The following is a 457,556-nucleotide window of genomic DNA, read 5'->3' on the forward strand; positions in this document are numbered from 1 at the left end:
ATCTACGGCTACCCGTTCGTCACGCCGAAGACCGAACGGATGCTCGACGTCGCCCGCGCGTACCTCGCGGAGCACGGCCGGCCCGTGATGGGCGACGTGCTGGAGGCCGAGCAGAAGTCCGGCGCCCGCGTGGTCGTGGAGGGTGAGCACTGGACGGCGTTCGTGCCGCCCGCCGCGCGCTGGCCCGTGCACATCCAGGTCGTGCCGCACCGACAGGTGCCCGACATCCCGGCGCTCACCGACGCCGAGCGCGACGACTTCGCCGGCGTGTACCTCGACGTGCTGCGCCGCTGCGACTCGCTGTACGACCGCCCGTTGCCCTACATCGCCGCGTGGCACCAGGCGCCCGTGCGCCGCGACCGCGACCTGGCGTGGCTGCACCTCGAGTTGTTCTCCGTGCTGCGCGCGAAGGACAAGCTGAAGTACCTCGCGGGCTCCGAGTCGGGCATGGCGGTATGGATCAACGACGCGACGCCCGAGCAGATCGCGCAACGGCTTCGCGCGGCGGGCTGAGGGGTCGCGGCGGCATACTCATCTGCGAAACACAGGTTCGGCTCAGGAACCTCTCAGGCCCGGCCGCTTAGGTGATGACATGACCGAGAACGACCCCCACGCGCACGACTCCGCGGAGGGTCGCCAGAACCCGGGTGCCCAACCGGGCACCGAGGGTCAGGCGGCCTGGAGTCAGTCCCCGACGCCCGGTGCCACGCCCGCGTCCGGTGAGCAGGCGACGCAGCAGACGCCGGGTTACCCGCAGCAGGGCGACGCCTACTCCGCGCCGAACCCGTGGTCGGCTCAGGGCGCGCAGACCGGTCCGGTCCGCTACCACCCGTACCCGTCCGCCGGCGGCACGACGCAGCAGCAGCCGTACGCCGCGCCGGGCACGGCGGTGTACAGCGCGCCGTCGAACGCGCCGAAGAAGTCGGGCTCGGGCAAGCTGCTCGCCAGTGTCGCCGCGATCGCGCTCGTGATCGGCGGCGTGGCCGGCGGCACCGTCGGGTACCTGACCGGGGGCTCGTCCGGTCCGTCGGTCAATGCGCTCGACCAGCCGAAGCCCGCGCAGCAGACGGGCAACGCGCCGGCCGGCTCCGTCGAATCGGTGGCGCAGAAGCTGTCGCCGAGCGTCGTCGAGCTGCAGGTCGCCGGCCGCACGGCCGCGGGTGAGGGCTCGGGTTTCGTGCTCAGCACCGACGGCTACATCCTCACGAACAACCACGTCGTCGAGGTCGCCGCGAACGGCGGCCAGATCCGGGCCGTGTTCCAGGACGGCAAGAAGGCCGCCGCGAAGATCGTCGGGCGCGACCCGACGACCGACATCGCCGTGGTGAAGGTCAGCGGCGTCAGCGGGCTGAGCCCGGTGGAGCTCGGCCGGTCGGACGACCTGCGGGTCGGCCAGCCGGTGGTCGCCATCGGCTCGCCGTTCGAGCTGAGCGGCACGGTCACCTCCGGCATCGTCAGCTCGCTGCACCGGCCGGTGCAGGCGAGCGGTGACGAGACCGACCAGGCCACGGTGATGGACGCCATCCAGACCGACGCCGCGATCAACCCGGGCAACTCGGGTGGTCCGCTGGCGAACATGAACGGCCAGGTCATCGGCATCAACTCGGCCATCTACAGCCCCAACGGCGGGCAGGGCGGGCCCAGTGGCCAGTCGCAGGGCGGCAACGTCGGCATCGGCTTCGCCATCCCGATCGACCAGGCCCGCCGCACGGCCGACGACATCATCAAAACCGGCCACGCGACGCAGACGTTCATCGGCGCCAAGGTGGCCGACGCCCCGCAGGGCGGCGCCCAGCTCGGCGACATCACGCCGGGCAGCCCGGCCGAGAAGGCCGGCCTCAAGTCGGGTGACGTCGTCACGAAGATCGACGACCGCACCATCGACAGCGCCGACACGCTGATCGCGGCCATCCGCACCCGCGCTCCCGACGAGAAGGTCACGTTCACCCTCTCCGGCGGCCGCACGGTGCAGGTGACCCTGGGCGGCCAGCCGGTTCCGGCCAACTGATCGCTCGGCCGCCCGACGCGGCCGAGACCAACCACGGCTCGACCCCTGGGGCAGGGGCCGAACCCTTGAAGACCACGCGCGACCGGGCATTCGACGCCGGTCGCGCGTGGTTGTGTTCCGCCCGCTTTTCCGGGCCACCGCCGCTGTGACCAGGTGCTTTGGCGGGTAAGGAAAAAATGTGGGTAATCGACGTTTGGGGCGGGTTGAGCGTGGGCACCTCACCGCGCACGGAGGCCTCTCCGTACCGAGTCGGAGGCGGTACGGGGAGGCTTCCGCCTTGCCCGCACACGGTTTTCGACGTGCGGTGCCGCTGATTCCCGTGTGCCCGAACCGGTGCGAGGTTGATGCCCGAGCCATTCGCCTGCGCCGCAGCCGGTGCGCGGCGTCGAGGGGCCACTGCGTTGTGTGCGCAGAGAGGTGAGGGCCCTGCGCACCGAGCCGGAGCCGGTGACGAGGGGCCCTCAGACGGGCAGGGCGGTGGCGCGCGCCCTGCCCTGGTCTCAGGAGGCGCTCTTCTGCGGCGCTCGGGAGGCCGGACGGTGTGTGGCGAAGGTCCGGACCACTCCGGCGAGCACCACCACGGCCCACACCGCGGCGAGGGTGAGCAGCAGGCCGAGCCACGTGTTGCCGTCGTGCAGGCCCGGTTTCGGGGCGACGCCGTAGGTTCGCCACAGCAGCGGGAACGCGAGGAACCCCAGCACCGCCGTCACGACAGCGCCCACCTGCACCGGCGCCCGCCACGGCGCCGGCAGGACCCGCGACAGCAGCAATCCGAGCACGCCGGCGACGGGCGCGAACACGGCGTCGTTCACGATGGGGCCGCCGCCGAACCACAGGACGGTTTTCAGGCTGTCGGGCCACGCGGGGGCGGCGTAGTCGACGAACAGTGAAACGCCGAAGCCCAGTGCCGCCAGGCCCGCCAGCGCGAGCACGATCCGGATGATTTTCACAGCACCTCCAGCTTCTCGACCCACTTCGTCTGCAGCACGCCCGGACGGCTCGGCGCGATCACCCGGCACGGGTAACCGTGGTCGACGTCGAGCACTTCGCCGTTGAGTTCCAGCGCCAGCAAGGTCAGGTCGTCGGCCGTGTGCTCGCCCGGCAGCGTGCTGGCGCCGTAGAGGCCGGTCTTGTCGAGCGACGACACCCGCACGTCGACGCCTGGCCGGCTCCCGGCCGCGCGCAGCAGCGTCGGGAACGAGATCCCGCGCCACGAAGCCATCTGGCTCCAGCCCTCGACGCAGGCGATCGGCAGGTCCGCGCTCGTCTGCGGCAGGGCACGCAGCTGCGCCAGCGTGAACTGCTTCGTCCCACCTGGCGTCACGATCGACAGGAGCCAGTTCGGGTCGACGGCGGTCCGCGTGACGCGCGCCGCGACGGCCGTGCGGTTCACCGGCAGCTTCTGCGAACCTTTGTCCGTCTTCCACGACAGGCCCGAGACGTCCTTCAGCCACGGCACGGTCGCGCCCGCGGTCGACAGCACGGCCACGCCCGTCACGAGCCACGTCGTCCTCAGGAACCCGCGCCGCGACAGGCCTTCCGCCGGCGGCTGCGGTGCCCGCTCGGTCTCGCGCGTCAACGCCCGCCGTACGATCGGCAGCTTGACCGCGACATGCACCACCACCGACCCGATCGCGACCCACGCCACCGCGTAGTGCACCTGCGGGAAGTAGAAGTTCCACGGGTAGTTCTGCGCGACGTTCAGCAGCCCCGAACTCAGCTCGAAGAACGCCGAACCCGAGAGCACCAGGATCGACAGCCGCTCCAGCGCGTGCGGCAGCGACTTCACCAGCGGCCGCTCGAACAGCTTCGGGAACACGCTCCACAGCTTCGCCAGCAGCAGCGGGATCGCCGCGATGCCGGAGATCACGTGCGCGCCCTGCGTCAGCCGGTACAGCCAGATCGGGCGGCTCGGCCAGAAGAACCAGCCAGTCGGGTGCTGGATCAGGTGGCTGAGCAGGCCCGTGACGAAGCAGATCACGAACGCCAGCCCCAGCAACGCGCCGATCCGTGCCGTGACGCGTTCGCCGTGGGCGCCGCCCTTGAACTGCTCCTCGCGCGGGATCGGCAGCTTCTCGATCTGCTCGTCGGCCCGGGCTTTCGCGCGCTCGGCGCGGACCTTGGCCCCCGCGACGCCCGCCCGCGCCCCGAATCGTTCCTGCGCGGCCGACACGCGTGCGTCGAACCGCCGCCACGCGCCCGCGAGCGGCCGCCCGCGCGGCGCTTCTTCAGGCCGATCCTCGGTGTCGACCGAACTCTCCAGGTCTGCCGCGGCCGAGTCCTCCGGGGACAGCCGATCTTTTCGGGCTTCCATGTCCTCGCTCATCGGCGCTCCAATCGCGCGAACCACCGGGGCCCGCGGCTCGTCGTCCAGTCGACGCGGAACCCGGACCGCACCGCGACCTCCGCCACCGCGTCGGTCCCGACCCACGCCCACCCGAACCACGGCGTGGCGTCCCCGGGCAGCACCCGCACCGCTTCGCGCCGCAGCCCGTTCCCCGGCGGCTCCAGCTCCACCAGCACGTCGCCGTCCGGCGCGAGCAGCTGCCCGATCCGGTCCAGCAATGCCACCGGGTCGCCGCCGATGCCGATGTTGCCGTCCGCGAGCAGCGCATGGTGCCAGCGTCCTTCGCCGGGCAGCGGCTGGAAGACGTCCCGCCGCAACGCCGCCGCGCCACGCTGTTGCGTCAGCCGCACGGCGGTCGGCGAGCTGTCGACGCCCAGCGCCACCACCCCGCGCCGCGCCAGCGCCGCCGTGAGCCGGCCGGGGCCGCAGCCGATGTCGAGCGTCGGCCCGTCGCACGCGTCGAGCAGCACGGTGTCGCCCTGGCCGCACCCGTCCGTCCACCGGTCGACGGGCAGGTCGACCCGGTCGCCGTTCGCCAGCTCGAGCCAGCAGCGCTGCCCGAGCAGCCCGCGGTCGAACTCCCGGCCGCGACTGCGTTTCCTCACGCCACGTCCCGCCCTTCGACCGCGCGCACCGCCGCCGCGAACCGCCCGCGCGGCGCCGCCGCGGCCACCCGCCGCGCATCCGTCATGGTGTCCACATCGGACAGTTTCGGCAGTGGCCCGGTCGTGAGCCCCGCCGACTCGAGTGCCTGGCGCGTGCGGGTTCCCGTGTCCTCCTGGGACATCGGGACTCCGGCCAGCACCTGCGCGTGATGCGGGTCGGCGAGCCCGAGGCCCCACCAGCCGCCGTCCTCGGCCGGCCCCAGCACGGCGCCGTGCACCCCGCGAAGCACCGGTTCGATCGACGCGTCCAGCAGCTCCGGCGTGACCTGCGGGGTGTCCATGCCGATCTGCAGCACCGGCAGCCCCGCGAGCACCGCGGCGACGTCGGCGTGCGCGTTGGCCAGCCGTGCCCCGAAGTCCCAGCCGCGCTGGGCGATCACGGTCGTCCGCCGCAACGCGCGGCCGAGCTCGCTTCCGCGGGCGGCCGCGCCCAGCTCCCCGGTCATCGCGACCACCGGCACCGCTTCCCGCGTCGCGCACACCGCGTCGAGCGTGTCCAGCAACGCGGCCGCGGCGATGTCCGCCGCCTGCGCGGGCGTCGCGGGCGGGCACAACCGCGTCTTGGCGAAGCCGGGCACGGGCGCCTTCGCCACCACCAGCAGGCAGAACCGCGCGGTCATCGGGCCAGCACCCGCCCGAAGTCGCGGACCGCGCGCAGCGTGCCCCGCACCGACCCCGACACCTTCGACTTCGTGCCCTTCGCGCGTTCGCCGTACCGCACGTCGAATTCCCGCACCAGCCAGCCCGCGCGCTGCGCCCGGATCAGCAGTTCGAGCGGATAACCGAACGCGCGGTCGGTGATCCCCAAGCGCAGCAACGCTTCCCGCCGCGCAGCCCGCAACGGCGCGATGTCGCGCACCGGCAATCCCCGGCTGCGCAGCAGTACCGCCAGCACAGCGTTGCCCGCTCGCGCGTGCCACGGCCACACGCTGCGCCGCACCGGCACCCGCCGCCCGACGGCGAGGTCGGCGCCCCCTTCCACCGAGGCCACGAGCCGGGGCAGGTCACCCAGGTCAAGGGACCCGTCGGCGTCGGCGAAGCACACGACGTCCGCGGTCGCCGCCTCGAGCCCGGTGTGCACTGCGGCGCCGTACCCGCGGCGGGGTTCGTGCACCACCTTCGCGCCGAGGGCGGCCGCCACTTCCGGGGAACCGTCGGACGAACCGTTGTCCACCACGATGGCGCGGTATCCCGGCGGCAAGGCGGCCAGCACGCCCGGCAGGGCCCCGGCCTCGTCGAGGCACGGGAGCACGACGTCTACCTGAAGATCGCTCACCCCGCGTACGGTAGGTCCGTAAAGGACGGTCGAGAACCCTTGCGCCGCTTACCGAAATCTGACGTCCGGCCCAGTTCTTACCGACTTCTGACGGCTGCCCGTTCCCGCCCGCGAAACGCCCCGTGCGGAGTTATCGTGCGGACGATGAGCGAGTCGACGACGGCTGCCCGGCTCGCCGAGCCGCCCGCGCCTGCCCCCGCCCCGCCCCGCCCGCGAGGCGACCTGGTCGCGGTCGGCGCTGCCCTCGCGCTCGTCGCCACGGCGACCGCCCTCGGCCTCTACTACAACCGGCCGGGCTCCGGCGTGGTGATCTACGCGTTCGCCCCGCCGATCTTCGCCCACTGGCTGCCCCACGTGGGCCCCGGCTCAGTGTTCGCCGTGCTGGTCGCGGCCGCCGTGGTCCTGTGGGGCCCCGCCGTCGCGGCCCGGCTGCCCTGGCGACGGGCCCTCGCCGCCGGGTACGCGACGTCACTCGCCTGGATCTTCTCCCTCGCGCTGGTCGACGGCTGGTCACGCGGCTTCACCGGCCGGCTCACCACACCCCAGGAGTACCTCCACGAGGTTCCCGGGATCACCGACATCCCGCGGTTCCTGCGCGAGTTCTCCTCCCGGATCCTCGACTTCCAGCCGAACTCCTGGACCACCCACGTCTCCGGCCACCCGCCGGGCGCGACGCTCGTCTTCGTCTGGCTCGACCACCTCGGCCTCCGCGGCGGCGCGTGGGCGTCGACCGCCGTGGTCCTGGTCGCCGCACTGGTCACGGTCGCGGTGCCGGCCACGGTCGCGCTGCTCGGTCGCCGCGACGCCGCCCGCGCCGTCCTCCCGTTCGCCGTCCTCAGCCCCGGCGCCGTCTGGCTGGGCGTCTCCGCCGACGGCCTCTTCGCCGGCGTCACGGCCACCGGCGTCGCCCTGCTCGCGCTGGCGGCCGTCGGCTTCCGCGCAGGCCGCCGCTACGCCGTCCCGACCGCCCTGGCCGCGGGCGTGTTGCTCGGCTACGGGGCCTTTCTCTCGTACGGCCTCGTCCTGCTCGGTCTCGTCGCCCTCGCCGCTGCGGCACTCGGCCGGCAGTGGCGCGTCGCCGCCCTCGCCGTGGTCGGCGCCCTCGCCGTCGTGGCGGCGTTCGCACTGGCCGGCTTCTGGTGGCTCGACGGGTACCACCTCGTCGTCGAGCGCTACTACCAGGGCGTGGCCGCGGTTCGGCCATACTCGTACTGGGTGTGGGCCGACCTCGCCGCGGTCGCCGTCGCGGCCGGCCCGGCCGTGGTCGCCGCCGCCCGCCGTGGCGTGGCCGGGGCGATCCGGGACTGGCGCGGCCTGCTGCGCGACCCGGTGCTGCTCCTCGGCGTCGCCGCCGTGGTGACGGTCGCGTTCGCCGACGTGTCCGGCCTGTCGAAGGCGGAGGTCGAACGGATCTGGCTACCGTTCGGCGCGTGGCTGCTGCCGATGACGGCGCTGCTGCCCGCGCCGGGCCGTCGCTGGTGGCTCGCCGCGCAGGCGGCGACGGCGCTGGTGGTCAACCACCTTCTGCTGACGAGCTGGTGAGGAGACGCATGGAGGACCAGGCCGGGCGCGTGCTCGTGGTCGACGACGACGAGACGGTGCGCGACGTCGTCCGCCGCTACCTGGAGGTGGCCGGCTTCACCGTCGACGTCGCCGGTGACGGCGCCGCCGGGCTCGCGCTGTTCGCCGAGCGCGTCCCCGACCTCGTGGTGCTCGACGTGATGATGCCCGGCCTCAACGGGCTCGAGGTCTGCCGCCGGCTGCGGCAGGTGAGCCAGGTGCCGATCGTGATGCTCACGGCGCTCGGCGAGGAGGAGAACCGCATCGCCGGCCTGCAGCTGGGCGCCGACGACTACGTCACGAAACCTTTCAGCCCCAAGGAGCTCGCCCTGCGCGTGGCGTCGGTGCTGCGCCGCGCCCGCATGCCGCGCCCCCAACCCCCTGCCGCTGAGCTCGTCGACGGCGACCTGCGCCTGCAGATGAGCGCCCGTCAGGCCACCCTCGGCGGCGCCGAACTCCCGCTCACCACGCGCGAGTTCGACCTGCTCGCGTTTTTCCTCGCCCACCCCGGGGTGGCGTTCTCCCGCGCCGACCTGCTCGAGCGGGTGTGGGGCTGGGACTTCGGCGACCAGTCCACGGTGACCGTCCACGTGCGACGGTTGCGCGAAAAGATCGAACGCGACCCCGCCAAGCCGACGCGGGTCGCGACCGTGTGGGGGGTCGGCTACCGCTACGACCGGGAGCAGTGATGATCGACGCCGGCGACTCCGCGTGGGTGATGTTCACCCACATCCTGCACATCCTGCCGTTCGCGCTGCTGTTCGCGCTTCCGGTGGCGGGGCTGGGCGGGCTCGCGCTCTACCTGCTGCGCCGGCGTTCGCTGGCGACCACGATGACGGTGCTCGTGCTCATCCCTGTCGTGGCACTGCTCGTCGGCGTGCTCGGCATCAGCGGTTTCATGTTCACGCCGGCCCTGATGACGGAGCTGCTCGTCTGCCTGCTCGTGGCCGTCGTGACGGTGCCGGCGGCGATCGTGCTGGGCCGCATGATCGCGCGCCGCAGCGTTTGGGAGCGCGAGGCGCGCGACCGCGAACGCGCCGCGGAGGCCTCCCGGCGCGAGCTCGTCGCCTGGATCAGCCACGACCTGCGCAGCCCGCTCGCCGGCATCCAGGCCATGGCCGAGGCACTCGCCGACGGCGTCGTTTCCGAACGCAGCGAAGTCGCCGACTACGCCCAGCGCATCAGCGGTGAGACCACCCGGCTTTCCGGCATGGTCGGGGACCTGTTCGAGCTCTCCCGCATCACCGCGGGGGCGCTGGAGCTGACCATGTCCGCCGTTCCGCTGCGCGACGTGGTGAGCGACGCCGTCGCCGCGCAGTCGCCCGTGGCCGAGCGCAAACGCGTGCGCGTGCTGGAGAACGCGGAGGCGTGGCCTGTCGTGTCGGGCAGCGACCCGGAACTCGCGCGGATCGTGCGCAACCTCGTGTCCAACGCCATCCGCCACACCCCGCCCGACGGCACCGTCGCCGTCCAGCTCGGCATCGACGGCGATCAGGCCCTCCTCGCCGTCGACGACTCCTGCGGCGGCATCCCCGACGACGAGATCGGCCGTGTCTTCGACGTCGCCTTCCGCGGCACCCAGGCCCGCACGCCCGATCGCAGCGGCACTACCTCCGGCGGCGGCCTGGGGCTCGCCATCGCCAAGGGACTCGTCGAGGCGCACCGCGGCCACATCGGCGTCCAGAACCACGGCCCCGGCTGCCGCTTCGAAGTCCGCCTTCCCCTGTCGACGGTCAGCGTCTGACGGACTGCGTTCGCGCCGATCGGAACCGTGGTTCCCGGCCGGTTGCGGCAGCCGTCGGGCAGGTCGTGGTCGCTGCCACGCCCGCTCTGCTGGTGCGTCGACCGGTGTTCAACCGGATCGCTTTCGCCCGTGACTCACCGGCCAGGCGCGTCGATCCGCCGCATCGGCCGATGGCGGTCGGTCCGAGGGCGGCCAGGCAGTGCGATCGATCCCGGCGCTCACAGCCACCTCGCGAAGATCCCGGCATCATGGAGGTCGTGAGCGTTTCCGCTTGGCTGCGTGGCTTCAGCCCCCGCCGGCGCCTGCTGCTCGCCGCGTCCGCGCTGGTGGTGGTCGCCGCCGCGGTGGCCGCGGTCGTGGTCGCGATCACCGGCGGCAGCGGCGCACCCCGCTCGGGCACGCCCGCGCAGGACGACCCCGGGCCGGTGCTGCTCATCCCCGGCTACGGCGGCAGCCGGGACTCGCTCGAACGGCTTGCCTCCGTCATCCGCGCCCGCACCGGCCACGAAGCCGACGTCCTCACCCTCGCCGGCGACGGGACCGGAGACCTCCAGCAGCAGGTCGGCGTGCTGGCCGCCGCCGTCGAACAGGCCTACCGCCACGGCGCACCGTCCGTGGACGTGATCGGTTACTCGGCCGGCGGCGTGGTCGCCCGCTTGTGGGTGGCGCAGGAGGGCGGCGAGCACCAAGCTCGGCGCGTGATCACGCTCGGCGCCCCGCTGCACGGCACCACCCTCGCGGCGACGGGCGCGCAGCTGGCGCCCGGCGCCTGCCCGGTGGCCTGCCAGCAGCTCGTGCCCGGCAGCGCGCTCGTGCGCCGGCTCGGCCCGGTCCCGGACGGGCTGCCGTGGCTGTCGCTGTGGACGCGGCTCGACCAGACCGTGGTGCCGCCCGAATCAGCCCGGCTCGAGGGCGCGGTGAACGTGCCCCTCCAGCAGCTCTGCCCGCAGGACCGCGCCGCGCACGGGGACTTGCCCACCGACCCCGCCGTGACCGGCGTCGTGCTCCAGGCGCTCGGCACCGAGCCGTTGCGCGCGCCGACGGGGTGTCCAGCGGTCAGTCCGTGACGTCCTTCGTCGCGAAGTTCGCCCACGCCGCCCCGAAGAACACCACGATGTACCCGGCCTGGAGCAGCAGGCCGTGGTCGATGTTGCGCCACAGCACGGGATCGCGGAAGAAATCGAGCCACGACAACCAGTAGTGCGTCGGCAGGAACGGCTTCACGGGCGCCGCAGCGTCGAGCGTCTCCAGCACCGAGCTGGTGATCAGCACGGCCAGCCCGCCCAGTGCGGCGCCGATCGCCGAATCGGTGACGGTCGACAGGAACAGCGTGATCGCCGCGAAACCCACCATCGACAGCACCACGTACAGCACCGCGCCCAGCAGCCGCAGCACCAGCGACGACGAGGACAGCTGGACCCCGGACAGCGAGACAGCCGCCGCCGGCGGGGCACCCGAGGCCCCCGGCTGGGCCCCGGTGCCGAACAGCAGCACCCCGATGACCAGCGACGTCAGCACCACGACCACGATCGCGAGCGTGACGTACACCGCCACCGACACGAGCTTCGCCGTCAGCAACCGCGTGCGGCCCACCGGCCGGATGAGCAGGTACCGCAACGTGCCCGTCGACGCGTCGCCTGCCACAGCGTCGCCCGCGGTCACCGCCACCGCGATCGGCAGGAACAGCGGCAGCACCAGCGCGAGCGCCGCCGCGGGGTAGAGCGTGCCGTCACCGACGACCGCGCTGAGGAACGCCCCGCCCTGCCCCGGCGGCGGCGCGAAGTCCGCCGTCGCCAGGAACACCGCGACGATCGCGGGCAGCAGGCACAGCAGCAACATGCTCACCCACGTCCGGGGGCGCAGCACCAGCTTGCGCAGCTCGACGCGGATCACCGGACCTCCCCGAAGCTGTCCGAGCCGGGCCCGGTGACGTCCAGCACCACGTCCTCCAGCGTCCGCCGCTGCACCGCGAGCTCCCGCACCCGCACGCGTCCGGCCACGAGCTGCTCGTTCAGCGCCGTGACGTCGTCGTGCCGGACCACCAGCCGGTCGCCTTCCCGTTGCTCCACCCGCCCATCGAGCAGGGCGACGGCCGTGGCCGGGTCCGGCGTGGTGAGCAGCACCCGGCCGGTCACGGCCCGCAGGGTCGCCAGGTCGTCCTGCAGCACGAGCTTCCCGCGGTCCACGATGCCCACCCGCGTGCACAGCTGTTCCACTTCGGCGAGCAGGTGGCTGGAGAGGAACACCGTGGTCCCGTCGCGGTTGAGGTCCACGAGCAGCTCCCGGATCTCCTTGATGCCCTGCGGGTCGAGCCCGTTGGTCGGCTCGTCGAGCACGAGCAGCCGCGGCTTGTTGAGCAGCGCTGCCGCGAGTCCCAGCCGCTGGCGCATGCCCAGCGAGTACGCCCGCACCGGCCGCTGGTCCACCTTCGCCAGCCCGACGCGCTCCAGCGCGTCCTCGATCCGGGGTCGCCGCGTCCGCCGCGCGCCGCGGCCGGCGGCGTCGAAGAGCGACAGGTTGCGCCGCCCGGACAAGTGCGGGTACGCCGCCGGTCCCTCGACGAGCGCCCCCAGCTCGGGCAACGCCTCGCCGACGCGCTTCGGCACCGCTTTCCCGAGCACCTCGATCTCGCCACGGGTGGGGTAGACGAGACCGAGCAGCATGCGCACCGTGGTGGTCTTGCCCGAGCCGTTCGGGCCGAGGAAGCCGTAGCGGTCGCCCTCGCGCACGTCCAGGTCCACGGCGTCCACGGCCAGCACCCGGCCGAACCGCTTCGTGAGGCCCCTCGTGGTGATCATCGAACACTCCGCACGGGCCGGGCCAGCTCCGCGCCGGCGGCGGTCAGCACCGACGGCGTCACGGACCCGGCGAGCAAGTACGCCCGGCGCCCGGACTGCGGGCGCACGACCGCGAGCGACAACGGCGTGATGGACAGCTGCACGACCTCACCCGACTCCGGCCGGGTCGTGGCCGCCCCGGCCTTCGACGCCGCTTCCGCCAGCTCGCCGCCGACGTCACGCGGCAGCGCGACCACCGCGAACGAAGCCAGCCCCGTGCCGTACAGCGCGGCGCCGCGGATGCCGCCGAGCCGGGCGTCCCGCACCGGCCGGCCGTCCAGCGTGTCCGGCAGTCGCGCTCGCCCGGACGCCCCCAGCGCCTGCGCCAGGTCCGGCGCGCTCGTGACGCTGAACCCCACGGCCGGCGCGGGTTTCGGTGGCGTGAGCACCGGGGCCGTCTGCTCGACCTCCTGGAACTCGCTGGTCACGATCGGTGCCTGCTGACCGCGAGCGGTGATCTCCACCTGCAGCGGCAGGCCTGTGCTGGGATCCGCCCACACGTCGACCCGCCCGATCGTGGTCGCGGGGTCGGCCGGCGTGATGCGCACACCCGACGCGGCGACGCCGGCGATCCGGCGGCCGGGCAGGGCACTCGCGGCGTCGCCCGGCGCCAGCCGCAGGATCCGCCGCGCCAGCTCCGGCGGCAGCAGGTCACCGGCCCGCGGCAGCCGCACCGCGGGGTCACCGACCAGCTTCGTCAACATGGCCGAGCCGTAGTCCCAGGTGTATTCGGCGTCCGGGAATTTGTAGACGTCCCGCTCGCCAGCCGTGGTCAGCGTCGCCACGCGGTAGCGGTCCGGCGCCGCGTACCAGGCCCGCATAGCGGTGGTGCCGGCGAACAACGCGGTCAGGTCACCGAGGTTCGGCAGCTGGGGCAGCGCGAGCGAGCCGGCGCTGCGCACCACGCCCTGGTACGGCGCCTTGTCCGAGGCCAGCACGAGCGCCCGCAGGCGGCTCGCGTCGACGGTGCCTCCACGCGGCCCCAGCGCTCCCACCACCGACGCGATCGCCACCAGCACCGCGGCCACGGCCACGACGACCGCCCACCGGCCCAGCTTCGCGCGGCTCACGACCGACAAGGAGCACCACCTCCCCGTCCCTTTCTACGCTCGCTCAGCGCGGGCGGGGGAGGGCCGGAGGCCTACCGGAGTCTTACGGGCGCTCGCTTTCCCGCTCACGACCCGACGGCCACCGCGTCCACCGGTTCGGCCACCCGATCGGCCGTGACGCGGAAGAACTGCAGACCGGGGAAGTGCGCGGGCGCGACGATCGTGTCGGTGCCCGCGACCTCGCGCAGCCACCGCTGGCGCGTCAGCAGCGCCAGCGACGGGTCGGTGTCGCTGACGAAGCGGATGTTCGAGTCGCCCAGCTGCGCCGGCGTGTGGAGCACGTCGCCGAGCAGGACGACGCGGCGCCCGTCCGCGGTGACGTCGAGCACGTAGTGGCCCGGCGTGTGCCCAGGCGCGTGCCGCGCGGTGACACCGCGAGCGATCTCGACGTCGCCGTGCAGCGCACGCAGGTGGCCGTGGCCGCGGACGGTCTCCAGCCCCATCCGCGTCCAGTCGTGGCGTCCGACCGGCTCGACGAGCGCGGCCCAGTCCTGCGCGCCGTAGAGCACCGTCGCGTTCGGGAAGTACCGCTTGCCCTGCGGCGCGATCCAGCCGACGTGGTCGTAGTGCAGGTGCGTGAGCACCACCGTGTCGACGTCCGCCGGCGAGCACCCGGCCTCCGCGAGCGCGATGGGCAGACCGCCGCCCGCGCCCATGTCGCTGTCGTCCGGCTGCAAGCCTTCCGGGAACTCGATCTCCCGCGGGCCGAGCCCCGCGTCGACGAGGATCGTCCGGCCGCCGCCGCGGATCAGAAGCGCGCCCGTGGGCACGTGGACCATGCCGTCTTCTGCGAAGGCGTCCGGATGTCTGCCGGCGTCGAGCCCCGGGAAGAACGGCGCCGGCAACCGATCTCGAAACTCCCCACCTCGATCGACCGCATGCACACGACCAAGATCGCCCCGCCCGCGTTCAATTCCGGAAAGTGACCTTAGAGCGTGTCTCGTTTGGATCTTTCCCGCTGGGCTGCAATGATCTTGTACCGTGATCGACTCGCTGTCGCAACGGCTGGTGCCCGATGACTTGTGGGCGTTGGTGGAACCGCTGGTCCCGCCGGCAAAGGAGCGTCCGCAGGGTGGTGGTCGTGCGCGGACTGATCCGCGGGCGGTGTTCACGGCGATCGTGTTCGTGTTGACCAGTGGTTGTGCGTGGCGGCACCTGCCGCCCTCGTTCGGGGTATCGGTGCCCACGGCGCACCGGACGTTCACCGAATGGACCGAGGCCGGGCTGTGGCGGCAGTTGCATCAGGCAGTGCTGGACGAACTGGGCGGCCGGGGTTTGATCGACTGGTCTCGCGCGGTCCTCGACGGAGCATCCGTCAGGGCCAAAAGGGGGGCGGTCTGACCGGTCCGAGCCCGGTCGACCGCGGCAAACCGGGCTCGAAGATCCACGTACTGTCCGACGGGGCCGGGCTGCCCCTGACCGTCGCGATCTCCGCGGCCAACACTCACGACAGCCACGCGCTCAGACCTCTGGTCAACGCGCTGCCGCCGATCCGATCGCGCCGCGGACCGCGGCGCCGGAAACCGGCCAAACTCCACTCCGACAAGGCCTACGACATCCCCGCCCTGCGCGCCTGGCTGCGCCAGCGCGGGATCGTCCCGCGCATCGCCCGCAAGGGCATCGAATCCGCCGAGAAACTCGGCAAACACCGGTGGGTGATCGAACGGTCCATCGCCTGGCTGACCGGCTACCGGCGACTGACCATCCGCTACGAACGCAAAGCCGGCCACTACCTCGCCTTCCTCACCCTCGCCGCCACCATCACCTGCCACAAGAAACTCGCCAAATGAGACAAGCTCTTAGTCTCACGCATCGACGGGCGCCCGCAGCGGCGCCGTCGCGAACGCAGCGATCCCGTCCGCGAACGCTGTTTCCGCCCTGAACCCCAGAGTTTTCCGCGCCAGCGCGGGATCCGCGACCACGTGCCGCACGTCCGCCGGCCGCGCGCCGCCGACGATCCGCGGCGCCGGGCCACCGCACGCGCGCGCCAGCTCGCCGGCCAAGTCGCCCACCGTGTGCGGCTCACCCGAGCAGACGTTGAGCGGCGTGAGGTCCCCGCGCGGGCCGTCCGCACGCAGCGCCAGCACGTTCGCCCGCGCGACGTCCTGCACGTGGACGAAGTCCCGCTGCTGGCGCCCGTCTTCCAGCACGGTGGGTGCTTCCCCGCGCTCGAGCGCCGACCGGAACAGCGACGCGACACCTGCGTACGGCGTGTTTTTCGGCATCCGTGGCCCATACACATTGTGGTAGCGCAACGCCCACACCGTGCCCCCGGTTTGCCGGGCCCACGCGCCGGCCAGGTGCTCCTGCGCCAGTTTCGTTGCGGCGTAGGTACTCCTGGGCAGAAGCGGCGCACTTTCGGGCACGAGCTGCCACTCCAGCTCCGCGCCGCAGCCACACGTCGGCTCGAACCGGCCTGCGTCCACATCGGACTGCCGTCGGGGTTCCGGCGGGACCACCCCGTGCCGAGGGCACGAGTAGCGGCCTTCGCCGTAGACCACCATCGACGACGCCAGCACGAGCTTCCGGATTCCGGCGGCGTGCATCGCGGCCAGCAGCACCGCCGTGCCGTAGTCGTTGTTGAGCGCGTACGACGGCGCGTCGGACGGGTCCACGCCGTGCCCGACGACCGCGGCCTGGTGGCACACCGCGTCGACGCCGTCGAGCAACGCGGCGACCTCGCCGGCGTCCGTGAGGTCGCCGCGCACGAACCGGTGGCGGCTGGTGTAGTCCGGCGGTGCCGCCGACGCGTGGGCGGTGGACAGCAGCGTGTCCAGCACCACGACTTCGTCGCCTGCGTCGGCCAGCTGGTCGGCCACGTGGGACCCGATGAACCCGGCTCCGCCGGTGATGAGCACTCGCACGTGGCCGACGCTAGGGCGGTCCGGCCGCGCTGCGCCCGCCCGATCCGGACCACGTCACCGAATCGTCAGGAATCACCCGCCCACGGCGGCGCGGGAAGGTCGTCACCGGATACGGTGTCGCCATGGAACGGAGCGCACAGCGACTGGGCCGGGCCCTCGTGGTGATCGTGGACGACCGGGTCGCCCACGGCGAGCACGAAGACACCAGCGGACCGCTCGTGACCGAGCTGCTCGAAGAGGCCGGCTTCATCGTCGACGGCGTCGTCGTGGTGGAGGCCGAGACCGCCGGGATCCGCAACGCGCTCAACACCGCGGTCATCGGTGGCGCCGACCTCGTGATCACCGTCGGCGGTACGGGTGTCTCGCCGCGCGACCGCACCCCCGACGCCACTGCCGGTGTGCTCGACCGGCCCATCCCGGGCATCGGCGAAGCCCTGCGCGCGTCGGGCCTCGCCGCGGGCGCCGTCGACGCCGGCATCTCCCGAGGCCTCGCGGGCGTCTCGGGCAGCACGCTGGTGGTCAACCTCGCCGGCTCGCGCGCGGCCGTCCGCGACGGCATGGCCACGCTCTCTTCGCTCGTGCCGCACGTGATCGACGAGCTCTCGGGCCTCGAAGAGGTCTGAACCCCTTCACTCCGGTCGCCGGAACTGTTCCGGGCCATCCCGCGGTGTGGTCCGAGGACGCGAACCGCGATGTGATCCGGTTCCGACCGTTCTTTTCAACGACGCCGCCCGGCTGCCGCTGACAGTCGCGTGCTGCCGGGCGCGACCGCGCACGACACAGGTGCGTTCTGACCGTGACGGCTGGCGCACCGCGGAAGTCCGACGTAGCGACCCACGCGCCGGCGAGTCCCTTCGTCGCCGGCCCGCTCTTACGCCGGGCAGCCCGAGTCGGCCAGCTCTCTGCAGTTGTCAATCAGCGGGTGGGACGATGGACCCATGCCCCGAGAAGAACCCCGCCCCCGCGACGAGCGGGCCGAGCAGGCCCGGCGCCGCCGCAGGGTCGACGAGGTGTTCGGCGACGTGCTGCCCGAGACGACCTCGGACGAGCGGGGCCTGACCGGTGACACCCCGGACTCCTGGTACCTGGAGAACCGGCCACCGCACCACGACCGCTGACGGCTCAGTCGTCGGAGCGGACGACGGTCGCCGCCGGGCCGCTGCCGTTGGACTGGGCGCGCAGCAGGTCGCGGATCTCCTTGAGGAGCTCGACGTCCGTGGGCTCGGCCGGGCCGGGCTCCTGGCCGCGCTTGCGGCGCTCCTGGATGTGCTTCATCGGCAGCACGAACAGGAAGTAGACGATCGCCGCCACGATCACGAAGTTGATCGCCGCGTTGATCACCGAACCGAAGTCCAGGAACGTCGAGTTGTTGGTGCTCAGGACGTTGAAGCCAAGGCCCTTCGCGGCATCGCTGCCACCGATGGCGTTGATCAGCGGTTTGATCAGGCCATTGGTGAACGCGGTGACGATCGCGGTGAACGCGGCGCCGATGACGACCGCGACCGCGAGGTCCACGACGTTCCCGCGCATCAGGAAGTCCTTGAAGCCCTTGAGCATTGCCACTCCTCGAAATTCGGGGGACGGGCCGGCCGTCCGTACGCGGACGTGCCATCGCCCATCGGAACAGGGACGGGTTAGCGGAGAGTAACCGTAACGGGTCGTTCCAGCGACGTTGCGGCGACCTCGGTGGCGACGCCCACGGGCAGCGCGAGCAGAACCAACGGGCCCTTGTCGGGTGCGTTCAGCACCTGACCGCCACCCTCCGGCCGATGCACGGTCACCACCATCGCGTCCCTGACCAGCGCAGATGCGGTGTGTGTCGCGTCTGGCGCGGCGACGACGTCGACGTGCTGCCCCGGCTGCAGCAGCTCCGCGACAGCCGCGTCGGCGAGCCGGACGGCGACGGTGACCGTGCCGGATTCCCCCTTGGCGGGGAGAGCCGATCCCAAGAGGCGGACATCCGTCAATGGCTCACCCGCCCGGGCGGCACCGGACAGCAGCCGGCCGACGGCCGCGTCGAGGCTGCCCAGCGCGCCGGCAGGCCGGACGTCGTCGGGAACGTCCGCCAGCCGGAGGTCGGCGGCGCGCAGCACAGAGCCCGCGGGCAGATCGCGGGCGGACACCACCGTGGCGGTGCCGGGGGCGCCACGGGCCGAACCCGGGTGGAGGAAGAGAAGAACACCCGAAAGCACCAGGGCCGCGGCGAGAAACCTGCGCACGAGCCGCGCACGCCGGCCGTTCAGTCGGCGAAGATCGGGCAGGCGGCTCAGCAAGGTGTCCACGGTCGTCCCCTCATCGGTTCCCGTGCGGCGCGGTGCCGCACGAAACCGACGTTAGGGATGGTCATGACCAGCGGAAAGCACGAATTCCGCGGCCTGTGGACAACTACCCCCTTGTGGACAACTCGGGGTTCAGGAGGCGGTGGAAGCCGTCGTTGTCGTGGTCGAGGAGGACGATGACGACGAGGAGTCCGCCTTCTTCTCGCTCTTGGTCTCGCTCTTGGCCTCCGACTTGGCCGGCGTCGCGGCGGTGCTCGACTTGCTCGAGTCGCGCGAGTCGTTGCGGTAGAAGCCGCTGCCCTTGAAGACCACGCCGACCGAGCTGAATACCTTGCGCAGCGGACCGGAGCACTGGGGGCAGACGGTCAGGCTGGCGTCGGAGAAGGACTGCACGGCTTCGAAGCGGTGGTCGCATTCCTTGCAGGCGTACTGGTACGTGGGCACAAGAGCTCCTTCATGGCTGGCACTCGTAATGCAAGAGTGCTAACCCAATTCTGCTGGACGGCATTCCCCGAGCGCAAATGCCCCCGGCTCACATCACGGCGGGAGCGGGGAACCGCACGACCCCGTCCGGCGTCAGCGCCCCGTTCATCGGGACGTCGTGCGCCTCGCCCGGCAGGCGATCCACCAGCTCCGGGGCCCTGACCACGGCCAGCAGCTCCGCGCCACCCACGACGAGCGAACGGTCGTAGTGACCGGCCCCACGTCCGAGCCGCACCCCGCGCCGGTCGACGGCCAGCGCCGGCACGAGCACCACGTCGGCCGAGGAGACGGTGCCGATCCCCAGCCGCGGTCCCGACGGCTCGCGGATGCCGCGCAGCCGGCCGGGCACGAGCGTCGCCTCGCCGGTGTACTCGGCCCACTCGAGCGGTCCCACGATGTCCGGGATCACCGGCAGCAGCACCCGTGAACCGGCGCTGACCAGCGCGTTCAACAGGGCGACCGAACCCGGTTCGGTCTCGAACGGCACGTACGCGCACACCGTCGCAGCCGCCACGGACGCGGCCACGGACGCCAGCGCGGCGGCCTCCTCCGCGTGCTCGGCAGGGGTCACCGCGGCGCGGGCCTGAAGAACCCGGTTGCGCCACTCCGTCTTGCTCAGGTGCTCATTGCCCGACGCCCGCATGCGACCAGGTTAGGCTTTGCGCCCATGACGGGCGCCTCAACCTCCCAGACGTTCAGAACAGCCATCGTGCCTGCCGCCGGGCTCGGGACCAGGTTCCTGCCGACCACGAAAGCGGTTCCGAAAGAGCTGCTGCCCGTGGTCGACACACCGGGCATCGAGCTCGTCGCGAGCGAGGCCGCGGCCGCCGGGGCGCAGCGCCTGGTGATCGTGACCTCACCCGCCAAGCGGTCCGTGGTCAAGTACTTCGAGGCGCAGCCCGAGCTGGAGAAGACACTCGAGGACAAGGGCAAGACCGAGCTGCTCGACAAGGTCCGCCGCGGGCCGGGGCTGCTCGAGGTCGAGGTGGCCATCCAGGAGCAGGCCCTGGGCCTCGGCCACGCCGTCGCGCAGGCCGAACCGAACCTCACTCCCGAAGACGACGCCGTCGCCGTGCTGCTGCCCGACGACCTGGTGCTGCCCATCGGCGTGCTCGACCGCATGTCGGCCGTCCGCGCGCGCCACGGTGGCAGCGTGCTCTGCGCGTTCGACATCCCCAAGGAGCAGATCTCCCCATACGGCGTGTTCGACGTCTCCGACACCGACGACCCGGACGTCAAGCAGGTCCACGGCATGGTCGAGAAGCCGAAGCCGGAGGATGCGCCGTCGACGTACGCCGCGGCCGGCCGCTACCTGCTGGACCGGGCCATCTTCGACGCGCTGCGCAAGATCGAACCGGGCTCCGGTGGCGAGCTCCAGCTCACCGATGCGGTCGCGCTGCTGATCGAGCAGGGCCATCCCGTGCACATCGTCGTGCACCGGGGCGGCCGGCACGACTTGGGTAATCCGGGTGGTTTCCTGCGTGCCGCCGTCGACTTCGCGCTCGAAACCCCCGAATACGGGCCATCGTTACGGACGTGGCTGACCGAACGGATCGGGACCGAACGCCCATGACGGACTCCCTCGACGCTGACCAGGACCCGGTGACCCCCGAGGCCCCCGGGCCCGCGGAGGCGGAGCTGCGCTCCGTCGACGCGCAGATCGCGCTGACGCTGGACGCCGCCGTCCGGCCGCGCCCGGTCCGCGTGGCGATCTCCGAGGCCCAGGGCCTGCTGTGCGCGGAGGAGGTGGTCGCCGAGCACGCCCTGCCCGGGTTCGACCAGGCCGCCGTGGACGGGTACGCGGTCCGCAGCGTCGACGTCCGCGCCGCGGGGCAGGAGCCGGTGCAGCTGCCCGTCGTCGGTGAGATCCAGGCCGGTTCGCGGCAGCCGCGGCGGCTGCAGCCTGGGCAGGCGGTGCGCGTGGACACCGGCGCGCCGCTGCCCACGCTCGCCGACGCCGTGGTGCCCACCGCCTACACCGACGGGCACCAGGCCAAGGTCACCGTGAACAAGTCCGTGCCTTCGGCCGCGTACGTCCGCCGCGCCGGTGAAGACGTGCAGATCGGCGACGTCGCCGTGCGAAAGGGCGACACCATCGGCTCCGCGCAGGTGGGGCTGCTGGCCGCCGTCGGGAGGGCGAAGGTGCTGGTCTACCCGCGGCCGCGCGTGTCGATCGTGTCCGTGGGCGACGAGCTCGTGGACATCGACCGCACGCCCTCGACCGGGCAGGTCTACGACGTCAACTCCTACGCGCTGGCCGCGGCCGCGCGCGACGCGGGTGCCGAGGTGAGCCGCGTCGGCATCGTGCCGAGCGACCCGAAGCGCCTCCGCGAGATCGTCGAAGGCCGGCTGCTGATGTCGGAGATCGTGGTGGTGGCGGGCGGCGCCGGCGGCGTCACAGGTGACGAGGTGCACGCCGCGCTGTCCGACCTCGGGCGCATCGACATGACGCGCGTGGCCATGCACCCCGGTTCGGTGCAGGGTTTCGGCCGGCTCGGGCCGGACTCGGTACCGACGTTCCTCATCCCCGGCAACCCGATGAGCGCCCTGGTCGTGTTCGAGGTACTGGTCCGGCCGCTGATCCGCGCCGCGCGCGGCACGCGCAATCCGCACCGGCGGATCGTCGGCGCGCGGCTGCTGTCGCCGATCACGTCGACGAAGGGCCGGCGCGGTTACCTCCGCGGCCAGCTGCTGCGCGACGAGGCCAACGGTGAGTACCTCGTGCAGCCGCTCGGCACGTCGGGCGCGCACCTGCTGGCGTCGCTCGCGGAGGCGAACTGCCTGATCACCGTGGACGAGGATCTCACCGAGGTCGCGGCGGGTGAGCAGGTGAAGGTCACGTTCCTCGCACAGCGGGCGTAGTGGCAGCGCTCGCCTACCCGGTCGAAAGCCGCCACCCCGGCTGGCCCGCGAAGCTCGGCCCGCTGCGGGTGGCGGCCGGCGTGGTCGCCGTGCGGCCCGTGCGCCTGCGCGACGCGGGCGAGTGGAGCCGCATCCGCCTGCGCGACCGCGATCACCTCGAGCAGTGGGAGCCGACGGGGATCGGGCCGTGGCCCGACCGCAACGCGTTCTGGTCGTGGCCGTCCCAGTGGGCCGCGCTGCGCGGGCTGGCGCGACGCGGGGAGTGCCTGCCCTTCACGATCACGGTCGACGGAAACTTCGCCGGGCAGATCACCGTGGGTAATGTGATCCGCGCCTCACTCAGGTCGGCGTGGGTCGGGTACTGGGTGTCCTCGGACATCGTGCGCGGCGGCGTCGCGACGGCGGCCGTCGCGCTCGTGACGGATCACGCCTTCGAATCCGCGGGCCTGCACCGGCTCGAAGCGACGGTGCGGCCTGAGAACAACGCCAGCATCCGCGTGCTCACCAAGGCCGGCTACCGTCAGGAGGGCCTGTTCGAGCGGTACCTCGACGTCGCCGGCGCCTGGCGCGACCACCTCTGCTTCGCCGTGACGAAAGAGGAAGTCGGCGACGGCCTCGTGTCCCGGCTCCTGTCGATGGGCCGCGCCGACCTGGCCTGATGGTGACTGCCGGTCGGGATCCGATCACGCGTTACCACATCCTGAGAGATTCACCTAATCCGGTGGCGGTTTTTCGTGATCGAACCCGGCGAGTCTGCGCCTCGTGTGTGACTGTTGTGGCTAGCGTGACTACAGGAGAGGATCGGGGGAGGTGACGGGAGATGCCCAGCTCGCTGATCATCGTCGCGCTCGCCGCGGCATGGCTCGTCGTTCTCGTGCCCATGGTGGCGCGCAAGCGTCAGCAGGTCTCGCGGACGCCGTCGTCCGCGCTCGCCGCGCGGGTGGTGCGCAGCGGGGGAGCTCGCAACGAAGGACAGGAGGAGTTCGCCGTGTCCGACAGCGCGAAACCATCGGTGGAGGACGACCTCGCCGAACTCGAGGCGGAGCTCGACGCCGACCTCGACGAAGAAGAGCCCGAGGACGAACCCGAACCGCTGCCCCAGCCGAGCAGCACCGAGCGCGACGAACCGGCGCGCCGGCGCTCCGGTTACCGCCCGGGCCGCGGTGGTTTCGACCCTGAGGCCGCGGACATCGCCGCGCGGGCCAAGTACGCCTTCCGTCAGCGCGTGGTCGTCATCCTGCTCATCCTCGCCGTCGCGTCGGGCGCCTTCGCGGGCTTCGCGATGTCCGTGGTGTGGTGGGGCCACGCGGCGGTGGACGTCGTCCTCGTTGGCTACCTGGTGTACCTGCGCCGCCAGGTGCGCATTGAGAACGAGATCCGGCAGCGCCGCATGGCGCGCTACTCGACCGCGTCCTCTTCTGCGGCCACGCGCGCGCCTCGTCGTCCGGTCGACCGGCCTGCCGCTGCCCCCGCCCCCGCTCCGGCTGAGGAGGACGACCACGTCGAGGTCGTCGAACCGCCGGCGCGCCGCGAGATCGTGGAACGCAAGCCTTCGCCGATGTCGCGCATCCGCCGCCAGGCCGTCGTCGTTGATCTGGACGACGAGGACCCCGCGTTCGAGGAACTCGACGAGCCCGGGACCAGCCCGTACCGGCGAGCTGTGGGGGAGTGACCCCCGGTGTTCGGTGCTCTGTAGGGGCTGATACGCTCTACGAGCACTGAACAAGGGGCTCACGCTTCTTAGGGGCTGTAGCGCAGTTGGTAGCGCGTCTCGTTCGCATCGAGAAGGTCAGGGGTTCGATTCCCCTCAGCTCCACAGCAGGTCAAGGGCCGTCCACAGTAGAGTGGACGGCCCTTGTCGTTGCCCTGATAGCAGCAAAGTACAGCAGTGACGCTACTCGTCGAGGCTCTCGCCCAGGCGCTTGAGCGCGTCCGTGTCTTCTTGGAAGACGCCTGTGAGTAGATCTCCATCGTCATCGAGAACTGCGCGTGCCGCAGGATCCGCATGATCACCCGGGGGTGCACGTCCAGGTCGACCAGCAGCGTCCCGCAGGATCGCCGGCCATCGTGCACGGTGATCTTCCGGACTCCGGAGCGCGCGACTCGGTTGTCCCAGGACCGGTTGAAGTTCCGGGGGTCGATCGGCAGGCCGTACTTGGTGGTGAACACCAGGTCGGTGGGGTGCCATGCCACCTCAGCCTCCTTCCGGTCGGCCGCCTGGTCCCGCCGGCGCTTCTCCAGGGCAGCGACGACGATGGACGGCAGCGGCATAGTGTCGTCTGACGCGGCCGTCTTCGTCTCGCGGTGCAGCAACTCGCCGCTGGCACGCTGAAGCTGATGACTGACGGCCAGCTCGCCGTTGTCGAAGTCGAGCGCGTCCCACGTCAGCCCCAAGATTTCGCCCTTGCGCAGGCCCAGGACGACCGCGAGCACGTACCCGGCGTACATCGGGTCCCGAGCGTCCCGAGCCGACTCCAGGAACTTCCTGGCCTCCTCGCTCGTCCAGGCCGTTCGCTTGCGCTTGCGGACGGTCGGCAGCGTCACCAGCTCCGCGACGTTCCGCCCGATCAGCTCCTCGCGTATCGCGTGGTTCAGTGCCGCACGCAGGCACGCTCGGATGTCGGAGACGGTCCGGGCCGACGGCGCGTCCTTGCAGCACAGCCGAGCGCTCAGCGCACGGCACCGGCGGCGCTTCTCGTCTCGTCGCGCGTCCTTTCCCTGAGCGCAGCACTGACAGATCCCCGGAATGGCGTTGATCCACTTCTGAACGTCGCGCACACCGAGCTTGTCTAGCCGTTGGCCGCCCAACGTCGGGTTGATGTAGAGCCGAGTGAACAGCTCGTAGTTCACATACGTCAGCGGGGCGCGGTTCGGTTTGATCACCTCCGTCAGCCAGTAATTCAGGTACTCGTGCACGCGCGGCACTGACGTCGCCACCGGGCCGTTCTTAGACGCCTGGTGGAGCTTGAGCCACTTTTCGTGAACCACGTCGCGCGTCGGGCCGTAGACGTACTTGCGCTTCCTTTCGCCGGTCGGAGTGGATACCCACACGTACGCCGCAAATCCGTTGCGGAACGGGTAAATCGATCCTTCCCCGTTTGCGCGTCCCTTGCCCGCCATATCAGGCCGCCTCCTCCACGAGTCGAGCAATGTAGTCGTCAACCCAGGCAGGCAGAACCCGACGGTTACCGCCATCCTTAATAGACCGGATCTGGCCGGTGGCAACGAGCTGCTTGGTTTTCGAAAGGCCGTAACCGAGCATCTGGGCTACTTCGGGCACTGTGTGCCACTTGGGCTGAATCGTCTGGCTCAAAGCGCACCTCCGGTTTCAGGGGCGGTTGCGGGCGTGACGGGGTGCCGTGCGGCGGGCTGGTGGCGCGCGCTGCGGGTGGCGACGAGGGCGCGGGTATCCATGGCGGGTTGGCCTCCAGAAGTGAGCTCGACCCGACGCTGGGGGCGGGCGCGGGGTGCGAAGCGAGTGCAGTTACCGATGAGGGGTTCCGGTAGGAGCTGGCAGGTGGGGTAACTGCGGTAACTGCGGTAACGTGCCTGGTCAGGCGGTTACCGATGGGTGTCCGGGTTACCGATGGATCGGTAACCCGGGCCGGTGGCGTCGGTTACCGGTTACCGATGGATCGGTAACCGCGGTTGGATCGGTAACCGTCTGACCTGCGCGGTTACCGTGGTTACCGCAGTTACCGTTACTGACGGGGGTCGGTGGGCAGGTAGCGGCTCCAGGCGTCGGTGAGGCCGGTCTCGCCGGTGGTCTGGTAGCCCTTGACGGTGTCCCCGTCGTACTTGAACGCGCTGGGTTTGACGCCGTAGCGGGCGAGTTCTTTTGCCATTTTGCGGGGGTCGATCGGTTTCCCGTGTACGTCGGCCCAGTCGGATTCCTCCATTTCCAGCAGTGCGGCCACGATGAATGTGGTGGGCAGGCGGTCGGTGTTGCGTTCGGTGAAGATGCGTCGCATGTCGGCCAGCAGTTGTGTGCCGAGGCTGCCGTTGCGGTTGCTGTTGCTGGCGACGAAGTGTGCGCAGGCGGCGCGGGCGGTTTCGGGCCAGTGATCGCCCGCGGCGTCGGCGATCGCCAGCAGCGGTTCCCAGATCTCGGCTGAGCGGTCGGTGACGCCGTCGGGCATCTCGGGCTCGGCGTCTCCGAGTTGGTTGGCGACGCTGCTGACCCAGGTGGCGAGCCGATCGCGCAGCGGCGCGGCCTGGCGTTCGACCACGCGTCCTTGAATGGCTCGACGGTTTCGCCGGGGGCGCGGCGGCGCATGTGGATGGTGATGGCGCGGGTGGTGATGGTGTCGGGCATGTGGCCGGCGATGCCTGCCAGCACGACGGGGGCGTAGACCTTGAATCGCTCGACCTTCATGGCGCGGGCGTCGCCGACGCAGCGCGGGATGGTGGCGGAGCGCTTGTATCCGGCGTTGAGCATGGCGCGCAGGTCTTCGGTGTTGCCTCCCTTCTGGGGGTTGAAGATGGCGTCGACTTCGTCGAACAGGATGGTGATCGGGCCGTCGGACACGAGCCGGAACAGCGCGGCGGTGGTGGCCGAGAGCGTCATCTCCGCCGACCGGACCAAGAACTGTGCGACTTCGAGAACCCGTGTCTTGCCGCTGCCTGGTTCGGCGGAGTCGAGGATCAGGCGCGGGGTGACGTAGAAGTGTTCGGCGGCGTGGGTGTGGGCGTACCAGAGCGCGAGCATGGGGGCGCAGTGTTCGGAGGGGAACACGTTGAACCGCCTGACGAACGCGGCCACCTTGTCGAGGATCTCCGCCCCGGTGGGTGGTGGTGGCGGTGGCGGCATGTACGGCATCGGCTGGGCCGGTTCGTGCTCGGCCATGTCTTGGTCAGGGCTCGCGCCGTTGTCGACGGGGTCGGGGCCGGCCGCGTGCGCGGCCAGCCAACGGTTTTGACAGTCCTCGGTGCAGAAGTCATCGGAGGGCGACCCGGCCAGCGACGTCCCGCAGTGTCCGCAGACCGTGCGGGTGTCGCCGTCGGGTTCGGCGATGGCGGCGTCGATCGCCGACAGCGCGGTGTCCAGATCAGGCATGACAGGCTCCCTCGGGTCGTGCTGTGCAGTCGTGTCGGCCGGGCATCCCCGGCGGTCACGCGGCGGGTTCCAGCGCGGTCGTGCCTGCCGCACCAGCTCGTGCGGCAAGCTCCAGCCGTCGAGCGTGCTGGTTCCGTTCGTCGTGCTCGGCGTGCTCGATGGCGTTGAGCGTGGGTTCGCCGATCAGGTAGTCGTGCAGGTAGCTGTCGGGTGGGAGTCCGGCGCTGTAGCAGCAGGGTTCGCAGGTGCGATGTGCACGGGGTAGCTCGGCCCACCCGGTTTCGCCGCATTCACGGCAGGTGCGCCGCGCAGTCATGGCCTTGTCCAGCGCGGCTTCTTTGGCCGGGGTCATCGGCCGCACCGGTTTGGCGTGCTCGATGAGGTAGAGGTCGGCGTAGACGATTTTCGCGGCCTTGCGGCAGCGGAAGTACAGGAACGCGGCGGGGTCCTGCCCTCCAGGGCGCCGACCCTGGGCGCGTAGTTGGCGGCGGGTGGCGAGCTTGTCGCGTGGCGCGATGCCGTGCGACAGCAGTGGTTTGCCGCACCAGGTGCCGCGCGTGAATTCGCGGTCAGTGCTCCATGCGACCGCCGCGAGCACCCACGGGTGCTGTCGAGCCATCGGTGATCACCTCCAGAGTTGGGTCAGTCGGGTCACGCGGCGCGGCGGTTGCCACGGCGTGGGGTGACGCGGCGCGGGTTGCCGATGCCCGCGCGCAGGGCGGTGTCGATCACGCCGTCGTCTTTGCTGGCTGATGCAGGGGTGTTCCAGGTCGCGACCGCGGCCTGGAGGTGGTTGCGGGCGTAGGTCTCGTCCAGCAGCTCGGCTCCGACGAGTTGGCCGAGGGCGTAGGCGGCGGTGGAGAGGACTTTGTTGCGGGTGCCTGGCCGGGCCGTGCGGACGCGATCGCACTCGTCCCGCACTGCCTTGTCGGTGTAGGCATCCGGCGCGGCTGCGGCCGTCCGGTTGCGCTTGAGAGGGCCGTGGAGGCGTGTTCGACGGTGGCTTGGACCAACCACCCCGGCAGCTCGACCGGCCACGTGTCGTCGAGTAGCTCGTAGGCCCCGTCGGGGCGGATCGATCCGGGCGCGAGGGCGTAGCCGCCCCAGCCGCGGGTGTCGATGTTGCTGCTGATGTGCTTGACGGTGGAGCGAAGGTGGCAGCCGGGTGGCGCGGTGTAGAGCAGGTGCCGGCCGCCGGTTGGGGTGGCGACGGTGTAGGTGTTGGGCAGCGGCCCGCCGCGCTCGGCCGCGAGCGCTTGGAGCTGTGTCCAGCCGTCCGGGTCGTGCTCGCCCTTGTGGCCGGGCTTGGGCTGGTCGCAGTCGAGCAGGAACAGCCCGGACGGGCCCGGGAAGAGCGCGATGTTGTACGGCACGCCCGCGGACCACTTGGCGTCGACCTTGTCCAGATCGGACGTGGCCAGCGATTCCGGGGTGACGTGCCCGGCCGCGCACACCCCGACCGATCGGCAGTCGTCTTTTCGGTGCCAGAACGAGGCTTTGGTGCCCGGTCGGCACGGGAAGACTTTCCACCCCCTGCCAGCAATCTCCAACGCGGCCGCGCGCAGTGCCGCGCGTTGCGCCTGACTCATCTGCTGATCTCCTTTCGCCAGTGCGGGTTGGGGTCCCAGGCCCCGACGTCATGCAGGTGCGCCCCGAAGCGCCGGGCCAGCCGATCCGCGACTGCCTCCAGCTCGCGCACCGGGCGGCCGGATGCGGCCAGACAGGCCGCGAGGGCCGGGAGGATGGCTGAGGCGTAGAACTCGCGTGCGTTCCAGGCCCCCGCCACCACCCGACCCGCGCGACGGGCGGGGCTCGGGTCGGCGTCCGCGTGCTCGGCAAGCCAGGCTGCGACGTCGGCCGCGTGGTACCTCGTGCCCTCGCCCACCGCCGATCACCGTGCTTCCGGGTCAGAACGGAGGGGCGTCCGCCGACCCACCGGGGTGCGGGGCCGGGAACGCCCACGCATCCGCACCGCCACCGCCGGTGGTGCGGTCGGGTCGGGCGGACTTGGCCGGGTGAAACAGCATCGACAGGGCGGCTTCGCGGACCTGTACGTCGAAGCCGTAGCGCTTCTCGCCGGTGTTCTTGTCGTCCCACTCCGACTGGCGCAGCTCGCCGGTGACGAGCAGCCGGTCGCCCTTGCGGCAGTCGGCGACGTTCTCAGCCTGGCGACGCCACACGGTGCAGCGCAGGAACGTCGCGCCGGCGTCGCGCCACTCGCCGGATTCCTTGTCGAACCGGCGATCGTTGGCGGCGAGGGTGAACGAGCACACGCCCGCGCCGGCGGGGGTGAACCGCATCTCCGGGTCCGCGGTCAGCGTTCCGGCCATCGTGATCTCGGGAAGTCCAGCCATGACAAACACTCCTTCTCGGGTCGGTGCGGACAGCACGAACTCGCCCCGGCCACAGGGCCGGGGCGTCGCGAGTTCGCACAGGAACGGGTTGGTGCCCGCGATGTTTGGTTGTCGACGGTGCAGGCTGCTGGCAGGTGGGGTGTCGGGTCAGGTGCGGAGGCTCAGCTCTTGCTCCCGGGCGTCTCCGCGGCGCGGCGCGCGCGGGCGAGCTGCTCTTGCGCGCGGGTGATCGCCTCGTGCAGGTCCCACGGGTTGCCGGTGGGCTTGGGGTCCGGTCGGCCGCTCATGCCGCTACTCCCATCACGCTCAGGGCGCGGATCGCGTCGTGGACGGCGCGGGCGCGGGCCTGGTCGGCGGCCGCCAGATCACGACCGGGAAGGCCCCGTCCTCGCCGGGCGCGGCGGCCCGCAGGAACGCGTCACCGGGTCGTGCCGGGTGGGTGTAGGCGAACCAGCGCAGCCGGGAGGTTTGTGCGTCGACCCGGTCCGGTGCAGGCAGGTCGAGCGCGGGGGCGGCGGCGCGGATCATGTCGGCCGCGGCGGCGGGGCGGGTGACGCCGACGGCGAAGATCGCGCCGGTCGCGTCGGTGAGCACGGTCGGGGTGTGCACGCGCAGGCACGCGTACGCGTCGGTGGTGGACAGGTCGGGGGCAGGAAGGAACATCGCGGGCGTCCTTTCCGGACAGGGTCGGGTGGTGTCGCCGGGCCGCGCGGGGCGTCGGTGCCGGCCGCGCGGCCCGGCGGAGAACGTGGGCGGTCATGCCGCGGTCTGTCGAAGGTGCGCTCGTCGTTGCGGAGTGCGGACGTGCGGGGTGTTGGTTTGTGAGACGGGGTCAGAGGCTGGTGGCTAGGGCAGCTGGAACGGGGCGGGTAGGTCCTTTTCGCGGGCGACGATGGTGTGGGTGCAGCCGTCGCAGGACCAGGTGCCCTTGCGCGCGAACTTCTTGGTGACGGCGTAGCCGTAGCTGTGCTCCCCGTACCGTGCGACGTAGGGGCACTGGGCGGGGATGGTTTTGGCCATCCTCGGGTTCTCCTCTCGCGGGGGTGGGTCAGCTGAACGTGCTGCCGGACAGGTGGCCCTGGTCGACGAGCTTGTGGGCGAGGCGGTCGATGCGGCCCCAGTTGCTCGCCACCACCGCGCGGGCCCGGTTTTCGAGCCAGCTCGTGGAGCGGTCGGAGTGGCGCTTCATGCGCTTGAAGAACGCCAGGTCCGAGCCGCATCCTCCGGCGGCCCAGCGCATCGCCTCACCGCGCCAGGCGCCGTCGTGGCGCTGGACCCAGCGGGCGGCGCCTTCGCGGCCGGCGAGGGTGACGATCAGCGCGGTGTTGACCTGGTCCTGGTTGCCGGGGTCCACATCGGAGTGCTGGATGAACCCGCGCTCGGGGGTGATGACCACGCGGATGACGCGCAGTCGCCCCGCTCGGGTGCTGGCGGCGGCTTTGCAGGCGACGGCGTGGGCGACCTCGTGGGCGGCCAGCGCGAGCATCGCAACCTCGTCGCGGCTGTAGTGGGCCATCACCAGCTCCGCAGGCCCTCGAACTTGCGGCGGGCGCCGATGGCCTGGTTGAGCATGTGTTCGGTGAGCTTCTTCATGCTCAGCCGGGCGGGGATGCGGGTGAGCATGAGCGCGGCGGCGACGGCGAGCAGCTGCTCGCGGTCCAGGTGCAGCGCCTTCAGGTGCGCGGCGCCTTCCTCGACGGTGGCGGTCTGGCGCAGCTTCGCCGCGATTGCGGCGGGGTCCGGCCGGGTGGTCACGGGGGATGCCTCCTTGGCGTGGATGGGGTGTCGGTGTGCGGGTGATGGCGTCAGCGGTGCAGTCGCCAGACCGCTTTGCCCAGCGGTGCTTCGCGGCCGGCCGCGTTGAGCGCTTGCTGGATCCAAATATCACTGTGTGTAATCAATTTCGGGCATGGTGAGGTTTGGGCGAGGTGGGGAAATCAGCAGGGAGCGGGCGAGGGAATCCGGGTTCGGGAAGGGAAAATCCCCTTCCCAGCCGCCTCGGGCGGCTCCCTGTGTCTGATCAGCGACGATGATCGGGAAGGGAATGCGGGAAACGAGGGAGCGCCGCTGTCCCCGGCCCGCTGTGGGCGGGGTTCGGGGACAGCGGGCTGGTTCCCTCCCTACGCGTCGGCGTCCCGCTTGGCGATCGCGGCGCGAACACGCTCCGTGAACACCGTGAGGACGCTGACCTTGGTGACCTTGACGCCCTCACGCTTGAGCGCGTCGGCGAGTTTCTCGGCGGTGAGGCCCTGGTAGGGCCGGTGGCCGGGGGCGAGTTCCCGCAGGCGGGCGGCCACGTCGGTGGCGTTGACCTTGTCCTCGTCGCTCAGGACGTCGAGCACGTCGTCGAGCAGGTCGCGCGGGGCGTCGAGCTGGACGGCCGGGCGAGCACCGGCCACGGCGGTACCGGGCTTGAAGGCTTGAGCTGGGCCATTGCCCGTTCGATGACCTCGGTGGCCTGGTCCCAGCCGCGGTCGTCGTCGACCTCGACGAAGAACGTGCGCACGATCTCGAACAGCTCGTCGGTCATGCCGGTGGCGACCATGGTGCCGCGGTCGACGTTGAACCGCAGTTCCGTGGCCCGGATGCCGGCGGCGAAGCTGCCGTCACCGAGGAATCCGTCGTTGGAACGCCAGGTCTTCACGGAGAAACAGCCGTTCGCGCCGACGTTCTCCACCAGCTGCGACGGGATCGCGTCCGCCCGCGAGGACTGGGTGTCGAACACGGTGCTGACGCCCGTCTTGCGCCCCCGCTTCACCACCTGAACGGCCAGGTCAGCGGCGGTTTTGCCGTGCTCGGCGTTGCCGAAGAGCTCGTGGCACTCGGAAAACGCGACGAGCAGCGGGCGCATGTCCTGGTGCTGCTCGGAGATCTGGCGGGTGAGCTTCTTCGCGCCCAGCTCGGCTAGGCGCCCCTCACGCCGTTCCACCTCGGCATACAGCTGCTCAACGGCGTCAGCCGAGCGGTCGGGCAGGACACCCAGACGCTCCGGCGGAATGTGCAGCTTGCTCGCGATCGACCGCAGTTCGGCGACGCCGGGGACCAGCTTGCCCTTCTCGATCTTGGACACCTACGACTGCGTGGTGCTGAGCATGTCAGCGGCGTCCTGCTGGGTGAGGTTGTGCTGCTGCCGGTACCAGCGGATCACCTCGCCCGCGTTGGAACCATCAGGCGGAGCCGCGACTGACTGTGCCACGTGTAACCATCCTCCGTTTCGCGCAGTGTCGGTCACGCTGTCTCCTCGCATCCGCTCCGTGGTTCGGCCTGCACTTACTGTGCCACTACCCCCGCGTCTCGCGGGGAGGGCCGGGCGGCTCCGACTTGCCAACCGCGGGCCTCAGCGAGCGTCCGGGATTCTCGCGGGCCTTCCCGGTGCCGAGGACTTCACCTTCTGGCCAGTCGAGCCCGGCGTGGTGGTCGAGGCGCGCGCAGACCGCGCCTTTGAACTGGGTCGATACCGGCATCGAGTGTCCGTCGTCCGTGCGAAGCCGGATCAGTAGTTCCTCCGCCACAAAGGTGATCACTGACGGTCAGTGTGCCACTCGATGCCGGCGTGGATCTGCTCGACGGTTAGTCCGGTCAGCTCGACGAGAGCGTCGTCGTCGAGACGGCGGGAGGTGCTCGCGCGCACCGCGCGCACGACCTTGCCGGCCCACAGTTCGGCATCGACGAACGGGCGTGCACGGTATCGCCGGACCAGGTGGTGCAGGTGCTCGTCGTTGAAGGTGCTGGCCATTCGCACACCGTCGAAATGGGGTCGTGGGAGTGGACGGCTGGGGAGTCGCGCACGAGTGCGTACATTGCGGTGTCGGCGGCCACGCAACCCTCCGAAGGCCCGTGATTGCCGGGGTCAGCAGCCCAGCCTCGTGCGCCATGTCGTCAGGCTGCCCTCAAAACGGCCGATGCAATCCGGCAGGACGTCGCGGGCCGTCTGAAAGGCAGCAACCACCGCGTGGCGTCCTGGGGTGGTGAGCGGCGTGGGAGGGCCGATTGCAGGGCGGCACGCGGTGGGCGGCGCTATGGTTGAGGGCCCGATTAGGTCGCCGTGGGCTGTGTGATCAGGCTGGCGTGGTGGCGTAGCGCGGGTGGCGGTGGTGCGAGATGTTGCGGAACCGGCACAGGGAGCGGGTGGAGTTCGACCAGTTGGTCGAGGCCGTGCGGGTCGGCCAGAGCCGGGTCCTGGTGGTGCGTGGCGAGCCGGGGGTGGGCAAGACGGCGTTGCTGGAGTACGCGGCCGAGATCGCCGGGGGGTGTCGGGTGGTGCGCGCGGCCGGCATCCAGTCGGAGACCGAGCTGGCATTCGCGGGCCTGCACCAGGCGTGCGCGCCGCTGCTGGATCGGCTGGCGCGGTTGCCCGGGCCGCAACGGGCCGCGCTGGAGACGGTGCTGGGGTTGGGCACCAGCGCGAGCCCGCCGGATCGATTCCTGGTCGGAATAGCGGTGCTGAGCTTACTGGCCGAGGCCGCCCGTGCGCGGCCGCTGGTGTGTCTGGTGGACGACGCGCAGTGGCTGGATCAGGCGTCGGTGCAGACGCTGGCGTTCGTGGCACGGCGGCTGTCGGCCGAGTCGGTGGGCCTGGTCTTCACCCTGCGCGAGCCGCAGGAAACCAGCGAGCTGACGGGGCTGCCGCAGCTGAAGATCGGCGGGCTTCCCGCCGAGGCGGCGCGGGAACTGCTGGCCTCGGCGCTACATGGCCCCTTGGACCCGCAGGTACGCGAGCGGCTGCTGGCCGAGACGCAGGGAAACCCGCTGGCGCTGTTGGAGCTCCCGCGCGGGCTGAGCCCGGCCGAGCTGGCGGGTGGGTTCGGGCTGCCGGGCACCGCCGGGCTGCCGAGCCGGATCGAGGAGAGTTTCCACCGGCGGCTGGCGCCACTACCGGGCGAGACCCGGTTGCTGCTGCTGGTCGCCGCCGCCGAGCCGAGCGGCGAGCCAGTGCTGCTGTGGCGCGCGGCCGAGCGCCTCGGCACCGGGATCACGGCGGCGGCGCCGGCGGAGCAGACGGGCCTGGTCAGCTTCGCTCCACGGGTGTGGTTCCGGCATCCGCTCGTGCGCTCGGCCCTCTACCGCGCCGCCTCCCCCGAGGACCGGCGCCGCGTACACGCCGCACTGGGCGCCGTCACCGACCCGCAGCGGGAACCGGATCGCCGGGCATGGCACCGCGCCCACGCCGCCGCCGGACCGGACGACGAGGTCGCAGCCGAGCTGGAAGCCTCGGCCGGGCGGGCGCAGGACCGCGGGGGCGTGGCCGCAGCCGCCGCATTCCTGGAACGCGCCACCGAACTGACCCTCGACCCTCTCCAGCGGGCCGAGCGTGCACTGGCTGCGGCGTGGGCCAAGCGCTACGCGGGTCCGCCGGATGCGGCGCTGGAACTGCTGGCCGTTGCTGAGGCGGGTCCACCCGACGAATTCCGCCGTGCCCGGTGCGAGCTGCTGCACGCCCAGATCGCGTTCGCCACCAACCGCGGCAGAGACGCTCCGCCGCTGCTGCTCGCAGCCGCCAGGCGGCTCGCCCCGCTCGACGCGCGACTGGCCCGCGAAACCTACCTTGAAGCGCTCAATACGGCACTGTTCGCCGGGCAGCTGGCCGGAAGCGGGACGGTGCTGGCAGTGGCGGAGGCCGCCCGCGGCGCACCTCCGGTGCCCGACCCGCCGCGCCCGCTCGACCTGTTACTCGACGGCCTGGCGGCGCAGCTCCTGCAGGGGTACGCGGCCGCGGTACTGCCGTTGAAGCAGGCCCTGGCCGCGTTCCGCCGCCCGGATCTCGCCCCCGAGGACGCGTTTCGCTGGCTGTGGCTCGCCATGTTCACCGCCCGCAACCTGTGGGACGACCAGACGTACGACGTGCTCGCCCGCCGGCACGTCCGGCTTGCCCAGGACACCGGCGCGCTCGCCGTGCTGCCGTTCGCCCTACAGGCACGCGTGAGCGCCCACGTATTCGCCGGCGAGCTGACCGAGGCCGAGGCAGTGCTCACGGAGAGCGAGACACTCACCGAGGCAACCGGGAGCCAGCTCGTCCCCTACGACGGCTTGGCGCTCGCGGCATGGCAGGGGCGGGAAGCCAAGTTCCACGAGCTGAGCGAGCCGATCGCCACGGCGACGGCGGCGCGGGGCGGGGGCCTCGGGGTGAGCGCGACGGCGTGGATGAGCGTGCTGCTGTACAACGGTCTCGGCCGCTACGAGGACGCCCTGGCGGCAGCCCGGCTGCTCATCGACAACGACCACCCGGAGCAGCGATTTGCTTCCCAATGGGGGGCGGCCGACGTGATAGAGGCGGCCGTGCGAACCGGGGCGCGCAGGCCCGCCACCGACACCTTGGCCTGGTTCTCGCCGCTGCTGCGGGCCGCCGGCACCGACTGGGCGCTGGGCATCGAGGCCCGCTCACGCGCCCTGCTCGCCGACGGACCGGCCGCCGAAGGCGCCTACCGCGACGCCATCGACCACCTCGCCCGCACCCGCATCAGGCCCGACCTTGCCCGCGCGCACCTGCTCTACGGCGAATGGCTGCGCCGCGAACACCGCCGCGACGACGCCCGCGACCAGCTGCGCACCGCGCACGACCTGTTCACCACCATCGGCATGGCCGGCTTCGCCGAACGCACCGCCCGCGAACTCCACGCCACAGGCGAGACCACCCGCGCCCTCGCCACCGAAACCGGCAGCGCTCTCACCGACCTGGAAACCCAGATCGCCCGGCTCGTCCAAGAAGGCCACACCAACCCCGACATCGCCGCACGGCTGTTCCTCAGCACCCGCGCCGTCGAAAACCACCTCACCCGCATCTACGACAAACTCATGTCACCGCCGCGGCCAGCGACGTAACTACCGTTGGCCGGACCGCTGATACCGGCTCCGCCATCGCTGGCGACGCCCGTGCGGGCTCCCTAGATGTGCAACGCTCTGACATGTCGCCGCCGGCGTGGATCGGCAGTGATCTCGTCCAGAGGACGGGCGGTGGCCTTGTTGCGGCTGAGGTAGACGCGGGCGACGCACTTGGTGTACGGGCGCGGGCTTAACGTCGGGGGTCGAGATCGATGCGTACGGTCAGCGGACTGGTCGCGACCGCCCCGGAGGCCTGGAGGCAGAGGCGGCGCCAGCGATTGCCGCGGCTGAGGATCCGCACCCGTTCCGAAGGGTCGTCGTCGTCGAGGATGTGTGCCGTGCCGCTGCGCCAACCGGTGCGCGACAAGCTGCCCTTGACCCGGACGCGGGGATTGGCCTCGATGTTTCGAATGTAGTCGGCGCTGCGTCCGTGCTGGGCGACGATCCAGAAGGTGTCGCCGTCGGTACCGTCGCAGACCGGTGTGATTCGCGGTTGTTCGGTGCGCCGCCCTATCGTCTCCAGCAGGGCGTCGCCCGGAGGCGGGATACGCAGTGCGAAGGCGAGCTTGTCGAGCGGGTTGATCACCGACCGCTGAAGCCGGTCAAAGCGCCGGCGCCTGGCGGCCGCTCCGGGGCCGTCCCAGCGACCGGAGGCCTGATCGGTTTTGACCCTCCTCATATACGGTCCTCTCCAGTCATCCGGCTCATGCGTCGTGTCGAATCCTCCGCGCTGGCGCCACTGGGCGCCAGCGCGGAGGATTCGACGGCCGCGCCGGGTGGGTCAAGGTTCGCCACTTCGACGACGTCGACGCGCTGGTGCTCGGCGTGACCGGCAGCCCCACCCGACCGACCGCGCTGGTGCTCGGCCAGGCTGACCGGCGCGGAGCTGTGTAGCTTCCACTGTAAATCGGACGGCTGCACTTGCGGATCCGAATCCCTCACCTGCTAAGCCACATCAAACCGCCCGTGACCAGCAGGACGGGCCACGGGATGATCTTGTTTCGAGGCGGACGTTGTCGCCGGATGCGGGCCTATGCGGCTTGCGGTGTCCCATCCGTGCCGACGGGACTTGGTCCGGCGGCCGCCTACTACGTGAATCGTGCGGCCGCGTCGAGCATGTGCCAGCAGTACCGCGGTTCCCCCACGGACGGGAGTGGGAGCCACTCGGCGAACCCCCGTGCCTCGGGGGTGTTCTCGATCAGTGTGGTCGTCCACGTGTACCCGGCACCGTGCTGCGCCGCGCGCAGGGCCCGCACCCGCCGGTCACCGCGCACCCAGGGCGGCCCGTCGGTGGACCAACCCAGGCGGGAGAACGCGGCGAGGGCGAGTATCCGCCCGTAGCCGCGGCGCCGGCTCCCGTCGTCGACCTGGACGTGTTCGAGCACTCCGACGCGGTCCTGAGGGCAGACCGCGAGCGTGGATGCGCCGATCGCGTGGCCGTCGACGTGCAGCTCGATCCGGCCGGGCCCGGCGACCTCGTCCGGTGCCACGGCGACCAGTTCCAGCCCGGCCCGGGTGGCTTGCCCCAGGTCGGCTTGTTCGTAGGCGGGGTCGATGAGGGCCCACTGGTGATCGGCGTGGCCGTCGTCGCGGCAGCGGTGGCAGATCAGCGAGTGCAGGCGCAGCGCCACGATCCACGAGAACGTGCCCGAGTCGGACACGGGGTGCCGGCGCGGACAGTGCTTCGGCGGGTGGACGCTGAGCGTGCCGTCCGGGTTCAGCTCGTGCCGCAGCGCCGGGCGCACCGGGAGGTCCCCGCTGCCGTATTCGCCGGACGGTCGCCGATCTTCGAACATGCGTGCGAGTCTAGCTCTGCGTTGCTGGTCAGCAGGGTTGACGATGGACACATGCCCGTGCCGGAACTGCCGCTGCGGCTCGCCGTGGTCGAGTCGGCTGCGGTGCTGCCCGCCGGGGCGTTCGAGTACTCGCCGAAGCTGGATGGGTGGCGGTGCGTGGTGCACGTGCCGGGTGGGGTGCTGCAGTCGCGCACCGGCAGCGACCTGACCGACCGGTTCCCGGAGATCCTCGATGCGGCGGCGGCGCTGGGCCGGGTGGTGTTCGACGGGGAACTGTGTGCCTACCGGCAGGGGCGGCTGGAGTTCGCGGCGCTCGGCTACGGCCCGGCCCGGCGCCGCGCCGAGGGCATCGCCGTGGTCTACGTGGCATTCGACCTGCTCGGCGCCCGCGGCCGCGACCTGCGGCTGTGGCCCCTGTCGCGCCGGCGCGAGCGCCTGGCCGCGGTGGTCGGCGCGGGCAACGCTGGCGTGCAGCTGATGATCTCGACCCTCGACCTCGCCCAGGGCCGGGAGTGGATCAGCGCCGAGCAGGCGGCCGTCGGCATCGAGGGGGCGGTCGCGAAGCCGCTGGCCAGCCGGTATCCGCTGCGCGGGGGCCGCGCCGGGTGGGTGAAAGTGCGCCACTACGACGACGTCGACGCGCTCGTGCTCGGCGTGACCGGCAGCCCCACCCGACCGACCGCGCTCGTGCTCGGCCAGACCGACCGCCGCGGGCAGATCCGGGCAGTCGGCCTGTCCGGGCCCCTGTCGCGGACTGCGCTCGGGTCGCTGTCCGGTCGGCTCCGCCTCGCCAAAGGCGGGCCTCAGCGAGCCTCCGGGGTTCTCGCCGGCCTTCCCGGGGCCGAGGACTTCACGTACTGGCCGGTCGAGCCGGGCGTGTTGGTCGAAGCACGCGCCGACCGCGCCTTTGAACTGGGCCGATACCGACATCGAGTGTCCGTCGTGCGCGCGAAGCCGGATCAGTAGTCAAGAGCGGGTTGTTCGTTTGCTCGAACCAGCGCCACGGCACGGCGTGTGACCCTGGGATGCCGCTGCGGCTTGACCGGAATCAACGGCCCGGATCTGCTTGCTGTCCGGAGCGCGCCACCACCGCCGTAAGGCGTCGGTCGTTTCTCACCCTTTTTCAACACTGCCCTGACCGCCGCCGAGTGGCCCTGTGTCGCCGCTGACCACCTGCTCGGCCACATCGAGCCTCATGCCGAAGCGCACCGATCGGTGCTCAGCCGCGGCCGGGCCCGGCGGCACGGCGCTACACACCCGGGTGGTGGCCATGGAGGATGGCGAGAATGCGGCCTTTCCAACACAAATACCTCGTCACAACGAGCCCACCCGTCGCTGAGATGGTCCTTCGGCATACCAGCGGGGGTGTGGTGCGGGCGTCGAGAGGGTGAGCGGCGGTGACGCACGAAGAACCGCACGCCCGCGACGGCGGGGCCGGTCGTCGGGGTTTCGCGGAAGAAACCGGAACGTACGCGGCGCCCCGGGAGTACCAGAAGCTGCACCAGCCCGCGGCTGCCTCCTCCGGCCGTCGCCGGCTGGCCTGCGTGCTGCGGATCGTGTTCGGGGTGGTGTGGGCGATCGACGCCTCCTTCAAGTGGCGGCCTGAGTTCCTGCGGGGCCAGGTGTTCGCGCACCAGTTCGGCATCCACGACCAGGTCACCACTCCCGTCATCCGCCAGTGGATCGACCTGTGGCAGTACATCGGGGCCGTGGCGCCCGCAGGGCTGGGCGTCGGGACGGCCATTGTCGAAACGCTCATCGCGGTCGGCCTCCTCACCGGCACACTGTCCAATGTGGTCTATGTCGGGAGCGCCGTGTACTCGTTCGGGATCTGGTCCGCGGCGGAAGCGTTCGGCCTCCCGTGGTTCGCGGCAGGCGCTACCGACATCGGCCCGTCCATCGGGTACATCATCGCTGCCCTCGCCCTGCTGGCCGCGCCGGGCAACGCCCTGTGGAGCGTCGATCGCGCCCTCCGGCCACGACTCGGCAAGTACGGCTGGCTGTGCGGCGATTGAGCCTCGGCCCGCGCCCAGCTGATCACCGCGCACGAGGTTTGTAGCGCCGACGTCTCCTCGGCGCTGGGCGTGGTGCCGGCCGGTGTGCGAACGCAGAGCCGCCGCAGCCAACCGTGACTCGGCGCTCGCCTGCGCGCTGGGCACCGGCTCAGAGGACGAGCCGGCGCAGGTCGGGGAGCGCTTCTACGCTGCTGTGGGAGATGGGCTCAGGCAGCCTCTAGGCGGTTACGTGGGTAGCCCCAGGTGAGTGACCCCGCCGGTTTGGTGGGTGCTGGGAGTCTCAAAGCCGGTCTCGACCGCCCCCGTTTATGGTCATACGTCACGTCGGCGTTACGTCGCTGGCCTGGGGCTATTCGATCCCCGGTCGGGGCGAAGCGAAAACCCAAGACCTGAATGGCGGAAGGTCGTCGGTCCGACCCCGGCCCTGGCCACAATGATTTACCTGCGAAAACAGGCCACCAACCCGACCGAATGGGTGTGATTACGATGCGATGCTGGCCGTGCGCGGGCAACCTACTCGCGAGTCAGGCAGCTAATAGGGTCCGTCCTGGCTGAGTCCTGAGGCCTCTGCCTGTCGCGCTGCTGTACAGCAGCGAAGTACAGCAACCGCACCGACGCTCAGCGACCGCGATCGACCACCGACGACGCTCTGACCTCGGCAAAGACCGGCAATGGCTTTCATGCTGATAGTTCGCATCGAGAAGGTCAGGGGTTCGATTCCCCTCAGCTCCACCCGATGGAAAACCCGCACTCTTCGCGAGTGCGGGTTTTCTTGTTTCTTCCCGGTCTTGTTCCCGGTCTGGTCGTCCGCGGTGGGGCGAAGGTCAACTCGTGCCGGGGGGAGGACGCAGGCTGTCATGGCTGGGGGCCGAGGCTCGGCGATTCCGGTCACCCGGGCTTGGTGGCTGGGGTTTCGTGTGAGGTGGTGCGCACGGAACTGCTGTGGGAAGCGGGCCTGGACGCGATCGTGATCTCCGTCGGGAGCACGCTCGGCCACCTCGGGTACGCGGTGAGCCTCCAGTTTCCCGACGCGGACTGGCCGTCGGTCCCCGACGGCGAGGTCACTCCCGAACGGCCCCTTTTGCTGGCGTTGCGCGACGACAGCCCGATTCCGCTGCGGTTCGCGGTGGTCGTAACCCCGCACGACGGCCACGAGTACAACGACGCGACGGTGCGCGCGATCGGCGTCGCCGCCGGAGCGGCCATTCGCGCGGCGGCGAACGAAGGGGTGGTGGCGCTGGGGCTGCCGCTGCTGGGCACCGGCAACCAGGGGGTTCCCGTGATCCGCCGGTTCTCTTGCGTGCTGCCTTCGGCGGTGTGCAGCAAGGCCGTCGTGGCAGTGAGCTTCTTCGTGCCGGCGGCGAGGTAGGGCCGGAATCGCTGCGAGACAACGTGGTTGTTGGTGGACACGGACACCGGGCGGGCCCGCAGCTTCGTCGGTGCGCAGGCGCATGATTGCCAGGTCCGGGCGGACGGCGCCGCGCAGGAGGCCGGGGACGAGGGTGGTGCCGAGACGACCCGCGACGAGGCCGAGTTTGGTGGTCCACTCCTGCACGACGTAGCGCACGTCGCCTTCCACCGAGACTTCGGCGGCGTTGAACTGTCGTTCTCGGACGGTCTCTCCGCCCACCTCCGCGCAGGCGACCTCGACGTCGCCCTCCTCACCGGCTCGTTCCCCGAGGCGACGCGCCTGCTCGACGACCCCATGTTCGTCGCCCTGCCCCGCGACCACCGCTTGGCGGCCCGCCGCGTCGTCCGTCGCACCAAACTAGCTCTCGTCGGGCACGAGGACGGCGCCGCGGTGGGGAAGGCGCCGGTGCGCAGGTGGCCGCCGTCCAGATCGCGCAGGGCGGTGATCTGGCGGCGGGCGATGTCGAGGCAGTCGAGGACGGTCTCGGCGTGGCCGAGCAAGGCGAGACCTTCTTCGGTGAGCCGCGCGTGGGCTTTGCGGTCGGAGAGGGTGGCGCCGAGTTCGTCTTCGAGCATGGCGACCTGGCGTGAGACGGCGGACTGCGTGTAGCGCTAGAACTTCGCGGCGGCGGTGAACGAGCCGAGTGTGGTCACTTCGCGGAAGACCGGGCCGTGGCCATCGCCATGATCGTAGCTCATCGACGGTATGCGGATCATTCGCTTGTCGCATGCCTGGCGGGTGCTTGCCGTCGATCTTGTGGCGGTTACCTTCCACGACCCGGAGACCGCGCCGCCTCCCGCCGAGGCCTTCTCGAACGTCGCGGAGATCCCGCTGGCGGCCAGAAGCTCTCGTGCTCACCGGCCAGGTCGCTCTGGACCACGACGGCAAGATCGTCAACAACAACATGGGCGCACGGACCAGACAGCTCTTCGAGATCATCTTCGCGCTCCTCGCCGACCGCTGCGCGACCTTCGCCGACTTCGTCAACATCCACACCTACCTCTCCGACCTCTCGCGCCTGCCCGAACACGCCGCCGTGCGCCTGAGCTACTTCGGCGAATCCCGCCCGACCAGCATGATGGTCGAGGTCTCACGCCTGTTCAAACCCGGTGCCCTGCTGGAAATCGGCATTGCGGCGGTCATCTGAACGTGAGCGGGTTCGTGTTCGCAGGCGGCGCGGACCGGGAACCGGCTTAGAATCGCGCTTCGTGGAGCTGGAGTTCGTACGGACGTTCGTCGCCGTGGTGGACGAGGGGCGGTTCCAGGAGGCGGCGGCCGAGCTGGGGGTGTCGCAGCAGGCGGTGTCGAAGCGGGTCGTGGCGTTGGAGCGGGAGCTCGGGGTGCGGCTGTTCACGCGGACGGCGCGCGGCGCGGCCCTGACCGACGACGGGGTGGCGTTCCTGCCGCACGCGCGGGAGCTGCTGGCCGCCGGGGAGCGCGCGGTGGCGGCGGTGCGGCCGGGCCGGCGGCCGTTGCGCGTGGACGTGCTGAACCGGCGCATCAAGGTCGCCGAGCTGGTGCGGCAGTTCCACCTCGCCTGCCCCGACGTGCAGCTCGACATCATGACGCTGGGCCCGGACACCGCGGCCACCGTGGCGGCGATCGCGGAGGGTGGCGTCGACGCGACGTTCCGGGCGGTGCCCGCGGGTGAGCTGCCCGGCGGTGTCGTGAGCACGTGGGTGTACGACGAGCCGCACGAGCTGCTCGTCGGGCCGCGCCACGCCCTCGCGGACCACACCGACGTGTCGCTGCACGAGCTGGCCGAACACCGCGTCTGGATGCCGGACATGTCACCCGCCACCGAGTGGGGCGGGTACTACCGCGAGCTGGCCGCCGAGTTCGGGCTCACGATCGACGTCGACGGGCCGAACTTCGGCAACGAGGCCATGCTCGACGAGATCGCCGCGTCGGCCGAGCTCGCCACGTTCGTCGGCGAGGGCTCGCGTTACTTCTGGCCCGAGCACTACGACCTGCGCCGCATCCCCGTCGTCGATCCGGCGCCGCTGTACCCGCACTTCCTGGTGTGGCGCCGGAAGCACCCGCACCCAGCGCTCGCGCTGCTGCGTGAGCACCTCGTGCCGGACCGGGATTCGCGCCGGACGCGGGGCGTGTGGCTGCCCGGCTGGGGTCAGACCGGGATCCGCGCCGACTCGCCGGGCGTGTCGGCGCCGTAGCGGGCGAGGTCGGCGTCGAGGTCGAGCGGACCGTTGTGGGCGCGGTCCGCGTCGGTGATCAGCGACTGCGGGACGAGCCAGCAGATCTCCGACTCGATGCCGTCCGGGTCCTTCGCGTACAGCGCTTTGGTCGTGCCGTGATCGGTGGCGCCGACGAGCGCGCCGGCCGCGGTCAGCGCCTCGCGGCACGTGCGCAGGTCCGCGAGCGTCGGGACCTCCCACGCCAGGTGGTACAGGCCGACGGCGCCGTGGCCCGCGGGGCTGTCGGCCGCGTCGCCGATCGCGAACAGGCCCAGGTCGTGGTCGTTGCGGGATTCCGGCGCCTGCAGGAAGACCGCGCGCTCCGACGTGTGCACCGCGCGGAACCCCAGCACGTCGACGTAGAACGCGCTGCTGCGCGCGGCGTCGCGCACCCACAGTACGGCGTGGTTCAGACCGCGGATCGGCATCGGCGTTCCTTCCGGAGTTCAGGGCAGTGCGAACGCGGAACCGCCGTCGTGCCACCACTTCCGGTAGAACCGCGAACCCTCGACCAGCGCGAGGTAGCCGCTCTCGATCTTGGCACACACGTCGTCCACGAGCGAAGCGAGCGGGGAATCCGTGCGCCACGCGAGAACCAGCTCGCGGTGCAGCGGGGTGCCGGCGAGCGAGAGCGTCGCGATGCCGGTGCGGTCGGTGCCGATGGGGTAGAGCAGGCAGATCGCGCGGCCTTCGGCGGTGAGCGCGAACGCGACGTGCGCTTCGTTCGTCAGGTGCGTGATGTGCTGGTCGAAGCCCGCGACCGCGCACGTGCGGGCGAAGAACTCGTTCATCCCGCTGTCGTCGGGGTCGGGCATCACCCACTTCTCGTCCGCGAGCTCGGCCAGGTCGACCTCGTCGCGTTCGGCCAGCGCGTGGTGCTCGGAAACGCCGATGAACAACGGTTCCCTCAGCAGCAGCCGGTGTTCGACGCCGTCCTGCGGCAGCAGTGGGAACCCGGGGAAGCAGCGCATCACGGCGACGTCGAGCTCGCCCGAGCGCAGCAACGCCCTCAGCGCACCGGTTTCCCGGATCGTGCGGCTCGTGACTTCGCGCCGCGGCAGCATCGCCGTGAGGGTGTTGACGAGCAGGCTGAACTGCTGCGCCGGAATTCCGCCGACGCGCACGGGTGCGCCGGCTTCGTGCTGAGCGTTGAGCCGCGCGGTGCGTTGCAGCGCGTCGAAGCCGTGGAGCAGTTTCTGGGCGTCGCGCACCAATTCCGTGCCGGTGTGCGTCGGCAGCACGCCTTCGACCGAACGGACGAACAGCGGTCCGCCGAGGAACTGCTCGATCCGCTTGAGCTGCGTGGTCACCGCCGGCTGCGTGAGGTGCAGCCGCGCAGCGGCTCTGCGCAGGCTCCCGGCCTCGGCGATCGCGACCACGAGCTCGAGGTGCCGGATTTCCAGGCGCATGCCCGAAATATTATCGCTGGATGCAATAGGGCCGATCCCGTGATGATCATGGCCTGGCCGCATCCGCGCTGGTTACGGTGCCTCGCGTGAGATCCTTGGTCCCCGTTCCGCTCATCGGGAAGACGGCCCTTTCCGCGCTGTTCTCCGACGAAGTGCTGCAACGTTTCCTCGACGCGGCCGCCGTTGAATACGCTTTCATCAAGCCCGACGAACCGAGACCCTGTTTCGCCGTGCTGCTCGGCACGTTCGCCGAAGACGCGCTGCTCGTTTCGGACCTTGCGTTCGGCCGCAACGCGCGGACCACGGACCCGAGCGCGCGCGAGGAGTTCGCGACGACGATCGTGCCGCGCTTCGGCTCCGCGTATGAGAACTCGGTGCGCGCCTGGTGGCTCGACCCGGCGGATCTGCTGCGCATCACCCGGGACGCCGGCGCTCGCGGCCTCGACGTGCTCGGCTCCGTCCACCTGCACCCCGACTGGCACCGGCTCGGGCCGGAGTGCGAACGCGGTCGTCCGCTCAGCGATCGGCCGACGCCGATGGACGCATACGTGTTCCGCAGCAGCGGCTGGCCGCTCAATGTCGTCTGCTACCTCGAACGCCGGCACGGCGGCTTCTACTACTCGCTGGCCGCCTGGGACGGCGAGTGCGAGCCCCTGCCACTGAGGGTGCTGGTGCGGACATGACCGGCGACTCGATCCGCGCGTTATGGCGCACCATGGCCGACGGCTGGGCCAGCGGTGACGCGGCGCAGTTCGCGTCCGTCTTCGCCGAGGACGTCGACTTCGTGAACGTCCGCGGTGAGGCGCTCGTCGGCCGCCGCGCCGTCGAAACGGGGCACGCGCAGCTGTTCGCGACGGCGTACCGCGACACGACGCTTTCCACGGAAGTCACGTTGATCCGCCGCCTGACAGCGGAATTGTCGCTCGTGCACGCGACGTCGGAGATCGCACCCGCCGGCGTGAAGACGCACGCGCAGGCCGTCGTCCGCCACGCCGGCGAACTCACGATCGCCGCGTTCCACAACATGATCCCGAAAGGACCGACCGCATGACCCGCCCCCGCCTGCGCCACCTCGCTTTCGTCGTGCAGGACGCGAAACGCATGACCGCGTTCTACTGCGAGCAGTTCGGCCTGGAGCTGTTCCACACCGACCCCGACGGCAGCCACTTCGTGACCGACGGCTACCTCAACCTGGCGCTGATTCAGCAGCGGCTCGACGGCGACGTCGCCACTGGGTTCAACCACTTCGGGTTCCAGGTGGACGAGATCCCGCCGATCGCCGAGCGGCTCGCCGAAGCGGGCGTGCCGCGCCCTGTGCTGCGGGGTGGCGACCGCCCGTTCGCCGAGTACCGCGCGATCGACCCGGAAGGCAACTGGTTCGACCTGTCGGAGCACGGTTTTCTGCCGCCGGAGTAGCTACGCAACGCGGCGACGAAGTCCGTTGCGATGCGGTGCTCGACGTCCGCGGGCACCGGCTGCACTCGCGCGGCCAGCCCGCCCGCGGCGACGGCGCCGAGACTGCGCGCCTGCAGCGTCAGGCCGAGGTCCATGGCCTGGATCGAGTTCCCATTGGCGGCGGCGAGATTGAGCATCCGGCCCTGATCGAGAAGCACGATCTCGCGGCCGGCTTCGAGCACGTACCCCGTGCGGCGCGAGGGTTCGCCGTACTCGACGGTGCTCCTGGTCTTCGCGGCCAGCGCCGCCCGGTCGATCTCCCACGCGAAGTGGCCGACGCCGGCGAGCACGGCGCCGTCGCGCAGTGCCGCGAGTTCTGCCTCACCCAGCACCCCCCGGTCGGCCGGTGGCGGTGAACACGAGCTGCGCGTCGGCCACGACCTCGGCGGTGGTGCTGACGCGGTGGCCGTTGAGGATCGCCTCCAGTGCGCGCATCGGGTCGATGTCGCACACGGACACTCGCGCGCCCAGCCGGCTCAACGTGTCGGCGACGCCCTTGCCGCACGGCCCGTAACCGAGCACGGCGGCGCGCACGCCGGGGGCCATGAGGTTGGTGGCGTTGAGGAACCCCTGCACCACGCTCTGGTCGACGCCGAATTCGTTCTCCACCAGGAGTTTCAGCCGCGAGTCGTTGATGACGAAAACGGGCCGGCCGAGCTCGTGCGGAGTCTCGCGCAGGCGGAGCCCGCCGGTGGTGGTCTCTTCGGTGCCGCCGAGGTAGGTCGCCGGGACGCCCCGGTTGAGGAGTTCGATCGTGAGGTCGCCGCTGTTGTCGGGCGCGAAGTCGGGTTCGACGTCGAGCACCCGCCGGATGTTCTCGGCGTGCTCGGCTTCTCCGTCACCGCGGCGGGTGAAGACGGCGACGTACAGCTCGGCGAGCGCTTCGGCGACGTCGTCGTGGGTCGTGCCGGGCGACCCGGTCAGGCGGACGTCGACGCCGGCGCGCACGAGCAGCGTCACGAGCGCGGCCGTCTTCGTTCGACGTGCTGGCACATCGCCAGCCGCTTCCCGGCGAGCGCCGGGGCGAGCTCGGCGACCGCCTGCGCGGTGACGGGCATGTGCTTGAGCACCCAGGTCGTCTGCGCGTTCTCGGGCATGCTGGCGTTCCTCTTCGGTTGTGGGTTCCTTGTCTGACGGGCGCGGGGCCGTCGTCAGCCGTAGAAGTCACACCGGTGGGAGTGGTCGCCGAAGATCGGCGTCACGAGCTCCTGCCGGGAAGAACACACGCGCCCACGGTAACCCGGGTCAGAGCGGGTGCTCCACCCACACGTTCGGTTCGACGTACACGCCCAGGTCTTGCGCCACCGACGCCAGCACGGGCGCGATCCCGCCGGGCACCGCCGTGCGGCCGTCGCCGAGCCGAACACCCGTCCACTGCTCCCACTGCTCGAGCGTGCCCGTGACGGTCATCGCGAACGGCGCGATCTTCACCGTCTGCGCGCCCAGCCGCTCGTGGTTGCGCAGCCACGGATCCACCGGCCGGTCCCGCTCGTCGCGGCGGGCCACGTAGTCCTCAATGGACTCGAACGGGTGGTTCGCCTTGCCCGTCGGCCGCACGGGTACCACGAGCCGCGCGAGGCCCGCGTTTCGTGCGCGGTTCCTCAGCTCCGTCAACGCCAGCGCTGCCACACCTCGTCCACGCGCCCGCTCCGCGACGGTCACCTCCAGCGCCACCAGCGTGGTCGGCTCACGCCCATCCAGCACGTCCTGCGCCGCCCACAGCAACGCGCCGTCCCAGCCGTGGTCCGGCAGGCCGGGGCGTTCGTCCGTCGGGAACGCCACGGGGATCGCCGCCGCACGCGCCACCGGGACGTCGTTTTCCAGCAACACCAGGAAGAACTCCGGCCACCGCGCCGCGAGCCGCGCGGACGCCGCCAGGTCGCCCACCACGTCGTGCCGCAGGAACTCGCCGCCGACCACGCCGAGCTCCAGCGCGGGCCGGCGCAGGTCCGGGCGAGTGGCGAGATCCTCGATGCGCATCACCACCGCCGCCTCCTGATTCCGCGTCACCGCACCGGCAACGCCTGCCTCCGCCGTGTCAGCGCCGCAGGGTCCAGCGTCGCTCGCGTGCCCGCCTGGTGGCCCTCGCGGTATCCCGATCCCGAGAGCCGCCGGGGGCCCGCCGCGCGCAGGTCGCCGTACTCGCGGTCGAAAGCGGTCTGCACGAGGGCCGTGCGGTCGCGCACCACGAGTTCCGCCGAGTGCCGCCCGGAGCCCGGGTGCTCGCGCGCGGCGGTCGTCTCCGCGCGCACCAGCCGTTCGTGGACGGCGCGCGCGAAGCCGTGCAGCCACGTGCGCCGGTAGGCGGCGAGCGATTCGCGGAAGATCCGCGCGTCGGGCCGGACGCGCGTGAGCTGGGTGCTCGCCTGCAGCAGGAGGCTCGTGAACAGCAACTCGACCCGCCCGAGGTCGGACTTGAACCCGAACACCGTGACCGACTCGACGCCCTGGCCGACCCGGTGCAGCAGCGTGCGGCAGCGCAACGGGTACGCGATGTTCGTGAGCAGGCTCGCCTTGTCACGGCTGTACGGGTTGTCGATGGGGATCGTCAGCACCGTGATGTCGTCGGTGCCGTGCCCGGTGGCGGCCAGCATCGCGTTGTCGACGCCGTAGCGGGCGATCAGCTCGGCCGCCTTCGTGTTGTACAGCTCGGCTTCTTCCGCGGTCACCGCCGGGTCTTCGGCCTTGGCGAGCAGCTTGCGGATGCGCTCCAGCTGCGTGTCGTGGGCGGGCATGATCCCCCTTTCCTGCCGGGCCGGCCCGGGTGGGCCGGTGTGGGGTCCCAAGGTAGGCGCGGGGTACGACAATATTCGATCAGGTGTTCGGACGGGTAGCAGGGTGCCCGCGTGTCGATACGATCCGTGAGTGGATTCGACCGCTGACGCCGTGGTGGTCGGCTCCGGCCCCAACGGCCTGGCCGCCGCCGTGCTGCTCGCGCGCGCCGGGCTCGCCGTGGACCTGCACGAAGCGGCGCCCGAGCCCGGCGGTGGCGCGCGGTCGGCGCGGCTGTTCGACGCCGACGTGGTCCACGACGTCTGCTCGGCCGTGCACCCGATGGCCGTCGCTTCGCCGTTCTTCCGCGGCTTCGACCTGGCCGCGCACGGTGTCGAGCTCTGTCAGCCCGAAGTCGCGTACGGGCATCCCGTCGATCGACGCCGCACTGGTCTCGCGTACGCGGATCTCGAGCGCACGTGTGCCCGGCTCGGCCCCGACGCCGACCGTTGGCGCCACCTGATGGGACCGCTCGTCGAGCACACGCGAGAGCTGACCGACCTGCTCCTGGGCGACCTCCGCCGGCCACCGACGCCAGGCCTCGCCGCCGTGCTGGCCCCGCGCGTGCTCGCCCTCGGCACCGGCGCCGACGAACTCCTGTTCCGCGGCCCGGAAGCGCCCGCGCTGCTGGCCGGCGTCGCCGCGCACCCGATGGGCCGGCTGCCTTCGCTCGTCGCCGGCGGCACGGCCGTGCTGCTCGGCCACCTCGCGCACGCCGGCGGCTGGCCCGTTCCGCGCGGCGGCACGCAGGTGCTCACCGACGCCCTCGTCGCCGACTTCCGCGCGCACGGCGGTCGGGTCCACGTGCACAGCCGCGTCACCGACCTGCGGCAGTTCGCCAAGACCCGCGCGGTGCTGCTCGACGTCGGCCCGCGCGGCTTCCTCGACCTCGCGCGACCACTCCTGCCGCCGCGCTACCGCCGCGCGCTGGAGAACGTGCGCTACGGTCCCGCCGCGGCGAAGGTCGACTTCCTCGTCTCCGAACCGATCCCGTGGCGCGAACCCGAGCTCGCGAACACCGCGACCGTCCACATCGGAGGGACGGCCGCGCAGGTGCGGGTGGCCGAGAACACCGTGGCTGCCGGGCGCCGCGCCGACGAGCCGTACGTCCTGCTCGCCCAGCCGATGGCCGCCGATCCGTCGCGCGGCCTCGCGCACAAGCAGCCGATCTGGGCCTACGCGCACGTCCCGAACGGCGATCCCCTCGACGCCACGGAGATCGTGCGCGCCCGCATCGAACGCTTCGCGCCCGGCTTCGGCGACACGGTTCTCGCGTCCCGCGGCGTCCCCGCGCCGGAACTCGAGGCGTACAACGCGAACTACGTCGGCGGCGACATCTCCGGCGCCGCCCTGACGCTGCGGCAGCTGCTCGCGCGCCCGGTCGTCCGGTGGAACCCGCACACGACGCCGTTGGGCGGTGTCTACCTCTGCTCCGGCGCCACCCCGCCGGGCCCCGGCGTGCACGGCATGGCCGGGCTGCACGCCGCGAAAGCCGCGCTGCGCCGGGAGTTCGGGATCCGCGCGTTGCCCACCGGCTGGTGATCAGGCGCGCGGCCGGAGACGCCGAGCTTCGTCGGCAGCGGCTCCGCGCCGAGTGTCAGCCCAGGTATGCGTCGAGCGTCACCGCGAGGGCCGATTCCGGCGACGGCGCGAAGCTCGCGCCCGCCAGCCCGCCCCACAGCCACAGCTGGGCCAGGCCGTGCAACGCGGCCCACAGCGAAGCCGCGACGAGTCGCGGGTCCGTGCCGGGCTTGAGCCGGTCGTCGTGCGCGGCTTCGCGGTCGAGGCGCACGAGCTCGGCGAAGTAGTCGAAGACGGCGCTGCTCGCGGCGACGAGCCCTGGTTCGGTCGCGTCGATGAGGTCGCGGCGGAACATCAGCTCGAACATCGCGGGGTTGGCGAGCGCGAAGTCGACGTACGCGTGACAGGCGGCGGTGACGCGTTCGCGAGCGGTCCCGTCCGGCAGCTTCGTGCCGCGTTCGAGCAGTTGCGCGAAGCCGAGGGTCGCGACCGCCGACAGCAGTTCCGCGCGACCGGAGAAGTGGCGTAGGGGCGCACCGTGGGAGACGCCGGCGGCCTTCGCGATGCCCCGGAGCGTGACCGCGTCCACACCCTCGTCGGTGAGCAGCGTGGCCGCGGTCGTGATCAGCCGCCGGCGCGCGGTCACAGCTGCGCTTCGGAGAAGGCGACGGGCAACAGTTCGGGGCGCTTCGGGAAGAAGCCGTCGCCGGGTGAGCGGCCGATGAGGCGGTTGTGCAGGCGCGTGAGGGCGACCGGCACGACCTCCTGCCAGAACCACTGCAGGTCGGCGCGCAGGCTCGGGCGCGCGGGCAAGCCCGGGAGCGGCTGGAGCCAGCCGTGGTCGTGGCCGACGTCGATGCGGTCGAGCACGTGGCCGGCCACGCGGAGGTGGCCCGCTTCGGACAGGTGCAACCGGTCGGGGCCGAAGTAGCGCGAGTCGTGGGCGGCGTGGTCGGGCCAGAGGTCCACGAGCTTGGCACCGTAGCTCACCGAGGCCTCCCGGATGGCGTCGTTGAGGGCGGTCACGCGCGGGCGCATGCGGGCGCTGAAGGGCATGCGGTGGGCGACGTCGCTGAGGGTGAACGTGACTACGGTGGGCGCGATGTGCGTGCACCGGCGGATCGCGGCGTCGACCCGGCGCGCGACCGTGCGCGCGTCCCAGCCGCGGCTCATCACGTCGTTGCCGCCGCCGAACAGGGCGATGAGGTCGGGCTCGTGGCGCTCGGCGGCGGGCAGCTGCTCGGTGATGATCTGGTCGAGGCGACGGCCGCGGACGGCGAGGTTCGCGTAGCGGAACCCGGGCTCGTCCTGCGCGAGCCGGCCGGCGACGAAGTCGGCCCACCCGCGGTACTGGCTGTGGTCGGGGTACGGGTCGTCGAGCCCCTCGGCGCAGCTGTCGCCGACGGCGACGAATTTCTGGAAGCCCATGTCGATCTCCGTAACCCCTGGTTCACCTTGTAGACACTGTCTATCAAACCGAGGTAGACGGTGTCTACGTGGGGTTCACCTCATCGACCGCGAAGAGGTCCAGCAGGGCAGGCTGCGCCGGTACCACCGCCGCACGCCGGCGGGTGCCGGCGGGTGCCGATGCCGTCGCCGCCGAAGCCAACGGCCGCGCGGCACCCACGGCGCGCGAGAGTTTCCTCTGCGGGAAGGAAAGCGCCGGCGTGTGTGGGCACGGCTGGCCCGCGAACCGCCCGTCCGCGATGATCTTCGCCATGAAAATCCTGGTGGTGGGTGGAAGCGGCTTGCTGGGGTACCACGTGCTGGCGGAGCTGCGGCTGCGCGGGCACGAGACGACCACGGTGGCTCGCACGCGCCGCGAAGGCGTCGACCGGGTCGTCGACGTCGCGACGGCCGCGGAAGACGAGTTGCGGGAACTGCTCGCCGGACACGACGGCGTGGTGTTCGCGGGCGGTACCGACGACCGGCGGATCGACAAGGGACCCGTCGGCCCGCGGTTGCACGCCGGCAACGTCGCGCCGGTGGTGGCGTTGCTGAAGACGGCGCGCGCGGCCGGGTGCACGCGGGCGGCGGTGCTCGCGTCCTACTACACGTACTTCGACCGGGTGCATCCCGAGTGGGGCCTGGCGGCGAAGCACCCGTACGTGCGGAGCCGGCTCGAACAGGCGCGCGTCGCGCGTGAGACGGCGGGACCGGACCTCCCGGTGGCGTTCATCGAGGTGCCCTACGTGTTCGGCGTCGCACCCGGGCGGGTGCCGGAGTGGTCGCGGCCGGTGGTGAAGTGGGTGCGGTCGTCGGCGCCGTTGTTCGCACCGCCGGGTGGCAGCGCGGCGACGAGCGCGCGCGGCGTCGGCATCGCGACGGTCGACGCGCTCGAAGACGCGTCGGGTGCCGACATCCCGGTCGTCGAGGAAAACCTGCGCTGGGCCGACATGCTCAGCCGTATGGCCGGCGCCGCGGGCAAACCGCGCGCGGTGCGCACGCTGCCCGCCGGGGTCGTCCGTGCGGCCTTCCGCGTCGGCGGCCGCGTGAACGGACTCACCGGCAAGGAACCCGGCCTCACCATCGAACACCTCGGCGGCCTGTTCCTGCGGGAGCTGTTCGTCGACCCACTGGCACCCCGCTCCGTCGACGAAGCCATCCGCGAGACGGCGAAAGCCTGACCACGCAAGGGATCCGCACCCGACGGCGTTCGCTTCCTGATTCGCTCGCGCCTGTTCAGCGACGAGGAATCGGCGGCGCTGAACGGCTGAACCCCGAGGGGCCGGGTGCGGCCCGGACCCAGGCAACGGTGCCGGGCCGCTCCCGCTGGGTGCCGGCGCTGACCTCACTGGAGCGCGTGCGGCGCGGGAAGGCACAGTTCCGTCCGCTGAACTCCCGAATCCACCGGCTCAGGCGGACGCGGCCGCGGATTCCGGCCGGCTCACGCCGTCAGCCGCCCCGCGACGTCGGCGATCAGGGCGAGCCGGTCGCGCTGGGGCTTGATGAGGTTTTCGAGCTGCTCGCTCGCTCCGTGCTGGAGGCCGGCGTCGAGCGCATCGGCGTCGTGGTCGTCGATGCGGCCGATGTGCCACTCCTCGATGTTGTCGATGCCCAGCTCGACGCTCAGCTGCTTCCGCAGGTCGGCCAGCTCACCGCTGGTGAAGGTCAGTTCGGCGCCGACGGTGGCCAGTTCGCGGGCGTGGTCGTGCTCCCAGTTCTCCACGATGGGCCTCGCGTGGTCGTGGGCGTCGAGCAGGTGCTTGACCGCGACTTCCCAACCGTGCGGCGGGTGGTCGAGATCCGACCAGGCCTGCTCGATCCGCGTGAAGGCCTCGGCGACCTGGGGCCAGGCGGCAGCGGCGGCGCGCAGCACCGGCGTGGCCTCGCGCCGGTAGACCGCCTTCGCCCACAACGTGTGCGCCACGTCGAACTCGTCGCAGATCAGGCGCTGCTGCTCGGTGTCGGCGTCTTCGTGCGCGAGCGTGGCCGGCTCCGGCTCGTCGCCGGTGAACTCGGCGAAGTGGAACTTCACCCGATCGACGGGCTGTCCGCCCACCATCATCCGGGTGGCCTTGATGAACTTGTCGTGGTGCGGAATCGGGGAGTCGTCGCCCGCTTCGGCCAGCACGACCTCCTTCGGCTGCCGCGCTTCCCACGCGGCCTTCTCCGCTCGCACGGCTTCGAGGGCCTGTTCGGCCTCGTGGGCCTGCTGGGCGGCCACTTCCTCGGCGCTCGGCGGGGCCAGTTCGGCCATCAGCGCGAGGATCTCGGGCGGCTGCCCGCCGTGCCGAGTTCCGTCCGCGTCGACGTAGTAGCCCTCGACATCCGGCTCGAAGGCGCTGCGACGGCCGTGGACGAGCGTGCTCGTCAGAGCCGGAGCGTGCTGCTGCCACGCGGCGTGGCACCGCGTTGCCTCGTCGGGGTCGGTGAAGCAGCAATACGCGACGTTCCGCCCGTCGGCTCCAGGCTCGAGGGCGTCGTTGCGCACGCGTACGGAGGAATACGGGCCGTACGGCATCAGCGCCGAGACCTCGTCGCGGGCGCGTCGCGAAGACCGGGAGGCGCGGCGCCGGGGCCACAGTCTCATCGTCGGAACCCTCCTTCCGGTGGGCAGTTGTGCTCCAGACCACACCGAACGGCGCCCAATATCAAGATCAACCGGTTCGTGTCGCCGGCAAACGGCCGGCCGGTCCGATCAGGACTGCCGGCCAAGGTCGGCTCCGATCGGCTCGTGACGGCCCGGCACGCCCGTCGCAAGCGTTTGCGGGCAGTGCCGCCGGAGGCCGTCGCGGGCTCGGCTCCAGCGGCGGTCAAAAGCACCTGACCTGCGGTGGGCCGCGTGCTAGCTTCGCGAACGTGACCACCCTCGAACTCGCCGGTGTTTTCGTCGGCCGGCCCGCCGTGCTGGGGCGCCGGCGGGAACGGCCCGTGCGCAGTGCGATCGTGAAGGGCCGCGTGGCCGAGCCGGAGCTGGAACTCACCCGGCTCAACCTCGACGGCGACGAACAGGCCGACCTGAAGGTGCACGGCGGGGTCGACAAAGCCGTTTACGCCTACCCCGCGCAGCACTACCCGGCGTGGACCGCGGAGGGGTTCGACGTCGAGCTGGGCGCGTTCGGCGAGAACCTCGCCGTGGCCGGCGCGGACGAATCCGAGGTGCGCATCGGCGACGTGTGGGAGTGGGGCGACGCGCGGCTGCAGGTCTCGCAGCCGCGGCAGCCGTGCTTCAAGCTGGCGATGCGCACGGGCCGCAAGGACGTCGTGCCGACGGTCATCGACTCCGGCCGCTGCGGCTGGTACCTGCGCGTGCTGGAGCCGGGCCGTGTGCCGACGGCCGGCGCCCTCCGCGTGGTCGAGTCCGACCCGGCGGCGCCGACCGTCGAAGAGGTTCACCTGATCGCGTTCGCGAACTTCGCGCAGCTCGAGCCGTGCCTCGCCGAGGCGGGGGTGCGGCGCGCAGAACAGATCCTCGAGACACCGGCGCTGTCGCGGTCGTACTCCGGCGGGATCCGCAGCTCGGTCCGGCGCTGGCGGCTGCGCAACGCCGGCTGACCGGGGCCCCGGCGCGCCGGGGCCCCGCGTGCGTCACTTCCAGTCGACCTGCGGGGACCGGTAGAAGTCGATCCCCTGCGCCTCCCACCGCGGTGCCTGCTTGGCGAGCCGCACGCGGTAGGTGTCCCAGTCGCGCGCGGACTGCGGCGACCAGCCGATCTCCGCGAGACCGGGCAGGCGCGGGAACGCCATGTACTCGATGTCGTCGTTCGTGCGGATCGTCTCCGTCCACAGTGGAGCTTCAACGCCCGCGACGTTCGCCTCGCCGACACCTGGCACCAGCGTCGCCGGGTCCCAGTCGTAGGCGTCCTTGACCTCGACGAGACCCGCCCAGTCCTGGCCGAGCGGCGTGTCCTCGGTGTACTTCATGTCGAGGTACGCGTGGTTCGACGGAGCCATCAGCAGCTTGCCGCCGCGCGCGGCGAACGACGCGAGGTCGGCGTTCGCGCCGCCCTGGTCCCAGTACTCCGGCACTGCCGTGGCCGGCAGGTCCGACTTCGCGATTTCGTGCCAGCCCGTGATGAGCTTTCCGTACTTCGCGACGATCGGGTTCACCTTGGCGTAGAAGGCTTTGTAGTCCGCTTCGGACGTCGAGTGCGCCTCGTCGCCGCCGATGCCGAGGTACTTGCCGGGCGTGATGGCGGCGAGCTCGCGGATCACGTCGTCGACGAACCGGTACGTCGTCGGCGAGTCGATGCACAGCGAGCTGTAGCCGACCTCGGTGTCGGTGCGCGGCGGGACCGCGATGCCGTCGCAGTTCAGCTCCGCGTACGTCGCCTGGGCCGCGTTCGTGTGCCCCGGCATGTCGATCTCCGGCACGACCGTGATGTGCCGCGATGCCGCGTACGCGACGAGGTCCTGGTACTCGGCCTGCGTGTAGTAGCCACCGGGGTCGCCGTACGCGGCGGTCTTGCCGCCCTCGGTCGCCAGGCGCGGCCAGCTCTTGATCTCGATGCGCCAGCCCTGGTCGTCGGCCAGGTGCAGGTGCAGGGTGTTGATCTTGTACTGCGCGAGCTGGTCGATGTACGTCTTCACCTGCGCCGGCGTGAAGAAGTGGCGCGCGACGTCGAGCATCGCGCTGCGCGTGGCGAAGCGCGGGTAGTCGAGGACGGTCCCGCCGGCGATCGTCCACTTGCGCAACTGCACGCTCTTCGCGTCGATCGCCGAGGGCAGCAGCTGCCGCAGTGACTGCACGCCCTCGAACAGTCCGTCGGCCGTGTTCGCCTTCAGCGTCACGCCGGACTTGGCGACGGCCAGCTGATACCCCTCGGCGCCGACGCGCTGGTCCGCATGGCCGAGTTCCAGTGAGATCGCGGGCAGTCCGGCGTTCGCCGGCACCACGGGCAACGGGTAGCCGGTGGCGGGCCGCAGCAGGCCGCGCAGGTACCCGGCCACCTGGTTCGCGCCCTTGCCCGCGCGGATCACCGTGAGCGGCGACAGCGTGAAGTCGCCCTTCGGATCCGCCTTGGCCTGCACGGGCAACGGGACGAGGTCGGTGACACTGCGCTCGGGGGCCGCGGGCGCCGCCGACGCGGACGCCGGCAACCCCAGCGCCGCGAGCCCCACCACGGTGACACCCAGTACGGCTCTGGACAAGCTCTTCCTCACAGGGGTACCTCCGGTCAAGGAGCGGGTTGTCCCCAAGAGGTATAGACCAGTAAGCCGGCCGCGGACAACAGCCGAAAGGCTGGCCGCTCACCCCGGCCACGCGACGTCGTCGATGGACAGCCACGGGGCGGCGGCCACGGCCGCAGGAGTGAGCCCGGTGAACGCGCGAACCTCGTGGTGCAGGTGGGATTGGTCGGCGTACCCGCTCGCGGCCGCGACGTCGGCGGGCGCACACCCCGACGCCAGCAGGTGGGCGGCGTGGTCGAACCGCACCAGCCGGGCGGCGCGTTTCGGCGTGATGCCCAGCTGCGCCCGGAACCGCGCCCAGAGGCGTTTGCGGCTCCAGCCCACTTCGTCGGCCAGGCCTTCGACGCGGGCGCGGCCGTGGCTGGTGAGCGTGCGGCGCCAGGTGTGCGCGACCTCCGCGTCGACCGAGCGTGCACCCAGCCGCCGGCGGACGAACCCGGCCGCGAGCGCGAACCGGGCGTCCCACGACGCCGTCTCGCGCAGCCGGTCCTCGAAGCGCGAGCCGTCGCGGCCCCAGACGTCCGCGAGCGGCACCGCTTCGCCGGGATCGGACCCGAGGACCGCGGCAGCCACCGCCGGTTCGAGCCGGATCTGCAGGCATTCGCCGATCCGGCCATCGGCCCGCGGTTCGCCGGGGCACAGCCCGACGACGACGCTGCCCCGGCCGCGCCGCCCGAACGCGCGGTAGCCGAGGCCGTCGCTCAAGTCCACGAGGACCGTCACGGCCGGGTGCGCCACCATCGTGATGTCCACGGGCGCGGGCACGCGGTGCCGGAACCCCGCCATGCGGAGGCCCGGCAGCCGTCGCGGCGGAACCGCGACGTCCACGTCCGCCCAGTCGAAGGCCTGCACGCCACCACGCTAAGCGCCGCCGGTCACAGGCGGGTCGCCGCGAAGGCCAGCAGCAGCTGACCGGTCTTCGCGGGCTCCTCGACGAGCGGGACGTGCCCGACGCCGGGCAGGAACTCGACCCGCGCGACCGCTTCGTAGTCGTGCGCCGACGCCGGATCCCAGCGCGGATCGGCCGCCCCGAAGACCACCAGCACCGGCACGTCGAGCTTGGCCAGCCGGTCCGGCACGCTCCGCTCGCCGACGTACGCGCCGTTGTGGCGCAGCACCTGCCGGAACGCGCGGTACGTCGTGCCGCGCAGTTCGGTGACCATGTCGTCCGGGACGTCGACCGCACGCGCCATCGTCGCGCCGATCCCGCGGCGGATCACCGCGTCCGACCGCCGCCGCCACAGCAGCGGCCCGAACGGCGGCGCCAGCAACAGGCGCAGGATCAGCGGCTGCGGCAGGAGCGCGCTCATCCGCGGGCCGGTGCTGATCAGCGCAAGCGAACTCACCAGGTCGGGCCGCTGCTCGGCGAGGGCGGTGGCCACGTACCCGCCGCTCGAATGCGCGGCGACGACGGCCGGGCCGGTACCCAGCTCGTCGAGCAGCCGGGCGACCCGGCGAGCCTGCGCCGGTACGGCGAACGACGGCGGCGGCGTCGACCGTCCGCAGCCGGGCAGGTCGAGCCGGATGACGTGGTGGTGCCCGGCCAGCGCGGGCACCAGTTCGCTCCAGGAGCCGCCCGTGGCGCCGGAGCCGTGGATGAGCAGCAGCGGCGGCGCTTCGGCCGGGCCGTCGTGGACCACGTGCAGGTACTCGTTCATGCGGACGACGATGCCCGCGCCCGCCACCTCGCGTCTTGGAAAAATGTCAGCACTTGGCTGTCTCAGCGACGCAGAACCGCTCGCAAAGCGTCGAGCACACCGGGATCCTCGATCGTCGAGGGCACCGGCTCGTCGCGGCCGTCGACGATGCCGCGCATGGTCTTGCGCAGGATCTTGCCCGAACGCGTCTTCGGCAGCGCCTCGACCACGGACACGTCGCGGAACGCCGCCACCGGCCCGACGTCACGGCGCACCAGTGCCACGAGCTCCTCGCGCAGCTCGCCCTCATCGACGTCCGCGCCCGCCTTCAGCACCACGAACCCGCGCGGCACCTGGCCCTTGAGCTCGTCGGCGACGCCGATCACCGCGCACTCCGCGACGGCGGGGTGCGAAGCCAGCGCCGCCTCCATCGACCCCGTGGACAGCCGGTGGCCGGCCACGTTGATCACGTCGTCGGTGCGGCCCATGACGAACAGGTAGCCGTCTTCGTCGACGAAGCCGGAGTCGCCGGTGAGGTAGTAGCCGGGGTAACGCGACAGGTACGCCTCGCGGTAGCGCTCGTCGTCGCCCCACAGCGTCGGCAGCGAGCCCGGTGGCAGCGGCAGCTTCACGACGATCGCGCCCTCCCGGCCCGCGGGCAGCTCCTCGCCGTTCTGGTCGAGCACGCGCACGTCCCAGCCCGGTACGGGTTTCGTCGCCGACCCCGGTTTCACCGGCATGGGCTCGAGGCCACGCGGGTTGGCGGCGATGGGCCAGCCCGTTTCGGTCTGCCACCAGTGGTCGATCACGGGCGTGCCGAGGATCTCGCTCGCCCACTGGTAGGTCTCGGGGTCGAGGCGCTCGCCGGCCATGAACAGCGTGCGGAACTTCGCCAGGTCGTACTTCTTGAGTTCGGCCGAGCCCGGGTCGACCTTCTTGACGGCCCGCAGCGCGGTCGGCGCCGTGAACAGCGCTTCCACGCCGTGCTCGGCGATCACGCGCCAGAACGCGCCCGCGTCGGGTGTGCCGACCGGTTTGCCCTCGTACAGGACGGTCGTCGCCCCGATCAGCAGCGGCGCGTAGACGATGTAGGAGTGCCCGACGACCCAGCCGACGTCCGACGCCGTCCACCAGGTGTCGCCCGCGTGGATGTCGTAGACCGCGCCCATCGACCAGGCCAGCGCGACGGCGTGGCCACCCGCGTCGCGCACCACGCCCTTCGGCTTCCCGGTGGTGCCGGACGTGTACAGGATGTACAGCGGATCCGTCGCCTTCACCGGCACCGGGTCGGCCGGTTCGGCGGTTTCGACGAGGTCGACCCAGTCGAGGTCCGTGCCCGACAGTTCGGCCGTCGCCCGCTCGCGCTGCAGCACCACGACGTGGTCGGGCTGGTGCTCGGTCATCTCCAGCGCCGCGTCGATGATCGGCTTGTACTCGACGACCCGAGTCGGCTCGATCCCGCACGACGCGGCGATCACGAGTTTCGGCTTCGCGTCCTCGATGCGCGCGGCGAGCTCCTTGGGCGCGAACCCGCCGAACACCACCGAGTGCACCGCGCCGATCCGCGCGCACGCGAGCATCGCGATCACGGCCTCGGGGACCATCGGCAGGTACAGGATCACGCGGTCACCCTTCGTGACCCCGAGCGACGTGAGCGCACCGGCGAACGTCGCCACCTCGTCACGCAGCTCGCTGTAGGTGTAGCGCCGCTTCTGCCCCGTGACCGGTGAGTCCCAGATCAGCGCCGCCTGCCCGCCGCGGCCGCCGTCGACGTGCCGGTCGAGCGCGTTGTAGGCGGTGTTGAGCTCCCCGTCGGGGAACCACCGGTAGAACGGTTCGCGCGACGCATCCAGGGCTTTCGTGGGTGGCTTCGTCCAGTCGATCGCCCTCGCCGCCTCGAGCCAGAACCCCTCGGGATCGTCCAGGCTGCGCCGGTAGGTTTCCGCATAAGCGCCCACGGTGTCTCCCTCGACAGTGTTCTCCTCGACGGTTCTCCTCAATCCGTCCTCATGATGGCCCCGGGAAGGGTGTCGTGCAGGTTTCACAGCGGTCACGACCCACCCACCCGGCAACCCCGCGAAGGCGGCGTGCGTCCTAAGCTGGGCCACGGGGATCAGCCGCGTGGCGGTACCAACCGGCCACCGAGAGTGAGGGGAACCAGGCGGTGAGCGGATTCGCGAGCGCGCTGCTCTCGTTCGCCCACACCCTGTTCGGCCCGGGGTTCTGCCCCGGCGACTGGGTCTGGGCGACGACCACAGCCGGTGCGCTCGTCGCGCTGTTCCCCGCGCTGGGGGCGCTGGTGGTGGCCCTCGTCCGCAAGGGGACGGGCAATCGGTACGACGCCACGACGCTCACCGTGTTCGGGCTCATCGGCATCGTGAGCGTGCTGGTGCTGCCGTGGCTGCTGGCGAACGGCATCTCGGAGACGTTCCGCGAAGTTTTCGCCGGGGGCAAAGGCGCGCTGTCGGCGGCCGACCGCTCGACGCTCGACACGTCCTACTGCTTCGTGGGCGTGCAGAAGTCGTACCTGGGCGGCGGCAGCAACGTCTTCGAGGCCATCTTCTACAACAAGGGCCTGAAACTTTCGTACGGGCTCTACGTGCTCGCGCTGACCGTGCTGCCCGCCGGGTCGCTGTTGTTCATCATGCTGCAGGCGCGCACGGCGTTCCGGCGCGGGCCGAAGTGGCCGTCGCGGTTCTTCTGGATCCCGTTCGTGGTCATGGTGGTGGCGAGCGTCGGGATGTCGGCCAACACTGCCGTGCACTTCTGGCTCGGCTTCCTGCCGTTCAGCGTGCTGGGGCTGATTCCCGTGGGCCTGGTCGGGCCGCCGCCGTGGTCGGTGATCAACCGGCCGGAGCCCCGGCGCGAGCCGGAGCGGCCGCCCGTTTCGCAGGCGGCGCCGCGACCGCAGCTGCCGCCACCTCCGCCACCGCCACCGCCGATGAACAAGCCGTACCCCGCGACGGCGCTGGCGTCCGCGCCGGAGCCGCCGGGGCTGCTCGCCGCCGCACCGGGACCGGTTCCGCCGGCGCCGGGTTCGCGGGGAGCCGGGGGCAGCCGCTACCGCCGCGTCCGCCGGCTGGGGCACGGCGGGTTCGGCACGGTGTGGGAGGCCGTCGACACGCAGCTCAACCGGACGGTCGCGCTGAAGATCGCCCACGCGCCCGACCGGGACACCGAAGAGCGCATGCAGCGTGAGGCGCGTGCGCTGGCCGCGGTGAACCACCCGAACTGCGTGAAGGTGTACGACCTGGTCGAGGAGCCGGACGGGCTCGCGCTCGTGATGGAGTACCTGGAGGGTCGCCCGCTTGCCGAGGTGGTCGACGGCCAGGGGCCGCTCGACGACGTCGCCGCCGGCCGCCTGTGGTCCACGATGGCCGGCGCTCTCGTCGCGGCGCACGAGAAGGGTGTGCTGCACCGCGACCTCAAGCCGTCCAACATCATCCTCGACCCGGCCGGCCTGGCCCACCTCATCGACTTCGGCATCGCCCGCAGCCAGGGCGACTCCAAGATGACGGCCACCGGCATGATGATCGGCACCCCCGACTTCGTCGCGCCGGAGCAGGCGATGGGCGCCCCGGCCAGCCCGGCCTCCGACGCGTGGCAACTGGCCGCCACCATCAGCTACGCCCTGAGCGGCCAGCCCCCGCGCGGCACGCGCGAGACCCCGATGGCGGCTTTGATGGCCGCCGCCCGCGCGGAGCCGGTGTCGCGGCTGCCGACGCGCTCGGCGCACGCCCGGATCCTGCGTGCCTCCCTCGACCAGGAGCCACGGCGCCGGCCCACGCTGAACGCCGTCCGCCGCGAGGTGGAGGGCTGGCTCTCACGCGCCGGGAAGTCCCCGGACGGCCCGGTCACCCAGATCGTCCCGCGGCAGCCGCACCGCTGAAATTCGCTGGCGCGGTGCGGCATGATCGTGGGGTGACGACTCTTCGAAAGGGCCATGGCGCGTAGATCGCCGGCCACTGTCCGCGCCGGGCTTCCGATCCGGCCGCGACCTTGCTTCTCCACTGTTCCGGACGTGCCGTGGTCGATCCTGGCGGACGTTCACCGCGCCGAAGCCACTGTCCTGCGGTCCGGGGCCGTCAACCGCGCGCTCGTCGTCTTCCGGCGTCGGGCCCGCTCCCGGTGCTGGTCGTTGTCCCACTGGGTGGTCGACCGTCCCTTCGGCGAATTCCTGGCGCGTTGGGTGCCGGCTTGGCGTTCGTCGCTCTGCCGCCCCGGCGCAGGGCCGCGCTGCGCCGCGTCGTCCGCCCGACCGAGGCCGGGTTCCGCCGCAACACGATGGTCGACCGTGGCGCGTAGGTCACCGGCGGCGGCTCGTGCTCGGTTGCCGGTGCGGCCGCACTGGGGTCGCGAGTTCTCGGTCATCCCCGGTCTGCTTCGGTGGGTGCTGGCCGACGTCCACCGCGTCGAGGCGATCCACCTGCGGTCGGGAGCCGTTGCGACAGCCGTCCGTGACCTGCGCGGGTACGCCCGCAACGCCCACCTCGACGGCTCTTCCGCAACGCTCGACTGCCCCTGCTGCGAACCCCTGACCAGGTGGAACTTGGAGGTGGCTCTTCGCGCGCTGCCGCCACGAAGCCGCGCAGCTCTGCGCGCAGTCCCGCGGCCCCTCGACAACGAGATCCATCGGAAGTCCCTGCCCGACCCGGCCGCACCGCCGGACTGGCCGCGGTGGATGCGCCGGGTGGCTTACCGTGGCGCGTAGGTCACCGGCCACTGTCCGAGCGGGGCTGCCCGTCAGACCTCGCGCCCATCTCCAGTTCTCGCGCATCCCGGGTCTGCCCCGGTGGGCGTTGACCGACGTCCACCGCGTCGAGGCGACGGTGCTGCGGCCTGGAGACGTCGGCGACGCGCTTCGCGATCTGCGACGGCACGCGCGCAACCCTCGGCGGCTCGAAGCTCACCGGGTGGCCGGCTGCCCCTGCGGTGAGAACCTGATCCGCTGGACCTTGGAAACGGTGCTCCAAGCCCTGCCGGGGCGAAGCCGCGCCGCACTGCGTGCGCTCATCAAGCCGCTCGACGACGAGTTCCGCCGCAGGACGGTGCTCGACCCCTCGGCGCCACCGGAGTGGCCGTGGTGGCAGCGACGCGTCACCTACTCGCGGTGACCGCCGGTTTCACCGCCGAGAACTCCAGCCGCTCCTTCTGCCGATGCCGCACGTCCACCTCACCGAATCCGGCCGCCGAGAGCCGCGCGGGCAGTGTCGCGGCGTCGACCACGTTCATCGTGTCGCCGAGGTGCAGGAGGCGGAAGCGCAAGCTCAGCCGGCTGTCGGTCCCGCAGTACACGCCGCCGGGGCGCAGCACCCGGCAGGCCTCGCTGAAGATCGCGTTCTGCAGCGCAGCCGTGGGGACGTGGTGGAGCATCGTGAAGCACACAACAGCGGAGAAGCGGCCGGCGTCGAAGGGCATGTCCGCACCGCTGCCTTCGACGACGTCGGCGCGCGAGCCGAACGAGTCGCGCAGCAGCGAAGCCGACGCCGGGTCGATCTCCAGCAGCGTCAGGCGTGGCACCACGTCGAGCAGGACGCGCGTCGTGGCGCCGAAGCCGGGGCCGATTTCGAGGACGTCGTCGCCGAGGTCGAAGCGGGAGAGCCACGGCGGCAGCACCTCGGCGATCATCGACGCCCACTTCTCCGACGAACACAGGCGGCGGTGGATCAGGTTCATGGGCATACCCACGACGGTAGAAACCGCGGGCGGTGACCGGTAGGCGATAGACTGACAACTCATGTCGTGGGACGGTCACGCCGGGGCGATGCTGCTGGGTGAGCTGCGGTTGTCCGCCGGCTCCTGGTACCCGTGGCACGAGCACCCGGTGCACCAGCTCGTCTGGGCCGCGGAGGGTGTCGTGGCCGTCGGCATCGGGGAGGCGCACTGGGTGCTGCCGCCGACGCGCGCGCTGTGGGTGCCCGCGGGTGTTCCGCACCGCACGGGCGCCGTGGGCAACGCCGAGCTGCGCGGCGTGTACGCGGACCCGCTGCAGTGCCCCGTGACGTGGGCACAGCCGCGGATCGTGCAGGTCGGGCCGTTGCTGCGTGAGCTGCTGGAGTACCTCACCGGCAGCCCCGCCGACGGCGCCCGGCAACGCGCCGAGGCCGTCGTGTTCGACGTGCTGGAGCCGTTGGACGTCGCGCCGATCGTGGTGCCGTCGCCGGCGGATCCGCGGGCGCGCGACGTCGAGGCGATGGTGCTCGCCGACCCCGCCGACCGGCGCGGGCTGGCCGAGCTGGGCCGCGCGGTCGGGGCGAGCGAGCGGACGCTGGCGCGCGCGTTCGTCCGCGACTGCCGCATGACGTTCGGGACCTGGCGCACGCAGGCGCGGCTGCGCGCGGCGCTGCCGCTGCTGGCCGAGGGCCTGTCGATGACGACCGTCGCGCACCGCGTCGGGTACGCGACGGCGAGCGCGTTCGTCGCGGCGTTCCGGCGGGCCGTCGGTGTGCCGCCCGGTGCCTACTTCGCCGCGACTGTCACCGCCACGAAGGCAGCCACATCTCGGCGTTCCACTGCGCAGTCGTGACGGGCAGGCCGTTCAGGATCGGCCACAGCCAGGCGAAGTTGGCCACGACGAGTCCTGTGTAGAGCGCGACGACGAGCAGCCCGGTGCCCCGGCGCTCGAAGCCGAGTTTCGCGCCGCCGAGGATCTGGCCCAGCGCCAGCACCAGGCCGAGCACGAGGAACGGAGCCATCGGTGTGGCGTAGAAGAAGTACATCTGCCGGTCGATGTTCGTGAACCAGGGCAGCAGGCCGGCGAAGTAGCCGGTGAGCACGGCGGCGTAGCGCCAGTCGGCGCGGAAGAGCCAGCGCCACAGGCCCCAGCCGAGCATCGGCAGCGCCAGCCACCACATCGCGGGCGTGCCGATCAGCATCGTCGCGCCGACGCAGCGCGACTCGCCGCAGCCTGTGACGTCGCCGTCGTAGTAGTAGAGCATCGGGCGCAGGCCCATGGGCCACGTCCACGGCTTCGACTCCCACGGGTGCGGGTTGTCCTTGGGGGTCAGCAGCGTTTCGTGGAAGTGCAGGACGTTCAGCGAGTAGTCGCCGAGCGAGCGCAACGCCGGCGGCACCCAGGCGAAGAAGCCGGGATCGAGGTCCTTGATCTCGGTGTAGTGCCGGTCGGTCGCGGTGTCGCTCGCGAACCACGCCCAGAACGCCGCCAGGTACATCAGCAGCGGGATCACGACGATCGCCCACAGCGCGGGCGCGACGTCGCGCCGGATCGTGCCGACCCACGGCCGCTCGACGCCCGCCGCGCGCCGCGCCGCGACGTCGAAGAACACCGTGAGCAGCCCGAACGCCGCGATGTAGTACAGGGCCGACCACTTGACGCCGAACGTGAGCCCGATCATCACGCCCGCGGCGAAGCGCCACCAGCGGAACCCGAGCTTCGGCCCCCAGGCGGATTCGTTCACCCAGCCTTCGCGCACGGCCACCGCGAGCCGTTGGCGCACCTGGTCGCGGTCGCACAGCACGCACGCGAACGCGGCCAGCACGAACAGCGCGATGAAGATGTCGAGCATGCCCATCCGCGACTGCAGGTGCAGCACGCCGTCGCAGATCACCAGGACACCCGCGATGCCGCCGAGCAGCGTCGAGCGCGTCAGGCGCCGCGCGACGCGGATGGTCAGCAGGATGATCAGCGTGCCCGCGAGCGCCGGCATGATGCGCCAGCCCCAGCCGTTGTACCCGAACAGCCATTCGCCGACGGCGATGAAGTCCTTCGCGAGCGGCGGGTGGACGATCAGCTCGTAGCCGGCGTTGTCCTCGTACCCGCCGTTGCGCAGCATCTGCGCGGCTTGGGGCACGTAGTGCTTCTCGTCGAAGACCGGCGTGCCCTTGTCGGTGGGGAAACCGAGGTTCTGGATGCGGATGATCCCGCCGATCACCGTGAGGACCAGCGTGACGACCCAGCTGCGCAAGCGGTCGGTCGGCATGCCCCGGCCCAGCAGGGTGGCCTCGCGGTCGGTCGGCGGACGGAGCGCGTCGACCGGGTCCGGCCGCACGCTCTCGTCGTCGGGACGGGTCAGCAGCGCGGTCACGGGGCCTGATACTACGACGTCGGTCGTTAGGCTGACGTGCATGTCCACTCCGCCCGGCCGGCTCGTCCTGGCCGCCACCCCCCTCGGCGACCCTGGTGACGCGTCGCCCCGCCTGGTCACCGCCCTGGGCACCGCCGAGGTCATTGCCGCCGAAGACACCCGCCGGCTGCGTGCCCTTGCTGCCGCGCTGGGGGTTTCCCCGTCGGGCCGGGTCGTTTCGTTCTACGAGGACGTGGAGACTTCGCGGCTGCCGGGGCTGCTGGACGCCCTGCGCTCGGGCTCGACGGTCCTGCTGGTGACCGACGCGGGGATGCCTTCGGTGTCGGACCCCGGGTTCCGTCTGGTTTCGGCTTGTGTGGCCGAGGATCTGCCGATCACCTGCCTGCCCGGCCCCTCGGCCGTGACAACGGCGCTGGCTTTGTCCGGTTTGCCTTCGGACCGGTTCTGCTTCGAGGGCTTCGCGCCGCGCAAACCGGGGGAGCGGGCGCGGTGGTTCGCGGCTTTGGCTTCCGAGCCGCGGACGGTGGTGTTCTTCGAGTCGCCGCACCGGCTGGGTTCCTTGCTGGCGGACGCGGTGTCTGCCTTGGGGGCTTCCCGCCGGGCGGCCGTGTGCCGGGAGTTGACCAAGACGTACGAAGAGGTCAAACGCGGCACTTTGGCTGAGCTGGCTTCGTGGGCCACTGATGGGGTCCGCGGCGAGATCACGGTGGTGCTGGAGGGCGCCGTAGCGCCCGCGGTGTCGGTGTCGGATTTGGTCGACCAGGTCGCGGCTCGGGTGGCCGCCGGGGAGCGGTTGAAGGCCGTGGCGTCCGAAGTGGCGGAGGGGGCTGGGGTGTCCAAAAAGGACCTGTATGACGCCGTGGTGGCTTCCCGGAAGTGACGACTCCTGACCGAGACACTGCACGTGGCGTACGACGCCATCGATGATCGCGAAGCGTTGCTGGTCAGGGGTAGCCGCGGTGGGCCGGAGCAGGTTGGCGGACGAGGTTGAGTTCAGGCTTCGCGGATTGGTCGCGAAGACGCTGGAAGTGGGAGAAGTCGCGGACTGGGCGGCGGAGCGGTTGCCGGAGTTCCCCGGTGGCGCCCGAGAAGAACTACGACGACGCGTGGCCACGCTGAGGAAGCTCGCCGAGGTTGCGGACCAGGGCGAGATGGGTGAACGAGTCAGCCGGAGTGTGTCGACGTGTCGGTGCCGGATTAGTGGTCAGCCCAACAGGGCCGAAACGGCGGCATGCGCTTTCGCCGCATCAGGCTCATCACCCGTGATCACGTCCGTGTAGATGAAGGATTCGCCCAGCCGCACGAGGACATACGCGAGGTCCGGAACGGGGAGCGGGGCGGCCAGCCGACCCGCCGAGGCCTCCGTTTCCAGGAGGGCCGAGAGCTTCTCGATGGTGCGCGACTGGACCACGCTCGCCTTCGTCGTCAGCAAACGCAGCGCGCGCTCCGGCTCTCGTTGCAGGAAGGTCCGGAAGGCCGCGGAGCCGTTCACCGTCGAGACGAACGCGCCGATCGCATCGGCGATCCCAGCGGCGCCGCGGCCGGTGAAGGACACGTTGTCGAACACCAAGGACGTCTCGGACCACAGGACTTCGCCCAGGAGGTGGTCGCGGCTGCCGACCCAGCGGTGGAGGGTGGCGCGGCTGACGCCCAGTTCCGCGGCCAGGTCGCGCATGTCGACGCGGCGGCCGGCGAGGAACCAGGCGCGGGCCAGGGCGAAGGCGGTGGCGGGGTCGGGGCGCGAGGCGAACATGTCGATGACCGGAGACGTTAGCACAGAGTGTCGCACGGATGAGACATCTGGCAGAATGTCTCAACAACGACGAACGAAAGAAGAGAACCGATGCGCGCTGTGCAGGTGACCGAGTTCGGTGGGCCCGAGGTGCTGAACCTCGTCGAGCTGCCGGAGCCCGAGGCCGGGGCCGACGAGGTCTTGATCGACGTCGACCGCATCGGGGTGAACTACGCGGACACGCACCAGGCGGAGAACTCCTACCTCGCCCCCAGCAAGCTGCCGCTTGTGCCGGGTGGGGAAGTGGTCGGCCGGACGCGGCAAGGCAAGCGGGTGGTGGCCCTCATCAACAGCGGTGGGTACGCCGAGAAGGCCGTCGCGGACAAGCGCATGGCGTTTGAAGTGCCGGAGAACGTCGACGACCTCCACGCGCTCTCCATGCTCGTCCAGGGCGCTACCGCTTGGGTTCTCCTGCGCAAGAACGCCCACCTCGAGCCCGGCGAATCCGTCGTGGTCCACGCGGCCGCCGGTGGGGTCGGGTCGATCGCCGTGCAGCTGGCGAAGGCGTGGGGCGCCGGCCGGGTGATCGCGACCGCCAGCACCCCCGAGAAGCGCGAGCTCGCACAGGAACTCGGTGCCGACGTGGCGGTCGACTCGAACGCCGAGGACATGACCGAAACCCTGCTCAGCGCCAACGGCGGCAAGCGCATCGACGTCGTTCTCGACATGGTGGGCGGCGCGACGACGGACCAGAGCATCGCGGCCCTCGCACCGTTCGGGCGCCTCGCGTTCTACGGCATGGCGAGCCGGCGGCAGCCGAAGGCCGTGGAGCTCAGGAACCTGCTCGGCCACAGCACGACGATCACCGGCATGTGGCTGCCGCACGTGTTCCGCCTGCCCGGCAACGTGTTCGGGACCGCGCTCGCCGAGCTGTTCGGGCTCATCGAAAAGGGTGAGCTCCGCGCCATCGCCGGCGGCGAGTACGCGCTCGAAGACGCCCGCGCTGCCCACGAAGCGCTTCGTTCCCGTGGCACGGTCGGCAAGCTGTTGCTCGACCCGCGCAAGTAGCCACCCGGGAGGAGTGGCCAGGAGTGCCTCCAGCGGCGCCGCCTTGTGGAGGCACTCCTGCCACTCCGCCGCGCTGTCCGAATCGGCCGTGATCCCGCCGCCGACGCCCAGGGAAATCCGCCCAGAAGAGATCTCGAACGTCCGGATCGCCACGTTCAGCTCCAGCCCCGCCACGGGCGAGAGCAGACCGACCGCGCCCGTGTAGACGCCACGCGCCACCGGTTCCAGTGAAGCGATCTCTGCCAGGGCCCGGATCTTCGGCGCGCCCGTCACCGAACCCGGCGGAAAAGTCGCCTCCAGCAAAGCAGCATCCGACACGCCAGGCGCGACAGATCCCTCCACAGTGGACGTCAGGTGCCACACCCCCGGCGCCGGGTGCACCTCGAGCAGCGACGGCACCACCACACTCCCGACCGAGCACACCCGCCCCAGGTCGTTGCGCACGAGATCGGTGATCATCACGTTCTCGGCCACGTCCTTCACCGACTTACGCAGCAGCGCGGCATTTCCGTCGTCGAACGCACCCCGCCGCGGCAACGTCCCCTTGATCGGCGTCGAGCGCACCCGCCGCCCGTGCCGCGCCAGGAACAGCTCCGGCGACAGCGACACCACCGACCCCCACACACCCGAGACGAACGCCGAACGGGAAGGCGCCGGCCGGCGCACCCCTTCGGCGAACAGCGCCGCCGGCGACCCCGAGAACGAGCCCGTGAACCGCGTGCACACGTTCGCCTGGAACAGGTCCCCCGCCTCGATCGACGCCACGCACGCCTTCACCGCCTGCTCGTGCTCGAGCGCGGGAGGTCGTCGCAACGAAGAAGCCGTCCACGTCAAGGGGGCAGCAGACCCGAGCGCGAGATCCACAGTGGACAGCGGCGGCTCCGGGTCGTCGGCCAGCGACTCGAACCAGCACACCCCCGCCGCGTCCCACCGCAGCACGTGATCGGCCCACCCCCAAGCCGACGCCGGCACCCCCGACGACCTCCCCGACGGATCCGTCAGGTCGTAGGCCAGGTAGCCGAACCACCCACCCCCGACGCACCCCGGCGGAGCGGAAACATCCGGACCCGAAGGAAACGGCCCCGGGGAGACTTCCGCGAACGGAGCCACCACCGCGTGCGACCCGAACCACGACCCGCACAACGCCGCCGGCTGGCAACCCCCGGGAATCAGCGAAGTCCGACAACAACTCGACGGCGCGTGAAGGGGTCACGTCCGTCGTCAACCGCTGCCGGGAGAACCGCACCCGCACATCTTGCCAACGAACACCGGCACAACGGGAGAACCGTGATCAGAGCAGCACATCGGACAACGTGAACGGGTAGACCACCGCGTCCTGCGCCACCGGTCCCGCGATTCCCGCCAACCCCGAGTACGCGTGCTGGTGCAGCCCCAGCCGGGCGTGGAACCACCCGGGCCGGCCGGCGATGCCGTTGTGCCGCACCAGCCACAGCACCACGTCCGGATCGGCCCAGCGGTCGGGGTGCAGCCGGTGCGCCCAGCAATCGTGGCCGGCGTACACGAGCACGCGCCGGATCCGGGCCGCGTGCCGCACGTGCTTGATCCACGACTTCACGAACCGGTCGTCCACGCTCTGCGCGTCCACTTCCAGCGCGGGCGCCAGCGACCCCGGCGCGAACGCGCCGAGCTTGCTCGCCGTCCGCACGAAGTGGTCGGCCTGGTCGTGCACGGCGCCCGGGCGCGCGTAGTGCCGTGCGCCCGTGTGGATGCCGGCGTGCTGCGCCGACGCGAGCGTCCGCTCGGCACCAGGGTCGCTCCAGTTCACGTTCTCGCTGATCGTCACGGACGCGAACCGGATTTCGGCGGCGCGCACCGCCGCCCAGTCGAGCACCTGCTCGCGGTGGGTGAGGGTGAGCCCTCGCTCGGTCTCCGGTTCCGTCACGCTGCGCCCCTGCCAGCCCTACGTCGGGTGAGAGGCCACCCTACGTCGGGAACACGGGCGCAGCGCGGCCCCGGCCCGGCGTGTCCCGGGCTTTGATCAGGCGTTTTCCCGTTGGAACGTGCGGGTTCCCCACCAGATCGCGAGCACGGCCATCACGAACACCACCACGCTGCCGGTGAACAGCGCGTCCATCGAGAAGTCGCCGCGGAAGCTGTTGCGCTCCACGTCGACCACGTGCCGGAACGGGTTGATCTGCGAAATGGTGTACAGCCACTTGGGCGCCAGCCCGGCCGTGATCGGGATGAGGATGCCCGACAGCAGGAGCAGCGGCATGAGCACCGCGTTGAGCAGGGCCGGGAACGACTCCTCGCTCTTGAGCGTGAGCGCCAGCGCATACGAGCACGACGCCAGCGTCAGCGCGAGCAGGAACACGATGAGCAGGCTCAGCAGCACGCCACCGACCGGTGCGTCGAGGTCGAACACCAGGTACGCCAGCACGATGATCAGCACCGACTGCACCACGGCCTGCAGCGCGTTGGCCAGCACCTTCCCGAGCAGCAGCGCCGCGCGGCTCACCGGCGTGACCCGCAGCCGCTCGACCACGCCGGAGCGGTAGTCGGCCAGCAGGGAGAAGCCGACGAACGAGCTGCCGAACAGCGCGAGCTGCGCGATGAGCGCGGGCGTGAGCACCATCCAGCCGTCGACGTCCGACAGGCCCTGCGCGTTGAGCGTCTTCACGAGCAGCGGCCCGAAGAAGAAGAGGTACAGCAGCGGCTGCATGATCCCGATCAGCAGCCACGCCGGGTTCCGCAGCGCGGCGGTCATGTCGCGGCGGAAGATCAGCCACGTGTCAAGCAACACCGGACACCTCCGGGGCGGCGGGCTGCTGCTCGGCGTCGCGCAGGGTGCGGCCGGTCAGCGTGAGGAACACGTCGTCGAGCGTCGGGCGCGTGACCTGCATGGACGTCATCGCGATGTCCTTCGCGTCGAGCGCGCGCAGCAGCTCCGGCATGGCCGTGTCGCCGCGCGGCACGCGGAAGCGGATCGTCCCGTCGGTCACGTCGAACTCGTGCGCGCCCGCCAGCTGCCGGGCCACGTCGGCCGCCTCCGTGGCCACCGCGGGGTCGACGCCGATGACCACGCCGTCGCCCGACACCCGCGACTTCAGCGAGTCGGGCGTGCCCTCGGCGACGATCCGGCCGTCGTCGATCACGATCAGCCGGTCGGCCAGCGCGTCGGCCTCGTCGAGGTAGTGCGTGGTCAGGAAGATCGTCACACCGTGTTCGGCGCGCAGCCGGCGGATGTGGTCCCACAGGTTCGCGCGGCTCTGCGGATCGAGCCCGGTGGACGGTTCGTCGAGGAACACGAGCTCGGGGCTGTGGATCAGCCCGAGCACGATGTCGAGACGCCGGCGCTGGCCCCCGGACAGCGTCTTCGTGAGGCGCTGGCCCAGCCCCGCGAGGTCGAGCTGCTCGCTCAGCACCTCGCCGCGCGCGATCGCGTCGGCCTTCGACAGCCCGTAGAGCCGGCCCTGCAGCTCGATCTCCTCGGCGACGCGCACCTCCGGCGACGAACCCCCGCCTTGCGCGACGTAACCGATGTTGCGCCGGACCCCCAGCGGGTCGGTGAGCAGGTCGTGCCCACCGACCGTGGCCGTTCCCGCGGTCGGTCTCAGCAGCGTGGTGAGCATGCGCAGGGTCGTGGTCTTGCCCGCCCCGTTCGGGCCGAGGAACCCCACCAACTCGCCGGCCGCCACGTCGAGGTCGACCCCCTTGACGGCGTGGACTTCGCCCCCGCCCCGGCCCTTGCGGCGGAACCGCCGCTGGAGGCCGCGTGCCGTGATCATGAAAACCCCTCTCCACCCAGAGATCAACTAGTCAAGTTTGACCAATCGACGAGCACACTGTGCCCGAGGGAAATTCGCTAGTCAAATTTGATTACGCCGAGGATCACCCGGGGCCGCGGAACAACGGGTCGGGGTCGTCGGCCATCACGTACTCGCCCTTCTCGAGCCGCTCGATCAGGTTCTCGAGCCACGTGTGGCTGGCCCCGGAGATACCTGCCCACAGCCGGAACAGCTCGACGACGTGCGGCGGCTGGCCCCAATCGGCCTGCTCTTCGAGCATCAGCCGCGCCCGGCGTTCCTCACCCTCCAGGTGCACGAGCCGCTGCCGCAGCAGGCTGATCGCGTGCGCGCGGGGCAGCGCGGGCATGAGCCCGATGCCCGCCGACATCTCGGGGTGGCCCACCTCGGGGTCGGACAGGGCGCGCGTGAGCAGCAGCTGGAACTCCTGCTCACCGTCGGTCGTGAGCCGGTAGGCCACGCGGTCCGGGCCGGCGTCACCCGGCTCGACGTCCACCTTCTCCAGGAGGTTCTCCGCGGCCATCTTCTTCAGCGCGTGGTAGATCGACCCGGGCTGCACGTTGGCCCACTTCTCGGCGGACCAGGTCAGCAGCTCGCGGCGCACCTGGTAGCCGTGCGCCCGGCCGAACATGCGCACCACTCCGAGCACGAGCAGACGCGTCGCCGACACCGCGTTCTCCCTTCGCGTCCCGTCCGACAATGCCGCTGAAGAATGCCTTGGGCGGTTTCCGTAGGCTAAACAGGTATGAGCACCCCTGTGTTGACCGCGGTGGCCTGGCCCTACGCCAACGGCCCCCGCCACATCGGCCACGTGTCCGGATTCGGCGTCCCGTCCGACGTCTTCTCCCGCTACCAGCGAATGGCCGGCAACCGGGTCCTCATGGTGTCCGGGACCGACGAGCACGGCACCCCGATCACCGTCCAGGCCGACAAGGAGGGCCTGACCCCGCAGCAGACCGCCGACAAGTACACGCGCCAGATCGACGAGGACCTGCGCGGTCTCGGCCTGTCCTACGACCTGTTCACGCGCACCACCACCGGCAACCACGCCGAGGTGACGCAGCAGATCTTCCTCGCGCTCAACCGCAACGGCTACGTCGTGCCGAAGACCACGCGCGGCGCGATCAGCCCGTCGACCGGGCGCACGCTGCCCGACCGCTACGTCGAGGGCACCTGCCCGATCTGCGGTTACGAGGCCGCGCGCGGCGACCAGTGCGACAACTGCGGCAACCAGCTCGACGCGGCCGAGCTCATCAACCCGCGCTCGCGCATCAACGGCGAGACGCCGAAGTTCGTGGAGACCGAGCACTACTTCCTCGACCTGCCGGCGTTCACCAAGACCCTCGGCGACTGGCTGGCCACGAAGACCGACTGGCGGCCGAACGTCCTCAACTTCACGAAGAACCTGATCGACGACATGCGGCCGCGCCCGATCACGCGCGACCTCGACTGGGGCGTGAAGATCCCGCTCGACGGCTGGCGCGACCAGCCGCTCAAGCGCTTCTACGTGTGGTTCGACGCCGTGATCGGTTACTTCTCCGCCAGCGTCGAGTGGGCCCGCCGCACCGGGCAGCCCGACGCGTGGCAGGAGTGGTGGAACAACGCCGACGCGCGCGCCTACTACTTCATGGGCAAGGACAACATCACCTTCCACGCCCAGATCTGGCCCGCGCTGCTGCTCGGCCACAACGGCGACGGCGACCATGGCGGCGAGCCCGGCAAGTACGGCAAGCTGCACCTGCCCGACGAGATCGTGTCGAGCGAGTTCCTCACCATGAGCGGCTCGAAGTTCTCGACCTCGCGCGGCACCGTGATCTACGTGCACGACTTCCTGCGCGAGTTCGGCCCCGACGCGCTGCGGTACTTCATCTCCGTGGCGGGTCCGGAGACGCAGGACACCGACTTCACGTGGGACGAGTTCGTCCGCCGCACCAACTTCGAGCTGGCCAACGAGTGGGGCAACCTCGTGAACCGGTCGATCTCGATGGCGCACAAGAACGTCGGCGCCATTCCGCGCCCGGACGCCCCCGCGCCGGCCGACGAGGAGCTCAAGCAGCTCTCGCGCAAGGCGTTCGACACCGCCGGCGCCCACCTCGCCCGCTCGCGCTTCAAGGCGGCGGCCTCGGAGGCCATGCGCGTCGTCACGGCCGCGAACCGCTATCTGTCGGACCAGGAGCCGTGGAAGCTCAAGGACGACCCGGCCCGGCGCGACACCGTGCTGCACACCGCGCTGCAGGTCGTGTCCGACGCCAACACGCTGCTGACGCCGTTCCTGCCGCACTCGGCGCAGAAGGTCCACGAGGCCCTCGGCGGCACGGGTGTGTGGGCCGCGCAGCCGGAGCTGCAGGAGGTCGAGGACCTCGACATCCCCGGCCGGATCAACCCGATCCTCACCGGCGACTACGCGGGTGAGCAGGCCAAGTGGGAGTCGAAGCCGATCGAGGTCGGCCGTCCGCTGCCGAAGCCGACGCCGCTGTTCACGAAGCTCGACCCGAAGCTCGGTGAAGACGGCCCCGAGTGGGCGCCGATCATCAAGTAACACTGTCGCGGTGCAGAAGGGCGCTCTGGGGACACCCCGGGGCGCCCTTCTGCGTGCCACGCAACTCCGCCTGCCTACCCCCACCGCCCTCAACGGAGTCGCTTCGCGACGCAGTAGTTTCAGGGGCATGGGTGAAGACAAGCGCGAGTTGCCGCCGATCCCCGACCGCCTCCCGGCCGCCGTGGTCGACGCGCACACCCACCTCGACGCGTGCGGGGCCGTGACGGCCGCCGACGTGACCGCGATGGTCGACCGCGCCGAACGGGCCGGCGTCGCCCGCGTGGTCACCGTCGCCGACGACCTCGCGGCGGCGCGCTGGGCCGTCGACGCGTCCACGTGGGACCCGCGCGTGTTCGCGGCCGTCGCCCTGCATCCCACGCGCACCAAGGATTTCGGCGACGCCGAAAAGTCCGAAGTGGAGCGTCTGGCCGCCGCCGAGCGCGTGGTCGCGGTCGGCGAGACGGGCCTCGACCACTACTGGGACTACTCGCCGCACGACGCGCAGGAAGACGCGTTCCGCTGGCACATCGACCTCGCCAAGCGGCTCGGCAAGACGCTGATGATCCACGACCGCGACGCCCACGAGGACGTACTGCGCATCCTCGACGAAGAGGGCGCGCCGGACACCGTCGTCTTCCATTGCTTCTCCGGCGACGAACGCATCGCGCGCCGCTGCCTCGAAAAGGGCTACGTGCTGTCCTTCGCGGGCACGGTGACGTTCAAGAACGCCCGCGCCCTCCACGAGGCGGCCCGGCTCGCCCCGGCGGGCCAGTACCTCGCCGAGACCGACGCGCCGTTCCTGACGCCCCACCCGTTCCGTGGGCGCCCGAACGAGCCCTACTGCACCGCCTACACCGTCCGGCACCTCGCGGCGCTCAGGGGCGAAGCCGTTCACGAGGTCGCCGATGCGGTCCGGACCACGGCCGAGCGGGTGTACCACTTGCCCGGGGCTTGATTTCACGCTGTCACAAGGGGTTGCACGGATTGCGACGTTCAGGGAGCTTGATCGCCCACACTGCCGAGTGACACAGGTCACGACACTCCGGGGGGTGTTTGCGCAACCCGGCGACCTCCGTTACTGTCCCGTGATCGTGCCGGTCGGTACCGCGAAGGCGGATGCCGGCTGATACGCCCACAGTCACGTCAGTGCACGTCGGGGAAGCGGAACCGAGGTTGGTACGACTCGGAACCGTGACGATGGCGCTGGCTGGGGGTGTCGGACTTGAGAGGCGCACCGAGCGGTGCGTCGCGACGAAGGACGGGTAGTGGCGACACTTCCTGCCCTGGGAAAGGGAACGACCCGGTGACTGGTAGTCGGCAGGGTGGCGCGCGCCATAGCGCGGACAGCCCCTACTTCACTTCCGCTGGTTCGGTGGCCGTGCTCGACCGCGAGCTCGAGGACACCGCGTACGGGGAGCTCGAGTTCTCCGACGAGCTGTACGTGACCGAGCAGGACGTGCTCGTCGCACTCGGCCCCGACGCCGACGCGCTGATGGCCGAGATCGACGTCGACGTCGACGAACTGATCCGGCTGATCAACGCCGAGACCACCATGCTCCCGCCGCTGTCCCTCCCGGACGAGGTGGCCGAGGACCGCACCGCCGCTCCGGAGACCAAGAAGGTCGCCGTCGAGGAAGGCCTGCGCGAAGCCACCCGCACCTGGAAGCGCCGGTTCCTCAAGGGCGCCGTGCTCGCCGTCATGATCACCGTCGGCGGCGGCGGTGCCGCGGCGCTGGCGATGAACAAGAGCGTGACCGTCGACGTCGACGGCCAGGAGCGCACCGTCCACAGCTACGGCGACACTGTCGGCGAGGTCCTCGAGGACGCCGGCCTGTCCGTCGGCGCCCACGACTCGCTCTCGCCGTCCCCGCAGGCCGCGGTCGGCGACGGCGGCGTCATCAAGCTCGAGCGCGGCCGCCAGCTCAACCTGGTCGTCGACGGCGTGGCCCGCCCCTCGTGGGTGCGCGCGACCACCCTCGGCGAGGCCATGACCCAGCTGGGCATGGGCGACCTGATGTCGCAGGGCGCGTGGACGTCGATGCCGGGCAGCGGCGAGCTGCCGCTGCAGGGTTCGACCGTGCAGGTCAAGACCCTCAAGCACATCACGCTGTTCGACGGCACCAACGCGCCGCGCCAGATCACCACCAACGCGGTGACCACCAAGGAGTTCCTCTCCGACTTCAAGATGAGCCTCGGCCCGGACGACGCGGTCCAGGGTGGTCTCGACGTCTCGCTCAAGGACGGCGCCGAGGTCCACATCAGCCGCATGGGCGTCTCGATGGTCAACCAGCAGGAGACCATCGACCCGGACGTGCAGAAGGTCGACGACCCGACGCTGATGAAGGGCCAGACCACCGTTCAGGACCCGGGCACGCCGGGCCAGAAGATGGTCACCTACAAGGTCACCAAGAAGAACGGCGAAGAGGTCTCGCGCGAGCAGGTCTCGGTCAAGATCCTCGTCGAGGCCAAGGCGAAGATCATCAAGGTCGGCACGAAGACGCCGCCGGACCCCGCCATCGGCGACGGTTCCGCGTGGGACCGCATCGCGGCGTGCGAGTCGGGTGGCAACTGGGCCATCAACACCGGCAACGGCTACTACGGCGGCCTCCAGTTCGACAAGCGCACCTGGGACGCCTACGGCGGCGACCAGTACGCGTCCCTCCCGAGCCAGGCGACCCGCGCCCAGCAGATCTCGGTGGCCGAGAAGGTCCGCGACGCGCGTGGCGGCTACAGCGCCTGGCCGGTGTGCGGCCAGCGGGCCTGAGTTCCTCCCCTTCCGCGGCAGCTCGGTAGGCTTCTCCGGTGGTTGAACTGCTGGGGCCTGCCGAGATCCGCGCGCTGGCCGAAGAGCTCGACGTCCGGCCGACGAAGAAGCTCGGCCAGAACTTCGTGCACGACCCCAACACGGTTCGCCGCATCGTCGAGCTGGCCGGGGTGGGGCCCGGGGACGTCGTCCTCGAGGTCGGTCCCGGTCTGGGTTCGCTGACGCTGGGCTTGCTGGACGCCGGCGCGTCGGTCGTCGCGGTCGAGATCGACCCCGTCCTGGCGAATCGCCTGCCGTGCACCGCCGCCGAACGCGCTCCTGAGGCCGCCGACCGCCTGACCGTCGTCGGCGCCGACGCGCTGCGGATCAGCTCGGCCGATTTGCCAGCTTCACCGGTCTCGCTCGTGGCGAACCTGCCGTACAACGTCGCGGTGCCCGTCGTGCTCCACTTGCTCGCCGAGCTGCCGTCGCTCGCGCGGGGGCTGGTGATGGTGCAGACCGAGGTCGCCGACCGCATGGCCGCGGGCCCCGGCAGCCGCATCTACGGCGTGCCGAGCGTCAAACTCGCCTGGTACGGCCCGGCGCGCAAGGTTGGCGCCGTGCCGCGGTCCGTGTTCTGGCCGGTGCCGAACGTCGACTCGTCACTGGTGGCCTTCGAACGCGGCCCGGCCGTTTCGGACATCGACCGCCAGCGCCTCTTCGACGTCGTCGACGCGGCGTTCTCGCAGCGCCGCAAAACGCTCCGGGCGGCGCTCGCCGGCTGGGCGGGATCCGCCGACCGCGCCGGGAAACTCCTCGCGGCCGCGGGGATCGACCCGAAGACGCGGGGTGAGCAGCTGGCCGTCCAGGACTTCGCGAGGATCGCCGCTCAAGCCTGAAACAGGCGGTCGAGGTGGTAGTCCAGCGTGACGAGGACCTCGTCCGGCGTGAACCGGCCGTGGAGCACGTCGAGGCCGAGGCCGGTGAGGCCGGCGACCAGCAGGTTCGCCTCCAGCCGGGGCTGCGTGCCCGGCGGGAGCACGGCGCGGCGCAGCAGGCTGGTGACGAGGTCTTCGATCGGCGTCTCGTCGTGGACGAAGGCCTGCGCGAGCTGTGGGTCGCTGTGGGTGCGGCTGAAATAGGCGCGGTGGACGCGCAGGGAGAGTTCGCGTTCGGCGTCCAGCGGCAGCAGCTCGGTGAGCAGGGTCCGCACCACTCCGCGCACGCTCTGGTCCAGCTGCGCCGCGATGCGGGCCTGCGCCCGGCGCTCGCCGCGTTCGTGGAGGTAGCGCAGGGCGAGCACGAGCAGGTTGTGCTTCGTCTCGAAGTAGTACTGCACGAGCCGCAGGGACACCCCCGCCTCGGCCGCGACCTCGCGCATGCTGACCGCCTCCAGCCCCAGGTCCGCGGCGATGCGCCAAACCGCCGACGCGATCTCGCGCCGGCGCTGCTCGTGGTCGGTCCGGCGCGGCATGGTGGTACAAGTGTATCCGATACGGTTGTATCACAGAGTCGTGTGACGGACGCCTGCCGGCGCCCCGCCAGCAGGACGGTTGTCCGGTTGGGAAGACGAGGTGTCTCGTGATGGCGAACTACTTCGCCGGGCCGTCAGCCGACGCAGCGTCGTCCGGCAGTGGGAGATAGTCGGCCAAAAGCCCTCTGGGCCAAGAAAATCGTGCGTCCACAGTGGAGATGGGCGTCGGTGTTCTCGCTCGGAAGCAATTCGGGGACGGAGCGATCCCCGCCCACGATGTGGCGGCGCGTGTCCCGGTATCCGGGCACCACCACTCGTGTGATCTGCACCAACGCGCTTGCGTTCACCCAATGGGATCGGCTTTACTCAGAACGTCCATCCCGAGCGACTGAGAGACCTGGCTCGACGAAGTCGCAGCAACCACCCTCCGGCAGGGCAGGTGCTACAGCCAGGACCGATGGAGGCTGTTACCGATGAAGAGGGTTGCCCGCCCGCTCCTGTTGACCCGGCGGCGTGTCGTTGACGAAGGTCGCCGCACGGTATGTGCGTGTCGACGCTCCATGGCGAACATCTGATCTTCTTCCGCCTTTTCGCACACCGTCCGAAAAGGACGGTTATTCGGTGACGTCCGGCGCGCCCGGGAACGGTGCTGCGCCCACTGCCAGGAGCATCTTCGTGATCACTGTCGAAAACGTGTCCAAATCCTTCGCCACCAATGGAAATCCGGTTCCCGCGCTGCGTGACGTGAGCGTCGACGTGCAGGCCGGTTCCCTCTTCGGCGTGGTCGGCCCGGCCGGCTCCGGCAAGTCGACCCTCGCCCGCTGCATCGCGCTGCAGGAGCGCCCCGACCGCGGCGTCGTTCGGCTCGACGGCCTCAACACCGCCGCTCTCGACGGCCGCCGGCTGCGTGAGGTCCGCCGCCAGCTGGGTGTCGTCGGCACCAAGCCGGAGCTGCTCGCCGAGCGCACCGTCGCCGGCAACATCGCGACGCCGCTGGAGCAGCTCGGCGTCGACGGCCCGCAACGCAAGAGCCGTGTCGGCTCCCTGCTCGACCTCGTCGGCCTCACGGCGCGCGCCGCGCAGAAGCCGGGCGACCTGACGGCCGGCCAGCTCCGGCGCGTCGCCGTCGCCAAGGCGCTCGCCGCCGGCCCGGCCGTGCTGCTCGCCGACGACCCGACCTCGGGCATCGCTCCGGAGGAGGCCGGTGCCGTGCTCGCCGTGCTCGACCGGGCGCGCGCGGAGCTGGGTACCACGGTGCTCGTCACCACTCCCGACGCCAGTGTCGTGCGCCGCGTCTGCGACGACGTCGCGGTGCTCGACCACGGGGCCGTCCTCGAGCGCGGGCACGTGCTGGACCTGATCGCCGAGCCCGGCAGCTGGATCGCCGACGCCGTGCTGCCGGCGATCGAGACGTCCCGAGCGCAGGCCGCGAAGTACGACCGCTCCGCCGACGTGATCCTCATCGGCTTCGCGTCCGTCGGCGCCCTGCTGCCCGAGGCGGCCGGCCGCTTCGACGTGGAGGTCGCCACGATCGGGGGCGGGATCACCCGCATCGGCGACACGCCGATCGCGCGGTTCCGCATCGGCCTGCGCGGCGAGCGCTCCGACGCCGCCCTGGGGTGGATCGCCGACCGCGGCGCGCACGTGGCCCAGCCGGTGCGCGCGGCCGTCGCCGCCTGACGCAAGTACGGGAAGGGCCCCTCGGACACGTGCCGAGGGGCCCATCCGCGTCGCCCCGGACCCGCGTCCGGTACTTCGGGGTCCCGTGTCCGATTCTTCGGGACAGCTGTCCTGAAAACGCCTGTTTTCTCCTGGTGGGGAGCCCGCTGCCCAGGCCACGTAGGCTGGACAGGTGCTCGCCGTCGTACCACCACCAGTCACCGTCCGGGTCCCGGCCAAGGTCAACCTGCACCTGGCCATCGGTGACCTGCGCGAGGACGGTTACCACGACTTGGTCACCGTCTTCCAGGCGCTTTCGCTCACGGACGAGGTGACCGTCGCCGCCACAGAAGAACCGGGGCTCGAGGTGTACGGCGAGGGGGAGGGCTCGGTGCCCGCCGACGCCACCAACCTCGCTTGGCGCGCGGCCCAAGAGCTCTCGTCCTACGCCGGCCGCCAGGAGGGCACCGACCCGAAGGTGCGGATCGTGCTGCGCAAGGGCATCCCGGTCGCCGGCGGCATGGCGGGCGGCAGCGCCGACGCGGCCGCGACGCTCGTGGGGCTGGCCTCGCTGTGGAAGCTCGACGTGACGCGCGACGAGCTCGCCGCCATCGCCGGCAAGCTCGGCAGCGACGTCCCCTTCGCCCTCTACGGCGGCACCGCGCTCGGCACCGGCCGCGGCGAGCAGCTCGTGCCCGTGCTGTCGCGGCACACGTTCCACTGGGTGCTCGCGTTCGACACCGAAGGCCTGTCGACGCCGAAGGTGTTCGGTGAGCTCGACCGGCTGCGCGTCGACGGCAACCCGCCGCGCATCGGCTCCCACACCCCCGTGGTCGAGGCCCTCGCGTCGGGTGATCCGCGCCAGCTCGCGCTGCTGCTGGGCAACGACCTGCAGGCGGCTGCCGTTTCGCTGCGGCCGGGCCTGCGCCGCACGTTGCGTGCCGGCGTGAATGCCGGCGCGCTCGCCGGCTGCGTGTCCGGCTCGGGGCCGACGTGCGCTTTCCTCTGCGCCGACGCGCAGACGGCGGTCGAGGTGGCCGCGGAGCTGTCAGGTGCCGGCGTGTGCCGCACGGTGCGCGTCGCCCACGGCCCGGTGCCCGGCGCGCGCGTCGTGGGCGGCGACGACGCCCCGCGCAACGCGCCCCCGCGCGTGCACGCGTGAGTATCGAGTCCACTGTGGAAAGGATCGGCTGAAGCGGATGGCCAACCTGGTCAACCTGGAGTCGGTGAGCAAGTCGTACGGCGTGAAACCGTTGCTGGACGGTGTTTCGCTCGGTGTCGCGGCCGGCCAGCGCATCGGCGTCGTCGGCCTCAACGGCGGCGGCAAGACCACGCTCCTGGAAGTGCTGTCCGGCTTGACTGAGCCGGATTCCGGCCGGGTGAGCCACGTGCGCGACCTGCGCATGGCGGTCGTCACGCAGCGGACGGAGCTGCCGCCGGGCAGCACGGTCGGCGACGTCGTGCTGGCCCGCTACGGCGCCGAGCACGAGTGGGCCGCCGACGCGCGCGTTCGGTCCATTGTGGATGGTCTCGGGATCACCGCCATCGGTTTGGAGACGCCGACCACGAACCTGTCCGGTGGCGAACGGCGGCGCGTCGCGCTGGCCGCGGCGCTCACCGGAGAGCTCGATCTCGTGGTGCTCGACGAGCCGACCAACCACCTCGACATCGAGGGGGTGCGCTGGCTCGCCGACCACCTGCTCGCGCGCCGCATCGCCGTGGTGGTCGTGACCCACGACCGGTGGTTCCTCGACACCGTCGCGAGCCTCACGTGGGAGGTCGCGAACGGCCGCGTCGAACAGTACGAAGGTGGTTACGCCGACTGGATCTTCGCGCGCGCTGAGCGCGCGCGGCTGGCCGCGACGGCCGAGGAGAAGCGGCAGAACCTGGCGCGCAAGGAGCTGGCCTGGCTGCGCCGGGGGCCGCAGGCACGGTCGTCGAAGCCGCGCTACCGGGTCGAAGCGGCCGAGGCGCTGATCGCCGACGTGCCGCCGCCGCGCGACACCGTGGAGCTGATGGCGTTCGCCAAGCGCCGTCTCGGCAAGACGGTGGTGGAGCTGGAGGACGTGTCGCTGCACGTCGGTTCGCGGTCCCTGCTCGACCACGTCACCTGGCGCATCGGTCCGGGTGACCGGATCGGTCTCGTCGGCGTCAACGGCTCCGGCAAGACCTCGCTGCTCAAGCTGCTGGGCGGCGACGTCGAACCCGAGACGGGCCGGCGCATCGAGGGCAAGACCGTCGCGCTCGCGCACCTGCGCCAGGAGCTCGACGACCTGCCCGCGGACCTGCGGGTGCTGCAGGCGATCGAGCAAGTGGCCGGGCGCGTGGTGTTCGGCAAGCAGGAGATGACGGCGTCACAGCTCGGCGAGAAGCTCGGCTTCCCGGCCGAACGCCAGTGGACCCCGGTCGGCGACCTCTCCGGCGGCGAGCGGCGCCGCCTGCAGCTGTGCCGCCTGCTCATGGCCGAGCCCAACGTGCTGCTGCTCGACGAGCCCACCAACGACCTGGACATCGACACCCTGCAACAGCTCGAAGACCTCCTCGACGGCTGGCCCGGCACGATGGTCGTGGTCTCCCACGACCGTTACCTCGTGGAACGCGTCTGCGACGCCACGTACGCCCTCTTCGGCGACGGCCGCGTCACCCACCTCCCCGGCGGCATCGACGAATACCTGAGCCGCCGGCAGACGCTGCGCTCCGTGGCCCCGCGCCGCGACGCCGCCGTCGCTCCGGAGAAGGCCGAGGCCAAACGTGGCGCCGCGGAGATCCGCGCGGCGCAGAAGGAGCTCGGCCGCCTCGAGCGCAAGCTCGACCAGCTGCACTCTCGCGAAGAGAAACTGCACGCCGCCCTGTTGGAAGCCGCGACGGACCCCGACCGGCTCATCGCCTTGAACACCGAGCTGAAAGCCCTGCACACGGAGAAGGACGACGTGGAGGCCCGGTGGCTGGAGACGTCCGAACTGCTCGACTGACCAGGCCCGGGCAACCCGTTCACGCCACCGCAGGCGAGCGTTGACAACCAGACAGTAATCTGACGCCCATGAGTCGGTTCGTGGACACGCTCGTCGGGACGGCGACGGGGCGGGGTCAGCAGCGCGGCATGGTCACGGGCGAGCCCAAGGAGCCGGTGCGCCGGACGTGGGCGGAGGTCCACGGCCAAGCCAGGAAGATCGCGGGTGGATTGGTCGCGGGCGGGCTGAAGCCCGGCAGCGCGGTGGCCGTGCTGGCCGCGGCGCCGGTGCTCATCGCGCCGACCGTGCAGGCCGTGTGGCTCGCGGGCGGCAGCGTGACGATGCTGCACCAGCCGACGGCGCGCACGGACCTTGGCGAGTGGGCCGAGGACACCGTCAAGGTGCTCGAGATGATCGACGCCGGGCTGGTGCTGCTGGGCGAACCGTTCGACCAGCTCGCGCCGGTGCTCGAGGAAAAAGGCATCAACCACCGGCTGATCACGGAGCTGGCCGGGTCGGAGCCGCTCGCGGACGTCGTGGCGACCGGTGAGGACGACACCGCGCTGCTGCAGCTCACCAGTGGTTCGACGGCCGAGCCGAAGGCCGTGCGGATCACCTACGGCAACCTGTACACCAACGTCAAGGCGATGGTCGAGCGCGCGGAGTTCGACTTCGACGTCGACGTGATGGTCTCGTGGCTGCCGACGTTCCACGACATGGGCATGGTCGGTTTCCTGACGGTGCCGATGACCTTCGGTGTCGAGCTGGTCAAGATCACGCCGGTCGAGTTCCTCACCGGTCCGCTGATCTGGCCGGAGCTGATCTCCAAGTACGGCGGCACCACCACGGCCGCGCCGAACTTCGCGTACGCGATCGTCGGGCGGCGCATGGCGCGCGTCGAGGACGACAACGCCTACGACCTGTCGAAGCTGCGCATCGCCCTCAACGGCGCGGAGCCGATCGACGAGACGGCGGTGCAGACGTTCGTCGACGCCGGCGCCCGCTTCAAGATGCCGCCGGAGTGCGTGTTCCCGGCCTACGGCATGGCGGAGGCGACGCTCGCCGTGTCGTTCGCGCCGCTGTTCACGGGCCTGACGCTGGACGTGGTGGAGGCAGACGCGCTGGAGGCCGACGACCGCGCCGTCCCGGTGCCCGAGGGCGACCCGCGGCGCGGCACGGACGAGGTGCGCTCGTTCGCGCTGCTGGGCCGTCCGCTCGACGGGCTGGAGGCGAGCATCGTCGATTCTTCGGGCACCGTGCTCGGCGACCGGCAGGTCGGCGAGATCCGGCTGCGCGGCCCGGCCGTGACGCCGGGGTACCTGACCGTCGACGGCCCGCTCGACACCCAGGACGCCGACGGCTGGATGCTGACCGGCGACCTCGGTTACCTCGTCGACGGCCAGATCGTGATCTGCGGGCGCCGCAAGGACGTCATCATCATGGGCGGCCGCAACCTGTACCCGACCGACATCGAGCGTGCGGCGACTTCGGTCGAGGGCGTGCGGGCCGGTAACGCCGTCGCAGTGCGCCTCGACGCGGGCAGCCGCCGCGAGCGCTTCGCCGTGGTCGTGGAGTCCAAACTGGCCGGTGACGCCGACGCGGAACGCGCACTGGCCAAGCAGGTCGCCGCGCGCGTGCGTGACGCCGTGGACATGCGGCCGTTCGCTGTGGTCGTGCTGCCGGCCGGCAGTCTGCCGAAGACGCCGTCGGGCAAGGTCAAACGAGCTGCGACGGCGGTGCAGTACGCGGACAAGATCGCGCGCCACGGCGAAGACTGAGCAGCGTCGGCCGCTGCCGGTGCCGCGGCAAACGCAGAACCGGCCCGCTCAGGAAGGTGAGTGGGCCGGTTCTGCGTTCGGGGTTCGGGAGTCCGGAGGGCGGGGTTGGTCGGAAGAAGGGAAGCGCCGCGGGGGAACGGCGCGAAGGGACCGCTAGTGCCCCGTCGGGGCTAGTGGAGGCGTTCGGCAGCCTCCCCTGACTCCGGCGACGGCCGCGACGCCGACTCCGGATCAAAAGTCGAACCGGAAGCCGAAGGCCGCGGCGCCCGGGCGGACGTAGCCTCCCCGGCAGCACGAGCGCCCGGCACCGAAGGCACCCGGCGGCCCGACAGGTCGGCGAGCTGGGCTTCCACGACGTCGAGGAAATCGTCGACTTCGCGTTCGTCGTAGCCACGCTTGCCGATGAGCGGCTTGGAGAACATCACGTGGTGGACTTCCGCTGCGGTGAGGTCGTCCTCGTCGGCGATCGTTTTCGCGATGCGCCGCACGAAATCGTCGACCTCGTGTTTCGCGTAACCACGGCGGCCGATCGGGGCGTTACCGAAGGTGACCTCGGTGAGGTCCTCGGCGGTAAACGACATGAAGCATTCTCCGATTCAGGGTCGGTCTGCGAACTCCCGCATCCCGTCCTAACCGGTCACCGGAGCGGCGGGAAGGCCGAGCGCGCCGGGACGACTCGATCAGGCCCCCATGAGTCGCCCATCGAGTGAGGGAAAACTACGGACCGCAACGCAAAATCACTCATAGAGAGCAACCGGGTGCTCAGCCCGCGTGGAACTCGTTCTGCGCCGCCGTCAGCCCCTTCGCGACGAGCGCCTCGACCGCGTCCGCGGCGGTCGACACCTCGAACGGGAGCTCCTTGCGCTCGACCGTCGAGAAGTCCTTCAGCACGAAGTCGGCCGGGTCCTGGCGCCCCGGCGGGCGGCCGATGCCGACGCGCACGCGGTAGTAGTCACGCGTGCCCAGCGACTTCGTGATGGACCGGAGGCCGTTGTGGCCGTTGTCGCCGCCGCCGAGCTTCAGCTTCAGCCCGCCGAACGGCACGTCGAGCTCGTCGTGCACCACCACGATCCCCGACGGCTGGATCTTGAAGAACCGGGCGGCGCCCACCACGGGCCCGCCGGAGAGGTTCATGAACGACCGCGGCTTCACCAGCACCACACGCTGTCCAGCGAGCCGGCCTTCGAGCACCTCGCCCCCGGTTTTGTGCGCCTTGAACTTGCCGCCGATCCGGCCGGCGAGCTCGTCCAGCACCATGAAACCGACGTTGTGCCGGTTGCCGGCGTACTGGGGCCCGGGATTGCCGAGGCCGGCGAGCAGGATCAGCTCGCCGGCCCCGGGCAGGTCTTCACTCACGAGGTGAGTTTATTCGGCTTCCTCGGCCGGAGCCTCGGCGGCTTCGGCGGTCTCCTCCTCGGAGACCTCCTCACGCTGCGGCTCGGTGACGGCCACGACCAGCGCCTCGCCGTCGGTGACCAGCTCCGCGCCGCGCGGCAGCGTGATCTGGGAGGCGGTGATCTGGGTGCCGACCTCGCGGCCCTCGACCGAAACCTCGACCTGGTCCGGGATGTGCAGCGCCTCGACCTCGACCTGGATGGCGTCGAGGTCCTGGTTCACCAGGGTGCCCGGGGCGGCGGTGCCGGTGACGACGACCGGCACGTCGACGGTGACCTTCTCGCCGCGGCGCACGACCAGCAGGTCGACGTGCTCGATGTAGTTCTTCAGCGGGTGCACGACGATGGTCTTCGTCAGCGCCAGCTCGCTGGAGCCCTCCAGGTCGAGGGTGATGACGGCGTTCGAGCCGTTCTCACGCACGACGCGGGCGAACTCGATGGCCGGCAGCGCGAAGTGCCGCGGGTCCGAGCCGTGCCCGTAGAGGACCGCGGGGATCTTGCCGGCGCGACGGGTGCGCCGCGCGGCGCCCTTGCCGAACTCGGTGCGCGGTTCGACGGTAAGACGTACCTCGGACACGGTGTAGCACTCCTTCAAATCACAAATCGGTGCAGCAGGTGGCGGCGGGGATCGTCGATCTCTGCTTCATGGCGGTGTACTTCAAAATCGGCTGCGTACGGCGGCGAGTTTCCGGGCGTGAACGCTCCACGGGGCTTCTCGAGCCGCCGCGTCGATCACGCTGGGCACCCCAGGGTGCACCCGCCTCGCCGAGACAACTCGAGAAGTGTAAACCCTCGTCTCACAAGGAGCTTGCGGCGGGTGGCCCCGCACGACTAAACCTTGGTCCTGCCGCCGGGTGACGACACAATTCCGGTGGCGCAGGCGCGTGCCGCGGGCATGGGATGATCCCCGCGGAAAAGAGGGGCGAGAATGCGGGCTCGATGGACCGCCGCGGCGGTCGTGCTGCTTTGTGGGGTCCTTGCGGGCTGCCAGGTCGCTGTCCGGGGGTCGGCGGGCGTTTCGGCCGCTGACCAGCAGAAAGCCGACCGGCTGGGTGAGCAGCGAGACGCCGTGCTCGGCGCGTTGGGGGCGCTGGGTCAGGCGCCCGCGCTGGAGTTCGACACCACGGTGAAGGACGCGTCGGGCAAGCCGGTCGGTCTCGGCTACCGCATCACGCGCGACGGCGACGGGTTCGGCGCGCTGCCGTTCGAGGGTCACGTCGTGCAGATCGCCGAGCCCGCGGGTGATCTCTACCTCTCCGCCGACGCCGACTACTGGAAGTCCCACGGCCTCGAAGAGGACAGCACGCAGTTCGGCGCCGGCTGGGTGCACACCGTCGGCACGGAGCTGCCGATGGACCCCGCCACGCGGCTCGCCCCGGACCCGCTCGCGGCCGGGCTGCGCAAATCGTTGTCGAGTCTCAACCAGACAGCCGACCCGGTGAAGCGCAAGCTCGACGACGGCACGGAGGTCTACCAGCTCGGCGGCGGCCTCGGCGAGCTGCAGGTGACGACTGCGCGGCCCTATCGCGTGGTCGCGTTCGCACCGGCGCTGCTCGACCCGCTGGCCGGCGCGAAGCTCGGCACCGGCTTCCAGGTGAAGGCGCTGACCGGCGATGCGCTCAAGAAGTTCCACACCGACTTCGACGCCACCGTCGGCGGGCTCGGGCAGCCGTTCGACGGGCTCGCGCAGTCGAGCGTGGTGGTGACCAACGACCGCCTCGACTGCAAGGACTTCGTCGGCTCCTGCACCGCCACGGTCGACGTCACGAACAGCGTCGTCGGCAACGGCCCGGGTGCCGCGCCGACCGTCCACATCACGCTGACCATCGACATCAGCGCCGACGCACTGGGCTCCAAGACCTGCTCCAGCCAGGGCGACGCCGCCGCCGACGCGACGATCACCATGTCGTGCTCCGTGAAGTTCACCCTCCCCAACCGCACGGCGAGCTACCAGGTCCTGGCCAAGCCGACGGCTGTGGGCGAGGTGCACGTCCCCGTGGACGTGAACGCGCTGAAGGCGAAGCTCACGCAGTCGTTCGCCGCACTGGGTGGCTGACCTGCACGCCTACCCGGCGGTGCGTTGGTTTCGTTGAAGTAGCGGATCTTCCGGCTCTACCCTCGCCCTCGTTGAGAGTTCAACGAGAGGGATCGGAGAAATGGGCAAGCTGGTGGTGTTCGGCGCGACGGGTTACGCCGGCGGCCGGATCACGGAGGAGGCGCTGCGGCGCGGCCACACCGTCACGGGCGTGGCGCGGAAGGCGGACGGGCTGCCGGCCGAGGTCGAGGTGCGGGCGGGTTCGATGCACGACGCCGGGTTCGTGGCCGACGTGACCCGGGGCGCGGACGTGATCGTGGTGGCGACGCCCGGGCGGGCGAACGAGGAGGGCAAGAGCCTGCTGGACGCGCTCCCCACCCTCGTCGACGCGGCCAGGGCGGCCGGGGCGCGGCTGTCGTTCGTGGGCGGGGCCGGGTCGCTTCGGGTGGCCGAGGGCGGCCCTCGGCTGATCGACACGCCGGAGTTCCCCGAGGAGTACAAGCCGGAGGCCGGCAGCCACGCCGAGGTGCTGGCGGCTCTCGAGCGGCTGCCCGCCGACGTCGACTGGTTCTACGTGAGCCCGGCCGCCGAGTTCGGCGCGTGGAACGCGGGGGAGCGCACCGGGAAGTTCCGCGTGGGCGGCGACGTCCTGCTGGCGGGCGAGGACGGCCGCTCACACATCAGCGGTGCCGACCTCGCGATCGCCTACCTCGACGAGATCGACGAGCCGCGCCACAGCCGGCGCCGGTTCACGGTCGCGTACTGAGGAAGCAGGGGCCCCTCCGGCTGAGGGGCCCCAGCCCGGCTCAGCCCGGCGAACCGGCCGTGCAGAAGAACTTCGTGGCGTGCGCCGGGTCGAGGGCGTTGGTCACGAGGTTCCAGACGTTCAGGTCGTAGGCCTCCCCGATGTGCCCGACGGGGTCGAACGGGCACGTGTCCTGGACGTACTCGTTCACCACCCCCGGCTCGCGCACGAACGCCGTGTGGGTCGGCGTCACGAGTTCGTCGAAGCGCGACGTGATCACGGTGTAGCGCACGCCCGCCTGCGCGATGGGACCGCTCGTGAGCGTCTGGACGGCCGAGCCGTCGGTGATGAGGTCGTCGCACGCGGGGCAGCCGAGTGTCTGCAGCGCCTTGCCGACGGCGTCGCGCCCGCCCTGGCCGAGCAGGTACGCGAGCTTTGTCAGACCGGCGAACGTGGTGCCGTGCGTCGGCGGCGCGATGGCGACGACGGCGCCGATGTCGTCGGCGATCCCCTGCGTCTTCGTGACGTACAGGGACTGGAAGCCGCCCTCGGAGTGGCCGACGAGGTCCACTTGGGACGCTCCGGTCTCCGTGAGCACCTGCCCGATGAACTGCTTGATCTCACCGGCGGAGTCGGCGATGGGCCGCAGGCCGCCGACGACCGGGAACTCCGGGTACGCGCCGTAGGTCGAGCTGAACGTGCAGTAGCCCTTGGCCGCGACCGCGGACTGCAGGAAGTTCAGGTCTTCGTAGGAGGTCGCGCCGAGGCCGTGGAGGAAGACCACCGGCCGCGGGTGCGCGGCGCTCGGGCGGCACGACGGGTCGTTGTTCCCACCGCCCGCGGCTTGGGCGGGCGCCGCCGTGAACGCGGCCATGGCGAACGCCGCGACGGCCAGCACGGCCGCTTTCGTCCGCAATCGTGTCCTCATGCGAGAGGTCCTTCCTCGGCGTCGTTGCCGACGGTCGACGGGGGTGGGAGAAGATCGGTCGCGCGAAGAGTAGCGCCGGCCGGCCCGGCGCGCATGGGTCCACAGTGGACTCAGTGCGCCGGCCGTCTTGACATCGAATACCACACGGTATTGGATACCTGAAGGTATTGAGTTTTTGGTGGCGTAAGTCAAGCACCTGACCAGGGGGGATTCGCGAGGATGCGCACGCGGCCGACCCGCGCCGAAACACGCCGTCGAGTCCTCGACGCGGCGTTCGAGGTGTTCGGCGAGAAGGGCATCACGGCCACGAAGCTCACGGAGGTCGCGGCCGCCGCGGGCCTCACCAAGGGTGCGGTCTACTCCAATTTCGCGTCGAAGGACGAACTGGTGCTGGCGCTCATGGAGGAGCACGCCGTGCACCGGCTGGAGGCCAGTCTGGTGGGCTTCGCGGCGGCCGGCGACGGCGCCACCGCTCTGGCCGAGGTCGCCGCTGTGCTGATGCACGAGATGCGCGCGGACGCCGTCTGGCACCGCCTGCTCGCCGAGTTCTTCGCCATGGCCCACCACGACGCCGACCGCCGCGCCGCCCTGCGCGAGCGCCGCCGCGCCGTCCGGCAGACCATCGCCGCGGCTCTCGACCGGCTCGCCGCCGGCTTCGAGGTGACACTGCCGCTGCCGTCCGGCGAACTCGCCGTGGTCCTGCTGGCGCTGAGCAACGGCCTCGCCGTCGAAGCCGACATCGACGAGGAGGCCGTCCCGGAAGGCCTGCTCGGCCGTGTGCTCACGCTGATCGCCGGCGAGGCTGTGGCAAAGGTGCGTTCAGCCGCGGAAAGCGTTGCCGCACAAGGCGATCAGCGACCCCGAAGCTGAGCGACGACGGGCGCGAGCTCCTCCATCATCGAGTCGAACACCGTGAGGTAGGAAAAGCCCCAGCGTTCCCGGCGTTTCACGAGCTGCTCGACGATCTCCTCCACGGTGCCGAACAGCAGCTGCGGCGTTTCGAGCAGCTCCTCGACGCCCGGTTCCGGCTCCGTCAGCGATCGCCACTCCTCGGCCGCGGCCCGGCGGTCGGTGGTCACGACCACGCGCTGCACCAGCAGGTTGTATTCGACGTCCCGATCGCCGGCGAGCGTCCGGAAGTACGCGACGCGCTCGTCCATCGCCGGAGCCGGATCCAGCACGAACGTGCCCGGTGGTTTGCCCGGCGCCTGCCGCAGCCCGGCGAACCCCACGACGTCGGCCTCGGCCGCCGCCAGTGCGAGCACCCCGTCGCTGTTGCCCGCGATCAGCAGCCGCGGCACAGTCCCGAGCCGCGAGCGCAGCTCGGCCAAGCCGTCGCGCAAGTACGCGATCCGGTCCGCGGCGTTGCGCCACGGCAGCCGCGCTTCGTCGAATTCGGCCTTCATGTGCCCGGATCCCAGTCCTAGCTCGAGCCGGCCGTTCGTCAGCACGTGGGTGCTCTCCACGTCCCGCGCGAACAACGCGACGTTGTAGAACGGCAGGTTCGACACGAGCGTCCCCACCAGTGGCCGCGACGTCACCGAAGCCGCGGCCACGAGCGCCGGGAACGGCGCCGGCCGCCCTGCCCCCAGGTGGTCGGGCACGCTGATCGCGTCGTAGCCGAGCTCCTCGGCTCGCCGGCACTGATCGGCGAACGACGACGTCACGGACCGCAGGCTGACACCGAATTTGAACTTCCCCATGCGGCGAAGCTAGCCGCACCACCACGACCCGCACACACGCTTTCGCCGTCGGCGGACCGGAATCCGCCGACGGCGAAACGGGGAGAACTCAGGCCGCGCCGTCGAACAGCGACGTCACCGAACCGTCTTCGAACACCTGCTGGATGGCCTCGGCCAGCATCGGTGCGATCGAGAGCACCGTCAGCCCCGGGAAGCGCTTCTCCTCCGGGATCGGCAGGGAGTTGGTGACGATGACCTCACGCGCCTTGCACTGCGAAAGCCGCTCGGTCGCCGGGTCGGACAGGATGCCGTGCGTGGTCGCGATGACGACGTCGGCCGCGCCCTCGTCGATCAGCGCCTCGGTGGCCTTCACGATCGTGCCGCCGGTGTCGATCATGTCGTCGATCAGCACGCACAGCTTGCCCTCGACCTTGCCGACCACGCGGTTGGCCACGGCCTGGTTCGGCTTGTCCGGGTCGCGCGTCTTGTGGATGAACGCGATCGGCCGGTCACCCAGCTGCTGCGCCCACTTCTCCGCCAGCCGAACTCGGCCCGAGTCGGGCGAAACGACCGTGATGTCCGCGTCGCCGTAGGTGGCCTTGATGTGGTCGGCCAGCACGGACTGCGCCATCAGGTGGTCGACCGGGCCGTCGAAGAAGCCCTGGATCTGCGCGGTGTGCAGGTCGACGGTCATGATCCGGTCCGCGCCCGCGGTCTTGAACAGGTCCGCGATGAGCCGCGCCGAGATCGGCTCGCGGCCCTTGTGCTTCTTGTCCTGCCGCGCGTACGGGTAGAAGGGCATGACGACGGTGATCCGCTTCGCGCTCGCGCGCTTGAGGGCGTCCACCATGATCAGCTGTTCCATCACGTACTCGTTGATGGGCGTGGTGTGCGCCTGGATCACGAAGGCGTCGGTGCCGCGCACGGACTCCTCGAACCGCACGAACAGCTCGCCGTTGGCGAACGTGTGCGCGGTCTGCGGGGTGATCGTCACGTTGAGGTGCTTGGCGACCTCTTCCGCGAGCTCCTGGTGCGCACGGCCGGAGAAGAGCATCAGATTCTTCTTCGGCGTACCTGACTTCGGACTCATGCTGGCGACTCCCCGTCGTTTCCTGCTTCCGACACGGACACGGCGGTGTCCTCACTCGCGGCGAGGGCGGCTTCCGCCGCTTCCGCCGCCGGCGTGCCCGGCCTGCGCCGGACCGCCCAGCCCTCGACGTTGCGCTGCGGACCCGCCGACAAAGCAAGTGCACCAGGCGGCACGTCGTCGCGGATCACCGCACCCGCTCCACTGTAAGCGCCATCACCGATCCGCACCGGCGCGACGAGCGTGTTGTCCGCACCAAGCCGGACATAGGACCCGACCACTGTGTGGTGCTTGTTCACGCCGTCGTAGTTCACGAAGACGCTGGAGCAGCCGATGTTGCTGTGGTCGCCGACGGTCGCGTCGCCCACGTAGGTGAGGTGCGGCACCTTCGTCCCGGTGCCGATCTGTGCGTTCTTCGTCTCCACGAACGCGCCCAGCTTGCCCTTGGCGCCGAGTTTCGTGCCCGGCCGCAGGTAGGTGTACGGGCCGACCTTCACGCCGTCGCCCAGCTCCGAGTCGTCGGCGTGCACGCGGACCACGGACGCGCCCGCGCCCACCGTCACGTTCACGAGCGTCGTGTCCGGGCCCACCAGCGAGCCCTCGCCGACGGACGTGGTGCCCTTGAGCTGCGTGTTCGGCTCCAGCGTGACGTCGCGCGACAGCGTCACGTCGGCCCCGATCCACGTGGTGTTCGGGTCGGTGACGGTCACTCCTTCGCGCTGCCAGCGGCGCACGATGCGGCGGTTGTACTCCGCGCCCAGCGTCGCCAGCTGCACGCGGTCGTTCACGCCCTCGGTGACCCACGGGTCGTCGACCACGAGCGCGCCGACGCCCTTGCCGTCGTGGTGCGCGATACCCAGCACGTCGGTGAGGTACAGCTCGCCCTGCGCGTTGTCCGTCGACAGCCGCGACAGGCCGTCGGAGAGCACCGCGGCGTCGAACGCGTACACCCCCGAGTTGATCTCGGTGATCTCGTGCTGCTCCGGCGTCGCGTCCTTGTGCTCGACGATCGAGCTCACCCTGCCGCCGGCGTCGCGCACGATGCGGCCGTAACCCGCCGGGTTCTCGACCACGGCGGTGAGCACCGTGACCGCGTTGCCCGAACCGGTGTGCTCGGCCAGCAGCGCGGCGAGGGTGCCGGTGTCGAGCAGCGGCACGTCGCCGTAGCTCACGAGCACCGTGCCGGTGAGGCCCGCCGGCAGCTCGTGCAGCGCGCACGACACGGCGTGGCCGGTGCCCTTCTGCTCCGCCTGCACGGCGGTGGTCACCTCACGGCCGAGCGCTTCGCCGACGCGCGCCAGCTCCGCGCCGACGGCTTCGCGGCCGTGGCCGATGACCACGACCAGGTGTTCGGGGTTCAGGCCGGCCGCGGCGCGGACGGCGTGCTCCACCAGGGGGCGCCCGGCGATCGGGTGCAGCACCTTCGGGGTGGAGGAACGCATGCGGGTGCCCTCACCCGCGGCGAGGATCAGCGTGCTCAGCGGGCCGCTCAACGAGACTCCCAACGATTCACCGGCTCGTTTCCGTCGGGCAACGATCCTACGTTGGGTCCTCGACGCCCCACGAGGGGTCGGCGTGGACGCTTTCCGCAGGCCAGCTCGCGCCGGCGTCGCCCGCCATCGAATTGGCCGAGGCGACCTGGTTGCCGCCCCCGCGTTTCGCTTCGTACATCGCCGCATCCGCGCGCGCGAGCACCTGCTCGGCCCGCTCCTGCGGCCGCAGCGACACCAATCCGATGGACAGGGTGACGCCGTGCGACAGGTGGTGCGGCAGCTCCGCCACCGACTTCACCGCACGGCCGAGCGCCATCTTCGCGGCCGACGCGGGCGCTCCCGGCAGCAGGACGATGAACTCGTCCCCGCCGTAGCGGGCCACGACGTCGTCGCCGCGCAACGCGTCACGCAGCGTGCTCGCGACGACGCGCAGCACGTTGTCGCCTTCGGCGTGCGACTGCTTGTCGTTCACGCCCTTGAACCCGTCGAGGTCCACGAGGCCGACGGCCAGCGGCTGCGCGTCGGCCGACGACGCGAGCGTGCGCAGGCGTTCGTCCAGCGCGCGGCGGTTCGGCAGCCCGGTGAGCGGGTCCTGCAGCGCCTGCTGGGTGATCGCGCCGTGTTCGGCCGACAGCCGTTCGTGCTCCCGGCGCGCGTTGAGCGTGGCGATCTGCGATTCGCGCAGCGTCCACATCTCGGCTTCGAGCGTGGTCGCGTAGTCGATGAGCGACTGGCTCGCGCCCGACCCGTAGTCCGGTGTGGTGTCCAGGCGCGCGAGCTCCCGCGCGATGTTGAGCCGCATCGACGGCTGCGACAGGTCCTTCGCCATTGCTTCGCGCGTCTCGCGCAGCACTTCGAGCGCCTCGTCGCGGCGGCCGGCACGGTCCAGGCAGCGCGCGAGCGCGATGGCGACGATCTCCTGCTCGTGCGGGAAGTGGTGGCCCTGGCGCATCTGCCACAGCCGGTCCACGTGCTCGGCCGCCGGGTTGTGCAGCGCGAGCGCGGCGGCGAGTACCCCGACCTGGTCGACGGCGGCGACGCCGGGCTTGCGCGGGAACAGCGATTCGGCGAACGGCCCTTCGGCCGCCACCGCCATCGACGCGGCGGTGCGGAACTTCTCGGCCGCCTCGTCGTATTGCTCGATGCGTTCGAGCCGCAGGCCCCAGCCCAGCAGCATTTTCACGCGGTTCATCAGCTGCAGCGTGATCTCGTGCGGGCTCGCGCTCTCTCGGATCGCCTGGTGTGCCCGGCCGATGACCTCTTCGGCGGCTTCGTACACGCCGAGCTGGTTGAGCACGATCCAGCAGTCGATGAGCGCCATCGACTGCATGCGGTTCCAGTTGCGCACGCCGACCTGGCGATCCGGGATCGTGGAGTCGTCGAGGATCGCGAGCGCGCGGGCGATCTCGGTGAGCGCGGCGTCCTCCTGCGCGGCCAGCACGAGCCGGCGCCCGCGCAGGGCGTGCGCGTCGGCGCGCAGCAGCGACAGGCCGTGGCGGCGGGTGTGGGCGAGCATCTCGTCGAGCCGTGGTTCCGCTTCGGCCGCCAGCCCGCGCGTGACCAGCCGCGCGAACGCCGACGCGCGCAGCAGCTGCGCCACCAGTGTCGGTTCGCCTCGGCGCAGCGTTTCGTCGAGCAGCTCATCCATGATCGCGACGATCTCGAGCTGCTTGTCGAACTCCTGCCGCTGGACGGCGGCGATGAGTTCACGCGCTCGGCCGACCAGCCACGCGTCCGACATCTCGACGAGAGTCGGTCGCCTGGCGCCCCCGGAGTCGATCGCTTCGTCGCTCAGCCGCCCCACATCCCCATCGCCTCGGGTCCGGTCATTCGCCTGCTCCGCCGCCAGGATTCGAACCTGAACTGTCAGAACCAAAATCTGAAGTGCTGCCGATTACACTACGGCGGATCGATCCTGGTCAGGATAGCGATGATCGGCGACAGTGGTGGCGGGAGGGTGAGGGGCCCGTGTGGCGGGTACCCCACGGTTCGGACCACGTGTGACGGAAACCGGGCATTTCGGGCCTCCCCACGGCTCGAAACCTCCTGTACCGTAACTTACGGCATCGTAGGTTAGGTCACCCTTCGCAAGGGCTCGTAGGAAGAAGTGAACTGTATGACGGCCACCCTCGACCGTTCCCAGCCCGCTGGAGAGCCACCGGCCCCGAAGGGCCCCAAGCCGATCCTCGACGGCAAGCGGGGCATCGGAGTGCAGGTCTCGGTGTACCTCGGTGTGCTCGCGCCACTGGTGGCCCTGCTGGTCGCCGTGCCGTTCGCGTGGGGCTGGGGCCTGACCTGGGTCGACGTCGCGCTGTTCGTCGTCTTCTACGGCGTCAGCGGGCTCGGCATCACCGTCGCCTACCACCGGTACTTCACGCACGGATCGTTCAAGGCCAAGCGCTGGCTGCGCGTCGTGATGGCCATCGCCGGCAGCATCGCCCTGCAGGGGCCGGTCATCACGTGGGTCGCCGACCACCGCCGCCACCACGCCTTCTCCGACCGCGACGGCGACCCGCACTCGCCGTGGCTGTTCGGCACCTCGCCCGTCGCGATCGCCCGCGGCTTCTGGCACGCCCACATGGGCTGGCTGTTCGAGCGCGACAAGAGCAACCAGACCCGCTTCGCGCCCGACCTGGTGAAGGACAAGGCGATCCAGAAGGTCGACGACCTGTTCTGGCTGTGGTCCCTGCTGTCACTGGCCCTGCCCGCCCTGCTCGGCGGCCTGATCACGTGGTCGTTCTGGGGCGCGCTGACCGCGTTCTTCTGGGCCGGTCTCGTGCGCATTTGCGTGCTGCACCACGTGACGTGGTCGGTCAACTCGATCTGCCACATGATCGGCGAGCGCCCGTTCACCGCGCGTGACCGCTCGGCCAACTTCTGGCCGCTCGCGATCTTCTCCTTCGGCGAGTCGTGGCACAACCTCCACCACGCCGACCCGACGTCCGCCCGGCACGGCGTGAAGCGCGGCCAGATCGACATGTCCGCGCGGCTGATCTGGCTGTTCGAGAAGTTCGGCTGGGTGCACGACGTCCGCTGGCCGACCCCGCAGCGCCTGGCCCGGATCGCGGCCGAGTAGCTCCGGTTTTTCACGCGGACCACCGTGGTGCACGGTGGTCCGCTTGCCGTTTCAGGGGTTGTTCAGCGCTCGAGCCAGCCTCTGGTGTTCGTCTCCGGTGGCCGGGTGGCTCGATCTCCGGTCCGGCCACAGGTCCGTCCCGTCGTCCGGCCACCGCGGCACCACGTGGAAGTGCAGGTGCGCCACGCTCTGCCCCGAACCCGGTCCGCTGGCGTTGAGCACGTTGACGCCGGTCGCGCCCAGCGCCCTGGTCATCGCGTCGCCGACCCGGCGCACGAGGCTGATCGTGTGGTGCAAAGCGGCGTCGGTCGCGTCGAGCACACCGGTGCAGTGTTCCCGCGGCACCACGAGCGTGTGGCCGGGCGCCAGCGCGCTCGCCGGCAGCGGCAGGAACGCGGCGGCGTGGGGTCCGCGGCTGAGCCAGGTGGCCGACCCCGATTCGAGCAGACCGCAGAAGACGCAGTTCACCAGTGCATTGTCCATGCTGGTTGCGGGCACCCCGGGTGTCTGATCTTCGCTTCCCCCGATCTGTTCACGCGGCCCTGGCGCCGGAGCGGGTCGCGCGGTTCGGTCCGACGTCAACGAGGTCATCGCCCGTGCGGCGCGGTCGGCGGGTAGGCCGCACCGTGCTCATTCCGGGGTCCTGACGCTTTGCGTCGCGAGCCGGGCCGCACGGGCGTAGGCGTGGACGAGTGGCCGATTGTCGTCCTTGCGCCAGGCCAGGGCGAGCCGGCTGGGTGACACGCCGCGCACCGGCCGCGCGACGACGTCGCCGCGGGTCAGCAGGGGTGCGTTGCCGGCCGCGATGAGGCACACGCCGCGGCCGTCGACGAGGGCTTCGTAGGTTTCGTCCGCGCTCGTGATCTCGGCGCCGATCACCGGCGCCCGGCCGGCGCGCGCTTCCGGCGCCAGCCAGTAGTCGCGCAGCGGGCCCGCGCTCTCGGGCAGCGCGAGGAACGGCTCGTCGAGCAGGTCGGCGAAGTCCACAGTGGACTGCCCCGCGAGCCGGTGTCCCGCGGGCATCGCGACCAGCCGTGGTTCTTCGGCGACCACGACCCAGTCGTAGCGCTGCGCGCCGGGCACGGGCAGCCACACGAAGGCGACGTCGGTGGAGCCGTCCGCGAGCCCGGCGGTGGAGTCGTGCCAGCCGATCTGCCGCAGCGTGATCCGGGCGTGCAGGTGTTCGCCGGTGAACCTCGACCGGACTCCGGGCAGCAGCCCGCCCCGGCCGGGGCTCGTGCTCATCCCGACGACGAGCGTCTCGCGCTGTGCGGCCTTGGCCCGCACGACCGCTTCGTGCGCGGCGTCCCACTCCGCCAGCACCCGGCGGGCGTGCGGCAGCAACGCCTCGCCGACGGGCGTCAACCGGACCGTGCGCCTGTCGCGTTCGAACAGGGCCGCGCCGAGTTGCCGCTCGAGCATGCGGATCTGCTTGCTCAGCGCCGGCTGCGAGACGTAGAGCCGCTCGGCCGCGCGCGTGAAGTGGAGCTCCTCGGCGGCTGCGGCGAAGTAGCGCAGGTCGCGGCTGTGCACGTCCACAACCATTGGTTATCACAGCAGGTCTTGGACGTGCGAGCGGTTTGCCAGCAGAGTCGGTTCCGACGAAGGGACGGGACATGAACAAGGTTTGGCTGGTCACCGGGGCGAACAGCGGCTTCGGCCGCGCCATCACGGACGCGGCGGTGGCCGACGGTGACGTCGTGGTCGCCGCGGCGCGGCGCCCGGAGGCGCTCGCCGACGTCGTCGCTGCGCACCCGGACCAGGCGGAGGCGGTGGCGCTGGACGTCACGGACCTCGCGGCGGTCGAGGCCACCGTCGCGTCGGTGCTCGCGCGGCACGGCCGGATCGACGTGCTGGTGAACAACGCGGGCCGCGGCCACGTCGGCGCGTTCGAAGAGACCACCGACGAGGAGCTGCGGTCGCTGTTCGACGTGCACGTCTTCGGTCCCGCGGCGCTCGTGCGCGCCGTGCTGCCGCACATGCGGGCCCGGCGTTCGGGCGCGCTCGTGCAGATGAGCAGCATGGGCGGGCAGCTGTCGTTCGCGGGTGTCTCGGCCTACAGCGGCACGAAATTCGCGCTGGAAGGGCTTTCGGAGGGGCTCGCCGACGAGGTGAACCGCCTCGGGATCAAGGTGCTGATCGTGGAGCCGGGCGCGTTCCGCACCGGTTTGTGGGGCAGCACGAGCCACAGCGACGAGATCCCGGACTACGCCGATTCGGTCGGGCCCACCCGCCGCCTCGTCGTCGACGCCGACGGCACGCAGCCCGGCGACCCCGCGAAGGCGGCCGCCGTGATCCTCGCCGCGCTCGACGCTCCGGACACCCCGCTGCGCCTGGCGCTCGGCGCGGATGCCCTCGACGCCATCAGCGCTCACCTCGAGCAGGTGCGGGCGGACCTGGCCGCGTGGGAGGCTCCCGCGCGGGACACCGCGTTCGACAACGCCTGACCTGCCGCTACCCTGCTGCGCATGGCGGGGAGACGGCGAGCGAAGCGCGAAGCAGCGGTGACCGGAGCGCGGCCGGCCGCACCGGTGCCGCGCGTCCGCATGACGGGGAGCGAACGGCGGCAGCAGCTGCTCGCCGTCGCGCGGGCGCTGTTCGCGGAGAAGGGCTTCGACGGCACCTCGGTCGAAGAGATCGCCGCCCGCGCCAACGTGTCGAAGCCCGTCGTGTACGAGCACTTCGGCGGCAAAGAGGGCATCTACGCGGTCGTCGTGGACCGCGAGACGCAGCTCCTGCTGGACCGCATGGTCAACACCCTCCACGGCGGCCACCCCCGCGTCATGCTGGAACAAGCGGCGATCGCCCTGCTCAGCTACGTGGAGGACTCCCACGACGGCTTCCGCATCCTCGTGCGCGACTCCCCGGTCGCCAGCTCGACCGGCACGTTCTCCACCGTGCTCAACGACATCGCCGGCCAGGTCGAACACATCCTCGCCCAGCAGTTCGCGGCGCGCGGCTATGAGGAGAAGCTGTCCGCCCTGTACGCCCAGGCGCTCGTCGGGATGGTCGCCTTGACGGGACAGTGGTGGCTCGACGCGCGGAAGCCCAAGCGCGATGAGGTGGCCGCGCATCTGGTGAATTTGGCGTGGAACGGCCTCTCTCACCTGGAACACAAACCGCGGCTGCTGGGCTAGGTGTGATGTCCAGGGACGCTGTTTTGGGTTTGAGGGGTGCGACGGCCTGTCGTGCGGACAGGTGAAAGCCTCTGGTTGTGGGGTGGAACGGTCTAGGAACCGCTCCACGAACCAGAGGCCTTCGTGTCCCACCTTAACGCCACGCTCACCCCTCGGACCCGGCTGCGACTGGCCCGGTTGATCGTCGAGCAAGCCTGCAGCTGTGCAACTGCGGCAGCAATGTTCATGGTGTCGCCACGGACTGCGCGTAAATGGGCCGGCCGTTACCGTGCGCAGGGCAAGGCCGGGATGCTCGACCGGTCCTCGCGCCCGCACCACCGCCCGGCCAGTACCCCGCCCGGCATCGTGCGGCGAGTCGTGCACCCGCGGTGGCGGATGCGACTGGGCCCGGTCCAGATCGCCGGCCGGCTGGGCATGCCGGCCTCCACGGCCCACGCGGGTGCTGACCCGCTGCCGGATCAACCGGCTTTCCCGCATCGACCGAGTGACCGGAGAACCGTTACGCCGCTACGAACACGCTCACCCCGGATCGCTGATCCACGTGGACGTCACCAAGTTCGGCAATATCCCCGACGGTGGTGGCTGGAGCTGGACGGCATCGAGGCGACCCGGCTGCTCGCCGAACGCGCGCCCCAGGTGCGCGTGCTGATCCTGACGATGTTCGACCTCGACGGTCCCGTCTTCGACGCCCTGCGCGCCGCGCCACCGGGTTCCTCCTCAAGGACACCCGCCCGGCCGAGCTGTGCGCCGCGATCCGCACCGTCGCAACGGGCGACGCGCTGCTCGCACCGTCCGTCCTTCGCCGGCTCATCGCCGAATTCGCCCGCACCACCGAGCGACGCAGGCCGCTCGGTGCGGGGCTCGACGTGCTCACCGCACGCGAACGCGAAGTCCTGACCCTGATCGCGCGCGGGCTCTCGAACTCGGAGCTCGCCACCCGACTGCGCCTCTCACCGGCGACGGTCAAGGCGTATGTCGGCCGGCTCCTGGCCAAGCTGCACGCACGCGACCGCGCACAACTGGTGATCGTGGCTTACGAATCCGGTCTGGTCACGGTGGCCAAGTTCCCCAGCCCGAAGCTCGGCTGACCGCCTAGAGCAGGCCCTGCGCGTGGAGGTCGTCGAAGATCAGCTGGACCGCCGCGGACACCCGGCCGCGGTCGGCGTAGCCGAGCCAGCCGAAGGAAGCGATCTCACTCGCGGCCGCGAGCGAACCGGCGTACGACGCGGTGTAGCACGTCATCCGCACCGCCGTGCCCGGAGCCTTCCCGTCCGCCCGCGCTTCCCAAACCCCCGCCGGTGCAAGCGAAGCCGGGTCCAAGGACACCGAAAGCTCCTCCGCGATTTCGCGCACGAGCGTCTCGGCGTCCGTCTCGCCCGGTTCGCGCTTGCCGCCCGGGAGGTACCACGTGGATTTGCCGCGGGAGACCGCCGCGAGGACGCGGCGGTCGACCACGTGCAGCCACGCGATCTTGTCGATCACCCCAGCGCCGCAAGGGTTTCGGCGGTCGTGAGGACCGTGCCGAGGCGCGGGAAGATCTTCGTGGTGGACGATTCGTGCGCGATGTCGGACAAGCCCGTCATGGCGTCGGAAACGGCGACGACCTCGTAGCCGAAGTCCGCGGCCGCGCGCAATGTGGACTCCACGCCGAACTCGGTGGCGATGCCGCCGAACACGACGGTGCGCACGCCGGCGTCGCGCAGGTGAGCGTGGAGATCCGTGTTGTAGAAGCCGCCGATCGCCGTCTTGATCACGAGCTTCTCCCCGGCACGCGGCTTGAGTTCGGCGATCACCGGCGATTCCTCCGAACCCGGCCGGCGCACCTGGATGATCACGATCTGTGCGCCGGACTCGGAGAACGCATCGCGCAGCCGCACGGCGTTGGCGGCCACCTCGGGACCGGTGAAGGGAGTCGTCGGCAGCGCGACGATGCGGTCCTGGAAGTCGACGAGCACCAGCGCCGTCGAAGCGGGGTCGAACAGGGTCATGACCTCGATCCTACGAGCGCGCGCCGCCGCGGCGGTCCCGGTACGGTCTGGGTGCTCGACTGGGGAAAGGATCTTTACCAATGACACGTGAAGTACTCGTCACGGGCGGTGGCACGGGAATCGGCTACGCCATCGCGGCCGCGTTCGCCGCCAATGGCGACAAAGTGACGATCACCGGGCGCCGCGAGAGCGTGCTCACCGAGGCCGCGGCGCTGCTCGGCGCCCGCGCGGTCGCGTTCGACGCGGCCGACCACGAGGCTGTCGAAGCCGCCTTGGCCGAATTGCCCGGCCGCGTCGACGTCCTGGTCAACAACGCCGGCGGCAACACCGATTTCCTGCGCGGCGACAGCACGGAGCTGGCCACGCTCGCGGCCGCGTGGACCGCGAACTTCCGCGCCAACGTCTTCACCGCCGCCCTCGTCACGGCCGGCCTGCGCGGCCGCATCGCCGACGGCGGCCGCATCGTCACGCTCGGCTCCATCGCCGCTCACACCGGCGCCGGTTCCTACGGCTGGGCCAAAGCCGCGGTGGAGGCGTGGAACGCGGACCTCGCGCGGATCGTCGGCCCGCGCGGCATCACGGCGAACGTCGTCGCGCCCGGCCTGGTCGTCGACACGGAGTTCTTCCACGGCAAGCTCACCGACGAACGTCGTGAGCGCCTGATTGCGAACACCATGAACAAACGCGAGGGCCGCCCGGAAGACATCGCCGAAGCCGTGACGTTCCTCGCCAGTGCCGCGGCCGGCCACATCACCGGCCAGGTCCTGCACGTCAACGGCGGCGCGTTCATCAGCAGCTGAACGCCACCCATCCGGCGGCCTGCCCGGCGAACAGCTCCACCCCGGCCCACACCACGGCCGCGCAGACGCTGCCCGCCGCGAACCGCCGGTACGGCAACCCCGCCGAACCGGCGATTCGAGGCACCAGTGTCCGCACTCCCACCAGGCACCGCCCCGCCACCACGGCGGGCACGCCGTACCGGGCCACCACAGCTTCCGCGCGGTCCCACCGCGCCGGGCCGATCCGCCGCCCCAGCCGCGAAGACCGCACCCGCGGCCCGAGCACGCGGCCCTCCCAGTACGCCAGCTGATCGCCCAGCACCGCGGCGCACACGCACACCACCAGCGCCACCCACCACGTCAACGTGCCGCGCTCCACCAGGAAGCCCATCATGAGCAAAGTGGACAGTGTCGGCAGCACGATTCCCGGCAGCATTGCCGTTTCCGCGACGATGATCAGGCCGCCCACGACGTAGACGACGAGGGCGGGCGCGTCAAGAAGCGGCCGCAGCAGGCTGGTCACGCAGAGCCCCGAGGTGACAGGCCGGCAGCGCGGCGCGGTAAACGTACGCCGGCGGCAGGTTGCGCCAGACCACCCGCGTGCGCTCGACCACGGAGAACCGGCTCCGCAGCAGCCGCGCGAACCGGCGCGCGGGCGGCGTCCAGGCGGTGTGCGCGTAGGCGAACGTCGTGAACCGGCCGTGCGAAGACAGCGTGCCGCAGATCGCATCCAGCACCTGCCTCTGGCGTACCGCCGGCATGGCCGTCCACGGCAGACCGGAAACCACGACGTCACACGCTTCGGCGAGGAGCGTGGCCAGCGTCTCCGCCGAACCCTCCACCACCGAAACCGACGGGAACGCGCGGCGCAGCGCACCCACCAGCCGCGGGTTGATCTCGACGGCCGCGAACGCCGCGGACGGCGGCAGCGCCGCCACGATCGACGCCGTGAACACCCCTGTGCCCGGCCCGAGCTCCACGACGGACCGGGCGGATTCCAGCCCGAGGTCGCGGGTCATGGCGGTGGCCAGCGAACCTGAGCTCGCGGCGATCGCGCCCGTCAGCATGGGGTGGCGGAAGAACTCCGTGGTGATCGACATGTCTCCGAAGTTAGGGACGCACCTCGTCGCCGCGGATCAGCCGGAAGGCCCGTCGAGATCGTCCGATCGGAGGACCGGCGGCATTCTGCGGAACGAAGTGGCGGGCGCTCGTTAGCGTCGAGCCGTGCGACGACTGGTGGTCTGGGTGCGCAGGCAGCGCTGGGCGCTGGACCTGCCGCTGTACGCCGTCTTCCTGCTGCTCGGTCCGAACATCGCGGCGAAGCAGTCGTGGGCACTGCAGATGGTGCCGCTCGCGTTCCTGCTGCCACTGCTGGTGCGCCGCCGCTTCCCGCGGACCGCGGCTGTGCTGATCGTCGCCGGCGTCGTCGCGGCCTTCACCGACGAGGTGTGGGCCTACGACCGCGGCCGCAGCGAGCAGGCACTGGCTGTCGTGGTGTTCACGCTGGTCAAGAAGGGTGACCGGCTCTTCGGCGCCGTCGTCGCGCCGGCCGTGCTGGTGCTGGAGTTCGAGTGGGGTTCACGTGGGGCGTCACCACGCAGAACCCGACGCTGACGATCGTCGGCGTGCTGCCCCTGCACGTCGCGGCGTGGGCGCTCGGCGAGTTCTTCCACGCCAAGGAGCAGCTCACCGAAGAGGAATGGCTGCGCGCGGACCTCGCCGAGCCGGAGCGGCAGGCGCAGGCGCGCGCGGCCGTCGCCGAGGAGCGCACGCGCATCGCCCGCGAGCCGCCCGACGTGCTGGCCACAGCACCATCACGATCCCGAGGCCGTGGACCGCACGGCCGCACCGGCCGCACCGGCCGCACCGGCCGCACCGGCCGCACCGCCGCACCGGCCGCACCGGCCGCGGCGGGCTGCCGGTGAACCCCGCGCACGCCGCAGCCGACGCTCGACCAGCTGCGCGCGCTCGTCGGCCAGTCCGATCAGGCTGGCCGCGACGTCGAGCTCGAAGTGACCGGTGACGGCACCGACTTGCCCGCCGGTGCCGCCCTGCAGGCCTACCGGATCGTGCAGGAGGCGCTCACGAACGTGCTCAAGCACGCGCCCGCCGACGCCACCACCTGCGTGCGAGGGGCGTTCACCCGCGCCGAAGTGCGCCTCGAGGGACGAACACCGGTGGCCGGCAACCGGTCGCGGCCGGCTTGCCGTCGTCGGGCCGCGGGCTGGCCGGGACGGCACAGCGGGTGGAGCTCTACCGCGGTGAGCTCGAAACGGGCCCGCTGCCGGACGGCGGGTTCCGCGTGCGGGCGACGCTGCGGACGGGGGAGGCGGGATGACGTCGGTGCTGATCTGCGACGACCAGGAGCTCGTGCGTGTCGGGCTGCGGATGATCGTCGACAGCCAGCCGGACCTGGAGGTCGTCGCCGAGGCGGGCGACGGATCCGCCGCCGTCGAGATCGCCCGCGAGCGACGGCCGGACCTGGTGCTGATGGACATGCGCATGCCGGTGCTCGACGGCGTCGCCGCCACCGAGCGGATCTGCACCGAGCTACCGGACGTGCGCGTGCTGGTGATCACCACGTTCGACCTCGACGAATACGCCTATTCGGCCCTGCGCGCGGGCGCGAGCGGTTTCCTGGTCAAGGACGCGCCGTCGGACGAGATGCTGGTCGCCATCCGCGGTGTGCTGCGCGGCGACGCGATGGTGTCGCCCTCGGTCACGCGGCCGCTGCTCGATCGCTACCGGACCGCGCGCCCGGCCGCGCAGCCGCAGCTGGACACCCTGACCGAGCGCGAGAAGGACGTGCTCGGGCTCCTCGCACGGGGCTGTCGAACGCCGAGATCGCGCGCAAGCTCTACCTCGGCGAGACGACGGTGAAGACGCACGTCCGGCGTGTGCTCGGCAAGCTGGGCCTGCGCGATCGCGTGGACGCGGTGGTGTTCGCGTACGAGCCGGGTTTGGTCCGGCCCGGCGGATGAGCCGCGATCGCCGGTTTTGTCGGGCATGCTGGACGGTATGCGCAAGCCCGGAGTCGTGCTGCTGGCGGTGGTCGCGGCGTTCGCCGCGGGGTGTTCGGGGGCGGCTTCGTCGTCGCCTCCGCTGACCAGCGCGCCGTCTTCAGCGGCGACCGGCGGGTTCCGCGTCGAGACGGTCGCGGGCGGGCTCGAACACGGCTGGGACATCGGGTTCCTGCCCGATGGCTCGCTGCTCGTGCCGCAGCGGCCCGGCAAGCTCGCGCTGATCCGGGCCGGCCGCACGACCGAGGTCCGCGCCGACTTCTCCGACGTCCTCGTGCAGGGCGAGGGCGGGCTCATGGGCCTGGTCCTCGCAGCGGATTTCGCGACGTCGCGGGAGTTCACCACGTGCCAGACGCACCAGGAAGCCGACCGGGCCGTGGACGTCCGGCTCGTCACGTGGCGGTTGGCAGCCGACAGCTCGAGCGCCACGAAGGTCCGTGACCTGCTGACTGGCCTGCCCGTGAACCCCAGCGGCCGCCACTCCGGCTGCCGCCCGACGCTCGCCCCGGACGGCGCGCTGCTCGTCGGCACGGGTGACACCGCGCGCCCGACCATCGCGCAGGACCGCCGCAGCCTCGGCGGCAAGGTGCTGCGCATCAACGCGAAGACCGGGGAACCGTTGCCGGACAACCCGTTCTTCTCCTCCGCGGACCCGAACGAGCGGCGGATCTACACCTACGGCCACCGCAACATCCAGGGCGTCGCCATCCGCCCCGGCACCGGCCAGGTCCTCACGTCCGAGCACGGTCCCACCTTCGACGACGAGGTGAACCTCATCCGCCCCGGCGGCAACTACGGCTGGGACCCGTCCAAGGGCGGCACGGATTCCTCCTACGACGAGAGCGTGCCGATGACGGACACCACCCGGTTCCCGAACGCGGTGCGTCCACTGTGGACGTCAGGGAACATCACGGAAGCCACGTCCGGGGACGCGTTCCTCACCGGCAAACAGTGGGGGCCCAACGATGGCGCGCTCGCCGTCGTCGCTTTGAAGGGGCAGAAACTGCTGTTGCTCCACCTCGACGCCGCCGCCCACGTCACGCACGTGACGCTGCCGCCGGAGTTCAACGAGCACTTCGGCCGCCTGCGCGCCGTCCGCTCCGCCCCGGACGGCAGCCTCTACGTCACCACGTCCAACGGCTCGGACGACAAGCTGCTGCGCGTCACGCCGGCCTGAGCAAGCCGGCCGTCTCCGCGTCGGCCGGCAGGAACGTCTCCAGGCTCAGCTCCGCGATCGTCACGTCCACGGCCGTCGTGAAGCGGGTGATGGCGGTGATCAGCCGCAGGTCGCCGAGCGAGGTCTTGAGGTGCAGCGGCACCGCGAAGCCGAGGTGGTCGGCGGAAGGCTGTGCCGGCTTCGGGAGGTAAGCCGTGAGTTCCTCCAGCAGCTCGCGGTGGCGGGGGTCGGGCAGGCCCTGGCGGGGGCGTTCCAGCACGTGCTGGGCCCAGTCTGCGAAGTTGGCGATGCGCGGGGCCATGCCCTCGGGGTGCAGGGCCATCCGCAGGACGTTCACGGGCGGCCGCAGCAATTCGGGCGCCACGCCCTCGGTGAGCAGGGCGAACGCGTCGTTCGCGGCGACCAGCACGCCGTAGCGGTCGACGATCAGCGCGGGGTGGGGCCGGTGCCCGTCCAGCAATGCGCGCAGTGAGCCGAGCACCGGCGCGAGCGCCGGGTCGTCCAGCGGCGTCTCGGCGTAGCCCGGTGCGAAACCCGCTGTGAGCAGCAGGGCGTTGCGTTCGCGCAGTGGCACGCCTAGTGCCTCGGCCACGCGCACGACCATCCCGCGGCCGGGCGTTGAACGGCCGCGTTCCAGGAAACTCACGTGCCGCTGCGTGGTGCCCGCTCGCGTCGCCAGCTCGAGCTGGCTCAGCCGGCGGCGGGTCCGCGCGTCGCGCAGCGCGTCGGGGAACGCCATGTCCATGTCGCCAGGCAAGCAGAAGCCGCGCGGCCGCGCCATTCCCTTCGGGGAATTGCCGCGAGACCCCGGCGCGTCGAATTCTCGCCGGCATGGAATTCGGACTTCTCCTGCCGGCAGGGCGGGCTCAGCTGGCGGCGGGCGGCGACGTCGGCGCGATCGTGGACCTGGCGTGCGAGGCCGAGCGCCTCCGCTTCGACTCGGTGTGGGCGGGCGACTCGATCGTGCGTGCCCGCATCGAGCCCCTGACCCTGCTGACGGCCGTCGCGCAGGCCACCGACCACGTGACGCTCGGGACCGCCGTGCTGCTGCCCGCGTTCCGGCATCCGGTGCAGGCCGCGTTGACCGTCACCTCGCTGGACCTGATCTCCGGCGGCCGGCTCGTGCTGGGTGTCGGCGCCGGGTTCCCCGGTTTCAGCGAGCCGGAGTTCGAGCTGGTGGGCGTGCGGTTCAAGACGCGGTTCTCACACCTCGACGACGTCGTCCGCCTGTGGCGCGAACTGTGGAGCGGCAACCCCCGCTCGTTCCACGGCAAGGTGCTGCGCTACGACTGGCTGCCGGACGTTCCGCGCCCAGCGCGCGAAGGTGGCCCGCCGATCTGGCTCGCCGGCGCGACGCCGTCCGCGCTCCGGCGCGCGGGCGAGCTCTACGACGGCTGGCTCCCGTACCCACCCGCCCCCGCCGACTACGCCCGGGGCCTCGCCGCGATTCGTCCCTCGCGCCCGTTCACGCCGGCGTTGTTCGCGACCGTCTACGTGGACGACGACGCGGGCCGCGGCACGGCCGTGCTGGAGGAGTACGCGAAAGGTACGTACCAGCGCCCGCTGTCCGTCGTCGGCGGTATCCAGACGATGCTCACGGGGCCCGCGCCGGTGGTTGCCGCCGGGCTTCACGCGTACGCCGACGCCGGTGCAGACCACGTGCTCATCCGCATCGGCGCGATCGACCCTTCAACGGTGGCCGAGCAACTCCCGCGGATCGCCGAAATTGTGGCGCAGCTGACTTGAACCGATCAACACTTCCCATCCGTGTCACGGGCATCAGTCCGACGACACGGAAAGGAAGTGCGGTCATGATCGGCGACCCCGACTGGAACCGTTGAGCGCCACGCGGATTCCGGCCCGTTCGGCCATTTCCGGTTGCCCTGGCTGACCCGGACCTTGCTCGAACGAGTGAACCCGTGAACCTGGATGAGCTGCCGTTCCGTGTCCGCAACGGATCCCCGAACGCGAGGATTCGTTGCCACGGAAAGGAAGTTGCGTCATGACCGCTCACGTGTTCCGCGCCGGAGCCCCCGCCGACCTGGCGACGCTGCGCTCCCTGCGCGAGCTGCCCGGCCGCTGGATGGGGCGTGGTTTCAACCTCATCGCCCGTCCCGACAAACACGACAACCAGCCGTTTTTCCTGCAGTTGAGCGCCACTCAGGAGACGCTGGAGTTCGCGCCCATCGGCGCCCCCGTGCCCAACCGCGGCTCCGCCCAGGACGACATCTTCTTCCGCGGCGTGCACTACACGCAGCAGATCAGCGACGCCGTCACGGGCGGCGCGCTGCACTTCGAGACGGGCCAGTGGATCGACGTGCCGGCCACCACCGCGCCCGCCGCGCCGGAAACCGTGGCCCGCCTCGCCACCATCCCCCACGGCGACGCCCTCCTCGCGCAGGGGCAGCCCCTGACCGTTCAGGGCGGCCCCCGCATCGACCCCGCCGACTCGACGCCCATCACCCACAGCACGGGCCAGCCCGTCACCAACGCGCAGTACCTGGCGCCCTTCACGACCACCCCGCTGCCCCCGGGCATCCCCGCGGGCGCCATCGCCAACCCGAACGTCGTCCTCACCGAGGCGATCAAGAACCAGCAGATCACCGAGACCGTCGTCCTGCCACTGTCCACAACGGACGTGATCGGCGGTTCGGCCGGCGGCATCCAGAACATCCCGTTCGTGGTCACCAACGCCAACGCGACCAGCATGACCGCGGTGTTCTGGATCGAGAAGGTCTCGGATCCGGTCCTGGGCGAGTTCCTGCAGTTGCAGTACACGCAGACGATCATCCTGAACTTCCTCGACATCGACTGGCCGCACATCAATGTGGGGACGCTCGTGAAGCAGTGAGCCGGACCGGGTGAGTGGTGTCGCGTTTGTGTCGCGATGTCAGCGTCGGGACGTCGGTGATGCTGTGCGGGTTTGGCTGAGTGGTGCCGCCTTCTGCGACAACGTCGGCGCCGGGACGTCGGTGAAGCTGGTCGGTCGAGTGGCGCCGCCTCGCGCTGCACACGAGCCTGTGGGTCAGCCCCGTCGGCACGTGTGCGGCGAGCCGGCCCGGCATCGGCGCGGTCTTGCCGCGGACAGCCGGCGTACTGGCCTGCCGTGCCGCGAACAGCCGGCGTACTTGCCTCCCTTACCACGCACAGTCGGGCCAGACCCAGCACTGGGTCGCGGAGATCATCGAGCGGCGCATCACCGATCCCACCCAGCTGCCCACAGCGGTGGCCGCACTCCCTGCCGACCCCCGCGAGTGGCAGGCGTGGCTGTCGGGGTCCGCACAGCGGATCGGGAGCGCGTGCTCCGACGACGCACTCGAAGCGCCGGTGTTCAACGCCGCGGGGGGACGAGCGGACCGGGACGCGGTTCTGGCTGTCCAGCGTCCTCAACGAGACGGTCGTCCACGGCTTCGACGCAGCCACCGCGGCGGCGGGCCGACCGGCCGACATCGACGCCGACGTCGCAGCCGCGCTCATCGGCAACCACCTCACGGTGCTCACCTCCCCCACGTGGGAGCTGCAGCGGCCCGAGTCCGCCCACGCCCTCCGGGGCACGGGGCAGACCCTGCAGTGGCTGGCCACCGACACCGGGGACGGCGAGGGCGCTTGGTTCGTCGAACGGCGGCCGGACGGGGCAACGTGGCAGCCGGGCACCCGGCAGGCCGATGTGACGGTGGCCGGCCCGGCCCGGTCTCTGCTGCTGACCTTGACCCGGCGACTTCCTCTCACCGACCGCGACGCGACCGACCTCAGCATCGACGGCGACACCACCCTCGCCCGGCACTGGCTCGACAACACCGCCCACGTCAGCGGCTGACCGCACCGAGCGCCCGGCATCACCGGTACGAGACGCCGTCATCGGGAAGCAACGGACGGCGCGCGGGACGTTCACCTTGATCGAGGGAACCGGCGAACCAGGAAGTGATCAGCAAGTCACCCGACTCGCCCGATGACGCGTCCCGGCGATTTCCGCGAAATGGTCGAGATGCTGACTTCCGAGAGCCCGCACCCAGCCACGAACTCGCCGCTTCCCTCCGGCCCCCAGGGGTCGGTTGCCTGGGCGACCGCCGGGGAGGTTGACGGGATCGACCTGTACGCCTCCTTTCGCGATCAGCGGCCGTCGTTCGGCCTGAGGGGTCGGTTGCCTGGGCGACCGCCGGGGAGGTTGACGAGATCGACCTGTACGCCTCCTTTCGCGCCCAGCCGCCGTCATCCGGCCTGAGGGGTCGGTTGCCTGGGCGACCGCCGGCGAGGTTGACGAGATCGACCTGTACGCCTCCTCACGCGCCCAGCCGCCGTCATCCGGCCTGACGGGTCGGTTGCCCGGGCGACCGCCGGCGAGATCAACGAGGCGGACCCGCGGCCCACCTTCACCACGTGGCTGGGGCACCCCCACACCACCATCCCCGGGACGTAGGCTGGGACGGTGACCGACGCTCCACTGTCCGGACTCCTCCAAGCCATCCTTCCCGACCCCGCCCTGCGCGGGGTCGTCGAGCGCGCCGGCGCCCCGCTGCTCGAGCTGCAGGGCCCCGTCACCGCGCGCCAGCTGGTCGCCGCCGCCCTGGCGGAGGACGAGAATCGCAAAGGCGCAGGTAAACCCGTCCTCGCGGTGACCGCGACGGGCCGCGAAGCCGAAGAGCTCACCGCCGCCCTGCAGGCGCTGCTCGGCCGCGCCAGAGTGGTCGACTTCCCCTCGTGGGAGACGCTGCCCCACGAGCGCCTGTCGCCGCGGGCGGACACCGTCGGGCGGCGCCTGGAGGTGCTGCACCGGCTGCACACCGGCGACGACGAGCTCAAGGTCGTCGTCTCGACGGTCCGCAGCCTCATCCAGCCCATGGCCCCCGGCCTGGGCTCGCTCGCCCCCGTCGACCTGGTCGTCGGGGAGGAGCAGAGCTTCGAAGGCCTGCTGGAACGCCTCGTCGAGCTCGCGTACACGCGCGTGGACATGGTCGAGAAGCGCGGCGAGTTCGCCGTGCGCGGCGGCATCCTCGACCTGTTCGGCCCGACGGCCGAGCACCCCGTCCGCGTCGAGTTCTGGGGCGACGAGGTCAGCGAGATCCGCGCGTTCGCCGTCTCCGACCAGCGGTCGCTGCCCGGCGAGATCCAGCGCGTCACCGCGCCGCCGTGCCGCGAGCTGCTGCTCACCGAAAGCGTCAAGGCCAAGGCCGCCGAGCTGGCGGTCACCTACGAAGCCGACGCTCACCTGGCCGAGATGCTCACCAAGCTCGCCGATGGCATCCCCGTCGAAGGCATGGAAGCCCTCATCCCGGTGCTGTGCGAAGGCGAGCTCACCCTGCTCACCGACGCGATGCCGCGCGGCAGCCACGTGCTGCTCGCCGACCCGGAGAAGATCCGCGCCCGCGCCGCCGACCTCGTGCGCACCGGCCAGGAGTTCCTCGAAGCCTCCTGGACCACGGCGGCGGCCGGGGGACAGGCGCCGATCGACCTCGGCGCTTCGGCCTACCGCGACCTCGCCGAGGTCGCCGAGCACGCCCAGGACACCAAGCGCCCGTGGTGGACGCTCACGCAGCTCACCACCGAAGATCCCGACGTCTACGTGATCGGCGTCGAAGCCGCCCCCGCCTACCGCGGCGAGTTCGATCGCGCGATGACCGACCTGCGCGCCCACGTCGCCTCCGGCGGCACCGGTGTGCTCGTCGTCGCCGGTCACGGCACGGCCAGCCGTGCCGTCGAGCAGCTCACCAGCGCCGAGGTGCCCGCCACACTGGCCGGCGACGGCCTCACCGACGTCCCGCCCGCCGGCGTCGTCACGGTCGCCTGCGGCGCCGTCGTCGACGGGTTCGTCTCACCCGAGCGCGCCCTCGTGGTGCTCTCGGAAGCCGACCTGACGGGCCGCGGCGCCACCGCCGGAACGTCCACAAAGGACCTCAACACCAAGATGCCCTCGCGGCGGCGCAACGCCGTCGACCCGCTCGCCCTCAAGGCGGGCGACTACGTGGTGCACACCCAGCACGGCATCGGCCGCTTCGTGGAGATGGTGCAGCGCACCGTCGCCGGCGCCACGCGCGAATACCTGCTGCTCGAATACGCCTCCTCCAAGCGCGGCCAGCCCGGCGACCGCCTGTTCGTGCCCACCGACCAGCTCGACGAGATCTCCCGCTACGTCGGCGGCGAGCTGCCCACGCTCAACAAGCTCGGCGGCTCCGACTGGAAGAACACCAAGGCCAAGGCCAAGCACGCGGTCAAGGAGATCGCCGCCGAGCTCGTGCAGCTCTACGCCGCCCGCCAGGCCGCGCCCGGCCACCCGTTCGGCCCGGACACGCCGTGGCAGAGCGAGCTCGAAGACGCGTTCCCGTTCACCGAGACCAACGACCAGCTCGCCGCCATCGACGAGGTCAAGTCCGACATGGAACGCGGCGTCCCCATGGACCGGGTGATCTGCGGCGACGTCGGCTACGGCAAGACCGAGATCGCCGTGCGCGCCGCGTTCAAGGCGGTGCAGGACGGCAAGCAGGTCGCCGTGCTCGTGCCCACCACCCTGCTCGCGCAGCAGCACCTCAACACCTTCACCGAGCGCATGCAGTCGTTCCCGGTCACCATCAAGGGCCTTTCGCGGTTCACCCACAAGACCGAGTCCGACGCGATCATGCAGCAGCTCGCCGACGGTGAGGTCGACATCGTCATCGGCACCCACCGCCTGCTCCAGACGGGCATCCGCTACAAGGACCTCGGCCTCGTGATCGTCGACGAGGAGCAGCGCTTCGGCGTGGAGCACAAGGAACACATCAAGGCGCTGCGGACCCACGTCGACGTGCTCACCATGTCGGCCACGCCCATCCCGCGCACGCTGGAGATGTCGCTCGCCGGCATCCGCGAGATGTCCACGATCCTCACGCCGCCGGAAGACCGGCACCCGATCCTGACCTACGTCGGCTCCTACGACGACAAGCAGGTCGGCGCCGCCATCCGCCGCGAGCTCCTGCGCGACGGCCAGGTCTTCTACGTCCACAACCGCGTCTCCTCGATCGAGAAGGCCGCCAAGCGCATCCGCGAGCTGGTGCCGGAGGCGCGCGTGGTGACGGCGCACGGCCAGATGAACGAGGACAAGCTCGAAAAGATCATCCAGGGCTTCTGGGAAAACGAGTACGACGTGCTCGTCTGCACCACGATCGTCGAAACCGGCCTCGACATCTCCAACGCCAACACCCTCATCGTCGAACGCGGCGACCTGCTCGGCCTGGCCCAGCTCCACCAGCTGCGCGGGCGTGTGGGCCGGGGCCGCGAACGCGGGTACGCCTACTTCCTGTACCCGCCGGAAGCGCCGCTGACGGAGACCGCCCACGACCGGCTCGCGACGATCGCCCAGAACACCGAACTGGGCGCGGGCATGGCCGTCGCCATGAAGGACCTGGAGATCCGCGGCGCCGGCAACATCCTCGGCGCGGAGCAGTCCGGCCACATCGCGGGCGTCGGCTTCGACCTGTACGTGCGGCTCGTCGGCGAAGCCGTCGACGCCTTCCGCCGCCACGCCGGCGCCGAGCCCGCGGAAGAGGAGGAACTCGCCGAAGTCCGCGTGGACCTCCCCGTCGACGCCCACATCCCCCACGACTACGTCGAAGGCGAGCGCCTGCGCCTGGAGGCCTACCGCAAGATCGCGGCCGCGCCCGACACCGCCGGTCTGGAGGCCGTGCGCGAGGAACTCGTCGACCGCTACGGCGAACCGCCCTCGCCCGTCAACCGGCTGCTCAGCGTTGCGGCCTTCCGGCACGCCTGCCGCGCGGCGGGTGTCACGGAGGTCGCCGTGCAGGGCAACACGATCCGGTTCGCGCCCCTGCCGCTGGCCGATTCGCAGCTGGTGCGGCTGAAGCGCTTGTACCCCAAGGCGTTGTACAAGGCCGTGACCAACACCGTGTCCGTGCCGAAGCCGACGGAAGGCCCGGCCGGCGGCCGCATGGGCGCCCCGACGCTGCGCGACCAGGAACTGCTCGACTGGTGCACGCGCCTGCTGGCCCAGCTCACGAAGACGCCCGCCGCCGCGTGATCCGCTGCGGCGTACCCGGCTGGTGACACCGCGCCTCTTCGGGCGAACCACCAGCGCGAACGGTGGAGCGGAAGCGGTTTCGGCCGTACTCTCCGCTCATGCTTGATCGCCCGACGACCGTGCGCAGTCGCCAGCTGGGTGCCCGCCTCCGCGAGCTGATGGCCGAGCACCGCTGGGGAGTGCGGGAAATGGCGCGGCGCCTGGACTGGCCGCCCACCCGCATCTCCAACATGTTCAACGGACGCCGCGGCGGCAAGTACCTCGACGTCGTCCAGATGCTCACGGTCATGGGCGTGGTCGGCGACGAGGCCGCCGAGCTGTACGCGCTGTGCGAAGACCTCGACGAGCCCGGGTTGCTGGAGACCTACCCGAACCTGCCGGCGCAGGTGAAAACGTTGGTGTGGCACGAAGAACGCGCCACTGCGATCTCGGCCTATCAGGGCACGATCGTGCCGGGCTTGCTGCAGACCTCGGACTACGCCCGAGCGCTGATCAACGAAACCGGAAACGTGCCGCTGCAGGATGATGTTGATGAGCGAGTGTTTGCTCGAATGTCACGACAGGTCATCCTGTCGAAGCGCCCGCTGGTGACCTTCGAGTTCTTCATCCATGAGTTCGTGGTGCGGCTGCCAGTCGGGCAAGGGGACAAAGCGGTGATGTCCGGCCAGCTGCACCAGTTGCTGCAGCTGTCGGTGCGATCGAACATCTCAATCCGGATCGTGCCGGTGGCGGCTGGTGGCCATCCCGGAGTGTCAGGCCACTTTCAGCTGATCAACTCCGACAAGTTCCAGCCCGTCGCATACATCGACAGTGAGATCACATCGCTATTTCTTGAGAAGGCGGAGGAGATCGAGGTCTACCAAGGTGTTCTCGAACGTCTTGGTGCGCTTGCGCTCGGTGAGGCAGAATCGAGGGAGCTTGTCGCCAGATTGGCGACAGACCTCTACTCACCTGGAGCGCAGCGGGATGTCCCTCGAATGGCGTAAGAGCAGCTATAGCTCGAACGGCGGCGATTGCGTCGAGGTCGGCTGGCACAAGAGCAGCGACAGCAGCAATGGCTCTGCGTGTGTGGAGGTTGCGACCGCTCCCTCTGAGGTGCTGGTCAGGGACACGAAAGACCGCGAGTCCGGCCACCTCACCGTCCCCGCGGTCGCCTGGCATGAGCTGCTCAGCCGGTTGAGCTGAGCTGGAACATCGGCGGCTCGCCTGTCGCCAGCTGCAAACGGACTTCCTCTTTCGGCGTAGGCAGCGCGCCCGCGCCCGCCATGGGCAGGGGCCTCGGGTGCCGGGGCTCGCGGGAGCCCGTGCCGCCACCGCGGCCGTTGTAGACGAGCAGTCCGCGTTCGGGGTCGGGGACCGCGTCGAGGGCGGCCGTCACGGCGGGCAGGTGCTTGAAGCGGTCGCGTTGCCGCTCGTCGGCGAACTCGATCTCGAGCGTGACGCCCCAGCGGTGGACGTGCCACGTCCACTGTTCGGCGCCGTGGGTGAGGGCGGCCTCGGTGAGGTTGTCGCCGTGCGCGCGTTGCCAGCTGTGCGCGGAAAACTCCCCGTCGAGGACCTCGATCGACAACCAAGAGTCCATATGTCGACAATAAGCCGTCGCGCACCACGATGGTGTTGCGTTTCGGGGACGGGCGTGTGAGAGGGTATGGCCTGTGATGCGGATCATGGGGCGCCCTAGCGTGGGAAAACGGACTAGCGCGCTGGTAACCGTCGTTTCCGGTGCACTCCTGCTCGCCGGGTGCGGCGCCGGGCCCAGCCAGGTGACCACCGCGGCGGTCATCGACGGTCAGGTCACCACCATCGACCAGGTGCAGAACCTGATCGACAAGACCGTGCGCGAGCAGCCGTACGCGCAGCAGCTCGCCGCGCAGCACAAGCTCGACCTCGTGGGCCGGGAGATCCTGCGCCAGGAGGTGCTGCACGCCGTCGTGCAGAAGGCCGCGCAGAAGGAAGGCCTCACCGCCGACCCGGCCACCATCTCCGCCGCGCTGGCCCAGGGCGACCCGCTCGCCGGGCAGATGCCGGAGAACCTCGCGCAGGACCAGCCCGCGGCCGTGACGCAGCTCGTGCAGCGGGCGCGTGACCACCGCGAGGCGCTCACCGACCTCTACCTGGAGCAGCAGCTCACGGCGAAGTACCTGCCGAAGCTGTCGGTGAGCTTCGACTTCACGAGCGTCGGGGCGCCGACGGCGGACAGCGAGACGCCGGCCATCGACCCGGCCACCGCGCGCAGCGAGGCGCTGGCGAAGGCTGAGGCGTACGCCGCGAACCCGGCGGCGCTCCAGGCGGATCTGGCCAAGGGCGTTCAAGGCAACGTCGGACAGCAGGCGGCGGCGATCTCGTCGCCGGGTGACGCGGGCACCGCGCTGTTCGGCGCACCGGCCAACTCGGTCATCGCGTTCCAGCCCAACCCGGAGTCGGAGCCGGCGTGGTGGGTCACCGCCGTCGTGAAGCAGCGGACGACGGACAAGCCGGTCTCCACGGACCAGGCGCAGCAGCCGACGCCGGACCAGATCGGGGCCATCGGGGTGCGGATGCTGCAGCAGTACGTCGGCGACGTCGACTACAAGATCAACCCGCGCTACGGCGTGTGGGACCCGGTGGGCATGGACCTCGCGGCCAACGCGAACAGCGTGCAGGGTGTCGTGCTGCCGGTCCGGGGACCGTCGCCGGCTCAGCCGTGACCGGTTCCGTGGTGGTGGTTGCCCATGGGGCGACCGTCCCGGCCGCAGCGGTCGGGCTGCTGCGCAGCTCGGCGGTGTACGCGGCTTCGGACGTCGACGCTTCGGTGTTCGGCGTGCCGCCCGTGACGGAAGCGCCGGTGGGGCGCGAGTTCGTGCTCATCGCCGGCTCCGTGCGGGAACCGACGGCGGCGGCGTTGATCGCCGCCGGAGCGTCCGTGGTGGCGGCGCCGGTGCCGCCGTTGCTGGAAGCGGCGGAGGTCATGGACACGCTGCGCTCGCCCGGCGGCTGCCCGTGGGACGCGGTGCAGACGCACGAATCGTTGCGCCAGTACCTCGTCGAGGAAACCTACGAGCTGCTCGACGCCATCGAGGAGAACGACCGCGAGGCGCTGCGCGAAGAACTCGGCGACGTGCTGCTGCAGGTGCTCTTCCACGCGCGCGTCGCGGCCGAGGACGCGGTGGACCCGTTCACGATCGACGACGTCTCCCGCGCCTTGGTGGCCAAGCTCGTCGGCCGCCACCCGGCCATCTTCGCCGACGCGGACCACGTCGCGACGGCCGAGCGCCAGGAGCTCAAGTGGGAAGAGCTGAAGCAGGCGGAGAAGCAGCGCCGGTCCATTGTGGACGGCGTGGCGCTCGGCCAGCCGGCTGCCGCGCTGGCGGGCAAGCTCGGTCAGCGCAGCGGGCGCGCGGGCATTCCGCTGGACCTCTTCCCGGCGGGCTCGGCCGCGGCGGCACAGCTGTTCCGCATCGCGGCCACGGCGCGTCGAGCCGGGATCGACCCGGAGGGTGAGCTGCGGGCGGTCGCGAAGAAGTTCGCGGCCGACATCCGCGCCGCGGAGCGGGCGGCGCGAGAGGCCGGAGTGGAGCCGTCGACGCTTGAAGCCGACGGGTGGCGCAAGTTCTGGCCCGCCGGCTGAGCCCGCTCCTCGGGTTGTTTCGGCCACTCGCCGTGCCCCCGGCGGTACGTCACGCGGTGATCGGGCTTACTCTCGCGTGCTTTTGCGGCGGCTGCGGCCGACGATGGTGGTGTTGTCGGCAGGGAGGAAGCGCGTCGTGGGTCTGGGTGTGCTGAAGGGCATCCTCGAGGGTGTCGTCGAAGATCTGGAGGAGCGCAAGCGCGCGACCCCGCTGGCCGAACTGCAGGCCCGTGTACGCGATGTGGCGCCGGCGCGTGATCCGCTGCCCGCGTTCCGCGCGCCCGGCGTGTCGATCATCGCCGAGGTGAAGCGCAAGAGCCCGAGCAAGGGCGAGCTGGCCGACATCGCGGACCCCGCGTCGCTGGCGGCCCAGTACGAGCAGGGCGGTGCGGCGGCGATCAGCGTGCTCACTGAGAAGCGTCGTTTCGGCGGTTCGCTGGCGGATCTGGACGCGGTGCGCGCGCGGGTCGGCGTTTCCGTGCTGCGCAAGGACTTCATCGTCGACCCGTACCAGCTGTGGGAGGCGCGGGCGCACGGGGCGGACCTGGCCCTGCTGATGGTGGTGTCGCTGGAGGGCTCGCTGCTGGCGGACCTGCACGGCCTGGCCGTCGAGCTGGGGCTGACGCCGCTGGTCGAGTCGCACACCGCCGAGGAGCTGGACCGGGCGGTCGCTTCCGGCGCGCAGGTGCTGGGCGTCAACGCCCGCGACCTGACGACGCTGGAAGTCGACCGCACCGTCTTCAAGGAGCTGGCCCCGCAGATCCCGGCCGACCGCGTGCGCGTCGCGGAGTCCGGGGTGGCGGGTCCGGGTGACGTCGCGGAGTACCGCAGCTGGGGCGCGGACGTCGTGCTGGTCGGCGAGGCCCTCGTGCGCGCCGGCGACCCGGCGACGTCGGTCCGCGACTTCACCGCGTCCGCCTAGGGTTTCAGGACGATCCGCCCGAACACCTCACCGTCGTCCATTTTCCGGTGGGCTTCGGCGGCTTGGCCGAGCTTGAGCACTTCGTGCACGGCGGTCCTGAGCCGGTTGCGGGTCGCGGCTCGGAAGTGCTCTGCCGCGACGTCGCGCAGCTCCCGCGTGGGCACCGTGTCGGCGCTGAACGTCGCGAACGACAGCGACTGGCGGAAGTTCCGGAGCAGCTCCGCTCCGAACTCCGCGGGCGGCATCCCGCCGACCACGCCGAGGACCACGTAGCGGCCGTTGGGTGTCAGCTTGCGCAGGAACCGCCCGAGGTCCGCGCCGGCGACGAGGTCGAGGACGACGTCGAACGTGTCGTCGCCCCTGCCCTGCCGATCGAGGACGCGGTCCGCGCCCAGCTCCCGCAACCGCTCGCCGCGCCGGGCGCTCGACGTGGTGACGGCGACGGTTTCCGCGTGGTGCTGCTTCGCCAGCTGCACCGCCGCGATCCCGATGCTGCCGGCCGCCCCGCGCACGAGGACGCTCTCGCCGGCCTTGAAGTGCGCGTGCTCCAGCGCGAAGTGCGCGACCGGTCCCGAACTGCCCAGCGTCACCGCGTCCTCGGCTGCCAGCCCATCCGGCAGCGGCACCACATCACCGACCCCGGCGACCGCCCGCTCCGCATACCCACCTCCGACGCCGGTGAACGCCCAGACCCGCCTGCCTCGCCACGCCGGGTCAACCCCGTCGCCCGTTCCGGCCACGGTCCCCGCGACCTCGCTCCCGGGCAGGTGGCCGGGCTCGAACCCGTAACCCCCGAGCGTGCCCCTCCGGATCACCGCATCCACCCCGCCAACCCCGATGGCCTCGACGTCGACGAGCACCTCCCCGGCCTTCGGCTCGGGCTCCTCGACATCGACGACAACCAGGCCGTCTGCCGGCCCGAACTCCCTGATCACCACTGCTTTCATGCTCGCCGACGCTAACGGACGGGGGCGTCCGTTTCGCTAAAGTGAGAGTGTGGGCGATCATTTGACTCGGACACCGCCGCTGCGGTCCGACGCGCGCGACAACCGCGACCGCATCCTGTCCGCCGCGCGCGAGGTGTTCGCGGCCGAGGGCCTCGACGTGCCGCTGCGCGAGGTCGCCCGCCGCGCCGGCGTCGCCCCGGCGACGCTCTACCGGCACTTCCCGACGAAGGAAGCCCTGGCCGGCGAGGCCTTCGCCGACCAGCTGACCGTGTGCCGCGAGATCGTCGCAGAAGGGCTCGCCGCCGCCGATCCGTGGCAGGGTTTCCGCCTGGTCATCGAAAAGCTCTTCGACGTGCACGCCCGCGACCGCGGGTTCACCGCCGCGTTCCTCTCGAAGTTCCCGCGCGCCGTCGACTTCACCACCACGCGCGACACCGCGATCGCCGGCCTCGCCGAGCTGGCTCGCCGGGCGAAAGCGACGGGCCGGCTGCGGGCCGATTTCGTCGTCGACGACCTGGTCCTCGTCATCATGGCCAATGGCGGCATCCACGCCGCCTCGCCCGCTGCCCGCGTGGCCGCGTCCCGGCGCTTCGCCGCGCTGGCCATCCAGGCGTTCAGCACCACGCCGTCGCCTGATCCGCTGCCGCGCGGCGGCCGGCTGGCCCTCCAGCTCCGACGCTGAATGTGACGCAGCACACATTCGGGTGAGAACCGTGGGACCGTCCGCGGCGTCTTGCCCATCGTGAAGCACCCGGAACCCGACGAGGAGCACCTCCTGCGCCGCACCGCGCGGGGTGATCGGGCGGCGTTCGAGCAGTTCTACCGCCGCACGGCGCCGTGGCTGGTGGTGCGGTTGAGGCGGCGCTGCAACGACGAGCAGGTCGTCGCGGAGGTCATGCAGGAGACGTATCTGGCGGTCTGGCGCGCGGCCGGGTCGTTCGCCGGGGCGGCGGCCGGGGGCTCGGCCGTCGGCTGGGTGTGGACGATCGCGGCACGACGGCTGGTTGACGCGTTTCGGCGGCGGGCCCACCACGCGCAGCCGCCGACCGTCACGCAAGCCGACGTGATCACACCGGCAGCCGAGGACATCGCGCTGGCGGCCAGCGTCGGCGACGACGTGGGTGACGCGTTGCGCACGCTCGCCCCCGAGCTGCGGCAGGTGCTGCAGGCGATGGTGCTCGACGGGCTGTCCGTCCGCGAAACCGCCGTGCTGCTCGGGCTGCCGGAAGGAACTGTGAAAACGCGGGCGCGCCGGGCGCGGATCGCCATGCGGGAGGCACTGTCGTGAACCACGTCTCGGACCGGTTGCTCACCGGGTACGCCACCGGGCGGGATCTGCCGGGTGACGAGGTGTGGGCGACCGAAGCCCACCTGGAGAGCTGCGCGGTGTGCCGGAGCCGGCTGGCTGCGTTGACCACATCGGACGGTCTCCTCGAGACCGTGTGGAGAGAACTCCAGCCCGGCCTGGCTGCGCAGCCGCAGCCGGAACCCGGCCGGCTCAAGGCGTTCGCCCGCAGCTGGGCAACCCCGGTGATGCTGCCGTGGTTGCTGATGCTGCTGTTCGTGGGTGTCGTCGGGGTGGTGTTCGACCGCGGGTTCGCCGGCGACTTGTCGTTCGTGCAGGTGATTTCGCCGGTGCTGCCGGTGCTGGGGGTGGCGGCTTCGTGGGCGCGCGGCATCGATCCGGCGTACGAGGTGGTTGCCGCGAGTCCGCGCGCCGGTCTGGACCTGGTGCTGCGCCGGACGACGGCCGTGCTCGTGGTGGTGCTGCCCGTGCTGCTCGTGGCGGGCTGGCTCACCGGCGCGAACCTGGGTTTGGCGTTGCTGCCGAGCCTCGCGTTCACCACGGGGACGCTCGCGCTGGGTGCACTCATCGGCATCACGCGGGCGGCAGCGGCGCTGGTCGTCGCTTGGCTTGGGGTGCTGGTGGTGCCGTTGCTCGCCAGGGGTTCTTCGTTCGCGCTGCAACCGGGTGCGCTGCCGGTGTGGGGCGGGATCTTCGCGCTGACCGCGGTGGTCGTGGTGCTCCGCAGGGGCGCTTTCACCCGGCTCGACGCGCACCGCTGAGAGAAGAAGGGGATGATGGACGTGCGGTCAGTCGAAGCCGCGGAGGTCGCTCCGTCGGCCTATGCCTGGGAAATCCAGGCCGAGGGCTTGAAAGTCCGGGTCGGGCGGCGGAAAACGGCCGTCGACGGGCTGGATCTCGCGCTGGGTACGGGAGTCCACGGCCTGCTCGGGCCCAACGGGGCCGGCAAGACCACGCTGATCAGGGCACTGGCCACGGTGCTCCGACCGGCGGGGGGCAGGCTGGCGCTGCTCGGTGAGTCGGTCGGGGGACACATCGACCAGCGCCGCCTGCGCCGCCGGATCGGGTACCTGCCGCAGACGTTCGGGTACTACAAGCGGTTCACGGTGCGTGAGTTCGTCGAGTACATGGCGTGGCTCAAGGAGATGTCCAAACAGGATGTTTCCGCGGCCGTGCAACGCGCGATCGAACGCGTCGGTCTCGCCGACCGCGCCGATGACCGGCTGAAAACGCTTTCCGGCGGCATGGTCCGTCGCGTGGGCATCGCTCAGGCCATCGTGAACGACCCGCAGATCCTGCTGCTCGACGAGCCCACCGCGGGCCTCGATCCGGCACAGCGCGTGCGCTTCCGCGAGCTGATGGTGGAACTCGGGCAGGACTCGTGTGTCGTCGTGTCGACGCACCTGGTGGAAGACGTGGCGACGGCGTGCACCGACGTCGTGCTCTTCGCCGAGGGCAAGCTCGTGTTCCAGGGCACGCCGGCTGAACTGGCGGCCGCGGGCACTCCCGAGCACATCGGTGACAGCCCGATCGAGCGCGGCTATTCGGCGCTGCTGAACCACGAGCCGAGCGGGGGTGCGTGGTGAGCGTGCTGCGCATCGAACTGCGGCGCACGGTCGCGCCGTGGCTGGTGTTCCTGCTGCTGGCCGTGGGCCTCCCGTTCTTCTTCCTGTTCTCCGGGCCGTGGTGGAAGGACGCCCAGGCGTGGGATCTGCAGTGGACCCCGTCGGTCCTGTGGTCGCGTTACGCGCTTTCCCTGCTGTGGCCCATCATCGTGGCCGCCGCGGCCATCCAGGGCATGCGCGATCGCCGGTCCGGAATGGACGAGCTCCTGTCGACGACCCCGCGGCCCGCCGCGCATCGCACGGCGCAGGCCGGGTTCGCGATCGGGTTGTCCGCTGTGGTCGGTTTCCTCGTGCTCGTCGTGGTCGGCCTGGCCCAGGTCATCGTCCACGATGGCTTGTTCGGAGCTTCGTGGGTGCTGCCGCTGCTGGCCGGGATCGCGTCGGTGCTCGCCGGGCTCGCGGTGGGCCTCGCCGCCGGCCGCTTGCTGCCCCACCCGCTGACCGCGCCGGCCGCCGGCGTGGCGGCGCTGGCGGTGACCGTGGTGCTGCAGACGGCGGGTGCCGGCGGGAGCGCCGTGCAGCAGCGGCTGCCGAACTGGCTGTCGTTGCTCTCGCCGGCGGCCGCGCAGCCGCGCAGTGCCTACGTGGTGCCGGCCGTTTCGGTGTCCGTGGGGCAGCTGTGCTGGTTCCTGGGCCTGGCAGCCTCGGGGTTTCTGGTTCTCGCCGTACGTCGCTGGTTCGCGGTGCTCCCGGGCGTGGTGGGGGTGGCTGTTGCGATCGCGCTCTTCCCCGCTTCGGCGGCCGGCAACTCCACCGTCGATGCGGAAGCGGCCGCCCTCGTCTGCGACGGGCCGGTGTGCGTGACGACCCTGCACGCCGGATGGCTGTCCACTGTGTCCGGTCCGGGTAAAGCCGCGCTGGCACGGCTGGCCAAGCTGCCATCCGCTCCTTCGCGGATCGTCGAGACGACCGAATCCGAGTACGTGAGCCACCCGGGAGCGACTGATCCCGCGACGCTCGTGGTCCGGCGTGACAGCTCCTCCCTGCGCGGGCTCTCCGGTCAGGACCTCGAGTTCGAGCTCCTCGCCACTGGCCCGTCCTGTTCCGGTCTGGCCGGCGAGCTGGCGGCGCGGTACGTCGTCGCGTCCTGGCTTCTCGGTGATCTGCGCCCCCTGCCGCACGCGAACGTCTTCGGCCCCGTGACGCCGGGCTTGGTGCGTGACGCGTGGACGCGGTTGCGGGCGCTGCCCGCGGGCGAGCAGTTTGCCCGCGTCTCCGCCGCGCGCCAGGCGCAGCAGTCGTGCACCGGCGACCCGTACGCGTTGCTCGTGGGGAAGTCGCGATGAGGTGGCTGACGCTCTACGTCCGCTCACGGGCGCTCGGACCGTCGCTGGCCGCGCTGGTCCTGTGCACGGCTTTGGTCCGGGTGGCCGCGGGGGGTGATTGGTCGGTGCTGTTCGCGTCGCTCACCCTCGCCGCGGCTGTGTCGGTCGCCGCCGTGGGACTGTCCGGCCAGGACGTCGACCTCGACCGCACGGCCGCCTTCGGCTGGCTGCCGCGCCGGCTCGGGCACCTGCTGCTGGTCGGCGTCCTCGCGGCGCTCGTGCTGCTGGCCGTGCAAGTCTCCCTCGCCGTCGCCACCACCGTGATCGTGCGCGACGCCCTCGGCCTCACCGGCCTGGCCGGCCTCGCCGCCACCCTCTTCGGCGGCCAGTTCGGCTGGACGCTCCCTCTACTGTGGACCGTCGTCGCCCTGTCCACCCCGCCGGATCCCCCGGCGCTGCACCACGTGGTGGCGTGGCCGCTGCAACCCCCGGACACGGCGGTGGCGTGGTGGGTGGCGGGTGTGTTGTTCGCGGTGGGCGTGGGGGCGTATGCGGTGCGGGGTGCCCGTCGTTAGTCCCGGCGCACCACATCGCGGTTGTTCGACCGCGTTTCCATCGGTGGCTTGTCCGGGTCGTCGATGCCGAAGCTGATGATCCGTTCCGGGTGGATGCGGATCACGGCCCCGTCGAGGTGGCCGTCAGGCTCGAAGGCGGCGGGCAGGACCTCCGCGCGGCCGCGGACTTCCAGGAACCGCACGCGCATCGGGTCGAGGGAGGGGCGGTCGTCGACCACGAAGGCGGCGCGGTGGTTGGCGGCGGCGTTGCGGTATTTGCGGCTGGCCGCCAAGCCCGCGCCGGTGATGTCCAGCGACGGGATCGACGGGTTGTACGTGAAGGCGACCGGGTTGACCTGCAGGGTGCCGTCCGGCTGCTGGGTGGCCAGGCGGCCGAGGTCTTGGGTCGTCAGGTACTCGATTTCGGCGGGTGTGAACATGAACTCCACGATGCGAGTTCAAGTGCACTTGAAGTCAAGCGAACAGGCCGTCGCCCCAGTTGCCCGTGGGGGAGACGCCCGGGGGGATGGCGAAGTGCGCCGAGCCGGTGTGCTGGATGTACTCCATCATCGCGTCCTTCGAAGACAGCGCCTGCTGCATCGGCACGTACTGCTTGCGCGTGTCGCGGTTGAAGGCCAGGAAGAACAGGCCCGCCTCGAGGTGGCCGACGCCGTCGGAACCGTCGACGAAGTTGTAGCCGCGGCGCAGGATGCGGGTGCCGTTCAACGTCTGGTGCGAGGCCAGGCGGATGTGGGCGTCTTCGGCGATGAGCGGCACGCCGCCGGCGCCGCCGACGCCCAGGTCGACCTCGTCGAACTCGGCGGTCTGGCCCAGCGGCGCACCGGAACCCTTGGTGCGGCCGATGATCTGCTCCTGGCCCTCGAGCGGCTCCCGGTCCCACGTCTCGATGTGCATGCGGATGCGCCGCGCCACCAGGTACGTGCCGCCCGCCATCCAGGCCTGCCCGTCACCCGCCTCGGCCCACACCTCGTCGCGCAGGATGTCGGTGTCCTCGGCCTTGATGTTGTTCGTGCCGTCCTTGAAGCCGAACAGGTTGCGCGGCGTGGCCTGCGAACGCGACGTCGACGCGCTGCGCCCGAACCCGAGCTGCGACCAGCGCACCTCCGCGACACCGAACCCGAGCCGCGCGAGGTTGCGAACAGCGTGCACAGCCACCTGCGGGTCGTTGGCGCACGCCTGGATGCACAGGTCGCCGCCGGTGCGGGCGGGGTCGAGCTTGTCCTTCGGGAACAGCGGCAGGTCGATCAGCTGCGGCGGCCGCTTCGCCGCCAGGCCGAACCGGTCGTCGAACAACGACGGGCCGAACCCGATCGTCAGCGTCAGGTCCGAGGCCGGCAGGTCCAGCGCCTCACCCGTGTCCCCGGGCGGGGCCTCGGCCGCGCCACCGACCGCACCGTTCGGCACGACCTCCTGGCCGGCCGTCATCCGCCGCGCCGCGTTGGTCCACGTGCGCAGCAGCTGCCGCAGCTCGCCGACGTCCGAAGTGGTCACGTCGAACGCCGCGAAGTGCAGGTTCTGCTGGGTCGGCGTGACGATGCCGGCCTGGTTCGCCCCGTGGAAGTCCACAGTGGTCACCGCGGCCTGCGCCGGGGAATCTCCGACCCGGTCGAAGCCCACCCCGGCCGCGGCACCGGCGCCGGCCAGCGCGACGCCCGCCCCGGCCAGTCCGAACAGCTTGCGACGAGAGACGCGGGTGCCGTCTTCACTCACTGGGACACAACCTCCGCGACCTTGCTCAGCGGCTCGCTCAGCGCGTCGACCGCCGAGGCGAACGCCTTGATCTCGTCCTGCGACAGCTGGTTGTAGTACTTGAACCCGTCACCGCTGCGCGTCTTGTCCAGCAGCGACTGCACGTTGGCGAACTGCTTGTCCAGAGTGGACACCAGTGCCGGGTCGCGCTGCTGCAGGATCGGCCGCAGTGAGGCGATCGCGCCCTTCGAACCGTCCACGTTGGCCTGGAAGTCCCACAGGTCGGTGTGCGAGAAGGTCTCCTCCTCGCCCGTGATCTTGCCGGTGGCGACCTCGTCGAGCAGGCCCTTCGCGCCGTTGGCGAGGTCGAGCGCGCTCAGCTGCAGCGTCTTGGTCTTGGCGACCAGGTCCTTGACGTCGGTGAGCAGCTTGTCGGCGACCTGCGAGCTGTCTGGCTTGAGGCCGGTGACCCACAGGTCCTTCTCCAGCCGGTGGAAACCGGTGAACTGCTGGCCCGGTTCGAGGTCGGCCTCGCGCACGTCGATCGCCGGGTCGAGGTCGCCGAACTTCTCCGCGACGGGCTCGATGCGCTCGTAGAACACGCGCGTCGGCGCGTACTCCGCCTTGGCCTCGTCGAGCTTGCCGGCCTTGACGAGGTCGACGAACTTCGCCGTTTCAGTCTCCAGCGCCGCGCTGTTGTTCGCGACGTAGGTGGCGTAGCTCTTGGTGGCTTCGGCCTTCTGCGCGTTGGTGTCGCCCTGCTTCTGCGCGCCGCCGGTGATGGTGAAGTCACCTCGGATGCCGTCGCCGACCATGCCCGGCTTGCACGCCGTCTGGTACTTGCCGGCGTCGGGGACCTCGACGATGAGCCGCCGGTTCAGGCCGGGCGCGATGTTCTCGACCTCGCCCATGATCCGGTCGCCCTCGGCGTAGAGGTAGAACTCGGTGACCTTGGTGCCCTTGTTGGTGATCTCGAACGTCACGTTGCCCGCGTTGGCCGTTTTCGTCGCGACCGTGCACGACGTGTCCGACGCCTCGACCTTGATCGGCCCACCCGGGGCGGAGCCGCCCGACGCGGAATCCTTGCTGTCGCACGCGGACAGGGCCAGCACAGCGCCGACTCCGGCCACGAGGGCCAGCGGGGTTCGGGGGGAAAGGGGCACGGTCACTCCTTGACAGCGGCCGTAGCGGCTTCAGCCGTGACGGTCTTCTTCTTGGTGGGCTTGAGGAACAGCGGCAGCACGATGACGACGTACGCGACCCAGGCAGTCGCCTGCAACACGGTGGTCTGCTGCGAGTAGTTGAAGATGCCCTTGAGCAGCGCGCCGTACCACGAGGTCTCCGGCAGCGCGCTCGACGCGTCGAACGCGAGCGTGGTCAGGCCCGGCAGGAACTGCGCCTCCTGCAGGTCGTGCAGGCCGTAGCCGAGCACGCCGGCGGCGACGAACACCAGCAGTACACCGGTGACGGTGAAGAACTTCGCGAGGTTGAACCGCACGGCGCCGCGGTAGAGCAGGTACGCGATCACGACCGCGGCCGCGATGCCCACCACGAACCCGATGAGCGGCTGGATCGTGTCCGACTGCGCGGTCTGCACGGCGGAGTAGAAGAACACGGCCGTCTCGAGACCTTCGCGGCCGACGGCGAGGAACGACAGCAGCAGTACGGCAGCGGGGCCGACCTTGAGCGCGTCCTCCATTTTGCCGCGCAGCTCCGCCGCGATGTGGCGCGACGCCTTGCGCATCCAGAAGATCATCGCCGTCACGAACCCGACCGCGACGATCGAGAGGCTGCCGCCGAGCAGCTCCTGGTGCTCGAAGCTCAGCTGCGCCGTGCTGTAGGTCAGGATCGCGCCGACGGCCACCGACAGCAGCACCGCCGCGCCGACGCCGGGCCACACGAACTTCAGCGCGGGGCGGCGATCTGTCTTCACGAGGAACGCGACCAGGATGCTGACGACAAGGGCCGCCTCGAGACCTTCGCGCAACCCGATGAGCGCGCTCGAAAACACCACTGCTCCGACCTCCTTGGCGTACCCGGACGAGATGTTTTTAGGTAAGCCTTGCCTGTAAGTCCAGAGGAGCGTACGCCTGCGCGTGCGCGATGATCCGGGCAAAACGGACTGGATGCCGGAGTTAGGTTAGGGTAACCGCAGGTCAGGGCGGTGAACGGCGGCTCGATAACAAATTGTGTGACGTCGGCTGCTCGGGCTGCTGAGTTAACTGTCCGCTTGCCTTTCACCTGGCCGAGCGGGCGACGCGCGTTCGCTTGGTGCTGCCGCGGATCGTGATCACCCGATCCGGCGTCACGCCGGAGAGGGAGAAGTAGCCTGTCCGCGTGGCCGATACCACTCAGGCGTCTCCGCCTCGTCGTTACGTCAGCCGGATCGCGTTGTCGCTGGGGCTGGTGCTCACGGGGATCGTGCTGGTGGTAACGATCGGGGTGCGCAATCCCGATCCGGCTCCGGCGGTGCCCGCCGCGCCGGCGGCCACGTCGTTCTCGGTGCAGCCACAGCGGCCGCAGGCCGGGGCGCAGGCGCCCCGCGCCGGGCTGGCCGCGCCGCCCGACCGGCCGACGGAGTCGGACCAGGCCGAACTCGACGCGTGGGCCACGCGCGTCGCGGGCAAGACCGCGCTGTCCGCACGGGTGCTGGCCGCGTACGGGCGCGCGGAGATGTGGATGCGGCGCCAGAAGCCGGCGTGCCACCTGTCGTGGTCGACGTTGGCCGGGATCGGGCACCAGTCGTCGCCGTCGCTCGCCGTCGGCGCGAGCGGAGTGGTCACGCCGGCGATCGTGAGCGGTCCCGTCGGCCCGGACACCGACGCGGGCAAGCTCGACGGCGACCGCAAGGCCGACCACGAGCTGGGCCCGCTGCGCTTCCAGCCGGCCGCGTGGGAGAAGTACGCCGAGCGCGCCAACGGCGACGGCAAACCCGCCGACCCGCAGAACGTCGACGACGCCGCCTTCACCGCCGCCCGCTACCTCTGCTCGGGCGGCGACGACCTCGGCACGCCCGAGGGCTGGTGGCGGGCGATGCTCTTCTACAACGCGTCCGTCGACTACGTGCAGTCGGTGTTCTCCGCCGCCGATTCCTACGCGGCGGCCAGCGTGGCGGCGTAGCGGATCGAAGGTTGTGGTTCGCCGGATCACCCGCACGATCCACGTTGGCTGGCATTGCTTCGTCTCGGGTTGCCCCCACTGGCGTGAGGCGCAGTGCGGTCGGCTTGGAGTATCCCTTCGAGCTGCTCGGCGACCGTCTTTCGTTGCTGGAGGACGGTTTTGACGCTGTCGGCCAGGCGTGAGAGCACGGAGTCTGCGGCGGCGGTGCCCGGGACGGTGACGGTCTGCTGGTCGAGCGCGCTCGTGATCGCCTCGACCAGCTGCTCGCCCATGCGGGGTGCGTGGATCTTGGCGATCGCGGTGAGCTGGCGGCGGCCGGTCTTGGCGATGCCGGCGGGGCCGCCGCAGCGGGAGAGGATTTCCAGCACGGCCGGGTGGCTGATCTTTGAGCCGATGGCCCGTTCCAGCGCGGGGTGGGTGCCGGTGAGCACGCCGCGGATGCGGTTGGCGATCCGGTTGGCCTCATCGGCCAGATCGTCGTCGAGCCCGGCCAGCACGTCCAGCTCGGCCAAGGCCGCGTCGCCGACGTCGACCGGGCGCAGCGTGTGGGCCAGGGAGCGGGCGGCGTCGGCGACGGGTGAACGCGTTCCGGGCATCGGTCTTCGCGCGGCCGGGTAGAGATGGGCGATGCGGCGCATGGCCAGTCCGGGCAGATACGCCCCCTGGTTCCCGCTCGCGTGGGCGACCGCGACCGGCGACGCCCCGATCGTCGCCGGCTGGTCCACCACGATGCCACCGGGCCCGGTGCCGCCACGCCCGGACCATGCGTTCGACTGGGGGCGCTAGTCATGCGGTGTCTGGTGACCACAACTCTCTGGGGGGCGCCACGAGAAAGAGGCTATTCGCTTCCAGTCTGTCGAGGTCAGAGCCCCGGAAACCGGGTTCGCGGAATCGGTGGACAACAGCGTGGCAAGAGGCCCGGCTGTGGTGGATCAAGGCGCGTGGTGGCGTCCGCCGACGATCGGTGTGGCCGCGGGTCAGTGCGTCGGCACTGCGGCGCGGCCCCAGGCAGCCGGAGCGGGGCGCGGCGCAGGCTTCGGCTTGACAGGGAAGCGGTCGTTGAGGTCCACCAGCAGCGGGGCCACCGCGCCCAGCACGAACACCAGTAGTCCGGCCACAGTCCCGATCACAGTCAGCGCGGTCATTTCGGCCTCCTCGAAGTCGATCTCTGCGATGACTCAAGGTTCGCGCGTCGAGGGGGTCGAAGGGATCAGCCGTGCGGCCGGGCAGCGCCGCCGGATGGCCAGAGCCGCGCGAGGCCCACCAGGCCCCACGAGCCGGGGCAAACCGGGCAGAGCTCAGTTGTCCCGCAAGGTGATCCGGGCCCTGACCTCGCTGATCGCCTCCAGGTACTCCGGCACGGGGTTCATGGCCGACGCCATGCGCAGCTGCGCGAGCGCCTCGGCCAACCGGCCGAGGCGCTGGAGGGTCCGTCCGAGGACGAAGCGCGCGTAGTGATCCGTCGGATCGAGCTCGAGGACCCGGGTGAACGCGCGTTCGGCGCGGCGGAGCTGTGCGGAGTGGAAGTAGGCGCGGCCGAGCAGGAGCTGCACGCTCGGTTTGTCGTCGTCGAGCAGGGGCTGGAGGGCCTTGAGCGCGTCGAGTGGTCGGTGGCGTTCGACCAGATGCTCCGCCTGGCGGAAGGCTCGAAAACGGTCTTCGCCGGTGGGCTCCGGTGCTGCTGCGGCGTCCGTCATGGTCACTCCGACGATACCGCTGACGAGGGGGTAGCACGAGGCGGCGGACGGGTCGTGGTGGACTGTCCTGCCATGAGCAGCGAGCAGGAACCCGGCTACCTCGGCCTCGCGCCCTACCTCTACTACTCCGACGCCACCGCGGCCGTCGAGTGGCTGACCAGGGTCTTCGGCTTCACGGAGGAAGTGCGGTTCGAAGACGCGTCCGGCGAGGTCTTCCAGGCGACGCTCTGCGCGGGCGCCGGGCGGGTCCAGCTGGCGGGCGTCGGTCCCGAATACTGGACGGCCAAGGGCGTGGAGGGACCGGTCGGGCAGCTCAACATCATCTACGTCACCGACGTCGACGAGCAATACGAGCGCGTGCGCACCGCGCTGGGCGACGACGCCGTGCCGGAACCGCCGCAGGACCAGCCGTACGGCGCGCGCGTGTTCACCGTCGCGGATCCGGGGGGCAACAGCTGGACGTTCTGGGAGCAGACGTCGGAGACCGTCGAGCTGCCGTCGGGGTGGCGTGAGGTGCGCTCGGGTGACGTCCGGGAGCACTGAGCGGAACGGCCGAGCCTCCAACGGGTGAAAGTCGCGGACGGCTACTCTGGGCGGCGTCACCGCAGGCACGACCCACTGAGGAGCATGGCGTGGCTCTCATCGAGCAGGTAGGCGCGCGCGAAATTCTGGACTCGCGCGGCAACCCGACCGTCGAGGTGGAGGTGGCGCTCGACGACGGCACGCTGGCGCGGGCGGCCGTCCCGTCGGGTGCGTCCACCGGCGAACACGAAGCGGTCGAGCTGCGTGACGGGGACACCGGCCGGTACAACGGCAAGGGCGTGGAGCGCGCGGTCGCCGCGGTGCTCGACGAGATCGGTCCCGACCTGGTGGGCGTCGACGCCGTGGACCAGCGGATCGTCGACCAGAAGCTCGTGGACCTCGACGGTACGCCGGCGAAGTCGCGCCTGGGCGCGAACGCGATCCTCGGTGTTTCGCTGGCCGTCGCGAAGGCCGCCGCCGAGTCGGCCGAGCTGGAGCTCTTCCGCTACCTGGGCGGGCCGAACGCGCACGTGCTGCCGGTGCCGATGCTCAACATCCTCAACGGTGGCGCCCACGCCGACACCGACGTGGACATCCAGGAGTTCATGATCGCGCCGATCGGCGCGGAGTCGTTCCGCGAGGCGCTGCGCTGGGGCACCGAGGTGTACCACGCGCTGAAGTCCGTGCTGAAGGGCCGCGGCCTGGCCACCGGCCTCGGCGACGAGGGCGGGTTCGCGCCGAGCCTGGGCAACAACCGCGAGGCGCTGGACCTGATCCTGCAGGCCATCGAGAAGGCCGGCTACGCGCCGGGCCGCGATGTCGCGCTCGCGCTGGACGTCGCCGCCACCGAGTTCTTCGCCGACGGGGCCTACACGTTCGAGGGCAGCAAGCGCAGCGCCGAGCAGATGTCCGCCTACTACGGCGAACTGCTGCGCGACTACCCGCTCGTGTCCATCGAAGACCCGCTGAGCGAGGACGACTGGGACGGCTGGGTCCAGCTGACCGCCGAGGTCGGTGACAAGGTCCAGCTCGTCGGCGACGACCTGTTCGTCACCAACCCCGACCGGCTCGAGGAGGGCATCACCCGCCGCGCCGCCAACGCGCTGCTGGTGAAGGTCAACCAGATCGGCACGCTGTCGGAGACGCTGGACGCGGTGTCGCTGGCCACGTCGTACGGCTACAAGTCGATGATGAGCCACCGTTCTGGCGAGACCGAGGACACGTTCATCGCCGACCTGGCGGTCGCCACGGGCGTCGGCCAGATCAAGACGGGCGCCCCGGCGCGCGGCGAGCGCATCGCGAAGTACAACCAGCTGCTGCGCATCGAAGAGACCCTCGCGGACGCCGCGCGGTACGCCGGCGACCTCGCGTTCCCGCGGTTCACCGCGGAGGCCTGAGGGTTTGATGGCCGACCGGGGGAGGGCGCGCAGCCGCCGCGGCGGCACCGGCGCCGGGTCCGCGCGGACCCGGCGCTCCGGCTCGGAGGGCGGCGGGGCCACGCGCACCCGCCGCCCGGCGTCGGCGCGTCGCCGTTCATCTGCCGCCGCGGCTGCCGGTGGGGAGACGACGCGGGCCCGTCTGCGCCGCGGGCTCGCGGCCAAGCGGGCTTCCGGCGCGGCCAAGGTCCTCGGCATGTCGACCACCCGGCGCGCCGCCGTGGTGGCGATCGTCGTGTGCGCGCTGGCGTTCACCGTCGCGGTTCCGCTGCGGACCTACCTGAGCCAGCGCTCGGAGGTCCGCGAGCAGGAAGCGCAGCAGGCCCAGCTCCAGGCCCAGGTCGGCGAGCTGCGCGCGAAGAAAGCCAAGCTCAGCGATCCGGCGGAGATCGAGGCGGAGGCCCGTCGCCGGCTGCGGTACGTGAAGCCGGGTGAGGTGCCTTACATGGTGCAGCTGCCGGAGGACCAGCCTGCCGCGCCGGCGCCTGCGGCCGGACCGGCGTCGGTTCCGCAGGGGTCTTGGTACGACAAGCTGTGGGATCAGGTTTCCGGCGGGTGAGTCCACCGGCGCGGGGTCGCGCGGAGGCCTCGGCGCGAGGGTTGTCCACAGGGGAGCCGAGTTGTGGACAAGTCGGGGGTGGAGGCGGAGGGCGAGCGAGGCGCGGCCGTCGGCGGCATTAGCCTGGACGTCGTGAACAGCAGCAACAGCAGCACCCGCTTCGAGCCGGTCAGCGAGGCCGATCGGGAGATCATCGCGGAGCAGCTCGGGCGGCCGCCCCGTGCCTTGCGGGCCGTGGCGGCGCGGTGTCCGAGCGGGCACCCGTCGGTGGTGCAGACGAGTCCGCGCCTGGAGAACGGCACCCCGTTCCCCACGCTCTACTACCTGACGTGCCCGCGGCTGACGTCGCTCGTCGGCACGCTCGAGGCGTCCGGGATCATGAAGGAGATGACCGCGCGGCTCGAGACGGATCCCGAGCTCGCCGCGGCGTACCAGCACACGCACGAGACCTATCTGGCCGAGCGCGACGCCATCGAGTCCCTCGGCACGCAAGTCACCGCGGGCGGCATGCCGGGGCGCGTGAAGTGCCTCCACGTCCACCTCGCCCACACCCTCGCGGCCGGCCCCGGCGTCAACCCCTTCGGCGACGAGACCCTCGAATGGGTCCGCGCCCAAGGCTGGCCGTCGGGCGACTGCGCGGCCGGGTAACACGACAGTCCTGTACGCAGATAGTCCGCACAGGCGGGCAGTTACTGCATCTATGGGTTCCCCTACGGGTGTTCCGCCGCCAAGCTGAGTACGGCATCTTCACACGACGTGAGCAACGATCGGGGCCACCACCGGGCGACCCCGAGGAGGGTTCGGAGCATGCGGGCGCCACGCGGACTCGGGCATTTCGCTCGCAAGCGCCGCACAGCCACCCATCCCGAACGTGAAGCGACTCCGCCGCAGGACTCGAACCCGGCAGGCGGCAACGCACCCGAGCCCGATGGTCCGGACGACGAACCCGACGCCCCGAGCGGCGAAAGGCTGAGCGTGCCCGAAGCCGAAAGTGCCGGTGCCGCAAGCGAAGCCGGTGACGCGGCGACTGGTGGTCCTGACGGAGTCGGCGCCTCGGCCGGCGAGGTCGCGGACGAGGTCGGCGAAGCCGGGGACGCGGCGATCGTTGATTCCGCCGGTGCCGGCGGCTCGGCCGGCGAGAGGTTGGGCGAGGTCTCGGACGCCGACGATGCAGATGAAGCCGAAGGCGCGGCGCCTGATGTTTCCGGCGGAGTTGGCGAGGCGGTGGGCGAAGTCGCGGAGGCCGGCGTGGTAAGCGACGGCGCGGAACCGGCAATCGACGGTTCCGGTGGAGCTGGCGCCTCGGTTGGCGAAGGCTCGATCGAGGTCGCGGAGGCCGACGATCGCGGGCGCGGCGGTGCCGGAGCTGCGCTCGCCGATGGCGAGGCCGCGGATGAGACGAGGCCCGTTGACGTCGCGATCAACGACAACCCGAGCGACTTGCGCGAAGGGGCGGTCGACGCCGATCGTTCGGGTAGCTCGCTTGAGCCCGCGAAGGTCGATGGCCCGGCTGCGGCAGTCGGCGGCGCCGAGGTTGCCGAAGACCCGGGTGACTTGCGGGTGGCGGTGGCCGAAGGTGGCGCGGCCGAAGTCGCGGAGGCTGGCAGCGCAGGCGGGATCGCCGGCGCCGTTGGGGCGGAGAAGTCTGACACCGCAGAGGGCGAGTCACCTTCGACCGAAGCCGCAGCGGCCGACGCAGTAGCGGACAAGGCTTCAGAGCCCGAGGCAGCGCCGACCGAAGTCGCGGAGACCAAAGTCGTAGAGCACGAGTCTGCGGCGACCGAAGCCTCGGAGGATAAAGCCGCCGAGGCCCAGGCACCGCCGATCGAGGCCGCGGAGACCGAGACCGGGGAGACCGAGGTCGCGGAGACCGAGACCGGGGAGACCGAAGCCCCGGAGGGCAAAGCTGCGGAGACCGAGACCGGGGAGACCGAGGTCGCGGAGACCGAGACCGGGGAGACCGAAGCCCCGGAGGGCAAAGCTGCGGAGCCCGAGGCGGCGCCGACCGAAGTCGCGGAGACCGAGCCCGGGGAGACCGAGGTCGCGGAGACCGAGACCGGGGAGACCGAAGCCCCGGAGGACAAAGCTGCGGAGCCCGAGGCGGCGCCGACCGAAGTCGCGGAGACCGAGCCCGGGGAGACCGAGGTCGCGGAGACCGAGACCGGGGAGACCGAAGCCCCGGAGGACAAAGCTGCGGAGCCCGAGGCGGCGCCGACCGAAGTCGCGGAGACCGAGCCCGCGGAGACCGAAGCCGTGCCGACCGAGGTAGCGGAGACCGAAGTCGCGCAGCCCGAGGCAGCGCCGACCGAAGTCGCGGAGCCCGCGGCGGCGCCGACCGAAGTTGCGAAGACCGAAGCCGCGGAAATCGAGGTCGCGGAGATCGAGACCGGGGAGACCGAAGCCGCGGGGGACAAAGCTGCGGAGCCCGGAGCGGCGCCGACTGAAGTCGCGGAAATCGAAGCCGCGGAGACCGAGATCGGGGAGACCGAGGCAGCGCCGACCGAAGCCGCGGACGCCGGGGCGGCAGCCGTCGGAGCCGGGGCGGTCGGAGCCGTCGCCGGCGGCAGGGGTGAGGCGGCCCAAGGCGGCGATCAAGCCGCGCACGAAGGCGCCGAAGCCGGGCAGAGACCCGGGCTGACCCGGCCACCCCGCCGTAACGCTCGGCGGGTCAAGGTGGCGGCGAGAAAGGCGCGCTACCGCGGACGAAGACTCACGTCGCGACACCGCACCGTCGTGGCTGTCGCGGCTGGGGTTCTCGCCGTGGTGCCGGCGGTGGCGGGGGCGACGGCGGTGGCGGCGTGGGCGGGGGCGCTCCCCACGAGCCACACCCGCGACGTCGCGCTCGAGCAGGGGTACGACCCGCAGGATCCGCAGGTCGAGAAGGTCGCGGTGGACGGGAGCCTGCCGCAGTCGCCGGTGCCGTTGCCGTTGCCCGCGTACGAGTTGCCGAACGGGCCGTTGGGGATCCCGACGACGGCGCTGGCCGCGTACCACAACGCGGCGAACATCCTGGCCCACGAGCAGCCGGGCTGCCACATCGACTGGGCGCTGGTCGCGAGCATCGGGCGGATCGAATCCAACCACGCGCGCGGAGGATACGTGGATGCGGCGGGCACCGCGCTCGAACCGATCCTCGGGCCGGAGCTGAACGGCACCGGACCCTACGCGGCCATCCCCGACACCGACGGCGGCACGCTCGACCACGACACCCTCTGGGACCGAGCCGTGGGGCCGGCGCAGTTCATCCCCGCGACGTGGCGCGAGTACGCGTCCGACGGCAACGGCGACGGCGAAGCCAACCCCGAGAATCTCTTCGACGCCTCGCTCGCGACCGCCCGCTACCTCTGCTCCGGTGGCCTGGACCTGGCGAACCCCGACCAGCTCCGCACGGCCATCTACCGCTACAACAACTCCGACGTCTACGTGAACACGGTCATCCTCTGGGCCGAGGCATACCGCAACGGCGTCGCCCCGCTGCCCGACAGCCAGATCCCCGTGGGCGCGCCGAACGCAGCCGCGTTCCCGGCGCCGCCGGCCGTGCCGCCGCCACCAGGGCCGGCCACGACGCCGACGACGCCGACGACACCGGCCACACCGGCGCAGACGGTCTTGCCGCCGGGCGGCGGGACGTCCATCCCGCCGGCGACCGAAACGACCGGTGCCCCGACGAGCACCTCACCGACCTGCGTCAGCGACACGAGCAGCTCGGAAACGACGCCGCCGCCGTCGAGCAGCAGCACCAGCCCGACAACGACCACAAGCCTGCCCCCGTGCGTAGATTCGAGTTCGCCGCTACCACCACCGCCGGGCGACGGCTCGAGTCCTACCCCGACGGGCAACGCCCCGGCCCCCTGACCTATCCCGACGGCAGCACACCTGCCCGGACCCGCCTCGAAAGATCCCACGTCGCCGCCTTGACCGACCCGCACCGGCAATCCCCGGCACTCACTCACCTCGATCGACGGCACACCCTTGACCCTCCTCGGCGGCGACACGCCAGCGCGTTGATCGACTCGGACCAGCAAGACACCACCGCCTGCGCCGATCGGCAGCACGCCGCCGCGATACACCTGCGCTCCGGCGAGCCGCGACCGGTGGCACGCGAGCGACCGCGCAGACCGGCACGGCGTCCCTGCCCGCCTCGACGGGTCGCGTCGATCTCCACGACCTGGCGCACCGAGCCGAGCGCCAGCTTCGCGACGTGGTCCGGCAGCGGTTCGCCGGCGAGCTGCGCGCGGGCGGCGGGGAGGCTTTCGAGCACGAGCGCGATTTTGCCCGCCCCGGAGGGATCGGCGAACGCGGTGAGGCGGCCGACCGTGAACGCCGCGGTCGCATCGCGCAGGTTGTACAGGCTGCTGACGGTGATGGCGGCCCGCCCGTTCGTCGACGGCCGCCGCGGGCGTTCGACCGTGGCGCGACCGGCGAGGTACGGGCCGATGATCGACTTCTTGTTCTTCTCGAGCGCGGCGGGCGTGCCCTCGGCGAGAATCGTGCTCCCCAGCCACCCGGCACCGGGCCCCATCTCGATGACCCAGTCGGCCGTGCGGATCACGTCGAGGTCGTGCTCGACCACGACCACCGAGTTCCCGTTTCTGCGCCAGGGTGTCGATGGTCTTGCGCAGCCCCTCGACGTTGCTCGGGAAGCCGACGCCTATCCGCAGCTCAAGCGCCCCGAGCCCCACCCAGTAAGGTCGACGCCATGCCTCGTGTTGCCGCGATCGACTGTGGGACCAATTCCATCCGCCTGCTCGTCGCCGAGTTGACGCCGCGCCACGACGGGACGGTGGACCTGCGCGATCTGCACCGGGAGATGCGCATCGTGCGGCTCGGGCAGGGGGTGGACGCCACCGGCCGGCTCGCGCCCGAGGCTCTGGAGCGCACGCGCGTTGCCCTCGCGGATTACACGGTCGCGGCGCGGCGGAAGGGCGTGGAGAAAGTACGGATGGTCGCGACGTCCGCCACGCGGGACGCGAGCAACCGCGACGAGTTCTTCGCCATGACACGCGAGACGCTCGGCGTCGAGGCCGAGGTGATCAGCGGTGACGAGGAAGCGCGGCTCTCGTTCACCGGTGCCGTCGGGGAGCAGGACCCGGACGACGGGCCGTTCGTGGTCGTCGACGTCGGTGGCGGGTCCACCGAGCTCGTGCTCGGCACCTGGGACGGCCGCCGCGCCGAGGTGCTCGCGGCGAAGTCCGTGGACATCGGCTGTGTCCGCATCACCGAGCGCGCCCTCACCCAAGATCCGCCCACCCCCGACGAGATCACCCAGGCCAAGGCCCTCGCCGGGACGGTCCTCCAGGAGGCCTTCGACGTCGTCGACGTCGCCAAGGCCAAGACCTGGATCGGCGTCGCCGGCACGGTGACCACGTTGTCAGCCGTGTCGCAGGAGCTGCCCGAGTACGACTCCGAGCGCACGCACCTGTCGAAGCTCTCCCACGCCGAAATCGATCGCCTCACGACGAAGCTCCTGGCCGAAGATCGCGCCACCCGCGCGGCCAATCCCGTGATCCACCCGGGCCGCGTCGACGTGATCGGCGGCGGCGCGGTGATCGTCCAGGTGCTCGCCGAGCAGCTCGCCCAACGGGGTGGTCCGGACCAGCTGATCGTCAGTGAGCACGACATCCTCGACGGAATCGCCTTGTCGCTCGCCTGAGCGGACCAGTCCGGGCACGCTCGGTGATCAGTAATACTTTGGTTGTGCTCTGCCAGAGTGAAGGAAAAGGTTGTCACTCTTTTGCAATCGAGTGACCTGGTTACTGAGCACCATGTGCCGCTAACGTCCATCTCACTTTTCAAGAGCACGAGATGGAGGGAACATGCGGCGTTCACGCAGGTTCTGGGGAGCCGCTGCGGTGGTGACAACCTTGTCACTGGTGCTCACCGCGTGCGGCGGTGGCTCCGGCAGCAGCGGGTCGTCCGGCGAGGTGGATCCGAACGGGACCTTCACCGTCTACGGCACCGAGCCGCAGAACACGCTGATCCCCACGAACACCAACGAGCTCGGCGGCGGGAAGGCCGTCGACGCGATGTTCGCCGAACTGGTCGCCTTCAAGGGTGACAACGCGCAGCCCTACAACCAGATGGCCGAGTCGATCACCACGACCGACTCCAAGGTCTTCGACATCAAGATCAAGCAGGGCTGGAAGTTCCACGACGGCACCGAGGTCAAGGCCAAGAACTTCGTCGACGCGTGGAACTACGGCGCCTACTCGCCCAACGGCCAGATCAACAGCACGTTCTTCGAGAACATCCAGGGCTACGACGACGTCCACCCGGCCGATGAGAACGCCAAGCCGACCACCGACAAGATGTCGGGCCTGGTCGTGAAGGGCGACTACGAGTTCCAGGTGACGCTCAAGGCGGCGTTCTCGGTGTTCACCACCAAGATCGGCTACACGGCCTTCGCGCCGCTGCCCGACGCGTTCTTCAAGGACCCCAAGGCGTTCGCCGCGCACCCGATCGGCAACGGCCCGATGAAGTTCGTCAGCCGCACGCCCAACGTGAGCATCAAGCTGACCCGCTTCGACGACTACAAGGGCCAGGACAAGGTCAAGTTCAAGGACCTGGACATCAAGATCTACGCGAGCCAGGAAACCGCTTACCAGGACCTGCTGAGCAACCAGCTCGACTTCATCGAAGCGCTCCCGCCGTCGGCGCTGGCCGGCAGCAAGTACAAGGCCGACCTGAAGGACAACCTGGTCACCGGTCACCTGCTCGGCATCAGCACCATCGCGATCCCGTACTACGTGCCGGGTTATGACAACCTCGACCTGCGCAAGGCCATCTCGATGGCGATCGACCGCACGCAGATCACCAAGACCGTCATGAACGACACGTACGTGCCCGCCGACGGCTACATCTCGCAGGGCATTGCGGGCTACCGCCCCGGCGTCTGCCAGTTCTGCAAGTTCGACCCGGCCGCGGCGAAGGCGGCGTTCGCGAAGTCCGGCTTCAAGGGCAAGCTCACCATCGCGTCCAACGCCGACGGTGGCCGCAAGGAGCCGCTGGTGGCCGCGTGCAACAGCATCAAGAACGTGCTCGGCGTCGAGTGCGACTTCGTGCCCGCCACCGACTTCGGCCAGTGGCGCAGCATCGTGACCGGCCACAAGCTCACCGGCATGGGCCGTTCCGACTGGTCCGCGGACTACCCGTCGATCGAGGACTTCCTGAACCCGATCTACCGCACGGGCGCCTCGTCCAACGACTCGGTGTACTCGAACCCGACGGTCGACCAGCTGCTCGAGCAGGCCGACTCGACACCGGACAAGGACGCCGCGATCAAGCTCTACCAGCAGGCCGAGGACGCCATCGCCAAGGACCTGCCGTCGATCCCGGTGTGGGACGAGAAGGGGGTGGCCGCGAAGTCCAAGCACGTCAAGACCGTCACGCTCGACTTCCGCCGCCGCGCCGACTACTCGTCCGTCGAAGTCACCAAGTGACGCGCTGAACCGACGTCCCACCACCAGGGCAGCCGCGGACCGTCGCGATCGGACAGTCCGCGGTTCGCCCGGCGCGCACTCCTAGGAACTGACGCATGATTCGCTATGTCCTGCGACGCCTGCTCCAGCTGATCCCGGTGTTCTTCGGAACGACCTTCCTGATCTACGCGCTGGTGTGGGCCGTCCCGGGTGATCCCTTCTCCGGCAAGTGCGGTCAGACGGCCTGCCCACAGGCCTACATCGACCTCATGACCGAGAAGTTCCACCTGAACGACAACCTGATCGTCCAGTACTTCAAGTATCTCGGCAGCCTCTTCACGGGCGACTGGGGCGAGACCTTCAACGGCAGCTCCGTCGGCGAGCTCATCGCCAACTCCTACCCCATCACGCTGCGCCTCGCGATCGTCGCGGTGGTCATCGAGGCCGTGATCGGCCTGACCGCGGGCATCCTGACCGGCTTGCGCGGCAAGGGTTTCCTCGACAACCTGGTGCTGGTCTCCACCACGTTCCTGATCTCGCTGCCGGTGTTCGTCACCGCGATCGTGTTGCAGCTCGTGCTCGGCACCGAGCTCGGCATCATCGACACGAGCGTGTCGGACGACCCGTCCTTCGGGGAGCTGATCGTGCCCGGCATCGCACTGGGCAGCCTGTCGATGGCCTACGTCGCGCGGCTCACGAGAACGTCGATCGCGGAGAACCGCCACGCCGACTACATCCGCACGGCCATCGCGAAGGGCCAGCCGCACAACCGGGTGGTGGGCATCCACCTGCTGCGCAACTCGGTGATCCCGGTGCTCACGTTCCTCGGCACGGACCTGGGCGCCCTGATGGGCGGCGCGATCGTGACCGAGGGCGTGTTCAACATCAACGGGCTCGGCGGGCTCATCTTCCGCGGCATCCAGAACCGCGAGAGCGCCACCGTCGTCGGCGTCGTGGTGCTGCTCGTGCTGGTGTACCTGCTGATGAGCCTGATCGTGGACCTGCTCTACGCCGTTCTCGACCCGAGGATCCGCTATGACTGACCCCAACCTCGTCGGGGGCGGCGGCAGCGGAGTCACTGACGCGGCGGAGCTGTCGCGCATCGACGACTCCGCCGAACCCGCCAAGAAGCCCCGCAGCCTGTGGGCCGACGCGTGGCGCCAGCTGCGGCGCAAGCCGGCGTTCGTGATTTCCGCGGTGCTCATCGCGCTCGTGGTGCTCATCGCGATCGCGCCCGGCCTGTTCTCCCACCGCGACGCCGGGTTCAGCGACCTGACGAAGGCCAACCAGGGCCCGTCGGCGGACGCCTGGTTCGGCTACGACAACCAAGGTTACGACGTCTACGCCCGCACCATCTACGGCGCCCGCGCGTCGCTGCTGGTCGGCGTGTTCGCGACGATCCTGACCGTCCTCTTCGGATCGCTGGTCGGCATCCTCGCGGGCTACTACGGCCGCCTGGTCGACAGCCTGCTCTCGCGCCTGGGCGACATCTTCGCCGGCCTGCCGTTCGTGCTCGGCGCGATCGTTATCCTCACCACGTTCAACGCGCCCGGTTCGAACCCTGGCCAGGTCACGATCATCGTGCAGGTGGTCTGCTCCATCGCGGTGCTGACGTGGCCGGTCGCCATGCGCATCATGCGCTCGGCGACGCTGGTGGCGAAGCAGCTCGACTACGTCAAGGCCGCCCGCGCACTCGGCGCCAGCACACCGCGCATCGTGTTCCGGCACCTGCTGCCCAACACGCTCGCGCCGGTGCTGGTCTACGCCACCATCGCGCTCGGCGCGGCCATCGGCGCCGAGGCGACGCTCGCATACCTCGGCATCGGCGTGCGGCCGCCGGTGATCTCGTGGGGCGTGATGATCAGCGACTCGCGCGACTACTTCCGGGCCGACCCGCACATGCTCCTGTTCCCCGGCGCGTTCGTCACCATCACCGTGCTCGCGTTCGTGATGCTCGGTGACGGGATCCGCGACGCGCTCGACCCGAAGTCGAGGTAGCAGCCGATGACCGACACCGAGAACGAGCTGCTGCTCGAAGTCGACGACCTGCACGTGGAGTTCCGCACGTCCGACGGCGTCGCGAACGTGCTCAACGGCGTGAGCTACTCCGTGCACGCCAGCGAAACGCTGGCGGTGCTGGGCGAATCCGGCTCCGGCAAGAGCGTGACCGCGCAGACCGTGATGGGCATCCTCGACGTGCCGCCCGGCGTGATCACCGGCGGTTCGATCCGCTACCGCGGCGAGGACCTGCTCGCGGCCACGCCCGAACGGCGCCGTGACCTGCGCGGAAACGAGATCGCGATGATCTTCCAGGACGCGCTCTCGGCGTTGAACCCCGTGTTCACCGTCGGGTTCCAGATCGAGGAGCAGCTGCGCGTCCGCCGCGGACTGTCCAGGAAGGACGCTCGCCGCCGGGCGATCGAACTGCTGGACCTGGTGCGCATCCCGGCCGCCGAGCGGCGGATCAAGGACTACCCGCACCAGTTCTCCGGCGGCATGCGCCAGCGCGCGATGATCGCGATGTCGCTGGCGCTCGACCCGGACCTGCTGATCGCCGACGAACCCACCACCGCGCTGGACGTGACGGTGCAGGCCCAGATCATGGACCTGCTGGGCGAGATCCAGCGGGAACGCCGCATGGGCCTCGTCCTCATCACGCACGACCTCGGCGTGGTCGCGGAGGTCGCCGACCGGATCGCCGTGATGTACGCGGGCCGGATCGTGGAGCAGGCCGACGTGCACGAGCTGTTCAGATCGCCCGGCCACCCGTACACGGCGGCGCTGATGGACTCGCTGCCGCGATTGGACCTCAAAGGACAAACGCTCGAGACCATCAAGGGGCTGCCGCCGAGCCTGCTCGACATCCCGTCCGGCTGCCCCTTCCACCCGCGCTGCAAGCGAGCGGAACAACGCTGTTCGGAGGAACGGCCGCCCTTGCACAGCCTCGGTTTCGGCCGGGTGAGTGCGTGTCACTTCGCCGAAGAGGTGGTGGAAACCCGTGCGTGACCCGATCCTGAGCGTGCAGAACCTGGTCAAGCACTTCCCGGTGCGCCAGGGCGTGCTGTTCAAGCGCACCATCGGGCAGGTCAAGGCCGTCGACGGCGTCACGTTCGACCTGCAGGCCGGTGAAACGCTCGGCGTCGTCGGCGAATCCGGCTGCGGCAAGTCGACGCTCGCGCAGGTCCTGATGCGCCTTGAGGAACCGACCTCGGGCACGGCGACCTTCGAGGGCCGCGACATCTTCAAGCTGGGCGGCAGCGAGCTGCGCCGGCTGCGCCGCGAGATCCAGATCGTGCTGCAGGACCCGTACACGTCGCTGAACCCGCGCATGACGGTCGGTGACATCGTCGGCGAGCCGTTCGAGATCCACACCGAAGTGGCGCCCAAGGGTTCGCGCGCGAAGAAGGTGCAGGAGCTCCTGGAGGTCGTCGGGCTCAACCCCGAGCACGTCAACCGCTACCCGCACCAGTTCTCGGGTGGGCAGCGCCAGCGCATCGGCATCGCGCGGGCACTCGCGCTGCGGCCGAAGGTGATCATCTGCGACGAGCCGGTGTCCGCTTTGGACGTCTCGATCCAGGCGCAGGTGATGAACCTGCTGGGCGAGCTGCAGACCGAGTTCGGGTTGTCGTACGTGTTCATCGCCCACGACCTGTCCGTGGTCCGGCATCTGTCCACGCGCGTGGCGGTGATGTACCTGGGCAAGATCGTGGAGATCGGCACGGAGGACGAGATCTACGAGCGGCCCTCGCACCCGTACACGCAGGCGCTGCTGTCGGCCGTGCCCGTGGCCGACCCGGAAGTGCGCGGGCAGCGGCAGGTCATCCGGCTGGAGGGTGACGTGCCGAGCCCGCTCGACCCGCCGTCGGGCTGCCGGTTCCGCACGCGGTGCTGGAAGGCGCAGGACATCTGCGCCACGGAGGTGCCGGAGCTCGAGCCGCGCACCGACGGGCACCTCTCGGCCTGCCACTTCGCGGAGGCCCGGTCCGTGGTGCCCTGACTTTAGTCGGGTTCCTCCTCTTGGCGATTGCTGCGGCACCTGTCCGGTATGTACGTTGCAGTGTCGGTTTTTCCCTGAGGAGGACCAGTGAAAAGACCCAGACTGCTTCTCGCGGTACCCTTGATCGGCTTGGTGTCCGGCGCTCTTGTCCCGGTGGCGTCGGCCCAGCCGACCGGTCCGGTCACGGAGTTCACGGTGCTGGCGCGCTCGGACGTCGGCGCCGCCGAGCGAGCGGTGCGCGCCGCCGGTGGCACCGTGGTGGAGACCAACCGGGCCGTGGGACTGATCACGGCGACGGCACCGGCTTCGGGGTTCGCGTCGCGTGTTTCCGCCGATCAGGCGGTCTTCGGTGCGGCGCGGTCGCAGGCCATCGGGTCGGCGCCGCGGGGTGGCAAGAAGGTCAAGCCGAACGTGGTGGAGAAGGAGGGCCGCGGGGCCACTTCGTCGAAACGCGCTCGCTCGGGCACAGATCCGCTGGACGACCAGCTCTGGGGCCTGAAGTCGACGCGGTCCGACCTCGCGCGGACCGTGCAGCCCGGCAGCAAGCGCGTGAAGGTCGGCATCATCGACACCGGCGTCGACGGCAGCCACCCGGACATCGCGCCGAACTTCGACCGCACCGACTCGCGCAACTTCACGCGCGACATCGGCGCGGACGTGAACGGCACCGTGGTGGACGGCCCGTGCGAGTACCGCGGCTGCGTCGACCCGGTCGACCACGACGACAACGGCCACGGCACGCACGTCGCCGGCACGATCGGCGCGGCGGCGAACGGCTTCGGCGTGTCGGGCGTCGCGCCCGGCGTATCGCTGGTGAACCTGCGGGCCGGCCAGGACTCGGGGTTCTTCTTCCTGCAGCCGATGGTGGATGCGCTGACGTATGCCGGTGATGCGGGGATCGACGTGGTGAACATGTCGTTCTACGTGGATCCGTGGCTGTACAACTGCCGCGCCAACGCGGCCGATTCGCCGGCCGAACAGGCGGAGCAGCGGACGATCATCGAGGCCGCGACGCGGGCGTTGAACTACGCGCACCGCAAGGGCGTGACGATGGTCGTCGCGCTGGGCAACGAGCACACCGATCTCGGCGCGCCGCAGGACGACACGACGAGCCCGGACTACCCGAGCAACGCCGCGCACCCGCGCCCGATCGACAACACGTCGTGCCTGACGATGCCGACCGAGGGGCCGCACACGATCGGTGTGGGCGCTTTCGGCCCGTCGCAGGCGAAGGCCGATTACTCGAACTACGGGACCGAGCAGATCTCCGTTTCGGCGCCGGGTGGCTATTTCCGCGACGGGTTCGGGACACCGTGGTACCGGTCGGTGGAGAACGAGATCCTCTCGGCTTATCCGCGCAACGTCGGGGTGGCCGAGGGGAACATCGACGCCGCCGGGAACGTGACTCCGGCCGGGGTTGCCCTCGGCGTGCAGAAGGCTGTCGCCGCTGATGGGCGCGCTGGGTATTACCAGTGGCTGCAGGGCACTTCGATGGCCACGCCGCACGCGACCGGGGTGGCGGCGTTGATCGTGTCCCAGTACGGCAAGGGCGGCGGGGCGTCGTTCGGCATGGACCCGGATGCGGTGCAGCGGGTCCTGGAAGCGACGGCGTCGCCCATCGCGTGCCCGGTCCCGCGGACGGTGGACTACCTCGACGAAGGCCGCGACGACTCGTTCACCGCGACTTGCGCGGGGGATGCGGCGTTCAACGGGTTTTACGGGCACGGGGCCGTTGATGCTTATGCGGCAGTGACGCATGGGGCCGCGATCTTGAAGAACTGAGTCACACCGCCTTTACGCCGGGCAACTGAACTACGCAACGAAGGATGCGCCCAGCCCCCCGGCCACAACGCCAAGCTCCTGCGCAGGACCGCATCACGCGCAAGGACGGGGTGGGTGCACGGGCGGTCGTAGTTGAAGTGACCGTTGGCCCTCGTGCGTGATGCAGTCCTTCGCCGGGCGTGTCACGTGGGAGTGCACCCCGAAGCCGATGATGGTAACGACGGTCTGGATCACCTTGTCAAGGCTGGAAAGCGTGCCTTGACAAGGTGATCCAGACCGCGTGGGGGCTTCGGATCGAGGTGCGAGGCGGGGGCTGGGTGCAGGGGTTGTTGCGTTGTCGGGTGGCAATTGCGTAGGTGGTGGTCCGTCGCCTTGGGTGGGCGGTGCCGCGCGGCCGAACGACGAAACGCAGCACTGCGCCCAGCTCTTGCCCAGCACCTCGAACGGCGACGCGAAACCACCTAAGAGCTTGTCTCATTTGGCGAGTTTCTTGTGGCAGGTGATGGTGGCGGCGAGGGTGAGGAAGGCGAGGTAGTGGCCGGCTTTGCGTTCGTAGCGGATGGTCAGTCGCCGGTAGCCGGTCAGCCAGGCGATGGACCGTTCGATCACCCACCGGTGTTTGCCGAGTTTCTCGGCGGATTCGATGCCCTTGCGGGCGATGCGCGGGACGATCCCGCGCTGGCGCAGCCAGGCGCGCAGGGCGGGGATGTCGTAGGCCTTGTCGGAGTGGAGTTTGGCCGGTTTCCGGCGCCGCGGTCCGCGGCGCGATCGGATCGGCGGCAGCGCGTTGACCAGAGGTCTGAGCGCGTGGCTGTCGTGAGTGTTGGCCGCGGAGATCGCGACGGTCAGGGGCAGCCCGGCCCCGTCGGACAGTACGTGGATCTTCGAGCCCGGTTTGCCGCGGTCGACCGGGCTCGGACCGGTCAGACCGCCCCCCTTTTGGCCCTGACGGATGCTCCGTCGAGGACCGCGCGAGACCAGTCGATCAAACCCCGGCCGCCCAGTTCGTCCAGCACTGCCTGATGCAACTGCCGCCACAGCCCGGCCTCGGTCCATTCGGTGAACGTCCGGTGCGCCGTGGGCACCGATACCCCGAACGAGGGCGGCAGGTGCCGCCACGCACAACCACTGGTCAACACGAACACGATCGCCGTGAACACCGCCCGCGGATCAGTCCGCGCACGACCACCACCCTGCGGACGCTCCTTTGCCGGCGGGACCAGCGGTTCCACCAACGCCCACAAGTCATCGGGCACCAGCCGTTGCGACAGCGAGTCGATCACGGTACAAGATCATTGCAGCCCAGCGGGAAAGATCCAAACGAGACACGCTCTAAGCAGCGCAACAAACCTACGCAACGAAGGATGCGCCCAGCTCCGCCCGGCACCTCGATCCGAAGCTTCCACACGGCACACTTGCGCTTCGGGGTGCATACGCCACGCGACACGCCCACGAGGGTCCGCATCCCGCCCACAACGCCCCGCAACCCGCCCCCGCGCAGGACCGCATCCCGCACAACGCCGACCGTCGGATGCCGTGCTGCAGTTGACCACCCACAACGGCAGACTGGCACCATGCGGATCGGAATCGGAATTCCCAACACGGTGCCCGGCACGAGTGGGACGTTGGTGCTCGAGTGGGCCAGGCGGGCGGAGGCGCGCGGGTTCGCCTTCGTGTCGACGATCGGGCGGGTGGCGTACCCGTCGCTGGACTCATTGACGGCGTTGGCGGGCGTGGCGGGGGCGACGTCGGAGCTCGGGCTGGTGACGAACGCCGTGCTGGGGCCGACGTATCCGGACGCGGTGCTGGCGAAGGTGGCGGGGACCGTGGCGTCGCTGTCCGGCGGGCGGTTGACGCTGGGGCTGGGCGTGGGTGCGCGCGAATCGGACTACTTGCCGGCGGAGCGGGACTTCGCGGGGCGCGGCGCGGCGTTCGACCGGCAGCTGCTGTACCTGAAGCTGGCGTGGCGCGGTGAACCCGTGGCCGACGGGGACTTCTCGGGGGAGAAGCGGGCCGTCGTGCCGGCGACGCCGGAGATCCCGTTGCTGATCGGCGGGCACAGCAAGCGCGCGGTGCGCCGGACCGCCGAGCACGCCGCCGGCTGGACGGCTGCGGGCGGCGGGCCGCGGCGGGCGGAGCCGACCGTCAAGGAAATCCGCGAGGCGTGGACAGCCGCCGGCCGCGCGGGCGAGCCGCGCCTGCTGGGGCTGGCCTACTTCTCGACCACCGCTGCCGACCGCGGCGACGCGTACCTGCGCTCCTACTACGCCTACGCGGGCTCCCACGCCGACACCATCGCCGATGGCGCCGTCCGCACCCCGGACGCCACCAAGGCCATCGTCCGCGACTTCGAGTCCGCGGGGCTGAACGAACTGACCTTCACCCCCACGGTCGCGGACCCGGACGAGGTCGACCGGCTGGCCGACCTCGTCCTGTGAACCGTCCTCAACCGAACCGCGAGGAGGCGCTCAGCGGCCCGCCCAGCGGTGCAGGGTGCTGACGATCCCGTCGCGTTCCGCGGCGGGGAGGGCGGCGATGCTGGCGCTGTAGTCGCCGCCCTGCTGGACGTGGACGGACGAGTCCCGGCTGCCGGGGCCGAGGCGGAACGGGTTGGCGCTCCACGGGTTCAGGCTGCCGTAGAGGAAGATCAGCCGGCTACCGCGGGTGGCGACCCACTGCGCGGCCGTGCGCATCACCTGCGGGTCGTAGTGCATCGGGATGCTCCGGGGCACGTATTCGCGAGCCGCTTCCTGGTTCGGGTAGTGCAGCAGGCCGGCGAGGTGCGCCTGCGGCTCCACCGGATAACCCAGTTCGGTTCCCGCTTCGTAGAGGAACGGGACGCTCGGGTCGAGGTTCTGGTCGGCTTCGGCGAGCATGCCGCCGGGGATGCTGCCGCCGCTGACGACGTCGACGAACCGGTAGATGTCGTCGTCCGACGCGGTGGCGGGCGGGATGTTGGTGCAGTTGTACGGGCTGGTGGAGGCGAACTGCCAGAACGCGAACGGGGTGTCGAGAACGTTGAACTCGTACGCCTTGTCCAGCGAGCCGATGTCCTTGGTGAAGGTGACACCCGCCGCGTCGGCGGCCGCGGCCATCCGCGCCTCCAGCGCGGGCCGGCGTTTCAGCGCCTCGATCTGCACGGCCTGCAGCGCCGCCCGGCATTCGGGGGTGCCGACCTGGTCGTTGAGGAAGTGCTGGTAGGAATCACCGTGGTCGGTGACGTCGTCGGGCGAGTTGTCGGCGAACGTGCCGTCGAAGTCGCCGGGGAAGTACATGCGGTGGAAGATCGCGCCCTCGCCGCCTTCACCGGTCCCGGCGGAAAGCCAGTGCCCGCGGTAGAGCCGCTTGAGGACACTGACGACCGCGTGCTCGTCGGCGGCGGATTGCCACACCGTCAGGTCCGCCCAGTTTTCCGGCCGGGGCACGGAATCGCCGAAGAAGCGGTGCTCGATGTCGAGCTGGTCGGCGCCGAGCAGGGTGGTCGGCTCCGCGATCGTGCTGTCGATCCAATGCCCGTTGGAATAGACCACCATCGGCGCCGCCGTATCGCGATGCAGCAGGGTGAGCTGCTGCTCGAACGTGCCCGAACGCGGGTCGTGGTGGTCCACCGCCTGGCGGAACGACAGGTGGAACTCGCGGAACCCGGCCGGCGGGTGCGGGTCCTCGGACCGGTAGGTCACACCCGGCAGGTGGTGCAGGCGGGTGACGATGTCGGGCGGCGCGGCGGCCGCCGGGACGGTGGCGGCCGCCGCCAGCGCGCCCACGGTGAGCAGGGTGGTGAACAGACGTTTCATGGATCCCCCAGTTCGATCGGTCAGCTCGGCACCAGCCGCTGCGCGACGAGCCCGGCCACGCGGGTGGTGTGCTGCTCCAGGTAGAAGTGCCCACCGGACAGCACTTCCAGGTCGAATTCGCCGGAGGTGTACGCCGCCCAATCCCGGATCTGGGTGAGCGGGTACTCCGGGTCCGCGTCGCCCGCCAGCGCGCTGATCGGGCAGCGCAGGCGAGCACCGCCGGTGAACCGGTAGGTGTTGACGATGCGCAGATCCGCCCGCAACGCGGGCAGGACCATCGGCCACAGCTCCTCGCTCAGCTGCAGCGAGGCCCCGTTCGCGCTACCCAGCCGGCGGACGTAGCCGATCAGGTCCGTGTCGTCGTCCAGCCGCACGTCGACGGCGCGAGCGTGGTGCGGCGCGGAACGGGCCGACACGAACAGACGCGCCGGCTCCGCCCGGCCGGATTTCTCGAGCGCACAAGCCGTTTCGAACGCGACGGTCGCGCCGAGGCTGTGCCCGAACAGCGCCAGCGGGCGATCGGCGAGCGCACCGAGTGCGGCCAGTACACCCCCGGCCAGCCCGGCCACCGAGTCCGCGCACGGCTCGGCGAACCGGTCCTGCCGGCCGGGGTACTGCACCGCCACAAGCTCGATTTCCGGTGCCAGCGCCGCCGCGAGCGGCCGGTACAGGCCCGCGGCGCCGCCGGCGTGCGGGAAGCACAGCAGGCGGGCGCGGGCTTGCGGTACCGGGGCGAAGACGCGCAGCCACGCGTTCGCGCCCACGGCACCGGAAACCGTCGTCACTGCGCGGCGTCCAGCCGGGCCCGCTGGTCCGCGGACAGTTCCAGCTCCACCCCGGCGAGGCTGTCTTCCAGCTGGGCCACCGAGGAGGCACCGACCAACGGGAACATCGGCAGCTCGTGGCCGATCATCCAGCTCAGCACGACCTGGTTCGCGCTCGCCCCGGTCTGCTTCGCCACCTCGCGCAGCGCCGCCAGCCTGGCGTCGGTGCCGGGGTGCACGAAATCGGCGTCGACCGGGCGGTCGTCGCGCACGTACGCGCCGCCCAGCAGCGCGGAGTAGGCGACCAGCGCCGTGCCCGGCTGCTCGCGCAGGTAGCTCAGCACTTCGCCGGTCGCCACGCCCTGGTTGCCGTCCTTGGCGCGGCGGCTGGGAATGTCGGTGCGCGGCCGCAGGTAGCTGTGGTGGTACTGGAGCACGTCGTAGCCGGGCACACCGGCGGCCGCCGCCAGGTTGCGGGCCCGTTCCACGCGCCACATCCAGTGGTTGCTCGCGCCGAGCAGGCCGACGGTGCCGTCGGCGACCAGCTCGCCGAAGGCCTCGACGGTCTCCTGCAACGGCGTGTTCGCGTCTTCGATGTGCGCGTACAGCAGGCCGAGGGTCTCCACGCCGAGCGTTTCCCGGCTCCGGTCGGCCGACTCCCGGATCACCTTGGCGGACAAGCCTTCCGGGTTGGCGAAGCCGCCGCCGGGCACCCGCGGGCGGGCCCCGAGCTTCGTGGCGATCACGACCTCGTCGCCGATGCCGCGGCTCTTGCGCCACCGCCCGAGCAGCGCCTCGCTCTCGCCGCCCTGGGTCCCCTCGGCCCACCACGCGTAGTTGTTCGAGGTGTCGATGAAGGTGCCTCCGGCGGCGACGAACCGGTCCAGGATCGCGAAGGACGTCTCCTCGTCCACCGTGGTGCCGAAGGTCATCGCGCCGAGGCAGAGCGCGCTCACCTCGCGGCGGGTCGCCGGGTCCGTGCCGATCCTGCGGAGCTTCATGCAGTCTTTCCCTTTCGTGGTCGGGCGGTGATGGGCACGCTCTTGTACCCCGAGGCGAAGTTGGAGATCAGCCGCTCGGGAGCACTCGCGGACTCGAATCCTTCATACCGGGCGAAGAGCTCGTGGAACAGGATCTTCAGGCTGACGCGTGCGACGCTGTGCCCGACGCAGTAGTGCGGGCCGATGCCGAACGCGAGGTGCTTGTTCGGCCGGCGGCGGATGTCGAAGGTGTGCGGGTCGGCGAAGACCTCCTCGTCGCGGTTCGCCGAGCCCAGCCAGACGACCAGCGCCTGCCCCGCCGCGATCGGCGTGTTCCGCAGCACGGTGTCTTTCGTCGCGTAGCGCAGCACGTGGTTCACCGGGGAGGCCCAGCGCAGCGCCTCCTCCATCCCGGACGTGGTCAGTTCCGGGTGTGCCGCCCAGTCCTCCAGCACCCCGGTGCCGGTCATCTCGGCGAGGGTGAACGTCGGCGCGTGCGGGGTCGTGACGTTCGCGCCGAGCAGGAGGCTGTAGCAGTTCGCGACGACCTCGCCCGGCGACATGCGGCGGCCTTCGAACCGGGTCGAGATCAGCACGCTGAGCAGGTCGTCGCCCAGGTGGTCGCCGCGGAAGCGGACCAGGTCCTGGAAGTAGGCGAACAGCTCGCGGTGCGCGGTCTCGAGCGTGGCCTTTTTCCCGCCCGGCTCCTGAAAATCCGGGTCGTCCGCCGCGATGCACTGGGTCGTCAGCCGGGTCAGTGCCGGCCAATCCTCCGGCGGCAGGCCCATCATCGTCCCGGTGACCGACATCGGCATCGCCAGCATGGCCCGGCCGAAGTCGAAGACCCCGCCGTCGGCGAGCGGAGCGAGCAGGTCGATCACGAGCGGGCGGATCATGTCGCGCTGCCGGTCGACGGACTTGCGCGCCAGCGCTTTCTTCAGTTGGGCCTGCCGGCTGGTGTGCCGGGGCGGATCGGTGACGGCAAGCTGCTGGCCGCCCGCCGGATCGTCGGTGCCGAGCAGCTCCAGCAGCGTGCCCCGTTCCGAGGTGAAAGTGGCGTAGTCGCGCAGGACCCGGTCGGCGTCGTGGTAGGTGACGACCGACCAGAACCCGCGGTGTTCGTCGACCTGGTGCCAGCTCAGCCTGTCGAGGGCGCGCAGTTCCCGCCAGACCCGGCGAGCGTCGCCGCCGGTGTAGAAGTGCGGATCGACAAGATCGTCGGAGCCGGCATCCACCGGGCACCCGGTGGGTCTGGCCTCGCTGAGGGTCATGCTCGACGTCTCCTGTTCTCGCATTCGCTGTCCCGTCCTGCGCACCGTCGGAAAAATGGCATACCGCGCGGGCCGCCAGGCCGGGCAGCCGGCGACCGCGGGCATCGGAATGCAGGTGGGCGCGCACGCCAAAAAAGTTCCACCCCAGTGGACGAATACTCGATTTCGTGGTCCCCCGTGTGCCGGTGCGCGCATCGCCCTTGGTGCGCGGCACCGCTTCCCCGCGGTGTCGTATTGAAGCAGCGCTTTCAAGATCATGTCAATGCGACCTTCGGCGGGATGGGATCGCTTGACATCGCTTCCGGGAAGTTCTTAACATCGGCGCTGCCGGTCGGAACGTTTTTCCGGCCACTGGGGAAGAGGTTGATCACTCGACGCGAAGCGGGGTTAATGCCCGCTGCTTCGGCGCGAGGTGTGGGAACGACCTGTATTTCATTTTCGTTTTGTCCGATTTTGCCGCTCCGCGCCTGGGGAAGGTGCGGCGAACAAGGGTGCCTGTCTTGCGCGAGGATGCCATCTGGACGCCTGTTACTGCTGCTCAGCAGGGTATCTGGGTGCTGGACCAGATCGACCGGCTGCGCCCGTCGTACCTGCTGCCGACCGTTCTCGAATTCACCGGAGCGGTGCGGCACGAGGTGCTGCGCGCAGCGGTTGAGCACGTTTTCGGGCGGCATCCGTCGTTGCGCGCGCGTTTTCGCTTGAATCATGCGCTCCGCCAGGTTGAATATTGCACCGAAGGGACCGTTCCGGAAGTCGGATTAATCGACTTCGAGCGGGACGGATGGCCGAGGAAAGAACTGGGCCGAATGGTCGAAGCCCTTTGCTACTCACCCTTCGACCTGGCGGCCGAAGCACCCGCGCGCGCGGAAGTGCTCAAAGTGGACGGTGAATGCACGTTGCTCGTGCTCACCGTGCACCACATCGTCTTCGACGGGTGGTCGCGACGGTTGGTGGTGGACGAAATCGCGACGGTGTACCGGGCGTGGTGCGCCGGCGTGGAACCCGGGCTGCCGTCGGCGCCGCACCCGGCGGAAGTGCTCCGTCCGGCGGCTCCGGAAGACGTGGCCGAGCAGGTCGCCGCCGTGGTGGAGCGGTTGCGGGGCGCGCCGACGGAGATCGCGCTGCCCTACGACCACCCACCGGAGGATCCGGACCTGTCGCTGGTCGGTTCTTCGGCCGAGACGAAGCTCCCGGCCGACGTGACCGAACGCGTGCTCGCCGCGGCGACGGCGGAGGGCGCCACCGTGTTCATGGCCGGCGTGGCTCTCCTCGCCGCGACGCTGGCCCGGACCACCGCGCAGCGGGACTTCCTGTTCGCCGTGGTCTGGCCGGGGCGCGACGACCCGGAAGCGGCCGGGGTCGTCGGCATGTTCGGCACCACGCTGGTGCTGCGGATGACCCTCGACGAGCGGACGACCTGGCGTGAACTGCTGCGGCAGAGCCGCGCGGCGAGCACCGCGGCGTTCGTGGACGCGGACGCGCCGCTGCCCGACGTCGCCGCCGAGCTGGCTCCGGGGAGGGACGTCGCCCGCAGCCCGCTCACCTCGGTGCTGGTGAACCTCGCCGAAGTGCCGGAAGTGCCGGTCTTCGCGTCCGGGGTCACCGTGCGGTACCGCCCGCTCGAACCGCAGTACAGCAAGTTCGACCTGGCCCTGTTCGTCCGCCTGTGCGAAGACGCGAGGCTCGAGCTGCTGCTGGACCACCCCGCCCCCCTGTTCCGGCCGGCCACTGTGGCCGGCCTGCTCACCGCGTTGCGCGCCAGCGCCGCCGCGCTCGCCCGATCCGTGGAGGAAACCGTGCTCGCCGAAGAACCCGACCCCGTCCTCGATCCGACCGATCCGGCCGCCCGCCGCGCGCTGGTGCGTTCGGTCTGGTGCGAGGTACTCGACACCGACGACGTGGGCGACGACGTGAGCTTCTTCGACGCCGGAGGTGACTCGCTGCGGCTCGTCATCCTGGTGGAGAAGCTGAGCCAGGTTTCGGGACGCCCGTTGCGCACCACCGATTTGTTCCGCGCCGGCACCGTGCGCGGACAGGCCGAGCTGATCGCCGCCCCGGCCGGGCCGGCGTCTGCCGGCACGGCGCTCGGCAGCCGAGAGCGCTTGCTCGGCGCGTTGCGCGCGAACTCCGCCGACCACGATTCCTGAGCCCGCTCGACGATCTTCCGGGGAGAACCTGAAGATGACCCTGCACGAGTGCGCGGCGGCCGCTTTGGGCGGCGAGGCCGACGCCCGCAGATTTGCCACCCACAGCTTCATCGAGCTCGGCGGAGATTCGCTGCGGGCGATGCGGTTCGTCGCTCTGGCCCGGGAACGGCTGGGGGTGCGGATCCCGGTGGCCCGGCTGTTGTCCGGCGCACCACTGGACGAGATCCTCGCCGACGTGCCCACCGCGGTCGAGCCGGCCCCGGAGCCGGCCGCGGCCGCACCCGAGCGGACGGCGGTTTCCGCCACCCAGCGCGGGATGTGGCTGATCGAACGGTTCACCGGAGGTTCGCCGTACAACCTGGTGTTCGCCTGCGTGGCCGAGCGGGGGGACCTGGCCGGGGACCACCTCGCCACGGCGGTGCAGGCCACCGTCGACCGCCACGAGAACCTGCGCACCGTCTTCCGGGAGGAGGACGGCGACGTGGTGCGGACGGTCGTCACGCCCTTCGCAGCGCCGTTCACCCAGTACGTCGACGACGGTGCGGCCGGCGATTTCGACGGGTTCGTCCGGCGGATCGCGACCGAGACCGGGCGAGCGCCGTTCGACCTGACGGCCGCGCCGGGCGTCCGGTTCGCGTTCGTCGCCGGCGCCGGCCGCGGCGCGCTGATCGTGCAGGCGCACCACATGGTGCTCGACGGCTGGTCGGTCGGCCTGCTGCTGAGGGAGATCTTCACCCGGTACGACGCGCTGGTGCGCGGTGCGGCGGATCCGTTCCCCGAGCCGGGGATCGGCGTGCGGGTGCTGGCCGAGCACCAGGAAGCCACCCGTGGTGAGCGAGACCGGCAGCTGGCGTTCTGGCGGACGGAGCTCGACGGGGTGCCGTCGGTGCTGGAGCTGCCCGCGGACCGGCAACGCCCGGCCGAACAGGACGCCTCCGGCGCGCGGCTGCCGCTCGACCTCGGCCCGGCGGTGAGCGGCGCGGTCGCGGCGCGGGCGAGCACGCTCGGGGTAACCCGGTTCGCGGTCCTGCTGGCCGCGTTCGGGCTGACGCTCAGCCGGTGGACCGGCGCCCGGCGGCTGCTGGTCGGGGTCCCGCTGACGGGGCGCGGGACGTCGGAGCTCGCGAAACTCGTCGCGGTCACGGGGAATCTGGTCCCGGTGCGGGTGGACATCAACGACGACCGGTCGGCCGTCGAGTACGTGCGCTCGGTGCAGCGGTCGCTGGCCCGCAGCATGGATGCGGGCGACCTGCCGTTCGAGGAGATCGTGGCGGGGCTGGGCATCGAGCGCACGCTCGGGGCGCATCCGCTGGTCCAGGTGTGTTTCGGCATGCACGACCAGCTGGTCCCGCCGCGGCTGTCCACTTCGGACGCCGAACTGCGCGTGGACGAGCTGCACGGCGGTGGGGCGCAGTTCGACCTGACGATGCTGATCGGCCGGTCGGAGCCGGCGCTGGCCGGGCACGTCGAATACGCCACCGCGGTCTGGAGCGAGGCGGAGGCTTCCGGGTTCGCCGCCGATTTCCGCGAAGCCGTCGGACAGCTGGCCGCCGAAGGGGACACGGTGCTGGAGGAGGTCCGCTGCCTGGCACCGGAACGACGCGCCCTGCTGATCGCACTTAACGAGACCCGCCGCGAATTCCCACGCGTGACGCTCGACGCGCTGTTCCGGAAGATCGCCGAGCAGCGCCCGGACGCGCCGGCGGTGCGCGCGGGTGACACGGAGCTGAACTACGCCGAGCTGGCGCGCGCGGTGCGCCGGCAGGCGGAGCTGTTGCGGGCGGCCGGCGTGGGCCCCGGCGCCCGGGTGCTGGTGGCACTGGACCGGTCGATCGCCGAGGTGGTCGGGGTACTGGGCATCGTGTCGGTGGGGGCGGCGTACGTCGGCGTCGAGCTGGACCAGCCGGCCGCGCACACCGACCGGATCCTGGCGACGGCCGCTCCGGCCGCCGCGCTGGTGGAGGCCCGGGCGGCGGAGCGGGTGCGTGGCGTCCCGATCGTCGAGGCGTGGCGGGCGGACTGGCCCGAACCGACCGGCGAGCCGGTCTTCCCCGGCGAGGATCCCGGCCGTCCGGCTTACGTGGCGTTCACGTCCGGGTCGACCGGCGTGCCGAAGGGCGTCGTGGTGCCGCAGCGGGCGGTGCTGCGGCTGGTGCACGAGGCCGGGTACGTCCGGCTCGGCCCGGGCGAACGGATGCTGCGGCTTTCCCCGCTGGCCTTCGACGCGTCCACTTTGGAGCTGTGGGGCGCGCTGCTCACCGGCGCGACGCTGGAGGTGTACCCGGCCGGGTTCGCCGCGCCGCGCGAGCTCGGCGAGTTCCTGCACGAGCGCGCGGTCACCGTGGCCTGGCTGACCGCGGGGCTGTTCCGGCTGGTCGAGGAGTTCGCCGGGGACACCCTCGGCAAGCTGCGCCAGCTGCTCACCGGCGGCGACGTGGTGCCACACGACCACGTCGCCCGCCTCCTGAGAAGGCACCCCGGCCTGGTCGTCACCAACGGCTACGGCCCGACCGAGAACACCACGTTCACCACCACCTGCAGCGTCCGCGAGCCGGACGAGGTGGCCGGTCCGCTGCCGATCGGCACGCCGCTGCCCGGCACCCGGGTCTACGTGCTGGACGAGCGGCGCCGGCTCGTGCCGCCTGGTGCCGTCGGCGAGCTGTACACCGGCGGCGAGGGGCTGGCGCTGGGGTACCTCGGCGACGAGGCGGAGACCGGCCGCCGGTTCGGCCGGTTCTCCCGGGACGTGCCGGAACGGCTCTACCGCACGGGGGACCTGGTCCGCCTCGACAGCCAGGGGCGGCTGCGCTTCCTCGGCCGCGGAGACGATCAGGTGAAGCTGCGCGGCTACCGGATCGAACTGTCCGCGATCAGCGACGTGCTGGCCGCGCAAGCGGGTGTGCAGGACGCGGTGGTGGTCGTGGCCGGCGACGACAGTGCCACGAAACGCTTGGTGGCCGGGATCGTGCCGGCCGGGGGCCGGCCGGCGGACACCGCTGCGCTGCGAGCGGCGCTGGCGCAGCGCCTGCCGGCGTACATGGTGCCCGCGCTGTGGTCGGTGCTCGAGCGGATTCCGTTGACCGGCAACGGAAAGGTGGATCGCCGGGCAGTGGCGGCCGGAGCCGGGCCGGCGAGCGCGCCGCCGGCCGAGGCCGACGAGCCGGGGCTGGCCGCGATGATCGCCTTGCTGACCGAATCCTTGGACGGAGCTGCGGTGGAGATCGGCGCGGACACGGACTTCTTCACCATCGGCGGCAACTCGATGGGCGCGGTCCGGCTGATCCGCCTGATCCGCGACCGGCTCGGCGTCCGCGTGCAGTTGCGAGATTTCCTCCGCACGCCGACCGCGGCCGGACTGCAGCTGCTCGTCCGGAAAGCGAGCGCCGCGTGACGGCCGTGGCAGTGGTGGGCCTGGCCTGCCGCTATCCCGGCGCCCCGGACGCCGGGCAGTACTGGTCGCTCCTGCGGGCCGGCCGCGAGGGCATCACGCGATTCACCGCCGACGGGTTGCGGGCCGCGGGCGCGGACCCCGCTCTGACCCGGCAGCCGGGTTTCGTGCCGGCCAAGGGAGTGCTGCCCGGCGCGGCGGGCTTCGACTGGCGGTTCTTCGGCTACAGCCGCGCCGAAGCCGCGGGAACCGATCCCCAGCACCGGGTTTTCCTCGAGTGCGCCTCTGCCGCGATCGACGACGCCGGGCTGGATCCCAGCCGGTTCGCCGGCCGGATCGGGGTGTACGGCGGCGCCGAACGGTTCAACCCGCGCGGTGGCGAGCACGCCGGCCCGCTGGCCCGCGTGATCGGCGCGGAGAAGGACTTCTTGACCTCGCGCGTCGCGTACAAGCTGGGCCTGCGCGGACCGGCGGTCACCGTGCAGACGGCTTGTTCGACGTCGCTCACCGCGGTCCACTTCGCCGTGCGGGCGCTGGCCGGCGGTGAATGCGACGCGGCGCTGGCCGGTGGTGTCGCGGTGTTCCCGCCCGGGGAGTGCGGCTACGTGTACCAGGAAGGCGGGATCCTTTCGCCGGACGGGCACTGCCGTCCCTTCGACGAACGGGCCGCGGGCACGGTGCCGGGCGAAGGGGTCGGCGTGGTCGTGCTGAAACGACTGTCCGACGCGCTTGCCGACGGGGACCGGATCGCCGCCGTCATAGCCGGTTCGGCCGTCAACAACGACGGTGGTGACAAGCTCGGTTACACCGCACCCGCCGTGGCCGGGCAGAGTGAGGTGGTCCGGCTGGCCTACGAGGTCGCCGGGATCGACCCGGCCGACCTCGACTACGTCGAAGCCCACGGCACCGCGACCCGGCTCGGCGACCCGGTCGAGCTGGCGGCGCTGACCGACGTCTTCCGGGCGAGCACCGCGGCCCCGGGCAGCTGCGGGCTGGGTGCGGTGAAGAGCAACCTCGGGCACACCGGCGCGGCCGCCGGCGTGGCCGGGCTGATCAAGACGGTACTCATGCTGGAGCACGGTGAGCTCGTCCCGACCGTCCACTTCGGCCGGCCGAACCCGTTGCTGGACCTGGCTTCCTCGCCGTTCCACGTGGTCACCGAGGCTGGGCCGTGGCCGGCTCGAGGGGTGCGGCTCGCGGCCGTGAGCGCGTTCGGCGTCGGCGGCACGAACGCCCACGTCGTGCTGCAGGAACCGCCCCGGCGGACGCTGCCCGCGCCGTCACGGCGGCCGCGGCTGCTGGCGCTGTCCGCCGCGACGCCGGACGCGCTCGCCGGGCTGCGCGCGGAGCTGGCCGGGCACCTGGGCGGCGCCGCGGAGCCACCGGCCTTTCCCGCGGTCGCGCGGACCCTGGCCACCCGGCGGATGTACCGGCACCGTACGGCCGTCGTCGCGGATGACCTCGACGCCGCCGTGGCCCGCCTGGGCGAAGCGCAGGCGCCGGTGTCCGACGAACCGGCGAAGGTGGCTTTCCTCTTCCCCGGCCAGGGTGTGCTCCGCGGTCCCGCGGGACGGGCCGCGTACCGCCTGCTGCCGGAGTTCCGGTCCGCGTTCGAAGAGTTCCGCGCCGCCGTCCTCGGCGCGGACGGGCCGGAACTCGGTCCGGTGGTGGGGGACGGGACGGCCGGCGAGCCGTGGTTCGCCGACACCGTGCACCAGCAGCTCGGCCTCGTCTCGCTCGCCGTGGCGCTCGGCGCGCAGCTGCGGGACTGGGGACTTCGGCCGGCGGCGTTGTTCGGCAACAGCGTCGGGGAGTACGCCGCCGCCGTGCTCGCCGGAGTCTGGACGCCGGCCGAGGCGGCCCGGCTCGTGCTGGCCCGCGGTCGGGCGATGGCGGCCACCGAACCCGGCCGGATGGCGTCGGTGCGCGCCGAACCGGACGAACTCGCCGAGCGGCTGTCCGGTCACCCCGGGGTCGTCATGGCGATCACCGCGCCCGGTGCCACCGTGCTGTCCGGCCCGGAGTCCGTTATGGACGGTCTGCTGGCCGGCTCCACGCTGTCCGGTCTGGCCGTGCGCGAACTGGCGAACCGTCGGGCCTTCCACTCGGCCTCGATGGTCCCGGCGGCGGCGCAGCTGCGGCCGGCGCTCGCCGCGATCCCGGCTCGCGTGCCCCGGATCCCCATGATCGCCGACGAGACCGGCGGCTGGGCCGATCCGGAGCACGTCCGCCGGCCGGACTACTGGCTGGGTCAGCTGTGCCGGCCCGTCCGGCTCGGCGACGGCGCGGCCACCCTCCTGGCGAGCTCCTGCGACGCGGTGCTGGAACTGGGCCCGGGCAGCTCGATGATCGCGACCCTGCGCCGGCATCCGGCGTGGCGGCCGGGGATCGCGGCGGTACCGCTGCTCGGGCGCGCCGAGGACGACGCCGAACGCGCGTTGCTGCAGGCGCTCGGCGCACTGTGGGAACGCGGCGTCGACGCGGTGATCGGCGCGCTCGACGACGGCAGCGTGCGGGTCGGGCTGCCCGGACATCCTTACGCGGCGGAGGATCCCGAGCTCGTCCGCCCGGCCGCGGTGCGGAGCTCGCCGGTCCGTGCCGAGGCGCCGCGCGCCGAGCTGAGCGGCGGCAGCGTGTGGGTCGGGCATCCTGACACGGCGGATCCCAGGCTCGACGGCCCGGCCGCGGCCGGGAGCGCGCCAGTGCAGCCGGTGTCGGCCGACGCATCCGACGCTCTGGACGGCGGCAGCGTGTGGGTCGGGCATCCTCACGCGGCGCAGAATCCAGAGCTTGTCCGCCCGGCCGCGCTGTGGAGCGCGCCGGTCCATGCCGAGGCGCCGCGCGCCGAGCTGGACGGCGGTAACGTGCCGGTCGGGCACCCTTACCCGGCGGAGAATCCTGAGCTCGTCCGTCCGACCGCGGTGCCGGGCGCCGAGCTGGACGGCGGCAGCGTGCCAGTCGGGCATCCCTACGCGGCGCAGAATCCCAACCGCGAACGCACCCTCACGGTAGGGAGCGCGCCGGTCCCGGCCGAGGCACCCGGCGCCGAGCTGGCCCGGCTGTGGTGCGCCACCCTCGGCGTCGCGTCGGCGGCCGAGTCCGACGACTTCTTCGCGCTGGGCGGGGAATCGCTGCTGGCACTGGACCTGTGCGGGGCGGTCAGCCGCACCGGACGGCCGGTGTCGGTCGCGGACTTCAGCCGGACGCCCACGTTCGGCGGCTTGCTGCGGCTGGCCGGACTCGGCGAAGCCGAAGCCGCGGCCGAACCCGCCACGCGCCCGTTGTTCCTCGCCGCGGATTCGACCGGGACCGCGCTGCCCTACCGCGCCCTGACCGAGCGGCTGGCCGGGCACCGTCCGGTGCACGGCCTCGACGCGCCGCCGGGCGTCACCGGGATCGAGCGGATCGCGGCCGCACACGTCGCGCAGCTGCGGCGGGTCCAGCCGGCCGGGCCCTACACCGTCGGCGGCTGGTCGTTCGGCGCTGTGGTCGCGCACGAGATGGCGGTGCAGCTCGCCGCGGCCGGGGAGCGCGTGGACACCCTGGTCTGCCTCGACGGCAGGCCACCGGACCGGCCGGGGTGGCCGATCGGCGGGGACCCGGGCCACCTGGCCGGCACGGTGCGGCTTCAGCTGGCGGTGCTCTGCGGACTGGGGCCGGCGGGTGGTGCGCTGCGCGCCGCGCCCGAGCTGCGCCGGCGCATGGTGCGGAACCTGACCGCACTGCTGCGCTACCGCCCGCGTCCGGTGCCCGGCCCGGTGCTGCTGCTGACGGCGGCCGCCGGCGGGCCGCCGCCGCGGCGGCTCTACCCGCGGGGCGTCTCGATCGTGCCGGTCCCGGGCGATCACTGGTCGATGCTCGCGCCCCCGCACGTCGACGAACTGGCCGCGACCCTGCGCGCGCTCTTGCCGCCGGCCGAGGAAAACCCGACCCGAGCCCGTCCCACAGAAATGGCAGATGATGTCCGCTGAACCGAACGTGACCGAAGCACAGATCGGCGCGCCGCCGGAAAAGCCGCCCCAGGAAAAACCGCTGCGCCGCAACCGTGATTTCCAGGCGCTGTGGATCGGGGAATTCCTCGCCTCCGTGGCGAAAGAATCGGCGGAGATCGCCTACCCGCTGTTGATCCTGGCCGAAACCGGCTCGGCGACGTGGGCCGGCGCCGTGGGTTCCGTGCAGCTGCTCACCGCGGGTCTGATGTCCATCCCGGGCGGCAGCATCGCGGACAAGTTCGACCGCAAGCTCATCCTGATGGTCACCAGCGCGGTGCGGATGGTGCTGCTCGCCGTCTTCGGCGTGCTGGCCTCGCTCGGCCACGTGTCGGTGCCGCTGGTGATGGGGCTGGCGGTGCTGTCCTCGGCCTGCCTCGGTGTGCAGCAGCCGGCCGGGCTGGCCGCGATCAAACAGCTCGTGCCCGCGTCGCAGCTGACGCAGGCGACGTCGCAGACGCAGATCCGGTTCTTCGGCGCGACCGTGGTCGGCCCGCCGATCGGCGGCTGGTTCTACGGGCTCGGGCGCGGATTCCCGTTCCTGTCCGCGGCGGTGGCGTTCCTGGCGTCGTGGGTGGTGTTCTTCTTCATCCGCAAGCCGACGCAGGCTCCGGCGCAACCCGAGTCCGTCGCCGAAACAGCCGAAAAGGCCGAAGCCGCCGCGCCGGTGGCGAAGAGCAGGCCGCTGGACGGCTTCCGCTTCATCATCCGCCAGCCGATCCTGGGCCGGATGATCTTCTGGGTGATGGGCTCGAACATGGCCTTCAACCACTCCGGGGTTTTCCTCGCGCTGATCGCCACCGCACACCAACGCGGTGCCGGCGACAGCACCATCGGCGTGACCTTGGCGGTGGCCGGGGCGGGCGGCCTGACCGGCGCGCTGCTGTCCAACTTCCTGCTCAAGCGGCTGCGCCCGGTCGTCGTGATCATGTACGCCACGTGGGTCGGCCCGGTCGCCGCGGTGCTGCTGATCGTGGTGCCGAACGCGATCCCGCTCGGCTTCCTCGTCGCGCTGATCTTCCTGCGCGCGGGCGTGTTCGGCGCGCTGTTCATGAGCTACATCGGCGCCTTGGTGCCCGACCGGCTGCAGGGCCGGGTGATCGGCGTGGTCATGTTCATCTCCCTGATCGCCCAGCCGCTGGGCATCTTCGGCGTCGGGGCGATCTTCGACAACGCAGGTCCCACCTGGGTGTTCGCGACGATGGCGATCGTCGGCACGGTCTTCGCGCTGCCGATGCTCAGCAAGACGATCTTCCGGCTGCGCCCGCCCGAGGAACTCGCCGTCGCCTGATCCCGCTGTTCCCGATCCTGGAGGAGAGCCATGACGATCGAACCTTCCGCCCCGGAAGCCGCCGTGCTGCCGCCGGAGTTCTTCAACGATCCCGGGGAGAACCGGCACGCCGACCTGGCTGCACTGCGCGCGCAGTGCCCGGTGCACAAGATCAACCACCCGCCGGGCGCCGAGGCCTACATCGTGGTCGACTACGCGACCGTCAGCGCGGCTTTCAGCGACCCGCGGCTGTCGAAGCGCACCGACAACGCGCCGGAGTGGTTCCGCGCGCTGCTGGCCGATTCGAGCCCGGTGCTGACGAAGAACATGCTCGTCGCCGATCCGCCGGAGCACACCCGGCTGCGCAAGCTGGTCGCCAAGGCGTTCACCCCGCGGCGGATGGAACTGCTGCGCCCCCGCGTGCAGGAGATCACCGACGAGCTGATCGACGCGCTGCCCGCGACCGGTCCGGTCAACCTGGTCTCGGAGTTCGCGTTCGCGTTGCCGATGCGCGTGATCTGCGAATTCCTCGGGGTGCCGCTGGCGGACCGGCCGCGGCTGCACGAGTGGGGCACCCTGCTCTCCGGCGCGCCTTACCCGGACGAGGAGACGAACCTGCGGCTCAAGTGGGCCAGCGAGCAGATTGAGAGCTACCTCAAGGAGCAGATCGCCGCGCGCCGGACCGAACCGGGTGAGGACCTGGTGAGCGCGCTGGTCCGCGCCGCCGACGAGGATGACGTCTTCAGCGACGACGAACTGGTGTCCACTTTGGTCCTGCTGATCATCGCCGGGCACAAGACGACCGCGAACCTGATCGGCAACGGCACGGAGGCGCTGCTGCGCCACCCGGACCAGCTGGAGCTGCTGCGCACGCGGCCCGAGCTGGCGCCGACCGCGATCGAGGAGTTCCTCCGCTTCGAAGCGCCGGTGTTCCGCGGCACGCTGCGCGTCGCGGCCGAGGACATGCAGATCGCCGGCGTGGACATCCCGAAGGAGGCGTTCGTCCACTTGATGATGACGTCGGCGAACCGGGACCCGGAGCAGTTCGAGGACCCCGATCGGCTCGACATCAGCCGCTCGCCGAACCGGCACCTGTCGTTCGGGCACGGCGCGCACTTCTGCGCGGGCGCCCCGCTTTCCCGGGTGGAGGGCCAGATCGCGTTCACCACGCTGCTGCGCCGGCTGCCCGGCCTGCGCCTTGCGGAACCGCCGAAGTGGCTCTACGACAACTCGACCAGTCGCGGGCTTTCCGAACTGCTGGTGTCCTACGACGAGAAGCTCCCGCGATGAGCACGGCCCTGCTCTGCCTGCCGTTCGCCGGGGCGGGTGCGTCGTTCTTCCAGCCCTGGCGAGCAGAAGCCGGTGACGAGCTGGTCGTGGTGCCGCTGCAGCTGCCGGGCCGGGAACGGCGGATCGACGACGAGCCGTACACCGACGTCTTCGCGGCGGTCGAGGGCCTGCTCGCCGAGCTGCCCGCGGAGCACGACGAGGTCGCGCTGTTCGGGCACAGCCTCGGCGCCGTGCTGGCGTACGAGCTGGCGCACCGGCTCGTCGCCAGGGGCACGGTCGTGCGGCGGCTGTTCGCCAGCGGTTCGCCGGAGCCGGGCAGCCCGCGCCGGCAGCGGGCGACCGGGTTGCCCGACGACGAGTTCCTGCGCCGCGTCGCCGAGTTCGCCGGCTACCGCCACGACGCGCTGGCCGACGAGGAGATGCGCGAGCTGATCCTGCCGACCCTGAGGGCCGACGTCGAAATGCACGAGAACTACCGGCCGCACGCCGACGAGGCGCTGCCCGTACCGATCACCGCGCTGCGCGGGCGGGACGACGAGCTCGTGACCGCCGACGAGGTCGCGGGCTGGGTGAAAGTGGCGGGCCGCGACTTCGAGTACGCCGAACTGCCCGGCGGCCACATGCACCTCGTCGATTCCCGGACCGAGCTGCTCGGCCTGATCCGCGGGAGCCTGGGATGCGGCTGAGCGGCAAGACGGTGGTGATCACCGGCGCGGCCCGCGGTCTCGGCCGGGCCACCGCCCTCGCCTGCGCCGCGGAGGGAGCCGACCTGCTGCTGGTCGACATCGCCGCAGACCTCCCCGGCGTGCCCTACCCGCTGGGGACCCACGGGCAGCTCGCGCACACCGCGCACCGGTGCGCCGAAGCGGGCGCGGTGGTGCTGACCGAACGGGCGGACGTGCGCGACCTCGCGGCGGTCGAACGCGTGATCGCCACCGCGGGCGACCGGTTCGGCCGGATCGACGTGGTGGTGAACAACGCCGGGATCGCCGCGCCTTCGGGCAAACCGGTGCACGAGATCGGGCCGGACGAGTGGGCGCTGATGCTCGACGTCGACCTGTCCGGCGCGTGGCGGCTGATCCGCACCGTCGGCAAGACGATGTGCGAGCAGCGGTCGGGCAGCATCGTGAACATCGCCTCGACCGCCGGGCTGGTCGGCTACCGGCACTTCGCCGGTTACGTGGCGGCGAAGCACGGGCTGATCGGGCTGACGAAGGCGGCCGCGCTCGACTACGCGCCGATGAAGGTGCGCGTCAACGCCGTCTGCCCTGGCTCGGTCCGCGACGAGCCCGCGGTCGAGGGCCGGATGCTCGCGGAGATCGCGCGGTCGCTGGAGGTTCCGGTGGCCGAGCACGAGGAGACGTTCGTCCAGGCGCAGCCGATGAACGCGCTGGTCGAGCCGGAGGACGTGGCGGGCGCGGTGGTCTACCTGGCCTCCGACGACGCCCGGCAGGTGACCGGATCGGTGCTGACCGTCGACGGCGGGTTCAGCGCCCGCTGAGTGCAGGAGAGCAGGAACGGTGTCTGGAGGATCGGTGTCGGGAGAACGCTGCCACGCGCTCGCGGTCCGGGTGGCCGAGTCGGTAACGCGACCGGGGCTGTGGGTGACCGACGTCCCCGCGGCGGCGGACGACCCGCCGGCCCGGCGCCGCCGCGCGGCCGAGCTGAACCGCCCGGCCGCGGCGTCGCGGGCGGTGCTGCTGCGCTACACCGACGGCGCGGAGCTGGTCCTCGTCGCCCGCCGCGACGTCGACGACCTGGCCGGGTTCGGGCTCGCGGCGCGGCCGGACACCCCGGTGGCGGTCTCGGCCGAGGTCCCGGAATGGGGCCTGGGCGATCCCCGGGCGAACGGGGCCGCGACGACGTTCCTCGCGGCGGAAGCAGGCACCGAACGCAGCTGGCTGGCCGCGTTGGCGATCACCTTGGCGCGGTACGGCACGGCGGACCCGGCGGTGGCGACGGACCGGGGCGCGGTCGAGTTCCCGCCGGCGGAGACGATCGGTGAGCTCCGTCCGTCCACAGTGGATCGTCCGGTGTCGGCCGGGCTGTACCACGGCGGTCCCGGCGAAGGCGAGTACGTGCCTTGCCTCGCACCGCCGTTCCCGCTCACCGTCTCCGTGCTGCCCGGTCCCGGCGGCGTCCGCCTGCGGTGCGACCACTTGCTCCGCTTCGTCGCACCGGAGATCGCCGCCGGGTTCCTGCGGCACCTGCGCCACGTCCACACGCAGGTGCTCACCGCGCCGGAAAAGCGGGTCGAGGACGTCGAACTCCTCGACGCCGGCGAACGAGCGCGGGTCGCGGCGCTGGGCAGGCCGGACGCCGAGCTGGTCACCGTTCCCGCGACGCTGCCGGAAGCGTTCGCCAGGGTGGTGGCGGCGCGGCCGGACGAGGTCGCGCTGTGCGACGGCGACCTCCGGCTGACCTACCGCGAGCTGGACGAGCGGGCGACGGCGCTGGCCGCGGGCCTGCGCGCCCGGGGCGTGCGGGAGCGCGAACGCGTCGGGGTGTGCCTGGAGCGTTCGGCCGAGCTGGTCGTCGCGCTGCTCGGCGTGCTGAAGGCGGGCGCCACCTACGTGCCCCTCGACCCGGCTTACCCGGCCGAGCGGCTCGCGCACACCGCCGCCGACGCCGGCCTGCGCGTGGCCGTCACCCGCTCGCCCGGCCTGCCGGTCGAAATCCGCGTCACGCCGGACGAGCCGGGCGCCGGCGGCCCGGTAACGACCACGATCACCCCGGACGATCCCGCGTACGTGATCTACACCTCCGGCTCGACCGGGCGGCCGAAGGGCGTAGTCGTCCCGCACCGCAACGTGCTCGCCCTGCTCGACGCGACCCGCGCGGAGTACGGGCTGGGCCCCGGCGAGGTGTGGACGTGGTTCCACTCCAGCGCGTTCGACTTCTCGGTGTGGGAGATCTGGGGCTGTCTGGTGACCGGTGGCAGGCTCGTCGTGGTGCCCTACTTCGTCTCCCGGGACCCGGGCGAGTTCCGCGACCTGCTCCGCGCCGAGCGCGTCACGGTGCTCAGCCAGACGCCGTCGGCGTTCGCCCAGTTGCTTTCGGTGGCCCACGACGACCTCGCGGTGCGCCTGGTCGTCTTCGGCGGCGAACCGCTGGACGCGCGGATGCTGCTGCCGTGGTTCGACCGGCACCCCGAACCGTCGTGCCGGTTGGTGAACATGTTCGGCATCACCGAAACCACGGTGCACGTGACCGCGACCACGCTCACCCGCGCGGACGCGCTCGCCGCTTCGCGCTCGGTCGGACCGCCGCTGCCCGGCTGGTCGGTGGCCGTGCTCGACCCGGCCGGGCGGCCGGTCCCGCCGGGGGTCGCGGGGGAGATCGTGGTCGGCGGCGCGGGTGTCGCGTCGCACTACCTCAACCAGGAAGAACTGACGGCGCAACGGTTCCGCGCCGGTCCGGACGGGCGCGTCTACCACAGCGGCGACCTCGGCCGGCTGCGCCCGGACGGCGAGCTCGAGCACCTCGGCCGCATCGACAGCCAGGTCAAGATGCGCGGATTCCGCATCGAGCTGGACGAGATCCGGTCGGTGCTGCTGGAGGACCCGCACGTGCGGGCCGCCGCGGTGGTGGTGCGCCGCGCCGACCCGGCCGACGCGGCCAGTGCCCGGCTGGACGCCTACGTCACGCTCGAACCGGGCGGTGCCCCCGCGGAGGTGCGCCGCCGGGCGATGCGGTTCCTGCCGGAGTACATGGTGCCCGCCACGATCACCCCGCTGCCGACGCTGCCGTTGACCACCAACGGAAAACTCGACGCGGCGAAGCTGCCGGCGCCCGCCGTGCCGACGGCCGCGCCCCCGGAGCCCGCGGCGGGCGGCGACCTGTCGGCGACGCTGCGCACGGTCTGGAGCACCGTGCTCGGGGTGCCGGTGGGCCTCGACGACGACTTCTTCGAGCTGGGCGGCAACTCCCTGTTCGCGGTGCGGATCAACGCGGCGCTCGACGAGCGCGGGCTGCCGTCGGTGCGGCTGCGCGAGCTGTACCGGCGGCCGACCATCCGCGCCGTGGTGGCGGGGATGGCCGGCGCGCCGGGGCAGCCGGCCGCCGGGGTCAGCGGTTCGAGGCCTGCCTGACGAACTCGCCGAGGTCCTTCGACTGCTGGATTCGCGTCGGCTCGTGGACGTACATCATGTGGCCCGCCGGGTAGTACGCGGTTTCGATGTTCTCGCGCAGTTCGTCCGGGATCTTCAGGTGCGCGAGGACGTGTTCGGCCGCGAAGTAGGCCGTGGCGCCGTCGTAGTGGCCGAAGGCGACGTGGACCCGCAGGTGCGGGTTGGCGCGCAGCGCGGCGCTCACGGAGTCCACAACGGACACGAATCGGCCCTCGAAATCCTTGTAGGACCACGCCTTGAAGACGTCGCCGGAGAGGATTTCGTACGGCAGGTCGTTCTGGTAACCGAGCTCGGCGCGGATGTAGTGGTTGAAGCCGGCCGAGTACGCGCCGATGATGCGCGACACCGACGGGTCGTCGCTCATGTGCTCGCGGCCGCCGTCGACCTCCCAGGTGGTGAAGCGGCCGTCCATGCGGCCGACGGTCAGTCCGCGGTCGCGCAGGAGCTCGGTGAAGAAGCGCACGTGCTCGATGCGCAGGTTCACCCGGTCCACGTAGGACTCCGACAGCCCGGTCAGCGAAGCCAGCGTCGCCACGGTCTCGGCGCGGTCCTCAGTGGACAGCCGCGCGCCGCGGGCCAGCGCCCACGGGAGCTCCTTCGCGGCGAAGTCCTCGGCGTCGGCGAGGACGTCGTCGAGGGGGCGCTCGCCGTGGAAGCCGTGGTAGTGCGCGATGGCCGCGTAGGTGGGCACGTAGAGCGAGTACGGCAGGTCGTTGCCCTCGTGGAAGCGCAGCGTGCCCATGTCGAGCACCGACGAGATGAGCAGCAGGCCGTTGAGGTAGAGGCCGTAGCGGTCCTGCAGGTGCCCGGCCAGCGCGGCCGCGCGCAGCGTGCCGTACGACTCGCCCGCGAGGAACTTCGGTGAGAGCCAGCGCTCGTTGCGCGAGACCCACAGCCGGATGATCTCGGCGACGGACTCGATGTCGCCCTTGAACCCCGTGTAGTCCTGCGACTCGCCGCCCTCGGCCACGCGCGAGTAGCCCGTGGCCACCGGGTCGATGAACACCAGATCGCTGTGCACGAGGAGGGATTCGGGGTTGTCCTCGAGCCCGTACGGGGGCGCGACCAGGTCGTCGACGTCGCCGGACAGCACGCGCCGCGGGCCCAGCAGGCCCATGTGCAGCCAGATGCTCGACGAGCCGGGGCCGCCGTTGAAGGCGAACGTCACCGGGCGCGAACCCGGGTCGGCCTCGTCGAGGGTGTACGAGGTGAGGAAGACCTCCGCCTTGGGCTTGTAGCCCTCCGACTTCCCGTCCTTCACCACCTCCTGGCGCAGCACGACGCGCCCGGCTTGCGCGGTGTACGCCAGTTTGCGGCGTTTGACGGTGAGCGTGTGGTGGGTGGTGACGAGGTCGTCGACGGGCTCCGGCGCTTTGCTCTCGGCGGCGTCGGTCTTCTTCTCTTCGGTGGTGTCGGGCATGGCCCCCAACCTAGCCAACCCGGTGCACGGCAGCTGTGGAAAGCTGGCGGAATGCGCTGGTCCGGCACGGTTCCCGAGGGCTCGGAGCTCACTGAGGTCCAGGACCGCCTCCGCGGCGAGGTGGACCTCACCGACGCCTGCCCGCACCCCGCGACCGTCACCGGCCTCGACGTCGCCTACGACCCCGCCGGCCCGCGCATCGCCGCCGCGGCGGTCACGCTCGCCCTCGACGACCTGCGCGTGATCGAGGAGCGCGTGGTCACGGGCGAGGTCACCTTCCCGTACGAACCGGGGCTGTTCGCGTTCCGGGAGCTGCCGCCGCTGCTCGACGCGGTCGGGGCGCTCGCGCACCCGCCGGAGGTGTTCGCCTGCGACGGCCACGGCCTCGCCCACCCGCGCCGCTTCGGGCTCGCGTGCCACCTCGGCGTGCTCACGGCGACACCGGCGTTCGGCGTCGGCAAGGCCCGGCTCGTCGGCGCGCACGCCGAGCCGGGCCCGGAGCGCGGCGACACCGCGCCGTTGCTCGACGGCGACGAGCAGGTCGGCGCGGTCCTGCGGACGCAGCGCGGCGTGAAGCCCGTCTACGTGTCCGCGGGGCACCTGATCAGCCTCGGCCACGCCTGCCGGCTCACGCTCGCGCTGGCCTCGCGCTACCGGCTGCCGGAAACAACGCGCGCGGCGGACCACCTGTGCCGCGCGGCGCTGGCGGGGTGCTGATGCGCAGCCTCGCCGAGCTGGACGCCGCCGTCGTCGGGTGCCGGGCGTGTCCGCGGCTGGTGGCGTGGCGCGAGGAGGTGGCGGTGACCAAGCGCGCCGCCTACGCGAACGACGACTACTGGGCCAAGCCCGTGCCCGGGTTCGGCGCGGAGGACGCCCGGCTGGCCGTCGTCGGGCTCGCGCCGTCGGCGCACGGCGGGAACCGCACCGGGCGGATGTTCACCGGTGATCCGTCGGGTGACTTCCTGTTCCGGGTGCTGCACGAGGTCGGCCTCGCGTCGCAGCCGACGTCGACCGGGATCGGTGACGGACTCGAGCTGCGCGGCACCCGGCTCGTTTCGCCGGTGCGCTGCGCGCCGCCGGAGAACAAGCCGACGCCGCTCGAGCGGGACACGTGCCGCCACTGGCTCGCCGACGAACTGCGGCTGCTGGCGCCGACGCTGAGGGCCGTCGTCGTGCTCGGCGCGTTCGGCTGGCAAGCTCTCCTCCCGGTGCTCGCCGACGCCGGCTGGCCCGTGCCGGCACCGCGGCCGGCGTTCGCCCACGGGGCGGACATCGCGCTCGGCGACCTGCGGCTCTTCGGCTGTTACCACGTCTCGCCCCGCAATGTCCAGACCGGCCGGGTGACTCACGCGATGGTGTCTGACGTGTTCGCCGCCGCGGCTTCGGCGGCGAACCTCTTCTGAATCGTTACCGCCTGCATGGCGACGCTGGTCACAGCGGGGCGGGGTACCCGAGCGATTCCGCTTCGCGAGTGCGACTATGGAGTCATGGCTGCTAAGTCGGAACCGACTCGGATCCTCATCCTCGGTGGTGGTTACGTCGGCCTGTACACGGCGTACGGGCTCCAGAAGATGCTGCGCGCCAACGAGGCCTCCGTGACCGTCGTTGACCCTCAGCCGCACATGACCTACGCGCCCTTCCTGCCCGAGGCGGCGGCCGGCGCGATCGAACCCCGCCACGTGGTGGTGCCCCTGCGCCGCGTGCTCAAGCGCTGCCACGTGCTCACGGCGCGCGTCACCAAGATCGAGAACGAGCGCAAGGCCGTCACGGTCGAAGCGGCCGACGGCCACATCGAGACGCTGAACTACGACGTGCTCGTGGTCGCGCTCGGCGCCGTCGCGCGCATCCTCCCGATCCCCGGCCTGGCGGAGGAGGGCATCGCCTTCAAGACGATCGGCGAGGCCATCTACCTGCGCAACCACATCATGACCAAGCTCGACGAGGCAGCCAGCACGCTCGACCCCGAGCTGCGCAAGAAGCTGCTGACCTTCACGGTCGTCGGCGGCGGCTTCGCCGGCATCGAGGCCCTGGCCGAGCTCGAGGACATGACCCGGTTCGCGGTGGAGAACTACTACCCGAACATCAAGCCGGCCGACATCCGGTGGGTGCTCGTCGAGGCGGCCGGGCGCATCCTGCCCGAGGTCCGCGAGACCCTCGGCGTGTACACCGTGCAGCAGCTGGAGAAGCGCGGCATCGAGGTCTACCTGTCGACCGCGGCCAAGTCGTTCGAGAACGGCCACGTGGTGCTCTCGGACGGCACCGAGTTCGACACCGAGACGCTCATCTGGACGGCCGGCGTGAAGGCCAACCCGGTGCTCGCCGACTCCGACCTGCCGCTCGACAAGCGCGGCCGCGTCGAGGCCACCGCCGCGATGCAGGTCGTCGGCCACCCCGACGTGTGGACCGCCGGCGACAACGCCGCGATCCCCGACCTGTCGCGCACCGAGCAGGATCCGACGGCGACGTGCCCGCCCAACGCGCAGCACGCCGTGCGCCAGGCGACCCTGCTGGCCAAGAACATCATCAAGGTCCTGCGCGGCGGCCAGCCCAAGGACTACTACCACAAGAACCTGGGTGCGGTCGCCAGCCTCGGCCTGCACAAGGGTGTCGCCGACGCGCTGAACCTGAAGATCAAGGGCTTCCCGGCCTGGCTCTTCCACCGCGCGTACCACCTCAAGGCGATGCCCACGTGGAACCGCAAGATCCGCATCCTCTTCGACTGGATGCTCGGCGGCCTGTTCCGTCGTGAGGTGATCTCGCTGGGCCAGATCAACAACCCGAAGGAAGAGTTCGCCCGCGTTTCGAAGGGCTGAGTTCTCGCGGAAAGGAGCCGGACCGCTGGTGGTCCGGCTCCTTTTTCGTTCATGGGCCCAGCTTGTTCACGGGACCAGGCGGTAGCGGGCCATCATGCAGTCGTCCTCGTGGTCGAGGATGTGGCAGTGCCAGACGTAATCCCGCAGGTCCATGCCGAACTCGGCGTCGGGGTCGAAACCGAGTTCGCCGGCCGTCGGGAAGCGCAGGAGGAAACGCGTGACGGTGTTCTGGGGGCGGTTCACGGTGTCCTTCGGGCCTGACTCCCACGGCGCGGGCGGCTGGGGCGCGCCGAGCAGGAAACCGTCGGGTGGTGGCGCCCACTCCGTGCCCATGGCCGGCCGCGGGTGCGCGAGCGAGTAGCTCGTCGGGTCGAAGGCCTGGCGGTTGACCAGGTGCAGGTTCACCAGGTGCAGGTGCACGGGGTGGTCCTCGACGGTCAGGTTCACGACCTCCCACAGCTCCGTCGTGCCCTGGCGCGGCATCGCGATCGGGTCATCGTCGAAGCACAGTTTGTTGAGCGACATGCCGGCCGGCGGCCAGCGCGGGAGCTCGAGGTCCTGGGTGAGCGTGACGACGCGGCGGCGGTCGGGCGCGCCGGGTTTCGGCGTGAGGCGCAGGCGCGTCGGCCGGGCTTTCGCGTGCCCTTTCGCGCCGGTGCCCGTGAAGCGGGCGACGTCGGGCAGCGGCTGCGCGTCCGTGACGAGTGCGATGAGGTCGGCTTCGCGCTGGTCGTTGTTCAGGTCGACGTGCTCGCCCCGGCTCAGGTCCGAGAAGCCGACGACGAGGTCGGTGCGTTCGCCGGGCGTGAGGCGGATTTCCGTGGTGACGACGGGGCCGTCGAGGAGGCCGGCGTCGTTGCCGATCACGTGGCAGGGGCGGCGGTCGCGGAAGAACAGGTGGTACGCGCGGAAGTTCGACGCGTTGAGCACCCGGAACCGGTATTGCCCGCGCGCGACTTCGAAGTACGGCGAAACCTTGCCGTTCACCGTCAGCCGGTCGCCGATCTGGCCGCCGTCCCAGTGACCCTGCCGCACGAGGGTGAGCGTCCGGTAGTTCAGCGAGCCGTCGGGGTGGAAGCGGCGGTCGGCCAGGATCAGCGGGACTTCGAACTCGCCGCTCGGCAGCTGCCGCGCGTTGGTGCGGTCGCCGGTGTCCTCGTGGTCGCGCAGGAGGTAGAGGCCGGCGAGTCCCGCGTGGACGTTCAGCCGGGTCAAGCCCATGCCGTGGTCGTGGTACCAGAGGCCGGCGGCGGGCTGGCGGTTCTCGTGGCGGTAGGTGCGGCGTTCGCCGGGGAAGAAGACGTCCATGGGGTGGCCGTCCTGCTCGGGTGGCGTGACGGCGGCCGTGGAGGTGGACGGACGTGTGCGGCCGGGTGCGGCTTTCTTCCGACGCGCCGTCGAGGGTGGGGTCGACGTCGGCGGCGAAGAGGTGCTTGCCGAGGTTGTTGGTGAAGGTGAGGTGGGTGGTGTTGCTCGCGCGTGCCTCGATGGCGGGGCCGAGGTATTCGGCGCCGCCGTAGGACCAGGTGGGCGCCGGGGCGAGGTCGCGGTGGAAGCGGTGCGTGGTTTCGGCCAGGGCGATCGTGTGGTCGCCGGTGATGATCTGCGGTCTCGGCAGCTCGTCGACGTAGGGCCGCAGCTCGGGGCTGGGAAACGTGCGCGGGTCGAGCTCGGCTCGTGCCGGCGGCCGCGGCTGCTGCCGCCGCCAGTGCTCGTCGCCGGGAGATGCCTTCGGCCATCGGGGCCTTCCTCTTCAACCGATAGTCCACTATCAGTTGATAGTGCAGGCCATGCCCCTTCGCGCCGACGCAAGCTCGCAACGCCCAGCGCATCATCGACGCGGCCCACCAGGTCTTCACCGACGGCGGAGTCACGGTGCCGATGGACGAGATCGCCGCCGCGGCCGACGTCGGGGTCGGGGTCGCCACGCTGTACCGGCGCTTCCCGCACAGGCAGGACCTGATGCGGGCGGTGCTGGAGGCGCGGTTCGAGGAGGTCATCACGCCGGTCCTGGCGCGGGTGGCCGCCGTCGACGACCCTCGCGAAGCCGTGTACCTCGCTTTGGAGTCCGTGGTTTCCCTGGCCTCGTCCGAACGTCCCACCCTGGCCGCGGCGAACAACGTGGGCGCGCTGACGATGGACCTGGCCTGGCGGTACTTCTCCCCGGTGGCCACCCTGGTGTCCCGCGGCCAGTCCACGGGCGCCTTCCGCCCCGACCTCGTCCCCGACGACGTGCCCCGCCTGGTCCTGATGCTGCTGGGCACTCTGCCCTCGTTCCCCACCTCGGCGCCCCAGGGCTGGCGGCGCTACCTGGACCTGCTGATGGACGCACTGTCGCCGGAGGGTGCTTCGCCGCTCGCCCCGGTGTCTCCCGTGGCTGAGCACACGCCGCGCCGCTGACGCCTCACGGACGCGGCAGCCAGGCGCTCAGTTCGGCGATCGCGTCGAGCGTGTCCCCACCCAGCTGCCCCTCCACTGTCTCGGCCTCGGCGATCGCCACGATCGTCCGCTCCCGGTGGGAGCCGTAGTTTTACCCAGTGAAGGAGACGCCGGCCAACCCGAGCGCCGCCGCGCCGAGCGGCTTCACGTCGCCGGCCCCTTGCCGGCTCTCCACGCGCTCGAACGCTTCGGTCTGCGCACGCGTCCTGAACCCGACCCACACCACCGACACGACGACGGCGTTGCCGTGACCGTCCCCGAGCGGGAAGACGATCCGCTTCATCGAGGTACAGGGTGTCTTCAGCAGGAACTCGCGCACCCGATCGGTGGCGGTCGCCGCGCACTGGGCCTGTTTGATCTCGTCGCGGACTTCGCGTTTCAGCTGTTTGAGCGCCAGCCGCGACCAGGTTTCGTCCTTGCGGCCGCGCTGCGCGGACTTCTTCTCCTCCGCTTCGCGCACGCTCAGGTCGCGACCGGGCAGCCCGTCGCCGACGTCGCCCGCGGTGTTGCCGGCGAGCCCTTCCGTCGTGGTTCCGGCGCCACCGGCCAGCCCGGCTCCGCCGGCGCCCATGACGATGACCGGGGCCAACGCGATGACCAACTTGCTCGCACCACCTCCCTGCATCTTGTCGTCACCGATCGGAAGTTTGATTTTTGTTGATCGTTCTGACCACGCAGCTACCGCCCTCCCCGCCAGAGCCCTTGATGCAACGCCTCCAGTTCGATCACGTCGACGCTTTCGATCACGACCACCTGATCAGCCGCGTCCGCCTGGCCCAACCGATTCGACTTCCCTCGGGATGGGTGTCGTCATGTCGACTCATCAGGTGGACGATGTCCCCCAGGGCACTCCCTGTGGCGGAGCACACGCCGCGCCTCTGACACGGCAGGCGGGCAACGCTAAGGTGTCTGCGCCCCCGTAGCCCAACTGGCAGAGGCAGTCGACTTAAAATCGACCCAGTGCGGGTTCGAACCCCGTCGGGGGCACTGCCGGCCAGGCCTGAGCGGTGTGGAGGGGTGCGGGTGAGATCAACTTCCCCACTTGGTGCCCCATTTGGCCGCCTGACACCCGCACAGTGACACCATTCGACGATGTGCGCTGCACGTCCTTGTCCGGACTGCGGAAATTGCGCCGCGCGTCGAACTTGATTCGCTCGATTCACCCGCATCTGGACCATGCCGTCGGGCCCACAGCCACTGCGGTTTGTTCCGCTGAGTGCCGATCCGGATCGGTGCGGGGCACCGAGTGATCCCTGCCGAGCTGTCGTCACAAGGCCGGCCGTCCGGCTGCCGTGACACGTACCCGCGACGAGCGTGCGCTGTCGTGGGCGACGGGTGTTTCCTGCAGGCGCGTGATGGCGACCGTGCCGGGAACGGCGCCCGCCTTCACGGCGCGCGGATTGCGGCCGCCTTGGCCGCGCCGAGGGCTTCGGCGCGGTCGGGGCCGGTGGGGATGAGCGTTTCGTGGTCGCCGCTGACGAGGGCGATAGCGGCGCCCGCGGTGGCGACCGCGCCCGAACCCGTTTCCTGAGCGCGACCCCGGTCGAAGGGCGTCGGCCGCGCGGAGAGCGCGCCGGTCAGCCGGAATCGAGTCGGCGCGTTCGCCGGCTCGATCCGTGCTGACCGGTTTGCCGGTGCCGCGTCGTCAGACCGTCAGGAGCTTCGACTTCGCCTGCTGGTACTCCTCTTCGGTGAGGTCGCCGCTCTTCCGCAGGCTGGCCAGCCGCTCCAGTTCGCCGACGTGGTCGCGTCCGTTCCCCGACGGTGGGGGCGACTGCGCGGCGTCGCGCACGTACGCGCGGAACTGCTCGTCCTGGCGCTGCGCGCGGGCCAGCTCGCGCTCGCCCATGCTGTGGCCGCGGGCGATGAGGTACACGAAAACGCCGAGGAACGGCAGGATGCAGACGAGGATCGTCCAGCCCGCCTTGCCCCAGCCGCTGAGGTCGTCGTCGCGGAAGATGTCGGCGATCACGCGGAACAGCAGGATGAACCACAAGATCCACAGGAAGAACCACACGAAGGTCAGGAAGAGGTCGAGCAAGGGGTAGTTCGACACCGGATGCCTCCGATCGCCGGTCTGGACACGGCGGCGCGGGTGGTGCCGCCGCCCGAACGTTCGCCCGATTGCCATCCCGGCACACCACCTGGAAAGCGTGAGGTGTGCCCGCCGGCGCCGCTGCCCGGGTCCGTCGCGCACCCGCCGCCCCGGCGTCGGGCCTGCCGACGGCCAGGGCCGGTACGAGATGGGCACGGCCGGCGGTGGTTGCGCACGGCTGTCTCACCTCCAGCGGATGAGGAGCGCGCAGTTCGTGGCGCTCACGCTCCTCTCGTGGGGTGCCTCGCGTTCTCGCGACCATCCGGGGCAAGGGGGGTGAGCCTGTGGTCAAGCCACCGAAGACGGCCGGTTCGCGCCGTCCTGTGCACGCCGGCGATCTGCGGATCGAGGCGTGGGCGGACACGCGGGAAGCCTGCATCGCGGAGGCGGTCGACGCGCTCGTGGGCAGTTTCCTCGGTCCCACGCGCCCGGCGCCGTCCTCGCGGTCGTCCTTCCGGGTCACCGGCCGCACCGACGCGGAGCTCCTGCAGGCAGTGCTGGGGCGGGTCATCGCCGAGGTGCTCGAGCGACAGGTGGTGCCGGTGGCGACCGTGGTCTCGACGACCGCGGAAGGCCTGGAGGTCTTGTGCCGCACCGTGTCCGCCGCCGCCATCCTGCCTGTCGGTGCGATCCCCAAGGCCGTCTCCGGCGCGCGACCGCTGTGCCACCGGTTCGCCAGCGGCTGGTTCTGCTCCGCGCGCATCGACGTCTGAGGGACTTCGGGGCGCGGGGCTGTTCCCGCGAGTCCTGGGAGCAGCAGGACCAGGTACGCCCGCCCGCCGGCGATTACCGTGACAACAGGGCCGAAACACCCGCCCGCGCCGCCAACAGGCGGATCACCACCACGGAATGGGAACACCGCGCATGAGCAAGCTCGCACTGGTCACCGGCGCCACTTCCGGAATCGGCGCGGCGTTCGCCGAACGCCTCGCCGCGGACGGCCACGACCTGGTGGTCGTCGGCCGGCGGCGGGACCGGCTGGAGCAGTTCGCCGCCGCCCACACCGCGACCTTGGTCCGCGCCGTGGCCGCCGACCTCTCGACCGACGACGGCATCGACACCGTCGCGCGGATCTGCGCCGAAGAGCCGCTGGACCTGCTGGTGAACAATGCGGGCGTCGCCCACTACATGCCGCTCGCCGAGCTGCCCGCCGACAAGGCCCGGGAACTGGTCAAGGTCAAGGTCCTCGCACCCACGCTGCTCGCCCGCGCCGCGGTCGCGGGTATGCAGGAGCGCGGCCGCGGAGCCATCGTCAACGTGGCCGGCATGATCGCCTTCAGCGGACCCGCGCCGCACTCGCAGCTGCCCCGCCGTGCGTGTACGCCGGTTCGCTCGCCCACCTGGTCGCGATGTCCCAGACCCTCAGCGCCGAACTCGAAGGCACCGGCGTGCAGGTCCAGGTCGTGTGCCCGGGGGTGGTCGCGACCGAGTTCCACGAGCGCCAAGGACTGGACCTGAGCGCGATCCCGCGGATGAGCGCCGCCGACGTCGTCACCGCGGCCCTGCGCGGCCTGGAACTCGGTGAGGTCGTCTGCGCTCCCGGTGTCGAAGACCCGTGCCTCCTCGCCGCCGTTTTCCAGGCCGACCTGGCCGCTTTCGCGGGCCAGAGCACGGAACTCGCGAGCCGTTACCGCAGCTGATCCGCGTCGACGCGGTCGCGGCAGGGCTCCGCACCGATGGCTCGTCCGCCCCGGATCACCCCCTCCCGCGGTGCGATCGGTCCGATCGCGCCCGTCAGTGCTGCCACCCGAAATCGTGACAGTGTCCGTGACAGTGTCTCAGTGCTGGATCCGGCACCGGCGACAACGAAGCCCGGCCGTGTCCTCGGCCCGGCTCGGATGGATTGGTCAGAACGGCGCCACGAGAGCGCACCCCATCCCCCGGCTCATGCCCGTCCGGCACAGCCCGCGCGTGGCGTCCAGGCGCCACAAGGGAACCGAGCGCGCCGCCTCGTACAGGAACCACGCGGCGGCGGCGGAGCAGACGGGCGTCCACCAGCCGCGGGTCGGGGCGGGCATCGTGAGCCACGGGCCGTGGTCACCGGACATGGGCAGGGCCGTGAGCAGGAACAGCATGGTCGCGGCGGAAGCCGTGTGCTGGAGGCGGCGGGAAGTCGCCGACCACCCCAGCGCCACCAGCAGCACGGCCTCCCAGCCGGCCGCCGGCACGGGGCCGCCGACGGGGGGGGGGGGGGGGGGAGGTCATGGCGATCATCGCCAGGCACAGCAGGAGTTCGACACCGTCGTCGGCCCGTGAGCCGGGGACGAAGCGGGAGAGGCGGCGCAGCGGGGCCAAGCGAGAGCGGCGAACGCGGCGGACGGCAGCCAGGACACCCGCACCCGGAACGCCGAACGGACGAACACCGCGTAGACCGAGTGCGCGCGCGATTCGTGACAGGGATCCCAGTCCGGGCCACCGCCCGGTCCCGGTAAGACAGCCGCCCGCCGGAGGCCATCTGGCGTTCGCCGTAGCTCAAGGGGGCCTGCATAGCGTCGGGGCGATCATCCCGGAAGAACCTTGATGAGGTGGAGAATGCCTGAAAACCTTGGGCCGAACCGGCGGTCGTTCCTGCGCAACGCGGGGCTCGCGGGCGTCGGAGCGACGGCTCTGGGAGCACTGGGCGGCTTGGCGCCGGCCGAAGCGCAGGAGAACGCCAGACCCTCGGGCCGCTGGAACCCCGACACCGAGAGCAAGCAGTTCACGCTCGCCGTGATGCCGGACACGCAGTACCTGTACTGGGGCAGCCAGAACAGCCTCAACCCGCAGCCGCAGGAAGCGTCGTTCCGCTACGTCATCGAGAACAGCGGCACGCCGAACAACAACATCGTGTTCATGGCCCACCTCGGTGACCTCACGCAGGACGCCGACGCGACGTCGTTCCAGGCCGTCGACAAGGCGTTCAAGGTCGTCGACAACGCGAACGTCGCCTACAGCGTGCTCGCCGGCAACCACGACGTGTCCGGCGACGACACCCGCGGCACCACGCCGTACCTGCAGACCATGGGCCCGCAGCGGTTCAAGCGCCAGAAGTCCTTCCTGGGCTCCGACGCGAGCGGCTACAACACCGCGCACGTCTTCCGGGCGGCGGGCCGCGAGTGGCTGCTGCTCGCCATGGACTGGCGCACCTCGGCCGCCGGCTTCGCGTGGGCGAACCAGATCATCAAGGCCCACCAGAACCTGCCGGTGATCCTGACCTGCCACGAGATCGTCGCGCCCACCTACGGCGACGAGGTCTACCCGTACGAGTCCGGCAACCCGGAGGACAACGCCGAGCTCAGCGGCTACGGGCAGACCGTGTGGGACACGCTGATCAAGGACAACGACCAGATCTTCCTGACGCTCAACGGCCACTACTGGCCTTCGGGCCGCATGACCAAGAAGAACTCGGCGGGCAACGACGTCCACCTGCACATCACGAACTACCAGAACCGCTACATGAGCGGTGGCGGCATGCTGCGCCTCTACCACTTCGACCTCGAGCGCAACACCATCGACGTCGAGACGATCTCGCCGTGGATCCTCGAGAAGGACCCCGCGGAGCGCAACCGCCTGGAGGCGCTCGAAGCGCGCCTGACGACGTCGGTCGACCGCTTCGCGATGCCGTTCGACTTCGAGCAGCGCTTCGCCGGCTTCATCCCGGTACCCGTCCGCCCCGCCCGGCCCGCGAGCAGGGTGCTCGTGCCCGGCACCTTCGCGTACTGGCGCTTCGACAACGGCGGTGCCAACGGCAGCGCGTTCACCGCCGGCCAGCAGGTGCGCGACCTGTCCGGGCACGGCAACGACCTGACCCTGCTCAGCGTCCCCGGCACGGCGGCCGGCGCGCTCACCTGGTCCGACGACCACCACCCCGACCAGCCGGGCCACGCCAGCCTGCGGTTCGTCGGCGGCAAGAACCCGCTGCACGGCTCGTACCTCACCACCGGCTCGCGCGCGCCGCTGAACACCGAGACCTTCAAGAACGGCTACACCATCGAGACGTTCGTGAAGATCCCGCGCGACTGGGACGGCGGCAACAACGGCAACATGCCGGTGCTGGTCCGCCGCGGCGCGGCCGGCGACGCGGGCAAGCACGGCAAGAACACCGACCCGAAGGAGCCGGTGGCCCAGCTCATGACCACGAACAACGGTCGTGAGCTGCAGTTCAACTGCTACCCGCTGAGCCAGACCTACCCGACCACCAACTGGAGCCACGGCATGCCCGAGGACCAATGGTGGCACCTCGCGGTGGTCAACGACGGGCACCACACCAAGGCGTACATCGAGAGCGCCTTGGTCGCAGACAACCCGTCGACCGACTCGGTCGGCATCGCCTCGCTCGGCCTCACCTGGCTGCTCGGCGGCCACGAGTACGGTGGCGCGATCGACAACGTGTTCCACGGCTGGATCGGTGACGTCCGCATCGTCAACCGCGCGCTGCGGCTCGACGAGTTCCTGACGAACTGATCCCGCGGCCGGGCGGGTTTCCGGATCCGCCCGGCCGTCAACTCCTTGCTGCGGCGAGGAAAGCGCGGATCAGACCCTGGTCCTTGACGCCGCGCGAGGACTCCACCCCGCTGGACACGTCGACGCCCCACGGCTTCACGGCGGCGACGGCTTCGGCCACGTTGGCCGGGGAAAGCCCGCCGGCCAGCAGCCACTCACCGTCCGGAGTGGACAGTGCCGACCAGTTCCACGTCTCGCCGGAACCGGCCTGCGGCGAGTCGAGCAGCAGCAGGTCTTCGCCGTACTCGCCGACTGCGGGGCTCGCGCCGTCCTCGAGCGAGATCGCGCGGATCAGCTTCACGGGCAGGTCTTCGAGCGCAGCGAAGTCCTCTTGCGTGTACCCGGAACCGTGCAGCTGCACCGCGCGGATCCCGGTTTGGGCGACGGCGGCGCGGACGGCCTCGACGGGCACGCCCTTGAAGACGCCCACGGTGAGCACCTCGTCGGGCACTCCCGCCGCCAGCTCCGCCGCTTCCGCCCGGCCGACGTCGCGGGGGCTCTTGCACAGCACGAACCCGACCGCGTCGGCTCCCGCCTCGACCGCGCACGTCACGTCGGCCGCCGTCCGCAGGCCGCAGATCTTCACGAACACGCGTCCACCGTAGTCGGCCGGCTGTTTCCCGGCGGCACGCGCACGCAGCCGCACGCCCGGACGGGTCACCGCGGGTGGTACGGCTGGACAAGCCCCCGCCGGAGTGCTGTCCTGGGGCGGCGCACCGAGGACCGTGCCGACGACAACCGGGAGGCGGCATGACAGCAGCGCAGGTCGCGGCCGGGCTGTCCGGCGTCTCGCGGCACGTGCTGGCGGCCAGCGGCGACCCCGACGAGGTGCGCGACGCCTGCACCGAGGCCCTGCGCCCGCACCGGCTGGTGCTGCAGCGCCAGGCGCGCCTCGCCACCCGCCTGGAACACCTGCCGGCCGGCCCGATCTCGCTCAACCGGCTGCGCTACGGCGCCGAGGTGACGGTCGCGCCCGCCGTGCCCGAAGAGGACAACTTCCTCGTGATCTTCCCCGTCGCCGGCTCCGCGCGCTTCACCTACGGCCGTGACATCGCCGACGTCTCGCCCGGCCACCCGGCGATCGTCGGGCCCTACCGCGAGTTCCGCTTCGACATCGACAGCGCGTTCGACCAGCTGATCCTGCGCATGGACCGGCGCTGGGTCGAGTCGGCGGCCCGGCGCATCCGCGGCGCGGCCGGTCCCGTCGACCTCTCGCTCTCGCTGCCGGAACCCCCGCCGTTCCTCTACCGGCTGCTGGACAGCGTCGTCAGCCTGCCGACGCTCGGGCCCGGCGGGCGGCCCGAGGTCGGGCAGCAGCTCGGTGAGCTGGTGATCGAATCGTTCCTGCTGGCCCAGCTGCCGAGTGAACCCGAGCCGGCGCGCGTGCCGTCCGTGCAGGTCCGGCGCGCCATGGAGTACCTGCTCGCCCACCTCGCCGAGCCCATCGCCATGACCGACGTCGCGGCCCACTGCGGCGCCAGCCTGCGCAGCGTCCAGGCCGGCTTCCGCCGCGACCTCGACGTCACGCCCGGTCAGTGGCTGCGCGAGCAGCGCCTCGACCGCGCCCACCGGCTGCTGAGCGCCGGCGAACCCGGGCAGACGACCGTCACGGAAGTTGCGGCCGAATGCGGCTTCTTCCACCTGGGCGAGTTCGCGGCGCACTTCAGGGCGCGGTTCGGCGTCACGCCGTCGTCGGTGCTCGGCGCGCGGTGAGGGGCCTGCGCGAATCCGATGACCGGGGCTCGCTTCGGCGATAGCCGCTGCCCTGTGCGGACAGCAGCATGTCCGTACGCAACTCAGCGGTGAGGAACGGAGCGGGCCGATGCGATTCGTACTGGTGCACGGAGCCTGGCACTTCGGAGAACTGTGGGACCCCGTCCGCAAGCACCTGGAGGAGGCCGGGCACGAGGTGCACACGCCGACGGCCGGCGGCCTCGGCCCGGACGACGACAAGCACGTCGACCTGCGGGCCTGCGCGGCGCCGATCGTGGACTACCTCCGGGAACACGACCTGACCGACGTGGTGCTCGTCGGGCACAGCTGGGGCGGGTACCTGATTTCGCGGGTGGCCATCGAGGTGCCCGAGCGGATCCGGCGGCTCGTGTACTTCGCCGCGTTCGTGCCCGGGCACGGGCGGGCGCTGGTGGACGAGATCCCGCCGCACCTCGTGGCGGCGCTGAAGGCGAGCTTCGAGGAGCGCGGCGACGGCGGCGTGGTGCTGCCCTTCCCCGTGTGGCGCGACGCGTTCTTCGGCGACGGCTCGGCCGAGGAAGCCCAGCGGATCTACGACGAGCTGCGCCCGCAGCCGTGGAGCGCGTTCACCGACCCGGCTGACATGACGGGCTGGGAGAAGGTGCCGCAGGCGTTCAGCTACCTCGCACCATACGAGGACAACGACATCACGCAGGGCGAGTGGGGGCGGCACCCGCGCCTGTCCAACCGGCTGGTGATGTTCCGCCTCGTCGGCATGGAAGGCAGCCACGAGGTGCTGCTCACCAACCCCGAGCTCACCGCGCGCAAGTTCGTCGAAGCGGGCCGGGACTGACCACGAACCGGTGCCCGGGCGGTTGTCGTGGCCGTCCGGGCCGCTGCAAAGGAGCACTGTGTCCCTTTTCCTGACCGTGGCGGACACGGGGGCGCGCCTGGAGATCGCGCCGAGCCGGATCGTCGTCGCGGGCTACACCGCCAAGGACGAAGCCGCGGTGGAGCACCACATCGCCGAACTCGCGGCGATCGGCGTGCCGCGCCCGGCGACCGTGCCGGCCTACTACGTGCTCGACGCGGACCTGCTGACGACCGCGCCGGTGATCGAGGTGAGCTCGGCGGCGACGTCCGGTGAAGTCGAGCCCGTGGTGATTCGCCACGACGGCCGCTACTACCTCGGCGTCGGCTCGGACCACACCGACCGCGACCTCGAGCGCACGGACATCGAGCTGTCCAAGGCCGCGTGCCCGAAACCGCTCGGTGAACAGGTCGTCGAGCTTTCCACTGTGGACTGGAACGACCTGGCCGCCGAGTCCCGTGTGGACGAGAAGCTGTACCAGCAGGGCAGCGTCGAGAGTTTGCGCCACCCCACCGACACGCTGAGCCGGATGCCCGGCGGTGTCGACGACGGTGGTGACCTCGTGCTCTACTGCGGGACGCTGGCGCTGCTCGGGGGCGAGTTCGGGTACGGCACCCGGTGGCGCCTCGACCTGCGGTTGCCCGGCGGACCGACACTGTCCCACGTGTACGAAACCCAGCTGAGGAGGGCCTGATGCGCACCGGCTCCGAGTACCTGGCCGCGATCGACGACGGCCGCCGCGTTTATCTCGACGGCAAACGCGTCGACGGCGTCGCGCGGCACCCCGGGTTCGCGCCGATCGCGAAGACCGTCGGGGAGTTGTTCGACCTCGCGGCGGATCCGGAGGCCGGCATCGCCCGGCCCGGTCCCGCCGGCTCGGCGGTCAACCGGCTGTTCACGGCGCCGCGCAGCCGCGAGGAGCTGACCGCCTTCCGCGAGGCCGCCACCACATGGGCGCGCCACACCCACGGCTGGGTCGGCCGCAGCCCGGACCACGTCGGGGCGTTCCTGGCGGCGTTCGCGGCGCACCCGGAGGTGTTCGGCGACCGGGCGGCGAACGTGACGGCGTACCAGAAGCGGGTCGTCGACGAGGACCTGTACGTGTCGTACGCGATCATCCCGCCGCAGGTCTCCCGCGCCACGACCGCGAGCGCGTGGGACGGCGACCTCGTGCAGGTCGGCGTCGCCGAGGAGCGCGCCGACGGCATCGTCGTGCGCGGCGCCCAGATGCTCGCCACGGGCGGCGCGGTCGCCGACGAGATCTTCGTGTCGTGCATCAAACCGCTCACGCCGGAGGACACCGACTTCGCACTCAGCTTCGCGCTGCCCGTGGACACCGAGGGCCTGAAGCTCTACTGCCGCCGGCCGTACGCGCCGGCCGCGACCAGCCACTACGACTACCCGCTCACCACGCGCTTCGACGAGACCGACGCATTGGTGGTGTTCGAGGACGTGTTCGTGCCGTGGGAGCGCGTGTTCGTCTACCGCGACGTCGCGGGCGTGCGGCGGCAGTTCTTCGAGACGGGCGCCCACGTGCTGGGCAACTGGCAGGCGCAGATCCGGTTCTCGGTGAAGCTGCAGTTCCTGGCGGGGCTGGCGCGCAAGGTCGCGGCGGTCAACGGTGTCGACAAGTTCCCGGGGGTCGTGGAGAAGCTGGGGGAGCTGGCGAGTCTCGTGTCGCTGGTGGAATCGGCGGTGCTGGCCGCGGAGTACACGGCCGCGCCGGACGACGCGGGGTTCTGGCGGCCCGGCAGCCGCGCGCTGTACGGCGCGATGGGCATGCAGTCGGAGCTGTACCCGCGCGTGCTGGGAATTCTGCGTGACCTGGTCGGCGGTGGTGTTCTGCAGGTGCCGTCCAGCGTCGAGGACATGACGAGCCCGGAGACGCGCGCGGACATCGACCGCTACATCTACAGCCCCAGCGCGCCGGCGGCCGAGCGCGTGAAGCTGTTCAAACTGGCGTGGGACGCGGTCGGCAGTGAATTCGCCGGTCGCCACCACCAATACGAGCTGTTCTACGCGGGTGCGCCCTTCGTGGTGAAGGGCTACGCGTTCCGCAACTACGGCTTCGACGGCCCGCTGTCCGAAGTGGACCGTTTCCTGGCCGGCTACTCGGAGGAGAGCCAGTGAGCAAGCCCGAGCACGAGTTCTTCCCCGTCACCGACGTCGAGTTCACCGTCTGCAAGGGCGACGACCCGAAGATCACCGAGCGCGTCCTCGCCGACGACGACGGGGTGGCCACGCGCATCCTGCGCTACGAACCGGGTGCCGACTCGACCCCGATGGGCGTGCAGGCGCACGACTTCTGGGAAGAGGTCTACATCCTGGAGGGTTCGTTCACCGACCTGACCCTGGGTGAGACCTTCACGAAGGGCATGTACGCGTGCCGTCCGCCGGGCATGCCGCACGGGCCTTGGCGCACCGACGAAGGTGTGCTCACCTTCGAGGTCCGCTACCGCGCATGACCGGCATGCCGCCCGACTGCACGCCGGGCCCCGGCCCCGTCGACGCGGTGGTGATGCGGACCGCCATGGGTCGCTTCGCCACCGGCGTCGCCGTGGTCACCACCGCAACCGGCGACGTCCCGCACGGGATGACGGTGAACTCGCTGACCTCGGTGTCGCTGTCGCCGCCGCTGGTGCTCGTGTGCCTGACGACGGGCGCGCGCACCACCGAGGCCGTGGTCTCGGCGGGCCGCTTCGCGGTGAACGTGCTGTCCACGCGCCAGGAACAACTCGCCCTGCGCTTCGCTCGCCGCGGCGAGGACCACTTCTCGGGCCTGCCGGTGAAAACGGGCTCGCACGACGTGCCGGTCATCCCGGACGCCCTGGTGCACCTCGAGTGTGCGGTCCACCGCGCCCTGCCCGCCGGCGACCACGAGGTCGTGATCGGCGAGGTCCTCAAGGTCTGCGCCCGCGACGGCGAACCACTGGGCTTCCTGGGCGGACGCTTCAGCGACGTGGTGGACCGCGGTCACGAGCCGGTGCCGTGGTTCTTCTAGCACGGCTTGACCTGCTGGGAGAGCACGGCGACCGGTCGGTGTGCCGCGGCGATGGACGTGGGCGGGTAGCCCGGCGCCGGGTTCGTGCGAGCGGTACCGAGCCGGTGCGCCGGGACGCTCGGCCGAGGTTGCCGACCGCCCGCACGGGTGCCCGTCAGAACCAGCGCCGCGTTGCCGAGGCACAACGGCGGTCGAAGCCGTTGCCGGGGTGGCGCGCCGGTGCGGGGCCGGTCACGAGCCGGTGGTCTGCCAGCCGGTCTTGAGCTGCTGGGCGAGCAGGTCTTTGCGGACCTTGCCGAAGGCGTTGCGCGGTAGGTCGGTCACCAGTTCCAGCCGGCTGGGCCAGTACCACTCGGTCATGCCGATCCCCGCGAGGAAGTCACGCAACTCGGCCAGCGTCGGCGGTGTCGGGCCGGGCACGACGACGGCCGCGGCGAGTTCGCCGGCCGAGGGGTCCGGGTAGCCGACGAGGGCGACGTCCGTGATGGCCGGGTGGTCGAGGAGCGCGGATTCCACGTCGGCGGCCGGGATCATGAGGACGCCGCCGATGCGGTCCGCGTCGCGGCCCAGGAGGCGGATGCCGCCGCGGCCATCGGGGATCGCGAGGTCACCGGTGTCGTACCAGCCGTGGTCGTGGTCGGCGAGGACGTGGAGCGAGCCGGTGTCGCGGCCGACGGTGGCGACGCAGACCGTGGCGCCGCGGACGTACAGGCGCGCGGGCTTCTCGGCGGTGATCTCCGGCAGGTCCGTGCGCAGGCCGAGTTCGCTGCCGCGCGAGATGCGCCCCACGCTGTGCAGCGCCCAGTCCGGTGGGTCGTCCGCGCGCATGAGCGTGCCGCCGGCCTCCGTCATGCCCCAGCACGTGCGCAGCGGCAGGCCGAGCACCCGCGCGACGTCCGCGATGAGCGGGGCCGGCGTCGCCGTGCCGAGGGTCGTCACCAACCGCAGGGCGCCGCGGCGGAGGTGGGGCATCAGCTCCGTCAGGAACACCGGTGCGGTCAGCAGCTGCGTCACGCCCGTTTCCGCCAGCAGGTCCGCGACGGCTGCCGGGTCCCAGCGGTCGCTGACGACGCCGCAGCCGCCCGTGAGCAGCGGCCGCATGAGGCAGAAGAAGATGCCGCCGGTGTGCGTCAGCGAATGCGGTGTGGAGAACACGCCGGGCTCGTCGTCGGTGACGTGCGCGGCGGCGGTCGCGTATTCGGTGTTGAGCGTGTGCAACGCGGCCTTCGGCTCGCCCGTGGTCCCGGACGTGAACAGCGCCAGGCTGACCTGGTCCGGATTCACCCTCGCCTCGGACAACGGAATCGGCTGCGCTCGCTCGAAAACGGCGAAATCGGGCGACCCCAGCACGATCCAGTGCCGCAGCCGCGGCAGCCGCGGCGCCAGTTCGGCCAGCGAGGCACCGTCGGCCGTCACGCACACCGAAGCACCCACCCGCGTGAGCACCCGCTCCAGCTCACGCGACCGGATCGTCGGCATGATCGGCGCCACGACCGCCCCGACGGCGAAACACGCCAGCAGCAACACGTTGACCTGCCACACGTTGGGCAACTGCAGCGCCACGACCTGGCCCGGCCCCACGCCGAGCTCCTTCAACGCCCCGGCGTAGACCGAGACCAGTCGCGCGTATTCGCGGTACGTCAACCGCGTCGTCTCCCCGGTGTCGACGCACCGGGCGACGAGCGCGAGCGCGTCCGGCGTCTCGTCCCGCCACCGGGCCAGGTCGTCGAGCGGCGAACCGTCGCGCCAGACGTCTTCCGCGCGGAACCGCGCCGCCGAGGCCGCCGGCGGCCGGAGGCTGAACACCGTCAGCCCCGGCCCCGGGGTGAACACGTCGGTCACGCGGCGCCGGCCCGGTCGATCAGCCGCGCCGGCTCAGCCGCCCGCGACAGGCGCGGCGAATGGCTCACGGGCAGGCGGCGGACGTCCTTCGTGCGGGTGGCCATTTTCTCTTGCAGCTCCACGGAAAGCGAATTGTCCGGTGCGGTGACGACTTGGCTCTGAGCACAGTTTGCCACGCCGCGCGGGAAACGTGATCCACCGGCCAACCAGGCGCTGACCGGGCCGCCCGGACAGGACGAGATCGTCGCGCGCGAGGTCACCCTGCTCGAGTGGCGCAGAGTGTTCCGGCGGCCGGCTACTCGAGCGTGAGCCGCACGTCGTGGTGGCCCGACAGGCCGGCCGGGAGCTTCGGCGGCGCCGGTCGCCCGTCCACAGTGCACGCCGACACGCGAGTGCCCGAGCCGTGCAGTGTCACGTCGAGCGTGGTGTCCCGATAGGACAGACCGCGCAGCGTCGCCGTGCCCCAGCCGGCCGGCAGGCACGGGGCGAACTGCAGGCCGTCCGGGGTGAAGGTGAGCCCGAACAGGCCGGCGTAGAGCATGCGGAGGTAACCGGTCGCGGACCACGCCTGGTCGGGCTGCGACGTGAACTGCTCGAGGTTGCCCGAGCCGCCGGTCTGCCAGCCGCCTTGTACAGCACCGGTTTTGCTGTCGTAGATCTCGTAGAAGTTGCCGTTCGTGGCGGTGACGAGCGATGCGAGGTCGGTGACGGCGCGGCCGAACAGGTCCGCGCGGCGGGCGTGCGCGGTGGCGTGGCCGAAGAACGAGTGCACCATCGGCCACACGACCACGTTGTGCCGCCCGGGTTTCTCGTCGCTGAACCGCGCGAAGTGGGGGTAGCTGTTCACGATTCCGTGTGGCTCCCAGTGCGCGGTCCGCAGCAGCGACGCGATCCGCGTGTCGTCGGCCACGCCGAGCAGGATCGCGAACGCCAGCCCCGCGCCTTCCTGCGATGCGTCGAGCTGCCCGGCGAGCGGACCGGTGCCGTGGACGAAGTAGCCGTACGTGCCGGCGTCCGCGCGCCAGAAGTGCGCGTTGATCGCGGTGCGCAGCTTCGCGGCGTCGGCTTCGTGCGCGCGGCCATCCTTGTGCAGTGCACGGGCCAGGTTCGCGAGGGCCAGGAAAGCGCCGTGGTAGAGGCAGTTCGTGGACAGGCACAGCAGTTCGGCCGACTGCGGGTAGTCCAGCACGAACGACGAATGGATGCCCGGCTCCCACGGCGGCGCGGGGTACCCGGCGATACCGTCGTTCATGAAGCTGGGGCCCTTGAACAGACCGCGGGTGGTGTCGAAGCTCTTCGCCTTGCGCTGCGCGAGCGTCGCGACTCCGATTTCGTAGGCGGTGGCGAGGAAATCCGCATCTGCGGTGACGGTGTAGTGGTGCCACGCGCCGAGCACCCACACGATCTGGTCCCACCACTGGTTGTCCTGCTGGACGATCGGCCCCTCGTCCACAACGGACAGCAGCGTGTTCCGGCCGACCGCCGGACCCAGCAGGCTCACGGCGTTCCACGCGTTCACGGCGGCGTCGCGCGTCCAGCGCTGCGGCGCGGGATAACCGCCACCGGCACGGACGAACGTGCCCGGCGGGTAGGTCAGCAGGCCGGCCTTGTCGTAGGTCGGCGGGTCGGCGTAGGCGGTGTTGATGCCGACGACGTCGGTGAGCGCGTCTTCGTACCGGGCGCCGACGAGGTTCTGGGTCCGTTCGTCGGAGAACTCGAGCGTGGGCAGCGTGTACACGGTGCGCGGCGCCGGGCCGGGTGGCGCCGCCGCCGCGGCGGGCGGTGCCGCGGCGAGCCCCGCGGCCCCCGCCGCTCCGGCCCCGGCCAGGGCGAGGAACCCCCGCCGGCCGACTTTCCCTTCCCCCGTGCGCTCGGACATGCAGGCTCCGTTCCCCGATGCTGACATCGTTGTCGGCTGCTGTGCCGACGATGCTAGGGACGAAGATCGGGCTCGGACAACGGCGCGGGAGGTTCCTGTCCCGGGGCCTGTCCCGCGATTACGCCGATCGCGTGCACCTCGGGCGAGGCGTCGGAAACATTCGAAGACCGCGGTCAACGGATCTCGAGGCGAACCGGTTCACCCTGGTCAGCCCCGGTGCCGGAGCGGGCAGACGTGCGGTCCGAAGGGGCAAACAGATTGATTGGAGACCCTATACCCAACACAGTGGAGGCCATGAGCGAAGCCCTGACTGACGTCGTGGCGGTCGTCGAGACCCGCCTGACCCACGACCTGCACCGCCGCGCCACCACGCTGCTGGCCGAAGGCGCCGCCGACCCGGCGGTGCCGCTGCCGGCGCTGGCCGAGCTGCGCGATTTCCTCGTGCAGAACCTGCACCACCACCACGAGTCCGAGGACGACGAGCTGTGGCCGCTGATCACCGCCGTCGCCCCGGACGCGGGCAAGGGCCTCGTTGACCTCGGCGACGAGCACGACGAACTCGACCGCAAGCTCGACGCCCTGGCCGCCGTGCCGCTCGAGAGCGACGCCGGCCGCCCCGCGCTGCGCGACGCGGCCGTCGCCGTCCGCGACCTCATCCACCAGCACCTGGAGCACGAGGAGCCGGTGCTGTTCCCGGCCCTGCGCGAGCACCTGCCCGCTGAGAAGTGGGCGAAGTTCTCGCAGCACGTGATCGCGACGGCCCCGCCGATCGCGCCGCACCTCATGGTCGGCTTCTTCGACCAGGTCGGCACTCCCGAGGAGGTCGACGTCGTGCTGTCCGGGCTGCCCGAGCCGGTGCGCCCGCTGCTGCCCGCGCTGCGGCAGCAGGGCAAGCAGGCCCTGCAGGTCCTCGCCGGCGCCGGCGCGCCCGCCTGAGCCCGCTGAACGCACTGAGCAGGCCCGGTCCGCACGGCGCGAACCGGCCCGCACTGCATCAGCGAAACCGTCCGTCGGGCAGGTTCCTGTACGTCGGGGGAACTTCTGGGCACCGTACCTGCGCCGGATGCGCCTCCTGCTCGTGTTCGGCCTGGTGAACCTGACGGTGCTGCACGCACCGGACGTGCTCACCGTGTACGCGCTCAACGGCGCCGTGCTCGCCCTGTTCTTCCGGGCCCCGCAACGGGTTCTGCTCGCCGTCGGCCTCGTCGTGGGCCTCGGCGCCGACCTCGCCACCACCGGCGTTGCCCTCGCGGACCACTACGCCGGCACGGGAATCGGCCAGGTTTAGTGGGTGGCGACGGGCGCCGCGGTCCAGTCGTTCGGCCACACCGTGCTCGGGTGCTGGGCGTTGCGTGCCGGTCTGCTGACGGCCGAGCGGCACGTGCCGGCGATCCGGAAGCTCTTCGCGGTCACCGGGATCGCGACGATCGCGCTGTGGGCGTGGACCTTGTCGCTGTCACCGGCTGACGAGAACCTGGCGCGTGCTGGAGGAAACCTCGCGGTCGTCGCGGCCGTTGCGTACCTCACCGGGCGGATGCTCCTGCTGCGCTCGGCCCTGTTGCGCGCCGATTTGCTGCCGCTGCAGCGCTACGGCCGCATGGCGCTCACCAGCTACCTCCCCCACGCGATCCTCGGCCTCGCTGTGGTGGGCGCGCTTCGGTGTGGACGATCCCGGCGGCGCTGCTCCTGCTGTTGTACGTGCCGATCTGGGTGGTGGCTCTCGCGCTTCACCTACGGTCCGTTCGAATGGCTGTGGCGCGCGGGGATCGATCGGCTCGATCCGCTGCCGGGCGGTCGGCATGGGTTTCGTAGTGGTGTCCACGGAAAGTCCCCTCGTGTGCGCTGTGGTGGGGGAGAGTCAACCGCTGTCCTGAGTGGCCGGGCATAATCGTGAGGATGATCCGGGGTTGCCCGAACGCGCTACCCGGCCCGATCATTGCGGTGATTGGCACGGGAACGGCTGGTCCCCCGCGGAGAACTGCTCTACCGTCACCGCGTGGAGCCCTACCCCTATCGCACCTTCACCACCTGCGGGCTGCGCGAAGCGCGCCGGTTCGCGTTGTGGGAGCAGCACAACGAGGAGACGCTGGTGCGGCTGGCCTGCCGGACGCTCACGCAAGGGTCGTTCGAGGGCTGGGAGACGTCGCTTCTCGTCGGCGAGTTCAAGATCGCGAACATCACCGCGACGGCGCACGTCGTGGAGCGCGACCGGCGACTGATCCGGCGCAACGAGAGCGGCCGGGTGGCGCTGTACTTCACGCTGTTCGGGGAAGCGTTCTTCTACCACGACAAAGGGATCCGGCTGCAGCAGCCGGGCACGCTGCTGGTGTGCGACCTCGACCACCCGTTCCTGCGCGGGTTCGCCCAGGGCCTGCGCGAGTACGTGCTGATGGTGCCCAAGCCCACGTTCGAGGAGCTGACCGCCAGCGCGGCGCCGCTGACCCCGACGACTCGCCGGTTCTCCCTCACCGACACCACCGGCAGCCCGGCCGCGGACCTGGCGCGCCTGTTGCGTGACCTGCTGGCCGCGCCGCCGCTCGCCGGCCCCGGCACGGAGGCGCGGATCCGCGCGCTGCTGACCGAGCTGGCCGAGGGGGAGCGCCACCCGCTGGCCGCGCAGCACCGCCGCCGCGTGCTGGCCCACATCGACGCCCACCTCGGCGACCGCGGGCTCACGACGTCGTCGGTCGCGTCCGCGGTGGGACTCAGCAACCGCCAGCTCACCCGCGTGTTCAGCCAGGGCGGCGTGGGCCGGGTGATCCGGGAACGGCGGCTGCGCTCGGCCTACGAGCGGCTCACCACGGATCCGGCCGCGCCGATCTCGCGCGTCGCGCACGCGTGCGGGTTCGCCTCCCACGCCCACTTCACCCGCGCGTTTCGCGAGCACTACGGCGTGCCACCCTCGGCGATCCGCTCCGCTTGACCGCGTCGGCCGTCTCCTTGCCCGGCCCGGCCGCCCCACCGGCGCGCGTCTTGCGCCGCCGCGATGCTGGCGTCCGGCACCCGAGAGAGGACACCAGATGAGTGGAGCGGTTTCGCCCGGCCAGACCGAGGTCGAAGAAGGCCTGGTCGAGGAGGTCGTGGCGTCGTTCGCGGACGCGCCGAGCGCGCGGCTGCGCGAGGTGATGACCTCGGTCGTGCGCCACCTGCACGCGATCGTGCGGGAGACGCGGCTGACCGAGCAGGAGTGGAACACGGCGATCGAGTTCCTGACGCAGACGGGCCACATCACCGACGACCGCCGCCAGGAGTTCATCATGCTCTCCGACGTGCTGGGCGTTTCGATGCAGACCGTCGCCGTGAGCAACCAGCTCTTCGGGAACGCGACCGAGGCGACCGTGTTCGGGCCCTTCTACCACGAGGGCTCGCCGGAAGTCCCCAACGGCGGCGACATCGCGGCCGGCGCGCACGGGCAGCCGTGCTGGGTCGAGGGCACGGTCACCGACCCCGAAGGGAAGCCGCTCCCGGGCGCGCGGCTCGAGGTGTGGGAGAACGACGAGGACGGCTACTACGACGTGCAGTACACCGACGGCCGCGTCGCCGGTCGCGCCCACGTCTTCGCCGACGAGAACGGGAACTACCGGTTCTGGGCCCTCACGCCGACGCGCTACCCGCTACCCACCGACGGTCCCGTCGGCCGCTTGCTCGAAGCCGCCGGCCGCTCGCCGTGGCGGGCCGCGCACCTGCACTTCATGGTCACCCACGAGGGCCACCGGCGGCTCGTCACACACATCTTCGTGCAGGGCGACGACCTGTCCGACGTCGTGTTCGCCGTGCGGGAGTCGCTGGTGCTGCCGTTCGGGCAGCAGCCCGCGGGCGCGCCGACGCCCGACGGGCGCGACCTCGGCGACGCCACATGGAGCCGCGTGCGGTTCGACGTGGTGCTGGCCCCCGAGAAGTAGGGCTGTCCGGCACCGGAGGGGCACGGCGCCTTCCTGAACCTCCCCGTCGTCGTGGTGATCGGGTGTTCGACCAGTCGGCCGACCTGCCATGGTCGTGGGCATGCGATTGCACTCAGTGAACCGGAAAACGGTGTGGCGAGTGGCGTCGACGGCCGTCCTGGGGCTGACGTTCGCGGCCGGGACCGCCGGGGCGGCCACGTCCGCCCCAGTGGCGCGATCCTCGGCCACGCAGGCGCCGGACATTCCCGTGCCGCCACCTGGTTCGGTGTACGCGTCGTGGACCCACACGCACGACGAGCTGGCGGCTCTGGCCCCGAAGCCGCGTCCGTCCGATGTGTCCTCACCGCGGGCCATCGTCACCGCGCTGCACGAGTCGCTGAACGGCCCGCGGGGAAAGTGGAACAGCGATCGGCTGCGCTCACTCGTCGTGCCGAACGCGGTGTTCATGTCACTGGGGCAACCGGACGCCGGTGCGACGACGATCAGCAACAATTCGCTCCCCGACTTCCTGAAGGCCGTCCAGGACGTGCACGACCAGTCCGGGTGGTACGAGTACGTCACCAAGATCATCGACGTGTCGACGGTGGCCAAGAAGGGCGGCGCGCTCGGGATCGTGCACTACGCCGGCATCGCTTCGACCACGCCTGGCGGAAAGCCCGTGGAACAGGGTGAATCCCAAGCTTCCCTGATGTTCGACGGCGTTCGCTGGTGGGTCGTCAGCGACAACTGGTGAGGTAACCGCCGCGACCCGGCGATCGTGGCAACGCCGGCGGTCTGAGCTCAGATCCCGACGCGGCGGCGGTAGTAGTCGTGGGCGAGTTCGCGGATCTCGGCCACGACCCGCTCGTCGCCGCGGGGGTCGAGGCTGAACGCGAAGTCCCACAGCGCGCCGACCATCTCGATGGCGATCCGGCACGTCATCGCGTCGACCGGCGCGCCCTTGAACTCCGTCGCCTTCTGCCGCCACAGCTCGGTGAGCGTTTCGCGGTAGTGGGCGTGGATGAGGACCACGTTGTCCGATGCGCGCCGGTCGAACCACAGCTCGCGCAGGCCCGGCCACTTCGCGAAGTGCTTGCGGTACGAGGTGATGTTGGCGTCGAGCAGGTCGTGGAACGACTCGTGGTGCTTGGCGTGCACACGTTCGACGGCCGCGATCAGGTTCTCCATGTACTGCGCGGCGACGGCGGCGATCACGGAGTCGACGTCGGGGAAGTAGTGGTAGATCGTGGCCGCCGACGTGCCCGCGCCGTCGGCGATCGCGCGCAGCGTCACCTCGGGGCTGTGCGGACCGTGTTCGTCGATGAGCTTCGTGGCCGCTTCGACGATCTTCGCGCGGCGCGCGCGACCGCGTTCCTGAGGGGGCAGCAGTTGCTGCCACGGCTGCTGCCCGGCGCTCACGCGGTGAGTTTACACAGCTGGAGTGCTTGACACGGGCGTCTTCCGTGCCCAATATTCAAACTCGATTCGAGTTCGACTATGAGGGTTCGGTGAACAGTGGACGTCTACGAAGCGCTCTACACCACGCGGGTCATGCGGCGCATGAAACCCGATCCGATCTCGATGGAGAGCCAGTGCCGCATCCTCGACGCCGCGATCCGCGCGCCCAACGGCGGCAACACGCAGCCGTGGCGGTTCGTGGTCGTCGACGACCCGGGGCTGAAGGCCAAGCTCGCGGACGTCTACGCGCGCTGCCGCGAGCGCGAGTACGCCGACATCGTGGCGGGCCGGCTCGGTGTGGTGAAGTACCACGACCGCGACGAATGGTGGGAAACCATGCGTTCGCAGATCAAGCGCTCCGGCGACTACTTCGGGGAGCACTTCGCGGAAACGCCGTTGCTGGTCTTCCTGTTCACCGCCGAAGCGCACTACGGCGCCAACGTGTTCCCGGCGGTGTGGAGCGCGATGCTCGCCGCGCGCGCCGAGGGCATCGGCGGGGTGCTGAGCACGTTGCTGCGCTTCGAAGAGTCCACGGTGTGCGAACTGCTGGGCGTGCCGGTGGACGAGGGCTGGAGCCTCGGCGCGATGCTGGCGTTCGGCTACCCGCTCGGCCGCTGGGGGATTGCGGCGAAGCGGCGCCCGGTGCACGAGGTGGCGCGGCGCAACGGGTGGGACGGCGCGTTCGGCGCCGAAGTCCCAGAACCGTTGTGGAGTCCCGACTTTTCGTAGGGTTCGCGGGGGGCTTGGTCTTTCGGAGGCAAGCTGTGCGGTTCAGAGCTCTGGTCCTGTCCTTCCTCGCGGTTCTCGTCGACGGGTTCGACACGGCCGCGCTGTCGTTTTCCCTCCCGTCGCTGGCGCACGAGTGGCACGCGACCGCCGCGGCGTTCACGCTCGCGATCGTGGCCACGAACGCCGGCACGGTCGTCGGGTACCTCGCGGCCGGCCGGCTGTGCGCCCGCTTCGGCCGGCGGTGCGTGCTGCTGACGGGCGTCGGCCTGTTCGCGGCCGGCACGGTGCTGACGGCCGTGGTGCTGCCGTCGCACTCCCTGGCGCTGCTGGCGGTGATGCGCCTGGTGTCGGGCCTCGGCCTCGGCGCGGTGCTGCCCGCGGCGGTGTCGTTCGCGGTCGAGCACTTCTCACCGGCGTACCGCTCGCGGGTTTCCGTCGCGGTCACGCTGGGCCTCGCGGCGGGCGCCACCCTGGGCGGTTTCTTCGGCGGCAAGCTGATCACCGTCCTCGGCCCGACGGGCGTCTTCTGGCTCGCCGGCGCGGCGACGGTGGTCGTGTTCGCGGCGATGCTCGTGGGGTTGCCCCCTGCGGTCACCGTCGCCGTTTCCCCGCGCGGGGCTTCGGTGCTGCGGCTGTTCGGCTCCGAGTTGCGCACGAACACCGGCTTGCTGTGGGCGTATTCGTTCCTCGTGTTCGCCTCGTCGTACACCCTCATCTCGTGGGCGCCGACCCTGCTGACGAGCTACGGGTTCACCCGCACGCAAGCCCCGCTGGGCCTCGCGTTCGTCAGCCTGGGCGGCATCATCGGTGGCCTGGTGCTCATCCCCGTCGCGGCCCGGATCGGCATCATGCGCGCCCTCGTCGTGCTGCCCGCCCTGGGCGTGGTCTTCATGCTCGTCGCCGGCGCGGCACACCTGTCCGGCGTGCTGCTCCTGCTCGTCCTGACGGTCGCTGGGGTCGGCATCATCGCGGGCCACATCGGCCAGACCGCCCTCGCCGTCGCCCTCTACGACGCCGGCGCCCGCACCACCGGCGTCGGCTGGTCCGCCGCACTGGGCCGCCTCGGCTCCGTCGCCGGCCCGGCGGGCGCCGGGTTGCTCCTGGCCCTGACCGTGCCGTCCGGGACCATCCTGCTCATCGCGACGATTCCGGCGCTGGTGGCGATCGGGTGTGCCCTCGCGCTGTGGCGCCGCGACCGGGCTGCCCGGATTACCACGAGCCCTGCTGCGGGGGTGGTGGTGGGAGACACCCCGCCGGCGTGACCGCGGCCCGCGCTCGGGGCGGTGGAGCGCCCCGAGCCGGAGACCGCCCTGAGCTGAAGACGATCAGCCGGCTCGCCCGGTCGGATCACGGCACGCGGCGTCGAGCAGCGCCACCGTGCCGGCCGGCGACACGTCCGGCCCCCGCACCACCTCGCCCGGCACGCGAAGACGGTCGTCGGGCACGTACCAGCCCAGCATGTCCGCCGGCGAGAACTCGGCGGACTGCGGGCGCGTCGCGTGGCGGCGCACCGTGTCGGGGAACGGGATGTCGAAGAAGCAGACCAGCGAAGGTCCGCGGTGGTCGGCCACGAGACGGCGCAGCGTCGGGCCGTAGCGGCGTTCGTGGAGGATGCCTTCGAGGATCACCTGGCAGCCGGCCGCGAGAGTGTGGCGGCACATCACATCGAGGAGTCCGGGCGTGACTCCGCCGGGGACACCGTGTTCCCAGAGGATCTCGCGGCGGATCACGTCCTGTTCGATCAGCGCCGTGCCCCGGCCCGAGCGTCTGCTCAGGGCGCGCGCGGCCGTGGTCTTGCCGGCGCCCGACGGGCCGCGCAGGACGAGCAGGCGAGGGTCCCCCGCAGCGCCCACCGTATGCCAGTCCGGGTATGGCCGGGGCGCGGATCGGCATTGGACGGGCATGGCGGGGGACGCGACGATGGACGGACATCGCCGCTGGTAGAGGGTGGCGCGAGTCGAGGAGGACGGCCGTGGGGACACCACGCAGCACGTACGCGCCCACTGATCCGCACGCGCTCCGGTTCCGCAAGGCGCTGCGCCACTTCCCCAGCGGGGTGTCCGTGGTGACGGTCGTCGACGAGGACGGTGGGGTGCACGGGATGACCGCGAGCTCGTTCGCGTCCGTGTCGCTCGATCCGCCGCTGTGCGCGGTGAGCGTGAACAAACCCGGCCGCATGCACCAGCTGCTGCACGGCACCGACGGCCACTACGGCCTCAGCATCCTCGGCCAGGATCAGGGCACCGTCGCCGACTTCTACGCGCGCCAGCCGTGGAGCGTGGCGCTCGACGTGGACATGGACTGGCAGCACGGGTGCCCGACGGTCGCCGGCGCGCTCGCGTGGTTCGTGTGCCGCAAGTGGGCCGCCTACGACGGTGGTGACCACACGATCTTCGTCGGCGAATCCCTCGACTACGGGTCGACGCCGCGGGAGGACCTGCTGCCCCTGGTCTGGCACAAGTCGCAGTACCACGACCTCGGCGACGAACTCGCCCGGCCGGGCCGGAGCTAACCGGGGCGAAGCCGCCGGTTCACCTCGCCGGCCTCGGCCACGAGCTTGTCAATGAGCGCGCTCGCGGACGGGGTCGGCGTGCGCGCCGCCGGCAGCGTCAGGCCGACGCTGTGGCCGATCGGCTCGAGCGACAGCGGCAGCCGGACGATGCCCGGGTCTTCTTCGGTGATCAGGCGCGGCAGAGCGGCCACCACGTCGGTGTCACGCAGCAGTTGGCGCACCGTCAGGAACGACGTCGCCTCGACGCGGTTCGCGGGCAGCCGCACGTCGTTGTCGTGGAACAGTTCCTCGAGCTCACGCCGCAGCGCCGTCTCCGGCCCGGGCAGGATCCACGGGTAGCCGGCCACTGTCGGGAGGTCCACGGTCTCCGCGCCGGCCAGCGGGTGGTCCGCGCGCACGACCAGGACCACCGACTCGTCGTAGAGCTTCCGCCGCAGGAACCCTTCGTCGGAGATCTGCGTGAGCCGGCCGACGATCAGGTCGAGCCGGCCCGCGGCGAGCTCCACGAGCAGCGACTCCGGTGTGCCGTCGCGCACGGCCACGGTCAGGTTCGGGCGTTCGCCCTTCAGCGCGGCGATCGCCCGCGGCAGCAGCACGTTCGACCCGAACAGGTGGGTGCCGACGACCACCGTGCCGCGCTCGGCGCCCGCCAGCTCCACGACGTGCCGGGCCGCCTGGCGGGCTTGTGCCAGGATCGCCCGCGCGTGTTCGGTGAACGCCTCGCCGTACACGGTCGGCGTCAGTCCCCGTGGGCCGCGCTCGAACAACTCGACCTCGAGGATCTCCTCCAGCTCACGCAGGCCGCGCGTGGCCACCGGCTGCGTCACGTGCAGTTCGGCGGCGGCGCCGACGATGGTGCCGCGGCGCGAGATCGCGTCGAGCAGCACGAGGTGGCGGAACTTCATCCGGCCGTCGAGTAGCCGCGGGAGCTCGTGGGGTGCCATCACTCAGCCTCCTGTCCCCGCACTATAGCCATTTGCGCATATCAACTTAAACCTTTGGCATTTGTCAGGCATAGCTGGAGGTGGCGACCATGAGCACAGAGCGAATCGAGGGAGCGGGAAGGCGGACATGACGGTGCTCAAGAGCTTCGCAGGCGGTCGGTTCACCGACAGCGGGGGCGACCTGTTCGACAAGGTCAGCCCCGTCGACGGGACGCTGGTCACCCGAGTGGAGGAAGCCGACCAGGGGGTGGTCGACCGCGCGGTGCGCGCCGCCCGCGCGGCGCTGGACGGCGCGTGGGGCCGGACCTCGGCCGCCGAGCGCGTGGTGGTGCTGCGCCGGATCGCCGACCGCATCGACGAGCGCTTCGACGACCTGCTCGCCGCCGAGGTCGCCGACACCGGCAAGCCGCTCGACCTGGCCCGCCGGCTCGACGTGTCGCGCGCCGCCGCGAACTTCCGCGCCGCGGCCGACACGATCGCCGCGGCCGGGCTCGACTCGTTCCTCACCGAAACCCCGGCCGGGCGCGCGCTGAACTACGCTCTGCGCAAGCCGCTCGGCGTGGTCGCGGTGATCGTGCCGTGGAACCTGCCGCTGCTGCTGCTCACGTGGAAGGTCGCGCCGGCGCTGGCCGCGGGCAACGCCGTGGTGGTCAAGCCATCGGAGGAAACGCCCTCGAGCGCGACGCTGCTGGCCGAGATCATCACCGAAGCCGGCACGCCCGACGGCGCGTACAACGTGGTCCACGGCTTCGGCCCCGGCTCGGCCGGCGAGTTCCTCACGACGCACCCGGGCGTCGACGGCGTCACCTTCACCGGCGAATCACGCACCGGTTCGGCGATCATGCGGGCCGTCGCGCCGCGAGTGCTGCCCGTGTCGTTCGAGCTCGGCGGCAAGAACGCGGCCGTGGTGTTCGACGACGCCGACCTCGCCAAGACCGTCGACGGCCTCGCCCGTTCGACGTTCACCAACACCGGCCAGATCTGCCTGTGCACCGAGCGGATCTACGTGCAGCGCGGCGTGTTCGACGAGGTCGCCGCCGGGCTCGCCGAGCGCGCCGACGCCCTGCGCTTCGGCCGCCCCGACGACCCCGAGACCACCACGGGCCCGCTGATCTCGCGCCGGCACCGGCAGAAAGTGCTGTCGTACTACGAACTCGCCGAGCAGGAGGGCGCGAAACTCCTCGCCGGCGGCGGGGTCCCGGACCTCGGCGAAGAGTTCCAAGGCGGTGCGTGGGTGCGCCCGGCGCTGTGGACGGGCCTCGACAACTCCCACCGCACGCTGCGGGAGGAGATCTTCGGGCCGGTCGCGGCGCTCATGCCGTTCGACACCGAGGACGAGGCGATCCGGCTGGCCAACGACACCGACTACGGTCTCGCCGGCGCCGTGTGGACCACGAACCTCGACCGCGGCCACCGCGTCGCGGGCGCGCTGCGCGTGGGCATGTCGTGGGTCAACACGTGGTACCTGCGAGATCTGCGCTCACCCTTCGGCGGCAACGGGCTTTCCGGCATCGGCCGTGAGGGTGGAGTGCACTCGCTGCACTTCTACACGCAGCCGACGAACGTGTGCGTGGCCCTGTGAACGCCCGGGTCGACGCGGCCATCGACACCGCGATCGCGCGCCTGCACCGGGCCGAGCGTGACCGCACGCCCGTGCAGCCGGTGCGCGACGTCCTCGGCGAGGACGACCTCGACGCCGCCTACGAGGTGCAGCGCCGGATCATCGAGACCAAGGTCGCGAGCGGGCGCCGGATCGTCGGCCGCAAGATCGGCCTGACCTCGGTTGCCGTGCAGCGCCAGCTCGGCGTCGACCGGCCCGATTTCGGGGTACTGCTCGACGACATGGTGTACGGCGACCGCGCCGACGTGCCGCTGGAGCGCTTCTTGCAGCCACGCGTCGAGGGCGAGGTCGCGTTCGTCCTCGGTGCCGACCTGCCCGGGAGCGCGACCGTGGTCGACGTCCTGCGCGCCACGGACTTCGTGCTGCCGGCCCTGGAGATCGTCGATTCGCGCGTGGCCGGCTGGGACATCCGCATCACGGACACGGTCGCGGACAACGCCTCCAGTGGCGCGCTCGTGCTCGGCACCCGGCCGCGCAAGCTGTCCGAAGCAGACCTCGCCGGGCTGGGGCTGGTGCTTGAACACGGCGGTGAGCCCGTGTCGACGGGGGTTGGCGCCGCCTGCCTCGGCTCGCCCGCGGTCGCGGTCGCGTGGCTCGCCGGGGAGGTCGCGCGCCGCGGGGCGCCGCTGCGGGCCGGGGAAGTGGTCCTGGCCGGTACGTGGGGGCCGATGGTGCCGGTCACGGGGCCCGGGGGCTACCTCGCGCGGTTCGAAGACATCGGAGAGGTCCGGGTGAACTTCACCGGCGGACCGGACGGAGGGAAGCGCGCATGAGCACCCCGGTGGCGATCATCGGGTCGGGCAACATCGGCACCGATCTGATGTTCAAGGTCAAACGGCTCTCGAGCGAGCTCGAAGTCGTCGCCATGGTCGGCATCGACCCGGCCTCCGACGGGCTCGCGCGGGCGCGCCGGCTCGGGGTCGCGACGTCGCACGAAGGCGTCGGCGGGCTCGTCGGGCTGCCCGGGTTCGCGGACATCCGCCTGGTTTTCGACGCGACGTCGGCCGGCGCGCACCGCCACAACAACGAAGTCCTGAGCGCCTGCGGCAAGCAGCTCGTGGACCTCACGCCGGCGGCGATCGGGCCGTACGTGGTGCCGACCGTGAACCTCGAAGAGCACCTCGGCGCGCCGAACGTCAACATGGTCACCTGCGGCGGTCAGGCCACCACGCCGATCGTCGCCGCGGTGTCTTCGGTGACCCCGGTGGCCTACGCGGAGATCGTCGCGACGATCTCGGCGCGCTCGGCCGGCCCGGGCACCCGGGCGAACATCGACGAGTTCACCGAGACCACCGCGCGGGCGCTCGAGACGGTCGGCGGCGCCGGGCGCGGCAAGGCGATCATCGTGCTCAACCCCGCCGACCCGCCGATCACCATGCGCGACACGGTGTTCTGCTTGGTGGAGGAGTCCGAAGTGGACGAATCCGCCGTGAGCGCGTCGGTCGAAGAGATGGTCGCGCGGGTCCAGGACTACGTGCCGGGCTACCGGCTCAAGCAGCGCGTGCAGTTCGACCGCGTCGACGAGCCGTTCCTGCCTTCGCTCGGGCGCGCGTTCCGCGGCGTGAAGATCGGGGTGTTCCTGGAGGTCTCCGGCGCCGGTCACTACCTCCCGGAATACGCCGGGAACCTCGACATCATGACCTCCGCCGCGCTGCGGACCGCCGAACGCCTCGTGCGCGTGCCGACCGAAGGAGCCGTGCGATGACCGGCAAGCTCTACGTCCAGGACGTGACCCTGCGGGACGGCATGCACGCCATCGGCCACCGCTACTCCGTCGACCAGGTCGCCACGATCGCGGCCGCGCTCGACAAGGCAGGCGTCGCCGCCATCGAGGTCGCCCACGGCGACGGGCTGGCCGGCTCCAGCGTGAACTACGGCCACGGCGCCGCCACCGATGCCGCGTGGATCGCCGCGGCGGCCGAGGTGGTCCAGCGCGCCAAGCTGACCACGCTGCTGTTGCCGGGTGTGGGCACGATCGACGACCTGCGGGCCGCGCGGGATCTCGGTGTCTCGAGTGTGCGGATCGCGACGCATTGCACCGAGGCGGACATCGCGATCCAGCACATCGGCTGGGCGCGCGAGAACGGCATGGACGTGGCCGGGTTCTTGATGCTGAGTCACCTGAATTCGCCCGCAGGCCTGGCGGCGCAGGCGAAGATCATGGAACAGGCGGGCGCGCACTGCGTGTACGTCACTGATTCGGGTGGCCGTCTGACGATGCGCGAGGTCGCCGCCCGGATCGATGCCTACCGCGAGGTCCTCGCCCCCGGCACGCAGATCGGCATCCACGCGCACGAGAACCTCTCGTTGTCCGTGGCCAACAGTGTCACCGCCGTCGAGCACGGCGCGTACCGGGTCGACGCGTCGCTCGCCGGGCAGGGTGCGGGTGCGGGGAACACGCCGATCGAGGCGTTCATCGCCGTCGCCGATCTGCTCGCGTGGGACCACGGCTGCGACCTGTTCGCGTTGCAGGACGCGGCCGAAGACCTCGTCCGTCCACTTCAGACCCGACCGGTGCGCGTGGACCGAGAAACGCTGACCCTCGGCTACGCCGGGGTCTACTCCAGCTTCCTGCTGCACGCCGAACGCGCCGCGGCCCGCTACGGGCTCGACGTGCGGGCGATCCTGCTGGAAGCCGGGCTGCGCGGGCTCGTCGGCGGCCAGGAGGACATGCTCGTCGACGTCGCGCTCGACCTGGTGGCGGCTCGCGAGGCGGCGCCGGCATGATCGAGGACTTCGCCACGCGGCTCGACGAAGCCGCCACCACCCGCACGCCGTGCGCTCAGCTGTCGGCCGGCCACGACCTGTCGCTCGACGACGCCTACGCGGTGCAGCGTGAACTCGCCGGCCGCCGGCTGGCCCGCGGCGAACGCGAGTACGGCGTGAAGCTGGGGTTCACCAGCAAGACCAAGGCCGCGCAGATGGGCGTCTCCGACGTGATCATCGGCAGGCTCACCTCCGGCATGGTGCTCGCAGACGGCGACGAGCTGGACCTCGGTGGGTTCCTCCACCCGCGGTGTGAGCCCGAGGTCGCGTTCCGGCTGGGCGAGGACACCGGCCACGGACCGGTGGTCGAGGCCGTCGCACCCGCGGTCGAGGTGATCGACTCGCGCTACCGCGACTTCAAGTTCTCCCTCGCCGACGTCGTCGCCGACAACACCTCGGCCGCTGCCGTGGTGCTCGGGCCGTGGCGGTCACCCGCCGCTGGGCTCGACAACCGCGGCGTGCTGCTCGAGGTGGACGGTCGCCTCGCCTGCGCGGGCTCCACCGCGGCGATCCTCGGCGATCCGCTGCGCGCGATCCCCGCTGCCGTCCGCCTGGCTCGGCGGTACGGGATCCCGCTGCCCGCGGGGACCGTACTGCTGGCCGGCGCCGCGACCCCCGCCGTCGCACTGCGGGCCGGCACGCACGTGAGCGCCACCGTGTCCGGCCTCGGCCGGGCGCGTTTCTCGGTGACACCCGGCCAAGGAGGACAGCGATGAGCCGAGCCAAGACCGTCGAAGGGAAAGCGACGCCGCGCGGCCGTTTCCCGCACGTGAAGCGCGCCGGGGACTTCGTGTTCGTCTCCGGCACCAGCAGCCGCCGGCCCGACAACACGTTCGCCGGCGCCGAGGCCGACGAGTTCGGCACGACGACACTGGACATCCGCGCGCAGACCGCCGCCGTGCTCGAGAACATCACCGACATCCTCGCCGCAGTCGGCGCGAGCCTCGCCGACGTTGTGCAGGTCACCAGCTACCTCGTGAACATGAACGACTTCGGCGGCTACAACGAGGTCTACGGCCGCTATTTCGACGAAACCGGCCCGGCGCGCACGACCGTCGCCGTGCACCAGCTGCCGCACCCGCACCTGCTCATCGAGATCCAGGCCGTCGCCTACGCGCCGAGTGAAGGGAACTGATCACCGTGACCGACATCAACCCCGTCTTCTCGTTCTCGAAGTGGGTCGAACAACACGAGCACCTGCTCAAGCCGCCGGTGAACAACAAGCAGATGTGGGAGCGCACGGGCGATTTCATCGTCCAGGTCGTCGGCGGGCCCAACCAGCGCACCGATTTCCACGTGGATCCCTACGAGGAGTGGTTCTACCAGGTCAAGGGCAACATGCACGTCAACGTCATGACCGACGAGGGGCAGCAGACCGTCCACCTCCGCGAGGGCGACATGTGGCTGCTGCCGGGCAACGTGCCGCATTCGCCGCAGCGACCCGAGGCCGGCTCGATCGGCATCGTGATCGAGCGCATCCGCGAAGAGGGCACGCGCGAGAAGTTCCAGTGGTACTGCCTCAACTGCGAGTCGCTGGTGCACGAGGTCGAACTGCAGGTGCGCGACATCGTGAGCGATCTGCCACCGGTCTTCGAACAGTTCTACGCGGACGAGTCGGTGCGCAAGTGCGCGAACTGCGGCACGGTCCACCCGGGGAAGTCCGCCCGATGACCCCGATCATCGACGTCCACACCCACTACGTCCCCCAAGGCTGGCCGCAGCTGTCCGGAGACGGCACGGCGCCGTGGCTGCGCGTGGAGAACGAGCGCGAGGCCACGATCATGGTCGGTTCGCGCGAGTTCCGCCGCATCCTCGCCAACTGCTGGGACGCGGACTTCCGGCTGCGCGAGATGGGCGAGGACGGGGTCGACGTGCAGGTCGTGTCGCCGACTCCGGTGTTCTTCTCCTACGACCGCACCCCCGCCGAGGGGGTGCGGATCGCGAAGGTCTTCAACGACCTGGCACTGGAGATCTGCGCACCGGCGGGCGGCCGGCTCGTGCCGTTCTGCCAGGTGCCGCTGCAGGACCCGGACCTGGCGTGCGAGGAGCTGGACCGCTGCCTGGCCGCGGGACACCGCGGGGTCGAGATCGGCAACCACGTGGGCGACCGCGACCTCGACGACGCCGGCATCGTCACGTTCCTGCAGCACTGCGCCGCGCGCGGGGTGCCGGTGTTCGTGCACCCGTGGGACATGCCGACCTCGCCGCGCCTGGACCGCTGGATGGCGCAGTGGCTCACCGGCATGCCCGCCGAAACGCACCTGTCCGTGCTGGCGCTGATCCTCGGCGGCGTGTTCGACCGGGTGCCGGAATCGCTCAAGATTTGCTTCGCACACGGCGGTGGCTCCTTCGCGTTCTGGCTCGGCCGCCTCGAAAACGCCTGGCACGAGCGGCACGACGTGATCGGCGGCTCGGCGAAACCGCCGTCGAGCTATGTCGGGCGCTTCGCCGTGGACACCGTGGTGTTCGAGCCGTCGGCCTTGCGGCTGCTCGTGGACGTGCTCGGGGTCGAGAACGTCCTGCTCGGCAGTGACTACCCGTACCCGCTCGGGGAACGGCCGGTCGGGCAGGTCGTGCACAAGGCGCAGTTCCTGAGCGACAGCGACCGCGCGCTGCTGCTCGGCGGCAACGCGGCGAAGTTCCTTTCGCTGGAGGACGTGGGATGAGCGCGTACAACTCCTACCTCAAGGCGGACGTGCTGCACTCGCTGCAGGAACCGGTCACCGACACCGAGGGCGAGCGGTCGTTCCTCGTGGTGTGCCAGGTGCAGGAGCTGTACTTCTGCCTGATCGCCACCGAGCTGCGCTTCGCCGCGCAGCACCTGCGGGCCGGGGAGACCCCGGGTGCCGCGGCGGCGCTGCGGCGGGCGGCGGACCACTTCGTCGGCCTCAACGCGTCGTGGAAGTCGCTGGAGTGGATGACGGTCGGCGACTTCCTGCCGATCAAGGCCGGGCTCGGGTCGACGCACGGCAAGTCGTCGTCGCTGCAGTCGTGGAAGTACCGGGAGCTGGTGTTCCTGCTCGGCATCCGGCCGCCCGAGCTCGCCGAGCCCGTGTCGTCGATGCCCGACGAACACTCCTCGCTGCTGACCACGCTGCGGGAACCGAGCGTCTACGACGAGATCCTGGCGTTGCTGGGCCGGCGTGGACTGTCCATCCCGGACTCCGTGCGCGACCGCGACCCGACGGCGCAGCACGAACCGCACCCCGACGTGGCGCGCGCCTGGACGACCGTGTTCTACGGCGGTGATCCCGGGCTCGTCGACCTGCGGTTCTGCGGCGAAGCCCTGATGCACGTGGCGGAGGGTTACGCCGAGTACAAGCACCTGCACCTCGTCGCCACGCGCCGGTCCTTCGGCCACCGCCCGGGCTACTACGGCACGAGCGGGCTCGGCTGGCTCGCCGAAACCGTCACCGAGGTGCCGTTCCCGGAGCTGTGGTCGATGACGCCCGAACACCCCTGAAGTGGAGAAAAGCCTTGTCGGACCTGACGATCCTGGCGCTGTCCGGAAGCCTGCGCAAGGACTCCCTCAACACCCGGCTGCTCTCGTCGGTGGCGCGGATCGCGCCGCCCGAGCTGACCTTCGACGTGTTCGGTGAGCTGGCGGAGATCCCGCTGTTCAACGAGGACGCCGAGCACCCGTCCCCGCCCGCCGTCGCCGACCTGCGGCGCCGGATCCGCGCGGCCGACGGCGTGCTCATCGCCACCCCCGAGTACAACGCCGCCATGCCCGGCGTGCTGAAGAACGCGCTGGATTGGCTTTCTCGCCCCGCGGCCGAGGGGCCGGCGCTGACGCGCAAACCCGTCGCGATCATCGGCGCTTCGCAGGGCCCGCTGGGCACGATCCGCGCGCAGCTGAACCTGCGGCAGGTGCTGCACAAGATGAACGCCACCGTGGTGGGCCAGCCCGAGTTCGTGCTCCCCCACGCGCACCAGGCCCTCGGTGAGGGTGAGCTGCCGGCGGGTTCCCCGTCGCTGCCGATTCTCACCGGCGTGCTGCAGGGCCTGGTCGAACTGATCGAACACGACCGCGCGGTCGCCTCGGTGCTCGCCGCGCGCTAGCTCGCCCTTCCCTCCCCATCGAACAACGGAGTTCGCCCCATGAGTCAATTGTCCCCACCTGCCCGGCAGATGAGAAAGAACGTGCTCGTCAGCGTCGCGGGCTCGGCCATCGAGTGGTACGACTTCTTCATCTACGCGTCGGCTTCGGCGCTCGTGCTGAACAAGCTCTTCTTCCCGTCCGTGAACTCCGTCGCAGGGACGCTGCTGGCGTTCAGCACGTTCGCGGTCGGCTTCCTGATCCGGCCCGTGGGGGCGGCCGTGTTCGGGCACTTCGGCGACAAGTTCGGCCGCAAACCGACGTTGGTCACCGCCATGATGATCATGGGTGTGGCGACCACCGCGATCGGCCTGCTGCCGTCGTACGCCACGCTCGGCGTCGCCGCGCCGATCCTGCTCGTGGTGCTGCGACTGATCCAGGGCCTGGCGCTCGGCGGCCAGTGGGGTGGCGCGGTACTGCTCGTGACCGAGAGCGCGCCCGACGGAAAACGCGGGTTCTACGGCAGCTTCGCGCAGCTCGGCGTACCGATCGCGCTGGTCTTCTCCAACGTGCTGTTCCTCGTGCTGTCCGCCGCGGTGTCGCCGGCTGCGTTCCTCTCGTGGGGCTGGCGGATCCCGTTCCTGTTCAGCATCGTGCTGATCGGCATCGGGCTCTACGCGCAGTCGCGGGCCTCGGAAACCCGCTCGGCCGCCCGGGCGCCGCGGCGGGCGCCGCTGCTGGAACTCCTGCGCTCGCACCCGAAGGAGATCCTGCTCTCCGCCGGCGCTACGGTGATCAACGGTGGCGCGTACTACCTGCTCACCGTGTACATCCTGGCCTACGCCACGCAGGCGCTGCACGTGTCGCGCGGCGTAATCCTCACGGGCGTGCTGATCTCCGCCGTCGCGTCCGGGCTGGCGATCCCCGCGGCCGCCGCGTTGTCCGACCGCATCGGGCGCCGGCGGGTGTTCCTCACGGGCGCGCTGCTGCTGGCGGTGTGGGGTTTCCCGATGTTCTGGCTCGTCAACACGGGTTCCGCCGTGCTGATCGCGGCGGCGCTGGTGGTCGCGCAGATCATCTTCAGCCTCACCTACGGCCCGTGCCCGGCGCTGTTCTCCGAGATGTTCGGCGCGGACGTCCGCTACTCCGGGGTGTCCGTGGGATACCAGATCGGCGCGGTCGCCGGAGGTGCGCTGGCGCCGATCATCGCGACGTCGCTGTATGCGTCTTTCCACACGGCCAACGCGATCGCGCTGTACCTCGCGCTGATGGCCGCGGTGTCGTTCGGTTCGGTGTTCCTGGTGACGGAGTCAGTCCGGCGCAAGAGGACGGTCGCGGAACCCGTGCCGGTCGAGGTCGACTGATGGTTCCGGCGGGCGGCGCGTCGCCCGCCGCCCGCCGGAACCATCGCGTCGAGTCGCGTCAGGACAGCAGGACGAGAGCGCTGCCTTCCGCCGTCTTTTCCCCGAGCTGGTTGCAGGCCGACAACGCGATCAGCACCTCGCCGTTCTCGCGCACCTCGGTCACCGTCCCGCCACACCACACGGTGTCGCCGAAGATGTCCGGGCGGCGCAAGCGAACGGTCAGCGCGCGCAGTGTCCCCGCGTCACCCATCCAGTTCAGCACCGGGTGCGCCATCCAGCCGCACTTCTGGGGGCCGTTGTTGTACGCGCCCGGCATGCCGATCTCCTTGGCCACCTCGGGATCCTGGTGACCGAGGCTCGGCAGCACCCGCTCGCTGAAGTACGTGGGGTCGTAGTTGTTCGGCAGCCGTTCCGGCGACTCGACGGCCCACGTGCGGTACAGCCACGAGATCTCACCCGCCTTGTAGCCGGGGGAGCCGATGCAGCCCGCGTAGTACGCCGTCATCGTGATCTGGTCGATCGGGCCCTTCACGACTTCGGGGATCACGTCGCCGGCGCGCACGTCGGCCGGGTCGCGCGGCGTGGCGCCCCGGCGTGCTTCGGTCGTCGCCCAGCGGCGGATCTCCTCCAGCTCGTCGTCGCGGTAGGTGTGGCGCTCGCGGGCCTGGTACGACAGGCCGCCCGACGCGGCGGCGCGCGGCACGCGGAACGTGCCGGCCAGCGCTTCGGCCACCAGCGCGCCGTCACGCTCGCGCCGGTACTCCGTGTGCACGCGCTGGATCGCGAACCGGTCGGCGTGGCGGCCACTGTGGACGGTCACCTTGCCCAGCCGCGCCTTAGGCACGATCCGGTCACCGCGGTGGATCGTCTCGTGGAACACCCACTCCGTGCCCGAGTAGATCGGCTGCACGCCGGCGAAACCGAGGCCGACCGCGCCGTCGTAGCTGGAATACAGGAACGTCGGCGGGGCGATCACGCCGCCGTACGGGCTCGCCGCCGCGTACTCCTCGTCGTGGTAGAGCGGGTTGTAGTCGCCGAGGCCCCACGCGTAGTGGCGGATCGTGTCGAGAGTCGCCTCGTTGTTCCACGGTTCCACGCGGATTTCCTGGCCTTCGAGCGCTGCCGCCTCCGACAGCATCTCGTCGGTGATCTCCGTGCTGAACTCAAGACGCGTGGTGGCCATTGGTGCTCGTCCCCTCTTCCTTGAAGTCGTTCTCCCAGGCCGCCCACAGCTTGTAGCCGACCTTGCCCCAGCCCGAAACGCCGAGCACGAGGAACGCGATCTGCAGCGACTCGCGCAGCTGCTCGGCCGTGAGCCCGGCCCGCTTGGCGGCCCGCAGGTGGTTGATCGCGCCGCCGGCGTTGCTCACCGCGAGGTCGAACATGACCAGCAGCAGCTCCTTCATCGCGAGCGGGAGCCCGTCGACGTGCTGGGTGTAGATGCGCTCGCGGATGTCCGTGTAGTCGTTGGCGAACCCCTCGTCCATCGCGAACATCGTGGAGATCGCGGGCGGGATGTTGCCCAGGGACTGCTGGTAGTGCTCGAGCCGGTTGCTCGTGGTCATGCCGTTCCCTTCCGTTGTGTCACTTCCGGCCGATGGCATCGATCGCCCGCACCCCGTGTGGCAGCACGACCACGGGGTTGAGCTCGACGAACGACACCGGTTGCTCGGCGAGCGCCGTGAACAGCGCGGTGATCGTGGTGTTCAGCGCGGCCACGTCCCGCGCGGGCTGACCGCGGTAGCCCGACATCAGCACGCCGAGCCGCGACTCCCGCAGGACGGCGAGCCGCTGCGCTTCGCTCCAGCCGTGCCAGAGCACGACCTGGTCGTCGAGCAGTTCGGCGGCGATCCCGCCGGGCCGGATCACCGCCGACAGCCCGTACTCGGGGTCGCGCAGCACGGCCACGAGCACCTCCCGCCCGGCACCGGCGCCCTGCTGCACCACGACTTCGTCCCCGTGCTCGGCGCAGACGGACGCGACCCGCTCGTACGCGTCCGCGAGCTGTTCTTCGCCGCGGACGACGGCGACCGCGCCGAGCTCGGACCGGTGCGCGATCGTCCGACCCGCGGCCTTGATCGCCACGGGGTAACCCCACCGGCGCGCCGCCCCCGCCGCGGCTTGCCGGTCAGGCGTGGAAACCCAAGGCGCCCAGGGGAAATCCGTCGGCAGCAGTGCCGCGATGTCCGGCAGTCCGAGGTACCCCGTCAGGTCTTCGGGCGCACGCAGCGCCGGCTCGACAGCGTCCGGTGAGCCCGCCAGCAGGCCGAGCGCCCGCACCGCGCGTTCCGGCGTCGGCACCACGGCCACGCGCGCGGCGGCGAGCCGCACGACGAGGTCTTCCGGGATCGGATCGTCCTCGCTGAGGTGGCTCAGGACCACCGGACTCGCGCCGGCGGGCCGCGCCGTCAGCACGTCGGCCAGCACGTCGCGGTCGTGGGCGAGACTGCTCTCCACCGCCACGACGACGTCGGACTCCGGCGCTTCGGACAACGTCGCCACGGTGCGCCCGAAGGTCTCGGTCTCGCCGAGGAAGGGCACGTCCATCGGGTTGTGCAGCTCCACCCGATCGGCCAGCACCGCCCGCAGCCGCCCGAGTGTCGGTGCTTCCCACGCGGGCAGTGACAGCGCGGGCGCCTGCTGCACGTGGTCCGCCAGCACCACGGCTCCGGCGCCCGAGACCGACGCGGCCGCCAGCCGCGGCCGCGGGGGCAGCGGCCCGACGATCTGCGCGGTGACGAGGCAGTCGGCCAGCTCCGCGATGCCCGGTACCCGCACGAACCCGGCTCGGCGCAGCACGGCGTGCGAGATGTCACCCGACCCGACCACGCGGCCGGTGTGCCCGCCCGCGGCGAGCTGGCCGAGGTCGCTGTCGGCGATCTTGACCACGAACACGCGCTTGCCCGTGCGGGCGATGGTGTCCGTGACTTCCGGCAGCCACTCGAGGTCGGTGATCGCCTCCAGGAACAGCCCGACGGTCTGCACGTCGTCGCGCGGCAGCAGCCCGGCCAGCAGTTCGAGCGCGCCCACGTCGAACTCGTCACCCGTGCTGAACCAGTGTGCGATGCCGCCGCCGCGGCGCAGGATCGACATCAGCAGCCCGTTGCCGCTGGCGCCGCTCTGCGTGATCAGCGCGACCGCACCCGTCCGCACCGGTCCGCGGCCCAGCACGCTCGAAAAGTTCAGGTGCGTGCCCGAGGCCACGCTCATGGTGCCCACGCAGTTCGGGCCGATCACGCGCAGCCGGCGATCGGGCGAGGCCAGGAACCGGTTCAGTTCCTGACGCGGCGCGCTGTCCGGGCGTTCGAAGCCGCTGCCGATCACGACGGCGACGCGCACGCCGCGGCTGTCTAGGTCGTGCAGGGCGCTCGGCACCTGGTCGGCGGGCAGGTTGACGATCGCCGCCTCGGCCGCGTCGACGGGCACGTCGAGCACGTTCGGCACGGCCGGGTAGCCGGCGACGACGGAGTGACGGGGATTGACGACCCAGACGTCGCCTGCGTACCCGTACTTGCCGAGGTAGGCCAGCGGCCGGCCGGCGGGCTTGGCCGGGTCGGCCGAGGCGCCGACCACGACCACACTGCGCGGCGCGGTGACGAGGTCGACGAGGCGGCGCTGCGCGAGCTCCGCCATCACGCGGCCCCGGTCACGGCACCGGCCCACGCGCGCCGCAGCACGCCCAGCACCGCGCCGGCGTCGGGAACCCGCTTGGGGTTGAAGAACAACCCGCGGTCCTGCATGACCTCGTCGGCCACGCGCTCCAGGTCGCCTTCCGCCAGCCCGGTGTCAGCCAGCGTCCGCGGGACGCCGGCCCGTTGCTGCACGAGCGCGGCCAGCACGGCGGCGCCGCCGGTCGTGCCGAGGCCCTTTCCCAGCGCGCGGGCCAGGATCGCCTGCTTCGCTTCGGTGTGGTCGTGGTTGTACTCCAGGACGTAGGGCAGCATCACGGAGTTCGCCACCCCGTGCGGCACGCCGTACGCGGCGCCGAGGACGTGGCACACGGCGTGGTGCAGGCCGACCCGCGCGTTGCTGATCACCAGGCCGCCGATGGCCGCGGCCGTCAGCGCGTCCTCGAGCAGGCCGACCGCCAACGGCCCGGTCGCACTGCCGATGCGCGGCAGCGTTTCGGCGAACCGCCGTGCGCCCTCGGCCGCGAGCGCGTCTGTGAACGGCGACGCCGATTTCGAGTACAGCGCTTCGGCGCAGTGCGCGAGCCCGTTCATGCCGGTGGTCAGCAGCAGCTCGGCGGGGACGTCGGTGAGCAGTTCGGGGTCGTAGACCACGACGCGCGACGCGACCTTCTGGTCCCAGAAAACGCGTTTGATGCCGCGCGCGTCCGTCGCGCCGCCCCCGGGTGTCACTTCCGCGCCGGACAAGGTGGTCGGGACCGTGACCACGGGGATCTTCGCCGCGGTGAGCTGCACGTGCCGCAGCTGATCGGGCGGCGTGAAGGTGCTGCACTTCGCCTCGAGCGGGAACCCCTCCGCCAGCAGGATCGAAAGCGCTTTCGCGGTGTCGCTCACGCTGCCGCCGCCGACGGCGACCAGCGCGTCGGGCGGGTCGTCGCGCAGCTGCCGGGCCATCGCCTCGGTGTCGGTGATCGGCGCGTGCGGCGCGATTTTGCCGAACTCGTGGCGCACGTCGAAGCCGCGCAACGCTTCGCGCGTAGCCTGGCCGGCGGCCGACGCCAGCGAGCGGGGGCTGCCGACGAGGCACACCGAACGGGCCGACAGAGCGGTGAGCTCGTCCGGTACCGTCGCGATCGTGCCGGCCCCCACGGTGAGCACCTGCCTTGCCTGGTCGTAGCGGAACACGCGGGTCAGCTCCTTTCCCCGGGCCGGTCGGTCCGGAAACGCGCGAGTGCGTCTTCGTCGATGGCGAACCCGAAACCGGGTCCGTCGGGGACCCGCAGGACCCCGTCCCGGATCACAGGCGGGCCGGTGACGAGATCGCCGTCGAGGTTGAGCAGGTAGGCGAGCTCGGCCGGGTGCGCGGCGGTGACCGGATTGGCGGCCGCGAATGCGGCACTCGTGTACGTGCCGATCGCCGAATCGCCCTGGCTGCCCACGATCGCCTGCGCACCCACGGCCGCGCAGAACTCGCGGATGCGTGTCGATGCGCGGATTCCGGTGCGGGCGAGCTTGATGCTGATCATCGTGCAGCGGCGGGCCAGGATCTCGGTGGCGACTTCGCGCGGCGTCGTGCAGCTCTCGTCGCCGAGCACGGGCACAGCCGACTTGGCGACGACGTCCGCGCGCCCGAGCACGTCCTCGGCCGGGCACGGCTCTTCGATCCACGCGAGCCGCGATTCCCTGGTGGCGTCGAGGAACGTCATCGCGTCGGCGGCCGAATAGCCGTGGTTGGCGTCGACGTAGATCAGTGCGTCCGGGTGCAGCTCGCGCAGCTGCCTGACGAGCCGCACGTCGCGGTCGAGATCGAGCCCGACCTTCACCTTGTAGCTCGTGATGCCGTGCTCCGCGCGCAGCGCCGCGGTTTCGGCCACGACCTCGTCGATCGAGCCCGCGCCGAGGATGGCCGTCACGCGGGCGTGCGGCGCGTACCCGCCGAGCAGCTCGTGGCAGGACACGCCGAGGGTTTTGCCGAGCGCGTCGAACATCGCCAGTTCCACCGCGCCGCGGGCGGTGGGGTTGCCGGCGAGGTGGCGCAGCCGATGCGCGAGCTCCTCGGTTTCGAGCAGGTCGAGCGACTGCGCGGCCGGCGCGATCACCGTGTCGATCACGTGCGCGATCGACACGCCGGTCTCGCCGTAGATCATCGGCCGCGGGATCGCCTCGGCCAGCCCGACGGCGCCATCGGCCGTGCGGACCCGCACGAGCAGGTGTTCCGCGTGGGTCAGCCGGCCCGTCGCGAACTTGACCTCGTGCTTGAGCGGGATCCGGAACGGGATGACGTCGATCGAGGAGATCTTGCTGGTTGTCACCTGTCGCACACCTCCAGGGGAGTTTTCACAGGAACGCGTTCTCGATGACCGTGCGGGTCAGCACCGCGCCGGCGGGGCCGCGCTCGACCTCACGGCCGAGGTTGAGCACCAGCACGTCGTCGCACAGTTCGCGCACGACCGTGAGGCTTTGCTCGGCGATCACCACCGCCGTGTCGGTGGTGCGCGCGAGCCGGGTCAGCGAGTCCACGAGCCCGCTGACCGCGATCGGGGACAGGCCGAGCGACGGTTCGTCGAGCAGCAGCACCCGCGGCTGCGCCACGACGGCCCGGGCGACGGCCAGTGCTTGCTGCTGTCCACCGGAAAGCCGGCCGGCGGCCCGGCGGCGAAGGTCGCGCAGCACGGGGAACAGCTCGTACGCGAACTCGATCCGGTCAGCGCGCTCGGCCCGCCCGCGCACCCGCAGGCCGCCCGCGTGCAGGTGCTCTTCGACGGTCAGGTCGCCGAACAGCTCGCGCGATTCGGGCACGAACGCGAGCCCGCGCCGCGCGCGGTCCCACGCCGGCACGCCGGTGAGGTCCTCGACGCCGAGCCGGACGGTCCCGGCGTGCGGCGTGACGATGCCGGCCAGCGCCTTCATCAGCGTGCTCTTGCCCGCGCCGTTGGCGCCGACGACACCGAGGTAACCGCCGGCGGCGACCTCGAACCCGAGGTCGTGCACCACCGGGATCCGCCCGTACCCGGCGTGGATCCCCTCCACCGCAAAGGTCATCGCAACGCTCCTTCGGCTCCCGGTCCGATGTAGGCGGCGAGCACGTCCGGGCGGCGCAGCACCTCGTCGGGGCTGCCGTCGGCGAGGATCTCGCCTTCGGCCAGCACCACGGTCCGGTCGGCGACGCGCCGGACGAACGCCATGTCGTGCTCCACGAAGATCACGGTCGCGCCCGCGGACCGCACGTAGTCGAGCACGCGGCCGGCCACCATCTCCTTGTCCTCCACGGGCATCCCGGCGCTGATCTCGTCGAGCAGCAGCAGTTCCGGCCGGCTCATCAGCGCGCGGCCGAGGTCGACGAGCCGGCGTTCGGGTGCCGACAGGAGGTCGACGTTCACCGCCGCGCGGTGCTCGATCTTCAGCTGCGCAAGCACTTCGTGCGCCCGTCGGACGAGCTGTTGCTCGGCCGCCATGAAGCCGCGGCCGCGCAGTACGGCGCCGAGGAACCGGCCGCGCCCGGCGAACGCGCCCGTGCACAGCTGGTCGAGCACCGGCAGCCCGGCGATGAGCCGCGAGTCCTGGAACGTGCGGCCCACGCCGAGCCCCGCCCGCCGCCACGCGCCGACTCGCGTCAGATCCGCTTCGCCGCGGGTGGTTCGCAGCGTGATCGCGCCACCGGCCACGGGGACGAGGCCGCTGATCGCGTTGAACAGCGTGGTCTTGCCCGCGCCGTTGGGCCCGACCAGGCCCGTGACGGAGCCGCGGGCGACGGCGAAGCTCACCCGGTCGACCGCCACCAGGCCGCCGAAGCGGACCTGCACGGCGTCGAGGTCGAGGATCGAGTCAGCCACGGCGACCACCCGTCGAACGCAGGTTCACCAGTGACCGCAGGCCGCCGGGGCGCAGCACCAGGATCACGAACAGGAGGCCGGCGTTGAGGTAGCTGCCGAAGCTCCCGCTGCTGGGCAGGAACTGCTGCACCACCACCATGATCAGCACGCCGGTGACCGCGCCCCACACGCTGCCGACGCCGCCGATCACGATCATCGTGAGCAGCAGCAGGGTCAGCTCCAGCGTAAAGTTCGTCGGCGTGATGAACGTGAGCACCGCGCCGAGCAGCACGCCGCCGAGCCCGCCGAGCAGGCTGCTGAACGCGAACGCGAGCATGCGCGCCACCGGCACGTTCACGCCCATCGTCGCGGCCGCCTTCTCGTCGGTGCGCACGAGGGCGAACGCGCGGCCGATCTTCGAACGCGTCATGCGCTGCACCACGATCAGCGCGACCGCGGCGAAGACCACCGCCAGCAGGTAGGCCTGGTCGCCGCCGAAGTCGACGAGGATCCCGTTGTCACCTTGCGTCGGTGGCCACAGCTGGATCGCCAGCAGAGCGGCCTGCGAGAACGCGAGCGTGAGCAGCGCCAGGTAGAGGTCGCGCGTGCGGATGATCGCGCAGCCGATGATCGTGCCGGCGACGGTGGCCGCGGCCGCGCCGACCAGCACTCCGGCGACCGGGCCGAACCGCGGCTGCGAAATCGCGTACCCGTAGGCCCCGAGCGCCATGAACGCGTTCTGGCAGAAGGCGAACTGCCCGGCCTGGCCGAGCACGACCGTGTAACCGAGCGCGGACACCAGGTACGCGCCGAAGAGCCCGACCACAGTCTGGACGTACGCGCCGGCGACGCCGGCCCACACGGCGACGACCACGGCGACGAGCACGACGCCGGTCGTCGTCCACAGTGAACCGAAGTAGCGCTTCTCGCCGGCCGGCGAGGTGACCGTGCCGGGTGTCGAGACACGCACCCGGCCCAGCCACTTCTCCACCGGCAGCGCGGAATCCCGGACGATCGCGCGCACGCGGCGCCCGACGGTGACAGTGGTCATGCGCGTGCTCCGAACAGTCCGGTCGGCCGCGTCAGCAGGATCACGAGCATCACTCCCAGCGAAACGAAGGCGCTGTAGCTGGCCCCGATCGCCCCCGACACGAGCGCTTGCACGACCCCGATCAGCAGCCCGCCCACGGCGGCGCCCGGCAGGCTGCCGAACCCGCCGAGCACCACGGCGGCGAAGCTGTCGAAGGTGTACTGCTGCCCGAGATCGGGGGAGAGCAGGTAGGTCGGGAAGATCAGCGCGCCGCTCAGGGCCGCGAGGCCGCCGCCGACGCACCACGCGAGCGTCGAAACCCGCGCCGGGTTCACGCCTACGACGGTGGCGCCGAGGCGGTTGCTCGCGACCAGCCGCATCCGCAGCCCGGCCGAAGTCCCGCGCAGCACCAGCGTGAGCACGGCGATGAGCACGAGGCTCACCACCATGAGCACCACGTCCATCGCCGACCAGCCGAGGCCCGGCACGATCGGCGAGCGGCCCGCGTACGGCGGCATCGACTTGGCCTCGGCCCCGAACGACGACAGGAACAGTCCACTCGCGACTTCCGTCACCGCGATGAGCACGATGATCTGCGCGAGCAGGCTCGCACCGCGCAAGGGGCGCAACGCGATCTGGTCCACGACCGCGCCCGACGCGACGCCGGCGGCGACCGCGCCGAGCATGACGAGCCAGGCGGGGTAGCCGTGCGTGGCCAGCTCCCAGGCGACGTAGCCGCCGAGGACCATCTGGCTGCCGTTGGCGAAGTTCACCACACCCGTCGCGCGGTAGACGAGCGTGAACCCGAGGGAGACGAGGGCGAGGGCGAACCCGTTGACGATTCCGGTGCCGAAGGTGGCGGTGGTGACCATCGATCAGTCCTCACAGAGCCGGGTCAGTTGGCGGTGAGCTGGTTCTGCGTGGTGTCGCTGCCGAAGAAGGAGACCTTGCCGCCGGAGATGCCATAGAAGTTGGTGCAGGAGTTGCCCTTGTGCGAGCTCGCGGAGAACGCGATGGGGCACGGCAGCTCCGGTGTCTTGAACGGCTTCATCGTCTCCAGGCCGGTGATCAGGCCTTCGGGCGTGGTGTCCTTCGCGTTCTGCAGGCCGGCGACGAACGCCTTGGCCGCGGCGTAGGCCTGCACGGTCCACACGATCGGCTCGGTGCCCGGGTGCTCGGCCTTCCACGCCTTCATGAAGTCCGCCGTGCACGGGTCTCCGACGGGGCACGCCAACGGGGTCAACGCGTAGTAGCGCACCTTCGGGTCCGACTTCGCGAGCTGGTCGAGCGAGGTGTTGGAACCCGCGAACGTGACCATCGGCAGGTAAGTCGCCTGGTGGATTTCGGCGTTGATGACCGCGGCCATCGGCGGCGCGGTGATGCCGAGCAGCACGGCGTCGACGCCGGCGTCCTTGAGGCCCTGCACTTGGCTGGTGGCGTCGGTGGCGTTGGCGGCGATCTTCTCGGTGGCATCGACGTTCAGGCCGTACTTCGCGAGCGCGGCCTTGGCGCCCGACAGCGCGGCGTCGCCGTACGCGTCGCTCTCCACCATCATGCCGACCTTCTTGGCACCCATGGAGTGCACAAGTTTCGCGATGCCGGTGGCGACGTCGTTGGAGGAGAACGCCGGTGCGAACGTGTACTTGTTGAGCGGCGTGGTCAGCTGCGGGTTGATGCTGCCCGGCGTGTAGAACGGGGTTTTCGTGCTGCTCGCGACCTGCATGGTCGACAGCGCGGTGGGCGTGAACGCGGGGCCGTAGAGCACGGAGACCTTGTCCTGCGTGATGTACTTGCGCGCCACCGTGACCGCGGTCGCCGGGTCGCTCGCGTCGTCGGCGTAGAGCAGTTCGACGGAGTGGCCGTTCACGCCGTTCTTCGCCAGGTCCGCGAAGGCGAGCTTCGCGGAGTCCTGGTACACGGCGTCGAACGCGGCGTCGGCGCCGGTGAGGCCGAACTGCACGCCGATCTTGAGACCGTCGCCGCTGGACCCGCTCGAGCCGCAGGCGGTGAGCGTCGCGGCCGCCGTGGCGACGGCCGCGACCAGCGCGAGAGTTCGGGGACGTCGCGCGCGTCCGGGGGAAGTCACCATCATTCCTCCGCGTCATTGGTTCGGATGATTCGTGGAGACGGACGCCGGCGGCGGGGACCAGATCCGCAGGAGGCGCACTGTGAGTGCAGATTTTTACTGTCACCTCAGTCGGGTGTCAAGGGTCACTCCGGTGATCTATCCGCTGTTCAGAGCCCTACTCCCTGCGTAAACCGGATGCAACGGTCGTTGTGAAATCGACATCCGGCGCAAAATGATCTTGAAATTAGCCTGCCATGTTTTACTGGTTGAACTCACGGTAAAACTTGTACAGTGGCTGTCTGACCTTCCGACCCCGACCCCCGCCGGCGCAGGAGCGACACATGGCCTCACCCCCCGAGCAGTCCGACGAGCCGCGCAGCACCTCGGAGGGCGTGCACATCGGCGCGAAACTGCGCGAGTGGCGCCACGACAGCCGCACGACGCTGACCGAGGTGTCGGAGGCCGTCGGGTTGTCGGTCGGCTACATCAGCCAGGTCGAGCGCGGTCGGGCCAACCCGTCGCTGGAAGCGTTGAAGCGCTTGGCGGACGTGCTCGGCCACACCGTCGGGGAGCTGTTCAGCAACGAGGCGCCGCCCGCGAACCCGTTGCGCTACTCGGTTTCCAAGCGGGGAGAGCGCAAACGCATCATGTACCCGGGCTCGGGGATCATGAACGAGCTGCTGAGCCCCGATCTTCAGCACCAGATGGAGGTGGTCTGGGTCGAGGCCCCGGTGGGCGCCACGAGCGGCGGCCACCCGCACTCCCACGTCGGCGAGGAGTGCGGCATCGTGCTCGCCGGCCAGATGATCTTCTGGGTCGGCGACGACGAGGTCAAACTCGAAGCGGGCGACGCGATCTACCTCGACTCGACCGTGCCGCACCGCTGGCACGTCGGCGAAGGCGAAGACCTGAAGGCCGTCTGGCTCATCACGCCGCCCACGTTCTAGCTGTGTTGTCTGCCTCGGCTTCGCCGAGGCGGCGAGATCGCTTGGACCCGGTTTCTTCCTTCCCGATGTGCTCGGCCCGCGGGGCCGAGCACATCGGGAAGGCCGGAAACCGGCGCGATCTCGCGCTGTGGTTCAGGAGGCGTTGTCACGCACCGGCATGGCTTGGTCCACGGGAATCGGTGTGAGCTCGCGGTGTGGCTCAGCGGGGGTTGAGACGCACCGGCATGGCTCGGTTCACGGGAATCGGTGTGAGCTCGCGATGTGGTCCAGCGGAGGGCTCAGGCGAGAAGCCGGCGAGGATCCCGTGGTGCGGTTGAGGCGTTGCCGGTTCAGGTGTCCAGCGTTAATGGGCTTTCAGGTCCGTGAACTCCGCCAGGCCGTAGCGGCCGAATTCGCGGCCGATGCCGGACTGCTGGTAGCCGCCGAAGAGGGCGAAGACGGTGAAGTCGCCGGCGTTCACGTCGACCTGCCCGGTGGGCCACCGCGAGCGCACGGTCGGGCTCGCCGAAGACGGCGAAGGTGAGGCCGTACTTGCTGTTGTTCGCGATGGTGACGGCTTCGTCCTCGTCGCGGTAGGTCGGCGCCGACAGCACCAGGCCGAAAGATTCCCCTTGCGCCAGCGCGGAATCCGAGTGGAGGTCCCGGCTCTCCGTCCTTGGGCGCCCAGCACCTCTGCCGCCACGCCGACGGGCCCTCACCCCGCGACCCGCGCCTTCTTCCGGCCCGGCCGAACACACCGCTGACCCACGCCCCGAGGCGGACCCGGCCTTGTGCCGTTGAACCGCGCGGCGAGGTCGGGCGGGTTTCTGGATTCGGCGATGTGCCGCTGAACCACGCCGCGCGGTCGGGCCGGTGTTGACCCGGCATCGCGGCGCTGAACCACACCGCGAGATCGCGCCGGTTTCTGGACTGAGCGAGGCGATCGGCCCCTCGGGCCGATCGCCTCGCGAGGGAAGAAACCGGGTTCAAGCGATCTCGCCGCCCCGGCGGAGCCGGGGCCGAAGATACAGCCGGGGCCGACGATACAGCTGAGGCAAATTAATCAGTTCCGGATTCCATGGCGGCACTGTCGAGGAGTTCGACGTCGTCGGCGCGGCCGCGGGAGGCGATGGCCTCCGCGCCGCCCTCGGGCATGGCGCCGATGAGGCCCGTGGCGGCGGCTTGGGCGGCGCCGATGAGGGCCGGGTGGGCGTTGGTGTTGCCGACCATGCCGAGGCCCGCGTACTGCTCGAGCTTGGCGCGGGAGTCGGCGATGTCGAGGTTGCGCATGGTCAGCTGGCCGATGCGGTCGACCGGGCCGAAGGCGGAGTCCTCGGTGCGTTCCATCGACAGCTTGTCCGGGTGGTAGCTGAACGCCGGGCCCGAGGTGTCGAGGATCGAGTAGTCCTCGCCGCGGCGCAGGCGCAGCGTGACCTCGCCGGTGATGGCCGTGCCGACCCACCGCTGCAGCGACTCGCGCAGCATCATGGCCTGCGGGTCGAGCCAGCGGCCTTCATACATGAGCCGGCCGAGGCGGCGGCCCTCGTTGTGGTAGCTGGCGAGGGTGTCCTCGTTGTGGATCGCGTTCACGAGCCGTTCGTACGCCGCGTGCAGCAGCGCCATGCCGGGTGCCTCGTAGATGCCGCGGCTCTTGGCCTCGATGATGCGGTTCTCGATCTGGTCGGACATGCCCAGGCCGTGGCGGCCGCCGATCGCGTTGGCCTCCAGCACCAGGTCGACGGACGTCGCGAACTGCTTGCCGTTGATCGACACCGGCCGGCCCAGCTCGAAGCCGATGGTGACGTCCTCGGCGGGGATCTCCACGTTCGGGTCCCAGAACCGCACGCCCATGATCGGGTCGACGATCTCGATGCCCGTGTCGAGGTGCTCGAGCGACTTGGCTTCGTGGGTGGCGCCCCAGATGTTGGCGTCGGTCGAGTACGCCTTCTCCGTGCTGTCGCGGTAGGGCAGCCCGTGGGCCACCAGCCACTCCGACATCTCCTTGCGGCCGCCGAGTTCGCTCACGAAGTCCGCGTCGAGCCACGGCTTGTAGATGCGCAGGCCGGGGTTGGCCAGCAGGCCGTAGCGGTAGAAGCGTTCGATGTCGTTGCCCTTGTAGGTGGACCCGTCGCCCCAGATCTGGACGTCGTCCTCGAGCATCGCGCGCACCAGCAGCGTGCCGGTGACCGCCCGGCCCAGCGGCGTGGTGTTGAAGTAGCTGCGGCCGCCGGAGCGGATGTGGAACGCGCCGCACGTCAGCGCCGCGAGACCCTCCTCGACCAGCGCCTCCTTGCAGTCGACGAGCCGGCCGAGTTCCGCGCCGTAGGTCGTCGCGCGGCCCGGCACCGACGCGATGTCGGGCTCGTCGTACTGGCCGATGTCGGCGGTGTAGGTGCAGGGGACCGCACCCTTGTCACGCATCCACGCCACCGCCACGGACGTGTCGAGGCCGCCGGAGAACGCGATGCCGACCCGCTCGCCGACGGGAAGGGAAGTGAGCACCTTGGACATGGGTATGATTATGCATCAGAATGTATGACCGTGCATAGGTGGGGTGTAAATCCGTGACGCAGATCGCCCCGCTGTGGTGTCTGCCCCGGCTCCGCCGGGGCGGCGAAATCGCTTGGACCCGGCTTCTTCCCCGCACGATGTGCTCGGCCCGGGGGACCGAGCACATCGTGCGGAAGAAACCGCCGCGATCTCGCGGTGTGGTTCAGCGGGCTTGGGGCCACCCTGGGTGGAGCGGCTGACACCCGCCGTCAGGAGGGAACCGCCTACGTCAAGCGCGCGGGTCGAACGGGATGCCGGATGGCAGTGAGGCCGCCAGCAGGTCGTTGAACCGGGCGTCGTTGATCTTGATCGTGGCCGCGCCGAAGTCAGCGGACATGAGCTTGTCCCGCAGCGACGTGGAGGGGTACCCGTCCCAGCCGACGAGCGGCGGGTAACGCCAGTTGTGGTAGAAGTTCTCCGGCGGTTCGTCGTTGTCGTTGGCCAGGCGGAAGAAGTGCGTGCCCAGGCCGTCCTTGTGGTAGACGACCTTCGGGTGCGAACCGTCGAAGCGCACCTGCGAGCGCGGGTAGGTGACCTGGCTGCTGTGCTGCGTCGTGGTCACGTACTCGACCTGGTTGGACGACTGGTTGATCCACGAGATCACGTGTTCCCAGTCGTGGCGGTGGCCGCCGAGGCCGCTGCCGTCCACGGCCTGGTCCTTCTCGAAGTAACTGGCGTAGACCACTGCGCACCAGCCGTTGTTGCACTTGGACCGGGAGTAGGTCTGGGAGTTGTCGAGGTCGGACTGGTCGTGGCAATTGCCGTTCACGGCGCCGGTGGTGTTGAGGCCGGGAGCGAGCGTGCCGTCCGGGCCGATGGCGGGGGTGGCGTAGCAGCCGTCGGTGTCGTAGTCGTACGCGGGCGAGAACGACTGCTCGTACCCGTTCGCGTTCTGAGGCAGGTTGTGCGGTGGATCGGCGTAAGCCGCGGCCGCCGGGATGACCAGCGCGAGGGCGGTGGCACAGACCACTGTGCCGAGCCGTTTCAAAGTTCCCATGGGGTCGACTTCCTCGTGGGGACGGGGGCGCTGATCATGCTGGCGCAGAAGATCGTCTCGCAGAAGGCGCACGACCCGAAAAGCCCGCGACGAAGGTGGGTCGCGGGCCTTTCGGGCCGGTGAACTCAGGGGTGGGGACTCACTCCGCCCGCAGTGACTCCACCCGTGTCACCTGCCGCAGCAGCGGGATCGTGCACGCCGTCACCACGAGCACCGCCGCGACGGCCGCGCCGGCCATGCCCGCGATCAGGCCGCCGTCGAGCTTCACGGGGATGTCCGCGGCCCGCAGGATCGGCAGCGTCAGCCCGGTGCCGGCGACAACCGCCAGGGCCACCCCGATCACCACGGGCAGCGCGGTCTGCGCGAACGAACTGCGCGCGAGCACCCCCAGCGGCACCCCCGAAGCGGACAACGCCGCCAAGGCCCGCCGCCGTTCGGTGATCTGCTCCACCGCCAGCATCAGCAGGCTCAGCGCCGCCACGGCGAGCACGAACAGGGACGCCGTCAGCAGGATCGCCCGGATCGTCGCCACCGCCCCGACCGGTGCGGCCGACACTTCGTCGGTCCTCGTCTCGACGCGCCACGTCAGTCCCTTGACCGCGGCGGAAACCCGGTCGGCCAGCGCCGCCGGACTGCCCTGGCCCGTGACGTACACCGTGGGCAGCATGGTCGGCACCTTGATCCCGGCCACCGCGCCGTCGGTGACGAGGAACGTGCCCGCCAGCCACCGCGCGGCCGCGCTCGCGGGCAAGTGCGTCACCTGCGCCGGCACTGTCCACCCCGGACCGGATCCCTCGGACGTCCCGGCGGAGAAGTGCACCGAGCCCGTCGGGAGCGCCCGCCCTGGATCGTCCACGGCGTACACTGCACCGTCCACACAGGAAGGTAGGTGTGCCCGTAACGCCAGTGCGGCGCACGATCCGATCTCCGCGACCGCCCACTGGTCACCGCGGCCCGACGTCCCGACGACACTTGACTGCAGCACGACCCCGGCGTGCTCGACCCCCGGCACGGCGGACACGCGTCGCTGCACCTCGGCGACGGTGGCCGCGTCCGTCGCCACGCTGACCTGTGCCGCACCCGCCCACACCGGTGTCGAGTCCAGTTCGGACTTGCTCGCCGCGAGCGTCGAGTTCAACAGCACCTGCAGCAGGATGCTGCCGGCCACCACGACGACCAGCCCGGACACGACCCGGCTCGGGGTGCCGCTGTCGAGCTGCAGCCGCCGCACCGCGAGCTGCCACGCCGGCGGCCCGCCGCGCAGCTTGCCCGCGATGAGCTCGACGAGCCACGGCAGCAGCGTCGTCACGCCGATCAGCAGCAACGCGGACCCCACGGTCAACGCGACCATCAAGCCACCGTTGGTGTTGCCCGGGTCGGTCGCGTACGCTGCGCCGGTCAGCAGCACGCCGAGGCCGGTGAGCACCCACCGCCACCACATCCGCCGCCGGACGGGTTTGCCCTGGCGCACCACGCCGAGCGGTTCCACGATCGTCCGCCGCAGGCCGAACAGCGCCGCGCCGATGGCGAGCGCCGGCACGAGCAGCACCACGAGCACCGCGAGCGGCCACGAGGGCACGAAGTCCTCACCGAACACGCGGTAGCCGAACAGGTCCAGCGACCCGAGCATGGGACGGATCAGCACGAACAGCACGACGCCCAGCATCACGCCGATCGTCGCGCCCAGCAACGATTCCCCGGCCGCGACCCGGCGGATCTGCCGCGCGTCGACACCGAGCAGCCGCAGCGCCGCGAGCCGCTGGTCGCGTTGCGCCGCGCCCATGCGCGAAGCCGTGGTCACGAAGATCAGCAACGGCAGCAGCAGCGCGACCACGAGCGGGAGCAGCACGACGAGCACCGACGCCGTCACGGCGAACCGCGGCGGCTCCCCGGCGCCGAAGCCGTAGATCGTCTTGGCCTGGTCACTCGCCCGCACGTCGTCGAGCGTCGTGCCGTACCAGGCCGTGAGCTCTCCGGCGTCGACGAGGCCGGGTTTCGCGATCGTCGCGCTGGGCGTGGCGGGCAGGCGGCTGCGGAACGCCGCGCCGTCCGGGCCGGCCAGGGCACGCCCGACATCCGGCGACGCCACGAGCTCACCCGGCTTCGGCAGCGCCGTCAGCCCGGGCGGCACCGGTGCGTGGGGCCCGCCGGGCGCGATCGACGTGATCCGCACGAACTGGGTGCCCGCCTCAGCGCTCCACGTGACGGCGTACAGCGGGTCGACGCCGGGCACCGGCCGTGTGCTCGGAGTGGTCGCCGCCGCGCGGTCTTCGCGCGCGCTCACCACGGAGTTCACCGACGCGGCGGGCAGCAGCACCGCCACGACGAGCCCGATGCCCACGGCCGTCATCGCGAGCCGCAGCAACGCCTGTCCCGACATCCGGCCGCCCCCGACGGCCAGCCGGAGTCCGAGCAGCAGGTCGGCGATCACGACGCGTACTCCTGGTCGGACACACGCCCGTCGCGCACGACGATCTCCTGATCCGAATACGCCGCGACGCGCGCTTCGTGCGTCACGAGCACCACCGCCGCGTCGGTCTCCCGCGCGGCTTCGGTGAGCATGCGCATGACCTTTTCGCCGTTGAGCGAGTCGAGCGCGCCGGTCGGTTCGTCGGCGAACACGACCTTGGGCCGCGTCACGAGCGCGCGGGCGACGGCGACGCGCTGGCCCTGGCCGCCCGAGACGTCGCCCGGGCGCTTGGCCGCGACGTCGGCCACCTCCAGCCGCTCGAGCCACTCGCGCGCGGTGGCTTCGGCCTTGCGCCGCGCGAGTTTCGCCAGCCGCAACGGCAGCGCGACGTTCTCCAGGCACGTCAGCTCCGGCACGAGCTGCCCGAACTGGAACACGAACCCGAACTCCGTGCGCCGCAACGCACTGCGCTCGCGGTCGGTCATCGCGACGAGGTCGCGGCCGCCGTAGGTGATGGCGCCGGCGTCGGGCCGGACGATGCCCGCGAGGCAGTGCAGCAGCGTCGATTTGCCGGATCCCGACGGGCCCATGATCGCGAGCACCTCGCCGGGTGCGACGGACACGCCGGCCCCGCGCAGCGCCTGCGTGGGACCGAAGGACTTCTCCAGGTCGTTCGCGACGAGCAGCGGTTCCGTCACGAGCGCACCTCCGAAGCCAGGTCGTCGAGGCGCGCGGACGTGAGCTCGAGCCAGCGGAGGTCGGCTTCGAGGTGGAACAGCGCGTGGTCGCAGATCAGCTGCGTCGCGAGGTCGCCGTCGCGCTTGCGGCGGGTCAGCCCGCGCATCTCCTTCAGGTGCGCCGCGCGCTGCGAGTCGAGCACGGCGGTGGCGCTGCGGCCGGACAGCAGTGCGAGCACGACCTTGGTGTAGAGCGTGTTCTGCAGGTATGGCTCCGGCGCCTCCGGCGTCGCGAGCCACCGCTCGACGTCCGTGACGCCGGCTTCGGTGATCGTGTAGCGCTTGCGCTCCGGTCCGTCGCCCGCCTCGATGCCCGCGACCTCGACGAGCCCGTTCTTCAGCAGGCGCGAGAGCGTCGCGTACACCTGCCCGTACGCGAGTGGCTTGTCCTGCCCGAATTGCTCGTCGTACGCGCGTTTGAGGTCGTACCCGTGCCGCGGCCCGGGCTCGAGCAACGCGAGCAGGGTGGTCCCCACCGACATGCCTGTCCCCTTTGGATCCCCTGGGCGATCACGTGGTCCGTGATCACTACACGCCGTGAATATACATCGAGTGTATATGCTCGTGCCGACGGCTTGCCCGGCCACCGTGTGCCGGTGGCCGAACGCTCGAGCGGAGGACATCCTGCGTGGTGGGGACCACCGCGGGTGACCTTGTGAGCCCTGTGTATGCTCCCGAATCGCTTGACTGGGTGGATTCTCACCTGATTGGTGGCCGTCGTGATCGGGGTGTGTTGTCTCACGCGGCTCAGACTTTCTGGGACGGGCTTGGATGGGAGAACAGATGCAGGTCAGGTCAGGTCTGGTGCGCGGTGGGATCGCGGCGGCCGCCGCGGGCGCGGCGCTGCTGCTGGCGGCGCAGGGCGCCACGGCGGACACCGGCGCGAAGGCTGAGGACGGTGCGGCCAAGGGGCGGGTCATCAGCGGCGCCGGCACCAACGGCTGGGGGGTCAACCTCGACAAGGGAAACGACAACCAGCACCCTTACGACACGGTCCTGTTCGGGCTCAAACTCACCGACGGCTCGATGCTGAAGATGTACTGCGTCCAGCTCGAGAAGAATGTCGACCTCGGCCAGGACATGGTCGAGACGCCGTGGGACAAATACCCGGACCCGGATCCGAAGGCTCCGTTCCGCCTGAACAACGACAAGATCAACTGGGTCTTGCACCACGGGTTCCCGACTGAGGACCTGAAGAGCCTCGAGTCCGCTCTCGCTGCGAAGGGCGTGACCCTCCACGATGGACTCACACAGGCCGAAGCCATCGCCGGAACTCAGGCGGCACTCTGGCACTTCAGCGACAACGAGGATCTGGACCGAGACAAGCCGGTTCCCTACGGCACCGCGGACAACGGCGCCGACGTCCTCGCGCTCTACGACTACCTGACCGGCAGCGACAACACCGGCATCGGCCAGCAGCCCAAGCCGACCCTGAGCATCACCCCTTCCTCGGCCAAGGGTGAGGCCGGCACGCGCATCGGCCCGTTCACCATCGCCAGCACCGGCGACATCACGGACCTCACGACGCAGCTGCCGGACGGCGTCAAGCTCACCGACGCCGACGGCAAGGCCCTCGCGGAGGGCGACATCAAGGACGGCAGCAAGCTCTACCTCGACGTGCCGAAGGACGCCAAGGCCGGCACCGCCGAGCTGGCGCTCAAGGCCGTCGGCCACCTCGACACGGGCCGCCTGTTCGTCGGCGAGAACTACGCCGAGCACCCCGCGCAGTCCCTGATCGTCGCCGAGTCGCAGAAGACCACGGTCGACACGTCGGCTTCGGCGTCGTGGGCGGAGGCCGGCGTCACACCGCCCACCACCCCCGCCGCGCCCACCAGCCAGGCTCCGGCCGCGGGTGGTTCGCAGCCCCTCGCGAACACCGGCGTGAACGCGGGCCTGCCCATCGGCATCGGCGCCGCGCTCGTCCTCGCGGGTGGCGCGATGCTGGTCCTGGTCCGGCGTCGCCGTAGCAACGCCTGATCTCATCCGAACGCTGAGCGGGGCCGGTCCGATGTGGACCGGCCCCGTTTCGCGTTTTGGTCTGGGTGTCCGGGCGAACCGGACCTATCCGGCGATCACCCCGGTGATCACCCCGTCTCGTGCGACCAGCCGCACCCGGCGGCTCAGCCGGATCGGCGCGCGGTCGTGGCCGGTCTGCGGCTGCACGTCGACGGTGTAGCCCTGGTGCTCCAGCTCGATCACGGCGCGGCGCACCGGCCACCCGATCACGTCGGTTGGCCGGAACTTCGGATCACGCGCCGGGCCGCCATCGCGGACTCCTTTGTGCCCCACGAAGCCAAACTACAGCCGGTCCGCGTCCACGATCGCCTGAGTGAAGTCCGCGGGAGCTTCCTGTGGCACGTTGTGCCCGATCCCGGGGAGGACCCGGCGCTCGTACTTGCCGGTGAACTGCGCGCGGTAGCCCGAGCCGTCGGCAGCGGCGCCATCGAAGTCCGACGCGATGGTGATGGTGGGGATGCCGATCTCGGGGCTCTGCTGGAGCTTGGCTTCGAGCGGGTCGTACTGGGGTTCACCTGGGGCGAGGCTCAGGCGCCGGCGGTAGTTGTGGACCACGATGGCCACGTGGTACGGGTTGGTGAACGACTGGGCCGTGCGCTGGAAGGTCGCGTCGTCGAAGTACCACTTCGGGGAGACGGTCTGCCAGATGAGTTTGGTGAATTCATCGGTCTTCTGCGTGTAGCCGAGCACGCCGCGCTCGGTGGAGAAGTAGTACTGGTACCACCAGCCCAGTTCCGCGGCCGGTGCGAGCGGTTGCAGCTGCGCCTTCAGGTTCGTGATGAGGTACCCGCTCACGAGCACCACCGCCTGGCACCGCTCAGGCCACAGCGCAGCGACCGCGCCGGCCGTGCGCGAACCCCAGTCGAAGCCACCGAGCACGGCCTTTCGGATGCGCAGCGCGTCCATCAGCGCGATGACGTCGGCGGCGACGGCGGGCGTTTCCGCTCCAGCTCCCGTCCGAACAGGACCACGCGCCGGTTCTCCTTTCTGTGCCGGCCTCCCCGGACCAGGCTACCGGAGCGGCTCGCCGCGAACGGTGATCCACAACCGGTACCACTCCTCGTGCGCCGGCTCCGGTTCGCGTGTCACGACGGCGGCGCACGCCCGGATCCGTCCGGGCCGCGTGCTCCTAGGACGGGGCGATCCCCCCGAGGTGGCGAGAGCGACCACGGCACAACGGCTTCCGGCGTGGTGTCGTGCTGCTGAGCGCAAAGCCTTGCCCAGCGCCGAATTCGTCCTCGGCGCCGGACAAAGCGGGCAGGGGACTCAGAGCAGCTTCAGCTGTTCCAGGTCCTTCGCGTACTTGCGGATCAGGGCGGCCGTCACGTGCGGGATGTCCTTGTCCGCGCCCACGCCGGCTTCCTGGACCGCCGAGCGGAACGCCGCGGTCGGCAAACCGGCGCCGTTGACGGGCTCGGCGGGCTGGGCGTAAGCGTGCAGCAGGGGCAGTATCGAGTGCTGCTTCTGCTTCTCCGGCAGGCCGCGGATGGCCGTCTCGAAACGGCTGAACCACTAGGCGTAGTCGTCGATGCGCTTGATCGCGTAGCCGGCCTCGGTGAGCCAGTCGACGTACGTGTCGAGGGAGATGCCGTCCTCGTGGGGATTAAGGAGGTTGTAGGTGCGGTAGCTCTCCTTCGCCTGTGTACCCGCCTGTGTGCCGAGCGTGGTGATCGCCTCGGCGGTGAAGTCGGCGGGCAGGCCGTCGTAGTGGGCCGGCCCGCCACCCCGGTAGAAGGACCCCGGCGCGATGCCCGTGACGATCAGGCTCAGCACCAGCCGCGTGAACATGTCCGGCACGTTGACCTGCCCGGAATACCGGCTGTGCGCCAGGATCAGGTCGGACCGGAACGTCGCGACGGGCAGGCCGAACGCGTCGTGCGCCTCGCGCAGCAGCACCTCGCCGGCCCACTTGCTCGTGGCGTACCCGTTCGCGTAGCTCTCGTCGAGCACGCGCACGGGGCTCGTGACGCGGATGTCCGCCGCCTCGTCGCCCGTCGACGCCTGGTCCGAAACCACGGCCACGGTGGACAGATACGTGATGGGCTTGAGCCGCGTCGTCAGCGCCAGCCGGATCAGCTCCGCGGTGCCGACAACGTTGGGCCCGAACAGCTGGTCGTAGGGCAGCACGTGGTTCACCAGCGCGGCCGGGTGCACGATCACGTCGACGGTGTCGGCCAGCCGCTGCCAAGTGACCTGGCCGAGGCCCAGGTCCGGTTCGCCGATGTCGCCCGCCAGCACTTCCAGGTGTTCGGCCGCCAGCGCGCGGAAGTGGCTCAGCAGTCCGGCGTCACCGCTGTCGAACGCGGCCTCCAGCCGGGCACGGGCCGCCTCGGTGGAGTGGCCGCGGACCAGGCAGACGAGCCGGCCGCCCGTTTCGGCCAGCCGCTCCAGCCACTCCAGGCACAGGAACCGGCCGAGGTAGCCGTTGGCGCCCGTCAGCAGCACCGTGCGGATCTCCGAAGCCGGCGGCGTCCTGCCACCGTCCAAAGTGGTCAGGTCAAGGAACTTGTCCAGCGTCAGTGCATCCACCCGCGCTTCCGTGGCGCCTGCGCCGTGCACCTTCGCGAATGTCGGCCGCTTGGCGCCGGATCCCCTGGCGTCCTCGATGTACTCCGCCAGCTTGCGCAGGTCCGTGGCCGGGCTGATCACCACGCCCACCGGCACCTCGACCGCGAAGATCTCCCGCAGCAGATGGGAAAACGACAGCGCCGAGAGCGAATCCCCGCCCAGCTCGACGAAGTGCGCGTCGGGGCGCAGCTCGCCCGACGACGCGCCGAGCAGCGCCTGCGCGGCCCGCACGACCGTGTCGAACACCGGCCGATCACGCCCGGCCTGGCGAAGCTCGCGCAGCTCGCTCGACTCGCGTTCGGCGAGCTCGCGGTACAGCTGCTCGAGCCGCTCGCCGTAATGCTCCTTCAGCTGTGGCCGCGAGAGCTTCCGGATGCCGGTGAGCAGCCCGTTCTCGGGGCTGAACGGCTCGGCCTCGACGAGGAAGTCGCGCGGGATTTCGTAGGAGTTGAGATCCGCGTCCTTCGCGATGGCTTGCAGCGATTCGCTCAGCTGCGCCTTGAGCGTCTCGGCGTCGCCCGCGAGCGCCTCCGGCGTCGGCACGATCACGGCGAGCAGGCACGAACGTTCGCTGCTGCCGTAGACGTAGATCTGCCGGATCGGCGGTGCCGCCGCGAACGCGGCCTCCAGGCGGGAGACTGCGACGAACTCGCCCTGCGACAGCTTCAGCACGTTCTTGCGCCGGTCCACGTAATGCAGCGTGTCCGGCGCCGTCTCCACCATGATGTCGCCGGTGTGGTAGTAGCCGTCCTCGTCGAACACCGAGGCCGTGGTTTCGGGCCGCTGGTAGTACCCGGGCACCTGGCTGTGCGACTTGATCAGCAGTTCCCCGCGCGGGTGCGGCGAATCGGTGGTGAAGTAGCCGAGCTCGGGGACGTCTTCGAGCTTGTAGTCGATCACGCGCGGACGCGCGATCCGGTGGTCGAACAGCGAGCCGCCGTCCTCGGTCGAGCCGTAGCCGTCGTGCAGGGTGAGCTGCAACGTCGACTCCATGAACGCAGTCAGGTCGGCCGACAGCGGAGCCGAACCGCAGGCGGCCCAGACGACACGGCCGCCGAAGAAGTCTTCGCGCAGCTCGCGCTTGACCTCGGCTTCGAGCTCGGCCGAGTAGCCGGCGCCGATCGCGCGGCGGTCGAGCTCGCTCTGGTAGCGCTGGAACACGGAATCGCAGATCCGCGGCACCATCATCAGCTCGGTCGGCCGGGCCAGCGAAAAGTCCTCGAAGAGGGTGGACAAGTCGCTCTTGGCCGCGAAGTACGCGGTGCCGCCGTCGGCGAGCGTGGTGACGACCGTGACCCGGCCCACGACGTGGCTCATCGGCAGGTAGCACAGCGAGAGGACGGGATAGCGGGGCTTGCCGGCCCAGAACCCCAGCCACAGCCGGGCGGCGAGCCGGTCGGTGTACATCGCACCCTTGGGCGTGCCGGTGCTGCCGGACGTGTAGATGAGCAGCGCCAGGGGATCCGCCCCGCGGCCGGTGGGCTCGGGCGCGGGTGGCGCCGTCTGCCCCCGGTCGGCAACGGTGGCCAGCGGTTCGAGGACGATCGGGCTGTCGGCGGCGGCGAGCCGCAGCCGCGCGGCCCCGAACGCCTCCCGTTCGGCGTCGGCCTCCGGGTGGAAGTCGAACACCACGAGCCGGCGCACGGACTCCGAGCCGAGCGCGAGGTGCACGGCGATCTCGAGGTTGTCGACGTCGGACGCGAGCAGCTTCGGCCCGGTCTCGGCGAGAATCGGCTGCAGCGTCGCTGTCGTCGCGCCGGACTGCAGCGGCACGGACACCACGCCCAGCCGGACGCACGCGAGGTCGATGAGGGTGTAGTCGCTGCTGGTGAAGCCGAGGGTGGCGACGAAGTCGCCGGCGGCCACCGGGCGCGCGGGGTCGTGGGCCCAGTCGGCCGCGATCGCGGCGGCGCGGTCCCACGCCTCGCGGTAGGTGAGCGTGTCGAAGCGCGGCAGCAGCCGGCGCGTGGTGCGGCCGGTCGCGGGGTCGGTCACCGGCTCGCCGGCGCGCTGCGCGAGCGCGGGGCGGTCGGCGTAGGCCGTCATGACCGTGTTCACCAGCTCGAACAGCGACAGACCCGGATGTTGGATCGCTTCGTGGACGGCGTCGTCGGGGATGGCGTCGCGTACCTGGACGTCGGCCGCCGCCAGCCGGGCGGCGGCGCGCAGTTCGGATTCGGTGATCTCGGCGGGCGTTTTCGCCACGGGTCGGCCCTCCCTGGGTCGCGGGTTCGCCTCGTGGGAGGCACCGTTGACTCCTTTTGGGCTAAACGTTCGTGCGCCTTGAATTTACCGACCGTGGCTCCGGGAACAGCGCTGTGTGACTCGTGATCATGAACGCATTGTGCTGCGACGATTACGCCTGGTACGCAAACGGACAGTCATGGACACGAATCACATTGATCCCGGGATTCTCCAACGGGACGATCTGCGCGTCCGGTCCGCCGAATGTCGCTGGTGGACATCGGCGCCCGGCCCGGACAGCCGGGCGAACCGGGCTTCGATCAGTTGACGCAGGTGACGCCGTTCGCCGTGATCGGCGGCGGAGCCTGCGCCGGCGCCGGGGCGACGTACGCGGCCGGGCGGACCTGCGCCGAGCTCGACGCCGAGGAGCCGGCGGCCGCACCGCCGCCGGTCCTGGAGGCACCCGCGGAGTCCTCGAAGTCCTTGCCGAGGAAGACGCGGAAGTGGTCGTTCGTCAGCGAGGTGTCGGGGCTGACCGCGATGTCGCTGCCGAGCGCCTGCGCGATCTGCGTGGCCTGGGTCTTCTGGTCGTGGCTGTAGAAGATGATCGACGTCTTGCGCGTGGTCGCGTTGGCCACCACGCCCTTGGTGTACCCGGCGGCTTCCAGCTTGTCGGCCACGCGCCCGGCGAGCCCGCTGCTGTCCGACGCGTTGCGCACGTCCACGGTGTACTGGCTGAGGTCCGCGTCACCCGGTGCGGCCGGACCCGAGGACGGAGCCGGCTGCGAGGTGCCGAGCTGCTGGCGCACGAACTGCTGCACCTGCGAGGGATCCACCTCGACCGCGTCGCCGTCCGACGGGGTCTTCAGCGAGATGTTCACCACCGGCACGGTGACGAACTTGATGGCGCCCGCGCTCATCCCGTGCAGCTGCTGCGCGAAGCTGACGATGTCCCAGCCGCTGTCGACGACCACGGCCTTCTTGACGGCGCCGATGAGGTCGTTCAGTTTGCCCGGATCCGCGAGCGTGCCCGCCGACAGGATCGTCTTGGCCATGCTCGCCATGAAGACCTGCTGGCGCTTGATGCGGTCGAGGTCGCCGTTGGGCAGGCCGTGGCGCTGGCGCACGAACTGCAGCGCCTTCGCCCCGCCGACGGTCTGCTCGCCCGCCGGGAAGTTGGCGCCCGAGAACGGGTCCTTCACGGCCTTGTTGAGGCACACCGGCACACCGCCGACAGCCTGGGACAGGTAGTAGAACCCGGCGAGGTTCACGGCGGCGTAGTGCGTGATGGTCAGCCCGGTGAACTTCTGCACGGTGTCGATCGCCGTCTTCGCGCCGGCCTGGGCGGAATCGGTTTCGAGCTGCGTGCCGGATTCGCCCTGCGCGACCAGCTTGTTCTTCTCAGCCACGAGCCCGTAGGTGTACGCGGAGTTGATCTTGTGCTTGCCGTAGCCGCCGGAGACCTGCACGTAGGAGTCGCGCGGGATGGAGATCGCGGTCGCCTGCCCACCGCCCGCGGGGATGTGGATCACGATCATCGTGTCGGTCGTGTCGCCGCCGTCGTCGGCGCCACCCGCGTGCAGCTGCGACAGCACGTCGGCGGGCAGCGGGTTGCCCTGCGCGTCGGTGCGGGTGTCGAGGCCGACCATCAGGATGTTCTGCTCGCCGAGGGGCGGCACGTCGCTGCCCGTGATGACGTCGGCCCTGGTCAGACCGTCGGTGAGCGACTGCAGGGTCGAGTACGCGTAGCCGGTGCCGCCCAGCACGAGCAGGGACGCGACCACGAGCACGACCTGTGCTGCGCGCAACGGTCCGGAGGCCTTGGTGCGAGGCATCAGGGCTCCTCTTCTGCAGGGGTCACCGGCGTTCCCGGGGGCGAATTCACCCGGTGCTCGAAACGCCAACGGTAGCGGCCTCGAACTTGCGCTCGGCCGGGGGGCGTTTTCCGCGGCCGGTCTTGAGTGGACAAGACCGGACAAAGGTCTGAACCGCCGCTTCTTCGGCTTTCGCGCTCGGTGTTCGCGTGGATACTCAGCCAGCACTTTTCGTTTGCGTCTCCCGTGTGCGGGGGACGAACGGGCACGATTCGCGAGTCGGAGGCGCCTTGTCCCGGGTCAGTCGCGGGATTCGTGCAGGAGGTCGCGCAGCAGGCGCTCGTCGTCGGCCGGCAAGTTCGACACGAATCGCGCCAACACGCCGGAGCGGTCGGTCTCGGTGTCGAGCACCTTCCGCATGCGCCGAGCCGCCAGGCCGGGTTCGTCGTCCACCGGGCTGTAGGCGAACGACCGGCCCCGCTTCTCCCGCGTCGCGACGCCCTTCTCGAACAGCCGCGACAGGATCGTCACGACGGTCGTGTAGGCGAGAGTGCCGCCGAGTCGCTGCTGCACGTCGGTGGCCGACACCGGTTCGCCCGCGTCCCACAGCACGCCGAGCACCTCGGCCTCGAGTTCGCCCGGTCCCCGCCTCTCTCCGTTGCGCACGCCGGTGAAGTTACACCCGGGAGCTTACTTCTACGTCCGTGTAGTATTTCGACATGAGTGTAGGTTTTTATCCTCGGCGCGCCGCCGGCAGTCCGTTGTGGACGGTCGGCGCCCCCGTGGGGGCGGGATGATGCCCGACGCCGGGATCTACCGCGCGGTCACGGATTTCGCGTGGTCGCAGCACTGGCTGGCCGGGTTCGCCGTCGCCTTCGGCGAGTACGGCGTGTTCCTCGTGGTGCCCGCGATGCTCGCCCTGCTCTGGCGTGCCCGGGGGGACGCCACGGCCCTCGCCCGCGCCGGGTGGGTGCCGCTCGCGGTCGCCGTCGCGCTGGGGTCCGACACGGTGCTGAAGGCGCTGTTCGCCGAAGTGCGCCCGTGCCGCGTCGTCCCGGGTGTCCGCACGCTGCTGCCCTGCGACGCCCCCACGGACTACGCGTTCCCCAGCAACCACACCGTCCTCGTCGCCGCGTTCGCCGGCGCGCTCTTCTTCATCCGGCGCGCCTGGGGCTGGTGGGCCACCGCGTTCGCCCTGCTCATCGGCGTTTCCCGGGTGTACCTGGGTGCGCACTACCCGCACGACGTCCTGGCCGGGCTGGCCGTGGGCTTGGGCGTGGGGCTGTGCGGCGTCGCCGTCCACCGGTACCTGCAGCGGCTCGCCGAGCGGATCCTGCCCGGCCGCGTGAGCGCGGTGAGCGGCTCGGGCCGATCGGGTTAGGATGCCGACGACAGTTGAGCGGGTGGGAGGTCTGGTGGGCGAGGAAGCGTGCTGCGTGGGGGGTGCGTGGTGACATCTGCGGTGTCGGCGGAGCTGCCGCCGGAACCCCAGCAGGTGGTGGGCCCGCTCACGCGCGCCGCGATCTTCCTGGTGGTGCGGATCGACATCGGCGGTGAGGACACCGTGCGCGATCTGCTGGCCGATGTGAGCGGGCTGCAGCGCTCCGTGGGGTTCCGGTCACTCGACGGCGGCCTCACGTGCGTCGCCGGGATCGGTTCGGCGGCGTGGGACCGGCTGTTCGGCTCCCCGCGCCCGGCGCAGCTGCACGAGCTGCCGGTGTTCGCCGGCGACAAGCACCGCAGCGTCACCACGAAGGCCGACCTGCTGTTCCACCTGCGCGCCGAGCGCATGGACCTGTGCTTCGAGCTCGAGTCGCACATCATGGCGCGGCTCGAGGGCGCCGTCACGGTCGTCGACGAGGTGCAGGGCTTCCGCTACTTCGACGCGCGCGACGTGCTCGGCTTCGTCGACGGCACCGAGAACCCGACCGGCCGCGGCGCCGTGGAGGCCGTGCTCGTCGACGACGACGGGGCGTTCGACGGCGGCAGCTACGTGGTCGTGCAGAAGTACCTCCACGACATGACGGCGTGGAACGCGCTGTCCACCGAGCAGCAGGAACTCGTGATCGGGCGGCGCAAACTGTCCGATGTGGAGCTCCCGGACGAGGACAAGCCCGGCGACTCCCACATCGCGCTGACCGTGATCACCGACGAGGACGGCAACGAACTCGAGATCCTCCGCGACAACATGCCGTTCGGGCGCCCCGCCCACGGCGAGTTCGGCACGTACTTCATCGGCTACGCCAAGAACCCCTCGATCATCGAGACGATGCTGGAGAACATGTTCGTCGGGTCGCCGCCCGGCAACACCGACCGCATCCTCGACTTCTCGACCCCGCACACGGGCGCGCTGTTCTACGTGCCCACCGCGGAGTTCCTCGAAGACCAGACGCTCGGGGAACGCACCGAAACGAACGAACCGTCCCAGCCGGAGCCCCCGGCACCCACGCCCGGCCCGTCGCTGGGCATCGGCAGCCTGCGAAGGAGCCCCCGGTCATGAACAACCTGCATCGCGAACTCGCTCCGATCTCCGACGCCGCGTGGTCGGACCTCGAGGACGAGGCCCGGCGCACGTTCGCGCAGTTCGCGTCGGCCCGGCGGGTGGTCGACGTGGTCGTGGCCGACGACCCGGCGCTCGCGGCCGTGGGCACCGGGCACGTCGAGGGTGTCGAGGGCCCGCTGCAGGGCGTCGCGGCCCGCCTGCGCACGGCGCAGCGGATCGTCGACCTCAAGGTGCCCTTCACCGTCACCCGCGACGCGGTGGACTCCGTCGAGTGGGGCGCGAAGGACCCCGACTGGCAGCCGGTCAAGGACGCCGCGCAGGCCATCGCGTACGCCGAAGACCGCATCGTGTTCGACGGGTACTCCAGTGCCGGCATCGCGGGCATCCGCCCCGCCTCGTCGCTGAGCCCGCTCGCGCTGCCCGGCCAGGCCAGCGCCTACCCGAAGGCGATCGGCGACGCTCTGGCGAAGCTGACCGCGGCCGGTGTCGCGGGCCCGTACACCGTGCTGCTGAGCAATGCCGCCTACACCGCCGCCGTCGAAGCGGCCGACCACGGTTACCCCGTGCTCAAGCACCTGACCCAGATCGTCGACGGAGAGATCATCCAGGCGCCCGCGATCGAGGGCGCGTGCGTGCTCACCACCCGCGGCGGCGACTACGAACTGCACTTCGGCCAGGACCTCTCGATCGGCTACACCAGCCACGACACCGACACCGTGCAGCTGTACTTCCAAGAGACACTCACATTCCTGGTCAACACGACCGAGGCCGCGGTCGGCCTCACGGCCTGACCCAGCACGCGAAAAAGCCGCGCCGGGAATTCCGGCGCGGCTTTCTCGCGTGGGTCAGAGCTTCCCGGCCGCGTCGTACAGCGCCTTCGCGTCCGCTTCGAGCGGCGCGCCTTCGAGGTTCAGGGTCTTGTTCTCCCCGGTGCTCTCGTCGAACTCCGTCGCGCCGCGGCTGTTGACCGAGAAGATCAATCCGGATGCCGTTGCCGGGTTGAAGTTGGCGAACCACGGTCCGCCGCTCGAGCCGCCGGCCATGTCGCACGTGGACTGCCAGTGGTCGAACTCCTGCGCGTCCTGCTGAACTGGCAGATCGCACCACTCCGGCGACTCGCCGAAGAACGCCTTCGAACCGGGGTAGCCGAAGATCGCCGCCTGGGTCTTCCCCTTGTGGTCGAAGGAGATCTGCTGAGTACCGGCGACAGCAGCCACGTGCTGCCCGTGCTGCGGGTCGAGGACGACCATCGCGACGTCGGGGTCGCTGCTGGTCGCGTAGGAGTCGCGGAACGCCAGGGCTCGGGTGGCGAACACCCCGTGCGGGCGCCGGCCCTGGTCGTAGCCGGGCACGAACACCGAGTTCTTCACCCGGATCACCTGGTCCTCGCGGTTCGTGCCGGCGTAGGCGCAGTGCCCGGCGGTGACGACGACGTCGCCGGTCGCACTCGGCACGGCGGTCGCGGTGCACCAGCTGTCCTGGTCGGGTTCGCCGGGTGACGCCTCGGTGAAGAAGAGCCGCCCGACACCCTTCGGCGCCGGGTTCGGCCAGGGCTTCGCCACCTGCTCGACGCGCTCGATCGTGTCGGCGCCGACGGCCTTCATGCGCTCGGGCGTCCAGTACGCGAGCGCGGCGGCGCGGTCGGCGGTGCTGAAGGACGTCACCTGGTTCCCGTCCTCGGCGGCCGCGGCCACGGCGGGGACGGCGGCGGCCGCGGCCACCACCGTCGTGAGCATGACCAGCGTCCGGCGGAGCTTCAAGATCGTCATGACCGGAGGACGGCCGGGCGCGCGTCCGGTTCCACCCGGTCCGGTGAACTGCCCGGACGTGCTACGCGCGTTCCCGAAGGTGCCGGCGCGCAGCGCGCCCCGCAGCACAGCGCCGGAAAGCGCCGGGCTGACGCCGAACGCATCGTCGATGTCCCGTTATGCCGGCGGCACTCTCGTCACCCCGGCGATCCTTCGGCCTGCGTGGATCGCCCCCACGATTTAGCCGGCTGCTTCATACTCGGCGGATGGCGCTCATCGTCGAAGTCGGCGTCGCCGAGCTGGCGGCGACGCGGTTTGCCGTGTCGCCGCTGTCGGAGACGGTGGCGGCGTTGCTGCAGGTCGCCGGGCGCAATCGGGGACCGCTGCACCTGCGCTGGCTGCGGTGGGCTGCCGAGGAGCTGGCGCGCGAGCCGCTGGACCTGCCGATCACGTGGCCGCTGCTCACCGCCGACCGGCCGAGCTGGCCCTCCTTCCTCGTCCCCGCCCCAGTGCAGGCCGGCACCACGATCGACGACGACCTGGCCGCGCTGCGGCGCACCACTGCGCGGCAGGTCCGTGGCAGCCTGGCGCGCCTGCTCGGGGACGAGCTGCCGGTGCCGGTCGCCGAGCTCGCCGCGCGGCCGGCCGCGGGGCTGCGCGCGCTCGCGGCCGAACTGCGGCTGGCGTTCGACCGGCTCGTCGCGCCGCACTGGCCGCGCTTGCGAGCCGTGCTGGACGCGGACGTCGTCCACCGCGCGCGGCAGCTCGCCCTCGGCGGCGCCGAACGCCTGTTCGCCGACCTGCACCCGGACTTGCACTGGGAAGCCGGACGGCTCGTGCTGGGCACGGGTGGCCCCGACCAGTTCGTCAACCGCGGACCCGGCGGGCTCGTGCTCATGCCGCTCGCCCTCGGCTCACCCGACGTGCTGATCAAGCGCAACACCACCACGCAGACCACCGTCCGCTACCCGGCGCGCGGGATCGGTGCACTGTGGACAGTCGGAGCCGAGCCGCCGGCCGACGCCGTGGTGCGGCTCCTCGGCCGCGCGCGGGCCGACCTCCTGGAAGCCCTGCGGTCGCCCGCCACGACCACCGACCTCGCCATCGCGCTGGGAGTTTCGCCGAGCGCGGTGTCGCAGCACCTGCGGGTGCTGCGGGAAGCCGGCCTGGTCGGCCGTGAGCGCTCGGGCCGGTCCGTGCTCTACCTGACGACCGAACTCGGCGCGGCGGTGCTCGGGGCGACACCGCTCGGCACTGTTACGTGATCCTGCGGAGCTGTTACACCCCGCGGACATTCGCCTGACGGTCCGGGGACACGCGCGCAGCACGATGGTTCCCGTGATCGTCTCGTCCGGGAGTGGGAATGCCTGATCTCCGTGCCAAGGCCGCGCTGGTGCTGCTGCCGGCGGTGCTTGTCGCCGGCTGTTCGAGCGCGGCGTCCGAATGGCCGTCGGGTGTGGCGAGTTCGCTGGGCGCCGGTGGCTCCGCGGGCTCTTCGGACCCGGACACCGACCCCGCGCAGGGCGGCATCCCGGACGGTCGCGACCTCACGCCGTTCGACACGGACTTCCCCGCGGTGGCGAACCTGGATCCGAACCTGCTGAAGGCCGTGCAGCAGGCGGCGACGGACGCACGAGGGCGGGGGATCGTCTTCAAGGTGACCTCGGGCTGGCGCAGCAAGGCTTACCAGCAGCGGCTGCTCGACGAGGGCATCAAGAAGTACGGCAGCCTCGAAGACGCGCGCCAGTACGTGAACACGCCCGAAAAGTCGGCGCACGTCACCGGCAAAGCCGTGGACATCGGCCCGACCGACGCCGACGACTGGCTCATCCGCCACGGCGACGGCTACGGCCTCTGCCAGGCCTACGCCAACGAGCTGTGGCACTTCGAACTGCTCACGACGCCGGGCGGGCGGTGCCCGGCGCCGATACCGAACGCCGCGGGTTAGGCCTGACGCCGGCGGAACGTGTCGACGAGGAAACACGCGATCGGGTCGCCGCCGCGTTCCGGGGCGCCGAAGCCGGGGCCGGGCAGGGCGACCACGCGCCCGGTGGAGGGGCTGAACGCCGTCCCGGTCGCCGACGCCGTGGCGGGCACCGCCTCGAACGCGAGCGAGCCGCCGATCACGACCAGTGCCGCGAAACCCTTGCCGATGGTCTTCATACCGTCCATCGTGCACGCCCATTCGTAACCGTTCAAAGTGGTTACGAATGGGGTAAGGCTTTCGTCATGAAGTCTCGGCAATTGGCCGTGCGTGTTCACGGATGGTTGCTTTCATGCGGGGAATCCCACGTCTCAGGGTCATCCGCCCGAGGGGTGGGCATCTTTGGCTGTGAGCGCACCGAAGCGGTGAATGAATCACCGTCGCGCTCCCGCGACGGACCGTCCGCTCGCGGTCCCAGGGAGGGAGTCGGTCATGACCAGCAATTTCCGCCGAGCCGCGGCCGTCACCGGACTGGCAGGCGCCGCCGTCGCGTTCGCCGGCGCGGGTACGGCGTCCGCGATGCCGACCGACTTCCGCTGCACGGCGGGCCAGGTCGACACCACGATCGTCGCCGGCGATCCGGGTGCGGGCCAGCGCTACGTCGCCGTGGTCTTTACCGCGAAGCCGGGCGAATCCTGCAACCTCGAGGGCGCGCTGCCGGTCGCGTTCGCCGGCGCCGACGGCGTCACCGTCGCGCCCGACCCAGGCGCGGCGAGCGCGCTGGTCACCCTCTCGAACGGTCGGCAGGCCACCATGCTGCTGCACTGGACCGGCATCGAGGACCCGGAGTGGCAGGTGCGCCCGACCAGCGTCACCATCACCGCGCCCGGCACCACCACGCCACACGGCGTCACGAGCGACCCGCGCATCACGTTGCCGTGGAACCAGTCGCCGCTCGACAACGCGCCCGAGGCGTACGAAGTCACGGTAGGCCCGGTCGTCGCGGCCTGACCCGGCCGTCGCGCGGCTGAGGGCGCGCTGACGTGCCATGATCGGGCGACGCGGCGTCGATTCCTGGAGATGGCATGACCACCACCGGCCGGCGGGAGGCCGAGCTCAACAGCGGGATCCTCCCCGGCAACGTGCACGTGGACGACTGGGTGATGTTCGTGCTCGCGGTCGTCTCCGTCGGGGGCCTGGGGTACCTGCTGCTCGGTTCCCCACCCGCGCCGGAGGCCGGCGCGTGGTTCTTCCGCGCCGACTGCGTCGTCTGCGGGATCTTCCTGCTGGACTTCCTGTGGCGCTGGCGCAAGCGCGGCCGGCGCGGGGCGTTCCTGGCGCGAAACTGGTACGAGGTGTTCGCGATGATCCCCGTCGCGTACCCGCCGTTCGTGGCGCAGCACCACTTCATCGCGACGGTGCTGCTGCTCATCCGCATCGGCCGCGCCGCCGACCGCGCCGTCGGCGAGCAGTTCACCTACCGCCTGGTGGACAAGCTGTCCGAGCCCATCGTCCGCGCCATCAAGAAGCCCGTGACGATCGCCGTGCTGGACGAGGTCGTGAAGGTCCTCGAGACGGGCAACTACCCGGAGAACCTCGCGAAGTCGTTGAGCGAGAACAAGGTGGAACTGCGGGCGATCATCACGGAGAAGCTCGCGGCCGACCCGCAGCTCGGCCGGTTCAAACGGCTCCCCTTCCACGACGAGATCGTCCGCACCGCCGTCGACGCCGCCTTCCGGGTTTTGCTGGAAGTGCTGCTGGATCCGCGCATCGACGACTTCTTCTCCGCCGTCGTCCGCGAAAACCGCGAACAGATCCGCCGGGCGGTGTCGCTGGGTCTCAACCAAGTGGACTCGTCGCCGGAGGAGGAATTGCTCCGGACCCGGCCGCAGCGGACGGCCGCGCACGAGTACGACCTGACCCATCCCCGGGCGGAGCGGGAACCGCCCACGCCGCCCCTGAAACGGTGGTGACCGGCGGATCGGGCGCGGCGGTGTTCAGCGCGCACCCCGTGAGCACACCGCCCAGTGCCGCTCCGGCGGCGAACGCGAGCGAGACGGCGCGAACGGCGTAGCCCGCCGTGCAGTGGATCTCCATGTCGGCCTCATTTGTGTCAAAGTGACGATTATGGGCTCCACGGTGGGCTGTTGCCCGATTAACGTCAAGATGACGAAAACTAGGAGCTGCGCAACATCGCGGGGTGCAGGACCGTGGCCGGCCCGCGCCGGAACAGGGCGGCGGGACGGCCGGCCTGCCGGGCTGCCCGTCCGCCGGTCGGAACGAGAAAACCGGGCACGCTCATGATCTTGCGGTGGAAGTTGCGCGGGTCGAGCGTCTCGCCCCAGACGATCTCGTAGACCTCGCGCAGGTCCGTCACGGTGAACTCGGGGCCGCAGAACGCCGCCGCGAGCGTGGTGTACTCGAGCTTGCTGCGAGCGCGTTCCACCGCGTCGGCGATGATCTTCTTGTGGTCGAACGCGATCGCCGCGCGCGGCCGCAGCAGCTTGTCCACCGGCACCAGCACCGCTTCGCGCGCGTCGCCGCCGGCTGAGGGCTCCGGCAGGTTCGGCGAGAAACCGAGGTAGCACACGGTGATGACCCGGCGACGCGGGTCGCGGCCGGGTGCGCCGTAGGTTCGCAGCTGCTCGAGGTGGAGGTCTTTCGCGCGCAGGCCGGTCTCTTCGCGCAGCTCGCGCGCGGCCGCGGTTTCGAGGTCTTCCTCGGCTGAGGCCAGGAAACCGCCGGGGAGCGCGAGCATCCCTTCGTACGGGGGGATTCCGCGTTTCACCAGCATGATCTGCAGTGCTCCGGCGTGCACCGTGAGCACCGCGAGGTCTACCGCGACGGCGACCTCCGGCATCGTCCAGCTCTCGTCGTCAGGCATCTTCGGCACGTCCCGCGCGGTCCAGGCGAGTGTCCATAGTGAACAGCTTAGCTCCCGCGAAAATATTCGTCGTATTGACGAGAATGACCGATTCCGGCTAACCTGCAAATTGCAGTCGTCACCTCCCGCCGCCGCCCTTCGCCCGGCCGGCCAGCCGGCCATCCCGTGCTGTCCGGAAGGAATCGCCTTGACGGAACGAATCGGAGCGACCTCATGATCGTCATCCTCACTGCGCTGGAGATCGAACACGGCGCGGTCCGCGCCCGGATGACCGGCGTCGAGCAGCACAGCCACCCGGCCGGCACGCTGTTCGACGTCGGCACGATCGACGAACGGCCGGAGTGCACCGTCGCACTCGCGCTGACGGGCATGGGCAACATGACGGCGGCCGCGCTGGCGGAACGCGCCGTCGCGCAGTTCTCCCCGGCGGCGATCCTGTTCGTCGGCGTCGCGGGCAGCCTCCGCGAATGGCTCCGGCTCGGCGACGTGATCGTGGCGGACAAGGTGTACGCCTACCAGGGTGGGCGCATCGTCGACTCCGGCCTGCTGAGCCGGCCCCGCGCGTGGGAGCTGGCACACCGCGCCGAGCAGATCGCACGCCTGGTCAGCCGCGCGGGCACGTGGAGCGGCGGCCTGCCCGCCGAAGGCCAGGGCAGTGCCCCTCGTGTCCACTTCGGACCGATTGCGGCCGGCGAGGTCGTGCTCGACTCCCAGCTCTCGGACGTCGCGAAGCTGTTGCACCACAACTACAACGACGCCGTCGCGGTCGAGATGGAGAGCGCCGGGCTGGCGCTGGCCGGGCACCTCAACGGCAACATCCCCGCCGTCACCATCCGTGGCATCAGCGACCACGCAGGCGGTGAAAAGGACTTCACCGACGCCGAAGGCTGGCAAACGCCGGCCGCCCGCAACGCGGCCGCCTTCGCGGTCTCCCTGGCCGCCGCCCTGGACGACGGCACCGGCGCGGCCGAGCCGGGTTCCGCCGCGCCCCCGGCCACCGCACCGACGAACACGGCGCCGAAGAACGTCGCGAAGGACAACGCCCGCGTCGGCAACCAGATCGGAACGATCAACGGGCCTGCGATGTTCGGCGGAGCTCAGCAGTGAACCTCCCGCCGTGGCAGGCCGGCCCCGTCGCGCAGGGTCATGCGAACGTCGAGAACCAGATCGGCGAGATCCACGGCCCGACCACTTTCCACCGGCACAACACGACTTACCACGTGAACCAGGCGGATCCGCCGAGCGGAAGTTCGAGGTCGCGCTCAACCACCTGCAGGGCGGCATTCCGCTCAGTGCCGAAAAGATCTTCGACGAACTCGTGCGGATGGGCACGGCAGTTCGAAGATCGCCTACTACTACGCGCTTTCCGTGTTCAGCGAACGTTCGCTGAACGAAATGGGCGACGAGATGTACAAGCGGTTCGTCGTCGCGGCGCGCACGGCGCCGCTGTTCCCGGCCGACGGCTGGCGGGCCGCGTTCGACGTGGTGCTGGAACTGCTTTCGTGCGTGTGGCAGCAGGAACACGGCAACGAACTCGACCGCGGCAAATTGACGACGGCAACGAAGAACTTCACCGCACTTCCGCTCGACCGGCAGACCGAGATCACGCGGCACCTCGACATGGTCCTCGGCGGCGCGATCGAGGACAGTCTCGACGTGGATGAGGCCAAGCGCGTCGCCGAGGCGCGAGTGGATGGCGACCGTGCCCAGCGCGCGTGGAAGTTCTTCGAACCGGAGCCGGCCCGGCCGCGGTTCTTCATCCTGCCGCCGCCGACGGTGTCCACCGGCACCTGGGTGCGCATCTGGTTCGGGGCGGCCGCGCTCGCCCTCGGTCTGATCTCGGCGCTGGTCTCGATCGGATCGGGGAACTCGGCGCTCGGGCTGTCCTCGCTGGTCGTGTTCGGTGGCGGTCTGGCCTGCGCCGTCCGGTTCGGGATCACCCGGGAAGTCCGGGCGCGGCGGCTCGCTTGGCACAACACCGAGCGCGGGTACACGGTCCGGCCGCAGGCAGCGGTGTCACCGGGCCACTGGGTTTCGACCGATTTCGTGCGGCAGGTCCACGAACAGGTCGAACGCCGGTTCCGCGCCGCCCGGCCGCACCTCGCCGGCGATTGGAAGCGCGCGTCCTGCGGGATGCGCGAGTACCTCAAGTGGCGGTTCGTCGCCCTCTACGGCAAAGCCCAGGTGGAGGCCCCGGCGATCGACTGGCTGATCCACTGGCACGCGCGCCGGGTCGCGCAGCGCTGGCGCGACGGGACGATGTTCGACTACCGCGTGAACTTGCTGCCGTCGTCGGGTGTCGGCGCGCTGTTCGGTGCCGGAGCGGCGGCCGCGGTGCTGGGTTTCGCCGGGCTGGTGGCGTCCGGCAGCGGCTACGGCGGCGGCGCGATCCTCCTCGCCGTCGGTGCGGCCCTCGCGTGGGGTGCCGTGGTCCGGCTCTTCGCCACGCGGCAACTGACCGCGGACCAGGAGGCGGCGGGAAGGCGGTTGCCGGCGGAGGAAGAACAGGCGTACCGCGACTGGCTGGGCGTGCTCGCCGATCGGCCCGCCGACGCCGAGATCGCGCGCTGGCTCGGCCTCGACAAGTCCTTCCTCAAGACGTCGGCGGTGAAGCGCGCGGGGCTCACCAACTACGACGTGGTCGCCCACGTCGTGCTCACCGAGGGCGCGTCCGGTGCGCAGCGTGCCCGCGTGCTCGGCGGCCCGATGCGGTATTCGGCCTACGTCGCGCGGGTGTTCCTGCTGACGAGGAGCGGAGTCAGGGAGTTCGAAGTGGATCTCGACTTCCTCACCGGGAACGAGCACGACGAGCGACGGAAGGGTTTCCGCTACGAAGCCTTGGCCTCAGCCCAGGTGTCGGAAGTCGGAGTGCGCTACGCGGACGACAAGAGGTACATCGTGCGCCCGGACGACACCGCTCGCCTGCTGGACGTGCACACCCTTCGCCGCCGGGCGTTCCGGCTGAGCCTGATCAGCGGGGAAGCGATCTCGGTTGTGGTCGAGACCTACCGTGGCGCCAGCGACGTCACGGAGAGTGAAGACAAGCTGTACTCGATGGCTCTCGAAACGTCCGGGATCGCAGGCGCGCTCCACGTGCTCGAAGCCGTGGCCGCTGAGGGCCGGGACTGGATCCCGCGTGAGCAGGAGCGGCGACGGCGGCGTTCGGAGGCGTGGGGCCTCGGTCCGGCACCCCGGTTGCTCGGCGACGGGCTGCGTGATCCGTTCGGCGACGACGACCAGGACGGGGCCGAGGTGCCCGCGGCACGGTGACCCGGGGGAGGGAAGCCCGGGGGCGGTCGTCCGGCCGCCCCCGGGTCTCGTCCGCGGCGGTGCGGCCGGGCGCCGTCAACCGCCGAACGTGTGGCGCACGCCGCGGGGAGGCGCCGCGGCGGGCTGGAGTAGGGTGCGAAGGGCCGTTGTCGTTGCTGCACAAGGGTTGTGTTGGCGCGGGCACGGGGTGTTCCGGTCGCCTCCGAGGCAAGCTGGGGAGCGTCGGGAGCCGAATCGCGGGTTGGAGTCGTGAACGTGGTAGATAGCGGGCAGCAGGTGCAGGCGTGCCGACGGCAGGAGTGCGACGAGCCCTCCCTGTGGCGCGGCTTGTGCGCCGCGCACTGGAGCCGGTGGCAGAGCGGCGTCGACACCCTCGAACTCCCCGACGACGACGTCCCGCCGCCGCCCGCGCAGGTGTGGTGGCCCCCGGAGCGGCAGTCGCTGCCGTTGAGCAGCCGGATGCTGCCGGGGTCCTAAGCGTCTTCGGCGGGGATCTCGACTTCCGCCCAGAGACTGGGCAAGTTCACGACGATCCCCTCCTGGCTGCTGCGCGCGATGATCACCACGGCGTCCTCGCCGGTCGGGTTCTCTTCGCGGTGCGGGACGTACGGGGGGACGAACACGTAATCGCCCGGTGCGGTTTCCAGGCGCACCTCCGAGTCGCCGTCCGCGAAGACGAAGACGGGGTGCCCGGACTGCACGTAGATGGCCGTCTCGGCGTGGCCGTGGTGGTGGTCACCCGAGTTGGTGTGCGGGGTGACGTGCGTTTCGCCCATCCACACCTTCTGCGAGCCCACCGTTTTGCCCGAGATGGCCTCGAAGCGGCGCATCCCGCTGGTCTGGGTGGTGTCGCCGGTCAACGAGCCGCCGCGGATGTGCCGCAGGGGCTGGTGCCACTGGTCCGTCATCGAGCCTCCACGTGTTCCAGTACGGTCAACTCCGCCGGGCCAAGCCGCAGCACGCCGTCGTCCAGCGGAACGCAGCGGACGCCGCCGCGGCCGCGCAGGCCGCGGAAGGCGCCCGGGGCCACGGACACGTCCAGCCAAGCGCACGGGTTCGCCGGGCGCCGCGCCCGGAAGCGCACCGGGCCGTCGCCGCTGTCGAGGGAGAACACCGCGCCCGGCCGCTCGCGCGTGGCGGCGAGGTCGTCGACGCGGAAGCCGCGAAGCACGATATTGCGCCGCGTCCGCAGCGGGTCCGGTGCGCCGAACGCGTCCAGCGCCGCCGCGTCGAATACGGTCACCGCGGCGTCGCGGTGGGCACGCTGGTTGAAGTAGCGGTCGCCGACCAGGCCCAGGCCCGCTCGCACCTCCACGCACGGCTGCGAAACCCACGCCGGATCAGGCCGCGGGCCGTCCGACGGCCGTCCTTCGAACGCGTGCACCGGCGACACGAGCAGCGAAACGATCTCCACCGGTGTGCTTTCCACACCACGACCCTACCGGCGCCGGGGTTTTTCGGCCGCGAGCCGGGTCCCGTGAATAACGGCGATCCGGACATCGAACGGGGAACGGTGGTAGCGTTTTCTCCCCTCCCGCCCGAGGGGAGACCGCCGTGGACTGGTACGACCGCGTCTTCGTGGACACCGGCCGCGCCGCCGCGATGTGGGCGCTCGCCGGTTTCCTCGTCACGTTCGTCGTCGTGCGCGGCATCTCCCGCCGCATCCGCGCGAAGCGCCGCAAGCCCACCGGCAAACGCGGGCTGCTCGGCGACATCCACATCGGCGGGGTCCACGTGCACCACCAGGTGTGGGGCATCCTGCTGGTCCTCGTCGTGGGCCTGCTGGAGTTCCGCTACGACCCGGCCGCGCCGTGGCGCGAAGTCCTCGCCGCGCTGTTCGGCGCGGGTGCCGCGCTCGTGCTCGACGAGTTCGCCCTCTGGTTCCACCTCGACGACGTCTACTGGGCCCAGCGCGGCCGCAAGTCCATCGACGCCGTGCTCGTCGGCGGTGCGCTCGGGGGCTTGCTGCTGCTCGAGGCGTCACCCATCGGCGAGACGCGCGGCGAGTCGGCGATGTGGTCGTACTTGCTGGGCGTGGGGGTGCACCTGGTGACCGCACTCGTCTGCCTGCTCAAGGGCAAGCTCGCCACCGGGGTGCTGGGGGTCGTCGTGCCGGTCATCGCGCTCGTGGGCGCGTTCCGGCTCGCGAAACCCGAGTCGATGTGGGCGCGCCGCCGCTACGCCGGGCGCAAGCTGGACCGGGCGCGCCGGCGGTTCGGCGCCGGCTACACCGCGCGTCACAACCGCCTGCGGGACCTCTTCGGCGGCGCCCCCGAAGAGCCGGAGACCGAGTCCGTCAGCGAGAGTGAGGGATCCGGCCGCCGCTGAGGATCCGCTGCAGCCGCGCCCGCGCCATGCGATGCAACATCTCGCCGAGCTCCTCCGGCGCGATCCGCCCGTCGAGGTCGGCGCGCGTCGCGCGCACCACGTGGGCCACCGCCGTGGCGGGCAGCCGGCCCGAGAACTCCCCGGTCAGCCACACCGTGACCTCCCCGACCGCGTCCTCCACTCCCTGGTGGCAATGAACGGTCATCGCGTGCCTCTTTCCGCTCGTGGTGGGCCCCGACGTCAGTCCGACGGCCGGCCCCGCGAGCCATGACGGCAAACGCGCGAAGAAAACCGGTGGGGAGCTAGGAAAATGCTCCCCACCGGCCGGGGTGGATCCGGTGAATCAGCGACTAGAACGTCCACGCCTGGTTCGCCGCTCCCGTGCACGTCCAGATCTGCAGCGGCGTCCCGTCGGCCGAGCTGGGCCCGGTCGCGTCGAGGCACTTGCCGGAGCCGGTGTTCACGAGCTGGTTGGCCGCGGTGTGGGTCCACTGCTGCGCGGCTGTGCCGTTGCAGTCGTAGAGCTGCACCTTCGTGCCGCTGGCGGTGCCGGCCGCGGCGACGTCCATGCACTTGCCGAGCGCCTGCAACGTGCCGCCGGCCGACGTCCACTGCTGTGCGTTGGTGCCGTTGCACGTGTAGAGGTCGATCTTCGTGCCGTTGGCGCTGTTGGCGCCCGCGACGTCGACGCACTTGCCGCCGTAGCCCGTGATCTGCTTGCCGCCACCGGTCGGGGGCGGGGTGGTGCCGCCGCCTCCGGTGATGGCGTTGAAGATCCGCGAGTAGGCGTAGCCGGTGGCGCGGTCGTAGTCGTGGACTTCCCAGAACGAGAGCTCCTGCACGCCGTTCTGCGCGGCGAACGACTCCAGTTGCTGCGCGTCCGACTGGCTGAACTGCGCGCCGTCGTCGTTGCGGCCCGCGATCGGGGTCAGGCCCATCTTCGCGTACGCCTGCGCCGTCGAGATGTGGAACGCCCCGGCGATCTGGCCGACGGCCGCACGCGCCGACGCGAGCGCGTCGCCCAGCACGGGCTGGCCGTCGTAGAAGTCCATCACCATCAGGTTCACGACGCTGACCTTCACGCCCTTGGCGTACGCGTCGTTGAGGATGCCCATCTGCAGGCTGCCCAGCCCGCTCGGGTCGACCGCGAGCGTGTAATCGACCTGCACGTTCGGGTTCTGCTGCTGCAGCGCCGCGAGCGCCGAGTTGCGGCGCTGGTTCGCGGCGGTGTCCTTGATGGTGTCCTCTTCGATGTCGAAGTCGAGGCGGTTGGTGCCGTAGGTGTTGACCACGTTGGCGTACGCCGCGGTGAGGCTCGACGTGTTCGTGCACGTCTGGGCGATCTCACCGCCCGCCGCGCCGCCGAACGAGGGGATCACGTTGCCGCCCGCTGCCTGCAGCGCGCTGATCTGCGATTTGAACGAGCCGACGCCCGTCCCGTTCGCCTCCCAGAGCTGGTTGCAGCCCGAGGACGGGGTGAGGAACGCGAGGGTGAAGAACTTCGTGCCGGTCGCGTTCATGTCCGCGGCCATGTCGCCGATGTCGGAGTCGCTGACCTGCAGGTACGGGGCCGAGTAGTGAGCGGGGAACGCCGCGCCCGCGGCCGGGGCGGCCTCGCTCGCGGCAGGGCTGACGGTGGCGAGCGCGACGCCGGCGAGCACGGGCAGTGCCGCGGCGGCGAGGGCTCTGAGTTTCGAAGCGCGCATTCCGTGAACTCCAGAGGGGACGGGGAGGGAGAATTCCGCGCACGATTCATTGCGTCCCGGCGAATTCGCGAAACGGCAGGACTGAATATCGGGAAGGCAATTCCGGAGAAACGGTGGGGGACCGAATCGCCGACCACTTCGTGCGCGGTGTGAAGAAAGTTATACCGGTCGCCCCCAGGGGTTGGCAACGGGTTCGCGAGCGATCGCAGCAGGTCGCGGCGTTGTCCTGTCAGACAGGTTCAGACCAGTAAAGGCGGTGGTCGCCCGGCGTTCACGACGGTGAACACCGGGCGACCGTTTTGTCTGATAGGTCGAGCTGTGGATGTGCCGCTGAATGGCGCGTTGCGCTTTCCGGGTGATCCGCGATTGTCCGTGCGAACGGGCTCACGGCAACGCGTTGCGCGCGATCACCTCGGAGTACCAGTGCGCGCTGCGTTTCGGCGTTCGCTGCTGCGTCGCGTAATCCACGTGGACGAGCCCGAAGCGCTTGGCGTAGCCCTCGGCCCACTCGAAGTTGTCCAGCAGCGACCAGTAGAAGTACCCGCGCAGGTCGACGCCGTGGGTCACCGCGTCGTGCGCCGCGCGCAGGTGCGCGTCGAGGAACGCGACGCGATCGGTGTCGGCGATCTCGCCGGCGCGCAGCACGTCGGGGTAGGCGGCACCGTTCTCCGTGACGTACAGCGGCACCGGCCGGTAGCCGCGGTGCACCTGCAGCAGCGACGCCGTGAGCCCGGCCGGCTGCACTTCCCAGCCCGAGTCCGTGCGCGGGGCCGCGGGATCGGGCACGAAGTGCACCGCGTCCGCGCCGATCCACTCGGCGCCGGCCGGTGAGCTGCCCGGCGTGGGAGAGCCGGCCACGCGGTAGCCGCGGTAGTAGTTCACGCCGAGCCAGTCGACCGGTGCGGCGATCACGTCCTCGTCGCCGGGGAGCACGACGTCGGCGAAGCCGAACGGCGCCAGGTCCGCCACCACGTCGGTGGGGTAACCGCCGCGCAGCACAGGGTCGAGGAACAGCCGGTTCTGCTGCCCGTCGATCCGACGGGCAGCGTCGACGTCTGCGGGCGTGTCCGACGCCGGCGTGACCGGGTACAGGTTGAGCGTGATCCCGGCCGGTGCTCGCGGGGCGTCGCGGCGCAGCACGTCCATCGCGAGGCCGTGGCCGAGCAGCAGGTGGTGCGCGGCCGCCGCCGCGGCGGCCGGGTCGGTGCGGCCGGGCGCGTGGATCCCCTTGCCGTAGCCCAGCATCGCGGCGCACCAGGGTTCGTTGAGCGTCGACCAGCTCGCCACGCGGTCACCGAGCACACCCACGATCGTCTCCGCGTATTCCGCGAAGCGGTACGCCGTGTCGCGGACCGGCCAGCCGCCGAGGTCTTCGAGCCGTTGCGGCAGGTCCCAGTGGTACAGCGTGGCCCACGGCTGGATCCCGGCCGCCAGCAGCGAGTCGACGAGCCGGTCGTAGAACGCGATCCCGCGCACGTTCGGCAGCCCGCCCGGCTGGATCCGGGGCCACGCCAGGGAAAACCGGTACGCGCCGAGCCCGAGCGAGCGCATCAGCGCGACGTCCTCGGCAGCGCGCCGGTAGTGGTCGGCCGCCGGCTCGCCCGTGTCCCCGCCGGCGACGGCGCCCGGCCGAGCGGCGAAGGCGTCCCACACGGACGGTTCGCGTCCGTCCACTGTGGTCGCCCCTTCGACCTGGAACGCCGCCGTGGCGGCGCCCCAGACGAACCCGGGCGGGAACGCGAGCCCGGTCCGGGTGGGCAGTGGTTCAGCGGACATGGTCACCCCTTCACGGCACCTTGCATGATCCCGGCCACGATCTGGCGGCCGAGGAGGAGGAAGACGATGAGGATCGGGATCGTCGCGAGCGTCGTGCCCGCGAGCACGAGTGAGTAGTCCACGTAGTAGCCGCTCTGGAGCTTCTCCAGCGCCACCTGGACGGTCGGGTTACCCGCGTCGAGCACCACGAGCGGCCACAGGAAGTCGTTCCAGGACATCATGAACGTGAACATCGCGAGGATCGCCGCCGCCGGGCGCACGGCGGGCAAGCACACGTTCCAGAAGATCCGGATCATGCTGCAGCCGTCCACACGGGCGGCCTCGATGAGTTCGTACGGCACGGCGTCCACTGTGTACTGGCGCATCCAGAACACGCCGAAGGCGGTCACCAGGTTGGGCACGATGACGGACTGCAGCCCACCGGCCCAGCCGAGTTTCGACATCGCGATGAACAGCGGGATGATCCCCAGCTGCGTCGGTACCGCGAGCGTCACCACGATGAACACGAACAGCGCGTTGCGCCCCCGGAAGCGCAGCTTGGCGAAGGCGAACCCGGCCAGCGACGAGAACAGCACCGTGGTGAGCGTGACCGTGCCCGACACGACCACGCTGTTGAACAGGGCCTTCCAGAACGGCACGGTGTCGAACACGCGCGCCGCGTTGGCGAAGAAGTTGCCGCCCGGCAGCAGCGGCGGCACGCGTTCGGTGAGCATGCCGTTGTCCCGGCTGGCGACCAGGAACGACCAGTAGAACGGGAACAGCGAGCCGAGCACGAACACGGCCAGTACCCAGTAGGTGGCCTTGCGCGGTTTGCCCAGCCGGCTCACCCGGGCCGTCGAAGAGGTCATTTCCGCCTCCGTGGCGTGCGCGCGATCCGCCCGGTCAGCAGGTAGTTGACCGCGGCGATGAGCACGATGATGAGGAACAGGACCCACGCGATCGCCGACGCGTAACCGAGGTCGAAGTTCTCGAACGCCGTCTGGTACAGGTACAGCGTCACGGTCTGGAACTGGTGCGTGGAACCGCCGTTGTTCGAACCGGGCATGGCGTCGAACAGCTTCGGTTCGGTGAAGATTTGCAGCCCGCCGATCGTCGAGGTGATGGTGACGAAGATCAGCGTCGGCTTCAGCAACGGCAGCGTCACGTGGACGAACCGCCGCACGGTGCCGGCGCCGTCGATCAGCGCCGCCTCGTGCAGCTCCTTCGGGATGGCCTGCATCGCGGCCAGCACGATCAGCGCGTTGTACCCGGTCCAGCGCCAGTTGACCATGACCGCGATGGCCACGTGACTCGCGAACCGGTTGGCCTGCCAGTCCACAGGGGACAGTCCGATCGTCTGCAGGAGACCGTTGACGAGGCCGTACCGGGGCCCGAACAGGTTCGCGAAGATGATCCCGAGCGCCACCAAGCTCGCGGCGTAGGGCAGCAGGATCCCGACGCGCCAGCCGGTCGCGCCGCGCAGCCGCGAAGTGAGCAACGCGGCGAGCAGCACCGCGATGATGATCTGCGGCACGCTGGAGAGCAGGAAGATGCTCACGGTGTTCTCGAGCGCGTGCCAGAACTGCGCGTCGGCGAAGAGTTCCTTGAAGTTGTCCAGGCCGATGAAATCTGGGTCGTCGTCGCCGGCGTCCCAGTGGAACAGCGAGACGTACGCGGTGTAGAGCAGCGGGAACAACCCGACGATGCCGAAGACGATGAAGAACGGTGCCACGTACAGGTACGGCGAGGCCTTCACGTCCCAACGGGCCAGGCGGTCGCGCAGCCCCGGCCGGGGTGCGGGTCGCCGCACCCCGGCCTTGGTGCTGTCGCGAGTGGCCGTAGCTGTCACCGGGCGAGCTTCTTCGCGCCGTCGACGAGCTGCTGCCAGCCGTCTGCCGCGGACTTGCCCTGCTCCACGGCCTGCAGCGCGGGAGCCGTCACGTTCTCCTGGATCTGGCCGTCGTTCGGGCCCTTGTACTGCGCCTGCGCGACCTTCTTCGCCTGCTCGGCGAACAGCTCGCCGATCTTCGCGCCACCGAAGTACGCGTCGGTCTGGCTCAGCAGCTCGGGGCTGGAGAGCGCCTTGACCTGGCTGGGGAAGTTGCCCTTGGCCTGGAACGCCTTGAGCTGCTGCTCCGGCGCGGTCAGCCACGCGGCGAGCGCCGCGGCTTCACGCGGGTGCTTGCTCTGCGTCGGCACGGTCAGGTACGAGCCGCCCCAGTTGCCGCCACCGCCGGGAAACGCGTCGGTGACCGCCCACTTGCCCGCGTTCTCCGGGCCCGCCTGCTCCTTGATCACGCCGAGCATCCACGCGGGGCAGACCTTCGTGGCGAACGCGCTCTGGCGGAAGCCGGAGTTCCACTCGTTGCTGAACGCGGTGAGCTTCGCCGACTCGCCCTTCGCGACGGCGCCGGTCACCTTCTGCCACGCGTCCTTGATGCCCTGGTTGGACTCGACGGTGAGCTTGTCGCTCTTGTCGAGGTACCCGACGGGCAGCTGGTTGACCATCGCGTTGAAGTTCTGGGCCGCCGAGTCGAACCACGCCTTGCCGGTCTTCTGCGCGTACTGCGCGCCCGCGGCGAAGTAGCTGTCCCAGGTGGCGAACATGGTCTTCACCGACGCGGGGTCGGTGGGCATGCCGGCGGCTTCGAGCAGGTCCTTGCGGTAGCACATCGCGTCGGGCCCGATGTCCGTGCCGTAGCCGATGAGCTTGCCGTTCTTGTCCTTGCCGGCGTCGTACTTCCACGGCAGCCAGCGGTCGGCGCTCGCGTCGGCCGGGCCGATCGTCGTCAGGTCGTAGAACTTCGACGACTTGGAGAGGATGTCTGAGAGGTGGCCCTCCTCGACGGCCTGCACGTCGGCGAGGCCGGAGCCCGCCGCGAGCTTGGTCATCATGTCCTGCGCGTACGGGCCGCCCTGGCCCGTCTTGCGGTGGGTGATCTTGATGTTGGGGTGCAGCCGTTCGTACTCCGGGATGAGCTCCTCGTAGCCGAACTCCGTGAACGTGGCCAGCGTCAGCTCGACGTGCTCGCCCGGCGCCGCGGCGGCGGGGATGTCGCCGTCACTGCCGCCTCCGCCGCAGGCCGCCACCCCGAGCGCCGTGATCGTGATGCCCAGTGCGAGGACCAGGCCCTTCCGGATAGTTGTCGCCATTGTCAACCCAGTCAGCCCCTTGAAAGGTCAGGTTCTGGGAGCGCTCCCAGACGGTTGACGAGTGTGGATGCGCTGGAGTTGCATGTCAAGGGTGGTTATCGAAGCGCTCCCTTCCGGGAGCGCTCCCTGAATTGTGCGGCTAAGCTGGCCGCGGTCCCGACTCGTCCCAGGAAACGGAGGTGGTGCGGTGACGGCCCGGTCCGACGACGGGCGGCCGACGCTGGAAGACGTCGCGGCGTTCGCCGGGGTGTCGCGCTCCACCGCGTCGCGCGCGTTGAACGACGACACGTACGTGAGCGCTCGCTCCCGGGAAAAGGTGCTCGCGGCGGCGCGCGACCTCGGCTACTCGCCGAACCAAGCGGCGCGATCGCTGGTCACACGGCGCACGGGCGCGATCGCCGTCGTGTTGTCCGAGCCCGAGGCGCGACTGCTCGACGACCCGTACCGCACGGCCGTGATGCGCGCCGGCTACCGCGAGCTGGCCGACGTCGGCTGCCAGATGGTCCTGATCTTCAGCGACACCCGCGAGGACCTCGCGCGCACCGTGCGGTTCCTCGAGGGCGGGCACGTCGACGGGGTGCTCGTGTTCGCGCCGCACCGCTCGGATCCGCTGCCGCGGGCGCTGCGGCTGCTGCGTGTCCCGGTCGTCTTCGGCGGCCAGGCGGCCGACCTGCGCCGCGGCGTGCACGTCGTCGACTTCGACAACGAGGGCGGCGCGCGGCTGGCCGTGTCGCACCTCGTCGCCGCCGGCCGCCGGCGCATCGCCACCATCGCCGGCCCCCAGGACCAGGGCGCGCCCATCGACCGCCTCGCGGGCTGGCGCAAGACCCTTGTCGATGCCGGGCTCGACCCCGACGGCCTGGCCGAGGAATCCGACTTCACCCTCGCCGGCGGCGCCCGGGCCATGGCGGCGCTGCTGGACCGCGCCCCGGACCTCGACGCCGTGTTCGTCGCCAGCGACATGATGGCGGTCGGCGCCCTGCGCACCCTGTCGTCCGCGGGCCGCACCATCCCGGCCGATGTCGCCGTCGTCAGCTTCGACGACAACGCGACCCTGGCGCCCGCCATGACACCCCCGCTGACGTCCGTGCACCAGGACCCGCGAGAACAGGTCCACGCGATGGTCGAGACGTTGATGAACCTCCTCGACGGCCAGGACCTCAAGCCGCGCCAGCAGATCCTGCCGGTGTCGCTGACGGTCCGGGAATCGAGCTGAGCCCCGGCGGCCCGGGTACACGTGCCGGGCCGCCTGAGAACTCCTACTCAATGCGGGGTTGCCTGGTCGGCGCCGGCGGATGATGCCGCGGGTGAGACTCAGGAACGCCGCGTGGATGTCGTCGTGGACCTCCCAGCGGATGCGCAGACGCCGGAACCAGTGCAGCAGGGCGACGCTGTGCTCGACGACCCAGCGGTGCACGCCCGACCCGCAACCGTGTTCGACGCCACGCCGGGCGAACGGGGGCGTGTGGCCTTGTCCGGTACCAGTCTGCGGTCCTTGTCGTGATCGTGGGCGCGGTCGGCGTAGATCGTGTCCGGTCGCCCGCGGGGTCGCCCGCGCCGGCCCCGTACCGGCGGGATCGTCTCGATCAACGACATGAGCCGAGTGACGTCGTTGCGGTTACCGCCGGTCAGTACGACTGCCAGCGGGATACCGTGCGCTTCGGTGATCGGGTGGTGTTTCGAGCCTGTTCGGGCACGGTCAACCTGGGCTCGGTCCGGTTTCAGGTCACCTTGCCGGGCTCGCACGTGAGAGCCATCGATCACCGTCCGTGACCAGTCGAGTGTGTCGGCGGTTTGTGCACGGCAGTCGGAAGCGATCCGTGCAGGCGTTGCCCGACTCCCGTGTCATTCCCGTCCCGCAGGCATCGCCAGTCAGGTCATCCCCGAACCGAAGCCTGGTTCCTGCGGCAGAAACTCCCAGGGAATCCCGGTGGAGAGCACAAACAGGATGCCGCGGGGCACCGTGCGATCGTCCAGGCGCTTGCGACCAGGATGATCGGCACGTCGTGGGACGACCGGCAACGGCTGGATGCGTGCCCACAACTCATCGGACACGATCCACGGCGGCAGCTGACCCTTCCTCCATGTCTTGATCAACAGACAGGTGATCAGGCTAGTCCACGATCGTTTCGTCAGGAGCTCTAAGGTGCCACCGGCTGCCTCGTGCGCAGTCGGCGGCGAGCGGATCGGGACCCCTCCCGGCCGGTCGGGCCTAACCTCCGCGCCATGGGTGCCAACGAGAGCCGCGCCACGGCGGCGGCCGCCGACCAGGCGGCGGCCGCGCACCCGGGCGGGGACGCGGCCGCCAACCGCACCGTCACGGTGGAGGTGACGCCGGCGGACTAGCCGATCGCGTCGATCCGCGCGACGACGTCCGCGGGCAGCTCCAGCGCCCCGGCCGCGATGTTCTGCTTGAGGTGCGCCAGTGACGACGTACCCGGGATCACGGCCACCACCGGCGAGCGTTGCAGCAGCCACGCCAGCGCGACCTGCATCGGCGTCGCCCCCACGGCCTCCGCGCACTCGTCCAGCACGCCCGACTGCAGCGGGCTGAACCCGCCCAGCGGGAAGTACGGCACGAACGCGATGCCGAGTTCTGTGCAGCGGTCCAGCACGTCGTCGCCGACGCGGTGGGCGAGGTTGTACTCGTTCTGCACGCACACGACCGGCGCGATCTTCCGCGCGGCCTCCAGCTGCTCGACCGTCACGTGGCTCACCCCGAGGTGCCGGATCAGCCCCTGCTCACGCAGCTCGGCGAGCACGCTGAACGGCGCCTCGATCGGCACGTCCACCGGGTACCCGCCCGCGGCGTCGCTGAGCCGGAGGTTCACGACGTCGAGCGCGTCCACGCCGAGGGTGCGCAGGTTGTCGTGCACCTGGGAGATCAGCTCGTCGCGCGAGAGCGCGGGCGGCCAGCCGCGGTCGGCGCTGCGGCGGGCGCCCACCTTCGTCACCAGCACGAGGTCTTCGGGGTAGGGCGCGAGCGTGGTGCGGATCAGCTCGTTCACCGTGTGCGGGCCGTAGTAGTCCGCCGTGTCGAGGTGCGTGATGCCGAACGCCAGCGCCTGGCGCAGGATCACCGACGCCTCCGCCAGGTCCTGCGGCGGCCCCCACACCCCCGGTCCGGCCAGGCGCATCGCGCCGTAGCCCATGCGGGTCACGTTCAGCTCTCCGCCGAGCTGCAGGGTGCCGGCCGCGGTGGCGTCCGTCGTCATGTGGTGCTCCCTCCGAGACGGTGATCCACCGGTCACCCTAGTCCGGAGTGGACCGCGCTCAGGAGCACGCGTGCTTCGACTCCAGCACCCGCTTCACCGAAGCCGTCACGCGGTCGGCCGGCAGCTCACCGCTCGCGACGGCCTTCACGAGCCGGTCCAGCACCGCGCCGACGTCGCCGTTGCCGGAGGAGAACAACGCCTCGTCCGCGCCCGCCTGCAGCGCCTTCAGCACAGCGTCGGGCAGGGGGTACTGGTCCGTGATCGCCTTCATGCCGCCGAGGTCGTCGGTGATCACGGGACCGGTGAAGTGGTAGTCGTCGCGAAGCAGCCGGTACGCGGCGGGGGAGATGGACGCGGGCACGCCGTTCGTCAGCCCCGGCACGTCGAGGTGGCCCACCATCACCTCCACCGCGCCGAAGTCGGCGATGTTCTCATACGGCTTGAGGTCGTCCTGCCGCAGCCGGTCGAGCGGCGGAGTGGTCACCGTGCCCTTGTGCGAGTCGCCGGAGCCGTGGCCGTGGCCGGGGAAGTGCTTGAGCACGGGCGTGATGCCGCCCTGGCGCAGACCCTCGGCGAACGCCAGCGCGTACTCCCGCACCGTGGCGGGATCCGAGCTGTACGAACGGTCGCCGATCACCGCGTCGTCCGGTTCGTCGCTCACGTCGGTGTCGGGCGCGTAGTCCACGGTGATCCCGCGCGCCCGCAGCTGCTCGCCGCGCTGCACGCCGAGCGCGCGGACCTCGTCGGGTGTTTTGGTCTTGGCGAGCTGGCGCGCGCTCGGCAGGGAGCCGTCGAGGTCGTCGATGCGCTGCACCCGGCCGCCTTCTTCGTCGACGGCCACGGACACGGGGATCTTCGCGGCGCGTTGCACAGCGTCGAGTGCGCGGTTCTGCAACAGCGTGGTCTTATTGCCGCCCACGAAGAAGCCGCCGATTTGCTGCTGCTGGACAAGTTTTGTCACCGCTGCCGGATTCGCGGCGTCGACGCCCGGCACGACCAGCTGCGCCACCCGCTGGCGCGCGCTCAACGACGCGATCAGCGAGTCGCATGGAGACGGTGCAGACGGGCGTGAAGACGCCGGTGAAGACGGCGCTGAAGCGGGCGCCGAAGACGACGCCGGCACGGCGCTCGCACCCGGCTGCGCGAGCGCGGTGCCGGAAACCGTGTGGGCGGAACCACATCCGGCGAGGGTGCAGCAGGCCAGCAGGGCGCTGGCGATCGCCGCAGGTAGCCGCATCCGTGCGGGCATCTTCATGAATTCCTTACATGTTCTGTCGTGGCCGGTTCGCGGTCACCGCGACGCTACTGGAACCCCTGGCGGGGCCCCGCTTCACGGCGTGAAGAACGGCTCCACCGCGGCTAGAGAATTCGTGAAGCCGCCCGCTCCAGACTGGCAGACACGGGATGAGTGTTTCTCCAGGGAGGTAGGCAGCGATGGATCAGGTCAGGGTGGCAGCGTGGGCTTCGGACCCCATCGCGCTCGCGGGGCTCATCGACCACTTGCGGTCGCGGCCGGAGGTGCAGGTGCTGCCGGGTCAGCGGCGCGGGGAGGCCGCCGTGCTCGTCTTCGCCGCCGGCCGCGTGACGCCGGAGCTGAAGGCCGCCCTGCGCGCCGCCGCTTCGGAGACGCCCGCCGCGATCGTCCTCGTCGCCGGGCACGTCGACGCCGAGGACCTGCCCGAGCTGGCCACGTGCCACGTCGTGGCCGTGCTGCCGCGCGAGGCCATCGCCGGCGACCGGCTGATCCGCAGCATCGCCGCCGCCGCGTCGGGCAAGGAGACGTCGCTGCGCGATCTGCTGGGCCAGGCGGCGAGCCTGCAGCATGCCGTGGGCGGCGCCGCGCTGTCGCCGCGCGAGGTCGACGTGCTGCGGCTGATGGCCGAAGGCTGGGACACGGCGGAGATCGCCGGCAAGCTCTGCTACTCGGAACGGACCGTGAAGAACGTCATCTACGGGATGACCAATAGGCTGAAGCTGCGCAACCGTCCGCATGCCGTCGCCTACGCCCTGCGCGCAGGTGTTATCTGAGGGAAGCTCACCCCGTGCGAAAGCTGACCCGGCGCCCGGCCGTCGCCGTCCTGACGTCCGCGCTCCTCTTGCTGGTGGCCGCGTGCAGCGGCTCCGCCGCCTCCGGCGGGAAGATCAAGCTCACCGTCGCCACTTTCGGCGAGTTCGGTTACGGCCCCCTGATCGCCCAGTACGAGAAGGACCACCCGGACATCGAGGTCCAGAACCGGGTCGCCGACTTCGACACGCACTTCAAGACCCTCGACACGCAGCTGGCGGCGGGTCGCGGTGCGGCCGACGTCGTCGCCATCGAGGAGCAGAAGATCCCGACCTACCTCGGGGTGAAGGACAAGTTCGTGAACCTCGCGGACTACGGCGCCGCGCAGCTGAAGGACCAGTGGGCCGCGTGGAAGTGGGCCCAGGGCACCAAGGACGGCTACGTGCTCGGCCTCGGCACCGACATGGGCAGCCTCGCCATGTGCTACCGCCGCGACCTGTTCCTGAAAGCGGGCCTGCCGGCCGATCGCAAGGCCGTCGCCGCGCTCATGCCGACCTGGCAGGACTACGCGAAGCTGTCCCAGCGGTTCACGGACAAATTGCCGGACGTGAAGTTCGCGGACTCCGCCGGCACCGTTTACACCGCGATGCTGAACCAGTCGCCCGAGAACTACTTCTCCTCGCGCGACGATTCCTACATCGCGGGCACGAATCCCAGCGTCCACAACGCTTTCGAGCTCGCTGGCACCCTCGCGCAGAAGAAGCAGACTGCCGGCGCGACCACGTACACCCAGGCCTGGAACGTCGCGATCAAGCAGGGCAGCTTCGCCACGATCGCGTGCCCGGCCTGGATGCTCACGCAGATCAAGGAAGCCGGCGGCGACGGCAACAGCGGCAAGTGGGACGTGACGACCGTGCCCGGCGCCAGCGGCAACCAGGGCGGCTCGTTCCTCGCGATCCCGAAGGAGAGCGCGCACCCGAAGGAGGCCTACGACCTCGCGAAGTGGCTGACCGCGCCGGAGCAGGAGAAGAAGCTCTTCCTCTCCGACGGGATCCTGCCGAGTGAGCCGAGCGTCTACAAGGACCCGCAGGTCGTCGCGCACACCGACCCGTACTTCTCCGACGCGCCCATCGGGCAGATCTACGCCGCCTCGGCCGACACGCTGCGCCCCAACTACCGCGGGCGGCACGACGCCGACGTCCGTCCCGAGTTCGGCCGCGCGCTCGGCCGCATCGAGGACGGGACGGAGCAGGTCGCCCAGGCCTGGCAGGACGCCGTCAAGCTCGGCGACGAGGCCCTCAAGTAGGCCCCTGGTGCTGCGCGGCCCCCTCTTCGCGCGGTGGGACCGGAAGGCGACCCCCTTCCTGTTCATCGCCCCGTTCTTCGCGGTGTTCGCGGTCTTCGGTGCGTTCCCGATCGTCTACACGGCCTGGGTTTCGCTGCACGACTGGGACCTGCTCGGCGGGAACAAGGGCGGGTTCGGGCTCGCGAACTACGCGGCCCTGTTCACCGACGGGCGTTTCTACAACGCGCTGTTCAACACCACCAGCATCTTCCTGCTCGCCGCGATCCCGGAGTTCTTCCTGGCGCTGGGCATCGCGGCGCTGCTGAACCGGCCGCTGCGCGCGGCGACGTGGTGGCGCACCGGCGTGCTGCTGCCCAACATCGTGTCGGTGGTGGCCATCGGGCTGGTGTTCGCGCAGCTGTACAGCCGCGACTACGGCGTGGTCAACGAGGTCCTCGGCTGGTTCGGCCTCGACCCGATCTCCTGGCAGGCGCGGAAGTGGTCGTCGCACCTGGCCATCGCGACGATGGTGATGTGGCGCTGGACGGGTTACAACGCGCTGATCTACCTGGCGGCGATGCAGGCCGTGCCGCTGGAGCTCTACGAGGCCGCGGAGATCGACGGCGCTTCGCGCTGGCGCTCGTTCTGGTCGGTGACCGTGCCGGGCATCCGCCCGACGATCGCGTTCACGGCGGTGGCCGGCACCGTCAACGGGCTGCAGCTGTTCGCCGAGCCGCAGCTGTTCGACGCGACGGGGTCAAGCGGTACCGGCGGCAACGACCGGCAGTTCCAAACGCTCACGATGTACCTGTACGAGAAGGGTTTCACCAAGTTCGACGCCGGCTACGCGGCGGCCCTGTCGTGGGTGATGTTCGTGTTCTGCGTGCTGTTCGCCTTCGCCAACTACCGGCTGGTGCGCCGCTTCGTGAGCGCCCCGTGAGGCCGCGGCGGCGCGCGGGCGCGTGGGTCTACGTGGTGCTCGTCGGAGTGCTGGGCGCTTCGCTGTTCCCGTTGTACTGGTCGTTCGTGGTGTCCACGCGGGACAACTCGGCGATCGGGGAGACGTCGCCGCTGCTGCTGCCGGGCGGGCACCTGGTGGAGAACGTGCGGCGCGTGTTCGACACCGTCGACTTCTGGCTGGCGATCGGCAACTCGCTCATCGTCGCGGGCACCGTGATGGTGTCCAATGTGGTCTTGGCGAGCTTCGCCGGATTTGCCTTCGCGCGGCTGAAGTTCCCCGGCCGCAACAGCCTCTTCCTGTTCGTGGTGGGCTCGGCGATGGTGCCGGCGCAGCTCGGTGTGATCCCGCTGTTCCTGGTGGTCAGCGATTTCGGCTGGTACGGGCAGTTGCAGGCGGTGATCGTGCCCGCGCTGGTGTCGGCGTTCGGCGTGTTCTGGATGCGCCAGGCGTGCGAGGGTGCGGTACCCGGTGAACTGGTGGACGCGGCCACTGTGGACGGGGCTTCGGTGCTGCGGACGTTCTGGCACGTGGCCGTGCCCTCGATCCGGCCCCAGGCGGCGGTGCTGGCGATGCTCACGTTCATGGCCGCGTGGAACGACTACTTCTGGCCGCTGGTGGTGCTCGACCCGAACGAGACGCCGACCGTGCAGGTCGTGCTCTCGCAGCTGGCCAGCGGCTACTACACGGACTACGCGTTGATGCTCACGGGCGCGACGCTCGGCGTGCTGCCGGTGATCGCGCTGTTCCTGGTCCTGGGGCGTTACCTGGTGCGGGGGATCCTGAAAGGTGCTGTGCATGGCTGAACTCGAGTTCCCCGCGGGCTTCTGGTGGGGTGCCGCCACCGCGTCGTACCAGATCGAGGGCGGGGTGGCCGAGGGCGGCCGCGGACTGTCCATCTGGGACACCTACAGCGCCACACCGGGCAAGGTCCTCGAAGGGCACACCGGGGAGGTGGCGTGCGACCACTACCACCGCTACGCCGAGGACGTCGCCCTGGTCGACGAGCTGGGGCTGCCCGTGTACCGGTTCTCTGTGGCCTGGCCGCGGGTGATGCCCGACGGCCGCACCCGCAACGCCGAAGGCCTCGCGTTCTACGACCGGCTCGTCGACGAGCTGCTGAGCCGCGACATCCTGCCGGTGCTCACGCTCTACCACTGGGATCTCCCGCAGGCGATCGAAGACCGGGGCGGCTGGCCGGCCCGCGACACGGCGTCCCGCTTCGCCGACTACGCCGCCGTGGTCCACGACGCCCTGGGCGACCGCGTGCCCCAGTGGACGACGATCAACGAGCCGTTCTGCGCGGCGTTCCTGGGGTACGGCAGCGGCGTCCACGCCCCGGGGATCCAGGACTACGACACCGCGCTCGTGGCCGCGCACCACCTGCTGCTGGGCCACGGCCTCGCGATGCGTGCTCTGACGGAGCAGGCCCGGCCGGGCCAGGACTTCTCGCTGGCGCTGAACTTCGCCCCGGCTCTGGCCGACGGCGACACCGCCGCGCACCGCGAAGCCGTCCGCAAGTTCGACGGCATTCACAACCGCTTTTTCCTCGACCCCGTCCTCGGCAAGGGTTACCCGGCCGACGTGATGGCCGACGTCGAACACCACGGCGGCCGCTTCGCCGCGTCCATCCAGGACGGTGACCTGGACACCATCGCCGCGGCCATCGACTGGCTCGGGGTGAACTACTACGCCCCCGCCCGCGTCGCCCCGCTCGACGATCCGCTCGCCCCGAGCAACTGCCCGCTGCCCGGCCTGCGCGGCATGGACGTCCTGCCCCCACGCGGCCCGCTGACCTCCTTCGGCTGGGAACAAACCCCGTCGTCCCTCACGGACCTGCTGGTGTGGCTCGACTCCCGCACCGGTGGCCTCCCCCTGGTCATCGCGGAAAACGGCGCGGCCTTTGAAGACACCGTCACGGACGGCTCCGTCCCCGATACCGCGCGTGTGTCCTATCTGGACACCCACATCCGCGCCGTCCACGCCGCCCTCGCGACCGGCGCCGACATCCGCGGCTACCTCGCCTGGTCCCTGCTCGACAACTTCGAATGGGGCATGGGCTACACCCAACGCTTCGGCCTCGTCCACGTCGACTTCGCCACCCAGACCCGCACCATCAAGCACTCCGGCCGCTTCCTGGGCCGGGTGGCCCGCACCAACCGATTGCCCGGTTGAGGAAGGCCGCGGGCCGCCCGTTGCCCGACGACACTGGTGCGTGGGTCGACCAAGGCTCGATGGGAATCGATCGATCGCCAACCTCCGCGTGCGTTCGCACCAATCGGACTCGCCCGGGTCTGGCAAAGGTTGCGCCTGGTGGCCGGGATGCGCCTGGGTGTGTCGCGGTTTGAGTTGCTGTCGGATGAGCGGTGGGTGTTGACCGAGGATTTGGTGCCGGTTCGCACGGGTGAGCGTGGTCGCCTGTGCTGGATCATCTACCGGTACCGGTGCGGGGTCGCGTGTCGGGATGCGCCGGCGGGAGGGGCGATCTCGGTCGACTCCACGAGCGCGCGGGCGCACCAGCACACCAACATCACCCGTCGCGCAAGGGGGTCGAACAACACGGATCTGCGCAGCGAGCCGCTTGATCACGCGCTTGGCGGTTCCCGTGGCGGTTGGCGCATCGAAATGCACGACCTCGTCGAGGGGAGGGGTCGGCCGCTGGTGACTCTGGTCGGTTCCGGCCAGGCCGGGGACGCGCGGATGTTCCCGTAGCTGATGCGGCACCCGCGAATCCGTCGCGCCGGGCGCGGTCCGGCCCGGCCGGAGCGCGTCCGTGGTGACAAGGGCAGTCTTGGATGGTCACCGAGGCGGCGTTGGTTTCGAAGCGCCACACCAGCTTCGGGCCGGCTGGTGGCCTTGGATCACATCGCCCGGATCACAGGATCCGGCGCGCAAAACCGATTCAGCCCACCGGCCGCGGAAGAACGCCAGTCCGACCCGGTGTCGAGCTGCTGCCAGCCCTGACTTCGCCGAGGTCGAACGCCGGCCAAACCTGATTGTCGGAGATTGAACGCGGTGTCGAGGGTGCGCCGATGCCGGCTGTCTGGTCTCGGCCCGGGTGGGTCTGCTGGTTGTGGGCGCAAACCCGATGGTCGGAGAGTGAACGCCATCCCGAACGCGCGCCGCCCCACCCTCGCCTCCCCACCCCAAACCGCCGGGGGCGAGCCAAACCCGACCGTCAGCTCGTCCGCCGCGCCACCGCGCTCGCCACCCCGCTGCGCGACGGGGACTCCAGCTTCCCCAGCAACCTCGCCACGTGCGCCTGCACCGTCCGGCGCGGCAAGGCCAGTTCCGTGGCGATGTCCGGGTTGGACCGGCCGTCCGCCACGAGCGTCGCGATCCGGACCTCCAGCGGCGACAGCGAATCCCACCCGCGCCGGGCGGCGGCCGGGGACCGGCCACCGCGCCGGACGCCCAGGTCCCGCAACCGCTTCTCCGCCCGCTGCAAGTCCCACCGGGCCGACAGAGCCGAATACAGCTCGGCCGCTTCGTCGAACGCCGCCTGGGCCGCCGGCAGGTCGCCGAGCCGGGCCAGCAGTGCGGCCGCGTCTTCCAGAGCGCTCGCGAGTTCCGGCCGGCGCCCCACGGCCCGGAAGTGCTCCACCGTCCGCAGCACCGGAGCCGGGTCGCCGTCGATCAGGCCGCGGCACCAGTCCATCGCCGCGTGGGCGCGCGCCGGTTCGCGTTCCTTCGCCGCCTCCTCCTCGCACACCGCCAGACCGCGCAGCGCCCGGGCATCGTCCCCCGCCTCGAGAGCCAGGGAGACGAACATCGGCAGCCACTGGTGACGCAGCATCATCGCCGCGTAGGTCGGGTTGAGAATGGGCTCCAGGACGGCCAGCGCCTCCTTCACCTCGCCCCGCTGCCAGGCCACCAAAGCGTGGGCCACCAGAAGGAAGTCGAAGCTCTCCCGCTCGGCGCCGGTCGCCGGCGCGTACTCCTCGGCCGCGTCCAGGTGCGCAGCGGCCTGCCCGCGCTCGCCGCGCCGCGCGGCGATCAGCGACGCGACGCCGTGCAGGAGCAGCGCGGCCGCGCCCGGTTCGCGCAGGCCGTAGAAGGTGATGGCCGGACCGTCCTCGGTCACGGTGTCGAGCTCGACCAGCGCTTCGTCCCAGCGGCCCTCCCAGTACCGGTGCACCGCGACCGAGACCTGCAGCCCGATCGGCATCGCGTGCCGCTGCGCGACCTCACCCGCCGCGCGCAGCGTGCGGTCGGCCTCGGCCAGGCGATCGAGGTTCTGCAGCGTGAACACGCGGTTGTCCAGCAGGTCCAGGTGCAGGTCGGCCAGCTCGTGCTCGTCGCCGACGGCCTCGATCGCCTCGTCGATGTGCTGCAGCGCGCTCGCGTGGTGCCGGCGCACGGAATCGACCAGCCACAACGTCTGCAGCGCGTGCGCCGTCAGGTACCGGTCGCCGTCGGCCTCCGCGCGGGCCCGGTGCGCGCTGGCCTCGGCGACGTCGAGGTCGTCCAGGCCGCCGCGGCGGAAGTTCGCGAGCAGGTGCCGGCGCCGTACGTGCCAGATCTCCGGTAGCGCCGGGTCGTCCTCGGCGTCCTCCAGTGTCTGCACGGCGCGCGCGACCTCACCCCGGCGGAACCGCAGCGTCGCGAGCAGGTGCCGCATCTCCGCGACGTTCTCCGGGTCCTTAGACAGCTCGAGTGCCTGCACCGCAAGGGGTTCCGGGTTCCGCTCCAGCCGGAACAGCACCTTCACCAGCGCCGTGATCAGGCCTTCGCGCCGCGGGTCGGCTGCGGAACACGCCGTGAGCGCGCGCTCCAGCAGCTCCACGGCGATCAGCGGCGCCCGGTTCGTCACGGCCGATTGGTTCTCCGCCAGCCAGTCGAGCACCCACGGGTCCACTGTGGACGGCGCGGCCACGAGCTGCTCCGCCACCCGCTTCACCGGCGCCCCGATGCGCGCCAGCGCTTCCGCGGCCTGCCGGTGCAACGCCGCCCGCGTTCCCGACAGCAGCCGGTTGTACAAGGCCTGGCGCAGCAACGGGTGCCGGAACGCGAGCTGCGTGCCCGTGTCGATGAGCACGTTCGCCGCCACCGCTTCTTCCAGCGGCGCCAGCAGGTCCGACGGCCGGATGCCGAGCACCGCCGCGATGTCGCCCACCGCGAACTCCATGCCCAGCAACGCACCCCAGCGCAGCACGTCCTGCGTTTCCGGTGGCAGGAAATCCAGCCGCCGGTCGACGGCCGCCACGAGCGAGCGCGGCGTCTCGAACTCGGCGGGGTCGTCGACGTCGGCGTACCCGGAGTCGACCTCGACCGCACCCGCGCGCACGAGCACGTCGACCATTTCCTTGACGTACAACGGGTTTCCCGCGGCACGGGCGGCCAGCTCGCGCAGGCCGGGCCCGGGGCCGGCGCCGAGCAGGTCCTCGATCAGCCGCTCGACGTCGTCGGACACCAGCGGCTCGAGGTCCAGCACCACGCCGTCGCGCGATTCGACGCCCCGGCGCAGCTGCGCCAGCTCCGCGCGATCGGGCGCCGGCCGTGTCGCGGCCACCAGCAGCAACGGCAGCTGCCGCGTCGCCGCGCAGAGGCGGTGCCACACCAGCACGCTCGACTCGTCGGCCCACTGCAAGTCGTCGATCACCAGGACGAGCGGCGCGTCGGCGCACAGCTCGTCAACCAGCGACAGCAGCCGGTCGACGGCGCCGAGCACCGGGTCGTTCGACCCCCACGCCCGCGGCGCGGCGCCTTCGCCCATCAGCTCCTTGGCGACGCGAGCCCGGCGCGGATCGGGTGAAGCGGCGTCGATCGCGAGGCACTCCAGCAGCACCTGCAGGGGGAACCGCGTGCTCAGCTCGTCGGCCGCCACCCAGGCCAGCTGTAGCCCCGGGCCGGCCGCGTGGCTGAACACCCGCGTCAGCAGCTCCGACTTGCCGATGCCCGGCTCACCCTCGATCCACACGGCCCGCCCGCGCCCGTCGCGCACCTCCGACAGCAGCTCCACCAGGTGCTCCGTCTCGACCTCGCGGCCGAACAACGGACCCGTGTCACCGCCGGCGAGCGCGCGGCTGACGCGCGGTGGCAGCACCGAGATCGGCTCGGGTCCGGGCACCGGAGCCGGTGCGGGCGACTGGGGCAGGTCCAGCAACGGATCCTGCGCCAGCACGCTCCCGTGCAGCTCCCGCAGCCGCACCCCGGGTTCCACGCCCAGCTCGGCGCGCAGGGTCGCGCGCGCGTCGCGGAACACGTCGAGGGCGTCGGAGTGGCGTCCGCTGCGGTAGAGCGCGAGCATCAGCGACTCCCGCAGCGCCTCGCGCAGCGGGTGCTCGTCGACGAGCACCGACAGCGGGGCGATCAGGTCCTGGTGGCCGCCGAGCTCCAGCACCGCGGCGGCCCGCCGCTCGATCGTGTCGAGCCGCAGCTCGGCGAGGTGCTCGCGGTGGCGCTCCGCGAATTCGCCGGGCACGCCGGAGAGCGCTTCCCCACGCCACAGGGCGAGCGCGGCGTCGTACTCCGCGGCGGCTTTGTCGTGGTCACCGGCCTCGGCGTGCTGCTGTCCCAGCTCGCGGTGGCGCTCGAAGACAGCCACGTCGAGACCGTTGGGGTGCAGTGCCAGCGAGTAGCCGTGCGGGTCGGAGACCAGTACACCGGAGGCCGTCCACTTCGTGCGGTCCGGGTCCAGGGCGCGCCGCAGGCCCGAGACGTAGGTGTGCACGCTGCCCTCGACGCTGGCCGGCGGAGAGTCGCCCCACACGCCCGTGATGAGTTCTGCGCGCGGCACAGAGCGGCCTGCGTTGACGGCGAGCATCGCGAAGATGGCACGCTGGCGCGCCGGCCCGAGCTTGACTTCAGCCGGACCGCGCCAGGCCCGCAACGGGCCGAGCACGTCCACCCGCAACCCGCTGTGCGCATCCCCTGGCATGCCGTTCCATTCGACGTACCGGTCTGACCACGCGAGCTTACCGGGACCCGGTGATCACCCGGCATCGTACGAGTGGCCAGTGCCGAGTAAGCCTTCCGGTTGCTCCCGGTCAGCGGGAAACCGGGGTCATTCGCCCGCCGCGCGACTGCGCACCGGGTGGGCACGGCGGATCCCGTGCGGGTGCATCCGCGTCTCGGCCCGGCGCACGTCCCAGGCCGCGCCGAGCGTGGTGTAGCTGGTGAGCGCGCTGCGGAACGCGGCGCGCGCTTCGTCGAGCCGGCCGTGCTCGGCCAGCAGGATCGCGGCGTCCTCCGTGGCCCGCGCGTGCTTGAGGACGCGGCCGGCGGCCTCGTAGTGCGCGGCCGCGCCGAGGATCGCGTCGGGATCACCGGTGACCAGGCCGCGGCAGTGCGCGGCGGCCGCGGTGTGCGCGGGTGGGGCGTCGGCGTCTTCGTCGTCGATCAACCGCAGCGCCTGGTACGCGTAGTGCTGCTCGCCGAGCTGGGTGGCCAGGCGCACCAGGTCCGGCAGCCACTGCTGCCGCGCCGAAGGGGGATAACCCTCGTCCAGCAACGGGGCCAGCGCGGCCAGGGCCGCCTCCGCGTTGCCCTCCAGCTCGGCCAGCTGCGCTTCGGCGGCCAGCAGGTAGTCGCCGCCGTTGGGCTCGAGGCCCTGCGGCCAGTGCTGGTGCGCCGCGGCTTCGAGGTGCGCGCTCGCTTCGTCCGGTTCGTCACGGTGGCCCGCGATCAACGCGCCGACACCGTGCACGAGCAGCGCCGAACCCGGGCTGCGCAGCACGTACGACGCAGTCTCCGCACCGCCCTTGATCACGGTGTCGAGCTCGGTGAGAGCCTCCGGCCAACGCCCGCGCCAGTAGTAGTGCACGGCGCCGGCGAGATGCATCTCGCCGGGCACGGCGCGCGTGGCGGCCAGCCGGCGCGCGGTGCTCAGCGGCTCGGCGGCGTCGTCCAGACCGTCGAGCACGCCCAGCTCCGACAGGTCCGGTTCGGACGTTTCGTCGACGGCCAGGCGTTCGAGCGTCGCGCGCAACGTCTCGTGACGGCCGCGCCACATCTCCGGCACGTTCGGGTCGGCGAGCGTGCGGCGGACCTCTTCGGACGCTTCCGCGAACTCGCCGCGCCGGTAGTAGATGTACGCGAGGATCCACCGCATCTCGGCGGCCTGGCGGCTGTCCTCGGTGCGCGCGACGACCGAGCGCGCCTCGGCCTCGGGCTCGCGGCCGAGCCAGAACAGCAGCCGGGCGAGCGTGGCCGTGAGCGGCTCGCGCGCGTCGGCCGGCAGCGACGCCTGCGTGACGACGTGCTTCAGCAGGTCGACGGCCATGCGCGGTGCTCCGGTGGCGACCGCGCCGATGTGCTCGAGCAGCCAGCCGGTGACCCACGGGTCGACCTGCACGGGCGCGGCCGACAGCTGTTCGGCCACGCGCTCGGGCGACGCTCCCGCGCCCTGGAACGCTTCGGCGAGCTGGCGGTGCAGCGCCACGCGCATCGCGGCCGGCGTCTTTTCGTAGAGCACGCGGCGCAGCAGCGGGTGGCGGAAGGCGAGCAGGTCGTCGGACTCGGTGAGCACGCCGGCCGCGAGCGCTTCTTCGACGGCGCCGACGAGCGCCGTTGCCTGCCGCTCGGTGGCGATCGCGATGTCGGCGAGCGAGAATTCCTTGCCCAGCAGGGCCGCCCAGCGCAGCACGTCGCGCGTGCCGCTGGAGAGGAAGCTCAGGTACAGCGTGATTCGCGAGCCCAGCGGCGCCGGGATCGTGCGGCAGCTGTTGCCGTCGACGATCGCCTGGGCGCCATCGAGCAGGATCATGCCGTTGGTGAGCAGCGTCTCGACGATTTCCATGGCGTAGCGCGGGTTTCCCGCCGCGAACGACGTCAGGGTCCGTAGCACCTGGCCCGGCGGGGCGCCCGTGAGGTCGGCCGCGAGGTCGCGCACGGCGCTCTCGGGCAAGGGTCCGAGCGCCAGCAGTTCCGTGCCGTCGGCGGCGAGCTCCGCGCGCAGCCCGTCCAGCTCGGCCGGCCGCGGCACCGGGCGGCACGCGCCGACGAGCAGCAACGGCAGCCGCCGCGTCTCGCGGCTGAGGTAGCGCCACACCCGCAGCGTCGCGTCGTCGGCCCACTGCAGGTCGTCGACGACCAGCGCGAGCGGTTGCTCCGCGCACAGCTCGCGGACGAGCCCGAGGACGCCCTCCACCGGGTCGCCGCCGGGGTTCTCCCCGAGCGCGACGGCCAGCTCCGCGCGCCGCAGGTCCGAAGCGCGCGGGTGCACACCCAGCGCGTCGAGCAAGGGGCGCAACGCGAAACGCTGGTCGAGTGCGTCGGCCGCGGCGAACAGCGGTTTGGCGCCCGACCGCTGGGTCATCGCGAGCGTTTCGGCGAGCAGCGCGGTCTTGCCGATCCCGGGTTCGCCCTCGACCCAGATCGACCGGCCGAGGCCGCTGCCCAGACCGGCGACGGCTTCGCGCAGCAGGAGCGTCTCGCTCGCGCGGTCGAAGAAGACGTCCGCGCGCGGCGGCAGCACCGGCAGCGGGAACCGCGGTACGCGGGCGGGCGCCGGCGTGGGCCGCGGCGCCGGCGACGGCTTCGCGGCGCCGCCGCCGAGGACTTGTTCGTACAGCTCGCGCAGCGGCGGGCTCGGCTCGGTGCCGAAGGAATCGACCAGTTTGTCGCGCAGATCCGTGTAGACGGCCAGCGCTTCGGTGCGGCGGTCGCCGAGCGACAGCGCGCGCATGAGCAGGCCGTGCAACGGTTCGCGGAACGGGTGCTCGTTCGTGAGCGCCCGCAGTTCGGTCACGAGCTCGCCGTGGCCGCCGTCGTCGAGCACGACCTCGGCGCGGCGCTCGACCGTCGCCAGGCGCAGCTCCTCCAGCCGCGCGCGGTGCGACGCCGCGAACGGGCCGGGCAGCCCCTGCAACGGCTCGCCGTGCCAGAGCCCCAGCGCTTCGTCGAGCTTCTCGCGCGCCTGGCGGCGTTCGCCGGCGGCGAGGTGGCGCTGGGCCTGCTCGCGCAGGGCCTCGAAGCGGTGGACGTCGACGGTCCCGGCCTCGACGCACAGCGAGTAGCCCGAGCCGATGGACGCGAGCAGCTGCGGTCCGGATCCCTTGGTGCGACCCGGTTCGAGGGCGCGGCGCAGGCCGGAGACGTAGGTGTAGATGCTGCCCTGGGCACTGGCCGGCGGGGCGTCGCCCCACACGGAGTCGATCAGCTCTTCGCGCGAAACGGTGCGGTTGGGCGCGATCGCCAGCACGGCGAGCACGGTGCGGCGGTGGGCGGAGCCGAGACTGACCTCGTTGCTGCCGTGCCAGGCGCGGACCGGGCCGAGCAGCTGGATCGTCGGCGCGGTGAGACCGCCTGCCGCGCCGTCCGCTGCCGACATCGGTCTCCCTTCACGCGCTGACGGATCGTCAACGCCGGATGCCAGGGGTGATCTTACGCTCGAACGAGTGGCACGGCGGCTGGGGGCCGTTCTCCCCGCCTGCCACGACCGCCAGTCTCGGGCCGCGGTGTGACGACCACTCGGCGTGACGGCTAACACCGGGGAAACTCGACCACGGCACAGCGGATGGAACCGCAGGCAAGGATATCCGAAAATCGGGCATACCACCTGGTCCCCGGTTTCGCCACCCCCGGTCGTTGGGTCACGCTCGGTGCCGAGCCCGCGCGGCACGGTGCGCGGGTCACTGGGGACGTGGTGGTGTGGTGAGGAGAGCGTCGTGAATTCGATTCCTCCCAGGGTGGTGCCGGACGGCATGCGGGACGTCGCGGGCGAGTTCGCGCGCGCGATCGATTCGGCCAACGCCCACTTGAGGCAGGTCAACAACGAGATGGCAGCCCTGCAGGCGTCGTGGCGCGGCGACGCGTCGGTGCGGTTCGGGCAGGCGATGAACGAGTGGGAGCAGCAGTACGACCTCATCCTGGGCCGGCTCGCCGATCTGCTCGCGGTCACCGGCGGGGCGGACGGTGAGCGCCGGGTCCCGTGCCCGGGCGGCGCATGAGCTTCGAGCGTGCCGACTTCACCGAAGCCGACGAGATCCTGGACCGGGTGGGGAAGACGACCGGGGGGATCCGCGCCGTGCTGACGCAGCTGGAGTCCACTGTGGAACAGGACGTGGCCGGTTGGACCCCCGAGGCGCAGGCGCGCTACTGGGCGGCCAAGCGCGTGTGGACCGCGGCGCTGGAGCGCATGCCCGACTGCGTCGAGCGGGCGCGCGACGCGTTCCGCGAGATCTCGGGCAGCTGCGAGTCCCCGGGCGGCGAGGCGTGCGGGTTGTGTCCGTGAAAATGTGTACCGTGAAAGCGGTGTGAAGCTGGCCGTGTGAGCGCGACCACTGTGAAGTCTTCACTGAAGCCATCCGTTGAGGCTGCTGACCTGCGGTTATCGAGAGACTCTTCACGTCCGCGCCGGCGCGTGAAGAATCTTGGTAAGAAAACATGAAGTCGCGCGCGCGAGACTTTCACTGTCAACGTGGAGTGGCAGTAGGAGTAGTCGTGAAGCTCGTCAAAGTCGCTGTTCTCGCCTCGGACCCGATCACCAAGGCCGGCGCGGCGAGCCTGCTGGGTACCCGTGCCGAGCTGCAGGTCCTCCCCGAGGATTCGGCCGCGCAGGCCGACGTGGTCCTCGTGATGGAGGAGCACGTGACCGATCGCGTGCTGTCGCGGGTCAAGGAGCTCGGCCGGGAGTCGGAACAGCTGGCCGGCCCGCACCTCGTCATCGTCGCCGACCACTTCCGGGAGAGCGACCTCATGACCGCCATCGAATGCGGGGTCGTCGCGATCCTCCCGCGCCGCGAAACGGGTGGTGCCGAGCTGGTCACCGCCGTGCTGACGGCGGGCGACGGCACGGCCAGCCTCCCGCCCCGGCTGCAGGGCGCCCTGCTCGGCCAGGTCCAGCGCATGCGCCGCGACGTGCTCGAACCCAACGGACTCACGCTGTCCGGCCTCGCCGCCCGTGAGTGCGACGTCCTGCGCCTGGTCGCCGAGGGCTACGGCACCGAAGAGATCGCCACGAAGCTCTGCTACTCCGAGCGCACGGTCAAGAACGTCCTGTACGGCTTGATGACCCGGTGCGGTCTGAACAACCGCGCTCACGCCGTCGCCTACGCCCTGCGCGCCGGCGCCATCTGATCCGGGCACCCGGTTGGCTGGACTGGTCCACTCGCGCGGCAAGCCGGCGCGCGAGGGTGCCGCCACCAGGACCTTTCCCGCCCGCGGGCGCGGGAAAGGTCCTTTGTGTACTCAGACCTCCAGCACCCGCAGGCACAGCCGCCGCAGCGTCGCGCGCAGTTCGGCGTCCGGCAGGTGGCCCAGGCTGCGCAACGCCGGGCCGAGTTCGGTGGCCATCGCGTAGGCGGCGGTTTCGTCGGGGGTCGGGGTGGCGCCGTAGAGCAGGTGCAGGCCGCGGGTGGCCTGGGCCTCGAGCGCGCGCCCGAGTGTCTCGTGCCGCCGGGCCGAGGGGTCCAGCAGTGACAGCGAGCGCTGCGCCACGACCTGCTCCACGAACCCGTCGGCCAGCAGTTCCCGGCGCGCACGCGGGTCGTCGAGTGCTGCCGCCGCGTCGAGCAATGCGTCGAACGCGGCGATGCTGCACTGGAGCAGCGCTTCCAGGAGGTCGGCCTTCGAGCGGAAGTAGTAGTAGACGTTGGCCTTCGTGACGCCCATCGTGTCGGCGATCAATTGCAGCGACGTCGCGTCGTAGCCCTGCTCGGCGAACAGCCGCCGGGCCGTGTCGAGGACCGTCCGACGCGTCTGAGCGGCCTGTTCAGCCCGGGTGGGTGACACCTGGTGATGCTAGCCGACCTGGGAAATGGGCTACAGTGGTTTCGTTAGCCGAACGGCTAATGAAATGGCGGCGGCCATGCCCGGGACGGTTCTGGTGACCGGCGGCACCGGCTACGTCGGCGGCTGGTGCACCGCCGAGTTGTTGCGCCGCGGCCACACCGTCCGCACGAGCGTGCGTTCGGCCGCGAAGGAGGCGGCGGTGCGCCGCGCGGTCGCTTCCGAGATCGACCCGGGCGACCGGCTCGAAGTGGTGGTCGCCGACCTCACCGCCAACGCCGGCTGGGCCGGCGCGGTGGCCGGCTGCACCCACCTTCTCCACGTCGCCTCACCGCTGGGCGGCGACGGCTCGTGCGACCCCGGCGCCTTCATCGCCCCCGCTCGGGACGGCGTCCTGCGGGTGCTCAAAGCGGCCACCGACGCGGGCGTCGAGCGCGTCGTGCTGACGTCGTCGTGCGCCGCGGCCGCGCCACCAATCGGCACGCGCTCCCGCGAGGTCTACGACGAACGCCTCTTGACCGACGTGAGCGACCGCCGGCTTGGCTTGTACCGCCGCTCGAAAGCCGTCGCGGAGCACGCCGCGTGGGACTTCATGGCCGAACACGGCGGCAGCACGACTCCGACGACGATCCTCCCCGGCGCCGTGCTCGGCCCGGTGCTCGCAGGGCAGGCGCTCGGCCCCGTGCAGCTCGTCGGCACGCTGCTCGCCGGCCGCGCGCCCGGTGTGCCGCGGCTGGGCTACGGCGTGAGCGATATCCGCGACCTCGCGCACCTCCACGTCCGCGGTGCTCGCGCCCGAAGCCGCCGGCGAGCGGTTCATCGGGGTCGGCGAATTCCTCTGGCTGCGCGACGCCGCGCGCGAGATCCGCGAGACGCTCGGCCCGACGGCGAGCCGGGTGGCCACGCGTGGATTGCCGGTTTCGTTCTGCGTGCCCTCGCGCTCGTGAACCCGGCGTGCGCGAGGTGGCGCCCGACCTCGGGCGCAAGACCCTGTACACGTCGGCGAAAGCACTTCGGTTGCTCGGGTGGCAGCCGCGGCCCGCCGCGACGACCGTGGCCGACTGCGCCCGGAGCCTTGTCGCTGTCCACTGAGGACGGTTAGGGTGCGGATCATGGTGCAGACTGCGGTGGAGATCGCGCGCGCGGTGCGCGCCGGCGAGCTGGATCCGGTTCAGGTGACCCGTGAAGCCCTCGCGCGCATCGAGGCGGCCGACGGCGTGGTCGGCGCGTTCCGGCGGGTGCGCGCGGCGGAAGCGCTTGCGGAAGCGGCGGAAGTCGCGGCCCGGCCCGACCTGGACGAGCTGCCGCTGGCAGGTGTGCCCGTCGCGGTCAAGGACGTCACCGAGGTCACCGGCGAATACGCGGGATGGGGCTCGGCGGCCGGTTCCCAGGCGGCCTCCGCCGAAGACGGCGTGATCGCCCAGCGCCTGCGCGCGGCGGGCGCGGTGATCGTCGGCCTCACGCGGGTGCCCGAGCTGTGCATCTACCCGATGAGCGACGATCCCGGCGGCATCGCCCGCAACCCGTGGGAGCCGGCGTTCACGGCGGGCGGTTCGTCGGGCGGCAGCGCGGCGGCCGTCGCGTCCGGGATGGTCCCGATCGCCCACGGCACCGACGGCCTCGGTTCCATCCGCTTGCCCGCGGCGATGTGCGGCCTCGTCGGGTTGAAGCCTGGCCGCGGCGTCGTGCGTGAGCCGGCGGAAGGCTGGTTCGGCATGTCCACCCACGGCCCGCTCGCCACCACGACCGCCGATGCCGCTCTGCTCATGTCCGTGCTGGGCGAACGTCCTGACCTGGCTTCGATCGGCTCACCGCAGCCGCAGCGCATCGCGTTGTCGACGCAAGTGCCGGTCATCCGCGCGCCGCTCCCGCGTCCGCTCGCCCGCGCCGTCTCCCGCGCGGGCACGCTGCTCGCCGCCGCCGGCCACACCGTCACCGACGCGACCCCGGAGTACGGCTTCGGCACCCTGGTCGCGCTCGTCACCCGCTGGTTCGCCGGGCCGGCGGCCCACGCCGACGCCGGGTTCGACCTCACGAAGCTGCAACGGCGCACCCGCACCCACGTCCGCGCCGGGCACCTCACGTCGCGCTTCGTCAGCGAACGCGCCCGCACGGCGTGGCTCTCCCGCGCACAGCGGTTCTTCCGCGACCACGACGTGCTCATCACGCCGACGCTCGCCACGCTGCCGCCCATGGCCCAGCGCTGGCACCGCCGTTCGTGGCTCGCGAACTCCGCGCCGGCCGTCCGCGTCGCCGGCTTCACCGGCGCCTGGAACCTCGCGGGCTACCCGGCGCTGTCCGTGCCCGTCGGCCGCCATCCCACCTACGACCTCGCCACGTCGGTCCAGCTCGTCGCCCCGCCCGGCGGCGAGGCGCTGCTGCTGGGGCTGGCCGCGCAGCTGGAGGACGTCTACCCGTGGCCACGCAGTCGCTGAGCCGGATCCGGCGCGGCGTCGTCTAGGCTCGCGGACATGCCGGACACCCAGTACGAAGACCTGCTCCGCCTCGTGCTCGAAACGGGCGCGCGCAAGGCGGACCGCACGGGCACGGGCACGCGGTCGATCTTCGGGCACCAGCTGCGCTACCGGTTGTCCGACGGGTTCCCGCTGATCACGACGAAGAAGGTCCACTTCCGCTCGATCGCGTTCGAGCTGCTGTGGTTCCTGCGCGGCGATTCGAACGTGTCGTGGCTGCAGGAGAACGGCGTCACGATCTGGGACGAGTGGGCCTCCTCCGACGGTGAGCTCGGCCCGGTCTACGGCGTGCAGTGGCGGTCGTGGCCGACGCCCGACGGTGGGCACGTCGACCAGATCAGCGAGGTGCTGCGCACGCTGCGCGAGAACCCCGACTCGCGGCGGATCATCGTGTCGGCGTGGAACGTCGCGGACATCCCGCGCATGGCGCTGCCGCCGTGCCACGCGTTCTTCCAGTTCTACGTCGCCGAGGGCAAGCTTTCCTGCCAGCTGTACCAGCGCAGTGCGGACCTGTTCCTCGGGGTGCCGTTCAACATCGCCAGCTACGCGCTGCTCACGCACATGATCGCCGACCAGGTCGGCCTCGGCGTCGGCGACTTCGTGTGGACCGGCGGCGACTGCCACATCTACGACAACCACGAAGAGCAGGTGCGCACACAGCTCGCCCGCGAAGCTCGCCCGTTCCCGACGCTGCGGCTGAAGCCCGCGGACTCGCTGTTCGGCTACACATACGACGACATCTCGGTGGACGGCTACGACCCGCACCCCGGCATCAAGGCCCCGGTGGCGGTGTGACCGCCGCTCCGCTCTCGGGCGCGCAGCGTGCCGACGGCGCTGACGGCCGGATCGTCGGGCTGGTCTGGGCGCAGTCGTCGAACGGAGTCATCGGCCGCGACGGCGCCCTGCCGTGGCACCTGCCGGAAGACCTGAAGCACTTCCGCACCCTGACCGCGGGCGCGACGGTGCTCATGGGCCGTCGCACGTGGGAGTCGCTTCCGCCGCGCTTCCGGCCCCTGCCCGGCCGCCGGAACCTGGTGCTGTCCAGCACACCCCAGCCCGGCGTGGAGACCTTCACCGACCTGGATTCGGCCCTCGGCGCCTGCTCCGCCGACGTCTGGATCATCGGCGGCGCGGCGGTTTACGAAGCCGCGGTGCCGTTCGCCGACCGCATCGTCGTCACCGAACTTCGCACCCCCTTCGACGGCGACACCCACGCTCCGGACGTCGGCCGCCCACCCGATTCCGTCGGGGAGTGGCTGGAGTCGTCGACTGGCTTGCACTACCGCTTCTTGCGCTGGGGCTGAAAAGTCTCGCCGGCACGGTGGCTGCGGCGCGGCGAAGGCCGCTTCCCCGGCAACGCGAAAGCGGCCTTCCTGCGTCTGGGAACCCCGGTCAGGAGCGGGGCTTGCCCGCCGACTGGGACACCGGCTGCGGAGTGCCGTTCTCGGCCTTGGGGTCCGCGTTGCCGTTCGCCGGAGCCGGCTTGGGCTTGACCGTCGGGGAAGCGGGCGTGGTGGGTGAGTCGACCGAGACGACTTCGGGCTTCGGCTTCGGCGTGGCGGCGGCAGCAGGGGCCGGCTCGTCGCCACCGACGAGCTTCGACGCCGACGGGATCACGGACTCCGCGGGCAGCGCGGCGAGGAGGCCTTCGCTGCGGCTGAGGACCTCGTCGGCCATCGCGAGGTTCTTGCGGGCCTGCTCGCGGATCTCGGCGAGGCGCTCGACCTTGCGCGTCGCGGCGGTGGTGCGCTGGGCGGCCTGCGTGGTGGCCTCGTCGAGGCGGCGCTTGGCTTCCGTCGTGGCTTCGTCGAGGCGGCGCTTGGCTTCCGCCGTCGCTTCGGCGATGCGGCGCTCGGCCTGCTGCTTGCTGGCCGTGCGCTGATCGGCGATCAGCTTCTCGTGCGCGGTGCGCTCCGCGGTGATCTTCGCGTCGAAGTCGCGCTCGATCTTGCGGCGCTTGCGCTCGGCTTCGTTGTCGAGGAGTTCCCGGCGCTGGGCCGCCTCGACGGTGAGCCGCTGCACCTCGGCGCGCGTCTCCTTGAGCGCGGCCTCGTGCTCGGAGTGCAGCGCCTCGGCCTGCTTGTCCAGCTCCTCCACGAGCCGCTGGTAACGCTCCCGCAGCTTCGTCGACGCCTCGGTCGACGAAGCCCAGTGCTTCTCCGCCGCGACCTGTGCGCGCTTCGTGACCTCTTCGGCCCGCGCGTTCGCGAGCTGGACGGTGCGCTGCATCCGCTCGTCCAGGTCCTCGAGCCGTTCCGGTGGCTTCATCAGCTCGTCGACGCGGTCCTGGAGTTTGGCCACTTCGCCGCGCGCGGTCTCGAGCTCGCGCTGCAGCGTCGCGACCTGGGTCGCCGCCGAGTCGCGATCGCTGATCAGCCGGCGCAGCTGCGCCTCGACGTGATCGAGGTACTGCCGCACCTCGGTCCGGTCGAAGCCGTGCCACGCCTGGGTGTATTCGCGCCGGAGAGGCAGGAGGCCGTTGTCTCGCTCGGGAACCATAGGCCCGACCGTACCCGCGCACATTGTGTCGTCGGCGTCAGGAGTGGTGATTCACCGCCACGTGTCGAGCGCATCCTGGTGATCGTCGCCTGAACGGCCTCACCCGCTCCGACGCTCCGTGACTACCAGTGGAACCCGCGCGACAGCCGGGCGAGCGCCATCGCCGCGCGCGACAGGTGCATCTCCCCGCGGCCGATCTTGAGCCGGCCCGAGCCGCCGGCCGCCGTCGAGTCGGGGAAGATCCGGAAGCCCTGGTACGCGATCGCATCGGTGAGGCCCGGCGCCAGCGCGTAGGTGAGGCCGATCGCCTGCCCCGCCGGGGTGCCGATGTGCTTCGGCCGTTCGATCAGTGCCTTCATCACCATGTCGGCCGCCTGCTCCGGCGACTTCGTGGGGAACGCGTCGTAGATCTTCGTCGGCCGGATCATGGGCGTGCGCACGAGCGGCATGTGGATCGTGGTGAACGTGATCCCGTCGCCGTGCGTCTCCGTCGCGGCGATGCGCGAGAAGTAGTCGAGCGCGGCCTTCGACGCGGCGTACGCGGAGAAGCGCGGCGCGATGCCCTGCACGCCGATCGACGACACGTTCACGATGTGGCCGAACTTCCGCTCCGACATGTGCGGAAGGACCGCGAGGATCAGCCGCACCGCGCCGAAGTAGTTGATGGCCATGGCGCGCTCGTAGTCGTGCATGCGCTCGTACGACAGCTTGATCGACCGGCGGATCGAGCGGCCCGCGTTGTTCACGAGCATGTCGATCCGGCCGTGCTCCGCGAGCATCGCGTCGACGGCCTTGTGCACCGAGTCCTCGTCGGTCAGGTCCGCGGGGTAGACGGACGCGGTGCCGCCCGCCGCGATGATCTCGTCGCGCACCTCTTCCAGCTCGTGCTGGCGCCGGGCCACCAGCAGCGGCACGCCGCCCGCGGCCGCGACCTTCAGCGCCGTCGCGCGCCCGATGCCCGACGACGCACCGGTGATGATCACGCGCCGCCCGTCCAGCTCGCCGCGCGGGCCGTGCTTGCGCGCGCGGAACGGGTCGAGGTGCTCACGCCAGTAGCGCCACAGCGTCGCCGCGTAGTCGTCGAGCCGCGGCACCTCGACGCCGGTGCCCGCCAGCGCCTTGCGCGTCTCGGCCGACGCGAACACCGACGGGAACGCCATCGTCTCCAGCAGCACCGGCGGGATGCCGAGGCGCTCGAGCACCGCGTCCCTCGCGATCGTGAAGCCCGGGATGTGCTCGCTGAGCTTCGCCAGCCCGACGATCCGCTTCGACACGCCCTCGCCCAGTTGCACGGTGATCGTCGGCGCGCCCGCTGCCCGCGCGAAGGCGTTGTACACCGACACCACCGGCTGGGGCTCGGGGTTCACGAGGTGGAAGGCGCGGCCGTCGACGCCGGGGGTGGTCACGAGCTTCAGCAGCGCCTTGGCGACGTAGTCGACCGGCACCACGTTGGTGTCGCCGAGGTCCGGCCCGACGAGCGGCAGATCGGGCAGCCCGGCGAGCCTGCTGATGGCGGGGAACAGGTAGTACGGCCCGTCGACCTTGTCCATCTCGCCGGTCTCGGAGTCGCCGACGACCACGGCGGGCCGGTACACGCGCCACGGCACCTCGTGCTGCTCGCGCACCAGCTTCTCGGCTTCGAACTTCGTGCGGTGGTACGGCGTGATCAGCCGCTGGCCGACGTCGAACATGTCCTCGGTGAACAGGCCCTCGTGATCACCCGCCACGGCCACGGACGACACGTGGTGCAGGCAGCCGGCGCGCAGGTCCGCGGCGAGGTCCACGACGTGCTGCGTACCGTCCACATTGGCCTTGATGCTCGCCTCGTCGTCGGCGGTGAGGTCGTAGAGCGCGGCCAGGTGCACCACGTGGTCCACTCCACGCAGGTCGGTGCGGTCCTGCTCGGACACGCCGAGCAGGGGCTCGCCGAGGTCCCCGGTCACGAGCGTCACGCGCTCCGCGTGGGGCCAGCCGTCGACCAATTCGGCCAGCTTCTCGCGCGAGCCCGCGCGCACCACGAGGGCGACGCGGTCCGCGTCCGGCCGCGTGAGCAGCTGCCGGGTGAACTGGCGCCCGATCAAGCCGGTCGCCCCCGTCACCAAGAACGTCGCCATCCGAATCACCCTCCGCCGTTCGCCGCTGGACCCTTGCGCATTCTGCTGTATGGACGCCGTGCTGACCACAGCGTGCCTGCGTGATGTTACTCGTTAGTAACTTGTGAACCGCACGGGGGCCCCGCAGGTCGAGAGCGGTTTCTGCGGAGGCCCGAGTCCCGGTGCGTGGTACGAACGGGCCGTTCACGCCGTGCGGGCGGCGGCACGAATGGCCCACCCGCGCCAGTGCGGGGTGCCGCAACAGTGCCCGCCGGTGCCCGGTCTACCGGCACGAAAAGGCAGAGCCCCGGCAGGAATCCCGCCGGGGCTCCGCGTCACCGAGCTGGATCAGACCGGGTCCGCGATCACGACCCGGTTCTCCTCGTACCCGTCGGTCCCGCCGATCCAGCGGCCGCCGCAGGTCACCAGCACCACGCGGTGCGGCCCGGCCTGTCCGAACAAGTCGTCGGCACGGCCGGGGAGATCGTCCTTGTGCACGGTGACCAGCTGCGAGACCCGGTACTTCGACGTCTTGCCCGCACTGTCCACTATGGTCACCTCACCGCCGATGCGCTCGTTCCACAGCTCGGCGAACGGCCCCGTTGCGCCCTTCCAGTTCACGTGCCCGGCGAAGACGCTCGCGCCGCTCACCGCGTCGAGGGCGGCGCCCCACCAGGCGGCCTGGCCGATGTCCGAGGGCACCGGCAGCGTGTTGCCCGGGCCGAGGCCCTGGCGCACCATCGCGGCCGTCCCGCCGCCCGGCAGCCGGATCGTGCCCGGTTTCTGCGGCCCGGGTTGCTTGTGCTCCACCGGCGCGGCGGGCGGCGATGCCGTGGGTGTCGACGACGGCGCCGTCGACACCGGCGGGGGAGCCGACGACGCTGGCGTGGGCGAAGGAGAAGGCACCACGCCGAGGGCGGCGGCGGCCGGCTGCGCGGTGCCGGCCACCACCGCCGTCGGGGGTGCGCTGATCACGACGGCGGCGAGTTCCACTCCGAGGACGCTCGCCGCGCCGAGGACGAAACCGGTGAGCAACCGGCTCTTGCTTGCCATACCCGTACCGCTCTCGCCTACCTCCGGGACGCCCGGCGCGCGGCGAACCCGACCAGAGCCGAACCGAGGAGCGCGAGCGCGGCGAGGCCGAGCAGCCCCGGCGTCGAGTAGCTCGTGTCCACGGCGCCCTTCGCCATCGCCACGGGCTGGTCGCCGGCGGGGATCGCGTGCGGTACTTCGTTCGGCGTGTTGACCAGTGAGAGCGCCAGTGTGCCGCCCGGCTTCAGTGAACCGCACACCGAGGGCGGGTTTTTCGGGTCGAACGCGTTCTCGTAACCCGGCGGCGCGTTCACCTCGACGACGCAGACATCCTGCGGCGCGAGCAGGTTGCCGACGGTCACCCCGCCGGTGTCGCCACTGGTCGTGACCACCACGGGTTGTCCGTCGGGACCGGTGAGCGGCTTGCCGTCCTGCCCGGTGGCGGCGGTCTTCTTGTCCGCGCCGGTGATCCGCAGCGCGGCGCCGCCGATGCCCTTGCCGGTCTTCGCGTCCTTCTTGGTCACCTGGACCTCGCCCGGCTTCGCGACGGCCGCGACGCCCTGTGCGGTCAGCGTTTTCTCCCCGCCGGTGGAAACCACGTTCTGGATGCCGGTGTTCACCGGGTTCTGCACGTACGGCCGGTCGGCCGGCGCGGAGAGCGACGTCGAGAGCTTCGGCTGGTCGCCGGTCGGCGTGAGCTTCACCGAGATCGTGCCGTCGGCACCGGTCTTCAGCGTGGTCTCGGTCTGCGCGGCCTGGCCGGCCGCGCTGCCGCTCGTCGCGTCCGCGGCCTGCCCGGCATCTGCGGGTTCGGAGTCAGCGGCGAGCGTCGCGTCGGCAGCGTCGATCTTCACGGGCACGTCGGGCACACCGGTGCCCTTGGCGTTCTTGACCGTGATCGTCCAGGTCGCCGCCGTGCCGAGGTGCTGGTCGCCCTTCGGCGGCGTCACCGACGCGGTCCACGGGCCGCGGTTGGTTTCGGCGTCGGCGGTCAGCTTCGCGACGTCGTCGTAGGCGGCCTGCGACTTGGCCTTGAGCGCCTTGAGGTGGAAGTCGGCGTCGTAGCCGATCTCCGCCTTGGACAGGTTCGGGTCGAGGTCGTCGTGGCCGGGGCGCGGGGCCGCGGTCCACGAGTGCAGCAGGTGCGCGAGCGCGGCCGCGACGTTCGCGTCCTTGGTGTCGCCGTAGCGCAGCAGCAGGTACGAGATGTTCGCCGCGTGGTCGGCGGGGATCTTCTCGCCCCACTTCGTGAGCAGCTCGTCGCCGGGCTTGTACTTCTCGCTGGTGTCCGGTGCCTTCAACTGGAAGCTGACGCAGAACACCTGCTTGCCGCCGACGAGGTACGACCCCAGCCAGTTGCGGCTCGCCGGCTTGCCCTCGACGGACTGGCCCGGCTTGATCTCGAGTCCGACGCCCTCCTGGGTCGCGGCGCTCGCGGGTGTCGTTCCGACTGCGGTGATGGAGAGTGCGCCGACCAGCGTGGCAGCGATCAGGCCGGCAGCAGAGCGCAGGCGAGCGCGCGGGCGTGAAGACAACCCCATGGTGTGTTGACTCCTTCAACGTGCCTTGCTCCGACGCCTCTACGTCGCCGCAGGTCACACGATCGAACAACTCCCCGACACGCCTTCGGTCACTTCCCGAACACGCGTAGTGAAGGTTCGCGGGTGATCACTGAGATTGTCTAGGGGCCATCGGGTGACCTGCGGTGAACGGTCGTGATCTCGGTCGCATACGGTGTAACCCGGTGCGGGTCGGGTCACCTGATCGAATGCTTGGGTAAAGTGTTCTTTACTCGACGTCCTCGAACGGGAACCAGCAGGCCCGGGCGGTCGTTGAACCCGATGCAAGGTGCCAGCAGATCCAGGAGGATCAGGTGCGTTCCAGTAGCAACCCGGCGTTCCGCAACCTGCCCCGCGGCTCGGCCGCCCAGGGGCAGTACGGGCCGAACGTCGGCTTCGACCAGCAGCCCTACGGGTACGCCCAGGGCCAGGGTGGCGTGCCCGGTTACGCGCCGGGCCGGATGGCCGCCGGTTCCGGCGACCGCCCGATGACGGTCGACGACGTCGTCGTCAAGACCGGTCTCTCGTTGGGCACCGCGCTGCTCTTCGGTGTCCTCACGGCGATCTGGGCCCAGTCCCAGCTGCTCGTCGACGGCCTCGGGCGGGTCACCGGCATGAGCGGGCCGCTCCTCGGCGCGCTGTTCGGCGGGCTGATCGTGGGTCTCGTCATCTCGCTGGTGATCATCTTCGGGCAGAAGGCGAACGGTCCGCTCACGCTTGTGTACTCGGCCGCCGAGGGTGTTTTCCTGGGTGCGCTGAGTGGGTTGTTCGAGCTCATCTACCCGGGCATCGCGCTGCAGGCGCTGATCGGCACCGCGGGTGTGTTCATCGCGATGCTGGTGGTCTACAAGACCGGCGCCGTGAAGGTCACGCCGAAGCTGACCAAGTGGATCGTCGGCGCCGTCGGCGGTGTCGTGGTCCTGATGCTGGTCAACCTGCTCACCGCGTTGTTCTTCGGCTTCAACCCACTGCGCGACGGCGGCCCGATCGCGATCATCTTCAGCCTCGTGGTCATCGGCATCGCCGCGTTCAGCTTCCTGCTCGACTTCGACCAGGCCGACCGCATGATCCGTTCGGGCATGCCGGCCAAGTGGGCGTGGTACGCGGCTTTCGGCCTCATGACCACGCTGGTGTGGCTGTACCTCGAGATCCTGCGGCTGTTGTCGTACCTGCGCGACTGACGTTCGCGCGGGATTCCCGAGAAGGCGCTCCGTGAATCCACGGGGCGCCTTTTCCGTGTGCGCTCCGGGAATGCTCTGCTTCGCGCGACGGAGTGCGTACGCACCGTACGAATTGCTGGTGCCTCGTCGCAGGTGGGACAGTCACCGGAATCTTCGGCGGGACGCGAAAATTCGCCTGTTCTTTGCGCGGGCGAAACCGTTCGCTTTTTGTCGGACCCCTCATCTACTCTCGACGACGTCGCGCAAGGGGGACCCGGGAGCCGGGCTTGCGCGGCTTCCGTTACCTGGCAGATGGGGATGGGTTCCGCATGTCCGCACAACCGAGCCCGGCGACCGGGCTCGACGACAAACTCGACCGGGGAGTGCTGAAGGTCGCGTCGGTGGTGGTGCTCGGCGCCATCATGGCGATCCTGGACACCACGGTCGTCAACGTGGCGCTGCAGAAGCTCACGCTGCAGTTCTCGACCTCGCTCGACACGATCCAGTGGGTCGTCACCGGCTACATGCTGGCGCTCGCCACGGTCATCCCGATCACGGGCTGGGCGGCGGACCGGTTCGGCACGAAACGCCTGTACCTGCTGGCGATCGGCACGTTCCTGGTCGGCTCGATGCTGGCGGGGCTGTCGTGGAGCGTCGAGACGCTCATCGTCTTCCGCGTGCTGCAGGGCCTCGGCGGCGGCATGCTGATGCCGGCGGGCATGACGATCCTGACGCGCACGGCCGGGCCGCAACGCATCGGGCGCGTGATGTCCGTGCTCGGCGTGCCGATGCTGCTGGGCCCGATCTGCGGGCCGATCCTCGGCGGGTGGCTCGTCGACGCCGTGAGCTGGCGGTGGATCTTCTACATCAACGTGCCGATCGGCGTGATCGCGTTCCTGCTCGGACTGCGGCTGCTGCCGAAGGACAAGCCTCAACCTGCGGGCCGATTCGACTTCCTCGGGCTGCTGATGGTGTCGCCGGGGCTGGCGGCGCTGATCTTCGGCGTCTCGCGGTTCCCGTCGACGGGCACGATCACCGCGGCCGAGGTCTGGCTGCCGGGGCTCGCGGGCATCCTGCTGCTGGTCGGGTTCGTGCTGCGGGCGCTGCGGGTGCCGGACCCGCTGATGGACCTGAGCCTGTTCAGGAACCGGCCGTTCTCGGTTTCGATGATCACGCTGTCGGTGTTCTGCATCGGCTTCTTCGGCGCGATGCTCCTGCTGCCCACGTACTTCGTGCTGGTGCGCGGCGAAACCGCCCTGCACGCGGGGCTCCTGCTCGCGCCGCAGGGCTTCGGCGCGATGGTCGTCATGCCGTTCACCGGCCGGCTGGCCGACAAGATCGCCCCCCGCCGCATCGTCCTGCCCGGCCTGCTCCTGATCGTGCTCGGCATGATCCCGTTCACCCAGGTCGGCCCGGACACGCCGTATGCGCTGCTGCTGTCGGCGGCGTTCGTGATGGGCATCGGCATGGGCTGCACGATGATGCCCATCACCTCGGCGGCCCTGCAGACCCTGCAGCCCGCCGACATGGCCAAGGCGTCGACCGCCACGAGCATCCTGCAGCAGACCTCGGGCGCCATCGGCTCCGCCGTCATGTCGATCATCCTCGCCTCCCTCCTCGCGACGCGCTTCGGCGTCCCGCCGAGCCAGGGCCAGCTGGCCGCCACCGCCGCCACCCTCAACCCCGCCACGCACACCACCGCGACCACCCTCACCGCCGCCTCCTTCGCGACGACCTTCCTCTGGGCCACGGTCATCCTGGCCCTCTGCCTCGTGCCGGCTTTCTTCCTGCCCAAGAAGCGCTTCGTGCCCCCCACCCCACCGACCGGCGCTGAGGAAGGCACCCATGCAACCCCGGCGGTTCCGCTCCACTGACGGCTGCTCGTGACGGAGGGCCGGCTCGCGTACTGCTGCGCTCGCGGCGCTTCGCGGCCGCGTCGCGTTGGCGGGTTCGGTCAACCCTTCGGCTGGCGCCTGCGGCACGCGCCGGTGCGGCGGGAGGCATGTATGCGATCCCGGCGGTTCCGCTTCACTGATGTCTGTTCGTGACGGAGGGCTGCTCGCGTTCTGTTGCGCGAGCGGCGCTTCGCGGCCGCGTCGCGTTGACGGGTTCGGTCAACCCTTCCGTCTGCGGCACACGCCGGTGTGGCGGGAGGCATGTATTCGATCCCGGCGGTTCCGCTTCGCTGATGTCTGTTCGTGGCGGAGGGCTGCTCGCGTTCTGTTGCGCGAGTGGCGCTTCGCGGCCGCGTCGCGTTGACGGGTTCGGTCAACCCTTCCGTCTGCGGCACACGCCGGTGTGGCGGGAGGCATGTATTCGATCCCGGCGGTTCCACTTCGCTGATGTCTGTTCGTGGCGGAGGGCTGCTCGCGTTCTGTTGCGCGAGTGGCGCTTCGCGGCCGCGTCGCGTTGACGGGTTCGGTCAGCCCTTCGGCTGGCGCCTGCGGCACACGCCGGTGCGGCGGAAGGGCGGGCGTGCGACCCCGGCGGTTCCGCTCCGCTGACGGCTGCTCGCGACGGAGGGCTGGTCGTTCTGTTGCGCGAGTGGCCTTTCGCCGCAGCCTCGGGTCGACGGGTTCGGTTCAGCCCGTTCGGCCTCCGGGCGCAACCTGGCGCGCGGAGCCGGCGCGTGCGCCGTGTGAACGCCAGCTGGCGGCTTCGCCGGAGCGTTCAGCCCACACGGCACGGATCGCCGTTCCTCGAGCGCCTGCGGAGTCCACCGCGTGCAGGTTGTGCATTCGGGGATGCCGGCGCGGCGCACTCGCAGGCAGGTGCGGATGGAGGCACGCACGCGACCCCGTTCCGCTGACGACTGCTCACACTGAGGAGTTGATTGCAATCCGTTGGGAGTTCACGCCTTCGTGGCCTCCTCGCGTTGACGGGTTCGGTGCCACCATTCCGCCTCCGGCCGCCTTCGCGCGCGGGTCGGGGCGTGCGCCGCGTGGACACCGGCTGGCGGCTTCGCCGGGCGGTTCAGCTCACGCGGCACAGATCGTGGTTCCTCGGGCGGCTCGCAGTGCCGGCAGCTCGCCACTCCGTCCCGCTGGCGGCGGATTCGGGGCGGTGCCGGAGCACCGGCTCGCCAGCCGACGCGTCGCCGCCGGCCGACAAGCCCGTGCTGGCCGCCAGGCTGCGCCGGCCGCGACCGGCGAGCCACCTGCAGTCCGACAACGAATAAAGCCGCCCGCGAACACCCCGCGAGCGGCCCTCTCCACAGCGACTACCTCAAAACGCGGCAACCTCAGGAAAGCCGCTCCAGAACCATCGCCATCCCCTGGCCGCCGCCGACGCACATGGTCTCGAGGCCGAACTGCTTGTCGTGGTGCTGGAGGGAGTTGATGAGCGTCGAGGTGATGCGGGCGCCCGTCATGCCGAACGGGTGGCCGACGGCGATGGCGCCGCCGTTGACGTTGAGGCGGTCGAGGTCGACGCCGAGGTCGCGGTAGGACGGGATGACCTGCGCGGCGAAGGCTTCGTTGATCTCCACCAGGTCGATGTCCGAAATGGACATTCCCGCGCGGGCCAGCGCCTGCTTCGACGCCTCGACCGGGCCGTAGCCCATGATCTCCGGCGACAGGCCCGTCACGCCCGTCGACACGATGCGCGCCAGTGGCGTGAGGCCGAGCTCACGCGCCTTGGTGTCGGACATGACGATGACGGCGGCGGCGCCGTCGTTGAGCGGGCAGCAGTTGCCGGCCGTGACCCGGCCGTCGGGGCGGAACACGGGCTTCAGGCCGGCGACGCCCTCGAGCGTCACGCCCGCGCGCGGGCCGTCGTCCTTCGACACGACCGTGCCGTCCGGGAGGGTGACCGGCGTGATGTCCTTGGCCCAGAACCCGTCGGCGATCGCCTTCTCCGCGAGGTTCTGCGAGCGCACGCCGAACTCGTCCATCTCTTCACGCGTGATGCCCTTGAGCCGCGCCAGGTTTTCGGCGGTCTGGCCCATGGCGATGTAGACGTCGGGGACCAGGCCGTCCGCACGCGGGTCCGTCCAGCTGTCCGTGCCCGATTCGGCGGTGGCCTTCGTGCGGGCCTCGGCGTCGGCGAACAGCGGGTTGTGTGTGTCCGGCCAGGAGTCCGAGCTGCCCTTCGCGAAGCGCGACACGGTCTCGACGCCGGCGGAGATGAAGACGTCGCCTTCACCCGCCTTGATGGCGTGCATCGCCATGCGGGTCGTCTGGAGGCTGGAGGAGCAGTAGCGCGTGATCGTGCAGCCGGGCAGGTGGTCGTAGCCCAGTTCGACGGCCACGACGCGGCCCATGTTGAACCCGGACTCGCCGCCGGGCAGGCCGCAGCCGAGCATCAGGTCGTCGATGTCGGCGGGGCCGAGCTGGGGAATCTTGTCGAGCGCCGCCCGGATCATCTGCACGGTGAGGTCGTCGGGACGCATGTCGACCAGCGATCCCTTGGCCGCGCGGCCGATCGGGGAGCGGGCGGTGGAGACGATGACGGCTTCGGGCATGGCGTGACACTTCCTCGGGTCGGTGTGCACTAAGCGGTTGCTCACCATAGTGCCGCTTGCGTGCCCCGGCGCAAAGCCGGGAGCGATGCGTGCCACTCCGATGGCAAGATCCCCGCCGTGACGAACCGGAGCCGCGCCCTGCGCACGAGCACGATCCTGTGGTGGGGAGCCGGCCTGATCGCGGTCGCCGCGGCCGCCGCGCTCCTCCTCCTGACGACACTCGGCGGCGGCAGCCCGCAGGACACCGCGCGGCTCGACGCGCTGCGCACGGCCGCGAACGTCGTCGTCGGCACCGGTGGCGCGGCCGCCCTCCTGCTCGCCGCGCGGCGCCAGCGCTCGGCCGAGCTCGACCTGGAGCAGAAGGACCACGACGCCACCCAACGGCGCTTCACCGACACCTACAGCAAAGCCGCGGACCAGCTCGGCAGCGACAAGGCGCCGGTCCGGTTCGCCGGGCTCTACGCACTCGAACGCCTCGCACAGGAGTACCCGGAGCAACGCCAGACCATCGTCAACCTCTTCTGCGCCTACTTGCGGATGCCCTTCGACCCCGAGGACCCCTCCACCGGGACCCGCCAGGAGACCGAAGTCCGCTCGGCCGCCCAGCGCATCCTCTGCCTGCACCTGCGGCCCGGGCGCAACGACGACAACGCCGCGTTCTGGCCGGACGTGGACCTCGACTTCTCCGGTGCCAGACTGGTCCGCCTCTCGCTCACGCGCTGCCGGATCCGCTCGATCGCCTGCTACGGCACCACCTTCGTCGAGCTGGCAGAGTTCACGGGCACGGAGATAACGAGCAAGGCCGAGTTCCCGCAGAGCCGCTTCCTCGGGCTCGCCGACTTCCGCGGCGCCGTGTTCGGCGGGACCGGTGACACGTTCACGGGGGCCGCCTTCGAAGGGCCGTCGCTCTTCGGCGATCGGGTCATGGCCCGCCTGTGCGGTGCGACGACCCGAACCGACGTCGACCGCAGCTGGCCGCCGGGCTGGGCGGAGAAGCCGATCGAGGGGTGGGAGGGGCACTGGGCCGCCCTCGTCCCGGAGGAACCGGCGTCCCCGCCGCCTGCCTGAGTGGACAGCGCCGCAGGTCCGGCGTTTAGGCTGGGCACGCCGCCGAGATCCGGCGCAGAAAGAGCAGGAGCGCAGACGTGGAGTACGCCGAGCACATCGTCGACCTGGTGGGCAACACGCCGCTGGTCAAGCTGAACTCCCTCACCACGGGGCTCAAGCCGCTGGTGCTCGCGAAGGTCGAGTACGTCAACCCCGGCGGCAGTGTGAAGGACCGCATCGCACTGCGGATGATCGAAGCCGCCGAGGCCTCGGGCGAGCTGCGGCCCGGCGGGACGATCGTGGAGCCGACTTCGGGCAACACGGGCGTGGGGCTGGCGATGGTCGCGCAGCGCAAGGGCTACAAGTGCGTGTTCGTCTGCCCCGACAAGGTGAGCGAGGACAAGCGCAACGTCCTGCGCGCGTACGGCGCCCGCGTCGTCGTCTGCCCGACCGCGGTGCCGCCCGAGCACCCGGACTCGTACTACAACGTGTCCGACCGGCTCGTCCGCGAGATCGACGGCGCTTGGAAGCCCAACCAGTACGCCAACCCCGAGAACCCGGAGAGCCACTACCGCTCCACCGGCCCGGAGATCTGGCGCCAGACCGACGGCAAGATCACGCACTTCGTCGCGGGCGTCGGCACCGGGGGCACCATCTCGGGCACCGGCCGTTTCCTCAAGGAGGTGAGCGACGGCCGCGTGCAGGTCGTCGGCGCCGACCCCGAGGGATCCGTCTACTCCGGTGGTTCCGGCCGGCCGTACCTGGTCGAGGGCGTCGGCGAGGACTTCTGGCCCGAGACCTACGACCGCGGCGTCGCCGACCAGATCATCGCGGTGTCCGACGCGCACTCGTTCGACACGACGCGCCGGCTCGCGCTCGAGGAAGGCCTGCTGGTCGGCGGCTCGTGCGGCATGGCCGTCGCCGCCGCGCTGAAGCTCGCCGAGGGGCTGACCGAGCACGACGTCGTCGTGGTCCTGCTGCCCGACGGCGGCCGCGGCTACCTCACGAAGGTCTTCAACGACGCCTGGATGTCGTCCTACGGCTTCCTCCCGCCTGACTCTTCGGGCGCGACGATCGGCGATGTGCTCACCAAGAAGAGCGGTGCACTGCCCAGCCTGGTGCACTCGCACCCGAACGAGACCGTCGCCGAGGCGGTGGCGATCCTGTCGGAGTTCGGCGTGAGCCAGATGCCCGTGGTCAGCGCGGAGCCGCCGGTGATGGCCGCCGAGGTGGTCGGCGCCGTGAACGAGCGCGACCTGCTCGACGCCCTGTTCACCGGCAAGGCCCAGCTCGCCGACCGGCTCGAGACGCACATGTCGCCACCCCTGCCGACCATCGGCGCGGGCGAGCAGGTCAGTGCCGCGATGAAGGCGCTCGAGGGAGCCGACGGCGCACTCGTGCTGATCGACGGCAAGCCCGCCGGCGTCGTCACCAGGCACGATCTGCTCGCGTTCCTCGCCGGGCGGACGAACCGATAAATCGGCAAAGCGGGACGGGGCGTTCCGAGCGCCCTGCCCCGCTATCCGATAGCGTGGGCGCGGTAGAACTTTTTCGCGTCCTCGTCAAGGGGGTTCAAGACCCACATGAGTGCTCCGCAGCCACCGAGCCAGCCCGGGGACGGCGGCGAGCAGCCGCCGCAGGGCCCACCGAGTGGTCCCACACCTCAGCAGGACAGTCCGTTCGGCGCGTCGGAGCCGACCCAGGTGGTCCAGCCGGGCCAGCCGCAGCCGCCGGCCCCCGCGTCGGGTGAGGGCGGTCTGTTCGGCGAGGCCCCCGAGCCGACGCAGGTCGTCCGGCCGGGTGACGCGAACCCCGGCGAAAGCCACTTCGGCGCCGAGTCGACGCAGCTCGTGTCGCCGGGCTCGCAGCCACCGGCCATCCCGTACGCGCCGCCGCCCAGCATGGCCGACAACCCCGCGGCCATGGGCGGCGGTTTCGGCCAGCCGGGCTTCGGGGCGCAGCCCGGTGGCTTCGGCCAGCCGGGTCATCCTGGCCAGCCCGGTCAGCCGGGTGGTTTCGGTGAGCCCAGCCAGCCGCAGGGCTTCGGCGCGCCGGGTGGGCCCGGTGGCTTCGACCAGGGCGCCGGTACGTTCGGCGCTCCGCCGCAGCACGGTGGTTTCGGCGGTCAGCCGGGTGGTTTCGGAGCGCCACCGGCTTTCGGCGCCGCGCCCGCCGCGCCGGCTTCCGGCAACGGCATGTACGGCTACATCGCCGGCGGGATCGTCGCGCTGCTCGGTGTGCTGTCGCTGATCTGGTCGTTCCTCTACATGGGTGAAGCCAGTGACTACTCGTCGGCCCTGAGCGAGGCGCGCCAGCAGGCGGGCGACGCGCGCGTCGACCAGCTGCTGGCCCAGTCGGGGCTCGCCTCGCCGGGCGCGATCTGGCTCTACGTGATCCTGCTGCTCGTCGGCGCGGTCATCGCGATCGCGGGTGGCGTCGGCCTGATCCTGGCCGGACGGCTCGGCGGCGGGCTCAGGAAACTCGTGCCGATCGTGGTCGCCGTGGGCGGCCTCGTGCTGACCGTCTTCGGCATCCTGCTGATCGGCGGCACGACCCCGAACGCGGGCTTCGGCGCCGGCGCCACCGCCGACAACCTCGGCATGCCGACGCTCATCTTCGGCATCCTGATCCTCATCGTCGGCGTCGTCGGCCTGATCCCGCCGACGGCCCAGTACGTCGGCCTCGGCGCCGGCTCGGCTCCCAGCCAGCCGGGCGGCTTCGGCGGCCCGCCCCCGGGCCAGGGCGGCTTCGGCCAGCCCCAGGGCTTCGGCGCCCAGCCGGGCTTCGGCCAGCCGGGCGACCAGGGCCAGCCTCCTTTCGGTGCTCCGGGCGCTCCCGGCCAGCAGGGCTTCGGCCAGCCGGGCAACCCGAACCCCAGCAGCGGCGGCTTCCCGCAACCGGGCCAGCCAGGCGGTTTCGGCCAGCCCCCTCAGCCGGGCTACGGCCAGCCCCCCGAGCAGCCGGGCAGCGGCGGCTTCCCCCAGCCGGGCCAGCCCCAGCCCGGCGGCTACCCGCAGCAGCCCCCGCCCGGTTACGGCCCGCCCCCGGGCTACGGCCCCCCGCCGGGCCAGCAGCCCCCTCCCGGCTACGGCCCACCCCCCGGCCAGGGCGGCTACGGCCAGCCGGGGCAGCCGCCGCAGCAACAGCAGTGGTGAGCTGAAGCCTTCGCGAAGGGCCCCTTCGGTGCACGTCACCGAAGGGGCCCTTCTCTTTCCCCGGCGTGGCCACGCTCGCTCGAACGCCTCGGCGGCACGCAGGCACCTGCGGCGCCGGCAGACGCCGCGGTGAGTGACAGGCTTGGGTCCTCGCTGCCCCCACCGCCCCGTGAGCCCGCTCTCGGTTGGGAGCTTTGGCTGCGGCCTGGCGGGGTCGGTCGCCGCGGCGGAAGGTGCTGGGCCGGGCGCTCGTAGTCCAGTGCCCGGTGAGCTGCTCTCGTTTGGGCGCTTTGGCTGTGTGCTGGCGTGTGTGGCGTGGTCGGTCGCTGCGGCGACCGTGGTGGTGGGCTGGGCCCTTGCTGTTCCCCGCCCGGTGAGCCGCGCTTGGTTGGAAGTTTTGGCTGTGTGCTGGCGTGTGTGGCGTGGTCGGTCGCTGCGGCGACCGTGGTCGTGCGCTGGGCTTTCGCTGTCAACTGCCCGGTGAGTCGCTCTCGGTTCGGAGCTTTGGGTGTGTGCTGGCGTGTGTGGCATGGGCGCTCGCTGCTCACTGCCCGGTGAGCCACCCTTGCTCGGGAGCTTCAGCTGTGGGCTGGCGAGGGCAGTCGCCGCGGCGGAAGACGCTGGGCTGGACCCTTGCTGTCCAGCGCCGGTGAGCCGCTCTCGGTCGCAAGCTTTGTTGCGCTGGCGTGTGTGGTGTGGGTGGTCGCTGCGGTGACCGTGGTGGTGGGCTGGGCGCTCGCTGTTCCCCGGCCGGTGAGCCGCTCTTGGTCGGGAGTTTTGGCTGTGTGCTGGCGGGTGTGGCGTGGTCGATCGCTGCGGCGACCGTGGTGGTGGGTTGGGCACTCGCTGCTCACTGCCCGGTGAGCCACCCTTGCTCGGGAGCTTCAGCTGTGGGCTGGCGAGGGCAGTCGCCGCGGCGGAAGACGCTGGGCTGGACCCTTGCTGTCCAGCGCCGGTGAGCCGCTCCCGGTCGCGAGCTTTTGTTGCGGCTGGCGTGTGTGGCGTGGTCGATCGCTGCGGCGACTGTGGTGGTGGGCTGGGCACTCGCTGTCCACCGGCCGGTGACCCCCTCGGTGGGAGCTTGGGCTGGCGGGCGGTCGGCGCGGCGAAGGCGCTGGACCCTCTCTGCCCCCGGCCGGAGAGCAGGAAGCACCGGTCGTCTTTGTGATGCACGGGCACTGACGGTGGCCCAAGCGACAGCAACACCTGCGGACTCCAGCTGGCGGTCACTGCGAAGTCTCGGCAAGCCGACCCCTACGGAGCTTGGCGCCCAGAGCAAGTCGCGGCACCCCGACCGGCAGCCGATCTTTGCGAAAAATTGAGAAATGCTGTGTTTCAGTAACGCTGCGCCGTATTGATCTTGAATCATTCCGCGGGAAGGGCGATTCGGGCAGGGGTTCTTCATCGCTTCACCATTTGTCGTCCGTGATCGCGATTTCCGGGCTAGGGTGAGCCGTCCGTTTCGCGTTCGAATCGAGGGGGAGCAAAAGTTGGGTCGCCCGTACGGATCTCCAGCGCAACAGCGCTCCGGCCCCGCGTACGGCGAACCGGCCGCCGGGCGCCGGCGCCCGTCCGGGGTCACGGCGGTGGCCGCGGCGTTGCTGGGGCTCGTGGCGGCCGTGGCGGCGGGGTACCTGCCGGTGACGTTGTTCATCGACATCCCGTCCGGGTTCAGCCTCGGCGACCTTCCGATGTGGACACTCGTCGACCTCGGGGGCTACCTCGGGGCGGGGCTCTTCCTGCTCGTCGGCGCGGTCGCGACGATCTTCCGCGCCACCGCGGGCGCCGTGCTGCTGATCCTCGGCGCGCTGATCGCCATCGGCTCGATCCTGCTGGAGCCGACGCTCGGCAACGCCGGTTATGCGGACTACTTCCAGGTCGTCTTCTCGCTGAAGGGCTTCGCGGCCGTAGACCGCGCCGTGCTGGTCGTGCTCTCGCCGATCATCCTGGTGCTCGCGGCGCTGCCGCCCACGTTCTCGTTTCTCAGGTACCGGACTTCGGCACCCGGACAGTGGTGATTTTCGCCCCGAACCCGCCCGCGGCCTGGCACGATACGAGGACACCACCCCGCCGCCGGTGGGGGCCGGACGCGAGGGACTTCCGTTGAGCTATCCCCAGAACCCCGGGCAGGGGCAGAACCCGCAGCAGCCGTACGGCCAGCAGCCCTACCCCGGCCAGCAACTCGTGCCGGGGCAGCCCTTCTCCGGTCCGCAGCAAGTTCCCGGCCAGCCGTTCGCCGGTCCGCAGCCGGTGCCTGGCCAGCCGTTCTCGGGCACCCAGCCGGTGCCGGGGCAGCCCTTCTCGGGCGCGCAGCCGGTGCCCGGCCAGCCGTTCCCGGGCCAACAGCCGGCTCCGTACGGGCAGCCGCAGCCCTTCGGCCAACCCGGCCAGCCGTTCGCCGCGTACCCGGGTGGACCCGGCCAGCTCCAGCAGAAGCCGGGCGGCGGCACCGCGATCACGGCCGCCGTGCTGGCGATCCTCGGCGGCATCGTCGCGGTGATCGGCGTGATCGGCAGCGTCGTCGGCATGGCCGCGTTCCACGGCGTGTTCGGGCTGCTGATCGTTTCGCTGATCGTCGAACTCGCGATGGCCGTGCTGCTGCTCTGGGGCGCCATCTCGCTGATCATGCACAAGCCGCTGGGCCGGATGCTCGTGATCATCGGCTGCTCGGTCGCGATCGCGTTCACCGTGATCTCGCTGATCATCTCCATGGCCGGCGGTGTCGGGCTCGGCGCTTCGTCCGAGTTCCTGGGCTACGGCATCGCGTCGAGCCTGCTGTCGCTCCTCCCGCCGGTGGCCACGCTGGTCCTCGCCATCGTGAAGCCGACGAAGCTGTGGGTCGGCCTCGACGACGCTGCCCCGCAGTACGCCGCCGGTTACGTTCAGCAACCGGGTGGGCCGCAGGGCTGGTGACCGCTCCCTGGTACTGGCGGCGAACCGCCAGTACCAGGGGACAACACGTGCCCCAGCTACTCCGGTCGCCGTGAATTCCGTCCCACCTGGCGGGAATGTCGGGGTCGCGCCGTACCCTGGAATCATGGTCGACGACTACTCCGTACTGGGCTTCGAAACACGCGCCATCCACGCCGGGCAGCAGCCCGATCCGCGGACCGGCGCCGTCATCGTGCCCATCTACCAGACGTCGACGTACGCGCAGGACGGCGTGGGCGGCACCCGTGAGGGTGGTTACGAGTACTCGCGCACCGCGAACCCCACGCGCACGGCGCTCGAGCAGGCGCTGGCCTCGCTGGAGGGCGCCCGCCACGCGCTGGCCTTCGCGTCCGGCATGGCGGCGTCCGACGCGGTGCTGCGCACGACCCTGCGCCCGGGCGACCACCTGGTGCTGGGCAACGATGCCTACGGCGGCACGTTCCGCCTGATCGACAAGGTGCTGAGCCTGTGGGGCATCGAGCACACCGTCGCGAACCTGGCGAACGTCGACGAGGTGCGCGCCGCGCTGCGACCCGAGACCAAGCTGGTCTGGTGCGAGACGCCGACGAACCCGCTGCTCGGCATCGCCGACATCGCGGCGCTGGCGGGCGTGGCCCACGACGCGGGCGCGCGCCTGGTCGTCGACAACACCTTCGCCACGCCATACCTGCAGACGCCGCTGGCGCTCGGTGCCGACATCGTGGTCCACTCCACCACCAAGTACCTCGGCGGCCACTCCGACGTCGTCGGCGGCGCCGTGCTCACCAACGAGGACGACCTGCGCGAACAGCTCTTCTACCTGCGCAACGCCGCGGGCGCCGTGCCGGGTCCGTTCGACGCGTGGCTGACCCTGCGCGGCCTGAAGACGCTGGCTTTGCGCATGGAGCGGCACAGCGACAACGCCGAGCTGATCGTCCAGACGCTCGCCAAGCACCCGAAGGTCTCCAAGATCTACTACCCGGGCCTGCCCGAGCACCCCGGCCACGAGGTCGCGGCCAAGCAGATGCGCCGCTTCGGTGGCATGGTGTCGTTCCGCCACGCGGACGGCGAGCAGGCCGCGCTGGAGCTCGTTTCGCGCACCAAGCTCTTCATCCTGGCCGAGTCCCTGGGCGGTATCGAGTCCCTCATCGAGCACCCGGGCCGCATGACGCACGCCTCCACGGCCGGCTCCACCCTCGAGGTCCCGGAGGACCTGATCCGTCTGTCCGTCGGCATCGAAGACGGCACCGACCTGGTCGCCGACTTGACGGCCGCGCTCGGCTGATTTTTCACGGGAAACCCCGCGTCGCCCAGGCGGTGCGGGGTTTCTGCGTTGTGGACAGTCCCCGTGTGCACCCGCGCCGGCGCCGAGGCGCAATTGCGACCGAGTCTGTTGCGGGCGGGCGGCCGTGTGGAGCTACCACAGCGGCGGGTTCTCCACAGCTGCCTCGACGTCCGCGGCGCGCTCACGCGAGAGCCCCGCACCGATTACGGCGCGGGGCTCCTCGGATCGACCGGTCCGGACCGGATTTTCAGGGCCGATAGCTGCTGGGCTGCGTGCCCGCCTTGTGGATCGAGTGGTGCACGGCTTCCTGCTGCTCCGCGGGCGCCGCGGGCAACTCGGAACCGTCGACACAGCTGCCCACGAGCTCGACGTGGTTGTCGTGGCGGATGTACTGGGCCTGGCCGCCGCAGCCGGCGGCGTCGACGGTGAAGTAGGCGGCGCCGGTGAGAGCGACGGCGGACGCGACACCCAGGACGAGCGGCAGCACTCCGGCCGAACGGGTCGCGCGCATCCGTCGAGCGGTAGTCGCGTTTTCCGCGCGGGCCATGGTCGCACTCCCTGATCACGTGTGGTTGCTGTTATCAGCGTACCGGTCCCACGGGGGTGGCACCTCAGCCATCCGTCGGTGGCATCATCCGGCGTATGGAACTGGTCAGCATCGAGCGGATCGAGGAGGCGCGCAAGCTCCTCGAGGGCATCACCAGGGTGACCCCCATGGAACACGCCCGCGACCTGCGCCGGCTGCACGGCGGCCCGGTGTACCTCAAATGCGAGAACCTGCAGCGCACGGGGTCGTTCAAAATCCGCGGCGCGTACACCCGCATCCACGGCCTCAGTGAAGAAGAACGCGCCCGCGGCGTCGTCGCGGCCAGCGCCGGCAACCACGCGCAGGGCGTGGCACTGGCGTCGTCGCTGCTGGGGATCAAGGCAACGGTGTTCATGCCGCTGCGCGCGCCCCTGCCCAAACTCGCCGCGACCCGCGGGTACGGCGCCGACGTGCACCTCCGCGGCGCCGTCCTCGAGGAGACGCTGGCGGAGGCCATCGCGTTCTCCGAGCGGACCGGAGCGGTGTTCATCCACCCGTTCGACCACGCCGACGTGATCGCCGGGCAGGGCACGGTCGGGCTGGAGATCCTGGAGCAGGTGCCCGGCGCGAAAACGGTGCTCGTCGCCACGGGCGGCGGCGGCCTGGTCGGTGGCGTCGCGGCCGCGGTGAAGGGGCTGCAGCCCGACGTCCGCGTGGTCGGCGTACAGGCCGAGGACGCCGCGGCGTACCCACCGTCGCTCGAGGCCGGCGCGCCCGTACGGCTGCGCGAGCTGCACACGATGGCCGACGGGATCGCAGTGGGCGAGCCCGGGCCGATCAGCTACGCGCACGTCTCGTCCCTCGTGGACGACGTCGTGACGGTCACCGAGGAGGGCCTGTCCCGCGCGGTGCTGCTGTGCCTGGAGCGGCGCAAGCTCGTGGTCGAACCGGCCGGCGCGGCCACCGTCGCCGCGCTGCTGGAGCACCCGGGCGCCTTCGAACCACCCGTGGTGGCGATCCTCTCGGGCGGCAACGTCGATCCGGTGCTGCTCCAGCAGATCATCCAGCACGGCATGACGGCCGGCGGGCGCTACCTCAAGCTGCGCCTGCGCGTGCCCGACCGCCCCGGCTCGCTGGTGTCCGTGCTGAGCTGCGTGAAGGAACTCGGCGCCAACGTCCTGGACGTCGAGCACTCCCGCATCTCCGGCAGCCTTGCCCTCGGTGAGGTCGACGTCGCGCTCGCCCTGGAAACGCGCGGACCCGAGCACTGCAAGGAGGTCGAAGCCGCCCTCGCGGACGCCGGGTTCACCATTGCCTAGTCCGTTGTGGACGGTCAGCCGGGTTCCCCGGTGATCGCCGCCAACGCGATCTCCCGCGCCGGCTCCCCGACCTCCGGCACGGCGAACCGCCGCCCGCGGATGTGGCTCAGCAGCTCGGGATCCGGCGGGATGTCGTGCTCCCGCAGGTAGTAGGCGACGGCTCCGGGCCATGCCCAGCTGCCATCGGTCCGGAACACCATCGGCACGACGTCCGTGCGGGCCGGATCGAACGCGTCCGTCCCGTAGCTGCGCGACGCCAGCACCGCCGGCGCCGCCTCCAGGTACGCGAGCACCCGCTCCCGTTCCTCCGGCGCCAGCCGCTCCCGCTCCACGACGGGCCGCCCGGCGTCGTCGAGCCCGTCGTAGATCCGCGGTGTCCTGACGTCGGCTGCGGTCTCCGCCGCCGGATCCGCGACGCCGGACGGAACCGGCGCTCCCGAACCGGCGCCGGCCGCGCCACCCGGTACAGGGGCCGCCGGCTCGCCGACCGGCCGCTCGGGCTCCACCGCGTGCGGGGCAGCGGCCGATTCGCCGGCCGATTCGCCGGCCGGCTCGCCGGCTGTGTCGCTGCGGGGTGCCGATGATGCGCTACTCGCTGGTGCGGCGGACTCGGCCGCTTCCTGCGGGGCCGCAGAACTCGGCTCGCCGGCTGCGGCGGCGTTCGGTGCCGGCGGGGCGGGTGGTGTTGAGCCACCCGCTGGCGCGGAGTCGGTGGCGTCCCGGGAGGCCGCGGAACCCGGCCGGCTGCCTTGTATTCCCGGGCCTGCCTGCGGCGCCGGCGGTGTGGGCTCGGGCGCATCTTGAGCGGGCGCGGCGAGTTCGGGGTGGCCGTCGGTGTGGGTGGTGGTGTCGGGCGGCGGCGCGGTTTCGGGCTCGCTGCCGTGCGGTGCCGGCGTGGCGAAGGGACGCGCCGGCGGAGCGGGTGGTGTTGCGCCACCCGAAGGCGCGGGGCCGGGGTGCGGCGGCCCGGCAGGTGGAGCGGGTGGGTGGCCCACCGGTGGCGCCCCGGGCGTCCCTTGAGCGGGAAGCGGCGGGAGGCCCGCCCGGGCGCGCAGCCAGGGCGGGATGAACGCGTCCGCGCGCGGGAAGAACCGCAGTTCGTCCTGGAAGCCGAGCGGTGGGGGCGGCTGGCGCCAGCGGGGTTCGACATCAGGGCGGAACTCGAGGCGCGGCGGCTGCTGCGGGGTGAACAGCAGCGTCGCGCTGAGCCAGGTGCCGCGGCCGGGCCGGTACATGCCACCGCGGAGGACGCCGAGCAGCCGAACCGCCTCGAGGTGCGGGCGGGCCGGGTGGTCGCGCCCGTCCAGGGTCGTGACGACGACGTCCACCTCGACGTGGCGGCCCGCGGCCCGGTAGTCGACCCGGACCTGCCGCCACCGGGGTGGCACGGCCGAAGAGAGTGCCTGGCCGATCTGCGCGACGAGGTCTCGCTGCCGGCCCGGGTCCAGTGGCACCGGTGGCTGGCTCATGTTCCGCGACTCCTCACAGGTTGGCCCGGAACCACTCCGGCAGGTTCTCGTCCGTCCGCGGGAACCGTTCCTGGTCCAGCGCGTACTGCTCCGGTGCCGGCGGCGTGCGGAAGGGCGGCTCGGCATCACGGTTGAACCGCGCGTTGTACGTGTCGGGCGGGTCGATCACGAGCTCCAGCGAGTACCAGGTGCCCAGGCCTTCGGCGTACATCCCACGGCGCAGCCGCGAAAGCGGCTTGGATACCTCGCGGGGCGCCTGCACCTGCCGGGTGCTGCCATCGGACAGTCGCCCGGCGAACGCGAGGTTGACGTGCTTGCCGACGACCATGAAGTCGAAGATCAGCCGCTGCCAGCCCTGCGGTGCCGCGCCGACCAGGGTCGTGGTGATCTCTCCCAGCAGCTCGCTCTGCTCTTGCGGGGTCAGCGTCATGCTGTGCGGTCCTCCATCGGTTCTCGGGCTGCTTGCGTGATACGTCGGGATCGACCCTATCCGCCGGCCTCCGGCGCCGACGCGGCCGCGTCGGCCAGCGCCTGCCGCAGCCACGGCCGCACGTGGTCCTCAGTCCGGGGAAACGCCTGCAGTTCGCGGACGAACGCGGCCGGCGGCAGCTCCGGCCACCACTGCGGGTCGTCGTCGTAGTTGAACGCGGCCGTGGGCGGTTCGCCGGCACGGAGCTCGAAGCGCGCGGACAACCAGGTTCCGCGACCCGGCTGGTACATCTGTTCGCGCAGGGGCATCAGCAGGTGCGTGATCGCGGGCGGTGGCACGGCCGGCCTGCTGCCGTCCGCCAGCACCACCTCCAGTTCGGCCTGGTAGGCGACGACCGTGCCCCAGACCCGCAGCGTGATCCGCCGCCAGCCCGGTGGCGCGGCTTGGGCTGCGGCGTCGCACACGGTCTGGACCAGTTGCTCAGGGCCGCTTCTTGTTGGCATACCTCACCACCTGGTCGGGATCCGCGTCGAGCTTCTCGGGGACGTTGACGAACACGCGCTCGTACACCCGCGTGACCTGCTCGCCGGTCTCCGGGTCGGTCCTCGTCACCTGCCAGCGGAAGACATCCTCCTCCGACAGGCCGTCGGCACGGCGCGGCGCCTGGAACTGCAGGAGCTCCACCACACGATCGGGCGGCGAGTGGTACTCGGCCAGCGATTCCTCCTGCCGGCGCCACGTCTCACCCGGCTCCCAGCCGTCGCGGCTGTGGCCGCTGTTGGACGCGGCCATCTGGCCGTGCATGTTGCCGTAGCCGGGCGGACCGCCTGCCTCGGTCCCGACGAAGTGGCCACCGGCCCACGCCACCTCGCCGTGCGCCGGGTGGTCCTTGTACGCGTTCTGCCCTTCGTGGCCGGCCCGGCCCTGGCCGGTGAACTTGTCGCCGTCGTCGCGGTAGTACTTGTCGGACTTCCCGTAGTCAGGCTGGCCCGTGACCAGGTCGGTCTGCCCGCGGTGATCGGTTTCGAAGTCGATCTTCTTCGACGGGTCCCGCCAGTTGTCGACCCGGTACTTGCAGTCGGGCAGCAGTGGGTAGTTGAAGTCCGGGTTCGCGGGGATCTTGGCACCGTTCAGCTTGCCGCCGCCAGGCGTGCACTCCACCCACTTGATCTTGCCGTCGGCGTCGGTGAAGAACCGCGTTTCCGAAGCGATCTCCCCGGTCTTCGTCCGGTTCACCACGTGGTACTCGGTGTGCGGCGTCAGTTCCGTGTCCCCGAGCACCGCCGGTTTGGTGGCGGGGTGGTCGGGGAACTCACCGGGCTCGGTCTTGTCGTTGGGCCGCGGCCCGGACTCGAACTCCTTCGGCGATTCAGGCGGCCGGTCGTACGGGTTGCCGGGCGGTCCGGCGTGCGGATCGTCGTACCCGGGCCGGTCGTAGTCGACGAACCGCTCGCCGAACCGGGGGTCGTCTCGCGGGATCTCGTACTGATCCCAGTCGTCGGGTTCGAAGTCATCTTCATCGTCGTCGTGGTGCGATCCGGCGTCGTCACCGTCTTCGCCGCGGTGGCGTGCGCTGTCGGCGTCGACGTCATTCGGGTCGTGGTGGTGGCCGTCCGGGGCGAACCCGTCGTCGCCGATGTGGTGCGACGTGCCGTCCGGGTGGTGCACGGACCACTCGCCGTCCGGCGGGATCCGCGGGCGCATGCGGCCGTCCGGGCCGACTTCGTAGTCGGACGAGAAGACCCGCCCGTTCGCGTCGGACCACGCCGGCTTGGTCGGTGCCATGACGTCGGTGTCCAGCTCGCGCGAGAGCCGGTGGGCGAAGTCGTTGGAACCGGCGTCGCAGCCGATCAGGCGGATCGGGCGGCCGTCGTAATCCGCGTTGTGGCGCAACACATCCGCGAACTCCTCCGGCGTATAGAGGCGGTCGCCGATGCGCGCGTGGCCGTCTGGCGTCACGTGCACGTCGACGGTGTAGCGCCCGTCCGGGTCCGGCTGCACCCGGTGGGGGAGATCGCCCATCTCCGTGTCGCCGCGGTGGTAGGAGCTCCCGGACGGCGTGCTCTCCGAGTGGTGCTGGTTGACCTCGTCGGGGGACAGCGGCTCGTCGTCGTGGTGGTGCGGGGCGCTGTCCTGGTCCGGCGTGTCGTGGTGACCGTCGCCGTGGTGGTCAGCCGTGTCGTGGGGCTCCGCCGGGCCGTCGTGATGCGGCGCGCCGTCGTCCGGCTCTCCGTGGCGCGGTGCGTGCTCGTCCGGCTCGCCGTGGCGCGGCGTGCGGTCGCCAGGCTCGCCGTGCCGGGGCTCGCCGTGGTGTGGTCCGTCGCCGTCCGGAGTCCGATGTGGACTTTCCGGCCGGGTCGCCGGGCCCGCCCCACCCCGCGCGGCGGGCTCAGGTACCTCCCTGGGCCGCCGGGGCCCGGGCACGCCGCTCTCACCGTCTGGCCGCTGCGGCCCGCGCGCGGCCGGATCACCGCCGTCCCCAGGACGACGGGGCCCAGGCGCACCGGACCCCTGCGGGCCCCGCGCCGACGGACCGCCGCTCTCCCCGGACCGCCGCGGGCCCGACGGATCGCCCGAGCCTTGAGGACCGCGGGTACCGGGCTCCCCGGTGCCCTGGGGCGAGCGGGTGCTCGGCTCGCCGGTGGCTTGGGGCGCACGGGTGCTGGGCTCGCCCGTGCCCTGGGGGCTGCGCGTGTTGGGTTCGCCGGCGTCTTGGGACGGGCGGGTGCCGGGTTTGCCGTTGTCTTGGGCGTTGCGGGTGTTGGGTTCGCTGGTGCTCTGGGGCGTGCGACCGTTGGGTTCGCCTGTGCCTTGGGGCGCGCGGCCGCTGGGATTGCCCGCGCCCTGCGGTGAGCGGGTGGTGGGCTCGCCGTTGTCTTGGGGGCGGCGCGTGTCGGGTTCGCCCGTGCCCTGTGACGGGCGAGTGTTGGGCTCGCCGGTGACTTCGGGTGCGCGAGTGTTGGGCTCGCCAGTGCCCAGGGGCGCGCGCGTGTTGGGGTCGCCGATGCCTTGCGACGAGTGAGCGTTTGGTTCGCTTGTGCCGTGAGGTGAGCGGGTGCCGGGTTCGCCGTTGCCTTGGGGCGCGCGGGTGTTGGGCTCGGCAGTGCCCTGGATCGGGCGGGTGCCGGGTTCGCCGTTGCCTTGAGGTGAGCGGGCGCCGGGTTCGCCGGTGCCCTGGGGGCTGCGCTTGTTGGGTTCGCCCGCGCCCTGCGGCGAGCGGGTGTTGGGGCCCCCGGCGCCCTGCGGTGTGCGGCCGTTGGGGTCGCCGGTGCCTTGGGGCGTGCGGCTGCTGGGGGAGTTCGAGGGCTGCGCCGACCGGGTGCTGGGATCGCCGGGGCGGCTCGAGCCGGTGGGGCCGTCGCCGGGGCGCCGGGGTGGGGCGTCGGTGCCGGGGCGGGCCGAGGTGGGTGTGCGGTCGGGGCGGGGGCCGGCGGCGTCCGGGGTGCGGGCGCCCGGGCTGCCGGGGGTGCCGGTCCAGCCGCCGCCGCTGCCGGGGCGGGCGGGGGCGCCGCCGCTGGGGACGCCGCCCTGCGGGGCGTTCGGCGCGCCGCCGCCGGCCGGGGGCAGGCCGCCCGGCGCGGGCTGGTTCGGGGTGGGGCCGCCGGAGAGGGCGGCGCCGCCGTCGCCGGCGCGGGGAGTGGGGGCGCTCGCCGACGGTTCGTCGACGCGCGGCGGGGCGTAGCCGGACGCCGAGGTGGAGCTGTCGCCGGAGCTGTGCGTCGACGAGCTGCCGCCGGCGGTGGAAGACGAGCTGCCGCCGGCGGTGGAAGACGAGCCGCCGCCGGAGTGGGCCGGCGCTCCGCCGCCGGAGTGGGATGCCGAGGCGCCCGACGGGGCGCCGCCCGTGAGCGGTGCCGAGCTGGTGGAGGGGACGTCGCCGGTGTGGCTGCTGGGAGCGTCGCCGGTGTGCGAGGGGGAGCTGGAAGATCCGCCGCCGGAGTGAGCGGAGAAGTCGTTGCCCGACGAGCTCGCGCCGGATCCGCCGCCCGAGTGAGCGGAAGAGCCGCTGCCCGAGCGAGCCGAGCTGCCGCCGTCGGCCGAGCCACCGCCGGAGTGAGCGGAAGCGCCGTCGGCCGAGCCACCGCCGGAGTGGGCCGAGTTGCCACCGCCGGAACCGCCGTCCGCCGCGCCACCGCCGGAGTGCGCGGAGCCGCCCCCACTCGAGCCGCCGCCGGGGGAACCCGTGTTGCCGTCCTCGGACGAGCCGCCACCAGAGCCGCCGCCGTCGGAGTCACCGGTGTGGGCAGAGCCGTCGCCGCCGGTGCCGTCGGGGGCGTCGCCGTCGGTGGAGCGGCGGCTAGAATCGCCGGAGCCGTCCCGTGTGGACGGACCGTCGTCCGGGCTCGAGGAGGTGGAGTCCCCGTCGCCGGAACCGGAATCCCCGGAGTCACCGGAGTGGGAGCCGTCGCCGCCCTCGGAGTCCGCGCCGTCGGAACCGCCGTGGTGGCTGCCACCGCCGCCGGAGCCGCCGCCGGTGTGGTGCACGAAGCCGCCGGCCTTGATGTTCTTGGTGCTGATCACGTCGAGGCCCGTGACCTTGCCGGCCAGCTTGCCCAGGATCTTGATGATCTTCGTGAAGACGTCGGCCAGCTTGCCGAGCAGCGGCGACACCTTGCGCATCGTGTCGCACAGCTTGGTCAGCAGCCCGCTGATCTTCTCGCCCCACTTGGAGATCGCCGTGACGGCCTGCGCGACCACCACCGGCGTCCCGAAGCCGAGGGAGAAGGCTTCCTCCATGACCCATGAGATCAGCTTGCCCACCAGGTCGGCGATGAGCTGGCGCACGGTCTCGCGCACGAAGGACACGACCTGGCCCATGATCATGGTGACGGTGCCGATCGCGCTCGCCACCGTCGCCGCGCTGCCGAGCGCCTCGGCCGCCTCCGCGGCACCCTTGCGGTACGCGTCGGCCGCGTCGCCCTTCCACTCCGCGGTGCCGGTTTTGACCGCGTTGGTGTAGTCGGCTTGCCTGTCCTGCAACGCTTTCGCGACGTTGCCCCAAGTGTCCGCATAGGACTGGATCACCGGCGGGTTGCCCGCCACCGAGTCGAGCATGTCTTTCAGCGGCTGCACGTGCTCCATGAGGAACGACGCCACCGACGACATCAGGTAACCGAACGGGTCGATCGCCGCGCTCGCGACCTCGCCGGCGAGGCTCAGCACCCCGAGGCCGCCGGAGACCCAGTCGCCGTCCTTGATGCCGTTGAACGCGTCCATCGCCGACTCGGCGACGCCGATGCCGGTGGCGTAGCCGTAGTCGCCGTTGCCGGCCGTGAGCGCGCCGGGGCCGTCTCCGTCCTGCTTCGCCTGCGCGACGAGCGGGTTGCCCTCCGTCATCAGTTCGAACCCTGCGTGGAGTTCAGCGTGTCCTTCGCCCCGGTTTCGAGGTCTTCGTATGCCTTCGCGGCGCTACGAACCTTCTCCGCCTGCGCGTCCATCGCCGTCACGGTGATCTTCAACGCGTTGAGCCCGAACTCCTCGACGGGGTCCAGCATCATCCGGAACGGCTGGCAGAGGATGCCGTACGCGTCGGTCGGCATGCTCACCTTGTTCGCCGCGTCGACGGCCTGCTGCAGCCCGTCGCTGATCCCGTCGAGCTGACGGGCGTGGGTCTCGAGGTCGGTGCCGACCTCGTATCCCTTCGGTGCCATGGTTGTTCGTCCCCCTGGTTCGGCCGCGCGTCAGGACAGAATCGATCCGCCGAAGTCGTCGTCATCGTCGGCCGGGTCGGGCCGGCGGCGCCGCGGCGGAGGCGGTGGTGGGGTCTGCTGCCGCGGCGGGGCCGGCGGCCCGTCGGTTTCCTCGGGCCCGAAGTGGTGCAGACGATCGGGCTCCGGCGGTGCCGCCGGATCCTCCGGAGGCGGCTCCGGGAACGTGCTCTTCGCGTCGGCCACGAGCTTGTCCCCGGTGCCGTCGCTGCCGAGCGTTTCGGTCGCAACCTGTTGCAGCAGTTCGGGAATCCGCGACTGCGCCTTCTGCACGAGCCGCATCACCTCAGCCGAGACCTCCGCCATCCGCTTGCCGCTCGCGGACTCGGCGATCACGAGGTTCTTCAGCAGTCCCTTGGCGTCGACGGTCACTTCGACCGCGCCGTCCTTCGCCCGTTCCGTGACGGTCTGGCCCTGCACGCGGTCGGCCATCGCCTGGTAGCGCGCAGCCGTTTCCCGCAGCTGCTGCGCCCAGCCGTCGACCATCCGCTGGCTGGCGTCGACGCCGTCGGACATCGGGCCCCCATTCCTCTCGAGCGGTACTTCCCCACAGTGACGGATCGAGCCCGCCTCCGGTTCCGGAGCGGTCCGAATTGATCCGATCGGCCCAGTTTGCCATCCGGGTCAACCGGCCGGCGCGAGGACCAGACCACCACTGTACGTGCTCGAACAGGCCCGCAAGGTAGCGAACGGCCCGTTCGCGACGGTTCGTCGCGAACGGGCCGTTCGTGCGCCCAGCTAGTTGACAGCGGCGCGGAAAGCGGTTCCTGTTGCGCCGCAATCGATCAGCGCAACCGATCAGCGCAGCCGTCAGAGGTTGCCCCGGCGCTCCTGCTCGCGCTCGATCGCCTCAAACAGCGCCTTGAAGTTGCCCTTCCCGAAGCCCAGCGAACCGTGCCGCTCGATGAGCTCGTAGAACACCGTGGGCCGGTCGCCGATCGGCTTCGTGAAGATCTGCAGCAGGTACCCGTCTTCGTCGCGGTCGACCAGAACCTTGTGCTCCTGCAGCACTTCGATCGGGACGCGCACCTCGCCGATCCGCGCGCGCAGCTCGGGGTCCTCGTAGTAGGAGTCGGGCGTGTCGAGGAATTCGACGCCGGCGGCGCGCATCGCAGTGATCGTGGCGATGATGTCGTTGGTCGCCAGCGCGATGTGCTGGCAGCCCGCACCTTCGTAGAACTCGAGGTATTCGTCGATCTGCGACTTCTTCTTCGCGACGGCCGGCTCGTTGAGCGGGAACTTCACGCGGTGGTTGCCGTTCGACACGACCTTGCTCATCAGCGCCGAGTAGTCGGTGGCGATGTCGTCGCCGACGAACTCCGCCATGTTCACGAACCCCATCACGCGGTGGTACCAGTCGACCCAGTAGTCCATCCTGCCGAGCTCGACGTTGCCCACGCAGTGATCCACCGCCTGGAACAGTCGCTTGGGTGCGCCTTCGGGGCGCTTCACCGCGCTCTCGCGCGGCTCGAAGCCCGGCAAGTACACACCGGTGTAGCGGGACCGGTCGATCAGCGAGTGGCGGGTCTCGCCGTACGTCGCGATCGCGGCCATCCGCACCGTGCCGTGCTCGTCGGAGACGTCATGCGGCTCCTCCAGGACCGTCGCGCCCTGCGCGCGGGCGTGTTCGACGCACTTGTCCACGTCCGTCGTCTCGAGCGCGAGGTCGCGCACGCCGTCGCCGTGGCGGCGGTGGTGGTCGAGCAGCGGCGAATCCGGTCGCACGCCGCCGGTGATCACGAACCGCGCCGAGCCCGACTTGAGCACGAACGCCTTGCTGTCCATCCGGCCCGTTTCGGGGCCGGCGTACGCGACGAGCTCCATGCCGAACGCGACCTGGTAGAACCACGCGGTCTGCGTCGCGTTGCCGGCGACGAACACCACCGCGTCGAGAGCCTTGACGGGGAACGGGTCGTTCGTGGCGTCGTGGTCGACGAGCCCCACGAGCTGACGGAGCTGGTCGAAGCTGACGTCGTCGAGCGCACCCTGCGGATCCATGGTGTGGGTCATGTCGGCAAGCATGGGTCCGCCACGGCAAGATGAGCAACGGTCGCCGAATTAGCTGCACAATATGTCCAGCAGTAAGCCGTATGCTGCGGTCAACGTGGACAACCTGTGCAGGGAGAAAACCGTGCTCGACGCGCTCGACGCCCGCCTGTTGCTGCTGCTCACCGACTCGCCGCGGCTGGGCGTGCTCGAATGCGCTCGTCGCCTCGGGGTCGCGCGCGGCACCGTGCAGGCGCGCCTCGACCGGCTGACCGAGCGCGGCATCCTCGGTGGTTTCCCTCCCGAGCTCGACCTTTCCGCGATGGGCTACGGGCTCACCGCGTTCGCCGTGCTCGAAATCGCCCAGGGACGGCGCGGGAGCGTGGCCGAGGCGCTCGCGGCGATCGATGAGGTGTGCGAAGTGCACGCCACCACCGGGCAGGGTGACCTGTTCGTCCGGCTGGTGGCGCGCGACAACGACGACCTGCAGCGCGTGATCGACGACGTCGTCGGCGTCGACGGGGTCCTGCGCACGTCGACGTCGATCGCCTTGTCGACACCGGTTCAGCCCCGGGTGCGCCCGCTGCTGGAGCGCACCGCTCGCGGTTAGAACGCCTCGAGCGTGTGCGCGAGGTAGCGCTTCGCCGAGCGCTGCACGACTTCGTGCCCGTCGTGGTGCACGATCGCGTCCCACCACGCGCCGTAGATCGCGTCGAACGCGTACGGTTCGAGCAGCTCCGCCGCGCGGCGCACGACGCTCGGCCGCTCCGGGATCAGGTTCGGATAGCTGTACATGAACGCGACGTGCGTGCGGTCCGGGATCACCTGCACGATGTCGCCCGACAGCAGTGCCCCGCGGCCCTGCTCACCCGCCGGCCAGTGCAGCACGGTGCCGCCGGTGAAGTGCACCCCGAGGTTGATCAACCGCAGGTCGTCGGCCGCGTCGAGTGTGGTGCCCGACCACAACCGGATCGACGGGTCGGGCCGCCCGATCCACTGCTGGTCGCCCTCGTGCAGGTAGATCGGCGCGTCGAACGCGTGCGCCCACTCGACCATCGACGTGTAGTAGTGCGGGTGGCTGATCGCGATGCCGGTGATGCCACCGAGCTCGGTGATCCGCTGTACCACGGCGTCGTCGAGGTAGGCGGCGCAGTCCCAGAGGAAGTTGCCGGAGCCGGCCCGCACCAGCAGTGCGCGCTGGCCGATCGCGAACTTCGGCGTGGACCCGACCCCGATCAGCCCCGGCCCCTGCTCCTCGATGCGCCCTTCGTACTCCCCGCTCGAACGGAGCGCCGCGAGGTCGGTCCAGGCCTGACCCGTGAGCGGGACGTACTGGCGTACGTCCTCGCAGATCGGGCAATCGGCTCGGGGCTCGGGGTACTGCATGCCGCAGGTGCGGCACATCGGCAGCTCGCTCATCGTGTCCTCCCAGTGGTGTCCCGGGAGCCACGCTAGACCGGTTTCCGCGCACCCGGCCATCGCAGCCGGGCACGCGCGGAAGCGGGACTCAGCTCTCGCTGTAGGGCACTGCCTTGACCAGCGTGACCTTCATGGTCTTGCCGTTGGGCAGCTCGTACTCGCGCGACTCGCCTTCCTTCGCGCCGAGCAGGGCCTTGCCCAGGGGCGACTCGGGGGAGTACACGTCGAGCGCGCCCTCGGCGCCCTCTTCGCGGGTGGCGAGCAGGAACTTCTCCTCCTCGTCGTCACCCTCGTACTTGACAGTGAGGACCTTGCCGGGACCGGCGGTGCCGTCGTCGTCCGGAGCCTCGCCGACCTTCGCGTTGCGCAGCAGCTCCTGCAGGTGGCGGATGCGCGCCTCGGCCTGGCCCTGCTCTTCGCGGGCCGCGTGGTAACCGCCGTTCTCCTTGAGGTCGCCCTCTTCGCGGCTGTCGTTGATGCGCGCAGCGATGACCGGACGATTCTCGATCATTTCGTCGAGCTCGTGCTTGAGCCTGTCGTAGGCATCCTGGGTCAGCCAGGTCACCTTGGTGTCGCTCACGGTCACCATCTCCTCGTCGGGCCTGCCAGGCTTGGGTGTACAAGCCGGCCACCGCACGAGCACACCTCGCCCGCACGGCTGAGATAAAGGAAAAACACGGCCCGCCTCGGGCCGTGCTGGTGTATCAGCGTATCACGGCACGACAGAGCGACGCCGGTCCATTCCGCGCAGCGCGGACACTCACCGCGCATTTCACCCCGTTGGCCGCTATGGGGTTGACATGTAACGTGGTATGGAGTACGAGCAGCCGTACACGTCGGCCGTCACCGGTTCCCCGATGCTCTTCACCACCGTGCTCACCCTGCTGTGGCCGGCCCCGGCGGGAACCAGCACTTCCTTGCGGCCGCTCTCGGCGCCCGATTTGTCCCGAACCCGTACGATGCACACCCCGGCCTTGTCGGGGTCGTCACGCGTGACGTTGATGGTGATCTGCATCGCGTTGCCCGGGCGGGCATCGAACGCCACGCGCTCGGCGTCGATCGACGCCTGGCCGAGGTTGACGTAGGCGATCCACGCCACGGCGCAGCTCACGACCACGGCGACCACGCCGAAAACCCAGCGCTTCCAGCGTTTCGAGCCGGTCTTGGCGGGCGAGCCGTACCGGTCCGCGGGCGGCGCCGGACGGGCGTCACCCGCGGTGGTCGCGGTCTCTCCGGTCTGCAAGTCCGGGCCTCCGGTCGTTCTTGTCGTACCCGTGGGGACAATGGGTGGAGCCCAACTGGGGGCACCACTGCATCGAGTATCCGCGAGCGCTTCCGGCGGCGTGGAGCCGGGGCGGGGTTCGACGGAATAAGGCACACGAAAGGGTCGTTCAGAGCATGGTGCGAGCTGACGAGCTGACGACGGGCGACCGCAACTCAAACCTGCGTCTCATGGCGGTGCACGCGCACCCCGACGACGAATCCAGCAAAGGCGCGGCCACGATGGCGAAGTACGTCGCCGAAGGCCACGAGGTCATGGTCGTGACGTGCACGGGCGGTGAAGCTGGCAGCATCCTCAACCCGGCGATGGACCGGCCCGAGGTGCTCGCGAACATCACGGAGATCCGGCGCGAGGAGATGGCGCGCGCGGCCAAGATCCTGGGGGTCCAGCACCGCTGGCTCGGCTTCGTCGACTCCGGGCTGCCCGAGGGCGACCCCCTGCCACCGGTGCCGGAGGGCTCGTTCGCGGTCGTGCCGCTCGAGGAGTCCACCGAGGCTCTGGTGCGCGTGGTGCGCGAGTTCCGCCCGCACGTGCTCGTCACCTACGACGAGAACGGCGGCTACCCGCACCCGGACCACATCCGCACGCACGAGGTCTCCATGGCCGCCTTCGACGCGGCGGGTGACGCCGACCGCTTCTCCGGCGCCGGCGACCCGTGGCAGCCGCTCAAGCTCTACTACGTGCACGGCTTCTCCCGGTCCCGGATGATCGCCTTCGACACCGCGCTCAAGGAGGCCGGCCTGCCTTCGCCGTACGAGGAGTGGCTCAAGTCCTGGGACCCGGACCGACCCGACATCATGGAGCGGGTGACCACCCGGATCGAGTGCGGTGAATACTTCGAGGTGCGCGACGAGGCGCTGAAGGCGCACGCCACGCAGATCGACCCGACCAGCCGCTGGTTCGCGGTCCCGCTCGAGATCCAGCGCGAGACGTGGCCGACCGAGGAGTACGAGCTGAACCGCTCCCTGGTGGACAGCACGCTGCCGGAGGATGATCTGTTCGCCGGCATCAAGGAGAAGGTGAGCCCATGATTTTCGGTGTGCCGGCCGTCGCGGTGGCTCCGCTGACGGCGTCGGCCCTGTTCCTGGCCCAGCAGCCCGACAGCGGTGACAACGGCGGTCAGGGTGAGGATTTCGGCAAGTCCTCGCCTGTCGGCTTCCTGGTGCTGATCCTGTTCCTGATCGCGGTGGCGTTCCTCATCCGATCGATGAGCAAGCACCTGAAGAAGGTGCCGGCCAGCTTCGGTGAAGAAGAGGGCACGACGGACGAAGCGGGCGAGAAGCCCGAGGTGGACACCGCCGCCGCACCGGACGAGGGAAAGGTGGCCCAGCCGGCTGATCAGGCCAAGGCCAAGTCCGACTGACGCGGGCGTCGTGCCACCCTGGTGGTATGGCGAACCGATTGGCGGGCGCGACCAGCCCGTACCTCCTGCAGCACGCCGGCAACCCCGTCGACTGGTGGCAGTGGGGGCCTGAAGCGCTGGCCGAGGCGCGGCGCCGCAACGTGCCGATCCTGCTGTCGGTCGGCTACGCGGCGTGTCACTGGTGCCACGTGATGGCCCACGAGTCCTTCGAGGACGAGGGCACCGCGGCGCTGATGAACGCGCACTTCGTGAACATCAAGGTCGACCGCGAGGAGCGGCCGGACATCGACGCGGTCTACATGGCCGCCACCCAGGCCATGACCGGCCAGGGCGGCTGGCCGATGACCTGCTTCCTCACCCCCGCCGGCGAGCCGTTCCACTGCGGTACTTACTACCCGCCCTCCCCGCGGCCGGGGATCCCGTCGTTCCAGCAGCTGCTCACCGCCGTCGCCGAGGCGTGGACCGAGCGGCCGGACGACCTGCGCGACGGCGCGAAGCGGCTGATCGGGCACCTCACCGAGCAGAGCGGCCCGCTGCAGGCGTCGGCTGTGGATGCCGGCGCGCTGGCCGCTGCGGCTGAAAAGCTCGCCTTCGAAGCGGACCCGAAGCACGGCGGGTTCGGGACGGCGCCGAAGTTCCCGCCGTCGATGGTGCTGGAGTTCCTGCTGCGCCACCACGAGCGCACCGGCTCGGCCGACGCGCTGTCGCTCGCCGAGTCGACCGCCGTGGCCATGGCGCGCGGCGGCATCCACGACCAGCTCGCCGGCGGCTTCGCGCGGTACTCCGTGGACGCGGAGTGGATCGTGCCGCACTTCGAAAAGATGTTGTACGACAACGCTTTGCTGCTGCGCGTCTACGCCCACCTGGCGCGGCGCGGTTCTTCGTTCGCGCTCGGGATCGCCGAGGGGATCGTGCGGTTCCTCGAGACGGATCTGCGCACGCCGCAAGGCGGGTTCGCGGCCGCGCTCGACGCGGACACCGACGGCGTCGAGGGCCTCACGTACGTCTGGACGCCCACGCAGCTGCGCGAAGTGCTGGGCGACTCCGACGGGGAGTGGGCGGCTTCGCTGTTCTCCGTGACAGAGTCCGGGACGTTCGAAAAGGGCGCGTCGACGCTGCAGTTGCTGCGGGATCCGGACGACGCCGCGCGGTTCGAGCGCGTTCGTTCGGCGTTGCTGGCCGCCCGGTCGGCGCGGCCGCAGCCGGCGCGGGACGACAAGGTGGTGACCGCGTGGAACGGGCTCGCGATCACCGCGCTCGCCGAGGCCGGTGTCGCACTGGAGCGTCCACAGTGGATCGATCTGGCTCGCGACGCGGCTTCGCTGCTGCTCGACGTCCACCTCGTCGACGGGCGGTTGCGGCGGAGTTCCCGGGCGGGTGTCGCCGGCGTGCCGGCCGGAGTGCTGGAGGACTACGGGTGCCTGGCCGACGGACTCCTCGCGCTGCACCAGGCGACGGGCGAGCCGCGGTGGCTGGCGGCGGCCACCGAGCTGCTGGACGTGGCGCTGGCGCACTTCGGGGCTTCCGCGGAAGGGGCCTACCACGACACAGCGGACGACGCGGAAGCCCTGGTGCAGCGGCCGTCCGACCCGACGGACAACGCGAGCCCGTCGGGTGCGTCGGCGCTGGCGGGAGCGTTGCTGACCGCTTCGGCGCTGGCCGGCTACGACCAGGCCGCGCGGTACCGCTCGGCGGCCGACGCGGCGCTGCTTCGCGCGGGCCTGCTGGCTTCGCGCGCACCGCGGTTCGCGGGGCACTGGCTGTCGGTGGCGGAGGCGGCGCAGTCGGGTCCGGTGCAGGTGGCGGTCGTCGGTCCGGACCGGGGCGCGCTGGTCACGGCCGCGGCCCGGCACCTGCACGGCGGCGGCGTGGTGCTGGGCGGCTCTCCGGACGCCGACGGCGTGCCGCTGCTGGCGGACCGGCCGCTCATCGACGGGGCCGCCGCCGCGTACGTGTGCCGGGGCTACGTGTGCGACCGGCCGGTGACGGGCGTCGCCGAGCTCGTGGAGCAGCTGGCGCGCTGAGTTCTGCCCCTGGTGAACGCGGGTTTCCCTCGAGTGTTTTCGGCGTAGCTTGAGTAGCGATGTAATCATGTAATCGCGGAGGCGAGAGACATGTACGCGCACTTCGAGGTGGGACACATGGGACGAGGTTGGAAGGGCCGCGGCGGCTGGCAGCAGGGCGAGGCGCCGTCGGCCGAGGACGCGGCCGCCTGGTTCGCCGGACGCCTCCCGGACGGCTGGTTCACGGGCGACCCGGAGATCACCGTCGACCGCGAGGAGATCGTCATCGTGGGCGAACTGCCCGCCCTGACCGGCGATTACGCCGACGACGCCGCCCGCGCGGCCGCTGAGGACGGGCGCATCAGCCGCTTCCGCGAGGAGACCCGCGACGAGCGCATCGAGATCGCCCGGCAGGCCGAGCACCGCTACCAGCGCAAGGTCGCGTGGGGCGCCCGGCTGGGCGGCACCAAGGCGCTGTTCACGACGCTGTCCGCGCCGGTCATGACCCGGCTGCGCCAGCCCGAACGCCTGGTCCTCGACACCCTCGTGGACGCCGGTGTGGCCCGCTCGCGGTCCGAGGCACTGGCCTGGGCCGTCCGACTGGTCGGCCAGCACGCCGACACGTGGCTCGCGGAACTCCGCCAGGCGATGTCCAAGGTCGACGACCTGCGCTCGAAGGGCCCCGACCTGGGCTGAGTGAAGCGCCTTTCGTGTGGTGTCGTGAGGGGTGTTTCTCGCACGCGTGCGCGTGAGTGGACAGTTCGTGGGCCGGTGTGGATGGTCTGCTCGCGGTCGTACTCGGGTGTTCTGCGGCCCCTCGCGCGGGCGTGTGAATGAGCCTGTCGCGCGCTGCGCGAGCGGGGCTGTTGGTGGGCCGGTGTGGATGGAGGTTGATGGTGCCGGCCGACCCCGGGCTGGCGTGCGATTGGGCCTGTCGTGCGCTGCGTGGAGAGGACCGTTCGTGCGCAGGTGCGAGAGTCCCACTCGTGCCGTTGGTGGGCGGGTTCCGTGGGGCTTGGCGTCGGTGAGTGGCGTGAAGGGTCTCTCGCGCTGCAACGCGAGGGGCCCCCGGCGTGTGTTTGGGCGCGAGGGGGCCTTTCGTGCACCTGAATGAATGTCGCCCTCGTCGGCGCGGGTGGTGTTCGGCCGGTTCTGGGACGGTGCGTGACGTGAATGGACCTGCCGCGCGCGGCGCGAGGGGACCGTTCGTGCACCGGCGCGACTGGGCCTTTCGCGCGCGTGCGCGCGGGAGGACCGCTCGGGGCCCCGAGCGGTCCTCCCGCGTTGCTGACGCGGCGCGCCGGGACCGCTGCGCACCAGAGCGAGAGTCCCGCTCAAGCCCGCAGTCGCCACCGGCCGCGTGGGGTTCGGCGGTCCGTGCGTGTCAGCAGGCCCTCCGTGGTGCGGTCCCCAGTGGCCGCCGTGGCTGTCGGTGAAGGAGGGGGACGGGACGGCGGCCGTGGAGTGCAGGTTGTCGGCCGGGAGCGGGGCGTGGCCGAAGGGCAGGCCGCGCACGGCGGTGGAGCGGGGCGGGATGATGGCGAGCCGCAGGCGGTGCGGGTTGTCCTCGTCGGGGCGGTGGAGGGTGACCGAGCAGTCGAAGGCCGGGGCGTGGCCGCCGTTGTGGACGCACACGACGTAGTCCTCGCGCCGGTCGTGGCGGCAGCCTTCGTCGAGCCACGCCGACACCGACTGCGCCTGTTCCTGCTGCCGCACCTCCGGCTGGTCTTTGCGGTTCAGCAGCATGATTCACACGTACGAAGCAAAGCCGAGCAGGGATCCGGCGCTGCCGATCGCCGAGACCCACGTGGCGGTGACTTGCGAACCCATCGCGGCCGTCTTTCCCCGGCGCGGCACGAGCCAAACGATCGAGTCTTCCTCATCACCTCGACCTGCGATCGCCCCCTCGCTGGGGCAGGCTTACCGGCGAGTAGCGAGGAGGACCCGTGGACATCCCTGCTGTTCCCGCGAAGGTGGACCCGGACGCGCTGACCGCCGTCCTCGACGGCCGCTGGGCCGAGCTGCGGCGCGCCGTGCGCGCACAGATGGCGGCCGAGGACTTCCGCGATCCGGTGGACCTCGACGTCGAAGCGCACCGCGCGCAGGTGCTCGAACAGCTGCGCAAGCTTGCCACCACCGACCGGCCCGCGCTGGGGTTCGACCGCGCCTACGGGGGCAAGAGCGACGTCGGCGGCTCGGTGATGTCGTTCGAGATGCTCGGCCTCGGTGACCTGTCGCTGATGGTCAAGGCCGGCGTGCAATGGGGCCTGTTCGGCGGCGCCGTGCAGCTGCTCGGCACCGAGCGCCACCACGCGAAGTACCTGCGCCGCATCATGGACCTCGACCTGCTCGGCTGCTTCGCCATGACCGAGCACGGCCACGGCTCCGACGTGCAGCACCTGCACTCCACCGCCACCTACGACCCCGCGGCGCGGGAGTTCGTCGTCCACAGCCCGGATCCGGGCGCCACCAAGGAATACATCGGCAACGCGGCGCGCGACGGCCAGGCCGCCGTCGTCTTCGCCCAGCTCGTGACCGGCGGTGAATCCCGTGGTGTGCACGCATTCTTCGTGCCGATCCGCGACGACGACGGCGCGGCGATGCCCGGCGTGACGATCGAAGACTGCGGCCGGAAAGCGGGGCTCAACGGTGTCGACAACGGCCGCCTGACCTTCGATCACGTGCGCGTCCCGCGCGAAGCGCTGCTGAACCGCTTCGGCGACGTCGCCGAGGACGGCACGTACACCAGCCCCATCGAAAGCGACGGCCGGCGCTTCTTCACCATGCTCGGCACGCTCATCCGCGGCCGCGTGAGCGTCGGCGGCAGCGCGGGCAGCGCGACGAAACGCGCGCTGGCGCTGGCCGTCCGCTACGGCGAGCTGCGCCGGCAATTCAAGCGCCCCGAAGGCGACGAGGTCGTGCTCCTCGACTACCACGGCCACCAGCGGAAACTGCTGCCCGCGCTCGCGAAGACGTACGCGCTGCACTTCGCGCAGGAGGAACTCGTCGCGAAGCTGCACGACATCGCGGCCGACGCGCCGGAGGAGGAGCAGCGCGAGCTGGAGTCGCGCGCCGCCGGGCTGAAGGCCGCGAACACCTGGCACGCCACCAAGACGATCCAGGCCGCGCGCGAGGCCTGCGGCGGCGCCGGTTACCTGTCGGAAAACCTGCTGGCCGGCTTGAAAGCCGACACCGACGTGTTCACCACCTTCGAAGGTGACAACACAGTGCTGCTGCAGCTCGTCGCGAAAGGCCTGCTGACACAGTACAAAGAGCACTTCGAAGACCTCAGTCCACTTGCCACAGCTCGGTTCGTCGCAGAGCAGCTCGTGGACGCGGTGCTGGAGCGCACGTCCGCGCGCAAGGTCATCGAGCGCCTCGCGAAGTCCGACGACGCCGAGGTGCTGTTCGACCGCGAATGGCAGCTGAAGCTGTTCGAAGATCGCGAGGGCCACGTGCTCGACGGCGTCGCCAACCGCCTCCGCAAGGCGGCCGACGACCCGTTCGGTGTCTTCAACGCCGCGCAGGACCACGTGCTCGCCGCCGGCCGCGTGCACGTGGAACGCCTTGTGCTGGATGCGTTCGCGCGCGCCGTCGACGCGTGCGCCGATCCCGAAACCAAGGCACTGCTCGCGCGCGTGTGCGACTTGTACGCGCTGTCGGCCATCGAGGAAGACCGCGCGTGGTTCCTGGAACACGGTCGGTTGACGTCGTCGCGCTCCAAGGCGGTGACCGCCGCGGTGAACGGCCTATGCGCCGAGCTGCGCCCGCACGCCAGGACGCTCGTGGACGCGTTCGCGATCCCGGAGCAGTTCCTGGCCGCACCTATGTTGCGGGACTGACCCGGTACCGCCCGGGCGCGATGCCGAAGTGGCGTTTGAACGCGTGGGAGAACGCGTACGGCGGTCCGTAGCCGACTTCGCGCGCGATGGCGGGGAGCGGACGGTCGCCATCGCGCCGGACCACCGCGTCGACGCGCGGGCCGCGCTGCGGCCGGCGCTGGATGCGCTCACCCGCCTGGCCGCCGACGGATTCGCCATCCGGGCCCACCACGAACTCCTCGCCACCGTGAACCCGCCGGCGACGCGACCCGGCGCGCTGACCGCCGACGAAACCCGCATCGCCCGCCTGGCCGCCGACGGCCACACCAACCACGAGGTCGCCGCCCGGCTCGTGCTCAACCCGCGCACGGTGGAATGGCACCTGAGCCGCGCCACACTCGACGTGACTTCGAGAGGGCGCCTGCGCCCGCGTTGGCAGGCGAGCGGCGGAGACCATGCGCCACCACGCGAGGTACGCCATCGGCGCGCGGCCGGTGAGCCAGGTGAAGCGGCGGGCGAGCGTCGCGCGCGACAGGCTGACTTCGGCGGCCAGGTCTTCGAGCCGCCACGGGCGCGCGGGATCGGCGTGCAGCGCTTCGAGTGCGGCCGCGATTTCGGGGTCCGGCAAGGCTTTGGGCCAACCGGCGCCGGGGTGTTCGGCGAACCACGCACGCACGAGGTAAACGAGCAGTAGTCGAGCAGCCCGGCGACGGCGGCGTCCCGGCCGGGGCGCGCTCCGGTCACCTCGCCGCCGGGCAACGTGATGGCCGAGCCCAGCTCGCCGGCGCAGGCGGGCAGGGGCACGACGTCGGGCAGGCCTTCGACGAGGAAGTGTGCGCGCGAGCGGTCGAAGCGGTACTTGCCGCAGAGCAGGTCGGTGGGCCTCGGCCGGATCGTCGACGGCGGTCTCGAACGGGACGGCGGTCTTGCCCTCCGGCGTCGAAGACAGCACGTGGGTGGCGCCGTGGGGCAGGAGGACTGCGTCGCCGGGGCCGAGCTGAACGGGTTCACCGGCGCCGATCAGCCGGCCCGTGCCGCGGAGCACGACGTGGAACCCGGCGCCGGCGTACGGCGCGAACCGGTAGCACCACGCGCCGCCGGCCCGCAGCCGGTTGGCCGACGGCTCGCCCGTGCGCATGACGGCGATCGCGTCGCTGAGGACGTCCATGCTCAGCAGCACACGCGACGTTCGCGCATCGATTGGCGGATTTGACGCATTGGAATGCTCACCAGCGATGGTCAACTTCGAATGCATGATCCAGCTCGGTGAAGTCGAAGTGACCAAGGTCGTCGAGTGGTCGGGCGACATCGCGCCCGTCGGATCGGTGCTCCCGGACACGCCGCCTCGGTTGTGGCGGGACAACGAGCACTGGCTCGCTCCCCACCACTGGCACCCGGCCGCCGATGCGTACCACGCCGCGGTGCAGACGTGGGTGCTGCGCAGCGAGGGCAAGGTCGTGCTCGTGGACACGGGTGTCGGCAACGACCGCGACCGGCCGCAGCTCCCGTTGTTCGACCACCTCGCCACGGAGTTCCTGGCCCGGCTGGCCGCCGCCGGCGTGCGCCCCCGAAGATGTCGACGTCGTGGTCAACACACCTCCGCTACGACCACGGCGGCTGGAACACCCGCCCCGACGGCGAAGGCTGGCAGCCGACCTTCCCCAACGCCACCTACCTGATCCCGCGCGCCGACAAGGACTGGTTCGACCCCCGCACCGCCCACCGCCGCTCCGTCGACCCCGGGCGCCTCCGCGGCCAGCTCGTCTACGCCGACAGCGTCACGCCGGTCCTCGACCGCGCCGTCCTGTGGGAAGACTCCTATCGCATCGACGGCAACCTGGTCCTGGAATCAGCGCCGGGCCACACGCCCGGTTCTTCCTTGCTGCGCTTGACTTCCGGGACGGACCGCGCGGTGTTCGTCGGGGATCTCTTGCACAGCGCCGTGCAGATCCTCGCGCCTGCGCACAGCAGCTGCTTCTGCGAAGACCCGGAATCGGCAGCAGCACTCGACTCCGCGTTCTGAGCCGCGCGGCCGACTCGCGCGAACTGGTTGTCCCAGCCCACTTCACGGGGGCTTCAGCCGTCGAGATCCACCGCTCCGGCGCCGGCTTCTCCATCACCCGCTGGCGCGACGCCACCTGATCGGCCGCTCGTCCGCCTCCCGCGTCCGCGCTACCCTTCGGCCAGGCGACGTTTTCCGACGTCACCCGGGGGTCCCACCCGCACCCACCGGAAGGTCCTGGCCTTGACCGCCACTCGGGGGACCAGCCACGCCACCCTGCTCACCGCCGCCAAAGCCGGCTGGGCAACGACTCTTCGCTACGCACTCCTGGTGCTCGTCAGCCGGGGAACGGTCGGAGCGGCGGTGTTGCTGTTGCTGCGGTAGCCAAGCGTAGAGAGCCAGCCAAATCGCGACGTACTGCGACGACTCAAGCCGTAACAAGGCAGCGAGGCAGCGTGCGGAGTCATGATCCGCGATGACGCCCGTCCTCGCGGCGTATCGGGGTGAGAGTGTTGCTTCGCCTGCGCTTGCCTGCGGCGGTTATCAGCGCGCCGAGCAAGATTCCGGCGACCAGTCCCACGGCCCAGCCGACCTCAACCACCGGGTCGGGTCCGAAAATGGTACAGGTAACGTCGCCGGGCTCGGCCGACAGCCGCCTCGCGGAGGTGACACGGCGGCTCCCGCCACGAGGGCACGTCATCAGGAGCACACCGAGGAACACGGCTGTTTCCGCGGTTCGAAGGACCTGCAGGCGTCGCCGCTCGATCAATGCGACGCCGCAGACGACGGCGGTGGCAAGTCCGGCACAAGCCAGGGTTGTCGCAACGAGGTCAAAGAGCCACATCCAGCTCGTCCACGTTCTCAGCAGAGCCACATGCCGACTCGCGACAGCCTGGACGGCGGAGACACTACGGATGAACCCGGCCGAGGCCGCGCAAGCGACGACCGTGATGACGGCACCAGCACGCAAGTGGCGGACACGCTCGGCTCGGGAAAACGGTAAACCCCAGCTAGGCGTAGAGAGCCAGCCAGATCGCGATGTAATGCGACACCGCCGCCAGCACCGTGCATGCGTGGAAGTACTCGTGGTACCCGAACGTGTCCGGCCAGTGGTTGGGCCACTTCGTTGCGTAGAAGACGGCGCCGAGGGTGTAGAACAGCCCGCCGACGCACAGCAGTACCAGTGCCGGGATGCCCGCGTGGCGAGCGAGCTCCGGCATGACGAAGATCGCCACCCAGCCCAGGGCGATGTAGATCGGCACGCCCAGCCAGCGGGGGGCGTGCGGCCACAGCATCTTCATCGCGACGCCGAGCAGACCGCCGCCCCAGACGATGGCGAGGATGACGTAGCCCGTGGGCTTCGACATGGCCAGGAGGGTGAACGGGGTGTACGTGCCGGCGATGAACAGGAAGATCATCGAGTGGTCGGCGCGCTTCATCCACTTGTACGCGCGCGGGCTCCACAGCCGGCGGTGGTACAGAGCGCTCACGCCGAACACGCCGAGCACCGTCAAGCCGTACACGGACGTCGCGAGGGCGGCCAGGGACGAAACGGTCGAAGCGGCCAGGCTGACGAGCACCGCGGTGCCGGCGACGGCGCCGAAGAAGGACCAGAAGTGGATGTGCCCCCGCAGGCGCGGGCGGGTGTCCACGGGCGCAGGGCCGGACGGTGGGGGTTCGGTCGTCACGCTCACCAGGCCCAGGTTACGGCAGCGTAGGTTTTTCGCCACCCCCCGTGGCGAGTCACACGTGTGACCCGGGGGTGCGTAGGCTCGGGCCACGTGAGCCTCCGGTCTTTCCTGTCCGACGTCGTCTACAGCGTCTACGGCCGCCGCCTGATCCAGCAGGCGGCGGGTCGCCACCCGCGGCACATCGCGATCATGCTCGACGGAAACCGCAGGTGGGCGCGTGAAGCCGGGTTCACCGACGTGGCCGACGGGCACCGCGCGGGCGCCAAGAAGATCGCCGACTTCCTCAGCTGGTGCCGCGAGGCCGACGTCGAGGTCGTCACGATGTGGCTGCTGTCCACCGACAACCTCAACCGCGACCCGGACGAGCTCGAGCCGCTGCTGAAGATCATCACCGACGTCACCGACGAGCTCGCCGCGCCCGAAATGCCGTGGCGGCTGCGCATCGTGGGGGCGCTGGACCTGCTGCCGCTCGAGGTCGCGCAGCGGCTCACGGCCGCGGCGGTGCGCACGGAGGACCGGGCGGGCATGGAGGTCAACGTCGCCGTCGGTTACGGCGGGCGGCAGGAGATCGCCGACGCCGTGCGCAAGCTGCTGCTGCAGCACGCCGACGAGGGCACTTCGATCCGCGAGCTGGCGAAAATCCTCGACGTGGACCACATCTCGGAGCACCTGTACACCTCGGGCCAGCCCGATCCGGACCTCATTATCCGAACTTCAGGCGAACAGCGGCTTTCCGGTTTTCTCCTCTGGCAGTCGGCGCATTCGGAATTCTGGTTCACGGAGGCATACTGGCCCGCATTCCGGCGCGTCGACTTCCTGCGCGCGATGCGCGACTACGCCTGGCGCCACCGCCGCTTCGGCACGTGAGCACCTCTGAAGGCACCCGACCACAGCTGGGGGCGGCAGTGGGAGTCCACAGAGCACTGTCCGCACAGCACAGAAGGAAGGGCCCCGGAGTCGCAACTCCGGGGCCCTTCCTTCGTCTGCCGCGGCTATCAGCCGTGGTGCTCCAGCGAGTGGGCAATCAGCGCCGGGGTGGTGGCGATGCCCGTGTAGGCGCCGGCGACCAGCGACGCGGCGCCGTAGCCCAGCGCGCCGCCGCCTTCGATGAAGGTGGCGTAGGCGTCGCCGAACGTCGGGTCGGGGGTGTAGCCGTGGTCCGCCGGCGAGGCGAACGCCGTCCCGCCGATCATCATCAGGCCCGCGGCGGCACCGGCGACGATTCCAGCCTTCTTCAGCACTTCGCACACTCCTAAGTAGAGATACCTGGGATCCGGGGCACCGAAGTTTCCGGTGGTGTGTCCCGCAGTGAGAAAATTACCTTCTCCGCCGTCGAATTGATCGCCGGGTACTCCCATTGTGTGAGGCCCAAAACGCTCGGTTCACTCGGACCGGTTCAGTGTTCGCGACGCGAAATGCATTCCGCTGCACCCCGTGGTACAAGCCTTTCCGCTGATCTTTCCTACGCACTCGGTGATCTTTTTTCGCTGGTCATCCCGTCGCGTGATCCCCCGTTCGCTCGTCCTGCTCACGCTGCGTGATGCCACGGGGTGTCCGTGTCAGACGACCGACGGTGAGATGACGAGTTGGCGAATCACCTGTGTGGCTGCCTGCACGATCCGCGATCCGTCGGTACCTTCCGGAGGTGAGGGCACGCGTTCCGTGCGGGTCCTCGCGGGAGGCCCTGGTCGTGGCGTTGATCGAGGGGGCGGCGAAGCCGCTCACACGATGCACGAGGGGGCCGGCACCCGGCCCTCGTGGCCGTGCCCGCTGACGCAGCCGGCGTCAGGGAGTGCGGACCCAGCCAGGGAGGTGCCCGGCCCAGCGAGTGCGGGCGTGGGGTGCACACGCCCTCGAGGGAGATGCCGTCGTGACTGCGCAGCGTTCACCCCGCAAGGCCTCTGGCCGTTCTTCGACCGGTGCTTCGGCCCCGGAGAAAGCCTCGATCTCGCCCCAATCCGGGCAGTCCACCTACGTGCTCGACACGTCCGTGCTGCTCTCCGACCCGTGGGCGGTGACCCGGTTCGCCGAACACGCGGTCGTGTTGCCCCTGGTCGTCATCAGTGAACTGGAGGCCAAGCGCCACCACCCCGAACTCGGCTGGTTCGCCCGCGAGTCGCTCCGGCTGCTCGACGACCTGCGGCTCAAGCACGGCCGCCTCGACGCGCCGATCCCCATCGGTGACCTGGGCGGCACCCTGCAGGTGGAGCTCAACCACACGGACCCGTCGGTGCTGCCGGTGGGCTTCCGGACCGACTCCAACGACCACCGCATCCTCGCGTGCGCGCTGAATCTCGCGGTGGAACGGCCGTCGGTCACGCTGGTGACGAAGGACATCCCGCTGCGGGTCAAGGCGGGGGCCGTCGGCCTCGACGCCGACGAGTACCGCGCGCAGGAGGTCACGCCATCGGGCTGGACGGGCATGGCCGACGTGGACGCCCCGCAGCAGCTGATCGACAGCCTCTTCGCGGGCAACACGGCCGACCCGGTCGAATTCGGCCTGCCGGACGTGGGTGAACTGCCCTGTCACACCGGCCTGCGGCTGCTCGCCGGCAGCTCCAGCGCCCTCGGCCGCGTGACGGCCGACAAGCGCATCCGCCTGGTGCGCGGCGACCGGGAGGCGTTCGGCCTGCACGGCCGCTCCGCCGAGCAGCGCGTGGCGCTGGACCTGCTGCTCGACTCCGACGTCGGCATCGTCTCCCTGGGGGGTCGCGCGGGCACCGGCAAGTCGGCGCTCGCGCTGTGCGCCGGGCTCGAGGCCGTGATGGAGCGCCGCCAGCACCGCAAGGTCGTGGTGTTCCGCCCGGTCTACGCCGTCGGCGGCCAGGAACTCGGCTACCTGCCCGGGTCCGAGAGCGAGAAGATGCAGCCGTGGGCGCAGGCCGTGTTCGACACGCTCGGCGCGCTGGTCAGCCAGGACGTGCTCGACGAGGTCTTCGACCGCGGCATGCTCGAGGTGCTCCCGCTGACGCACATCCGCGGCCGTTCCCTGCACGACTCGTTCGTGATCGTCGACGAGGCCCAGTCGCTGGAGCGCAACGTGCTGCTCACGGTGCTCTCCCGCCTCGGCACGGCGTCGCGCGTCGTCCTCACCCACGACGTCGCCCAGCGCGACAACCTGCGCGTCGGCCGCCACGACGGCGTCTCGGCCGTGATCGAGAAGCTCAAGGGCCACCCGCTGTTCGCCCACGTGACCCTCACCCGCTCCGAGCGCTCGCCGATCGCCGCGCTCGTCACGGAGATGCTGGAGGACCACGGCTGATCCGCACGGGTGCCTGCCCGTCCCGGATTGGGGCGGGCAGGCACCCGGTAGTTTCGGGACCCGGTCAAGGCGGCCGGAGAACGGACCTGGCGTCGTGACCCGAACCGAATTCCCCGAAGGCGACATCGCCTGGGTTGATCCGGTATGGCTCGTCCGCGAGCAGGAAACGGCGACCTGGGCTACCGAAGACGACGTCGTTGCGCTCCGGGCGTACCAGCGCTGGCAGCACGCGAGCGGTTGCTGGAAACGGCGATGTCGGAGTTCCACCGGATCGACATCGTCTAGCGGGCGGTCGATCACCGCGTGCGATCATTGCGCGAGCTGTACCAGTTCAGCCGGCTACGGCGCGGCGGGCGATCGGCGGCTAGGCGGCCTGGAAACGTTGCACCGCCTGAACATCGCCCGGCAGCTGATGCTGGGCAAGCTGGTCGTTATTCGGAACACCGTCGAACACCAGGACGCGGACCCGCCGGAGCGCGGCCAAAGCCGAGAGCTCGTCGAGCTGGTGTTGTGGTACTTCCTCAAATCGACCGACACGCTGGTGCGCTGTCCACTCCAGCGCATCGGTGTCGTCTTCGTGCCGGACGACCACTTCGAGGGCGACCTCACCATCTCCTGCGATTTCGCGACCTGGCTGCCGGAAGTCCTGGGTTTGATACCCGGCAAGCACGTTTCCCTCGCGCCAGTGCCGGACTGGGCCGAAGTCAGGCTCGGGGGCATCGAGGGGTGCGAGGAGGACTTGATCACCATTCACGGTCAGGTCTGCGGCCCCGCCCAGGTGCTCTGGTCGATATGGCGCGACTATTTCGCCCGCGCGGCCAACGTCCCACGGGCGACGTTGCGCGCAGGAGAGTGACAGGTCACCGCCACCCCGGTCGACATGGCGGTGACCCTCGGTCACCAGCCGGACGGCAGGGGGCGGCCCTCGGCGAAGCCGGCGGCCGACTGGACGCCCAGCAGGGCACGCTCGTGGAACTCCTCGAGCGTGCGCGCGCCCGCGTACGTGCACGAAGACCGCACGCCCGAGCAGATCGAGTCGAGCAGGTCCTCCACGCCGGGGCGGGTGGGGTCGAGCGCCATGCGCGAGGTCGAGATGCCCTCTTCGAACAGGGCCTTGCGGGCGCGGTCGAAGGCGTTGTCCGTGCGCGTGCGGGCGCCGACGGCGCGCTTGGACGCCATGCCGAACGATTCCTTGTACGGCCGGCCCTGCTCGTCGTACCGCAGGTCGCCGGGGGATTCGTGGGTGCCGGCGAACCAGGAGCCCACCATCGCGGCCGACGCGCCCGCGGCCAGGGCCAGGGCGACGTCGCGCGGGTGCCGCACGCCGCCGTCGGCCCAGACGTGCTTGCCCAGCTCGCGCGCGGCCGTGGCGCACTCGGCGACGGCGGAGAACTGCGGCCGGCCGACGCCGGTCATCATGCGCGTGGTGCACATGGCGCCCGGGCCGACGCCGACCTTCACGACGTCCGCGCCCGCGTGGATGAGGTCACGCGTGCCTTCGGCCGTGACGACGTTGCCCGCGACGACCGGGACGCGCGGCGACACCGAACGCACGGCCTTCAGCGCGGAGATCATCTTCTCCTGGTGCCCGTGGGCGGTGTCGACGACGAGCGTGTCGACGCCCGCGGCCAGCACGGCCTCGGCCTTGCCGGCGACGTCCCCGTTCACCCCGATGGCGGCGGCCACGCGCAGCTTGCCGCCGGCGTCGACGGCCGGCGTGTAGATGCCCGCACGCAGGGTGGCCGCGCTGGTGAGCACGCCCGCGAGACGGCCCTCGGCGTCCAGGCCCAGTGCGAGGCGCGCGCCGTGGTCGTGCAGGAGGTCGAACACCTCGCGCGGTGGCGTGTCCAGCGGCACGGCGACGGCCGCGGGCTGCGCGATCTCGGCGAGGCGTGCAAAGCGGTCGACGCCCGCGCAGGCGGCTTCGTCGACGATCCCGACGGGCCGGCCGTCGCCGTCCACGACCACCACGGCGCCGTGGGCGCGCTTGTGGACCAGGTTGAGGGCATCGGCGACGGCGTCGCCGCCGGTCAGGACGAGCGGGGTGTCCCACACGGTGTGGCGGCTCTTCACCCACGTGACGATCTCGGCGACCGCCGCGGTGTCCACGTCCTGCGGCAGCACCACCAGCCCACCGCGGCGCGCGACGGTCTCGGCCATCCGCCGCCCGGCCACGGCCGTCATGTTGGCCACCACCACGGGGATCGTCGCGCCGGTGCCGTCCACCGTGGACAGGTCGACGTCGAAGCGCGATTCCACGTCCGAACGGTTCGGCAGGAGGAAGACGTCGTCGTAGGTCAGGTCGTGAGCGGGCACGTGCCCATCGAGAAAGCGCACGAGTCCCCAGACTACGTGGCTCACGCGGGTGACGCGAACCCGGCGTGGCTCGTGGAACAATGTCGGCGTGCCCGCCCGTGATCGCGACGAGTCGGGGCGCGCCCGCAACGCCCGTCCTCGCGACGGCCTGGGCCGCCCCCTGCCCTACGGCGCCTCCGGCGTCGACCGCCAGCCCGAAGGCATTGTCCGCACCCCGGCGCAGACCCTGGCCGAAGCCCAGCGGCTCCTCGACGGCGGCCGGCCCTTCCACGCCCACGAGGTGTTCGAAGACGCGTGGAAGTCCACGGCCGGCCCGGAACGCGAACTCTGGCGCGGCCTGGCCCAGCTGGCGGTTGGCATGACGCACGCGTTGCGCGGCAACGGCAAGGGCGCGGCGGCGCTGCTGGAGCGGGGTGCGTCGAACCTCGAGCCGTTCCGGTCGTCGGCGCCGCACGGCATCGATGTGGCCGGGTTGCAGGAGTGGGCCGGGGCATTGGTGGCGGAGGCCAACTCGCGGGTTCGGGCGAAGCCGGTGGCGCCTCGGCTGGTCCGGTAGGTCAGCGCTCCGTCCCGGCGCGAGAGTCCGGCGAGCAAGAGCCGGCCGCGCTCGCGTTTCGTCGCGAGGCCCGGCCTGCCGTTCTTCTCCCGTCAGCGGATCGACAAATCGACCGGCGCCCGGCACGCGACGGGCGCCACGCCGGCCTTGACGAGGCGGGTTCACCAGGGGACCGGCCCGTCTTCGTTGAGGAAGGCGCCGGTCGGTGCTGCGGCGCCTTGGGCGAGCAGGTCGAGGACCACACGGGCTCCTTCCACTGCGGTGCGGGGGCCGGTGTGGCCGTTGAGGTCGGTGGCGATGTGGCCAGGCGTCACGGCGTTCACGTGGAAGTGCGCGTACGCCGGGTCGGCGCGGAAGGTGGTGGCGTAGCGGACGGTGAGCATCACCAGCGCCGCCTTCGAGGAGGCGTAGGCGATGATGTCCGTGGCCGCGGTGAACTTCGAATCGGCGGCGGTGGTGAGCGCCAGGGACGCCGTGGTGCTGGCGACGTTGATCACGTGGGGAGCGTCGGCGGCGCACAGCAGGCCGAGCAGGCGGTGGGTCGTGGCGGCGACGCTGAACAGGTTCGTCTCGAACGCGCGGCGCATTGCCTCGGCGGTGAGGTCGGCCGGTTCGACGGAGAAACGGGCGCCGGCGTTGTTCACGAGCACGTCGAGCCGCCCGTGGCGGTCTTCGAGGAGGCGGGCGGCCGCGTCGATGTCGGTGGCGGAGGTGACGTCGAGGCGGACCGGGGTCACGGTGAGGCCTTCGGCGGCCAGTTCGGCGGCAGCGCGTTCGCCGAGGGTGAGGTCGCGGCTGCCGAGGTACACGGTGGCGCCGCGCAGGGCGAGACCGCGGGCGATTTCGCGGCCGAGACCCTTGTTGGCGCCGCTGACGAGGGCGATGGTCATGATCGACAGCGTCGCCGAACCCGGTGAACCCGGCCAGGCCGTGACAGGGCCACCCACGGTTACCGTGGGAGCCGTGAACGCGATCGGCGACTTCCTGCGTGCCCGCCGGGCTCTCGTCAGCCCCGCCGATGCCGGGTTGCCCGATGCGGGCGAGCGGCGTGTACCGGGGCTGCGGCGGGAGGAGCTGGCCGCTGCGGCAGGCGTAAGCGTCGACTACTACGTGCGGCTCGAGCAGGGGCGCGACCGGCACCCGTCGACGCAGGTGCTCGACGCGCTCGCCCGTGCGTTGAAGCTCGACGACGACGGCGCGGCGCACCTGCACCGGCTCGCGGCGCCGCCGCGGACGAAGCGCGGCGACCTGCCGCGAGGGGTGCGGGAGCTGGTGGAGCGCAACCCCGCGCCCGCGTTGGCGTGGGGCCACCGGATGGACGTGCTCGCCGCCAGCCCGCTCGCCGTGGCGCTCACGCCGATGTACCGGCCGGGTACGAACCTCGCCCGCGCGTTCTTCCTCGACCCCTCGGTCCGGCAGCTGCACCCCGGCTGGGAAGCCATGGCGCGCAACGTCACCGCGCTGGTGCGCGCCCGCACCGCCGTACCGGACCCGGGGCTGGACGAGCTGATCGCCGAGCTCACCGAGGCCAGCCCGGACTTCGCGCGGCTGTGGCCCCGGCACGACGTCCGGACCACCGCCGCGCCGCGCAAGGTCTTCCGCCATCGGTTGGCCGGAGAGCTGACCTTGGGCCGGGAACTGCTGAACGTGCCCGGTGGCGAGTGGACCGTGCTGATCTACCACGCCGAACCGGGCAGCCGCTCGGCGAACGCGTTGGCGCGCCTGGGTTAAGCCTCCGGCCAGTCGTTCGACGCGGCCCGCTCCTCGCCGACCGTCGTTCCCTCGCCGTGGCCCGTGCGCACGGAAGTGTTGTCGGGCAAGGCGAACAGGCGCTCGCGGATGGACCTGACGATCGTCGGGTAGTCCGAATAGGACCGGCCGGTGGCGCCTGGGCCGCCGTGGAAGAGCGTGTCGCCGGTGAAGAGCACGCCGAGGTCCGGCGCGTAGAGGCAGACGGCGCCCGGGGCGTGGCCCGGCGTGTGGAGCACCGTCAGGTCGGTGCCGGCGATGGTGATGGTCTGGCCGTCGGTGAGGTCGCCGTCCGGGGCGCGGTCGGGGTGGGTCAGGTTCCACACCACGCGGTCGTCCGGGTGCAGCAGGATCGGGGCGCCCGTGCGCTCGGCGAGCGCGGGCGCGGCGTTCACGTGGTCGTTGTGCGCGTGGGTGCAGACGATCGCGCGCAGCGCGCGTTCCCCGACCACGTCGGCGATCGCGTCGGCGTCGTGCGCCGCGTCGATCACGATCACCTCCGAGTCGTCGCCGATGATCCACACGTTGTTGTCCACGTCCCAGCTGCCGCCGTCGAGCTCGAACACGCCCGACGTGACCAGGTTCTGCACTATCGCCGTCATGGCACCAGACCCTAGTGCTCGAACGCGCGATCGGCCGAGATACCGCCGGTATCTACTTTCGAGTAGGCTTACTTTGAGTAAGTCCGCTGCGACGATGGGAGCGCGATGACGGCCGCCCGCGACCTGCCGGCCGAACCCTTCGAACTCCGCTGCGTCGCCGTACTGGCGCACCGGCCGGCGAAGCCGGCGCTGAGCGGGCAGCTCGGCGACCGCCGCAACGTGCCGACGCGTGAGCTCGCCGAGCTGTACCGCACGTGGGCACGCGGCGGCGCGGGCCTGCTGGTGACGGGCAACGAGATGGTCGACCCGGCTGCCCTCGGTGAACCTCGCAACGTGGCGCTGCCCGCCGTCCCGGACCCGACCGCGCGCCGGCCGTGGGCGCGTAGCGTCGACGGCCGGCGCGCAGCTGTGGGTCCAGCTCAACCACCCCGGCCGGCAGAGTCCGCGGTTCCTTTGACGCCAACCCGTGCGCCGTCGGCGGTCGCGTTCGGCAACCGCGCCGTACGCACGGCGTTCGCGCCGCCGCGGGCGCCGACCGGCGACGAGATCGAGGCGATCGTCGACCGCTTCGCGCTGGCCGCGCGGACGTTCGTCGAGGCCGGGTTCGCCGGTGTCCAGCTGCACGGCGCGCACGGCTACCTGATCTCGCAATTCCTCTCGCCGCTCACGAACCGGCGTGCCGGGGAGTGGGACCGTGACCGCAGCCGGTTCCTGCTCGAGCTCGTGCGCCGGGTGCGCGCGGCCCTCGGCGACAGCGTGCCGGTGTCCGTGAAGCTCAACAGCGCCGACTTCCAGCGCAGCGGCTTCGCCGAGGACGAGTCGCTGCGCGTGGTCCACGCGCTGAGCGACAGCGGGGATCGACCTGCTCTTTATTTCAGGCGGCACGTATGAAAAGGCCGTGATGATGGGCGCGGGCCACGCGAGCACGGTGCGGCGCGAGGCCTATTTCCTCGACTACGCGGCCAAAGCGCGGCAGGCCGGCGACGTCGCCTTGATGGTCACCGGCGGCTTCACCACCCCCGAGGGGATGATGGAAGCGCTGCGGTCCGGCGCGCTGGACGTGATCGGCCTCGGCCGGCCGCTGACCGTCGACCCGGGCCTGGTGGGTCGCCTGCTCGAGGGCGACGACGCGCGGGCGGAACGGCTCTGCCCGCGGACCGGCATCCGGCTCGCCGACAGCCTGCTCGAAGTCCAGTGGCACACGCAGCAGCCGCGCCACGTCGCGGCGGGCAAACCCGCGGATCGGAACCGGGGCGCGTGGCGAACGTTGGCGCAGGCCGGGATCAGCGATCCGCTGAACGCGTTCCGGCGGGTGCGTGCGTGAGCCAGCCGTCGAGCACCTTGGCGGCGCTCGCGAGCGCCACGAACAGCACGGCGATGAGCACGCAGTTCACGGCCACGCGGCCGTAGCCGAGCTGATCGGCATTGACGAACGGGTATGGGTAGAAGCCGCCCCGCGCGCCGCGGACCAGCGTGAACGCCAGCCACGCGAGCGGCCAGCACACCGACCACGCCACCGTGGGCCACCGCAGCACCCGCGGGGCCGCGATCAGGAACCCGAGCACCGCGAGGATCGGCGACACGGTGTGCAGCATGAGGTCCGCGAACAGGGCCCCGCCGCTGAGGTCGGCCAGCCCCGACAGCGCGACGTGGTAGACGACGCCGGTCACCGCGATGCCGATGAGCGCGTCGAGCCACAGCACGCGCTTCAGGCCGCCGGCCCGCGCGCCGGCCACGAACACGACGGAAGTCAGCAGCACCAGCACGTTCGACTCGATCGTGAAGTAGGCGAACATGTTCGCCACTCGCGCGCCCGCCGTGGCGTACCGGCCCGGCGTCCCGGCGCTCACGACGGCTTGCGTGACGAGCCCGATCAGCACCACGAGACCCGTCACGGCGAACCAGGCCCGGGTCAGTCGTGTCGGTGGCATGCGGTGAGATTACGGTTCGCGGCCGCGTTCCCCAGCTCAAACCACCGGGATCAGCCCGAAGGTGTCACCGGTTCAGCCGTCGAGGTCGCGCAGGCGCGCGGTGATGGTGCGCAGGGTGCGCAGTTCCTCGGGTGACAGCCGCGAGACGACCAGCCGGCGGACGCCGGCGAAGTGGGTGTCCATCGCCTTCGTGAGGAGCTCTTCGCCGGCTTCCGTCAGTTGCGCGTCCACGGCTTGCCGACCGGATTGCGACAAGCGCGCGACGAGTCCCCGGTTGCGCAGCCGGGTGATCAGCTTGGTCACCCCGCCGCGGCTGACCAGCAGCTTCTCCGCGAGGTCCTTCATCCGGCACCGGCCCGCGGGGCGCAGCCACAACTGGTAGAGCGCGTCGAACTCCGCGATCGTGAGGTTGTGGAGTTCGCGCAACTCGACGTCGAGCACGGCCAGCACGCGCGCCTCCAGTTCGAGCAGCCCACGCCACGAGAGCAGCTCGTCCTCCGACAGGTGGGGCACCGTGCGTTCGCCGTGCTTCTCGGTCACTCCCACACGGTAACCGATCGTGCTCGTGAGGGCGGGCGCGTGCTCACGAAATCTTGTTGACGAGAAAACAAGATTACCCGTATGGTCGTTATCGCGCCCCTGGAAACCGAGTGAGAGGATTCGTGATGGGAATTCGGACGACCGGGTGTCACCACATGGCTTTCGTGACCAACGACATGGAGGAGACCGTCAAGTTCTACAACGGAGTGCTGGGTTTTCCAGTGGTCGTGACCCTTCAGCTGCCCGATCCCGACCCGTTTCCCGGTGCCGTGCCGGGAAACCTGGCCGGCAGCAGGCACTACTTCTTCCGGATCAGTGAACAGGACACGATCGCCTTCTTCGAGTTCAAGGATGTTGAGGTCCCCGCGGACAACTCCTTGCTCGGTGCGGGGAACCACCTCGCGATCACGGTGCCTTCCGAGGGTGAGCTGCAGAATGCGAAAAGGGTGCTGGAAGAAAACGGCGTGAAGATCAACAGCGAGCTCGATCACGGCTTCTGCCACTCGATCTACTTCGACGACCCGGTGAACCGCATCGCCCTGGAATTCGCGACCTGGCAGCACCCGTGCGACCCCGCACAGCCGTTCCTGCAGGACCCCGAGCCGGTACCGGCCGCGCTGGCGGCCATCGGTGCGGACACCTACGACCGCCACCTCCTGCGTTACACCCCGGACGGCCACGGTGGCGCTGACCGCTGAGCTCGTGACGCAGCCCGCGACGCAGCAGGAACTGATCTGGGGCAGCGGGTCCCTGGACCGTGTGCCGAAACTGCTCGAAGCCCTGGACTGCAGGCGCGTGCTGGCGGTGGGCTCCGGTTCGGTGGACGCGGTGATCGCCCGCCTCCCCGGGCTGCTCGGCCGGTGCTACCTCGGCCGGTGGTCGGACGTGCCCGCCCATGTTCCGGCGCACCAGGTGAACCTGGCCGTCGGTTCGGCGCAGGAAACGCACGCCGACTCGGTCTTGGCGATCGGCGGGGGCTCGGCGATCGGGATGGGCAAGATCATCGCTCTCGCGCTGCGGCTGCCGTTGATCGCCGTCCCGACCACCTTCGCCGGCGCGGAGCGCACTTCGCGCTACCACGTCACCACCGAGCGGGGGAAGGAAACGGGGACGTCCGGCCGGGCCCTGCCCCGGGCGGTGGTCTACGACCCCGTCCTCGTCGCGGGCCTGCCACCGGCGGTCGTGGCGAGCAGCGGCATCACCGCCGTCGCGCACTGCGTCGAGGTGCTGTGCCACGACGCCGGGGAAGAAGCGTGGTCGTCGGCTCGTGAGGGCCTGCTGCTGTTGTGGGGCAGCCTTCCCGTGCTCTCCGCCGGTGCGGGAGGTCCCGGCAACTGGCTCGACGCGCTCGCCGGTGCGAGCCAGGCCGGGCGGGCACTCGAGGTCCTGGGCGCACCCGGTGCGGTGCACGAGGCGAGCGACCTGCTGTCCGTCCGGAGCGGGCTCGGTCACGGCCTCGCCCAGGCCCTGCTGCTGCCGCGGGCGTTGGGTGCGCGTGGTGAGGCTTCTGCCCTCGCTCGCTCCGCGTTGGCGGAGCTGCGTCCGGGCGTCGGCGCGGAGCAGGCGCTCGGTGAGTTCGCGGCGGCGCTGGGTCTGGTGGAGCCGCCCGGTGTGCTCGCCGTGCCGGTCGCAGCGAAGGCGTGGTCCGAGGCGCTGGCGCACCTCTCCACGGTGAGCCGGCGGCCACCTCTTGGCTCTGGCGACGGCGGCTGAAGGTGGGAGGGCACCGGCCGCGCCCTCCCACTGGCTCACACCAGGGTCAGTGGAGCGCCTTCACCAACGACGGCACGAAGACCGAAGCGTCGACGGTGCCCCAGCCGCTCGCGATGTCGAAGCCGGGGGCGGCGGTGAAGCCCTCGACGCCGTCCTGGCTGTTGTCGCCGGTGACGACGTCGACGATGCCCGCCTTGGCGCCCTTCGGGCCGAGCTTCGTGTACAGGGCGGGGTTGATCTGGCCGAGTTTGCCGTGGTTGGCCTGGACCGCCAGCGCGAGCACGCCGGCGAACAGCGGCGCCGACTGCGACGTGCCGTGCACACCCTCCATGCTGATGTCCGGTAACGACCGCATCGAGCTGCCGGTGATCTTCTTGACGCCGTTCTGCCACGACGGCCGCGCGTAGGCCTTCGACAGGCCGGCGCCTTCGCCGAAGCCGTTGTCCGCGACGTTCACCAGGTCGTCCGGCTTGGTGCGCACGCCATTCGCGTCGAGGTGCAGCTGCGTGCCGCCGAGCGTGGTCACGTTCGGGTCGCTCGCCGGCCAGCTCGCCACGCGGTACGGGTAGTTGCCCGGGCCCTGCAGGTAGCCGCCGGTCGGGCCGTCGTCACCCGAGGACGCGACCATCGTGATGCCCGCCTTGCTCGCGCGCTCCAGTGCCGGGTCGAGCGTCTTGATGGAGGCGAACGACGGGAAGTTCTCCTCCGTGGTGCCGAAGCTCATCGAGATCACGTCGGTGAGCTTGTGCTTCGTGAGGTAGTCGACGGCGTTCATCATCTCGGGCAGCCCGGTGAAGCCCTGTGTCTCGGCGACGGGCGTGGCGGCGACGATGATCTTCGCGCCCGGCGCCATGGCGTGCATCATCGTGACGTCGAGGTCGGTCTCGCCGCCCCACGCCTGGCACGTCGCCGTGTCGACGCCCGGGTCCGTGCACGCCGGGACCGCGCCCGACGGCTGCAGCACCTCGACGTTCGCCGGCGGCAGGCCGTGGCTCTGCGAGTACTCGTCGCGCACTTGCTTCACCTGGTCGTCGCCGAAGGACACCAGCGTGGTGACCGTGGTGCCCGCGCCCGTGATGCCCTGGTTCCACAGCTTGGTCGCGTTGTACGCGATGCTTTCCTTGGGCAGCGAAGACATCGCCGCGTCGAGCTTCGCCACGCGCTCGGCCACCGTGGTGGCGCCGATGAACGACCGCGCGGCCGCCGAGAAGTGGTGCAGCGACGGGGCCGGTTTGGCCGGTGCCGCGGTCGCCGCGCCGGCGGGCGCGGCCACCGCCGTGACGGCCAGCGCGGCACCCGCCAGCAGTGTGATCGGCCGCCCGAACCCGCGGACCGCGGACCGAACGCGAAAAGTCATGTCTTCTCCCCATTTCCGGCGAAGCGGTGGCCCCCAACTCTCATCCATCGCCGGAGGGGTACAACATCGACTTTCGTCTGGCCTTTCACCCGTAACGTGGCCAAATGCCCGGAATCACCCTGATCGATCACCTCGCAGCAACCCGCGCACCGTGTCGATGGTGTCGGCGTCGGCCGGGTCCTTGTCCGGCCGGTAGCGCACCACGCGCGCGAACCGCAACGCGAGCCCGCCCGGGTACCGCGTGCTGATCTGCGCTCCGTCGAGCTCGATCTCCACGACGATCTCCGGCCGCACGTAAACCGTGTAGCTGTCGCGGCGCGTCTCGATCTCCTGGAACCGCTGCGTCTGCCACGCCAGCAGCTCATCGGTCATGCCCTTGAACGTCTTGCCCACCATGATCGGCGGGCCGCCGTCGGGATCGCGGGCGCCGAGGTGCAGGTTGGACAGCGTGCCCGTGCGCCGCCCGTGCCCCCACTCCGCCGCGAGCACCACGAGGTCGATGGTGTGCACCGGTTTCACCTTCAGCCACGCGCGCCCGCGCCGCCCCGCGGCGTACGGCGACGCCAAGTCCTTCACCATCACGCCCTCGTGGCCACCCGCCATCGCCGCGTCGAGCACCGCCGCCGGGTCGGCCGGCTCGAGCTCGCCGGGGATCACGTGCTCGCCGGCCACTTTCCGCAGCGCCGCGTTGCGTTCCGACAGCGGTGCGTCGAGCAGATCTGCGCCGTCGAGGTGCAGGCAGTCGAAGAAGTACGGCCGCAGCAGCAGCGCCCGCACCTGTTCCTCACGTGTGCTGCCGAAGCGGCTCATCGTCTCCTGGAACGGCCGCGGCCGGCCGTCGTCGGTGAGCGCCAGCGTTTCCCCGTCCAGCACGACGGATTCGCACGGGAGCCCGCGCACCAGCTGCACCAGTTCGTCCACACTGGACGTGATCTCGCGCAACGTGCGTGTGTACACATGCACTTCCTGGCCCTGGCGGTGGACCTGGATGCGCGCACCGTCCATCTTGTACTCGACGATCGCGTGCGCGTGTTCGCCGACGGCTTCGTCGAGCGACTCAGCCGGCGACGCGAGCATCGGCTTCACCGGACGCCCCAGCGTGAGCCGGAACTCGGCCAGCTGCGCCGAACCGCCGGTCATCGCCGCGTACCCCGTGATGGGCAACTTGCCCGACAGCATGAACGCCCGCCGGACCTCTTCCGCGCCGACCCCGGCCGCCGCCGCGACCGCGTCGACCATCACGCCCTCCAGTGCCCCCTGCCGCAGCTCCCCGGTGACCAGCCGGAAGAGGAACTCCTGCTCGGCCTTGGTGAGCCGCGCGAACAACGCCGTGAGCACCTCGGCCCGGCGTTTGACCGACCCCGCGCCCGCCGCCGCCGCGACTTCGGTGAGCGCCAGATCGACGTCGCGCACTTCGACCGTCGGCTCCGCGGCCGGCTCGACGGCCAGCTCCGCGAGCGTGCGCCAGCCTGCGCCCAGCCGGTCCTGCGCCGTTTGCCCCGTGAGATACGCGATGACAGCGGGCAGCTCCTCGGGCTCGGCGGCGCGCAGCACCGCGGCGAGGGTGGCGATCTTCGCCTTCCTCGACCGGGTGGCCGCCAGCTCGGCGGACGCGGTCACGATGTCGGTGAGCAGCACCCGTCCATGATGACCCGGCGGACCGACAATTTCCGGTCGAAGTGCAGCTGACCTGCGAGGACAGGGGTTCAGGACGGGTACGGTTCGGCCTCCCGGGCCGCCCGCAGCGCCCCCGACCACCACGCCAGCTGGTCGAGCAGCGTCTTCGCGTACGCGGCAACCTGCGGGTCAAGCGGCCGGCCGTCCTCCCAAGCGGTGAAGTAGTTCGGGAAGGCCAGGCCGTCGCGGATGGTGACCGCGTGCAGTTCGGTCAGCACGTTCTCCAGGTGCAGGACCGCGTGCCGGCCACCGGCCGCGCCGCCGTAGCTGACGAACGCCACGGGCTTGGCCGCCCACTGCGTGAAGTGCCAGTCGATGGCTGCCTTCAGCGACGCGGGATAGCTGTGGTTGTACTCGGGGGTGACGAAGAGGAAGGCGTCCGCGCCCTCCAGCGCCGACGTCAGCGTCGCCATGCCGGCCGGGCGCGGGTAGCTGTCGCCGGCGTATTTGGGGGACGCCGCCGGCATCGACAGGGGAATTTCGACGTCCGCGAGGTCGACGACCTCGACGTCGAACCCGCCGTGCTGCTCGGCTTGCCCGGCGATCCAGGACGCGACCGTCGGGCCGAACCTGCCGTCGCGGACGCTGCCGATGATGATGACCAGTTTGTTCGTCTTGCTCGTCATGGCCACCACGGTGGTGCCCGGCCGTGGCGGCAACCAGGCCGCGCTCAGGCTGGCCCCCGTGGGGCCACGCTGACCACGTCGGAACCGGCTTATGCTCGAGGGCATGGGGACGCCGCTGGGGGACTTCATCCGGGCCAAACGCGACAGCACCCAGCCGGAGACGCTGGGCCTGCCGACGCACGGCCGTCGCCGCTCACCCGGCCTGCGGCGGTCGGACCTCGCCACGCGGGCCGGCATCAGCGTCGAGTACCTGACGCGTCTCGAGCAGGGCCGTGACCGCAACCCGTCCGTCTCGATCCTCAACGCCCTGGCCGACGCGCTCAGCCTAGCTGCCGCCGAGCGCACCCACCTGCGCTACCTCGCGAAGATCACCGGCGGCGAGTGCACGGCCCACGTCCGGCCCGCGCCCGCGCGACGTGAGGTCCGGCCTTCGGTGCTGCAGACGGTGCGGTTGCTGGAGCCCGGCATCGCCCTCGTCACCAACCGGCTCGGCGACGTCCTCGCCCACAGCAGCGGCTTCGCGGCGCTGACGAGCGGCACGGGACTGCTCGACGCGGACGCGCCGAACCTGACGCGCTACGTCTTCACCGACCCCCGCGCCCGCTCGTTCTTCGCGGACTGGGACGTCATCGCCGACGAGCGGGCCTTCGACCTCTGGCTGGGCCCGGCCGTCGAGAACTCCGAGTGGCTCACCGCGGACCTCGCGCCGATCGCCGGCCCGGAGTTCACCCGCCGCTTGAACTCGACCGTCGTGCCACCGCGCGGACTCCTGCGGGTGAACCACCCGGCCGGCCGATCGCTGCGGCTGAACCGGGAGACGCTGGAACTGGCGGAGGACGCGCAGCAGCTGGTCGTGTTCCTCCCCGCCGACGACGCGACGGCGGAGGCTGTGGAGGAGTTGCGGCGGACAACCCCAACCCGGTTGCGCGCCATTTCCTGACCGTAACGACTGTCGCGCGTGCGTTCGCGGACTGCCACCGGTAACGCGAATCACCGCGGGCCGGGTTGCCCGACAGCGGACGCGAAAACGGCCCGCCCCCTCAACGGAAGCGGGCCGTCCCCAGCCAACCTACTTGCCGCCGCGGGCCATGCGGAGGACGTCGAGGGCTTCGTCGAGCTGGGCTTCCGTGAGTTTGCCGTCGCGGACGAAGCCGCGTTCGAGGACGACTTCGCGGATGGTCTTGAGTTCCTTCAGCGCCTGCTTCGCCACGGCGGCCGCCGCTTCGTAGCCGAGGTACTTGTTCAGCGGCGTGACGATCGAGGGCGAGCCTTCGGCGTACGCGCGGGTGCGCTCGACGTTGGCGGTGACCCCGTCGAACACCTTGTCGGCCAGCAGGCGCGACACGGCGGCGAGCAGGCGAGCCGACTCGAGGACGTTGCGGGCGATCACGGGCAGGTTCACGTTGAGCTGGAAGTTGCCCGCCGCGCCGGCGAAGGCGACGGCCGCGTCGTTGCCCACGACCTGGGCCACGACCTGCAGCGTCGCCTCCGGGATGACCGGGTTGACCTTGCCCGGCATGATCGACGAACCGGGCTGCAGGTCCGGCAGCGCCAGCTCGGCAAGACCGGTGCGCGGGCCGGAACCCAGCCAGCGCAGGTCGTTCGCGATCTTGTTCAGCGACACGGCGATCGTGCGCAGGTGACCGGAGGTCTCGACCACGCTGTCCTGCGTCGCCTGCGCCTCGAAGTGGTTGCGTGCCTCGGTCAGCGGCAGGCCGGTCAGCTCCGCCAGCTCCGCGGACACGGCGGCGCCGAAGCCGTCGGGCGCGTTCAGCCCGGAGCCGACGGCGGTGCCGCCGATGGGCAGCTCACCCAGGCGTGGCAGGCCCGACTGCAGCCGCTCGATGCCGAAGCGGATCTGCGCGGCCCACGCGCCCGCCTCCTGGCCGAGCGTGATCGGCACGGCGTCCATCAGGTGCGTGCGGCCCGACTTCACGAGGTCGGCCCACTCGTCCGCCCGGGCTTCGATCGCGCCCGCGAGGTGCTCCAGCGCCGGGATCACGTCGGTGAGCACGGCTTCCGTCGCGGCCACGTGGATCGTGGTCGGGAACGTGTCGTTCGACGACTGCGACGCGTTGACGTGGTCGTTCGGGTGCACGTCGCGACCGAGGGCGCGCGTGGCGAGCGTCGCGATGACCTCGTTGGCGTTCATGTTCGACGAGGTGCCCGAGCCGGTCTGGAAGACGTCGATCGGGAAGTGCGCGTCGTGCTTGCCCTCGGCGACCTCGTCGGCGGCCGCCGCGATCGCGTCCGCGACCTCGGCATCCAGCACGCCCAGCTTCTTGTTGACGCGGGCGGCGGCGGCCTTCAACAGGCCCAGCGCGCGGATCTGGGCGCGCTCGAGACCGCGGCCGGAGACGGGGAAGTTCTCCACGGCACGCTGCGTCTGCGCGCGGTAGAGCGCGTCGACCGGGACGCGGACCTCACCCATCGTGTCGTGTTCGATCCGGTATTCCTGTTCTCCCATACCTCCGATTCTGGCCCTGTTCCGGCCGGACGGCGGGGTGGCGTCGCCCACCTCGGGCCCGCTGAATCCCGGATTTCACCCAGGGGATACGACTAGGATCGGTTGTGTTCTCGATCACTGCCACCCACCACTGGCTGGAGCGAGCAAATGGACTACGACCTCGTGATCATCGGCGCCGGACCCACGGGCCTGTTCGCCGCCTACTACGCGGGTTTCCGCGGCCTCTCCATGGCCGTCGTCGATTCCCTGCCCGAGCCGGGCGGCCAAGTCACCGCGATGTACCCGGAGAAGATGATCTACGACGTGGGCGGGTTTCCCGGCGTCCGCGGCCGTGACCTGGTCCAAGGGCTGGTGGATCAGGCCGCGCCGTGGAATCCGGCGTACCTGCTGGGGCGGAAGGCGGAGAAGCTCGAGACGGGCTCCGACGGCGTCGAGCTGACACTCGACGGCGGCGAGGTGCTGCGGGCCGGTGCGGTGCTGATCACGGCCGGGATCGGTGAGTTCACGCCGCGGCCGCTACCGGCCGGCGACGGCTGGCTGGGGCGCGGGATGGTGCACTTCGTGCCGTCGTTGCAGGCGCACGCGGGGCAGCACGTCGTGGTGGTCGGGGGTGGCGATTCGGCGTTCGACTGGTGTCTGGCACTCCAGCCGGTGGCGGCGAGCGTGACGTTGGTGCACCGGCGGGCCAAGTTCCGGGCGGCGGAGTCGATCGTGCGAGAAGTGCGGGGGCTCGGGGTGCCGTTGGTCACCGACGCGGAGGTGACGCGGTTCGTGGAGTCGGCTTCGGGGGCGTTGGAAGCCGTCGAGGTGTCGGTGAAGGGCGGGGAGGATCTGGTTCTGCCCGCTCAGGCGGTGGTTGCCGCATTGGGGTTCACGGCGGATCTCGGGCCGATCGAAAGCTGGGGGCTGGAGATCGACCACCGGGCGATTTCGGTGGATACCACGATGGCCACGGCTCGGGCGCGGGTTTATGCGGCCGGGGATGTGGCGAGTTATCCCGGGAAGGTGAAGCTGATCGCGACCGGGTTCGGAGAAGCGGCGACGGCGGTGAACAACATCGCGGTGGCGTTGGATCCGGAGGCGCACTTGTTCCCGGGGCATTCGAGCAATGTGGAGTGAGTGAGGGGCGGCTCGTCGCGCTGGGGCTGGGTGGATCGTCGCGTGGTGGCTGAGTACGGGGCGGCTCGTCGCGCCTGGGGCGCGACGTCGCGCTGGGGACTCGTCCTGCACCCCGAAGCCGATGATGGTAACGACGGTCTGGATCACCTTGTCAAGGCTGGAAAGCGTGCCTTGACAAGGTGATCCAGACCGCGTGGGGGCTTCGGATCGAGGTGCAGGGCGGAGTCTGGGTGCAGGGGCCCGTGGCCGTGTCCGCTGCGGTAAGCGTCGTGGGCGGGTCAAGCCGGTTTGAGGGTGCAGGGCGGAGTCTGGGCGCAGCTGTCGAGGCCGTGTCCGCGGCGGTTTCGTAGTGGGCTTCGAAAACCGGGTGCTGTGTGGCTGTTGTGTCAGCCGGTTTTCGAGGTGATCCAGGGGGCGTAGGCGACCACCGACGTGTAGATGGATGGTGCCGTCGCGCAGGTGGGGGAGGCGTTGCCGGGGCGGCTGGTCAGGCCGATGAGGGTCCAGTGGTCGCCGTCGCGGGTGAGTTCTGGGGAGCCGGAGTCGCCGTAGCAGGAGCCGGCCGTGCCGTGGGGGTTGTCGGTGCAGAGTTCGGCGGTGCCGTCGAAGTTGGCGGTGCAGCGGGAGCCTTCGACGAGCTGCGTGTCGAGTTGCTGCAACGACTTTGACGGGTCACCGCAGCCGGGGGTGGGGCAGGTTTGGCCCCAGCCCAGGACGCGGGTGGCGGTGCCCGGCGCGGCGGCGGCGCCGAGGGCGATGGGAGCCGCCTTGGCGGGGGCGGGCAAGCGCACCAGCGCGATGTCGCCGGTTTGCGTCGAGGAGTTGAAGTGCGGGTTGAGCACGATCTCCTTGGGCTGGGCCGTCTCGCCGCCCGAGTCGCTGTCGTTGGTGCCCAAGCGGAACGCGAGCGTCGCGGGGTCCTTTCCGGACACACAGTGCGCGGCGGTGACGACCCAGGTCGGCGAGATCAGCGCACCGGCGCAGAAGAGCGCGCCCGACGCGGTGTGCAGGGACACCGCGAACGGGTACGGCTCGTCCGCGTCGGTGCCGCCGACGATCACGGGCCCGGCGGTCGCGATTCCGGTGGCGAGCGCTGCGGTGGCGAAGATCGTCAGCAGCAGCGCGAGCGACCGCTTGGGCACCGGATGACTCCTCGGGTCAGGGCAGGGGCGGGACGATGTCGTCGTCCTCGCGCAGTTCGAAGTTGCCGTCGAAGTTCACGGACGAGTACGCCCGCAGCTTCTCCAGCCGGTGGTAGCCGTCGATCATTCTGACGGTCCCGGACTTCGACCGCATCACGATCGACTGCGTGGTGGCGCCGCCGGCGCGGTAGTGCACACCGCGCAGCAGGTCGCCGTCGGTGACCCCGGTGGCGCAGAAGAACACGTTGTCGCCGCGGACGAGGTCGTCGTTGGTGAGCACCCGGTCCAGGTCGTGTCCAGCGGCCAGCGCCTTCTCGCGCTCGGCCTCGTCCTTCGGCCACAGCCGGCCCTGCAGCTCACCGCCGAGGCACTTCATCGCGCACGCGGCGATGATGCCCTCGGGCGTGCCGCCGATCCCGAGCAGCATGTCGACACCCGTCGACGGGCGCGCCGCCGCGATGGCCCCCGCCACGTCGCCGTCGGAGATGAACCGGATGCGGGCGCCCGCCTCCCGGACCTCCTTGACGAGCTGCTCGTGGCGCGGCCGGTCGAGGATGCAGACGGTCACGTCGCCCACGCTGGAGTTCTTCGCCCTCGCCACGCGCCGGATGTTCTCGTCGATCGGCGCGGCCAGGTCCACCTTGCCGGCGGCGTCGGGGCCGACGGCCAGCTTCTCCATGTAGAACACGGCCGACGGGTCGAACATCGCCCCGCGCTCGGCCACGGCCAGCACGGCCAGCGCGTTGGGCATGCCCTTGGCCATCAGGGTGGTGCCGTCGACGGGGTCGACCGCGACGTCGCAGTCGGGGCCGTCGCCGTTGCCCACCTCTTCGCCGTTGAACAGCATCGGGGCTTCGTCCTTCTCGCCCTCGCCGATCACGACGACACCCCGCATCGACACGGTCGACACGAGCTGGCGCATCGCGTCGACGGCCGCGCCGTCGCCACCGATCTTGTCGCCGCGCCCGACCCAGCGGCCGGCGGCCATCGCCGCGGCTTCGGTCACGCGGACCAATTCCATGGCGAGGTTGCGGTCGGGTGCTTCGCGTCGTGGGTCACTGACGGTGCTCATGCGGGCCTCCCGGATCGCTGAACTCGGCGGGAGAACAGTCTCTCAGATGTCCGCGTCACCTGACCGATTCAGTTGCGCATGGTGCACATCACTGTGCGTCGTCGTTCTCCACAGACGCCAGGGCGGCCTCGATCCGTTCGCGTGCGCCCTCGAGGTGGCGCTCGCAGACCTTCGCGAGCTCCTCGCCCTTCTCCCACAGCTCGAGCGACTGCTCGAGGGACAAGCCGCCCGCCTCGAGCTCCTTGACCACCTCGACCAGCCGGTCGCGCGCCTGCTCGTAACCGAGTCCGGCGGTTTCGCTGCCTGCTTCGCTCACGCTCGACGCTCTCCGACCTTCCGATGCACAGGGCTGTCCGCGCACACTACCGCGCCGGGTGCTCCCGGCCAGGTCACGGCTGGTGATCGACTCGGTGGTGCCGGCCGGCGCGCGGGGGCGGCACCACGGCGGCCCGCTGCGTGTCCGGCACCTGGCTGCGCGCCTGCTCCCGGCACACGAGTGCGCTGGCCATCGCGTTGTCGTAGCCCACGAACGCGAGGGCGAACTCCTGCCCGTCACCCTCCGCGATCGCGTCTTCCAGGTTCTCCTGCGCGCTCGCGACCCGGCGGCGGTGGCCGGCGCCCTCGGCGAACCACCAGCGCGCGCCGACGTGCACGGACGTCGCTTCCGACAGGCGCCGCAGCTGCGGGCCCAGGTCACGACGGGCGGCGGTGCCACAGCCGGCGAGCAGGGCCGTCCAGCACTCGGCGGCGGCGCGATCGGTGGCCAGGGCCTGGTTCAGCAGGGGACCGGCGTCGAGCCGGGCGGCGGCGTCCACGGTGAGCGGGAGGAACGCCGGTGCCCGGTGTGTCACGGCCCGTCTCCTTCCGTCTCTCGCTTCTCGGTGACGGCGTGGACCGCTCCGTCGGCGACCCGTACGCGCAGGCGCGCGCCGTCCTCGATCTGGGAGACGGAGCGAAGCACCTGGAGGTTGCCTGTGTCGTCCGTGAACTGCACGACGGCGTAGCCGCGGGCCATCGTCGCGGCCGGGCCGAGCGCGGTCAGCCGGCCCCGCGCGCTCGCGATCTCGGCCTGGTCCCTCGCGAGCAGGCCGAGCATGGCGCGGCGGCCACGTTCGCGGTGCACGTCGACGTCGTCGGAGCGGCGCTGGATCGGGCCGAGCGGGTCGGCCAGCGACGGGCGGCTGCGCAGCTGGGTGAGCAGCCGCGTCTCGCGGTCGACCCAGCCGTGCAGCGCGCGGCGCCCGCGGTCGCGCATCTGGCGCACTCGGGCGGTCTCCTCGCGCACGTCGGGCACGATGCGCTTGCTCGCGTCCGTCGGCGTGGAGCAGCGCAGGTCGGCGACGTGGTCGAGCAGCGGTGTGTCCGGTTCGTGCCCGATCGCGCTGACGACGGGGGTGCCCGCGCCCGCGACGGCCCGGCACAGCGCCTCGTCGGAGAACGGCAGCAGGTCCTCGACGCTGCCGCCGCCGCGGGCGATCACGATCACGTCGACGTCCGGATCCTTGTCCAGTGTGGACAGTGCACGGAGGATCTGCGGCACGGCCTGCGGGCCCTGCACGGCCGTGTTGACGACCTTGAACAGCACGTGCGGCCAGCGGGCCTGGGCGTTGACGAGCACGTCGCGTTCCGCCGCCGACGCGCGGCCCGTGATGAGCCCGATTCCCCTGGGGAGAAACGGAATCGGGCGTTTGCGTTCGGGTGAGAACAGGCCTTCGGCGGCCAGCAGCTTGCGCAGCCGTTCGATGCGCGCGAGCAGCTCGCCGATGCCGACGGCGCGGATCTCGTCGGCGCGCAGGCTGAGCGTGCCGCGGCCGAAGAAGAACGACGGCTTCGCGTGCACGATCACGCGGTCGCCTTCGCGCAGCGGCGTGCCGAGCTCGCGCACCAGCCACATCGGGGCCGTCACGGACATCGACACGTCGGCCGACGGGTCGCGCAGCGTCAGGAACGCCGTCTGCGTGCCGGGGCGCGCGTTGATCTGCGTGACCTGGCCCTCGACCCACACGGCGCCGAGCCGGTGGATCCAGTCGCCGATCTTGCGCGCGACGGTGCGGACGGGCCAGGGGTGTTCGGCGGTGGTGCTGGGGGTGCCGGGTTCGCTGCTCACTGGCCTTCCGCGTCGTCGCCCTGCTGCCCGGCCTCTTCCGCCTTGCGCGCGTTGCCGATCCGGCGCGCGAGCATGCCGACGAACGACGCGCGGTCGGCGTTGGCCTTCTCGTACTCCAGCAGCTCCTCGAGCTGCGGCACGGTCAGCCGGCGCAGGCGGGCGCGCAGCTGCGGCAGGGTGAGCTCGTCGTAGTTGGCCAGGCTTGCGGGGCCGCCGCCGGTGCTGTCGTTCTCGCCTTCGGCGTGGTCCTGGGCGAGCGCGCGCTCCTCCTGGGACCAGGGGTCCTCGGTGTCCCCGGCCACTTCGGTGTCCGGGGTGTCCGTGAGCGGCGGCAGGTTCGGCCGGTGGCCGTTGGCCTGGGGTTCGGGCAGGTCGTCCACCGGCACCAGCGTCGGGCGCGTGGGCGGCAGGTCGGGCTCGATGTCTTCGTCGAACGTCGCCCAGCTCGGTGTGTCCTCGACCGGGCGCAGGGCCGAGAGGGCGCCGTCGCCCTTGATGGCCAGTTCGGTGACCTGCTGCTGCACTCGCATCGAGAGCTGGAGGACCTGGCTGACGACGGTCACGGGCAGGCCCGTGATCTGCTTCGGGAGCTCACGAACACGCTCGGCGGTGGTGACGGCGAGGCCCGCGGCGACCCGGAGGGGGAGCGGGAGTGGCTTCATGCCGTCTAGCGTGCCGTATGGGGGCCATCCTGCCCAACCGAACGGGTGGGTTGGCCTACCGGACGTGACCCCCGGCACAGCCCGGACGGCCGCCGAGGTCATCCGAAAGAGGACTTCGAAGCGGGTACGGCACAGCCCGTACCCTGGAGGCATGACTTCTGCGAGTCCCGGAACCGACCCCGCCGGTACCCCGACGATCACCCGGTCCGGCGCAGCCAAACGCGTGCTGCTCGCGAAACCGCGCGGCTACTGCGCCGGTGTCGACCGGGCGGTGGTCGCCGTCGAGAAGGCGCTGGAGCTGTACGGCGCGCCGGTGTACGTGCGCAAGGAGATCGTGCACAACCGGCACGTCGTCGAAACCCTGCGCGAACGCGGCGCGATCTTCGTCGACGAGACGTCCGAGGTGCCGGAGGGCGCGCTGGTCGTGTTCTCTGCCCACGGCGTGTCCCCCGCGGTGCACGCGGAGGCGGCGGACCGCAGCCTGCGCACGATCGACGCCACGTGCCCGCTCGTGACGAAGGTGCACAGAGAGGTCAACCGCTTCGCGAAGGACGATTACGACATCCTGCTCATCGGCCACGAAGGCCACGAGGAGGTCGAGGGCACATCCGGCGAGGCGCCGGACAAGGTTCAGCTCGTTGACAAGGCCGAGGACGTCGGCAAGGTCGAGGTGCGCGACCCGTCGAAGGTGATCTGGCTCTCCCAGACCACCCTGTCCGTCGACGAGACGATGGAACGCGTCGACCAACTCCGTGAACGCTTCCCCGACCTGGCCGACCCGCCCAGCGACGACATCTGCTACGCCACCACCAACCGCCAGGTGGCCGTGAAGGCCATGGCCCCGGAGTGCGACCTCGTGCTGGTCGTCGGCTCGAAGAACTCGTCGAACTCCAAGCGCCTCGTGGAGGTCGCCCTGAAGGCCGGCGCCCGCGACTCGCACCTGGTCGACTTCGCGTCGGAGGTCGACGAGGCGTGGCTGTCGGGCGTGTCGACGGTCGGGGTGACCTCAGGTGCTTCCGTGCCGGACGTGCTGGTGATGGACCTGCTGTCCTGGCTCGCCGACCGTGGTTACGGCCAGGTGGACGAGGTGACGACGGCGAACGAGAAGATCGCGTTCGCGTTGCCGAAGGAGCTTCGGAAGGCCACGAAGTCGGGATCCTGACTCCCGCTTGCCCCGCGGCGGTCGCTGTTGCTCGGCGGCCGTCGCGGGTTTTTGTTCTTGGCCGGTGCGATTGCGGCTGACCGCTGTGCGGCCGGGGCCGCTGGCTGGGCTGGGGCGGCTGGGCTCTGCGCTTGACGGACGAGGGTGTTGTCCTGGTCAGGGGCCTGATCGGCGAGGGTTCCTCATCGCGTGATCGCCGGTAGAGCGCAGGGGGCCGGACGCACCCGCGGGGGTGGTCGCTGGTGCCACACTGGGCGATGTGCGATTGAGCCCGCTCATGGCTTTTGCCGGCGGGTGAGCGCTCGTGGCCATGTGCTGGGGTTGCGTGGCGGCGGGTTGGTAGGTGGCACTTCGCGCGCTGGTGCGTTGGTGTCCGGGGTGGGATCGGGCGGTGTCCCATTTTGAGTCTGGTCGCAGCTTTTGCTGGTGGGTGGGGGTTCTTGGCTATGTGCTGCGGGTTCCGTTGTGGCGGGCTCGCGCTGGCGCGTTGGTGTCCGGCGCGGGGCCGGGCGGTGTGCGGTTGAGTGTGCTCGTGGCTTTCGCCGGCGGGCGAGCGCTCGTGGCCATGTGCTGGGGTTGCGTGGCGGCGGGTTGGTAGGTGGCACTTCGCGCGCCGACGCGTTGGTGTCCGCATTGCGATCGGGCGGTGTGCGGTTGAGTGTGCTCGTGGCTTTCGCCGGCGGGCGAGCGCTCGTGGCCATGTGCTGGGGTTGCGTGGCGGCGGGTTGGTACGCGCACTTCGCGCGCGCCTCGGCGTCCGGGCTGTGAGGGGCGAACGTGCTGTTCTCGTCGAGTGCGTTTCCGACTGCCCCTGTTGTCCGTTTGTTCCCCGCGGTGCGGGTGGACGTGGCGAAGGCCGCCGGTCCGGGTGGGATCGGCGGCCTTCGTGGTGTCGGGGGTCAGCCTTCGTCGTCCCAGGGGCGGGGGCGGCGGGGTGGCTCGCGGCGCGGTGGGCGCGGGCGGCCGGGCGGCGGTTCGTCGCCGCGGGGGCGGCGGCGGGGTGGGGGCGCGTCGCCGCGGGGTTCGCCGCGGCGACGGGGGTCGCCGTCCGCCGGGGGGCGTGGGCGGCGGCCGTCGGGCGGCGGCTTGCGGGTGGCGCGCGGGTCGCGGTCGGCCGGGTCGCGGCGGGGGCGGCCGCCGGGGTCCGCGGGCGGACGCGGGCGCCGCGGCGGCGGGGCGTCGAGGTCCCGGTCGCGCGGCGGGCGGCGGCCACCGGCAGGCGGCGGCGCCTGGCCCGGCCGGCCCGACCCCGGCGGCCGGGTGCGCGCTCGCGCGGGGGGTTCGTCGCCGTCGTCACGGGGGCGTTTGCCGTCCTTGAGCTTCACGGCGGCGTTGGGGTCGCGTTCGCGGAAAATGCGGAAGAAGCCGAACAGGAGCGTGACGCCGGTGGTGACCGCCATCGTCGGAAAGCCGTTGATCAGCGGCGTGCCGATGTTCAGCAGCTTCGACAGGGTGTCGCTGCCGGAGCCGGAGCCGCCGGTCACGAGGATCACACCGGGCACCGTGACGGCCAGCACCAGCGGCGGCTGGACCATCGGCCCGAACAGTGCGCGTCTCTGAACCGCGCCGACCGCGATCACGGCCCCGAGGAAGTAGCCCGCCTTGAAGACGAAATCGAGGCTGCCCTTGGTCTTCTCGTCGATGATGGCGCCGAGCACGGCCAGGCCGAAGCCCACGAGGACGGCCGCCCACCAGGGCAGCCCCCGCCTCTCGCCGACGACGAGACGCTCGTCCCAGGGCACGGTGGCGTCTTCGGCATCAGGATCGCTCTGGCGATCGCGTATCGCGGTCACGAGGCAACACCGTAGCTCGTACTTGTCACGATCTTGCCGCCACTGCCGAAGACTGCCCTGACCAGCCACCCGGCAGCGTGACGCGGGTTGCCGCCGGACGGAACACGGGCGGTCTCGGGGGCTGCCCGCGCCCGGCCCGGGGAAGGCGAGTGGTCTGGTCACCTGACCTGCGAATACGAACCGGTGGTCTGGTCCGCGAACCGCTCCTCCTTCGCGCGGCTGGCTGCTCGATCGGCAGCCGGGCGAGCTTCGCGGTCATGAATCCGGAACGTTCCCGCTACCCGGAAGCATGACTGAACCTCACTCTGACCTCACCAAATGTCGGGCACCACGCGGGCACCATCTGCCTCACCGGCACCGTTGGCACCACACACCGTGACCGGCCAATCGCCGTCGCCTCCTCCACGCTCGTGCCGATGCGGTGGGGAGGGCACGCCGCCGAGTTCCACTGGGTGCTTGCTGCTGCGAGCCCGGCTCGGGCGGCGAGATTGCGTTGCCCGGCGGTGTGAAAAGAAATCGGCAGGCACTGGGCGAGCGGTAACGCAGCGTTGCCAAGGTGCGGCGCGGCCTGGGCCGGTTGGCGCCGGTCTGCTGCCGCTGGGTCGCGTCTGCCGGAGCGGTGATCGGCCGACCGCCCCTCGTCGGGCCTCCGAGACGGGGGCTGTGCGCTGGTCCGTCGGACCGGGTGCCGGTCTGCTGCCGCGGGGTCCGTGCCGGGTCGCGTCTGCCGGAGCGGTGATCGGCCGACCGCCCCTCGTCCGGACCCCGAGGCCGAGGCGTGTGTTGGTCCGTCGGGCAAGGTACAGGTCTGCCGTCGCAGGGTCGGTGCCGCCTCACGTCCGCCCGAGTGGTGATCGGCCGACCGGCCAGCGCGTCTCGGCCGGGCTGGGCGCCGGTTCTTCGGACCGCGCGGCGGTCTGCCATCCCGGGGATTGATGTCGCGTTTGTGAGGTGCTCCGCCGACCGGCCCGGTCGGATTGCCCGAGGCCGGGTTGTGAACCGGTCCTTCGGGCCGGGTGCGGTCTGCTGCCGCAGTTTCCATGTCGCCTCACGTCTGCCCGAGCGGTGATCGGGCGGCCGGTTTGACTGTTCGAGGCCGGGCTGTGTGTTGGTCCGTCGGGCCGGGTGGCGGTGTGCTGTCGCAGGACCCGTGCCGGGTCGGGTCGGCTGAGCGGTGCTCCGCCGACTGGCCTCGTCTGGATTCCCGAGACCGGGCTGTGGGTCGGGCCGTTGGACTGGGTGCCGGTCTGCTGCCGCGGGTTCAGTGTCGGGTCGGGTCTGCCCGAGTAGTGATCGGGCGGCCGGTTTGACCGTCCGAGGCCGGGCCGTGCGTTGGTCCGTCGGAGCGGGTGGCGGTCTCCTGCAGGTTCTGTGCCGGGTCGGAGTGTTGAGTCGTGATCCGACAAGCGGCCTGGCCGTCCGAGGCCGGGTTGTGCGTCGGTACCTCGGACCCGAAAGGGCCGCGCACTGAGCACCGGGCCGTTCTCGACGGGCCGCACCGGTCTGCCGAGGCTCGGTGAGGCGGACCGGTGCGCGCCGAACCGCCCGCCGGCGCATCACCACGCTCGACGGCGCTCCGTCCAGCAAGTCCCGGCAAGCGACCAACCGCAGCCGAAGGCCGCTCAGCCGGCTGCCACTTCGTCCCCCCTCCGAACTTCCGGCACGGCCGCCGGGCTGCCCGAGGCGTCCGTCAGCGGCGCGACCGTCGCGCGGAAGTTCTCCAGGGCTTCCAGCTCTCGCCGCCGCGCGGAGACGAAGCGCTGCAGGTGTGTGCTCGACAGGTTCAGCGCCTCCACGGCGTTCCCGGCCGCGCGGTGGGCTGCGGCGGCGCCCGCGCGGACCTGTTCCACGTCCTCCACCAAGGCACGGTCGCTTGCGGCGAACAGAGCAGCCGAGGCGAGGATGCCGAAGCCGGTGGGACCGCAGAGGAAAACGCGGCGGTCGATGAGCCAGCGCAGCAGCTCGGGGTCCGTGTCGAGGGCCGCGACGACCGCAGCGTCGGACGGGACGAACATGATGGTCCCGTAAATGGCGTCCGCCCAGCGCTGGTAACCCTTGCCGGCCAGCTCGGCCGCGCGGGAGCGGAGCTGGCGGACGTGGGCGCGCAGCGCGTCGAGCCGTTCCTCCGGGTCGTCGGTCTCCACGGATTCGGCCCAGATCGCCATCGAAGCCTTCGCATCGACGGGCACGGTACGGCCGCCGCCGACGCGCAGCACCATGTCGGGCTTCACGCTGCCACCGCCGGCCAGGTCGGTCTGCAGCGTGAAGTGCAGCTCCTCGCGTAAGCCCAGCGCGCGGGCCGTCTCCACGAGCACCTGTTCACCGAGCTCACCGCGCCCGCTGATCGACGCGAACGCGACCTCGTACCGCCGCAGCGCCAGCTGCTGCTGGTCGTTCTTCGCTCGCTCGGCCGCCACGAGCCGCGCCGCCGCGTCGGCGCGGCGCATGCCGTCGTTGTAGAGCCGCCACAGCAACGCCACCGCCACGCACAGGAGCAGCGCGAGGACGACAGCCGCCGTGGTGATCACCGTCTCCACCCGGTCCTCCTTCCGCAATCCGAACCGGCAGGTGGCCATCATGGCGGACCGCACCGACAAAAACCGGCGCGGACGGTCGCGCTGCGTAGCTGACCAGCACGTTCACCGGTTCGCCGGCGGGCGTGTCCGCCAGGGCCTCGATAGGCTTCGTACACACGTTCGAGTGGCGCTCCGGCGAGCCTCCGCGATTTCGTCGTGATCACCTCTTAACGTGGTCGCCGTGAGAATCCTCCACACCTCCGACTGGCACGTCGGGCGCACGTTCCACGGCGCCGACCTGCTCGCCGAGCAGGAGGCCGTCCTCACCCACCTCGCCGGTCTCGTCACGACCGAGTCCGTCGACGTCGTGGTGGTGGCGGGCGACGTCTACGACCGCGCGGTCCCCTCGGCCGAAGCGGTCCGCGTCGCGACCAAGGCCATGAGCCGCATCCGCGAGGCCGGCGCGCAGCTCGTGATCACGCCGGGCAACCACGACTCCGCGGCGAGGCTGGGCGCGTTCGCGGATTTCGCGGCCGCGGGTGGTCTGCACCTGCGTGCCACCGTCGCGGGCATCGCCGAACCGGTGCTGCTGCACGACGACCACGGCGCGGTCGCGTTCTACGGCATCCCGTACCTCGAACCCGAGCCGTCCCGCCACGCGCTGGGCGTGCCCGAAGCGCGTGGGCACACCGGCGTCCTCACCGAAGCGATGCGCCGCGTCCGCGAAGATCTCGCCGCGCGAACGGACACGCGGTCCGTGGTGCTGGCCCACGCGTTCGTCACCGGGGGTTCGGCCAGCGACTCCGAACGCACCATCGCGGTGGGGGGCGTCGAACAGGTCCCGGGCGACGTCTTCGACGGAGTGGACTACATCGCGCTCGGCCACCTGCACGGCCCGCAGACCCTCGCCGAGCACCTGCGCTACTCGGGCAGTCCGCTCGCCTACTCGTTTTCCGAGGCGCACCAACGGAAATCGGTCTGGCTGGTCGACCTCGACGCGCACGGGCTCGCCGAGGTCCGCCGCCACGAGCTGCCCGTGCCGCGGCCGCTCGCGACGGTGCGCGGAGAGCTGCAAGACCTCCTGACCGCGCCGGAGCACGACGAGTGGCGCGACCACTTCCTGTCCGTCACGGTCACCGACCGCGTGCGGCCGGTCGACGCGATGCGCCGCCTGCGCGAACGCTTCCCGTACGCCGTGCACCTCGACTGGGAACCCGAAGGCGGCCTCGCCGGCGCGGAGCTGAGGTACGCCGAAGCCGTGCGCGGCCGCACCGACATCGAGATCGCCCGCAGCTTCCTCGACGACTGCCGCGGCGCGCCACCCAGCGAAAGTGAGGAACGGCTGGTGTTCCTCGCGCTCGAAGCGGCCAACCGGGCGGCGGTGGCGAAACTGTGAGGCTGCACCTGCTGGAGGTCGAGGCGTTCGGTCCGTACGCGGGCCGCGAAGTGGTCGATTTCGACGCCCTCGGTGCCGACGGCCTCTTCCTCCTGCACGGCGACACCGGCGCGGGCAAGACCACGCTGCTCGACGCGATCGCGTTCGCGCTGTTCGGCGTGGTCCCCGGCGCGCGCGGCGACGTCAAGCGGCTGCGCTGCGACGTCGCACAGCCCGACCAGCTCACCGAGGTCGTGCTGGAGCTGACCGTGCAGGGCCAGCGGCTGCGGATCGTGCGCAGCCCCGAGTACCAGCGCCCCAAGAAACGGGGCGACGGCTTCACCACGCAGCAGGCCAAGGTGTCGCTGACCTGGGTCGGCGAACCCCCGGCCGGCCTGCCACCCGACGGGATCATCCGGATCGACGAGGTCGCACGCACCGTCGAACGGCTCCTGGGCATGACCGCTCCGCAGTTCTTCCAGGTCGTGCTGCTGCCGCAGGGGGAGTTCGCGAAGTTCCTGCGCTCCGACACCACTGAGCGCGAGAAACTGCTGGAACGGCTCTTCGGCACCGAGCGGTTCTCCGACGTCGAACGCTGGTTCGCCGACCTGCGCGCCGAACGGGGGCGGACGCTGGAAAAGCGGCAGCAGGAGCTGCGGGAGCTCGTTGCGCGCTACGCCCAGGAGGCGCAGCAGGAGCCGCCGGAAGAAGAGCAGGCGGCGTGGGTCGAGGCCGTGCTCGCCGAGGTCGCGGCCCGCGCCGAAACGGCGGAAACCGAAGCGGCACAAGCACGTTCGGCGGCGAAGGCGGCGGAAAGCGCGCTGCGCGAAGCGGAAGAGGACGCCGACCGCATCCGGCGCGTCCGCACCGCCCACACGCGGCTCGCACAGATCGCCGAAACCGCCGGCGAACGCGCCGAGTGGACCGAAGAGATCGCGGCCGCGCGGCGGGCGTCGGCCGTGGTGCCCGAGGTCGAGCTGCTGGAACGGCGGACGGGGGAACTCGGCGACGCGCAGGTCGCAGAGGCCGACCACACGCGGGCGCTCGGGGAACTGGGTTTCGACTCCGTGGGCTTTGCCGCCGCGGACCTGCGGGAACGCGCCGGGGCCCTGCGGGAAGAAGCGGGCGCGCTGGCCGAACTCGTCGCGGAGGCCGAACAGCAGCGCGCGGACACGGCCAGGCGCGACGAGCGGAAGACCGCTGCGAAAATCGCGGCCGAACGCGTCACCGAACTCGAAACGCGGCTGGCCGAGCTGCCCGAACGGCTCACGCGGTTGCGCGGCGAAGCGGCGTCGGCCGCCGAGGCCGAGGCGAAGCTGGACGGCGCGAAGGCCCGTGCCGAGGAACTGACCAACCTCGCGCGAGCGGCGGCGGACCTGCCCGAGGCGGAAGCGAAGGTCGGGCGCGGCGAGGCGAAGCTCCGCGAAGTCGTCGACACGCACCAAGCCGCCCGGCAGCGCCGGCTCGACCTGCGCGAACGCCGGCTGGAGGGCATGGCGGCCGAACTGGCCGCGGGTCTGGCCGACGGCGCGCCGTGCCCGGTGTGCGGGTCGGCCGAGCACCCGTCGCCCGCGAAACATGGGACGCAACTCGTGGACCCCGCCGAGGAACGGGCCGCCGAGGAAGCCGAACAGCAGGCGAGTGCGTTGCGGCAGCGGGTGGTTTCGGCGCTGGAAGAGGCGAAGGCCCGGCTGGAGGCGTTGCGGGAACGGCTCGGTGAGCGGACCGCGGAGTCCGTGCGGGCCGAGCTGGCAGACGCGCGGGCGAGCGTCGCGACGCTGTCCGAACAGGCCGCGCGCAAGAGCCCGCTGGTCCGGCAGGTCACCGCGCTGGAACGGGAAAGCGAGCAGCTGGCCGAGCAACGGCGGCGTGCCGACCAGGCCGTCACGGAGGCGCGCTCGGAGGTCCGTGCGCTCGAAGACCGGCTGGCCGAACGCGCGAAGCGGCTGCTCGAAGGCCGCGGCGACTTCCCCGACGTCACCACGCGTCGCCGGCACCTGCTCACACTGGCCGGCGCGCTCGACGCCGTGGCCGAGGCGCGCACGGCCGTCACCGGGGCGGAAGCGCGGCTCGAGGAGCAGCGCGGACTCGTCGAGATCTCGTTGCACGCCAAGGGGTTCGCCGCGCTCGAGGAGATGCGCGGCGCGGTCCGCTCCGACGAGCAGGTGGCCAAACTCGAACAGGGCCTAGCCGAGGCCGAAGCGACGGCAGCCGGCGCGCGCGAGCTGCTGGCTCAGCCCGAGCTGTTCGGCATCTCGCCCGACGACGTCGTCGAGGTCGCGCCGAAGGCCGAAGCCGCGAAGGCCGCCCGAGAACGGGCCGACACGGCGTTCGCGGCGCTGAAGTCCGTCGCCGCGCAGCACGCCGAGCTCACGAAGCTGGCCGGGCGGATGCGCACGGCGCTGGCGGAGTTCGCGCCCGTCGAAGCGGAGTACGCCGAGCTGCGCGCACTGTCCGAAGTGGTCAACGGCCGCGGTCAGAACTCGCGCAAGATGTCGTTGCGCTCGTACGTGCTGGCCGCGCGGCTGGAGGAGGTCGCGCTCGCCGCCACCGCCCGGCTGCGGACGATGAGCCAGGGCCGTTACTCGTTCGTCCACTCGGACGCGGCCGGCGCGCGCGGCACCCGCGGTGGCCTCGGCCTCGACGTGCTCGACGACTACTCCGGCGCCGTCCGGCCCGCGAAAACCCTGTCGGGCGGGGAATCCTTCCTCGCGTCGCTCTCGCTCGCGCTGGGGCTGGCCGATGTCGTCGCATCCGAAACCGGCGGGGCGCTGCTCGACACGCTCTTCGTCGACGAGGGCTTCGGCACGCTCGACGCCGAAACCCTCGACGTCGTGATGAACATCCTCGACGAACTGCGCGCCGGCGGCCGCGTCGTCGGCCTCGTGTCGCACGTCGAGGAGCTCCGCCAGCGCATCCCGACGCGGCTGCGCGTCCGGAAGTCCCGCTCGGGCTCACGGATCGAGCTGCGGACGGCTTAGTGCCTGTCCGGTAATCGATCTGGCTGCGGGGATCGCGCGTGGGCGCTCATGCGACCGGCGACCTCCGCGACCTGGCCACCCATTACGCCGAGCGAGCCGCCCATGACCGGGCCGAACTCAGCCGGCTCCGATGACGTACCGGACCGAACTCAGGCCGCGAAGCTCTGGAGGTGGCGGCAGGCGTACGAACTCCACGGTTGCCAGCGCGCGGCGTCCGCGAGGTCGAGGCCGAGCGCGGCGGCGGCGCGGCGCACGGCGGGGTCGCCGGTGAGCAGCACGTCTGGGGCGCCGAGCACCCGCATCAGCACGTAGTCGGCCGTGCCCGCGTCGACCCCGCACGCGAGCAGTTCGGCCCGCAGCTCGCCGGGATCGCGGCCGACGTGCAGGTCGAGGCTGCCGTCCACGATCGCCGCCGCAGCGGTCCTGACCAGCGGCTTCACGTCCGCGGCGGCCACCGCCTCGGCCGTCGGGAACAGCGTCGTCAGCGCGTCCATCGGCGGTTCGGCGGGTGGCACGGTCTCGCCGAGCGCGGCGACCTCGGCCGCGGCCTCGCCGAGCAGCGTGCACAGCACCAACTCGGGCCCGTCGACGGCGCCTGGCACCCGCAGGCCGGGAGTACCCGCGACCAGCGGAGCCAGCGTCGGGTCGGCCGACAGCACCCGCTCGACGGCTTCGGGGTCGGCGTCCAGGTCGAGCAAGCGCCGCACGCGGGCCACGGCACTGCCCAGGTCACGCAGGTCCGTCAACGCCAGTTCGCAGCGGACGTGGTCGGGCTGCGGGCTCAGCCGGACGAGGCCGGGGCCGTGCGGGAGGCGCAGCGTGCGGCCGTAGCCGGTGAGGCCGCCGGCGTCCTCTTCGACGGCCTCGACGCCCGGCAACGCGCACGAAGCGTGGTAGCGCAGCACGCCCTGCGCGTCGAACGGCGCGCGGAACGGCAGCCGCAGGCTCAGCCGCGTCGAGCCGCTCTCGGTGCGGCGGCCGCGCCGCAGCGAAGCCGCGCGAAGCTGTGAAGGCGTCGTCGCGAAGACTTCGCGGATCGTCTCGTTGAACTGCCGGATGCTGGAGAACCCGGCGGCGAAAGCGACGTCGGTCAGTGGCAGCGCGGACAGCTCGATCAGCAGCCGCGCGGAGTGCGCGCGGTGGGCGCGGGCCAGGGCGAGCGGGCCGGCGCCGAGTTCGGCGGTGAGGACGCGGCCGAGCTGGCGTTCCGAGTAGCCGAGCCGCCGGGCCAGGCCGGGCACGCCTTCGCGTTCGACGAGGCCGTCGGCGATCAGGCGCATCGCGCGGGCGGCCAGGTCGGCGCGGACGTTCCAGTCGGGCGAACCCGGCACGGCGTCGGGCAGGCACCGGCGGCACGCGCGGTAGCCGCCGGCCTGCGCGGCCGCCGACGTCGGGAAGAACTGCACGTTTTGCGCCTTCGGCGTGATCGCCGGGCACGACGGACGGCAGTAGATGCCGGTGGTGCGCACGGCCATGATGAACTGGCCGTCGAACCGCTGGTCGCGAGCGGTGACAGCGCGGTAGCAGCGCTCGGTGTCCCGCCAGATCGGGAGCGTCGCGATGGCCATGCGTCCGATGGTGCCAGCAGGTGAGCGGCTTGACTGGCGGAAATCCGACACGGTGTTACCGGGTCGGCCGGGGCGCCGGCCCGGCACGTAGACTCCCTGGTCGTGAGTCTCACCCTCGGTATCGTCGGGCTGCCCAACGTCGGCAAGTCCACCCTGTTCAACGCGCTGACCCGCAACGACGTGCTCGCGGCGAACTACCCGTTCGCGACGATCGAGCCCAACGTCGGTGTCGTCCCGCTGCCGGACCCGCGGCTGGACAAGCTCGCGGAGATGTTCAGCTCGGAGAAGGTCGTGCCGGCTGTCGTGTCCTTTGTGGACATCGCGGGTATCGTGAAGGGCGCGTCCGAGGGCGCCGGGCTGGGCAACAAGTTCCTCGCGAACATCCGTGAGGCCAACGCGATCTGCCAGGTCATCCGCGTGTTCGACGACCCGGACGTGGTGCACGTCGACGGCCGCATCGACCCGTCGAGCGACATCGAGACGATCAACACCGAGCTGATCCTCGCCGACCTGCAGACGCTCGAGAAGGCGCTGCCGCGGCTCGAGAAGGAGGCGCGCACCAAGAAGGAGGCGCGCCCGGCGCTCGAGAACGCGCAGCAGGCCAAGGAGATCCTCGACTCCGGCCGCACGCTGTTCCAGGCGCAGAAGGAAGTGGACGTCGACGCGCTGCGCGAGCTGAGCCTGCTCACGACGAAGCCGTTCCTCTACGTCTTCAACGCCGACGAGCCCGTGCTGACCGACGCGGCGCGCCGCGAGGAGCTCACCAAGCTCGTCGCGCCGGCCGACGCCGTTTTCCTCGACGCGAAGGTCGAAGCGGAGCTGCTCGAGCTGGACGACGAGGAGTCCGTGCGCGAGCTGCTGGAGTCCGTCGGCCAGGAGGAGCCGGGCCTCAACGCCCTTGCCCGCGCCGGGTTCCACACGCTGGGTCTGCAGACCTACCTCACGGCCGGCCCGAAGGAATCCCGCGCCTGGACGATCCCGCAGGGCGCCACCGCCCCGCAGGCCGCCGGCGTGATCCACACGGACTTCGAGCGCGGCTTCATCAAGGCCGAGATCGTCTCGTACGCCGACCTGATGGAGGCGGGCTCCATGGCCGCCGCGCGGGCCGCCGGCAAGGTCCGCATGGAAGGCAAGGACTACGTGATGACCGACGGCGACGTGGTCGAGTTCCGAACTGGAATAACCTCTGGATCCAAGAAGTAAGGGGCGAGCTGTTCGCCCAGCTCGCCCCCACATTGGTGTAGTCACGCGGCCTTCGCCGCCCTTCCGGTCGTTTGACGACCCAGGAGGATTCGGAGTCGTCCGCGCTCGTCCTCGCTGAGCGGCGGCCAACCTGCGACGATCTCTGCTGCGAGCTTCGCGAGCCGCTCTCTGTCGGCGGAGCCGAGCGCGGGCGCTGGTCGTACATCCCGACTTGAACTAGCGCGATTCGCATGCAGCGGAACGACCATGTCGCCTGCCGACTTCGCGCTCGCCATCCTTGGGGTGCGGGGGGTGTCCATCTGGGGTGTCTCCCGTGGCTCGTGTTGGCGTGGGGGCGCGGTGATGGCATGCGGTCCTCCTGTCGAGCGCGGATGGGCGGTCTGGGTTTGCCGCTGCCCGCGCTGCTTCGTAAACATGAAGGGCCCGGCTTACCCCGAGATCAGCACCCTGCCGACCAGTCGCTTCCGCACCGACGGCGCGTGCAGTGTCGAACTTCGTCTTGCAAAAGTGGTGGTCCAGCCCATCTGGCGAGTCCACCTCGAACACGGACCAGCCGGTGCCGCGAACAACCAGGGCCGGGACTGCGTGTTCCATAACGTGTTCGTTGACGTCGTTTTACAAGCTGTGTCACGATTGCGGGTCCGATGGCCGATTTCAGGGGGAGTGAGGCCGTGAAGGGTTTGCTGGCGTACCGGAGAAGGCCACCGGCCGAGCCGTCGACGAGGGAGATCGACTTCACCCGAAGGTGGCTGGCTCGGCGCGGAGTCGCGGTGTCCCTGCCGACCCGGCTTCTGTGCATCCGGATCGCCGCGCACGCCGCGCCTTCGACGTTGGCGCGCACGTTCGTGGTCTACGTTGTGCTCGCTGTCGCCGGTGCCGTGGGATACCAGAGCCTCCAGTACCTGCCGGGGGTGCAGGGTCGTGAAATGACCGCGGGCACCAGCCTCTACTTCGTATACGCCGCATTCCAGATCGGCGTGTGGCGCGCGCGGCGCGTTCGCGAGCGTAACCTCGCAGTCCTGGTGCCTCACCGTCTCACCGGAGTCGCACGGCCGACCGGCGTGGTCGACGGCTGGTACGGGGCGACGGCCGCCACGACCTTCGCGGGCGGAGCGCTGCTGGCGCTGTCGATGTTCGTTGCAGTGCCTGGCGCGCGGACCTACGCGTGGAGCTGGCTCGGCCTGCTCACCCTCGGCGCGCTCTGCACCGGCGTCATCGTGCGCGCCACCTTGCGCGAGCCCGTGATCGCCGAGGACGACGAGTCCCTCGCCGCCGACGGGTTGCTACGGCGTGAGGCGATCCAGCGCACCGCGCCCGCCGGCTACTCGGCGCTGGTGCTGTTCGACGTGTTCGGAGAAGGCCGCCAGCCGCACGCCTACACGACCCTGCTCATCGGCTACGTGGCACTGTGCCTCGCGCTTCAGTGTGCGGCCGCGATCACCCAACGGCGGCGGAAACTGCCGCCGGGACACTACGGCACGGTAGAAACCGCAATCGCGCCAGCCGAGACCGCGGCCGACGTGTGGAAGCCCCCCGTCCGCGGCTGAGCGTCCGTCAGCCAACCGGCGGCGGCTGCGCCAGTGCGGGGTTCAGCTTTGCAGGCAAACACCTTGCACGCTCGCGCGGTACCCGTCTCCAGGGGTTTCGCGGGCCTTAAGCAGAGGGGGTAGCGGATACGGCGGGGGTGACGGTATTTGCTCTCCGCCGGTACGAACTAACGAACTAACGAACTAAGTGCCTGACCTGGGGTTTCTCTGGGGACTTAGTTCGTACCGTACGAACTAAATCAGTCGGGCTGACAGCGTTTGCGCTGGTCAGTGATTTAGTTCGTTAGTTCGTTTAGTTCGTAGGGGCTGCAGGTGCAGCGACTGTGTAGATCTCGATCGGCCGGCCGCGGCCGCTGGCCGGCGGTTGGGTGGTGACGGTGATCTGCCCGGCGGCTTTGAGCTGGTCGAGCAGGGTGGTGATCTCGGCGGCGGGGGTGTTGCCGCGGAAGTACTCCGCCGTAATCGCCTTGCGGGTCCGGCCGTCCGCGCCGGCCGCGCCGATCCACGCGGCGAGCTTCGTCAGGGCGGTGGTGTCGGTGAAGACGGCGCGGGCGGAGGCGATGGAGTAGCGGACCAGCGCGGCGGCGGCGGTCAGGTGCGCCACTCCGATCGTGGGGGTGCCGTCGAGTGCGGCGTGGATGCCGGCGATGCGTAGGCAGTTCGGTGCTGCGCGGGAGGAGAACTCCTCCACCGGTCCGCCTTCGGCGTCGCCGTGGTCGCCTCCGAGTTCGATGTAGAGCCGTCGCCACAGTTGGACCGCGTCGTCGGTGAATCCGAGGGTCCCGAATCGCGCCCCTTCGGTGAGCCGCTCGTGCAGCTCGGAGCCGAGCCGGTCGATCAGGTTCGGGTCCGCGCCTTGGGAGAAGGGCAGGAACTGGCATTGGGCGACGGCGATGGGCAGGAACCGGTTGTAGGTGCCGCCGGCGAGGTCGGAGGCGGACACCTTGGCGCGGAACTCCTTCGGGGTGATGTGTCCGAGGATGCCGACGTGGGTGTCCTTGGCGATGCGCGCGGACACGGCGAGGGTGGACAGGTCCCCGCCGTCCCATGCGTTCCGCAAGGTGGCCGAGAGCGAGTTGCCCTCGCGCTTCATCCGCTGCATGACCCCGGCCCACTCGGCCTCGAACACCAACAGCCGCTTGTCCCCCGGCGGCAGCGCGCCGGGTGCGCGCTTGCCGTCGTCGTCGGGGCCGTCTTCGTCGGCGGCGAACATCGCGGCGAGCCCTTCCCCGGAGGTGAGCCCGGAGCGGACGTTGACCGTCATGAACTCCGCATCTGCGGCGGTGAGCACCCGCCGTGCCGAGCCCCACCCGGCCCCTTTCCGCCCGCCCCCGGTGCGGCCCACGATCAGCGGCCACACCAACAGCGGGTGCGAGTCGTCCCCGGCCCGCACATGCGGGGAGCGTCCCAAGTGGACACCCGCGGCGCAGATCAGTGAGGCGAGGATGCCGATCGGGTCCGCCTCGGTGGTGGGCGCGATCTGGTGGGTGATCCATCCCAAGTAAGTGTCGTAGACCGCGGAGTCCAGCCCCGGCAACGCCTTGCGGGCGTGGGCGACCTGCGCGCGGGCGCGTTCTTCGGTGTCGGTCAGGTCGGCGGTCGCGGGCATGGCACCTCCTCCGGTGGCTGGGTTGGGCGGGACCGACCGCAGCGGGCGGGCGGGGCTGGTCATCGGCGTGGTGTCCCTTCCGATGGATGAGCGGTCAGGCGGGGGTCGGCGCGGTGGTCACGCGGCCCGGCGAGCGATGGGGTTGCGGGTGCCTGCGGACAGCCCGGCGTCGACGACGCGGGCGACTTCCCTTGCGGTGCAGTCACATCCGGCGGTGACCATGTGCCCGGCCGCCTCGATCAGCGCGGCGCGGGCGGTGGCGTGGTCGATCAGGTCAGCCCCGACCTTGCGGCCGATGGTGTAGGCCGCGGCGGACAGCACGGCGTTGTGCTGCTCTGGTGCGGCCGTACGGATGCGTTCACACTCCCCGGCAAGTGCCGCCGACCCATAGCGGTTCGGGTCCACAGCGCGGATCTCACGAGGCGCTGAGATCGCCGTAGACGCGCGTTCGGCGCACGCCTGGACCAACCACCCCGGCAGCTCGACCGGATCGGTCTCGTCGCACAGCTCCCATCCGCCGACGTCGGCGACCGACCCCGGCCCCACCACGTATCCGCCGTGCGCTCGCACGTCGACGCGCGGGGCGAGTTGACTGGCGCTGCTGCGCAGGTGGGTGCCGGCCGGGGCGAGGTAGTACAGGTGCTGGCCGCCGGAGGGGGTGGTGACGGTGTAGGTCGCGGGGAGCGGCCCGCCACGCTGGGCGGCGAGGTCGGCGAGCGCGGTCGCGCCGTCGGGTCCGGGCTGTCCGGGTTTGGGCTGGTCCAGGTCGATCACGACCAGCCCGGCCGGGCCGGTGGCGACGGCGACGTTCCAGCGGTCGGCGGTCCAGCAGCGGCGGATACGGGCGGGATCGGTCGTGGCGCGGGTTTCCCATTCCCGCACCGCGGGCTGCTTGCGCCCCGGCACGAGCGGGAACACCGGCCACCGCATCGCGGCGAGGTAGAGCGCCCATTCCAGAAACGTGTCCGTGGTGTCCACGGTGGTCTCCTCCGAAATCAATTACGGTGAGTGATAGCCTGTGGGTGTGAGCGGGTTGTGACACTTGCGGGAGTGGCACCCGGGGGTGGCTTCTAGGCGGTCTGGTGCCGTCACCAGCACGGAGCCGGGGAAGTGTCACAACCGTCATCGCGGCTGTTCGGGGGATTCTGCGAAGTGTCATCGGCTCCGTGACACTTCACGGGCGAGACACCGCATCCCGGCTCAGCCTGATAGTTACTGTCCGTGTTCGATGGTGGCTTGCTGCTTGTCGATGGCGGCGGTGATGTCGGCGAAGCGGTAGCCGCGTTTTTGGACGTCCTCGCCGTTGTCTCCGGGGACGCGGACGGGGCCGGGTTTGAGACCGACGTCGCGGAAGTCCTGGGCGAGGGCCTTGCCGGAGCCGCGGCCCAGCGCCTCGGCGAGTTCGTCGGAGGACACCGCGTCGCGGGCGTCGGTGTCGCCGGCCTGCCAGGCGGCGAGGTCGTCGGCGAGGTAGTCGAGCACCTCGCCGAGCACGCCGAGGCGGGCGCGGCGCTGTTCGTCGTCGAACGCGGCCCGCTGCGCCAGCGCGGCGTCCTCCGGGCTGGTGGCGCCCGAGACCTGCGTGAGGGTGAGGCCGGCGGCGGAAAGTGTCACAGCGTCCCACTCCGGCCGCCCCGCAGCGGCGGCGCGGCGGGCGCGCTGGGCGGCGACGGTGTTGTCGATCCAGAGCACGCGGGTGGGGATCGGTTCGTCGCCTTCCATGCAGCCTTCCAGGAAGAACGTGCCGGTGTCGTTGAGCCGCGAGCCGCGTTTGGGCCGGTAGTTGCCCGGGGTGTAGCCCTCGCTGGTGGCGTTGTCTCCGAACAGCAGGCGGGTCTGGTAGTCGGCCAGGCCTGGGCCGGCGGCCTTGAACGCCACCTCCGCCGCGACCGAGTCACCGAGGGCGTCCTTCTTCGCCGATTGGGAGGCGAAGATGATGACCACCCCGGCCTTGCGCGCGACCCGCAGCAACGCCACCGCCAACGCCTTGCCCTCCTTGGTCAGCCGCGGGAACTCGTCCAGCACCACCACCAGGGCCGGGTGCTGCGGGGAGGGCTGCCACTCATCGCCCATGCCGAGCCGGTCCTTGATGCGGGTACGGGCGTTGGCGATGCGCAACGCCGTCTCCAGCGCCACCTCGCAGTCCTCAGGGGACAGTGCCCGCAGTCCCATCGCGTCGGCCTGCGGTGCCTGGCCGACACCGGAGGGGTCCAGATCCCACAGAATCGCGTCATTGGTGTGGGCGAGACCGTCCACAATGGCGCGGATCTTGCCGGACTTCCCACCGCCGGAGGCGGCCAGGATGATCGCGTGGGTGGACTGGAACGACGCGGACATGTTGCGCCCGTCCAGGCGCAACCCCAGCTCGATCGGGTCGGCCAGGCACCGCTCGCCCGGCCGGTAGACCGGCAGCGGCGGCATCGAGGCCCACGGGTCGGACTCGATGATGCGGGTGGTGAACCGGGCTCGCCGGTCGGTGTGCGGCTGCACCAGCACCCCGTTCTGGCGCACGTCGAGATCGGTCTCGATCTGCTCCAGCTTCTTGATCACGTCGGCGGGGCGCTTGCCCGAACCACCGACGATCTGCATCTCCAGCTCCCACCCCCACGCGGTGCGCCTCCCGGTGATCGGGTTGACCTCGACACCCTGCGCCAGCAGGGAACGACGCAGCAGCTCCAGCGCGGCGCGGTCGTGGCGGGCCTCGGCGATGGGCAGCACCGGCAACGTGTCCCCGGCGTCGGCGACCGTGCCGACCCGCTTGCGGTTGCGCTTCTTCCACACCTTGCGCAGGTGGGCCCACCCGTTCACGGTCAGCGCGGCCAGCAGCCCGCCCGCGGTGGCCAGGTCGATCGTGGCCACGACCTGCCCGTACTCCCACACCGGCCACCCGTTGAGGGCCCAGTCCACCACCGCCGGCACCTCCGCCAGGGTGACCAGCCCGTAGAACGCGGCGGCGGGCTTGCTGCTCAGCGCCCGGCCCAGCGTCGCCAGCTGCGCCTCGCGGCGGGCCTGCACCTGCATCTGGGCGGCGGCGCGCTCCGGGACCGGCTCGTGGCGGTGGCTGCCGCCCTCGCGGTGCTCGGCGGCCTTGCGCCAGTTGTGGAACTGCTCCCAGCTGGCCCACACCCCGACGACCGGGCCGGCCAGCACCCCCACCGTGTAGCCGGACACCCGCACCGCGGTGCGGGTCCGCTCGTGGGTGGCGACCGTCTTGGCGGTGCGCACCACGGTCACCACATCGTTGCGGTAGCCGCGGTAGCGCTCGATTGCCTTGGCCCGCTGAATCCGGGCGTACTCCTCGGCGGTGAGGAGGTCGCCGTCCATCACCTCGCCGTCGATCACCTGGGTGTCGGGCGCGGCCGGCGCGGTGTCGACGCGTCGAGTGGGCAGGTAGTGCACTTCGGCGATTTCGTTGTCGCTGTTCATGGGGGACCTCTCGCGCGTGGTCGTGGTGGTGGGGTGTTCGTCGTGGGGGTTCTGGCTCATCACGCCGCTCCCTTCACCTGCCGGGGGCGAAAGCCCTGGACCAAAGGCGCCACCCGGTAGGCGCGGCCGCGGTCCCCGCGGCCGTTCATCACGTGCCGGTAGATCGCGTAGCCGGTCGGGTCGGTGCCGAGTTCACCGGCCGCGACGGCCTGCTTCGTGGCGTCCAGAAGCGTCCGGACGTCCTCGGGCAACTCGGCCTCCGCCGGGCCGTCCTCGGCGTGTTTGCGCAGGTTGATCGTGCTCTGCGGTCGGGCAGACGGGTCGGTGTAGAGCCCGGTGATCGCCTCGGCGTAGAAGCCCTGCACGATCGGCAGCACCACCGCCGCCGCGACCCCGGCCAGCGGGACCACGATGTGCAGCGCGACGTCCTGCCACCGCACCCGTGGCGCGTCGAACTCCGGCGCCACGTTCATCAGCAGCGCCGCCCCCAACGCCCCGATCTCCACACCGAGGATTACGTGCTTGGCGCGCCCCGCCGTCGCCGACATCGCCGCCCCGAACGCGGCCAGGTCACCCCGGGCGAGCAACAGCCCGATCACCAGCGCCGACAGCAGCGGGTCCACACCCCAGGCCACCAGCCATTGCGGCGACCACGCAGGCGCGGTGCCAGCGGCGAAATGCTGCACGTTGACGCACGTGTAGGCCATCGACAGGACCAGCACCGCCCAGCCGATCAGCGTCCAGCGCCGCCGACGGCGGCCCAGTTGCAGCGCGCGGACGTTGACGTCGGTCTCCCGCTCGCGCTGCCCGGCCGCCGACTTCGCGGCCGCGACCAGCTCGGCCGTGTCCCGCTCGCCCTTGCGCTCCAGCTCGCGTGCCCGCGCCTTGGTGTCCAGCTCGGCCAGCATGTCCGCCTCGGCCAGCTCCTGGTGACGCTCCAGCACCGCCTCAGACGGCAGCGCCCGGACCCGCTCGGCCTCGGCCGCGGCCGCCTCCAGCTCCCGCACCCGGCCGGTGTAGCCATCCGCCGGACGCTCCGGCGCACACTCGTCAACCTCGGCGCACCCCGGCTTCGGCGTCGGCCGGGCCACGATGGTCTCCACGTCGGCGGGCACCAGCAGCCCGCCGCGGCGAACGAACTCGCTCATCGACCCTCACCCCCGGTGCGGCCGGCGCGGAACTCGCGGCAGGTGTGCAGCGCCCACAACAGCGCGACCACCCCGGAGAGCGGGGCGAACCACTCGGACGCGGTGAACGTCAGCACCAGCGGCACCGACACCCCGGTCAGCTCGCCCAGGTGGCAGCCCGCCCACACCGCCGTGCGGACAGTGCGCGTCGGGCCGTTCGCCGTCGCGGCGCGTGTCGGCAGCGGGGAAGCGGTGCCAACCAGCGGGCCCGTGGTCGTGTCCGGCGCCGGGGTGTTCTGCGGCTCAGGCATAGACATTGCCGGCCTCCTTCCTGGTGGTGTGGGCGTAGAAGTCGTTGACCGGGCGCCGTGGTGGGGTGCTGGCCTGCCGGGACGCGTAGCCGTCGATCAGGCCCAACGCGACCTCCAGCGCCAATGCCACCAGCACCAACGGAATCCGGACCAGGTGCAGCGCCACGAACAGCAGCAGCGCGCCGGTGAACCGCAGCAGCCGCCACGTACCGAAGCGCTGCAAGACGTCGAATGTGCTCATCGGTTGCCCTCCTTGCGGGCGGCTTCGCGGCGGGCGCGGTCGATCTCTTCCTGTTGGGTCTGCACGAGGTCGTGCCAGGCACCGGAGTCGCTCACGCGGCCACCTCCATCCGGTCGGCTTCGTCGAGGTCGAAGCAGGTCCAGCACTGCCTGGTGCTGGTGGGCACGCAGTAGTCCTGGATGACTCCGCAGTCCACGCAGGTGCGGCGGGCCTCCATCGCGTGGTCCATCTGCCCGGGCGCGGCGGTGCGCTTGGGGGCGGCCAGCTCGACGGAGAACAGCTCCGCCACGGTTTCGCGGGCGTAGGGCTTGACGTGGCGGAACACCAACAGCCCCTTAGGGTCCTGTCCGTTCGGCCGCATCCCGATCTCCCGTAGCTGCGACTTCGTAAGCAGGGTCGAGGGGGCCTCGCCCCACCCGAACACCGGCAGCCCGTCGCGGAACCCGCGGCACAGGCACACGTGGTGCCTGGTGCCGTCGAACACCGTGGTCACCTCTTGCTTGCGGTTGCGGGGGTTCACTGGGCCAGCTCCGACACCGTGACACCGACCAGCTCAGCAATCCCGACGTGACGCAGCTGCGCGGCGACGTCGAGATAGGTGCGGGCACGGGCGTGCTTGGCCGCGGCCGGGACCACGTCGTTGGCGAGCAGGAGCGCCGCGTTCGTTGTCAGGGTGTCGGCCAGTTCGTGCAGCCGGCCGCACACCTCTCGGGAGATCAGGCGGTTGAGCTGGTGCGGGGTGTAGGTGTAGGTCACGGCCTCGCGCGGCTGCTCGGTGGCGGTGCGCGTCGGTTCGTGCGTGGCTACCATCTGGGATTCCTCCGTGCGGTCTTGCGGCTGGCGGTGGGAACCCGGCGCGGTGGGCGCGTTCTTGGCGGTTCGGGCCGCCGCGTCGGGGTGAAAGATCAGGCGAGTCGTCATGTCCGCGCCTGCGCGATCTGCTCGCAGACGGGGCAGGGCTGACCGGGCAGCTTGAACAGCCGCCACGTCGAGGTTTCGTAGTTGCCGGCCTCTTCGGTCGCGCCACACAACGCCGTGATCCGGCCCGACCACCAGGACTTTTTCGCGATCCGGTGCACCAGCGGCGCGACCTTCTTGCCCATCAGGCAGCCGCCTCGCCTTCAGCCAGGCCGGGCACCAGCGTGTGGCTGGTCGCGGTCGCACCCGACGTGTGCAGGCAACCGACCACGAAACTCGACCTGAGCGTGAGGTTCGTACGCAGGGCCGCTCGGTCCGCGCGGCGGTGCGCCCGCCGTGCTCGGACCTGGTCGGTCAGATCCCGCGACACCCGGAACGATTCCTCCAGGTCAGCGGCGATCCACTCGCGTTCGGCGTCCTGCACCAGCGCGTCAATCTCGGCAACCTCGGCCGCCATCTCTTCCTCCCTCGCAACACCGACAATCTGGTCTTCCACCAGCGCAAACAGGGTCTTGGTGGCGGTGGTGGCGGTGATCCGTGCCCTCGTCATCAGGCGGCCTTCCCGCTCGTCGCAGTCCAGTGGGCGTCCGAGCGCAGTTGCGCCCCGTGCCAGCGCTCATACGCCAGACGAGTGCGGCGCACCGCATCGCTGTGAGCGGCTTCCAGCGCCCGCAGCACCGCGCGGTAATCGGCGCGCAACGGCTGCTCCACCACCAGCTGGCGAACCGACGCCACCCGCGTGGCCAGCCGCACCATCTCCTTACGGGCCACCAAATACCGTGCAGCGGCTCGCTCCTCCGACAGCCGAAAAGCCGTCAACACCGGCACACCATTCGCAGCGCGTTCCATAGAAATTCCTTTACGACACAAGAAAATGGACAACGATCTCTGTCGCGACAACCCCGAAGGGCGTCGCCGTGCCACCCGCCGGAATCGAACCGGGTACGGCCCCGCCAGCACGCCAGATATCGCTATCCGCGCTGGTCACAGGTCGTTGGCTGCCTAGCCGAGTGGCTTCCGCAAGGTTGCGCATGCGATGCGCTGGCCGGAGCACGCTCTTCAGCCGGTGGCCCTTGCAGCCACCCCGGCGTTTCTAGACGCCGGACCTTTATTCGGTAGGTCCCCCTCTGCCGGTGGTCCGGCCCAGTTAGGAGGGATTCCCCTGGTCTTCAGTTGGTCGAACCACCTACTATCTGGGCTAGCCCAGATCTGATAACAGGGACAGTAGATAGCCCAGTTGGCGTTGTCAAGGGTCTGGGCTAGCCCAGCGCTAGACTGGGGGAAGGACGAAAGGGGACTGCATGGCTTCGCGGAACGGCATTGCAGATGCGCTCAGGACACTGATCCTGTCCGGCGAGCTGAAGCCCGGCGACAAGCTGCCCAGCTCACGCGATCTCATTGCTCGCTACGGAGGCGGGAAAGAAACCGCGCTGGCCGCGATCCGCGTCCTCGATGACGAAGGGTTGGTAGCGACGGAAGACAGGCGACGTGCCGTTGTGCGTGACCGCAACGACGAGGCACGCCCGGCTGAGGTTCGGCTGGCTGAAACCGCAGATGACCTGCGCGGGGTCCTGGTCAAGATCTCCGGGCTACGGGACCAGCTAGCTGATGTCGAAAAGCTGGTCATCGCTGCACTGTCCAGGGCCAACCGGTGACTTCGCGCGTCATCTAGCCAACTTGCCGGAGGAACGATGCGAGTCCGTCGATTACCTCGCCCCCTGCGTCTATCACAGCTTTCGCCCAGTGCGCGGCGTCGGCGGGGTGCTTCACGACAACAACCAGCAGTGCAAGCAATACTGCGCCGCCGATCAGCTTGGGCAGCACGCTCCCGCCGCTGGTCGGCATCGGGATCATGCTGCTGGCCTTCTTGGACATCGGAACCTCCAGTGTTGTTCGGATCGTTTGGCGTGTTCACTGCCATGCCTCAAGATTCGTCCACTGGAGCCCCTGGCAACAGGTATTCCCAGGTGGCGGGGGGTATCCCGGGCCGGGATACCCCCCGCCACCCTCGGCAAGAGCACTCCGCATGGGGTGCGGCGTGAACCGGCTAGGCGAGATCCGCAAGCAAAAGGTCGGCTCGCAACGTCGGCTGTACGCGTTGCTGACACAGAAGACCGATGAGCTGCCGTCATGGGAAACGTTCAAGACGCGACTCTCGAAGTGGGAGAACGGCCATCAAGAGCCAGGCGATTTCTACATGCCGTTGCTCTGTTCGGCTCTCGGTGTGAGCAAGGATGAGCTGGGGTTTTCAGCAGGACGTCGCGATGAACCGACTGAGGAATCACAGGCCCAGTTTGGGCACCCGCTCGCTTCCTCAGGTGCGCTTGACTTTTTGTCTGGGGAGTTCGAGCGGTATGCACAGGTTGATCGCGAGCACGGGCCGCAACTGGTGACTGATCTGGTTGCTGCCCAGTGTCGCACAATTGAAGGCGCATTGGCATTTGTCAAGGGTGCTGATCGAGATTCATTCCTTCGCCTCGGTGCAAAGTACTTCGAGTTGGCGGGATGGCTGGCCCAGGATTCTGGCCAGCAAGGGCGTGCAGAAGAATCAACGGCGACAGCGCTAGACATGGCCTATCAGATCGGCGACATGTCTCTGGTGTCGTACATATTCATGCGTCGGAGCAACATTGCTAGCGAGATTGGTAAATCCGGTGAGGCCCTGGGCCTTGCTCGGGCTGCGCTTCGAAACGAGTCGCAGGTAGGACCGAAAACTCTCGCACTTGCATTGCGAGCTGAGTCACGGGCTTTGGCGTTAGAGGGTGATGAACTTGGCGCCGTCCGCGCTGTTGAGCGCGCCCTTGAATTGGCTACAGAGAATGGAGAGCCAGAGCCGCAGGCGGAATACTGCACGCCGTCATATGTGCAGATGGAGCGATCAGTCACCCTGGCCCGACTAGGGCGGCCGAAGGATGCAATTGAGCCACTTGCAGCCGCAATCGACGGGTGGCCAACGGGTAGCGACCAGCGCGACAAAGGCCTAGCGTTGGCTCGGCTAGCCAACATTCACGCGGTTTCCGGAGATCTAGATGGCGCGTTCGTGTCAGGTCAGGATGCGGTGAAGACGGTAAGGGTTGCGCCGTCATTTAGGGCGGCGAAGGAGCTCCAAGCGCTTGCCCGACGTTTATCGATATGGAAGAATGATAAGCGCGTAGCAGTTCTCACTGATTTGATTTTAGATTTGCAGTCGTAGAGGTCCGATGGCCTTTGATTGGGGAAAGCATTGTATCTGTTGCCGACCGTCACAGCTGTGGAGGAGTCACGCAAGGCAGCCGACGTGGCTGTGTTACCTGTGGGCAGTTACGAGCAGCACGGCCCCCACCTTCCGTTGAGCACGGATAGTGCTATTGCGCACATAATCGCAGATCGGCTTGCCAGTGAATACGGGCTCCTTCAGTTGCCACCCATCACGGTGGGCTGCTCGCATGAACATGAGGGCCTTCATGTCGGAACCGTCAGCGTGTCCGCTCGCACCTTATACGGCGTGATTGTCGATATTCACGAGTCATTGCGCCGGTCAGGCATTGAAAAGTTGATTGTCATCTCAGGGCACGGGGGCAACTACGTGCTTATGAACGTGATACAGGAGTTGAATGTCAACCAGAGGCGCGTTCTATTTTTCCCGGAGCGCGAGAGTGTGGAAACCGCACGTCGTCGATCGGGGTGCGTGACTACGGCCAGCGAGGACATGCATGCAGGGGAGTGGGAGACCAGCATCCTCCTGGGTGTGGCACCCGAGCTGGTCCGCGACGGATGGCAGGACGCTGACCACGAGGCGAACAGCAGGCCCGACCTGCTGACCACGGGTTTGAAGGCGTACACGACCAGCGGCGTCATCGGGCGTCCATCGGCGGCGACCGCAGCAAAGGGCGTGGCCATCCTCGACTCACTCGCCGACTCATTCGCGGCCCGCCTCGAAGTCCTAAGGGCGTAGGGCGACGGGTCTGGGGGACGAATCCAAAACGGGGTGTCTACAGGAGGAGACACCCCGTTTGCAGTGCCCCCAGGGACGAGATGTTGCCGTCCGCGTGTCAGGGCTCCGTGGCCGGCAACCCGCGTGCTCGTGCCCTGGGCTGGATCTTCACAGTGTCTGGATTGAACACCTTCAACCCTCTCGGCGCAGGAAAGAGACGCACCACAGCGAGCATGTCGATGACCGCTCGGCGCGTCGCAAGATCCGCGTTGTCGAAGGCTTCCACGGGGTCTTCGGCTGCCAGGATCGCTGCTGTCGCGGGGCTGGCGCTGAGGGATAGGCGTTCGGCGTCGAGTCTTTGGATCGAAGCCTCGGCTTCGGCCTTGATCTCTTTGTAGAGCGGGCCGTCGATCAGCTCTGCTCGGTAGTCTGCGCGAGCTCGTTCAATTCGTCCGCGCGCCTGCTCGATCTGCTCATGAAGTTGGTCGATTTCCGCCTCCTGGACGGTTGGCAGGAGGTCCGAGAGGTCCAGTCGCGCGAGCCGTGCGCGCACAATTTCGAGGACGAAGGCGTCCACCGCAGCACGGGTGCGCATCACATGACCCGCGCACCGATACCGCACGTTGTGTGCCTTGACGGGGCGATCGCAGATGCCGCACAGGTAGAGGCCGGAGCCGAGATGTTTTCGGTCAGTTCCAGTCTTGTTGCTCTTGCGTTTGGGGTCATCAAGGCGCCGCTGTACGTCTAGCCAGAGGCTGTCCTGCACGATCGGCTCCCACTGACCCTGCACGGGCCGCCCGGATTCGTCGCGAACGATCTCGCCAGCAAGCATGCTCCATCCGGCGTACCTCGGGTTTCGCAGCATGCCCGTGACAGTGCTCGGGTTCCAGGGTTGCCCACTTCGCGTGGGCAGAACAGGCACGCTCGCAGGTAGTACCTGGATGTGGGTCTTGTCGCCGACCTCCCGTGTCAGCCGTTCGGCCCCCGACAATGCGGCAGCCAGCGCCTTGAGCGAGGTTCCCGTCGCGAATGCCTCGAAAACGGCGCGGACAGCTTGGGCTTCGGCAGCGATCACCTCGCCGTCGAGTGTGTACCCAGTCGCGCGCACCCCTCGCGGTGGTCGTCCCTGCTTGGCTCGCTGTTGCTGCGCTCGAGACTGTCGAGCGCCCTTCCGCTCGACTTCGGCACGCGCAACTGCCGCCTTGATGCGCGCGTACATTCGCCCGCCATCTGTGGAGAGGTCTGCCTCGCCGTTCGCCGTCACTAGCCGCAAGCCCTGCTCTTCGGCGGCGTCGATCCAGTCTTCGAGTTGACGTGGTTGGCGGGTAAGTCGGTCGAGGTCCCAGCACACAAGCGCGTCGAACCTCTTGGCCTTGAAGTCGGCGACCATTCGATCGTACGAGGGACGAACCTTCGTCTTGTCCGTCGCGCTGATGCTGTTGTCCACGTACGTTTCAACCAGCGACCACTCGCGGCTGCGAACTATCCGTTCGCAGTCCTCGCGTTGTCGCTCAACCGCGAGTCCCTCTCCGGTCAAGTCGAGGCTCACTCGCAGGTAGATTGCTGCACGGGTAGCTTGCGACATGAGGTTATTCTAGATCGGAACTCGGTGGAGTTCCGCTTCAACGTCTGACTCGCCCAGCAGGCGGCCGCAACACCGACGGGGGCCGAGGACAACCGGCCCTCGTTCGGCCTGACGGCTCCAGCCGGAAACGTCTGCCGAGCTGCGGTCGCTTTCGGGAATCGCCACCTGCGAGCGGGCTCGGCGTCCTCGCAGCGTACTGAGCGCCATTCGAGGAAACGGCGCTGCCCGAACGGGCCGGCCAACGCGTCCCTGTTCCTCGTTCTCCTCTGTGGAGGACCACGAACAGGCGAGGAGTTTCGATGCCGACTTCACCCGACCCGGTGAGCGCACTGGAAGCGGCGGTGTGGGCGTACGCAGCGGTGGTGGCGACGCAGCGTGAGGCCGCGGACCGGCCATGGGCGGACGTGCTCGCGGCGGCGCCCGAGTGCACGGCGGTGCTCGAGGCGGCCGGCCTCGTGCGGCGGGACGGTGACGAGCTGGTGCCGCACCCGTCGTTGGCCACGGCCGAGCCGGCTGGGGTGGCCGCGGCGAAACTGAGCTCCCTGCGCCAGGCGGTGGCCGCGGCGGCCGGCGAGGACGCGGGGCACGCCGGTTGGTCGGCGCAGAGCGACGAGGTCCTGCTGAGCCAGGGCCGCGCTTCGGCGGTCACTGGGCGCGCGCTCGCCACGAAGATCGTGCCGCGGCTGGCAGGGTTGCCACAGCGCCTGGCGGTGCCGGGCAGCCGGGTGCTCGACGTCGGCACCGGGATCGTGGCGCTGGCGCTGGCCCTCGTGCGCGCACTGCCGCAGGCCGAGATCACGGGGATCGACGTCCTGGAGCGCGCACTGGAGCTGGCCAAGACCGAACTGGCCGACGGCGGAGAGGCGGCGAACCGGGTGACCGTCCGGCACCAGGACGTCGCCGACGTGGCCGAGGTGGACGTCTACGACCTGGTCTGGTTGCCCGTGCCGTTCCTCACCGAGGACGTCGTCCTGCGGGCCCTGCCGCGCCTGATCACCGCGCTCGTCCCGGGTGGCTGGGTGGTCGCCGGCACGAACCCGGCGCCGCCGGACCCGCTGCGCGCCGCCGTCGGCCGGTGGACCGCCGTTCGCAACGGCGGCAACACCTACGACTCCGCCCGCATGGTGGCCGCCCTCGAGACCGCGGGCCTCGGGGAGGTGCAGCAGTTCCCGACGGTCCCGGGCGGCCCGGTGCTGGTCGCCGGCCGCCGGCCCGTCGACTGAGGTGCTGCGTCGACTCAGCACTCGTCCTTCGGCAGGAAGCCCTGTTCGCACGCCCAGTCGTACTGGAGGTCGCCCGAGGTTTTGCCGCGCCGGGCACCGCCGGGGGTCCAGGTAGCCCTGGTACTCCTTGCAGCTCGGGTTGAATTTGCCCTTGTCAACCGCCCGTTGCCCGCAGCCAGGGCCGGTATCGCGGGCCGCGGGCTTGCGCGACGGAGTCGGTTTCCGGGTGCTCGACGTCGCCTTGGTGCTCGGCGGTGCCGGACTGCTGGGCGCTGTTCGGGTGGTCGGCGTTGACGTCGGCTCGCTCGGGGCGGACCGGCGCAACGGGCGGGACCGAGCTCGACAGTGGAGCCGTAGGCGCTGGATCTGCGGGTCCGCCGCACGCTCCGGCAGCCAGACACAGCGCGGCCACCACGGCGGATACGGGGTGCCTCATACCGGTGAGTCGGCGCGAGGCGAACCGCTGTTGCGAACGGTTCAGACCCGATTCAGTGCGGATGCGCAGCGGCTGACACTCGGCAGCTCTGGATTCGTGCCGGCTCTCCGGGTTCGACGCGCGCCGCACGGCGGCGAGCACGCCCGGATGCCGCAGCTGCACCCGATGCTCGATCGCGCCGACTCGCCGCGACCCACGACACTGAAAAGCGCCCCTGGCCTGAGACCTAGTTCAGGCCAAGGGCTCACGCGCCGCGGCAACCAGGCGCAGGGTGGCTGCCGCGGCGACGACTTCAGCCGAGCAGGCCGAGGACGATCAGGGCACCCAGGGTGAACGCCGTGGCGAACATCGTGATCCAGGCGCGCTGGGTGGCGGAGAGGGTGGCGGACGAGTTGTTCATCGCGTGTCCTAGCGGGGCGAGTGCCGAAGATTCCGCTGGGATAGCGCCTTGATCTACGCCGGTGTTACTGCCTGTGCTCCAGATCACGGCGGGTGCGCGCGGTGTGCCACAGCACGCCCCCGGCGGCGGCCACCATCAGGCCGAACGAGATGGCTCCCACGACGATTGCCTGGGTCATTCCTTGCTCCCCTCGAAACGCTGTACGCAGGGGAGACGCACGACGCCGGGAACGGTGTCGCGGGCGTTGCGGGGATCACACGGCCGCGGCGAGCACCTGGTCGATCTGTCCCGCCAGCGCGAAGTCCTTCGCGGTGAGGCCGCCCGCCGAGTGGGTGCTCAGCCGGAATGTGACGGTGCGCCAGCGGACGTCGATGTCCGGGTGGTGGTCCGCCGCTTCCGCGAAGAACCCCACGCGCGTGACCGCCGCGATGGCGGCCGCAAAGGAGGGGAGGTCGGCTGTGCGGACGATGGAGGCGCCGTCGAGCTGCCAATCGGGGGCAGCAGACAGCGCTGAAGTGACTTCGGAGTCGCTCAGGAGTTCCGCCATGTCTCCATGGTGACGCGCACTGGACTACGCTGCACGGTTGCCACGGGAGTCCGGTGCAGCCGGGCTGAGAGGCGGGTGTGCGACCCGCGACCGTTCGCACCTGATTCCGGATCATGCCGGCGCAGGGAGGCCCGCTCTCCCGCACACGGCGACAGGAGGGCAGATGATTCCGCGGACCGCACGCACAGTGCTGGCCCTGGCCACGGTCACGGCGCTGGCGAGCGCGTGCTCGCTGTCCGGCGCCGGCACGGGTGGCGACACCCAGCAGACCCCGACGGTCACGCTCGTCACCCACGACTCGTTCGCCGCACCGCAGGACGTGCTCGACGCGTTTCAGCGCCAGTCGGGCATCAAGCTGAAGATCCTCAAGTCCGGCGACGCGGGCGAGCTCACCAACAAGCTGGTGCTCACCAAGGCCAACCCGATCGGCGACGTCGCGTTCGGCGTCGACAACACGTTCGCCTCGCGCGCGCTGAGTGAGGGCGTCTTCCAGGCCTACACCAGCCCCGAAGCCGACCGCGGCCCGCAGCGCTACTCGGTGGACCCGCAGCACCGCGTGTCCGCCGTCGACGTCGGCGACGTGTGCGTGAACATCGACACCGGGTACTTCGCGTCCCACCACCTGCCCGAGCCCAAGAGCTACGAGGACCTCACCGATCCGAAGTACAAGGACCTCACCGTCGCCGAAAGCGCCGCGACCGCGTCGCCGGGGCTGGCGTTCCTGCTGGGCACCGTCGCGAAGTTCGGCCAACAGGGTTGGCAGGACTACTGGACGAAGCTGAAGGCCAACGGCGTGAAGATCGACAGCGGCTGGGAAGAGGCCTACACCAAGGACTTCTCCGGCTCGTCGGGCAAGGGCCCGCGCCCCATCGTCGTCTCCTACGCGTCCTCGCCCGCCGCCGAGCTCGGTGACGACGGCAAGCCGCGCACCAAGGCCCTGCTCGACACGTGCTTCCGCCAGATCGAGTACGCCGGTGTGCTCGCGAACGGCAAGCAGGTGCCGCAGGCGCAGAAGGTCGTCGATTTCCTGCTGTCCCAGCAGTTCCAGACGACAGTTGCGGCCAACATGTACGTCTACCCGGCCCGCGAGGGCGTCGACCTGCCCGCCGGCTGGACCACCGCCGCGCCGCTGCCGCAGAACCCGGCGACACTGCCTGCCGACCAGATCCAGGCCGGCCGGGAGAAGTGGATCGGTGCATGGCGCTCGCTCATGGGGGCGTGACACCGGCCCGGCTGCGCACCACGGGCCTGGCGCTGCTCGGCCTCCTGCCCGTCGCGTTCCTGGTCGTTTTCTTCGCGTGGCCGGTCGTCGCGATCCTCGGCCGCGGCTTCTCCGCGGGTGGCGTCGACACGGTCCTGGCCGACGCGCAGACGTGGCAGCTCGCCGCGTTCACGCTCGTCAGCGCCGCCGCGTCGACGGTCGTCGCCCTGGTCGCGGGGCTGCCAGTGGCGTACGTGCTCGCGCGCGTGAGGCTGCCCGGCGTCGGGCTCGCGCGCACGCTGGTGCTGGTGCCGTTCGTGCTGCCCACGGTGGTGGTCGGGCTCGCGTTCCGCGCGCTGTGGCCCGATGGCGGTGTGCTGCCGCTGGTGCTGGCCAACGCGTTCTTCAACGTCGCCGTGGTCGCCCGGACCGTCGCCGGGCTGTGGGCTCACCTCGACCCGCGAGCGACGGAGGCCGCCCGAGCCCTGGGTGCCTCGCCGTGGCGCGCGTTCCGCACGGTGACGCTGCCCGCGCTCGCCCCGGCCGTCGCGTCGGCCGCCGCGGTCGTGTTCCTGTTCTGCGCCACCAGTTTCGGCGTGGTGCTCATTCTCGGCGGCGGCCGCTACCGCACGCTCGAGACGGAGATCTACCTGCGCACGGTCGATCTGCTGGATCTCTCCGGCGCCGCCGCGCTGTCGCTGATCCAGTTCGCCGCCGTGCTCGCCGCGCTGGCGGTCGGGGCCGTCGCGCGCCGCCGCCGCGAGAACGCCGGGAAGCTCAAGCAAGCCGCGCCTCGCCGCCCGCGGAACGCCGAGTGGTGGACCGTCGGCGCGGCCACGCTCGTCGTCGCCCTGCTGATGACGCCGATCGTCGCCCTGCTCGTGGCATCACTGTCCACACCGGACGGCTGGAGTCTCGCCGGCTACCGCGCACTCGCCACCACGGGTGCGAACGACGCGCTGCAGGTGTCCGGCTGGGTCGCCGCCCAGAATTCGCTCGCCGCGGCCACCGATGCGACTCTGCTGGCGATGGCCGTCGGCGTCGTCGCGAGTGTCGTCCTCGTGGCCCTGCGCCGGTCACCGGGACGGCTCGCGCGCGGGATGGGCGAGACGATGGACGCCGCGCTCATGCTGCCCCTCGGCGTCTCCGCCGTGACCGTCGGCTTCGGTTACCTCGTGACGCTCGACGCGCTGCCCGGCGACCTGCGCACGTCGCCCATGCTCGTGCCGCTGGCGCAGGCGCTCGTGATCATCCCGCTGGTCGTGCGGATGATCCTGCCGGTGCTGCGGGCCGTCGACGTGCGGCTGCGCCAAGCTGCGGCGACGCTCGGCGCGAGCCCAGCGCGCGTGTGGCGAGAAGTCGACCTGCCGCTCACCGCGCGCTCGCTCGTCGCCGCCGCCGGGTTCGGCTTCGTCGTGGCGCTCGGCGAGTTCGGCGCCACGAGCTTCCTCGCCCGGCCGGACGCGCCGACGCTGCCGGTGGCCGTCGCGACGCTCATCTCCCGCCCGGGGGAGCTCAACAACCAGATGGCGTACGCAGCGTGCGCGCTGCTCATGGTCGTGACCGTGGTGGCCGTCGCGCTGATCGACCGGTTGGGGTCCGTGCGTGGGCACGGTTTGCGTGGGCACGGTTTGCGTGCGCACAGCTCAGTGGGGGAGTTCTGACGTGGCTTTGACCGTCCGGGATCTGACCGTCCACTACGGCTCGTTCGCCGCGGTGCGCGACGCGCGCCTCGACATCGCCGACGGCGAGGTGCTCGCACTGCTCGGCCCGTCCGGCTCGGGCAAGTCGACGCTGCTGCGCGCCATCACCGGCCTCGAACCCGCCACCGCCGGTTCCGTGAGCTGGGACGGCACCGACCTCGCCGACGTCCCGGTGCACCGTCGCGGCTTCGGGCTGGTGTTCCAGGACGGGCAGCTCTTCCCGCACCGCGACGTCGCCGCCAACATCGCCTTCGGCTTGCGCATGCACAGCGTGCCGAAGGCCCGGCAAACCGCGCGGGTGAAGGAGCTGCTCGCGCTCGTCGGACTCGCCGGGTACGAGCACCGGCGCGTCACGGAGCTCTCCGGCGGTCAGGCGCAACGCGTCGCGCTGGCCCGCGCTCTCGCGCCCGAACCACGCCTGCTGCTGCTCGACGAACCGCTCTCGGGCCTCGATGCGGGCTTGCGCGAGCAGCTGGCCATCGATCTCGCGGATCTGTTGCGGCGCAGCAAGATCACCGCGCTGCTCGTCACGCACGACCAGGAGGAGGCGTTCACGCTCGCCGACCGGGTCGCCGTGCTCGACACCGGCGAGATCCGCCAGGAGGGCGCGGTGCGGTCCGTGTGGCGAAATCCGGCGGACGACAACGTCGCCAGGTTCCTCGGCACCACCTCGTTCGTCACCGGCGTCGCGGTCGGCGGCGTGGTGCACACGGACCTCGGTGATGTCGTGCTGCCCGACGTCGTCGACGGGCCGGTCCGGCTCGGCCTGCGGCCGCACGCGTTGCGCGTGGCCGCAGCCGGCGTCGCGGGCGAAGTGGCGGCCGCCGTGCACCGCCGCGAACACGTGCGGCTCGTCGTGCACCTCGAAGCGTCCGAAAAGGACACGGTGGACGCCGTCGCACCCGTGACCGCGGACCTGCGCGCCGGCGATCCCGTCCGGCTGGAGCTCGACCCCGACGGGATCGCCGTCGTCGGCTGAACCCCCGTCAGCCGTCGCGCGTGGCGAGCCGGCCGTAGGCGATGGACAGGCCGACCACGATGTAGCAGGCGGCGCGCAGTGCGCCTTCGCCGAGCATCGATCCCGAGATCGGGTCCATCAGGACTTCCGTCGGCGCCTCGCTCCAGTTGTGCGTGAGCAGGAACGGGTGCAGCCAGTCGAGCGAGGTCAGGAACCCGAGGATCGTGAACAGGATGTCGCCGGCCAGCACCGAGGCCACCACGAGCATCGGGTGCTCGGTGAAGCTGGACACGGCCAGCGCGACCGCCCCGACGGCCCACAGCTGCAGCACGATCCAGCCCGCCACGAGCAGGATCCGCACCAGTGCGCCGCCGAGCGACAACGTCGTGCCGGACAGCGTGAACAGCGAACCGGTGCCGTTGATGATCAGCCCGGTCACCACCCCCGTCACGCACATCGCCAACACGGCGACCACGCACGCGGTCGCGACGCCGAAGGCCTTCACGACCAGCAGCCGGCCGCGGCTGACGGGCGCGATGAGCCAGCCGCGCAACGTGCCGTGGGCAGCTTCGCCGGCGATCGCGTCGGCGCCGGCCATGGCCGAGGCCAGCGGCAGCAGCAGAGCCAGCGTCATCACCAGCGCCGCGATGGGCAGCACCAGCGCGTTGTTCACGGCGGACGCGAGCAGCGCCGCGTCACCGTCGGCCGGTCCGCCGTCGGGCCCGCCCTCGCTGACCAGCGTGAGACCGATGCCGATCACGATGGGGATGATCGCCAGCAACCCGAGCACGGCGAGCGTGCGGGGGCGGCGGAAGATCCAGCGCAGCTCGGCCGCGACGAGCCGCGGCAGCGGCACCGTGTCGTGGCCGGTGCGGCTCACGGGAGCCGTGAGCGTCGCGGTGCTCATGCCGCCTCCGCGGGAGTGAGTACGTCGGCGGTGCTCATGCCGCCTCCGCGGGAGTGAGTTACGTCGGCGGTGCTCATGCGTCCCCCTCGTCCTCGGCACCGTTCGCGCCCTCGGTGAGCCGCGCGAACAGGTCCTCCAGTCCGGTGCGGGCGCGCGTCGCCTCGTGCACCTCGACTCCGGCGCCGACGAGCACCTGCAGCACCCGCGGCGCGGGCGTGGCGGTGAGGTCCGCGCGGACGCCGTCGGGCGTCAGGCGCGCCCCGATGCGGTTCTCCCGCAGCAGTTCCACGGCGTGTTCGGCGTCCGGCGTGCGCACCAGCAGCGCCGCGTTGCCCGACTCCAGCAGTTCGGCCAGCTCGCCCTGCGCCACGACGGTGCCCGCCTGCAGCACCGCGACGTGCGTGCACGTCGCCTCGACCTCGGCCAGCAGGTGCGACGACACGAGCACGGTGACGCCCTCGGCGTGCAGTTCGCCGATGATCCGGCGGATCTCGCGCGTGCCGGCGGGGTCGAGGCCGTTGGTCGGCTCGTCGAGCACCACCATCTTGCGCGGCACCAGCAGCGCGGACGCGAGCCCGAGCCGCTGCTTCATGCCGAGCGAGTAGCCCTTGTACCGGCGCCGCGCGGCGCCGGTGAGTCCCACGCGCTCCAGCGCCGCGTCCACGGCCCCGTCGATCGCCGAAGACGCCAGGCGCGGCTCGGCGGCCGCGAAACGCAGCAGGTTGTCGCGGCCGGAGAGGAACGGGTGGAAACCCGGGCCCTCCACCAGCGCGCCGACGTCGGGCAGCGCGTGCGCCGCGCCGTCAGGCATCGGGCGACCGAGCAGCTCGACCTCACCCTCGGTGGGCCGCACCAGGCCCAGCAGCATGCGGATCGTCGTGGTCTTGCCCGAACCGTTGGGCCCGAGCATCCCGAGCACCGCGCCTTCGGGCACGTCGAGGTCGACGTGGTCCACCGCGATCGTGCCGCGGTAGACCTTGCGCAGCCCGCGGGTGCGCGCGGCGAGCGGGACCGCAGGGGCGGGCACCTCCTGGGAGATGCCCGCCCCGGCTTCGACCAGTTCGGTCTGGATCTCGGTCACTTCTGGCCCAGAGCTTCGTACAGCACCTGCTCCGGCACCGCACCGGCGGCGAACCGCCCGTCGTCGGTCAGCACGGCGCCGCCGACCTTGGTCGTGAACAGGTAACCGCTGCCCCAGGTGCCGCTCACGCGCTTGCCGAAGCGGCTCAGCAGCTGCTGCGGGTCGGCGTTGCGGCCCTCGCCGGCGTTGGCCTTCTTCGGTGCGAGCGCGTCGGCCGGCACCTTGCCCGTGATGACGGTGTCCCAGCCGTCGCCGACGAGCTTGGTGTCCTGCTTGGCCTCGTTCGCCATCGCCCTGGCCTGGTCGTCGACCTTCGCGGTCTTCTCGGTGACCTTGGCGCCCTGCGGCGGAGTGAAGGTGAACAGGCCGGCCGGCTGCTGCGCGAACCGGATGTCGCTGAACGCGATCTGCAGCGCGGGCGACGTGGTTCCGTTGCTCAGCACGGAAAGCCGCAGCGGCATGCGCGTCTGTGAGTCGACGGCCACGCGGATCTCGCGCAGCAGTGTGCGCTCGGTCGGCTTCGGCGTGAGCACGAGCTCGTACGCCGGGCGGTCGGCCACGTTGGCCGTGCCGTCGACCGACACCGTGCTGTTTTCGCGCACCTTCGCGAGCAGTTCCTTCGTCGCCGTGGCCGGGTCGGCCATCTGGTCGGCGCTGAGGTCGTGCTTGGTGGCGATGTCGGCCGGGATGGTGGTCTTCGTGGCCGAGTTGGTGGCCGACTTGTAGTCCCACACCGTCGTGCCGTCACGCACGATCGTCTCCTGCGACGCCCCGTTCGTCAGCGACACCTTCGCCTTGCCCGCGCCGTCGGTGTAGACGTGCGCGGAGTCGATGTTGAGCGCTCCCGCGCCCGGGATCGCCGAGCCCACGGCAGGCAGACCGAGGTCGTTGCTCACGCTCACGGCGCCGTCGAACGGGCCGGGGTTCGCCGTCATCACCGACTGCACGAGGTCCTCGGCGCTGATCGCCGGCAGCTTCGGCGCGTCACCCGCCGAGGCCGGCATCGCGACCACGACGAGCCCCCCGACCCCCAAAGCCGTGCCGACCACGGCCGCCGTGATCGCCTTCTTCTTCGGATCCATGTCGTCTCTCCCTGTGTTCCCGAGCCCCAGTGTGCTCGGCTCCCGGGACCGAGGCTTCACCCCCGAGGCTGAGATACCCCTGAATGCTGGGCCCGCGCGGCTGAGATCGCGCTGAGAGCCCCGGCGCCACCAGCGCGAACCGGCCATGATGAACCTGTGAAACCTCGGGTGCTGGTGGTCGACGACGAGCCGGGCGTGCGCAAGGCGCTGCAACGCGGCCTGCGCGCGGAGGACATGGACGTGGTCACGGCCGCCGACGGGCCGAGCGGGCTGCAGCTCGCGCGCACCGGCGCGTTCGACGTGGTGCTGCTCGACATCATGCTGCCCGGCTTGTCCGGTTATCGCGTGCTGCAGCAGCTGCGCGCGGAGCACGTGACGACGCCGGTGCTGCTGGTGTCGGCCAAGGACGGCGAGATCGACCAGGCCGACGGCCTGGACCTCGGCGCCGACGGCTACGTCGTGAAGCCGTTCTCCTTCGTCGTGCTGGTCGCTCAGCTGCGGGCCGTGCTGCGCCGCGCGGGGCCGGACGCGTCGCGCGGCCCGCTGCGGCTCGGAGCGCTGGAGGTCGACCGCGCGCTGCGGCAGGTGCGCTGGGACGGCGCGGAGGTGCCGCTCTCGCCGCGCGAATTCGGGCTGCTGGAGGTGCTTGTGAGCCGCGCCGGCACGGTGGTCACCAAAGACGAGCTGCTTCGCGCGGTGTGGGGCGAGGAGCAGGCCGTGACGCGCAACCTCGTCGAGGTCTACGTGGGGTACGTGCGGCGCAAGCTCGACGCCGTCGGCGCCGGGTCGCTGCTGCGGACCGTGCGCGGCCACGGTTACCTCGCGTCCGACTCACAGCTCGACGAGGTCAGGTGATCGGCTCGCCGTCCTGGTGGCGGGGCCGGTCGCTCCAGGTCCGGATCACCGTCCTGGCCACGACGATCACGCTCGCGTGCCTGCTCGGCCTCGCGGTGCTCGCCGCCAGCCGGCTCGAGCCGTTGCTCGTCGACTCGGTGGACCGCGAGCTCACTTCCGCGCTCGGACCGGCAACGGCGGACGTCGCGGCCGGGCGTCCGCTCGCCGCAGCCGACCCGGTTTCCGTGCGCGTGCTGGACATTTCGGGTGCACCGGTCGACGGCCGGGCCCGCCCGCAGCTTGACGACGGCGCGGTCCGGCAGCTCAAAGCCGGTGTGGCGGTGCAGGCCGACGGCTCGCGCTGGCGGGGCCAGGTCGTGAGCGCGCCGGACGGCAGCCAGCGGCTCGTCGTCGCGGGCGCCGGACAGGTGGGTTTCGCGGCGGCGGTGCACTACGGCGGGTTGTGGCTGGTCGTCGTCGCGCTCTTCGGGGCCGTGGTGGCGGGACTGGCGACGTGGCTCGTGGTGCGGTTCGCGCTGCGGCCGGTCGCGCGGATGCGCGCGCTGGTGCGGTCGCTGCCGCCGGGTTCGCGGCTGCCGCTGCCGACGTCGCACGACGAGCTGCGCGCGCTGGCGGAGGAGTTCAACGCGCTGCTGGTCCGCCAGGACGAGGCCAGCGGCCGCCTGCGCCGCTTCACCGGCGACGCGGCGCACGAGCTGCGTTCGCCCGTCGCGTCGATCCGGGTGCAGGCCGAGGTCGCCGTCGCGAACCCGGACCCCGAGCTGGCGCAGGAGACGCTGACGGACATCCTCGCCGAGGCCGAACGGCTGTCGGCACTGCTCGACGGCCTGCTCTCGCTCGCGCGCTCCGACGCCGGCGAGGTGCCACCCGCCGAACCGGTGGAGCTGGTCACGGAGGTGCGCGCCGCCGTCGACCGGCTGCCCGCGGGGGTGCCCGAGACGCGGGTGAGCGCGGCCGTCGCGCAGGCGTGGGCGCTCGGGAACCACTCGGAGGTCGAGCTGGTGCTGGACAACCTGCTGCGCAACGCGTGCCGGTACGCGACCGGGCAGATCGTGGTGTCCGTGCTGGCCTCACGCTCGCACGTGCGGGTCGTGGTGGACGACGACGGGCCCGGCATCGCCCCCGAGCACCGGGCGAAGGTGTTCGACCGCTTCTACCGCGTTGCAGACGACCGCGCGCGGTCCTCCGGCGGGACCGGACTCGGGCTCGCGATGGTCGCCGAGACGGCGCGCCGCCGCGGCGGGCGCGTGCGCGTGGGCGAATCGCCCGAAGGCGGCGCCCGGTTCGAGGTCGCTTGGCGCGCCGCGCAGGGGGATCGAGCGGACCGCTGAGCCCCGTGCGGGAGACTGGGCGGATGGACGGGGTCATCGTGGGAGCGGCGCTGGTGCGCGAAGGGAAGTTGCTCGCCCAGCAGCGAGCCTGGCCGCCGCACCACGCGGGCCAGTGGGAGCTGCCCGGCGGGCGCGTCGAGGAGGGTGAGACCGACTCGTACGCGCTCGCCCGTGAGTGCCAGGAAGAGCTCGACGTGGCCGTCACGGTCGGCCCCCGCGTCGGCGCCGAAGTCCCCCTCCCGGGCGGCAAGGTGCTCCGCGTGTACGCCGCCGCCCTGATCTCCCCGGGCGACGAACCGCGGGCGGTCGAGCACACCGCCCTGCGCTGGGTCGGCCCCGACGAACTCGACGACATCGACTGGCTGCCCGCGGACCGCGGACTGATTCCCGACCTGCGGGCGTTGCTGACGCACTGACGACGCCTTCGCGGCCGGCGAGCTGCGCCCGTCCCGGTTTGCGCCGAGTCGAGCCCGGCCCGCAGCCGAACGGCCGGTGGCTGCTTCTGCGTCGCCGCGACCGTTTGGGCACTCCGGTCCGCTGGCCTTCCGTTCTGGTCTTGACCGTGGTGTGCGCCGGTCGGCAGCCGCTGGTGCGCTGGTCCGCCGGCGATGCGGGGCGTGGCCGCTTGTGCCGTGGACGTTTCGGCACTTCGTTTCGCTGCCGTTCGGGCCTCGGCAGCGGACGGCGTGCGCCGGTTCGCTGGCGATCCGGGTCTTGGCCGCCGTTCACGTAAGCGCGCGCTGGGTCCGTGATCCGGCGCGCTCGCTGATTGCAGAGGAGGGTTTTCCTTCTACGACAAGGAAAACCCACCCCACATCACCCCTTCAGCCGGCGCCGATCAGGCGCAGCGCGGCGGACAGGCGGTGGTCACCGCGTTCGGCGGCGCGGACGGCGCCCGCCTTGCGGACGCGTTCGAGCTCTGCGGTGTCGGCGAGCAGGGCCAGGGTGCGTTCGCGCACCGGGCGCAGCTCCTCGATCACGGCGTCGGCGACGGCGTCCTTGAGCACGCCGTACGACGGGTACTCGTCGGCCAGCTTCGCGGGGTCGCCGCCGGTGCAGGCGGCGAGGATGTCCAGCAGGTTGGCGATCCCCGGGCGCGTTTCGGGGGAGTACGCCGGGACGGAGCCGCCGTCGGTGCGGGCGCGGCGGATCTTGCGGCGCACCTGGTCCGGCTCGTCGAGCACGAACACCACCCCCGCGGCGTCGTGCGCCGATTTGGACATCTTGCGCGTCGGGTCAGCCAGGTCCTTCACGCGTGCGCCCGCCGGCGGCAGCGTGGCCTCCGGCACGGTGAAGACCTCGCCGTACGTGGTGTTGAACCGGCGCGCGAGCGCGCGGGCCAGCTCCACGTGCTGGCGCTGGTCCTCACCGACCGGCACCTTCGACGCGCCCTGCAGCAGGATGTCCGCGGCCATCAGCACCGGGTACGTCAGCAGGCTCAGCCGCACTCCGGGCTGGCCCTTGGACTTCTCCTTGAACTGGATCATCCGCGCGGCCTCGCCGTAGGAGCACGTGCACTCGAGGATCCACGTGAGCGCGCCGAGCTCCTTCGCGATGTCGGACTGCACGAACACCCGTTCCGGCGCGATGCCCGTGGCCACGAGTACGGCGAGCTGCTCCGTCGCCAGGGCCCGCAGCTTCGCGGGGTTGTGGGCATTGGTCATCGCGTGCAGATCGGACACGAAGAACAGGTCGTCCGGCCTGCCCTCGGCAGCCCAGCGCCGCAGGGCGCCGAGGTGGTTTCCGAGCTGGACGTGACCGGACGGCGTGATGCCGGACAACTGGACCACTGCGGGATTCCTCTCCTGGTTGTGCCCCGGGAGGAGACCCGCCTGAGAAAGCGAGAAGGCCGCCCACCGGGGCGGCCTTCGCTGGTTTCAGCGCAGAGCAACGGTGCCGCCGGAGGGCGGCCACCACTGGGTGCTGTGCGCGTGCATGGGCCAGAGTCTAGAACAGTTGCGGGTGCCGTGGGGCGGAACCGGGGCTACCGTCGTGACATGTATGTCGTCTTGCTCACGTACACCGCCCCCATCGAGGAGATCGACCTGGCGCTTCCCGACCACGCCGAGTGGCTCGCGAAGCAGTACGAGCACGGGCACTTCCTGGCCTCCGGCCGGCAGAAGCCCCGCACGGGCGGCGTGATCATCACGCGGCCGATGGCCCGGGGCAAGCTGGACGCCATCCTCGCGACGGACCCGTTCGCGGTCCAGCACCTGGCGAGCTACGAGGTCATCGAGTTCTCGCCGACCAAGACGGCGCCCGAGCTCAGGCTGGTCAACGAGGCGGTCGAGCACACGCACGCGTCCTGACGCCGCAACCTCAGGACAGGACGAGCGCCGGAGACCCGGGTGGCACCGTGCGGTGGTCCACCCGGTGTCGCCGGCAGTTCGGCCACCCGCGCCTGCAGGACCGACGACGTCAGGCGGTCGTCCACCTCCACGCTGTGACATCAGGCACCAGCAAGTAGGTACGCGCCATGGCCTCGTCCGAAGGCCACTGGAACGCCACCGCGATCACTCTGCTGCACATGCAGGTCGGCCACGGGGTGACCGAGCACCAAGCCGACTTGTTGATCCGGAACACCGGGTGGGAATGCATCGGTCGACGCGACCCTTGGGGGAGGGGAAATGCACAGTGACCGGCCAACAATCCGTGCCGGCACGCGGAAAATCGCATTTCCGGCTGCGACGGCGATCGTTGCCGGCAGTTATCCGAGCGGTTCCGCAGCTTTCGCTGCACCACAGGCCTCCGGCCGAGGCGGACTATGGGCGGCGCACGGAGGGATGCCGCTCAGCGCGGTCGCGACCCGCGGGAGCAGGTGCGGTGCCCGGCCGGGACCACGAGCTACCCCGGACCGGCACAGCCGTGAAGCTGCGTCGAGGTGTACGTGGACCACACAGGACACCAGGTAGGACACCAGGTCGGACTCCGACAGGACGGGAGCGGGCCTGACAATCTGCAGCGCTCGATGATCGGAACGGCGTGATCACTCGGAAGCGGTGGAGCGCCGGAGCTCAGGCTGCCTTCGCCACCTCGGTCTTCGCCCGCTTCAGCGCGAGCACCGGGCACTTCTTGCAGCGCGACGACGACCGGCAGCACTTCTTCTTGACCTTGCCCGCCTTCATCAGCTTGCGCACGATCGCGCGGGGGTCGTCGGGGTGCTTCTTGTCCTTCTTGCCCACGGCCGGGCTCCCGGGTGACTCGACGGCGTAACTGACCTCCTAGGTTAGGTGAGCCTAACCGATTATGGGGCGTGGCGCTCCTCACAAGTGAGCACCAGGTATTCTGGTGAGGTCCGCGTGTGGCCAAAGCCGGTCACGATGCCGGTGACGTGGCCCAGACGTATCCGCACTGGCCACCTTTCCGCCCGCGACGCGGCCACCCACCCGCCTTCGTAGTTCAGGAGTCTTCGCGTGCCCGCAGCCAGCGCCACCGCAGTCGAACCCGGCCGCGCGAGCGGCAAGACCCGGCCCGACCTGCGCAACGTCGCGATCGTCGCACACGTCGACCACGGGAAGACAACCCTGGTCGACGCCATGCTCAGGCAGTCCGGCGCCTTCGCCGAGCGCGCCGAGGTCGTCGACCGCGTCATGGACTCCGGTGAGCTCGAGCGCGAGAAGGGCATCACCATCCTCGCGAAGAACACCTCGATCCACCGCCAGACCCCCGGCGGCCAGATCACGATCAACGTGATCGACACCCCGGGCCACGCCGACTTCGGCGGCGAGGTCGAGCGCGGGCTGGCGATGGTCGACGGTGTGGTGCTGCTGGTCGACGCGAGCGAGGGCCCGCTGCCGCAGACCCGTTTCGTGCTGCGCAAGACGCTCGAGGCCGGCCTGCCCGTGATCCTGGTCGTGAACAAGGTCGACCGGCCCGACGCCCGCATCGCCGAGGTCGTCGAGGAGACCCACGACCTGCTGCTCGACCTCGCGAGCGACATCGAAGACGCCGACCTCGACGCGATCCTCGACCTGCCCGTGGTCTACGCCTCCGCGCGCGCCGGCAAGGCGAGCCTGGAGCAGCCGGCCGACGGTGGCCTGCCCGACAGCGAGAACCTCGACCCGCTGTTCGACACGCTGCTGAGCCACGTGCCGGCGCCGGTCGCGGACCCCGATGCGCCGCTGCAGGCGCTCGTCACGAACCTCGACGCGTCCAACTTCCTCGGCCGCATCGCGCTGATCCGCATCCACGCGGGCCGGCTGCGCAAGGGCCAGACCGTCGCGTGGATGCGCGAAGACGGCTCGGTCCAGAACGTGCGCATCTCCGAGCTGCTGGTCACGGAGGCCCTCACCCGCGTGCCGGCCACCGAGGCCAGCGCGGGTGATCTGGTCGCCATCGCGGGCATCCCGGACATCACGATCGGCGACACGCTGGCCGACGCCGAGGAGCCGGTCGCGCTGCCGCGGATCACCGTCGACGAGCCGGCGATCTCCATGACCATCGGTGTGAACACTTCGCCGCTGGCCGGCCGCAACGGCGGCGACAAGGTCACCGCGCGGCTGGTGAAGGCACGCCTGGACGCGGAGCTGATCGGCAACGTCTCGATCCGCGTGCTGCCCACCGAACGCCCGGACACCTGGGAGGTCCAGGGCCGCGGTGAGCTGGCGCTGGCGATCCTCGTCGAGCAGATGCGCCGGGAGGGCTTCGAGCTCACCGTGGGCAAGCCGCAGGTGGTGCTGCGCACGATCGACGGCAAGCTCCACGAGCCGTTCGAGCGCCTGTACATCGACTCGCCGGAGGAGCACCTCGGCGCGATCACGCAGCTGCTCGCTTCCCGCAAGGGCCGCATGGAGGACATGAGCGGCAACGGCACGGGCCGCATCAAGCTCATCTACGTGCTGCCCTCGCGCGGCCTCATCGGCTTCCGCACCGACTTCCTCACCGAGACCCGCGGCACCGGCATCGCGAACCACGTGTTCGAGGGCTACTTCCCGTGGGCGGGCGAGATCCGCACCCGCCACACCGGCTCGCTCGTCGCCGACCGCTCGGGCCCCATCACCGCCTACGCGATGATCCAGCTCCAGGACCGCGGAAGCTTCTTCGTCGAGCCCGGCGCCGAGGTCTACGAGGGCATGGTCGTGGGTGAGAACCCGCGCATGGAGGACCTCGACATCAACATCACCAAGGAGAAGAAGCTCACCAACATGCGCTCCTCCACCGGTGACGAGCTGGAGCGCCTCGCCCGCCCGCGCAAGCTCAGCCTCGAAGAGGCGCTGGAGTTCTGCGCGAGCGACGAGTGCGTCGAGGTCGCGCCGGAGGTCGTCCGCGTCCGCAAGGTGACGCTGGACATCGCGACCCGCGCGAAGGAGCGTTCGCGCGCGAAGAGCCGCGAGAACGGCTGACGCTTCGGGTCCGAAGGGCGCCGCTCCCCACGGGGAGCGGCGCCCTTCGGCGTCTCCGGCCCTCGGTCGGGACGCTGGCCGGACAGGGCCGTCACGCCTCGCGGACCCCCACAAAACCCGTCGCCCCGCAACCGGTTCCGGCACCCGGCTGCGGGAACCGTGGCGGCCGCTCGCACGTCCACCGGTTGGCGGTATCCACTCCGGTGTCGGACGGCCCGGCCGGATGTGGGAATCTCGGTGCCGATCAGGCGCCGGCATGGCAGCATGTCGGCTCGGGCCGCGGGGAAACGGGAGGGTACGCGTGCGGATGGGACGCAAGGCGGCGCCGGTGCTGGCGCTCGCGGGGGCGCTCCTCGCCGCGTGTTCGAACACCCCGCCACCGCCCGTGGTGCCGTCACCGGCGGCGACGAGCACCTCGGCGGAGCCCTCGGCGTCGCAGATCGTGGTGGGCATCGACGACGTGGTGGGCGGCTACAACCCGCACGCCATCTCAGACTCGTCCACGGTCACCACGGCCCTGTCGCAGCTGCTGCTGCCCTCGGTGTTCCGCCAGAGCGACGACGGCAAGCGCGTGCTCGACAAGACGCTCATGACCTCGGCCGAGGTCGTGTCGCAGATGCCGTTCACGGTCAAGTACGAGATCCGGCCCGACGCGTCGTGGTCCGACGGCGCACCGATCGCGACTGAGGACTTCATCTACCTCGCCGACGCCATGCGGACGCAGCCCGGCGTGATCGAGCCCGCCGGCTACCGGCTGATCAACGACATCCAGCCCCGCGACGGCGGCAAGGGCGTGGAAGTCACCTTCAGCAAGCCGTATCCGGCCTGGCAGACGCTGTTCGACAACCTGCTCCCGCAGCACCTCCTGAAGGATGCTCCGGGCGGCTGGCAGGGTGCGCTGGCCACGAACTTCCCGGCCGTGGCGGGACCGTTCGCGATCAAGACCATCGACACCGCTCGCGGTGAGGTCGTGCTGCAGCGCAACGACCGCTACTGGGAGAAGCCCGCGGCCGTCGACACGCTGATCCTGCGCCGCTCCGACCCGGCGGGCATCGCGACCGCGCTGCGCAGCGGCAACGACCAGTTCTCCCTGACCCGCACCGACTCGGGCGGCCTGCAACTGCTCACCGAGCTCGGCCCCGCCGTGAAGCTCACGACGGTGCCGCGGCCGATGGTGGCCACGGTGCTGCTGCGGCCCGTCAGCGCGGCCCTGTCCGACAAGCAGGTGCGCCAGGGCGTCGCGGCCCTGCTCGACCGCGGCAAGCTCATCGCCGCGGGCGCCATGGGCGGCCCGTCGGCCTCGCTCAAGGCCGACGCGCAGGTGATCCCGCCGTCCGGCGCCGGCTACGCGCCCACGATCCCCGCGGGCCCGCCCGCCGCCCCCGACCTCGCGAAGGCCGAGACCTCCTTCAAGGCCGCCGGCTACACGAAGGATGCCGGCGTGTGGCGCAAGGGCACCAAAACGCTGTCGCTGGTCATCGCGTCGCCAGGCCAGGAGGAGCCGTACGCGTCGATCGCGAAGGAGCTCTCGGACGAGCTCGTCGCCGGCGGTGTGCAGGTCAACACCATCACCCCGCAGCCGCGCGACCTGTTCTCGTCGCTGCTCGCGATGCCCGTGGTCAACGGCCAGCAGCAGGCGGGCCCGGACGCGAACGGCAACGTCGGCGTCGACGTCGCCGTGGTGCCGCAGCCCGTCGGCGGCGACCCGGCGACCGTGCTCGCGTCGACCTTCGGCTGCGCCCCCGACCAGGCCACCGCGGACAAGACGAAGTCCATCGTGCCCGCCAACTCCGCCGGCCTGTGCGACGAGAGCCTCCAGGCCTCGATCGACTCGGCCCTCACCGGCGCCACCCCGCTCGCCGATGCGCTCAAGACCCTCGAACCCGAGCTGTGGTCGACCGACGTCGTGATCCCGCTCTTCCAGGAAGCCGAGACCCTCGCCGTCGGCAAGGGCATCTCCGGGCTCACGCCGGGCCCGCCGATGCAGGGCCCGTTCGGTTCGGCCGTGAACTGGACCCGCGGCACGAACTGACCGCCGGAACGAGAAAGGGCTCCCCGAGGGAAATCCCCGAGGAGCCCCTTTGCGCGTACGGCTCAGATCAGCTGCAGGCTCTCCGCGAAGTGGCACGCCGTCGGGTGGCCCTGGCCGTGGTCGAGCAGCAGGGGCTCCTCCGTGGTGCACTTCTTGCGGCCCGCGTCGTCGAGTTCGTTCGCGAACTTCGGGCAGCGCGTGCGGAAGCGGCAGCCCGAGGGCGGGTTCGCGGGGCTCGGCACGTCGCCCGTGATCACGATGCGCTGGCGCGTGCGTTCCTTGCGCGGGTCCGGCACCGGGATCGCCGAGATCAGCGCCTGGGTGTACGGGTGGGCCGGGTTGGTGAACAGGTCCTCCGCCGGCGCGGTCTCCACGATCTTGCCGAGGTACATCACCGCGATGCGGTCGGACACGTGCCGGACCACCGAGAGGTCGTGCGACACGAACAGGTACGACAGCCCGAGCTCCGCCTGCAGGTCCTTCAGCAGGTTGAGCACACCGGCCTGGATCGACACGTCGAGCGCCGACACCGGTTCGTCGAGGACGAGCACCTTCGGCTTGAGCGCGAGCGCGCGGGCGATGCCGATGCGCTGGCGCTGACCGCCGGAGAACTCGTGCGGGAAGCGGTTGCCGTGCTCCGGGCGCAGGCCCACGGTCTTCATCAGGTCGCGGACCTGCTGGCGGCCACCGTCGTTGTACAGGCCGTGGATGCGCAGCGGCTCCGCGATGATCTCGTTCACCGGCAGCCGCGGGTCGACGGAAGCGTACGGGTCCTGGAACACGATCTGCATGTCGCGGCGCAGCCGCTGCAGCTCGCGCTTCGACATCGTCGCCAGGTCGCGGCCCTCGTAGGTGACCTTGCCGTCCGTGAGCGGCTGCAGCGCCAGCGCCACCCGGGCGGTGGTCGACTTGCCGCAGCCCGACTCCCCGACCAGCGCCAGCGTCTCGTGCGGGTAGATGTCGAACGACACGCCCGACACGGCCTGCACCGCACCCGTCGTGCGGCGGACGACGCCGCCGCCACGGATGGGGAAGTGCTTGACCAGGTTCTGCGCGGAGAGGACGGGGGTCTTGCCCGCCGTGGCCTCGGTCATCGGTTCGTCTCCGTGTCGATCGCGGCGTCGACGGTGACCGGGACGGCAGCCGTGTCGGCCGAAGTGGCGCTGAACAGTTCGGCCGGGTCGTGGCCGATCACCTGCTCGGTGAAGTGGCAGGCCGCCCACTGCGTGCCGGGGCCGGCCACCAGGCGCGGCTCCTCCTCGTTGCAGATGTCCTGGGACAGCGGGCAGCGCGGGCTGAACGGGCAGCCCGGTGGCATGTTCGTGGTCGCGGGCGGCGAGCCGGTGATCGGCGTGAGCCGATCGGTCTTCACGTCGAGCCGGGGCAGGCTGCCCAGCAGGCCCAGCGTGTACGGCATGCGCGGCGTGTAGAAGATCTCGTCGACGCTGCCGGACTCGACCACCTTGCCCGCGTACATCACGTGCACGCGGTCGGCCTGGCCGGCGATCACGCCGAGGTCATGGGTGATCAGCACCATCGCCGCGCCCGTCTCCTTCTGCGCCGCCTGCAGCGCTTCGAGGATCTGGGCCTGCACGGTCACGTCGAGGGCCGTCGTGGGCTCGTCGGCGATGATCACGTCCGGGTTGTTCGCCATGGCGATGGCGATCACGACGCGCTGGCGCATACCGCCCGACAGCTGGTGCGGATACTCGTCCGCACGTTGCTTCGGGTTCGGGATGCGGACCAGGTCCAGTAGGTCGATCGCCTGCTTCTTCGCCACGTCCTTGCGCACGTCGTGGTGCGCGGTGATCGCCTCGGCGATCTGGTCGCCCACGGTGTACACGGGGTTCAGCGAGGTCATCGGGTCCTGGAAGACCATCGAGATGCCCTTGCCGCGGACCTTGTTGAGCTCCTTCTCGCTCGCCTTCAGCAGCTCCACGCCGCCGAAGCGGATGGAGCCGGAGACCTTGGCGGTGCGCGGCAGGAGACCCATCACGGCCATCGACGTCACGGACTTGCCGGAGCCGGACTCACCGACGATGCCGAGCACCTCGCCGCGCTGCAGCTGGTAGCTCACGCCGCGCACGGCGTTGACCACGCCCTCGCCGGTCGGGAACTGGACGGTCAGGTCCTCCACCACGAGGACGGGGTCGCCGCCGCGGGTGTTGGCGTCGTACTCGGTCATGCGCGCACCTTCGTCTGCTGGGGGTCGAACGCGTCCCTCAGGCCGTCCCCGATGAAGTTGATCGTCAGCGCGATCAGGATGATGAAGACACCCGGGAAGTAGAACAGCCACGGGCGGGTGTCGACCGCCGTCTGCGCGGTGCTGACGAGCAGGCCGAGCGACGTGTCGGGCGGCTGCACGCCGAAGCCGAGGAACGACAGCGCGGTCTCGAGCAGGATGCCGATCGACACCAGGATCGTCAGGTTGACGATGATCGCGCCCAGTGCGTTGGGCACGAGGTGCCGGAAGATGATCCGGGCGTCGCTCGCGCCGAGGGCCTTGGAGGCTTCGACGAACTCCTTCTCGCGCAGCGACAGCACGACGCCACGGGCGACCCGGGAGACGTACGCCCAGTACAGACCGGCGATGACCACCGCGATCAGCCACCACGTGCCACCCACCTGGTGGGCCAGCACGGCGGCGACCGCGAGCAGCGGCAGCGTCAGCACGAGGTCGGCGATGCGCATCAGCAGGGTGTCGATCCAGCCGCGGTAGTACCCCGCGACCGAACCCCAGATCGTGCCGACGACGGTCGCGAAGATCGCGATGAGGACCGAGATCTGCAGCGAGATCTGCGTGCCGCGCATCACCTGCGCCAGGGTGTCGTGGCCGACGGCGTCGGTGCCGAACGGGTGCTCACCCGACGGCGGAGCCGAGTTGTCCTGCGTGATGTCGGCCGGGCCGTACTTCCAGACCAGCGGGCCGACGTAGGCGAACAGCACGATGAGGACGAACACCACAAGGCTGATCATCGCCAGCCGGTGCTGGAGGAAGCGGCGGAAGACCAGCTGGGCCTGGCTGCGTTCCTTGACGGTGAACTCCCGCTCGGGGGCGACCTGCGGGGTCTGCGGGTCGTCCGGGGCGAGGCGGGAAGAGCCCAGGGTGGTGGGCGTGGCGGAGATCGCGTCGTCAGGCATAGCGGATCCTCGGGTCGAGCAGGCCGTAGAGCAGGTCGGCGATGAGGTTGAGCAGGATGATGAACGTGGCCGCGATGAGCAGCCATGCCTCCACGGCGTAGACGTCGCTCTGCTTGATCGCGTTCAGCAGGAAAGCGCCCGCGCCCTGCCATTGGAACACGGTTTCGGTCACGACGGCGCCACCGAGGATGGCGCCGATGTCCAGGGCGGTCACGGTGGTGAGCGGGATGAGCGCGTTGCGCAGCGCGTGCCGGCGGGTCACCGTCCAGCGGGGCAGGCCCTTGGCGCGGGCCAGCCGCACGTAGTCGCTGTTCAGGACCTCGAGCATCGACGCGCGCTGGAAGCGGCTCCAGGCCGCGTACGAGGTCAGCGCCAGTGAAATGGTCGGCAGGATCAGGTGGCCGAATACATCGCCGACTTGGGACCAGAACCCGCCTGTCGTGATGATCGACGACGAGCCGATCGTGAAGAAGATCTGATCACCGACGGACGTGTTGATCCCGATGCCGATCTGCTTGAGCACGATCGCGAACCAGAACGACGGCATCGACAGGAACAGGAAGCCGAAGAACGTCGCGGTGTAGTCGAACTTCGAGTACTGGCGGGCCGCGCTGATCACGCCGATGAGCACGGCGAGGATCAGGGCCACGATCATGGCCAGCACGATCAGCCGCAGGGTGATGCCGAAGCGGCCCCAGATCTCGTGGCCGATGTTGAGGTTCGACTGCACCGACGGGCCGAAGTCGCCTCGGAAGATGCCGACGATCCAGTTCCAGTAGCGCTCGAAGATGGGCTGGTCGAGGTGCAGCCGGATGCGCTCGAGCTCGATGACGCGCGGGGGCGGCGGCGGGTTTCTCTGGATCAGATAGCTCAGCGGGTTGGCCGACAGGGAAACCATCACGAACACGACGAACGTCGAGACGATCAGGATCGGCACCGAGACGAGGAGCCGGCGCAGTGCGAAGGCAAGCATGGAGGTCTTCCTGCTCTGGACGGTGTTTCTGCCGGCGACCGCCGCTGGTGGTGGCAGGGCCTGGCGACGAGACGGGGCAAATCTGGAGTTCGGGATGAAGCGGTCGAGCTAAACGGACATACGGTGGGGGGCCGGCAACCTGCCGGCCCCCCACCGGTTGTCCTGCGGGAATCTACCGGGTGGTGATCACTTCCGGATGCCCCACTCCGCCATGTTGTACACCGGCGCGTCCAGCGTCGAGTTGTTGCGGATGTTGGCGATCTTGTCCGAGGACGCGATGAAGGTCGGCTTCTGGTAGAGCGGAAGCACGTACGCGTCGTTCGACATGATCTGGTCGGCCTGGTTCAGCAGGTCCGCGGCCTTGGTCTGGTCGGTCTCGGCGTTGGCGTCGGCGATCAGGCTGTCGACCTGCGGGTTGCTGTACTTGCCGTAGTTGCTGCCCTGACCGGTGACCCAGTTCTGGACGGCGCCCGCGAACGGGAACGGCGAGGCGACCCAGGCGAACACGATGATGTCGTAGTCGCCGGTGGTGGTGGTGTCACCGAGGTCGTCGGTGGACTGCACGTTCACCGTCACGCCGAGCTGCTTGGCGGCCTGCGCGAACAGCTCGCACTCGTCCTGGCGGATCTGGTTGCCGACGGTGTAGCGGATGCGCATCGGCGCGACGTTCTTGCCCGACGGGTCCACCAGCTGCGTGCCGTTGATCTTGTAGCCCGCGTCGGTCAGGATCTTCTTGGCCTTCTCGATGTCACCCGAGCCCTGGCCGGTGGACGAGACCACGTCCTTGTAGCCGGCCTGCTGCGGCATGAAGTTGTGGTTCTCGAGCGGCTGCACCTTGTTGGTGAACTGGCCGACCGTCTTGGCGATGATGTCCTTGCGGTTGATCGCCGTGAACAGCGCCTGCCGCAGCGGCTTCTGCGCGAGGAACTGGTTCTTCAGGTTGAAGTCGTAGTGCTCCCAGGTCAGGCCGAGGCCGATGAACGACGAGACGTTCGGCATGTTCTTGACCTGGTTCACCAGGTCGACCTGCGGCTGCGGGTAGATGACCTGGACCTCGTTGTTCTGCAGGGCGGTGGGCTCCTGCGTGGCGTCGGTGATCACGCGGAAGATCACGCTCGACAGGTGGGGCTTGGCACCCCAGTACTTGTCGTTCGGGACCTCGGTGACCGACTGGTTGTTCACGAACTTCGAGATCTTCCAGGGGCCGCCGGTCCAGGTCGGCACGGTGTCGCCGAACCACTTGTACGACGCGGCCAGGCCGGCCGGGGTGTTGATGTCACCGTGCTGGGAGGCCAGGTGGGCGGGGTACATCGCGCCCGAGGAGCTCCACAGCTGGCGCCAGTCGGTGAACGGCTTGGAGAAGGTGACCGTCACGGTCTTGCCGTTGTCCGAACCTTCGACCTTCGACACCTGGTCGTAGCCCGAGGTGCTGGCCGCGGCGCAGTCGGGGCAGTCCTTGCCGTTCTGGACCTTCCAGTTGTAGACGAAGTCGTCCGCGTTGAACGGCGTGCCGTCGTCCCAGACCGCTTTCGGGTTGATCTTGTAGACGACCACCTGCGGGTTGGTGCTGGTGACGTCGGCGGACTCCACGAAGTCCTTGTTCAGCACCGGCTTGAGGTCCGGCGTCGAGTAGAAGGTGTAGGGCAGGATGCCCTTGGTGACCATGCCCGTCTCGAAGACGTTGCCCTCGGCCGAGGTGACGTTCCAGTTGGGGATGTTCTTCTCGATGGCGAACGTGACGTCGCCGCCCTGCTGCAGCTGGTCAGCCTGCGCCGCGTTGCAGCTGTTCGGGTTCTGGTCGCAGTCGGCGAATGCCTGCCCGGTCTGCACAGCGCTGTTGCCGCCCCCACCGCCGCCACAGGCGGAGAGCAGAAGGGCCGCGCCCGCGACGAACGCACCGAGCTTCACGGCGCGCGACCTAGTCGTCACTAACATTCATTCTCCTTGCTCGACGCCGTCGCGGGTTTGCGAGGCGACCTCTTCCTGACCGCGAGCTTCGATGTAATCGAGTTAGCTCACCGTAGTCGTGCAACCTAGGCAGTGGACAGCCGTCAAAACTATCGATCCGGACACGCTCAGTGAGATCGTGATGGAACAGCAATCTCGTCTTGCCTAGGCCCACCTCGGTTTCTGCGCCCGATCGACTACAGCGGGTAGCTGATCGTCGATCAGTGCGGAGGCCGGTCGGGGGACAGCCACGGCTCGGTTGGTCATTCGGCTCGGGGGACAATAACCGACGCGTTCCTCGTTGTGGACCCCGCGAATGGACTAGTCACACAGCCGTGACAAACCGGAAGTGAACAGGAATTAACCTGATCTCGTGAACGCCCGCGATCGTTTACCCGACTGCGGGCCGGAGCGCCTGTCGGCCGCTATTCCCGGACCTCGGCGGGCGGGGCCGGAACCCGGTGAGCGGAACGTTCCGGGACTCGGAACGGCCGGGCCGGGAGGCCGTACGGGCTTCTTCGTTGCGGATGACGCCGTCTGCGGCGGGTCGCGCAGGGGGCTTCACGCGCGGTTTGGACCGGTGCACGGTGCAGCGGGCTCAGCCGGTCGGCAGCGCAGTCTGGCGTGCCTTCGACCGCGGTGAGTGCAGCGGACGTCTCGGCGGGCACCCGCCAGTCCTGCCCGGACGGGTTCGGACCACCTCTCGGGTGACGCGGTCTCGCGGGCTCCGGCGGCGGACGGCCACACCGGGGTTCATTAACCTGGAGACCGTGATCCGGAAGCTTCTGCTCGTGCACGCGCACCCCGACGACGAGACCATCACGACCGGCGGTGCGATCGCCCGGTACGCCGCCGAGGGGGCCGAGGTTTCGGTCGTCACGTGCACCCTGGGCGAGGAGGGCGAGATCGTCCCGCCGCGGCTGGCGCTGCTGGCGGCGGACGCGGCTGACCAGCTCGGGGGGTACCGGTCGGGTGAGCTGGCGGCAGCGTGCGCGGCGCTGGGCGTCACGCGGCACGAGTACCTCGGCGGGATCGGGCGCTGGCGTGATTCGGGCATGGCCGGGACGCCGGCGGCGGAGCACCCGCGGGCGTTCGCCGCGGGTTCGGCCGAGGCGCAGGCCGCACAACTGGGTGAGCTGCTCGACGAGCTGCGGCCCCAGGTGGTGGTCACCTACGACTCCTTCGGCGGCTACGGGCACCCCGACCACATCCGCGCCCACGACATCACGATGGCCGCCGCGCCGCGCGCGAAGTCGGTGCAGCGCGTCTTCCACGTGGTGCACTCGCGGGCCGCGGTCGACGCCGGGCTCGCCGAGTTGCGAGACCACGGCTCACCCTTCCGGATACCGGCCGCGGCCGAGCTCCCGGGCACTCCGGATGAGAAGGTCACGACGGTGCTCGACATCGCGGCCCACCTGCCGGCGAAGTACGCGGGCCTGCGCGCCCACGAAACGCAACTGACCGTAGTAGAGGAGAAGGTGACCCACTTCGCGCTGACCAACGACGTCGCGCAGCCGATCCCGCCCGCCGAGTACTTCGTGCTCGCCCACGGGGACGCGGCCGGCGCGGAGACCGACTTGTTCGGCGGGCTGTGACGATGGCCGAGCCGCTCACGTCCGATCAACGCCTGATGCTGGGCGTGCTCAGCCTCGACGCCGTGCTGCTGGCCCTGCTCGAACTGTTCTTCCTCCCGTTGCGCGTCGGCACGCTCGGGCAGGTGCCGCTGCCGGTGACGGTGCTCGTCGGCGCCGTCGCCACGCCGTGGTTGGTGCTGACGGCCGCGAAGCTCGTGCGGCCCGGGCTGTCGTGGGTGCCGCTCGCCGTGTGGGCCGCTGTGATCTTCGTCGTCGGGCTGACCGGCCCGGGTGGTGATCTCGTCCTGATCCAGGACTGGCGCGCGATCCTGCTCCTCGGTGCCAGTGCGCTGCCCGCGGCGCTCGTGCTCGGCGGCGGGCTCGGCCGGGCGGCTGGTGCGAAGGGACGCCGACGTGGCTGAGGCCATTTCGGACCGGCACCTCGTGGCGGTGCTGCGCCCGTTCGTCCGCGCCTGCGCGCCGGTGCTCGACGCGCTGCGCGAAGCCGACCCGTTCGGCCTCCGCGCCCGCGCCGATCAGGAGAAGCTGGACGCCGGTGCGAAGAAGAAGGTGCTCGACGCGCTCACGTCGGTGAAGGTACCCGGCACCGCCGCGTGGGGTGCGATGGACATCGACCAGCGCGCGGGCTGGTGGATCAACCGCGTCGGCACGCTCACGGCGGCGCTGACCTCCATCCCCGGCCTCGGCGGCGCGCTCGCCGACCGGCTGCCGGTGCAGGACGCGCTCGGCGCCGCTTCGCAGGGGTTGCTGCTGTGCGCGATCGCCGGAGAGTACGGCGTGACCGACGTCGGCAGCCGCGTCCGGCTGATCGCGGCGGTGCTCTTCGATCGCGACGTCGACCCGGTGCTCGCCGGCGGCAAGAACGCCGACGAGTCCGCAGAGGACAGTGAAGCCGCGCGGCTCACCGAAGAGCTCACCGAGTCCGAGCGCACCCGCGGCAAGGTGACGGTGCGCGCCGTCGCCGGCACGCTGTGGCGGCTCGGCCGCTCGCTGCTGAGCCTCAGCGACGAACTCGAGAAGCGCCCGCGCGGCCGCTTCTACCACCGCGCGCTCGGGCTGGTGCCGGTCGTCGGCGCGGCGGGCGACTACTTCGGTGAGCGCTCCGGGCTCAAGGTCGTGTGGAAGCGCGCGCACGAGTGGCTCATGGCCAACTCGTTCTGGGCGCGCTAGCTGTACTGCTGGGGGAGGTTGCGATCGTGGTGACACGTGATCGGATGATTTTGGTGTGTGGGAGGGCCTGCGGGTTCGGGGTGGATTGCGGCATCTGCACCGACTGCCCTGGAGGCCTCGTGACCCACGCGAACGCACCCCTGACCCCGACCGGCCGACTGCGCCTGGCTCGCTGCGTGGTCGAGGACGGCTGGCCGTTGCGCCGGGCGGCCGAACGGTTCCCGGTGTCGACTTCCACCGCTGCCCGCTGGGCCGGCCGCTACCGTGACCTCGGCGAAGCCGGCATGGCCGACCGGTCCAGCCGCCCGCGCACCAGCCCGAACCACACCCCGTCCAGGACGGAACGGCGGGTCATCAAGGTCCGGGTCCTGCGCCGATGGGGACCGGCCCGAATCGCCGACCTGCTCACCCTCAACCCGTCCACGGTGCACCGGGTCCTGTCCCGCTACCGGCCGGCCCGGCCGGCGCATCTGGACCGGGCCACCGGCGCCCCGGGTCCGTCGCTACGAGCACCCCGCGCCCGGCGATCTGGTGCATGTCGATATCAAGAAGCTGGGCAACATCCCCGACGGCGGCGGCCACAAGGACCTCGGCCGCGCCGCCGGACGCCGCAACAGCGGTCAACGTGGCCACAGCTACGCCCACCTGCACAACGCCGTGGACAACCACTCCCGGCTGGCCTACAGCGAAATCCTGCCCGATGAGACCAAAGAAACCGCTGTCGCGTTCTGGACTCGGGCGCACGCGTTCTTCACCTCAGCCGGGATCACTATCCAGCGAGTCCTGACCGACATTCAAGCTGGGTGTGCGGCGTTGAGCCTGTCTCGTCGGCCGGCGGGAGGGATCGGGGTCGTCCGGCACCCGCCTGTGAACGTTGTTTGACCGAGTGGAGCGCTGCGCGACTCCTTGCCTGTTGACCATGCTGGCGGGCGGGGCCACTGCCGGAGTTCGAGATGCCCTGTTAGGAACCCGGTGACCATGTCCTGATCGAGGCGGATGTGGATCCCTGTTAGCGAATGTCTGGTGCGGCTCGGACTCCCACGGCGGTGCGGCGGCCGGATCCGAATTCACGCGAGCAAGGGAGCCGGCATTGATCGTTCGGATGGGCATCGACCTCGCGGTCCGCGCGCAGCACCAAGCCAGCATGGCCGACGAGCAGGGACGCGTGCTCTGGTCCGGGCACCGTTTCCGCACCCGCAGCGAGGAACTGGATCGGTTGTGGGCACGGCTGCCCGACGGCGTCACGGCTGCGGAGGTGACGGTCGTGATGGAGCCGACCCGCAACGCGTGGGTTCCGTTGGCCGCGTGGTTTCGCCGACGGGGCGCGACGGTGGTGCTGGTGTCCGCAGAGCGGTCGGCGGATCTGCGCGCCTACTACGCCAAACACACCAAGAGCGACCGGATGGACTCGGTCCTGCTGGCCCGGCTGCCGTTGCTGCACCCCGAAGGACTCCATCCCGAGCGGGGCACGGGGCCGGGCGATCCGCTGCGGCGCGCGACGAAACTGCACTCCACGCTGGTCCAGCGCCGCACCGCCGGCCTCGCCCGGCTCGATGCGCTGCTGGAGATCCTGGGACCGGACTGGCATGCCGCCCTCAGCGGCGATCTGGCGAACAAGACTCCGCTGCGGTTCCTCGCCGCCGGCTACGCCGACCCACACGCCGTCCGTCGCCTCGGCCGTGCGCGGTTGGCCCGATTCTTCTACCGGCACTCCCGCGGCGCCTGGGGCGACCCGGAAGCCGACAGGGTCCTGGCCGCAGCCGCCGCGACCACCGAATTGTGGGGCGAGGAACTGGCCTTTGCCGAGCTGGCCGACGACATCGCCGTCGAAGCCCGCCTCGCGCTGGCGATCACCGATGAAATCAAAGATGTCGACGAACGTATCGCCGTCCTGGTCGCCGAACGTGACCCCGAAGGGCTCATCACCTCCGCGCCCGGCGTCGGACCCGTGACCGGGGCAGTCATTCTCGGACGGCTCGGCAACGTCAACCGGTTCTCGTCCTTGGCAGCAGTCCGCGGTTTCAGCGGCCTTATTCCGTCGCTGAACGCGTCCGGCGTCTCCGGCAGCCACGGCGGCCCGACCAAACGCGGCGACGCCCTGCTCCGCGAAGCATTGTTCATGGCCGCCAGCCAGGCGCGCCGCCACGACCCCACCTTGGCCGCGAAGTATCACCGGCTGATGGTCGAAGCCGGCAAGCACCACAACTCTGCGCTCTGCCACATCGCAACCACCCTGCTGACCCGCATCGCATCATGCTGGAAAAACCACACGCCCTACCAGCTGCGCGACGTCAACGGCACACCCGTCACCGCGATCCAAGCCGGCGACATCATCGCCCAGCGATACACCGTTCCGGAAGACATTCGCCGATCACACAGGACAACCGGAGTGGGGACGGGCCAGCGAAACAAGAAGTCGCCAAGCGCTCCATCGACCGGCCCGTCCAACACCCACGCTAAACCCCACCAAGCGGCTTGACATCCCTTAGGAACGCAACGGCTCCTGCTACCGCTCACACCTGCGGCGCGACACGCTGCGCGACGCGGAGATCATCCACAAACGCACCCGGGCCCTGCCGACCGCAGACCAACGGCAAAGTGTGTGAAGACTGGTGCTGGCGCTGCATCGGGCCCGGTCTGACCCCGGTCGAAGTATGACCATGGTGTCCTACGTTCGATGTGTCGACTGGTTCTGGTGCAGCGTCGTGCGGGCACCGGCCAGACGGATCTGACCTGATAGGCGCTTGGATCAGAAGCCCCGTCACAGACCTGTCGCTTCGCCCGGCCGGTTCGCCCATCCGCCAGAGTTGGCCTCACGGAGGAGCGAGCACCAGTATGACAACTTCAGCCGGGACAGGCGCCGTGATTGGTGGCGTTGACACGCACAAGTGCACGCACTACGCCGCCGCGATTGATGACCATGGTCGTTTTCTGGGCCACCAGGAGTTCCCAGCCCACCGACGCCGGCTACCAGGCGCTGCGCAGCTGGATGCACAGGCACGGACGGGTCGAGGCGATCGGTGTTGAGAGCATCGGATCCTTCGGCGCGACCTTGACCCGGGCGCTGACCGAGGCCGGTGAGCGTGTCATCGAGGTGAACCGGCCGAACCGGATGGCCCGCCGCATGGACGGCAAGTCCGACCGTCTCGATGCCGAACAGATCGCCCGAGCGGTCCTGGGTCAAACCTCGACGGCCACCCCGAAAGCCAAGTCCGGTGTCGTGGAGGTGGTCAGGATGCTGCGCGTCACCCGGGCCGGCGCGGTCAAGGCCCGCACGCAGGCGTTCAACACCCTCTGGGGCGTGATGATCGGGGCGCCCTCGCCGCTGCGAGACGAACTGGTGGCCCTGAGCAAGCGCACCCTGGTCAACCGATGCCTGCAGCTGCGGCCGGAAACCGACGACTTCCTGGCGTTGCGCGGTGAGGCCGGCCGACTGCTCATGGCCGGGGTGAAGACCTCTCTGCGCGAGCTGGCCCACCGCTGGAAGATGCTCGACGAGGAGATCAAGGGCCTCAACGAGAAGATCGACGCGCTGGTTCGCGCGACGGCGCCAGATCTCGTGGCATTACACGGTGTCGGCATCGAGATCGCGGGCCAGTTCCTGGTGACCGCCGGCGACAACGCCGACCGCATTCGCAACGAGGCCGCCTTCGCCAAGCTCTGCGGGGTTGCACCACAACCCGCCAGCAGCGGCCGCACCACCGGCCGCCACCGCCTCAGCCGCAGCGGAGACCGCGCCGCCAACAGCTCGCTCTACATCATCACCATCGTCCGCATGCGTCGCCACCAGCCCACCCGCGACTACGTCGACCGCCGCACCGCCGAAACGCTGAGCAAACGCGAGATCATCCGCTGCCTCAAGCGCTACATCGCCCGCGAGATCTACGCCAACCTTCCGCGATCGGCGACGGTCGTCCCGGAACCGGCCCTCCCAAACCCGGCTTGACAAACATAGGAGCATCGAACGCTTCAACCGCACCTTGCACGAGGAGTGGGCCTACGCCCAGCCCTACCGCACCGACACCGAACGCCGACAAGCCCTCCCAGGCTGGCTACACACCTACAACCACCACCGCGGACACACCGCACTCGCCGCCCAACCACCCGCCAGCCGCGTCCCCAACCTCGGCAGTACAGCTAGCGCGTCACCGCCAGAACAGGAACGCCGCTTGCCCGATCTGGGCCGCGACGCTGCTGCCGCCGAGTGCGTCGAAGATCAGGCCCGCGACGTACCAGAGCGCGTCGGCGAACGGGCGGAACGCGAAGAACAACGCGAAGAGCACGAGCGGTGCCCACGGCCGCACGCGAGCGCCGAACACGCGCGCCTGCGGTGAAAGGTACGGCTCGAGCGCGCCCCAGCCGTCGAGGCCGGGGATGGGCAGGATGTTCAGCAGGAAGGTCATCACCTGCAGCAGTGCCAGGTAGGACAGTCCGTAGAACAGGCCCGCCGCCATCGGCACGGTCGCCGCGATGAGGCACAGCGCGGCGCCGACGGCGAGGTTCGACAGCGGGCCGGCGAGCGACACCCACGACGAAGTCGCGCGGCTGCGCAACGCGCCCCGGTTGATCCACACCGCACCGCCAGGCAGCGGGATGCCGCCGATGAGGAGGAAGATCAGCGGCAACAGGATCGACAGGACGGGGTCGGTGTAGCGCCGGACATCGAGGGAGAGGTAGCCCTTCTGAGCTACCCCGGCGTCGCCGCCGCGGTAGGCGACGAACGCGTGCCCGAACTCGTGCAGCGTCAGCGAAGCGATCCAGCCACCCGCCACGAGGAGTACGACGCCGGTGGTGAAGAGCGGGTCCCGGTCGCCCAGGAGAGTCGAGGAATCACCATATGCCGCGAGGAAACCTCCGAGGACGGCGACTGCGAGGATGCCGATGAAGACCGGGCTGGGCCGCACTGCTGATCTCTGCACGCCACCAGTCTTCCGTATGCCCGGTGTGAAGTCTTCGGCGTGTCCCCTTGCGCGATCGGCCCGAGGTATCCCCCGAACTCGCTACTCCGCTTGACCTGACCGCACTACACGGGTGTAATCACAGTGATGTCATTCGCTGTCGAGAGGGGACAGCGGATGTCGTTTCACCACCGCCAGCCTGGGGAGTGCGTAGGAGCGAGGAGGCGGACGTGCGGTTGGAAGCAGAAGGCTCGAGGGCCGAAAACAGGGAGTGGGGGCACGTCGTGGGGTGGGGCGAGAACCCTGAGCAGCAGCTGGGGGATCTGACCGACCTCTTCGACGTCCCCGAGGAAGAGCAGGACTGGCAGGAGCGCGCCCTGTGCGCGCAGACGGACCCCGAGGCGTTCTTCCCCGAGAAGGGCGGCTCGACCCGCGAAGCCAAGCGCATCTGCCTCGGCTGCGAGGTCAAGGACGAGTGCCTCGAGTACGCCTTGGCGCACGACGAGCGCTTCGGCATCTGGGGCGGCCTGTCCGAACGGGAACGGCGAAAGCTGAAGAAGCGCGCGGTATAGCGAGGGGCGAGGTGTGTCCGCGGAAAGCGCGGACCATCTCGCTATCCCGGTGTTCTGTGGGGTTGCAAGCCCCAGGCTCCGCCCGGGGGCACGCCCCCGGACCCCCCGCGTGTGGTCGCCTTGGTGAGGCGTGTCGCGTGGCGTTGTGGTGTCGTTGCCCTGCGGGCAACCTGCAGGAAGCAATCGAGGTGCCCGCCCGGACCTCGTCACGTGGTCGTCCGGGGCAGGTTTGAGGTACCAGTTTTTCAACGGTGGTTCCCGGATACGGCGACGGTAGCGCTGCGTTCTTGGGCCGCTGCGTGCGTTGCCGCGAGTGGGGTCGGGGCGCCGAGCTCGGTGGGGTTTCTGGCGTTTCTGGGGACGCGGCGCTGGTAGCGCGTCTGCGGAGTGCTTCGTGGGTTGCCGCGGTGGGGGTTCGGTTCTGGCGTGGCTCGGCGATGTGGGGCTCCTGAAACGATTGAGGCGCGGGAGTCCAGCGCGGCGCGTGGGTGTGCTGTGCGTGGTGTTTCGGGTGGGCGTGCGGTGGGTATCAGGTCGGCACCCCAGGTGTGGCGTGTGGTCGAGGTGTGAGGAATCCCTGCCGTGGCAGGCGGTTTCGTGGTGGGCAAACGCCGGGCGGCGCTGGCGGGCCGCCCGGCGGGTGTCGCATGTGGTCGGTCGAGGAGGGAGTCCCGAGGAGTGGACGGCGTTCCGCCCGGTGTGGCGCAAACGTCACTGTGATCAGGTTCGCGGAACGGGGCGCGCGAGACGGCGGAAAGCGCTGCGTGGGTCCGCCGGCGCGGGCCGGGCCGAACCCGTAGGGTGACCGCACCCGCCCGCAGCCTGACCAAGCCCGACCAGGAGTGGTTGTTGACCCGCACCGTCGCTCCGTCCGCCGTGAGGACGCTGCCCGTTCTGGCCATTGTGGTCTGTCACGACGGCGAAGAGTGGCTGCCGCTCGCCCTTTCTTCCTTGCGGCGCAGCACGATCCGGCCTCGCCACGTGCTGGCGGTCGACACCGGCTCCACCGACCGGACGGCCAAGCTGCTCGCCGAGGCCGCCGAACCCGGCGGCGTCGCGGCGGGACCTGACGCGCAGCCGGTGCTGTCCGGCGCCCTCACTCTATCGAGTGAAACCGGCTTCGCGGCGGCGATCGCGGCGGCCGTGGACCACGCCGTCGAGCGGTGGGGCGACCCCGGGTCGTGGCTGTGGCTGCTGCACGACGACTGCGCACCCGAACCCGACTGCCTCGAACAGCTCCTGCACGCCGCCGACGAGAACGCGTCGGCGAAGGTGCTCGGGCCACTCGGGCTCGACTGGGCCGAGCCGCGGCTGATCGTGGAGGCGGGGCTGTCCACGGACGCCTCCGGGCACCGTCAGCAGATGGCTGCGCCGGGTGACGAGCCGAGCGAGGTCCTCGCCGTGTCGAGCGCGGGATCGTTGGTACAGCGGGAACTCTGGACCGAGCTCGGCGGCTTCGACCCCGAATTCGCCTTGCTGCGCGAAGATCTCGATTTCGGCTGGCGCGCGAACGCCGCCGGTGCCCTCGTGCTGTCGGTGCCCGCTGCGCGCGTGCGCCACGCCCGCGCGCTCTCCACCGGCCACCGCGCGCCCGACGCGGCCGGCCGTTCGCTCGCCGCCGTCAACCGGTCCCACGGGCTGCGCGTGTTCCTCGTGAACTGCTCGGCGTCCTCGTTCTGGTTCGGGCTCGTGCGGCTGCCAGTGCTCCTGCTGCTGCGGGCATTCGTCTTCGTCGTCCTCCGGCGCACGAGCGAAGCCCGCGCCGAGCTGTCCGCGCTCCGGTATCTCACGAGCGGCCGCGGTCACCTCCGGAAAGCCCGCGCGGCACGGCGGCAGCGGCCCCGTCCCGGCACCGTGAAGGGGCTTTTCGTCGGCCGCCTCGCGCGGCTGCGCAACGCCGTGCGCGCCGGCGTCGTCGGGCTCGTGCGCCGCGGCGTGGAACGCGACGTCGCCCTCGGCACCGTGCCCGAAGGCGTCACGGACGAGCCCGCCTGGATCCCGCCCGAAGCGCTGGGTGCCGCGAACCGCCCGCCCGTCGGACCGGAAGCGCTGCCCGCCGGTGCCCTGCGCGGCCTCAGCTCCCGCGGCTCCGGCCTGCGGCGGCCGGGCACGGTCGTCGCCGTCACGGTGCCGGCAGCACCAGGAGTCACGGTGCCGGCGGCGCCTGGAGCCACGGGGCCGAAAGCATCCGAAACCGAAGCGCCAGCAGGAGAAACCAGCCCGGACGGTCCCACCGAGACTCCGCGGCCCGCGCCCGCACCACGCCCGTCGCCCGCGCGCGACCCCGGCCTGGTGTTCGTCGAGGTCAACCGCCGCCGCGTGCTGGGCGCGACGGTGTTCGCGCCGCCCGTGGTGCTGACGGTCCTGCTCACCGCGCTCGCGTTCGCCGTCAACCGCGCCCGTCTCGGCCTCGACCTCTCCGGCGGCACGCTGCTGCCCGTCGGCGGGCTCGGACAGGTCTGGTCCACGTACCTTTCGCCGTGGCACGCGGTTTCCGGCGGCACCGGCGCGCCCGCGCCGGCGACGCTGCCCGTGCTCGGCTCCCTCGGCGCGATCTTCACGCCTCTCGGCGGTCCCGCCGCACTCGTGGCGATCCTGCTCATCGGTGACGTCCCACTGGCGTTTCTCAGCGCGTACGCGGCCACGCGCAAGCTGCCCGTGCGCCGGTGGGTCCGCGCGATCGTCGCGGCGACGTACGCGCTACTGCCCGCCGCCACCGCTTCGGTCGCGCAGGGCCGCCTCGACGTCGTGGTGGTCCACCTCGTGCTGCCGCTCGTCGTCGCCGGGATCGCGCGGCTGCTCACGCGCCCGGGCACGCGGTGGCTGCACGTGTCGGCGCTGTCGGCGTTCGGCGTCGCGCTGCTCGGCGCGTTCTCCCCGCTCGCGCACGCCCTCGCGCTCCTCGGCCTGCTTGTCGGCTTCGTGGTGCTGCCCGCGCCGACGGGGCTCGGGCGGCGCGCGGCGTCGGTCGGGATCGTGGTGATCCTTCCGCTCGTGCTGCTCCTGCCGTGGCCGACGGTGCTGCTCGCACACCCCGACCTGCTGCTGCACGGCCTCGGCGGGCCGGCGGCGCCCGTTTCCGGTGCCAACCTGTCGGGGCTCACGCCGGGCGGGCCCGGCGCGTGGCCGATCGGCGTCGCGGTGCTGGCGGCCACGCTCGTCGCGCTCGTCGTGCGGCCGACGAAACAGGTGGCCGGCGGGCTCGCGCTCGCGGTGCTCGGCGTCGCCGGTGTGGTGCTCGTGCGCCAGTTCCCGGTCGCCCCGATGCAGGGCGGCGCGCCCGCGCCGGGGTATACCGGGGTGCCGCTGCTGGTCGTCGGCGCGGGCCTGCTGTGGGCCGTGCTCGCGACCTGGCGACGCGGCGGTTCGGCGAGCGTGCCGGCGCCGTGGCTGCCGAAGGTCGCCGGCGTGGCCGGAGTCGTCGTGCTGGCGGCACTCGCCGCGAGCGCGGTCGGCACCGGCGCCGAAGGCCCGCTCACCGCGCACCCGCGGCCGGCGCTCGCGCCGGAGGTGGCCGCCGACGTCGCCGCCTCCGGGCGCGCCGTGCTCGACCTGACCGAGCCACAGCCCCGCCAGACCGGCGGCCGGCTCGCGCTCTACGGCGACGACCAGCTCGCGCCGGCTCCGGGCACCACCCAGCGGCTCGCCGGCTGGCGCACCGCGCTGCTGACGGGCGACGCGAACGCCGTCAAGGCCGCCGTCGCGGCCGCCGCGATCTCCGGCGTCGAGTACGTCGTGCTCCCACCCGGCAGCAACGCGCAGGCGCTCGGTCAGCTCGCCGAGGGCCTGGTCGCCGTCGCCGCCCCGATGTCCGACGGCCGTCCCGTCGTGCGGTTGCTGCCCAAGGCCGGTGAGGTCACGCTGATCTCGCCCGAGCTGGCCAAGGCGGCTGTGACCGGTGGCGGCGCCCCCGGCGCGGCGCCCGGTGTCTCACCCGTCGACGCGCAGCTGCCCGACGTCCGCGTCCGCGCCTCCGCCGGCCCCACGGGCCGGCTGCTCGTGTTGGCGGCCGAGCAGGAGGCGGGGTGGCAGGCGAGCGTGAACGGCAAGGCCGTGCCGATCGTGCCCGCGTGGGGGCACCAGGTCGCGGTGTCGATCCCGGCGGCGTCCTCGGAGGTCTCGCTCGCGTTCCCGGGCACCGAACGCAGCCTGCTGCTGCTCGTGCAGCTCGCCGCGGTCCTGTTCACGGCCCTGACGGCGATCCCGTCCCGGCGGCAGCTCGCGAAGCCGGCCGGTCGCGCTGAAGCGACAGGGGTCCGGCCCGGGCGCGCTCACTCGCCGTCGATCACGTCCGGTTCGACGCCGAGGTAACCCGCGACCTGCTCCACCAGCACGTCGTGCACGAGCTCGGCCAGCTCCGACGGGTCCTTCGCCCGCGCCTCGAGCGGCCGCCGGTACAGCACGATCCGCGCGCGCGTGGGCAGACCGGCCCGGTCGACCCCGGCGGGGACCAGCCGCGACAGGGGGACGGCCCCGTCGTGGAGCACGCCCTCGGCCGGCGTGCGGCCGTCGGGGCGGACTTCGGGCACCTCGTCGACCGCGACGTCCAGCTTGGTCAGCTCGTGGCGCCAGCGGGCCTCGATGGGCTCGAGCGCGTCGAGCACCAGCGCGTCGAACTTCTCGGCGCGGCTCGAGGCGGCGGGCAGGGACGCCGGGTAGAGCGGTCCGCGCAGGCCGCGGCCGTGCCGGTCCCTCCGCAGTCGCTGCCGTTGTCGGTAGTCACGAGCCGTCGCCACCGCGCAAGTCTATGCGGTCGCCGGGGCCACGCGCGTGTCGCCGGTGCCCCCTTGCGGTGACGCGCTATCGTTCTGGATCGTGCGGAGCGTACGGAAATGTTCGCGGACCGGGTGTCCTGAGCCCGCTGTCGCCACGCTCACGTATGCGTACAGCGATTCGACCGCCGTCGTCGGTCCGCTCGCCACCGCGTCCGAGCCCCACTCGTACGACCTGTGCGAGGCCCACGCGCTTCGGCTGACCGTGCCGAAGGGCTGGGAGGTCGTGCGCCACGAGGGCACGTTCGCGACCCCCGAGCAGTCGGCCGACGAGCTGACCGCGCTGGCCGAGGCCGTCCGCGAGGCGGGGCGCTCCGACCGGCCGGCACCGCCGCCGGAGCCGGAGGGCCCGTCGGGCAGGCGCGGCCACCTCCGCGTGCTCCCCGGGCGCGCCTGAACCCCGCTCCCGCCGGTAGGCTTTCTGCGCGGCGCGGTCGGCGCCGTGGACGAGAAACGGACGGCGGGGAGACGGCGTGCCAGATCTTTCGGGCATCGTGAAGGCCTACGACATCCGCGGTGTGGTCGGCGAACAGCTCGACGCGGCGCTGGTGCGCGATTTCGGGGCCGCGTTCGCGCTGCTCATCAAGACCGAGTCGCCGTCGGTGGTGATCGGGCACGACATGCGCGACTCGTCGCCGGGACTCGCGGCCGCGTTCGCCGAGGGCGTGACGTCGCAGGGCCTTGACGTGGTGTCCATCGGCCTGTGCAGCACCGACGAGCTGTACTTCGCGTCGGGCTCGCTGAACATGCCGGGCGCGATGTTCACCGCGAGCCACAACCCCGCGAAGTACAACGGCATCAAGATGTGTCGCTCGGGCGCCAGCCCGGTCGGGCAGGACACGGGCCTGTCGGAGATCCGCGACACCGTCGAGCAGGGCGTGCCCGCGTTCGAGGGCAAGGCCGGCACCGTGACCGAGCGCGACGTCCTGGGTGACTACGCCGCCTACCTGCGGCGACTCGTCGACCTCACCCACTCGCGCCCGCTGAAGGTCGTGGTCGACGCCGGCAACGGCATGGGCGGGCACACCGTCCCGACGGTTTTCGCGGGCCTGCCGATCGAGATCGTGCCGATGTACTTCGAGCTCGACGGCACCTTCCCGAACCACGAGGCCAACCCGCTCGACCCGAAGAACATCGTCGACCTGCAGGCCAAGGTCCGCGAGGTCGGCGCCGACGCCGGCCTGGCGTTCGACGGCGACGCCGACCGCTGCTTCGTGGTCGACGAGCGCGGCGAGCCCGTTTCGCCGAGCGCGATCACAGCACTCGTGGCCGTGCGCGAGCTGGCCAAGGAGCCGGGCGGCACGGTCATCCACAACCTGATCACGTCGAAGGGCGTGCCGGAGATCGTCGCCGAGCACGGCGGCAAGCCGGTGCGCACCCGCGTGGGCCACTCGTTCATCAAGGCCGAGATGGCGCGCACCGGCGCGATCTTCGGCGGCGAGCACTCCGCGCACTACTACTTCCGCGACTTCTGGCGCGCCGACACCGGCATGCTGGCCGCGCTGCACGTGCTGGCGGCCCTGGGCGAGCAGGACGGCCCGCTGTCCGCGCTCACGCAGGACTTCTCGCGCTACGCTGCCTCCGGAGAGATCAACTCGACGGTGTCCGACCAGGTCGCGCGGATGCTCGCGGTGAAGGACGCGTACGCGGGCAAGCCGGGTGTCGAGATCGACGAGCTCGACGGCCTGACCGTGCAGCTCCCCGGCGGCGCGTGGTTCAACTTGCGCCCGTCCAACACCGAGCCGCTGCTGCGGCTCAACGTGGAGGCCGCCGACCGCGCCGCGGCCGAGGCGCTGACCGACGATGTTCTGGCAATTGTCCGAGCCTGAGCCGGGCAGGCCGGCGGCACTTTCCGAACCGAACCGTGTCCGGAAGGTGCCCTTCACGGCCCACCTGCGCGTGGTATGGAGGAACCATGGCCATCACGCTTGACGCACAGCTGCTCGAGATCCTCGCGTGCCCGTCGCCGGATCACGCGCCGCTGCGCCCCGGTACGCCGGACGACGCGGGCGCCGATGCGCTGACCTGCACCGAATGTGGCCGGGTGTACCCGGTCCGCGACGGGATCCCCGTGCTGCTGCTCGAAGAGGCCGTGTTCAGCGGCGACCACACCCCCGGCGAGCCGGATGACAGCCGTGCCGACAGTGCTTGACGATTCGCTCCTCGACGACCCCGCGCGGCTGGCCGAAGCCGACAGCGCGGGACTGCTGCGTGCCGCCGCCATGGCCGGCGCGCAGGTGCGGGCGACGGCTGAAGCCGCGGCCGAGCTGGAGCTGAGCGACCGGCTCGACGTGGGACGCCCGCGTTCGCTCGTGCTCATCGACCGCCCCGGCGTCAGCCGCACGCTCACCCGCCTGCTGGCCGCCCTGCTCGCCCCGTCGTGTCCGGTGCCGGTCGTGGTGGCCGAGACCGTGCCGTCGTGGATCGGCGCGCTCGACGTGGTCTTCGCGCACACCGACGACGCGGGGGACCGCGAGCTGGCCGCTTCCCTGGAGCGGGCCGCCCGGTTCGGTGCGTCGGTGGTGCTGTCGGCGCCGGCGGAGGGCCCGGTCGCCGCGTCCGTGGCCGGCAAGGGCGTGCTGCTCGCGCCGCGCATCCCGGTGCCGCCGGAGCTCGCGTTCCCGCGCGGGCTCGCCGCCGGGTTGCTCGCGGCCAACGCGCTCGGCCTGCTCGTGGCCGATGTGCAGGCGCTCGCCGACCAGCTCGACCTCGAGGCCGAGAAGGACTACCTGGCCCGTGAGTCGTTCGCGAACCCGGCCAAGGCGCTCGCGCTGCGGGTCGCCGACCGGGTGCCGCTGCTGTGGGGCCTCGACCCGGTGGCCGTCGCCGTCGGGGAGCACGCGGCCCACGCGTTCGCGGCTCACGCGGCGCTGGTGTGCGACGTGGAGGATTACCGGCAAGCGCTTGCGCGGCCGGCACTCCGGAGATTGGTGCAATCGGGCGGCGGAGAGCGTGACATCTTCGCCGATCCTGACGACTCACCCGGTGGAACCGCCACGAGAGTGCTGCTGCTCTCGGTGCGGACCGGGCCCGCCGCCGAGGCGGCCCGCTACCAGGCCGAGGAGTTCCTCCCAGGTGCGGACCTGATCGCGCCCGCCGAAGAGATCGAGGCGGACGAGATCGTCCGGGCCGCGGTGCTCGCGTTGCGGTTCGAGCTCGCCGCGGTCTACCTCGGGCTCGCGGCGGGCAGCATCGGCGGCGCCGGAAGGTTCGAGCCGGCCAACGCCTGACGGCTCACGGGATCAGGGGGAGGAAGTGCGGACGGCTGCCGCGGGGGCGGGAGGCGTGCGCACGACATCGGCTCCGGCCGATGGGAAGGATTGGGAGTGACAGTGGAGCTGTTGCGCAACGCCGTACGGCCCTACGCGTGGGGATCGCGCACCGCGATCCCGGAGCTGCAGGGCCGTCCGGTGCCTGCGCCGCACCCCGAGGCCGAGCTGTGGATGGGCGCGCACCCCGGGGACCCGTCGTACGTGCTCGCGCCTGACGGCACCGAGCGGAGCCTGCTGGAACTGGTGGAGGCCGATCCCGTCGGCCAGCTGGGGGAGCGCTGCGCCGGCCGCTGGGGTGGCCGGTTGCCGTTCCTGCTAAAGATCCTGGCGGCCGAGGAACCGCTGTCGATGCAGGCGCACCCGTCGGCCGCGCAGGCCGCCGAGGGCCATGAGCGCGAAGAGCGCCTCGGCATCCCGCGCGACGCGCCCAACCGCAACTACCCGGACCCGACGGCGAAACCCGAGCTCGTGTGCGCGCTCACCGAGTTCCACGCGCTGGCCGGCTTCCGCGACCCGCAGCGCACGGTGAAGCTGCTGAAGGCCGTCGAAACGCCGGGGCTCGCGAAGTACACCGGCCTGCTGGAAGCGCAGCCGGACCCGTCGGGGCTGCGGGCGCTGTTCACCACGTGGATCACGCTGCCGCAGGCGTCGCTCGACGAGCTGCTGCCCGAGGTCCTCGACTCGTGCGTGCGCCACGTCGCCGACCACGGCGAGTTCGCCGTGGAGTGCCGGACGATCCTGGAGCTGGGCGAGGCGCACCCGCGCGACGCCGGCGTGCTGGCCGCGCTGCTGCTCAACCGGCTGACCCTGCGCGCCGGCGAGGCGATCTACCTCCCGGCCGGCAACCTGCACCTGTACCTTTCGGGCACGGCCGTGGAGATCCTGGCCAACTCCGACAACATCCTGCGCTGCGGCCTCACCCCGAAGCACGTCGACGTACCCGAACTGCTGCGCGTGGTCGACTTCGCGTGTGGCGAGATGCCTGTCCACCACGGCGAGTGCGCCGGCGAGATGGCGGTATACCACACCGACGCGCCGGAGTTCGAGCTCTCCCGGATGGAGTGGCAGGCCGGCGACGCCGCCGAGCTCGTCGTGGATTGCACCGGCCCGCAGATCCTCCTCTGCACGGCCGGCGACCTGCTGGTCACCGCCGCGGACGGCGGACAGGTCGAACTGCGCCGTGGTCAATCGGTGTGGCTGCCCGCCGCCGACCCGGCCGTCGCCGTGCGCCCACTGGGCGGCGCCCGCGCGCAGCTGTTCCGCGCCACGGCGGGCACCTGCGAGGACTGACCCGCCTCCCCCGAGAAGTTCACGCGGCCGGAAACCGCCCGTACGGCCTGGTCCTCTAGGCTCCCGATCGGGCATTTCGGGAATCCGTCCTCGCGAACAGACAGGGGAGCAACTGTGTCAGCTGGTGGCGGTACCAAGGCGATCATCGCTGCGCTCGCGGCCAACGCCGGGATCGCGGTCGCGAAGTTCGCCGGGTTCCTGGTCACGGGGTCGTCGTCGATGCTGGCCGAGTCGGTGCACTCGCTGGCCGACACGTCGAACCAGGGGCTGCTGCTGCTCGGGAAGAAGACGTCCCAGCGTCGGGCCACGCGGGAGCATCCGTTCGGCTTCGGTCGCGAGCGGTACTTCTACTCGTTCATCGTCGCGTTGATGCTGTTCACCCTCGGGGCCGCGTTCGCGCTGTACGAGGGTATCCACAAGATCCTCGAACCCGAGCCGCTGGAGTCGCCGCTGGTCGCGGTGATCATCCTGTTCGTCGCGATCTGCCTCGAGGGCTACAGCTTCTTCACGGCCATCGGAGAGTCGCGCAAGATCAAGGCGGGCGTGAGCTGGTGGCGGTTCATCCGCCAGGCCAAGGAACCCGAACTGCCCGTGGTGCTGCTCGAGGACACGGGCGCGCTGATCGGTCTCGTGTTCGCGCTTTCCGGCGTCGGCCTGTCCGTGCTCACCGGCGACCCGGTGTGGGACGGCATCGGCACCGTGTTCATCGGTGCGCTGCTCGGGGTGATCGCCGTAATCCTCATCGTCGAGATGAAGAGCCTGCTCATCGGCGAGGGCGCGACCGACAGCCAGCTCGGCACGATCGTCGACGAGCTCGCCGCGGGGAAGGTGGAGCGCGTGATTCACATCCGCACGCAGTACCTCGGCCCCGACGAGCTGCTGGTGGCCGCCAAGCTCGCGCTGATTCCGGGCCTTGATACCGCCGAAATCGCCACCGCTATCGACGACGCGGAGGCGCGCGTGCGCGCGAAGGTCCCCGTCGCGTCGCTCATCTACCTCGAACCGGACCTCGACCGCGACGCACGGTGATCAACTCCTGCCGCGCAGCGGGGCCTTTGGCGCGTTAGGGTGATTGACCCGATTCCACGCAGGGGTCACCGCAGGAGGTGATCGTGCCGGGGCACGGGTTGTGGCGCACCAAGTCGATCGAGCAGTCCATCGCGGACACCGACGAGCCGGAGACCAAGCTCCGGAGAAACCTGAGCGCCTGGGACCTCACGGTGTTCGGCGTCGCGGTCGTCATCGGCGCCGGGATCTTCACGCTCACCGCGCGCACGGCGGGTGACTACTCCGGCCCGTCGGTGTCGCTCGCCTTCGTGTTCGCCGCGATCGCCTGCGCGCTCGCGGCCCTGTGCTACGCCGAGTTCGCCTCGACCGTCCCGGTGGCAGGCAGCGCGTACACGTTCTCCTACGCCACGTTCGGCGAGTTCATGGCGTGGATCATCGGCTGGGACCTGATCCTGGAGCTCGCGGTCGGCGCCGCCGCGGTGTCGAAGGGCTGGTCGGTCTACCTCGAGACCGTGCTGGGGTACCTGTTCGGCGAGGGCGCGAAGACGAGCGTCGACCTCGGCTGGGTCACGATCGACTGGGGCGCGCTGGTGGTCGTCCTCGTGCTGGCGACGCTGCTGACCGTCGGCACGAAGCTGTCGTCGCGGTTCTCCATGGTGATCACGGGCATCAAGGTCGCCGTGGTGCTGTTCGTGATCATTCTCGGCATCTTCTACGTCAAGGGCGCGAACTACACCCCGTTCATCCCCGAGGGCAAGTCCGGCGACGTCGGCGAGAGTGGTGTGGACCAGTCGCTGTTCTCGCTCGTGGCCGGCGGCGGCAGCAGCTCCTTCGGCGTGTTCGGCCTCCTCGCCGGTGCCTCGCTGGTGTTCTTCGCGTTCATCGGTTTCGACATCGTCGCCACCACGGCCGAGGAGACCCGCAACCCGCAGAAGTCCGTGCCGCGCGGCATCTTCGGCTCGCTGGCGATCGTCACGGTGCTGTACGTGGCCGTGTCGCTGGTGGTCGTCGGTATGGTGCCCTACACCGAGCTCGCGACGTCCGCCGGCGACGGCGGCCACAAGACCCTCGCGACGGCCTTCGCGGCCAACGGGGTCGACTGGGCCGCGAACGTCATCTCCGTCGGCGCGCTCGCCGGCCTCACCACTGTCGTCATGGTGCTGATGCTCGGCCAGGTGCGGATCATCTTCGCGATGTCGCGCGACGGCCTCATGCCGCGGGGGATGGCCAAGACGGGTGAACGCGGCACCCCGAAGCGCGCGACGCTGATCGTCGGCGGCCTGGTCGCCGTCGCGGCCACGTTCTTCCCGGCCGACAAGCTCGAGGAGATGGTGAACGTCGGCACGCTGTTCGCGTTCGTGCTCGTGTCCGCGGGTGTGCTGGTGCTGCGCCGCACGCGACCGGACCTGCCGCGCGCCTTCCGCGTGCCCGGGGTGCCCGCGATCCCGGTCCTCGCGATCCTGGCGTGCCTGTGGCTGATGCTGAACCTGACGGTGCTGACGTGGCTGCGGTTCCTGGCCTGGATGGTGCTGGGCGTGGTCATCTACTTCGGCTACAGCCGCCGCCACTCGCTGCTGGGGAAGCGGATCGCCGCGGGCGGGAAACCCGCGCCCGCGGGAGCGAAACCGGCGGCTTCAGAGGACTGAACCACTGTCGTGAACGGCCCGCCGCCCCGGCGGAGCGGCGGGCCGTTTTGTGTGCTCTACCAGGGGATTCAGTGAAGTTCGGGAAGGTTGCTTCCTGTGGCCGACTTGTTGCCTAATTCAGAATGATCACAGGATGATCACTGGCCGATCTCGGTTCGGCACGGCGTCTCGAACGCAGGGTGATCAGACGAGCCGTATGCGATACCGTCCGGCTCTGCCTCCCTCTGACGGGTTAATCACTCGTGTGTGATTCATACGGTAAGTGGTTTCGATCCTCACTGGGAGTGCGCTCATCTTCGCCACGTATCCCCCGTTCGGTACAGGAGCTTTCTGAATGCCCACCATGACCAGACGACCCCTCCGCGCAGGTCTGACGATCGCTGCCGTCACCGGCCTGGCGCTGCTGGGCACTGCCACCTCGGCGCTGGCGTGCTACACCGACGACACGCACGCGAACCCCGTGGGTTCGAACGCCACCACCTGCGCCGGCGCGCACCTGCCGGGCACCACGGTGACGCAGGAGAACGCCGCCGAGGTCTTCACCTTCACCGGTGGCACCAGCAAGGACAAGTACCTCAACATCGAGAAGGTCGCCGATGGCGTGACGGTCGAGGCCATCGTCGTGAAGGGCGGCGACGGGTACAACGTCTACGAGCCCGGCAAGCGCAAGCTCTCGACCACCCCGCCGTGGGAGAACCTCCGTTCGCCGCTCAACGGCGGTGGCAAGCAGGCCACGATCAGCCACTGGTTCGCCTGCATCGACAAGAAGACGCAGCCGACGGAGACCACGCAGCCGACCACGCCGGCGGAGACCCCGACCGCGGCGCCGACCGAGACCACGTCGGCCCCCGCTTCGACCCCGGCTGCGACCGACGAGGCCCCGGCCAGCACCACCACCGCCGTCGCCGCCGCCCCGGCCGGCAACGAGACCGGCGGCTCGGGTGGCCAGCTCGCCAACACCGGGTTCGACAACGCGTGGCTGATCTACGTCGCCGCGGCGCTCCTCGTCCTCGGTGGTGGCCTGCTCGCGCTGCTGAAGTTCCGCCGCCGCAGCACCAACTGACGTAGCTTTCGGGTTCCCGGAGACCGGAGGGGAGCCCCGCCCGTTTGCCCACGGGTGGGGATCCTCTCCGGTTTTCTGTTTGTGGGTAAGGGTTTCAGCGCGGCCGGGGCAGGTCGCCGAACAACGAGCCCTGCTCGCCGAGCAGGCGCGCGCGGCCACTCGGCCTGCCGAGTCCGGCGGCCATCGCCAGCGCCTGGTCCCACTCGGCGTCGGCGAGGTAGTCCGTGTGCTTGAGGACGCCGGGCGCCCAGCGGTGGCGTCCGTCGGGAGCGCGCAGTGGATCGGGCAGCCAGTGGTCGCCGCCGAGGACGAGCACCCCGGTCTCGTCGGCCTTCGCCTCGAGCGCGCCCCAGCCGCCCTCGGGCAGGTAACCGTCGCCGATGAGGTGCCGGCCGGAGACCTGGTGGCGCCAGGTTGTGACCCCGCCGCCGAAGATGTCCGTGCCGCGGCACAGCGCGCGCCAGCGTCCGTCGAGGTCGGCGAACAGCGTCGCCAGCGAGTCCTGCGGCAGCACGGCCGGGAACGCGCGCTGGTAGCCCCACTGCAACGGCGATCCCGCGGTGAGCAGGCCGACGCGGTCGCGTTCGTCCGGTGTCAGCTCCTTCGACAGCCGCGCCGCGGTGAGCACCGTGAGGAGGCTGCCGAGGTTCTGGCCCGAGAGCACCACGCGCGTGCCGGGTTCGGCGAGGTGGGTCTTCACCCGTTCGGCCAGCTCGGGCACGACCTTCAGCGCGTAACACGGCGGCACCGTCGGATGGGCCGCGCGCGGCCAGAACGACACGAGGTCCGACAACGCGCCGAGGTGCCGGCCGCGTTCGGGGGTGCGGGCCGCGGAGTAGACCACCCGAAGCAGGCCCGCGGCGAGACCGCCGAGCGCGAACACGCCGACGGCCGACACGGGCGTGTACCACGAAGGCCGCAGGTCGAAGCCGAAACGCACCACGAGCAGCGCGGCCCCGCCCAGCGAGAGCCCCACCGCGACGATCATCGCCAGGTGGTGCAGGTGCCGGCGCTCCCACGCCGACCTCGCCCACGCCCGCGCGGCGTCCTGCTCCTGCTTGCGGTCGAGTTCCATCAGCTCGACGATCGCCGGGATCCCGCGCCGGCGCCGGCGCAGTGGCACCGCGATCGCGTACCCGGCGATCGCGAGCAGCGCGATCAGCGCGAGCCCGCCACCCCAGAGCACGGTGATCAGCTCGTATGTCGCCGGGAGCTGCAGCCCGCCCGTGCCCAGCAGTCGCCGCACGGCGACCGCAAGCCCGGCGCCGAAGCCGCCGCCCAGGAGACCGGCCAGCGCGACCACCGGCGCCGCCGCCCAGCCGCCGAACCACGGGCGCAGCCGCCGCGGCCGGGTCTTCCAGCGCGACCGCGCGAGCAGCGCCATCGGCACCAGCGCGAGCGCGAACAGCACGGTGATCGCGAGCAGCGCAGCACCGAGGCCTTCGACCGTGCCGTCGGTCCCGCGCAGCTCACCCTTGGCGGGCAGTGGTCCGGTGAGCACCGCCGCGTAGCTCACCAGCGCCGAGGCGAACGTGATGAGCGTGCGCCGCGCGAGGCGGCCGGGGTCGCTCCCGATCGCCGCGCCGGCGATCACGGCCAGCGCGAGCCCGAGCACGCAGATCCACGCGATCAGCCGCGGCACGTCGCCGGGCACGTGGAACGGCCCGCCGAGCAGCAGCAACGCGACGCAGGCCAGCGCGGCGACCGTGTGAGTCGCGGACATCCCCGGCGCTTCCGGGTCGGCCAGCAGTTGCATCGGCGAGCCGCGACGCTGGTGCGGTTGGGCGGCGTGGACCCGCCAGTTCGTCGACGAGATGCGGTGGAGCACGTAGACCACGGCGAACAGCACGGCGACTCCGATCGCCAGCCGCGCCGGCGAGGAGCGCAGCCAGGACGGCACCCACGGCAGGCAGCCGCTGCCCGGCGCGAGGCACTGCGTGGCGAACAGGTCGAGCGCGATCGCGGCGACCTGGCCGACCAGCAGCATCGTGAGCAGCACGGCGACGACACGGAGCAGCCCGCGGCACAGTCCGCCGAGCCAGTGGGCGCGGTGCACCGGCGGCAGCATCCAGAACGCGACGTTGGCCAGCGAGAACGGGAACAGCAGCGCCCACGTGGCCTTGGCGGCGCCGCCCGAGGTCATGCGGCTCCACAGGTATCCTTCGAGCGTGCGTGGGATGGACCGGCCCAGTGCGGGCACGACCGGCCCGGGTGCCGGGCGCCGCAGCCGGTCCGCCGGGCGCACCACCCTGCCGATGCCGTCGCCGTCGACGTCGACCGTGGACACGGCGTCGAGGAGCGTTTCACCGTTCGTGCCCGCGAGTCCGGCCACCCTGAGCTCGACGATGCGGGTGTCTGGGCCGGGGAGCGGGGCGGGCACGGTAAGGGTCTCCTAAGCCGGTCGGGGGCACGTCAAGCCGACAACGGTACTGTTCAGATGCCATCAATCCTTGGAGGAACCGCACTATGACCCCCGAAAGCGTTGCCAAGCGGCACGACACCCGGGGCGGCCTCGAGTTCGCCGTCGCCGACCTCGAAGCTGCCGAGTTCGGCCGCAAGGAGATCCGTCTGGCCGAGCACGAGATGCCGGGCCTGATGGCACTGCGCCGCGAGTACGCCGAGGTCTACCCGCTGCGGGGCGCGCGGGTTTCCGGATCGCTGCACATGACGGTGCAGACCGCCGTGCTCATCGAAACGCTGGTGGAGCTGGGCGCCGAGGTGCGCTGGGCCTCGTGCAACATCTTCTCGACGCAGGACCACGCGGCCGCCGCCGTGGTCGTCGGGCCGCACGGCACGCCGGAGGAGCCGAAGGGCGTGCCGGTGTTCGCGTGGAAGGGCGAGTCGCTCGAGGAGTACTGGTGGTGCACCGAGCGCATGCTCACCTGGGACGGCGAGGGTCCCAACATGATCCTCGACGACGGCGGTGACGCCACCATGCTCGTGCACAAGGGCACCGAGTTCGAGAAGGCCGGCGTCGTGCCGTCCACCGACGAGAACGACTCCGACGAGTGGAAGGTCTTCCTGGAGCTGCTGCGCACCTCCGTCGCCGCGGACAACTCGAAGTGGACCACCATCGGCGAGGGCGTCCGCGGGGTCACGGAGGAGACCACCACCGGCGTGCTGCGCCTCTACCAGCTGGCTGCCGCGGGTGAGCTGCTCTTCCCGGCGATCAACGTGAACGACGCCGTCACCAAGTCGAAGTTCGACAACCGCTACGGCATCCGCCACTCGCTCATCGACGGCATCAACCGCGGCACCGACGTGCTCATCGGGGGCAAGGTCGCCGTGGTCTGCGGTTACGGCGACGTCGGCAAGGGCGCGGCGGAGTCGCTGCGCGGCCAGGGCGCGCGCGTGATCGTCACCGAGATCGACCCGATCTGCGCGCTGCAGGCGGCGATGGACGGCTTCCAGGTCAAGAAGCTCGAGAACGTCCTCGGCGAGGCCGACATCGTCATCACCACGACCGGCAACAAGAACGTGGTGATGGTTGAGCACATGGCCCGTATGAAGCACCAGGCCATCCTCGGCAACATCGGCCACTTCGACAACGAGCTGGACATGGCCGGCCTCGCCCGCTACCCCGGCGTGCGCCGCGTGAACATCAAGCCGCAGGTCGACGAGTGGGTGTTCCCGAACGGCAACTCGATCATCGTGCTGTCCGAAGGGCGCCTGCTCAACCTCGGCAACGCGACCGGGCACCCGTCGTTCGTGATGTCCAACAGCTTCTCCAACCAGGTCATCGCCCAGATCGAGCTCTTCACCAAGCACGAGGAGTACGACAAGGAGGTGTTCCGCCTCCCGAAGAAGCTCGACGAGAAGGTGGCGCGCATCCACCTCGAGGCGCTGGGTGGCGAGCTGACGAAGCTCACGAAGGAGCAGGCGGAGTACATCGACGTGGACGTCGAGGGCCCGTTCAAGTCGGATCACTACCGGTACTGAGGTTTTCCGCGCTCCCCGAAGCGGCGCCGGGTCCACCGGGCGCCGCTTCGGCGTTTCCGGGTCCGGTCACGTCGGGTCCACAGTGGACGACGTCCGGTGACCGGCCGGCCCGGTGGCCCAGACCACTGCGCGCGCCTGCTGACAAGCCCGCGAGGGCCGATGTGCCCGAAGAACCGGCGCCGGATTGCCCACCGGACACGGTCTTTCCGTGCAGAGCACCCATCTCGGTGATCCCGTGGTTCCTTCGAAGAGGACGGCCGCGAGGGGCGGCCCCGGGACGAAAGTGAAGGTGCCTGCCTTGTCCGCAGGAGAAGTGGGTCGCAGAGGGGTTCTCGCCGGCGGGCTCGCCGCGGTGGCGGCGGGGGCGATGAGCACCCCGGCGCTCGCCGAGGGCGCGACGACCGCTCCGGTGACCGAACGGCTCAAGGGGTACACGTATCCGCTCAGCGCGCGCGGAGTCGCCAACCTCGCGCCGACGCCGCCGTGGCACTACGTCGGAGACGTCGTCGGGGTGGAGTTCTGGACCAGACCGGACGCGGCGGCCGCGTCGCTGCCGACCGGTCTGGACCCGGACCCCACGAGCTCCGGGCACGGCTACGCGCTGTTCATCGACTGGCAGTTCTCGGCCAGTGACAACGAGTACCTCGACCCGGTGCGCAGCCAGTACAGTGAGTTCCTGGTGCTGCTCGACGCCGCGCACAACGGTTCGCCGGTGGCGTGGTGCCCGTTCATCTACGTGGACAACGACGAGGCGCTGGCCCGCGGCTGGGTCCAGGGTTTCCCGAAGAAGATCGGCGCGATCCACCAGACGCGCGCGTTCGGCGTGCCGAGCCAGGCCGGCCCGGTGGTCGGGCCCGGTGGGCGCTTCGGCGCCACGCTCTCGTCCAACGGCAGGCAGCTGGCCCAGGCGCAGGTGACGCTGGAGCAGACCGCGCCGACGATCCCGGCGCTTGGCCGGCCGATCGTGAACCTGCGGCACTTTCCGCGGTTGACGAAGGGGCAGTACGAGAATCCCGCGGTGCACGAGCTGACGCAGTCCGTTTTGGACACTCCGCAGGTGGCGGGCACGTGGACCGGAACCGGGGATCTGTCGTTCTTCCCTGCACCGGCCGAGGAGCTGGCCGACATCGGGCCGGTCCGCAGCGGCGCCGGGTTCCGCGGGTCGCTGTCCTACAGCGTGACGGACTTGATCATCCTCTGACCGGCCACGGCCGGGACATTCTTGCGGCGCCGTCGTGGTGCCGCCGGGGTGACCCGGCCGTTCAGAGCTTCTCGTCGCGGACGACTTCGAGGTTGTGGAAGATCGGTGGTTCGTCGCAGAGTTCCATGATCTGCTGGGCGAACTTGGACGTCGCCGGGAGAGCCGAGTTCCGCATCGCTTCTTCGTAGTTGGGGAACTCGACGAACTCCATGTAGGTGCCCGGGTGGTCGCGGTCGCTCATCACGACGGCGTGGGTGGCCGTGCGGTTTCCCTGCGTTTCGGCCTTCCACTGGTCCATGATCTCGTTGAGCTGGTCCGGGTGTGCTGTCTTGTATTCGATGACCTGTACGAAACTCATTTTCGGCTCCTGGTGAAGCTGCCCCCGGGGAGTTCATGGTGCGCGTGGGGTGTGGCGTGCGTCAATGTGGGGTGGGGGCGGGTTGTTCAGGGGTGGCGGGGTCTTCGCGGGGGCGTGTTGCGGTTGGTCTGTGGGGTAATGCGGGCCCTCGACGGGCGTGTTGCGGTGCGTATGCACCCCGAAGCGCGAGTGTGACTACGGCCGCTGACCCCGTGTCAAGGCGGGAAAGCGTGCCTTGACACGGAGGCGGCGGTGCTTCGGATCGAGGTGCCGGGCAGGGCTGGGTGCATCCGTTGGTGCGTAGTTTTGTTGCGGTGCGTATGCGTGTGGTGCGTCGCCGTTCGAGGTGGCCGGCCGGCTGGGCGCATCCTTGGTGGGTTGTCGGCCGGCGGTGGCGTGGGTGGGGTGCGTCACCGGTCGAGGTGGCGGAGTGGTGTCAGTTCCATTCCACGGCGATGCCTGCCAGGCCGGGGCCGGCGTCGCGGAAGTAGCCGCTGGTGACGCCGCCCGTGTCGAGCGGGAGTTCTTCGGCTTCGACGGGGAGGGCGTCGTCGCGGGCGCGGACCTGGCGGGTGCAGCGGGCGGGCATGGCGGTGGGCGCGAACTGGAGCTGCAGGAGGTAGCCGGCGGCCTGGTCGCGCAGCATGCGGTAGTAGCCGGGGAACAGGGCGCTCGAGTCGTCGCGCACTTCGAAGCAGAAGACGTGGATGTCGCCTTCGCTGAGTTTGCGGTCGAAGAGCAGTTCGGTCGCCATGGTCTCGCCGCCGGGGTGGCGGCGGATGCGGCCGACCCGGCAGCCTTCGAACGTGATGAGCTCGACGTCGTCGATGCGGCAGCCCGGGTCGCCGTTGTAGACGGTCACGTAGCGGTCCGGACCGTGCCGCCGAGCGCGCGTGACCAGCCGCGTGCGGATGCTGACCTGGCGGCGCCGCTCGTCGACCGTGATGCGGTCGTGCACCGAGAGCAGCTCCAGATCGGAGTTGGAGTGGTTCGACGACGGCATCGCACCCAGGTCGGTCAGCAGCTGTTCGACGATCGAGCCCATGTCGCCCGACCGCAGGTCGTGGAACGACACCGCCGCCTGGTGGCCGCGTGGGCGGGCCGTGCGCGGGCCGATCAGGACCACGAGCGAATCGGCGGGCAGCTGCAGCACCGACTCCAGCGCGCGCACGGCCGGCAGCGCCTTCGGCACCTCCGGCTGGCGCAGCCCGCGCTGCCAGTAGCTGAGCGTTGACTGTCCGATTTGGACGCCCCGGAGCGCCAGGTGCGCCCGCAGCCGCGCGAGCGACAGGCCCCGGTGGGCGATGGCTGTGCGCAGGGCTTGGTGGAACTCGCCGGTCCGCAGAGCGTCGGCCAGTTCCGCGGGCAGGTCGCCCGAGCCACGCCGAACAGGTTCGATGATCAGTGAGCCTTCCCTGTCTCGAGACACCGCTTGTCCCTTCACCAGACCACTGTGGTGATCAGTGTGTGCGCCTGCCGTGAACACCGCGGAACGTTCACGTTAGCAGCGCACGGTAGTCGTTCCGACCCCCGTTCGGGGTGGTTGGCCACGTAAGGGTGGCCATTCCGTGTTCCAGAACTGACCCGGAACACCTCGATCACCGGAAGAGCACCTTGCTCCCGGTGATGGCACTGTTCACCGTTGTGACGGCCGTAGGTCACGTCACGGGGGTGGGAGGGGTCGTGCCGGTGTCACGCGAGCAGGTTCGCCCCGCCGCCGTAGGCGCTCGGGTCCAGACCAGGTGGTGGCGCGCTGCGAGCCGGGTGCTCGTGCTCGTGATGCTCGCGAGCTTGGCGTTGCCGGCGTCGGCGATGGGCGCGAGCGCGGCGCAGCCCTCCGGCGTCGGCAACGCCCACCTCGCGCCCCAGTCGGCCGAAGCGCACCAGTACCGCCTCGTGGGCCAGGTCCTGCCCCGCGGCGACGAGCCGCCACCCGAAAACCACGACACGGCGTGGCTGCCGCTGTTGATCCTCGGCGGCCTGCTGCTCGCCGGCGGCGGTGGCTACCTCGTGCACGCGCGGCGGCGGGCCGCCTAAGCCGTACCGGCAGGCTCGGCGGTGCCGTCTCTCCCGCCGGGCCGCCGGTCGACCAGTTCCTTGTTCGGCGCGTCGGCCACGGCGTCGAGCGCCGCGTGCAGGTACGGAACGAGTCCTTCGGCGTCCGGGCCCGTGAACGCGGTGGTTCCGAGCAGCATCCGGTTCAGCAGCATCCCGGCGCAGATGGCGATGAGCAGCGCGGACCGGCCGGTGCGGTCGGCGCCGTCTTCGCCGGGCAGCGCGTCGGCGAGCCGGGTCCGGTAGTTGCGCCCGATGCTCTCGCGCATGATCGCCGCCGCGCGCGGGTTGGCGACCGAGCGCAGCGTGAGCAGCAGCCCGTCGTGCGCTCGCCGGTCTTCTCCGGTCAGCAACGTCCGCGCCGCCTCGGCGTTGACCTCGGGCGTCATCATCATCGACTTCTCGTAGGCCAGGTCAACGACCTCCGCGAACAGGCCTTCCTTCGAGCCGAAGTACTTGCCGATCAGCCGCGCGTCCACATCGGCTTCGCGCGCGATCTCGCGGACGCCCGCGCCGTCGTACCCGTGCCCGGTGAAGGCCTTCCGCGCGGCGCGCAGGATCGCGGCGCGCGTGGCCACGGGGTCCCGGCGCTTCGGAGGGCTGATCAGAGCTCATGGCCGCCAGCGTACGAGCCTCGCCGAGGTCCCGGCTCGACAAGCGGGTTGCCAAGTCCACAACCGTGGACTTGTGGTGGCCACAGGTGCGGACTTAGCCGCATGGGCCCGCGCAACCACGAGAACTGAGGATTTCTTCCATGACCATTCCCCAGCGCAGGCTCGGCACGAACGGCCCGCTCGTCGGCGCCATCAGTACGGCGCGATGGGCTTCGCCCGGCCCTACGGGCAGTCCGCGGACCACACGACCGACGGCACCGCCGACGCGCTCATCGGCCGCGCCCTCGACCTCGGCGTCACGCTCATCGACACCGCCGACCGCTACGGCGACAGCGAGGACAACGTCGGCGCGGCGATCAAAGGCCGCCGCGACCAGGTCGTGCTGGCCACGAAGTTCGGCATCGTGCGGGGTGCGAGCCCGGACAGCGCACCCGTGATCAACGGGCGGCCCGAGTACGTGCGCGAGCCCATCGAAGAGTCGCTGCGGCGGCTCTCGGCACCGACCACGTCGACCTGTACTACCAGCACCGCGTGGACCGGACACGCCGATCGAGGAGACCGTCGGCGCGATGGCGGAACTCTTCACCGAGGGCAAGGTGCGTTACCTCGGCGTGAGCGAGGCCGCGCCGGACACGATCCGCCGCGCCCACGCCGTGCACCCGATCACCGCCGTGCAGACGGAGTGGTCCCTGTGGTCGCGTGACATCGAAGATGCGGTCGCGCCGCTGTGCCGCCAGCTCGGCAATCGGCGTCGTGCCCTACAGCCCGCTCGGGCGCGGCATGCTGACCGGGCGGCTCACGTCCTTCGACGACCTGCCCGAGAACGACTACCGCCGCGGCATGCCGCGGTTCGCCCGCGAGGTGTTCGAGGCGAACCTCGCGGCCGTCGAGACCGTGAAGGATCGCCGCGGCCCACGGTGCCGCGCCCGTCCGGCTCGCGCTCGCGTGGCTGCTCGCGCAGGCGCCGGGCGTCGTCCCGATCCCCGGCACGCTGCACGTCTCGCGGCTCGAGGAGAACGCCGGCGCGGCCGCGGTCGAGCTGACCGGCGAGACCTCAAGCGGCTCGACGCGCCCACCGCCGTCGGCGAGCGCGAGACCGTGCTGGACAGAACTGGTCGTACGGCGTCACTCCGCCGCTTCGCTGAAGCGTTCGTCCGGCCCGGCTCGCGGCCGGGCCGGACGGCGGTGCCGGTATTGTCCTAGGGTGAGCGCCGTGGGACGACTGGTCGTGATCGAAGGTCTGGACGGTGCGGGCAAGCGCACCCTCTCCGACGGGCTCACCGCCCAGCTGCAGCGCGGTGGCGCCACCGTGGGCAGCCTGGCGTTCCCCCGCTACGGCCACAGCGTCTACGCCGACCTGATCCGCGAAGCGCTGCACCGTGGCCACGGCGACCTCGGCGACTCCGTTTACGGCATGGCCCTGCTCTACGCCCTCGACCGCAGCGCCGCGGCCGACGAGATCCGGACGCTGCTCACGGACAACGACGTGGTGCTGCTCGACCGCTACGTCGCCTCCAACGCGGCGTACGCCGCCGCGCGCCTGCGCGAGCACGCCGACGGTCCGGTCGTGCAGTGGGTGTGGGACACCGAGGTCGAGCGCTTCGCCCTGCCGCGGCCCGACGCGCACCTGCTCCTGCGCGTCGCCCCCGCGGTGGCCGCCGAGCGCGCCGTGCGCCGCGCCGCCGAGGACACCCGCCGCGCCCGCGACTCGTTCGAATCCGACGACGCCCTGCAAGAACGCTGTGCCGCCGTCTACGACGAGCTGGCCGCCGCCGGCTGGCTCGCGCCGTGGCACGTGCTGGACGGCGTGGCGGGCGTCGACCTGCCGACGCTCGCGAAGTCCCTGCTCGCCTAGCGGCCCGCCTGGCAATGCTTCGGTCCGGGTGATCACGGCGTGGAGGAGTCCGGCGAAGCGGGAGGCGATGGCGAGCTTGGCGCAGCGGGACCAGGTCGCGTCACCTGTTTGAGCAGGTTGCACTCTCGACCGCGGCGTTTGCGGGTGTCCGGCTTGATCGGCTGGCTCGGGGATCACAGCGACGATGCCGCGCGGGCGAGCAGATATCCGCGGATCGGGAGGACCAGGCGTTGTCGCCACGTCGCGGCCAGGCCGGGTGCGTGCCCGACCGCGTGGCCAGGCGTCCGCTACTGACCGGACACCGTCGGCACATCCCGCCACGCCGGCCCGCCCGCCTGGATACCGGAAACACCCACTGAGCAGCCGAGCGCAACTGAAACCGCGCCGCGACCAGCAAATCCCAGCAACCAACCTCGAGCTTTGTCAGACTCGCCTAGGGCCCGAGCGGCTCCCCCGGCGCCGGCTGGGCCACCGCCGGCGCGGCGAAGCGCGCCGGGTCGAACAGCGCGATCGGGTGCGCGGTCGTCCCGTCGACGACGAGGTCGGCCAGGATTTCCCCGACGACGGGCACGAACTTGAAGCCATGCCCGGAAAATCCGCACGCCACGACCACGCGTGGGTGCGCGGGGTGCGGCGCGATCACGAAGTGCTCGTCGGGTGTGTTCGTGTACAGGCACGTTGCCGCGCGGCGCAACTGCGCGGGGAGCGTCGGCAGGCGCGACCCCACGACGTCCGCGATGTGCCGCACCTCGTTCTCGTGCACGGTCCGGTCGATCGTGTCGGGCGCGCACGGCGTGCCGGCGATGTGCGAAGCCACCTTCACCCCCTGCGGCGTGTGCGCGGGGAAGCCGTAGAACTGCTCGCCCTCCTCGGTCTCCCACAGGTAGACCGGGTGCCGCTCGGCGGCGAACGGCGCGGCGTCGGCCGGGTCGAACCAGTACTGCACCTGCCGCTGCACCTCGAACTCGACACCGAGATCGGCCAGCAGGTGCGGTGCCCACGCTCCCGGGCACAGCACCAGCCGGTCGGCCGTGTAGTAGCTCGACGCGGTGCCCACGCGCACGCCGGATTCCGACGTGCTCCACGTGAACACCTGCTCCTCGTGGTGCAGTTCGGCACCGTGGCGCGCGGCCAGCTGCAGGTGCGCCGCGACGCTGCCCTCCGGTGACACGAACCCGGCGCCGGGTTCGTAGAGCGCCACTTCGTCGCCGCGCGGAGCCATCGTGGGGAAGCGGCGGCGGATCTCGGCCGCGTCCAGCAGCTCGTGCGGGATGTCGAACTTCTCGGCCGAGAGCACGCTGCCGGTGATCGTGCGCGAGTCCGGCGGCCCGGCCATCAGCCCGCCGCAGCGCGTGAACAGGGGCCGGCCCGTGTCGTGCTCCAGCTCGGTCCACACCTCGTGCGCCCGCAGCAGCAACGGCACGTAGTCGGGGCCTTCGAGGTAGGCCTGGCGCGTGATGCGCGAGCCGCCGTGGCTCGAGCCGAGGTTGTGCACGGGCGCGAACTGGTCCAGGCCCAGGACGCGTTGCCCGCGTTGGGCGAGCCGGTAAGCCGCGGCGCTGCCCATGCCGCCCAGTCCGATCACGATCACGTCGTAGTGCGTCAAGCGGCGCGCTCCTCAGCCGGGTCAGCTCGGCGTCGAACAGCGGTTCCGCGGCCACGACCGCGGGGACCCGTTCGCCGAAGTACTCGATCTCCACCGGTGTACCAGGTTTCGCGCACTCCGCGGGGAGCCAGGCGTACGCGATGTTCTTGCCGACCGGGTAGCCATACGCCGCGCTCGTGACGTACCCGACCGGGCGGTCCTGGGAGTGGACAGGTTCGTTGCCGAGCACCAAGCCTTCGGCGATCAGGCAGGTCAGCTTCCGCCGGGCCGTGGCCTCCGATCGGCCGCGCAGCGCGTCGCGCCCGGGAAGTAGCCCTTGTCCGTGCGGACCGCGAACCCGAGCCCGGCTTCGTACGGGTCGCGTTCGGCCGTGAGGTCGGTGCCCCACTCGCGGTGGCCCTTCCCGAGCCGCATGCTCGTGAGCGCCTGGCGCCCGGCGGCGATGATCCCGTGCGGCTGCCCGGCTTCCCACAGCGTGTCCCACCGCAGACGGCCGAGGTCCGCGCTCGTGTGCGGTTCCCAGGCGAGCTCGCCGACGGTGGACAGCCGCAGCGCGACGACGGGCACGTTGCCAACTACGCGTGTTTCGCGGTGAAGCAGCACATCGCGTCGTGCGAGAAGTCCGTTGTGGACAGTGGCTGGAGCACGCGCCGCGCGAGCGGTCCCCAGAGGCCGACGCAGGACGTGCCCGGCGTGGTCTCGTGGATCTGCACCGTGCCGTCGCCGGGCAGGGTGCCGGCGCAGCCAGTCGATGTCGATTGCACCGTTGACGCCGACTTGGAACCGTTCGGCCCGGAGCCGCGCCACCGTGAGGTCGCTGCGCACACCGCCGTCTTCACCGGGCAGCAGCGTGTACGTGACGGCGCCGGCGGCTTCACGAGGTGGTTGGTGGTCATGGTCTGCCGGAACGGCAGTGCTCCGGGACCGGTGACCTGCAGCCGGTTCGCCGGCGTCAGGTCGAACATCGCCACGCGCTCGCGGGCAGCCAACGCTTCGGCGCCGCCGATCGGCGACCAATGCAGTGCGGCCCATCCGGTGCGCGGCGGCACGCGCTGCACCTGCGGCAGGTTCGCGTTGGCGGCGAACCACTGCGGCCGTTCCCAGCCGCCCGCTTCGAGGAACACCGCGCCGAGTTCGGTGTGGGGCTCGTGGAACGGCAACGTGCGCACGGCGCGCGGCTCGCCGGCCGGCTGCAGCGGGTGCACGACGGCGTCCACCTCGGCGTAGCTGCGGCAGCTGCGCGTAAAGACGTGGCCGGGCGCGAGCTGCACCTGCTCGAACCGCGCGAGGTCGCTCGTGTGCACGTCGAGCCGTGGCTGTCCGTAGACGAGCCACCGCGCCAGCCCCCGAGCGGCCCGGCGGAGTGCGCAAGCCCCACGGCGCCGGCGACCCAGAACCCGTCGAGGTCCGGGTGCTCGCCGAGCAGCGGCCGGCCGTCGGGGGTCACGGGGAACAGGCCGTTGACACCCATCTCGACCTTCGCGTCGGCGCGCGCGGGCAGCAGGTCGGTGGCCGCGCTCCAGGGGTTCTCGAAGTCGGCGGCGGTGAACGCCTGCTCCGCCGAGCCGCCGACGTCCGCGGCGTCCACCGGTATCGGCCGGTGTGCGTGGCTGCCGATGCCGAGCCGGTCGACGTGCTCGTGGAAGTACAGGCCGGCGCCCCGGTGGCGCTGGACCGGCTTGCCGGCCTCGGTGAAGCCGTCGTTGTCCCCAGCGAGCACTGGCAGCGGCGTAGTGCGCGCGTAGTGGTGCGCCATCGGTATCAGCGGCACCATGAGGTCCACGAGCCGCCCGACGAGCGGTCCCCACACCCCGGCGCACGACACCACCACGTCGGCGCGGAAGCGGTCGGTCTCGGTCACCACGCCGGTTACGCGCCCGGCGCTGCGCTCGATCCGTGACCCGTTGGTGCGCCAGGAACTTCGCTCCGCGCCTGGGCTGCGGCCGCGCAGTGGTTTCGCGAGGCCGTCGCCCGGCGTGTGGAAGCCGCCGAGCGGCTTCGCCGGGTCGAGCAGCGGGTGCAGTTCGGCGCACTCCCCGGGCGAGCGCAGGTAGCCGCGCACGCCCGACGCGGTCGCCCGGCCGTGGCGGCGCTTGAGCTCCGCGAGCCGCTCCGGCGTCGTGGCGATCTCCAGGCCGCCGGCGGGCTGGAAGCACCACCGGCCCGCCAGCTTCAGGAGGCGTACTTCGCGACGGTGTACTTCGCGAACTCTGTCAGCGTGCGGTCCGCGTGGGTCTGGAACACCAGGCCCGGCGCGTGCGACGTCGAGCCACCGGTGGCGAAGAGGGGCCCCTGCTCCAGCACGGTGAGGTCCGTCCAGCCGCGTTCGGTCAGCTCGTCGGCCAGCGCACAGCCGACGACGCCGGCGCCGATGACGACCACCCGGGGCCGAGCTGCCATCGCGGTACCTCCTGGCCTGGCGGGGACGCAGGCACGCCGAAGAACCCGCCGAGGCGGGTCAGGTTGCGGATGGGGGATGGTGTTCCGTCTTGAGCAACAAAGTCGCGATCGTGGGCGCGTGTCAAGGCCGCGTCGAAAAGCGGCATCGTGCGTGCGCCCGGGCAGGTGACGGCCGTAACGCGGGCGTCGGCACAAGCGATCCGACGCCGGGGAGTCTCAGCTGGTGAAGTAACCCAGCTGCGCCGAAAGTTCCGTGGCCGCGTCGGTCATCGGCCGCACGATCTGTTTGATCCGCTGCTTCGACAACCGGTACGACGGCCCCGACGCGCTCATCGCCGCGACGACCTCGCCGCCCGGCCCGCGGATCGGCACCGCGACGGCGTGCATGCCGAGTTCCAGCTCCTCGAAGCAGGCGGCGTACCCGTCTTCGGCGACGCGCTCCACCTCGGACTCGAGTTCCTGGGGGTCCACCATCGTGCGCGGCGTGTACTGCTCGAGGCCGTGTCCCAGCAGACGCTTGCGGTCGCCCTCGCCCATGGCGGCCAGCAGCACCTTGCCGCTCGAGGTGGCGTGCAGCGGCGTGCGCTGCCCGGTCCAGTTCTGCGTGGTGATGGCCGCCGACCCGCGGGCCTGGCTGATGTTGATGGCCACGCCGTCGTCGGCGATCGCGATGTTCACGGTCTCGCCCAGCTCCTCGGCCAGCGTCTGGCAGGTCTGGCGGCCGAGCTTCGCGAGGTCCATGCGGCCGGTGGCGGCGCCGGCGAGGCGGACGATGCCGAAGCCGATCGCGTACTTGCCGCGTTCGCCCAGCTGCTCGACAAGACCGTGGGCTTCCAGGACACTCAGCAGCCGGGACGCCGTCGACTTGTGCACGCCGAGCTCGCCGGCGATCTCCGTGATCCCCGACTCCCCGTTGCGCGCGAGCAGTTCCAGCACGCTGATCGCGCGGTCGACCGACTGAACTTGCGTTCCCGTTGCGCTGCCCGAGTCCTGGTTCCGCATAGCGCAACACTAACCGCTCGCGGACGATCTCTCCGGCTGAGCGGGCGAATCCCTTGACGGTGAAGGCATGGGGCCCGCACTGTTGCGCACAGTGCACGAAAATGCGTCGTGCGCAACATTTTTCACCAACCGCACCCGGTTCCCGTGACCCGTTCCCGGAGGCTCCGATGATCCGTGCCTGCGCTGTCGCCGACCTGCCCGAGGGCGAGTCCGTCCGCGTCGACGGCCCCACCCCGATCGCGGTCTTCCACACCGAGACGGGGTTCTACGCCGTCGACGACACCTGCACGCACCAGGACGCCTCGCTCGCCGACGGCTGGCTCGAAGGCTGCTTCGTGGAGTGCCCGCTGCACGCGGCCCAGTTCGACCTGCGCACCGGCGTGCCGTCGTGCCTGCCCGCGAAGGACCCCGTGCGGACCTACGCGGTCGTGGTCACGGACGGTGAGGTCTTCGTCGACGTGCCGATGCCCGCCGTCGCCGGCGAGGGTGCCGTCTAGCGCTGCTCGCGGGCGGCCGGATGGAGCAGCGGACCGCACGATCTTGATCTTTCTGGAGGTCAAACGCGCGGGTCGTGCTCGCGGGCGGCGCGGATAGTGCGAACATGTGCTCATGAAGGCACGTGTCTTGGTGGTCGACGACGACCCCGCGCTCGCGGAGATGCTCACCATCGTGCTCCGGGGCGAGGGGTTCGACACTGCGGTGGTGGCGGACGGTTCGCGTGCGCTGCCCGCGCTGCGTGAGCTCAAGCCGGACCTGGTCCTGCTGGACCTGATGCTGCCCGGGATGAACGGCATCGACGTCTGCAAGGCGATCCGCGGTGAGTCGGGTGTGCCGATCGTGATGCTCACCGCCAAGAGCGACACCGTGGACATCGTGCTGGGCCTCGAGTCCGGCGCTGACGACTACGTGGTCAAGCCCTTCAAGCCGAAGGAGCTCGTCGCCCGCGTGCGCGCGCGCCTGCGCCGCACCGAGGCCGAGCCCGCCGAGTCGCTGACCATCGGCGACCTGGCCATCGACGTGCCGGGACACGAGGTCACCCGCGAGGGCAAGGCCATCCCGCTCACGCCGCTCGAGTTCGACCTGCTGGTGGCGCTGGCCCGCAAGCCGCGCCAGGTCTTCACCCGCGAGGTGCTGCTCGAGCAGGTGTGGGGCTACCGCCACGCGGCCGACACCCGGCTGGTGAACGTCCACGTCCAGCGGCTGCGGTCGAAGGTCGAGAAGGATCCGGAGCACCCCGAGGTGGTGTTGACGGTGCGCGGCGTCGGTTACAAGGCCGGCCCGCCGTGATGAGCCGATGACCGCGTCCGCCGACGCCGGCCCACCCGCCGGGACGAGAAATGACCCGAAGGTGGGACGGCTGACGGCTTTCGCCCGAGCCACGGCGCACCTCGTGCGGCGCGTCGTGGCCTTCACGCGCCGCCGGGTGGTGGCGTTCAACGACCTGTGGCGCCACTCGCTGCAGTTCCGCGTGACGATCTCGACGCTCGCGCTGTCGGCGGCCGTCGTCTTCGTGCTGGGCATGGTGCTGCAGAACCAGATCACCGAGCGGCTGCTGGACACCAAGCGAAAAGCCGCGGTCGAGCAGACGCAGGCGCTGGCGGACACGGCGGCGCGTGAGCTCGTGGGGGTCGGTGGCGAATCGCCCGACGCGTTGCACACGCGCCTGGAGAACGCGCTCAAGAAGATCTCCACCACGTCGGCGTCCCCGACGGGGTCCACAGCGGGCACGTTCGAGCCGGTGCTCGCGAGCGTCGGGCGCGACCAGGCCGACTCCGACCCGGTGTTCGTCGGCCCGTTCACCTCCGTGCCGGTGCGGCTGCGCCAGTTCGTGGAGGGCGACAAGCTCGCGCGGTTGGAGCACACCGTCGTGGAGAACGGCGTGAGCACCACGTACCTGATCGTGGGCACGCCGCTGAACTCCGTGGCGAGCCCGCTGCAGCTGTACTTGCTGTTCCCGCTGACCAGTGAGCAGAACACGGTGTCGACCGTGCAGAACACACTGCTCGTCGGCGGGCTCGTGCTGCTGCTGCTCCTTGCGGGCATCACGAACCTCGTGGTCAGGCAGGTGGTGCGGCCCGTCCGGCAGGCGGTCGCGGCGGCCGAGCAGTTCGCGGGCGGGGACCTCGACCAGCGCTTGGCGGTGGTCGGGGAGGACGACCTGGCAAAGCTCGCCGTGTCGTACAACGGCATGGCCGCGAGCATCCAGCGCCAGATCCGCCAGCTCGAGGAGTTCGGCGGCCTGCAGCGCCGGTTCACCTCCGACGTTTCCCACGAGCTGCGCACTCCGCTCACCACGGTCCGCATGGCTGCCGACGTGCTGCACGCCTCGCGCGAGCAGTTCCCCGCCGGCCTCGCGCGGTCGACGGAACTGCTGGTCGACGAGCTCGACCGGTTCGAGGCGCTGCTCGGCGACCTGCTGGAGATCAGCCGCCTCGACGCGGGGGTCGAGGAGCTGTCGGCCGAGTACATCGACGTGCGGCCCATCGCGACGCGCGCCGTCGAGCAGGTCCGCGTCATCGCGGGCACGGCGGGCAGCGTCGTGGAGCTGAACCTGCCCGACGAGGACGCCTCCGCCGAGGTCGACGCACGGCGCGTGGAGCGGATCCTGCGCAACCTGCTGGGCAACGCCGTCGACCACAGCGAGGGCAACCCCGTGCAGCTGACGGTGGCGGTCAACGAGACGGCGGTGGCGATCACGGTGCGCGACCACGGCGTGGGCTTGCGCGCGGGCGAGGCCGAGCTGGTGTTCAACCGGTTCTGGCGAGCGGACCCGTCGCGCAACCGCCGTACCGGCGGCACCGGGCTCGGGCTCGCGATCAGCCAGGAGGACGCGCGCCTGCACGGCGGCGTCCTCGACGCGTGGGGGGAACTCGGCCACGGCGCGTGCTTCCGGCTCGTGCTGCCGCGCCACCAGAACGTGCCGATCGAGGAGGCACCCCTGCTGCTGCCACCACCCGACGCCGCGCCGGAGATCACGCTGGCACCGTCGTCCGTGCTCGAGGTGCAGCCCGCGCCGGACGCGATTCTCGCCGACCGCGACTCCGACCGCGAGGAGGTGGGCCGGTGAAGCGCGTGCTCGTGGCGCTGGCCTGCCTGCTGCTGCTCGCCGGGTGCGCGAACGTGCCGCTGGAGTCGCAGCCGCTGGTCGTGTCCGCGGACACGCCCGCGCCGCCGGCCAACGACGCGCCGGAACCCCTCAACGACACCGATCCGCTTTCGCTCGTGCGGGATTTCGTCAGGGCCAACGCCGACCCGCGCTCGACCAACGCGGCCGCGCGCGCGTTCCTCGGCGACCAGCAGCGGGGCTCCTGGAAGCCGAGCCGGTCGATCACGATCATCGACAACACGTTCAGCACCGTCTACGAGACGCCGGCCACGACGACGTCGGCACCGCCCGACCCGAACGTGCGCACGGTCTCGCTGCGCGGCTACACGCTCGGCACGCTGAGCGCCGACAGCGCGTTCATCCCCGGGTCGGGCCCGCTGGAGCAGTCGATCCAGGTACGCAAGCAACCCAGCGGGCAGTGGCGGATCTCGTCGCCGCCCCCGACGTTGCTCGTGACCGACGACGACTTCGACGCGAACTACAACCGCGTCGCCGTGAGCTTCTATTCGCCGGACTCCGGCACGTTCGTGCCCGACCTGCGGTACGTGCCCGCGAAGCCGCAATCAGGCTTGCCCGGGCGGGTGATGGACCTGGTCCTGCAGGGTCCGTCGGCCGGGCTCGCCGGGGCGGTGAAGAACCTGCTGGGCGATCAGGTGACGCTCGAGACGAACGTCAAGAACGACGACGACGGATCGCTGGTCGTGCAGCTGTCCGGGCTGACCGGCGCGAGTCCGGAGACGAGATCGCTGATCGCGGCGCAGATCGTGCTGTCGATGCAGACGGTCACGTCCACGCGCATCCGCCTGCTCGCCGACGGCGCGCCGCTGGTGCGCGACCACGAGTACTGGCGCAGCAGCGATGTGCCGTCCTACAGCTCCGCCTCTTCGCCCAGCCCGGACCTGCTCGGCCTCATGACGGTGGACGGCCGTGTCCGCTCCCTCAGCGACGGCGCTCCCGTTCCCGGCCCGGCGGGCGACGGTACCTACGGGGTGGTCAGCGCCGCGCAGTCCATCGACGGCAAGCGGCTGGCCGTCGTCGAGAAGGACGGCGACCGGGTGAGCCTGCGCGTCGGCGATCTCGGCCGCGACCTGCCCCTGGTGGACCTCAGCGGCGGCTCGCTGAGCCGGCCGACGTGGCGCCCCGCCCCGAGCGGCGCGGGTTCCTCCGGTGAGGTGTGGACGGTCGTCGACCACTCGATCATCGCCCGCATGGTTCTCGACCCGACCGGCCACTGGCTGCGCCAGAGCGTCAACGCCAACGACCTGTTCGCCCTCGGCGACGGCACCCCGACCATCGACGCGCTCCGGCTGTCCCGCGACGGAGCCCGTGTCGCCGCCATCGTCAACGGCCAGCTCGTCGTCGCGGCCGTCGTGCGCAACGGCGACACCGTGACCCTGCGGGAACCGCGCGTCCTGCAGCCGGGAGACCTGGCCGATGTCGTGGCCGTCGACTGGGGCTCCACCGCGGACACGCTTGTGGTGGCCACGTCGTCGACTTCCCAGCCCGTGCAACGGGTTTCGGTGGACGGGCATCGCATGGACGCGTTCAACGGCTCGAACCTCACGGCTCCCGTCCGCGCGGTCACCGCGGCCCCGAGCCGCCCGATCGTCGTGGCCGACGCCGGCGGGCTGTGGAACGCGACGGAACTGGGTGAGGTGTGGCGCCCGCAGCCGCACTCGATGGCCAACGCGAGCCCGTTCTACCCCGGCTGAGTCGTCTCAGCGGGTTGGCTTTTCCCGAGGTGGCCGGGGTTTCCCGACCGCGAGATCGGCTGCGCGCGAAAACTGTCGGTGCCGGGGTGCACACTCCCAGTCATGGTTCTCGACCTGCTCGTCCCCGCCCATTGCGCCGGCTGCGGCACCCGCGGAGCCCCCAGCTGTCCTGGCTGCTCACAGGTGTGGGGGTCACTCACGGAGGTGGTCCGCGCCCCGGTCGCCGGCCTCGCTCCCGTCTACGCCCTGGCGGCCTACCAGGGGATCGCCAAACGCCTCCTGATCGCCTACAAGGAACGCGGCCGCCGAGACCTCGCGCCCTCCCTCGGCCAGGCGATCGCCGCTGCATTGCTCGGATTCCCCGGCTCCGGCCCACCGCGTTCGCCCGGCGGCCCGGCGGCTGATCCGACTGATCGCTCCTCGGCGACCGGCTCCGTCACCGACCCTCGACCGTGGTGTCTGGTTCCGGCACCGAGCCGCCGCTCGGCCTCCCGGCTGCGCGGCGGCCCGCACGTCCAACTGCTGGCCGAATCCGCCGCCCGCTGCCTGGCCAGCGCCGGCGTCGAGGCGATGGTCGCGCCGGCCCTCACGCTCAAGGGCGCCCGCGACGCCGTCGGGCTCACGCGCACCCAGCGCATCGCCAACCTGTCCGGCCGCCTGCGTTTCGTCGCAGCCGGCCGTCCGCCGCCCGGCACCCGCGTGGTCGTCCTCGACGACGTCGTCACCACGGGCGCCACGGCCGCCGCCTGCCTCCACGCCCTGACCGGTGCCGGGATCACGGTTTCCGCGGTGCTCGCCCTCCTCGCCGCCGGGTGATCGTCTCGCTCAGTGGCACCCGGAAATCCGCCGCCGCCCCCGGGTTCGTCGTCACCCACCTTGCCGCAGCGTGACCGGATGTCACCTACACGAGTGACGTTCCGGGGGAACGCCCGACCGCTGCCGGCCGTTGTCCGGGCATGAGGGCAAAGCTCGGATTCACACCCGCGGCGGCCCACTCCACCGGGGTGGCGGCTGCTGCGTTCCGGGCCGTGACTCTCGGCTTTCAGGCCCCCGACGCGTTGCGCCGTCCGCGTGAAAATCACCGGCGCGCGCTGGGCCGTCAGGGGCGGGAATTCGGGCTGTACACAAGCGTTTCGCTGCGCGCCGTAACGGGTTCCCGAATCGTGACATCCCCCGGCCCGGGGGCTGTTGCGAGCGGCGTGAGGAAGCTAACGTGCTCCGCTATCAGCAATCCCCGCAGGCAGGGAGGTGCGCAGCCCATGTCCCTGGCGCCGGTGGCGCGCTGAGTCCGCGCTCGAGCATCCGCCACGAGACGTCGTGACCGGCCACCCGAGTTCTTCTCAGCCCGCGATTCCGGGCTCCGTCCCCGCAGTACCGGCGCCGTGTCAACACAACAGCTCGCAGTCATCTCAGCGAGGGAGGTCGTGTATGGACATCGTAGTTAAGGGCCGCAACGTGGAGGTGCCCGACCACTACCGGGCACTTGTCAGCGAAAAGCTGGCCCGCCTCGAGCGCTACGACAAGAAGGTCATCCGGTACGACGTGGAGTTGTTCCACGAGCCGAACCGCAGGCAGGCCAAGAGCTGCCAGCGCGTCGAGATCACCGGGAAGGGCCGCGGTCCGGCCGTGCGCGCCGAAGCGTGCGCCGCCGACTTCTACGCAGCGCTCGACTCCGCCGTCACGAAGCTGGAGAACCGGCTCAGGCGGACGCACGACCGGCGGCGTGTGCACTACGGGCGCAGCCGTCCGGAGTCGGTCGCCGAGGCGACCTCGATGGCGATGGCCGGCGCAACGCCGGACGCCGTCGCCCGTCCCACCGCGAGCACGGCGGTGCTGGAGGCACCAGCCGCGGACACCGCACAACCGATCGACGGTTATGCCGCGGTGAGCTCCGGTGAGATCACCTTGCCCCAGCAGAAGCGCTGGGAAGACGAAGACCTGGGCTACCAGCCCGGCCGAGTCGTCCGCGAGAAGAAGCACAAAGCGGACCCCATGACGGTGGATCAGGCTCTCTACGAGATGGAGCTGGTCGGCCACGACTTCTACCTGTTCAACGACTCAGAGTCCGGTCGGCCGAGTGTCGTCTACCGGCGGAAGGGCTTCGACTACGGCGTGATCCGGCTCGGCTGACCCCGACGATCAACCGATGCCACCGGTGGCCCGCACGCGCTCGCGTGCGGGCCACCCGCGTGCCCGGAGTAGGGTGCGGTGGGCCCTCTCGTGACCTGCTGCGCGCACGTGCGTGCGCGGACCACTCCGTGTTCCCTACGATGTGGTGAGACGGCGGCGCCGCGCTACCCGTGCGCGCCGTGCCCACAAGCCCGGGACCGGCTCGGGTGCGATCATGATCAGCTAGTGAGGTCGACCGGATGGTGCTGAACCGCCTGCTCCGCGCGGGTGAGGGCAAGATGGTGAAGCGGCTGCGCAACATCGCCGATCACGTCAACACCCTCGAAGACGACGTGAAGGACCTGTCGGACGCCGAACTGCAGGCGAAGACCGGCGAGTTCAAGGAGCGGTACGGCAAGGGCGAGACGCTCGACGAGCTGCTTCCGGAGGCGTACGCGGTCGCCCGCGAGGCCGCCAAGCGCGTGCTCGGTCAGCGCCACTACGACGTCCAGGTCATGGGCGGTGCCGCGCTGCACCTCGGTCAGGTCGCCGAGATGAAGACCGGTGAGGGCAAGACCCTCACGTGTGTGCTGCCGGCGTACCTCAACGCGCTCTCCGGCGACGGTGTCCACGTCGTCACCACCAACGACTACCTCGCCAAGCGCGACGCCGAGTGGATGGGCCGCATCCACCGCTTCCTGGGGCTCGAGGTCGGCGTCATCCTCGCCGAGCAGGACCCGCAGGAGCGCCGCAAGCACTACAACGCGGACGTCACGTACGGCACCAACAACGAGTTCGGCTTCGACTACCTGCGCGACAACATGACGTGGTCGCTCGACGAGTGCGTGCAGCGCGGGCACAACTTCGCCATCGTCGACGAGGTCGACTCGATCCTCATCGACGAGGCGCGCACGCCGCTGATCATTTCGGGCCCGGCGGACCAGTCGTCGCGCTGGTACGTGGAGTTCGCCCGCCTCGCGCCGCTGATGCAGGGCATCGACACCACCACGATGGGCTCGCGCGAGCGCGTCGAGAAGACCAACCTGATCAACTCGAAGTACCACTACGAGATCGACGTCCGCAAGCGCACCGTCGCCGTCACCGAGAAGGGCGTGCGGTTCGTCGAGGACCAGCTCGGCATCGAGAACCTGTACGAGGCCGCGAACACGCCGCTGGTCGGGTACCTGAACAACGCGCTGAAGGCCAAGGAGCTCTACAACAAGGACAAGGACTACATCGTCCGCGACGGTGAAGTCATGATCGTCGACGAGTTCACCGGCCGCATCCTGGTGGGCCGCCGCTACAACGAGGGCATGCACCAGGCGATCGAGGCCAAGGAGAAGGTCGAGATCAAGGCCGAGAACCAGACGCTCGCCACGATCACGCTGCAGAACTACTTCCGCCTGTACTCGAAGCTCTCGGGCATGACCGGTACGGCCGAGACCGAAGCCGCGGAGTTCCACCAGACCTACAAGCTGGGGGTGGTGCCGATCCCGACGAACCGGCCGATGATCCGCGCCGACCGCGCTGACCTGATCTACAAGACCGAGCAGGCCAAGTTCGAGGCCGTCGCCGAGGACATCGCCGAGCGGCACGAGAAGGGCCAGCCGGTGCTGGTCGGCACGACGAGCGTCGAGAAGTCCGAGCACCTGTCGAAGCTGCTGCTCAAGCTGGGTGTGCCCCACGAGGTGCTGAACGCGAAGTACCACGGCCGGGAGGCACTGATCGTCGCGCGCGCCGGCAAGCTCGGCGCCGTCACGGTCGCCACGAACATGGCCGGTCGCGGTACCGACATCGTGCTGGGCGGCAACCCGGACATCATCGCCGACCAGGAGCTGCGTGAGCAGGGGCTGGACCCGGTCGAGAACTCCGAGGAGTACGAGGCCGCGTGGCCGAAGGTGCTCGAGGAGATCAAGGCCGGGGCCAAGGAAGAGGCCGAGCAGGTCCGCGAGGCCGGCGGTCTGTATGTGCTGGGCACCGAGCGCCACGAGTCGCGCCGCATCGACAACCAGTTGCGCGGCCGGTCCGGCCGCCAGGGCGACCCGGGCGAGTCGCGGTTCTACCTGTCGCTGGGCGACGATCTCATGCGCCGCTTCAACGCCGTGATGGTCGAGCGCGTGATGACGACCATGCGCCTTCCCGACGACGTGCCGATCGAGCACAAGATGGTCTCCAAGGCGATCAAGAGCGCGCAGACGCAGGTCGAGCAGCTCAACATGGAGACGCGCAAGAACGTCCTCAAGTACGACGAGGTCATGAACGAGCAGCGCAAGGTGATCTACGCCGAGCGCCACCGCGTGCTCGAGGGCGAGGACCTGCGCGAACAGGTCGAGCACATGATCGCCGACGTGGTCGGCGCGTACGCCGACGGCGCCACGTCCGAGGGCTACGCCGAGGACTGGGACCACGACCAGCTGTGGACCGCTCTCAAGACGCTGTACCCGGTGACCCTGAACTGGGACGAGCTGGTGGAGGACGGCGACCTCGACGCGCAGGGCCTGCGCGAGGCGCTGGTCAACGACGCGATCGACGCGTACAACCGGCGCGAGGCCGAGATCGACGAGCTGGTGGGCGAGGAGGGCGCGATGCGCCGCCTCGAGCGCCAGGTGATGCTGACCGTGCTGGACCGCAAGTGGCGCGAGCACCTCTACGAGATGGACTACCTCAAGGAGGGCATCGGCATGCGGGCGCTCGCGCAGCGCGACCCGCTGATCGAGTACCAGCGCGAGGGCTTCGACATGTTCCGCGCGATGCTCGACTCGCTGAAGGAGGAGGCCGTCGGTTTCCTGTTCAACCTCCAGGTCGAGCGCGCCGAGCCGGAGCCCGTGCAGCAGCCGGACCCGTCGGCGCTGCCCGCCGGCGTCACGTCGGCGACGGCCGCGGCCGCGGCTTCGTTCGGCGGCGACGGTGGCCGGCACGCTCGCCCGACGCCCCCGCAGCCGCCGACGACCGACACCGATTCCGTGCCGTCCGCCTTGCGGGGCAAGGGAACCGGCGGCGGTGTCCAATCCGGACTGACGATGTCGGGCCCGGCCGAAGGCGGCGGCGTCGAGTCGCATTCGGACAGCGCGGCGAACGAGACCGCGGGCGCCGCGGCCGGCAGCACGCGGCGCGAGCGCCGGGCCGCCGAGCGCGCCCAGCAGAAGAAGGGCAAGAAGGGCCCGCGGCGCTGACGCAGGCCTGGGCGGGCCGTCGGATCTCCGGCGGCCCGCTTTCTTTTTCGAGGGGGAGCCGATGCCGGACCTGGAGACCTTCGCGCAGCTGTTCGCCGCGGAGCACAAGGCGGACCCGTACCCCCGCTACCGGACCTGGCGCGAGCAGGCACCCGTCACCGAGCTCGCACCCGGGTTCCTCGTGGTCAGCGGCCTGGCCGAGGCCACGGGCGTCGTGCGTGACCCGGCGTTCGGCCATCCGCGACCCGAGGTCGTTCCGCTCGCCGACCGCCACCCCGACGACCTCGTCGACGACGAGGGCCGCCCGGTGGTTTCGTTCCTCGGTCTGAACCCGCCTGACCACACCCGCCTGCGGCGCCTCGTGTCGAAGGCCTTCACGCCGCGCACGATCGAACAGCTGCGCCCGCGCATCGAGGCCATCACAGCGCGGCTGATCTCCGAATTGCTCGAAGCGGGCACGGCCGACCTGATGACGGCGCTGGCCGCACCGCTGCCGGTCGAGGTGATCAGCGAGCTGCTGGGTGTCCCGACGGCCGACCGATCGCGTTTCGCCGAATGGTCCCACGCCCTGGCCCGCGCGCTCGACCCGGCGTTCCTGGTCGCCGACTCCGTGCTGGAGGAGGCCGCCGTCGCGGGCCGCGAGTTCAACGCCTACTTCCGCCTGCTCGCCGCCGAACGGCGCCGCACGCCCGGCGAAGACCTCCTGTCGGACCTCGTCGCCGTCACCGACCAGGGCGACAAGCTCACCGAGGCCGAGCTGCTGGTGACGCTGACGCTGCTGCTCGTCGCCGGCCACGAAACCACCACGAACCTCATCGGCAACGGCGTGCTCGCACTCTTGCGCCACGACGGTCTGGCGTCGCTGGGCCCTGATGGTTCGTCGGCCGAGCGAGCCGTCGAAGAAGTCCTCCGCTACGACTCCCCGGTGCAGCTCACCAGCCGCGTCGCCCTTCACCCCACCACCGTCGGTGGGCTCCCGGTTCCGGCCGGCACCCAGGCCATCGTCCTCATCGGCGCCGCCAACCGCGACCCGGCCACCCACCCGTCTCCGGACACCTTCGACCCCACCAGGGAACCCACCCGCCACCTGGCGTTCGGCCAGGGCATCCACTTCTGCCTCGGCGCACCCCTCGCTCGTCTCGAAGGTCGCACCGCCCTGCGCGCCCTCGCGCGCCGCACGCCGGCCCTCACGCTCGCGGACACGCCGTCCTGGAACCCGACCACCACGATGCGCGGGCTCTCGAAACTCCCGGTCTCGGTCCGCTGACGCCCGCTTGTCCTTCCGGCGCGAGCGGACCGCTCGCGCCGAACCGCGTGCGGTCGTGGCGGCTCGCGGCCGCCGCCCGGGCGCGAAGGGACCGTTCGCGCCCAGCGGTCGCGGACGTTGCCGGTGGAGATGGACGCTGGCCGGTCATCGGACACGGTGAGGCGGCACGGTTCGGCGTGATGGGACCTCTCGCGCAGGAGCCGCACCGGGCTGCCATGGCCGGAGCGCCGAGCGGTGGACGATCGCGTTGCCGTTGCGTTCACTCGAACGGTGCCGCTGCCCGTTGCGGCATCCCACCGCGTTGACCTTCGCATCCGGCCGGGCGCGAACGGACCGCTCGCCGTCCGAGCCGCGCTGCGAGAAGCGAACTGCTGACCCTGTGACCTGGTCATCGGGACACCCGTCCCGATAACCAGGTCACCACGGGCGATCAAGCAGCCGACGGCCGCTGGTTCACCATCCGCAACGGCCCGGTCCGCGGCGCCAGCAGGTGGAACCGCGTGCACACCCACCCGGTCCGATTCCGCTCGAACCGCGCCGCCAGCGCCAGCACCCGCGGGCCGCTCTGGATGGTCGTCGAGGCTTCCAGCGCCGTGTCCGTCGGGTGGCACAGGTGGAGCGTTCCGATGCGGTGGCGGGTGCCGGGCAACCGGCCGTGGGCCAGCAGGCGCGCGAAGAGCGCCGGGTCGACCAGCGGCTGGATCTGCGTGGCAGCGCGCAGGCCGGCCAGGACCTCGAGGATGGCGTTCAGCCGTTGCGCGAGGTGGCGTTCCGACGGCGGCCCGAGCAGCTGCAGCACGCGGTGGCCCGCGGCCGGCAGGTCGCGCACCGGTGGCCGCGCGGACCGGTGCGGTGCGCGGTGGGCGGCGGGTTCGCCGGTGGTCAAGCCCCGGAGTTCGTGGGTCGTCATGTGTTCCTCCCCTGAAACGCGGACGATCCGCTGCCCGTAGTG

419 protein-coding genes, 3 tRNA genes, 21 pseudogenes and 2 riboswitches (1 of these 445 only partly in view) are annotated in these 457,556 nt (G+C 70.9%); of the genes and pseudogenes, 232 read left to right on the forward strand and 211 right to left on the reverse strand.

Going from position 1 to position 457,556, the window contains the following annotated elements; translation table 11 throughout:
* Together galT and I6J71_RS02460 are read left to right on the forward strand one after the other, a co-directional pair.
* On the forward strand, nt 1-513 hold the 3' end of the coding sequence (gene galT / locus I6J71_RS02455) for a galactose-1-phosphate uridylyltransferase (RefSeq protein ID WP_204093234.1). 570 nt of this gene lie to the left of the window's left edge; only the last 513 of its 1,083 coding nucleotides appear in the window; its start codon lies off the left edge, out of view; its stop codon occupies nt 511-513.
* Nucleotides 514-592: 79 nt separating this feature from the next.
* On the forward strand, nt 593-2,008 hold the full coding sequence (locus I6J71_RS02460; RefSeq protein WP_204093235.1) for a trypsin-like peptidase domain-containing protein: 1,416 nt from the start codon (nt 593-595) through the stop codon (nt 2,006-2,008).
* A gap of 500 nt (nt 2,009-2,508) precedes the next feature.
* Here I6J71_RS02460 and I6J71_RS02465 read toward each other — a convergent pair whose 3' ends face one another.
* From I6J71_RS02465 to I6J71_RS02485, 5 genes are all read right to left on the reverse strand, one after another.
* Nucleotides 2,509-2,958 (reverse strand): hypothetical protein, encoded by a 450-nt coding sequence (locus I6J71_RS02465; protein ID WP_204093236.1) that lies wholly within the window; start codon nt 2,956-2,958, stop codon nt 2,509-2,511.
* Nucleotides 2,955-4,088: a molybdopterin-dependent oxidoreductase gene (locus I6J71_RS02470; protein ID WP_204096823.1), complete on the reverse strand. Its 1,134-nt coding sequence runs from the start codon at nt 4,086-4,088 to the stop codon at nt 2,955-2,957. Before I6J71_RS02470 ends, I6J71_RS02465 begins: the two co-directional genes overlap by 4 nt.
* 242 nt (nt 4,089-4,330) lie before the next feature.
* Nucleotides 4,331-4,960: a bifunctional 2-polyprenyl-6-hydroxyphenol methylase/3-demethylubiquinol 3-O-methyltransferase UbiG gene (locus I6J71_RS02475; RefSeq protein WP_204093237.1), complete on the reverse strand. Its 630-nt coding sequence runs from the start codon at nt 4,958-4,960 to the stop codon at nt 4,331-4,333.
* Nucleotides 4,957-5,640, reverse strand: coding sequence for a DUF2064 domain-containing protein (locus I6J71_RS02480; protein WP_204093238.1), 684 nt, complete (start codon nt 5,638-5,640; stop codon nt 4,957-4,959). The genes I6J71_RS02475 and I6J71_RS02480 overlap by 4 nt, the downstream gene beginning before the upstream one ends.
* Nucleotides 5,637-6,296: a glycosyltransferase family 2 protein gene (locus tag I6J71_RS02485; RefSeq protein WP_204093239.1), complete on the reverse strand. Its 660-nt coding sequence runs from the start codon at nt 6,294-6,296 to the stop codon at nt 5,637-5,639. Before I6J71_RS02485 ends, I6J71_RS02480 begins: the two co-directional genes overlap by 4 nt.
* A 144-nt stretch (nt 6,297-6,440) precedes the next feature.
* On the opposite strand from I6J71_RS02485, the gene I6J71_RS02490 reads away from it, so the two are divergent.
* The 4 genes from I6J71_RS02490 (at nt 6,441) to I6J71_RS02505 (ending at nt 10,667) form a co-directional block, all read left to right on the forward strand.
* On the forward strand, nt 6,441-7,838 hold the full coding sequence (locus tag I6J71_RS02490; RefSeq protein ID WP_204093240.1) for a hypothetical protein: 1,398 nt from the start codon (nt 6,441-6,443) through the stop codon (nt 7,836-7,838).
* 8 nt (nt 7,839-7,846) lie between these two features.
* Nucleotides 7,847-8,545 (forward strand): response regulator transcription factor, encoded by a 699-nt coding sequence (locus tag I6J71_RS02495; protein ID WP_204093241.1) that lies wholly within the window; start codon nt 7,847-7,849, stop codon nt 8,543-8,545.
* Nucleotides 8,545-9,600, forward strand: coding sequence for a sensor histidine kinase KdpD (locus I6J71_RS02500; RefSeq protein WP_204093242.1), 1,056 nt, complete (start codon nt 8,545-8,547; stop codon nt 9,598-9,600). The genes I6J71_RS02495 and I6J71_RS02500 overlap by 1 nt, the downstream gene beginning before the upstream one ends.
* Nucleotides 9,601-9,857: 257 nt before the next feature.
* Nucleotides 9,858-10,667 carry a triacylglycerol lipase gene (locus tag I6J71_RS02505; RefSeq protein WP_239154380.1) on the forward strand — a complete coding sequence of 270 codons (810 nt, stop codon included), beginning with the start codon at nt 9,858-9,860 and terminating at the stop codon, nt 10,665-10,667.
* On the opposite strand, the gene I6J71_RS02510 is transcribed toward I6J71_RS02505, so the two are convergent.
* The 4 genes from I6J71_RS02510 to I6J71_RS02525 form a co-directional block, all read right to left on the reverse strand.
* The gene (locus tag I6J71_RS02510; RefSeq protein ID WP_204093244.1) at nt 10,657-11,493 is read right to left on the reverse strand and encodes an ABC transporter permease; all 837 of its coding nucleotides are present in this window, start codon (nt 11,491-11,493) and stop codon (nt 10,657-10,659) included. The genes I6J71_RS02505 and I6J71_RS02510 overlap by 11 nt on opposite strands.
* Nucleotides 11,490-12,398: an ABC transporter ATP-binding protein gene (locus I6J71_RS02515; protein WP_204093245.1), complete on the reverse strand. Its 909-nt coding sequence runs from the start codon at nt 12,396-12,398 to the stop codon at nt 11,490-11,492. The genes I6J71_RS02510 and I6J71_RS02515 overlap by 4 nt, the downstream gene beginning before the upstream one ends.
* A complete protein-coding gene (locus I6J71_RS02520; RefSeq protein ID WP_239155255.1) occupies nt 12,395-13,507 on the reverse strand; it encodes a hypothetical protein in 1,113 nt (370 codons plus the stop codon). The genes I6J71_RS02515 and I6J71_RS02520 overlap by 4 nt, the downstream gene beginning before the upstream one ends.
* A 104-nt stretch (nt 13,508-13,611) precedes the next feature.
* Complete coding sequence (locus tag I6J71_RS02525) at nt 13,612-14,391, reverse strand: MBL fold metallo-hydrolase (RefSeq protein ID WP_239154381.1); 780 nt, start codon at nt 14,389-14,391, stop codon at nt 13,612-13,614.
* A 148-nt stretch (nt 14,392-14,539) separates the two neighbouring features.
* Here I6J71_RS02525 and I6J71_RS02530 point away from each other — a divergent pair.
* A protein-coding gene (locus I6J71_RS02530) for an IS5 family transposase (protein ID WP_204096803.1) occupies nt 14,540-15,336 on the forward strand; the annotation gives its coding sequence in 2 pieces (ribosomal slippage) (nt 14,540-14,870 and nt 14,870-15,336; 798 coding nt in all).
* 15 nt (nt 15,337-15,351) lie between these two features.
* Here I6J71_RS02530 and I6J71_RS02535 read toward each other — a convergent pair.
* A complete protein-coding gene (locus I6J71_RS02535; protein ID WP_204093247.1) occupies nt 15,352-16,410 on the reverse strand; it encodes an SDR family NAD(P)-dependent oxidoreductase in 1,059 nt (352 codons plus the stop codon).
* A 122-nt stretch (nt 16,411-16,532) separates the two neighbouring features.
* On the opposite strand from I6J71_RS02535, the gene I6J71_RS02540 reads away from it, so the two are divergent.
* Both I6J71_RS02540 and I6J71_RS02545 read left to right on the forward strand, forming a co-directional pair.
* Nucleotides 16,533-17,033, forward strand: a complete 501-nt coding sequence (locus tag I6J71_RS02540) for a molybdenum cofactor biosynthesis protein B (protein ID WP_009083558.1) — start codon at nt 16,533-16,535, stop codon at nt 17,031-17,033.
* Nucleotides 17,034-17,348: 315 nt separating this feature from the next.
* Nucleotides 17,349-17,528, forward strand: coding sequence for a hypothetical protein (locus I6J71_RS02545; RefSeq protein ID WP_204093248.1), 180 nt, complete (start codon nt 17,349-17,351; stop codon nt 17,526-17,528).
* Nucleotides 17,529-17,532: 4 nt separating this feature from the next.
* Here I6J71_RS02545 and mscL read toward each other — a convergent pair whose 3' ends face one another.
* The 4 genes from mscL to I6J71_RS02565 all read right to left on the reverse strand — a co-directional run bounded on the left by mscL (nt 17,533) and on the right by I6J71_RS02565 (nt 19,815).
* Nucleotides 17,533-17,967, reverse strand: a complete 435-nt coding sequence (gene mscL / locus I6J71_RS02550) for a large-conductance mechanosensitive channel protein MscL (protein WP_204093249.1) — start codon at nt 17,965-17,967, stop codon at nt 17,533-17,535.
* Between the two features lie 77 nt (nt 17,968-18,044).
* Nucleotides 18,045-18,692, reverse strand: a complete 648-nt coding sequence (locus tag I6J71_RS02555) for an SAF domain-containing protein (RefSeq protein ID WP_370542070.1) — start codon at nt 18,690-18,692, stop codon at nt 18,045-18,047.
* Between the two features lie 129 nt (nt 18,693-18,821).
* Nucleotides 18,822-19,133: an FmdB family zinc ribbon protein gene (locus tag I6J71_RS02560; protein ID WP_204093250.1), complete on the reverse strand. Its 312-nt coding sequence runs from the start codon at nt 19,131-19,133 to the stop codon at nt 18,822-18,824.
* 88 nt (nt 19,134-19,221) lie between these two features.
* A complete protein-coding gene (locus tag I6J71_RS02565; RefSeq protein WP_204093251.1) occupies nt 19,222-19,815 on the reverse strand; it encodes a 5-formyltetrahydrofolate cyclo-ligase in 594 nt (197 codons plus the stop codon).
* A gap of 24 nt (nt 19,816-19,839) precedes the next feature.
* Between I6J71_RS02565 and I6J71_RS02570 the strand changes: the two genes are divergently transcribed.
* From I6J71_RS02570 to I6J71_RS02590, 5 genes are all read left to right on the forward strand, one after another.
* Nucleotides 19,840-20,745, forward strand: a complete 906-nt coding sequence (locus I6J71_RS02570; protein ID WP_204093252.1) for a UTP--glucose-1-phosphate uridylyltransferase — start codon at nt 19,840-19,842, stop codon at nt 20,743-20,745.
* Nucleotides 20,742-22,034, forward strand: a complete 1,293-nt coding sequence (gene glp / locus I6J71_RS02575; RefSeq protein ID WP_239154382.1) for a gephyrin-like molybdotransferase Glp — start codon at nt 20,742-20,744, stop codon at nt 22,032-22,034. Before I6J71_RS02570 ends, glp begins: the two co-directional genes overlap by 4 nt.
* Nucleotides 22,034-22,693, forward strand: a complete 660-nt coding sequence (locus I6J71_RS02580; protein ID WP_204093253.1) for a GNAT family N-acetyltransferase — start codon at nt 22,034-22,036, stop codon at nt 22,691-22,693. The genes glp and I6J71_RS02580 overlap by 1 nt, the downstream gene beginning before the upstream one ends.
* 161 nt (nt 22,694-22,854) lie before the next feature.
* Nucleotides 22,855-23,706 (forward strand): gephyrin-like molybdotransferase receptor GlpR, encoded by an 852-nt coding sequence (glpR, locus tag I6J71_RS02585; protein WP_204093254.1) that lies wholly within the window; start codon nt 22,855-22,857, stop codon nt 23,704-23,706.
* A gap of 71 nt (nt 23,707-23,777) precedes the next feature.
* Nucleotides 23,778-23,850, forward strand: a tRNA-Ala gene (locus I6J71_RS02590).
* Nucleotides 23,851-24,041: 191 nt separating this feature from the next.
* On the opposite strand, the pseudogene I6J71_RS50260 reads toward I6J71_RS02590, so the two are convergent.
* From I6J71_RS50260 to I6J71_RS02665, 17 genes and pseudogenes are all read right to left on the reverse strand, one after another.
* A pseudogene (locus tag I6J71_RS50260) lies at nt 24,042-25,154 on the reverse strand (tyrosine-type recombinase/integrase); the annotation flags it as partial.
* A gap of 1 nt (nt 25,155) precedes the next feature.
* Nucleotides 25,156-25,296 (reverse strand): DNA-binding protein, encoded by a 141-nt coding sequence (locus tag I6J71_RS02600; RefSeq protein WP_204096827.1) that lies wholly within the window; start codon nt 25,294-25,296, stop codon nt 25,156-25,158.
* Nucleotides 25,297-25,735: 439 nt separating this feature from the next.
* Nucleotides 25,736-27,090, reverse strand: a pseudogene (locus tag I6J71_RS02605) (DUF3631 domain-containing protein).
* Nucleotides 27,091-27,145: 55 nt separating this feature from the next.
* Complete coding sequence (locus I6J71_RS02610) at nt 27,146-27,709, reverse strand: RRQRL motif-containing zinc-binding protein (RefSeq protein WP_239154383.1); 564 nt, start codon at nt 27,707-27,709, stop codon at nt 27,146-27,148.
* A gap of 32 nt (nt 27,710-27,741) precedes the next feature.
* Entirely contained in the window at nt 27,742-28,011 is a 270-nt protein-coding gene (locus I6J71_RS47520) for a hypothetical protein (RefSeq protein ID WP_239155646.1), read from the reverse strand.
* A 152-nt stretch (nt 28,012-28,163) separates the two neighbouring features.
* Nucleotides 28,164-28,679 (reverse strand): annotated as a pseudogene (locus I6J71_RS47525) (bifunctional DNA primase/polymerase); the annotation flags it as partial.
* Nucleotides 28,676-28,975 (reverse strand): hypothetical protein, encoded by a 300-nt coding sequence (locus I6J71_RS02620; protein WP_204093255.1) that lies wholly within the window; start codon nt 28,973-28,975, stop codon nt 28,676-28,678. The gene I6J71_RS02620 and the pseudogene I6J71_RS47525, both read right to left, overlap by 4 nt.
* Nucleotides 28,976-28,997: 22 nt before the next feature.
* Nucleotides 28,998-29,444: a single-stranded DNA-binding protein gene (ssb, locus tag I6J71_RS02625; RefSeq protein WP_204093256.1), complete on the reverse strand. Its 447-nt coding sequence runs from the start codon at nt 29,442-29,444 to the stop codon at nt 28,998-29,000.
* A 161-nt stretch (nt 29,445-29,605) separates the two neighbouring features.
* The gene (locus I6J71_RS49645) at nt 29,606-29,731 is read right to left on the reverse strand and encodes a hypothetical protein (RefSeq protein ID WP_255570739.1); all 126 of its coding nucleotides are present in this window, start codon (nt 29,729-29,731) and stop codon (nt 29,606-29,608) included.
* A gap of 19 nt (nt 29,732-29,750) precedes the next feature.
* Nucleotides 29,751-30,107, reverse strand: coding sequence for a hypothetical protein (locus I6J71_RS02630; protein ID WP_239154384.1), 357 nt, complete (start codon nt 30,105-30,107; stop codon nt 29,751-29,753).
* A gap of 183 nt (nt 30,108-30,290) precedes the next feature.
* A complete protein-coding gene (locus I6J71_RS02635; RefSeq protein WP_204093257.1) occupies nt 30,291-30,464 on the reverse strand; it encodes a hypothetical protein in 174 nt (57 codons plus the stop codon).
* Between the two features lie 28 nt (nt 30,465-30,492).
* Complete coding sequence (locus tag I6J71_RS02640) at nt 30,493-30,960, reverse strand: hypothetical protein (protein WP_204093258.1); 468 nt, start codon at nt 30,958-30,960, stop codon at nt 30,493-30,495.
* Nucleotides 30,960-31,199, reverse strand: coding sequence for a hypothetical protein (locus I6J71_RS02645; RefSeq protein ID WP_204093259.1), 240 nt, complete (start codon nt 31,197-31,199; stop codon nt 30,960-30,962). Before I6J71_RS02645 ends, I6J71_RS02640 begins: the two co-directional genes overlap by 1 nt.
* Nucleotides 31,200-31,564: 365 nt before the next feature.
* Nucleotides 31,565-31,786: a hypothetical protein gene (locus I6J71_RS02650; protein ID WP_204093260.1), complete on the reverse strand. Its 222-nt coding sequence runs from the start codon at nt 31,784-31,786 to the stop codon at nt 31,565-31,567.
* Nucleotides 31,771-32,514, reverse strand: coding sequence for a hypothetical protein (locus I6J71_RS02655; protein WP_204093261.1), 744 nt, complete (start codon nt 32,512-32,514; stop codon nt 31,771-31,773). Before I6J71_RS02655 ends, I6J71_RS02650 begins: the two co-directional genes overlap by 16 nt.
* On the reverse strand, nt 32,515-32,640 hold the full coding sequence (locus I6J71_RS02660) for a helix-turn-helix transcriptional regulator (protein ID WP_204093262.1): 126 nt from the start codon (nt 32,638-32,640) through the stop codon (nt 32,515-32,517).
* Between the two features lie 324 nt (nt 32,641-32,964).
* Nucleotides 32,965-33,180 (reverse strand): hypothetical protein, encoded by a 216-nt coding sequence (locus I6J71_RS02665; protein ID WP_204093263.1) that lies wholly within the window; start codon nt 33,178-33,180, stop codon nt 32,965-32,967.
* Nucleotides 33,181-33,572: 392 nt separating this feature from the next.
* Here I6J71_RS02665 and I6J71_RS02670 point away from each other — a divergent pair, with 392 nt between their 5' ends.
* On the forward strand, nt 33,573-36,263 hold the full coding sequence (locus tag I6J71_RS02670; RefSeq protein WP_239154385.1) for an AAA family ATPase: 2,691 nt from the start codon (nt 33,573-33,575) through the stop codon (nt 36,261-36,263).
* Between the two features lie 190 nt (nt 36,264-36,453).
* On the opposite strand, the gene I6J71_RS02675 is transcribed toward I6J71_RS02670, so the two are convergent.
* Together I6J71_RS02675 and I6J71_RS02680 are read right to left on the reverse strand one after the other, a co-directional pair.
* Entirely contained in the window at nt 36,454-36,942 is a 489-nt protein-coding gene (locus I6J71_RS02675; RefSeq protein WP_204093265.1) for a nitroreductase/quinone reductase family protein, read from the reverse strand.
* A gap of 409 nt (nt 36,943-37,351) precedes the next feature.
* Nucleotides 37,352-38,059, reverse strand: coding sequence for a hypothetical protein (locus I6J71_RS02680; RefSeq protein ID WP_204093266.1), 708 nt, complete (start codon nt 38,057-38,059; stop codon nt 37,352-37,354).
* A 51-nt stretch (nt 38,060-38,110) separates the two neighbouring features.
* Here I6J71_RS02680 and I6J71_RS02685 point away from each other — a divergent pair, with 51 nt between their 5' ends.
* From I6J71_RS02685 to I6J71_RS02705, 6 genes and pseudogenes are all read left to right on the forward strand, one after another.
* Nucleotides 38,111-39,025, forward strand: a complete 915-nt coding sequence (locus I6J71_RS02685) for a hypothetical protein (RefSeq protein ID WP_204093267.1) — start codon at nt 38,111-38,113, stop codon at nt 39,023-39,025.
* Nucleotides 39,026-39,456: 431 nt separating this feature from the next.
* Nucleotides 39,457-40,074, forward strand: a complete 618-nt coding sequence (locus I6J71_RS02690; protein WP_204093268.1) for a hypothetical protein — start codon at nt 39,457-39,459, stop codon at nt 40,072-40,074.
* 925 nt (nt 40,075-40,999) lie between these two features.
* Nucleotides 41,000-41,443 (forward strand): hypothetical protein, encoded by a 444-nt coding sequence (locus tag I6J71_RS47530; protein ID WP_239154386.1) that lies wholly within the window; start codon nt 41,000-41,002, stop codon nt 41,441-41,443.
* 33 nt (nt 41,444-41,476) lie between these two features.
* A pseudogene (locus I6J71_RS50265) lies at nt 41,477-41,833 on the forward strand (LysR family transcriptional regulator substrate-binding protein); the annotation flags it as partial.
* Nucleotides 41,834-42,335: 502 nt separating this feature from the next.
* A complete protein-coding gene (locus tag I6J71_RS02700) occupies nt 42,336-42,632 on the forward strand; it encodes a RidA family protein (protein ID WP_204093270.1) in 297 nt (98 codons plus the stop codon).
* A gap of 61 nt (nt 42,633-42,693) precedes the next feature.
* Nucleotides 42,694-43,659 (forward strand): LysR family transcriptional regulator, encoded by a 966-nt coding sequence (locus I6J71_RS02705; RefSeq protein ID WP_204093271.1) that lies wholly within the window; start codon nt 42,694-42,696, stop codon nt 43,657-43,659.
* Here I6J71_RS02705 and I6J71_RS02710 read toward each other — a convergent pair.
* Nucleotides 43,614-44,108: a VOC family protein gene (locus I6J71_RS02710; RefSeq protein WP_204093272.1), complete on the reverse strand. Its 495-nt coding sequence runs from the start codon at nt 44,106-44,108 to the stop codon at nt 43,614-43,616. The two genes, I6J71_RS02705 and I6J71_RS02710, sit on opposite strands and share 46 nt — an antisense overlap.
* Nucleotides 44,109-44,126: 18 nt before the next feature.
* Nucleotides 44,127-45,089 carry a LysR family transcriptional regulator gene (locus tag I6J71_RS02715; protein WP_204093273.1) on the reverse strand — a complete coding sequence of 321 codons (963 nt, stop codon included), beginning with the start codon at nt 45,087-45,089 and terminating at the stop codon, nt 44,127-44,129.
* Nucleotides 45,090-45,175: 86 nt separating this feature from the next.
* Between I6J71_RS02715 and I6J71_RS02720 the strand changes: the two genes are divergently transcribed.
* The 3 genes from I6J71_RS02720 to I6J71_RS02730 are packed head-to-tail and all read left to right on the forward strand — an operon-like array spanning nt 45,176 to nt 46,505.
* Nucleotides 45,176-45,772, forward strand: a complete 597-nt coding sequence (locus I6J71_RS02720) for a hypothetical protein (RefSeq protein ID WP_204093274.1) — start codon at nt 45,176-45,178, stop codon at nt 45,770-45,772.
* On the forward strand, nt 45,769-46,140 hold the full coding sequence (locus I6J71_RS02725) for an SgcJ/EcaC family oxidoreductase (protein ID WP_204093275.1): 372 nt from the start codon (nt 45,769-45,771) through the stop codon (nt 46,138-46,140). Before I6J71_RS02720 ends, I6J71_RS02725 begins: the two co-directional genes overlap by 4 nt.
* A complete protein-coding gene (locus tag I6J71_RS02730) occupies nt 46,137-46,505 on the forward strand; it encodes a VOC family protein (protein WP_204093276.1) in 369 nt (122 codons plus the stop codon). Before I6J71_RS02725 ends, I6J71_RS02730 begins: the two co-directional genes overlap by 4 nt.
* A 212-nt stretch (nt 46,506-46,717) precedes the next feature.
* Here the strand turns inward: I6J71_RS02730 and I6J71_RS50270 are convergent.
* From I6J71_RS50270 to I6J71_RS02755, 5 genes and pseudogenes are all read right to left on the reverse strand, one after another.
* Nucleotides 46,718-46,876 (reverse strand): annotated as a pseudogene (locus I6J71_RS50270) (hypothetical protein); the annotation flags it as partial.
* Entirely contained in the window at nt 46,866-47,504 is a 639-nt protein-coding gene (locus I6J71_RS02740; RefSeq protein ID WP_204093277.1) for a hypothetical protein, read from the reverse strand. The pseudogene I6J71_RS50270 and the gene I6J71_RS02740, both read right to left, overlap by 11 nt.
* Nucleotides 47,501-47,641, reverse strand: a complete 141-nt coding sequence (locus I6J71_RS02745) for a hypothetical protein (RefSeq protein WP_204093278.1) — start codon at nt 47,639-47,641, stop codon at nt 47,501-47,503. Before I6J71_RS02745 ends, I6J71_RS02740 begins: the two co-directional genes overlap by 4 nt.
* Nucleotides 47,642-47,789: 148 nt before the next feature.
* Nucleotides 47,790-48,524, reverse strand: a complete 735-nt coding sequence (locus I6J71_RS02750) for a GNAT family N-acetyltransferase (RefSeq protein WP_204096828.1) — start codon at nt 48,522-48,524, stop codon at nt 47,790-47,792.
* Between the two features lie 26 nt (nt 48,525-48,550).
* Nucleotides 48,551-49,279: a DUF2786 domain-containing protein gene (locus I6J71_RS02755; protein ID WP_204093279.1), complete on the reverse strand. Its 729-nt coding sequence runs from the start codon at nt 49,277-49,279 to the stop codon at nt 48,551-48,553.
* 130 nt (nt 49,280-49,409) lie between these two features.
* Between I6J71_RS02755 and I6J71_RS02760 the strand changes: the two genes are divergently transcribed.
* Nucleotides 49,410-50,858, forward strand: a complete 1,449-nt coding sequence (locus I6J71_RS02760) for an NAD(P)/FAD-dependent oxidoreductase (protein ID WP_204093280.1) — start codon at nt 49,410-49,412, stop codon at nt 50,856-50,858.
* A gap of 55 nt (nt 50,859-50,913) precedes the next feature.
* On the opposite strand, the gene I6J71_RS02765 is transcribed toward I6J71_RS02760, so the two are convergent.
* From I6J71_RS02765 to I6J71_RS02775, 3 genes are all read right to left on the reverse strand, one after another.
* On the reverse strand, nt 50,914-51,483 hold the full coding sequence (locus I6J71_RS02765) for a TetR/AcrR family transcriptional regulator (protein WP_204093281.1): 570 nt from the start codon (nt 51,481-51,483) through the stop codon (nt 50,914-50,916).
* Nucleotides 51,480-52,265, reverse strand: a complete 786-nt coding sequence (locus tag I6J71_RS02770) for an SGNH/GDSL hydrolase family protein (protein ID WP_204093282.1) — start codon at nt 52,263-52,265, stop codon at nt 51,480-51,482. Before I6J71_RS02770 ends, I6J71_RS02765 begins: the two co-directional genes overlap by 4 nt.
* 64 nt (nt 52,266-52,329) lie before the next feature.
* A complete protein-coding gene (locus I6J71_RS02775) occupies nt 52,330-52,557 on the reverse strand; it encodes a hypothetical protein (RefSeq protein ID WP_204093283.1) in 228 nt (75 codons plus the stop codon).
* Here I6J71_RS02775 and I6J71_RS02780 point away from each other — a divergent pair.
* Both I6J71_RS02780 and I6J71_RS50275 read left to right on the forward strand, forming a co-directional pair.
* Entirely contained in the window at nt 52,556-53,464 is a 909-nt protein-coding gene (locus I6J71_RS02780; RefSeq protein ID WP_204093284.1) for an NAD(P)-dependent oxidoreductase, read from the forward strand. The genes I6J71_RS02775 and I6J71_RS02780 overlap by 2 nt on opposite strands.
* 12 nt (nt 53,465-53,476) lie before the next feature.
* Nucleotides 53,477-53,554 (forward strand): annotated as a pseudogene (locus tag I6J71_RS50275) (DUF779 domain-containing protein); the annotation flags it as partial.
* A 170-nt stretch (nt 53,555-53,724) separates the two neighbouring features.
* Here the strand turns inward: I6J71_RS50275 and I6J71_RS02785 are convergent.
* On the reverse strand, nt 53,725-54,870 hold the full coding sequence (locus tag I6J71_RS02785) for a hypothetical protein (RefSeq protein ID WP_204093285.1): 1,146 nt from the start codon (nt 54,868-54,870) through the stop codon (nt 53,725-53,727).
* 269 nt (nt 54,871-55,139) lie between these two features.
* On the opposite strand from I6J71_RS02785, the gene I6J71_RS02790 reads away from it, so the two are divergent.
* Nucleotides 55,140-55,835, forward strand: a complete 696-nt coding sequence (locus I6J71_RS02790) for an MOSC domain-containing protein (RefSeq protein ID WP_204093286.1) — start codon at nt 55,140-55,142, stop codon at nt 55,833-55,835.
* Nucleotides 55,836-55,868: 33 nt separating this feature from the next.
* Here the strand turns inward: I6J71_RS02790 and I6J71_RS02795 are convergent, their stop codons facing one another.
* From I6J71_RS02795 to I6J71_RS02810, 4 genes are all read right to left on the reverse strand, one after another.
* On the reverse strand, nt 55,869-57,443 hold the full coding sequence (locus I6J71_RS02795; protein ID WP_204093287.1) for a beta-N-acetylhexosaminidase: 1,575 nt from the start codon (nt 57,441-57,443) through the stop codon (nt 55,869-55,871).
* 87 nt (nt 57,444-57,530) lie between these two features.
* Nucleotides 57,531-58,322: an AraC family transcriptional regulator gene (locus tag I6J71_RS02800; RefSeq protein ID WP_239154388.1), complete on the reverse strand. Its 792-nt coding sequence runs from the start codon at nt 58,320-58,322 to the stop codon at nt 57,531-57,533.
* A 23-nt stretch (nt 58,323-58,345) separates the two neighbouring features.
* Complete coding sequence (locus I6J71_RS02805; protein ID WP_204093288.1) at nt 58,346-59,128, reverse strand: alpha/beta fold hydrolase; 783 nt, start codon at nt 59,126-59,128, stop codon at nt 58,346-58,348.
* Between the two features lie 62 nt (nt 59,129-59,190).
* The gene (locus tag I6J71_RS02810; protein WP_204093289.1) at nt 59,191-61,065 is read right to left on the reverse strand and encodes a propionyl-CoA synthetase; all 1,875 of its coding nucleotides are present in this window, start codon (nt 61,063-61,065) and stop codon (nt 59,191-59,193) included.
* 206 nt (nt 61,066-61,271) lie between these two features.
* Between I6J71_RS02810 and I6J71_RS02815 the strand changes: the two genes are divergently transcribed.
* Nucleotides 61,272-62,996, forward strand: a complete 1,725-nt coding sequence (locus I6J71_RS02815) for a serine/threonine-protein kinase (protein WP_204093290.1) — start codon at nt 61,272-61,274, stop codon at nt 62,994-62,996.
* A gap of 910 nt (nt 62,997-63,906) precedes the next feature.
* Nucleotides 63,907-64,221 (forward strand): hypothetical protein, encoded by a 315-nt coding sequence (locus I6J71_RS02820; RefSeq protein WP_204093291.1) that lies wholly within the window; start codon nt 63,907-63,909, stop codon nt 64,219-64,221.
* On the opposite strand, the gene I6J71_RS02825 is transcribed toward I6J71_RS02820, so the two are convergent.
* Nucleotides 64,205-64,789, reverse strand: a complete 585-nt coding sequence (locus tag I6J71_RS02825; RefSeq protein ID WP_204093292.1) for a class I SAM-dependent methyltransferase — start codon at nt 64,787-64,789, stop codon at nt 64,205-64,207. The two genes, I6J71_RS02820 and I6J71_RS02825, sit on opposite strands and share 17 nt — an antisense overlap.
* Before the next feature lie 82 nt (nt 64,790-64,871).
* Between I6J71_RS02825 and I6J71_RS02830 the strand changes: the two genes are divergently transcribed.
* Nucleotides 64,872-65,633: a helix-turn-helix domain-containing protein gene (locus tag I6J71_RS02830; RefSeq protein ID WP_204096830.1), complete on the forward strand. Its 762-nt coding sequence runs from the start codon at nt 64,872-64,874 to the stop codon at nt 65,631-65,633.
* On the opposite strand, the gene I6J71_RS02835 is transcribed toward I6J71_RS02830, so the two are convergent.
* Nucleotides 65,584-67,152 (reverse strand): dolichyl-phosphate-mannose--protein mannosyltransferase, encoded by a 1,569-nt coding sequence (locus I6J71_RS02835; RefSeq protein WP_204093293.1) that lies wholly within the window; start codon nt 67,150-67,152, stop codon nt 65,584-65,586. The genes I6J71_RS02830 and I6J71_RS02835 overlap by 50 nt on opposite strands.
* A gap of 40 nt (nt 67,153-67,192) precedes the next feature.
* On the opposite strand from I6J71_RS02835, the gene rsmI reads away from it, so the two are divergent.
* Nucleotides 67,193-68,032 (forward strand): 16S rRNA (cytidine(1402)-2'-O)-methyltransferase, encoded by an 840-nt coding sequence (gene rsmI / locus I6J71_RS02840; protein WP_204093294.1) that lies wholly within the window; start codon nt 67,193-67,195, stop codon nt 68,030-68,032.
* Between the two features lie 324 nt (nt 68,033-68,356).
* Here the strand turns inward: rsmI and I6J71_RS02845 are convergent, their stop codons facing one another.
* Complete coding sequence (locus I6J71_RS02845) at nt 68,357-68,905, reverse strand: QsdR family transcriptional regulator (RefSeq protein WP_204096831.1); 549 nt, start codon at nt 68,903-68,905, stop codon at nt 68,357-68,359.
* Between the two features lie 90 nt (nt 68,906-68,995).
* Here I6J71_RS02845 and I6J71_RS47540 point away from each other — a divergent pair, with 90 nt between their 5' ends.
* A complete protein-coding gene (locus I6J71_RS47540) occupies nt 68,996-69,952 on the forward strand; it encodes an NADPH:quinone oxidoreductase family protein (protein ID WP_239154390.1) in 957 nt (318 codons plus the stop codon).
* Nucleotides 69,953-69,967: 15 nt separating this feature from the next.
* Here I6J71_RS47540 and I6J71_RS47545 read toward each other — a convergent pair.
* The 5 genes and pseudogenes from I6J71_RS47545 to I6J71_RS02870 form a co-directional block, all read right to left on the reverse strand.
* Nucleotides 69,968-71,198: pseudogene (locus I6J71_RS47545) on the reverse strand (aminodeoxychorismate synthase component I); the annotation flags it as partial.
* A gap of 45 nt (nt 71,199-71,243) precedes the next feature.
* The gene (locus I6J71_RS02855; RefSeq protein WP_204093295.1) at nt 71,244-71,855 is read right to left on the reverse strand and encodes a GH25 family lysozyme; all 612 of its coding nucleotides are present in this window, start codon (nt 71,853-71,855) and stop codon (nt 71,244-71,246) included.
* A 96-nt stretch (nt 71,856-71,951) separates the two neighbouring features.
* Nucleotides 71,952-72,716 carry an ABC transporter permease gene (locus tag I6J71_RS02860; protein WP_204093296.1) on the reverse strand — a complete coding sequence of 255 codons (765 nt, stop codon included), beginning with the start codon at nt 72,714-72,716 and terminating at the stop codon, nt 71,952-71,954.
* Nucleotides 72,706-73,701: an ATP-binding cassette domain-containing protein gene (locus I6J71_RS02865; protein WP_204093297.1), complete on the reverse strand. Its 996-nt coding sequence runs from the start codon at nt 73,699-73,701 to the stop codon at nt 72,706-72,708. The genes I6J71_RS02860 and I6J71_RS02865 overlap by 11 nt, the downstream gene beginning before the upstream one ends.
* Nucleotides 73,702-73,804: 103 nt before the next feature.
* Nucleotides 73,805-74,389, reverse strand: coding sequence for a PadR family transcriptional regulator (locus tag I6J71_RS02870; protein ID WP_204093298.1), 585 nt, complete (start codon nt 74,387-74,389; stop codon nt 73,805-73,807).
* Between the two features lie 75 nt (nt 74,390-74,464).
* On the opposite strand from I6J71_RS02870, the gene metG reads away from it, so the two are divergent.
* From metG to rsmA, 4 genes are all read left to right on the forward strand, one after another.
* Nucleotides 74,465-76,258 (forward strand): methionine--tRNA ligase, encoded by a 1,794-nt coding sequence (metG, locus tag I6J71_RS02875; protein WP_204093299.1) that lies wholly within the window; start codon nt 74,465-74,467, stop codon nt 76,256-76,258.
* 127 nt (nt 76,259-76,385) lie between these two features.
* Nucleotides 76,386-77,213 carry a TatD family hydrolase gene (locus I6J71_RS02880; protein WP_204093300.1) on the forward strand — a complete coding sequence of 276 codons (828 nt, stop codon included), beginning with the start codon at nt 76,386-76,388 and terminating at the stop codon, nt 77,211-77,213.
* 423 nt (nt 77,214-77,636) lie between these two features.
* Entirely contained in the window at nt 77,637-79,022 is a 1,386-nt protein-coding gene (locus I6J71_RS02885) for a resuscitation-promoting factor (protein WP_204096832.1), read from the forward strand.
* Nucleotides 79,023-79,060: 38 nt separating this feature from the next.
* A complete protein-coding gene (gene rsmA, locus I6J71_RS02890; protein ID WP_204093301.1) occupies nt 79,061-79,900 on the forward strand; it encodes a 16S rRNA (adenine(1518)-N(6)/adenine(1519)-N(6))-dimethyltransferase RsmA in 840 nt (279 codons plus the stop codon).
* Here rsmA and I6J71_RS02895 read toward each other — a convergent pair.
* Nucleotides 79,891-80,475: a TetR/AcrR family transcriptional regulator gene (locus tag I6J71_RS02895; RefSeq protein WP_204093302.1), complete on the reverse strand. Its 585-nt coding sequence runs from the start codon at nt 80,473-80,475 to the stop codon at nt 79,891-79,893. The two genes, rsmA and I6J71_RS02895, sit on opposite strands and share 10 nt — an antisense overlap.
* Before the next feature lie 372 nt (nt 80,476-80,847).
* Nucleotides 80,848-80,939: riboswitch (SAM riboswitch) on the forward strand.
* Between the two features lie 211 nt (nt 80,940-81,150).
* Between I6J71_RS02895 and I6J71_RS02900 the strand changes: the two genes are divergently transcribed.
* The 4 genes from I6J71_RS02900 (at nt 81,151) to I6J71_RS02915 (ending at nt 86,863) form a co-directional block, all read left to right on the forward strand.
* Nucleotides 81,151-82,155 carry a methionine ABC transporter ATP-binding protein gene (locus I6J71_RS02900; protein WP_204093303.1) on the forward strand — a complete coding sequence of 335 codons (1,005 nt, stop codon included), beginning with the start codon at nt 81,151-81,153 and terminating at the stop codon, nt 82,153-82,155.
* A gap of 172 nt (nt 82,156-82,327) precedes the next feature.
* A complete protein-coding gene (locus I6J71_RS02905) occupies nt 82,328-83,296 on the forward strand; it encodes a 4-(cytidine 5'-diphospho)-2-C-methyl-D-erythritol kinase (RefSeq protein ID WP_204093304.1) in 969 nt (322 codons plus the stop codon).
* 37 nt (nt 83,297-83,333) lie between these two features.
* On the forward strand, nt 83,334-85,106 hold the full coding sequence (locus I6J71_RS02910; protein ID WP_204093305.1) for an ABC-F family ATP-binding cassette domain-containing protein: 1,773 nt from the start codon (nt 83,334-83,336) through the stop codon (nt 85,104-85,106).
* A gap of 68 nt (nt 85,107-85,174) precedes the next feature.
* On the forward strand, nt 85,175-86,863 hold the full coding sequence (locus I6J71_RS02915; RefSeq protein WP_204093306.1) for a fatty acyl-AMP ligase: 1,689 nt from the start codon (nt 85,175-85,177) through the stop codon (nt 86,861-86,863).
* A 170-nt stretch (nt 86,864-87,033) separates the two neighbouring features.
* On the opposite strand, the gene I6J71_RS02920 is transcribed toward I6J71_RS02915, so the two are convergent.
* The 3 genes from I6J71_RS02920 to I6J71_RS02930 form a co-directional block, all read right to left on the reverse strand.
* Nucleotides 87,034-87,444: a DivIVA domain-containing protein gene (locus tag I6J71_RS02920; RefSeq protein WP_204093307.1), complete on the reverse strand. Its 411-nt coding sequence runs from the start codon at nt 87,442-87,444 to the stop codon at nt 87,034-87,036.
* Between the two features lie 181 nt (nt 87,445-87,625).
* The gene (gene pth, locus I6J71_RS02925; RefSeq protein WP_204093308.1) at nt 87,626-88,219 is read right to left on the reverse strand and encodes an aminoacyl-tRNA hydrolase; all 594 of its coding nucleotides are present in this window, start codon (nt 88,217-88,219) and stop codon (nt 87,626-87,628) included.
* A 9-nt stretch (nt 88,220-88,228) separates the two neighbouring features.
* The gene (locus I6J71_RS02930; RefSeq protein WP_204093309.1) at nt 88,229-88,834 is read right to left on the reverse strand and encodes a 50S ribosomal protein L25/general stress protein Ctc; all 606 of its coding nucleotides are present in this window, start codon (nt 88,832-88,834) and stop codon (nt 88,229-88,231) included.
* A 351-nt stretch (nt 88,835-89,185) separates the two neighbouring features.
* Here I6J71_RS02930 and I6J71_RS02935 point away from each other — a divergent pair, with 351 nt between their 5' ends.
* Nucleotides 89,186-90,313 (forward strand): hypothetical protein, encoded by a 1,128-nt coding sequence (locus I6J71_RS02935; protein WP_204093310.1) that lies wholly within the window; start codon nt 89,186-89,188, stop codon nt 90,311-90,313.
* A gap of 100 nt (nt 90,314-90,413) precedes the next feature.
* Entirely contained in the window at nt 90,414-91,058 is a 645-nt protein-coding gene (locus I6J71_RS02940; protein ID WP_204093311.1) for an NAD(P)-dependent oxidoreductase, read from the forward strand.
* Between the two features lie 40 nt (nt 91,059-91,098).
* Here I6J71_RS02940 and I6J71_RS02945 read toward each other — a convergent pair whose 3' ends face one another.
* Nucleotides 91,099-91,965: a triacylglycerol lipase gene (locus I6J71_RS02945; protein ID WP_239154391.1), complete on the reverse strand. Its 867-nt coding sequence runs from the start codon at nt 91,963-91,965 to the stop codon at nt 91,099-91,101.
* Between the two features lie 219 nt (nt 91,966-92,184).
* Between I6J71_RS02945 and I6J71_RS02950 the strand changes: the two genes are divergently transcribed.
* Nucleotides 92,185-92,835, forward strand: a complete 651-nt coding sequence (locus I6J71_RS02950; RefSeq protein WP_204093312.1) for a TetR/AcrR family transcriptional regulator — start codon at nt 92,185-92,187, stop codon at nt 92,833-92,835.
* Here the strand turns inward: I6J71_RS02950 and I6J71_RS02955 are convergent.
* The 5 genes from I6J71_RS02955 to I6J71_RS02975 form a co-directional block, all read right to left on the reverse strand.
* A complete protein-coding gene (locus tag I6J71_RS02955; RefSeq protein WP_204093313.1) occupies nt 92,817-93,668 on the reverse strand; it encodes a TIGR03621 family F420-dependent LLM class oxidoreductase in 852 nt (283 codons plus the stop codon). The two genes, I6J71_RS02950 and I6J71_RS02955, sit on opposite strands and share 19 nt — an antisense overlap.
* An 88-nt stretch (nt 93,669-93,756) precedes the next feature.
* Nucleotides 93,757-94,737 carry a ribose-phosphate diphosphokinase gene (locus I6J71_RS02960; protein ID WP_204093314.1) on the reverse strand — a complete coding sequence of 327 codons (981 nt, stop codon included), beginning with the start codon at nt 94,735-94,737 and terminating at the stop codon, nt 93,757-93,759.
* Nucleotides 94,734-96,227, reverse strand: a complete 1,494-nt coding sequence (glmU, locus tag I6J71_RS02965; RefSeq protein ID WP_204093315.1) for a bifunctional UDP-N-acetylglucosamine diphosphorylase/glucosamine-1-phosphate N-acetyltransferase GlmU — start codon at nt 96,225-96,227, stop codon at nt 94,734-94,736. Before glmU ends, I6J71_RS02960 begins: the two co-directional genes overlap by 4 nt.
* A gap of 46 nt (nt 96,228-96,273) precedes the next feature.
* Complete coding sequence (locus I6J71_RS02970; protein WP_204093316.1) at nt 96,274-97,968, reverse strand: diguanylate cyclase; 1,695 nt, start codon at nt 97,966-97,968, stop codon at nt 96,274-96,276.
* Nucleotides 97,969-98,064: 96 nt separating this feature from the next.
* A tRNA-Gln gene (locus tag I6J71_RS02975) sits at nt 98,065-98,136 on the reverse strand.
* Nucleotides 98,137-98,343: 207 nt separating this feature from the next.
* Here I6J71_RS02975 and I6J71_RS02980 point away from each other — a divergent pair.
* A complete protein-coding gene (locus I6J71_RS02980) occupies nt 98,344-99,303 on the forward strand; it encodes an acyl-CoA desaturase (protein ID WP_204093317.1) in 960 nt (319 codons plus the stop codon).
* Between the two features lie 51 nt (nt 99,304-99,354).
* Here the strand turns inward: I6J71_RS02980 and I6J71_RS02985 are convergent, their stop codons facing one another.
* Together I6J71_RS02985 and I6J71_RS02990 are read right to left on the reverse strand one after the other, a co-directional pair.
* A complete protein-coding gene (locus I6J71_RS02985; protein ID WP_204093318.1) occupies nt 99,355-99,786 on the reverse strand; it encodes an HIT family protein in 432 nt (143 codons plus the stop codon).
* Nucleotides 99,787-99,933: 147 nt separating this feature from the next.
* On the reverse strand, nt 99,934-100,842 hold the full coding sequence (locus I6J71_RS02990; RefSeq protein WP_239154392.1) for a LysR family transcriptional regulator: 909 nt from the start codon (nt 100,840-100,842) through the stop codon (nt 99,934-99,936).
* 77 nt (nt 100,843-100,919) lie between these two features.
* Here I6J71_RS02990 and I6J71_RS02995 point away from each other — a divergent pair, with 77 nt between their 5' ends.
* The 4 genes and pseudogenes from I6J71_RS02995 to I6J71_RS03010 all read left to right on the forward strand — a co-directional run.
* Entirely contained in the window at nt 100,920-101,750 is an 831-nt protein-coding gene (locus I6J71_RS02995; RefSeq protein WP_204093320.1) for an oxidoreductase, read from the forward strand.
* A gap of 99 nt (nt 101,751-101,849) precedes the next feature.
* Complete coding sequence (locus I6J71_RS03000) at nt 101,850-102,440, forward strand: TetR/AcrR family transcriptional regulator (protein WP_204096834.1); 591 nt, start codon at nt 101,850-101,852, stop codon at nt 102,438-102,440.
* Nucleotides 102,441-102,563: 123 nt separating this feature from the next.
* Nucleotides 102,564-103,074 (forward strand): annotated as a pseudogene (locus I6J71_RS03005) (leucine zipper domain-containing protein); the annotation flags it as partial.
* Nucleotides 103,026-103,528, forward strand: a pseudogene (locus I6J71_RS03010) (LuxR C-terminal-related transcriptional regulator); the annotation flags it as partial. The pseudogenes I6J71_RS03005 and I6J71_RS03010, both read left to right, overlap by 49 nt.
* 4 nt (nt 103,529-103,532) lie before the next feature.
* On the opposite strand, the gene I6J71_RS03015 reads toward I6J71_RS03010, so the two are convergent.
* Both I6J71_RS03015 and I6J71_RS03020 read right to left on the reverse strand, forming a co-directional pair.
* Nucleotides 103,533-103,922, reverse strand: coding sequence for an NUDIX domain-containing protein (locus I6J71_RS03015; protein WP_204093321.1), 390 nt, complete (start codon nt 103,920-103,922; stop codon nt 103,533-103,535).
* Entirely contained in the window at nt 103,919-104,428 is a 510-nt protein-coding gene (locus I6J71_RS03020) for an isochorismatase family protein (protein WP_204093322.1), read from the reverse strand. The genes I6J71_RS03015 and I6J71_RS03020 overlap by 4 nt, the downstream gene beginning before the upstream one ends.
* A gap of 80 nt (nt 104,429-104,508) precedes the next feature.
* Here I6J71_RS03020 and I6J71_RS03025 point away from each other — a divergent pair, with 80 nt between their 5' ends.
* A complete protein-coding gene (locus I6J71_RS03025) occupies nt 104,509-105,228 on the forward strand; it encodes an SDR family NAD(P)-dependent oxidoreductase (RefSeq protein ID WP_204093323.1) in 720 nt (239 codons plus the stop codon).
* Here I6J71_RS03025 and I6J71_RS03030 read toward each other — a convergent pair.
* Nucleotides 105,218-105,730, reverse strand: coding sequence for a DedA family protein (locus tag I6J71_RS03030; RefSeq protein ID WP_204093324.1), 513 nt, complete (start codon nt 105,728-105,730; stop codon nt 105,218-105,220). The two genes, I6J71_RS03025 and I6J71_RS03030, sit on opposite strands and share 11 nt — an antisense overlap.
* Complete coding sequence (locus tag I6J71_RS03035) at nt 105,702-106,307, reverse strand: class I SAM-dependent methyltransferase (RefSeq protein ID WP_204093325.1); 606 nt, start codon at nt 106,305-106,307, stop codon at nt 105,702-105,704. Before I6J71_RS03035 ends, I6J71_RS03030 begins: the two co-directional genes overlap by 29 nt.
* Before the next feature lie 124 nt (nt 106,308-106,431).
* On the opposite strand from I6J71_RS03035, the gene I6J71_RS47550 reads away from it, so the two are divergent.
* From I6J71_RS47550 to I6J71_RS03050, 4 genes and pseudogenes are all read left to right on the forward strand, one after another.
* Nucleotides 106,432-106,821, forward strand: a complete 390-nt coding sequence (locus tag I6J71_RS47550; protein ID WP_239154393.1) for a hypothetical protein — start codon at nt 106,432-106,434, stop codon at nt 106,819-106,821.
* On the forward strand, nt 106,779-107,132 hold the full coding sequence (locus I6J71_RS47555) for a hypothetical protein (RefSeq protein WP_239154394.1): 354 nt from the start codon (nt 106,779-106,781) through the stop codon (nt 107,130-107,132). Before I6J71_RS47550 ends, I6J71_RS47555 begins: the two co-directional genes overlap by 43 nt.
* Nucleotides 107,133-107,541: 409 nt before the next feature.
* Nucleotides 107,542-108,188: pseudogene (locus I6J71_RS03045) on the forward strand (response regulator).
* Between the two features lie 37 nt (nt 108,189-108,225).
* Nucleotides 108,226-109,404, forward strand: a complete 1,179-nt coding sequence (locus tag I6J71_RS03050; RefSeq protein WP_204093326.1) for a sorbosone dehydrogenase family protein — start codon at nt 108,226-108,228, stop codon at nt 109,402-109,404.
* Here I6J71_RS03050 and I6J71_RS03055 read toward each other — a convergent pair.
* Nucleotides 109,391-110,143, reverse strand: coding sequence for a helix-turn-helix domain-containing protein (locus tag I6J71_RS03055; RefSeq protein ID WP_204096835.1), 753 nt, complete (start codon nt 110,141-110,143; stop codon nt 109,391-109,393). The two genes, I6J71_RS03050 and I6J71_RS03055, sit on opposite strands and share 14 nt — an antisense overlap.
* Before the next feature lie 92 nt (nt 110,144-110,235).
* Between I6J71_RS03055 and I6J71_RS03060 the strand changes: the two genes are divergently transcribed.
* The 6 genes from I6J71_RS03060 (at nt 110,236) to I6J71_RS03085 (ending at nt 118,594) form a co-directional block, all read left to right on the forward strand.
* Nucleotides 110,236-111,150 (forward strand): LLM class flavin-dependent oxidoreductase, encoded by a 915-nt coding sequence (locus tag I6J71_RS03060; protein ID WP_204093327.1) that lies wholly within the window; start codon nt 110,236-110,238, stop codon nt 111,148-111,150.
* 256 nt (nt 111,151-111,406) lie between these two features.
* The gene (locus I6J71_RS03065) at nt 111,407-112,255 is read left to right on the forward strand and encodes a heme-binding protein (protein WP_204093328.1); all 849 of its coding nucleotides are present in this window, start codon (nt 111,407-111,409) and stop codon (nt 112,253-112,255) included.
* A 642-nt stretch (nt 112,256-112,897) separates the two neighbouring features.
* A complete protein-coding gene (locus I6J71_RS47560; RefSeq protein ID WP_239154395.1) occupies nt 112,898-113,221 on the forward strand; it encodes an SCP2 sterol-binding domain-containing protein in 324 nt (107 codons plus the stop codon).
* Between the two features lie 624 nt (nt 113,222-113,845).
* Entirely contained in the window at nt 113,846-117,409 is a 3,564-nt protein-coding gene (mfd, locus tag I6J71_RS03075; protein WP_204096836.1) for a transcription-repair coupling factor, read from the forward strand.
* Nucleotides 117,410-117,507: 98 nt separating this feature from the next.
* Nucleotides 117,508-118,395 carry a helix-turn-helix transcriptional regulator gene (locus I6J71_RS03080; protein WP_204093329.1) on the forward strand — a complete coding sequence of 296 codons (888 nt, stop codon included), beginning with the start codon at nt 117,508-117,510 and terminating at the stop codon, nt 118,393-118,395.
* Complete coding sequence (locus I6J71_RS03085) at nt 118,376-118,594, forward strand: DUF397 domain-containing protein (protein ID WP_204093330.1); 219 nt, start codon at nt 118,376-118,378, stop codon at nt 118,592-118,594. Before I6J71_RS03080 ends, I6J71_RS03085 begins: the two co-directional genes overlap by 20 nt.
* Here I6J71_RS03085 and I6J71_RS03090 read toward each other — a convergent pair.
* Nucleotides 118,578-118,991, reverse strand: coding sequence for a hypothetical protein (locus I6J71_RS03090; RefSeq protein WP_204093331.1), 414 nt, complete (start codon nt 118,989-118,991; stop codon nt 118,578-118,580). The genes I6J71_RS03085 and I6J71_RS03090 overlap by 17 nt on opposite strands.
* A gap of 100 nt (nt 118,992-119,091) precedes the next feature.
* Here I6J71_RS03090 and I6J71_RS03095 point away from each other — a divergent pair, with 100 nt between their 5' ends.
* The 3 genes from I6J71_RS03095 (at nt 119,092) to trpC (ending at nt 121,938) form a co-directional block, all read left to right on the forward strand.
* Nucleotides 119,092-120,096: a hypothetical protein gene (locus tag I6J71_RS03095; RefSeq protein ID WP_370542071.1), complete on the forward strand. Its 1,005-nt coding sequence runs from the start codon at nt 119,092-119,094 to the stop codon at nt 120,094-120,096.
* Nucleotides 120,093-121,016: a MazG family protein gene (locus I6J71_RS03100; protein WP_204093333.1), complete on the forward strand. Its 924-nt coding sequence runs from the start codon at nt 120,093-120,095 to the stop codon at nt 121,014-121,016. The genes I6J71_RS03095 and I6J71_RS03100 overlap by 4 nt, the downstream gene beginning before the upstream one ends.
* A gap of 142 nt (nt 121,017-121,158) precedes the next feature.
* Entirely contained in the window at nt 121,159-121,938 is a 780-nt protein-coding gene (gene trpC, locus I6J71_RS03105) for an indole-3-glycerol phosphate synthase TrpC (RefSeq protein ID WP_204096837.1), read from the forward strand.
* Here trpC and I6J71_RS03110 read toward each other — a convergent pair.
* Nucleotides 121,935-122,885 (reverse strand): zinc-binding dehydrogenase, encoded by a 951-nt coding sequence (locus I6J71_RS03110; protein WP_204093334.1) that lies wholly within the window; start codon nt 122,883-122,885, stop codon nt 121,935-121,937. The genes trpC and I6J71_RS03110 overlap by 4 nt on opposite strands.
* Nucleotides 122,886-122,934: 49 nt before the next feature.
* Here I6J71_RS03110 and I6J71_RS03115 point away from each other — a divergent pair, with 49 nt between their 5' ends.
* The 6 genes from I6J71_RS03115 to I6J71_RS03140 are packed head-to-tail and all read left to right on the forward strand — an operon-like array spanning nt 122,935 to nt 127,656.
* Complete coding sequence (locus I6J71_RS03115; protein ID WP_204093335.1) at nt 122,935-123,567, forward strand: TetR/AcrR family transcriptional regulator; 633 nt, start codon at nt 122,935-122,937, stop codon at nt 123,565-123,567.
* A gap of 60 nt (nt 123,568-123,627) precedes the next feature.
* On the forward strand, nt 123,628-124,173 hold the full coding sequence (locus I6J71_RS03120) for an RNA polymerase sigma factor (protein WP_204093336.1): 546 nt from the start codon (nt 123,628-123,630) through the stop codon (nt 124,171-124,173).
* Nucleotides 124,170-124,952: a zf-HC2 domain-containing protein gene (locus I6J71_RS03125; protein ID WP_204093337.1), complete on the forward strand. Its 783-nt coding sequence runs from the start codon at nt 124,170-124,172 to the stop codon at nt 124,950-124,952. Before I6J71_RS03120 ends, I6J71_RS03125 begins: the two co-directional genes overlap by 4 nt.
* A 21-nt stretch (nt 124,953-124,973) precedes the next feature.
* Nucleotides 124,974-125,777, forward strand: coding sequence for an ABC transporter ATP-binding protein (locus I6J71_RS03130; protein ID WP_204096838.1), 804 nt, complete (start codon nt 124,974-124,976; stop codon nt 125,775-125,777).
* A complete protein-coding gene (locus I6J71_RS03135; protein ID WP_204093338.1) occupies nt 125,774-127,102 on the forward strand; it encodes a hypothetical protein in 1,329 nt (442 codons plus the stop codon). The genes I6J71_RS03130 and I6J71_RS03135 overlap by 4 nt, the downstream gene beginning before the upstream one ends.
* Nucleotides 127,099-127,656 (forward strand): hypothetical protein, encoded by a 558-nt coding sequence (locus I6J71_RS03140; RefSeq protein WP_204093339.1) that lies wholly within the window; start codon nt 127,099-127,101, stop codon nt 127,654-127,656. Before I6J71_RS03135 ends, I6J71_RS03140 begins: the two co-directional genes overlap by 4 nt.
* On the opposite strand, the gene I6J71_RS03145 is transcribed toward I6J71_RS03140, so the two are convergent.
* From I6J71_RS03145 to efeU, 4 genes are read right to left on the reverse strand one after another with little or no spacing between them, the layout of a single operon-like run.
* Nucleotides 127,653-128,075, reverse strand: a complete 423-nt coding sequence (locus tag I6J71_RS03145; protein ID WP_204093340.1) for a PPOX class F420-dependent oxidoreductase — start codon at nt 128,073-128,075, stop codon at nt 127,653-127,655. The two genes, I6J71_RS03140 and I6J71_RS03145, sit on opposite strands and share 4 nt — an antisense overlap.
* A 34-nt stretch (nt 128,076-128,109) precedes the next feature.
* Nucleotides 128,110-129,366 carry an iron uptake transporter deferrochelatase/peroxidase subunit gene (efeB, locus tag I6J71_RS03150; RefSeq protein WP_204093341.1) on the reverse strand — a complete coding sequence of 419 codons (1,257 nt, stop codon included), beginning with the start codon at nt 129,364-129,366 and terminating at the stop codon, nt 128,110-128,112.
* Nucleotides 129,363-130,514, reverse strand: a complete 1,152-nt coding sequence (efeO, locus tag I6J71_RS03155) for an iron uptake system protein EfeO (RefSeq protein WP_204093342.1) — start codon at nt 130,512-130,514, stop codon at nt 129,363-129,365. Before efeO ends, efeB begins: the two co-directional genes overlap by 4 nt.
* Entirely contained in the window at nt 130,511-131,359 is an 849-nt protein-coding gene (efeU, locus tag I6J71_RS03160; RefSeq protein WP_204093343.1) for an iron uptake transporter permease EfeU, read from the reverse strand. Before efeU ends, efeO begins: the two co-directional genes overlap by 4 nt.
* A 323-nt stretch (nt 131,360-131,682) precedes the next feature.
* On the opposite strand from efeU, the gene I6J71_RS03165 reads away from it, so the two are divergent.
* Nucleotides 131,683-132,465, forward strand: coding sequence for a murein transglycosylase (locus I6J71_RS03165; protein WP_370542072.1), 783 nt, complete (start codon nt 131,683-131,685; stop codon nt 132,463-132,465).
* Between the two features lie 26 nt (nt 132,466-132,491).
* Here I6J71_RS03165 and I6J71_RS03170 read toward each other — a convergent pair whose 3' ends face one another.
* The 3 genes from I6J71_RS03170 to I6J71_RS03180 form a co-directional block, all read right to left on the reverse strand.
* A complete protein-coding gene (locus I6J71_RS03170) occupies nt 132,492-133,193 on the reverse strand; it encodes a transposase (protein WP_370542073.1) in 702 nt (233 codons plus the stop codon).
* A gap of 249 nt (nt 133,194-133,442) precedes the next feature.
* The gene (locus tag I6J71_RS03175) at nt 133,443-133,610 is read right to left on the reverse strand and encodes a hypothetical protein (protein ID WP_204093344.1); all 168 of its coding nucleotides are present in this window, start codon (nt 133,608-133,610) and stop codon (nt 133,443-133,445) included.
* Between the two features lie 153 nt (nt 133,611-133,763).
* The gene (locus tag I6J71_RS03180) at nt 133,764-134,162 is read right to left on the reverse strand and encodes a tetratricopeptide repeat protein (protein WP_204093345.1); all 399 of its coding nucleotides are present in this window, start codon (nt 134,160-134,162) and stop codon (nt 133,764-133,766) included.
* 72 nt (nt 134,163-134,234) lie between these two features.
* Between I6J71_RS03180 and I6J71_RS03185 the strand changes: the two genes are divergently transcribed.
* The 5 genes from I6J71_RS03185 (at nt 134,235) to I6J71_RS03205 (ending at nt 140,534) form a co-directional block, all read left to right on the forward strand.
* The gene (locus tag I6J71_RS03185; RefSeq protein ID WP_204093346.1) at nt 134,235-134,705 is read left to right on the forward strand and encodes a VOC family protein; all 471 of its coding nucleotides are present in this window, start codon (nt 134,235-134,237) and stop codon (nt 134,703-134,705) included.
* 89 nt (nt 134,706-134,794) lie between these two features.
* Nucleotides 134,795-136,081, forward strand: coding sequence for a phosphopyruvate hydratase (gene eno, locus I6J71_RS03190; protein ID WP_204093347.1), 1,287 nt, complete (start codon nt 134,795-134,797; stop codon nt 136,079-136,081).
* A gap of 235 nt (nt 136,082-136,316) precedes the next feature.
* Nucleotides 136,317-136,679: a septum formation initiator family protein gene (locus I6J71_RS47565; protein WP_239155257.1), complete on the forward strand. Its 363-nt coding sequence runs from the start codon at nt 136,317-136,319 to the stop codon at nt 136,677-136,679.
* A 123-nt stretch (nt 136,680-136,802) separates the two neighbouring features.
* Nucleotides 136,803-137,327, forward strand: a complete 525-nt coding sequence (locus I6J71_RS03200) for a DUF501 domain-containing protein (RefSeq protein WP_239155259.1) — start codon at nt 136,803-136,805, stop codon at nt 137,325-137,327.
* Between the two features lie 2,025 nt (nt 137,328-139,352).
* Entirely contained in the window at nt 139,353-140,534 is a 1,182-nt protein-coding gene (locus I6J71_RS03205) for a lytic transglycosylase domain-containing protein (RefSeq protein ID WP_204096840.1), read from the forward strand.
* Between the two features lie 94 nt (nt 140,535-140,628).
* On the opposite strand, the gene I6J71_RS03210 is transcribed toward I6J71_RS03205, so the two are convergent.
* Nucleotides 140,629-141,258, reverse strand: a complete 630-nt coding sequence (locus tag I6J71_RS03210; protein ID WP_204093350.1) for a hypothetical protein — start codon at nt 141,256-141,258, stop codon at nt 140,629-140,631.
* Nucleotides 141,259-141,378: 120 nt separating this feature from the next.
* Between I6J71_RS03210 and I6J71_RS03215 the strand changes: the two genes are divergently transcribed.
* From I6J71_RS03215 to I6J71_RS03245, 7 genes are all read left to right on the forward strand, one after another.
* Complete coding sequence (locus I6J71_RS03215) at nt 141,379-142,332, forward strand: Ppx/GppA phosphatase family protein (RefSeq protein ID WP_204093351.1); 954 nt, start codon at nt 141,379-141,381, stop codon at nt 142,330-142,332.
* A gap of 163 nt (nt 142,333-142,495) precedes the next feature.
* Nucleotides 142,496-144,118 (forward strand): ABC transporter substrate-binding protein, encoded by a 1,623-nt coding sequence (locus tag I6J71_RS03220; protein ID WP_204093352.1) that lies wholly within the window; start codon nt 142,496-142,498, stop codon nt 144,116-144,118.
* Nucleotides 144,119-144,213: 95 nt separating this feature from the next.
* Nucleotides 144,214-145,140 carry an ABC transporter permease gene (locus I6J71_RS03225; protein ID WP_204093353.1) on the forward strand — a complete coding sequence of 309 codons (927 nt, stop codon included), beginning with the start codon at nt 144,214-144,216 and terminating at the stop codon, nt 145,138-145,140.
* Nucleotides 145,133-146,095, forward strand: a complete 963-nt coding sequence (locus I6J71_RS03230; protein ID WP_204093354.1) for an ABC transporter permease — start codon at nt 145,133-145,135, stop codon at nt 146,093-146,095. The genes I6J71_RS03225 and I6J71_RS03230 overlap by 8 nt, the downstream gene beginning before the upstream one ends.
* 6 nt (nt 146,096-146,101) lie before the next feature.
* Nucleotides 146,102-147,103 carry an ABC transporter ATP-binding protein gene (locus tag I6J71_RS03235; RefSeq protein ID WP_204093355.1) on the forward strand — a complete coding sequence of 334 codons (1,002 nt, stop codon included), beginning with the start codon at nt 146,102-146,104 and terminating at the stop codon, nt 147,101-147,103.
* Nucleotides 147,096-148,094: an ABC transporter ATP-binding protein gene (locus I6J71_RS03240; protein WP_204093356.1), complete on the forward strand. Its 999-nt coding sequence runs from the start codon at nt 147,096-147,098 to the stop codon at nt 148,092-148,094. Before I6J71_RS03235 ends, I6J71_RS03240 begins: the two co-directional genes overlap by 8 nt.
* An 87-nt stretch (nt 148,095-148,181) precedes the next feature.
* The gene (locus I6J71_RS03245) at nt 148,182-149,876 is read left to right on the forward strand and encodes a S8 family serine peptidase (protein WP_239154396.1); all 1,695 of its coding nucleotides are present in this window, start codon (nt 148,182-148,184) and stop codon (nt 149,874-149,876) included.
* Nucleotides 149,877-150,350: 474 nt separating this feature from the next.
* On the opposite strand, the gene I6J71_RS03250 is transcribed toward I6J71_RS03245, so the two are convergent.
* Nucleotides 150,351-151,147, reverse strand: a protein-coding gene (locus I6J71_RS03250; RefSeq protein ID WP_204096803.1) for an IS5 family transposase whose coding sequence is annotated in 2 segments (ribosomal slippage) — nt 150,351-150,817 and nt 150,817-151,147 — 798 coding nt in all. Because the reading frame shifts where the segments join, the coding sequence is not laid out codon by codon here.
* Nucleotides 151,148-151,450: 303 nt separating this feature from the next.
* On the opposite strand from I6J71_RS03250, the gene I6J71_RS03255 reads away from it, so the two are divergent.
* Entirely contained in the window at nt 151,451-152,314 is an 864-nt protein-coding gene (locus I6J71_RS03255) for an LLM class flavin-dependent oxidoreductase (RefSeq protein ID WP_204093357.1), read from the forward strand.
* A gap of 30 nt (nt 152,315-152,344) precedes the next feature.
* Here the strand turns inward: I6J71_RS03255 and I6J71_RS03260 are convergent, their stop codons facing one another.
* The 4 genes from I6J71_RS03260 to I6J71_RS03275 are packed head-to-tail and all read right to left on the reverse strand — an operon-like array spanning nt 152,345 to nt 156,685.
* Nucleotides 152,345-153,670, reverse strand: a complete 1,326-nt coding sequence (locus I6J71_RS03260) for a S28 family serine protease (protein WP_204093358.1) — start codon at nt 153,668-153,670, stop codon at nt 152,345-152,347.
* Nucleotides 153,671-153,690: 20 nt separating this feature from the next.
* Nucleotides 153,691-154,455, reverse strand: coding sequence for a thioesterase II family protein (locus I6J71_RS03265; protein WP_204093359.1), 765 nt, complete (start codon nt 154,453-154,455; stop codon nt 153,691-153,693).
* Complete coding sequence (locus I6J71_RS03270; protein WP_204093360.1) at nt 154,452-155,435, reverse strand: aldo/keto reductase; 984 nt, start codon at nt 155,433-155,435, stop codon at nt 154,452-154,454. Before I6J71_RS03270 ends, I6J71_RS03265 begins: the two co-directional genes overlap by 4 nt.
* Entirely contained in the window at nt 155,432-156,685 is a 1,254-nt protein-coding gene (locus tag I6J71_RS03275) for a cytochrome P450 (protein WP_204093361.1), read from the reverse strand. Before I6J71_RS03275 ends, I6J71_RS03270 begins: the two co-directional genes overlap by 4 nt.
* A 500-nt stretch (nt 156,686-157,185) precedes the next feature.
* Between I6J71_RS03275 and I6J71_RS03280 the strand changes: the two genes are divergently transcribed.
* From I6J71_RS03280 to I6J71_RS03315, 8 genes are read left to right on the forward strand one after another with little or no spacing between them, the layout of a single operon-like run.
* Nucleotides 157,186-158,832: a condensation domain-containing protein gene (locus tag I6J71_RS03280; RefSeq protein ID WP_204093362.1), complete on the forward strand. Its 1,647-nt coding sequence runs from the start codon at nt 157,186-157,188 to the stop codon at nt 158,830-158,832.
* Between the two features lie 34 nt (nt 158,833-158,866).
* Nucleotides 158,867-162,223, forward strand: coding sequence for a non-ribosomal peptide synthetase (locus tag I6J71_RS03285; protein ID WP_204093363.1), 3,357 nt, complete (start codon nt 158,867-158,869; stop codon nt 162,221-162,223).
* Entirely contained in the window at nt 162,220-166,191 is a 3,972-nt protein-coding gene (locus tag I6J71_RS03290; RefSeq protein WP_204093364.1) for a type I polyketide synthase, read from the forward strand. Before I6J71_RS03285 ends, I6J71_RS03290 begins: the two co-directional genes overlap by 4 nt.
* Before the next feature lie 7 nt (nt 166,192-166,198).
* Nucleotides 166,199-167,500, forward strand: coding sequence for an MFS transporter (locus I6J71_RS03295; RefSeq protein ID WP_239154397.1), 1,302 nt, complete (start codon nt 166,199-166,201; stop codon nt 167,498-167,500).
* Nucleotides 167,501-167,530: 30 nt separating this feature from the next.
* On the forward strand, nt 167,531-168,769 hold the full coding sequence (locus I6J71_RS03300) for a cytochrome P450 (protein ID WP_204093365.1): 1,239 nt from the start codon (nt 167,531-167,533) through the stop codon (nt 168,767-168,769).
* A complete protein-coding gene (locus I6J71_RS03305) occupies nt 168,766-169,455 on the forward strand; it encodes a thioesterase II family protein (protein WP_204093366.1) in 690 nt (229 codons plus the stop codon). Before I6J71_RS03300 ends, I6J71_RS03305 begins: the two co-directional genes overlap by 4 nt.
* Nucleotides 169,446-170,270: an SDR family oxidoreductase gene (locus I6J71_RS03310; RefSeq protein WP_204093367.1), complete on the forward strand. Its 825-nt coding sequence runs from the start codon at nt 169,446-169,448 to the stop codon at nt 170,268-170,270. Before I6J71_RS03305 ends, I6J71_RS03310 begins: the two co-directional genes overlap by 10 nt.
* A gap of 34 nt (nt 170,271-170,304) precedes the next feature.
* Complete coding sequence (locus I6J71_RS03315) at nt 170,305-172,860, forward strand: non-ribosomal peptide synthetase (RefSeq protein WP_204093368.1); 2,556 nt, start codon at nt 170,305-170,307, stop codon at nt 172,858-172,860.
* Here the strand turns inward: I6J71_RS03315 and I6J71_RS03320 are convergent.
* The gene (locus tag I6J71_RS03320; RefSeq protein ID WP_204093369.1) at nt 172,838-174,319 is read right to left on the reverse strand and encodes a S10 family peptidase; all 1,482 of its coding nucleotides are present in this window, start codon (nt 174,317-174,319) and stop codon (nt 172,838-172,840) included. The genes I6J71_RS03315 and I6J71_RS03320 overlap by 23 nt on opposite strands.
* A 51-nt stretch (nt 174,320-174,370) precedes the next feature.
* On the opposite strand from I6J71_RS03320, the gene I6J71_RS03325 reads away from it, so the two are divergent.
* The 3 genes from I6J71_RS03325 (at nt 174,371) to I6J71_RS03335 (ending at nt 177,132) form a co-directional block, all read left to right on the forward strand.
* Complete coding sequence (locus I6J71_RS03325; RefSeq protein WP_204093370.1) at nt 174,371-175,036, forward strand: endonuclease V; 666 nt, start codon at nt 174,371-174,373, stop codon at nt 175,034-175,036.
* The gene (locus tag I6J71_RS03330) at nt 175,036-175,722 is read left to right on the forward strand and encodes a uracil-DNA glycosylase (protein WP_204093371.1); all 687 of its coding nucleotides are present in this window, start codon (nt 175,036-175,038) and stop codon (nt 175,720-175,722) included. Before I6J71_RS03325 ends, I6J71_RS03330 begins: the two co-directional genes overlap by 1 nt.
* Before the next feature lie 84 nt (nt 175,723-175,806).
* The gene (locus I6J71_RS03335) at nt 175,807-177,132 is read left to right on the forward strand and encodes an NAD(P)/FAD-dependent oxidoreductase (RefSeq protein ID WP_204093372.1); all 1,326 of its coding nucleotides are present in this window, start codon (nt 175,807-175,809) and stop codon (nt 177,130-177,132) included.
* A gap of 66 nt (nt 177,133-177,198) precedes the next feature.
* On the opposite strand, the gene I6J71_RS03340 is transcribed toward I6J71_RS03335, so the two are convergent.
* Complete coding sequence (locus I6J71_RS03340; protein ID WP_204093373.1) at nt 177,199-178,440, reverse strand: multicopper oxidase family protein; 1,242 nt, start codon at nt 178,438-178,440, stop codon at nt 177,199-177,201.
* Between the two features lie 573 nt (nt 178,441-179,013).
* Here I6J71_RS03340 and I6J71_RS03345 point away from each other — a divergent pair.
* Nucleotides 179,014-179,532: a TetR/AcrR family transcriptional regulator gene (locus tag I6J71_RS03345; protein ID WP_239155261.1), complete on the forward strand. Its 519-nt coding sequence runs from the start codon at nt 179,014-179,016 to the stop codon at nt 179,530-179,532.
* A 130-nt stretch (nt 179,533-179,662) separates the two neighbouring features.
* On the opposite strand, the gene I6J71_RS03350 is transcribed toward I6J71_RS03345, so the two are convergent.
* Nucleotides 179,663-180,172, reverse strand: a complete 510-nt coding sequence (locus I6J71_RS03350; RefSeq protein ID WP_204093374.1) for a hypothetical protein — start codon at nt 180,170-180,172, stop codon at nt 179,663-179,665.
* Between the two features lie 312 nt (nt 180,173-180,484).
* Between I6J71_RS03350 and I6J71_RS03355 the strand changes: the two genes are divergently transcribed.
* Nucleotides 180,485-180,558 (forward strand) — tRNA-Leu (locus I6J71_RS03355).
* 658 nt (nt 180,559-181,216) lie between these two features.
* Here the strand turns inward: I6J71_RS03355 and I6J71_RS03360 are convergent.
* A complete protein-coding gene (locus tag I6J71_RS03360) occupies nt 181,217-181,627 on the reverse strand; it encodes an SHOCT domain-containing protein (RefSeq protein WP_204093375.1) in 411 nt (136 codons plus the stop codon).
* A 323-nt stretch (nt 181,628-181,950) separates the two neighbouring features.
* On the opposite strand from I6J71_RS03360, the gene I6J71_RS03365 reads away from it, so the two are divergent.
* From I6J71_RS03365 to I6J71_RS47570, 3 genes are all read left to right on the forward strand, one after another.
* A complete protein-coding gene (locus tag I6J71_RS03365; protein WP_204093376.1) occupies nt 181,951-182,379 on the forward strand; it encodes an archease in 429 nt (142 codons plus the stop codon).
* Nucleotides 182,380-182,530: 151 nt separating this feature from the next.
* Nucleotides 182,531-183,124: an SDR family oxidoreductase gene (locus I6J71_RS03370; RefSeq protein WP_239154398.1), complete on the forward strand. Its 594-nt coding sequence runs from the start codon at nt 182,531-182,533 to the stop codon at nt 183,122-183,124.
* Nucleotides 183,125-183,138: 14 nt separating this feature from the next.
* Entirely contained in the window at nt 183,139-183,306 is a 168-nt protein-coding gene (locus I6J71_RS47570) for a hypothetical protein (RefSeq protein WP_239154399.1), read from the forward strand.
* Between the two features lie 207 nt (nt 183,307-183,513).
* Here the strand turns inward: I6J71_RS47570 and I6J71_RS03375 are convergent, their stop codons facing one another.
* Nucleotides 183,514-183,834, reverse strand: a complete 321-nt coding sequence (locus I6J71_RS03375) for a hypothetical protein (protein WP_204093377.1) — start codon at nt 183,832-183,834, stop codon at nt 183,514-183,516.
* 364 nt (nt 183,835-184,198) lie between these two features.
* Here I6J71_RS03375 and I6J71_RS03380 point away from each other — a divergent pair, with 364 nt between their 5' ends.
* Complete coding sequence (locus tag I6J71_RS03380) at nt 184,199-186,109, forward strand: LamG-like jellyroll fold domain-containing protein (RefSeq protein ID WP_204093378.1); 1,911 nt, start codon at nt 184,199-184,201, stop codon at nt 186,107-186,109.
* A gap of 37 nt (nt 186,110-186,146) precedes the next feature.
* On the opposite strand, the gene I6J71_RS03385 is transcribed toward I6J71_RS03380, so the two are convergent.
* A complete protein-coding gene (locus I6J71_RS03385; protein WP_204093379.1) occupies nt 186,147-186,740 on the reverse strand; it encodes a phosphoribosylanthranilate isomerase in 594 nt (197 codons plus the stop codon).
* Between the two features lie 158 nt (nt 186,741-186,898).
* Between I6J71_RS03385 and I6J71_RS03390 the strand changes: the two genes are divergently transcribed.
* From I6J71_RS03390 to I6J71_RS03415, 6 genes are all read left to right on the forward strand, one after another.
* Nucleotides 186,899-187,861 carry an AraC family transcriptional regulator gene (locus I6J71_RS03390; protein WP_204093380.1) on the forward strand — a complete coding sequence of 321 codons (963 nt, stop codon included), beginning with the start codon at nt 186,899-186,901 and terminating at the stop codon, nt 187,859-187,861.
* A 109-nt stretch (nt 187,862-187,970) separates the two neighbouring features.
* Nucleotides 187,971-188,693 (forward strand): alpha/beta fold hydrolase, encoded by a 723-nt coding sequence (locus tag I6J71_RS03395; RefSeq protein ID WP_204093381.1) that lies wholly within the window; start codon nt 187,971-187,973, stop codon nt 188,691-188,693.
* A gap of 58 nt (nt 188,694-188,751) precedes the next feature.
* Nucleotides 188,752-189,405, forward strand: coding sequence for a DUF2848 family protein (locus I6J71_RS03400; RefSeq protein ID WP_204093382.1), 654 nt, complete (start codon nt 188,752-188,754; stop codon nt 189,403-189,405).
* The gene (locus I6J71_RS03405; protein WP_204093383.1) at nt 189,405-190,841 is read left to right on the forward strand and encodes a 4-hydroxyphenylacetate 3-hydroxylase family protein; all 1,437 of its coding nucleotides are present in this window, start codon (nt 189,405-189,407) and stop codon (nt 190,839-190,841) included. Before I6J71_RS03400 ends, I6J71_RS03405 begins: the two co-directional genes overlap by 1 nt.
* Entirely contained in the window at nt 190,838-191,176 is a 339-nt protein-coding gene (locus tag I6J71_RS03410) for a cupin domain-containing protein (protein WP_204093384.1), read from the forward strand. The genes I6J71_RS03405 and I6J71_RS03410 overlap by 4 nt, the downstream gene beginning before the upstream one ends.
* A complete protein-coding gene (locus I6J71_RS03415; RefSeq protein WP_239154400.1) occupies nt 191,173-191,712 on the forward strand; it encodes a flavin reductase family protein in 540 nt (179 codons plus the stop codon). The genes I6J71_RS03410 and I6J71_RS03415 overlap by 4 nt, the downstream gene beginning before the upstream one ends.
* A gap of 231 nt (nt 191,713-191,943) precedes the next feature.
* On the opposite strand, the gene I6J71_RS03420 is transcribed toward I6J71_RS03415, so the two are convergent.
* Nucleotides 191,944-193,554, reverse strand: a complete 1,611-nt coding sequence (locus I6J71_RS03420) for an AMP-binding protein (RefSeq protein ID WP_204093385.1) — start codon at nt 193,552-193,554, stop codon at nt 191,944-191,946.
* A gap of 295 nt (nt 193,555-193,849) precedes the next feature.
* Complete coding sequence (locus I6J71_RS03425) at nt 193,850-195,433, reverse strand: glycosyl hydrolase family 65 protein (protein ID WP_204093386.1); 1,584 nt, start codon at nt 195,431-195,433, stop codon at nt 193,850-193,852.
* Nucleotides 195,434-195,727: 294 nt separating this feature from the next.
* Between I6J71_RS03425 and I6J71_RS03430 the strand changes: the two genes are divergently transcribed.
* The 6 genes from I6J71_RS03430 (at nt 195,728) to I6J71_RS03455 (ending at nt 200,068) form a co-directional block, all read left to right on the forward strand.
* The gene (locus tag I6J71_RS03430; RefSeq protein ID WP_204093387.1) at nt 195,728-196,369 is read left to right on the forward strand and encodes a hemerythrin domain-containing protein; all 642 of its coding nucleotides are present in this window, start codon (nt 195,728-195,730) and stop codon (nt 196,367-196,369) included.
* Between the two features lie 127 nt (nt 196,370-196,496).
* The gene (locus I6J71_RS03435) at nt 196,497-196,721 is read left to right on the forward strand and encodes a hypothetical protein (protein WP_204093388.1); all 225 of its coding nucleotides are present in this window, start codon (nt 196,497-196,499) and stop codon (nt 196,719-196,721) included.
* A 3-nt stretch (nt 196,722-196,724) separates the two neighbouring features.
* Nucleotides 196,725-197,321 carry a DUF418 domain-containing protein gene (locus tag I6J71_RS03440; RefSeq protein WP_204093389.1) on the forward strand — a complete coding sequence of 199 codons (597 nt, stop codon included), beginning with the start codon at nt 196,725-196,727 and terminating at the stop codon, nt 197,319-197,321.
* A 108-nt stretch (nt 197,322-197,429) separates the two neighbouring features.
* Nucleotides 197,430-198,356: an AraC family transcriptional regulator gene (locus I6J71_RS03445; RefSeq protein ID WP_204093390.1), complete on the forward strand. Its 927-nt coding sequence runs from the start codon at nt 197,430-197,432 to the stop codon at nt 198,354-198,356.
* Between the two features lie 97 nt (nt 198,357-198,453).
* Nucleotides 198,454-199,335, forward strand: coding sequence for a dioxygenase (locus I6J71_RS03450; protein WP_204093391.1), 882 nt, complete (start codon nt 198,454-198,456; stop codon nt 199,333-199,335).
* Between the two features lie 100 nt (nt 199,336-199,435).
* Nucleotides 199,436-200,068 (forward strand): hypothetical protein, encoded by a 633-nt coding sequence (locus tag I6J71_RS03455; protein WP_204093392.1) that lies wholly within the window; start codon nt 199,436-199,438, stop codon nt 200,066-200,068.
* A gap of 47 nt (nt 200,069-200,115) precedes the next feature.
* On the opposite strand, the gene I6J71_RS03460 is transcribed toward I6J71_RS03455, so the two are convergent.
* Nucleotides 200,116-200,733: a TetR/AcrR family transcriptional regulator gene (locus tag I6J71_RS03460; protein ID WP_204093393.1), complete on the reverse strand. Its 618-nt coding sequence runs from the start codon at nt 200,731-200,733 to the stop codon at nt 200,116-200,118.
* 96 nt (nt 200,734-200,829) lie between these two features.
* Here I6J71_RS03460 and I6J71_RS03465 point away from each other — a divergent pair, with 96 nt between their 5' ends.
* Nucleotides 200,830-201,501 (forward strand): nitroreductase family protein, encoded by a 672-nt coding sequence (locus I6J71_RS03465; protein ID WP_204093394.1) that lies wholly within the window; start codon nt 200,830-200,832, stop codon nt 201,499-201,501.
* A gap of 35 nt (nt 201,502-201,536) precedes the next feature.
* Nucleotides 201,537-202,763, forward strand: coding sequence for an MFS transporter (locus I6J71_RS03470; RefSeq protein ID WP_204093395.1), 1,227 nt, complete (start codon nt 201,537-201,539; stop codon nt 202,761-202,763).
* Between the two features lie 63 nt (nt 202,764-202,826).
* Here I6J71_RS03470 and I6J71_RS03475 read toward each other — a convergent pair whose 3' ends face one another.
* Complete coding sequence (locus tag I6J71_RS03475; protein WP_204093396.1) at nt 202,827-203,354, reverse strand: AAA family ATPase; 528 nt, start codon at nt 203,352-203,354, stop codon at nt 202,827-202,829.
* Between the two features lie 119 nt (nt 203,355-203,473).
* Between I6J71_RS03475 and I6J71_RS03480 the strand changes: the two genes are divergently transcribed.
* Nucleotides 203,474-204,013, forward strand: coding sequence for a flavin reductase family protein (locus I6J71_RS03480; RefSeq protein ID WP_204093397.1), 540 nt, complete (start codon nt 203,474-203,476; stop codon nt 204,011-204,013).
* Here I6J71_RS03480 and I6J71_RS03485 read toward each other — a convergent pair.
* A complete protein-coding gene (locus I6J71_RS03485; RefSeq protein ID WP_204093398.1) occupies nt 204,010-204,957 on the reverse strand; it encodes a LysR substrate-binding domain-containing protein in 948 nt (315 codons plus the stop codon). The genes I6J71_RS03480 and I6J71_RS03485 overlap by 4 nt on opposite strands.
* A 127-nt stretch (nt 204,958-205,084) precedes the next feature.
* Here I6J71_RS03485 and I6J71_RS03490 point away from each other — a divergent pair, with 127 nt between their 5' ends.
* The 11 genes from I6J71_RS03490 to I6J71_RS03540 all read left to right on the forward strand — a co-directional run bounded on the left by I6J71_RS03490 (nt 205,085) and on the right by I6J71_RS03540 (nt 214,747).
* On the forward strand, nt 205,085-206,539 hold the full coding sequence (locus I6J71_RS03490) for a 2-hydroxymuconic semialdehyde dehydrogenase (protein WP_204093399.1): 1,455 nt from the start codon (nt 205,085-205,087) through the stop codon (nt 206,537-206,539).
* A complete protein-coding gene (locus I6J71_RS03495) occupies nt 206,536-207,351 on the forward strand; it encodes a 2-keto-4-pentenoate hydratase (protein WP_239154401.1) in 816 nt (271 codons plus the stop codon). The genes I6J71_RS03490 and I6J71_RS03495 overlap by 4 nt, the downstream gene beginning before the upstream one ends.
* Nucleotides 207,348-208,283 carry an acetaldehyde dehydrogenase (acetylating) gene (locus tag I6J71_RS03500; RefSeq protein WP_204093400.1) on the forward strand — a complete coding sequence of 312 codons (936 nt, stop codon included), beginning with the start codon at nt 207,348-207,350 and terminating at the stop codon, nt 208,281-208,283. The genes I6J71_RS03495 and I6J71_RS03500 overlap by 4 nt, the downstream gene beginning before the upstream one ends.
* Nucleotides 208,280-209,305 (forward strand): 4-hydroxy-2-oxovalerate aldolase, encoded by a 1,026-nt coding sequence (gene dmpG / locus I6J71_RS03505; RefSeq protein ID WP_204093401.1) that lies wholly within the window; start codon nt 208,280-208,282, stop codon nt 209,303-209,305. The genes I6J71_RS03500 and dmpG overlap by 4 nt, the downstream gene beginning before the upstream one ends.
* On the forward strand, nt 209,302-210,060 hold the full coding sequence (locus tag I6J71_RS03510) for a 2-keto-4-pentenoate hydratase (protein WP_204093402.1): 759 nt from the start codon (nt 209,302-209,304) through the stop codon (nt 210,058-210,060). The genes dmpG and I6J71_RS03510 overlap by 4 nt, the downstream gene beginning before the upstream one ends.
* Nucleotides 210,057-210,479: a RidA family protein gene (locus tag I6J71_RS03515; RefSeq protein WP_204093403.1), complete on the forward strand. Its 423-nt coding sequence runs from the start codon at nt 210,057-210,059 to the stop codon at nt 210,477-210,479. The genes I6J71_RS03510 and I6J71_RS03515 overlap by 4 nt, the downstream gene beginning before the upstream one ends.
* A 5-nt stretch (nt 210,480-210,484) precedes the next feature.
* On the forward strand, nt 210,485-211,015 hold the full coding sequence (locus I6J71_RS03520) for a 3-hydroxyanthranilate 3,4-dioxygenase (RefSeq protein ID WP_204093404.1): 531 nt from the start codon (nt 210,485-210,487) through the stop codon (nt 211,013-211,015).
* The gene (locus I6J71_RS03525) at nt 211,012-212,010 is read left to right on the forward strand and encodes an amidohydrolase family protein (RefSeq protein ID WP_204093405.1); all 999 of its coding nucleotides are present in this window, start codon (nt 211,012-211,014) and stop codon (nt 212,008-212,010) included. Before I6J71_RS03520 ends, I6J71_RS03525 begins: the two co-directional genes overlap by 4 nt.
* Nucleotides 212,007-212,807, forward strand: coding sequence for a tryptophan 2,3-dioxygenase family protein (locus I6J71_RS03530; protein WP_204093406.1), 801 nt, complete (start codon nt 212,007-212,009; stop codon nt 212,805-212,807). The genes I6J71_RS03525 and I6J71_RS03530 overlap by 4 nt, the downstream gene beginning before the upstream one ends.
* A 14-nt stretch (nt 212,808-212,821) precedes the next feature.
* Entirely contained in the window at nt 212,822-213,406 is a 585-nt protein-coding gene (locus I6J71_RS03535; protein ID WP_204093407.1) for an NADPH-dependent FMN reductase, read from the forward strand.
* Between the two features lie 69 nt (nt 213,407-213,475).
* Nucleotides 213,476-214,747: an MFS transporter gene (locus I6J71_RS03540; protein WP_239154402.1), complete on the forward strand. Its 1,272-nt coding sequence runs from the start codon at nt 213,476-213,478 to the stop codon at nt 214,745-214,747.
* Between the two features lie 58 nt (nt 214,748-214,805).
* Here I6J71_RS03540 and I6J71_RS03545 read toward each other — a convergent pair whose 3' ends face one another.
* The 10 genes from I6J71_RS03545 to I6J71_RS03590 are packed head-to-tail and all read right to left on the reverse strand — an operon-like array spanning nt 214,806 to nt 225,304.
* On the reverse strand, nt 214,806-215,930 hold the full coding sequence (locus I6J71_RS03545; protein WP_204093409.1) for a MaoC family dehydratase N-terminal domain-containing protein: 1,125 nt from the start codon (nt 215,928-215,930) through the stop codon (nt 214,806-214,808).
* Complete coding sequence (locus tag I6J71_RS03550) at nt 215,911-216,312, reverse strand: carboxymuconolactone decarboxylase family protein (protein WP_204093410.1); 402 nt, start codon at nt 216,310-216,312, stop codon at nt 215,911-215,913. Before I6J71_RS03550 ends, I6J71_RS03545 begins: the two co-directional genes overlap by 20 nt.
* A gap of 19 nt (nt 216,313-216,331) precedes the next feature.
* Complete coding sequence (locus tag I6J71_RS03555) at nt 216,332-218,380, reverse strand: acetate--CoA ligase family protein (RefSeq protein ID WP_204093411.1); 2,049 nt, start codon at nt 218,378-218,380, stop codon at nt 216,332-216,334.
* Nucleotides 218,380-219,561, reverse strand: a complete 1,182-nt coding sequence (locus I6J71_RS03560) for an iron-containing alcohol dehydrogenase family protein (RefSeq protein WP_204093412.1) — start codon at nt 219,559-219,561, stop codon at nt 218,380-218,382. Before I6J71_RS03560 ends, I6J71_RS03555 begins: the two co-directional genes overlap by 1 nt.
* Before the next feature lie 5 nt (nt 219,562-219,566).
* Nucleotides 219,567-220,688, reverse strand: a complete 1,122-nt coding sequence (locus I6J71_RS03565; RefSeq protein WP_204093413.1) for a mandelate racemase/muconate lactonizing enzyme family protein — start codon at nt 220,686-220,688, stop codon at nt 219,567-219,569.
* 25 nt (nt 220,689-220,713) lie between these two features.
* Nucleotides 220,714-221,418 (reverse strand): ABC transporter ATP-binding protein, encoded by a 705-nt coding sequence (locus tag I6J71_RS03570; protein ID WP_204093414.1) that lies wholly within the window; start codon nt 221,416-221,418, stop codon nt 220,714-220,716.
* Nucleotides 221,415-222,209 (reverse strand): ABC transporter ATP-binding protein, encoded by a 795-nt coding sequence (locus tag I6J71_RS03575; RefSeq protein ID WP_204093415.1) that lies wholly within the window; start codon nt 222,207-222,209, stop codon nt 221,415-221,417. Before I6J71_RS03575 ends, I6J71_RS03570 begins: the two co-directional genes overlap by 4 nt.
* A complete protein-coding gene (locus tag I6J71_RS03580; RefSeq protein WP_204093416.1) occupies nt 222,202-223,239 on the reverse strand; it encodes a branched-chain amino acid ABC transporter permease in 1,038 nt (345 codons plus the stop codon). The genes I6J71_RS03575 and I6J71_RS03580 overlap by 8 nt, the downstream gene beginning before the upstream one ends.
* Nucleotides 223,236-224,090, reverse strand: a complete 855-nt coding sequence (locus tag I6J71_RS03585) for a branched-chain amino acid ABC transporter permease (RefSeq protein ID WP_204093417.1) — start codon at nt 224,088-224,090, stop codon at nt 223,236-223,238. The genes I6J71_RS03580 and I6J71_RS03585 overlap by 4 nt, the downstream gene beginning before the upstream one ends.
* A 23-nt stretch (nt 224,091-224,113) precedes the next feature.
* Nucleotides 224,114-225,304 carry an ABC transporter substrate-binding protein gene (locus I6J71_RS03590; protein ID WP_204093418.1) on the reverse strand — a complete coding sequence of 397 codons (1,191 nt, stop codon included), beginning with the start codon at nt 225,302-225,304 and terminating at the stop codon, nt 224,114-224,116.
* 323 nt (nt 225,305-225,627) lie between these two features.
* On the opposite strand from I6J71_RS03590, the gene I6J71_RS03595 reads away from it, so the two are divergent.
* The gene (locus tag I6J71_RS03595) at nt 225,628-226,233 is read left to right on the forward strand and encodes a helix-turn-helix domain-containing protein (RefSeq protein ID WP_204093419.1); all 606 of its coding nucleotides are present in this window, start codon (nt 225,628-225,630) and stop codon (nt 226,231-226,233) included.
* Between the two features lie 343 nt (nt 226,234-226,576).
* Here I6J71_RS03595 and I6J71_RS50280 read toward each other — a convergent pair.
* The 6 genes and pseudogenes from I6J71_RS50280 to I6J71_RS03625 form a co-directional block, all read right to left on the reverse strand.
* A pseudogene (locus I6J71_RS50280) lies at nt 226,577-226,970 on the reverse strand (aldehyde dehydrogenase family protein).
* A gap of 301 nt (nt 226,971-227,271) precedes the next feature.
* The gene (gene argG, locus I6J71_RS03605; RefSeq protein ID WP_204093420.1) at nt 227,272-228,723 is read right to left on the reverse strand and encodes an argininosuccinate synthase; all 1,452 of its coding nucleotides are present in this window, start codon (nt 228,721-228,723) and stop codon (nt 227,272-227,274) included.
* 268 nt (nt 228,724-228,991) lie between these two features.
* Nucleotides 228,992-229,759 carry an NPP1 family protein gene (locus I6J71_RS03610; protein ID WP_204093421.1) on the reverse strand — a complete coding sequence of 256 codons (768 nt, stop codon included), beginning with the start codon at nt 229,757-229,759 and terminating at the stop codon, nt 228,992-228,994.
* A gap of 139 nt (nt 229,760-229,898) precedes the next feature.
* Nucleotides 229,899-232,190: an FtsX-like permease family protein gene (locus I6J71_RS03615; RefSeq protein WP_204093422.1), complete on the reverse strand. Its 2,292-nt coding sequence runs from the start codon at nt 232,188-232,190 to the stop codon at nt 229,899-229,901.
* Nucleotides 232,187-232,867 carry an ABC transporter ATP-binding protein gene (locus I6J71_RS03620; protein ID WP_204093423.1) on the reverse strand — a complete coding sequence of 227 codons (681 nt, stop codon included), beginning with the start codon at nt 232,865-232,867 and terminating at the stop codon, nt 232,187-232,189. The genes I6J71_RS03615 and I6J71_RS03620 overlap by 4 nt, the downstream gene beginning before the upstream one ends.
* Entirely contained in the window at nt 232,864-233,388 is a 525-nt protein-coding gene (locus tag I6J71_RS03625) for a PadR family transcriptional regulator (RefSeq protein WP_204093424.1), read from the reverse strand. Before I6J71_RS03625 ends, I6J71_RS03620 begins: the two co-directional genes overlap by 4 nt.
* A 301-nt stretch (nt 233,389-233,689) precedes the next feature.
* On the opposite strand from I6J71_RS03625, the gene I6J71_RS03630 reads away from it, so the two are divergent.
* The gene (locus I6J71_RS03630) at nt 233,690-234,883 is read left to right on the forward strand and encodes a thioester domain-containing protein (protein ID WP_204093425.1); all 1,194 of its coding nucleotides are present in this window, start codon (nt 233,690-233,692) and stop codon (nt 234,881-234,883) included.
* An 84-nt stretch (nt 234,884-234,967) separates the two neighbouring features.
* On the opposite strand, the gene I6J71_RS03635 is transcribed toward I6J71_RS03630, so the two are convergent.
* From I6J71_RS03635 to I6J71_RS03655, 6 genes are all read right to left on the reverse strand, one after another.
* A complete protein-coding gene (locus I6J71_RS03635) occupies nt 234,968-235,195 on the reverse strand; it encodes a hypothetical protein (RefSeq protein ID WP_204093426.1) in 228 nt (75 codons plus the stop codon).
* 9 nt (nt 235,196-235,204) lie between these two features.
* Nucleotides 235,205-235,828, reverse strand: a complete 624-nt coding sequence (locus tag I6J71_RS03640; protein WP_204093427.1) for an alpha/beta fold hydrolase — start codon at nt 235,826-235,828, stop codon at nt 235,205-235,207.
* 360 nt (nt 235,829-236,188) lie between these two features.
* Nucleotides 236,189-236,317, reverse strand: coding sequence for a hypothetical protein (locus I6J71_RS49650; RefSeq protein ID WP_255570752.1), 129 nt, complete (start codon nt 236,315-236,317; stop codon nt 236,189-236,191).
* Between the two features lie 117 nt (nt 236,318-236,434).
* A complete protein-coding gene (gene car / locus I6J71_RS03645) occupies nt 236,435-239,695 on the reverse strand; it encodes a carboxylic acid reductase (RefSeq protein ID WP_204093428.1) in 3,261 nt (1,086 codons plus the stop codon).
* 299 nt (nt 239,696-239,994) lie between these two features.
* Nucleotides 239,995-241,509, reverse strand: a complete 1,515-nt coding sequence (locus tag I6J71_RS03650; protein ID WP_204093429.1) for an LCP family protein — start codon at nt 241,507-241,509, stop codon at nt 239,995-239,997.
* A gap of 279 nt (nt 241,510-241,788) precedes the next feature.
* Entirely contained in the window at nt 241,789-242,154 is a 366-nt protein-coding gene (locus I6J71_RS03655) for a BlaI/MecI/CopY family transcriptional regulator (protein WP_204093430.1), read from the reverse strand.
* A 127-nt stretch (nt 242,155-242,281) separates the two neighbouring features.
* Here I6J71_RS03655 and I6J71_RS03660 point away from each other — a divergent pair, with 127 nt between their 5' ends.
* From I6J71_RS03660 to I6J71_RS03670, 3 genes are all read left to right on the forward strand, one after another.
* Entirely contained in the window at nt 242,282-242,869 is a 588-nt protein-coding gene (locus I6J71_RS03660; protein ID WP_239154404.1) for a phosphatase PAP2 family protein, read from the forward strand.
* 69 nt (nt 242,870-242,938) lie between these two features.
* Nucleotides 242,939-243,988 carry a Dyp-type peroxidase gene (locus I6J71_RS03665; RefSeq protein ID WP_239154405.1) on the forward strand — a complete coding sequence of 350 codons (1,050 nt, stop codon included), beginning with the start codon at nt 242,939-242,941 and terminating at the stop codon, nt 243,986-243,988.
* Nucleotides 243,985-244,782, forward strand: coding sequence for a family 1 encapsulin nanocompartment shell protein (locus I6J71_RS03670; RefSeq protein WP_204093431.1), 798 nt, complete (start codon nt 243,985-243,987; stop codon nt 244,780-244,782). Before I6J71_RS03665 ends, I6J71_RS03670 begins: the two co-directional genes overlap by 4 nt.
* Before the next feature lie 54 nt (nt 244,783-244,836).
* Here I6J71_RS03670 and I6J71_RS03675 read toward each other — a convergent pair whose 3' ends face one another.
* Complete coding sequence (locus I6J71_RS03675) at nt 244,837-245,760, reverse strand: serine protease (protein ID WP_204093432.1); 924 nt, start codon at nt 245,758-245,760, stop codon at nt 244,837-244,839.
* Between the two features lie 245 nt (nt 245,761-246,005).
* Between I6J71_RS03675 and I6J71_RS03680 the strand changes: the two genes are divergently transcribed.
* Both I6J71_RS03680 and I6J71_RS03685 read left to right on the forward strand, forming a co-directional pair.
* A complete protein-coding gene (locus I6J71_RS03680; protein ID WP_204093433.1) occupies nt 246,006-247,004 on the forward strand; it encodes a helix-turn-helix transcriptional regulator in 999 nt (332 codons plus the stop codon).
* A gap of 98 nt (nt 247,005-247,102) precedes the next feature.
* Nucleotides 247,103-247,687, forward strand: coding sequence for a M15 family metallopeptidase (locus I6J71_RS03685; RefSeq protein WP_204093434.1), 585 nt, complete (start codon nt 247,103-247,105; stop codon nt 247,685-247,687).
* Here I6J71_RS03685 and I6J71_RS03690 read toward each other — a convergent pair.
* Nucleotides 247,684-247,902, reverse strand: coding sequence for a hypothetical protein (locus I6J71_RS03690; RefSeq protein ID WP_204093435.1), 219 nt, complete (start codon nt 247,900-247,902; stop codon nt 247,684-247,686). The two genes, I6J71_RS03685 and I6J71_RS03690, sit on opposite strands and share 4 nt — an antisense overlap.
* 253 nt (nt 247,903-248,155) lie before the next feature.
* Between I6J71_RS03690 and I6J71_RS03695 the strand changes: the two genes are divergently transcribed.
* Together I6J71_RS03695 and I6J71_RS03700 are read left to right on the forward strand one after the other, a co-directional pair.
* Nucleotides 248,156-248,674, forward strand: a complete 519-nt coding sequence (locus tag I6J71_RS03695; RefSeq protein ID WP_239154406.1) for a DUF4232 domain-containing protein — start codon at nt 248,156-248,158, stop codon at nt 248,672-248,674.
* Nucleotides 248,675-248,748: 74 nt separating this feature from the next.
* On the forward strand, nt 248,749-249,636 hold the full coding sequence (locus tag I6J71_RS03700) for an ion transporter (protein ID WP_204093437.1): 888 nt from the start codon (nt 248,749-248,751) through the stop codon (nt 249,634-249,636).
* 203 nt (nt 249,637-249,839) lie between these two features.
* On the opposite strand, the gene I6J71_RS03705 is transcribed toward I6J71_RS03700, so the two are convergent.
* The gene (locus I6J71_RS03705) at nt 249,840-250,547 is read right to left on the reverse strand and encodes an NUDIX domain-containing protein (protein WP_204093438.1); all 708 of its coding nucleotides are present in this window, start codon (nt 250,545-250,547) and stop codon (nt 249,840-249,842) included.
* Nucleotides 250,548-250,760: 213 nt separating this feature from the next.
* Between I6J71_RS03705 and I6J71_RS03710 the strand changes: the two genes are divergently transcribed.
* The 3 genes from I6J71_RS03710 to I6J71_RS03720 all read left to right on the forward strand — a co-directional run bounded on the left by I6J71_RS03710 (nt 250,761) and on the right by I6J71_RS03720 (nt 254,294).
* On the forward strand, nt 250,761-251,654 hold the full coding sequence (locus I6J71_RS03710; protein ID WP_204093439.1) for a 5'-methylthioadenosine/S-adenosylhomocysteine nucleosidase: 894 nt from the start codon (nt 250,761-250,763) through the stop codon (nt 251,652-251,654).
* A gap of 261 nt (nt 251,655-251,915) precedes the next feature.
* Nucleotides 251,916-253,817 (forward strand): hypothetical protein, encoded by a 1,902-nt coding sequence (locus I6J71_RS03715; protein WP_204093440.1) that lies wholly within the window; start codon nt 251,916-251,918, stop codon nt 253,815-253,817.
* A gap of 249 nt (nt 253,818-254,066) precedes the next feature.
* A complete protein-coding gene (locus tag I6J71_RS03720) occupies nt 254,067-254,294 on the forward strand; it encodes a hypothetical protein (protein WP_239154407.1) in 228 nt (75 codons plus the stop codon).
* Here I6J71_RS03720 and I6J71_RS03725 read toward each other — a convergent pair.
* Nucleotides 254,291-254,725 (reverse strand): cupin domain-containing protein, encoded by a 435-nt coding sequence (locus tag I6J71_RS03725; RefSeq protein WP_204093441.1) that lies wholly within the window; start codon nt 254,723-254,725, stop codon nt 254,291-254,293. The two genes, I6J71_RS03720 and I6J71_RS03725, sit on opposite strands and share 4 nt — an antisense overlap.
* Nucleotides 254,722-255,246, reverse strand: a complete 525-nt coding sequence (locus I6J71_RS03730; protein ID WP_204093442.1) for a molybdenum cofactor biosysynthesis protein — start codon at nt 255,244-255,246, stop codon at nt 254,722-254,724. Before I6J71_RS03730 ends, I6J71_RS03725 begins: the two co-directional genes overlap by 4 nt.
* A 125-nt stretch (nt 255,247-255,371) precedes the next feature.
* On the opposite strand from I6J71_RS03730, the gene I6J71_RS03735 reads away from it, so the two are divergent.
* Nucleotides 255,372-256,145, forward strand: a complete 774-nt coding sequence (locus tag I6J71_RS03735; RefSeq protein WP_239154408.1) for a hypothetical protein — start codon at nt 255,372-255,374, stop codon at nt 256,143-256,145.
* Here I6J71_RS03735 and I6J71_RS03740 read toward each other — a convergent pair.
* The 6 genes from I6J71_RS03740 to I6J71_RS03765 form a co-directional block, all read right to left on the reverse strand.
* Complete coding sequence (locus tag I6J71_RS03740) at nt 256,114-256,350, reverse strand: hypothetical protein (RefSeq protein ID WP_204093443.1); 237 nt, start codon at nt 256,348-256,350, stop codon at nt 256,114-256,116. The genes I6J71_RS03735 and I6J71_RS03740 overlap by 32 nt on opposite strands.
* Before the next feature lie 145 nt (nt 256,351-256,495).
* On the reverse strand, nt 256,496-257,851 hold the full coding sequence (locus I6J71_RS03745) for a ricin-type beta-trefoil lectin domain protein (protein WP_204093444.1): 1,356 nt from the start codon (nt 257,849-257,851) through the stop codon (nt 256,496-256,498).
* Between the two features lie 384 nt (nt 257,852-258,235).
* Nucleotides 258,236-259,627, reverse strand: a complete 1,392-nt coding sequence (locus I6J71_RS03750) for a GH1 family beta-glucosidase (protein ID WP_204093445.1) — start codon at nt 259,625-259,627, stop codon at nt 258,236-258,238.
* A gap of 2 nt (nt 259,628-259,629) precedes the next feature.
* Complete coding sequence (locus I6J71_RS03755) at nt 259,630-260,475, reverse strand: carbohydrate ABC transporter permease (RefSeq protein ID WP_204093446.1); 846 nt, start codon at nt 260,473-260,475, stop codon at nt 259,630-259,632.
* Complete coding sequence (locus tag I6J71_RS03760) at nt 260,472-261,455, reverse strand: carbohydrate ABC transporter permease (protein WP_204093447.1); 984 nt, start codon at nt 261,453-261,455, stop codon at nt 260,472-260,474. The genes I6J71_RS03755 and I6J71_RS03760 overlap by 4 nt, the downstream gene beginning before the upstream one ends.
* Nucleotides 261,452-262,759: an ABC transporter substrate-binding protein gene (locus tag I6J71_RS03765; RefSeq protein WP_204093448.1), complete on the reverse strand. Its 1,308-nt coding sequence runs from the start codon at nt 262,757-262,759 to the stop codon at nt 261,452-261,454. Before I6J71_RS03765 ends, I6J71_RS03760 begins: the two co-directional genes overlap by 4 nt.
* 247 nt (nt 262,760-263,006) lie before the next feature.
* Between I6J71_RS03765 and I6J71_RS03770 the strand changes: the two genes are divergently transcribed.
* Nucleotides 263,007-263,975: a LacI family DNA-binding transcriptional regulator gene (locus I6J71_RS03770; protein ID WP_239155263.1), complete on the forward strand. Its 969-nt coding sequence runs from the start codon at nt 263,007-263,009 to the stop codon at nt 263,973-263,975.
* Between the two features lie 93 nt (nt 263,976-264,068).
* On the opposite strand, the pseudogene I6J71_RS03775 reads toward I6J71_RS03770, so the two are convergent.
* From I6J71_RS03775 to I6J71_RS03785, 3 genes and pseudogenes are all read right to left on the reverse strand, one after another.
* A pseudogene (locus I6J71_RS03775) lies at nt 264,069-264,829 on the reverse strand (IS5 family transposase); the annotation flags it as partial.
* Nucleotides 264,830-265,101: 272 nt separating this feature from the next.
* A complete protein-coding gene (locus I6J71_RS03780; RefSeq protein WP_204093450.1) occupies nt 265,102-265,974 on the reverse strand; it encodes an oxidoreductase in 873 nt (290 codons plus the stop codon).
* 58 nt (nt 265,975-266,032) lie between these two features.
* Nucleotides 266,033-267,223, reverse strand: coding sequence for a glycoside hydrolase family 3 N-terminal domain-containing protein (locus I6J71_RS03785; RefSeq protein ID WP_370542192.1), 1,191 nt, complete (start codon nt 267,221-267,223; stop codon nt 266,033-266,035).
* 185 nt (nt 267,224-267,408) lie between these two features.
* Here I6J71_RS03785 and I6J71_RS03790 point away from each other — a divergent pair, with 185 nt between their 5' ends.
* From I6J71_RS03790 to I6J71_RS03815, 6 genes are all read left to right on the forward strand, one after another.
* Complete coding sequence (locus tag I6J71_RS03790; RefSeq protein WP_204093451.1) at nt 267,409-268,002, forward strand: LuxR C-terminal-related transcriptional regulator; 594 nt, start codon at nt 267,409-267,411, stop codon at nt 268,000-268,002.
* A 14-nt stretch (nt 268,003-268,016) separates the two neighbouring features.
* The gene (locus I6J71_RS03795) at nt 268,017-269,285 is read left to right on the forward strand and encodes an ABC transporter substrate-binding protein (RefSeq protein WP_204093452.1); all 1,269 of its coding nucleotides are present in this window, start codon (nt 268,017-268,019) and stop codon (nt 269,283-269,285) included.
* Between the two features lie 7 nt (nt 269,286-269,292).
* Nucleotides 269,293-270,204 carry a carbohydrate ABC transporter permease gene (locus I6J71_RS03800; protein WP_239154410.1) on the forward strand — a complete coding sequence of 304 codons (912 nt, stop codon included), beginning with the start codon at nt 269,293-269,295 and terminating at the stop codon, nt 270,202-270,204.
* Nucleotides 270,201-271,028: a carbohydrate ABC transporter permease gene (locus I6J71_RS03805; RefSeq protein WP_204093453.1), complete on the forward strand. Its 828-nt coding sequence runs from the start codon at nt 270,201-270,203 to the stop codon at nt 271,026-271,028. The genes I6J71_RS03800 and I6J71_RS03805 overlap by 4 nt, the downstream gene beginning before the upstream one ends.
* Nucleotides 271,021-272,397 carry a GH1 family beta-glucosidase gene (locus tag I6J71_RS03810; RefSeq protein WP_204093454.1) on the forward strand — a complete coding sequence of 459 codons (1,377 nt, stop codon included), beginning with the start codon at nt 271,021-271,023 and terminating at the stop codon, nt 272,395-272,397. Before I6J71_RS03805 ends, I6J71_RS03810 begins: the two co-directional genes overlap by 8 nt.
* A 138-nt stretch (nt 272,398-272,535) precedes the next feature.
* Nucleotides 272,536-272,934 (forward strand): hypothetical protein, encoded by a 399-nt coding sequence (locus I6J71_RS03815; RefSeq protein ID WP_204093455.1) that lies wholly within the window; start codon nt 272,536-272,538, stop codon nt 272,932-272,934.
* A 466-nt stretch (nt 272,935-273,400) separates the two neighbouring features.
* Here the strand turns inward: I6J71_RS03815 and I6J71_RS03820 are convergent, their stop codons facing one another.
* Both I6J71_RS03820 and I6J71_RS03825 read right to left on the reverse strand, forming a co-directional pair.
* Complete coding sequence (locus I6J71_RS03820) at nt 273,401-277,102, reverse strand: BTAD domain-containing putative transcriptional regulator (protein ID WP_239154411.1); 3,702 nt, start codon at nt 277,100-277,102, stop codon at nt 273,401-273,403.
* Between the two features lie 126 nt (nt 277,103-277,228).
* Entirely contained in the window at nt 277,229-280,495 is a 3,267-nt protein-coding gene (locus tag I6J71_RS03825; RefSeq protein WP_204093456.1) for an AfsR/SARP family transcriptional regulator, read from the reverse strand.
* Between the two features lie 337 nt (nt 280,496-280,832).
* Here I6J71_RS03825 and I6J71_RS03830 point away from each other — a divergent pair, with 337 nt between their 5' ends.
* From I6J71_RS03830 to I6J71_RS03840, 3 genes are all read left to right on the forward strand, one after another.
* On the forward strand, nt 280,833-281,114 hold the full coding sequence (locus I6J71_RS03830; RefSeq protein ID WP_239154412.1) for a WXG100 family type VII secretion target: 282 nt from the start codon (nt 280,833-280,835) through the stop codon (nt 281,112-281,114).
* A complete protein-coding gene (locus tag I6J71_RS03835) occupies nt 281,111-281,398 on the forward strand; it encodes a WXG100 family type VII secretion target (protein WP_204093457.1) in 288 nt (95 codons plus the stop codon). The genes I6J71_RS03830 and I6J71_RS03835 overlap by 4 nt, the downstream gene beginning before the upstream one ends.
* A 209-nt stretch (nt 281,399-281,607) precedes the next feature.
* A complete protein-coding gene (locus tag I6J71_RS03840) occupies nt 281,608-282,243 on the forward strand; it encodes a LuxR family transcriptional regulator (RefSeq protein WP_204093458.1) in 636 nt (211 codons plus the stop codon).
* Nucleotides 282,244-282,354: 111 nt separating this feature from the next.
* Here I6J71_RS03840 and I6J71_RS03845 read toward each other — a convergent pair whose 3' ends face one another.
* Nucleotides 282,355-282,897: a TetR/AcrR family transcriptional regulator gene (locus I6J71_RS03845; RefSeq protein ID WP_204093459.1), complete on the reverse strand. Its 543-nt coding sequence runs from the start codon at nt 282,895-282,897 to the stop codon at nt 282,355-282,357.
* A gap of 76 nt (nt 282,898-282,973) precedes the next feature.
* On the opposite strand from I6J71_RS03845, the gene I6J71_RS03850 reads away from it, so the two are divergent.
* The 4 genes from I6J71_RS03850 to I6J71_RS03865 are packed head-to-tail and all read left to right on the forward strand — an operon-like array spanning nt 282,974 to nt 286,672.
* Nucleotides 282,974-283,996: an NAD-dependent epimerase/dehydratase family protein gene (locus I6J71_RS03850; RefSeq protein WP_204093460.1), complete on the forward strand. Its 1,023-nt coding sequence runs from the start codon at nt 282,974-282,976 to the stop codon at nt 283,994-283,996.
* A gap of 10 nt (nt 283,997-284,006) precedes the next feature.
* Entirely contained in the window at nt 284,007-285,329 is a 1,323-nt protein-coding gene (locus I6J71_RS03855; protein ID WP_204093461.1) for an amidase family protein, read from the forward strand.
* Between the two features lie 36 nt (nt 285,330-285,365).
* Nucleotides 285,366-286,163 carry a thymidylate synthase gene (locus tag I6J71_RS03860; protein ID WP_204093462.1) on the forward strand — a complete coding sequence of 266 codons (798 nt, stop codon included), beginning with the start codon at nt 285,366-285,368 and terminating at the stop codon, nt 286,161-286,163.
* Nucleotides 286,160-286,672 (forward strand): dihydrofolate reductase, encoded by a 513-nt coding sequence (locus I6J71_RS03865; protein ID WP_239154413.1) that lies wholly within the window; start codon nt 286,160-286,162, stop codon nt 286,670-286,672. The genes I6J71_RS03860 and I6J71_RS03865 overlap by 4 nt, the downstream gene beginning before the upstream one ends.
* Nucleotides 286,673-286,760: 88 nt before the next feature.
* Here the strand turns inward: I6J71_RS03865 and I6J71_RS03870 are convergent, their stop codons facing one another.
* The 4 genes from I6J71_RS03870 to I6J71_RS03885 all read right to left on the reverse strand — a co-directional run bounded on the left by I6J71_RS03870 (nt 286,761) and on the right by I6J71_RS03885 (nt 292,533).
* A complete protein-coding gene (locus I6J71_RS03870; RefSeq protein WP_204093463.1) occupies nt 286,761-287,867 on the reverse strand; it encodes a DivIVA domain-containing protein in 1,107 nt (368 codons plus the stop codon).
* A 122-nt stretch (nt 287,868-287,989) separates the two neighbouring features.
* Entirely contained in the window at nt 287,990-289,981 is a 1,992-nt protein-coding gene (locus tag I6J71_RS03875; protein ID WP_204093464.1) for an SDR family oxidoreductase, read from the reverse strand.
* A gap of 327 nt (nt 289,982-290,308) precedes the next feature.
* Nucleotides 290,309-291,013, reverse strand: a complete 705-nt coding sequence (locus I6J71_RS03880; protein WP_204093465.1) for a class F sortase — start codon at nt 291,011-291,013, stop codon at nt 290,309-290,311.
* 17 nt (nt 291,014-291,030) lie between these two features.
* The gene (locus I6J71_RS03885) at nt 291,031-292,533 is read right to left on the reverse strand and encodes a collagen binding domain-containing protein (protein ID WP_204093466.1); all 1,503 of its coding nucleotides are present in this window, start codon (nt 292,531-292,533) and stop codon (nt 291,031-291,033) included.
* 332 nt (nt 292,534-292,865) lie between these two features.
* On the opposite strand from I6J71_RS03885, the gene I6J71_RS03890 reads away from it, so the two are divergent.
* Both I6J71_RS03890 and I6J71_RS03895 read left to right on the forward strand, forming a co-directional pair.
* Nucleotides 292,866-293,732: a Bax inhibitor-1/YccA family protein gene (locus I6J71_RS03890; RefSeq protein ID WP_204093467.1), complete on the forward strand. Its 867-nt coding sequence runs from the start codon at nt 292,866-292,868 to the stop codon at nt 293,730-293,732.
* Between the two features lie 308 nt (nt 293,733-294,040).
* Nucleotides 294,041-295,585, forward strand: a complete 1,545-nt coding sequence (locus tag I6J71_RS03895; protein ID WP_204093468.1) for a DHA2 family efflux MFS transporter permease subunit — start codon at nt 294,041-294,043, stop codon at nt 295,583-295,585.
* A 1,367-nt stretch (nt 295,586-296,952) separates the two neighbouring features.
* Here I6J71_RS03895 and I6J71_RS03900 read toward each other — a convergent pair.
* Nucleotides 296,953-298,173 (reverse strand): acetyl-CoA C-acetyltransferase, encoded by a 1,221-nt coding sequence (locus I6J71_RS03900; protein WP_204093469.1) that lies wholly within the window; start codon nt 298,171-298,173, stop codon nt 296,953-296,955.
* Between the two features lie 117 nt (nt 298,174-298,290).
* Between I6J71_RS03900 and I6J71_RS03905 the strand changes: the two genes are divergently transcribed.
* From I6J71_RS03905 to I6J71_RS03930, 6 genes are all read left to right on the forward strand, one after another.
* Entirely contained in the window at nt 298,291-299,241 is a 951-nt protein-coding gene (locus I6J71_RS03905; RefSeq protein ID WP_239154414.1) for a pentapeptide repeat-containing protein, read from the forward strand.
* A 77-nt stretch (nt 299,242-299,318) separates the two neighbouring features.
* The gene (locus I6J71_RS03910) at nt 299,319-300,698 is read left to right on the forward strand and encodes a cystathionine beta-synthase (RefSeq protein ID WP_204093470.1); all 1,380 of its coding nucleotides are present in this window, start codon (nt 299,319-299,321) and stop codon (nt 300,696-300,698) included.
* Between the two features lie 105 nt (nt 300,699-300,803).
* Nucleotides 300,804-302,375, forward strand: a complete 1,572-nt coding sequence (locus tag I6J71_RS03915) for a hypothetical protein (RefSeq protein WP_204093471.1) — start codon at nt 300,804-300,806, stop codon at nt 302,373-302,375.
* A 1,490-nt stretch (nt 302,376-303,865) separates the two neighbouring features.
* On the forward strand, nt 303,866-304,393 hold the full coding sequence (locus I6J71_RS03920; protein ID WP_239154415.1) for a hypothetical protein: 528 nt from the start codon (nt 303,866-303,868) through the stop codon (nt 304,391-304,393).
* Nucleotides 304,394-304,478: 85 nt separating this feature from the next.
* The gene (locus tag I6J71_RS03925) at nt 304,479-305,288 is read left to right on the forward strand and encodes a hypothetical protein (RefSeq protein WP_204093472.1); all 810 of its coding nucleotides are present in this window, start codon (nt 304,479-304,481) and stop codon (nt 305,286-305,288) included.
* 124 nt (nt 305,289-305,412) lie between these two features.
* On the forward strand, nt 305,413-306,570 hold the full coding sequence (locus I6J71_RS03930) for a cystathionine gamma-synthase (RefSeq protein WP_204093473.1): 1,158 nt from the start codon (nt 305,413-305,415) through the stop codon (nt 306,568-306,570).
* Between the two features lie 247 nt (nt 306,571-306,817).
* Here the strand turns inward: I6J71_RS03930 and I6J71_RS03935 are convergent, their stop codons facing one another.
* The gene (locus I6J71_RS03935) at nt 306,818-307,117 is read right to left on the reverse strand and encodes a hypothetical protein (RefSeq protein WP_204093474.1); all 300 of its coding nucleotides are present in this window, start codon (nt 307,115-307,117) and stop codon (nt 306,818-306,820) included.
* 95 nt (nt 307,118-307,212) lie between these two features.
* Here I6J71_RS03935 and ilvA point away from each other — a divergent pair, with 95 nt between their 5' ends.
* Nucleotides 307,213-308,415: a threonine ammonia-lyase gene (gene ilvA, locus I6J71_RS03940; protein WP_204093475.1), complete on the forward strand. Its 1,203-nt coding sequence runs from the start codon at nt 307,213-307,215 to the stop codon at nt 308,413-308,415.
* Nucleotides 308,416-308,429: 14 nt separating this feature from the next.
* On the opposite strand, the pseudogene I6J71_RS03945 reads toward ilvA, so the two are convergent.
* The 7 genes and pseudogenes from I6J71_RS03945 to hppD all read right to left on the reverse strand — a co-directional run.
* Nucleotides 308,430-308,831, reverse strand: a pseudogene (locus I6J71_RS03945) (ferredoxin); the annotation flags it as partial.
* A 1,066-nt stretch (nt 308,832-309,897) separates the two neighbouring features.
* Nucleotides 309,898-310,314: a hypothetical protein gene (locus I6J71_RS03950; RefSeq protein WP_204093476.1), complete on the reverse strand. Its 417-nt coding sequence runs from the start codon at nt 310,312-310,314 to the stop codon at nt 309,898-309,900.
* A gap of 56 nt (nt 310,315-310,370) precedes the next feature.
* Nucleotides 310,371-310,817: a hypothetical protein gene (locus I6J71_RS03955; protein WP_204093477.1), complete on the reverse strand. Its 447-nt coding sequence runs from the start codon at nt 310,815-310,817 to the stop codon at nt 310,371-310,373.
* A complete protein-coding gene (locus tag I6J71_RS03960; protein WP_204093478.1) occupies nt 310,795-315,651 on the reverse strand; it encodes a hypothetical protein in 4,857 nt (1,618 codons plus the stop codon). Before I6J71_RS03960 ends, I6J71_RS03955 begins: the two co-directional genes overlap by 23 nt.
* Nucleotides 315,651-315,965 carry a type VII secretion target gene (locus I6J71_RS03965; RefSeq protein ID WP_204093479.1) on the reverse strand — a complete coding sequence of 105 codons (315 nt, stop codon included), beginning with the start codon at nt 315,963-315,965 and terminating at the stop codon, nt 315,651-315,653. Before I6J71_RS03965 ends, I6J71_RS03960 begins: the two co-directional genes overlap by 1 nt.
* Nucleotides 315,966-315,995: 30 nt before the next feature.
* The gene (locus I6J71_RS03970) at nt 315,996-316,538 is read right to left on the reverse strand and encodes a YbaB/EbfC family nucleoid-associated protein (protein WP_204093480.1); all 543 of its coding nucleotides are present in this window, start codon (nt 316,536-316,538) and stop codon (nt 315,996-315,998) included.
* Nucleotides 316,539-316,832: 294 nt separating this feature from the next.
* Nucleotides 316,833-318,032: a 4-hydroxyphenylpyruvate dioxygenase gene (gene hppD, locus I6J71_RS03975; protein WP_204093481.1), complete on the reverse strand. Its 1,200-nt coding sequence runs from the start codon at nt 318,030-318,032 to the stop codon at nt 316,833-316,835.
* 121 nt (nt 318,033-318,153) lie between these two features.
* Between hppD and I6J71_RS03980 the strand changes: the two genes are divergently transcribed.
* The gene (locus tag I6J71_RS03980; RefSeq protein ID WP_204096857.1) at nt 318,154-318,618 is read left to right on the forward strand and encodes an Lrp/AsnC family transcriptional regulator; all 465 of its coding nucleotides are present in this window, start codon (nt 318,154-318,156) and stop codon (nt 318,616-318,618) included.
* Here the strand turns inward: I6J71_RS03980 and I6J71_RS03985 are convergent.
* The 3 genes from I6J71_RS03985 to I6J71_RS03995 all read right to left on the reverse strand — a co-directional run bounded on the left by I6J71_RS03985 (nt 318,615) and on the right by I6J71_RS03995 (nt 320,670).
* Nucleotides 318,615-319,427, reverse strand: coding sequence for an MBL fold metallo-hydrolase (locus I6J71_RS03985; protein WP_204093482.1), 813 nt, complete (start codon nt 319,425-319,427; stop codon nt 318,615-318,617). The two genes, I6J71_RS03980 and I6J71_RS03985, sit on opposite strands and share 4 nt — an antisense overlap.
* Nucleotides 319,428-319,515: 88 nt before the next feature.
* The gene (greA, locus tag I6J71_RS03990; protein WP_204093483.1) at nt 319,516-320,016 is read right to left on the reverse strand and encodes a transcription elongation factor GreA; all 501 of its coding nucleotides are present in this window, start codon (nt 320,014-320,016) and stop codon (nt 319,516-319,518) included.
* A 198-nt stretch (nt 320,017-320,214) separates the two neighbouring features.
* Complete coding sequence (locus tag I6J71_RS03995; RefSeq protein ID WP_204093484.1) at nt 320,215-320,670, reverse strand: DUF4307 domain-containing protein; 456 nt, start codon at nt 320,668-320,670, stop codon at nt 320,215-320,217.
* Nucleotides 320,671-320,825: 155 nt separating this feature from the next.
* Between I6J71_RS03995 and mca the strand changes: the two genes are divergently transcribed.
* The 6 genes from mca to I6J71_RS50285 all read left to right on the forward strand — a co-directional run bounded on the left by mca (nt 320,826) and on the right by I6J71_RS50285 (nt 328,590).
* On the forward strand, nt 320,826-321,740 hold the full coding sequence (gene mca / locus I6J71_RS04000) for a mycothiol conjugate amidase Mca (RefSeq protein ID WP_204093485.1): 915 nt from the start codon (nt 320,826-320,828) through the stop codon (nt 321,738-321,740).
* Entirely contained in the window at nt 321,737-322,072 is a 336-nt protein-coding gene (locus I6J71_RS04005; protein ID WP_204093486.1) for a hypothetical protein, read from the forward strand. Before mca ends, I6J71_RS04005 begins: the two co-directional genes overlap by 4 nt.
* 26 nt (nt 322,073-322,098) lie before the next feature.
* On the forward strand, nt 322,099-324,096 hold the full coding sequence (locus tag I6J71_RS04010; protein ID WP_204093487.1) for a thioredoxin domain-containing protein: 1,998 nt from the start codon (nt 322,099-322,101) through the stop codon (nt 324,094-324,096).
* A gap of 117 nt (nt 324,097-324,213) precedes the next feature.
* A complete protein-coding gene (locus I6J71_RS04015) occupies nt 324,214-324,771 on the forward strand; it encodes a hypothetical protein (RefSeq protein ID WP_204093488.1) in 558 nt (185 codons plus the stop codon).
* Nucleotides 324,772-326,021: 1,250 nt separating this feature from the next.
* Complete coding sequence (locus tag I6J71_RS04020; RefSeq protein ID WP_204093489.1) at nt 326,022-327,917, forward strand: acyl-CoA dehydrogenase; 1,896 nt, start codon at nt 326,022-326,024, stop codon at nt 327,915-327,917.
* 226 nt (nt 327,918-328,143) lie between these two features.
* Complete coding sequence (locus tag I6J71_RS50285) at nt 328,144-328,590, forward strand: helix-turn-helix transcriptional regulator (protein WP_370542193.1); 447 nt, start codon at nt 328,144-328,146, stop codon at nt 328,588-328,590.
* A gap of 24 nt (nt 328,591-328,614) precedes the next feature.
* On the opposite strand, the pseudogene I6J71_RS50290 reads toward I6J71_RS50285, so the two are convergent.
* Nucleotides 328,615-329,205: pseudogene (locus I6J71_RS50290) on the reverse strand (cupin domain-containing protein); the annotation flags it as partial.
* Here I6J71_RS50290 and I6J71_RS50295 point away from each other — a divergent pair.
* From I6J71_RS50295 to I6J71_RS04040, 3 genes are all read left to right on the forward strand, one after another.
* Entirely contained in the window at nt 329,150-329,575 is a 426-nt protein-coding gene (locus I6J71_RS50295; RefSeq protein WP_370542270.1) for a hypothetical protein, read from the forward strand. The pseudogene I6J71_RS50290 and the gene I6J71_RS50295 sit on opposite strands and share 56 nt — an antisense overlap.
* Entirely contained in the window at nt 329,470-329,919 is a 450-nt protein-coding gene (locus tag I6J71_RS50300) for an MBL fold metallo-hydrolase (protein WP_370542074.1), read from the forward strand. Before I6J71_RS50295 ends, I6J71_RS50300 begins: the two co-directional genes overlap by 106 nt.
* Nucleotides 329,920-330,141: 222 nt before the next feature.
* Entirely contained in the window at nt 330,142-330,282 is a 141-nt protein-coding gene (locus I6J71_RS04040) for a hypothetical protein (RefSeq protein WP_204093490.1), read from the forward strand.
* Nucleotides 330,283-330,908: 626 nt separating this feature from the next.
* Here I6J71_RS04040 and I6J71_RS04045 read toward each other — a convergent pair.
* Nucleotides 330,909-331,550: a hemolysin III family protein gene (locus I6J71_RS04045; protein ID WP_204096858.1), complete on the reverse strand. Its 642-nt coding sequence runs from the start codon at nt 331,548-331,550 to the stop codon at nt 330,909-330,911.
* Between the two features lie 129 nt (nt 331,551-331,679).
* On the opposite strand from I6J71_RS04045, the gene I6J71_RS04050 reads away from it, so the two are divergent.
* Nucleotides 331,680-332,456 carry an isoprenyl transferase gene (locus I6J71_RS04050; protein WP_204093491.1) on the forward strand — a complete coding sequence of 259 codons (777 nt, stop codon included), beginning with the start codon at nt 331,680-331,682 and terminating at the stop codon, nt 332,454-332,456.
* Nucleotides 332,457-332,584: 128 nt separating this feature from the next.
* On the opposite strand, the gene I6J71_RS04055 is transcribed toward I6J71_RS04050, so the two are convergent.
* Nucleotides 332,585-332,830: a hypothetical protein gene (locus I6J71_RS04055; protein WP_204093492.1), complete on the reverse strand. Its 246-nt coding sequence runs from the start codon at nt 332,828-332,830 to the stop codon at nt 332,585-332,587.
* Nucleotides 332,831-333,564: 734 nt separating this feature from the next.
* On the opposite strand from I6J71_RS04055, the gene I6J71_RS04060 reads away from it, so the two are divergent.
* Together I6J71_RS04060 and I6J71_RS04065 are read left to right on the forward strand one after the other, a co-directional pair.
* Nucleotides 333,565-334,851, forward strand: coding sequence for a PhoH family protein (locus I6J71_RS04060; RefSeq protein WP_204096859.1), 1,287 nt, complete (start codon nt 333,565-333,567; stop codon nt 334,849-334,851).
* Between the two features lie 94 nt (nt 334,852-334,945).
* A complete protein-coding gene (locus I6J71_RS04065; protein WP_204093493.1) occupies nt 334,946-335,707 on the forward strand; it encodes a hypothetical protein in 762 nt (253 codons plus the stop codon).
* Nucleotides 335,708-335,748: 41 nt separating this feature from the next.
* On the opposite strand, the gene I6J71_RS04070 is transcribed toward I6J71_RS04065, so the two are convergent.
* Entirely contained in the window at nt 335,749-337,188 is a 1,440-nt protein-coding gene (locus tag I6J71_RS04070) for a GuaB1 family IMP dehydrogenase-related protein (protein ID WP_204096860.1), read from the reverse strand.
* A gap of 67 nt (nt 337,189-337,255) precedes the next feature.
* Between I6J71_RS04070 and I6J71_RS04075 the strand changes: the two genes are divergently transcribed.
* Nucleotides 337,256-337,723: a DUF309 domain-containing protein gene (locus I6J71_RS04075; RefSeq protein ID WP_204093494.1), complete on the forward strand. Its 468-nt coding sequence runs from the start codon at nt 337,256-337,258 to the stop codon at nt 337,721-337,723.
* Nucleotides 337,724-337,884: 161 nt separating this feature from the next.
* Here I6J71_RS04075 and I6J71_RS04080 read toward each other — a convergent pair whose 3' ends face one another.
* Complete coding sequence (locus I6J71_RS04080; RefSeq protein ID WP_204093495.1) at nt 337,885-338,613, reverse strand: SDR family NAD(P)-dependent oxidoreductase; 729 nt, start codon at nt 338,611-338,613, stop codon at nt 337,885-337,887.
* 73 nt (nt 338,614-338,686) lie between these two features.
* On the opposite strand from I6J71_RS04080, the gene I6J71_RS04085 reads away from it, so the two are divergent.
* Nucleotides 338,687-339,454, forward strand: coding sequence for a helix-turn-helix domain-containing protein (locus tag I6J71_RS04085; protein ID WP_239154418.1), 768 nt, complete (start codon nt 338,687-338,689; stop codon nt 339,452-339,454).
* On the opposite strand, the gene I6J71_RS04090 is transcribed toward I6J71_RS04085, so the two are convergent.
* The gene (locus tag I6J71_RS04090; RefSeq protein WP_204093496.1) at nt 339,451-340,074 is read right to left on the reverse strand and encodes an MBL fold metallo-hydrolase; all 624 of its coding nucleotides are present in this window, start codon (nt 340,072-340,074) and stop codon (nt 339,451-339,453) included. The genes I6J71_RS04085 and I6J71_RS04090 overlap by 4 nt on opposite strands.
* Nucleotides 340,075-340,179: 105 nt before the next feature.
* Here I6J71_RS04090 and I6J71_RS04095 point away from each other — a divergent pair, with 105 nt between their 5' ends.
* The gene (locus I6J71_RS04095; protein WP_204093497.1) at nt 340,180-340,965 is read left to right on the forward strand and encodes a hypothetical protein; all 786 of its coding nucleotides are present in this window, start codon (nt 340,180-340,182) and stop codon (nt 340,963-340,965) included.
* A gap of 7 nt (nt 340,966-340,972) precedes the next feature.
* Nucleotides 340,973-341,398 (forward strand): hypothetical protein, encoded by a 426-nt coding sequence (locus I6J71_RS04100; RefSeq protein WP_204093498.1) that lies wholly within the window; start codon nt 340,973-340,975, stop codon nt 341,396-341,398.
* Here I6J71_RS04100 and I6J71_RS04105 read toward each other — a convergent pair.
* Together I6J71_RS04105 and I6J71_RS04110 are read right to left on the reverse strand one after the other, a co-directional pair.
* On the reverse strand, nt 341,358-342,005 hold the full coding sequence (locus I6J71_RS04105) for a Pr6Pr family membrane protein (protein WP_204093499.1): 648 nt from the start codon (nt 342,003-342,005) through the stop codon (nt 341,358-341,360). The two genes, I6J71_RS04100 and I6J71_RS04105, sit on opposite strands and share 41 nt — an antisense overlap.
* Nucleotides 342,006-342,077: 72 nt before the next feature.
* Nucleotides 342,078-342,545, reverse strand: a complete 468-nt coding sequence (locus I6J71_RS04110; protein WP_204093500.1) for a MarR family winged helix-turn-helix transcriptional regulator — start codon at nt 342,543-342,545, stop codon at nt 342,078-342,080.
* A gap of 155 nt (nt 342,546-342,700) precedes the next feature.
* On the opposite strand from I6J71_RS04110, the gene I6J71_RS04115 reads away from it, so the two are divergent.
* Together I6J71_RS04115 and I6J71_RS04120 are read left to right on the forward strand one after the other, a co-directional pair.
* The gene (locus tag I6J71_RS04115) at nt 342,701-343,243 is read left to right on the forward strand and encodes a VOC family protein (protein ID WP_204093501.1); all 543 of its coding nucleotides are present in this window, start codon (nt 342,701-342,703) and stop codon (nt 343,241-343,243) included.
* Nucleotides 343,227-344,258, forward strand: a complete 1,032-nt coding sequence (locus I6J71_RS04120; protein ID WP_204093502.1) for an iron-containing alcohol dehydrogenase — start codon at nt 343,227-343,229, stop codon at nt 344,256-344,258. The genes I6J71_RS04115 and I6J71_RS04120 overlap by 17 nt, the downstream gene beginning before the upstream one ends.
* Before the next feature lie 46 nt (nt 344,259-344,304).
* Here the strand turns inward: I6J71_RS04120 and I6J71_RS04125 are convergent, their stop codons facing one another.
* The 3 genes from I6J71_RS04125 to I6J71_RS04135 form a co-directional block, all read right to left on the reverse strand.
* Entirely contained in the window at nt 344,305-345,615 is a 1,311-nt protein-coding gene (locus I6J71_RS04125; RefSeq protein WP_204093503.1) for a S8 family serine peptidase, read from the reverse strand.
* A 114-nt stretch (nt 345,616-345,729) separates the two neighbouring features.
* A complete protein-coding gene (locus I6J71_RS04130) occupies nt 345,730-347,253 on the reverse strand; it encodes an ATP-dependent DNA ligase (protein WP_204093504.1) in 1,524 nt (507 codons plus the stop codon).
* 68 nt (nt 347,254-347,321) lie between these two features.
* Nucleotides 347,322-347,918, reverse strand: a complete 597-nt coding sequence (locus tag I6J71_RS04135) for an NADPH-dependent FMN reductase (RefSeq protein ID WP_204093505.1) — start codon at nt 347,916-347,918, stop codon at nt 347,322-347,324.
* A 103-nt stretch (nt 347,919-348,021) separates the two neighbouring features.
* Between I6J71_RS04135 and I6J71_RS04140 the strand changes: the two genes are divergently transcribed.
* The gene (locus I6J71_RS04140; RefSeq protein ID WP_204093506.1) at nt 348,022-348,858 is read left to right on the forward strand and encodes a helix-turn-helix domain-containing protein; all 837 of its coding nucleotides are present in this window, start codon (nt 348,022-348,024) and stop codon (nt 348,856-348,858) included.
* 129 nt (nt 348,859-348,987) lie between these two features.
* Here I6J71_RS04140 and I6J71_RS04145 read toward each other — a convergent pair whose 3' ends face one another.
* Nucleotides 348,988-350,385: a class II fumarate hydratase gene (locus tag I6J71_RS04145; protein ID WP_204093507.1), complete on the reverse strand. Its 1,398-nt coding sequence runs from the start codon at nt 350,383-350,385 to the stop codon at nt 348,988-348,990.
* A gap of 147 nt (nt 350,386-350,532) precedes the next feature.
* On the opposite strand from I6J71_RS04145, the gene I6J71_RS04150 reads away from it, so the two are divergent.
* Nucleotides 350,533-351,504, forward strand: coding sequence for an NAD(P)/FAD-dependent oxidoreductase (locus tag I6J71_RS04150; protein ID WP_204093508.1), 972 nt, complete (start codon nt 350,533-350,535; stop codon nt 351,502-351,504).
* A gap of 386 nt (nt 351,505-351,890) precedes the next feature.
* Here the strand turns inward: I6J71_RS04150 and I6J71_RS04155 are convergent, their stop codons facing one another.
* From I6J71_RS04155 to I6J71_RS04180, 6 genes are all read right to left on the reverse strand, one after another.
* Nucleotides 351,891-352,646: a trypsin-like serine protease gene (locus I6J71_RS04155; protein ID WP_204093509.1), complete on the reverse strand. Its 756-nt coding sequence runs from the start codon at nt 352,644-352,646 to the stop codon at nt 351,891-351,893.
* Between the two features lie 16 nt (nt 352,647-352,662).
* A complete protein-coding gene (gene glpX / locus I6J71_RS04160; RefSeq protein ID WP_204093510.1) occupies nt 352,663-353,718 on the reverse strand; it encodes a class II fructose-bisphosphatase in 1,056 nt (351 codons plus the stop codon).
* Nucleotides 353,719-353,806: 88 nt separating this feature from the next.
* Nucleotides 353,807-354,034, reverse strand: a complete 228-nt coding sequence (locus I6J71_RS04165; RefSeq protein WP_204093511.1) for an exodeoxyribonuclease VII small subunit — start codon at nt 354,032-354,034, stop codon at nt 353,807-353,809.
* A gap of 73 nt (nt 354,035-354,107) precedes the next feature.
* The gene (locus tag I6J71_RS04170) at nt 354,108-354,569 is read right to left on the reverse strand and encodes a hypothetical protein (RefSeq protein ID WP_239154419.1); all 462 of its coding nucleotides are present in this window, start codon (nt 354,567-354,569) and stop codon (nt 354,108-354,110) included.
* A complete protein-coding gene (gene xseA / locus I6J71_RS04175; RefSeq protein ID WP_204093512.1) occupies nt 354,566-355,825 on the reverse strand; it encodes an exodeoxyribonuclease VII large subunit in 1,260 nt (419 codons plus the stop codon). Before xseA ends, I6J71_RS04170 begins: the two co-directional genes overlap by 4 nt.
* Nucleotides 355,822-356,487: a lipid droplet-associated protein gene (locus tag I6J71_RS04180; RefSeq protein WP_204093513.1), complete on the reverse strand. Its 666-nt coding sequence runs from the start codon at nt 356,485-356,487 to the stop codon at nt 355,822-355,824. Before I6J71_RS04180 ends, xseA begins: the two co-directional genes overlap by 4 nt.
* A 151-nt stretch (nt 356,488-356,638) precedes the next feature.
* Here I6J71_RS04180 and I6J71_RS04185 point away from each other — a divergent pair, with 151 nt between their 5' ends.
* Nucleotides 356,639-357,649, forward strand: a complete 1,011-nt coding sequence (locus I6J71_RS04185; RefSeq protein ID WP_204093514.1) for a 4-hydroxy-3-methylbut-2-enyl diphosphate reductase — start codon at nt 356,639-356,641, stop codon at nt 357,647-357,649.
* An 899-nt stretch (nt 357,650-358,548) separates the two neighbouring features.
* On the opposite strand, the gene I6J71_RS04190 is transcribed toward I6J71_RS04185, so the two are convergent.
* Entirely contained in the window at nt 358,549-359,442 is an 894-nt protein-coding gene (locus tag I6J71_RS04190; RefSeq protein ID WP_204093515.1) for a DUF6542 domain-containing protein, read from the reverse strand.
* A gap of 1,622 nt (nt 359,443-361,064) precedes the next feature.
* Nucleotides 361,065-361,979, reverse strand: coding sequence for a DNA recombination protein RmuC (gene rmuC, locus I6J71_RS04195; protein ID WP_204093516.1), 915 nt, complete (start codon nt 361,977-361,979; stop codon nt 361,065-361,067).
* Between the two features lie 220 nt (nt 361,980-362,199).
* On the opposite strand from rmuC, the gene I6J71_RS04200 reads away from it, so the two are divergent.
* Both I6J71_RS04200 and I6J71_RS04205 read left to right on the forward strand, forming a co-directional pair.
* Nucleotides 362,200-363,354: an exonuclease SbcCD subunit D gene (locus I6J71_RS04200; RefSeq protein WP_204093517.1), complete on the forward strand. Its 1,155-nt coding sequence runs from the start codon at nt 362,200-362,202 to the stop codon at nt 363,352-363,354.
* Nucleotides 363,351-366,314: an AAA family ATPase gene (locus I6J71_RS04205; protein WP_204093518.1), complete on the forward strand. Its 2,964-nt coding sequence runs from the start codon at nt 363,351-363,353 to the stop codon at nt 366,312-366,314. Before I6J71_RS04200 ends, I6J71_RS04205 begins: the two co-directional genes overlap by 4 nt.
* 149 nt (nt 366,315-366,463) lie before the next feature.
* Here the strand turns inward: I6J71_RS04205 and I6J71_RS04210 are convergent, their stop codons facing one another.
* Nucleotides 366,464-367,882, reverse strand: coding sequence for a DNA-3-methyladenine glycosylase 2 family protein (locus tag I6J71_RS04210; protein WP_304503265.1), 1,419 nt, complete (start codon nt 367,880-367,882; stop codon nt 366,464-366,466).
* A gap of 102 nt (nt 367,883-367,984) precedes the next feature.
* Here I6J71_RS04210 and ychF point away from each other — a divergent pair, with 102 nt between their 5' ends.
* Both ychF and I6J71_RS04220 read left to right on the forward strand, forming a co-directional pair.
* Nucleotides 367,985-369,085, forward strand: coding sequence for a redox-regulated ATPase YchF (ychF, locus tag I6J71_RS04215; protein ID WP_204093519.1), 1,101 nt, complete (start codon nt 367,985-367,987; stop codon nt 369,083-369,085).
* A 671-nt stretch (nt 369,086-369,756) separates the two neighbouring features.
* Nucleotides 369,757-370,632: a hypothetical protein gene (locus I6J71_RS04220; protein WP_204093520.1), complete on the forward strand. Its 876-nt coding sequence runs from the start codon at nt 369,757-369,759 to the stop codon at nt 370,630-370,632.
* A gap of 292 nt (nt 370,633-370,924) precedes the next feature.
* Here the strand turns inward: I6J71_RS04220 and I6J71_RS04225 are convergent, their stop codons facing one another.
* The 11 genes from I6J71_RS04225 to I6J71_RS04275 form a co-directional block, all read right to left on the reverse strand.
* Entirely contained in the window at nt 370,925-372,241 is a 1,317-nt protein-coding gene (locus tag I6J71_RS04225) for a DUF3987 domain-containing protein (protein ID WP_239154420.1), read from the reverse strand.
* 117 nt (nt 372,242-372,358) lie between these two features.
* Nucleotides 372,359-373,219, reverse strand: coding sequence for a bifunctional DNA primase/polymerase (locus I6J71_RS04230; protein ID WP_204093522.1), 861 nt, complete (start codon nt 373,217-373,219; stop codon nt 372,359-372,361).
* Nucleotides 373,220-373,453: 234 nt separating this feature from the next.
* On the reverse strand, nt 373,454-375,727 hold the full coding sequence (locus I6J71_RS04235) for a hypothetical protein (protein ID WP_204093523.1): 2,274 nt from the start codon (nt 375,725-375,727) through the stop codon (nt 373,454-373,456).
* Nucleotides 375,727-376,815, reverse strand: a complete 1,089-nt coding sequence (locus I6J71_RS04240; protein WP_204093524.1) for a hypothetical protein — start codon at nt 376,813-376,815, stop codon at nt 375,727-375,729. Before I6J71_RS04240 ends, I6J71_RS04235 begins: the two co-directional genes overlap by 1 nt.
* Nucleotides 376,812-377,111 (reverse strand): hypothetical protein, encoded by a 300-nt coding sequence (locus I6J71_RS04245; protein WP_204093525.1) that lies wholly within the window; start codon nt 377,109-377,111, stop codon nt 376,812-376,814. Before I6J71_RS04245 ends, I6J71_RS04240 begins: the two co-directional genes overlap by 4 nt.
* On the reverse strand, nt 377,098-377,346 hold the full coding sequence (locus I6J71_RS04250) for a hypothetical protein (protein WP_204093526.1): 249 nt from the start codon (nt 377,344-377,346) through the stop codon (nt 377,098-377,100). The genes I6J71_RS04245 and I6J71_RS04250 overlap by 14 nt, the downstream gene beginning before the upstream one ends.
* Before the next feature lie 91 nt (nt 377,347-377,437).
* Nucleotides 377,438-377,866 (reverse strand): RRQRL motif-containing zinc-binding protein, encoded by a 429-nt coding sequence (locus I6J71_RS04255; protein ID WP_204093527.1) that lies wholly within the window; start codon nt 377,864-377,866, stop codon nt 377,438-377,440.
* Nucleotides 377,863-378,156 carry a hypothetical protein gene (locus tag I6J71_RS04260; RefSeq protein ID WP_239154421.1) on the reverse strand — a complete coding sequence of 98 codons (294 nt, stop codon included), beginning with the start codon at nt 378,154-378,156 and terminating at the stop codon, nt 377,863-377,865. Before I6J71_RS04260 ends, I6J71_RS04255 begins: the two co-directional genes overlap by 4 nt.
* 107 nt (nt 378,157-378,263) lie before the next feature.
* Complete coding sequence (locus I6J71_RS04265) at nt 378,264-378,449, reverse strand: hypothetical protein (RefSeq protein ID WP_204093529.1); 186 nt, start codon at nt 378,447-378,449, stop codon at nt 378,264-378,266.
* Nucleotides 378,449-378,814, reverse strand: a complete 366-nt coding sequence (locus tag I6J71_RS04270; protein WP_204093530.1) for a hypothetical protein — start codon at nt 378,812-378,814, stop codon at nt 378,449-378,451. The genes I6J71_RS04265 and I6J71_RS04270 overlap by 1 nt, the downstream gene beginning before the upstream one ends.
* Nucleotides 378,814-379,113 (reverse strand): hypothetical protein, encoded by a 300-nt coding sequence (locus I6J71_RS04275; protein WP_204093531.1) that lies wholly within the window; start codon nt 379,111-379,113, stop codon nt 378,814-378,816. Before I6J71_RS04275 ends, I6J71_RS04270 begins: the two co-directional genes overlap by 1 nt.
* Before the next feature lie 452 nt (nt 379,114-379,565).
* On the opposite strand from I6J71_RS04275, the gene I6J71_RS04280 reads away from it, so the two are divergent.
* Nucleotides 379,566-379,919: a winged helix-turn-helix domain-containing protein gene (locus I6J71_RS04280; RefSeq protein ID WP_204093532.1), complete on the forward strand. Its 354-nt coding sequence runs from the start codon at nt 379,566-379,568 to the stop codon at nt 379,917-379,919.
* Between the two features lie 13 nt (nt 379,920-379,932).
* Here the strand turns inward: I6J71_RS04280 and I6J71_RS04285 are convergent, their stop codons facing one another.
* Nucleotides 379,933-380,139, reverse strand: a complete 207-nt coding sequence (locus I6J71_RS04285; RefSeq protein WP_204093533.1) for a hypothetical protein — start codon at nt 380,137-380,139, stop codon at nt 379,933-379,935.
* A gap of 163 nt (nt 380,140-380,302) precedes the next feature.
* Between I6J71_RS04285 and I6J71_RS04290 the strand changes: the two genes are divergently transcribed.
* On the forward strand, nt 380,303-381,457 hold the full coding sequence (locus tag I6J71_RS04290) for a helix-turn-helix transcriptional regulator (protein ID WP_204093534.1): 1,155 nt from the start codon (nt 380,303-380,305) through the stop codon (nt 381,455-381,457).
* A gap of 57 nt (nt 381,458-381,514) precedes the next feature.
* Nucleotides 381,515-382,198: a creatininase family protein gene (locus tag I6J71_RS04295; RefSeq protein WP_239154422.1), complete on the forward strand. Its 684-nt coding sequence runs from the start codon at nt 381,515-381,517 to the stop codon at nt 382,196-382,198.
* A gap of 97 nt (nt 382,199-382,295) precedes the next feature.
* Here the strand turns inward: I6J71_RS04295 and I6J71_RS04300 are convergent, their stop codons facing one another.
* Entirely contained in the window at nt 382,296-383,726 is a 1,431-nt protein-coding gene (locus tag I6J71_RS04300; RefSeq protein WP_239154423.1) for a recombinase family protein, read from the reverse strand.
* Nucleotides 383,727-384,061: 335 nt separating this feature from the next.
* On the opposite strand from I6J71_RS04300, the gene I6J71_RS04305 reads away from it, so the two are divergent.
* Nucleotides 384,062-384,985 carry a trans-aconitate 2-methyltransferase gene (locus I6J71_RS04305; protein WP_204093537.1) on the forward strand — a complete coding sequence of 308 codons (924 nt, stop codon included), beginning with the start codon at nt 384,062-384,064 and terminating at the stop codon, nt 384,983-384,985.
* 1,089 nt (nt 384,986-386,074) lie between these two features.
* On the opposite strand, the gene I6J71_RS04310 is transcribed toward I6J71_RS04305, so the two are convergent.
* Nucleotides 386,075-386,368 (reverse strand): 4a-hydroxytetrahydrobiopterin dehydratase, encoded by a 294-nt coding sequence (locus tag I6J71_RS04310; RefSeq protein ID WP_204093538.1) that lies wholly within the window; start codon nt 386,366-386,368, stop codon nt 386,075-386,077.
* A 32-nt stretch (nt 386,369-386,400) separates the two neighbouring features.
* Nucleotides 386,401-386,513, forward strand: a riboswitch (TPP riboswitch).
* 18 nt (nt 386,514-386,531) lie between these two features.
* Between I6J71_RS04310 and I6J71_RS04315 the strand changes: the two genes are divergently transcribed.
* The 3 genes from I6J71_RS04315 to I6J71_RS04325 are packed head-to-tail and all read left to right on the forward strand — an operon-like array spanning nt 386,532 to nt 390,251.
* Nucleotides 386,532-387,590: a thiamine ABC transporter substrate binding subunit gene (locus I6J71_RS04315; protein ID WP_204093539.1), complete on the forward strand. Its 1,059-nt coding sequence runs from the start codon at nt 386,532-386,534 to the stop codon at nt 387,588-387,590.
* Nucleotides 387,566-389,233, forward strand: a complete 1,668-nt coding sequence (locus I6J71_RS04320; RefSeq protein WP_204093540.1) for an iron ABC transporter permease — start codon at nt 387,566-387,568, stop codon at nt 389,231-389,233. The genes I6J71_RS04315 and I6J71_RS04320 overlap by 25 nt, the downstream gene beginning before the upstream one ends.
* Nucleotide 389,234: 1 nt before the next feature.
* Entirely contained in the window at nt 389,235-390,251 is a 1,017-nt protein-coding gene (locus I6J71_RS04325) for an ABC transporter ATP-binding protein (RefSeq protein WP_204093541.1), read from the forward strand.
* Nucleotides 390,252-390,258: 7 nt separating this feature from the next.
* Here I6J71_RS04325 and I6J71_RS04330 read toward each other — a convergent pair whose 3' ends face one another.
* From I6J71_RS04330 to I6J71_RS04340, 3 genes are all read right to left on the reverse strand, one after another.
* Nucleotides 390,259-391,137, reverse strand: a complete 879-nt coding sequence (locus tag I6J71_RS04330) for an ABC transporter permease (RefSeq protein WP_204093542.1) — start codon at nt 391,135-391,137, stop codon at nt 390,259-390,261.
* Between the two features lie 73 nt (nt 391,138-391,210).
* A complete protein-coding gene (locus I6J71_RS04335; RefSeq protein WP_239155264.1) occupies nt 391,211-392,209 on the reverse strand; it encodes an ABC transporter ATP-binding protein in 999 nt (332 codons plus the stop codon).
* A 5-nt stretch (nt 392,210-392,214) separates the two neighbouring features.
* On the reverse strand, nt 392,215-393,300 hold the full coding sequence (locus I6J71_RS04340; RefSeq protein ID WP_204093543.1) for an outer membrane lipoprotein carrier protein LolA: 1,086 nt from the start codon (nt 393,298-393,300) through the stop codon (nt 392,215-392,217).
* Nucleotides 393,301-393,456: 156 nt separating this feature from the next.
* Here I6J71_RS04340 and I6J71_RS04345 point away from each other — a divergent pair, with 156 nt between their 5' ends.
* Genes I6J71_RS04345 through I6J71_RS04355 form a run of 3 tightly spaced genes read left to right on the forward strand, consistent with a single transcriptional unit; the run spans nt 393,457 to nt 395,902 of the window.
* A complete protein-coding gene (locus I6J71_RS04345; protein WP_204093544.1) occupies nt 393,457-394,155 on the forward strand; it encodes a response regulator transcription factor in 699 nt (232 codons plus the stop codon).
* A complete protein-coding gene (locus I6J71_RS04350; protein ID WP_204093545.1) occupies nt 394,152-395,486 on the forward strand; it encodes a cell wall metabolism sensor histidine kinase WalK in 1,335 nt (444 codons plus the stop codon). The genes I6J71_RS04345 and I6J71_RS04350 overlap by 4 nt, the downstream gene beginning before the upstream one ends.
* A 23-nt stretch (nt 395,487-395,509) precedes the next feature.
* Nucleotides 395,510-395,902 carry a (deoxy)nucleoside triphosphate pyrophosphohydrolase gene (locus tag I6J71_RS04355; protein WP_204093546.1) on the forward strand — a complete coding sequence of 131 codons (393 nt, stop codon included), beginning with the start codon at nt 395,510-395,512 and terminating at the stop codon, nt 395,900-395,902.
* 408 nt (nt 395,903-396,310) lie between these two features.
* Here I6J71_RS04355 and trpS read toward each other — a convergent pair whose 3' ends face one another.
* Nucleotides 396,311-397,276, reverse strand: a complete 966-nt coding sequence (trpS, locus tag I6J71_RS04360; RefSeq protein ID WP_204093547.1) for a tryptophan--tRNA ligase — start codon at nt 397,274-397,276, stop codon at nt 396,311-396,313.
* 207 nt (nt 397,277-397,483) lie between these two features.
* On the opposite strand from trpS, the gene I6J71_RS04365 reads away from it, so the two are divergent.
* Nucleotides 397,484-397,795 (forward strand): YciI family protein, encoded by a 312-nt coding sequence (locus I6J71_RS04365; protein ID WP_204093548.1) that lies wholly within the window; start codon nt 397,484-397,486, stop codon nt 397,793-397,795.
* Between the two features lie 705 nt (nt 397,796-398,500).
* On the opposite strand, the gene I6J71_RS04370 is transcribed toward I6J71_RS04365, so the two are convergent.
* The gene (locus I6J71_RS04370) at nt 398,501-398,668 is read right to left on the reverse strand and encodes a hypothetical protein (RefSeq protein WP_204093549.1); all 168 of its coding nucleotides are present in this window, start codon (nt 398,666-398,668) and stop codon (nt 398,501-398,503) included.
* A 231-nt stretch (nt 398,669-398,899) separates the two neighbouring features.
* On the opposite strand from I6J71_RS04370, the gene typA reads away from it, so the two are divergent.
* Complete coding sequence (gene typA, locus I6J71_RS04375; protein ID WP_204093550.1) at nt 398,900-400,828, forward strand: translational GTPase TypA; 1,929 nt, start codon at nt 398,900-398,902, stop codon at nt 400,826-400,828.
* A 307-nt stretch (nt 400,829-401,135) separates the two neighbouring features.
* The gene (locus tag I6J71_RS04380; protein ID WP_204096864.1) at nt 401,136-402,860 is read left to right on the forward strand and encodes an ABC transporter family substrate-binding protein; all 1,725 of its coding nucleotides are present in this window, start codon (nt 401,136-401,138) and stop codon (nt 402,858-402,860) included.
* Nucleotides 402,861-402,922: 62 nt separating this feature from the next.
* On the opposite strand, the gene I6J71_RS04385 is transcribed toward I6J71_RS04380, so the two are convergent.
* The 5 genes from I6J71_RS04385 to I6J71_RS04405 all read right to left on the reverse strand — a co-directional run bounded on the left by I6J71_RS04385 (nt 402,923) and on the right by I6J71_RS04405 (nt 408,909).
* Nucleotides 402,923-403,954 carry an ABC transporter ATP-binding protein gene (locus tag I6J71_RS04385; protein ID WP_204093551.1) on the reverse strand — a complete coding sequence of 344 codons (1,032 nt, stop codon included), beginning with the start codon at nt 403,952-403,954 and terminating at the stop codon, nt 402,923-402,925.
* Nucleotides 403,951-405,045: an ABC transporter ATP-binding protein gene (locus I6J71_RS04390; protein ID WP_204093552.1), complete on the reverse strand. Its 1,095-nt coding sequence runs from the start codon at nt 405,043-405,045 to the stop codon at nt 403,951-403,953. Before I6J71_RS04390 ends, I6J71_RS04385 begins: the two co-directional genes overlap by 4 nt.
* Entirely contained in the window at nt 405,042-406,001 is a 960-nt protein-coding gene (locus I6J71_RS04395; protein WP_239154424.1) for an ABC transporter permease, read from the reverse strand. Before I6J71_RS04395 ends, I6J71_RS04390 begins: the two co-directional genes overlap by 4 nt.
* On the reverse strand, nt 405,994-406,974 hold the full coding sequence (locus tag I6J71_RS04400; RefSeq protein ID WP_204093553.1) for an ABC transporter permease: 981 nt from the start codon (nt 406,972-406,974) through the stop codon (nt 405,994-405,996). Before I6J71_RS04400 ends, I6J71_RS04395 begins: the two co-directional genes overlap by 8 nt.
* 186 nt (nt 406,975-407,160) lie before the next feature.
* Nucleotides 407,161-408,909 (reverse strand): ABC transporter family substrate-binding protein, encoded by a 1,749-nt coding sequence (locus I6J71_RS04405; RefSeq protein WP_204093554.1) that lies wholly within the window; start codon nt 408,907-408,909, stop codon nt 407,161-407,163.
* A 782-nt stretch (nt 408,910-409,691) separates the two neighbouring features.
* Here I6J71_RS04405 and mshB point away from each other — a divergent pair.
* The 7 genes and pseudogenes from mshB to I6J71_RS04440 form a co-directional block, all read left to right on the forward strand.
* Entirely contained in the window at nt 409,692-410,516 is an 825-nt protein-coding gene (gene mshB, locus I6J71_RS04410; protein WP_239154425.1) for an N-acetyl-1-D-myo-inositol-2-amino-2-deoxy-alpha-D-glucopyranoside deacetylase, read from the forward strand.
* Nucleotides 410,513-410,917 (forward strand): hypothetical protein, encoded by a 405-nt coding sequence (locus tag I6J71_RS04415; protein WP_204093555.1) that lies wholly within the window; start codon nt 410,513-410,515, stop codon nt 410,915-410,917. Before mshB ends, I6J71_RS04415 begins: the two co-directional genes overlap by 4 nt.
* Nucleotides 410,910-411,686: a hypothetical protein gene (locus tag I6J71_RS04420; RefSeq protein WP_204093556.1), complete on the forward strand. Its 777-nt coding sequence runs from the start codon at nt 410,910-410,912 to the stop codon at nt 411,684-411,686. Before I6J71_RS04415 ends, I6J71_RS04420 begins: the two co-directional genes overlap by 8 nt.
* 119 nt (nt 411,687-411,805) lie before the next feature.
* Nucleotides 411,806-412,478 (forward strand): annotated as a pseudogene (locus tag I6J71_RS04425) (leucine zipper domain-containing protein); the annotation flags it as partial.
* Between the two features lie 310 nt (nt 412,479-412,788).
* Entirely contained in the window at nt 412,789-414,165 is a 1,377-nt protein-coding gene (locus I6J71_RS04430) for an IS110 family transposase (protein ID WP_204090148.1), read from the forward strand.
* Nucleotides 414,166-414,675: 510 nt separating this feature from the next.
* The gene (locus I6J71_RS04435) at nt 414,676-415,632 is read left to right on the forward strand and encodes an IS110 family transposase (protein ID WP_370542194.1); all 957 of its coding nucleotides are present in this window, start codon (nt 414,676-414,678) and stop codon (nt 415,630-415,632) included.
* Nucleotides 415,604-415,813, forward strand: a pseudogene (locus I6J71_RS04440) (integrase core domain-containing protein); the annotation flags it as partial. The gene I6J71_RS04435 and the pseudogene I6J71_RS04440, both read left to right, overlap by 29 nt.
* An 18-nt stretch (nt 415,814-415,831) precedes the next feature.
* Here I6J71_RS04440 and I6J71_RS04445 read toward each other — a convergent pair.
* A complete protein-coding gene (locus I6J71_RS04445) occupies nt 415,832-416,590 on the reverse strand; it encodes a site-2 protease family protein (protein ID WP_204096867.1) in 759 nt (252 codons plus the stop codon).
* Nucleotides 416,591-416,814: 224 nt separating this feature from the next.
* Between I6J71_RS04445 and I6J71_RS04450 the strand changes: the two genes are divergently transcribed.
* Both I6J71_RS04450 and I6J71_RS04455 read left to right on the forward strand, forming a co-directional pair.
* A complete protein-coding gene (locus tag I6J71_RS04450; protein WP_370542077.1) occupies nt 416,815-417,156 on the forward strand; it encodes a WhiB family transcriptional regulator in 342 nt (113 codons plus the stop codon).
* Between the two features lie 849 nt (nt 417,157-418,005).
* Nucleotides 418,006-421,467, forward strand: a complete 3,462-nt coding sequence (locus I6J71_RS04455) for a glycosyltransferase family 2 protein (RefSeq protein ID WP_204096869.1) — start codon at nt 418,006-418,008, stop codon at nt 421,465-421,467.
* Here I6J71_RS04455 and I6J71_RS04460 read toward each other — a convergent pair.
* Nucleotides 421,428-421,892 carry a metallopeptidase family protein gene (locus tag I6J71_RS04460; RefSeq protein ID WP_204093558.1) on the reverse strand — a complete coding sequence of 155 codons (465 nt, stop codon included), beginning with the start codon at nt 421,890-421,892 and terminating at the stop codon, nt 421,428-421,430. The two genes, I6J71_RS04455 and I6J71_RS04460, sit on opposite strands and share 40 nt — an antisense overlap.
* Nucleotides 421,893-421,971: 79 nt before the next feature.
* Here I6J71_RS04460 and I6J71_RS04465 point away from each other — a divergent pair, with 79 nt between their 5' ends.
* The 8 genes from I6J71_RS04465 to I6J71_RS04500 all read left to right on the forward strand — a co-directional run bounded on the left by I6J71_RS04465 (nt 421,972) and on the right by I6J71_RS04500 (nt 430,207).
* Nucleotides 421,972-422,325, forward strand: a complete 354-nt coding sequence (locus I6J71_RS04465; protein WP_204093559.1) for a DUF3499 domain-containing protein — start codon at nt 421,972-421,974, stop codon at nt 422,323-422,325.
* 76 nt (nt 422,326-422,401) lie between these two features.
* Nucleotides 422,402-423,757, forward strand: coding sequence for a phosphomannomutase/phosphoglucomutase (locus I6J71_RS04470; RefSeq protein WP_204093560.1), 1,356 nt, complete (start codon nt 422,402-422,404; stop codon nt 423,755-423,757).
* Between the two features lie 86 nt (nt 423,758-423,843).
* A complete protein-coding gene (locus I6J71_RS04475) occupies nt 423,844-424,080 on the forward strand; it encodes a Trm112 family protein (RefSeq protein ID WP_204093561.1) in 237 nt (78 codons plus the stop codon).
* Nucleotides 424,055-425,158 (forward strand): hypothetical protein, encoded by a 1,104-nt coding sequence (locus I6J71_RS04480; protein WP_204093562.1) that lies wholly within the window; start codon nt 424,055-424,057, stop codon nt 425,156-425,158. The genes I6J71_RS04475 and I6J71_RS04480 overlap by 26 nt, the downstream gene beginning before the upstream one ends.
* Before the next feature lie 102 nt (nt 425,159-425,260).
* Nucleotides 425,261-426,490: a mannose-6-phosphate isomerase, class I gene (manA, locus tag I6J71_RS04485; protein ID WP_204096870.1), complete on the forward strand. Its 1,230-nt coding sequence runs from the start codon at nt 425,261-425,263 to the stop codon at nt 426,488-426,490.
* Between the two features lie 114 nt (nt 426,491-426,604).
* A complete protein-coding gene (locus tag I6J71_RS04490; protein ID WP_204093563.1) occupies nt 426,605-427,519 on the forward strand; it encodes a cation diffusion facilitator family transporter in 915 nt (304 codons plus the stop codon).
* An 83-nt stretch (nt 427,520-427,602) separates the two neighbouring features.
* Nucleotides 427,603-429,144, forward strand: a complete 1,542-nt coding sequence (locus tag I6J71_RS04495; RefSeq protein WP_204093564.1) for an amino acid permease — start codon at nt 427,603-427,605, stop codon at nt 429,142-429,144.
* A 343-nt stretch (nt 429,145-429,487) separates the two neighbouring features.
* Nucleotides 429,488-430,207 carry an LPXTG cell wall anchor domain-containing protein gene (locus I6J71_RS04500; RefSeq protein ID WP_370542079.1) on the forward strand — a complete coding sequence of 240 codons (720 nt, stop codon included), beginning with the start codon at nt 429,488-429,490 and terminating at the stop codon, nt 430,205-430,207.
* Between the two features lie 94 nt (nt 430,208-430,301).
* Here the strand turns inward: I6J71_RS04500 and I6J71_RS04505 are convergent, their stop codons facing one another.
* Entirely contained in the window at nt 430,302-432,539 is a 2,238-nt protein-coding gene (locus I6J71_RS04505) for a hypothetical protein (RefSeq protein ID WP_204096871.1), read from the reverse strand.
* Between the two features lie 134 nt (nt 432,540-432,673).
* On the opposite strand from I6J71_RS04505, the gene ahcY reads away from it, so the two are divergent.
* A complete protein-coding gene (gene ahcY / locus I6J71_RS04510) occupies nt 432,674-434,146 on the forward strand; it encodes an adenosylhomocysteinase (protein ID WP_204093566.1) in 1,473 nt (490 codons plus the stop codon).
* A 298-nt stretch (nt 434,147-434,444) separates the two neighbouring features.
* Entirely contained in the window at nt 434,445-435,347 is a 903-nt protein-coding gene (locus I6J71_RS04515; RefSeq protein WP_204093567.1) for an acetoacetate decarboxylase family protein, read from the forward strand.
* A gap of 61 nt (nt 435,348-435,408) precedes the next feature.
* On the opposite strand, the gene I6J71_RS04520 is transcribed toward I6J71_RS04515, so the two are convergent.
* Both I6J71_RS04520 and I6J71_RS04525 read right to left on the reverse strand, forming a co-directional pair.
* A complete protein-coding gene (locus I6J71_RS04520; protein WP_204093568.1) occupies nt 435,409-435,705 on the reverse strand; it encodes a hypothetical protein in 297 nt (98 codons plus the stop codon).
* 436 nt (nt 435,706-436,141) lie between these two features.
* Nucleotides 436,142-437,134 carry a hypothetical protein gene (locus I6J71_RS04525; RefSeq protein WP_204093569.1) on the reverse strand — a complete coding sequence of 331 codons (993 nt, stop codon included), beginning with the start codon at nt 437,132-437,134 and terminating at the stop codon, nt 436,142-436,144.
* Nucleotides 437,135-437,388: 254 nt separating this feature from the next.
* Between I6J71_RS04525 and I6J71_RS04530 the strand changes: the two genes are divergently transcribed.
* Nucleotides 437,389-437,742 carry a hypothetical protein gene (locus I6J71_RS04530; RefSeq protein ID WP_239154426.1) on the forward strand — a complete coding sequence of 118 codons (354 nt, stop codon included), beginning with the start codon at nt 437,389-437,391 and terminating at the stop codon, nt 437,740-437,742.
* Here the strand turns inward: I6J71_RS04530 and I6J71_RS04535 are convergent.
* A complete protein-coding gene (locus I6J71_RS04535; protein ID WP_204093570.1) occupies nt 437,739-438,338 on the reverse strand; it encodes a TetR/AcrR family transcriptional regulator in 600 nt (199 codons plus the stop codon). The genes I6J71_RS04530 and I6J71_RS04535 overlap by 4 nt on opposite strands.
* A 241-nt stretch (nt 438,339-438,579) precedes the next feature.
* Here I6J71_RS04535 and I6J71_RS50305 point away from each other — a divergent pair.
* From I6J71_RS50305 to I6J71_RS04550, 3 genes and pseudogenes are all read left to right on the forward strand, one after another.
* Nucleotides 438,580-438,810, forward strand: a pseudogene (locus I6J71_RS50305) (aldo/keto reductase); the annotation flags it as partial.
* Between the two features lie 133 nt (nt 438,811-438,943).
* Nucleotides 438,944-439,057 (forward strand): annotated as a pseudogene (locus I6J71_RS50310) (aldo/keto reductase); the annotation flags it as partial.
* A gap of 521 nt (nt 439,058-439,578) precedes the next feature.
* Entirely contained in the window at nt 439,579-440,229 is a 651-nt protein-coding gene (locus I6J71_RS04550; protein ID WP_204093572.1) for a dTMP kinase, read from the forward strand.
* Nucleotides 440,230-440,662: 433 nt separating this feature from the next.
* Here I6J71_RS04550 and solA read toward each other — a convergent pair whose 3' ends face one another.
* The 5 genes and pseudogenes from solA to I6J71_RS04565 all read right to left on the reverse strand — a co-directional run bounded on the left by solA (nt 440,663) and on the right by I6J71_RS04565 (nt 445,237).
* On the reverse strand, nt 440,663-441,835 hold the full coding sequence (gene solA, locus I6J71_RS04555; RefSeq protein ID WP_204093573.1) for an N-methyl-L-tryptophan oxidase: 1,173 nt from the start codon (nt 441,833-441,835) through the stop codon (nt 440,663-440,665).
* 91 nt (nt 441,836-441,926) lie between these two features.
* Nucleotides 441,927-442,064, reverse strand: a pseudogene (locus I6J71_RS47595) (glycine cleavage T C-terminal barrel domain-containing protein); the annotation flags it as partial.
* Between the two features lie 23 nt (nt 442,065-442,087).
* A pseudogene (locus I6J71_RS47600) lies at nt 442,088-443,139 on the reverse strand (hypothetical protein).
* A gap of 128 nt (nt 443,140-443,267) precedes the next feature.
* Nucleotides 443,268-444,235 (reverse strand): annotated as a pseudogene (locus I6J71_RS47610) (NAD(P)/FAD-dependent oxidoreductase); the annotation flags it as partial.
* A gap of 216 nt (nt 444,236-444,451) precedes the next feature.
* On the reverse strand, nt 444,452-445,237 hold the full coding sequence (locus I6J71_RS04565) for an IclR family transcriptional regulator (RefSeq protein WP_204093574.1): 786 nt from the start codon (nt 445,235-445,237) through the stop codon (nt 444,452-444,454).
* 167 nt (nt 445,238-445,404) lie between these two features.
* Here I6J71_RS04565 and I6J71_RS04570 point away from each other — a divergent pair, with 167 nt between their 5' ends.
* The 8 genes from I6J71_RS04570 (at nt 445,405) to I6J71_RS04605 (ending at nt 456,604) form a co-directional block, all read left to right on the forward strand.
* Nucleotides 445,405-445,734, forward strand: a complete 330-nt coding sequence (locus I6J71_RS04570) for a bifunctional 3-phenylpropionate/cinnamic acid dioxygenase ferredoxin subunit (RefSeq protein WP_204093575.1) — start codon at nt 445,405-445,407, stop codon at nt 445,732-445,734.
* A 112-nt stretch (nt 445,735-445,846) separates the two neighbouring features.
* Nucleotides 445,847-446,524 (forward strand): MtrAB system response regulator MtrA, encoded by a 678-nt coding sequence (mtrA, locus tag I6J71_RS04575; RefSeq protein WP_204093576.1) that lies wholly within the window; start codon nt 445,847-445,849, stop codon nt 446,522-446,524.
* Between the two features lie 7 nt (nt 446,525-446,531).
* A complete protein-coding gene (gene mtrB, locus I6J71_RS04580; RefSeq protein WP_204093577.1) occupies nt 446,532-448,304 on the forward strand; it encodes an MtrAB system histidine kinase MtrB in 1,773 nt (590 codons plus the stop codon).
* Complete coding sequence (locus I6J71_RS04585) at nt 448,301-450,055, forward strand: LpqB family beta-propeller domain-containing protein (RefSeq protein ID WP_204093578.1); 1,755 nt, start codon at nt 448,301-448,303, stop codon at nt 450,053-450,055. The genes mtrB and I6J71_RS04585 overlap by 4 nt, the downstream gene beginning before the upstream one ends.
* A gap of 102 nt (nt 450,056-450,157) precedes the next feature.
* Nucleotides 450,158-450,871: a ComF family protein gene (locus tag I6J71_RS04590; RefSeq protein ID WP_204093579.1), complete on the forward strand. Its 714-nt coding sequence runs from the start codon at nt 450,158-450,160 to the stop codon at nt 450,869-450,871.
* Between the two features lie 612 nt (nt 450,872-451,483).
* Nucleotides 451,484-452,185, forward strand: coding sequence for a ribosome hibernation-promoting factor, HPF/YfiA family (hpf, locus tag I6J71_RS04595; RefSeq protein ID WP_204093580.1), 702 nt, complete (start codon nt 451,484-451,486; stop codon nt 452,183-452,185).
* Nucleotides 452,186-452,424: 239 nt separating this feature from the next.
* Nucleotides 452,425-455,337, forward strand: a complete 2,913-nt coding sequence (secA, locus tag I6J71_RS04600) for a preprotein translocase subunit SecA (protein ID WP_204093581.1) — start codon at nt 452,425-452,427, stop codon at nt 455,335-455,337.
* A 61-nt stretch (nt 455,338-455,398) separates the two neighbouring features.
* Nucleotides 455,399-456,604: a cytochrome P450 gene (locus tag I6J71_RS04605; RefSeq protein WP_204093582.1), complete on the forward strand. Its 1,206-nt coding sequence runs from the start codon at nt 455,399-455,401 to the stop codon at nt 456,602-456,604.
* A 430-nt stretch (nt 456,605-457,034) separates the two neighbouring features.
* Here the strand turns inward: I6J71_RS04605 and I6J71_RS04610 are convergent, their stop codons facing one another.
* Nucleotides 457,035-457,514 (reverse strand): Rv3235 family protein, encoded by a 480-nt coding sequence (locus tag I6J71_RS04610; RefSeq protein ID WP_204093583.1) that lies wholly within the window; start codon nt 457,512-457,514, stop codon nt 457,035-457,037.
* Between the last annotated feature and the right edge of the window lie 42 nt (nt 457,515-457,556).

Origin of the sequence: Amycolatopsis sp. FDAARGOS 1241, assembly GCF_016889705.1 — a bacterium.
In the GTDB taxonomy this organism is placed as follows: domain Bacteria; phylum Actinomycetota; class Actinomycetes; order Mycobacteriales; family Pseudonocardiaceae; genus Amycolatopsis.

Bases quoted from the DNA above. Each gene is read 5' to 3' on its own strand.
- I6J71_RS02460 (WP_204093235.1), top strand. From the start codon at position 593: ATGACCGAGAACGACCCCCACGCGCACGACTCCGCGGAGGGTCGCCAG.
- I6J71_RS02480 (WP_204093238.1), bottom strand. From the start codon at position 5,640: ATGACCGCGCGGTTCTGCCTGCTGGTGGTGGCGAAGGCGCCCGTGCCC.
- I6J71_RS02490 (WP_204093240.1), top strand. From the start codon at position 6,441: ATGAGCGAGTCGACGACGGCTGCCCGGCTCGCCGAGCCGCCCGCGCCT.
- I6J71_RS02495 (WP_204093241.1), top strand. From the start codon at position 7,847: ATGGAGGACCAGGCCGGGCGCGTGCTCGTGGTCGACGACGACGAGACG.
- I6J71_RS02500 (WP_204093242.1), top strand. From the start codon at position 8,545: ATGATCGACGCCGGCGACTCCGCGTGGGTGATGTTCACCCACATCCTG.
- I6J71_RS02515 (WP_204093245.1), bottom strand. From the start codon at position 12,398: ATGATCACCACGAGGGGCCTCACGAAGCGGTTCGGCCGGGTGCTGGCC.
- I6J71_RS02540 (WP_009083558.1), top strand. From the start codon at position 16,533: ATGGAACGGAGCGCACAGCGACTGGGCCGGGCCCTCGTGGTGATCGTG.
- I6J71_RS02545 (WP_204093248.1), top strand. From the start codon at position 17,349: ATGCCCCGAGAAGAACCCCGCCCCCGCGACGAGCGGGCCGAGCAGGCC.
- mscL (WP_204093249.1), bottom strand. From the start codon at position 17,967: ATGCTCAAGGGCTTCAAGGACTTCCTGATGCGCGGGAACGTCGTGGAC.
- I6J71_RS02565 (WP_204093251.1), bottom strand. From the start codon at position 19,815: ATGCGGGCGTCGGGCAATGAGCACCTGAGCAAGACGGAGTGGCGCAAC.
- I6J71_RS02570 (WP_204093252.1), top strand. From the start codon at position 19,840: ATGACGGGCGCCTCAACCTCCCAGACGTTCAGAACAGCCATCGTGCCT.
- glp (WP_239154382.1), top strand. From the start codon at position 20,742: ATGACGGACTCCCTCGACGCTGACCAGGACCCGGTGACCCCCGAGGCC.
- glpR (WP_204093254.1), top strand. From the start codon at position 22,855: ATGCCCAGCTCGCTGATCATCGTCGCGCTCGCCGCGGCATGGCTCGTC.
- I6J71_RS02600 (WP_204096827.1), bottom strand. From the start codon at position 25,296: ATGCTCGGTTACGGCCTTTCGAAAACCAAGCAGCTCGTTGCCACCGGC.
- I6J71_RS02610 (WP_239154383.1), bottom strand. From the start codon at position 27,709: ATGGCTCGACAGCACCCGTGGGTGCTCGCGGCGGTCGCATGGAGCACT.
- ssb (WP_204093256.1), bottom strand. From the start codon at position 29,444: ATGGCTGGACTTCCCGAGATCACGATGGCCGGAACGCTGACCGCGGAC.
- I6J71_RS49645 (WP_255570739.1), bottom strand. From the start codon at position 29,731: ATGAGCGGCCGACCGGACCCCAAGCCCACCGGCAACCCGTGGGACCTG.
- I6J71_RS02630 (WP_239154384.1), bottom strand. From the start codon at position 30,107: ATGTTCCTTCCTGCCCCCGACCTGTCCACCACCGACGCGTACGCGTGC.
- I6J71_RS02635 (WP_204093257.1), bottom strand. From the start codon at position 30,464: ATGGCCAAAACCATCCCCGCCCAGTGCCCCTACGTCGCACGGTACGGG.
- I6J71_RS02640 (WP_204093258.1), bottom strand. From the start codon at position 30,960: ATGGCCCACTACAGCCGCGACGAGGTTGCGATGCTCGCGCTGGCCGCC.
- I6J71_RS02665 (WP_204093263.1), bottom strand. From the start codon at position 33,180: ATGGCCAGCACCTTCAACGACGAGCACCTGCACCACCTGGTCCGGCGA.
- I6J71_RS02675 (WP_204093265.1), bottom strand. From the start codon at position 36,942: ATGAGGAGGGTCAAAACCGATCAGGCCTCCGGTCGCTGGGACGGCCCC.
- I6J71_RS02680 (WP_204093266.1), bottom strand. From the start codon at position 38,059: ATGTTCGAAGATCGGCGACCGTCCGGCGAATACGGCAGCGGGGACCTC.
- I6J71_RS02685 (WP_204093267.1), top strand. From the start codon at position 38,111: ATGCCCGTGCCGGAACTGCCGCTGCGGCTCGCCGTGGTCGAGTCGGCT.
- I6J71_RS02710 (WP_204093272.1), bottom strand. From the start codon at position 44,108: ATGCCGATCCGCGGTCTGAACCACGCCGTACTGTGGGTGCGCGACGCC.
- I6J71_RS02715 (WP_204093273.1), bottom strand. From the start codon at position 45,089: ATGCGCCTGGAAATCCGGCACCTCGAGCTCGTGGTCGCGATCGCCGAG.
- I6J71_RS02725 (WP_204093275.1), top strand. From the start codon at position 45,769: ATGACCGGCGACTCGATCCGCGCGTTATGGCGCACCATGGCCGACGGC.
- I6J71_RS02730 (WP_204093276.1), top strand. From the start codon at position 46,137: ATGACCCGCCCCCGCCTGCGCCACCTCGCTTTCGTCGTGCAGGACGCG.
- I6J71_RS02745 (WP_204093278.1), bottom strand. From the start codon at position 47,641: ATGCCCGAGAACGCGCAGACGACCTGGGTGCTCAAGCACATGCCCGTC.
- I6J71_RS02750 (WP_204096828.1), bottom strand. From the start codon at position 48,524: ATGCGCATCGAGGATCTCGCCACTCGCCCGGACCTGCGCCGGCCCGCG.
- I6J71_RS02755 (WP_204093279.1), bottom strand. From the start codon at position 49,279: ATGCCCGCCCACGACACGCAGCTGGAGCGCATCCGCAAGCTGCTCGCC.
- I6J71_RS02770 (WP_204093282.1), bottom strand. From the start codon at position 52,265: ATGGGCTTCCAGAAATTCGTCGCCGTCGGCGACAGCTGCGCCGAGGGG.
- I6J71_RS02780 (WP_204093284.1), top strand. From the start codon at position 52,556: ATGAAAATCCTGGTGGTGGGTGGAAGCGGCTTGCTGGGGTACCACGTG.
- I6J71_RS02775 (WP_204093283.1), bottom strand. From the start codon at position 52,557: ATGGCGAAGATCATCGCGGACGGGCGGTTCGCGGGCCAGCCGTGCCCA.
- I6J71_RS02785 (WP_204093285.1), bottom strand. From the start codon at position 54,870: ATGAGACTGTGGCCCCGGCGCCGCGCCTCCCGGTCTTCGCGACGCGCC.
- I6J71_RS02805 (WP_204093288.1), bottom strand. From the start codon at position 59,128: ATGAACGAGTACCTGCACGTGGTCCACGACGGCCCGGCCGAAGCGCCG.
- I6J71_RS02825 (WP_204093292.1), bottom strand. From the start codon at position 64,789: ATGCCCATGAACCTGATCCACCGCCGCCTGTGTTCGTCGGAGAAGTGG.
- I6J71_RS02830 (WP_204096830.1), top strand. From the start codon at position 64,872: ATGCTGCTGGGTGAGCTGCGGTTGTCCGCCGGCTCCTGGTACCCGTGG.
- rsmI (WP_204093294.1), top strand. From the start codon at position 67,193: ATGTCCACTCCGCCCGGCCGGCTCGTCCTGGCCGCCACCCCCCTCGGC.
- I6J71_RS02845 (WP_204096831.1), bottom strand. From the start codon at position 68,905: ATGTTCGCCTCGCGCCCCGACCCCGCCACCGCCTTCGCCCTGGCCCGC.
- I6J71_RS47540 (WP_239154390.1), top strand. From the start codon at position 68,996: ATGCGCGCTGTGCAGGTGACCGAGTTCGGTGGGCCCGAGGTGCTGAAC.
- I6J71_RS02865 (WP_204093297.1), bottom strand. From the start codon at position 73,701: ATGATCACGGCACGCGGCCTCCAGCGGCGGTTCCGCCGCAAGGGCCGG.
- metG (WP_204093299.1), top strand. From the start codon at position 74,465: ATGAGCACCCCTGTGTTGACCGCGGTGGCCTGGCCCTACGCCAACGGC.
- I6J71_RS02880 (WP_204093300.1), top strand. From the start codon at position 76,386: ATGGGTGAAGACAAGCGCGAGTTGCCGCCGATCCCCGACCGCCTCCCG.
- I6J71_RS02895 (WP_204093302.1), bottom strand. From the start codon at position 80,475: ATGCCGCGCCGGACCGACCACGAGCAGCGCCGGCGCGAGATCGCGTCG.
- I6J71_RS02910 (WP_204093305.1), top strand. From the start codon at position 83,334: ATGGCCAACCTGGTCAACCTGGAGTCGGTGAGCAAGTCGTACGGCGTG.
- I6J71_RS02915 (WP_204093306.1), top strand. From the start codon at position 85,175: ATGAGTCGGTTCGTGGACACGCTCGTCGGGACGGCGACGGGGCGGGGT.
- I6J71_RS02920 (WP_204093307.1), bottom strand. From the start codon at position 87,444: ATGTCGTTTACCGCCGAGGACCTCACCGAGGTCACCTTCGGTAACGCC.
- I6J71_RS02935 (WP_204093310.1), top strand. From the start codon at position 89,186: ATGCGGGCTCGATGGACCGCCGCGGCGGTCGTGCTGCTTTGTGGGGTC.
- I6J71_RS02940 (WP_204093311.1), top strand. From the start codon at position 90,414: ATGGGCAAGCTGGTGGTGTTCGGCGCGACGGGTTACGCCGGCGGCCGG.
- I6J71_RS02945 (WP_239154391.1), bottom strand. From the start codon at position 91,965: ATGAGGACACGATTGCGGACGAAAGCGGCCGTGCTGGCCGTCGCGGCG.
- I6J71_RS02950 (WP_204093312.1), top strand. From the start codon at position 92,185: ATGCGCACGCGGCCGACCCGCGCCGAAACACGCCGTCGAGTCCTCGAC.
- I6J71_RS02955 (WP_204093313.1), bottom strand. From the start codon at position 93,668: ATGGGGAAGTTCAAATTCGGTGTCAGCCTGCGGTCCGTGACGTCGTCG.
- I6J71_RS02960 (WP_204093314.1), bottom strand. From the start codon at position 94,737: ATGAGTCCGAAGTCAGGTACGCCGAAGAAGAATCTGATGCTCTTCTCC.
- I6J71_RS02970 (WP_204093316.1), bottom strand. From the start codon at position 97,968: ATGTCGGACGCGTGGCTGGTCGGCCGAGCGCGTGAACTCATCGCCGCC.
- I6J71_RS02980 (WP_204093317.1), top strand. From the start codon at position 98,344: ATGACGGCCACCCTCGACCGTTCCCAGCCCGCTGGAGAGCCACCGGCC.
- I6J71_RS02985 (WP_204093318.1), bottom strand. From the start codon at position 99,786: ATGGACAATGCACTGGTGAACTGCGTCTTCTGCGGTCTGCTCGAATCG.
- I6J71_RS02995 (WP_204093320.1), top strand. From the start codon at position 100,920: ATGAACAAGGTTTGGCTGGTCACCGGGGCGAACAGCGGCTTCGGCCGC.
- I6J71_RS03000 (WP_204096834.1), top strand. From the start codon at position 101,850: ATGACGGGGAGCGAACGGCGGCAGCAGCTGCTCGCCGTCGCGCGGGCG.
- I6J71_RS03020 (WP_204093322.1), bottom strand. From the start codon at position 104,428: ATGACCCTGTTCGACCCCGCTTCGACGGCGCTGGTGCTCGTCGACTTC.
- I6J71_RS03025 (WP_204093323.1), top strand. From the start codon at position 104,509: ATGACACGTGAAGTACTCGTCACGGGCGGTGGCACGGGAATCGGCTAC.
- I6J71_RS03035 (WP_204093325.1), bottom strand. From the start codon at position 106,307: ATGTCGATCACCACGGAGTTCTTCCGCCACCCCATGCTGACGGGCGCG.
- I6J71_RS03050 (WP_204093326.1), top strand. From the start codon at position 108,226: ATGCGCAAGCCCGGAGTCGTGCTGCTGGCGGTGGTCGCGGCGTTCGCC.
- I6J71_RS03055 (WP_204096835.1), bottom strand. From the start codon at position 110,143: ATGGCGTTCCCCGACGCGCTGCGCGACGCGCGGACCCGCCGCCGGCTG.
- I6J71_RS03060 (WP_204093327.1), top strand. From the start codon at position 110,236: ATGGAATTCGGACTTCTCCTGCCGGCAGGGCGGGCTCAGCTGGCGGCG.
- I6J71_RS03065 (WP_204093328.1), top strand. From the start codon at position 111,407: ATGACCGCTCACGTGTTCCGCGCCGGAGCCCCCGCCGACCTGGCGACG.
- I6J71_RS03080 (WP_204093329.1), top strand. From the start codon at position 117,508: ATGCTTGATCGCCCGACGACCGTGCGCAGTCGCCAGCTGGGTGCCCGC.
- I6J71_RS03085 (WP_204093330.1), top strand. From the start codon at position 118,376: ATGTCCCTCGAATGGCGTAAGAGCAGCTATAGCTCGAACGGCGGCGAT.
- I6J71_RS03090 (WP_204093331.1), bottom strand. From the start codon at position 118,991: ATGGACTCTTGGTTGTCGATCGAGGTCCTCGACGGGGAGTTTTCCGCG.
- I6J71_RS03110 (WP_204093334.1), bottom strand. From the start codon at position 122,885: ATGAAAGCAGTGGTGATCAGGGAGTTCGGGCCGGCAGACGGCCTGGTT.
- I6J71_RS03140 (WP_204093339.1), top strand. From the start codon at position 127,099: ATGAGGTGGCTGACGCTCTACGTCCGCTCACGGGCGCTCGGACCGTCG.
- I6J71_RS03145 (WP_204093340.1), bottom strand. From the start codon at position 128,075: ATGTTCACACCCGCCGAAATCGAGTACCTGACGACCCAAGACCTCGGC.
- I6J71_RS03175 (WP_204093344.1), bottom strand. From the start codon at position 133,610: ATGACCGCGCTGACTGTGATCGGGACTGTGGCCGGACTACTGGTGTTC.
- I6J71_RS03180 (WP_204093345.1), bottom strand. From the start codon at position 134,162: ATGACGGACGCCGCAGCAGCACCGGAGCCCACCGGCGAAGACCGTTTT.
- I6J71_RS03185 (WP_204093346.1), top strand. From the start codon at position 134,235: ATGAGCAGCGAGCAGGAACCCGGCTACCTCGGCCTCGCGCCCTACCTC.
- I6J71_RS47565 (WP_239155257.1), top strand. From the start codon at position 136,317: ATGTCGACCACCCGGCGCGCCGCCGTGGTGGCGATCGTCGTGTGCGCG.
- I6J71_RS03215 (WP_204093351.1), top strand. From the start codon at position 141,379: ATGCCTCGTGTTGCCGCGATCGACTGTGGGACCAATTCCATCCGCCTG.
- I6J71_RS03220 (WP_204093352.1), top strand. From the start codon at position 142,496: ATGCGGCGTTCACGCAGGTTCTGGGGAGCCGCTGCGGTGGTGACAACC.
- I6J71_RS03225 (WP_204093353.1), top strand. From the start codon at position 144,214: ATGATTCGCTATGTCCTGCGACGCCTGCTCCAGCTGATCCCGGTGTTC.
- I6J71_RS03230 (WP_204093354.1), top strand. From the start codon at position 145,133: ATGACTGACCCCAACCTCGTCGGGGGCGGCGGCAGCGGAGTCACTGAC.
- I6J71_RS03235 (WP_204093355.1), top strand. From the start codon at position 146,102: ATGACCGACACCGAGAACGAGCTGCTGCTCGAAGTCGACGACCTGCAC.
- I6J71_RS03255 (WP_204093357.1), top strand. From the start codon at position 151,451: ATGCGGATCGGAATCGGAATTCCCAACACGGTGCCCGGCACGAGTGGG.
- I6J71_RS03260 (WP_204093358.1), bottom strand. From the start codon at position 153,670: ATGAAACGTCTGTTCACCACCCTGCTCACCGTGGGCGCGCTGGCGGCG.
- I6J71_RS03270 (WP_204093360.1), bottom strand. From the start codon at position 155,435: ATGAAGCTCCGCAGGATCGGCACGGACCCGGCGACCCGCCGCGAGGTG.
- I6J71_RS03275 (WP_204093361.1), bottom strand. From the start codon at position 156,685: ATGACCCTCAGCGAGGCCAGACCCACCGGGTGCCCGGTGGATGCCGGC.
- I6J71_RS03285 (WP_204093363.1), top strand. From the start codon at position 158,867: ATGACCCTGCACGAGTGCGCGGCGGCCGCTTTGGGCGGCGAGGCCGAC.
- I6J71_RS03300 (WP_204093365.1), top strand. From the start codon at position 167,531: ATGACGATCGAACCTTCCGCCCCGGAAGCCGCCGTGCTGCCGCCGGAG.
- I6J71_RS03305 (WP_204093366.1), top strand. From the start codon at position 168,766: ATGAGCACGGCCCTGCTCTGCCTGCCGTTCGCCGGGGCGGGTGCGTCG.
- I6J71_RS03310 (WP_204093367.1), top strand. From the start codon at position 169,446: ATGCGGCTGAGCGGCAAGACGGTGGTGATCACCGGCGCGGCCCGCGGT.
- I6J71_RS03320 (WP_204093369.1), bottom strand. From the start codon at position 174,319: ATGCCCGACACCACCGAAGAGAAGAAGACCGACGCCGCCGAGAGCAAA.
- I6J71_RS03325 (WP_204093370.1), top strand. From the start codon at position 174,371: ATGCGCTGGTCCGGCACGGTTCCCGAGGGCTCGGAGCTCACTGAGGTC.
- I6J71_RS03330 (WP_204093371.1), top strand. From the start codon at position 175,036: ATGCGCAGCCTCGCCGAGCTGGACGCCGCCGTCGTCGGGTGCCGGGCG.
- I6J71_RS03335 (WP_204093372.1), top strand. From the start codon at position 175,807: ATGGCTGCTAAGTCGGAACCGACTCGGATCCTCATCCTCGGTGGTGGT.
- I6J71_RS03340 (WP_204093373.1), bottom strand. From the start codon at position 178,440: ATGGACGTCTTCTTCCCCGGCGAACGCCGCACCTACCGCCACGAGAAC.
- I6J71_RS03345 (WP_239155261.1), top strand. From the start codon at position 179,014: ATGGACGAGATCGCCGCCGCGGCCGACGTCGGGGTCGGGGTCGCCACG.
- I6J71_RS03370 (WP_239154398.1), top strand. From the start codon at position 182,531: ATGAGCAAGCTCGCACTGGTCACCGGCGCCACTTCCGGAATCGGCGCG.
- I6J71_RS47570 (WP_239154399.1), top strand. From the start codon at position 183,139: ATGAGCGCCGCCGACGTCGTCACCGCGGCCCTGCGCGGCCTGGAACTC.
- I6J71_RS03380 (WP_204093378.1), top strand. From the start codon at position 184,199: ATGCCTGAAAACCTTGGGCCGAACCGGCGGTCGTTCCTGCGCAACGCG.
- I6J71_RS03390 (WP_204093380.1), top strand. From the start codon at position 186,899: ATGACAGCAGCGCAGGTCGCGGCCGGGCTGTCCGGCGTCTCGCGGCAC.
- I6J71_RS03395 (WP_204093381.1), top strand. From the start codon at position 187,971: ATGCGATTCGTACTGGTGCACGGAGCCTGGCACTTCGGAGAACTGTGG.
- I6J71_RS03405 (WP_204093383.1), top strand. From the start codon at position 189,405: ATGCGCACCGGCTCCGAGTACCTGGCCGCGATCGACGACGGCCGCCGC.
- I6J71_RS03415 (WP_239154400.1), top strand. From the start codon at position 191,173: ATGACCGGCATGCCGCCCGACTGCACGCCGGGCCCCGGCCCCGTCGAC.
- I6J71_RS03425 (WP_204093386.1), bottom strand. From the start codon at position 195,433: ATGTCCGAGCGCACGGGGGAAGGGAAAGTCGGCCGGCGGGGGTTCCTC.
- I6J71_RS03430 (WP_204093387.1), top strand. From the start codon at position 195,728: ATGAGCGAAGCCCTGACTGACGTCGTGGCGGTCGTCGAGACCCGCCTG.
- I6J71_RS03435 (WP_204093388.1), top strand. From the start codon at position 196,497: ATGCGCCTCCTGCTCGTGTTCGGCCTGGTGAACCTGACGGTGCTGCAC.
- I6J71_RS03450 (WP_204093391.1), top strand. From the start codon at position 198,454: ATGAGTGGAGCGGTTTCGCCCGGCCAGACCGAGGTCGAAGAAGGCCTG.
- I6J71_RS03455 (WP_204093392.1), top strand. From the start codon at position 199,436: ATGCGATTGCACTCAGTGAACCGGAAAACGGTGTGGCGAGTGGCGTCG.
- I6J71_RS03485 (WP_204093398.1), bottom strand. From the start codon at position 204,957: ATGGCACCCCACGAGCTCCCGCGGCTACTCGACGGCCGGATGAAGTTC.
- I6J71_RS03490 (WP_204093399.1), top strand. From the start codon at position 205,085: ATGACGGTGCTCAAGAGCTTCGCAGGCGGTCGGTTCACCGACAGCGGG.
- I6J71_RS03500 (WP_204093400.1), top strand. From the start codon at position 207,348: ATGAGCACCCCGGTGGCGATCATCGGGTCGGGCAACATCGGCACCGAT.
- dmpG (WP_204093401.1), top strand. From the start codon at position 208,280: ATGACCGGCAAGCTCTACGTCCAGGACGTGACCCTGCGGGACGGCATG.
- I6J71_RS03510 (WP_204093402.1), top strand. From the start codon at position 209,302: ATGATCGAGGACTTCGCCACGCGGCTCGACGAAGCCGCCACCACCCGC.
- I6J71_RS03515 (WP_204093403.1), top strand. From the start codon at position 210,057: ATGAGCCGAGCCAAGACCGTCGAAGGGAAAGCGACGCCGCGCGGCCGT.
- I6J71_RS03525 (WP_204093405.1), top strand. From the start codon at position 211,012: ATGACCCCGATCATCGACGTCCACACCCACTACGTCCCCCAAGGCTGG.
- I6J71_RS03530 (WP_204093406.1), top strand. From the start codon at position 212,007: ATGAGCGCGTACAACTCCTACCTCAAGGCGGACGTGCTGCACTCGCTG.
- I6J71_RS03540 (WP_239154402.1), top strand. From the start codon at position 213,476: ATGAGAAAGAACGTGCTCGTCAGCGTCGCGGGCTCGGCCATCGAGTGG.
- I6J71_RS03545 (WP_204093409.1), bottom strand. From the start codon at position 215,930: ATGGCCACCACGCGTCTTGAGTTCAGCACGGAGATCACCGACGAGATG.
- I6J71_RS03550 (WP_204093410.1), bottom strand. From the start codon at position 216,312: ATGACCACGAGCAACCGGCTCGAGCACTACCAGCAGTCCCTGGGCAAC.
- I6J71_RS03555 (WP_204093411.1), bottom strand. From the start codon at position 218,380: ATGGCGGAGCTCGCGCAGCGCCGCCTCGTCGACCTCGTCACCGCGCCG.
- I6J71_RS03570 (WP_204093414.1), bottom strand. From the start codon at position 221,418: ATGACCTTTGCGGTGGAGGGGATCCACGCCGGGTACGGGCGGATCCCG.
- I6J71_RS03580 (WP_204093416.1), bottom strand. From the start codon at position 223,239: ATGACCACTGTCACCGTCGGGCGCCGCGTGCGCGCGATCGTCCGGGAT.
- I6J71_RS03585 (WP_204093417.1), bottom strand. From the start codon at position 224,090: ATGGTCACCACCGCCACCTTCGGCACCGGAATCGTCAACGGGTTCGCC.
- I6J71_RS03595 (WP_204093419.1), top strand. From the start codon at position 225,628: ATGGCCTCACCCCCCGAGCAGTCCGACGAGCCGCGCAGCACCTCGGAG.
- argG (WP_204093420.1), bottom strand. From the start codon at position 228,723: ATGTCCAAGGTGCTCACTTCCCTTCCCGTCGGCGAGCGGGTCGGCATC.
- I6J71_RS03610 (WP_204093421.1), bottom strand. From the start codon at position 229,759: ATGGGAACTTTGAAACGGCTCGGCACAGTGGTCTGTGCCACCGCCCTC.
- I6J71_RS03625 (WP_204093424.1), bottom strand. From the start codon at position 233,388: ATGTCGGTGGGGACCACCCTGCTCGCGTTGCTCGAGCCCGGGCCGCGG.
- I6J71_RS03630 (WP_204093425.1), top strand. From the start codon at position 233,690: ATGCAGGTCAGGTCAGGTCTGGTGCGCGGTGGGATCGCGGCGGCCGCC.
- I6J71_RS03640 (WP_204093427.1), bottom strand. From the start codon at position 235,828: ATGGACGCGCTGCGCATCCGAAAGGCCGTGCTCGGTGGCTTCGACTGG.
- I6J71_RS03650 (WP_204093429.1), bottom strand. From the start codon at position 241,509: ATGCCTCGCACCAAGGCCTCCGGACCGTTGCGCGCAGCACAGGTCGTG.
- I6J71_RS03660 (WP_239154404.1), top strand. From the start codon at position 242,282: ATGATGCCCGACGCCGGGATCTACCGCGCGGTCACGGATTTCGCGTGG.
- I6J71_RS03670 (WP_204093431.1), top strand. From the start codon at position 243,985: ATGAACAACCTGCATCGCGAACTCGCTCCGATCTCCGACGCCGCGTGG.
- I6J71_RS03675 (WP_204093432.1), bottom strand. From the start codon at position 245,760: ATGACGATCTTGAAGCTCCGCCGGACGCTGGTCATGCTCACGACGGTG.
- I6J71_RS03680 (WP_204093433.1), top strand. From the start codon at position 246,006: ATGGCGCTCATCGTCGAAGTCGGCGTCGCCGAGCTGGCGGCGACGCGG.
- I6J71_RS03685 (WP_204093434.1), top strand. From the start codon at position 247,103: ATGCCTGATCTCCGTGCCAAGGCCGCGCTGGTGCTGCTGCCGGCGGTG.
- I6J71_RS03690 (WP_204093435.1), bottom strand. From the start codon at position 247,902: ATGAAGACCATCGGCAAGGGTTTCGCGGCACTGGTCGTGATCGGCGGC.
- I6J71_RS03695 (WP_239154406.1), top strand. From the start codon at position 248,156: ATGACCAGCAATTTCCGCCGAGCCGCGGCCGTCACCGGACTGGCAGGC.
- I6J71_RS03700 (WP_204093437.1), top strand. From the start codon at position 248,749: ATGACCACCACCGGCCGGCGGGAGGCCGAGCTCAACAGCGGGATCCTC.
- I6J71_RS03705 (WP_204093438.1), bottom strand. From the start codon at position 250,547: ATGCCTGACGACGAGAGCTGGACGATGCCGGAGGTCGCCGTCGCGGTA.
- I6J71_RS03710 (WP_204093439.1), top strand. From the start codon at position 250,761: ATGATCGTCATCCTCACTGCGCTGGAGATCGAACACGGCGCGGTCCGC.
- I6J71_RS03725 (WP_204093441.1), bottom strand. From the start codon at position 254,725: ATGACGGACCAGTGGCACCAGCCCCTGCGGCACATCCGCGGCGGCTCG.
- I6J71_RS03740 (WP_204093443.1), bottom strand. From the start codon at position 256,350: ATGACCGTTCATTGCCACCAGGGAGTGGAGGACGCGGTCGGGGAGGTC.
- I6J71_RS03745 (WP_204093444.1), bottom strand. From the start codon at position 257,851: ATGCGCGCTTCGAAACTCAGAGCCCTCGCCGCCGCGGCACTGCCCGTG.
- I6J71_RS03750 (WP_204093445.1), bottom strand. From the start codon at position 259,627: ATGTCCGCTGAACCACTGCCCACCCGGACCGGGCTCGCGTTCCCGCCC.
- I6J71_RS03755 (WP_204093446.1), bottom strand. From the start codon at position 260,475: ATGACCTCTTCGACGGCCCGGGTGAGCCGGCTGGGCAAACCGCGCAAG.
- I6J71_RS03765 (WP_204093448.1), bottom strand. From the start codon at position 262,759: ATGGCGACAACTATCCGGAAGGGCCTGGTCCTCGCACTGGGCATCACG.
- I6J71_RS03780 (WP_204093450.1), bottom strand. From the start codon at position 265,974: ATGACGACGGACGCCACCGCGGCCGGCACCCTGCAGCTCGGCGGAGAG.
- I6J71_RS03785 (WP_370542192.1), bottom strand. From the start codon at position 267,223: ATGCCCGCACGGATGCGGCTACCTGCGGCGATCGCCAGCGCCCTGCTG.
- I6J71_RS03790 (WP_204093451.1), top strand. From the start codon at position 267,409: ATGGATCAGGTCAGGGTGGCAGCGTGGGCTTCGGACCCCATCGCGCTC.
- I6J71_RS03810 (WP_204093454.1), top strand. From the start codon at position 271,021: ATGGCTGAACTCGAGTTCCCCGCGGGCTTCTGGTGGGGTGCCGCCACC.
- I6J71_RS03820 (WP_239154411.1), bottom strand. From the start codon at position 277,102: ATGCCAGGGGATGCGCACAGCGGGTTGCGGGTGGACGTGCTCGGCCCG.
- I6J71_RS03825 (WP_204093456.1), bottom strand. From the start codon at position 280,495: ATGTCGGCAGCGGACGGCGCGGCAGGCGGTCTCACCGCGCCGACGATC.
- I6J71_RS03835 (WP_204093457.1), top strand. From the start codon at position 281,111: ATGAGCTTCGAGCGTGCCGACTTCACCGAAGCCGACGAGATCCTGGAC.
- I6J71_RS03850 (WP_204093460.1), top strand. From the start codon at position 282,974: ATGCCCGGGACGGTTCTGGTGACCGGCGGCACCGGCTACGTCGGCGGC.
- I6J71_RS03855 (WP_204093461.1), top strand. From the start codon at position 284,007: ATGGTGCAGACTGCGGTGGAGATCGCGCGCGCGGTGCGCGCCGGCGAG.
- I6J71_RS03860 (WP_204093462.1), top strand. From the start codon at position 285,366: ATGCCGGACACCCAGTACGAAGACCTGCTCCGCCTCGTGCTCGAAACG.
- I6J71_RS03870 (WP_204093463.1), bottom strand. From the start codon at position 287,867: ATGGTTCCCGAGCGAGACAACGGCCTCCTGCCTCTCCGGCGCGAATAC.
- I6J71_RS03875 (WP_204093464.1), bottom strand. From the start codon at position 289,981: ATGGCGACGTTCTTGGTGACGGGGGCGACCGGCTTGATCGGGCGCCAG.
- I6J71_RS03880 (WP_204093465.1), bottom strand. From the start codon at position 291,013: ATGGCAAGCAAGAGCCGGTTGCTCACCGGTTTCGTCCTCGGCGCGGCG.
- I6J71_RS03885 (WP_204093466.1), bottom strand. From the start codon at position 292,533: ATGGGGTTGTCTTCACGCCCGCGCGCTCGCCTGCGCTCTGCTGCCGGC.
- I6J71_RS03895 (WP_204093468.1), top strand. From the start codon at position 294,041: ATGTCCGCACAACCGAGCCCGGCGACCGGGCTCGACGACAAACTCGAC.
- I6J71_RS03900 (WP_204093469.1), bottom strand. From the start codon at position 298,173: ATGCCCGAAGCCGTCATCGTCTCCACCGCCCGCTCCCCGATCGGCCGC.
- I6J71_RS03915 (WP_204093471.1), top strand. From the start codon at position 300,804: ATGAGTGCTCCGCAGCCACCGAGCCAGCCCGGGGACGGCGGCGAGCAG.
- I6J71_RS03930 (WP_204093473.1), top strand. From the start codon at position 305,413: ATGGTCGACGACTACTCCGTACTGGGCTTCGAAACACGCGCCATCCAC.
- I6J71_RS03935 (WP_204093474.1), bottom strand. From the start codon at position 307,117: ATGGCCCGCGCGGAAAACGCGACTACCGCTCGACGGATGCGCGCGACC.
- ilvA (WP_204093475.1), top strand. From the start codon at position 307,213: ATGGAACTGGTCAGCATCGAGCGGATCGAGGAGGCGCGCAAGCTCCTC.
- I6J71_RS03950 (WP_204093476.1), bottom strand. From the start codon at position 310,314: ATGACGCTGACCCCGCAAGAGCAGAGCGAGCTGCTGGGAGAGATCACC.
- I6J71_RS03955 (WP_204093477.1), bottom strand. From the start codon at position 310,817: ATGCCAACAAGAAGCGGCCCTGAGCAACTGGTCCAGACCGTGTGCGAC.
- I6J71_RS03960 (WP_204093478.1), bottom strand. From the start codon at position 315,651: ATGACGGAGGGCAACCCGCTCGTCGCGCAGGCGAAGCAGGACGGAGAC.
- I6J71_RS03965 (WP_204093479.1), bottom strand. From the start codon at position 315,965: ATGGCACCGAAGGGATACGAGGTCGGCACCGACCTCGAGACCCACGCC.
- I6J71_RS03970 (WP_204093480.1), bottom strand. From the start codon at position 316,538: ATGTCCGACGGCGTCGACGCCAGCCAGCGGATGGTCGACGGCTGGGCG.
- hppD (WP_204093481.1), bottom strand. From the start codon at position 318,032: ATGACCCACACCATGGATCCGCAGGGTGCGCTCGACGACGTCAGCTTC.
- I6J71_RS03985 (WP_204093482.1), bottom strand. From the start codon at position 319,427: ATGAGCGAGCTGCCGATGTGCCGCACCTGCGGCATGCAGTACCCCGAG.
- greA (WP_204093483.1), bottom strand. From the start codon at position 320,016: ATGGTGACCGTGAGCGACACCAAGGTGACCTGGCTGACCCAGGATGCC.
- mca (WP_204093485.1), top strand. From the start codon at position 320,826: ATGGTGCGAGCTGACGAGCTGACGACGGGCGACCGCAACTCAAACCTG.
- I6J71_RS04005 (WP_204093486.1), top strand. From the start codon at position 321,737: ATGATTTTCGGTGTGCCGGCCGTCGCGGTGGCTCCGCTGACGGCGTCG.
- I6J71_RS04010 (WP_204093487.1), top strand. From the start codon at position 322,099: ATGGCGAACCGATTGGCGGGCGCGACCAGCCCGTACCTCCTGCAGCAC.
- I6J71_RS04015 (WP_204093488.1), top strand. From the start codon at position 324,214: ATGGGACGAGGTTGGAAGGGCCGCGGCGGCTGGCAGCAGGGCGAGGCG.
- I6J71_RS50295 (WP_370542270.1), top strand. From the start codon at position 329,150: ATGATCCAGCTCGGTGAAGTCGAAGTGACCAAGGTCGTCGAGTGGTCG.
- I6J71_RS50300 (WP_370542074.1), top strand. From the start codon at position 329,470: ATGTCGACGTCGTGGTCAACACACCTCCGCTACGACCACGGCGGCTGG.
- I6J71_RS04080 (WP_204093495.1), bottom strand. From the start codon at position 338,613: ATGACCATCGCCCTCGTCAGCGGCGCCAACAAGGGTCTCGGCCGCGAA.
- I6J71_RS04090 (WP_204093496.1), bottom strand. From the start codon at position 340,074: ATGACGGCGATAGTGCAGAACCTGGTCACGTCGGGCGTGTTCGAGCTC.
- I6J71_RS04095 (WP_204093497.1), top strand. From the start codon at position 340,180: ATGACGGCCGCCCGCGACCTGCCGGCCGAACCCTTCGAACTCCGCTGC.
- I6J71_RS04105 (WP_204093499.1), bottom strand. From the start codon at position 342,005: ATGCCACCGACACGACTGACCCGGGCCTGGTTCGCCGTGACGGGTCTC.
- I6J71_RS04115 (WP_204093501.1), top strand. From the start codon at position 342,701: ATGGCTTTCGTGACCAACGACATGGAGGAGACCGTCAAGTTCTACAAC.
- I6J71_RS04125 (WP_204093503.1), bottom strand. From the start codon at position 345,615: ATGACTTTTCGCGTTCGGTCCGCGGTCCGCGGGTTCGGGCGGCCGATC.
- I6J71_RS04135 (WP_204093505.1), bottom strand. From the start codon at position 347,918: ATGACGAGCAAGACGAACAAACTGGTCATCATCATCGGCAGCGTCCGC.
- I6J71_RS04140 (WP_204093506.1), top strand. From the start codon at position 348,022: ATGGGGACGCCGCTGGGGGACTTCATCCGGGCCAAACGCGACAGCACC.
- I6J71_RS04145 (WP_204093507.1), bottom strand. From the start codon at position 350,385: ATGGGAGAACAGGAATACCGGATCGAACACGACACGATGGGTGAGGTC.
- I6J71_RS04150 (WP_204093508.1), top strand. From the start codon at position 350,533: ATGGACTACGACCTCGTGATCATCGGCGCCGGACCCACGGGCCTGTTC.
- glpX (WP_204093510.1), bottom strand. From the start codon at position 353,718: ATGAGCACCGTCAGTGACCCACGACGCGAAGCACCCGACCGCAACCTC.
- I6J71_RS04180 (WP_204093513.1), bottom strand. From the start codon at position 356,487: ATGAAGCCACTCCCGCTCCCCCTCCGGGTCGCCGCGGGCCTCGCCGTC.
- I6J71_RS04185 (WP_204093514.1), top strand. From the start codon at position 356,639: ATGACTTCTGCGAGTCCCGGAACCGACCCCGCCGGTACCCCGACGATC.
- I6J71_RS04210 (WP_304503265.1), bottom strand. From the start codon at position 367,882: ATGGCCATCGCGACGCTCCCGATCTGGCGGGACACCGAGCGCTGCTAC.
- I6J71_RS04225 (WP_239154420.1), bottom strand. From the start codon at position 372,241: ATGCCCGCGACCGCCGACCTGACCGACACCGAAGAACGCGCCCGCGCG.
- I6J71_RS04235 (WP_204093523.1), bottom strand. From the start codon at position 375,727: ATGAGCCAGAACCCCCACGACGAACACCCCACCACCACGACCACGCGC.
- I6J71_RS04240 (WP_204093524.1), bottom strand. From the start codon at position 376,815: ATGAGCGAGTTCGTTCGCCGCGGCGGGCTGCTGGTGCCCGCCGACGTG.
- I6J71_RS04245 (WP_204093525.1), bottom strand. From the start codon at position 377,111: ATGTCTATGCCTGAGCCGCAGAACACCCCGGCGCCGGACACGACCACG.
- I6J71_RS04250 (WP_204093526.1), bottom strand. From the start codon at position 377,346: ATGAGCACATTCGACGTCTTGCAGCGCTTCGGTACGTGGCGGCTGCTG.
- I6J71_RS04260 (WP_239154421.1), bottom strand. From the start codon at position 378,156: ATGGTAGCCACGCACGAACCGACGCGCACCGCCACCGAGCAGCCGCGC.
- I6J71_RS04265 (WP_204093529.1), bottom strand. From the start codon at position 378,449: ATGGGCAAGAAGGTCGCGCCGCTGGTGCACCGGATCGCGAAAAAGTCC.
- I6J71_RS04270 (WP_204093530.1), bottom strand. From the start codon at position 378,814: ATGACGAGGGCACGGATCACCGCCACCACCGCCACCAAGACCCTGTTT.
- I6J71_RS04275 (WP_204093531.1), bottom strand. From the start codon at position 379,113: ATGGAACGCGCTGCGAATGGTGTGCCGGTGTTGACGGCTTTTCGGCTG.
- I6J71_RS04280 (WP_204093532.1), top strand. From the start codon at position 379,566: ATGGCTTCGCGGAACGGCATTGCAGATGCGCTCAGGACACTGATCCTG.
- I6J71_RS04285 (WP_204093533.1), bottom strand. From the start codon at position 380,139: ATGTCCAAGAAGGCCAGCAGCATGATCCCGATGCCGACCAGCGGCGGG.
- I6J71_RS04305 (WP_204093537.1), top strand. From the start codon at position 384,062: ATGCCGACTTCACCCGACCCGGTGAGCGCACTGGAAGCGGCGGTGTGG.
- I6J71_RS04310 (WP_204093538.1), bottom strand. From the start codon at position 386,368: ATGGCGGAACTCCTGAGCGACTCCGAAGTCACTTCAGCGCTGTCTGCT.
- I6J71_RS04315 (WP_204093539.1), top strand. From the start codon at position 386,532: ATGATTCCGCGGACCGCACGCACAGTGCTGGCCCTGGCCACGGTCACG.
- I6J71_RS04320 (WP_204093540.1), top strand. From the start codon at position 387,566: ATGGCGCTCGCTCATGGGGGCGTGACACCGGCCCGGCTGCGCACCACG.
- I6J71_RS04330 (WP_204093542.1), bottom strand. From the start codon at position 391,137: ATGAGCACCGCGACGCTCACGGCTCCCGTGAGCCGCACCGGCCACGAC.
- I6J71_RS04340 (WP_204093543.1), bottom strand. From the start codon at position 393,300: ATGGATCCGAAGAAGAAGGCGATCACGGCGGCCGTGGTCGGCACGGCT.
- I6J71_RS04355 (WP_204093546.1), top strand. From the start codon at position 395,510: ATGGACGGGGTCATCGTGGGAGCGGCGCTGGTGCGCGAAGGGAAGTTG.
- I6J71_RS04365 (WP_204093548.1), top strand. From the start codon at position 397,484: ATGTATGTCGTCTTGCTCACGTACACCGCCCCCATCGAGGAGATCGAC.
- I6J71_RS04380 (WP_204096864.1), top strand. From the start codon at position 401,136: ATGGGACGCAAGGCGGCGCCGGTGCTGGCGCTCGCGGGGGCGCTCCTC.
- I6J71_RS04385 (WP_204093551.1), bottom strand. From the start codon at position 403,954: ATGACCGAGGCCACGGCGGGCAAGACCCCCGTCCTCTCCGCGCAGAAC.
- I6J71_RS04390 (WP_204093552.1), bottom strand. From the start codon at position 405,045: ATGACCGAGTACGACGCCAACACCCGCGGCGGCGACCCCGTCCTCGTG.
- I6J71_RS04395 (WP_239154424.1), bottom strand. From the start codon at position 406,001: ATGCCTGACGACGCGATCTCCGCCACGCCCACCACCCTGGGCTCTTCC.
- I6J71_RS04400 (WP_204093553.1), bottom strand. From the start codon at position 406,974: ATGCTTGCCTTCGCACTGCGCCGGCTCCTCGTCTCGGTGCCGATCCTG.
- I6J71_RS04405 (WP_204093554.1), bottom strand. From the start codon at position 408,909: ATGTTAGTGACGACTAGGTCGCGCGCCGTGAAGCTCGGTGCGTTCGTC.
- I6J71_RS04430 (WP_204090148.1), top strand. From the start codon at position 412,789: ATGGGCATCGACCTCGCGGTCCGCGCGCAGCACCAAGCCAGCATGGCC.
- I6J71_RS04435 (WP_370542194.1), top strand. From the start codon at position 414,676: ATGCACAGGCACGGACGGGTCGAGGCGATCGGTGTTGAGAGCATCGGA.
- I6J71_RS04475 (WP_204093561.1), top strand. From the start codon at position 423,844: ATGGCCATCACGCTTGACGCACAGCTGCTCGAGATCCTCGCGTGCCCG.
- I6J71_RS04480 (WP_204093562.1), top strand. From the start codon at position 424,055: ATGACAGCCGTGCCGACAGTGCTTGACGATTCGCTCCTCGACGACCCC.
- I6J71_RS04500 (WP_370542079.1), top strand. From the start codon at position 429,488: ATGACCAGACGACCCCTCCGCGCAGGTCTGACGATCGCTGCCGTCACC.
- ahcY (WP_204093566.1), top strand. From the start codon at position 432,674: ATGACCCCCGAAAGCGTTGCCAAGCGGCACGACACCCGGGGCGGCCTC.
- I6J71_RS04520 (WP_204093568.1), bottom strand. From the start codon at position 435,705: ATGAGTTTCGTACAGGTCATCGAATACAAGACAGCACACCCGGACCAG.
- I6J71_RS04565 (WP_204093574.1), bottom strand. From the start codon at position 445,237: ATGCGGAACCAGGACTCGGGCAGCGCAACGGGAACGCAAGTTCAGTCG.
- I6J71_RS04570 (WP_204093575.1), top strand. From the start codon at position 445,405: ATGATCCGTGCCTGCGCTGTCGCCGACCTGCCCGAGGGCGAGTCCGTC.
- mtrA (WP_204093576.1), top strand. From the start codon at position 445,847: ATGAAGGCACGTGTCTTGGTGGTCGACGACGACCCCGCGCTCGCGGAG.
- mtrB (WP_204093577.1), top strand. From the start codon at position 446,532: ATGACCGCGTCCGCCGACGCCGGCCCACCCGCCGGGACGAGAAATGAC.
- I6J71_RS04590 (WP_204093579.1), top strand. From the start codon at position 450,158: ATGGTTCTCGACCTGCTCGTCCCCGCCCATTGCGCCGGCTGCGGCACC.
- hpf (WP_204093580.1), top strand. From the start codon at position 451,484: ATGGACATCGTAGTTAAGGGCCGCAACGTGGAGGTGCCCGACCACTAC.
- secA (WP_204093581.1), top strand. From the start codon at position 452,425: ATGGTGCTGAACCGCCTGCTCCGCGCGGGTGAGGGCAAGATGGTGAAG.
- I6J71_RS04605 (WP_204093582.1), top strand. From the start codon at position 455,399: ATGCCGGACCTGGAGACCTTCGCGCAGCTGTTCGCCGCGGAGCACAAG.
- I6J71_RS04610 (WP_204093583.1), bottom strand. From the start codon at position 457,514: ATGACGACCCACGAACTCCGGGGCTTGACCACCGGCGAACCCGCCGCC.